Origin of the sequence: Halomonas sp. HG01 (genome assembly GCF_000968715.2) — a bacterium.
GTDB lineage: Bacteria > Pseudomonadota > Gammaproteobacteria > Pseudomonadales > Halomonadaceae > Halomonas > Halomonas halophila.
Genome location: NZ_CP022134.1, coordinates 2,869,142 through 3,318,121 on the forward strand (window position 1 = coordinate 2,869,142; position 448,980 = coordinate 3,318,121).

The 448,980-nt window shown below is 68.6% G+C and carries 409 protein-coding genes, 17 tRNA genes, 1 rRNA gene and 1 other RNA gene (2 of these 428 only partly in view); 153 read left to right on the top strand and 275 right to left on the bottom strand.

From position 1 onward, the window contains the following. A protein-coding gene (locus tag UN84_RS13585) for a hypothetical protein (RefSeq protein ID WP_035597910.1) crosses the window boundary here: on the top strand, positions 1 to 88 show its 3' end. 554 nt of this gene lie to the left of the window's left edge; 88 of the gene's 642 nt are visible here — the last part of the coding sequence; its start codon lies beyond the left edge, outside the window; the stop codon is at positions 86 to 88. A gap of 121 nt (positions 89 to 209) precedes the next feature. On the opposite strand, the gene rpoD is transcribed toward UN84_RS13585, so the two are convergent. From rpoD to rpsU, 3 genes are all read right to left on the bottom strand, one after another. Next, on the bottom strand, positions 210 to 2,051 hold the full coding sequence (gene rpoD, locus UN84_RS13590; RefSeq protein ID WP_035597907.1) for an RNA polymerase sigma factor RpoD: 1,842 nt from the start codon (positions 2,049 to 2,051) through the stop codon (positions 210 to 212). A 233-nt stretch (positions 2,052 to 2,284) separates the two neighbouring features. Beyond that, positions 2,285 to 4,117: a DNA primase gene (gene dnaG / locus UN84_RS13595; protein ID WP_046078197.1), complete on the bottom strand. Its 1,833-nt coding sequence runs from the start codon at positions 4,115 to 4,117 to the stop codon at positions 2,285 to 2,287. Positions 4,118 to 4,247: 130 nt separating this feature from the next. Continuing rightward, the gene (rpsU, locus tag UN84_RS13600) at positions 4,248 to 4,463 is read right to left on the bottom strand and encodes a 30S ribosomal protein S21 (RefSeq protein WP_013333229.1); all 216 of its coding nucleotides are present in this window, start codon (positions 4,461 to 4,463) and stop codon (positions 4,248 to 4,250) included. A 278-nt stretch (positions 4,464 to 4,741) separates the two neighbouring features. Between rpsU and tsaD the strand changes: the two genes are divergently transcribed. Next, positions 4,742 to 5,779, top strand: a complete 1,038-nt coding sequence (gene tsaD / locus UN84_RS13605) for a tRNA (adenosine(37)-N6)-threonylcarbamoyltransferase complex transferase subunit TsaD (RefSeq protein ID WP_046078430.1) — start codon at positions 4,742 to 4,744, stop codon at positions 5,777 to 5,779. A 198-nt stretch (positions 5,780 to 5,977) separates the two neighbouring features. Here tsaD and plsY read toward each other — a convergent pair whose 3' ends face one another. Beyond that, entirely contained in the window at positions 5,978 to 6,565 is a 588-nt protein-coding gene (plsY, locus tag UN84_RS13610; RefSeq protein WP_016853715.1) for a glycerol-3-phosphate 1-O-acyltransferase PlsY, read from the bottom strand. Between the two features lie 150 nt (positions 6,566 to 6,715). Between plsY and folB the strand changes: the two genes are divergently transcribed. Beyond that, the gene (folB, locus tag UN84_RS13615; protein ID WP_035596583.1) at positions 6,716 to 7,078 is read left to right on the top strand and encodes a dihydroneopterin aldolase; all 363 of its coding nucleotides are present in this window, start codon (positions 6,716 to 6,718) and stop codon (positions 7,076 to 7,078) included. Continuing rightward, positions 7,078 to 7,596 (top strand): 2-amino-4-hydroxy-6-hydroxymethyldihydropteridine diphosphokinase, encoded by a 519-nt coding sequence (gene folK / locus UN84_RS13620; protein ID WP_046078198.1) that lies wholly within the window; start codon positions 7,078 to 7,080, stop codon positions 7,594 to 7,596. The genes folB and folK (UN84_RS13620) overlap by 1 nt, the downstream gene beginning before the upstream one ends. Before the next feature lie 42 nt (positions 7,597 to 7,638). On the opposite strand, the gene UN84_RS13625 is transcribed toward folK (UN84_RS13620), so the two are convergent. The 8 genes from UN84_RS13625 to UN84_RS13660 all read right to left on the bottom strand — a co-directional run bounded on the left by UN84_RS13625 (position 7,639) and on the right by UN84_RS13660 (position 15,506). Then, positions 7,639 to 8,781, bottom strand: a complete 1,143-nt coding sequence (locus UN84_RS13625; RefSeq protein WP_046078199.1) for a polynucleotide adenylyltransferase — start codon at positions 8,779 to 8,781, stop codon at positions 7,639 to 7,641. Between the two features lie 2 nt (positions 8,782 to 8,783). Then, positions 8,784 to 9,104 (bottom strand): thiosulfate sulfurtransferase GlpE, encoded by a 321-nt coding sequence (glpE, locus tag UN84_RS13630; protein ID WP_016853711.1) that lies wholly within the window; start codon positions 9,102 to 9,104, stop codon positions 8,784 to 8,786. A 38-nt stretch (positions 9,105 to 9,142) separates the two neighbouring features. Beyond that, a complete protein-coding gene (locus UN84_RS13635) occupies positions 9,143 to 9,949 on the bottom strand; it encodes a symmetrical bis(5'-nucleosyl)-tetraphosphatase (protein WP_046078200.1) in 807 nt (268 codons plus the stop codon). Between the two features lie 58 nt (positions 9,950 to 10,007). Next, on the bottom strand, positions 10,008 to 10,397 hold the full coding sequence (apaG, locus tag UN84_RS13640; RefSeq protein ID WP_173835016.1) for a Co2+/Mg2+ efflux protein ApaG: 390 nt from the start codon (positions 10,395 to 10,397) through the stop codon (positions 10,008 to 10,010). Continuing rightward, positions 10,394 to 11,206 carry a 16S rRNA (adenine(1518)-N(6)/adenine(1519)-N(6))-dimethyltransferase RsmA gene (gene rsmA, locus UN84_RS13645; protein WP_046078201.1) on the bottom strand — a complete coding sequence of 271 codons (813 nt, stop codon included), beginning with the start codon at positions 11,204 to 11,206 and terminating at the stop codon, positions 10,394 to 10,396. Before rsmA ends, apaG begins: the two co-directional genes overlap by 4 nt. 36 nt (positions 11,207 to 11,242) lie before the next feature. After that, positions 11,243 to 12,298, bottom strand: a complete 1,056-nt coding sequence (pdxA, locus tag UN84_RS13650) for a 4-hydroxythreonine-4-phosphate dehydrogenase PdxA (RefSeq protein WP_173835017.1) — start codon at positions 12,296 to 12,298, stop codon at positions 11,243 to 11,245. Next, a complete protein-coding gene (locus tag UN84_RS13655; RefSeq protein WP_035596593.1) occupies positions 12,295 to 12,933 on the bottom strand; it encodes a SurA N-terminal domain-containing protein in 639 nt (212 codons plus the stop codon). The genes pdxA and UN84_RS13655 overlap by 4 nt, the downstream gene beginning before the upstream one ends. Before the next feature lie 89 nt (positions 12,934 to 13,022). After that, positions 13,023 to 15,506, bottom strand: a complete 2,484-nt coding sequence (locus tag UN84_RS13660) for an LPS-assembly protein LptD (protein WP_046078204.1) — start codon at positions 15,504 to 15,506, stop codon at positions 13,023 to 13,025. Positions 15,507 to 15,666: 160 nt separating this feature from the next. Between UN84_RS13660 and UN84_RS13665 the strand changes: the two genes are divergently transcribed. The 4 genes from UN84_RS13665 (at position 15,667) to speD (ending at position 19,115) form a co-directional block, all read left to right on the top strand. Further along, positions 15,667 to 16,713, top strand: a complete 1,047-nt coding sequence (locus UN84_RS13665; protein WP_046078431.1) for an aminoglycoside phosphotransferase family protein — start codon at positions 15,667 to 15,669, stop codon at positions 16,711 to 16,713. Next, on the top strand, positions 16,710 to 17,384 hold the full coding sequence (gene murU, locus UN84_RS13670) for an N-acetylmuramate alpha-1-phosphate uridylyltransferase MurU (RefSeq protein WP_046078205.1): 675 nt from the start codon (positions 16,710 to 16,712) through the stop codon (positions 17,382 to 17,384). Before UN84_RS13665 ends, murU begins: the two co-directional genes overlap by 4 nt. A 324-nt stretch (positions 17,385 to 17,708) precedes the next feature. Next, positions 17,709 to 18,128: an OsmC family protein gene (locus UN84_RS13675; protein ID WP_016853702.1), complete on the top strand. Its 420-nt coding sequence runs from the start codon at positions 17,709 to 17,711 to the stop codon at positions 18,126 to 18,128. 192 nt (positions 18,129 to 18,320) lie between these two features. Further along, on the top strand, positions 18,321 to 19,115 hold the full coding sequence (speD, locus tag UN84_RS13680; RefSeq protein ID WP_046078206.1) for an adenosylmethionine decarboxylase: 795 nt from the start codon (positions 18,321 to 18,323) through the stop codon (positions 19,113 to 19,115). Between the two features lie 114 nt (positions 19,116 to 19,229). Here speD and coq7 read toward each other — a convergent pair whose 3' ends face one another. The 6 genes from coq7 to phaR all read right to left on the bottom strand — a co-directional run bounded on the left by coq7 (position 19,230) and on the right by phaR (position 23,790). Next, positions 19,230 to 19,874: a 2-polyprenyl-3-methyl-6-methoxy-1,4-benzoquinone monooxygenase gene (coq7, locus tag UN84_RS13685; protein WP_046078207.1), complete on the bottom strand. Its 645-nt coding sequence runs from the start codon at positions 19,872 to 19,874 to the stop codon at positions 19,230 to 19,232. A gap of 181 nt (positions 19,875 to 20,055) precedes the next feature. After that, the gene (locus UN84_RS13690; RefSeq protein WP_035596603.1) at positions 20,056 to 20,397 is read right to left on the bottom strand and encodes a histidine triad nucleotide-binding protein; all 342 of its coding nucleotides are present in this window, start codon (positions 20,395 to 20,397) and stop codon (positions 20,056 to 20,058) included. A 41-nt stretch (positions 20,398 to 20,438) separates the two neighbouring features. Continuing rightward, on the bottom strand, positions 20,439 to 21,311 hold the full coding sequence (locus UN84_RS13695) for a phosphoribulokinase (RefSeq protein WP_046078208.1): 873 nt from the start codon (positions 21,309 to 21,311) through the stop codon (positions 20,439 to 20,441). Then, on the bottom strand, positions 21,311 to 21,745 hold the full coding sequence (locus UN84_RS13700) for an acyl-CoA thioesterase (RefSeq protein ID WP_046078209.1): 435 nt from the start codon (positions 21,743 to 21,745) through the stop codon (positions 21,311 to 21,313). Before UN84_RS13700 ends, UN84_RS13695 begins: the two co-directional genes overlap by 1 nt. Before the next feature lie 53 nt (positions 21,746 to 21,798). Then, entirely contained in the window at positions 21,799 to 23,094 is a 1,296-nt protein-coding gene (gene purD / locus UN84_RS13705; RefSeq protein ID WP_046078210.1) for a phosphoribosylamine--glycine ligase, read from the bottom strand. A gap of 246 nt (positions 23,095 to 23,340) precedes the next feature. After that, positions 23,341 to 23,790, bottom strand: a complete 450-nt coding sequence (phaR, locus tag UN84_RS13710) for a polyhydroxyalkanoate synthesis repressor PhaR (RefSeq protein ID WP_035596615.1) — start codon at positions 23,788 to 23,790, stop codon at positions 23,341 to 23,343. A 101-nt stretch (positions 23,791 to 23,891) separates the two neighbouring features. Between phaR and UN84_RS13715 the strand changes: the two genes are divergently transcribed. Further along, on the top strand, positions 23,892 to 24,605 hold the full coding sequence (locus UN84_RS13715; RefSeq protein ID WP_046078211.1) for a 16S rRNA (uracil(1498)-N(3))-methyltransferase: 714 nt from the start codon (positions 23,892 to 23,894) through the stop codon (positions 24,603 to 24,605). Here the strand turns inward: UN84_RS13715 and rloA3 are convergent. The 12 genes from rloA3 to UN84_RS13775 form a co-directional block, all read right to left on the bottom strand. Next, positions 24,597 to 25,250, bottom strand: coding sequence for a retropepsin-like aspartic peptidase RloA3 (rloA3, locus tag UN84_RS13720; protein WP_082090818.1), 654 nt, complete (start codon positions 25,248 to 25,250; stop codon positions 24,597 to 24,599). The genes UN84_RS13715 and rloA3 overlap by 9 nt on opposite strands. Next, positions 25,247 to 26,557 (bottom strand): lytic murein transglycosylase, encoded by a 1,311-nt coding sequence (locus UN84_RS13725; RefSeq protein ID WP_046078212.1) that lies wholly within the window; start codon positions 26,555 to 26,557, stop codon positions 25,247 to 25,249. The genes rloA3 and UN84_RS13725 overlap by 4 nt, the downstream gene beginning before the upstream one ends. Positions 26,558 to 26,609: 52 nt before the next feature. Then, positions 26,610 to 27,083 (bottom strand): DUF3429 domain-containing protein, encoded by a 474-nt coding sequence (locus UN84_RS13730; RefSeq protein ID WP_046078213.1) that lies wholly within the window; start codon positions 27,081 to 27,083, stop codon positions 26,610 to 26,612. Next, entirely contained in the window at positions 27,080 to 28,438 is a 1,359-nt protein-coding gene (locus UN84_RS13735) for a DASH family cryptochrome (RefSeq protein ID WP_173835018.1), read from the bottom strand. The genes UN84_RS13730 and UN84_RS13735 overlap by 4 nt, the downstream gene beginning before the upstream one ends. Before the next feature lie 10 nt (positions 28,439 to 28,448). Then, positions 28,449 to 28,625, bottom strand: coding sequence for a DUF2256 domain-containing protein (locus UN84_RS13740; RefSeq protein ID WP_307725214.1), 177 nt, complete (start codon positions 28,623 to 28,625; stop codon positions 28,449 to 28,451). A 214-nt stretch (positions 28,626 to 28,839) separates the two neighbouring features. Next, positions 28,840 to 29,238 (bottom strand): monovalent cation/H(+) antiporter subunit G, encoded by a 399-nt coding sequence (mnhG, locus tag UN84_RS13745; protein ID WP_046078214.1) that lies wholly within the window; start codon positions 29,236 to 29,238, stop codon positions 28,840 to 28,842. Continuing rightward, entirely contained in the window at positions 29,231 to 29,500 is a 270-nt protein-coding gene (locus tag UN84_RS13750) for a monovalent cation/H+ antiporter complex subunit F (protein ID WP_106487934.1), read from the bottom strand. The genes mnhG and UN84_RS13750 overlap by 8 nt, the downstream gene beginning before the upstream one ends. Positions 29,501 to 29,518: 18 nt before the next feature. Beyond that, the gene (locus UN84_RS13755) at positions 29,519 to 29,992 is read right to left on the bottom strand and encodes a Na+/H+ antiporter subunit E (protein ID WP_046078215.1); all 474 of its coding nucleotides are present in this window, start codon (positions 29,990 to 29,992) and stop codon (positions 29,519 to 29,521) included. Beyond that, positions 29,989 to 31,506 (bottom strand): Na+/H+ antiporter subunit D, encoded by a 1,518-nt coding sequence (locus tag UN84_RS13760; protein ID WP_046078216.1) that lies wholly within the window; start codon positions 31,504 to 31,506, stop codon positions 29,989 to 29,991. Before UN84_RS13760 ends, UN84_RS13755 begins: the two co-directional genes overlap by 4 nt. Further along, the gene (locus UN84_RS13765) at positions 31,503 to 31,850 is read right to left on the bottom strand and encodes a Na+/H+ antiporter subunit C (protein ID WP_016853685.1); all 348 of its coding nucleotides are present in this window, start codon (positions 31,848 to 31,850) and stop codon (positions 31,503 to 31,505) included. The genes UN84_RS13760 and UN84_RS13765 overlap by 4 nt, the downstream gene beginning before the upstream one ends. 3 nt (positions 31,851 to 31,853) lie before the next feature. Then, entirely contained in the window at positions 31,854 to 32,285 is a 432-nt protein-coding gene (locus UN84_RS13770; protein WP_035596699.1) for a Na+/H+ antiporter subunit B, read from the bottom strand. Further along, positions 32,278 to 34,608 carry a putative monovalent cation/H+ antiporter subunit A gene (locus tag UN84_RS13775; RefSeq protein WP_046078217.1) on the bottom strand — a complete coding sequence of 777 codons (2,331 nt, stop codon included), beginning with the start codon at positions 34,606 to 34,608 and terminating at the stop codon, positions 32,278 to 32,280. Before UN84_RS13775 ends, UN84_RS13770 begins: the two co-directional genes overlap by 8 nt. Positions 34,609 to 34,853: 245 nt before the next feature. Here UN84_RS13775 and UN84_RS13780 point away from each other — a divergent pair, with 245 nt between their 5' ends. The 6 genes from UN84_RS13780 to UN84_RS13805 are packed head-to-tail and all read left to right on the top strand — an operon-like array spanning position 34,854 to position 40,731. Next, complete coding sequence (locus UN84_RS13780; protein ID WP_046078218.1) at positions 34,854 to 37,676, top strand: monovalent cation/H+ antiporter subunit A; 2,823 nt, start codon at positions 34,854 to 34,856, stop codon at positions 37,674 to 37,676. Next, positions 37,676 to 38,026 (top strand): Na+/H+ antiporter subunit C, encoded by a 351-nt coding sequence (locus tag UN84_RS13785; protein ID WP_035596643.1) that lies wholly within the window; start codon positions 37,676 to 37,678, stop codon positions 38,024 to 38,026. Before UN84_RS13780 ends, UN84_RS13785 begins: the two co-directional genes overlap by 1 nt. Further along, positions 38,023 to 39,534, top strand: coding sequence for a monovalent cation/H+ antiporter subunit D (locus UN84_RS13790; protein ID WP_035596646.1), 1,512 nt, complete (start codon positions 38,023 to 38,025; stop codon positions 39,532 to 39,534). The genes UN84_RS13785 and UN84_RS13790 overlap by 4 nt, the downstream gene beginning before the upstream one ends. Beyond that, on the top strand, positions 39,531 to 40,028 hold the full coding sequence (locus tag UN84_RS13795) for a Na+/H+ antiporter subunit E (protein WP_035596648.1): 498 nt from the start codon (positions 39,531 to 39,533) through the stop codon (positions 40,026 to 40,028). Before UN84_RS13790 ends, UN84_RS13795 begins: the two co-directional genes overlap by 4 nt. After that, positions 40,022 to 40,291, top strand: a complete 270-nt coding sequence (locus UN84_RS13800; RefSeq protein WP_016853678.1) for a K+/H+ antiporter subunit F — start codon at positions 40,022 to 40,024, stop codon at positions 40,289 to 40,291. Before UN84_RS13795 ends, UN84_RS13800 begins: the two co-directional genes overlap by 7 nt. Before the next feature lie 11 nt (positions 40,292 to 40,302). Then, entirely contained in the window at positions 40,303 to 40,731 is a 429-nt protein-coding gene (locus UN84_RS13805; protein ID WP_035596652.1) for a Na+/H+ antiporter subunit G, read from the top strand. Between the two features lie 88 nt (positions 40,732 to 40,819). Here UN84_RS13805 and hemH read toward each other — a convergent pair whose 3' ends face one another. Next, positions 40,820 to 41,905: a ferrochelatase gene (gene hemH / locus UN84_RS13810; protein ID WP_035596654.1), complete on the bottom strand. Its 1,086-nt coding sequence runs from the start codon at positions 41,903 to 41,905 to the stop codon at positions 40,820 to 40,822. Positions 41,906 to 42,023: 118 nt separating this feature from the next. Here hemH and UN84_RS13815 point away from each other — a divergent pair, with 118 nt between their 5' ends. Next, positions 42,024 to 43,613 carry a cryptochrome/photolyase family protein gene (locus tag UN84_RS13815; RefSeq protein ID WP_046078219.1) on the top strand — a complete coding sequence of 530 codons (1,590 nt, stop codon included), beginning with the start codon at positions 42,024 to 42,026 and terminating at the stop codon, positions 43,611 to 43,613. Next, positions 43,613 to 44,038 (top strand): thiol-disulfide oxidoreductase DCC family protein, encoded by a 426-nt coding sequence (locus tag UN84_RS13820; protein ID WP_237022327.1) that lies wholly within the window; start codon positions 43,613 to 43,615, stop codon positions 44,036 to 44,038. The genes UN84_RS13815 and UN84_RS13820 overlap by 1 nt, the downstream gene beginning before the upstream one ends. Before the next feature lie 195 nt (positions 44,039 to 44,233). On the opposite strand, the gene UN84_RS13825 is transcribed toward UN84_RS13820, so the two are convergent. The 9 genes from UN84_RS13825 to rnr all read right to left on the bottom strand — a co-directional run bounded on the left by UN84_RS13825 (position 44,234) and on the right by rnr (position 52,063). Continuing rightward, positions 44,234 to 44,536: a DUF6482 family protein gene (locus tag UN84_RS13825; RefSeq protein ID WP_035596658.1), complete on the bottom strand. Its 303-nt coding sequence runs from the start codon at positions 44,534 to 44,536 to the stop codon at positions 44,234 to 44,236. A 137-nt stretch (positions 44,537 to 44,673) separates the two neighbouring features. Next, the gene (locus UN84_RS13830; RefSeq protein ID WP_035596660.1) at positions 44,674 to 44,967 is read right to left on the bottom strand and encodes a hypothetical protein; all 294 of its coding nucleotides are present in this window, start codon (positions 44,965 to 44,967) and stop codon (positions 44,674 to 44,676) included. A gap of 67 nt (positions 44,968 to 45,034) precedes the next feature. Continuing rightward, a complete protein-coding gene (gene dnaB / locus UN84_RS13835) occupies positions 45,035 to 46,423 on the bottom strand; it encodes a replicative DNA helicase (protein WP_035596663.1) in 1,389 nt (462 codons plus the stop codon). Between the two features lie 145 nt (positions 46,424 to 46,568). Beyond that, positions 46,569 to 47,015, bottom strand: a complete 447-nt coding sequence (rplI, locus tag UN84_RS13840; RefSeq protein ID WP_035596666.1) for a 50S ribosomal protein L9 — start codon at positions 47,013 to 47,015, stop codon at positions 46,569 to 46,571. Between the two features lie 15 nt (positions 47,016 to 47,030). Then, the gene (locus UN84_RS13845) at positions 47,031 to 47,882 is read right to left on the bottom strand and encodes a hypothetical protein (RefSeq protein WP_035596670.1); all 852 of its coding nucleotides are present in this window, start codon (positions 47,880 to 47,882) and stop codon (positions 47,031 to 47,033) included. Positions 47,883 to 47,894: 12 nt separating this feature from the next. Further along, entirely contained in the window at positions 47,895 to 48,122 is a 228-nt protein-coding gene (rpsR, locus tag UN84_RS13850; RefSeq protein WP_016853668.1) for a 30S ribosomal protein S18, read from the bottom strand. A gap of 31 nt (positions 48,123 to 48,153) precedes the next feature. Next, entirely contained in the window at positions 48,154 to 48,528 is a 375-nt protein-coding gene (rpsF, locus tag UN84_RS13855) for a 30S ribosomal protein S6 (RefSeq protein WP_016853667.1), read from the bottom strand. Positions 48,529 to 48,843: 315 nt separating this feature from the next. After that, on the bottom strand, positions 48,844 to 49,641 hold the full coding sequence (gene rlmB / locus UN84_RS13860) for a 23S rRNA (guanosine(2251)-2'-O)-methyltransferase RlmB (RefSeq protein WP_046078220.1): 798 nt from the start codon (positions 49,639 to 49,641) through the stop codon (positions 48,844 to 48,846). A gap of 37 nt (positions 49,642 to 49,678) precedes the next feature. Beyond that, positions 49,679 to 52,063, bottom strand: coding sequence for a ribonuclease R (gene rnr / locus UN84_RS13865; protein WP_035596678.1), 2,385 nt, complete (start codon positions 52,061 to 52,063; stop codon positions 49,679 to 49,681). A 232-nt stretch (positions 52,064 to 52,295) separates the two neighbouring features. On the opposite strand from rnr, the gene UN84_RS13870 reads away from it, so the two are divergent. From UN84_RS13870 to UN84_RS13880, 3 genes are all read left to right on the top strand, one after another. Further along, positions 52,296 to 52,382, top strand: a tRNA-Leu gene (locus UN84_RS13870). 67 nt (positions 52,383 to 52,449) lie between these two features. Then, a tRNA-Leu gene (locus UN84_RS13875) sits at positions 52,450 to 52,536 on the top strand. A 47-nt stretch (positions 52,537 to 52,583) separates the two neighbouring features. Beyond that, positions 52,584 to 52,670, top strand: a tRNA-Leu gene (locus UN84_RS13880). 187 nt (positions 52,671 to 52,857) lie between these two features. On the opposite strand, the gene UN84_RS13885 is transcribed toward UN84_RS13880, so the two are convergent. Beyond that, entirely contained in the window at positions 52,858 to 53,682 is an 825-nt protein-coding gene (locus tag UN84_RS13885; protein ID WP_046078433.1) for a DNA/RNA non-specific endonuclease, read from the bottom strand. Between the two features lie 51 nt (positions 53,683 to 53,733). Further along, positions 53,734 to 54,009 (bottom strand): Lrp/AsnC family transcriptional regulator, encoded by a 276-nt coding sequence (locus UN84_RS13890; protein WP_016853663.1) that lies wholly within the window; start codon positions 54,007 to 54,009, stop codon positions 53,734 to 53,736. A gap of 228 nt (positions 54,010 to 54,237) precedes the next feature. Here UN84_RS13890 and UN84_RS13895 point away from each other — a divergent pair, with 228 nt between their 5' ends. Continuing rightward, positions 54,238 to 54,552 carry a high-potential iron-sulfur protein gene (locus tag UN84_RS13895; RefSeq protein WP_173835019.1) on the top strand — a complete coding sequence of 105 codons (315 nt, stop codon included), beginning with the start codon at positions 54,238 to 54,240 and terminating at the stop codon, positions 54,550 to 54,552. A 96-nt stretch (positions 54,553 to 54,648) separates the two neighbouring features. Here the strand turns inward: UN84_RS13895 and UN84_RS13900 are convergent, their stop codons facing one another. The 10 genes from UN84_RS13900 to UN84_RS13945 all read right to left on the bottom strand — a co-directional run bounded on the left by UN84_RS13900 (position 54,649) and on the right by UN84_RS13945 (position 63,166). After that, positions 54,649 to 56,202, bottom strand: coding sequence for a SpoVR family protein (locus tag UN84_RS13900; protein WP_046078223.1), 1,554 nt, complete (start codon positions 56,200 to 56,202; stop codon positions 54,649 to 54,651). A gap of 20 nt (positions 56,203 to 56,222) precedes the next feature. After that, the gene (locus UN84_RS13905; RefSeq protein ID WP_035597439.1) at positions 56,223 to 57,506 is read right to left on the bottom strand and encodes a YeaH/YhbH family protein; all 1,284 of its coding nucleotides are present in this window, start codon (positions 57,504 to 57,506) and stop codon (positions 56,223 to 56,225) included. 70 nt (positions 57,507 to 57,576) lie between these two features. Beyond that, positions 57,577 to 59,499, bottom strand: coding sequence for a PrkA family serine protein kinase (locus UN84_RS13910; RefSeq protein ID WP_016853659.1), 1,923 nt, complete (start codon positions 59,497 to 59,499; stop codon positions 57,577 to 57,579). Positions 59,500 to 59,700: 201 nt separating this feature from the next. After that, complete coding sequence (locus UN84_RS13915) at positions 59,701 to 61,644, bottom strand: NADPH-dependent 2,4-dienoyl-CoA reductase (protein WP_237022399.1); 1,944 nt, start codon at positions 61,642 to 61,644, stop codon at positions 59,701 to 59,703. A 252-nt stretch (positions 61,645 to 61,896) separates the two neighbouring features. Next, a tRNA-Asp gene (locus UN84_RS13920) sits at positions 61,897 to 61,973 on the bottom strand. A 3-nt stretch (positions 61,974 to 61,976) separates the two neighbouring features. Beyond that, a tRNA-Val gene (locus tag UN84_RS13925) sits at positions 61,977 to 62,053 on the bottom strand. Positions 62,054 to 62,083: 30 nt separating this feature from the next. After that, positions 62,084 to 62,160: transfer RNA gene (locus UN84_RS13930), tRNA-Asp, on the bottom strand. A 28-nt stretch (positions 62,161 to 62,188) separates the two neighbouring features. Then, a tRNA-Asp gene (locus tag UN84_RS13935) sits at positions 62,189 to 62,265 on the bottom strand. A 41-nt stretch (positions 62,266 to 62,306) separates the two neighbouring features. After that, positions 62,307 to 62,382: transfer RNA gene (locus tag UN84_RS13940), tRNA-Val, on the bottom strand. A 115-nt stretch (positions 62,383 to 62,497) separates the two neighbouring features. After that, positions 62,498 to 63,166 (bottom strand): alpha/beta family hydrolase, encoded by a 669-nt coding sequence (locus UN84_RS13945; protein ID WP_046078225.1) that lies wholly within the window; start codon positions 63,164 to 63,166, stop codon positions 62,498 to 62,500. A gap of 189 nt (positions 63,167 to 63,355) precedes the next feature. On the opposite strand from UN84_RS13945, the gene ccoN reads away from it, so the two are divergent. From ccoN to fnr, 11 genes are all read left to right on the top strand, one after another. Further along, positions 63,356 to 64,783 (top strand): cytochrome-c oxidase, cbb3-type subunit I, encoded by a 1,428-nt coding sequence (gene ccoN, locus UN84_RS13950; protein ID WP_035597448.1) that lies wholly within the window; start codon positions 63,356 to 63,358, stop codon positions 64,781 to 64,783. Between the two features lie 25 nt (positions 64,784 to 64,808). Further along, on the top strand, positions 64,809 to 65,417 hold the full coding sequence (gene ccoO / locus UN84_RS13955) for a cytochrome-c oxidase, cbb3-type subunit II (protein WP_035597451.1): 609 nt from the start codon (positions 64,809 to 64,811) through the stop codon (positions 65,415 to 65,417). 1 nt (position 65,418) lies between these two features. Beyond that, on the top strand, positions 65,419 to 65,643 hold the full coding sequence (locus tag UN84_RS13960) for a CcoQ/FixQ family Cbb3-type cytochrome c oxidase assembly chaperone (protein WP_046078226.1): 225 nt from the start codon (positions 65,419 to 65,421) through the stop codon (positions 65,641 to 65,643). Beyond that, entirely contained in the window at positions 65,640 to 66,569 is a 930-nt protein-coding gene (ccoP, locus tag UN84_RS13965) for a cytochrome-c oxidase, cbb3-type subunit III (protein WP_035597460.1), read from the top strand. The genes UN84_RS13960 and ccoP overlap by 4 nt, the downstream gene beginning before the upstream one ends. Positions 66,570 to 66,633: 64 nt before the next feature. Continuing rightward, positions 66,634 to 68,049: a cytochrome c oxidase accessory protein CcoG gene (ccoG, locus tag UN84_RS13970; protein ID WP_082090820.1), complete on the top strand. Its 1,416-nt coding sequence runs from the start codon at positions 66,634 to 66,636 to the stop codon at positions 68,047 to 68,049. After that, entirely contained in the window at positions 68,049 to 68,561 is a 513-nt protein-coding gene (locus UN84_RS13975; RefSeq protein WP_046078227.1) for a FixH family protein, read from the top strand. The genes ccoG and UN84_RS13975 overlap by 1 nt, the downstream gene beginning before the upstream one ends. 8 nt (positions 68,562 to 68,569) lie before the next feature. Continuing rightward, positions 68,570 to 71,038 (top strand): heavy metal translocating P-type ATPase, encoded by a 2,469-nt coding sequence (locus UN84_RS13980; protein WP_046078228.1) that lies wholly within the window; start codon positions 68,570 to 68,572, stop codon positions 71,036 to 71,038. Next, positions 71,035 to 71,277 carry a cbb3-type cytochrome oxidase assembly protein CcoS gene (gene ccoS / locus UN84_RS13985; protein ID WP_046078229.1) on the top strand — a complete coding sequence of 81 codons (243 nt, stop codon included), beginning with the start codon at positions 71,035 to 71,037 and terminating at the stop codon, positions 71,275 to 71,277. Before UN84_RS13980 ends, ccoS begins: the two co-directional genes overlap by 4 nt. Further along, entirely contained in the window at positions 71,274 to 71,996 is a 723-nt protein-coding gene (locus tag UN84_RS13990) for a sulfite exporter TauE/SafE family protein (RefSeq protein ID WP_046078230.1), read from the top strand. The genes ccoS and UN84_RS13990 overlap by 4 nt, the downstream gene beginning before the upstream one ends. A gap of 88 nt (positions 71,997 to 72,084) precedes the next feature. Continuing rightward, positions 72,085 to 73,053, top strand: a complete 969-nt coding sequence (locus UN84_RS13995) for a hypothetical protein (RefSeq protein WP_046078231.1) — start codon at positions 72,085 to 72,087, stop codon at positions 73,051 to 73,053. A gap of 69 nt (positions 73,054 to 73,122) precedes the next feature. Next, positions 73,123 to 73,866, top strand: coding sequence for a fumarate/nitrate reduction transcriptional regulator Fnr (gene fnr, locus UN84_RS14000; protein WP_046078232.1), 744 nt, complete (start codon positions 73,123 to 73,125; stop codon positions 73,864 to 73,866). A gap of 124 nt (positions 73,867 to 73,990) precedes the next feature. Here fnr and ttcA read toward each other — a convergent pair whose 3' ends face one another. From ttcA to UN84_RS14015, 3 genes are all read right to left on the bottom strand, one after another. Beyond that, a complete protein-coding gene (gene ttcA / locus UN84_RS14005) occupies positions 73,991 to 74,905 on the bottom strand; it encodes a tRNA 2-thiocytidine(32) synthetase TtcA (RefSeq protein WP_046078233.1) in 915 nt (304 codons plus the stop codon). Between the two features lie 86 nt (positions 74,906 to 74,991). Then, positions 74,992 to 75,612 carry a DNA polymerase III subunit epsilon gene (locus UN84_RS14010; RefSeq protein WP_046078234.1) on the bottom strand — a complete coding sequence of 207 codons (621 nt, stop codon included), beginning with the start codon at positions 75,610 to 75,612 and terminating at the stop codon, positions 74,992 to 74,994. A 41-nt stretch (positions 75,613 to 75,653) separates the two neighbouring features. Continuing rightward, positions 75,654 to 77,480, bottom strand: a complete 1,827-nt coding sequence (locus UN84_RS14015) for a putative nucleotidyltransferase substrate binding domain-containing protein (protein WP_046078235.1) — start codon at positions 77,478 to 77,480, stop codon at positions 75,654 to 75,656. A 609-nt stretch (positions 77,481 to 78,089) separates the two neighbouring features. On the opposite strand from UN84_RS14015, the gene UN84_RS14020 reads away from it, so the two are divergent. From UN84_RS14020 to UN84_RS14035, 4 genes are all read left to right on the top strand, one after another. Continuing rightward, the gene (locus UN84_RS14020) at positions 78,090 to 78,350 is read left to right on the top strand and encodes a DUF4212 domain-containing protein (protein WP_046078236.1); all 261 of its coding nucleotides are present in this window, start codon (positions 78,090 to 78,092) and stop codon (positions 78,348 to 78,350) included. A 6-nt stretch (positions 78,351 to 78,356) separates the two neighbouring features. Further along, on the top strand, positions 78,357 to 80,150 hold the full coding sequence (locus UN84_RS14025; RefSeq protein ID WP_035597485.1) for a sodium:solute symporter family protein: 1,794 nt from the start codon (positions 78,357 to 78,359) through the stop codon (positions 80,148 to 80,150). 91 nt (positions 80,151 to 80,241) lie between these two features. Continuing rightward, positions 80,242 to 80,757 carry a hypothetical protein gene (locus tag UN84_RS14030; protein WP_046078237.1) on the top strand — a complete coding sequence of 172 codons (516 nt, stop codon included), beginning with the start codon at positions 80,242 to 80,244 and terminating at the stop codon, positions 80,755 to 80,757. A gap of 327 nt (positions 80,758 to 81,084) precedes the next feature. Then, on the top strand, positions 81,085 to 85,026 hold the full coding sequence (locus tag UN84_RS14035) for a hybrid sensor histidine kinase/response regulator (RefSeq protein ID WP_173835056.1): 3,942 nt from the start codon (positions 81,085 to 81,087) through the stop codon (positions 85,024 to 85,026). A gap of 176 nt (positions 85,027 to 85,202) precedes the next feature. Here the strand turns inward: UN84_RS14035 and UN84_RS14040 are convergent, their stop codons facing one another. The 3 genes from UN84_RS14040 to UN84_RS14050 all read right to left on the bottom strand — a co-directional run bounded on the left by UN84_RS14040 (position 85,203) and on the right by UN84_RS14050 (position 88,730). Beyond that, a complete protein-coding gene (locus tag UN84_RS14040; protein WP_035597503.1) occupies positions 85,203 to 85,868 on the bottom strand; it encodes a LuxR C-terminal-related transcriptional regulator in 666 nt (221 codons plus the stop codon). 201 nt (positions 85,869 to 86,069) lie between these two features. Then, positions 86,070 to 88,019 carry an acetate--CoA ligase gene (acs, locus tag UN84_RS14045; protein ID WP_046078238.1) on the bottom strand — a complete coding sequence of 650 codons (1,950 nt, stop codon included), beginning with the start codon at positions 88,017 to 88,019 and terminating at the stop codon, positions 86,070 to 86,072. A gap of 150 nt (positions 88,020 to 88,169) precedes the next feature. Beyond that, a complete protein-coding gene (locus tag UN84_RS14050; protein WP_046078239.1) occupies positions 88,170 to 88,730 on the bottom strand; it encodes a SprT family zinc-dependent metalloprotease in 561 nt (186 codons plus the stop codon). Positions 88,731 to 88,795: 65 nt separating this feature from the next. Here UN84_RS14050 and UN84_RS14055 point away from each other — a divergent pair, with 65 nt between their 5' ends. Continuing rightward, positions 88,796 to 89,467, top strand: coding sequence for a YecA/YgfB family protein (locus tag UN84_RS14055; protein ID WP_046078240.1), 672 nt, complete (start codon positions 88,796 to 88,798; stop codon positions 89,465 to 89,467). A 106-nt stretch (positions 89,468 to 89,573) separates the two neighbouring features. Here the strand turns inward: UN84_RS14055 and UN84_RS14060 are convergent, their stop codons facing one another. Further along, complete coding sequence (locus tag UN84_RS14060; RefSeq protein WP_046078241.1) at positions 89,574 to 90,695, bottom strand: phospholipase D-like domain-containing protein; 1,122 nt, start codon at positions 90,693 to 90,695, stop codon at positions 89,574 to 89,576. A 136-nt stretch (positions 90,696 to 90,831) separates the two neighbouring features. Here UN84_RS14060 and plsB point away from each other — a divergent pair, with 136 nt between their 5' ends. Then, positions 90,832 to 93,258, top strand: a complete 2,427-nt coding sequence (gene plsB, locus UN84_RS14065) for a glycerol-3-phosphate 1-O-acyltransferase PlsB (protein WP_046078242.1) — start codon at positions 90,832 to 90,834, stop codon at positions 93,256 to 93,258. Positions 93,259 to 93,264: 6 nt separating this feature from the next. Here the strand turns inward: plsB and UN84_RS14070 are convergent, their stop codons facing one another. From UN84_RS14070 to ampD, 6 genes are all read right to left on the bottom strand, one after another. Further along, positions 93,265 to 94,026, bottom strand: coding sequence for a class I SAM-dependent methyltransferase (locus UN84_RS14070; RefSeq protein ID WP_046078243.1), 762 nt, complete (start codon positions 94,024 to 94,026; stop codon positions 93,265 to 93,267). Beyond that, positions 94,023 to 94,727: a tRNA (adenosine(37)-N6)-threonylcarbamoyltransferase complex dimerization subunit type 1 TsaB gene (gene tsaB / locus UN84_RS14075; protein WP_046078244.1), complete on the bottom strand. Its 705-nt coding sequence runs from the start codon at positions 94,725 to 94,727 to the stop codon at positions 94,023 to 94,025. The genes UN84_RS14070 and tsaB overlap by 4 nt, the downstream gene beginning before the upstream one ends. Positions 94,728 to 94,947: 220 nt before the next feature. Continuing rightward, positions 94,948 to 95,604, bottom strand: a complete 657-nt coding sequence (adk, locus tag UN84_RS14080) for an adenylate kinase (protein ID WP_046078245.1) — start codon at positions 95,602 to 95,604, stop codon at positions 94,948 to 94,950. Between the two features lie 233 nt (positions 95,605 to 95,837). Next, entirely contained in the window at positions 95,838 to 97,823 is a 1,986-nt protein-coding gene (gene aceF, locus UN84_RS14085; RefSeq protein ID WP_046078246.1) for a pyruvate dehydrogenase complex dihydrolipoyllysine-residue acetyltransferase, read from the bottom strand. 73 nt (positions 97,824 to 97,896) lie between these two features. Then, complete coding sequence (aceE, locus tag UN84_RS14090) at positions 97,897 to 100,572, bottom strand: pyruvate dehydrogenase (acetyl-transferring), homodimeric type (protein WP_035597529.1); 2,676 nt, start codon at positions 100,570 to 100,572, stop codon at positions 97,897 to 97,899. Between the two features lie 336 nt (positions 100,573 to 100,908). Further along, positions 100,909 to 101,478 (bottom strand): 1,6-anhydro-N-acetylmuramyl-L-alanine amidase AmpD, encoded by a 570-nt coding sequence (gene ampD, locus UN84_RS14095; RefSeq protein ID WP_046078247.1) that lies wholly within the window; start codon positions 101,476 to 101,478, stop codon positions 100,909 to 100,911. Positions 101,479 to 101,555: 77 nt separating this feature from the next. Between ampD and nadC the strand changes: the two genes are divergently transcribed. Further along, positions 101,556 to 102,407 (top strand): carboxylating nicotinate-nucleotide diphosphorylase, encoded by an 852-nt coding sequence (nadC, locus tag UN84_RS14100; RefSeq protein ID WP_046078248.1) that lies wholly within the window; start codon positions 101,556 to 101,558, stop codon positions 102,405 to 102,407. A gap of 12 nt (positions 102,408 to 102,419) precedes the next feature. Here the strand turns inward: nadC and UN84_RS14105 are convergent, their stop codons facing one another. Beyond that, positions 102,420 to 102,941 (bottom strand): GNAT family N-acetyltransferase, encoded by a 522-nt coding sequence (locus UN84_RS14105; protein WP_046078249.1) that lies wholly within the window; start codon positions 102,939 to 102,941, stop codon positions 102,420 to 102,422. A gap of 113 nt (positions 102,942 to 103,054) precedes the next feature. Between UN84_RS14105 and tsaA the strand changes: the two genes are divergently transcribed. Continuing rightward, the gene (tsaA, locus tag UN84_RS14110) at positions 103,055 to 103,774 is read left to right on the top strand and encodes a tRNA (N6-threonylcarbamoyladenosine(37)-N6)-methyltransferase TrmO (protein WP_046078250.1); all 720 of its coding nucleotides are present in this window, start codon (positions 103,055 to 103,057) and stop codon (positions 103,772 to 103,774) included. Between the two features lie 277 nt (positions 103,775 to 104,051). Here the strand turns inward: tsaA and purC are convergent, their stop codons facing one another. From purC to dapA, 4 genes are all read right to left on the bottom strand, one after another. After that, on the bottom strand, positions 104,052 to 104,765 hold the full coding sequence (gene purC, locus UN84_RS14115; RefSeq protein WP_035597543.1) for a phosphoribosylaminoimidazolesuccinocarboxamide synthase: 714 nt from the start codon (positions 104,763 to 104,765) through the stop codon (positions 104,052 to 104,054). Positions 104,766 to 104,806: 41 nt separating this feature from the next. Continuing rightward, positions 104,807 to 105,592 (bottom strand): MBL fold metallo-hydrolase, encoded by a 786-nt coding sequence (locus UN84_RS14120; RefSeq protein ID WP_035597545.1) that lies wholly within the window; start codon positions 105,590 to 105,592, stop codon positions 104,807 to 104,809. Next, positions 105,592 to 106,551 (bottom strand): outer membrane protein assembly factor BamC, encoded by a 960-nt coding sequence (locus UN84_RS14125; RefSeq protein ID WP_046078251.1) that lies wholly within the window; start codon positions 106,549 to 106,551, stop codon positions 105,592 to 105,594. Before UN84_RS14125 ends, UN84_RS14120 begins: the two co-directional genes overlap by 1 nt. 74 nt (positions 106,552 to 106,625) lie before the next feature. Continuing rightward, entirely contained in the window at positions 106,626 to 107,510 is an 885-nt protein-coding gene (gene dapA / locus UN84_RS14130; protein ID WP_035597551.1) for a 4-hydroxy-tetrahydrodipicolinate synthase, read from the bottom strand. Between the two features lie 192 nt (positions 107,511 to 107,702). Here dapA and UN84_RS14135 point away from each other — a divergent pair, with 192 nt between their 5' ends. Then, a complete protein-coding gene (locus UN84_RS14135; RefSeq protein WP_046078252.1) occupies positions 107,703 to 108,194 on the top strand; it encodes a peroxiredoxin in 492 nt (163 codons plus the stop codon). A gap of 42 nt (positions 108,195 to 108,236) precedes the next feature. Here the strand turns inward: UN84_RS14135 and UN84_RS14140 are convergent, their stop codons facing one another. Beyond that, positions 108,237 to 109,349, bottom strand: coding sequence for an AI-2E family transporter (locus UN84_RS14140; protein ID WP_035597556.1), 1,113 nt, complete (start codon positions 109,347 to 109,349; stop codon positions 108,237 to 108,239). Next, entirely contained in the window at positions 109,346 to 109,594 is a 249-nt protein-coding gene (locus UN84_RS14145) for a sulfurtransferase TusA family protein (RefSeq protein WP_035597558.1), read from the bottom strand. The genes UN84_RS14140 and UN84_RS14145 overlap by 4 nt, the downstream gene beginning before the upstream one ends. 132 nt (positions 109,595 to 109,726) lie before the next feature. Between UN84_RS14145 and UN84_RS14150 the strand changes: the two genes are divergently transcribed. Further along, positions 109,727 to 111,238, top strand: a complete 1,512-nt coding sequence (locus UN84_RS14150) for a M48 family metalloprotease (RefSeq protein WP_046078253.1) — start codon at positions 109,727 to 109,729, stop codon at positions 111,236 to 111,238. A 111-nt stretch (positions 111,239 to 111,349) separates the two neighbouring features. Here UN84_RS14150 and nadA read toward each other — a convergent pair whose 3' ends face one another. The 7 genes from nadA to UN84_RS14185 all read right to left on the bottom strand — a co-directional run bounded on the left by nadA (position 111,350) and on the right by UN84_RS14185 (position 117,608). Continuing rightward, positions 111,350 to 112,378 (bottom strand): quinolinate synthase NadA, encoded by a 1,029-nt coding sequence (nadA, locus tag UN84_RS14155; protein ID WP_046078254.1) that lies wholly within the window; start codon positions 112,376 to 112,378, stop codon positions 111,350 to 111,352. Between the two features lie 277 nt (positions 112,379 to 112,655). Continuing rightward, positions 112,656 to 112,731 (bottom strand) — tRNA-Lys (locus tag UN84_RS14160). Between the two features lie 41 nt (positions 112,732 to 112,772). Next, positions 112,773 to 112,848 (bottom strand) — tRNA-Lys (locus tag UN84_RS14165). A 107-nt stretch (positions 112,849 to 112,955) separates the two neighbouring features. Then, positions 112,956 to 113,807: a 23S rRNA pseudouridine(2605) synthase RluB gene (rluB, locus tag UN84_RS14170; RefSeq protein WP_035597563.1), complete on the bottom strand. Its 852-nt coding sequence runs from the start codon at positions 113,805 to 113,807 to the stop codon at positions 112,956 to 112,958. After that, the gene (gene scpB / locus UN84_RS14175) at positions 113,807 to 114,718 is read right to left on the bottom strand and encodes an SMC-Scp complex subunit ScpB (RefSeq protein WP_046078255.1); all 912 of its coding nucleotides are present in this window, start codon (positions 114,716 to 114,718) and stop codon (positions 113,807 to 113,809) included. Before scpB ends, rluB begins: the two co-directional genes overlap by 1 nt. Further along, complete coding sequence (locus UN84_RS14180; RefSeq protein ID WP_035597568.1) at positions 114,715 to 115,713, bottom strand: segregation and condensation protein A; 999 nt, start codon at positions 115,711 to 115,713, stop codon at positions 114,715 to 114,717. The genes scpB and UN84_RS14180 overlap by 4 nt, the downstream gene beginning before the upstream one ends. Before the next feature lie 86 nt (positions 115,714 to 115,799). After that, positions 115,800 to 117,608, bottom strand: a complete 1,809-nt coding sequence (locus tag UN84_RS14185; RefSeq protein WP_046078256.1) for a DEAD/DEAH box helicase — start codon at positions 117,606 to 117,608, stop codon at positions 115,800 to 115,802. 154 nt (positions 117,609 to 117,762) lie between these two features. Between UN84_RS14185 and UN84_RS14190 the strand changes: the two genes are divergently transcribed. Further along, positions 117,763 to 117,975 (top strand): zinc ribbon domain-containing protein, encoded by a 213-nt coding sequence (locus tag UN84_RS14190; protein WP_035597573.1) that lies wholly within the window; start codon positions 117,763 to 117,765, stop codon positions 117,973 to 117,975. A gap of 84 nt (positions 117,976 to 118,059) precedes the next feature. On the opposite strand, the gene purL is transcribed toward UN84_RS14190, so the two are convergent. Beyond that, complete coding sequence (purL, locus tag UN84_RS14195) at positions 118,060 to 121,995, bottom strand: phosphoribosylformylglycinamidine synthase (RefSeq protein WP_046078257.1); 3,936 nt, start codon at positions 121,993 to 121,995, stop codon at positions 118,060 to 118,062. Between the two features lie 166 nt (positions 121,996 to 122,161). Here purL and mltF point away from each other — a divergent pair, with 166 nt between their 5' ends. Both mltF and UN84_RS14205 read left to right on the top strand, forming a co-directional pair. Then, positions 122,162 to 123,616 (top strand): membrane-bound lytic murein transglycosylase MltF, encoded by a 1,455-nt coding sequence (gene mltF / locus UN84_RS14200; protein ID WP_052719286.1) that lies wholly within the window; start codon positions 122,162 to 122,164, stop codon positions 123,614 to 123,616. Between the two features lie 9 nt (positions 123,617 to 123,625). Next, the gene (locus UN84_RS14205) at positions 123,626 to 125,608 is read left to right on the top strand and encodes a GGDEF domain-containing protein (RefSeq protein WP_052719288.1); all 1,983 of its coding nucleotides are present in this window, start codon (positions 123,626 to 123,628) and stop codon (positions 125,606 to 125,608) included. On the opposite strand, the gene tadA is transcribed toward UN84_RS14205, so the two are convergent. After that, positions 125,588 to 126,058 (bottom strand): tRNA adenosine(34) deaminase TadA, encoded by a 471-nt coding sequence (gene tadA / locus UN84_RS14210; protein WP_035597582.1) that lies wholly within the window; start codon positions 126,056 to 126,058, stop codon positions 125,588 to 125,590. The two genes, UN84_RS14205 and tadA, sit on opposite strands and share 21 nt — an antisense overlap. A gap of 90 nt (positions 126,059 to 126,148) precedes the next feature. On the opposite strand from tadA, the gene UN84_RS14215 reads away from it, so the two are divergent. Further along, on the top strand, positions 126,149 to 126,958 hold the full coding sequence (locus UN84_RS14215; RefSeq protein WP_035597584.1) for an acyl-CoA thioesterase: 810 nt from the start codon (positions 126,149 to 126,151) through the stop codon (positions 126,956 to 126,958). A 71-nt stretch (positions 126,959 to 127,029) separates the two neighbouring features. Here UN84_RS14215 and UN84_RS14220 read toward each other — a convergent pair. The 6 genes from UN84_RS14220 to UN84_RS14240 form a co-directional block, all read right to left on the bottom strand. After that, a tRNA-Thr gene (locus UN84_RS14220) sits at positions 127,030 to 127,105 on the bottom strand. 46 nt (positions 127,106 to 127,151) lie between these two features. Beyond that, positions 127,152 to 128,363 (bottom strand): N-acetylmuramoyl-L-alanine amidase, encoded by a 1,212-nt coding sequence (locus UN84_RS14225; RefSeq protein ID WP_052719290.1) that lies wholly within the window; start codon positions 128,361 to 128,363, stop codon positions 127,152 to 127,154. Positions 128,364 to 128,594: 231 nt separating this feature from the next. Then, entirely contained in the window at positions 128,595 to 128,729 is a 135-nt protein-coding gene (locus UN84_RS17485) for a hypothetical protein (RefSeq protein WP_258394089.1), read from the bottom strand. A 109-nt stretch (positions 128,730 to 128,838) separates the two neighbouring features. Continuing rightward, the gene (locus UN84_RS14230; RefSeq protein ID WP_046078258.1) at positions 128,839 to 130,113 is read right to left on the bottom strand and encodes a Y-family DNA polymerase; all 1,275 of its coding nucleotides are present in this window, start codon (positions 130,111 to 130,113) and stop codon (positions 128,839 to 128,841) included. Further along, positions 130,110 to 130,565 (bottom strand): LexA family protein, encoded by a 456-nt coding sequence (locus UN84_RS14235; protein ID WP_046078259.1) that lies wholly within the window; start codon positions 130,563 to 130,565, stop codon positions 130,110 to 130,112. Before UN84_RS14235 ends, UN84_RS14230 begins: the two co-directional genes overlap by 4 nt. Before the next feature lie 98 nt (positions 130,566 to 130,663). After that, the gene (locus UN84_RS14240; protein WP_046078260.1) at positions 130,664 to 131,119 is read right to left on the bottom strand and encodes an aminoacyl-tRNA deacylase; all 456 of its coding nucleotides are present in this window, start codon (positions 131,117 to 131,119) and stop codon (positions 130,664 to 130,666) included. A 309-nt stretch (positions 131,120 to 131,428) separates the two neighbouring features. Between UN84_RS14240 and UN84_RS14245 the strand changes: the two genes are divergently transcribed. Beyond that, on the top strand, positions 131,429 to 132,709 hold the full coding sequence (locus UN84_RS14245; RefSeq protein WP_046078261.1) for an MgtC/SapB family protein: 1,281 nt from the start codon (positions 131,429 to 131,431) through the stop codon (positions 132,707 to 132,709). Between the two features lie 6 nt (positions 132,710 to 132,715). On the opposite strand, the gene UN84_RS14250 is transcribed toward UN84_RS14245, so the two are convergent. Next, on the bottom strand, positions 132,716 to 133,468 hold the full coding sequence (locus UN84_RS14250; RefSeq protein WP_046078262.1) for a TIGR01458 family HAD-type hydrolase: 753 nt from the start codon (positions 133,466 to 133,468) through the stop codon (positions 132,716 to 132,718). Between the two features lie 105 nt (positions 133,469 to 133,573). After that, on the bottom strand, positions 133,574 to 135,085 hold the full coding sequence (gene pdxR / locus UN84_RS14255) for a MocR-like pyridoxine biosynthesis transcription factor PdxR (protein WP_046078263.1): 1,512 nt from the start codon (positions 135,083 to 135,085) through the stop codon (positions 133,574 to 133,576). 176 nt (positions 135,086 to 135,261) lie between these two features. Here pdxR and UN84_RS14260 point away from each other — a divergent pair, with 176 nt between their 5' ends. After that, on the top strand, positions 135,262 to 135,873 hold the full coding sequence (locus UN84_RS14260) for an FMN-binding negative transcriptional regulator (RefSeq protein ID WP_052719291.1): 612 nt from the start codon (positions 135,262 to 135,264) through the stop codon (positions 135,871 to 135,873). Between the two features lie 4 nt (positions 135,874 to 135,877). Here the strand turns inward: UN84_RS14260 and UN84_RS14265 are convergent, their stop codons facing one another. The 3 genes from UN84_RS14265 to UN84_RS14275 form a co-directional block, all read right to left on the bottom strand. Next, positions 135,878 to 137,767 (bottom strand): ABC transporter ATP-binding protein, encoded by a 1,890-nt coding sequence (locus UN84_RS14265; RefSeq protein ID WP_046078264.1) that lies wholly within the window; start codon positions 137,765 to 137,767, stop codon positions 135,878 to 135,880. Positions 137,768 to 137,874: 107 nt separating this feature from the next. After that, the gene (locus UN84_RS14270; protein WP_046078265.1) at positions 137,875 to 138,882 is read right to left on the bottom strand and encodes a zinc-dependent alcohol dehydrogenase family protein; all 1,008 of its coding nucleotides are present in this window, start codon (positions 138,880 to 138,882) and stop codon (positions 137,875 to 137,877) included. A 65-nt stretch (positions 138,883 to 138,947) separates the two neighbouring features. Next, positions 138,948 to 140,147, bottom strand: a complete 1,200-nt coding sequence (locus tag UN84_RS14275) for a M24 family metallopeptidase (protein WP_046078266.1) — start codon at positions 140,145 to 140,147, stop codon at positions 138,948 to 138,950. Between the two features lie 126 nt (positions 140,148 to 140,273). Here UN84_RS14275 and UN84_RS14280 point away from each other — a divergent pair, with 126 nt between their 5' ends. Beyond that, a complete protein-coding gene (locus UN84_RS14280) occupies positions 140,274 to 140,993 on the top strand; it encodes a YebC/PmpR family DNA-binding transcriptional regulator (protein ID WP_046078267.1) in 720 nt (239 codons plus the stop codon). A 121-nt stretch (positions 140,994 to 141,114) separates the two neighbouring features. Here UN84_RS14280 and UN84_RS14285 read toward each other — a convergent pair whose 3' ends face one another. The 5 genes from UN84_RS14285 to UN84_RS14305 form a co-directional block, all read right to left on the bottom strand. After that, the gene (locus UN84_RS14285) at positions 141,115 to 141,888 is read right to left on the bottom strand and encodes an META domain-containing protein (protein WP_046078268.1); all 774 of its coding nucleotides are present in this window, start codon (positions 141,886 to 141,888) and stop codon (positions 141,115 to 141,117) included. Between the two features lie 76 nt (positions 141,889 to 141,964). Next, on the bottom strand, positions 141,965 to 143,374 hold the full coding sequence (gene dbpA / locus UN84_RS14290; RefSeq protein WP_046078269.1) for an ATP-dependent RNA helicase DbpA: 1,410 nt from the start codon (positions 143,372 to 143,374) through the stop codon (positions 141,965 to 141,967). Between the two features lie 158 nt (positions 143,375 to 143,532). Continuing rightward, positions 143,533 to 143,967, bottom strand: coding sequence for a DUF4399 domain-containing protein (locus tag UN84_RS14295; protein ID WP_046078270.1), 435 nt, complete (start codon positions 143,965 to 143,967; stop codon positions 143,533 to 143,535). A 144-nt stretch (positions 143,968 to 144,111) separates the two neighbouring features. Then, entirely contained in the window at positions 144,112 to 145,242 is a 1,131-nt protein-coding gene (locus UN84_RS14300; RefSeq protein ID WP_052719294.1) for a substrate-binding domain-containing protein, read from the bottom strand. A 166-nt stretch (positions 145,243 to 145,408) separates the two neighbouring features. Then, on the bottom strand, positions 145,409 to 146,032 hold the full coding sequence (locus UN84_RS14305) for a LysE/ArgO family amino acid transporter (RefSeq protein ID WP_035597625.1): 624 nt from the start codon (positions 146,030 to 146,032) through the stop codon (positions 145,409 to 145,411). Positions 146,033 to 146,158: 126 nt separating this feature from the next. On the opposite strand from UN84_RS14305, the gene UN84_RS14310 reads away from it, so the two are divergent. The 3 genes from UN84_RS14310 to UN84_RS14320 all read left to right on the top strand — a co-directional run bounded on the left by UN84_RS14310 (position 146,159) and on the right by UN84_RS14320 (position 147,712). Beyond that, positions 146,159 to 147,028 (top strand): LysR family transcriptional regulator ArgP, encoded by an 870-nt coding sequence (locus tag UN84_RS14310; protein WP_046078271.1) that lies wholly within the window; start codon positions 146,159 to 146,161, stop codon positions 147,026 to 147,028. A 104-nt stretch (positions 147,029 to 147,132) separates the two neighbouring features. Next, positions 147,133 to 147,453, top strand: a complete 321-nt coding sequence (locus UN84_RS14315) for a hypothetical protein (protein WP_046078272.1) — start codon at positions 147,133 to 147,135, stop codon at positions 147,451 to 147,453. Between the two features lie 115 nt (positions 147,454 to 147,568). Beyond that, positions 147,569 to 147,712, top strand: a complete 144-nt coding sequence (locus tag UN84_RS14320) for a hypothetical protein (protein ID WP_161796799.1) — start codon at positions 147,569 to 147,571, stop codon at positions 147,710 to 147,712. Between the two features lie 87 nt (positions 147,713 to 147,799). Here UN84_RS14320 and UN84_RS14325 read toward each other — a convergent pair whose 3' ends face one another. Continuing rightward, positions 147,800 to 148,348 (bottom strand): hypothetical protein, encoded by a 549-nt coding sequence (locus UN84_RS14325; protein WP_202020701.1) that lies wholly within the window; start codon positions 148,346 to 148,348, stop codon positions 147,800 to 147,802. A gap of 216 nt (positions 148,349 to 148,564) precedes the next feature. Here UN84_RS14325 and UN84_RS14330 point away from each other — a divergent pair, with 216 nt between their 5' ends. Continuing rightward, complete coding sequence (locus tag UN84_RS14330) at positions 148,565 to 149,452, top strand: S66 peptidase family protein (RefSeq protein WP_046078273.1); 888 nt, start codon at positions 148,565 to 148,567, stop codon at positions 149,450 to 149,452. A gap of 22 nt (positions 149,453 to 149,474) precedes the next feature. Here the strand turns inward: UN84_RS14330 and UN84_RS14335 are convergent, their stop codons facing one another. Beyond that, positions 149,475 to 149,897, bottom strand: a complete 423-nt coding sequence (locus UN84_RS14335) for a DUF6789 family protein (RefSeq protein WP_152662829.1) — start codon at positions 149,895 to 149,897, stop codon at positions 149,475 to 149,477. A 314-nt stretch (positions 149,898 to 150,211) separates the two neighbouring features. Between UN84_RS14335 and UN84_RS14340 the strand changes: the two genes are divergently transcribed. Further along, positions 150,212 to 150,418, top strand: coding sequence for a cold-shock protein (locus UN84_RS14340; RefSeq protein WP_016853567.1), 207 nt, complete (start codon positions 150,212 to 150,214; stop codon positions 150,416 to 150,418). 195 nt (positions 150,419 to 150,613) lie between these two features. Then, entirely contained in the window at positions 150,614 to 151,603 is a 990-nt protein-coding gene (locus UN84_RS14345) for a bile acid:sodium symporter family protein (protein WP_046078275.1), read from the top strand. Between the two features lie 110 nt (positions 151,604 to 151,713). Here UN84_RS14345 and UN84_RS14350 read toward each other — a convergent pair whose 3' ends face one another. The 6 genes from UN84_RS14350 to UN84_RS17545 form a co-directional block, all read right to left on the bottom strand. Next, positions 151,714 to 153,000, bottom strand: a complete 1,287-nt coding sequence (locus UN84_RS14350) for a dicarboxylate/amino acid:cation symporter (RefSeq protein ID WP_173835020.1) — start codon at positions 152,998 to 153,000, stop codon at positions 151,714 to 151,716. Between the two features lie 72 nt (positions 153,001 to 153,072). After that, positions 153,073 to 153,942, bottom strand: a complete 870-nt coding sequence (gene yghU / locus UN84_RS14355; protein ID WP_046078278.1) for a glutathione-dependent disulfide-bond oxidoreductase — start codon at positions 153,940 to 153,942, stop codon at positions 153,073 to 153,075. Between the two features lie 217 nt (positions 153,943 to 154,159). After that, a complete protein-coding gene (gene hemB / locus UN84_RS14360; protein ID WP_046078279.1) occupies positions 154,160 to 155,146 on the bottom strand; it encodes a porphobilinogen synthase in 987 nt (328 codons plus the stop codon). A gap of 165 nt (positions 155,147 to 155,311) precedes the next feature. Beyond that, on the bottom strand, positions 155,312 to 156,184 hold the full coding sequence (locus tag UN84_RS14365; protein WP_046078280.1) for a putative RNA methyltransferase: 873 nt from the start codon (positions 156,182 to 156,184) through the stop codon (positions 155,312 to 155,314). Between the two features lie 116 nt (positions 156,185 to 156,300). Further along, positions 156,301 to 157,200 carry a class A beta-lactamase gene (gene bla, locus UN84_RS14370; RefSeq protein ID WP_046078281.1) on the bottom strand — a complete coding sequence of 300 codons (900 nt, stop codon included), beginning with the start codon at positions 157,198 to 157,200 and terminating at the stop codon, positions 156,301 to 156,303. A gap of 202 nt (positions 157,201 to 157,402) precedes the next feature. Continuing rightward, positions 157,403 to 157,888 (bottom strand): GNAT family N-acetyltransferase, encoded by a 486-nt coding sequence (locus UN84_RS17545; protein ID WP_082090821.1) that lies wholly within the window; start codon positions 157,886 to 157,888, stop codon positions 157,403 to 157,405. A gap of 294 nt (positions 157,889 to 158,182) precedes the next feature. Between UN84_RS17545 and msrP the strand changes: the two genes are divergently transcribed. Further along, positions 158,183 to 159,199, top strand: coding sequence for a protein-methionine-sulfoxide reductase catalytic subunit MsrP (msrP, locus tag UN84_RS14380; RefSeq protein ID WP_046078282.1), 1,017 nt, complete (start codon positions 158,183 to 158,185; stop codon positions 159,197 to 159,199). Beyond that, positions 159,199 to 159,822, top strand: a complete 624-nt coding sequence (gene msrQ / locus UN84_RS14385; protein ID WP_046078283.1) for a protein-methionine-sulfoxide reductase heme-binding subunit MsrQ — start codon at positions 159,199 to 159,201, stop codon at positions 159,820 to 159,822. Before msrP ends, msrQ begins: the two co-directional genes overlap by 1 nt. A gap of 37 nt (positions 159,823 to 159,859) precedes the next feature. Here the strand turns inward: msrQ and UN84_RS14390 are convergent, their stop codons facing one another. From UN84_RS14390 to UN84_RS14425, 8 genes are all read right to left on the bottom strand, one after another. Further along, positions 159,860 to 161,053 carry an IS4 family transposase gene (locus UN84_RS14390; protein WP_046078284.1) on the bottom strand — a complete coding sequence of 398 codons (1,194 nt, stop codon included), beginning with the start codon at positions 161,051 to 161,053 and terminating at the stop codon, positions 159,860 to 159,862. 169 nt (positions 161,054 to 161,222) lie between these two features. Then, positions 161,223 to 162,314 carry a hypothetical protein gene (locus UN84_RS14395; RefSeq protein ID WP_152662830.1) on the bottom strand — a complete coding sequence of 364 codons (1,092 nt, stop codon included), beginning with the start codon at positions 162,312 to 162,314 and terminating at the stop codon, positions 161,223 to 161,225. Positions 162,315 to 162,392: 78 nt separating this feature from the next. Next, on the bottom strand, positions 162,393 to 163,691 hold the full coding sequence (locus tag UN84_RS14400) for a hypothetical protein (protein ID WP_152662831.1): 1,299 nt from the start codon (positions 163,689 to 163,691) through the stop codon (positions 162,393 to 162,395). A 475-nt stretch (positions 163,692 to 164,166) separates the two neighbouring features. Then, on the bottom strand, positions 164,167 to 165,744 hold the full coding sequence (gene guaA, locus UN84_RS14405) for a glutamine-hydrolyzing GMP synthase (protein WP_046078285.1): 1,578 nt from the start codon (positions 165,742 to 165,744) through the stop codon (positions 164,167 to 164,169). Between the two features lie 120 nt (positions 165,745 to 165,864). Then, the gene (guaB, locus tag UN84_RS14410; RefSeq protein WP_046078286.1) at positions 165,865 to 167,334 is read right to left on the bottom strand and encodes an IMP dehydrogenase; all 1,470 of its coding nucleotides are present in this window, start codon (positions 167,332 to 167,334) and stop codon (positions 165,865 to 165,867) included. Positions 167,335 to 167,440: 106 nt separating this feature from the next. Beyond that, the gene (locus UN84_RS14415) at positions 167,441 to 168,472 is read right to left on the bottom strand and encodes an ABC transporter substrate-binding protein (protein ID WP_237022328.1); all 1,032 of its coding nucleotides are present in this window, start codon (positions 168,470 to 168,472) and stop codon (positions 167,441 to 167,443) included. A gap of 17 nt (positions 168,473 to 168,489) precedes the next feature. Continuing rightward, entirely contained in the window at positions 168,490 to 169,902 is a 1,413-nt protein-coding gene (locus UN84_RS14420) for a sensor histidine kinase (RefSeq protein WP_046078287.1), read from the bottom strand. After that, a complete protein-coding gene (locus UN84_RS14425) occupies positions 169,899 to 170,567 on the bottom strand; it encodes a response regulator (protein WP_046078288.1) in 669 nt (222 codons plus the stop codon). The genes UN84_RS14420 and UN84_RS14425 overlap by 4 nt, the downstream gene beginning before the upstream one ends. Before the next feature lie 137 nt (positions 170,568 to 170,704). On the opposite strand from UN84_RS14425, the gene UN84_RS14430 reads away from it, so the two are divergent. From UN84_RS14430 to xseA, 5 genes are all read left to right on the top strand, one after another. After that, complete coding sequence (locus UN84_RS14430; RefSeq protein WP_052719298.1) at positions 170,705 to 171,685, top strand: Bug family tripartite tricarboxylate transporter substrate binding protein; 981 nt, start codon at positions 170,705 to 170,707, stop codon at positions 171,683 to 171,685. Then, positions 171,682 to 172,131, top strand: a complete 450-nt coding sequence (locus tag UN84_RS14435; RefSeq protein ID WP_046078289.1) for a tripartite tricarboxylate transporter TctB family protein — start codon at positions 171,682 to 171,684, stop codon at positions 172,129 to 172,131. The genes UN84_RS14430 and UN84_RS14435 overlap by 4 nt, the downstream gene beginning before the upstream one ends. A gap of 12 nt (positions 172,132 to 172,143) precedes the next feature. Beyond that, positions 172,144 to 173,652, top strand: a complete 1,509-nt coding sequence (locus UN84_RS14440; RefSeq protein WP_046078290.1) for a tripartite tricarboxylate transporter permease — start codon at positions 172,144 to 172,146, stop codon at positions 173,650 to 173,652. A gap of 58 nt (positions 173,653 to 173,710) precedes the next feature. Next, entirely contained in the window at positions 173,711 to 174,778 is a 1,068-nt protein-coding gene (locus UN84_RS14445; protein WP_173835021.1) for an AbrB family transcriptional regulator, read from the top strand. A 74-nt stretch (positions 174,779 to 174,852) separates the two neighbouring features. Continuing rightward, positions 174,853 to 176,199, top strand: coding sequence for an exodeoxyribonuclease VII large subunit (gene xseA, locus UN84_RS14450; RefSeq protein ID WP_046078291.1), 1,347 nt, complete (start codon positions 174,853 to 174,855; stop codon positions 176,197 to 176,199). Between the two features lie 27 nt (positions 176,200 to 176,226). Here the strand turns inward: xseA and glrR are convergent, their stop codons facing one another. The 6 genes from glrR to UN84_RS14480 all read right to left on the bottom strand — a co-directional run bounded on the left by glrR (position 176,227) and on the right by UN84_RS14480 (position 184,045). Further along, the gene (glrR, locus tag UN84_RS14455) at positions 176,227 to 177,621 is read right to left on the bottom strand and encodes a two-component system response regulator GlrR (protein WP_046078292.1); all 1,395 of its coding nucleotides are present in this window, start codon (positions 177,619 to 177,621) and stop codon (positions 176,227 to 176,229) included. A gap of 15 nt (positions 177,622 to 177,636) precedes the next feature. Next, on the bottom strand, positions 177,637 to 178,179 hold the full coding sequence (locus tag UN84_RS14460) for a hypothetical protein (RefSeq protein WP_046078293.1): 543 nt from the start codon (positions 178,177 to 178,179) through the stop codon (positions 177,637 to 177,639). Then, the gene (locus UN84_RS14465) at positions 178,176 to 179,660 is read right to left on the bottom strand and encodes an ATP-binding protein (RefSeq protein WP_046078294.1); all 1,485 of its coding nucleotides are present in this window, start codon (positions 179,658 to 179,660) and stop codon (positions 178,176 to 178,178) included. Before UN84_RS14465 ends, UN84_RS14460 begins: the two co-directional genes overlap by 4 nt. 786 nt (positions 179,661 to 180,446) lie before the next feature. Continuing rightward, positions 180,447 to 181,760 carry an amino-acid N-acetyltransferase gene (argA, locus tag UN84_RS14470; RefSeq protein ID WP_046078295.1) on the bottom strand — a complete coding sequence of 438 codons (1,314 nt, stop codon included), beginning with the start codon at positions 181,758 to 181,760 and terminating at the stop codon, positions 180,447 to 180,449. Positions 181,761 to 182,039: 279 nt separating this feature from the next. Then, on the bottom strand, positions 182,040 to 183,305 hold the full coding sequence (locus UN84_RS14475) for an inorganic phosphate transporter (protein ID WP_046078296.1): 1,266 nt from the start codon (positions 183,303 to 183,305) through the stop codon (positions 182,040 to 182,042). Between the two features lie 59 nt (positions 183,306 to 183,364). After that, complete coding sequence (locus UN84_RS14480; RefSeq protein WP_035598343.1) at positions 183,365 to 184,045, bottom strand: TIGR00153 family protein; 681 nt, start codon at positions 184,043 to 184,045, stop codon at positions 183,365 to 183,367. A 110-nt stretch (positions 184,046 to 184,155) separates the two neighbouring features. Here UN84_RS14480 and UN84_RS14485 point away from each other — a divergent pair, with 110 nt between their 5' ends. Continuing rightward, positions 184,156 to 185,022, top strand: coding sequence for a CYTH domain-containing protein (locus tag UN84_RS14485; protein WP_046078297.1), 867 nt, complete (start codon positions 184,156 to 184,158; stop codon positions 185,020 to 185,022). A 52-nt stretch (positions 185,023 to 185,074) separates the two neighbouring features. Beyond that, positions 185,075 to 186,004: an ion transporter gene (locus UN84_RS14490; protein ID WP_046078298.1), complete on the top strand. Its 930-nt coding sequence runs from the start codon at positions 185,075 to 185,077 to the stop codon at positions 186,002 to 186,004. Between the two features lie 40 nt (positions 186,005 to 186,044). Here the strand turns inward: UN84_RS14490 and UN84_RS14495 are convergent, their stop codons facing one another. From UN84_RS14495 to UN84_RS14505, 3 genes are all read right to left on the bottom strand, one after another. Further along, positions 186,045 to 186,821, bottom strand: coding sequence for a 5'-nucleotidase, lipoprotein e(P4) family (locus UN84_RS14495; protein ID WP_046078299.1), 777 nt, complete (start codon positions 186,819 to 186,821; stop codon positions 186,045 to 186,047). Between the two features lie 233 nt (positions 186,822 to 187,054). Further along, the gene (locus UN84_RS14500) at positions 187,055 to 187,678 is read right to left on the bottom strand and encodes an L-threonylcarbamoyladenylate synthase (RefSeq protein WP_035598338.1); all 624 of its coding nucleotides are present in this window, start codon (positions 187,676 to 187,678) and stop codon (positions 187,055 to 187,057) included. A 45-nt stretch (positions 187,679 to 187,723) separates the two neighbouring features. Continuing rightward, on the bottom strand, positions 187,724 to 188,635 hold the full coding sequence (locus UN84_RS14505) for a PHP domain-containing protein (protein ID WP_046078300.1): 912 nt from the start codon (positions 188,633 to 188,635) through the stop codon (positions 187,724 to 187,726). Between the two features lie 115 nt (positions 188,636 to 188,750). Between UN84_RS14505 and UN84_RS14510 the strand changes: the two genes are divergently transcribed. Continuing rightward, complete coding sequence (locus UN84_RS14510; RefSeq protein ID WP_035598333.1) at positions 188,751 to 189,050, top strand: YciI family protein; 300 nt, start codon at positions 188,751 to 188,753, stop codon at positions 189,048 to 189,050. Positions 189,051 to 189,276: 226 nt separating this feature from the next. Further along, on the top strand, positions 189,277 to 191,349 hold the full coding sequence (mnmC, locus tag UN84_RS14515) for a bifunctional tRNA (5-methylaminomethyl-2-thiouridine)(34)-methyltransferase MnmD/FAD-dependent 5-carboxymethylaminomethyl-2-thiouridine(34) oxidoreductase MnmC (RefSeq protein WP_046078301.1): 2,073 nt from the start codon (positions 189,277 to 189,279) through the stop codon (positions 191,347 to 191,349). Between the two features lie 27 nt (positions 191,350 to 191,376). Here mnmC and UN84_RS14520 read toward each other — a convergent pair whose 3' ends face one another. Together UN84_RS14520 and UN84_RS14525 are read right to left on the bottom strand one after the other, a co-directional pair. Further along, on the bottom strand, positions 191,377 to 192,927 hold the full coding sequence (locus tag UN84_RS14520) for a DHA2 family efflux MFS transporter permease subunit (RefSeq protein WP_200880101.1): 1,551 nt from the start codon (positions 192,925 to 192,927) through the stop codon (positions 191,377 to 191,379). Beyond that, on the bottom strand, positions 192,924 to 194,114 hold the full coding sequence (locus UN84_RS14525) for an HlyD family secretion protein (protein ID WP_052719299.1): 1,191 nt from the start codon (positions 194,112 to 194,114) through the stop codon (positions 192,924 to 192,926). The genes UN84_RS14520 and UN84_RS14525 overlap by 4 nt, the downstream gene beginning before the upstream one ends. Positions 194,115 to 194,239: 125 nt before the next feature. On the opposite strand from UN84_RS14525, the gene UN84_RS14530 reads away from it, so the two are divergent. After that, positions 194,240 to 194,878 (top strand): TetR/AcrR family transcriptional regulator, encoded by a 639-nt coding sequence (locus UN84_RS14530; RefSeq protein ID WP_035598318.1) that lies wholly within the window; start codon positions 194,240 to 194,242, stop codon positions 194,876 to 194,878. A 4-nt stretch (positions 194,879 to 194,882) separates the two neighbouring features. On the opposite strand, the gene UN84_RS14535 is transcribed toward UN84_RS14530, so the two are convergent. Together UN84_RS14535 and UN84_RS14540 are read right to left on the bottom strand one after the other, a co-directional pair. Continuing rightward, positions 194,883 to 195,602: a response regulator gene (locus tag UN84_RS14535; protein WP_046078302.1), complete on the bottom strand. Its 720-nt coding sequence runs from the start codon at positions 195,600 to 195,602 to the stop codon at positions 194,883 to 194,885. A gap of 30 nt (positions 195,603 to 195,632) precedes the next feature. Continuing rightward, entirely contained in the window at positions 195,633 to 197,270 is a 1,638-nt protein-coding gene (locus UN84_RS14540) for an ATP-binding protein (protein WP_046078303.1), read from the bottom strand. A 270-nt stretch (positions 197,271 to 197,540) separates the two neighbouring features. Here UN84_RS14540 and UN84_RS14545 point away from each other — a divergent pair, with 270 nt between their 5' ends. Next, complete coding sequence (locus tag UN84_RS14545) at positions 197,541 to 198,854, top strand: 2-hydroxycarboxylate transporter family protein (protein WP_046078304.1); 1,314 nt, start codon at positions 197,541 to 197,543, stop codon at positions 198,852 to 198,854. A gap of 72 nt (positions 198,855 to 198,926) precedes the next feature. Here the strand turns inward: UN84_RS14545 and UN84_RS14550 are convergent, their stop codons facing one another. From UN84_RS14550 to ccmA, 13 genes are all read right to left on the bottom strand, one after another. Continuing rightward, on the bottom strand, positions 198,927 to 199,199 hold the full coding sequence (locus tag UN84_RS14550; protein WP_046078305.1) for a YheU family protein: 273 nt from the start codon (positions 199,197 to 199,199) through the stop codon (positions 198,927 to 198,929). Beyond that, positions 199,196 to 201,262, bottom strand: coding sequence for an NAD-dependent DNA ligase LigA (gene ligA / locus UN84_RS14555; RefSeq protein WP_046078306.1), 2,067 nt, complete (start codon positions 201,260 to 201,262; stop codon positions 199,196 to 199,198). The genes UN84_RS14550 and ligA overlap by 4 nt, the downstream gene beginning before the upstream one ends. Before the next feature lie 130 nt (positions 201,263 to 201,392). Continuing rightward, positions 201,393 to 202,805, bottom strand: coding sequence for a cell division protein ZipA (gene zipA / locus UN84_RS14560; protein WP_046078307.1), 1,413 nt, complete (start codon positions 202,803 to 202,805; stop codon positions 201,393 to 201,395). A 226-nt stretch (positions 202,806 to 203,031) separates the two neighbouring features. Beyond that, positions 203,032 to 206,526 carry a chromosome segregation protein SMC gene (gene smc, locus UN84_RS14565; RefSeq protein ID WP_046078308.1) on the bottom strand — a complete coding sequence of 1,165 codons (3,495 nt, stop codon included), beginning with the start codon at positions 206,524 to 206,526 and terminating at the stop codon, positions 203,032 to 203,034. 3 nt (positions 206,527 to 206,529) lie between these two features. Continuing rightward, entirely contained in the window at positions 206,530 to 207,759 is a 1,230-nt protein-coding gene (gene ccmI / locus UN84_RS14570) for a c-type cytochrome biogenesis protein CcmI (RefSeq protein ID WP_046078309.1), read from the bottom strand. Next, positions 207,756 to 208,223, bottom strand: coding sequence for a cytochrome c-type biogenesis protein (locus UN84_RS14575; protein WP_046078310.1), 468 nt, complete (start codon positions 208,221 to 208,223; stop codon positions 207,756 to 207,758). The genes ccmI and UN84_RS14575 overlap by 4 nt, the downstream gene beginning before the upstream one ends. Continuing rightward, the gene (locus UN84_RS14580) at positions 208,211 to 208,741 is read right to left on the bottom strand and encodes a DsbE family thiol:disulfide interchange protein (protein ID WP_046078311.1); all 531 of its coding nucleotides are present in this window, start codon (positions 208,739 to 208,741) and stop codon (positions 208,211 to 208,213) included. The genes UN84_RS14575 and UN84_RS14580 overlap by 13 nt, the downstream gene beginning before the upstream one ends. Beyond that, positions 208,738 to 210,729 carry a heme lyase CcmF/NrfE family subunit gene (locus tag UN84_RS14585; RefSeq protein WP_046078312.1) on the bottom strand — a complete coding sequence of 664 codons (1,992 nt, stop codon included), beginning with the start codon at positions 210,727 to 210,729 and terminating at the stop codon, positions 208,738 to 208,740. The genes UN84_RS14580 and UN84_RS14585 overlap by 4 nt, the downstream gene beginning before the upstream one ends. A gap of 12 nt (positions 210,730 to 210,741) precedes the next feature. After that, complete coding sequence (gene ccmE / locus UN84_RS14590) at positions 210,742 to 211,230, bottom strand: cytochrome c maturation protein CcmE (RefSeq protein WP_046078313.1); 489 nt, start codon at positions 211,228 to 211,230, stop codon at positions 210,742 to 210,744. Further along, positions 211,227 to 211,445 carry a heme exporter protein CcmD gene (gene ccmD / locus UN84_RS14595; RefSeq protein ID WP_046078314.1) on the bottom strand — a complete coding sequence of 73 codons (219 nt, stop codon included), beginning with the start codon at positions 211,443 to 211,445 and terminating at the stop codon, positions 211,227 to 211,229. Before ccmD ends, ccmE begins: the two co-directional genes overlap by 4 nt. Beyond that, a complete protein-coding gene (locus UN84_RS14600; RefSeq protein WP_035592577.1) occupies positions 211,445 to 212,185 on the bottom strand; it encodes a heme ABC transporter permease in 741 nt (246 codons plus the stop codon). Before UN84_RS14600 ends, ccmD begins: the two co-directional genes overlap by 1 nt. Positions 212,186 to 212,198: 13 nt before the next feature. Beyond that, on the bottom strand, positions 212,199 to 212,930 hold the full coding sequence (ccmB, locus tag UN84_RS14605; RefSeq protein WP_046078317.1) for a heme exporter protein CcmB: 732 nt from the start codon (positions 212,928 to 212,930) through the stop codon (positions 212,199 to 212,201). Then, complete coding sequence (ccmA, locus tag UN84_RS14610) at positions 212,917 to 213,561, bottom strand: cytochrome c biogenesis heme-transporting ATPase CcmA (RefSeq protein ID WP_046078318.1); 645 nt, start codon at positions 213,559 to 213,561, stop codon at positions 212,917 to 212,919. The genes ccmB and ccmA overlap by 14 nt, the downstream gene beginning before the upstream one ends. A 205-nt stretch (positions 213,562 to 213,766) precedes the next feature. Here ccmA and lexA point away from each other — a divergent pair, with 205 nt between their 5' ends. Together lexA and UN84_RS14620 are read left to right on the top strand one after the other, a co-directional pair. Then, positions 213,767 to 214,234 carry a transcriptional repressor LexA gene (lexA, locus tag UN84_RS14615; RefSeq protein ID WP_046078319.1) on the top strand — a complete coding sequence of 156 codons (468 nt, stop codon included), beginning with the start codon at positions 213,767 to 213,769 and terminating at the stop codon, positions 214,232 to 214,234. Further along, positions 214,234 to 214,860, top strand: coding sequence for an IMPACT family protein (locus UN84_RS14620; protein WP_046078320.1), 627 nt, complete (start codon positions 214,234 to 214,236; stop codon positions 214,858 to 214,860). Before lexA ends, UN84_RS14620 begins: the two co-directional genes overlap by 1 nt. Here the strand turns inward: UN84_RS14620 and UN84_RS14625 are convergent. The 4 genes from UN84_RS14625 to UN84_RS14640 form a co-directional block, all read right to left on the bottom strand. Further along, positions 214,801 to 216,609 carry a GNAT family N-acyltransferase gene (locus UN84_RS14625; RefSeq protein ID WP_046078321.1) on the bottom strand — a complete coding sequence of 603 codons (1,809 nt, stop codon included), beginning with the start codon at positions 216,607 to 216,609 and terminating at the stop codon, positions 214,801 to 214,803. The genes UN84_RS14620 and UN84_RS14625 overlap by 60 nt on opposite strands. 171 nt (positions 216,610 to 216,780) lie before the next feature. Next, a complete protein-coding gene (locus UN84_RS14630; RefSeq protein WP_046078446.1) occupies positions 216,781 to 218,103 on the bottom strand; it encodes a sodium ion-translocating decarboxylase subunit beta in 1,323 nt (440 codons plus the stop codon). 14 nt (positions 218,104 to 218,117) lie between these two features. After that, a complete protein-coding gene (oadA, locus tag UN84_RS14635; protein WP_046078322.1) occupies positions 218,118 to 219,926 on the bottom strand; it encodes a sodium-extruding oxaloacetate decarboxylase subunit alpha in 1,809 nt (602 codons plus the stop codon). Between the two features lie 47 nt (positions 219,927 to 219,973). Further along, a complete protein-coding gene (locus tag UN84_RS14640; protein ID WP_046078323.1) occupies positions 219,974 to 220,225 on the bottom strand; it encodes an OadG family protein in 252 nt (83 codons plus the stop codon). Positions 220,226 to 220,390: 165 nt separating this feature from the next. Here UN84_RS14640 and UN84_RS14645 point away from each other — a divergent pair, with 165 nt between their 5' ends. Beyond that, positions 220,391 to 221,359: a tRNA dihydrouridine synthase gene (locus UN84_RS14645; RefSeq protein ID WP_046078324.1), complete on the top strand. Its 969-nt coding sequence runs from the start codon at positions 220,391 to 220,393 to the stop codon at positions 221,357 to 221,359. 212 nt (positions 221,360 to 221,571) lie between these two features. Here the strand turns inward: UN84_RS14645 and UN84_RS14650 are convergent. From UN84_RS14650 to UN84_RS14690, 9 genes are all read right to left on the bottom strand, one after another. Next, a tRNA-Arg gene (locus UN84_RS14650) sits at positions 221,572 to 221,648 on the bottom strand. A 54-nt stretch (positions 221,649 to 221,702) separates the two neighbouring features. After that, positions 221,703 to 221,779 (bottom strand) — tRNA-Arg (locus tag UN84_RS14655). A gap of 21 nt (positions 221,780 to 221,800) precedes the next feature. Then, a tRNA-Ser gene (locus tag UN84_RS14660) sits at positions 221,801 to 221,893 on the bottom strand. A gap of 100 nt (positions 221,894 to 221,993) precedes the next feature. Then, positions 221,994 to 222,194 carry a carbon storage regulator CsrA gene (gene csrA, locus UN84_RS14665; RefSeq protein WP_035592604.1) on the bottom strand — a complete coding sequence of 67 codons (201 nt, stop codon included), beginning with the start codon at positions 222,192 to 222,194 and terminating at the stop codon, positions 221,994 to 221,996. A 189-nt stretch (positions 222,195 to 222,383) separates the two neighbouring features. Next, positions 222,384 to 223,634, bottom strand: coding sequence for an aspartate kinase (locus UN84_RS14670; protein ID WP_035592606.1), 1,251 nt, complete (start codon positions 223,632 to 223,634; stop codon positions 222,384 to 222,386). 103 nt (positions 223,635 to 223,737) lie between these two features. Continuing rightward, a complete protein-coding gene (alaS, locus tag UN84_RS14675) occupies positions 223,738 to 226,344 on the bottom strand; it encodes an alanine--tRNA ligase (protein WP_046078325.1) in 2,607 nt (868 codons plus the stop codon). Positions 226,345 to 226,473: 129 nt separating this feature from the next. Further along, positions 226,474 to 226,947: a regulatory protein RecX gene (locus UN84_RS14680; RefSeq protein ID WP_046078326.1), complete on the bottom strand. Its 474-nt coding sequence runs from the start codon at positions 226,945 to 226,947 to the stop codon at positions 226,474 to 226,476. Positions 226,948 to 226,950: 3 nt separating this feature from the next. After that, the gene (gene recA / locus UN84_RS14685) at positions 226,951 to 228,009 is read right to left on the bottom strand and encodes a recombinase RecA (RefSeq protein ID WP_035592609.1); all 1,059 of its coding nucleotides are present in this window, start codon (positions 228,007 to 228,009) and stop codon (positions 226,951 to 226,953) included. Positions 228,010 to 228,168: 159 nt separating this feature from the next. After that, complete coding sequence (locus tag UN84_RS14690; protein WP_046078329.1) at positions 228,169 to 228,663, bottom strand: CinA family protein; 495 nt, start codon at positions 228,661 to 228,663, stop codon at positions 228,169 to 228,171. Positions 228,664 to 229,052: 389 nt separating this feature from the next. Here UN84_RS14690 and mutS point away from each other — a divergent pair, with 389 nt between their 5' ends. Together mutS and fdxA are read left to right on the top strand one after the other, a co-directional pair. Then, complete coding sequence (gene mutS / locus UN84_RS14695) at positions 229,053 to 231,638, top strand: DNA mismatch repair protein MutS (RefSeq protein ID WP_046078330.1); 2,586 nt, start codon at positions 229,053 to 229,055, stop codon at positions 231,636 to 231,638. A 216-nt stretch (positions 231,639 to 231,854) separates the two neighbouring features. Continuing rightward, the gene (gene fdxA / locus UN84_RS14700) at positions 231,855 to 232,178 is read left to right on the top strand and encodes a ferredoxin FdxA (protein ID WP_035592614.1); all 324 of its coding nucleotides are present in this window, start codon (positions 231,855 to 231,857) and stop codon (positions 232,176 to 232,178) included. A 488-nt stretch (positions 232,179 to 232,666) separates the two neighbouring features. On the opposite strand, the gene eno is transcribed toward fdxA, so the two are convergent. From eno to pilM, 12 genes are all read right to left on the bottom strand, one after another. Beyond that, positions 232,667 to 233,959 (bottom strand): phosphopyruvate hydratase, encoded by a 1,293-nt coding sequence (gene eno / locus UN84_RS14705; protein ID WP_035592616.1) that lies wholly within the window; start codon positions 233,957 to 233,959, stop codon positions 232,667 to 232,669. Between the two features lie 35 nt (positions 233,960 to 233,994). Then, positions 233,995 to 234,846, bottom strand: coding sequence for a 3-deoxy-8-phosphooctulonate synthase (gene kdsA / locus UN84_RS14710; protein ID WP_046078331.1), 852 nt, complete (start codon positions 234,844 to 234,846; stop codon positions 233,995 to 233,997). Between the two features lie 5 nt (positions 234,847 to 234,851). Beyond that, positions 234,852 to 236,507 carry a CTP synthase gene (locus UN84_RS14715; protein WP_046078332.1) on the bottom strand — a complete coding sequence of 552 codons (1,656 nt, stop codon included), beginning with the start codon at positions 236,505 to 236,507 and terminating at the stop codon, positions 234,852 to 234,854. A gap of 318 nt (positions 236,508 to 236,825) precedes the next feature. Further along, complete coding sequence (locus tag UN84_RS14720; protein ID WP_046078333.1) at positions 236,826 to 238,244, bottom strand: FAD-dependent oxidoreductase; 1,419 nt, start codon at positions 238,242 to 238,244, stop codon at positions 236,826 to 236,828. Positions 238,245 to 238,267: 23 nt separating this feature from the next. Beyond that, positions 238,268 to 242,716: a glutamate synthase large subunit gene (gene gltB / locus UN84_RS14725; RefSeq protein ID WP_046078334.1), complete on the bottom strand. Its 4,449-nt coding sequence runs from the start codon at positions 242,714 to 242,716 to the stop codon at positions 238,268 to 238,270. Positions 242,717 to 243,169: 453 nt separating this feature from the next. Continuing rightward, positions 243,170 to 244,276 (bottom strand): 3-dehydroquinate synthase, encoded by a 1,107-nt coding sequence (gene aroB / locus UN84_RS14730; protein ID WP_046078447.1) that lies wholly within the window; start codon positions 244,274 to 244,276, stop codon positions 243,170 to 243,172. 2 nt (positions 244,277 to 244,278) lie between these two features. Beyond that, a complete protein-coding gene (gene aroK, locus UN84_RS14735; RefSeq protein ID WP_035592631.1) occupies positions 244,279 to 244,821 on the bottom strand; it encodes a shikimate kinase AroK in 543 nt (180 codons plus the stop codon). Further along, entirely contained in the window at positions 244,821 to 246,938 is a 2,118-nt protein-coding gene (gene pilQ, locus UN84_RS14740; protein WP_442908414.1) for a type IV pilus secretin PilQ, read from the bottom strand. Before pilQ ends, aroK begins: the two co-directional genes overlap by 1 nt. 63 nt (positions 246,939 to 247,001) lie before the next feature. Then, complete coding sequence (locus tag UN84_RS14745) at positions 247,002 to 247,526, bottom strand: pilus assembly protein PilP (RefSeq protein WP_046078336.1); 525 nt, start codon at positions 247,524 to 247,526, stop codon at positions 247,002 to 247,004. Then, positions 247,523 to 248,158 carry a type 4a pilus biogenesis protein PilO gene (locus UN84_RS14750; protein ID WP_046078337.1) on the bottom strand — a complete coding sequence of 212 codons (636 nt, stop codon included), beginning with the start codon at positions 248,156 to 248,158 and terminating at the stop codon, positions 247,523 to 247,525. Before UN84_RS14750 ends, UN84_RS14745 begins: the two co-directional genes overlap by 4 nt. Further along, on the bottom strand, positions 248,155 to 248,727 hold the full coding sequence (locus UN84_RS14755) for a PilN domain-containing protein (protein ID WP_046078338.1): 573 nt from the start codon (positions 248,725 to 248,727) through the stop codon (positions 248,155 to 248,157). The genes UN84_RS14750 and UN84_RS14755 overlap by 4 nt, the downstream gene beginning before the upstream one ends. Beyond that, on the bottom strand, positions 248,724 to 249,785 hold the full coding sequence (gene pilM, locus UN84_RS14760) for a type IV pilus assembly protein PilM (protein ID WP_046078339.1): 1,062 nt from the start codon (positions 249,783 to 249,785) through the stop codon (positions 248,724 to 248,726). Before pilM ends, UN84_RS14755 begins: the two co-directional genes overlap by 4 nt. A 263-nt stretch (positions 249,786 to 250,048) precedes the next feature. Here pilM and UN84_RS14765 point away from each other — a divergent pair, with 263 nt between their 5' ends. Both UN84_RS14765 and UN84_RS14770 read left to right on the top strand, forming a co-directional pair. Then, positions 250,049 to 252,574 carry a penicillin-binding protein 1A gene (locus UN84_RS14765; RefSeq protein ID WP_046078340.1) on the top strand — a complete coding sequence of 842 codons (2,526 nt, stop codon included), beginning with the start codon at positions 250,049 to 250,051 and terminating at the stop codon, positions 252,572 to 252,574. A gap of 82 nt (positions 252,575 to 252,656) precedes the next feature. Then, a complete protein-coding gene (locus tag UN84_RS14770) occupies positions 252,657 to 253,403 on the top strand; it encodes a DUF481 domain-containing protein (protein WP_052719301.1) in 747 nt (248 codons plus the stop codon). 89 nt (positions 253,404 to 253,492) lie between these two features. Here UN84_RS14770 and UN84_RS14775 read toward each other — a convergent pair whose 3' ends face one another. Further along, complete coding sequence (locus UN84_RS14775) at positions 253,493 to 254,764, bottom strand: malic enzyme-like NAD(P)-binding protein (RefSeq protein ID WP_046078341.1); 1,272 nt, start codon at positions 254,762 to 254,764, stop codon at positions 253,493 to 253,495. 259 nt (positions 254,765 to 255,023) lie between these two features. Next, on the bottom strand, positions 255,024 to 255,236 hold the full coding sequence (rpmE, locus tag UN84_RS14780; RefSeq protein ID WP_035592649.1) for a 50S ribosomal protein L31: 213 nt from the start codon (positions 255,234 to 255,236) through the stop codon (positions 255,024 to 255,026). A gap of 144 nt (positions 255,237 to 255,380) precedes the next feature. Here rpmE and UN84_RS14785 point away from each other — a divergent pair, with 144 nt between their 5' ends. The 13 genes from UN84_RS14785 (at position 255,381) to tatC (ending at position 268,188) form a co-directional block, all read left to right on the top strand. After that, positions 255,381 to 257,609 (top strand): primosomal protein N', encoded by a 2,229-nt coding sequence (locus tag UN84_RS14785; RefSeq protein WP_152662832.1) that lies wholly within the window; start codon positions 255,381 to 255,383, stop codon positions 257,607 to 257,609. Positions 257,610 to 257,838: 229 nt separating this feature from the next. After that, the gene (gene argS, locus UN84_RS14790) at positions 257,839 to 259,524 is read left to right on the top strand and encodes an arginine--tRNA ligase (RefSeq protein WP_046078342.1); all 1,686 of its coding nucleotides are present in this window, start codon (positions 257,839 to 257,841) and stop codon (positions 259,522 to 259,524) included. A gap of 3 nt (positions 259,525 to 259,527) precedes the next feature. Further along, entirely contained in the window at positions 259,528 to 260,253 is a 726-nt protein-coding gene (locus UN84_RS14795) for an SPOR domain-containing protein (protein WP_046078343.1), read from the top strand. A 193-nt stretch (positions 260,254 to 260,446) separates the two neighbouring features. Further along, a complete protein-coding gene (gene hslV, locus UN84_RS14800; RefSeq protein WP_016853485.1) occupies positions 260,447 to 260,965 on the top strand; it encodes an ATP-dependent protease subunit HslV in 519 nt (172 codons plus the stop codon). A gap of 2 nt (positions 260,966 to 260,967) precedes the next feature. Further along, positions 260,968 to 262,290 (top strand): ATP-dependent protease ATPase subunit HslU, encoded by a 1,323-nt coding sequence (gene hslU / locus UN84_RS14805; RefSeq protein ID WP_035592656.1) that lies wholly within the window; start codon positions 260,968 to 260,970, stop codon positions 262,288 to 262,290. Between the two features lie 116 nt (positions 262,291 to 262,406). Beyond that, the gene (locus UN84_RS14810; RefSeq protein ID WP_046078344.1) at positions 262,407 to 262,790 is read left to right on the top strand and encodes a gamma-butyrobetaine hydroxylase-like domain-containing protein; all 384 of its coding nucleotides are present in this window, start codon (positions 262,407 to 262,409) and stop codon (positions 262,788 to 262,790) included. 369 nt (positions 262,791 to 263,159) lie between these two features. Then, the gene (gene ubiE, locus UN84_RS14815) at positions 263,160 to 263,915 is read left to right on the top strand and encodes a bifunctional demethylmenaquinone methyltransferase/2-methoxy-6-polyprenyl-1,4-benzoquinol methylase UbiE (protein ID WP_035592659.1); all 756 of its coding nucleotides are present in this window, start codon (positions 263,160 to 263,162) and stop codon (positions 263,913 to 263,915) included. A gap of 7 nt (positions 263,916 to 263,922) precedes the next feature. Beyond that, complete coding sequence (locus UN84_RS14820; RefSeq protein WP_046078346.1) at positions 263,923 to 264,564, top strand: ubiquinone biosynthesis accessory factor UbiJ; 642 nt, start codon at positions 263,923 to 263,925, stop codon at positions 264,562 to 264,564. Next, positions 264,561 to 266,183, top strand: coding sequence for a ubiquinone biosynthesis regulatory protein kinase UbiB (gene ubiB, locus UN84_RS14825; RefSeq protein WP_046078347.1), 1,623 nt, complete (start codon positions 264,561 to 264,563; stop codon positions 266,181 to 266,183). Before UN84_RS14820 ends, ubiB begins: the two co-directional genes overlap by 4 nt. A 28-nt stretch (positions 266,184 to 266,211) precedes the next feature. Continuing rightward, positions 266,212 to 266,547, top strand: a complete 336-nt coding sequence (locus UN84_RS14830; protein WP_035592664.1) for a phosphoribosyl-ATP diphosphatase — start codon at positions 266,212 to 266,214, stop codon at positions 266,545 to 266,547. Between the two features lie 187 nt (positions 266,548 to 266,734). Beyond that, positions 266,735 to 266,989 (top strand): Sec-independent protein translocase subunit TatA, encoded by a 255-nt coding sequence (tatA, locus tag UN84_RS14835; protein ID WP_046078348.1) that lies wholly within the window; start codon positions 266,735 to 266,737, stop codon positions 266,987 to 266,989. Positions 266,990 to 266,995: 6 nt separating this feature from the next. Beyond that, complete coding sequence (gene tatB, locus UN84_RS14840; protein WP_046078349.1) at positions 266,996 to 267,409, top strand: Sec-independent protein translocase protein TatB; 414 nt, start codon at positions 266,996 to 266,998, stop codon at positions 267,407 to 267,409. Beyond that, complete coding sequence (gene tatC / locus UN84_RS14845) at positions 267,406 to 268,188, top strand: twin-arginine translocase subunit TatC (protein WP_046078350.1); 783 nt, start codon at positions 267,406 to 267,408, stop codon at positions 268,186 to 268,188. The genes tatB and tatC overlap by 4 nt, the downstream gene beginning before the upstream one ends. A gap of 93 nt (positions 268,189 to 268,281) precedes the next feature. Here the strand turns inward: tatC and elbB are convergent, their stop codons facing one another. Beyond that, complete coding sequence (gene elbB / locus UN84_RS14850) at positions 268,282 to 268,941, bottom strand: isoprenoid biosynthesis glyoxalase ElbB (protein ID WP_035592673.1); 660 nt, start codon at positions 268,939 to 268,941, stop codon at positions 268,282 to 268,284. A 411-nt stretch (positions 268,942 to 269,352) separates the two neighbouring features. On the opposite strand from elbB, the gene ppk1 reads away from it, so the two are divergent. Further along, positions 269,353 to 271,485: a polyphosphate kinase 1 gene (gene ppk1, locus UN84_RS14855; RefSeq protein ID WP_375700482.1), complete on the top strand. Its 2,133-nt coding sequence runs from the start codon at positions 269,353 to 269,355 to the stop codon at positions 271,483 to 271,485. Between the two features lie 73 nt (positions 271,486 to 271,558). Here the strand turns inward: ppk1 and UN84_RS14860 are convergent, their stop codons facing one another. From UN84_RS14860 to rho, 8 genes are all read right to left on the bottom strand, one after another. Next, the gene (locus tag UN84_RS14860) at positions 271,559 to 272,629 is read right to left on the bottom strand and encodes a 3-deoxy-7-phosphoheptulonate synthase (RefSeq protein WP_046078352.1); all 1,071 of its coding nucleotides are present in this window, start codon (positions 272,627 to 272,629) and stop codon (positions 271,559 to 271,561) included. A 6-nt stretch (positions 272,630 to 272,635) separates the two neighbouring features. Then, a complete protein-coding gene (locus UN84_RS14865) occupies positions 272,636 to 272,800 on the bottom strand; it encodes a hypothetical protein (protein ID WP_173835022.1) in 165 nt (54 codons plus the stop codon). Between the two features lie 122 nt (positions 272,801 to 272,922). Then, on the bottom strand, positions 272,923 to 273,069 hold the full coding sequence (locus UN84_RS14870) for a hypothetical protein (protein ID WP_160174895.1): 147 nt from the start codon (positions 273,067 to 273,069) through the stop codon (positions 272,923 to 272,925). Positions 273,070 to 273,158: 89 nt separating this feature from the next. Next, positions 273,159 to 273,287: a hypothetical protein gene (locus UN84_RS17490; protein ID WP_258393721.1), complete on the bottom strand. Its 129-nt coding sequence runs from the start codon at positions 273,285 to 273,287 to the stop codon at positions 273,159 to 273,161. A gap of 71 nt (positions 273,288 to 273,358) precedes the next feature. Beyond that, positions 273,359 to 274,072 (bottom strand): dihydromonapterin reductase, encoded by a 714-nt coding sequence (gene folM, locus UN84_RS14875; protein ID WP_046078353.1) that lies wholly within the window; start codon positions 274,070 to 274,072, stop codon positions 273,359 to 273,361. Beyond that, on the bottom strand, positions 274,069 to 274,854 hold the full coding sequence (locus UN84_RS14880; RefSeq protein ID WP_046078354.1) for an NAD(P)H-flavin reductase: 786 nt from the start codon (positions 274,852 to 274,854) through the stop codon (positions 274,069 to 274,071). The genes folM and UN84_RS14880 overlap by 4 nt, the downstream gene beginning before the upstream one ends. Continuing rightward, on the bottom strand, positions 274,851 to 276,344 hold the full coding sequence (ubiD, locus tag UN84_RS14885) for a 4-hydroxy-3-polyprenylbenzoate decarboxylase (RefSeq protein ID WP_046078355.1): 1,494 nt from the start codon (positions 276,342 to 276,344) through the stop codon (positions 274,851 to 274,853). Before ubiD ends, UN84_RS14880 begins: the two co-directional genes overlap by 4 nt. Before the next feature lie 312 nt (positions 276,345 to 276,656). Next, complete coding sequence (gene rho, locus UN84_RS14890) at positions 276,657 to 277,916, bottom strand: transcription termination factor Rho (RefSeq protein WP_016853467.1); 1,260 nt, start codon at positions 277,914 to 277,916, stop codon at positions 276,657 to 276,659. A 446-nt stretch (positions 277,917 to 278,362) separates the two neighbouring features. Between rho and ppx the strand changes: the two genes are divergently transcribed. After that, positions 278,363 to 279,898, top strand: coding sequence for an exopolyphosphatase (ppx, locus tag UN84_RS14895; protein WP_046078356.1), 1,536 nt, complete (start codon positions 278,363 to 278,365; stop codon positions 279,896 to 279,898). 22 nt (positions 279,899 to 279,920) lie between these two features. Here ppx and tilS read toward each other — a convergent pair whose 3' ends face one another. The 17 genes from tilS to rpsB all read right to left on the bottom strand — a co-directional run bounded on the left by tilS (position 279,921) and on the right by rpsB (position 300,334). After that, on the bottom strand, positions 279,921 to 281,201 hold the full coding sequence (gene tilS / locus UN84_RS14900; protein ID WP_107181092.1) for a tRNA lysidine(34) synthetase TilS: 1,281 nt from the start codon (positions 281,199 to 281,201) through the stop codon (positions 279,921 to 279,923). A gap of 265 nt (positions 281,202 to 281,466) precedes the next feature. Next, a complete protein-coding gene (locus UN84_RS14905; protein WP_046078359.1) occupies positions 281,467 to 282,420 on the bottom strand; it encodes an acetyl-CoA carboxylase carboxyltransferase subunit alpha in 954 nt (317 codons plus the stop codon). Positions 282,421 to 282,547: 127 nt separating this feature from the next. Next, the gene (gene dnaE / locus UN84_RS14910; protein ID WP_046078360.1) at positions 282,548 to 286,057 is read right to left on the bottom strand and encodes a DNA polymerase III subunit alpha; all 3,510 of its coding nucleotides are present in this window, start codon (positions 286,055 to 286,057) and stop codon (positions 282,548 to 282,550) included. A gap of 102 nt (positions 286,058 to 286,159) precedes the next feature. Further along, the gene (gene rnhB / locus UN84_RS14915; RefSeq protein ID WP_046078361.1) at positions 286,160 to 286,771 is read right to left on the bottom strand and encodes a ribonuclease HII; all 612 of its coding nucleotides are present in this window, start codon (positions 286,769 to 286,771) and stop codon (positions 286,160 to 286,162) included. Beyond that, positions 286,768 to 287,976 (bottom strand): lipid-A-disaccharide synthase, encoded by a 1,209-nt coding sequence (gene lpxB / locus UN84_RS14920; protein WP_046078362.1) that lies wholly within the window; start codon positions 287,974 to 287,976, stop codon positions 286,768 to 286,770. Before lpxB ends, rnhB begins: the two co-directional genes overlap by 4 nt. Before the next feature lie 4 nt (positions 287,977 to 287,980). Next, entirely contained in the window at positions 287,981 to 288,748 is a 768-nt protein-coding gene (gene lpxA, locus UN84_RS14925; protein ID WP_035592691.1) for an acyl-ACP--UDP-N-acetylglucosamine O-acyltransferase, read from the bottom strand. Further along, positions 288,745 to 289,188 carry a 3-hydroxyacyl-ACP dehydratase FabZ gene (fabZ, locus tag UN84_RS14930; RefSeq protein ID WP_026068244.1) on the bottom strand — a complete coding sequence of 148 codons (444 nt, stop codon included), beginning with the start codon at positions 289,186 to 289,188 and terminating at the stop codon, positions 288,745 to 288,747. The genes lpxA and fabZ overlap by 4 nt, the downstream gene beginning before the upstream one ends. A 105-nt stretch (positions 289,189 to 289,293) precedes the next feature. Further along, complete coding sequence (gene lpxD, locus UN84_RS14935) at positions 289,294 to 290,331, bottom strand: UDP-3-O-(3-hydroxymyristoyl)glucosamine N-acyltransferase (protein ID WP_046078363.1); 1,038 nt, start codon at positions 290,329 to 290,331, stop codon at positions 289,294 to 289,296. Between the two features lie 168 nt (positions 290,332 to 290,499). After that, a complete protein-coding gene (bamA, locus tag UN84_RS14940; protein WP_173835023.1) occupies positions 290,500 to 292,851 on the bottom strand; it encodes an outer membrane protein assembly factor BamA in 2,352 nt (783 codons plus the stop codon). Between the two features lie 87 nt (positions 292,852 to 292,938). Beyond that, positions 292,939 to 294,297, bottom strand: a complete 1,359-nt coding sequence (gene rseP, locus UN84_RS14945; RefSeq protein WP_046078364.1) for a sigma E protease regulator RseP — start codon at positions 294,295 to 294,297, stop codon at positions 292,939 to 292,941. 33 nt (positions 294,298 to 294,330) lie between these two features. Further along, positions 294,331 to 295,515 carry a 1-deoxy-D-xylulose-5-phosphate reductoisomerase gene (gene ispC / locus UN84_RS14950; protein ID WP_046078365.1) on the bottom strand — a complete coding sequence of 395 codons (1,185 nt, stop codon included), beginning with the start codon at positions 295,513 to 295,515 and terminating at the stop codon, positions 294,331 to 294,333. Beyond that, the gene (locus tag UN84_RS14955; protein WP_046078366.1) at positions 295,512 to 296,315 is read right to left on the bottom strand and encodes a phosphatidate cytidylyltransferase; all 804 of its coding nucleotides are present in this window, start codon (positions 296,313 to 296,315) and stop codon (positions 295,512 to 295,514) included. The genes ispC and UN84_RS14955 overlap by 4 nt, the downstream gene beginning before the upstream one ends. Further along, positions 296,308 to 297,069: a polyprenyl diphosphate synthase gene (uppS, locus tag UN84_RS14960; RefSeq protein WP_035592808.1), complete on the bottom strand. Its 762-nt coding sequence runs from the start codon at positions 297,067 to 297,069 to the stop codon at positions 296,308 to 296,310. The genes UN84_RS14955 and uppS overlap by 8 nt, the downstream gene beginning before the upstream one ends. Positions 297,070 to 297,140: 71 nt before the next feature. Then, positions 297,141 to 297,698, bottom strand: coding sequence for a ribosome recycling factor (frr, locus tag UN84_RS14965; RefSeq protein ID WP_046078367.1), 558 nt, complete (start codon positions 297,696 to 297,698; stop codon positions 297,141 to 297,143). A gap of 4 nt (positions 297,699 to 297,702) precedes the next feature. Then, positions 297,703 to 298,467, bottom strand: coding sequence for a UMP kinase (gene pyrH, locus UN84_RS14970; protein ID WP_016853451.1), 765 nt, complete (start codon positions 298,465 to 298,467; stop codon positions 297,703 to 297,705). A gap of 110 nt (positions 298,468 to 298,577) precedes the next feature. Further along, positions 298,578 to 299,447 (bottom strand): translation elongation factor Ts, encoded by an 870-nt coding sequence (gene tsf, locus UN84_RS14975; protein ID WP_016853450.1) that lies wholly within the window; start codon positions 299,445 to 299,447, stop codon positions 298,578 to 298,580. Positions 299,448 to 299,593: 146 nt separating this feature from the next. Continuing rightward, a complete protein-coding gene (gene rpsB, locus UN84_RS14980; RefSeq protein WP_035592703.1) occupies positions 299,594 to 300,334 on the bottom strand; it encodes a 30S ribosomal protein S2 in 741 nt (246 codons plus the stop codon). A 288-nt stretch (positions 300,335 to 300,622) separates the two neighbouring features. On the opposite strand from rpsB, the gene map reads away from it, so the two are divergent. The 7 genes from map to UN84_RS15015 all read left to right on the top strand — a co-directional run bounded on the left by map (position 300,623) and on the right by UN84_RS15015 (position 308,458). After that, on the top strand, positions 300,623 to 301,414 hold the full coding sequence (map, locus tag UN84_RS14985) for a type I methionyl aminopeptidase (RefSeq protein WP_046078453.1): 792 nt from the start codon (positions 300,623 to 300,625) through the stop codon (positions 301,412 to 301,414). A 10-nt stretch (positions 301,415 to 301,424) separates the two neighbouring features. Beyond that, complete coding sequence (locus UN84_RS14990) at positions 301,425 to 304,103, top strand: [protein-PII] uridylyltransferase (protein WP_046078368.1); 2,679 nt, start codon at positions 301,425 to 301,427, stop codon at positions 304,101 to 304,103. Positions 304,104 to 304,214: 111 nt separating this feature from the next. Then, the gene (gene dapC / locus UN84_RS14995) at positions 304,215 to 305,414 is read left to right on the top strand and encodes a succinyldiaminopimelate transaminase (RefSeq protein WP_046078369.1); all 1,200 of its coding nucleotides are present in this window, start codon (positions 304,215 to 304,217) and stop codon (positions 305,412 to 305,414) included. Between the two features lie 16 nt (positions 305,415 to 305,430). Further along, a complete protein-coding gene (locus UN84_RS15000; protein ID WP_046078370.1) occupies positions 305,431 to 305,769 on the top strand; it encodes an arsenate reductase in 339 nt (112 codons plus the stop codon). Between the two features lie 42 nt (positions 305,770 to 305,811). Further along, the gene (gene dapD / locus UN84_RS15005; RefSeq protein WP_046078371.1) at positions 305,812 to 306,837 is read left to right on the top strand and encodes a 2,3,4,5-tetrahydropyridine-2,6-dicarboxylate N-succinyltransferase; all 1,026 of its coding nucleotides are present in this window, start codon (positions 305,812 to 305,814) and stop codon (positions 306,835 to 306,837) included. A gap of 51 nt (positions 306,838 to 306,888) precedes the next feature. Beyond that, positions 306,889 to 308,064 (top strand): succinyl-diaminopimelate desuccinylase, encoded by a 1,176-nt coding sequence (gene dapE, locus UN84_RS15010; RefSeq protein ID WP_046078372.1) that lies wholly within the window; start codon positions 306,889 to 306,891, stop codon positions 308,062 to 308,064. Between the two features lie 7 nt (positions 308,065 to 308,071). Further along, complete coding sequence (locus tag UN84_RS15015; RefSeq protein WP_046078373.1) at positions 308,072 to 308,458, top strand: hypothetical protein; 387 nt, start codon at positions 308,072 to 308,074, stop codon at positions 308,456 to 308,458. Between the two features lie 186 nt (positions 308,459 to 308,644). Here UN84_RS15015 and UN84_RS17495 read toward each other — a convergent pair whose 3' ends face one another. Further along, the gene (locus UN84_RS17495) at positions 308,645 to 309,109 is read right to left on the bottom strand and encodes a cold-shock protein (protein ID WP_016853440.1); all 465 of its coding nucleotides are present in this window, start codon (positions 309,107 to 309,109) and stop codon (positions 308,645 to 308,647) included. 170 nt (positions 309,110 to 309,279) lie between these two features. Here UN84_RS17495 and UN84_RS15025 point away from each other — a divergent pair, with 170 nt between their 5' ends. Further along, complete coding sequence (locus tag UN84_RS15025; protein ID WP_046078374.1) at positions 309,280 to 309,525, top strand: SlyX family protein; 246 nt, start codon at positions 309,280 to 309,282, stop codon at positions 309,523 to 309,525. 42 nt (positions 309,526 to 309,567) lie between these two features. Here the strand turns inward: UN84_RS15025 and trxB are convergent, their stop codons facing one another. The 3 genes from trxB to UN84_RS15040 all read right to left on the bottom strand — a co-directional run bounded on the left by trxB (position 309,568) and on the right by UN84_RS15040 (position 311,635). Continuing rightward, positions 309,568 to 310,518, bottom strand: coding sequence for a thioredoxin-disulfide reductase (trxB, locus tag UN84_RS15030; protein ID WP_046078375.1), 951 nt, complete (start codon positions 310,516 to 310,518; stop codon positions 309,568 to 309,570). A 133-nt stretch (positions 310,519 to 310,651) separates the two neighbouring features. Then, positions 310,652 to 311,254: a peroxiredoxin gene (locus tag UN84_RS15035; protein ID WP_016853437.1), complete on the bottom strand. Its 603-nt coding sequence runs from the start codon at positions 311,252 to 311,254 to the stop codon at positions 310,652 to 310,654. A 171-nt stretch (positions 311,255 to 311,425) separates the two neighbouring features. Then, positions 311,426 to 311,635, bottom strand: coding sequence for a CPXCG motif-containing cysteine-rich protein (locus tag UN84_RS15040; protein ID WP_035592719.1), 210 nt, complete (start codon positions 311,633 to 311,635; stop codon positions 311,426 to 311,428). A 173-nt stretch (positions 311,636 to 311,808) separates the two neighbouring features. Between UN84_RS15040 and acnA the strand changes: the two genes are divergently transcribed. Beyond that, positions 311,809 to 314,556 carry an aconitate hydratase AcnA gene (acnA, locus tag UN84_RS15045; RefSeq protein ID WP_046078376.1) on the top strand — a complete coding sequence of 916 codons (2,748 nt, stop codon included), beginning with the start codon at positions 311,809 to 311,811 and terminating at the stop codon, positions 314,554 to 314,556. 92 nt (positions 314,557 to 314,648) lie between these two features. Here the strand turns inward: acnA and UN84_RS15050 are convergent, their stop codons facing one another. The 9 genes from UN84_RS15050 to radC all read right to left on the bottom strand — a co-directional run bounded on the left by UN84_RS15050 (position 314,649) and on the right by radC (position 322,981). Further along, positions 314,649 to 316,328 carry an NAD-dependent malic enzyme gene (locus UN84_RS15050; RefSeq protein ID WP_046078377.1) on the bottom strand — a complete coding sequence of 560 codons (1,680 nt, stop codon included), beginning with the start codon at positions 316,326 to 316,328 and terminating at the stop codon, positions 314,649 to 314,651. Positions 316,329 to 316,460: 132 nt separating this feature from the next. Continuing rightward, positions 316,461 to 317,486, bottom strand: coding sequence for a tryptophan--tRNA ligase (locus UN84_RS15055; RefSeq protein ID WP_046078378.1), 1,026 nt, complete (start codon positions 317,484 to 317,486; stop codon positions 316,461 to 316,463). A gap of 232 nt (positions 317,487 to 317,718) precedes the next feature. Further along, positions 317,719 to 318,834, bottom strand: a complete 1,116-nt coding sequence (gene ald, locus UN84_RS15060) for an alanine dehydrogenase (protein ID WP_046078379.1) — start codon at positions 318,832 to 318,834, stop codon at positions 317,719 to 317,721. Positions 318,835 to 319,035: 201 nt separating this feature from the next. Beyond that, positions 319,036 to 319,356, bottom strand: a complete 321-nt coding sequence (locus UN84_RS15065; protein ID WP_046078380.1) for a putative signal transducing protein — start codon at positions 319,354 to 319,356, stop codon at positions 319,036 to 319,038. Positions 319,357 to 319,420: 64 nt separating this feature from the next. Beyond that, the gene (locus tag UN84_RS15070; protein WP_046078381.1) at positions 319,421 to 320,617 is read right to left on the bottom strand and encodes a class I SAM-dependent rRNA methyltransferase; all 1,197 of its coding nucleotides are present in this window, start codon (positions 320,615 to 320,617) and stop codon (positions 319,421 to 319,423) included. An 88-nt stretch (positions 320,618 to 320,705) separates the two neighbouring features. Further along, positions 320,706 to 321,527, bottom strand: coding sequence for a bifunctional DNA-formamidopyrimidine glycosylase/DNA-(apurinic or apyrimidinic site) lyase (mutM, locus tag UN84_RS15075; RefSeq protein WP_046078382.1), 822 nt, complete (start codon positions 321,525 to 321,527; stop codon positions 320,706 to 320,708). Positions 321,528 to 321,650: 123 nt separating this feature from the next. Beyond that, positions 321,651 to 321,806, bottom strand: coding sequence for a 50S ribosomal protein L33 (rpmG, locus tag UN84_RS15080; protein WP_016856547.1), 156 nt, complete (start codon positions 321,804 to 321,806; stop codon positions 321,651 to 321,653). Positions 321,807 to 321,830: 24 nt separating this feature from the next. Beyond that, positions 321,831 to 322,067 (bottom strand): 50S ribosomal protein L28, encoded by a 237-nt coding sequence (gene rpmB, locus UN84_RS15085; protein ID WP_035592734.1) that lies wholly within the window; start codon positions 322,065 to 322,067, stop codon positions 321,831 to 321,833. Between the two features lie 239 nt (positions 322,068 to 322,306). Further along, positions 322,307 to 322,981, bottom strand: a complete 675-nt coding sequence (gene radC, locus UN84_RS15090) for a RadC family protein (RefSeq protein ID WP_046078383.1) — start codon at positions 322,979 to 322,981, stop codon at positions 322,307 to 322,309. 160 nt (positions 322,982 to 323,141) lie between these two features. On the opposite strand from radC, the gene coaBC reads away from it, so the two are divergent. The 5 genes from coaBC to slmA all read left to right on the top strand — a co-directional run bounded on the left by coaBC (position 323,142) and on the right by slmA (position 327,959). Then, the gene (coaBC, locus tag UN84_RS15095; RefSeq protein ID WP_046078384.1) at positions 323,142 to 324,371 is read left to right on the top strand and encodes a bifunctional phosphopantothenoylcysteine decarboxylase/phosphopantothenate--cysteine ligase CoaBC; all 1,230 of its coding nucleotides are present in this window, start codon (positions 323,142 to 323,144) and stop codon (positions 324,369 to 324,371) included. Between the two features lie 48 nt (positions 324,372 to 324,419). Next, the gene (gene dut, locus UN84_RS15100; protein WP_046078385.1) at positions 324,420 to 324,887 is read left to right on the top strand and encodes a dUTP diphosphatase; all 468 of its coding nucleotides are present in this window, start codon (positions 324,420 to 324,422) and stop codon (positions 324,885 to 324,887) included. A gap of 66 nt (positions 324,888 to 324,953) precedes the next feature. Further along, entirely contained in the window at positions 324,954 to 326,351 is a 1,398-nt protein-coding gene (locus UN84_RS15105) for a phosphomannomutase/phosphoglucomutase (protein ID WP_046078386.1), read from the top strand. Between the two features lie 32 nt (positions 326,352 to 326,383). Then, on the top strand, positions 326,384 to 327,286 hold the full coding sequence (gene argB, locus UN84_RS15110; protein WP_035592742.1) for an acetylglutamate kinase: 903 nt from the start codon (positions 326,384 to 326,386) through the stop codon (positions 327,284 to 327,286). Positions 327,287 to 327,347: 61 nt separating this feature from the next. Next, entirely contained in the window at positions 327,348 to 327,959 is a 612-nt protein-coding gene (slmA, locus tag UN84_RS15115) for a nucleoid occlusion factor SlmA (RefSeq protein WP_035592743.1), read from the top strand. A gap of 87 nt (positions 327,960 to 328,046) precedes the next feature. Here the strand turns inward: slmA and rpoH are convergent, their stop codons facing one another. The 4 genes from rpoH to ftsY form a co-directional block, all read right to left on the bottom strand. Further along, positions 328,047 to 328,913, bottom strand: a complete 867-nt coding sequence (gene rpoH / locus UN84_RS15120; RefSeq protein WP_106487804.1) for an RNA polymerase sigma factor RpoH — start codon at positions 328,911 to 328,913, stop codon at positions 328,047 to 328,049. Positions 328,914 to 329,047: 134 nt separating this feature from the next. Then, complete coding sequence (gene ftsX, locus UN84_RS15125) at positions 329,048 to 330,019, bottom strand: permease-like cell division protein FtsX (protein ID WP_046078389.1); 972 nt, start codon at positions 330,017 to 330,019, stop codon at positions 329,048 to 329,050. Continuing rightward, positions 330,016 to 330,684: a cell division ATP-binding protein FtsE gene (gene ftsE / locus UN84_RS15130; RefSeq protein WP_035592751.1), complete on the bottom strand. Its 669-nt coding sequence runs from the start codon at positions 330,682 to 330,684 to the stop codon at positions 330,016 to 330,018. Before ftsE ends, ftsX begins: the two co-directional genes overlap by 4 nt. Then, positions 330,681 to 332,150, bottom strand: a complete 1,470-nt coding sequence (gene ftsY, locus UN84_RS15135; protein WP_046078390.1) for a signal recognition particle-docking protein FtsY — start codon at positions 332,148 to 332,150, stop codon at positions 330,681 to 330,683. The genes ftsE and ftsY overlap by 4 nt, the downstream gene beginning before the upstream one ends. A gap of 91 nt (positions 332,151 to 332,241) precedes the next feature. On the opposite strand from ftsY, the gene rsmD reads away from it, so the two are divergent. Beyond that, positions 332,242 to 332,907 carry a 16S rRNA (guanine(966)-N(2))-methyltransferase RsmD gene (gene rsmD / locus UN84_RS15140; RefSeq protein WP_046078391.1) on the top strand — a complete coding sequence of 222 codons (666 nt, stop codon included), beginning with the start codon at positions 332,242 to 332,244 and terminating at the stop codon, positions 332,905 to 332,907. 79 nt (positions 332,908 to 332,986) lie between these two features. Continuing rightward, the gene (locus UN84_RS15145) at positions 332,987 to 333,196 is read left to right on the top strand and encodes a cell division protein ZapB (RefSeq protein ID WP_035592757.1); all 210 of its coding nucleotides are present in this window, start codon (positions 332,987 to 332,989) and stop codon (positions 333,194 to 333,196) included. 39 nt (positions 333,197 to 333,235) lie between these two features. Here UN84_RS15145 and rimI read toward each other — a convergent pair whose 3' ends face one another. The 8 genes from rimI to UN84_RS15185 all read right to left on the bottom strand — a co-directional run bounded on the left by rimI (position 333,236) and on the right by UN84_RS15185 (position 341,416). Then, positions 333,236 to 333,694, bottom strand: coding sequence for a ribosomal protein S18-alanine N-acetyltransferase (gene rimI / locus UN84_RS15150; protein WP_046078392.1), 459 nt, complete (start codon positions 333,692 to 333,694; stop codon positions 333,236 to 333,238). Further along, entirely contained in the window at positions 333,687 to 334,538 is an 852-nt protein-coding gene (locus UN84_RS15155; RefSeq protein WP_046078393.1) for a hypothetical protein, read from the bottom strand. Before UN84_RS15155 ends, rimI begins: the two co-directional genes overlap by 8 nt. Then, positions 334,535 to 334,846, bottom strand: a complete 312-nt coding sequence (locus UN84_RS15160; protein ID WP_035592761.1) for a BolA family protein — start codon at positions 334,844 to 334,846, stop codon at positions 334,535 to 334,537. The genes UN84_RS15155 and UN84_RS15160 overlap by 4 nt, the downstream gene beginning before the upstream one ends. 29 nt (positions 334,847 to 334,875) lie before the next feature. Further along, positions 334,876 to 336,288, bottom strand: a complete 1,413-nt coding sequence (locus UN84_RS15165; RefSeq protein ID WP_046078394.1) for an MFS transporter — start codon at positions 336,286 to 336,288, stop codon at positions 334,876 to 334,878. A 73-nt stretch (positions 336,289 to 336,361) separates the two neighbouring features. After that, on the bottom strand, positions 336,362 to 336,748 hold the full coding sequence (locus UN84_RS15170) for a hypothetical protein (protein ID WP_035592764.1): 387 nt from the start codon (positions 336,746 to 336,748) through the stop codon (positions 336,362 to 336,364). Positions 336,749 to 337,088: 340 nt separating this feature from the next. Continuing rightward, positions 337,089 to 338,624: a lysine--tRNA ligase gene (lysS, locus tag UN84_RS15175; RefSeq protein WP_035592765.1), complete on the bottom strand. Its 1,536-nt coding sequence runs from the start codon at positions 338,622 to 338,624 to the stop codon at positions 337,089 to 337,091. Positions 338,625 to 338,786: 162 nt separating this feature from the next. Further along, positions 338,787 to 339,885 (bottom strand): peptide chain release factor 2 gene (gene prfB, locus UN84_RS15180; protein WP_107181109.1). Its coding sequence is split into 2 segments (ribosomal slippage): positions 338,787 to 339,809 and positions 339,811 to 339,885, totalling 1,098 coding nucleotides; the frame shifts between segments, so codons are not numbered across the junction. A gap of 184 nt (positions 339,886 to 340,069) precedes the next feature. Continuing rightward, positions 340,070 to 341,416, bottom strand: coding sequence for an OmpP1/FadL family transporter (locus UN84_RS15185; RefSeq protein ID WP_046078395.1), 1,347 nt, complete (start codon positions 341,414 to 341,416; stop codon positions 340,070 to 340,072). Positions 341,417 to 341,683: 267 nt separating this feature from the next. Here UN84_RS15185 and UN84_RS15190 point away from each other — a divergent pair, with 267 nt between their 5' ends. The 3 genes from UN84_RS15190 to UN84_RS15200 all read left to right on the top strand — a co-directional run bounded on the left by UN84_RS15190 (position 341,684) and on the right by UN84_RS15200 (position 345,262). Next, complete coding sequence (locus UN84_RS15190; protein ID WP_046078396.1) at positions 341,684 to 342,136, top strand: MerR family transcriptional regulator; 453 nt, start codon at positions 341,684 to 341,686, stop codon at positions 342,134 to 342,136. Continuing rightward, a complete protein-coding gene (locus UN84_RS15195; protein ID WP_173835025.1) occupies positions 342,133 to 344,712 on the top strand; it encodes a heavy metal translocating P-type ATPase in 2,580 nt (859 codons plus the stop codon). The genes UN84_RS15190 and UN84_RS15195 overlap by 4 nt, the downstream gene beginning before the upstream one ends. A gap of 130 nt (positions 344,713 to 344,842) precedes the next feature. Then, positions 344,843 to 345,262 carry a VOC family protein gene (locus tag UN84_RS15200; protein WP_046078399.1) on the top strand — a complete coding sequence of 140 codons (420 nt, stop codon included), beginning with the start codon at positions 344,843 to 344,845 and terminating at the stop codon, positions 345,260 to 345,262. A 377-nt stretch (positions 345,263 to 345,639) separates the two neighbouring features. Here UN84_RS15200 and UN84_RS15205 read toward each other — a convergent pair whose 3' ends face one another. From UN84_RS15205 to ffh, 10 genes are all read right to left on the bottom strand, one after another. Next, a complete protein-coding gene (locus UN84_RS15205) occupies positions 345,640 to 347,442 on the bottom strand; it encodes a DHH family phosphoesterase (protein ID WP_046078400.1) in 1,803 nt (600 codons plus the stop codon). Between the two features lie 119 nt (positions 347,443 to 347,561). Further along, entirely contained in the window at positions 347,562 to 348,950 is a 1,389-nt protein-coding gene (gene thrC, locus UN84_RS15210) for a threonine synthase (RefSeq protein ID WP_046078401.1), read from the bottom strand. Between the two features lie 89 nt (positions 348,951 to 349,039). Then, positions 349,040 to 350,356 carry a homoserine dehydrogenase gene (locus tag UN84_RS15215; protein ID WP_046078402.1) on the bottom strand — a complete coding sequence of 439 codons (1,317 nt, stop codon included), beginning with the start codon at positions 350,354 to 350,356 and terminating at the stop codon, positions 349,040 to 349,042. A gap of 72 nt (positions 350,357 to 350,428) precedes the next feature. Beyond that, a complete protein-coding gene (locus tag UN84_RS15220) occupies positions 350,429 to 351,169 on the bottom strand; it encodes a DsbC family protein (protein ID WP_046078403.1) in 741 nt (246 codons plus the stop codon). Between the two features lie 3 nt (positions 351,170 to 351,172). Beyond that, entirely contained in the window at positions 351,173 to 352,078 is a 906-nt protein-coding gene (gene xerD / locus UN84_RS15225) for a site-specific tyrosine recombinase XerD (protein WP_237022330.1), read from the bottom strand. Positions 352,079 to 352,189: 111 nt separating this feature from the next. Beyond that, a complete protein-coding gene (gene rplS, locus UN84_RS15230; RefSeq protein ID WP_035592776.1) occupies positions 352,190 to 352,546 on the bottom strand; it encodes a 50S ribosomal protein L19 in 357 nt (118 codons plus the stop codon). Between the two features lie 153 nt (positions 352,547 to 352,699). Continuing rightward, positions 352,700 to 353,464 (bottom strand): tRNA (guanosine(37)-N1)-methyltransferase TrmD, encoded by a 765-nt coding sequence (trmD, locus tag UN84_RS15235; protein ID WP_035592778.1) that lies wholly within the window; start codon positions 353,462 to 353,464, stop codon positions 352,700 to 352,702. 17 nt (positions 353,465 to 353,481) lie between these two features. Then, positions 353,482 to 354,027 (bottom strand): ribosome maturation factor RimM, encoded by a 546-nt coding sequence (gene rimM, locus UN84_RS15240; RefSeq protein ID WP_035592780.1) that lies wholly within the window; start codon positions 354,025 to 354,027, stop codon positions 353,482 to 353,484. A gap of 37 nt (positions 354,028 to 354,064) precedes the next feature. Next, positions 354,065 to 354,313, bottom strand: coding sequence for a 30S ribosomal protein S16 (gene rpsP, locus UN84_RS15245; protein WP_035592782.1), 249 nt, complete (start codon positions 354,311 to 354,313; stop codon positions 354,065 to 354,067). Positions 354,314 to 354,519: 206 nt separating this feature from the next. Then, the gene (ffh, locus tag UN84_RS15250; protein ID WP_046078404.1) at positions 354,520 to 355,959 is read right to left on the bottom strand and encodes a signal recognition particle protein; all 1,440 of its coding nucleotides are present in this window, start codon (positions 355,957 to 355,959) and stop codon (positions 354,520 to 354,522) included. Between the two features lie 220 nt (positions 355,960 to 356,179). Here ffh and UN84_RS15255 point away from each other — a divergent pair, with 220 nt between their 5' ends. Both UN84_RS15255 and UN84_RS15260 read left to right on the top strand, forming a co-directional pair. After that, positions 356,180 to 356,980, top strand: a complete 801-nt coding sequence (locus UN84_RS15255; RefSeq protein WP_035592785.1) for a cytochrome C assembly family protein — start codon at positions 356,180 to 356,182, stop codon at positions 356,978 to 356,980. A gap of 59 nt (positions 356,981 to 357,039) precedes the next feature. Beyond that, the gene (locus tag UN84_RS15260; RefSeq protein WP_035592787.1) at positions 357,040 to 358,326 is read left to right on the top strand and encodes an HlyC/CorC family transporter; all 1,287 of its coding nucleotides are present in this window, start codon (positions 357,040 to 357,042) and stop codon (positions 358,324 to 358,326) included. A gap of 1 nt (position 358,327) precedes the next feature. On the opposite strand, the gene UN84_RS15265 is transcribed toward UN84_RS15260, so the two are convergent. Both UN84_RS15265 and UN84_RS15270 read right to left on the bottom strand, forming a co-directional pair. Then, positions 358,328 to 358,954, bottom strand: a complete 627-nt coding sequence (locus tag UN84_RS15265) for a 1-acyl-sn-glycerol-3-phosphate acyltransferase (RefSeq protein WP_035592814.1) — start codon at positions 358,952 to 358,954, stop codon at positions 358,328 to 358,330. A 77-nt stretch (positions 358,955 to 359,031) separates the two neighbouring features. Further along, complete coding sequence (locus UN84_RS15270) at positions 359,032 to 359,649, bottom strand: TetR/AcrR family transcriptional regulator (protein ID WP_035592789.1); 618 nt, start codon at positions 359,647 to 359,649, stop codon at positions 359,032 to 359,034. A gap of 183 nt (positions 359,650 to 359,832) precedes the next feature. On the opposite strand from UN84_RS15270, the gene UN84_RS15275 reads away from it, so the two are divergent. Together UN84_RS15275 and UN84_RS15280 are read left to right on the top strand one after the other, a co-directional pair. Next, complete coding sequence (locus UN84_RS15275; RefSeq protein ID WP_046078405.1) at positions 359,833 to 360,513, top strand: SOS response-associated peptidase; 681 nt, start codon at positions 359,833 to 359,835, stop codon at positions 360,511 to 360,513. A gap of 2 nt (positions 360,514 to 360,515) precedes the next feature. Then, positions 360,516 to 363,350: an insulinase family protein gene (locus tag UN84_RS15280; RefSeq protein ID WP_173835026.1), complete on the top strand. Its 2,835-nt coding sequence runs from the start codon at positions 360,516 to 360,518 to the stop codon at positions 363,348 to 363,350. A 94-nt stretch (positions 363,351 to 363,444) separates the two neighbouring features. Here UN84_RS15280 and sbcB read toward each other — a convergent pair whose 3' ends face one another. The 4 genes from sbcB to minC form a co-directional block, all read right to left on the bottom strand. Next, positions 363,445 to 364,935 (bottom strand): exodeoxyribonuclease I, encoded by a 1,491-nt coding sequence (sbcB, locus tag UN84_RS15285; protein ID WP_046078406.1) that lies wholly within the window; start codon positions 364,933 to 364,935, stop codon positions 363,445 to 363,447. 75 nt (positions 364,936 to 365,010) lie between these two features. Further along, entirely contained in the window at positions 365,011 to 365,262 is a 252-nt protein-coding gene (minE, locus tag UN84_RS15290; RefSeq protein WP_016856346.1) for a cell division topological specificity factor MinE, read from the bottom strand. Further along, positions 365,259 to 366,077 carry a septum site-determining protein MinD gene (minD, locus tag UN84_RS15295; RefSeq protein ID WP_035592796.1) on the bottom strand — a complete coding sequence of 273 codons (819 nt, stop codon included), beginning with the start codon at positions 366,075 to 366,077 and terminating at the stop codon, positions 365,259 to 365,261. Before minD ends, minE begins: the two co-directional genes overlap by 4 nt. A gap of 71 nt (positions 366,078 to 366,148) precedes the next feature. Beyond that, positions 366,149 to 366,916, bottom strand: coding sequence for a septum site-determining protein MinC (minC, locus tag UN84_RS15300; protein WP_046078407.1), 768 nt, complete (start codon positions 366,914 to 366,916; stop codon positions 366,149 to 366,151). 257 nt (positions 366,917 to 367,173) lie between these two features. Here minC and UN84_RS15305 point away from each other — a divergent pair, with 257 nt between their 5' ends. Beyond that, on the top strand, positions 367,174 to 369,957 hold the full coding sequence (locus UN84_RS15305; protein ID WP_046078408.1) for a DUF349 domain-containing protein: 2,784 nt from the start codon (positions 367,174 to 367,176) through the stop codon (positions 369,955 to 369,957). Between the two features lie 125 nt (positions 369,958 to 370,082). Here UN84_RS15305 and phbB read toward each other — a convergent pair whose 3' ends face one another. After that, complete coding sequence (gene phbB, locus UN84_RS15310) at positions 370,083 to 370,829, bottom strand: acetoacetyl-CoA reductase (protein ID WP_046078409.1); 747 nt, start codon at positions 370,827 to 370,829, stop codon at positions 370,083 to 370,085. A 202-nt stretch (positions 370,830 to 371,031) separates the two neighbouring features. Between phbB and UN84_RS15315 the strand changes: the two genes are divergently transcribed. Continuing rightward, positions 371,032 to 371,108, top strand: a tRNA-Met gene (locus UN84_RS15315). A gap of 383 nt (positions 371,109 to 371,491) precedes the next feature. Here UN84_RS15315 and UN84_RS15320 read toward each other — a convergent pair. Next, a complete protein-coding gene (locus tag UN84_RS15320; RefSeq protein WP_152662833.1) occupies positions 371,492 to 372,562 on the bottom strand; it encodes a hypothetical protein in 1,071 nt (356 codons plus the stop codon). Positions 372,563 to 372,755: 193 nt separating this feature from the next. Between UN84_RS15320 and UN84_RS15325 the strand changes: the two genes are divergently transcribed. Continuing rightward, positions 372,756 to 373,703, top strand: coding sequence for a tetratricopeptide repeat protein (locus UN84_RS15325; RefSeq protein ID WP_046078411.1), 948 nt, complete (start codon positions 372,756 to 372,758; stop codon positions 373,701 to 373,703). A gap of 57 nt (positions 373,704 to 373,760) precedes the next feature. Here UN84_RS15325 and UN84_RS15330 read toward each other — a convergent pair whose 3' ends face one another. Beyond that, positions 373,761 to 374,936 carry a MalY/PatB family protein gene (locus UN84_RS15330; RefSeq protein WP_046078412.1) on the bottom strand — a complete coding sequence of 392 codons (1,176 nt, stop codon included), beginning with the start codon at positions 374,934 to 374,936 and terminating at the stop codon, positions 373,761 to 373,763. A gap of 42 nt (positions 374,937 to 374,978) precedes the next feature. Between UN84_RS15330 and UN84_RS15335 the strand changes: the two genes are divergently transcribed. After that, entirely contained in the window at positions 374,979 to 375,413 is a 435-nt protein-coding gene (locus UN84_RS15335; protein ID WP_046078413.1) for a hypothetical protein, read from the top strand. Between the two features lie 77 nt (positions 375,414 to 375,490). On the opposite strand, the gene UN84_RS15340 is transcribed toward UN84_RS15335, so the two are convergent. Then, positions 375,491 to 375,829 (bottom strand): hypothetical protein, encoded by a 339-nt coding sequence (locus UN84_RS15340; RefSeq protein WP_046078414.1) that lies wholly within the window; start codon positions 375,827 to 375,829, stop codon positions 375,491 to 375,493. A gap of 45 nt (positions 375,830 to 375,874) precedes the next feature. On the opposite strand from UN84_RS15340, the gene UN84_RS15345 reads away from it, so the two are divergent. From UN84_RS15345 to UN84_RS15370, 6 genes are all read left to right on the top strand, one after another. Beyond that, the gene (locus tag UN84_RS15345) at positions 375,875 to 376,693 is read left to right on the top strand and encodes a hypothetical protein (protein ID WP_046078415.1); all 819 of its coding nucleotides are present in this window, start codon (positions 375,875 to 375,877) and stop codon (positions 376,691 to 376,693) included. An 81-nt stretch (positions 376,694 to 376,774) separates the two neighbouring features. Continuing rightward, entirely contained in the window at positions 376,775 to 377,185 is a 411-nt protein-coding gene (locus tag UN84_RS15350) for an acyl-CoA thioesterase (protein ID WP_046078416.1), read from the top strand. Continuing rightward, complete coding sequence (gene ybaK, locus UN84_RS15355; RefSeq protein ID WP_046078417.1) at positions 377,182 to 377,649, top strand: Cys-tRNA(Pro) deacylase; 468 nt, start codon at positions 377,182 to 377,184, stop codon at positions 377,647 to 377,649. Before UN84_RS15350 ends, ybaK begins: the two co-directional genes overlap by 4 nt. A 60-nt stretch (positions 377,650 to 377,709) precedes the next feature. Continuing rightward, positions 377,710 to 378,027: a hypothetical protein gene (locus tag UN84_RS15360; RefSeq protein ID WP_016856333.1), complete on the top strand. Its 318-nt coding sequence runs from the start codon at positions 377,710 to 377,712 to the stop codon at positions 378,025 to 378,027. Next, positions 378,011 to 378,532, top strand: coding sequence for a DUF501 domain-containing protein (locus UN84_RS15365; RefSeq protein WP_046078418.1), 522 nt, complete (start codon positions 378,011 to 378,013; stop codon positions 378,530 to 378,532). Before UN84_RS15360 ends, UN84_RS15365 begins: the two co-directional genes overlap by 17 nt. A 94-nt stretch (positions 378,533 to 378,626) precedes the next feature. Beyond that, positions 378,627 to 379,178 carry a TIGR00730 family Rossman fold protein gene (locus tag UN84_RS15370; protein WP_046078419.1) on the top strand — a complete coding sequence of 184 codons (552 nt, stop codon included), beginning with the start codon at positions 378,627 to 378,629 and terminating at the stop codon, positions 379,176 to 379,178. 77 nt (positions 379,179 to 379,255) lie between these two features. On the opposite strand, the gene UN84_RS15375 is transcribed toward UN84_RS15370, so the two are convergent. Continuing rightward, on the bottom strand, positions 379,256 to 379,750 hold the full coding sequence (locus UN84_RS15375; protein WP_237022331.1) for a hypothetical protein: 495 nt from the start codon (positions 379,748 to 379,750) through the stop codon (positions 379,256 to 379,258). Positions 379,751 to 379,829: 79 nt separating this feature from the next. Beyond that, the gene (locus UN84_RS15380; protein ID WP_035599818.1) at positions 379,830 to 380,345 is read right to left on the bottom strand and encodes a tetratricopeptide repeat protein; all 516 of its coding nucleotides are present in this window, start codon (positions 380,343 to 380,345) and stop codon (positions 379,830 to 379,832) included. A 220-nt stretch (positions 380,346 to 380,565) separates the two neighbouring features. On the opposite strand from UN84_RS15380, the gene UN84_RS15385 reads away from it, so the two are divergent. After that, positions 380,566 to 381,597: an NADP(H)-dependent aldo-keto reductase gene (locus UN84_RS15385; protein WP_046078421.1), complete on the top strand. Its 1,032-nt coding sequence runs from the start codon at positions 380,566 to 380,568 to the stop codon at positions 381,595 to 381,597. 104 nt (positions 381,598 to 381,701) lie between these two features. Next, on the top strand, positions 381,702 to 382,484 hold the full coding sequence (gene yaaA, locus UN84_RS15390) for a peroxide stress protein YaaA (protein WP_107182453.1): 783 nt from the start codon (positions 381,702 to 381,704) through the stop codon (positions 382,482 to 382,484). Between the two features lie 6 nt (positions 382,485 to 382,490). Here the strand turns inward: yaaA and UN84_RS15395 are convergent, their stop codons facing one another. After that, positions 382,491 to 383,069: an isochorismatase family protein gene (locus tag UN84_RS15395; protein WP_046078424.1), complete on the bottom strand. Its 579-nt coding sequence runs from the start codon at positions 383,067 to 383,069 to the stop codon at positions 382,491 to 382,493. A 107-nt stretch (positions 383,070 to 383,176) separates the two neighbouring features. On the opposite strand from UN84_RS15395, the gene UN84_RS15400 reads away from it, so the two are divergent. Beyond that, positions 383,177 to 384,007, top strand: coding sequence for a Tim44 domain-containing protein (locus UN84_RS15400; RefSeq protein WP_046078425.1), 831 nt, complete (start codon positions 383,177 to 383,179; stop codon positions 384,005 to 384,007). 400 nt (positions 384,008 to 384,407) lie between these two features. Here the strand turns inward: UN84_RS15400 and rrf are convergent. Then, positions 384,408 to 384,522 (bottom strand): 5S ribosomal RNA (gene rrf, locus UN84_RS15405). 987 nt (positions 384,523 to 385,509) lie between these two features. After that, positions 385,510 to 386,709: a tyrosine--tRNA ligase gene (gene tyrS, locus UN84_RS15410; RefSeq protein ID WP_046079382.1), complete on the bottom strand. Its 1,200-nt coding sequence runs from the start codon at positions 386,707 to 386,709 to the stop codon at positions 385,510 to 385,512. A 111-nt stretch (positions 386,710 to 386,820) separates the two neighbouring features. Between tyrS and UN84_RS15415 the strand changes: the two genes are divergently transcribed. Next, positions 386,821 to 387,951 carry an anhydro-N-acetylmuramic acid kinase gene (locus UN84_RS15415; RefSeq protein WP_046079381.1) on the top strand — a complete coding sequence of 377 codons (1,131 nt, stop codon included), beginning with the start codon at positions 386,821 to 386,823 and terminating at the stop codon, positions 387,949 to 387,951. 164 nt (positions 387,952 to 388,115) lie between these two features. Here UN84_RS15415 and UN84_RS15420 read toward each other — a convergent pair whose 3' ends face one another. Both UN84_RS15420 and UN84_RS15425 read right to left on the bottom strand, forming a co-directional pair. Further along, positions 388,116 to 389,258 (bottom strand): PilT/PilU family type 4a pilus ATPase, encoded by a 1,143-nt coding sequence (locus tag UN84_RS15420; RefSeq protein ID WP_046079380.1) that lies wholly within the window; start codon positions 389,256 to 389,258, stop codon positions 388,116 to 388,118. 26 nt (positions 389,259 to 389,284) lie between these two features. Then, positions 389,285 to 390,322 (bottom strand): type IV pilus twitching motility protein PilT, encoded by a 1,038-nt coding sequence (locus UN84_RS15425; RefSeq protein WP_046079379.1) that lies wholly within the window; start codon positions 390,320 to 390,322, stop codon positions 389,285 to 389,287. 54 nt (positions 390,323 to 390,376) lie between these two features. Here UN84_RS15425 and UN84_RS15430 point away from each other — a divergent pair, with 54 nt between their 5' ends. The 5 genes from UN84_RS15430 to metW all read left to right on the top strand — a co-directional run bounded on the left by UN84_RS15430 (position 390,377) and on the right by metW (position 394,543). Beyond that, positions 390,377 to 391,084, top strand: a complete 708-nt coding sequence (locus tag UN84_RS15430) for a YggS family pyridoxal phosphate-dependent enzyme (RefSeq protein WP_046079378.1) — start codon at positions 390,377 to 390,379, stop codon at positions 391,082 to 391,084. Positions 391,085 to 391,145: 61 nt separating this feature from the next. Next, positions 391,146 to 391,970, top strand: coding sequence for a pyrroline-5-carboxylate reductase (gene proC, locus UN84_RS15435; protein ID WP_046079377.1), 825 nt, complete (start codon positions 391,146 to 391,148; stop codon positions 391,968 to 391,970). Positions 391,971 to 392,016: 46 nt separating this feature from the next. Further along, a complete protein-coding gene (locus UN84_RS15440) occupies positions 392,017 to 392,610 on the top strand; it encodes a YggT family protein (RefSeq protein ID WP_035593026.1) in 594 nt (197 codons plus the stop codon). 182 nt (positions 392,611 to 392,792) lie between these two features. Continuing rightward, on the top strand, positions 392,793 to 393,950 hold the full coding sequence (gene metX, locus UN84_RS15445) for a homoserine O-succinyltransferase MetX (protein WP_046079376.1): 1,158 nt from the start codon (positions 392,793 to 392,795) through the stop codon (positions 393,948 to 393,950). Further along, entirely contained in the window at positions 393,950 to 394,543 is a 594-nt protein-coding gene (gene metW / locus UN84_RS15450) for a methionine biosynthesis protein MetW (protein WP_035593045.1), read from the top strand. Before metX ends, metW begins: the two co-directional genes overlap by 1 nt. Positions 394,544 to 394,578: 35 nt before the next feature. Here the strand turns inward: metW and sfsA are convergent, their stop codons facing one another. Beyond that, positions 394,579 to 395,322, bottom strand: coding sequence for a DNA/RNA nuclease SfsA (sfsA, locus tag UN84_RS15455; RefSeq protein ID WP_046079375.1), 744 nt, complete (start codon positions 395,320 to 395,322; stop codon positions 394,579 to 394,581). Beyond that, positions 395,322 to 396,491 (bottom strand): pyridoxal phosphate-dependent aminotransferase, encoded by a 1,170-nt coding sequence (locus UN84_RS15460; RefSeq protein WP_046079374.1) that lies wholly within the window; start codon positions 396,489 to 396,491, stop codon positions 395,322 to 395,324. Before UN84_RS15460 ends, sfsA begins: the two co-directional genes overlap by 1 nt. A gap of 218 nt (positions 396,492 to 396,709) precedes the next feature. Here UN84_RS15460 and dksA point away from each other — a divergent pair, with 218 nt between their 5' ends. The 11 genes from dksA to UN84_RS15515 all read left to right on the top strand — a co-directional run bounded on the left by dksA (position 396,710) and on the right by UN84_RS15515 (position 408,921). After that, entirely contained in the window at positions 396,710 to 397,147 is a 438-nt protein-coding gene (gene dksA, locus UN84_RS15465) for an RNA polymerase-binding protein DksA (protein ID WP_035593017.1), read from the top strand. 90 nt (positions 397,148 to 397,237) lie between these two features. Next, positions 397,238 to 398,128 carry a tRNA glutamyl-Q(34) synthetase GluQRS gene (gene gluQRS, locus UN84_RS15470; RefSeq protein ID WP_046079373.1) on the top strand — a complete coding sequence of 297 codons (891 nt, stop codon included), beginning with the start codon at positions 397,238 to 397,240 and terminating at the stop codon, positions 398,126 to 398,128. Positions 398,129 to 398,137: 9 nt separating this feature from the next. After that, positions 398,138 to 398,332, top strand: coding sequence for a hypothetical protein (locus UN84_RS15475; protein WP_035593013.1), 195 nt, complete (start codon positions 398,138 to 398,140; stop codon positions 398,330 to 398,332). Further along, positions 398,329 to 401,283, top strand: a complete 2,955-nt coding sequence (locus UN84_RS15480) for an ATP-binding protein (protein ID WP_046079372.1) — start codon at positions 398,329 to 398,331, stop codon at positions 401,281 to 401,283. The genes UN84_RS15475 and UN84_RS15480 overlap by 4 nt, the downstream gene beginning before the upstream one ends. Further along, positions 401,261 to 402,664, top strand: coding sequence for a sigma-54-dependent transcriptional regulator (locus tag UN84_RS15485; protein ID WP_107180917.1), 1,404 nt, complete (start codon positions 401,261 to 401,263; stop codon positions 402,662 to 402,664). The genes UN84_RS15480 and UN84_RS15485 overlap by 23 nt, the downstream gene beginning before the upstream one ends. A gap of 855 nt (positions 402,665 to 403,519) precedes the next feature. Then, positions 403,520 to 404,920: a polynucleotide adenylyltransferase PcnB gene (pcnB, locus tag UN84_RS15490; protein ID WP_046079371.1), complete on the top strand. Its 1,401-nt coding sequence runs from the start codon at positions 403,520 to 403,522 to the stop codon at positions 404,918 to 404,920. Next, complete coding sequence (gene folK, locus UN84_RS15495) at positions 404,917 to 405,420, top strand: 2-amino-4-hydroxy-6-hydroxymethyldihydropteridine diphosphokinase (RefSeq protein ID WP_046079370.1); 504 nt, start codon at positions 404,917 to 404,919, stop codon at positions 405,418 to 405,420. Before pcnB ends, folK (UN84_RS15495) begins: the two co-directional genes overlap by 4 nt. 108 nt (positions 405,421 to 405,528) lie before the next feature. Further along, positions 405,529 to 406,320 (top strand): 3-methyl-2-oxobutanoate hydroxymethyltransferase, encoded by a 792-nt coding sequence (gene panB, locus UN84_RS15500; RefSeq protein ID WP_046079369.1) that lies wholly within the window; start codon positions 405,529 to 405,531, stop codon positions 406,318 to 406,320. Further along, positions 406,320 to 407,168 (top strand): pantoate--beta-alanine ligase, encoded by an 849-nt coding sequence (panC, locus tag UN84_RS15505; protein ID WP_046079368.1) that lies wholly within the window; start codon positions 406,320 to 406,322, stop codon positions 407,166 to 407,168. Before panB ends, panC begins: the two co-directional genes overlap by 1 nt. Positions 407,169 to 407,202: 34 nt before the next feature. Beyond that, positions 407,203 to 407,583: an aspartate 1-decarboxylase gene (panD, locus tag UN84_RS15510; protein WP_035592999.1), complete on the top strand. Its 381-nt coding sequence runs from the start codon at positions 407,203 to 407,205 to the stop codon at positions 407,581 to 407,583. A gap of 162 nt (positions 407,584 to 407,745) precedes the next feature. Continuing rightward, positions 407,746 to 408,921 carry an acetyl-CoA C-acetyltransferase gene (locus UN84_RS15515; protein ID WP_046079367.1) on the top strand — a complete coding sequence of 392 codons (1,176 nt, stop codon included), beginning with the start codon at positions 407,746 to 407,748 and terminating at the stop codon, positions 408,919 to 408,921. Between the two features lie 84 nt (positions 408,922 to 409,005). On the opposite strand, the gene UN84_RS15520 is transcribed toward UN84_RS15515, so the two are convergent. From UN84_RS15520 to rlmE, 16 genes are all read right to left on the bottom strand, one after another. Next, entirely contained in the window at positions 409,006 to 410,214 is a 1,209-nt protein-coding gene (locus tag UN84_RS15520; protein ID WP_082090907.1) for an MFS transporter, read from the bottom strand. A gap of 94 nt (positions 410,215 to 410,308) precedes the next feature. After that, positions 410,309 to 412,444 (bottom strand): polyribonucleotide nucleotidyltransferase, encoded by a 2,136-nt coding sequence (gene pnp, locus UN84_RS15525; RefSeq protein WP_173835027.1) that lies wholly within the window; start codon positions 412,442 to 412,444, stop codon positions 410,309 to 410,311. Between the two features lie 459 nt (positions 412,445 to 412,903). Continuing rightward, positions 412,904 to 413,173, bottom strand: coding sequence for a 30S ribosomal protein S15 (gene rpsO, locus UN84_RS15530; protein WP_016853973.1), 270 nt, complete (start codon positions 413,171 to 413,173; stop codon positions 412,904 to 412,906). 91 nt (positions 413,174 to 413,264) lie between these two features. After that, complete coding sequence (gene truB, locus UN84_RS15535) at positions 413,265 to 414,191, bottom strand: tRNA pseudouridine(55) synthase TruB (RefSeq protein WP_046079365.1); 927 nt, start codon at positions 414,189 to 414,191, stop codon at positions 413,265 to 413,267. After that, positions 414,191 to 414,610: a 30S ribosome-binding factor RbfA gene (gene rbfA, locus UN84_RS15540; RefSeq protein ID WP_035592990.1), complete on the bottom strand. Its 420-nt coding sequence runs from the start codon at positions 414,608 to 414,610 to the stop codon at positions 414,191 to 414,193. The genes truB and rbfA overlap by 1 nt, the downstream gene beginning before the upstream one ends. Positions 414,611 to 414,626: 16 nt before the next feature. Next, complete coding sequence (gene infB / locus UN84_RS15545) at positions 414,627 to 417,143, bottom strand: translation initiation factor IF-2 (protein ID WP_035592988.1); 2,517 nt, start codon at positions 417,141 to 417,143, stop codon at positions 414,627 to 414,629. Between the two features lie 27 nt (positions 417,144 to 417,170). Next, positions 417,171 to 418,664, bottom strand: a complete 1,494-nt coding sequence (gene nusA, locus UN84_RS15550; RefSeq protein ID WP_035592986.1) for a transcription termination factor NusA — start codon at positions 418,662 to 418,664, stop codon at positions 417,171 to 417,173. 40 nt (positions 418,665 to 418,704) lie between these two features. Continuing rightward, positions 418,705 to 419,166 carry a ribosome maturation factor RimP gene (rimP, locus tag UN84_RS15555; RefSeq protein WP_046079364.1) on the bottom strand — a complete coding sequence of 154 codons (462 nt, stop codon included), beginning with the start codon at positions 419,164 to 419,166 and terminating at the stop codon, positions 418,705 to 418,707. 222 nt (positions 419,167 to 419,388) lie between these two features. Further along, positions 419,389 to 419,465: transfer RNA gene (locus UN84_RS15560), tRNA-Met, on the bottom strand. A gap of 123 nt (positions 419,466 to 419,588) precedes the next feature. Then, positions 419,589 to 419,675 (bottom strand) — tRNA-Leu (locus UN84_RS15565). A gap of 24 nt (positions 419,676 to 419,699) precedes the next feature. Beyond that, positions 419,700 to 420,068 carry a preprotein translocase subunit SecG gene (gene secG / locus UN84_RS15570; protein WP_035592984.1) on the bottom strand — a complete coding sequence of 123 codons (369 nt, stop codon included), beginning with the start codon at positions 420,066 to 420,068 and terminating at the stop codon, positions 419,700 to 419,702. A gap of 5 nt (positions 420,069 to 420,073) precedes the next feature. Beyond that, a complete protein-coding gene (gene tpiA, locus UN84_RS15575; RefSeq protein ID WP_046079363.1) occupies positions 420,074 to 420,823 on the bottom strand; it encodes a triose-phosphate isomerase in 750 nt (249 codons plus the stop codon). 63 nt (positions 420,824 to 420,886) lie between these two features. Then, the gene (gene glmM / locus UN84_RS15580) at positions 420,887 to 422,236 is read right to left on the bottom strand and encodes a phosphoglucosamine mutase (RefSeq protein WP_046079362.1); all 1,350 of its coding nucleotides are present in this window, start codon (positions 422,234 to 422,236) and stop codon (positions 420,887 to 420,889) included. Continuing rightward, complete coding sequence (gene folP / locus UN84_RS15585) at positions 422,229 to 423,092, bottom strand: dihydropteroate synthase (RefSeq protein WP_046079361.1); 864 nt, start codon at positions 423,090 to 423,092, stop codon at positions 422,229 to 422,231. Before folP ends, glmM begins: the two co-directional genes overlap by 8 nt. Positions 423,093 to 423,188: 96 nt before the next feature. Then, positions 423,189 to 425,156 carry an ATP-dependent zinc metalloprotease FtsH gene (gene ftsH, locus UN84_RS15590; RefSeq protein WP_046079360.1) on the bottom strand — a complete coding sequence of 656 codons (1,968 nt, stop codon included), beginning with the start codon at positions 425,154 to 425,156 and terminating at the stop codon, positions 423,189 to 423,191. A gap of 197 nt (positions 425,157 to 425,353) precedes the next feature. Continuing rightward, complete coding sequence (gene rlmE, locus UN84_RS15595) at positions 425,354 to 426,016, bottom strand: 23S rRNA (uridine(2552)-2'-O)-methyltransferase RlmE (RefSeq protein ID WP_035592978.1); 663 nt, start codon at positions 426,014 to 426,016, stop codon at positions 425,354 to 425,356. A 177-nt stretch (positions 426,017 to 426,193) separates the two neighbouring features. On the opposite strand from rlmE, the gene yhbY reads away from it, so the two are divergent. Next, positions 426,194 to 426,520: a ribosome assembly RNA-binding protein YhbY gene (yhbY, locus tag UN84_RS15600; RefSeq protein ID WP_035592977.1), complete on the top strand. Its 327-nt coding sequence runs from the start codon at positions 426,194 to 426,196 to the stop codon at positions 426,518 to 426,520. 209 nt (positions 426,521 to 426,729) lie between these two features. Here the strand turns inward: yhbY and greA are convergent, their stop codons facing one another. From greA to UN84_RS15630, 6 genes are all read right to left on the bottom strand, one after another. Continuing rightward, positions 426,730 to 427,206 (bottom strand): transcription elongation factor GreA, encoded by a 477-nt coding sequence (greA, locus tag UN84_RS15605; protein ID WP_046079359.1) that lies wholly within the window; start codon positions 427,204 to 427,206, stop codon positions 426,730 to 426,732. Continuing rightward, on the bottom strand, positions 427,203 to 430,433 hold the full coding sequence (carB, locus tag UN84_RS15610) for a carbamoyl-phosphate synthase large subunit (RefSeq protein ID WP_046079358.1): 3,231 nt from the start codon (positions 430,431 to 430,433) through the stop codon (positions 427,203 to 427,205). Before carB ends, greA begins: the two co-directional genes overlap by 4 nt. 48 nt (positions 430,434 to 430,481) lie before the next feature. Beyond that, complete coding sequence (gene carA, locus UN84_RS15615; RefSeq protein ID WP_035592974.1) at positions 430,482 to 431,627, bottom strand: glutamine-hydrolyzing carbamoyl-phosphate synthase small subunit; 1,146 nt, start codon at positions 431,625 to 431,627, stop codon at positions 430,482 to 430,484. A 286-nt stretch (positions 431,628 to 431,913) separates the two neighbouring features. Beyond that, positions 431,914 to 432,720 carry a 4-hydroxy-tetrahydrodipicolinate reductase gene (gene dapB / locus UN84_RS15620; RefSeq protein ID WP_046079357.1) on the bottom strand — a complete coding sequence of 269 codons (807 nt, stop codon included), beginning with the start codon at positions 432,718 to 432,720 and terminating at the stop codon, positions 431,914 to 431,916. A gap of 72 nt (positions 432,721 to 432,792) precedes the next feature. Continuing rightward, the gene (locus UN84_RS15625) at positions 432,793 to 433,743 is read right to left on the bottom strand and encodes a DMT family transporter (protein WP_046079356.1); all 951 of its coding nucleotides are present in this window, start codon (positions 433,741 to 433,743) and stop codon (positions 432,793 to 432,795) included. Next, entirely contained in the window at positions 433,743 to 434,024 is a 282-nt protein-coding gene (locus tag UN84_RS15630) for a DUF2218 domain-containing protein (protein ID WP_046079355.1), read from the bottom strand. Before UN84_RS15630 ends, UN84_RS15625 begins: the two co-directional genes overlap by 1 nt. Before the next feature lie 272 nt (positions 434,025 to 434,296). Between UN84_RS15630 and UN84_RS15635 the strand changes: the two genes are divergently transcribed. From UN84_RS15635 to UN84_RS15645, 3 genes are read left to right on the top strand one after another with little or no spacing between them, the layout of a single operon-like run. Beyond that, positions 434,297 to 435,424: an ABC transporter substrate-binding protein gene (locus tag UN84_RS15635; protein ID WP_046079354.1), complete on the top strand. Its 1,128-nt coding sequence runs from the start codon at positions 434,297 to 434,299 to the stop codon at positions 435,422 to 435,424. 1 nt (position 435,425) lies between these two features. Continuing rightward, positions 435,426 to 436,499: a FecCD family ABC transporter permease gene (locus tag UN84_RS15640; RefSeq protein WP_107180927.1), complete on the top strand. Its 1,074-nt coding sequence runs from the start codon at positions 435,426 to 435,428 to the stop codon at positions 436,497 to 436,499. Then, entirely contained in the window at positions 436,493 to 437,242 is a 750-nt protein-coding gene (locus tag UN84_RS15645) for an ABC transporter ATP-binding protein (RefSeq protein ID WP_046079352.1), read from the top strand. The genes UN84_RS15640 and UN84_RS15645 overlap by 7 nt, the downstream gene beginning before the upstream one ends. Here UN84_RS15645 and UN84_RS15650 read toward each other — a convergent pair. After that, on the bottom strand, positions 437,220 to 438,113 hold the full coding sequence (locus UN84_RS15650) for a DMT family transporter (RefSeq protein ID WP_046079351.1): 894 nt from the start codon (positions 438,111 to 438,113) through the stop codon (positions 437,220 to 437,222). The two genes, UN84_RS15645 and UN84_RS15650, sit on opposite strands and share 23 nt — an antisense overlap. A gap of 199 nt (positions 438,114 to 438,312) precedes the next feature. Here UN84_RS15650 and UN84_RS15655 point away from each other — a divergent pair, with 199 nt between their 5' ends. After that, entirely contained in the window at positions 438,313 to 439,245 is a 933-nt protein-coding gene (locus tag UN84_RS15655; protein ID WP_046079350.1) for an HNH endonuclease, read from the top strand. 69 nt (positions 439,246 to 439,314) lie between these two features. On the opposite strand, the gene dnaJ is transcribed toward UN84_RS15655, so the two are convergent. From dnaJ to grpE, 3 genes are all read right to left on the bottom strand, one after another. Further along, on the bottom strand, positions 439,315 to 440,457 hold the full coding sequence (gene dnaJ, locus UN84_RS15660; protein WP_046079349.1) for a molecular chaperone DnaJ: 1,143 nt from the start codon (positions 440,455 to 440,457) through the stop codon (positions 439,315 to 439,317). 94 nt (positions 440,458 to 440,551) lie between these two features. Further along, positions 440,552 to 442,480, bottom strand: coding sequence for a molecular chaperone DnaK (gene dnaK / locus UN84_RS15665; protein ID WP_046079348.1), 1,929 nt, complete (start codon positions 442,478 to 442,480; stop codon positions 440,552 to 440,554). Positions 442,481 to 442,601: 121 nt separating this feature from the next. After that, positions 442,602 to 443,225: a nucleotide exchange factor GrpE gene (gene grpE, locus UN84_RS15670; RefSeq protein ID WP_035592963.1), complete on the bottom strand. Its 624-nt coding sequence runs from the start codon at positions 443,223 to 443,225 to the stop codon at positions 442,602 to 442,604. A 233-nt stretch (positions 443,226 to 443,458) separates the two neighbouring features. Here grpE and recN point away from each other — a divergent pair, with 233 nt between their 5' ends. Continuing rightward, complete coding sequence (recN, locus tag UN84_RS15675; protein ID WP_046079347.1) at positions 443,459 to 445,132, top strand: DNA repair protein RecN; 1,674 nt, start codon at positions 443,459 to 443,461, stop codon at positions 445,130 to 445,132. Positions 445,133 to 445,233: 101 nt separating this feature from the next. Here recN and fur read toward each other — a convergent pair whose 3' ends face one another. Further along, on the bottom strand, positions 445,234 to 445,680 hold the full coding sequence (gene fur / locus UN84_RS15680) for a ferric iron uptake transcriptional regulator (protein WP_046079346.1): 447 nt from the start codon (positions 445,678 to 445,680) through the stop codon (positions 445,234 to 445,236). Between the two features lie 72 nt (positions 445,681 to 445,752). On the opposite strand from fur, the gene UN84_RS15685 reads away from it, so the two are divergent. Further along, complete coding sequence (locus tag UN84_RS15685; RefSeq protein ID WP_046079345.1) at positions 445,753 to 446,175, top strand: outer membrane protein assembly factor BamE; 423 nt, start codon at positions 445,753 to 445,755, stop codon at positions 446,173 to 446,175. 12 nt (positions 446,176 to 446,187) lie between these two features. Here the strand turns inward: UN84_RS15685 and UN84_RS15690 are convergent, their stop codons facing one another. Then, positions 446,188 to 446,487, bottom strand: coding sequence for an RnfH family protein (locus UN84_RS15690; protein ID WP_046079344.1), 300 nt, complete (start codon positions 446,485 to 446,487; stop codon positions 446,188 to 446,190). A gap of 1 nt (position 446,488) precedes the next feature. Further along, positions 446,489 to 446,932, bottom strand: a complete 444-nt coding sequence (locus tag UN84_RS15695; RefSeq protein ID WP_046079343.1) for a type II toxin-antitoxin system RatA family toxin — start codon at positions 446,930 to 446,932, stop codon at positions 446,489 to 446,491. 129 nt (positions 446,933 to 447,061) lie between these two features. On the opposite strand from UN84_RS15695, the gene smpB reads away from it, so the two are divergent. The 3 genes from smpB to UN84_RS15710 form a co-directional block, all read left to right on the top strand. Next, complete coding sequence (gene smpB, locus UN84_RS15700) at positions 447,062 to 447,553, top strand: SsrA-binding protein SmpB (RefSeq protein ID WP_035592957.1); 492 nt, start codon at positions 447,062 to 447,064, stop codon at positions 447,551 to 447,553. Positions 447,554 to 447,595: 42 nt separating this feature from the next. Beyond that, positions 447,596 to 447,974, top strand: a transfer-messenger RNA (tmRNA) gene (ssrA, locus tag UN84_RS15705). Between the two features lie 378 nt (positions 447,975 to 448,352). Further along, positions 448,353 to 448,980, top strand: partial view of a M15 family metallopeptidase gene (locus UN84_RS15710; protein WP_046079342.1) — the 5' portion only. Its footprint extends 116 nt past the window's final position; 628 of the gene's 744 nt are visible here — the first part of the coding sequence; the start codon lies at positions 448,353 to 448,355; its stop codon lies beyond the right edge, outside the window.

Consider the following 448,980-nt stretch of genomic DNA (forward strand, 5'->3'; position numbering starts at 1 on the left):
CGAACTGTTCGGCTACACCCTGATGTGCATCGCCATGATCGAGCTGCTGCTGCTGGCCCGCCGCTGGCGCCGACAGCGCCTGGCCTGACGCCTCGACAACTCCCCCGAAACGACGATGCCCGCGGCCATGGCCGCGGGCATCGTCGTTTCGAGCAGGGCATTTCATGCGAAGAATGCCGGGGCCGGCGAACGGCCGGCCCGGTCGACGATCACTCGTCGAGGAAGGAGCGCAGCGGCTCGGAACGGGACGGGTGACGCAGCTTGCGCAGCGCCTTGGCCTCGATCTGACGGATCCGCTCGCGGGTCACGTCGAACTGCTTGCCGACCTCCTCGAGGGTATGGTCGGTGTTCATGTCGATGCCGAAGCGCATGCGCAGCACCTTCGCCTCACGGGCGGTCAGGCCGCCGAGCACGTTGCGGGTGGCCTCGATCAGGCCCTCACCGGTGGCCGAGTCGATCGGCAGCACCATGGTGCCGTCCTCGATGAAGTCGCCGAGGTGCGAATCGTCGTCGTCACCGATGGGCGTCTCCATGGAGATCGGCTCCTTGGCGATCTTCAGGACCTTGCGCACCTTGTCTTCCGGCATCTCGAGGCGCTCGCCCAGCTCTTCCGGCGTCGGCTCGCGCCCCATCTCCTGCAGCATCTGGCGGGAGACGCGGTTGAGCTTGTTGATCGTCTCGATCATGTGCACCGGGATACGGATGGTGCGCGCCTGGTCGGCGATGGAGCGCGTGATCGCCTGACGGATCCACCAGGTGGCGTAGGTCGAGAACTTGTAGCCGCGGCGGTACTCGAACTTGTCCACGGCCTTCATCAGGCCGATGTTGCCCTCCTGGATCAGATCCAGGAACTGCAGGCCGCGGTTGGTGTACTTCTTGGCGATCGAGATGACCAGGCGCAGGTTGGCCTCGACCATCTCCTTCTTGGCGCGACGCGCCTTGGCCTCGCCGATGGACAGCCGACGGTTGACCTCCTTGATGTCGGTCACCGGCAGCTGGATCATCTCTTCCTCGAAGGCGATCTTGCGCTGGGAGCGCTGGATGTCGCCCTTGAAGACGGCAAGCTTGTCGGCGTACTTGGTCTGCTCGGCCATGAAGTCGTCGAGCCAGTCCTGGCGCGACTCGTTGCCGGGGAAGGCCTTGATGAAGGTCTTGCGCGGCACCTTGGCCTTCTTGACGCACAGCTGCATCACGGCCTTTTCCTGGGCCCGGATCTGCTCGACGCTGATGCGCACCTGACCGACCAGGCGCTCGAAGTGCTTGGGCACCAGCTTGATCGGCGAGAACAGCTCGGCCAGGCGGGCCAGCTCGGCCTGCGCCTGGGCGGAGCCGCGGCCGTTGGCGTCGATGGCCTGGCGGGCCGACTCGTTCTGCTCGCGGATCTGCTCGAAGCGGGCGCGGGCCTCTTCCGGGTCCGGGCCGCCGCCGCTGTCGTCCTCGTCCTCGGCGTCCTCGTCATCCTCGTCGGACGCCCCTTCGGCGACCACCGGCTCCTCGGGCACATCGGCCTCGGCGACGCCAGGGATGCCCTCGTCGGGGTCGATGAAGCCGGAGAACAGGTCGGACAGGCGGCCCGGGGCCTCCTCGTCCTGAGTGGCATCGTAGGCCTCGAGGATGGAGTCCACGGCGCCCGGCAGATAGGCCAGGGCGGACATCACCTCGCGGGTACCCTCCTCGATGCGCTTGGCGATCTCGATCTCGCCTTCGCGGGTCAACAGCTCGACCGTGCCCATCTCGCGCATGTACATGCGCACCGGGTCGGTGGTGCGGCCCACGTCGCTCTCCACCGCCGCCAGGGCCGCCACGGCCTCCTCGGCAGCCGATTCATCGGTGGAGTGATCGGCCATCATCAGGGTATCTTCATCAGGCGCTTCCTCGACGACATTGATACCCATGTCGTTGATCATGCCGATGATGTCTTCCACCTGATCGGGGTCGGCGATATCCTCGGGAAGATGGTCGTTGACCTCGGCATAGGTCAGGAAGCCCTGTTCCTTGCCGCGCGCGATCAACTCCTTCAGACGTGACTGCTGCTGCGCATTTCCAGCCATAGAAACCCTATCTCGACGAAGAAGAATGAAGCACCTGAAGCACTGAGGCGGAGAAAACTCGATAAGCCGAACAGTATAGCGGGTTTGACCGCCGTTTTGCCAGTTCGACGTATTTGCGCGGTCATTCAGGTGTGTTAGCGTGTCTGGTTGCGTTCCGCTCAGGGGACGCTGTCTATATGGTGATGGTAGGCGGAAATTCAAGTCCGGCGCCAATCGACGCCTCTCTCAGACCCTCACCCCTTGAGCTCCATCAGCAGCGCATTGAGCCGCTGCCGCTCCTCTTTCGACAGCGACTCGCCGGCCTGCATTCGAGCCAGCAGGGCGTCATACGCCTCCTGCGGCGACTGCTGCCGACGATGGCGCTGAAAATAAGCCACCCAGTTGTCGAGCTCGGTGCCGAGCAGCCCGCGCGGCACCAGCGGCGCCCGCCGGGCCAGCATCGCCAGGCGCTCGCCCTCCGGCGTGCCGTGAAAGTGCGCCAGCAGCACCTGAGGGCTGCGGTAGCCGCCGGCCCGTAGCAGGCGCACCACCTCGCGACACAGCCCGGCATCCGGATCGTTCTGGTCGCACCAGTCGTCGTCCTCGGGCAGACGCTCGACCAGCGACGGCTCATGCACCAGCAGCTGCAGCGCCCGAGCCATCTGCCCTAGGGACGCCGGACCGCCGGTCGTCCGCGCCCCCGCCGGCGCCTCGCCTCGGGGCGGCGCCTCATCCGCCCACTCCGGCGGCACGTCCGCGGTCGGCGCCTCGTCGACACTCTCGCCGCGGGACATCAGCGACTCGAAGCTTGACTGATCGACGCCGGTGCGACGGGAGAGTTCCGTCAGCAGCAGCGACTTCATCACCCCCTCGGGCAGGCGACCGATGGCCGCCAGCACCCGGCTGGCGAAGCGCTCGCGCTCCTCCAGCCGCTCCAGGTCGCGCCCCTCGGCGGCCTGCTCGAAGAGGAACTCCGACAGCGGACTGGCACAGGTGACCCGATCCTCGAAGGCCTCGGGACCCTCGCGGCGCACCAGGGTATCCGGATCCTCGCCATCGGGCAGGAACAGGAACCGCGCCTGACGGCCGTCGATCATCTGCGGCAGCACCGTCTCCAGCGCCCGGCTCGCCGCCTGGCGCCCGGCGCGATCGCCGTCGAAGCAGAACACCACCTCGTCGACCATGCGGAACAGCCGCCCGAGATGATCCTCGGTGGTAGCCGTGCCCAGGGTGGCCACCGCATTGCGGATGCCGAACTGGGCGAGTGCCACCACGTCCATGTAGCCCTCGACGATCACCAGTCGCTCGAGACGCGGGTTGGCCTGACGCGCCTCATAGAGGCCGTACAGCTCGCGCCCCTTGTGAAAGACCGGCGTCTCCGGGGAGTTCAGGTACTTGGGCTTGGCATCGCCCAGCACCCGTCCGCCGAAGGCGATGGTGCGGCCGCGGATATCGCGGATCGGAAACATCACCCGATCGCGGAAGCGGTCATAGGTGCGCCCGCTGTCCTCGCGGTGCACCAGCAGGCCGTATTCGATCTGCACCGGCTCGGCGATGCCCTGCTCGCCGAGATGCCGCTTGAGCGACTCCCAGCCGCCCGGGGCATAGCCGATGCCGAAGTCGCGCACGACCTCCGGCGACAGCCCGCGACGCTCGACATACTCCCGCGCGCCCTGCCCTTCGGGCATCTTCAGGCGCTCGCGGAAGAAGCTCGCCGACAGCTCGAGCAGGTTGACGCCTTCCTTGCGCTTGCGCTCGCGGGCCTGGGCCCGCGGATCGTCGGCGCCCTCGCGCGGCACCTCGAGCCCCAGCCGGGCGGCGAGATGCTCCACCGCGTCGGGGAAGCGCAGGTTGTCGTACTCCATCAGGAAGCGCAGCGCGTTACCGTGGGCACCGCAGCCGAAGCAGTGATAGAACTGCTTGTCGGCGCTGACGGTAAAGGACGGCGACTTTTCCTGGTGGAAGGGACAGAGACCGGAATGATTGCGTCCGGCCTTCTTGAGCTTGACCCGCTCGCCGACCACCTCGACCACGTCGACGCGAGCCAGCAGGTCATCGATGAAACGCTGCGGGATCTGACCGGCCATCAGGCAATCCAGTATGGGTTGAAAGCCAGGACCCTGAGAACGGGCGAAAAAACAAGCGGCCACCGAACGGCGGCCGCTTGGCGCTCCTCCCGAGTCGATCCGCTAGCCAGCGGTCCGACCCAAGTACGGATCAATAGAGCCGTTCGAAACGCTTGCGCTCACGCTGAAGCTTCTTGGCGTGACGCTTGACGGCGGCAGCCGCCTTGCGCTTGCGCTCTGCGGTCGGCTTCTCGTACTGCTCGCGACGGCGAACCTCGGACAGAACACCGGCTTTTTCACAGGAACGCTTGAAGCGACGCAGTGCGACGTCAAACGGCTCGTTATCGCGTACTTTAACAGAAGGCATTAAGCACTCACCTACCTTGAAAAACTTGAGTTCGGTTTGAACGCACGCCTTCAGGGGCGCTCGCCATGTCCCACTGACGCCGACGACCACGCGATGCGGGCCGAAACGATGGAAGGGAGAAACAGGGAGCCTGCCCCTGGGCGCACGACCCAGTCTTGCAGCGCACAGTATTCTAGTCGTCGTACCACGACCATGCAAACCGTTTCGCGCCCCGCCCCTGCCGCCCAGCGACCAAAAGGCGTAGAATGGCGCCCTTTCCGCTGTACCGAGCCATGACCATGCGTGTACTGGGCATCGAGACCTCCTGCGACGAGACCGGCGTCGCCCTCTATGACACCGAGCGTGGCCTCGCGGCCGACGCCCTCCACAGCCAGATCGCCATGCACGCCGAATACGGCGGCGTGGTGCCGGAGCTGGCCAGCCGCGACCACACCCGGCGCCTGCTGCCGCTGATCCAGACCGTGCTCAGCGATGCCGGCGTGAGCCGTGGCGAACTGGACGCCATCGCCTACACCGCCGGCCCCGGCCTGGTGGGCGCACTGATGGTCGGCGCCAGCACCGCCCACGGCATGGCCCGGGCACTCGACATCCCGGTGCTCGGCGTGCACCACATGGAAGGCCATCTGCTGGCGCCGATGCTCGAGGACGCGCCGCCCGCCTTCCCCTTCGTGGCGCTGCTGGTTTCCGGCGGCCACACCCAGCTGGTCGAGGTCGAAGGCCTCGGCCGCTATCGCCTGCTCGGCGAATCGGTGGACGACGCCGCCGGCGAGGCCTTCGACAAGGCCGCCAAGATGCTCGGCCTGGACTACCCCGGCGGCCCCGCCGTGGCGCGCCTGGCCGAGACCGGCGACCCGACGCGCTTTCGCTTCCCGCGGCCGATGACCGACCGCCCAGGGCTGGACTTCAGCTTCTCCGGACTCAAGACCCATACCCTGACCGCGATCCGCAAGCTCGAGGCCGACGGCGAACTCGATGACACCGCCCGCGCCAACGTGGCCCGCGCCTTCGAGGAGGCCGTGGTCGACACCCTGGTGATCAAGTGCCGCCGCGCCCTCGACCAGACCGGCCTCAAGCGGCTGGTGGTGGCCGGCGGCGTCAGCGCCAACGCCCGCCTGCGCGAGCGCCTCGGCCTCGAGACCGCCAAGCGCAGCGCCGAGGTCTTCTATCCTCGCGGGCGCTTCTGCACCGACAACGGGGCCATGATTGCCTATGTGGGCGCCCAGCGCCTGCTGGCCGGCGAGCACGACACCGTGGGGCAGATGCAGGCCGTACCGCGCTGGCCGATGGACGGGCTCGAGCCGCCGGCCGGGCGCTGAAAGCTGGAAGCTGGAAGCTGGAAGCTGGAAGCTGGAAGCTGGAAGCTGGAAGCTGGAAGCTGGAAGCTGGAAGCTGGAAGCTGGAAGCTGGAAGACAGCATGACCCCCGCCATCATGGGGTCACGGGTTTTCTTCAAGCTTCCAGCTCAAGCCCGCGAAGCGGGCGTTCTTCCAGGCGCAAAGCGCCGCTCTTCGGGCTTACAACCCCGGCTCGTCGCCCCGCCCCAGCTGACGAATATTCAGCGCATGACGCCCCAGCACCAGCAGCGTGAAGCCGATCACCACCGGCACGTAGTCGGGCGCCAGCCAGATCGCGGCCAGCGGGGCCAGCGCGGCGCTGGCCAGTGACGCCACCGCCGCGGTGCGCACCCGCCAGGCCAGCAGACACCACAGAGTCGCGCAGCACAGCGCCACCCAGGGGGTCAGCACCAGCATCACGCCGAAGGCGCTGGCCACCGCCTTGCCGCCGCGAAAGCGATACCAGGCCGGATAGCTGTGACCGAGCAGCACGCCGAGCCCGACCAGCCCCTGCCCCCAGGGCGGCAGCGCCAGCAGCATGGCGAGCCACAGCACCGGCATGCCCTTGACCGCATCGACCAGCAGCGTGGCCAGGGCCAGCCGCGGCCCATGCAGGCGCAGCACGTTGGAGAAGCCGGGATTGCCGGAACCGGCCAGGCGCGGATCGCCGCGGCCGGCCAGGCGACACACCGTGATCGCCCCCAGCCAGGTGCCGCTGAGATAGCCCAGCGCCATCAGCGGCAGCACGAGTTCGAGTTGGCTCAGCACGGCCGACCCTCAAGCGGAAAGTGCCCCGATTCTGCCAGCCTCGATGCCACGGGAACAGCGTCGACGCTGTCGCCGACCGGTCGCCTCGCGTACAATCGCCGCCCAATCCGGCACTGCCGCCGCCCCTTGCCACGGCTCGGAGAGCCCAAGATGGATCTCGTACTGATCGAAGCGCTGAAGGTCGACACCGTGATCGGCGTCTACGACTGGGAGCGCACCCTCACCCAGACCCTGGTTCTGGATCTGGAGCTGGCCACCGACATTCGCCCCGCGGCGGCCGACGACGATATCGCCCAGACCCTCGACTATGCCGCCATCAGCGAGCGCATCGCCCGCTTCGGGGCCGAGCACAGCTTCGAGCTGGTGGAAACCTTCGCCGAGCGCCTGGTCGACGCCCTGCGCCAGGAATACGGCATCGCCTGGATACGCCTGACCCTGCGCAAGCCGGGCGCGGTGCCCGCCGCCAATGCGGTCGGGGTGCGCATCGAGCGCGGCGAGCGGAGCGCGACCTGATGGCCCTGGTCACCGTCAGCATCGGCAGCAACATCGAGCGCGAGACGCACCTGACCGCCTGCCTCGACGCCCTCGCCGAGCGCTTCGATGGCCTGCGCCTGTCGCGGGTCTACGAGAGCGAACCGGTGGGCTTCGAGGACGGCCGCAACTTCTACAACCTGGTCGCGGCGTTCGACAGCGACTGGTCGGTGGGCGAGCTGCAGGCCTGGTGCAAGCGGCTCGAGTTCGCCAACGGCCGCCGCGCCGACAGCCCCAAGTTCAGCCCCCGCACCCTGGACGTCGATCTGCTCACCGTCGGCGAACTGACCGGCGAGCACGACGGCGTCGCGCTGCCGCGGGCCGAGATCCGTCATCACGCCTTCGTGCTGAAGCCGCTGGCGGAGCTGCTGCCCGACGTCCGTCACCCCGAGGACGGCCGGCGCTATGCCGAGCTGTGGACGGCCTTCGAGGCCGACGACCAGGCCCTGTGGCCGGCCGACTTCCCGTGGCGCGGAAAGTCCCTGCCGCTCGACGCCTGATCCGACCGTCTTATCCGGTCGCTTGAATCGGACACCGGACCCTCAGCCCGCCAGCACCTCATCGATCGCTACCCGGCGCCGCCGGGCCAGCTCCTCGCCCAGCTCGCGGCCCTGATAGCCCTCCTCGACGAGCCCGCGGGGCAGGATCTGCCCCGCCAGGCGCCAGGCCACGGCCAGGTCCTCGGCCAGACGCGCGTCTTCCATGCTCACCAGGCTGATCAGCGAGGCCACCCGCTCGCCCTGGCGCCAGGCGCCGATGGCGTCGAGCCAGGCCATCACCCGCGCCCCGTCCAGCTCGCCCGCCCGCGCCTCGGCCACCAGCCGGCGCGTCGCCGCCGCCTGATCGCCCAGCCGGCGCGGCGTCCGGGGCAGCTTCAGACGCTCGGCCAGGCGCTCGCGGGCTTCGGCCTCGAGATGCTCGACCAGCCGCGCCCAGCGCCAGCGGGGCGCCTGCTCGTCGGCGATGTCCTCGGGCAGCCGCGCCAGTCGCCCCAGCGCCTCGTCCAGCGCCGCGGCGTCCGCCGCCAGCTCCGGCATCAGCGCCGCCAGGGCGCCGCAGTCGTGCAGGGCCTGGAAGTAGACGTCCGGCCAGGGCTCGCCCAGCGCCTTCTCGGTCTCGGTCCAGACGCGCTCGGCCACCAGGTGGCCGAGCTCCCCGCTCTCCGCCAGCCGGCGCATCAGCTCGCGGGTGGCCGGGGCGATCACGAAGCCGAGCCCGGCGTAGCGCGCCAGGAAGCGCGCCGTGCGCAGCACCCGCAGCGGGTCCTCGACGAAGGCCGGCGAGACGTGGCGCAGCACCCGGGCCTCGAGATCGTGAAGCCCGCCGTAGGGGTCGACCAGTTCGCCCTCGGGGGTCTCGGCCATGGCGTTGATGGTCAGGTCGCGACGCACCAGATCCTGCTCCAGGCTGACCTCGGGGCTCGCGTGGACCTCGAAGCCGGTATAGCCGTGGCCGGCCTTGCGCTCGGTGCGCGCCAGGGCGAACTCCTCGTGGGTCTTCGGATGCAGGAACACCGGGAAGTCGCGGCCCACGGCGCGGAAGCCGCGCCGGGTCATGGCCTCGGGCGTGGCGCCGACCACCACCCAGTCGACGTCGGTGACCGGCCAGCCGAGACGGGCGTCGCGCACGGCGCCGCCGACCCGATAGACCGTCAGGCCATCGAGGCGGGCATCGCGGGTCGCCATGCTCAGGCCTCCACGCGCTCGGGCAGACGGTGCTGCCAGTCGGTGAAGCCGCCGTCGAGGCTGTAGACCGTCTCGAAGCCCTGGCCGGCCAGCCAGGCCGCGGCCTGCTGGCTGGAGTGGCCGTGGTAGCAGACCACCACCAGCGGCGTCTCGCGAGGCGCCTCGGCCAGCAGGGCCGTGACGCTGTCGTTGTCCAGATGGCGGCAGCCGGGGATATGACCGGCGGCGAAGCTCGCCGGGTCGCGGATGTCGACCAGGGTCAGCGGCGAGCCGGCGTCGAGCCACTCGGCCAGGGTGGGAATGTCCAGGTGCTGGAAGCTCATCGGTTCTCCAGGAATGCAACAGGAAGGAAGGGCTAAATTCAGTAGCGGCTGGGCACGCTGATGCGTGCGCCGCTCTCGAGGTCGAGGGCGGTCAGCGCCCCGCCCCAGACGCAGCCGGTATCCAGCGCCTCGGCCCGCACCCGGCTGCCCGGCGTCTTGCCCTCGAGCGCGGCCCAGTGGCCGAACAGCAGCCGCGGATCGTCGTCGCGGGGATACTGGAACCAGGGCGCGAAGCCCGGCGGCGCGCTGTCGAGCCCCTCCTTGGCGCTGAAGTCCAGCGCGCCGTCGGCGGCGATGAAGCGCATGCGGGTGAAGGTGTTGACGATCGCCCGCAGGCGGTCGAGGCCGTCCAGGTCGTCACGCCAGCGGGCCGGCTCGTTGCCATACATCTGCTCGAGGAAGGCGCCGGCACGCTCGCCGCCGAGCCGCTCGGCCACCTCGGCGGCCAGCGGCTCGGCCTGATCCAGCGTCCACTGGGGCGGCAGGCCGGCGTGGCTCATCAGGGTATCGCCGTCGCGCACCACCAGCGGACGGCTCTGCAGCCAGTCGAGCACGCGCTCGCGATCGGCCGCGGCGAGGATGGCGTCCAGGGTATCCTTGCGCTTGAGGCGCGCGCCGCCGCGAGCCACCGCCAGCAGGTGCAGATCGTGATTGCCGAGTACCACCCGGGCGGCGTCGCCCAGGGCCATGACCTCGCGCAGGCAGTCCAGCGAACCGCGGCCGCGGTTGACCAGATCGCCGGCCAGCCACAGCCGGTCACGGCGCGGATCGAAGTCGAGGCGCTCAAGCAGGGCCACGAATTCCTCGTGACAGCCCTGGAGATCGCCGACGGCGTAGGTGGTCATGGCGCGTCCTCGCGGTCTCGTTGGAAGATCGGGGGTGAAGCGGCGCTCGCCGAACGCCTCAGTGCACCTGGTTGGGGCCGGCCAGCCGAAAGGGGGCGACGGCCACCTCGAAGGGGCGCTGGGTGGCGGTGTCGACGCAGGTGAAGGCGCCTTCCATCACGCCCACCGGGCCGTCGAGGATCGCCCGACTGGTGTAGCGGAAGGTCTGGCCGGGGCCGATCAGCGGCTGCTGGCCGACCACACCCTTGCCGCGCACCTCCTGGGTCTCGCCGCTGCTCTGGGTGATCTTCCAGTGGCGCGCCAGCAGCTGCATGCTGTGGCCGGAGTGATTGTGCACGGTGATGGTATAGCTGAACACGAAGCGCTCTTCTTCGGGGGCGGACTCGTCCGCCTGGAAGGCCGGCTCCACGTCGACATGGATATCGTCGCCCAGGATCGATGTCGTCATGAGGCGCCGCCCTCCTCGGCCAGGTGGTTGGCGATGCGCACGAACTCCGCCACGCTCAGGGTCTGGGGCCGCCGGCTCGGCTCGATGCCGAGCGCCTCCAGGGCCACGGCGTCGATCCGTCCCTTGAGGTTGTTGCGCAGCGTCTTGCGGCGCTGGGCGAAGGCCTCGCGCACCACCTCGAACAGCAGCATCTCGTCGCGGGCGACATCCGGCATCTCGGCGTGGGGGGTCAGGCGCACGATGGCCGAATCCACCTTGGGCCGCGGCACGAAGGACTCCGGCGGCACGATGAACAGCGACTCGACCGTGCAGTAGTACTGGGCCAGCACCGAGAGGCGGCCGCGCTCGCCGCCCCCGGGCGGGGCCGCCAGGCGGTCGACGACCTCCTTCTGCAGCATGAAGTGCATGTCGGCCACGGCGTCGCCGGCCTGCAGCAGGTGGGAGATCAGCGGCGTGGAGATGTTGTAGGGCAGGTTGCCCACCACCCGCAGCGCCGGGCCATCGCCACGCAGTTCGCGGAAGTCGACCTTGAGCGCGTCGCCCTCGTGGATCACGAAGCCCGGCTGGTCGAAGAACTGCACGCGCAGGCCGGGAATCAGGTCACGGTCGAGCTCGATGACCTCGAGATGGCCGCCCGCCGCCTCCAGCAGCGGCTCGGTGAGGGCGCCCTGGCCGGGGCCGATCTCCACCAGGCGCTCGCCGGGGCGGGCGCCGATGGCGCGCACCAGCCGCGAGATGATGCCGGGGTCGCGCAGGAAGTTCTGGCCGAAGCGCTTGCGGGCGCGATGACCCTGGGGGCGGGATGCCATGCGTCTGTCCTTCTGTTCGAATCGGGGATGCCGCGCTCAGTCACGAGCGGCGCGGCGGGCCATGTCGGCGGCCAGCGCCTCGGCCACCGCCAGGCTGCCGGGATCGGCGCGGCCGCTGCCGGCCAGGTCGAGGGCGGTGCCGTGGTCCACCGAGGTGCGCACCAGCGGCAGGCCCAGGGTGATGTTGGCGGCGCGGCCGAAGCCGGCGTACTTGAGCACCGGCAGGCCCTGATCATGATACATCGCCAGCACGGCGTCGGCCTCGGCCAGGTGGCGCGGGGTGAACAGGGTATCCGCCGGCAGCGGCCCGTCAAGGGTCAGGCCCTCGCGACGCAGCGCCGCGAGCGTCGGCACGATCACCTCGAGCTCCTCGCGACCGAGGTGGCCGCCCTCCCCGGCGTGGGGGTTGAGGCCGCAGACGGCGATGCGCGGCGCGGCCAGACCGAACCAGCGGCGCAGGTCGGCGTCGAGGATGCGAAGGATGCGGGTCAGCCGCTCGGGCGTCACCGCGTCGCTCACCTCGCGCAGCGGCAGGTGGGTGGTGGCGAGCGCCACGCGCAGCGACCGCGGGCCCTGCCAGTCTGGGCCGGTCGCATGCAGGGCACGGTCGGTGGCGAGCATCATCACCACCTCGTCGACGCCGCAGGCGTCGCGCAGGTATTCGGTGTGGCCGGTGAAGTCGGCGTGGCCGGCCTCGCGGATCACCGCCTTGTGCAGCGGAGCGGTGACGATCCCGGCGGCCTCGCCTGCCCGGCAACCGGCGACGGCACGATCCAGCGTCTCGAGCACGTAGTCGCCGTTGCGGGTATCCAGCACCCCGGGGCGACTGGGCGCGGCGAGCGCCACCGGCCACACGGGCAAGCGCCCGGGCCGGGTCTCGGGCACCGGCTCGCCCGGTGCCAGCTCGACGATCTCGAGCGCCCGCCCCAGGGCCTCGGCCCGCTCGGCGAGCAATCCGGCATCGCCCACCGCCACTCGGCGGTGCCCCGGGGTCGTGCCGGTGGCACCGTCGGTGGCCAGCATCACCGCGAGCTCGGGGCCGATGCCGGCCGGCTCGCCGGTGGTCAGGGCGATGACGGGCGCATCGCTCATGCGCCGGGCTCGAGACGCTCGTCGACGAAGGCCTCGCTGCGGATCTCCTGGATCCAGTCTTCCATCTCGTCATTGGCCTTGCGCTGGAACAATGCCTGGCGCGCCTGATCGCGGCTCATGCCGGCGCCCTGCTGCTCGATGAAGCGGTCGACCTCGCGCTCGGAGAGGCTGACCCGACCGCCCACGCGGCGCTGCTGCAGCTCGCGCATCAAAAGCTCGCGACGCACCTGGTCACGCACCACGCCGAGCGACAGGCCGTCGGCCTCCAGGGCGTCGGCGAACTGGTCCAGGGTCATGTTGTTGCCCCGGGCGATGGCCCGTACCTGACGATTGAGCTCGGTGTCGTCGACGCTCAGATTGGCCTCGCGGGCCATCTGCAGCTGGATCTCCTCGACGATCAGGCGGTCGAGCACCTGCTCGCGCAGCACCTGGTCCGGCGGCAGGTCGACGCCCTGGGCCCCGAGCTGTTGCTTGGTCTGGGTGAAGCGGTCCTCGAGCTGGGAGGCCATGATGGCGCCGTCGTTGACCACCGCCACGATACGGTCCAGGGGCTGGCGCGCCTGGGCCAGCCCGGTCAGGGGCGCGGCCCCCAGCAGCAGGGCCAGCAGCAGGGTGGCGAAGTGTCGGCTGCGCATGTCGGTGTTTCCTCTCTTTCGATATCGGATGTCTCGTGGCGGCCGGCGAGCGACCGCCACGAAGTGGCAGGCGGGGCGCCGGCCGCGGCTCAGCGTGCGCCGAAGGCGGTACTGCGATAGCCCGGCACGGCGCCGTCGAAGTAGCTGGCCGCGTCTCCGCCGATGCCGCCCAGGCCCTTGAACACGAAGCGCAGGAAGAACCCGCGATCGGTGGTGTCGTCTTCGATGGTGTTCGCGGTGCCCTCGTCGTCGACCCACTCGCGCCACACCAGCTGCAGACCATAGCAGCAGTCGTTCCACTGCACACCCGCCATCTGCTCGAGGCTGCGGTCGTTGGTGTTGTCGTAGACGAAGCGACCGATCAGGTCGACCTGTGGCCCGACCCGGTAGGCCCCGGAGACGTCGAACTCCTCGCGGTTGTAGCCCAGCCGGTCCTCGAAGTCGTCTTCGGAGACGTCGAAGCCCTGAAGCTGCCAGCGATAGCCCAGGTTGAGCACGTGACCGGCGTCGGCACGGTACTGCAGGTCCCAGCTGGCACTCTCGGTGCGCGAGCGGTGGTCGTCGTAGAGCCACTGCCAGCGCGTGCGCCACTCGTCGCTCAGCCGCCAGTTCAGGCGCGTGACCAGCGGCGAGCGGTCGCGGGTGGCGGCGTAGTACTCGTAGGAATCCTCGTCTTCCGGAAGCTTGTCGGGATTACCTCTCATATCAATCGTGCGATCGTCGAAATACAGCGCCTGGCCGAGGCCCAGCGACAGCCGCTCGCGGCCGCTCTCGTCCTCCAGCAGGCGGCTCTCGACGCCGTAGGAGATACGATTGAGATCGCCCACCCGGTCACCGCCGGAGAAGCGGTCCGGCGACCACAGCTGGTTCCAGGAGAAGTTGCGCTCGCCGGTGTCGAAGTCCGGGAAGTCGGTCTGGTCCTCGGCCGGCACGTAGGCGTAGTTGAGCCGCGGCTCCAGGGTCTGGCGGAAATCGCCGCCGCCGAGACTCAGGTCGCGCTCGAACACCAGGCCGCCGTCGACGGAGGTCACCGGCACGGTCAGCGACGGCGTGTCGCTGCGTCCGGGGGTAGTCTCGCGATTGTCGTAGTCGAGGTCGTAGGAGCGATGGGCCAGCTCGACGCGGGGCTCGAGGTAGCCCCAGCTCTGGTCGAAGCGCCAGCCCACGGCCGGATCCAGCCTGAGCCGGGTGCCGTTGGCCGCCTCGCGTTCCGAGATCTGCCGACGACCGTCCTTGAAGTCATACCAGCCGTCGTCGTCCGTATGCACGTCGCGCCAGAAGTAGGTCAGGTTGGAGGCCCACTCCTCGTAGAAGCCATTGTCCTGGGACCAGCGCGCCCGGGCATCCAGGCTCGGCAGGCGGTAGAAGGGCTTGTCGCCCTCTTTCAGAGGATCATCGAGCCGCTCGTACCCCTGGGCCTTGGCCTGCAGGCGCCAGACATCGCCGCGATAGTCGAGCCGGGCCAGCCGTGACAGGTGGTCGGTGTCCTGCTCGGCGAAGTCGCGGCCGAAGTCGTCGAAGTAGGCGCCGTCGCTGGCCGCGCCGTAGCGCAGCCGGTAGTCGGTACGCTCGTCGAAACGCCCGGCGTGACGGAAGTCCAGGTACCAGCGCTCATCGCCGTTCGCGAGACGGGAGCCGTTCGAGGCCTCGTCGCCAGCACGCTTGTCGTCGGCGATGTAGGCCCCCTCGATGGTGCCGGCGTCGGACGGAAAGAGATAGCGATACTCGCCGCCCAGCAGCAGGCCACGATCGCTGATCCAGCGCGGGGTGAGGGTCGCGTCCTGGTCGGGGGCGATGTTCCAGTAGAAAGGCTGGGAATAGTCGAGCCCGCTGCCGGTGGCGCCGAGGGTCGGCCACAGGAAGCCGGTCTGGCGGCGCTCATCGAGCGGGAAGCGCACCCAGGGCCAGTAGAATACCGGCACGTGACCGACCTCCAGGCGGGCGTGCTTGGCGGTGCCGAACCCCTGCTCGCGGTCCAGCAGGATGTCGTTGCCGACCAGGCGCCACAGCTCGCTGCCGGGCTCGCAGGTGGTGAAGCTGGCCTCGCGCAGCCGGTAGCGGCCGTCCTCGAGCCGGGCCAAGCGCACGGCATCACCACGCAGGCGCTGCTCATGGGCCACATAGTGGGCGGTATCGATGCTCGCCGCATCGCTTTCCAGCGAGAATTCGGCGGCGTCGCCGCGCACCAGCAGATTCTGGTCGCGCAGCGCCACCGGCCCCTCGGCCAGCACCCGATCCCGGGACGCCGGCAGGTTGACCCGCGGCGCCTCGAGCTGGGTGTCGCCACGGCGCAGCACCACCTGGCCGCTGAGCCGGGTCTCCCCCTCGGCACCGTACTCGCCGCTGTCCGCCTCGCTGGTGACCTGCCCCTCGGGCGGCGGGGCCAGACGATAGTCCGGCATCACGTAGCGCCCGCGGCATACGGCATCGGCCGGCCGGTCGGCGCCCCAGGGCTGCCAGTCCAGCCGATCGGCGGGCAGCGGCTCGGGGGGCGCCGCCAGCAGAGGGGCGGCAATGATCAGGTTCGAGGTCACCAGACCTGCCAGGGCCGTCCGGGAGGGTCGCTTGGCCATGTTCCACGATGTCCTTGGCGGAGTGAATCGGTATTATACAGGCCCCATGCGACCTGTCCCGCCGACGAGTCCCTGTCACGCCGACGCTGTCGGGCCTCAGCATGCGGCGACGCTTCGGGGCCGTCAACCGAGCCCCGCCACCGGACATCGAGAGGTGATGATGCCAGAGGCCGATGCCCTCGCCCGCCAGACGCCGCTGCGCCACTGGATCGCGCAGTGCCATGGACTCGACCCGCAGGCCCTGGACCTGCGCCTGGCCGCCGGCGATGCCAGCTTTCGCCGCTACTATCGGCTGACACTGCCCGACGGCGCCACACGAATGCTGATGGACGCGCCGCCGGACCGCGAGGACAGCACGCCCTTCGTGGCCATCGACCGGGCCTGGGAAGCCGCCGGCCTGCCGGTGCCGCACCTGCACGCCGTGGACCTCGAGGCCGGCTTCCTGGAGCTCGACGATCTCGGCGACACGCCGCTGCAGACCCGCTTCGACGGCGAGCGCGACCCGGCCACCCTGGCCTGGCACGAAGGCGCCATGGCGCTCATTCATGAGCTCCAGAACCGCGCCTCGCCGGACGCGCTGCCGGCCTACGACGCCGCCTTGCTGGGCCGCGAGCTCGATCTCTTCCCCGAGTGGTGCCTGTCGCGCTGGCTCGACGTCGCCCCGCCGCCCGGCTGGAACGCCCTGCGTGACGCGCTGATCGCGTCCGCACTGGATCAGCCCGTGGTCACCGTGCATCGCGACTTCGACGCCATGAACCTGATGGTGGTCGACGAGGCGCTCTACCTGATCGACTTCCAGGACGCCGTGGCAGGTCCCATCAGCTACGATCTGATCTCGCTGCTCCACGGCCGCTACTGCCGCTTCGACGCCGCGCGGCGCACCGAGTGGATCGAGGGCTTTCGCGCGCGGGCGGTGACCGACGGCCGCCTCGATGCCGAGATCGATGCGGCCGGCTTCCACGCCCGGGTGGCCGCCATGGCCGCCCAGCGCGCGCTCAAGGTGCTGGGCATCTTCTGCCGGCTGACCCTGCGCGACCATCGCGACGGTTATCTCGCCCGCCTGCCGCACTTCCTCGCCCATCTCGAGGACGCCCTGGCCGAGCTCGACGGTCACGACGCCTTCAGGGCCTGGCTCGCCGACGTCTTCCGCCCCGCCCTGGCGGCGAAGCTGGACGAGGACGGCATCGACCGGGAGGGCGCGGCATGAAGGCGATGATCCTGGCCGCCGGACTCGGCACGCGCATGCGCCCGCTCACCGACCACTGCCCCAAGCCGCTGCTGCCGGTGGCCGGCAAGCCGCTGATCGTTCACCACCTGGAACGCCTGGCCACGGCCGGTATCCGTGAAGTGGTGATCAACGTCAGCTACCGCGCCGAGCAGATCATCGAGGCGCTGGGCGACGGCCACGAGTTCGGCGTGGACATCGCCTGGAGCCGCGAGGACGCGCCGCTGGAAACCGGCGGCGGCATTCGCCGCGCCCTACCCTTGCTCGGCGAGGCGCCATTCTGGCTGGTCAACGGCGATGTCTGGTGCGATGTCACGCCCGACGCGCTCCCTCCGCTCGGCGACGACCTGGCCAACCTGGTGCTGGTGGACAATCCCGATCACCATCCCACCGGCGACTTTCACCTGGATGCCGGCGGTCGGGTGCATGCCGAGGGCGAGCCGCGGCTGACCTACGCCGGCCTGGCGCTGCTCGATCCGGCGCTGGTCGCCACTCAGACCGACGGTGCCTTCGCCCTGGCCCCGCTGCTGCGCGAGGCCATGGCGGCAGGCCGGGTCGCCGGCCATCATCATCGCGGCGCCTGGGTCGATGTCGGCACCCCGGCCCGCCTCGAGAGCCTGGATAGGGCCCTGCGCACCCAACTTCCTTCATGACCCTCACGGGGCACCGGGGACAAGCCGAAGAGGAGCTCCGACGCCAGGACGGCGTCGGGAGCCTGGAGGGACATACCCGTCGTGTCTCCTCGCCGGCTTGTCGACGGACAGCCTACCCATCGCCGGAGCCCTCCCGGGCTGAGCCGGTCGGCGCCAGCTGCTAAGCTGGCGCCATTCCACTCTCTCACTGCACCAAGGAAACACCGCACATGAAAGCCAGCGTCAAATGGACAGACGGTCGCCAGTTCGTCGCCTGGGGATGTGGAAAGCTGGCAGCGGCCGCGGTGAAGCCACGCACTTAATCAACAGCAAGGAAATCAGTTCATGAAAGCCTCAGTGAAATGGACCGACGGTCGCCAGTTCGTCGCCGAAGCCGGCAGCGGCCACAGCGTGGTCATCGACGGTCCGCCCGACCACGGCGGCCGCAACACCGGCCCGCGCCCGATGGAAATGCTGCTGATGGGCATGGGCGCCTGCACCTCCTTCGACGTGCTGGAGATCCTCGAGAAGTCGCGCGCCCCGGTGGCGGACTGTGTGGCCAGCATCGAGGCCGAGCGCGCCGACAGCGTGCCCAGCGTATTTACCAAGATCCATATCCACTTCACCGTGAGCGGCCAGGGGCTCAAGGAGAAGCAGGTCAAGCGCGCCGTCGAGCTCTCCGCCGACAAGTACTGCAGCGCCTCGATCATGCTGGCCAAGGGCGGCGTGGAGGTGACCCACTCCTTCACCATCGTCGAGGAGTAAGCGAGCCTTCCCCCACGGCGCCCTGACGGCCGAGACGCCAGGTCCGGCTCCCCGCCCGGCGGCGGCGAAAAAAAACCGTGGCGGCGGGTGCGCCGCCACGGTGGGCTGTGCATAATACGCGGCTCTCGATTGCCAGGGGTTCCGGCGACATCCGTCGGGATGACACTATCTGCCACTTTGGGAGGCTCGGACGTGACCGACAATCTCCGACTCCACGGGTTCAACAACCTGACCAGCTCCCTGAGCTTCAACATCTATGACATCTGCTATGCGAAGACCGAGGAGCAGCGCAAGGCGTACATCGACTACATCGATGAGCTCTACAACGCCGAGCGTCTGACGCAGATCCTCAAGGATGTCACCAACATCATCGGCGCCCACGTGCTCAATATCTCCCGCCAGGATTACGAGCCCCACGGTGCCAGCGTGACCATCCTGATCGCCGAGCACGAGCTGGAAGAGGCCGCCCCCGAGCAGATGGAACCCGGCCCGGGCCCGTTGCCGGAAACCGTGGTGGCCCACCTCGACAAGAGCCACGTCACGGTGCACAGCTACCCCGAGTCCCACCCGGACAACGGCATCAGCACCTTCCGCCTGGACATCGACGTCTCCACCTGCGGCCAGATCAGCCCGCTGAAGGCGCTCAACTACCTGATCCACAGCTTCGATTCCGACATCGTGACCGTGGACTATCGGGTGCGCGGCTTCACCCGTGACGTGGACGGCAAGAAGCTGTTCATCGACCACGACATCACCTCGATCCAGGACTACCTGGCCGACGACACCAAGCAGGCCTACCAGATGGTGGACGTGAACGTGTATCAGGAGAACATGTTCCACACCAAGATGCTGCTCAAGGACTTCGAGCTGGACAACTACCTGTTCGGTACCTCCCGGCGCGATATCAGCTTCGAGGAGGCCCGCGACATCGAGAGCCGGCTGCGCAAGGAGATGCTGGAGATCTTCTACTCGCGCAACATGGACTAGCCCCGCGCTATCATCGGCACACGGGGTCAGACCCTTAAGCGCCCTTAGGGACTCCGTCCCTAAGGGCGCTTAAGGGTCTGACCCCTGCTATTTTCGGCGCTTGTAGCTCGGCGCTTAAAGCTTATAAACCGACCGGGTCATCACCTTGGACATCAGCGTCATGCCGGCCTTGACCGGCCCCGGGAAGCGGGCGCCGCCGGCTTCCAGCGCCTGCTCGGCGTGATGGGCCTCGTCGATGGCCATCTGGCGCAGCACCGCGCGGGAGCGGTGGTCGCCGGACGGCAGCTCGTCCATGTGGGCGTCGAGGTGGCGACCCACCTGTTCCTCGGTGGCGGCGACGAAGCCCAGGCTGATGCGGTCGCCGATCGCCCCGGCCAGCGCCCCCATGCCAAACGAGGCGGCATAGAACAGCGGGTTGAGACGGCTGGTGTGACCGTCGAGCTCGTCGAGACGCGACTCGCACCAGGCCAGGTGATCGATCTCCTCCTGGGCGGCTTCCTCCATCTGCTCACGAACCTCGGGCAGCTTGGCGGTCAGCCCCTGTCCCTGGTAGAGCGCCTGGGCGCACACCTCGCCGGTATGGTTGATGCGCATCAGGCCCACGGCGTGGCGTCGTTCGGCCTCGTCCAGGGCATCGTCGCGCACCTCCGGGGTGGCCGGCGATGGACGAGACGGCTGGGCGGCGCCCGGCACCAGGGTGCGCAGCACGGCATCGCCCTGGCGCACCAGTTGATCGGCACGGGAATACTGACGGTTCATGACACCCCCTGAATCGATGATGAGCTCATTGTAACCGAGTCGCCCCGGTGCCGGCAGTGCCTCCGGATGCGACGACGCCGCCCCGGAGGCGGCGTCGAACGGAAACGGTGTCGGGCGAGGCCCGGGAAGGCTGCACCTGATGCGTCGAACACCGCAAGCCGCGGCAGGCGCCGCGCGCCGACTACCCAGCCGGCCAGGTAAAGCGTCGACCGCCCATCAGGTGCATATGAATATGATAGACGGTCTGACCGCCCTGTTCATTGCAGTTCATCACCACCCGATAGCCGTCGTCGGCGAAACCGGCCTCGCGGGCCAACCGGGCGGCGGTGAACTGCAGCCGACCCACCAGCGCCAGATCGTCTTCCTCGATGTCGTTGAGGGTGGCGATATGGCGCTTGGGCACGATCAGCTGGTGCGTCGGCGCCTTGGGATCGATGTCGTTGAAGGCCAGCACCTCGTCGTCTTCGTAGACGATGTCGGCGGGAATCTCACGCTTGATGATCTTGCAGAACAGGCAGTCCATGGCGGGCTCCTCGACGGATGACGAACGGCGAATGTAGAGGCTCAGCGAAAACGGCGCTGGGCCAGCAGGTGGCGCACCAGCGGCCCCAGGATCAGCTCCATGGCCAGCGGCATGCGCGAGCCCGGCACCACCAGGGTGTGCGGTCGGCTCATGAAGGCATCGGGGATCATCGCCAGCAGGTAGGGGAAGTCCACCGTGGCCGGATCGCGGAAGCGGATCACCACGAAGGACTCGGCATCGGCGGGGATATCCTGGACCTCGAAGGGATTCGAGGTATCCACCGTGGGCACCCGCTGGAAATTGATGTGGGTGCGCGAGAACTGCGGCTGGATATAGCGCACGTAGTCGTCCATGCGCCCCAGGATGGTGTCGATCACCGCCTCCTGGGAGTAGCCGCGATAGCGCATGTCGCGATCGATCTTCTGGATCCACTCCAGGTTCATGGTCGGCGCCACCCCGACCAGCAGGTCCACGTGGCGGGCGACGTCGTGCTCGGCGGTCACCAGGCCACCGTGCAGCCCCTCGTAGAACAGCAGGTCGGTGCCCGTGGGCAGCGGCTGCCATTCGGTGAAGGTGCCGACCTGATAGCCGGCCTCGATCATCGACTTGTCCTCGGCGTGGATATAGTGCCGATAGGTGCCGGTGCCGTGCTCGCCATACTCCTGGAACAGCGCCTCGAGCTCCTCCAGCAGGTTGGCCTCCACGGCGAAGTGCGACAGCTCGTCCTTGCGCTCGGGCTCCTCGCGGAAGATCCGCGCCAGCTCCTGACGGGTGTAGCGATGGAAGGCGTCGCCGTCGACGAAGGCGGCATGCAGGTCCTCGCGGGCGAACATGCGCTCGAAGGTGCGCTTGACCGTGGTGGTGCCGGCCCCGGAGGAGCCGGTCACGGCGATGATCGGATACTCGCGCGACATCAGCTCGCCCCCGCGAGACGCTCGCGCACGAGGTCGGGCACCGCCACCGGGCGGCCGGTGGCGGGGTCCACCAGCATCAGGTTGATGCGTGCCGTGGCCACGGGACGATCGTCGGCGAGGCGCCGGATGCGATGGTAGACGGCGATCGCGCGGCGCCCCGGCGCCGGAATCGCGGTGTCCACCTCCAGCGCCTCGGGCCAGCGCGACTCGGCCTGATACTGCACCGCCAGGTCGGCGGCCACGCACGGGTAGCCGCCCATGTCGCCCTCGGCGAGCGAGCGGGTGGCCAGGGCCTGAACGCGGGCCTCGTGCATCAACGACACCACGGCATCATGGCCGAGATGCCGGCCGTAGTTCATGTCGGTGATGCGCACCGACAGCGGATGCCGGTGCAGGATGTCCGCCTCGGGGAACTCCAGTTTCACGCGTTCCATGCCGCCTCCTGGTGGTGAATGTGCGCCGTCGTGGGTGGGTCAGGCTCGCGGGCTCAGCCCTCGCCGCCTTCCCGGGCGATGGCGCGATGCGCGATGTCGCCGCGGTGGAAGGCGTCCTGCCAGCGGATCTCGGCCACGCCCCGGTAGGCCAGGTCGCGGGCCGCGGAGACACCCTCGCCCAGCGCGGTGACGCACAGCACGCGGCCACCGGCGGTCAGCACCTCGCCGCCGTCGCCCAGGGCGGTGCCGGCGTGGAAGACCTTGCTGCCGGTGGCCTCGGCGGCGTCGAGCCCCTCGATGGCGTCGCCCTTGCGATAGCTACCGGGATAGCCGCCGGCGGCCATCACCACGCCCACCGCGGCGCGGGAATCCCACTCGCAGGCGTGGCCGGAAAGCTCGCCGCGGGCGCCGGCCAGGCACAGCTCGGCCAGGTCGGACTGCAGGCGCATCATGATCGGCTGGGTCTCGGGGTCGCCGAAGCGGCAGTTGTACTCGATCACCCGCGGGTTGCCTTCGGGGTCGATCATCAGGCCGGCGTACAGGAAGCCGGTGTAGGGATGGCCTTCCTCGGCCATGCCGCGCACCGTGGGCCGGATCACGCGCTCCATCACGCGCTCATGGATCTCGTCGGTGACCACTGGTGCCGGCGAGTAGGCGCCCATGCCGCCGGTGTTCGGGCCCTGGTCGTCGTCGTAGGCGCGCTTGTGGTCCTGGCTGGTGGCCATCGGCAGCACCGTCTCGCCATCGACCATGACGATGAAGCTGGCCTCCTCGCCCTGCAGGAAGTCCTCGATCACTACCCGGGCGCCGGCGTCGCCGAAGGCGTTGTCCTCGAGCATGTCGTGGACCGCGGCCTCGGCTTCTTCCCGGGTCATGGCGACGATCACGCCTTTGCCCGCGGCCAGGCCGTCGGCCTTGATCACGATCGGCGCGCCCTTCTCGGCGAGGTATTCGAGCGCCGGCTCCACCGCCACGAAGGTGCGGTATTCGGCGGAGGGAATGGCGTGGCGGGCCAGGAAGTCCTTGGTGAAGGCCTTCGAGCCCTCGAGCTGGGCGGCACCGGCGGTGGGGCCGAAGATCGCCAGCCCGGCCTCGCGGAAGCGGTCGACCACGCCTTCCACCAGCGGCGCCTCGGGGCCGACGATGGTCAGGTCGATGGCCTGCTCGCGGGCGAAGGCGAGCAGCCCGTCCAGGTCCTCGGCGCCGATCGCCACGTTCTCGAGTCCCGGCTCGCGGGCGGTGCCGGCGTTGCCCGGGGCCACGTGGACGGTCTCGACCTCGGGCGACTGAGCGACCTTCCAGGCCAGGGCATGTTCGCGGCCACCGCCGCCGATGATCAGAACCTTCATCCGCTGCTCTACCTCACTTACAGGGGGATAACACGGGAAAAACGTCGCCGCATTATGTCAGAAAGCGGCCGTCGGCGCCGCCTTCAGCTTCGATACGCCGGCCTATCGAAGCGCCACGCGGGGCGCCGGGGACAGGTCAGAGAGGGGGTGGGTTGCCATGCATGGCAAAAGTAGCGCCCAGGGAAGAGTTCACAGCGCCCCTCGGCGACCTGTCGCCGGATCAGCCCCGAGAGCATCGGTACGCCATCAGGACTCGTCGTCATCCTTGCGGCCCTTGCCACCCAGGTTCTGCTGCCAGAAGCGCATGTTCTCCTCGGCCAGCTCGCGCATCAGCTCCATGGGCGTGTGGCGCATGGCCTGCTGCCACTGGTCCTGCAGGTGCTTCTGCTGCTCCATCATCAGCTGCGTGCCCTGCTCCAGGTAGCGCGCCAGCGGCAGCGGCTGGGCCATGTTGTAGACGCGGATGAACTGGGCCAGCAGGTCGTTGGAGAACACCTGGGCGTCGCCGTCGGCCTGCTCCTGCTCGATGATGATGGTCAGCAGGATGGTCCGGGTCAGGTCCTCGCCGCTCTTGGCATCCTCGACCCGGAAGGGCACCTCGTCGAGGATCAGCTTGCGCAGATCCTCGAGGGTCACATAGCGGCTCTGTTCGGTATCATAGAGCCGGCGATTGGCATACTTGCGAATCACGCGCACGGCGCTCTCCTTGTTCGAATCGGGTGGGCGAATGCCTCCTTATGCAGGTATTGTGCACCGCCTTACCGACCATGCAAGGCATACCGGCACCACGAGGCCCCATGAACCTGATCCTGCTCTCCCCCGACGACATCGAGAACGACCGCCTGGCCCGGGTGCGCGCCCCGCGCCGGCTCGCCCATCTCAGGGAGGTCCATCGGGCCCGCGAAGGGGACACGATGACGCTCGGCATCGCGGGTGGCGCCCTGGGGCGCGGCGAGCTGCTGAGTCTCGGCGAGCACGAGGCAGTGTTCGATGTGTCGGGGCTCGATCAGGCGCCGCCACCGCCGCTGCCGGTGCATCTGGTGCTGGCCCTGCCGCGGCCGCGAATGCTGGCACGCACGCTCGAGCATGTCACCGCGCTGGGCGTGAAGGAACTGACGCTCTTGAACACCAGGCGGGTGGAGAAGAGCTACTGGCAGTCGCCGGAGCTGTCCGAGGACAAGATCCGCCGCCATCTGGAGCTGGGCCTGGAGCAGGCCCGGGACACCCGTCTGCCGCGGGTGACCCTGGCCAAGGGCTTCCGTCCCTTCGTCGAGGACGACCTGCCGGGGCTCTTGGCCGGCCGCCGCGGGCTGCTGGCCCATCCCGGCATGCCGGACGCCTGCCCCCGCGGGGTCGAGGCGCCGACACTGCTGGTGGTGGGCCCCGAGGGCGGCTTCATCCCCTGGGAGGTGGAGAAGCTGGTCGAAGCCGGCTGCCAGGGCGTCCACATGGGGCCGCGCATCCTGCGCGTGGAGACCGCGGTCACCGCCCTGCTGGCGCGGCTATTCTGACGCCGACTCGGTCTCGGACTCGGCGGCCGATGACGACGATGCCTCACCGCCATCGGCCTTCCCGCTCTCTCTGTTCTCTCTCTTGTCACCGTTCTCCCCGTCATCGCCGGACGCCTCATCATCGGCTCGATGGGGCATCCGCGGCGCGTCGCCGTCGCAGCCGGGCTCGGTCAGGTGAGTGCTGGCCACGTCCAGGCGGCCCAGGTGGCCGATGGTCTGGCGCCCCAGCAGGATCGGGTAGGTCATCTCCGAGCGGTCGCGCAGGCTGAACTCCTCCTCGTAGCGCACGCCGTCCACGCACACATCCAGCAGCACCACCGGCCGGTCGTCGGTACCGCCGGCGCCGCGCACCGTCAGGCGCCGCACCCGGGGGCGCTCGAGGGTCATGGCGAAGGTCTCGCCCTTGTCGTCGTCATCGAACTGCAGCCGGAAACGCACCCAGGCCTCACCGTCGCGCTCGAAGCGTTCGATGTCCCGCGCATCCAGCGACGAGGTCAGCGCCCCGCTGTCCAGCTTGGCCTCGAAGGGCAGGTTCCAGGGCATCAGGGTCACCGATTCGACCCAGCCCACGCTGCGATCCGGGGCCTCGGCCAGGGCCAGCCCCGACCACAGCGCCGCCGCCAGACACCACGCCGCACGCCTCATGAGCCCACCTCCCGCAGCCGCTCCAGCAGGCCCAGGGTGGCGAAGCCGTCCGGCGTCACGCCGATCTCGCGCTGGAAGGCCCGCAGGCCACGCCGGGTGTTGGGCCCGAGGATGCCGTCGGCCTCGCCGACCTCGTAGCCGCGGGCGTTGAGCCGCCGCTGCAGCTCCAGCACCTGGGTACGCTTGAGCGCCGGCTCCTCGCGGGGCCAGTCGCCCTGGATGGCGGGACGGCCGGCGATGGCGTCGCCGAGCGTGGCCACCGCCAGGGCATAGCTGGTGGCGTTGTTGTAGCGGCGAATGACCCGGAAGTTGTGGCCGATCAGGAAGGCCGGCCCCCGTGCACCCGCCGGGGCGATCAGCGCGGCCTCGCTCAGTGCGGGCAGCGCCTCACCGGCGCGCGGGTGCACGCCCGCCGCGGCCCAGTCGTCGGCGCTGCGACGCGTGGTATCGCCCGTCAGCGAGTAGTCGAAGTCGGCCGGCAGCACCACCTCGGCGCCCCAGCGCTCTTCGGCCCGCCAGCCAGCCTCGACGAGATAGGCGGCGATCGAGGTCAGGGCATCCGGGACGCTGCCCCAGATATCGCGGCGGCCATCGCCGTCGCCGTCCACCGCGTGGGCCAGGTAGCTCGACGGCAGGAACTGCGGATGGCCCATGGCGCCGGCCCAGGAGCCGACCATGCGCTCGGCAGGCACGTCGCCGGCCTCGAGGATGCGCAGCGCCGCCAGCAGCTCGCCGCGGGCGAAGTCGCGCCGGCGACCATCATAGGCCAGGGTCGCCAGGGCATCGAGGGTCGAGACCTCGCCCTGATAGCCGCCGTAGCTGCTCTCGATGCCCCAGATCGCCACCAGCACTTCGGCCGGCACGCCGTAGCGCGACTCCGCGCGCTCGACCGTGCGGCGATAGGCGTCGAACCGGTCGCGGCCGGTGCTCACCCGGCTCGCCGACACCGCGCCGTCGAGATACTCCCAGATCGGGCGCACGAACTCCGGCTGACGCCGGTCCAGCTCGATGACCCGAGGCAGGTAGCGCAGCGCGTCGATGCGGGCCAGGGCAGTCTCGCCGAGGCCCTCGTCACGGGCCAGGCCGCGGAAGTCGCGGCGCCAGTCGTCGAAGTCGCCCGCGGCCTCGGGGCGCTCGGCGGATGCATTCCCCCCGCCCTCCGGCCTCGTCGAGGCGGCGACCTCGGCCGTGGGCGACGCCATCGGCGAGATCGGAGAAGAGGCGGCTTCGGCGCGGGGGGTGGCGATACCCTGGCAGCCGGCCAGGCCGGCGCAGAGCAGCACGAGGAGCAGTAACGGGGGCAACATCGACGACGTTCCTTGACGAAAAGAGCCCCCGATGATCGCGCAGAACGCCGGCTCAGGCCAGTAGCAGCAGCCGGGCGATCAGCGCCAGATGGCAGGCCGCCACCACGGCGGTCAGGCGAGTGCGCAGCCGCCGATAGTCGCTCGGCAGCCCCGCGGCGCCGGGGCCCGCCTCGTAGAGGCGAAGGGCGGCGAAGCCGGCCAGCAGCGTCGCGGCGGTGGCCGGCGGATCGAGCAGCAGCGCCGGCCAGGCGACCAGGCTCGGCAGCACGCCCACGACCAGCCGGCGACCCGCGGGCTCTGGGCCGCCGGCGCCTGCCAGCGCCAGCCCCCAGTGCACCCCGCCGAGGAAGGACAGGATCACCGCGCCGTAGGCGAGGAAGGCCTGGATGGCCAGGGCCTGCCCCGGCGGCGGTGCCAGGAAGGCCGCCAGCAGGGTCACGACGAACGGCGCCAGCCCGGCGACGCCGAGCCCGATCATGCCGGGGCGGCGGGCGCCCCGCTCGAGGTCATCGCGATCGGCGTTCATGGCGCGACGTCCCGATGGGCCGACATCGCCAGCGAGGGCGGCGGCAGGAAGACCGCGGGATCGTGCTGCCAGGGGCGATGGCGGGCGCTGCCGGGCGGCAGGTCGGCGAGTTCGGGGCACCAGCGGGCCACGTAGTCGCCCCGGGGATCGTAGCGCTCGGCCTGGTCCAGCACATCGAAGCGATGCGCCCTGGCATGACGACCACGGCCGGCGATGTAGCCCCAGTTGCCCCAGTTGCTGGCGACGTCATGATCGATCAGGCAGCGCTCGAACCAGGCCGCCCCCAGTCGCCAGTCGACGCCCAGGTCGTGCACGAGATGGCTGGCCACGTTCTGGCGGGCGCGGTTCGACAGCCAGCCGGTCTCGGCCAGCTCGCGCATCCCGGCGTCGACGAACGGCAGCCCGGTCTCGCCGCGGCACCAGGCCGCGAAGTCCTCGCCCCCGTCGGGTGGCGTGGCGCCGCCGTAGAGTCGCCGACCGTCCTGCCGGGCGGCCCAGTGGAAATACTCCCGCCACCAAAGCTCGAAGCGCAGCCAACGGCTCGAGTCACTGGCCCCGCTCTCCGCCTCCCAGTCGTCCAGGGCGTCGTTGACCTGAGCGGCGGACAGGCAGCCCAGCGCCAGCCAGGGCGACAGCCGGCTGGATACGTCGGCGCCGACCAGACCGTTGCGAGTCTCGGCGTAGTGCGCCACCGCCCCGCTGCCCCACAGATAGTCGTTCAGCCGGGCGAGGCCGGCACGCTCGCCGCCGGTGAAGCGAAAGCCGCCGAGCGACGAGGCGCTCCATTCCGCCGCCCGCACGTCGACCCAGCGCAGCGGCGGCAGCCCGCGTGAGGCCTGGGGCGGCCAGGGCGGCAGCGTCACGGGAATCGAACCGGCGTATTGCGGGGTGACGGTCTCGAGCCGACGCCGGAACCCGGAGAAGCCGGGCGGCAGCGCCTCGACGGGCCGGGGCAGGTCGTCCTCGGTGAACAGCATGCCCCCTTCCAGGCACTCGAGCTCGCAATCCGCGGCGAGGCGTGGCGCCAGCCGCTCGACGGCGCGGGTCTCCTCCCAGCCGGGATCCCACCGCACCCTCACTCGCCGAGCGCCGAGCTCGGCGGCCAGGGCCGCTACCTCCTCGGAAGGGTCACCGAGGCGTACCAGCAGATCGCTGCCCCGGGCGAGCAGTCGGCCGCGCAGCTCGATCAGGCTCTGCCACAGGAAGCCGAGGCGGGCCGCACCGATGCGCCGTTCCTTCAGCCAGCGCTCATCCAGCACATAGGCGCAGGCCAGGTGCTCTCCCAACGGCCCGGCGAACAGCGGATTGTCGGCCAGGCGCAGGTCCTGGCGCAGCCAGACGAGATCGATACTCATGACGGCCCCCTCATGCCCCGTCCTGGCGTCGTGAAAGGCGCCTGACCTCGCGACGGCAACGGTCGCTGCAATAGCGCACCTCCGCCCAGCAGCGAGCCCACTTGCGCCGCCACCGGAACGGGCGGCCGCAGCACTGGCACGGCTTGGAGGGCAGATCAGCCTTGCGACGCATGGCTCCACCTAACATGGACAGGGATAAAAAATGGTACAACTTATGTACATGTTATATCCCATGGCCGCGAACGCAAGCGGAACGGCCGACGCGGTCAGCATTCGCCCTGCGGGCCGGCAGGCGGGTGGGATGAACCGAACGTGGTGATCGAGACGTCGGCCTGTGGATGTCGCGGGTCTCGGGGGCGACGCGCCTCGGTGCAACGAGACGCGTCTTGCGGGCGGGGAAGTCAGTCGCGATGGGGCGGCGTGGCAGGCGGTTCGTCGTCGCCTTCGCGCCCGCTGCGCAGGCGATGGGTCAGCGGATCGTAGTGGGGGCGCAGCTCGTCCTTGACGGTGCCATCCCACAGTCGGGCCCCGACGAAGTAGCCGGCGCGGCCGATGATGTGCGCCGCCACCGGCGCCGTCAGCATGAGGAACAGGATGATCCCCAGGGCCCGGGCCACCACCGCCGTCTCGGCGAAGTGCACCGCCACCGACAGCATGATCAGCGACACGCCCAGCGTGGCCGCCTTGGTGGTCGCGTGCAGTCGCGTCAGCAGATCGGGCAGGCGGACCACCCCCAGGGCCGCCAGCAGCATGAAGGTCGAACCGGTCAGCATGCCGGCGGCGGTCAGTGCCTCAGTCATCTCGCGGTCCTCCCCGCTCCAGGAATCGGGCGAAACCGATGGTCGCCATGAAGGCCATCAGCGCCATGACGATGGCCACGTCAAGCAGGATCGACACGTCGGTGGCGATGGCCACCACGCCGATGATGCCGACGAGAATCGAAGAGAATAGCTCCAGCGCCACGACCCGGTCCGGCAGGCTCGGCCCCCGGAACAGGCGCGCAAACGCCAGGCACAGGGCCAGCGACATCACGGCCAGGCTGAACAGGATCACGATCGACACGGGATAGGCCTCCCCTCGTCAGTGGAAGAGTTCCAGGGCACGCCGCTCGAGCTCGGCCAGGCTGCGGGTCAGCGCCGGCTCGTCGTCGAGGAACATGGCATGGATGTAGAGCACGCGGCGGTCGTCGGAGACGTCCAGGCTCAGCGTCCCCGGGGTCAGCGAGATCAGGTTGGCGACGAAGGCGATCTCGAATTCCGTGCGTGCCTTCAGCGGCATCGCGATCACCCCCGGCTTCATGTACCAGGGCGGCGTGACGATGTCGTAGGACACCCGCAGGTTGGAGACCACCAGCTCCTTGAGGAAGAAGCCGACGAAGCGGATCAGTCGCGGCAGCCGCTGGGCGTAACCGGCCAGCGCCGGCACCTGGGGCTGGATCAGCGCCAGCACCAGGTAGCCGAACACCAGCCCGGCGAACAGGCTGCCGCCGCTGAAGTCGCCGGTCAGCACCACCCAGGCGACGCCGAGCATCAGGTTCCAGGCCGCGCCGATCATGATTCCCCTCCCGGTACGCCGAGTACCGCCTCGATGTAGCGCTCGGGCGCCAGCAGCTGCGCCGCCGAGGCCTCGGCCAGCGCATAGAGCGCGTCGGGCTGCAGGCCGATCGCCAGGGTGCAGAGCGCCAGGCCGACCGCCGGCGCGCCCATCAGCCACAGCTCGCGCTGCCCGACCTCCCGCTGGGGCTCGCCCCCGGCCTCGCCACCGGGCGGCGCCTTCCAGAACGCCTCGTTCCAGATCTTGATCATCGAGTACAGGGTGAGCAGCCCCACCAGCAGGGCGATCGCCGTCACCCCGTAGGCCTCGGCCTCGAGGCCCGCCCGGATCACGATGAACTTGGCGAAGAAGCCCGACAGCGGCGGCATGCCGGCCAGCGACAGCGCCGGTATCAGGAACAGCACCGCCAGCCAGGGATGCTCGCGATAGACGCCGCCCAGCGTCTCGAGGCGATAGCTGCCGCGCAGCCGCTGGACGATACCGCTGATCAGGAAGAGGTTGGTCTTCACGATGATGTGGTGGGCGATATAGAACACGCCGCCGAGGATCGCCAGGGGCGTGAACAGCGCCAGCCCCAGGATCATGTAGCCGATCTGGCTGACGATGTGGAACGACAGGATGCGCCGGAACTCGAACTGCGCCGCCGCCCCCAGCACGCCGCACAGCATGGTCAGGGCGGCCCCCCACAGCAGGATCTCATGGGTATAGCCGGGGCTGTGATGGAAGATCAGCGTGAACACCCGAAACAGCGCATAGACCCCGACCTTGGTCAACAGACCGGCGAACAGCGCCGACACCGCGACCGGCGGCGTGTGGTACGAGGCCGGCAGCCAGAAGAACAGCGGGAAGGCCGCCGCCTTGATGCCGAAGGCGACCATGAACATCATCGCCAGCACATCGACCATGCCGGTATCGTCCAGCGTCGCCAGCCGGCGGGCGATGTCGGCCATGTTGAGGGTGCCCACCATGCCGTACAGCAGGCCCACGGCGACCAGGAACAGCACCGACGACACCAGGTTGAGGGTGACATACTTGATCGCCCCTTCCATCTGCGGCTTCTCGCTGCCCAGGATCAGCAGCGCGAAGGACGCCACCAGCATCACCTCGAACCACACGTAGAGGTTGAAGATATCGCCGGTCAAAAAGGCCCCGGCCACGCCGGCCAGCAGCAGGTGCATCAGCGGGAAATAGCCGTAGTCCTGGTGCCCGCGGCCGACCGACGCCAGCGAGAAGAGCGCCACCGCCAGGCCGATGATACCGGTCAGCACGACCATGAGCGCGCCCAGCAGGTCGGCGACCAGGCTGATGCCGAAGGGCGCCGGCCAGCCGCCCATCTGCATTACCTGGATGCCGTCGCGGTTCACCGTCATCAGCAGCCAGATGCCGGTGACCAGCAGCCCGACGGTGCCGCCCACCGCGATCAGGCGCTGCATCGTGCGGGACCGCCAGAACACCAGCGACAGGGCCCCGGCGAACAACGGTATGAGGACGGGTAGCGCGATCTGCGGGGTCACGTATCGGTATCCTTCATCCGGTCAAGGTCGTCGGCGCGCACGATCTCCCAGGCGCGCCGCACCAGCACCACCGCGAACGACAGCACGCCAAAGGCGATGACGATGGCGGTCAGCACCAGCGCCTGGGGCAGCGGATCGGCCACCGCCGACTCGGGGGCAGCGAGCCCCTCCGGCACCAGCGGCGGCGCCCCGCGGCGCATGCCGGCGGTGGCGAAGATCAGCAGGTTGGCGGCGTTGGACAGCAGCATCAGCCCGATCACCAGCTTGACGATGGAACGCCGCAGCATCATGTAGATGGCGGTGGCGAACAGCACGCCGATGGTCACGGCCATCAGGGGTTCCATAGGCTATCCCTCATCGTGTCGATCGGTGTCCACCAGGGCGGTGATGGCGGTGAGCACCACGCCCACGACCGCCAGATAGACGCCGATATCGAAGATCAGCGGCGTCGAGGCCTTGAAGTCGATCACCGGAATCGTCCACCAGTGGGCGGTGAAGAAGGGCTCGCCGCTCCACCAGGCCGGCAGCGTCGAGCTCACGCCGAGCAGCAGCCCCACGCCCACCAGATCGCGCGGCGAGACCCGCAGCACCCGGCGCAAGGCATGACGACCGAAGGCGAACAGGTAGAGCGCGAAGGCCCCTGCCGCCACCAGGCCGGCGATGAAGCCCCCGCCGGGCTCGTCGTGTCCGCGCAGCAGCAGGAACACCGAGAACAGCAGCTGCAGTGGCAGCAGCAGGCGAGCGGCGACGCTCAGGATCAGGGTGCCGGACTTAACCATCGGACGGCCCTCCCGAGCGCCGGTCATCGCGAGCCTCGTACTCGCCGGCGTGGAAGCGCAGCATGGCATAGACGCCCACGGCCGCCAGGGCCAGGACGAAAATCTCGCCCAGGGTGTCCAGGGCGCGGAAATCCACCAGGATGACGTTGACGATGTTGTGCCCGTGCGCCAGCGGCTGGCTGTTGGCGACCATCCAGTCGGAAATGCGCGGCAGGCGCTCCCCGGACAGCACCGAGAGCATCAGCAACGTGATAAGCCCCCCGGTCAGGGTCGCCACCACCAGGTCGCGAAGCCGCTCGAGGGGGGTCGACAGGGTAGCGAAGCGCGGCAGGCGGAACAGCACCAGCGCCAGCAGCACCACGGTGAGGGTCTCCACCAGCAGCTGGGTGATGGCCAGGTCCGGCGCGCTGAACAGCACGAAGGTCAGGGCGATGGAGAAGCCCATCACCCCCACCGCCGCCACCGCCGCCAGCCGGGCCCGCATCACGCAGGCGGCCACCGCGCCAGCCACCATCAGCCCGGCGACCACCGCCTCGTGGAAGTGGACCGACAGGCCGAGCTCGATCGCCAGGCCGTGACGGAAGAAGAAGGCGTGCCCCACCAGCCCCAGCAAGACCAGCAGGGTCATCACCAGGTAATTGCGCATATAGCCGTTCTGCAGGAAGCGAGTCTGCCAGGCCGACAGCGACACCAGGCCCGCCATCAGCGCCGCATAGCCGGCCTCGGGGCCACGCGCCATCAGCGGGTCGAGCCGCCGCAGGGCGACGCGCAGCCGATCCCAGTGACGATACACCAGCGCCCCCAGCACCAGGCTGGCCACGGACAGCACCAGCGGCAGGTTGACCCCGTGCCACAGCGCCAGGTGCACGCCGGCGCCGGGCGCGCCGATGCCCGCCAGGATGGCGTTGGTCAGGCCATCCAGCCCGCCCGGCGCCAGCCCCAGCCACAGCGACAGCGACGTCAGCAGCAGGGGGCCGACGAGCATGGCGAAGGGCGGCTCATGGGGCGTGCAGGGCGTCTCCCGAGAGGCACCGAAGAAGGGCCGCAGGGTGACGATCGCCGCCACCGCCAGGGTCAGGAAGGCGGCCGGGAAGGCCAGGGCCAGGAGCAGCCAGCGCCAGGCCGTGGCGCCCAGTACCGAGGCGAACATCAGCTCCTTGCCGACGAAGCCCAGCAACGGTGGCAGGCCGGCCAGCGACAGCCCGGCGACCACGGCCAGCGTGGCGGTCAGCGGCATGGCCCGACGCAGCCCGCCCATGGCGGTGACGTCCTTGGTACCGGTCTCGTGGTCGAGGATGCCGGCGATCAGGAACAGCGTGCCCTTGTAGAGCGAGTGCGCCAGCAGGAAGACCACGAAGGCGCTCAGGGCCCCGGGCGTGCCGATGCCCAGCAGCAGGGTCAGGGTGCCCAGCGCCATCACCGTGGAATAGGCCAGCAGCTTCTTGATGCTGGTGTGATGAATCGCCAGGAAGGCCCCGGTGGCCATGGTCAGGGCGCCGACCAGCGACAGGGTGAGCGTCCAGGTCTCGCTGCCGCCAAGCGCTGGATGCAGACGCGCCAGCAGGTAGATCCCGGCCTTGACCATGGTCGCCGAGTGCAGATAGGCCGAGACCGGGGTCGGCGCCGCCATGGCATTGGGCAGCCAGAAGTGGAAGGGGAACTGGGCCGACTTGGTGAAGGCCCCGACCAGGATGCAGATCAGCAGCGGCGTGTAGAGATCGTGCTGGCGCAGCAGTTCGCCACGCTCGACCAGGGCCGCCAGCGACCAGCTGTCGCCGGCCACGGCCAGCATGACGAAGCCCGCCAGCAGCGCCAGGCCGCCGCCCACCGTCACCAGCAGCCCCTGCTGGGCGGCCTTGCGGGCCGTCGCATCGGTATGATTGAAGCCGATCAGCAGGTAGGAGGTCACACTGGTGAGCTCCCAGAACACGAACAGCGCCACCAGGTTGTCGGCCAGCACCAGGCCCAGCATCGACATCATGAAGGCGGTGATCACCACCAGGAAGCGCGGCAGGTCACGATGGCCACGCAGGTACTCGCCGCTGTAGGCCAGCACCAGGGCGCCGATCACGCTGATCAGCAGGGCGAACAGCAGCGACAGGCCGTCGATCAGGAAAGTCAGGCTGATATCGAGCCCCGGGGCCCAGGCCCATTCCAGGCGCAGGGTGTCGCCCGCGACGATGGTCGGCCACTGGGCCAGCAGCCAGGCGGCGATCCCCGCCGGCAGCGCCGCCATCAGCAGCGGGGTGCGCGCGCCGAACCAGCGATGCAGCAGCGGCGCCATCCCGGCGAGCAAGACACCTCCCAACACAACCAGTTGCATCGAGCATCCCTCCCTGGCGTCCGCGCGGTCCCAGCGGATGAAAACGTGACCCAACCTTAAAGAGCCCGATTTTGAAAGGCAAGATGGCGCGAGCCGCCGCCCGATACGGTAAGGTATTGCGATTCAACTACTTCATGGGGCTCGATCGGCCCCGGGACGGAGGCGGCGCCTGACCTCTTGCGCGCGGCCGCCCTCTCGGCATGATGACGCTCCGACATGACGCAACCGAGCAGGATGACTGATCGATGACCTTGATGTGGATAGCGCTGCTACCCCTTCTCGGCGTGCTGGTGCCGGCCTTCGGCGCCGGACTGAGACGCCGGGAATGCTCCCTGGCCACCGCCGCCCTGCCCGCCCTGGCATTGCTGCTGATGCTGGCGGAAATCCCCGCCCTGCTCGACGGCGAGACGCTGCGTGTCGCCGTCGACTGGATACCAACCCTGGGCCTGGAGCTGGCCTTCCGGTTGGACGGCCTGTCGCTGCTGTTCAACCTGCTGATCCTGGGGATCGGCCTGCTGATCCTGCTCTACGCGCACTACTACCTGGATCCGGACGAGCCCTACGGGCGTTTCTACGCCTACCTGATCCTGTTCATGGCCTCCATGGTCGGCATCGCGATGTCCGACAACCTGCTGCTGCTGTGGATCTTCTGGGAGCTGACCAGCCTCTCGTCCTTCCTGCTGATCGGTTTCTGGTCGCACCGCAGCGATGCCCGCAAGGGCGCGCGCATGGCGCTGACGGTCACCGGCGCCGGCGGGCTGGCGCTGCTGGCCGGCTTCCTGCTGATCGGCGACATCGTCGGCAGCTACGACATGGACACCGTACTGGCCAGCGGCGAGACGATCCTCGCCGACCCGCGCTACCCGCTGACCCTGGCCCTGGTGCTGCTGGGCGCCTTCGCCAAGTCGGCCCAGTTCCCCTTCCACTTCTGGCTGCCCCACGCCATGGCGGCGCCGACTCCGGTCTCGGCCTATCTGCACTCGGCGACCATGGTCAAGGCCGGCATCTTCCTGATGGCGCGCCTGCATCCGGCCCTGGCCGGCGGCGAGCTGTGGACCCTGACGGTCTCGCTGGTGGGCATGATCACCATGCTCTATGGCGCCTGGTTCGCGCTGATGAAGACCGACCTCAAGGGCATCCTGGCCTTCTCCACCGTCAGCCACCTCGGTCTGATCACCGTGCTGCTGGGCATCGGCAGCCCCATGGCGGTCCTGGCCGCGCTGTTCCACATCATCAACCACGCCACCTTCAAGGCCGCGCTGTTCATGGGGGCCGGCATCGTCGACCACGAGACCGGTACCCGCGAGCTGTCGCGCCTGGGCGGGCTGCGCCGGGCCATGCCGCTGACCGCCGTGCTGACCACCATCACCGGCGCGGCCATGGCCGGCGTGCCGCTGTTCAACGGTTTCCTGTCCAAGGAGATGCTGTTCGCCGAGACCCTGCACACGCCGATCCTCGGTGGCCTGAGCTGGCTGATGCCGGTGCTGGCGACCGCCGGCGGCGTGCTCTCGGTGGCCTATTCGCTGCGTCTGGTCCACGCGGTGTTCTTCAAGGCAGCGACCCAGGCGCCGCCCAAGACGCCCCATGAGCCGCCGCGGCTGATGAGTGCCCCGATGGCGCTGCTGGCCACGCTATGCGTGCTGGTCGGGCTGTTCCCCTCGGCGCTGGCCGGCGGCCTGCTCGACCTGGCCAGTCGCGCCGTGCTGCTGGCGCCGCTGGAGTTCCACCTGGCGATCTGGCACGGCCTCAATCTGCCGCTGGCGATGAGCGCCGTGGCACTGGCGGTCGGCATCGGACTCTACAGCGCCCACTCGCACCTGCGACGCTTCCTGCGCGGCTTCAAGCCGGTGGATGCCCGCCTGGTGTTCGAAGCCGGCGTGCAGCGCGCGGGAAACCGTGCCGAAGCCCTGCTGGAACGCCTCGACAACGCCTCGCTGCAGCGCTACGTGGGGCTTCTGCTGCTGGTGTCCCTGATCTTCGTCGCGCTGGGCCTCGGCAAGATGCCGAGCCTGGCCGGCGAGACGCCACAGCGACCGGTGGACGGCATCCTGCTCACCGGTGCGGCGCTGCTGATCTTCAGCGGTATCGCCACCGTGGTCACCCACCGCTACCGCCTGATCTCGCTGTTGATGCTGTCGATGGTGGGCCTGCTGGTGTCGCTGACCTTCGCCCGTTTCTCCGCCCCGGACCTGGCCCTGACCCAGCTCTCGGTGGAGGTGGTGACCATCATCCTGCTGATGCTGGCGCTGTTCTTCCTGCCCCAGAAGACGCCCCGCGAGTCCTCGATGCCGCGCAACCTGCGCGACATCGCCCTCGCCGGCGGCCTGGGCACGACCATCGCCAGTCTCAACTACGCGGTGCTGACCCGCGACAACGCCGGCATCTCGGGCTTCTTCCTCGACAACAGCGTGTCCGGCGGCGGCGGCCACAACGTGGTCAACGTCATCCTGGTCGACTTCCGCGGCTTCGATACCCTGGGCGAGATCACCGTGCTGGCCATCGCCGGCCTGGCGATCTTCAAGCTGCTCAATCGCCTGCGCCTGTTCATGCCGCACAGCGATACCGAGGGCCGGCTGTGGTGCCCGGACCGCTATCCGATGATCCTGACCACCATCTCCCAGGCGCTGCTGCCCCTGGCCCTGCTGGTGTCCGCCTTCATCTTCCTGCGCGGCCACAACCTGCCGGGCGGCGGCTTCATCGCCGGCCTGATCACCGCCGTGGCGCTGATCCTGCTGCTGATCGCGCGCGGCGTGGAGTGGGCCCAGGCGCGCCTCGACTTCCCCTACCAGCCGGTGGCCATCGCCGGCGTCGGCCTGGCGACCCTGACGGGGGTGGGCAGCTGGCTGTTCGGCTATCCCTTCCTGACCTCGTCCTTCGGCCACTTCCACCTGCCGCTGGTCGGCGACTTCGAGCTGGCCACGGCGATGATCTTCGATCTGGGCGTCTACCTGGCCGTGGTCGGGGCGACGTTGATGATCCTGGCCAACCTCGGCAAGGTCACCACGCCCCACCGGCCGGGCAAGGACGAGACCCCAGCCACCACCTCCAGCGGCAAGGAGAAACGCTGATGGAAAGCCTCTACGCCATCACCACCGGCGTGCTCAGCGCCTGTGGCCTCTACCTGATCCTGCGGGGACGCACCTTCCCCGTGGTGGTGGGCCTGACCCTGCTGTCCTATGCGGTCAACCTGTTCCTGTTCTCCATGGGCGGGCTGACCACCCACGGCGCGGCCATCGTCGACGGCAAGGCCGCCTACGCCGATCCCCTGCCCCAGGCGCTGGTGCTGACCGCCATCGTCATCGGCTTCGCCATGACCGCCTTCGCGGTGATCCTGGCGATGCGGGCCCGGGGCGACATGGGTAACGACCATGTCGACGGCGGCCGCAACCGCGACGACCGAGAGGAGAACCGTCGATGAGCCCACATCTGATCGTTCTGCCCGTCGTGCTGCCGCTGATCGCCGGGGTGCTGCTGCTGCGCACCCGCCACGGCAATCCGCGCAACAAGCGCTGGCTGGGCGTCGGCGCCACCCTGGCGCTGGTGGTGGTCTCGGCGATGCTGGTCGACCGGGCGGCGGGGGGCGAGATCGCCTACTACGCCCTCGGCGACTGGCAGCCGCCGTTCGGCATCGTGCTGGTGCTCGACCGGCTCTCGGCGCTGATGGTGCTGCTGACCTCGGTGCTGGCCCTGGGCTGCGTGATCTTCGCCTGCGGCGGCGACGACGAGCAGGGCAGCAACTTCCATGGCCTCTTCCAGCTGCAGCTGATGGGCATCAACGGCGCCTTCCTGACCGGCGACCTCTTCAACCTCTTCGTGTTCTTCGAGGTGCTGCTGCTGGCCTCCTACGCCCTGCTGCTGCACGGCGGCGGCAGGTCGCGCACCCAGGCCGCGGTCCACTACGTGGTGCTGAACCTGGCCGGCTCGTCGTTGTTCCTGATCGCCGTGGGCACCCTCTACGGCGCCACCGGCACCCTCAACATGGCCGACATGGCCGCCCGCATCGGCGAGCTGCCCGCCGAACGCAGCGGCCTGGTCACCGCCGGCGCGCTGCTGCTGCTGGTGGTGTTCGGCCTCAAGGCCGCCATCCTGCCGCTCTACTTCTGGCTGCCGCGGGCCTATGCCGCGGCCCCGGCCCCGGTGGCGGCGCTGTTCGCCATCATGACCAAGGTCGGCATCTACGCCATCCTGCGAGTCTACTCGCTGATCTTCGGCGAGCAGGCCGGCAGCCTGGCCGCCCTGCAGCAGCCCTGGGTCTGGTGGCTGGCCCTGGCGACCCTGGCCGTGGCCACCCTCGGCGTGCTGGCCGCCCGCGATCTGCGCCTGCTGGTGGCCTATCTGGTGCTGGTCTCGGTGGGCACCCTGCTGGCCGGCGTCGGCATGGGCACAGTCGAGGCCACGTCCTCGCTGCTCTATTACCTGGTGCACAGCACCCTGGTCACCGGCGGCCTGTTCCTGCTCGCCGAGATGATCGGCCTGCAGCGCGGCAAGGCCGGCACGCGCATCGTCCGCGGCCGCCCGCTGACCCAGGGCGGCGCCCTGGCGATGCTGTTCCTGGCCGGCGCCGTGGCCGTGGCCGGCCTGCCGCCGCTGTCCGGCGCCATCGGCAAGGCGCTGCTGCTTGACGCCGCCACGCCCGAGCAACAGCCGTGGCTGTGGCCGCTGCTGCTGATCAGCGGACTGGGCGCCATCATCGCCTTGTCCCGGGCCGGCTCGACGCTGTTCTGGCGCAGCCAGAAGGGCGAGCGCGACGGCGAGCCGCTGCCCCGCCAGCAGTGGATCGGCGTCACCCTGCTGATGGCCACCTCGCCGCTGCTGGTGGCACTGGCGGGCCCGGTGAGCGACTACACCCAGGCCGCCGCCGAGCAGCTAGCCAACCCCGACGCCATGGTCCGCACCCTGCTGTCCGACGCTGGAGACGCCTCATGATCCGCTCTCGCTCCTGGCTTCCGATCCCGATGCTGTCGCTGCTGCTGCTGGTGGTGTGGCTGCTGCTGGTGCGCAGCCTGGCCTTCGGCCAGTTCCTGCTGGGCGGCGCCCTGGCCATCGCCATCCCGCTGCTCACCTATCGCTTCTGGGACGTGCAGCCCAACGTCAAGCGACCCGGGCTGCTGCTGCGCTACGTGCTGCGGGTCCTCGGCGACATCGTGGTCGCCAACTTCCAGGTGGCCTGGCTGATCCTCAACCCGCGTCAGCGCTCGCGGCCTCACTTCGTCGAGTATCCACTGATGCTGGAGGAGCGCTTCACCATCACCCTGCTGGCCAGCACCGTCAGCCTGACGCCGGGCACGGTGTCGGCCAACCTGCGCATGGACGGCCGGACGCTGCTGATCCATGCCCTGGACGTGGAGGATGACGAGGCGCTGATCGAGCAGATCCGCGAACGCTACGAGCGCCCGCTCAAGGAGATCTACGAATGCTAGACATCGCCCTGAAGATCAGCCTGACGCTGGTGATGTTGGCCCTGCTGCTCAACACCTTCCGGCTGACGGTCGGCCCCAGCCTGCCCGACCGCATCCTGGCGCTGGACACCATGTACGTGAACTCCATCGCGCTGATCGTGCTGCTCGGCCTGTGGCTCGGCACCAAGACCTACTTCGAGGCGGCGGTGCTGATCGCCATGCTCGGTTTCATCAGCACCGTGGCGGTCTGCAAGTACCTGCTGCGCGGCGACATCATCGAATAGGAGAGCCCCGCATGACGTTCTACGTGATTCTCGAGGCCATCATCTCGCTGTTCCTGATCGCCGGCGGGGCCTTCGCCTTCATCGGCTCGCTGGGCATGGCCCACCTCCGCGACTTCTACATGCGCCTGCACGGGCCGACCAAGGCGACCACCATGGGCATCGGCTGCACCCTGGTCGCCTCGATGCTCTACTTCGGCATCGCCGACAGCGAGCCGGTGGTGCAGGAGATCCTGATTGCCCTGTTCCTGTTCATCACCGCCCCGGTGAGCGCCCACCTGCTAGCCAAGACCGGCCTGCACCTGCAGCTCAAGTACGTCGACAAGACCCGCGGGCGCCCCGTGGAGCTGCAGGAGGAAGAGGTCGGCCAGACGCCGGTGCCCCACGGTTCGCCCCCCGACCGCGGCCCCATCACGCTCGAGAAGCGCCCGCCGGGACGCTGAAACGGCCGACGCCTACCGCGGCTCGACACGAACGGGCGGCCCCTTGCGGGGCCGCCCGTTCGTGTTGTGACGGCTGGTGATGGACGGCCTACAGCCAGCCGGCGAGCTCCTGGCGGACGATGGCCTCGAGCGCCGCGACGTGATCGTCGCGGGCGTTCAGGCAGGGCACGTAGGTGAAGGTCTCGCCGCCGGCCGCGAGGAAGGCGTCGCGGATCTCCTGCTGGACCTCCTCGAGGGTCTCCACGCAGTCGGCGGAGAAGGCCGGGGAGATCACCGCGATATGCCTGCGCCCCTGGCGAGCCAGCTCGGCGACCCGCTCCACGGTGGCCGGCCCCACCCACTCCTCGGGACCGAACTTGGACTGGAAGGTGGTCTCGATCGCCGCATCGTCGACCCCCAGACGCTCCTGCAGCAGCCGAGTGGTCTGGCGGCAGTGGCAGTAGTAGGGATCGCCCTCGTCGAGGTAGCGCTTGGGCACGCCGTGATAGGAGGCCACCAGCACCTCCGGGGTCGACTCGGCGGCCGCATAGGCCTCGCGCACCGAGGCGGTGAGCGCCTCGAGGTAGGCCGGATGCCGGTAATAGGCGGGCACGGTGCGGATCGCCGGCTGCCACTTGAGACGCATCAGGGTGCGGAAGGCCTGGTCGTTGGCGGTGGCGGTGGTCGGCGAGCCGTACTGGGGATAGAGCGGAAAGAACAGGATGCGCTCGCAGCCCCGGGCCTGCAGGCGACGCAGCACGCTGTCGGTGGAGGGATTGCCGTAGCGCATGCAGAAGTCCACCTCGACCTGGTCGCCGTAGGCCGTCTCGAGCCGCTCGCTCAGCTTCTCCGTCTGTTCCCGGGTGATGGTCAGCAGCGGGCTCTCGTCACGCTCCTGGTTCCAGATGCTGCGATAGGCCTTGCCGGAAATGAAGGGGCGCCGGGTCAGGATCACCAGCTGCAGCAGCGGCTGCCACAGCCAGCGCGAATAGTCGACCACGCGACGGTCGGACAGGAACTCGCCGAGGTAGCGGCGCATCGACCAGTAGTCCGTGGCGTCCGGCGTGCCGAGATTGACCAGCACCACACCGACCTTGGCGCGAGGCAGCGCGGGATGTTCCGCTGGCGCATGCCGCAGCCGCCCCTCTCCCGGTGAGTCCCGCTCGGCATCGGATGAGTGCTCTAAGGCTGGCATGGCGCGCGTTCCCCGTGGTCGACATGAGACGAAACTGAATGACCTAGCCTACCATCACGGGCGTTCGGGCGAAATATCGTTATACTATCGGTTAGATTTGTACAATTTCTGGTGAACCATGTCCCGTCCGCTGATCCTGGTGCTCGGCGACCAGCTCGATGTCGATCTGGCGAGCCTTCGCGAGGCGCCGCCCGAGGCCGTCATCGCCCTGTGCGAGGCCGCCGAGGAAGGCCGCTATGTGCCCCACCACCCCCAGAAGATCGCCCTGGTCCTGGCCGCCATGCGTCACTTCGCCGCCGACCTGCGCGACCGCGGCCACCGCGTCCACTACAGCGCCCTGGACGACCCCGACAACGCCCAGACGCTGCTCGACGAGGCCGAGCGACTGGCACGCCTGTACGGCTGCGACGAGATCCGCGCGGTGCGCCCGGGCGAGTGGCGGCTGTGGCAGGCCATGCGCGAACGCCAGGGCAGTGCCCTGCCCTGGCGGCTGATCGAGGACGATCGCTTCTACACCACCCCCGACGACTTCGCCGCCTGGGAGCAGGGACGCAAGTCACCGCGCCTGGAGTACTTCTACCGCGAGATGCGTCGCCGCACCGGCCTGCTGATGGAGGACGACGCGCCCGCCGGCGGGCGCTGGAACTACGACCACGACAACCGCGAGCCACTGCCCGAGGGGATCGAGGTGCCCGCCCCGCCCCGCCATCGCCGCGATGACGTGACCCGCGAGGTCATGACGCTGGTGGAAGAACACTTCGGAGACCACTTCGGTGACCTCGCGGGCTTTCACTGGCCGGTGACCCGGCGCCAGGCCCTGGCCGACCTGCGCCACTTCCTCGCCGAACTGCTGCCCGACTTCGGCCGCTACCAGGACGCCATCAGCGACAGCGAGCCCTTCCTGTTCCACTCACGGCTGTCGGCGGCACTGAACCTCGGCCTGCTCTCGCCACGGGAGCTGTGCGAGGGCGCCGAGCGCGAGTATCGTCAGGGCCGCGCGCCGCTCAACGCGGCGGAGGGCTTCATTCGCCAGATACTGGGCTGGCGGGAATACGTGCGCGGCCTCTACTGGACGCGTATGCCCGACTACAAGCGTGCCAACGCCCTGGGGGCGAACCGCGGGCTGCCGGCCTGCTACTGGACCGGCGACACCGAACTGCGCTGCCTGAAGCGTGCCATCGAGATGACCCGCGACAATGCCTACGCCCACCACATCCAGCGGCTGATGGTCACCGGCAACGTCGCGCTGCTGTGCGACGTGGCGCCGGACGCGCTGTGCGACTGGTACCTGGCGGTCTACGCCGACGCCTGCGAGTGGGTGGAGCTGCCCAACACCCTGGGCATGGTGCTGCACGGCGACGGCGGGCTGATGGGCTCCAAGCCCTACTGCGCCTCGGGCAAGTACATCGACCGCATGTCGGACCACTGCCGGCACTGCCGCTTCGATCCCAAACGGGTCGTCGGCGACAACGCCTGCCCGCTCAACAGCCTCTACTGGCGCTTCCTCGAGACCCACCGCGAGGCGCTGTCGGGCAACCACCGCATGAAGCTGATCTACGGCTCGCTGGACCGCATGTCGGACGACAAGCGGGCGGCGATGCGCGACCAGGCCGAGGCCTTCCTCGCCGGGCTCGAAACCGAGCCGGCCTACGGTCGAGGCGAGCACCGCGCCGGCTATCATGACGCCACCGACCACGGAGCCCCCTGATGATGCACCGCCCGCGCTCGACACGTCGCGCCCCCTCGCCTCGTCACGCCGTCTCGCCGGTGACACTCTTCCACGACGGCCACTGCCCCTTCTGCCAGCGTGAAGTCGCCTGGCTGGCGCGCCACCCGCGCCGCGAGCGGGTCAGGTTGGTCGACATCCAGACGACCGACGTCGCCGCCGAATGGGGGCGTTCGTTCGAGGTCATGATGGGCCGCCTTCACCTGCGCGACGCCGACGGCACCTGGTTCGTCGGCATGGACGCCAGCCGGGCGCTCTACGCGGTGCTGGGCTATCGTCGCCTGGTGGCGCTGTCGATGCTGCCGGGCCTGGCGTGGGGCGTCGATCGCGGCTATGCCGTCTTCGCTCGCTACCGGATCGGGCTGGGGCAGCGCTGGCAGGCCTGGACGAGGCGCTCGGATCGCTGAGCGATGGGAGCGACGCCATCGGGCACGGCGAGAACGCGACGGAAACCGGGCTGGCCGGAAAGGCCGGAAGACGCGGGGGAAAACATGCCACCAGTCGGGTCGGGGAGCGCGCTGAGGCGTACGGTGGCAAGTCGGTGGGCCGGCGCGATGCCGGAGGTCGGTGAATGGTGATCGAGGAAAGGCGCGGCTCGCAGGCTAGAACACCAGCGGCATGCGAGAGCTGAGCGCGTCGTGGTAGTTCGCGTCGCGACCGATCATCTCGTCGTGCGCCACGTACTGCACCAGATAGGCACGGTGGATGCCGGCGCGCTTGAGCTCGAGGTAGACGTCGTCGAGGGCGCGGAACAACATCGGCTTGCCGCGCTGGGTCAGCAGGTGGCGCTGGCCCTCGATGTCTTCCAGTTCGACCTGGTAGACGCGGCTGCCGGCATGGCTGATCACGCGGATCTCGAAGTTGTCGTGCTGGGCCACGAAGGCCTTGAGGTCATTGAAGTCCATGATCCCTCCATCGGGATATCTCAGGATGAATGCTGATACAGTCTCGTCCTGTCGTATGACACGACGATGACGGCACCGTATCGCCCTGAGACCGATGGAGGGCACCGGGGTTCCCGGCGGGAAGCCGCCGAAGGCGGTTACTGGTAGTCGGCGGGATCGATCGCCTTGCCCAGGGAGTTGCGGTCGACCCACTTGCCGGCCTTGGTCTCCTTGTAGCGGAACACCACGCGATCGCCGACCGCGACCGGCAGCTCCGAGTCCTCGGTCTGATAGCTGTAGTCCTCGCCGTCCACCACCAGCTGGTAGCGATAGAGATCCGGCATGCCCAGCCACTCCTTGAACGGCCCTTCGCGTTCCACGGACTGCAATTCGCCGCGCGCCTCGAGCTTCGGGGTGCGCCGCCGATTACCGCGCTGAAATCCGCCTGCCATGGTGCTTCTCCAGTGTGCTGTTCGAGGGGTGGGGATTATACGGCGCCGGCTGCCCCGCTCAAGGGGGTCACTCGCCGAAGGTGTCGCCATAGCTGTCCGGCGCCAGATCCTCGAAGCGGGTGTACTTGCCGATGAACGCCATGTGCACCGTGCCGATCGGCCCGTTACGCTGCTTGCCGATGATGAATTCGGCCAGTCCCTGGTTGTCGGGGTTATCCGGATTGTAGACCTCATCGCGATAGACGAAGCCGATCAGGTCGGCGTCCTGCTCGATGGCGCCGGACTCGCGCAGGTCCGACATCACCGGGCGCTTGTTGGGACGCTGCTCCAGCGAGCGGTTGAGCTGCGACAGCGCCACCACCGGGCAGCCGAATTCCTTCGCCAGACCCTTGAGCGAGCGCGAGATCTCCGAGATCTCGCCGGTGCGGTTCTCGGAGAAACCCGGTACCTGCATCAGCTGCAGGTAATCGATCATGATCATCGCCAGGTTGCCGTGCTCACGCACGATCCGGCGCACCCGCGAGCGCATCTCGTTGGGCGACAGCGCCGCGGTGTCGTCGATGAACAGCTGCTTGTCCTTGAGCAGGTTCACCGCCGAGGTCAGGCGCGGCCAGTCCTCGTCCTCGAGCTGACCCGTCCGCACCCGGGTCTGGTCGATGCGCCCCAGCGACGAGAGCATCCGCAGCATGATCGCTTCGCCCGGCATCTCCATCGAGAACACCACCACCGGCTTGTCGCTGGAGATCACCGCATGCTCGACCAGGTTCATGGCGAAGGTGGTCTTGCCCATGGACGGGCGCCCGGCCACGATCACCAGGTCCGAAGGCTGCAGTCCGGAGGTCATGTCGTCCAGGTCGCGGAAGCCGGTCGACAGGCCGGTCATCTCGCCCTGCATGTTGAACATCTCGTCGATGCGATCCACCGCCTTGGCCAGCAGGTCGCTCATGCCGACCGGGCCCCCCTCCTTGGGCCGCTCCTCGCTGATCTGGAAGACCAGGCGCTCGGCCTCGTTAACGAGCTCGTCGGCGGGCCGCCCCTGGGGCGCGAAGGCGCTCTCGGCGACCTGGTTGGCGGCATGGATCAGCTTGCGCAGGGTGGCCCGCTCGCGAACGATGTCGGCATAGGCGCGGATGTTGCTGGCCGACGGCGTGTTGCGTGCCAGCTCCGCCAGGGTGGCCAGGCCGCCCACGGTCTCGAGCTGATCACGCCCCTCCAACGCCTCGGACAGGGTCACCACGTCCAGCGGCCGCGCCTCCTCGGCCAGCGTCGCCATGACGTTGAAGATCAGGCGATGCTCGTAGCGATAGAAGTCGTTGGCCACCAGCCGGTCGGCCACGCTGTCCCAGGCCTGGTTGTCGAGCATCAGTCCGCCGAGCACCGACTGCTCGGCCTCCAGCGAGTGAGGCGGCACCTTCAGCGCCGCGGTTTCCTGATCGAGCTCGAGGGATTCGTTCATTGGGGCGGGCACCTCCGCAACATGGGCCGGCACATTCTACCTCGAAGGACGCCTGACGCCCCAGCCGGGATAACGTGGCACGGGCAAGCAAAAAAGGGCGCGAGGATTTCTCCTCGCGCCCCTGGCGTCCGCGGGGGAGTCGGGCTTATTCGGCCACGACCACCACGCGCACGGTGGCGTCGACTTCGGCGTGCAGGTGCAGCGCGATGTCGTATTCGCCGGTCTGACGGATCGGACCTTCCGGCATGCGGACTTCGCTCTTCTCTACCTCGATGCCGGCAGAGGAGATGGCGTCGGCCAGGTCGCGCGGACCGATGGAACCGAACAGCTTGCCTTCATCGCCGGCCTTGGCGACCAGGGACAGCTCGATGTCGTTGAGCTGTTCGGCGCGGGCTTCGGCTTCGGCCTTGCGCTCGGCGGCCTGAGCTTCGAGCTCGGCACGCTGGGCCTCGAAGGCTTCGATGTTGTCCTTGGTGGCCGGCACGGCGAGGCCGTAGGGCACCAGGTAGTTGCGGCCATAACCGGGCTTGACGGTGACCTGGTCACCCAGACCGCCCAGCTTGCCAATCTTGTCGAGCAGAATGACTTCCATCTCGTAAACCTCTTGTCAGTCGCTGCGGCCGAGTCGTCCGCGAATATCCGCGAACGCGTCGATCAGGGCCGCAAGCAGCACGATGAGAATCATGGGCCAGGTGGTGATCAGCAGCACATAGAAGGCGACCAGCCACAGCCCGTTCATTCCCTTCAATCCGATAACACCGTGCACCAGCGCGATGCCGGCCACCAGCAACGGCACCCAGAGCATCAGGCCGAGGCCGGGCAGCACCAGCACCGTGCCGATGACGAGAAACGCCATCAGCACCAGCAGCTCGCGGGGCACCAGGCGCAGGGCCTGGAACTCCTCGCGAAAGCCGCCGGGGTTGTAGAGCCCCGCCTGCCAGCTCCTGGCCAGGGCCAGGCAGGCCACCGAGGCCAGCAGCACGATCAGCCCGGTGACGCCGCCGATCAGCATCTCGGCCAGCCGTTCGGTCTCGAGCCCCTGGCGCGAGAGCTCGTCGAGCATCGAGGCGAACTCCGGCGAGCCCTGGCGCAGCTGCTCCAGCAGGGGCCCGGTGCCGCCCGGCGGCACGAAGATGCCCAGCTGGATCATCGCCGCCCCGGCGAGGGCGCCGACGATCAGCGTCTCGCTCCAGCGCAGGCGCGAGCGCAGCACCACCGCCATCAGCGTGACCAGCAGGATGCAGGCCAGCGGGATGACGTCACCCCGGGTCCACCACCAGCCCGCCGGCACGGCAGCGGCGACGATCACCGGGAGCGCCGGTGCCAGGCCGCGGCGCAGCGTGACCAGGCCGGCGATCGCCGCGCCCAGCCAGAACAGCCAGGGGACCAGTGTGGCCGCGGCCGCCCCGGCGACTGCCTGGGGCGTACCGCGCATCATCCAGCGGGCGACGGGCAGCATCACGCTAGTGTCTTACTGGTGGCTATCGGTGTAGGGCAGCAGCGCCAGGTAGCGAGCCCGCTTGATGGCGGTGGACAGCTGACGCTGGTAACGGGCCTTGGTCCCGGTGATGCGGCTGGGAACGATCTTGCCGGTCTCGGTGATGTAGGCCTTGAGGGTGTCCAGATCCTTGTAATCGATCTGCTTCACGCCTTCAGCGGTGAAACGGCAGAACTTGCGGCGACGGAAAAAGCGTGCCATGGGAAAGACTCCTTAGCGTGCGATGTGTGGCTTAGGCGGACTGGGCGGGACGCGACGGCTTCTCGTCACGACGGGCGCGCTTCTCTTCCGCCGGCTTCATCATCGGGGAAGCCTCGGTGACGGCTTCCTTGCAGCGCACGACCAGGCTGCGGATGATGGCGTCGTTGAAGCGGAAGATGTTCTCGATTTCCTCGAGAGTCTCGCCGCGGCACTCGACGTTCATCAGCACGTAGTGAGCCTTGTGGATCTTGTTGATCGGGTAGGCCAGGTGACGGCGACCCCAATCTTCGAGGCGATGCACGGTACCGCCGTTCTCGGTGACGATGCTGGTGTAGCGCTCGACCATCGCCGGAACCTGCTCGCTCTGGTCCGGGTGGACCATGAACACGACTTCGTAATGACGCATGGGTTCTCCTTGCGGTTTGGCAGCTTCCAGAGAGGCGTGAGGCCCCAGGGGAAGCAAGGAGGTGATTATCGAAATACACGATGTCCGTTCGTCGGACGAACGGGCGCCAGTATTCTAAAGAGCGCGCGCCAGATGCGCAAGCTGGAAGCTGGAAGCTGGAAGCTGGAAGCTGGAAGCTGGAAGCTGGAAGCTGGAAGCTGGAAGCTGGAAGACAGCATGAACTCCGCCATCATGGGGTCAAGGATTGTCTTCAAGCTTCCGGCTCAAGCCCGCGAAGCGGGCGTTCTTCCAGGTGCGAAGCACCGCTCTTTAAGCTTATGGCTTCAAGCTTCTTTGCCGGACCGCCTCGAACAGGCCGATGCCGGTGGCCACCGAAACGTTGAGGCTCGAGACGCTGCCGGCCATGGGCAGCTTGACCAGCTGGTCGCAGGCCTCGCGGGTCAGCCGGCGCATGCCCTTGCCCTCGGCGCCCATCACCAGCGCCGTGGGCCCGGCCAGATCGGCCTCGAACAGGCTCGCCTCGGCCTCGCCGGCGGTGCCGGTGATCCACACGCCGAGCGCCTTGAGCTTGCCCAGCGCACGAGCCAGGTTAGTGACCTGATAGACCGGCACGCTCTCGGCGGCGCCACAGGCCACCTTGCGCACCGTGGCGTTGAGCGGCGCCGACTTGTCCTTGGGCACCACCACGCCGTGGGCACCGGCGGCGTCGGCGCTGCGCAGGCAGGCGCCGAAGTTGTGCACGTCGGTCACCCCGTCGAGCACCAGCAGCAGCGGCGCCTCGGCGTTCGACCAGCCCTGGAGGCGATGCCACAGCGCGGCTTCGGCCTCGAAGGCCAGCGGCGGGCAGAAGGCCACGATGCCTTGATGGGCGGCCCCCTGGGCGAGGCGATCCAGGTCGTCGCGGGGATGGGCACTGACCCGGGCGCCGCGTGCCCGAGCCTGATCGACCAGCTCGACGAGACGGCCACCGGCCTCCCCTTCCTGCAGCCAAAGCTCGCGCGGGGCTTCTCCCCGATCGAGCAGCGCCCGCACCGCGTGCACGCCGTAGACGGCATCCAGGCCGTTCGGCATCTTGGGCCCGCGGCGCGGCGCGGGCTTGTTCTTCGCTTTCATCGACATCTCGGTTCTTCTCGACATCCCGGCATCGGCCTCAGCGACGACGCGGGCCGCGGCGGCGACGCTTGTTGCCGCCGCTCTTCTCGCCGTCGCCCGAGGACTGGCCCTGGGCGCCGCCCTGACCACTACCCTTGCCCTGCGAGCCTCCGCGCTTGCGCGACTTGCGCTGCGGCCTGGGCTGGTCGTCGGCCAGCTCGAAGTCGATCTTGCGATCGTCCAGGTCGACCCGCGCCACCTGCACCGAAACGCCGTCGCCGAGGCGATAGCTCATGCCGCTGCGCTCGCCCTTGAGGCGATGCTTCTCGGCCTCGTAGTGGTAGTAGTCGGAGGGCAGCGAGGTGACGTGCACCAGGCCCTCGACGAAGAACTCGTCGAGGCGCACGAAGATGCCGAACTGGGTCACCGAGGCGATGGTGCCGCTGTAGACCTCGCCGAGCTTGTCGGACATGAACTCGCACTTCAGCCAGCTCTCGACGTCGCGGGTGGCGTCATCGGCGCGCCGCTCGGTCATCGAGCAGTGCTCGCCCAGTTCGAGCATCTGCTCGAAGGTATAGGGGCACCACTTGCTCGGCGGCTCCACCGGTGCGCCCTCCTCGCGCAGCACGGTCGCGGTCTGGCGCGGCCCGCGGATCACCGAGCGGATCGCCCGGTGCACGAGCAGGTCGGGGTAGCGACGGATCGGCGAGGTGAAGTGGGCATAGGCCGGATAGGCCAGGCCAAAGTGCCCCTCGTTCTGGGGCGAGTAGACCGCCTGGCTCATGGAGCGCAGCATCACCGTCTGGATGATGTCGGCGTCCTCGCGGCCGCGGATGGTCTCGGCCAGGGTCTGGTAGTCCTGGGGCGTGGGCTCGTCGCCACCGGGCAGCGACAGGCCCAGCTCGTTGAGGAACAGCCGCAGCTTGTCGAGGCGCTCCGGCGAGGGCCGCTCGTGGATGCGATACAGCGCCGGCAGGTCGTGCTTGTCGAGGAAGCGCGCGGTGGCGACGTTGGCCGCCAGCATGCACTCCTCGATGATCTTGTGGGCGTCGTTGCGCGAACGCGGCACGATCTTCTCGATCTTGCGCTCGTCGTTGAAGACGATCGCCGTCTCGGTGGTCTCGAAGTCGATGGCGCCGCGCTCGTCGCGGGCACCGCGCAGCACCTTGTAGAGGGAGTGCAGGTCGTTCAGCGGCTTGACCAGCTCGCTGTACTGCTCACGCAGCGCGTCGCCCTGCTCGTCCTCGTCGTCGAGGATCGAGGCGACCTTGTTGTAGGTCAGGCGCGCGTGGGAACGGAACACCGCCTCGTAGAAACGATAGCGGCTGATGGCGCCCTTCTGGGAGATGTTCATCTCGCAGACCATCGCCAGGCGGTCGACGTCCGGGTTCAGCGAGCACAGGCCGTTGGACAGCAGCTCCGGCAGCATCGGCACGACCTGACCCGGGAAATACACCGAGTTGCCGCGGCTGATCGCCTCCTGATCCAGGGGGCTGCCAGGACGCACGTAGTGGGAGACGTCGGCGATGGCCACCAGCAGCTTCCAGCTGCCGGACTTGGTCTGCCAGGCGCAGACGGCGTCGTCGAAGTCGCGGGCGGACTCGTCGTCGATGGTCACCAGCGGCAGGTGGCGCAGGTCGACGCGGTGCGCCTTGTCTTCCTCGGCCACCTCGGCGGACATGCCGGCGATCTGGTCCTGCACCTCAGGCGGAAACTCGGACGGGATCTCGTAGCTGCGGATGGCGATGTCGATCTCCATCCCCGGATCCATCCGCTCGCCCATCACCTCGGTAACATGGCCCACCGGCTGCACGCGGGTGGCCGGCTGCTTGACGATGTCGGCCGAGATCACCTGGCCGTCGCGGGCGCCGCCGTTGGCGTTATGCGGAATGATGATTTCCTGGGCGATGCGCGGATTCTCGGGAATCAGCACGCCGAACTCGGGGGTGTTCTCGCGATAGACGCCGACGATGTTCTGGGTATTGCGCGCCAGCACCTCGACGATGGTGGCCTCGTCGCGGCCGCGGCGGTCGCGGCCGCTGATGCGCACCAGCACGTGGTCGTTATGGAACACGCGGCGCATCTGGCGCGGCGGCAGCACCAGGTCGGGCTTCTTGCCGTCATCGCGCAGCAGGAAGCCGATGCCGTCGCGGTGGCCGAGTACCCGGCCCTTGATCAGGTCGAGCTTGTCGATCAGCGCATAGGCGCCGCGGCGATTGCGCAGCACCTGGCCGTCGCGCTCCATGGCCGACAGCCGGCGGCGCACGGCCTCCTGCAGATCCTCGTCCTCGAGGCCCAGCATCTCGCTCATGGCCTCGTGGGTGATCGGCTTGCCGTATTCCTCGAGCCGCGCCAGCAGGTATTCGCGGCTGGGCGCCGGCTTGTCGTACTTGTGGGCCTCGCGGCTGGCGTGCAGATCGTCGCTGAGCGTCCAGTGATTCATGCGGAGAGCATCCTTGGCAGGGTCGGGGACGACGTAAGGAGGGTGGCGCTCACGCGCCGCGGGCATGCAGTGATGCAATAGGGGTCTCTTGTCATGGCGGCAGTATAGCGTTGCGCAAGGGCGCACCCAACCATGTGCCGGCCGATAAAGGGACCGGAGACGCAAAAAAAGCCACCTGCCGACACACGAGGGGTTGCATCACCGAAAATTTACGGTAATATACGCGCCACTTGCCCAGATGGCGGAATTGGTAGACGCGCTAGCTTCAGGTGCTAGTGTCCTTACGGACGTGGAGGTTCAAGTCCTCTTCTGGGCACCAATTCGATACACTGTCAGCAGCATCGTCAGGTATCACGCTCTTTAAAAGCTCGATTCGCTCGTGTTTCGCCCAGGTGGCGGAATTGGTAGACGCGCTAGCTTCAGGTGCTAGTGTCCTTACGGACGTGGAGGTTCAAGTCCTCTCCTGGGCACCATTCATCGCTCAAGCGATGGCTCGGAACACGACGAATATGCATGACGCGCCCAGGTGGCGGAATTGGTAGACGCGCTAGCTTCAGGTGCTAGTGTCCTTACGGACGTGGAGGTTCAAGTCCTCTCCTGGGCACCATTTCGCGTTATGCAGACAAGAGCCGTACTTCGAGGCCATATCCTCGAACCCCCACATCGCTATATCGTCTTATTATCTCCGGCCGCACACATTGCGGTTTTTTGCGTTTCTGGCCGCCGGAAACCGACGATGCACTCATCCTCCCTGCCCGCTCCCCTGCTGCGCCATCGATGACGGCTCGCCTCGCTCAGTCGAAGCGTCCCGGCAGATCGGCGACCGCCTCGAGTCCCCAGCCTCGGGTATCCACCCGCCCTTCCAGCTCGCGCTCGACGGCTTCGGGGAGATCCGGGAAGAAATCCAGCCCGGTCAGCGTCTCGATGCGATCGATGCTGACCACGAAGCGATCCAGCGGCTCGTCGCCACGCACGCTCTGCGGCATCACGAAGGCCAGCGCACGAGGATGCTCCCCCGGCACCACCAGGATCTTGTAGAAGGCCACGGGCACCTCCACCAGGCCAACCCGATTCAACATGCCCTGAGTGAACTCCGATGCGAAGATCGGCCCGGTAATGACCTGCAGGGTGCCATACTGCGGCACGAAGCGGTCGATCACGACTTCTTCCAGGCGCTGCCAGAGCCGGCGGTTCAGATCCGGTCGCTGAGGCGCCATGTTGCTCATCAGGAAGGTATCATGCTGGGCGGACGGACCATGCACCCGGGCGATGGCATAGTTGGGCGCCAGATGGCCGCGGTCATAGCCGCTACGCAGATAGCTGTCCGGGGTGACGGGCCAGAGCGTTCGCCAGTCGCGACGGAATCCCGGGCGATCGCCGACCTCCGCCACGCGATCGGCGTACAGCACGTAGCTGGCCCACAGCGGGCTGACCCGCACGTCCGACCAGCCCACCAGGAAGCCGTCGTTGCGCAGCACGCGATGAACGCTCAGCGGCGTCAGCCGCTCCCAGGTCGGCACGCCCATCCAGCTGAGGCGCTCGCGCACCTCGCGCTCTTCCATGTACCACAGCCCACTGCCCACCGCCGCGAACAGCGCGGCGATGCCCAGGCGGCGCAGCGAGCCGCGCCATGAAGGCAGGCGAAGGAGGCGTTGCAGCACCGGCGGGCCTTACCAGCCCAGCGCGAACATGGTCTCGAGATCGTGGCGCGAGTGCACCTGCAGGGCATTGAGGGTCTCGGTCTCGCGGATGCCCTCGACGTCGTTGAGACGCCCGGTCACCAGCTCCGCCAGCCCCTCGAAGTCGCGGGTCCGGGCGATGGCGACCAGGTCGTAGCGCCCGCAGGTGGAGAAGACCTCGCTGATGCCTTCCACCTCGGCCAGACGCTCGGCCACGGACTTGACCTGCCCCTTCTCGGTGTTGATCAGGATGACGGCATTCTGCATGGGGCAATCTCCCTCGAATAGCGGTTCACGGCGGCGAGTATAACAGCGTCCTCGCCCGACGGGGGCCCCGGCACTTCCCGAGCGCTCGTCGCCCTTCCCGGGCTCGGCTACGCTGAATGAGCCGATCCCGCCTGCCGCACGCGCGCCACACGGCGGGAACGAGACGCCAAGAGCCGGCTCACCGGCCGCCGAGCCTGACATCAACCGTGACCCTCAGGAGGAACCCTCATGGCCAACCCCAGCCGTCGCGACTTCATGCGCCACAGTCTGCTGGGCCTCGCCGCCCTGCCACTGGGTATCGGCGTGCTGTCGACGCGCAGCTTCGCCCAGGATCTGCCACCGCTGAACCCCGAGAGCGACCAGGCCAAGGCCCTGAACTACGTCGAGATCGCCGCCGACGCCAGCGATCATCCGGCCTACGCCGAAGGCGAGACCTGCGCCAACTGCATGTTCTACCAGGCCGATACCCAGGGCTGCCAGCTGTTCCCGCAGAACAGCGTCGCCCCGGGCGGCTGGTGCCAGTCCTGGACCGCCCAGGCCTGACCACCGCCCATCTCGCCTCCAACCGGCCCACCCCAAGCACCAGCGGCCCGCCCCGAGGGGCGGGCCGGTCACGCCTGAGCCGGGTTCGGGCCTGCCTCAGGCGTCCTTCTGCTCGTCCTCCGGCAGCGGCCAGTGATAGCGACGCACCACCTCGTCGTCCTCCAGAGACTCGAGCTTCACCGGGAAACCCCACAGCTGGTGCAGGTGGCGCATCACCGGATAGACGCTGCGCGCCAGCGGGCGACGGTTGTCCTGCACGTGGCGCAGCGTCAACGAGCGGTCGCCGCGGATGTCCGCCGACCAGACCTGGATGTTGGGCTCGCGCACCGAGAGCGCATACTGCACGGCCAGGCCATCACGGATGCGCTGATAGCCACGGTCGTCATGGATGGCGGTGACCTCGAGCATCTCGTCACGGTCGTCGTCAAGCACCATGAACAGCTTGAGGTCGCGAATCACCTTGGGCGACAGGTACTGCTGGATGAAGGACTCGTCCTTGAAGTTGCGCATGGCGAAGTGCAGCGTCTCGAGCCAGTCGCTGCCGGCGATCTCGGGGAACCAGCGCCGATCCTCGTCGGTGGGATGCTCACAGATCCGCCGCAGGTCGGTGAACATGGCGAAGCCCAGGGCGTAGGGATTGATGCCGCTGTAGTGGGGGCTGTCGAAGGCCGGCTGATGGACCACCGAGGTATGGGACTGCAGGAACTCCAGGATCAGCCCCTCGTCCACCAGGCCGTCGTCGTAGAGGCGATTCATCAGGGTGTAGTGCCAGAAGGTCGCCCAGCCCTCGTTCATCACCTGGGTCTGGCGCTGGGGATAGAAGTACTGGGCGAGCTTGCGCACGATGCGCACCACCTCCCGCTGCCAGGGCGCCAGCAGCGGCGCATTCTTCTCGATGAAGTAGAGCAGATTCTCCTGAGGCTCGGGAGGGTAGCGCCCGCCGGCGTGCAGGCCGAGCGGATCCTCCGCATCACCGTCCTCCTGATGCCCCTCCTCGCTCGGCCGCCCGGGAATGGTGCTCCACAGGGTGTTGACCTGGGCCTGCAGGTAGTCGGAGCGCTCCTGCTGGCGACGCGCCTCCTCCTCGGCGGAGATAGGCGAGGGCCGCTTGTAGCGGTCGACGCCGTAGTTCTGCAGGGCATGGCAGGCGTCGAGCAGCTGCTCGACCGCGGTCACGCCGTGACGCTCCTCGCACTCGGCGAGGTAGCGCCGGGCGAACAGCAGGTAATCGACGATGGAACCGGCGTCGGTCCAGGTGCGGAACAGGTAGTTGCCCTTGAAGAAGGAGTTGTGGCCGTAGCAGGCGTGGGCCATCACCAGCACCTGCATCATCAGGGTGTTCTCCTCCATCAGGTAGGCGATGCAGGGATCGGAGTTGATGACCAGCTCGTAGGCCAGCCCCATCTGGCCACGCCGGTAGGCCTGCTCCACGGCCAGGAACTGCTTGCCGAAGGACCAGTGATGATAGCCCACCGGCATGCCCACGCTGGCGTAGGCATCCATCATCTGCTCGGTGGTGATGATCTCGATCTGATTGGGGTAGGTGTCCAGCCGATACTCGTCGGCCAGCCGGGCGATCTCCGTCTCGAACCGCTCCAGGACCTCGAAGTTCCAGTCGGAGCCGCTGGCGATGGGCTTGCGTTCGGTCATGCTGCCTCCTTGGCCTCGCCTCAGGACTGGACCGTGCGGCGCCGGAACAGCTCGCGGAACACCGGATAGATGTCGCCGGCCTCGACGATCTGCCGCATGGCGAAGCGCTCGGGATACTCGGCCTCGACCTTCTCGTACTCTTCCCACAGGGCCTGATGCGCGTGCGGCGTGATCTCCACGTAGGTGAAGTACTGCAGCCGCGGCATCAGGGTATTGGCCAGCTGATCGCGACAGGTCAGGGAGTCGTCGTCCCAGTTGTCGCCGTCGGAGGCCTGGGCCACGTAGAGGTTCCACTGGGTCGGCGGGTAGCGGTCGGTGATGATCTCGTCGACCAGGGTCAGGGCGCTGGAGACGATGGTGCCGCCGGTCTCCCGGGAATAGAAGAACTCCTCCTCGTCGACCTCCTTGGCGGCGGTGTGGTGGCGCACGAAGACCAGCTCGACCTTCTCGTAGTTGCGTTCCAGGAACAGGTAGAGCAGCAGGAAGAAGCGCTTGGCGATGTCCTTGTGGGCCTGGGTCATGGAGCCCGAGACGTCCATCACGCAGAACATCACCGCCTTGCTCGACGGCTGGGGCTGGTTGACCAGATTGTTGTAGCGCAGGTCATAGGTATCGATGAACGGCACCGCCTCGAGACGCTTCTCGAGCCGCTCGACCTCGGCCTTGAGCTCGGCGATGCGCGCCGGATTGCGCAGCACCGGATCCTTGCGTTCCTCGGCCTCCAGCGCCTCCTGGGCCTCGCGCAGGGCCCGGCGAATCGGCCCGCGCATGGCGATGCGCCGGGCATGAGCCTCGCGCATCGAGCGCACGATGTTGATACGGGCCGGCACCCCGTCACGGGTGAAGCCGGCCCGCACCGGGCGCACCTCGTCGAGGTCGACCAGGTTCTTGCGCTCCAGGTGCGGCAGCTCCAGGCCGTCGAACACGAAGTCCAGGAACTCCTCGCGGGACAGGGTGAAGGCGAACTCGTCCATGCCCTCGCCCTGGTTGGAGGCGCTGCCCTCGCCGGATCCGCCGCCGCCTCCCCCGCCGGGGCGACGCAGACGATCGCCCTCGACGAACTCCTTGTTGCCGGGGGCGATGATCGAGCGCTTGCCGCCGGACCCGTGCTGGAACACCGGCTCGGAGATGTCCCGGGCGGGAATCGACACCTTCTCCCCGCGCTCCATGTCGGTGATGGAGCGGCGATTGACCGCCTCCTCGACGGACCGCTTGATATGGGTGCGATAGCGATCGAGGAAGCGCTGACGATTGACCGCACTCTTGTGCCTGGCATTGGCACGGCGGTCGATGAAGTAGGTCATGCGGACCTCCTGGGCTGCCCTGCGTCCTCACGGAGCGCCATGCCTCGGCGCCCCGTGCGGCCCTCGACGGCTACTGCGACTTGCGTACCCGCAGATACCACTCGGAGAGCAGGCGCACCTGCTTCTCGGTGTAGCCGCGGTCGACCATGCGGGCCACGAAATCCTCGTGCTTCTTCTGGTCCGCGGTGGAGGCCTTGGCGTTGAAGGAGATGACCGGCAGCAGCTCCTCGGTGTTGGCGAACATCTTGTGCTCGATCACCCCGCGCAGCTTCTCGTAGGACTGCCAGCTCGGGTTCATGCCGTTGTTCTGGGCCCGGGCCCGCAGCACGAAGTTGACCACCTCGTGGCGGAAGTCCTTGGGATTGGAGATGCCCGCCGGCTTCTCGATCTTCTCCAGCTCCTCGTTGAGCGACTGGCGGTCGAACAGCTCGCCGGTCTCCGGATCGCGGTACTCCTGATCCTGGATCCAGAAGTCGGCGTAGGTGACGTAGCGGTCGAAGATGTTCTGACCGTACTCGGAGTAGGACTCGAGATAGGCGGTCTGGATCTCCTTGCCGATGAAGTCCACGTAGCGCGGAGCCAGGAACTCCTTGATGAAGCGCAGATAGCGCTCGAAGGTCTCCTTGGGCAGCTGCTCCTGCTCGAGACGCTGCTCGAGCACGTAGAGCAGGTGCACCGGGTTGGCCGCCACCTCGTGGTTGTCGAAGTTGAACACCTTGGACAGGATCTTGAAGGCGAAGCGCGTGGACAGCCCGTCCATGCCCTCGTCGACGCCGGCGGCGTCGCGGTACTCCTGGATCGACTTGGCCTTGGGATCGGTGTCCTTGAGGTTCTCGCCGTCATAGACCCGCATCTTGGAATAGACGCTGGAGTTCTCCGGCTCCTTGAGCCGCGAGAGCACCGAGAACTGGGCCAGCATGCGCAGGGTGTCCGGCGCACAGGGCGCCTCGTTGAGCGAGGAGTGCTCGAGCAGCTTCTTGTAGATGTTGATCTCTTCGGTCACCCGCAGGCAGTAGGGCACCTTGACGATATAGACCCGGTCGAGGAAGGCCTCGTTGTTGCGGTTGTTGCGGAAGGCCTGCCACTCGCTCTCGTTGGAGTGCGCCAGCACGATGCCGTCGAACGGGATCGCGCCCATGCCCTCGGTGGGGTTGTAGTTGCCCTCCTGGGTGGCGGTCAGCAGCGGATGCAGCACCTTGATCGGCGCCTTGAACATCTCGACGAACTCCATCAGGCCCTGGTTGGCCCGGCACAGGCCGCCGGAGAAGCTGTAGGCATCCGGATCGTCCTGGGAGTAGAGCTCGAGCTGACGGATGTCCACCTTGCCGACCAGCGAGGAGATGTCCTGGTTGTTCTCGTCGCCGGGCTCGGTCTTGGCGATGGCGATCTGATTCAGCCGCGACGGATAGAGCCGCACCACCCGGAACTGGCTGATGTCGCCACCGGCCTCCTTGAGGCGCTTGGCGGCCCAGGGCGACATCACGCTCTTCAGGCAGCGCGGCGGGATGCCGTATTCCTTCTCGAGCAGCTCGCCGTCATGCTCCGGCGAGAACAGCGCCAGCGGCGACTCCTGCACCGGCGAGCCCTTGATGGCATAGAAAGGCACATGCTCCATCAGCAGCTTGAGCCGCTCGGCCAGCGATGACTTGCCGCCACCGACCGGGCCGAGCAGGTAGAGGATCTGCTTCTTCTCCTCGAGCCCCTGGGCGGCATGGCGGAAGTAGGCGACGATCTGCTCGATCGCCTCTTCCATGCCGTAGAACTCGGAAAAGGCCGGATAGCGACGGATGACCTTGTTGGAGAAGATACGCGACAGGCGAGGGTCCTTGGCCGTGTCGATCACCTCGGGCTCGCCGATGGCCTCCAGCATTCGTTCGGCCGCACTGGCATAGGCCGAGGGGTCCTCACGGCAGAGTTCCAGGTACTCCTGCAGGCTCATTTCCTCCTGCAGGGTGCGTTCGAAGCGGTTCTGCACATGATCGAAGATGCTCATCGATGCCTCCTTAAAGCCCGGGGCTCCGGCCTGGCAATCCTGGCCCTCTCGGCCGGGTCGGTAGCTTCAGCGTAGTCAGCGCGACCGGACGATGACGCCCGAAATCTTCAACGCAGGGCTACACTTCCTATGAGCCCGCGAAGCCGAAGCGGTTCATCCCGGGGCGTGCAGATTTTCAACGAACGCGGCTCATTCCCTCCTCTAGAGCGTGGCAGCCAGCCGCACGCCCTGGTCGATCGCGCGCTTGGCATCGAGCTCGGCGGCCCGGTCGGCGCCGCCGATGACGTGGACCGAAACGCCCGCCTCGCCCAGCGGCTCGAGCAGGTCGCGCACCGATTCCTGACCGGCGCAGATCACCACGCTGTCGACCTCGAGCAGGCGCGGCTCGCCCTCGACGCGGACATGCAAGCCGGTGTCGTCGATGCCGACGTACTCGCAGCCGGCCAGCATCTCCACGCCGCGATGGCGCAACGAGGCGCGATGCACCCAGCCGGTGGTGACGCCGAGCCCGGCACCGGGCTTCGACGTCTTGCGCTGCAGCAGGGTCACCGTCCGCGGCACCGGCGGCCGCTCGGCCGCGCGCAGTCCTCCCGGCGCGGTCACCGTCAGGTCCACCCCCCACTCGTCGCACCAGGCGTCGGCGTCCAGGGCGGGATGGCCGGCATGGGTCAGCAGCTCCGCCACGTCGAAGCCGATGCCGCCGGCACCGATGATCGCCACCCGTGCGCCCACCCGCTCGGGATGCTGGATGGCCAGCGGGTAGGACACCACCTTGGGATGATCGATGCCCGGCAGCTCGAGGGCCCGCGGCCGAACGCCGGTGGCCAGCACCACCTCGTCGAAGCCACGCAGCTCGTGGAGCCCGGGGTCGGTCGCGAGCCGCACGCTGACACCACGCTTCTCCAGCATGGTGCGGAAATAACGCAGCGTCTCCTCGAACTCCTCCTTGCCGGGAATCTGCCGGGCATGATTGAACTGGCCGCCCAGCTCGGCCTGACGCTCGAACAGCGTCACCGCATGACCGCGTTCGGCGGCGGTGACCGCCGCGGCGAGCCCGGCGGGACCGCCGCCCACCACCGCGACGCGCTTCATCGACGCCGCCGGCACGATGGCAAGCTCGGTCTCATGGCCGGCCCTCGGGTTGACCAGGCACGAGGTCGGCTTGCCCTGGAAGGTATGATCGAGACAGGCCTGGTTGCAGGCGATGCAGGTATTGATCTCGTCGACCCGTCCCTCCCGGGCCTTGGTCACCCAGGCCGGATCGGCCAGGAAGGGACGCGCCATGGAGATCAGGTCGGCATGGCCCTCGGCCAGCAATCGCTCGGCGACCTCGGGCATGTTGATGCGGTTGGTGGCGATCAGCGGCACCGGCAGCGCGTCGCGCATGCGCCGCGACACCTCGGCGAACAGCGCCCGCGGCACGCTGGTGACGATGGTCGGCACCCGCGCCTCGTGCCAGCCGATGCCGCCGTCGATCGCATCGGCGCCGGCCTCGGCCACCGCGCGCCCCAGGGCGACCACCTCGTCATGGGTACTGCCCTCCTCCACCAGGTCGATCATCGACAGCCGGAACAGGATCAGGGCCTCGGCCCCCAGGGCCTCGCGGATGCGCCGCACTGCCTCCACCGGGAAGCGGATGCGGTTGACGAAGCGACCGCCCCACTCGTCCTCTCGATGATTGGTCCCCCGGCAGACGAACTGGTTGATCAGATAGCCCTCGGAGCCCATCACCTCCACGCCATCGTAGCCGGCCTCCCGGGCCAGGCGTGCGCAGCGCACGTAGTCGTCCAGGGTGCGCTCGATCTCCGCCGCGCTCAGGGCACGAGGCGGGCGAGGGTTGATCGGCGCGCGGATCGCCGAGGGCGCCACCGGCGCATCGGTGTAGGCGTAGCGGCCGGCGTGCAGGATCTGCAGGCAGATGCGACCGCCCTCGACATGCACCGCCTCGACCAGGCGCCGGTGCTCGGCCACCTGCTCCGGGCGCTCCAGGGTGGCGCCGCCGTCGAACACGGCACCCTCCGCGTTGGGCGCGATGCCGCCGCCGACGATCAGCGATACGCCGGCCCGGGCACGCTCGGCATAGAAGGCGGCCAGGCGCGAGAAACCGCCGGGCATTTCCTCCAGGTTGGTATGCATCGAGCCCATCACCACCCGGTTGGGCAGGCGCAGCGGGCCCAGTTCGATGGGGCGAAACAGATGCGGAAAGTCAGCCACGTTCGAGCCACCTCGGAGCGTCGACAGGAAATTAAAACAACTGTATGACAGTCCCGCGGGCAGCGCAAAAGCCGCCTCGGCATTCGCCAGGAAAAGCCCGAGGCATTCGAACGAAAAAACCAGGTTCCAGACAACAGAAAAGCCCCGTGGCGTGAGCCACGGGGCTTTGGAATTCTGAGCAGATGGCGGACCGGACGGGACTCGAACCCGCGACCTCCGGCGTGACAGGCCGGCATTCTAACCAACTGAACTACCGGTCCGCGTGGTGGGCGATACTGGACTCGAACCAGTGACCCCCAGCATGTGAGGCTGGTGCTCTAACCAACTGAGCTAATCGCCCACGCGGTACTGCTTAGATTGTGCGTCATCGTGGCGGACCGGACGGGACTCGAACCCGCGACCTCCGGCGTGACAGGCCGGCATTCTAACCAACTGAACTACCGGTCCGCAAGTGATGATGCGGTACAGAAAACGCTGGCGGACCGGACGGGACTCGAACCCGCGACCTCCGGCGTGACAGGCCGGCATTCTAACCAACTGAACTACCGGTCCGCACTCGTTTCTGCGATGCAATCGGCCACTGTCTTCGACAGTGGTGGGTGGTACAGGGATCGAACCTGTGACCCCCAGCTTGTAAGGCTGGTGCTCTCCCAGCTGAGCTAACCACCCCCGGTCACATGGCGCTGCATTCTACGGAAACTGCGTTCATTGTCAACGCGTTTTTTTCATCCCCGTGGCGAACGGGCGGCGCAGAACGGCAGGCCATTCATCCACTTGGCCGCTATCAGTCCCCGGACGCATCCCGCGCCATGGCCTCGGCGATGGCCGTCGCCCCCTCGGCGATCAGGGCGGCCTGATCGCGTCCCGAGGCTCGACGTGGCTTCCAGTCATGCTCGCCGTCCTCCAGCCAGTGCAGCTCGACGCCGGCGGGCAGCGCATATTGCGCCACCTCCTCGCGAGTGCCGAAGGGATCCCGCGTGCCCTGCACCACCAGCGTCGGGCAAGCCAGGCTCGGCCAGTGATCGAGACGCAGCGACTCGGGCTTGCGCGGCGGGTGGAAGGGATAGCCGCAGAGCGCCAGGCCATCGGCGCCGTCGCGGGCCGCCAGCAGGCTGGCCACCCGGCCGCCCATGGACTTGCCGCCCAGCCACAGCGGCCCCGAAGCAAGATGCCGTACGCCATCGCGCCAGGCGGCGTACTCGTCGACCAGCCGCTCGACCCGCGGCGGCGGCCGACGCCGTCCCTCTTCGCGCATGCGCTGCATATAGGCGAACTCGAAGGCCAGGGTCTGCACGCCCCGCTCGGCCAGCGCCGCTCTCAGGCGTTGCATGAACATCGCGTCCTGGCCGGCGCCGGCACCATGCGCCAGCAGCAGCTGGCCATGGCGCGCCTCGCCGGTGACGTCCAGCGGCCCGAGGGCGTCGAGATGGAAACTTTTTCTGAACTCACTCATTGTATACACTTAATGAATACATTTAATCTGGCCGTATAACATACAAGAACGACGGTTCACGCCAGGCGGCAGCGCAAGATCGACACGCCGCCCGCTCCCGACTTGACCGTCATCATCATGTGGGCGAAAGCCTTGAGCTAGACTGCTGCCCAAGCGCGACTCCCTCCAACGCGTTCGATGGAACCCGACATGAGCACAGCACTGGAACACCCCACCTACAACTACAAGGTCGTGCGACAGTTCGCGATCATGACCGTTGTCTGGGGCATCGTGGGCATGGTCCTCGGTGTCACGATCGCCGCCCAGCTGGTCTGGCCGGAACTGAACCTGGGACTGCCCTGGACCAGCTTCGGCCGCCTTCGCCCGCTGCACACCAACGCCGTGATCTTCGCCTTCGGCGGCTCGGCGCTGTTCGCCACCTCCTACTACGTGGTGCAGCGAACCTGCCAGACGCGCCTGATATCGGACCGGCTGGCCGCCTTCACCTTCTGGGGCTGGCAGGCGGTGATCGTCTCGGCGGTGGTGACGCTGCCCATGGGCTACACCACCACCAAGGAATACGCCGAGCTGGAATGGCCGATCAGCCTTTTGATCGCGGTGGTCTGGATCGCCTACGCCATCGTCTTCCTCGGCACCATCAAGAAGCGCCGAACCTCGCACATCTATGTCGCCAACTGGTTCTACGCCGCCTTCATCCTCACCGTGGCGGTGCTGCACATCGTCAACAACGCGGCGCTGCCGGTCTCGGCCATGTACTCCATCTCGATCTACGCCGGCGCCGTGGATGCCATGACCCAATGGTGGTACGGACACAACGCGGTGGGCTTCTTCCTGACCGCCGGTTTCCTGGGCATGATGTACTACTTCGTGCCCAAGCAGGCCGAGCGTCCGGTGTACTCCTATCGGCTGTCGATCGTCCACTTCTGGGCCCTGATCATGATCTACATGTGGGCCGGCCCTCACCATCTGCACTACACCGCCCTGCCCAACTGGGCACAGTCGCTGGGCATGGTGATGTCGATCATCCTGCTGGCGCCCTCCTGGGGCGGCATGATCAACGGCATGATGACCCTTTCCGGCGCCTGGCATAAGCTGCGCACCGATCCCACCCTGCGTTTCCTGGTGGTGGCACTGTCGTTCTACGGCATGTCGACCTTCGAGGGGCCGATGATGGCGGTGAAGACCGTGAACGCCCTCTCCCACTACACCGACTGGACCATCGGTCACGTCCATGCCGGCGCCCTGGGCTGGGTCGCGATGATCACCATCGGCTCCATGTACCACCTGATCCCGCGGCTCTACGGCCGCACCGAGATGTACTCGGTGTCGCTGATCGCCGTGCACTTCTGGCTGGCCACCGTCGGCACCGTGCTCTACATCGCCGCCATGTGGGTCAACGGCATCCTGCAGGGCCTGATGTGGCGCGCGGTGAATCCCGACGGCACCCTGATGTACACCTTCATCGAGTCCGTCGAGGCCAGCGGCGCGGGCTATGTCGTGCGCACCGTCGGCGGGCTGTGCTGGGTCGTCGGCATGCTGATCATGGCCTTCAACGTCTTCATGACCGTGCGCCGCCAGCAGAGCCTCCAGCAGCCGCAGCCCCAGGCCGCCGCCTGAGACAACAGGGAACGAGAAGACTGCCATGAGACACGAGATCGTCGAAAAGAACGTGGGCCTGCTCGCCGTGCTGGTGCTGGTGGTGATCAGCTTCGGCGGCCTGGCCGAGGTCGTGCCGCTGTTCTTCCAGAAGCAGACCACCGAGCCGGTGGAAGGGCTCGAGCCGCTGGAACCGCTCGAGCTGGCCGGCCGCGACATTTACCGCCGCGAGGGCTGCGTGGGCTGCCACTCGCAGATGATCCGCCCCTTCCGCGCCGAGACCGAGCGCTACGGCCACTACAGCGTGGCCGGCGAGTCGGTCTACGAGCACAATTTCCTGTGGGGCTCCAAGCGCACGGGCCCGGATCTGGCCCGGGTCGGCGGCCGCTACAGCGACGACTGGCATCGCGCGCACCTCTACAACCCCCGCGACGTGGTGCCGGAATCGATCATGCCGGCCTACCCCTGGCTGTTCGAGAACGTTCTCGACGGCGAATCCATCGCCGACAAGATGCGCGCCATGCGCACCCTGGGCGTGCCCTACAGCGACGAGCAGATCGCCGGCGCCCGTGACGCGGTACGCGGCGAGCGCGAGATCACCGCCCTGGTGGCCTACCTGCAACAGCTCGGCACCGTGCTCAAGGACACCCGCTGACATGGATATGGGAACGCTACGCGGCATCATCACCGGCCTGCTGCTGATCGGCTTCATCGGCCTGGTCTGCTGGGCTTATTCCAAGCGGCGCAAGCCGGACTTCGACGAAGCGGCCAACCTGCCCTTCGCCGACGACGACGAGCCCTCGTCCCGCGACACCGGCGCCCACCGGGACGACGCCCGGCGGGATCAGGCTCGTCAAGAACAGGGAGACCGTGACTCATGAGCTCATTATGGAATGACGTCCTGCCCGGCTTCTGGAGCGTCTGGATCATCGTCATCACGCTGGGCACCATCGTCATCAGCGCCTGGCTGCTGTTCGCCAATCGCAAGACCGACAAGGTCGCCGACGCCGAGGGCAACGTCGAGACCACCGGCCACGCGGCCGACGAGATCGAGGAATACGACAACCCGCTGCCGCGCTGGTGGTTCCAGCTCTACGTCGGCACGGTGATCTTCGCGCTCGGCTATCTGCTGCTCTACCCCGGCCTCGGCAACTTCGCCGGCCTGCTGGGCTGGACCCAGGAAGGCCAGTGGGAAGCTGAGGTGGCCCGGGCGGAGGAGCGCTACGCGCCGATCTTCGAGCAGTACCAGCAGGTCCCGATCCCGGCGCTGGCCCAGGACGCCGAGGCCATGCAGGTTGCCGAACGCCTGTTCCTCAACAACTGCGCCATCTGTCACGGCGCCAATGCCCAGGGCGGCTACGGCTTTCCCGACCTGACCGACGACGCCTGGCTCTACGGCGGCACGCCCGAGGCCATCGTGACCAGCCTCACCAACGGGCGCAACGGTCTGATGCCCGCCTGGCAGCAGCTCGGCGAGGACAACATCGGACGCCTCACCCAGTACGTGCTGTCGCTGTCCGGCCAGGCCGAGGACCCGCAGCGCGCCGAACAGGGCGAGGCGCTGTTCGCCTCGGTGTGCGCGGCCTGCCACGCCCCCGACGGCACCGGCAACCAGGCCCTCGGCGCGCCGAACCTGACCGATGACGCCTGGCTCTATCGCCAGCCCGGCCAGCCGCTGGAGGCGTCCATCCGCCAGACCCTGCGCAACGGCCGCAACGGCCACATGCCGGCCCAGGCCGCCTACATCGGGGAGGACAAGGTCCACCTGGTGGCCGCCTACGTGTACGGCCTCAGCCGACGCGACTGAGCCCCGGCGGCGGACCCACCCCGCCGCCGCCATCGATGCACAGGCCGCCTGTCGAGAAACCGCCATGAGCGACAAGATTCCCCACCGCGACATCACCGACGCCGGCGACACCGTCAGCCAGGCGATGTACGCCCGCCGCCGGCACCTCTACGTGCGCGAGATCAAGGGCGTCTTCCAGCGCCTGCGGCGCAGCGCCAACTGGGCGCTGATGCTGGCCTACTTCCTGATCCCGTGGATTCCCTGGGGCGACCGCCCGGCGGTGTGGTTCGACCTGCCCGGCCGCGAGTTCCACATCTTCGCCGCCACCTTCTATCCCCAGGAGTTCATGCTGCTCTCCTGGCTGCTGATCATCTGCGCCTTCGGGCTGTTCTTCATCACCGTGTTCGCCGGCCGCGTCTGGTGCGGCTACACCTGCCCACAGAGCGTCTGGACCTTCCTGTTCATCTGGGTGGAACATCGCACCGAAGGACCGCGCAACCGTCGCATCCGGCTCGACCGGCACGGCTGGAGCGCCGACAAGCTGCGCCGCAAGCTCGCCAAGCACGCCATCTGGCTGGTCATCGCCGCCGCCACCGGCCTGACCTTCGTCGGCTACTTCACGCCGATCCGCGACCTGGTGCTGGAACTCCCGACCCTCGAGGCCCACGGCTGGTCCTACTTCTGGGTCGGCTTCTTCACCCTGTTCACCTACCTCAACGCCGGCTGGCTGCGCGAGCAGGTGTGCATCTACATGTGCCCCTACGCCCGCTTCCAGTCGGTGATGTTCGACGCCAACACCCTGATCGTCTCCTACGACGCCGCCCGGGGCGAACCGCGCGGCCCGCGCAGGAAGCGCCTCAGCCACGACGAGGCTCGGGAAGCCGGCCACGGCGACTGCATCGACTGCGAGCTGTGCGTGCAGGTCTGCCCCACCGGCATCGACATCCGCGACGGCTTGCAGTACGAATGCATCACCTGCGCGGCCTGCATCGACGCCTGCGACAGCGTCATGGACCGCATGGGCTATCCCCGCGGGCTGATCCGCTACACCACCGAGAACGCCCTCGAGGGCAAGCCGTCGCATCTGCTGCGTCCGCGCCTGCTCGGCTACCTGGCCGTGCTGCTGGTGATGATCGGCCTGTTCGCCTGGACGGTCAGCGACCGCATCCCGCTGGGCTTCGAGGTGGAGCGCGGCCGCCAGCAGCTGTTTCAGATGACCGACGACGGCAGAATCCGTAACGTCTATACCCTGACGGTGCGCAACCTGGACCGCGAGGACCACGCCTACCGGCTCGCCGCCACGGGCCTGGAGGGGCTGACCCTCGACACCCGACGCGTCAGCGTGCCCGCCGGCGAGTCGCGCCGGCTGGTGGTGGAAGTCACCGCCCCGCCCGACGCCCTCCAGCGCCCCAGTCACGAGATCCGGCTGCGCCTGGAAGCCGTCGACGCCCCCGACATCGCCCTCGAGCGCGACGGCCGCTTCATAGGAGATACCCGCTGATGACGGCAGAACAACCGCCCATCGCCCCTTGGTACAAGCAGTTCTGGCCCTGGTTCATGATCGGCCTGCTGGGGGCCTCGGTCAGCTTCAGCCTGGTCTACCTGGCCCTCTCGATCCACTACTTCGACGGCACCGTGGCGGAGGACTATTACAAGGAAGGCCTGGCCATCAACGAGCAGATCGCCAAGCAGGAACAGGCCCGCACGCTGGGGCTCTCGGCTGCCCTGAACGCCGACCCGGCCACCGGCGACCTGGTGGTCGACCTGACCGGGGAGTCGCGCCCGGAGCGGCTGACCCTCAAGCTGATCTTTCCCACCGAAAGCGAGCGCGACCGGCGGCTGACGCTCGAGCACGTGCGCGCCGGCCGCTACGTCACCATGCTCGAGACGCCCCTGCGCCACCGCTGGTACCTGCACCTGGAACCCGGCGACGGCAGCGAGCCCGCCTGGCGCCTCACCGGCGAGGCCCGCTTCCCCGCCGAGGCCGAGATCGTCCTGGCGCCCGGAGACTGAGCGGCACCATGACCGCGACCACCGCCACCGCGCCCGTCGAGCGCGCCGCCTGCTATCACTGCGGCGCCCGGGTTCCACAGGACGCCCCCTGGACGATCACCCTCGACGACGCCGAACACCCGCTGTGCTGCCCCGGCTGCGAGGCGGTGGCCCACGCCATCGTCGACGGCGGCCTGGCCGGCTACTACCGCTTCCGAAGCGAGCTGCCGACACGGCCCGACGAGCGCCGGACCGCCCAGGCCGAGACCTGGGCACTGTTCGACGATCCGGGCCTGCAGCGGCGCTTCGTGCATGCCGACGATGAGGGCGTGCATGCCACCCTGGCGGTGGAGGGCATCACCTGCGCCGCCTGCGCCTGGCTGATCGAGCATCGCCTCAACGCCCTCGACGGCGTCAGCGCCAGCGCCGTCGATCTCACCCACCACCGCGTCCGCGTCGCCTGGGACCCGCAGCGCATCGCCTTCTCGCGGCTGCTCGCCGAACTGGCCGCCATCGGCTACCCGGCCCAGCCCTATGAGCCCGACGAGGCCCAACGACGCCTGCAGCGCGAGGAACGCCGCCAGGTGCGCCGGCTGATCGTCGCCGGGGTCGGCATGATGCAGGTGGCGATGTTCTCGATCCCCTTCTACGTGGCCGGCGACGGCGGCCTGGGCGCCGACTTCGATACCCTCTTCCACTGGCTGGCCTTCGCCCTGACCACGCCGGTGGTGCTCTACTCGGCCCAGCCGTTCTTCGCCGGGGCGCGGCGCGACCTGCGCAACCGACAGCTGGGCATGGACGTGCCGGTGTCGCTGGCCATCGCCGGCGCCTACCTCGCCAGCACCTGGGCGCTGCTCGTCGGCCATGGCGACGTCTACTTCGACTCCGCGGCCATGTTCACCTTCTTCCTGCTGTTCGGCCGTTTCCTGGAGGTGCGCGCCCGGCGGCGCAGCGGGCGCCGCGGCAACGCCCTGACCGAGATCCTGCCGCTGTCGGCGATCCGCCTCGGCGAGCACGGCGAGGAGCGCCTCCTGCCCGCCAGCGAACTGGTCGCGGGCGACCGGGTGCTGGTCAGGCCCGGCCACGGCGTGCCCGCCGACGGCGTGATCGAACAGGGCGCCTCCAGCCTCGACGAATCGATGCTCACCGGCGAGGCGCTGCCGGTGGCGCGCGGCGTGGGCGATACCGTGACCGGCGGCAGCCACAACGTCGAAAGCCCGCTGACGGTGCGGGTGACCCATGCCGGACGGGATGCCCGAGCGGCGCGGTTGCTCGACCTCACCGACCGCGCCTTCGCCGAACGCCCGCCCATCGCGCGCCGGGCGGCCCGGCTGGCCCATCACTTCGTGATCCAGGTGCTGCTGATCGCCGCCGCCACCGGATGGGTCTGGTCATTCGTCGACCCCGAGCGGGCCTTCTGGGTGACCCTCTCGGTGCTGGTGGTCAGCTGCCCCTGCGCCCTGGCGCTGGCCACGCCCACCGCCCTGACCGCCGCCCACGGCAGGCTCTACCGCCGCGGCGTGCTGCTGACCCGTGCCGACGCTCTGGAGACCCTGCCGCGCCTCGACCGGATGATCTTCGACAAGACCGGCACCCTGACCCAAGGCGAGATGCGGCTGGAGCGCACCGTGCCGCTGGCGGAACACGACCCCGAGCGTCTCACCGCGCTGGCCGCGGCCCTGGAGGCCCATTCCGAGCATCCCATCGCCCGCGCCTTTCGCCCCCATCGCCGCGCCGGCATCAGTGCCCGCGACGTCACCGCCCGCCCCGGCCTGGGCCTCGCCGGCGAGATCGACGGCCGTCCCTGGCGGCTCGGCCGGCCCGACTTCGCGGCCCCGGACCGAGTGCCGACGAATCCGGACAGCGGTGCCGAGATCGGCCACTGGCTGCTGCTGGCCGAGGACGGCGAGCCACGGGCCTGGTTCGCCCTGGGCGACCAGCCTCGGGAAGATGCCGCCACCACCGTCGCCGCCCTCGCGGCGCGAGGCATCGCGGTGGAACTGCTGTCCGGCGACGCCGAGGGGCCCACCCGGGCGCTGGCCGAGCGACTGGGCATCGCCGAGTGGCGCGCCGGCGCGAGCCCCGAGGACAAGCTCGCTCGGCTGCGCGACTGCCAGGCCGAGGGCCAGCGGGTGGCCATGGTCGGCGACGGCATCAACGACATCCCGGTGCTGGCCGGCGCCGACATCGCCTTCGCCATGAACGCGGCCACCGACCTGGCCCGCACCCGGGCCGACGCCGTGCTGCTCGGCCCCCATCTCGGGCGGCTGGTCGAAGCGCTCGACGTCGGCCGCGCCACGCGGCGCATCATCCGCCAGAACCTGGGCTGGGCGCTGGCCTACAACCTGCTGGCCCTGCCCCCGGCGGCGCTGGGCTGGGTGCCCCCCTGGCTGGCGGCGCTGGGCATGTCGGCGAGTTCGCTGGTGGTGGTCGCCAATGCCCTGAGGCTGGCCCGCCAGCGGCGCGCCGAGAATACCCTCGCCCGGGAGGCATCATGAGCATTCTCTACCTGCTGATACCGCTGTCGCTGATCCTGCTCGGCCTGGCCGTCTGGGCCTTCTTCTGGGCCGTGCGCCACGACCAGTTCGAGGACCTGGAAGGCCCGGCGCATCGCATCCTGTTCGACGATGACGACCCGCCGCAAGGGCCAGGCCCAGCGCACGATGCGGGCGAGCCGAACGCCGCCCACGACCGTGACCGAACCCGGGACAAGGACAGCGACAAGGACGCCCGATGAACCCCACCGGACTCGACCTGCCACCGCTGGCCGCGGCCTTCGTCTTCGGCCTGCTCGGCGGCGCCCACTGCATCGGCATGTGCGGCGGCATCATGAGCGCCCTGAGTTTCGCCGTGCCGCCCAGCCTGCGCCATCCGGTCCGGCTCGGCGGCCTGCTGCTGGGCTACAACCTGGGGCGCATCGCCAGCTACGTGCTCGCGGGCGCCCTGGCCGCCGGGCTCGGCACCCTGGTCGGGCTGGCCCCCGGGGTGCGCCTGGCGCTGCAGGTCCTGGCCGCGACGATGCTGATCCTGATGGCGCTCTACATCGCCGACTGGTGGAAGGGGCTGCTGAGGCTGGAGGCCCTCGGCAAGCGCCTGTGGCGCCGCCTGGAGCCCCTCGGACGGCGACTGATGCCGGTCGTGACGGTGCCCCAGGCGATGGCCCTGGGCGCCGTCTGGGGCTGGCTGCCCTGCGGACTGGTCTACTCGATGCTGACCTGGAGCCTGGCCAGCGCCGATCCGCTGCGCGGCGCGGCGCTGATGGGCGCCTTCGGACTCGGCACCCTGCCGGCGCTGCTGGCCACCGGCCTGGCCGCGCGTCGGCTGGGCGGCCTGATCCGCCACCCGGCCACCCGCACCCTGGCGGCACTGACGATCATCGGCTTCGCCCTGTGGCAGCTGTGGGGGCTGTGGCCGGGCGCGATGCCCCACGAGGCCGGCCACGCCGGGCAGCACTGAACCGCTTTCGCCGTCGCGCTTGACCCAGCGCAACACCGCCCGCTTCCGCGACCGCTAGCCTGATGGCATGCACTCCCGGAATCCTGCCATGCCCGTCACCGCTCCTTCCGACTTCGGCGCCGACGACTACGCCGCGGCGCTGGCCGCCAGCAACGCCGACGCCCGTCCCCTGTCGCTGCATCTGCGCCTGCCGCTGCGCCACGATGGCGACGCGCGCGTCGATCACGCCAAGGGCATGGACCCGTTCGAAGTCGACCTGGCCCGACTGGATCGCGAGATGGTGCTGGTGCGACGCTGCCTCGCCCCCGATCGACGGATCGAGGCCCTGCACTGGGGCGGCAGCCTGCCCCCCTGGCTGAGCCTGTCGCGGATGAGCGGGCTGGTCGATCGGCTGGCCTCGCGCTTTCCCTTCGAATCGGGACATTGGCGCGACTTCACCGTCGAACTCGATCCCCGTGCCACGGATCTTCTCACCCTGCGCCATCTGGAGGCACTGGGCTTCAACCGCCTGAAGCTGGTCATGCGCCTGCCGAGGGCCGACCGCCCGGAAGCCCTGACGCGGCTGCAGTCACGCATCGAGCCGCTGCTCGACGAGAGCGTCCGCATGGGCTGGCACTCGCTGAACCTGGTGCTGATCGTGCCGCCGGCGACGCCCGAGCAGGAGGCCGCCGCGGCGCTCGCCACGCTGATGGCCATGACGCCGCCACGCCTCTCGCTGCGCCCGGACCCCGCCTGGCAGGAAGGCGAGTCGACGCTGCCGGCGACACTGCTGGCTCGGATCGAGGACCGCCTGGCCGGAAACGGCTATCGGTCGCTGGGAGGCGGGTTCTACGCCCGCCACGGCGCCGCGCTGGAGGACGCCCGGGCGCAGACGCGACGCGAGCAGGCCCGCGACCGGCTGGGGCTTGGCCCCGGTGCCATCTCGCGGCTGCCCGACGCCGTGGCCTGCAACGCCGGCTCGGCCGAGGACTATGCCGCGGCGCTGGATGAGGGGCGACTGGCCACCGCATCGGGGCACTGGTCGCGCTGCCGCCGTTCGGGCGCGGGACACGGCTAAGGGATGCTATGCCCGGGCGGGTGCTATCCGCCATAATGGGGAAGGCAAGCCCCGATCAAGGAGGACAGCATGCCCGATATCGCAGCCGGCAGGCGCCGCTCACTGCTGCACGAGACCCGCTGCCGGACCTGCAGCCTGAGTTCCCTGTGCCTGCCCCTGGCCCTCGAACTCGAGGACATCGATCAGTTCGATGCCATCATCCGCCGCCGTCCGCCGCTCAAGAAGGGCGAGTCGCTTTTCCGTCAGGGCAGCCCCTTCACCAGCGTCTATGCGGTTCGCTCCGGCAGCCTCAAGCAGATCACCAGCGAAGGCGGCGGCATGGATCAGCTGACCAACTTCTATCTGCCCAGCGAACTGGTGGGGCTGGACGGCATCGACGAGTCGACCTATCCCGGCTCGGTCATCGCGCTCGAGACCACCACCGTGTGCGAGATCCCCTTCGATCGCCTGGATGCCCTGTCGGAAAGCCTGCCGGAGCTGCGCGCCCAGCTCTACCGCAGCATGAGCAAGGAAATGCGCGACGACCGCCGCATGATGCGCCTGCTGTCGCGCAAGACCGCCGACCAGCGGCTGGCCACCTTCTTCGCCAGCCTCTCCGACCGCTTCCGGCGCCGCGGCTACTCCGCCTACAGCTTCCGGCTCTCCATGTCCCGGGCCGACATCGGCAACTACCTGGGGCTGGCCGTGGAAACCGTCAGCCGCATCCTGGGCCGCTTCCAGCAGCAGGGCCTGGTGGCCGTCTCCGGCCGCGAGGTGAACATCCTCGACCTGGACGCCCTGGCCAAGCTGGCCGAGGAAGAGGGCTGCCGCTGACGCGCCTTCGCCGCGAGCGGGAAGCCGGAAAACACACCGCCCCCATGGCCGGCAGCACATGGGGGCGGTCTTTGTTAGGTTCTTCCCTCTCCCGACACGAAGTGCCGCGCTCCAAGCTTCCCGCTTATCGCTCCTGGTGCAGATCGATGCGGTCGGCCTGCATCTTCGCCTGCTTGTCCTCCAGCCCGGCGAAGTCGAACAGCTCGCGGTCGGCCAGCTGCGAGGGGGCGACGTTGGTGACCGCCTTGAACATGCTTTCCAGACGGCCGGGATGCTTGGCCTCCCACTCGGCGAGCATCTCCTTGACCACCTGACGCTGCAGGTTCGGCTGCGAGCCGCACAGGTTGCAGGGGATGATCGGGAAGGCCATGCGCTCCGAGAACTCGGCGATGTCGGCCTCGCGGCAGTAGGCCAGCGGGCGGATGACGATGTTCTTGCCGTCGTCGGAGAGCAGCTTGGGCGGCATCGACTTGAGGCTGCCGCCGAAGAACATGTTGAGGAACAGCGTCTCGAGGATGTCCTCGCGATGATGACCGAGCGCGATCTTGGTGGCACCGATCTCCTCGGCATAGCCATAGAGGGAGCCGCGGCGCAGCCGCGAGCACAGCGCGCAGGTGGTCTTGCCTTCCGGGGTCTTCTCCTTGACCACCGAGTAGGTGTCGCGCTCGAGGATATGGTAATCGACGCCGAGCCCGTCCAGGTACTCGGGCAGCACGTGCTCGGGAAAGCCGGGCTGCTTCTGGTCGAGGTTCACCGCCACCAGCGAGAAGTTCACCGGCGCGTTGCGCTGCAGATTCCGCAGGATCTCCAGCATGGTGTAGCTGTCCTTGCCGCCGGACAGGCACACCATCACCTTGTCGCCCTCGCGGATCATGTCGAAGTCGATGATGGCGTTGCCGACCTGGCGCCGCAGACGCTTCTGCAGCTTGTTGAACTCGCGCTTGGCCTTGGCGTCGGGCGCCTCGGCGGACAGGGTCGACGGCTCGGCCGAAGCGGCCTCATCGGCGGGACGGGGATCGAAGGTCACGGCATCTTGCATGGTCGGGGCGCTGCCAGGGCAATCGGGGAAAGGGAAAGGGCGCCTATCCTACCACCCTGCCGCCAGGCTGGCGACGTGGCGCGCGTTCAGCCGCTGCGGCGCTCGAGCAGCGCGTCGCGGTCCAGCCGCAGGTGCATCAGGGCCGTGGTCACGGCGGTGCCCAGCACGCTGTGGCGCCCCATCAGCGGCACCTCGAGCTGCGCGGCGACCCGCTCGAAGGCCGGTGCCACCTCGAGCCGCGAATGATGATGGTAACGCTGGTAACGCTGGACCAGGTCGATGCCGGCATTGGGCAGGTCGAAGCCGAATCGGGCGCGCAGCGGGCGGTTCAGCAACGCCAGGTCGCGATCCAGCCGCCAGCCGACCAGCGGGCGATTGCCGACGAAGTCGAGCAGCCGCGCCAGGGCCTGGTCGAGCGTCACGCCGTCGTCGAGATCGATGCCGCGCAGGCCGTGACGCCGCAGCACCTCGGCGTCCACGCCTTCCGGGCGCGTCAGCCGCAGCTCCAGCGACTCGCTGGTCAGCACCCGATCGCCGCGCAGGCGCACCGCGGCGATCGCCAGCGGCTCGGCGCTGCGCACGTCGCCGCCGGTCGACTGCACGGCCAGCGCCACCAGCTCCTCCCCCGTATAGGGGCGGAACAGCCAGCCATACTGGCCATGGGCGTGGCGGTGGCGGTCGACCAGGCGGCGCAGGGTCTTGAGCATGTCGATGTCCTTGTCGTGTCGAGAGGCGGCGGCCGGCCACCTCAGGTGTATTCGAGGTGATAACGATGGGAAATCCGCTGCTTGAAGTCCTTGACGATGTGCAGCGCCTCGCGCAGCAGGTCACGCTCCAGCGACGACAGCGACTGGACCACGACCCGGTCTGGCTCGCCGCTCTCGTCGCCGCCGTCGCCCTCCAGCCGCGCCAGCTGCTGCTCGAGGCGCAGCTGGGTGAACAGCGACAGCGCCTCCCCCAGGTCTTCGGCGAAGCGCTCCTCGAGCCGCCCGTCGGCGGCCAGGGCATCGAGGCGATCCAGGGTGCCGGTGGCGAGGATGCCGCGCTCCAGCGCCATGACCCGCACGCCATGCACGATGGGAAAGATGCCGCCCTTCTTGATGTCGATGCCGTGCTGGGGCTTCTTCAGCGAGCCGAACAGGGTCAGCGGCGTGGAGAAGCGCATCACCGGCCGGGCGAAGTAGGAGAGCAGCAGCTCGTCACGGGAGGCCGCCTCGAACAGCGTCTCCCTCACCCGCTCGAGCAGTGCCGGATTGCCGGCCACCGCATGAGCGTCGAGCATGATCGCCAGCTTCATCAGGCTGTCGCCGTCGCGGGCCTCGACCCAGCGCGCGATGCGCGCCTTCCACTGGCGCTCGGTGCCCACCCAGTCCGGGTTGGAGACCATGATGTTGCCGGGGCAGCGCGGGTAGCCGAGCGAGACCAGGGTCTCGGTGAACTCGGCCATGCGCTCCATGCAGTCCGGCCACGCCAGGTCGTCGTCGAGGATCAGGCCGTTGTCCTGGTCGGTCTTGAGCATCTGCTCGCCGCGCCCCTCGCTGCCCATCACCATCAGGCAGCTGTCGCGCCTCAGGGACTCGGGCATCGAGAAGTCCCAGGCCTTGTGGATGATGCGACCGTTGAGCGCGGCCAGCAGCCCCATGGCGAAGCGCAGCTTCACGCCCTGGGCCATCAGCGCACCGGCGAGCTCGGCGGTACGGCGGCTGGCGGAGGCCAGCTGCTTCAGGTCGCCGGCCTGCTCGACCTGCAGGCTGACCACGTGGCTGCGGCTGGAGAAGTAGCTGAGCACGTCGGTCAGCTCCACCACGCCCACCGGCGCCTCGTCCTCGACGATCACCACCCGCTCGATGCGCCGGCGGGTCATAAGCACCAGCACCTCGAACAGGTACTGATCGGGCCGGGCGGTGATCAGCTCCTCCCCGGCCAGCGACGACAGCGGTGTCTCCTGGCCGAGCCCCTCGAGCACCAGGGCGTCGAGCAGGTCGGTCTTGGTGACCATGCCCGGCCCGGCCTCGCCCTGCACCAGCAGGCTGTCGACCGCCTCGTCATGCAGCAGACGCACCGCCTCGGCGATGGTGGTCTCGCCGCCCAGGCAGCGCGGCGGGCGCATGCAGTCCTGGGCCCGCGCCAGCATGAAGCCGGCCATGGTCACCCCGCCGGCCGCGCGCTGCTCGGTCAGCAGCCGCGCCTTGTCGGCGAGACGCTGGCGGAAGAAGGCATCGAAGGCCGGATAGGCGTCGCACAGCTCGAGAAACAGCGCCCGGGGCAGCAGGTAGCACAGCGATTCCTGCTCGGCACGGAAGCGATAGCGACTCTGGCCATTGAGAATGCTGATGGCACCGAACAGATCGCCGCCGGTGTAGTGGCCGATGCGCTGGCGCTCGCCGGGCTGGGTGGTGTCCAGCTCGGCGACCTCGCCCTTGTGGATGAGGAAGACGTTCTCGCCGGGCTGCCCCGCCTCGAGGATGATCTCGTCGCAATCGAAGTAGGCCAGGTCGAGACCGCCGCGCACGCGCTCCCGCCCGGCCTCGTCGAGCAGGCTGAAGGGGGCGTGGGAGAGATCGACATCGACCATGGAAGCGGGTCCTCGTGCCGGGAATCGCCGCCCCGGATCGCGCACCGAACGGGGCATGGGCCACGCGCGAGACGAAGAACCGGGGACAGCAGGGCTCGGGTCCAGAGTAGCAACCCCCTCTCGCGACCAGAATCTAGACCATGGTGTTAGGTATTCCGCCGCAGGCCGACCCGACGAATCTCGGCTTTATACCAAAGTCATAGCCCACGACCGTGACCTCATGTGTCATGACGTTATGCCGAGATCGGATGCCGAGTCATCATTCGGACACGGGGATAGACGATCGTCCAACCTTTGCCGCCTCCTCTCGAGTCAAATCCTTCCAGAAGGTTCGTAATATATTGATTTACAACAAACTTACGATCACTAATTGAATCGTTTTACGCTCATGATACGAAAGTCTGCGATGTTTTTTCCGGCGTTGTTGACCAGCATTGACGATGATCATCGGGTGATGCCATCCCGCCGAGATGCGACCCCTCTTCGACGGGCACTTCATCATCCGGCACGCCGCCGCGGTCCGCTCGCCGGACACCGGGAAGGCCACGCGGCGACCCATGAATGCTGTGAGCAACTTCCCGACCCCAACAACAAGTGGAGAGCAATATCATGGCTGAAGAGACCCCCAATGCCGAGGCCTACTGGAAGGCCAACCTTAGATTGATTACCGGCTGTCTGGTCGTCTGGGCAGCCGTCTCCTATGGCGCGGCCATCCTGCTTCGACCGCTGCTGGCGGGCATTGCCGTGGGCGGCACCGACCTGGGCTTCTGGTTCGCCCAGCAGGGTTCCATCCTGACCTTCATCGGCCTGATCTTCTTCTATGCCTGGAAGATGAACCGGCTGGACAAGCAATTCGGGCTCGGGGAGTAACTCAGCATGAGTCAATTTGCCATCAACGTCCTGTTCGTCGGCGCCTCCTTCGCCCTCTACATCGGCATCGCCATCTGGGCCAAGGCCGGGTCGACCAAGGACTTCTACGTTGCCGGCGGCGGGGTGCATCCGATCACCAACGGCATGGCCATCGGCGCCGACTGGATGTCCGCAGCCTCCTTCATCTCCATGGCCGGCCTGATCGCCGCCGGCGGTTACGCCAACTCCACCTTCCTGATGGGCTGGACCGGCGGCTACGTGCTGCTGGCCATGCTGCTGGCCCCCTACCTGCGCAAGTTCGGCAAGTTCACGGTGCCGGAATTCATCGGTGATCGCTTCTACAGCAAGCAGGCGCGCATGGTCGCGGTGGTCTGCCTGATCGTGGCCTCGGTGACCTACGTCATCGGCCAGATGGCCGGCGCCGGCGTGGCCTTCTCGCGCTTCCTGGAAGTCGACGCCACCACCGGCCTGATCATCGCCGCCGTGGTGATCTTCTTCTACTCGGTGCTGGGCGGCATGAAGGGCATCACCTACACCCAGGTAGCCCAGTACATCGTGCTGATCATCGCCTACACCATCCCGGCGGTGTTCATCTCGCTGGAGCTGACCGGCAACCCGATCCCGGCGCTGGGCCTGTTCTCCGAACACAGCGAATCCGGCATGCCGCTGCTGGCCAAGCTCAACGAGGTGATCACCGAACTCGGCTTCAACGAGTACACCGCGGACGTGGACAACAAGCTGAACATGGTGCTGTTCACCCTGTCGCTGATGATCGGTACCGCCGGCCTGCCCCACGTCATCATCCGTTTCTTCACCGTGCCCAAGGTGGCCGACGCACGCTGGTCCGCCGGCTGGGCCCTGGTGTTCATCGGCCTGCTGTACCTGACCGCCCCGGCCGTGGCCTCCATGGCACGCCTCAACATCGCGACCACCGTCTATCCCGACATGGCCGGCCAGGTCGAGAACGTCGAGGATGCCACCGCCAATCCGATCCTCTACGAGGAGCGCCCGGGATGGATCCGCACCTGGGAAGAGACCGGCCTGATCCAGTATGAGGACAAGAACGACGACGGCCGCATCCAGCTCTACAACGACACCGAGGCCTTCGCGCCGACCGCCGAACAGCGCGGCTGGGAAGGCAACGAGCTGTCGGTCAACAACGACATCCTGGTGCTGGCCAACCCCGAGATCGCCAATCTGCCGGGCTGGGTCATCGGCCTGATCGCCGCCGGCGGTCTCGCGGCCGCACTGTCGACCGCCGCCGGCCTGCTGCTGGCCATCTCCTCGGCGATCAGCCACGACCTGATCAAGGGGGCCATCAATCCGCGCATCACCGAGAAGGGCGAGCTGATGGCAGCCAGGATCTCGATGTCGGTGGCGATCGTGGTGGCGACCTACCTGGGCGCCAACCCCCCGGGCTTCGCCGCCCAGGTGGTGGCCCTGGCCTTCGGTATCGCCGCGGCCTCGCTGTTCCCGGCGCTGATGATGGGGATCTTCTCCAAGCGGGTGAACAACCACGGCGCCATCGCCGGCATGGTCACCGGTCTGGTCTTCACCCTGGTCTACATCTTCGTCTACAAGGGCTGGTTCTTCATTCCGGGCACCAACAACCTGGCGGACACCCCGGAGAACTGGGTGATGGGCATCTCGCCGCTGTCCATCGGCGCGGTCGGTGCGATCATCAACTTCGCCGTGGCCTTCACCGTCTCCAAGGCGACCGCCGAGCCGCCCCAGGAGATCCAGGACCTGGTCGAGAGCGTGCGCTATCCCAAGGGTGCTGGCACCGCCGTCGACCACTGAGTCATAATCCTTCCGGCGCCCACGGGGCGCCGGCCCACTCTTCCATGTCGGGCTTCCTTCGGGAAGCCCGACGCGTATCAGGACGACCTCGATGATTTGGCACTTGATCGCGGCGGTCTTCGCCGGACTCGGCGCAGCGGGCATCGCCCTGCTGCTGCGCACCCTGACCGCCAAGCGGCTGCCTCGCTGGATCGTGCCGGCCTTCGCCGGCCTGGGCATGATCGCCTACCAGATCCACCACGAATACACCTGGTTCGACCACAAGCGCGCTCAGCTGCCCGACTCCACCAGAGTGGTGGCCAGCGAGCAGCGGCCGGCCTTCTGGCGCCCCTGGACCTACGTGGTGCCGCTGACCACGGCCTTCACGGTGATCGACGAGGACGGGCTGTCGCGCTCGCGGGCCGACGACCAGCCGCTGGTGGAGTTCATCCTCTACCGCTTCGAGATGGGCGCCGCCGACCGGCTGGTGCACCGACCGCATCTGCTGAACTGCGCCTCCGGCGAGCTGGTGCCGCTCGACGACGCGAGCGGCCGTGCGCAGACCGAGGCCATGCGCCGGCTCGACGACGGCGACCCGCTGCGCCAGGCGGTCTGCACCGCCGCCTGAAAGCCTGATGCTCGGGCATCAATGAAGGGCACCTCCGCCAGGGTCGAACCGGCCGTCAGCAAGCCTCCGCGGAGACGCATGAATACATCCCTGTAGCTCCCGGCGCCCTGCGGCGCTCTCGCATCCTGCTCCGCTTGCAGGCCCGGGGCTGGCCATCCATGGCCAGCCCGTTCGCAAGGGACTTCCTCACCCATGGCGCAGGAGCTCCGCTTCGGCTTGCCCACGGCGCCACTTGACGAGTCGTCTCGTCCCGATGCTGATGCACCCTCGAACATGGACAGCATTCCACCGGGCCTTAGAATGGGCGGGAACCCGAGGGAGATGACCATGTTCGCTGGCTGGCTGCTGATCGCCGTTTCACTGCTCTATATCGCCGTGCTGTTCGCCATCGCCTGGCGCGGCGACCGCATGGCCCGCCGCCACGGCGCCAGCCGCCGCCGGCCGGTGATCTACAGCCTGGCGCTGGCCATCTACTGCACCTCCTGGACCTTCCACGGTGCCGTCGGCCAGGCGGCCACCTCGGGCTGGTCGTTCGCCAGCATCTTCGTCGGACCGATCCTCACGCTGCTGCTGTTCTGGCCGGTGCTGGCCAAGATGATCCGCGTCGCCAAGCACCAGAACGTCACCTCCATCGCCGACTTCATCGCCTCGCGCTACGGCAAGACGCAGTCGCTGGCGGCCTTCGCCAGCCTGGTCGCGCTGATCGGCACCCTGCCCTACATCGTGCTGCAGCTGAAGGCCGTCTCGACGTCGTTCAGCGTGCTGACCGAGGCCTCGGACATCACCCGGGCGCCGCTGTTCGGCGACACCGCCTTCTACGTCGCCGCGGTCATGGCCCTGTTCGCCATCCTCTTCGGCACCCGCCACACCGACGCCACGGAGCACCACGAGGGACTGATCCACGCCGTGGCCTTCGAGTCGCTGGTCAAGCTGGTGGCCTTCCTGGTGCTCGGCGCCTACGTCACCTGGGGCATGTTCGACGGCCTCGGCGACCTGCTGGCCTTCGCCGACATCCAGCTGCAGCTGCAGCGCCAGCTGGCCCAGCAGGACTTCGGCCAGAGCTTCTGGGCCCAGACCCTGCTGGCGATGCTGGCGATCCTGTGCCTGCCGCGCCAGTTCCACGTCGCGGTGGTCGAGAACACCCATCGCGACGACGCCGCCAAGGCCCGCTGGCTGTTCCCGCTCTACCTGGCGGCCTTCGCCTTCTTCGTGCTGCCGCTGGCCGCGGCCGGCCTGACCCTGTTCCCCGACGGCAGCGTCGACCCCGACAGCTACGTGCTGGCCCTGCCCATGGCCGCGGGCAGCGAATGGCTGGCGCTTTTGACCTTCATCGGCGGCTTCTCGGCGGCCACCGGCATGGTGATCGTGGCCGCGGTGGCGGTCTCGATCATGATCTCCAACGAGATCGTCATCCCGGCACTGTTCCGGCTGCGCTGGTTCGACACCAAGGCCCGGGACTACGGCCGGCTGGTGCTGCGCGCGCGGCGCATCACCATCGCCGCGATCCTGGCGCTGGCCTACGGGGCCTATCACCTGATCGGCGACTTCAGCTCGCTGGCCGCCATCGGCATGCTGTCGTTCGCCGCCGCCGCCCAGTTCGCCCCGGCGCTGATCGGCGGGCTCTACTGGAAACGCGGCAACCGCCTGGGCGTGATCGTCGGCATGAACGCCGGCTTCGCCATCTGGGCCTACAGCCTGCTGTTGCCGGCGATGATCGGCGCCGGCGTGCTGCCCCAGGCCTGGCTCGACGGCGGCCCGATGGGCATCGGCTGGCTGTCGCCCACCTCGCTGTTCGGTCTCAACGTCGGCGACGGCTTCACCCACGGGGTGATGCTGTCGCTGGGCGTCAACCTGGTGGCCTACATCTTCGTCTCCCAGATGACGCCACAGCGGGTGGTGGAACGCATCCAGGCCTCGCTGTTCGTCGACAGCGTCGAGACCCGCCAGACCTCGGTGAACCGCCCCTGGACCGGCGCCACCACGGTCGGCGACCTCAAGGTGCTGTGCCAGCGCTTCCTGAGCGCCGACCAGGTGGGCCGGGCCTTCGACGACTACGCGCGGCGCACCGGCACCCCGCTGGACGACAACGCGAGGGCCTCGATCGACGTCATCCAGTTCACCGAGCGTTTCCTGGCCTCGGTGCTCGGCGCGTCCTCGGCACGCATCGTGGTCAATTCCGCCCTGCAGGGCCGCGGCATCGGCATCTCCGACGTGATCTCCATCGTCGACGAGGCCTCCCAGGTGCTGGAATTCAACCGCGCCCTGCTGCAGGCCACCATCGAGAACATCAACCAGGGCATCAGCGTGGTCGACCAGAACCTGCGCCTGGTGGTGTGGAACCAGCGCTACCTGGAGCTGTTCCGCTTCCCCGACCACCTGATCCGGGTCGGCGCGCCGATCGATCGCATCTTCCGCTACAACGCCCACAACGGCGAGTACGGCCCCGGCGACCCCGAGGAACACGTGCAGCTGCTGCTCGACAACATCCGCGAAGGCCAGCCGCACCGTTACGTGCGCTACCGCCAGGACGGCAGCGTGCTCGAGGTCCAGGGCAACCCCATGCCCGGCGGCGGCTTCGTCTACACCTACCAGGACATCACCCAGCAGAAGCGCACCGAGGAGGCGCTGATCCGCTCGGAGAACAACATCCGCATCTACACGGACAACGTGCCGGCGCTGATCGCCTACTTCGACAAGGACTGCCGCTACCTCTTCACCAACCGCGCCTACGAGCAGGCCTTTTCCATCGACCGCAACGCGGTGATCGGCCGCCCGCTGCACGAGGTGCTGCCGTCGGACATGCACCGCGAGCGCGCGCCCTGGATCGAGCGCGCCCTGGACGGCGAGCGGGTCAGCTTCGAGGTCTCGCTGACCCTGGCCGAAGGCATCCGCTACATGCTGGTGACCTACACGCCGCACTTCGGCGACAGCGGGGCGATCCTGGGTTTCTTCGCCCTCTACCAGGACATCACCGAGCGCCGCCGCGCCGAGATCGCCCTGCAGGAGACCAACGAGACCCTGGAGGAGCGCGTGCGCGAGCGCACCCAGGCGCTGTCCGAGGCCAACGCCGCGCTGCGCCAGGAGAACCGGGTACGCGCCGAGGCCGAGCAGGCATTGCGCCAGGCCAAGCAGGTCGCCGAAGACGCCAACGCCTCCAAGACCCGCTTCCTGGCCGCCGCCAGCCACGACCTGCTGCAACCGCTCAACGCCGCGCGGCTGTTCACCTCGGCGCTGTCCCAGGACATGCAGGCCGACGAGATGCGCCGCACCATCGGCCATATCGACAACTCGCTGCAGGCCGCCGAGGAGCTGCTCGGCACTCTGCTCGACATCTCCAAGCTCGACGCCGGGGCGCTGACTCCGCGGCGCAGCCACTTCGCCCTGGCCGACGTCTTCCGTCCGCTGCGCGCCGAGTTCGAGGTGATGGCCGAGGACCGCGGCCTCGACCTGGTGGTGGTCCCCACCCGCCAGTGGGTCGACAGCGACGCCCAGATGCTCCGGCGCATCGTGCAGAACTTCCTGTCGAATGCCATCCGCTACACCCAGGAGGGGCGGGTGATGCTGGGCTGCCGGCGCCAGGGCGAGCGGCTGTCGATCGAGGTCTGGGACTCCGGCCCCGGCATCCCCGAGGCCAAGCAGGCCGAGATCTTCCAGGAGTTCCGACGCCTCGACCAGACCTCGCGTCACAAGGAGAGCGAGAAGGGCCTGGGGCTGGGGCTGTCGATCGCCGATCGCATGGCCCGGGTGCTCGATCACCCGATCCGGGTGCGTTCCTGGGAGGGCGTGGGCACCGTGTTCTCGGTCAGCGTGCCGACGGTGGCCGCCCGCGAGGAGGAACGCCGCGAGGAAGCCAGGCCCAAGCGCGCCGGCAACAAGCTGGCCGGCAAGCGCATCCTGTGCATCGACAACGAGTCGCTGATTCTCGAAGGCATGAAGGCGATGCTCTCCGGCTGGGGCTGTGAGGTCTTCACCGCCACCTCGATCGGCGGCGCCAAGTCGGTGCTGCGCCACCTGGACGCCGACCCCGACGCGATCCTGGCCGACTATCACCTCGACAACGAGGTCACCGGCCTGATGGCCATGGAGGCGCTCGGCGAACGACTCGAGGGCGCGGTGCCGGGCATCGTGATTACCGCCGACCGCACCGAGGAGGTCGCCGAGGAGATCAAGCGCGCCGGCTACCAGCTGCTGCTCAAGCCGGTGCGCCCCGCCGCCCTGCGCGCGCTCTTGACCCGCACCCTGCAGGCCAGCCGCGCGCCTAGCGCCTAGCTGGAAGCTGGAAGCTGGAAAGCTGGAAAGCTGGAAAGCTGGAAAGCTGGAAAGCTGGAAAGCTGGAAAGCTGCGTAAATGAAACTGCCCCCACGGCAAGGCCATGGGGGCGACTTTTCTTCCAGCCTCAAGCTGGTGGACGCGAGGCGCCGTTCTTCCGGCGTCTCGATCCCGGCTCAGGACTGCTCCACCTTGGGCGGCTCGACCTCGAGCTTCTGGGCGGCGATCACCGCCTGGGTGCGGGAGTGCACGCCGAGCTTGCGCAGGATGGCGGTGACGTGGGCCTTGATGGTGGCCTCGGAGACGTTCAGCTCATAGGCGATCTGCTTGTTGAGCAGGCCCTCGGTGAGCATGTTGAGCACCCGGAACTGCTGCGGCGTCAGCGAGGCGATGGCCTCGGCGAAGCGCGCCTCCTCCTCGTCGGCCTCGCCCAGCGCATCGGCCATCTCCTCGGGCAGCCATACCTCGCCGTCGAGGATCTCGCCCACCGCTTCCGCGATCAGCGACAGTGACGACGACTTGGGGATGAAGCCCGAGGCGCCATAGTCGATGGCGCGGCGTACCACGTGCAGCTCGTCACTGCCGGAGACCACCGCCACCGGGATGTCGGGCGTCTGGCCGCGCAGCTGGATCAGCCCGGAAAAGCCGTGGGCGCCGGGCATGTGCAGGTCGAGCAGGATCAGATCGGCGTCCGGATGCCGGGTGACGACCTCGGTGGTGGCCTCCATGGTATCGGACTCGACGATTTCCGCCTGGGGGGCGACCTGGCGCAGCGCCTGGGTCAGGGCCGCGCGGAACAGCGGATGATCGTCGGCGACGATGAACTTCTGGGCAAAGGCCATGGATTCTCCTCCGGATCCGGGAGCAGCGGGGGCCGTCCGCCGCCTTCGGGACGCAGTGTTTGTTATCGGCATGTTACCCCATGGCCGAGGAGATGCCCAAGCGATCGTCGCCAGCTTGTCGACAATCTTGCCTCGTGCCATGAAGAAGCCGGCCCGCAGGCCGGCTTTCAGGATTGTAAGACTCCCCGGGGGGAGCCGTCATCAACGGTTGGCGCGATGCTCGATCAGGTCGTCGACCACCGACGGATCGGCCAGGGTGCTGGTATCGCCCAGGCCATCGCACTCGTTGGCGGCGATCTTGCGCAGGATGCGGCGCATGATCTTGCCCGAGCGGGTCTTGGGCAGCCCCGGCGCCCACTGGATGACGTCCGGCGAGGCGATCGGCCCGATGTCCTTGCGTACCCACTTGGTGAGCTCCTTCTTGAGCTCGTCGCTGGGCTCCACGTCGTCGGCCAGGGTCACGTAGATGTAGATGCCCTGCCCCTTGATGTCGTGGGGGAAGCCGACCACGGCGGCCTCGGCCACCGACTCGTGGGCCACCAGCGAGGACTCGATCTCCGCGGTGCCCATGCGGTGACCGGAGACGTTGAGCACGTCGTCGACGCGGCCGGTGATCCAGTAGTAGCCGTCCTCGTCGCGGCGGCAGCCGTCGCCAGTGAAGTACATGCCCTTGTAGGTGCTGAAGTAGGTCTGCAGGAAGCGCTCGTGGTTGTTCCAGATCGAGCGTGCCTGGCCCGGCCAGGCGTCGAGCATCACCAGGTTGCCCTCGGTGGCGCCCTCGAGGATGTTGCCCTCGTTGTCCACCAGCGCCGGCTGCACGCCGAAGAACGGCAGGGTCGCGGAACCGGGCTTGAGGTCGGTGGCGCCGGGCAGCGGCGCGATCATGATGCCGCCGGTCTCGGTCTGCCACCAGGTATCGACGATCGGGCAGCGCTGCTTGCCGATCACCCGATGGAACCACTCCCAGGCCTCGGGGTTGATCGGCTCGCCGACCGAGCCCAGCAGGCGCAGGCTGTCGCGGGAGCTGGAATCCATGACGTCGTCGCCGTGGGCCATCAGCGCGCGCACCGCGGTGGGGGCGGTGTAGAGGATGTTGACCTGGTGCTTGTCGACGATCTCGCCCATGCGGCCGTTGGTCGGGTAGCTGGGCACGCCCTCGAACATCAGGGTGGTGGCGCCGTTGGCCAGCGGGCCGTAGACGATATAGCTGTGGCCGGTCACCCAGCCCACGTCGGCGGTGCACCAGTAGATATCGCCGTCGTGATAGTCGAACACGTAGCGATGGGTCAGGGCCGCGTGCAGCAGATAGCCGCCGGTGGTGTGCTTGAGGCCCTTGGGCGCGCCGGTGGAGCCGGAGGTATAGAGGATGAACAGCGGGTCCTCGGCCCCCATCTCCTCGGCCGGGCAGTCGGTGGACTGCGGGTCGACCTGCTCGTGGAACCACAGGTCGCGGCCCTCGTGCCAGTCGATCTCGCCGCCGGTGCGCTGGACCACCAGCACCTTCTCGCAGACGTCGCTGCCCTCGCGGGTCAGGGCGGCGTCGACGTTGTCCTTGAGCGGCACCTGCTTGCCACCGCGCACGGATTCGTCGGCGGTGATCACCACCCTGGAGCCGGCATCCTTCACGCGCTGGGCCAGGGCGTCCGGGGAGAAGCCGCCGAACACCACCGAGTGCACCGCGCCGATGCGGGCGCAGGCCAGCATGGCCATGGCGGCCTCGGGAATCATCGGCATGTAGAGGGTGACGGTATCGCCGCGCTTCACGCCCATGTCCTTGAGGGCGTTGGCCAGCTGGCAGGTACGCTCGTGCAGCTGACGATAGGTCAGGGTCTTGGAGTCCTTGGGATCGTCGCCTTCCCAGATGATCGCGGTCTGATCGCCGCGGGTCTCGAGGTGGCGATCCAGGCAGTTGCTGCTGACGTTGAGGCAACCGTCCTCGAACCAGCGGATGTCGACGTCATGGGTGTCGAAGACGGTGTGCTTGATCTTGCTCGGCGCCTTGAACCAGTCGAGGCATTCGGCCTGTTCGGCCCAGAAGCCCTCCGGATCGTCCAGCGAGCGCTGGTACATGGCCTGGTAGGTCGCCTTGTCGGCCCAGGCCTTGCTGGCGAAGTCATCGGGTACCGGATAGACGTGCGGTTGATCACTCATGGAGTTGCCTCTGTCCTTGGGGTGGTCCCTTCAGGTTGACGATGCCGATCGCGGCGACCGGCGCCATAAGATGATTTCAGCATACTCCTCCGTTGACGCGCCTTCCCCTTAGACATTGGTATGAACGTTTTTCTTTTCTATAACAATACCTTAAGAGGGCTCATAAAGATCCCTTAGGCCCATATAGACCAAGGTCTCGGCACAATGTCGACAACGGTAGGCGCGCCCGGAGCGGGCCAGGTCATGGCGCCGCGCGGTGAAGGCGTGCTCGCGACAGCCGCAGCGGTAGCGATGCGGCGCGGGGCTCGCGCGGCCGGTGTCGAAGCGATGGGTGGTGCGGGGCGCGAGCCCGAACAGCCGGCGCATCACGGTGCGCCATTCATGGCCGTGAGGCTTGGCCTGGGGGCCGCCCTCGAGGTGATGCACCAGCCAGTGGGCCATCTCGTGGGGCACCACCTCGACCAGAAAAGCGTGGCGATTCTCGTCGAACAGCACCGGATTGAAGCGCAGTCCGCCGCGGCCGAAATGTGCCTGCCCCGCCGAGCGGCCGCGCAGGTCCAGCCACACGCCGGGCCGCGGCAGGGCCGGATGCACCTCGCGGCACAGCGCATAGGCGGCCTCGACCCGCTCGCGCAGTGCCGCCCGCCCGGCCTCGGCATCGAGGCCGGCCAGCCAGTGCGGGTCGGGGTCGGGCAGCGCGGGAGCGGTCATGGGATGCTAGAATGGCGCTCCGTTTAGATGGCGTAAAGCCCCGCCGACACCAGCGAGTGAGAGACATGTCAGACGACAAGCCACAGCCCCTGCCGCTCCTCGACGACGAGGCCCTGGACCGCCTGGACGACTTTCTCGAGTCGGACGGCGTCGACGCCGACGCTCTGGACCTGATCGGCGCCCACGGTTTCCTGGTCGCCCTCGCCGTCTCGCCCAGCGACGTGCCCCCGGCCACCTGGGTACCGGAGCTCTTCCACGGCGAGCCGACCTTCGCCGACGACGCCGAGCGCGAGGAAGTGCTGGGGCTGCTGGAGCAGCTGCGTGCCACCGCCATCGAGGTCCTGGAGGGCGGCGGCCTGCCCGAGCTGCCGTTCGATCTCGAGCTTGGCGGCGTGCCGCCCGAGGAGACGCCGATCGGCGACTGGTGCGCCGGCTTCATGGAAGGCGTGTTCCTCGACGAGCCGGCCTGGTTCGCCGAGGACGAGGAGACCGCCGCCACCCTGCTGCTGCCCTTCATGCTGCTCTCCGGGCTGTTCGGCGACGAGCCGGACATGGCCGAGCTGGCCAAGGACGGCGACCGCCTCGAGAGCCTGACCGCCCAGCTGCCCGAGCTGGTGCTGGATCTCTATCTCCACTTCCGAGTGCCGCCGGAAACGCCCAAGCCCAAGCCGCGCCGCAAGCAGCCCGCCGGCCAGAGCAAGGGCAAGGGCAAGGGAAAACCGAAGCGCAAGAAGTAAGCTGGAAGACCGCATGAGCCCGACGACCTCGGGGTCACGGATTTTCTTCAAGCTTCCAGCTTCTGCCCGCGAAGCGGGCGTTCTTCCAGCTCCGGGCGACGCCTGGCTAGCGCAGCCGCGTCAGCCATCCATCCAGGGTGCCGTACAGCCACTCCTTGAGGCGCTGCAGCCGCGGCCGGCGCGCCCAGGCCTCGACGTGAATCTCGCGGCTGGCGGCGAAGTTGCGCTGGAACAGCTCAGCCACCTCACCGGCCAGCCGCGCGTCATCCACCTCCTGATTGGCCTCCAGGTTCCACTGCAGGCTCCAGTGATCGAAGTTGCACGACCCCAGGCTGACCCAGTCGTCGGCCAGGGTGAACTTGGCGTGGATGAACGACGGCTGGAACTCGAAGATGCGTACCCCGGCGCGCAGCATCCGCCCGTAGAAGCGCTGACCGGCGTAACGCACCCCGGGGTGGTCGTGGCTGGCCCCGGGCAGCAGCAGGCAGACCTCCACACCGCGGCGGGCGGCGCGCACCAGACGACGCCGCAGGCTCAGGGTCGGCACGAAATAGGGCGTGCAGATCCAGATGCGCCGCTGCGCCCCGCTCACCCGCCGCTGCAGCGAGTGGCGGATCGCCTGGTAGCGATAGCCCTGGCCCCAGACCACGCGTCCACGCATGCCGTGATAGCCCTCACGAACGGGGCTGTCGCCGCCCAGGCCGTGTACCAGCGCCGGCGCGCCCGCGCCGCGGCTCAGCGGCGAGTCCCACAGGCTCGAGAACAGCCGCACCCAGTCCGCCACCACCGGCCCCTCGATGCGCATCGCCACCTCGTACCAGGCCTCGAGAAACTCGTCGACCAGGCCGAAGCCGCCGGTGAAGGCCACCTCGCCGTCCACCACCACCAGCTTGCGATGGTCGCGGGTCAGATTGCGCGCCAGCGAGTGCCACTTCAGCGGATTGAACCAGCGCAGCGCCACGCCGGCCGCCTCGAGCCGCCGGCGGTCCTCGGCGGAAAGCCCCATGGCCCCATAGCCGTCGAGCAGCACCAGCACCGTCACGCCGCGCGCCGCGGCGCGGCTCAGCGACTCGATCACCGCACTGGCCAGGCGCCCGGACTCCATCAGGTAGAGCTCGACCAGCACCGAGTGGCGGGCGCCATCCACGGCCTCGAACATGGCCGGCAGGAAGCGCGACGCCTCGGGCAGCAACTCGAACCGATTCCCCTCTCGCCACATGCCGTGCATGACGCCTCCCTGGCCATGATGACAGGCGGCCATTGACGCACGTTTGCCGAGGCGGGAAAAGCCGGACCGCCAACGCCTGACCCGGTGCGGCCGGCATGCGTATACTGGCCGCACATGCGACCACACAGGCAATCGGATGGCCGACTCCCGCTGGCGCCCGCTGCGCCGACTGCTCCATGCCTGGGTGCGGGTGCGCCACCGCGAACCCGCCCCCGAGGCGCTGGGCCTCGATCCCGAGCTGCCGACCGTCTACGTGCTGCCCCGCCCGGCGCTCTCCGACCGCCTGCTGCTCGAATGCCTGACCGAGCGCGACGGCCTGCCGTCCGCGGCGGTGCGTCGGTCCAAGGGCGATGAGGCACCGCCTCCCCTGCTGGCCCTGCCCGACCCGCGCCGGCGGCAGCGAAAACCGACCCTCCTGCGGCACCTGATCGAGCGCGGCGAGGACGTGCAGCTGGTGCCGGTGAGCGTGTTCTGGGGGCGCGCCCCGGGCAAGCGCTTCGGCCTCTGGCCGCTGCTGGCCGCCGACGACTGGCGGCTCACCGGGCGGCTTCGGCGCCTGCTGGCGGTGCTGGTCAACGGCCGCGACCTGGAGGTGCACCTGGGCGCACCGCTGCGCCTCTCGGAGCTGGCTGACGGACGCGATCCGGCCCTCCTCGAGCGCAAGGCCGCCCGCCTGCTGCGCGTCCACTTCCGGCGCGTGCGCGAGCGGGTGCTCGGGCCGGACCTGTCCCACCGCCGCACCCTGATCGCCGGCGTGGTGGCGAGCCCCGAGGTCCAGGCCACCATCGACAAGCAGGCCGGCGGCGACGAGGCCCGTCGGGAGCGGCTGCGCCGCCGTGCGGGGCGCTACGGCCGCGAGATCGCCGCCAGCATGAGCTACCCGGCGCTGCGTTTCCTCGACGGCCTGCTCGGCCGGCTGTGGCACCGCCTCTACGACGGCATCGACCTGCGCGGCATCGAGCGCGTCAAGGCGCTGGCCGGGCACCACACCCTGGTCTACGTGCCCTGCCACCGCAGCCATATCGACTACCTGCTGCTGTCCTACGTGCTCTACGAACAGGGGCTGATGCCGCCGCACATCGCCGCCGGCCGCAACCTGGACATGCCTGTGATCGGCCCCCTGCTGCGCCGTGGCGGCGCCTTCTTCCTGCGCCGCAGCTTCCGCGGTCAGCCGCTCTACGCGCGGGTCTTCGACGAGTACCTGCACCGCCTGCTGTCCCGCGGCCACAGCCTCGAGTACTTCATCGAGGGCGGGCGCTCGCGCAGCGGCCGGCTGCTGGCGCCACGCCCGGGCATGCTGGCCATGACCCTGGGTTCCTTCCTGCGTCGCCCCGCCGCCGGCCGGCCGCTGTCGTTCGTGCCGGTCTACATCGGCTACGAGCGCATCCTCGAGGAGGCCAGCTACCGGCGCGAGCTGGCCGGCGGCGCCAAGCGCAAGGAGAGTCCGCTGGCGCTGCTCGGCGTGCTGGGCAGGCTGCGCGAGCCCTACGGCCGGGTCACGGTGAACGTCGGCGAGCCGCTGGACCTGGCGACCTTCCTGGACACCCATCAACCGGACTGGCGCGCGGCCATCGGCGAGCCCCGTCCGACCTGGCGCGCCTCGGCGGTGTCCCGGCTGGGCGAGACCCTGGCCCGGCGCATCAACGCCGCCGCCACCCTCAATCCGGTGAACCTGGTCGCCCTGGGGCTGCTGGCCACGCCGCACCGGGCCATCGAGGCCGAGCTGCTCGAACGCCAGCTCGCGCTGCTGGCCGAGCTCAAGCGCCCGCGCCCCGGCGACGAGGGCCACCCCCTGCCCCCCGGCAGCCCACGGGACTGGATCGATCACGCCCGCGCCCTGGGACTGCTCGACTACCGACCGCACCCGCTGGGCGACCTGGTGGCCGCCGACGACCACCAGGCGGGCCGCCTGGCCTGGTATCGCAACAACGTGCTGCACCTCTACGCACTGGCCGGCCTCGTCGCCTTCGCTTTTCGTCATCAGGCCCGCCATGGCCGCGACGCTCTGGCGGCGCTGCTGGCACCGGGCTGGCCGGTGCTGGAGCACGAGCTGTCGATCGAGGCGCCGGCCGACTTCGAGGCGGCGCTGGACGCCACCCTCGCCCAGCTCGCCGAGGCCGGGCTGCTGATCGAGGAAGGACAGGGATGGCGACGCGCCGAGGGGCTGGCCGAGGCCGAACAGCTGCGCATGCTGGGACGGCTGATCCGTCCGACGCTGGAACGCGGCTACCTGCTGGTCGCTGCCCTGCTCGGCGAGGCGCCGGGCCACTTCGACCACGACGGCCTGGCGAGTCACGCCCGCCAGCTCGCCGAGCGCCTGGCACGGCTCACCGGGCGCGACGCCCCGGAATTCTTCGACGCAAGGCTGTTCGACGGCCTGCTGGAAAGCCTGGAACGCGAGGGCTGGCTGACGGTCCGCGACGACCGCCTGCACTATGAAGAGACGCTGCGCGAGGCCGCGCGGCGCAGCCGGACGCTGTTCGACCCGGCGCTGCGCCATCGGCTGGAGCGGATCGCCGCGCGAGGAGCCTCCGGAGAGCATGCGGCGACGCCGGGCGACTAGCGGGGACTAGTCGCTCAGGGCACGATGGACATAGAGGTCGTAACGGCTGGTCTTGCCCTCCAGCACGTGGCGCGGCGCAGGCCCCTCGATGGGCGGCGCCTTGCGTGGCCGCTTGACCACCACCCGATGGGTCGCCACGTCCAGCGCCGCTTCCAGCAGCCTGGGCGCGTCGGCGTCGTCTCCGGCCAGCTCGCGGAACAGCCGCATCTCCTTCTTCACCAGCGCCGACTTCTCGCGATGGGGAAACATCGGGTCCAGATGGACCACCTGGGGCGCGATGGAAGACTGCGCCACCAGGTCGGCGAGCTCGCGGCTCGCGTCGCCATGGGCCAGATGCAGCCGGGCGGCGATCTCGGCGGTGTCCGGGTCCGCCATGGCGCGCGCCAGGCCGTCCTCGAGCAGTGCGGCGATGGACGCGACCCGCTCGACCATCAGCACCTCGGCGCCGAGCGTCGCCAGCACGAAGGCATCGCGGCCGAGCCCCGCGGTGGCGTCCACCACCGAGGGCGTGGCGCCCTTGCCGAGCCCGCAGGCCCTGGCGATCAGCTGGCCGCGGCCGCCGCCGAAGCGGCGCCGGTGGGCCGCCTTGCCCTCGACGAAGTCCACCGCCAGCGGCTTGCCGTAACGCTTGGCATCGCCGGCCAGCACCAGCCGGCCGTTCTCGCGGCCGAGCCGCAGTGGCGGCGCCTCGCCAGATGCCAGCGCATCGGCGTCGGGCAGCCCCCAGCGCGCGGCCAGGGCCGCGTCGTTGGCCGCGACCGCGCTCATCGGCTCTTCTGCCAGGCGACCTGGTCGCGCAGGTAGACCGGCTGCACCTCGGCGGCCGGGCGCCCTTCACCGGCCTCGAAGGCATCGGCGGCCAGGCGCACCATGTCCTCGGCGGCGGCCTCCTGATCGGGCAGGCACAGGCTCATGCCGGCCTGCACGTCGGCCGGCATGGCGTCCCACAGGGTCCAGCCGGAGCCCACGCCGACCCAGTCGTGATCGGCATGGGCCTCGGGCAGGCGCAGCCGTTCGGGCGGCAGCACCGCCTCCTCGGCCAGGCACTCGACGCGGCCGTCGAAGCACTGCCAGGCGGCGGCGTAGATCTCGCCCATGCGCGCATCCAGCGCGGTGACCAGATAGCGGTAGCGATGGCGAAGATGCGCGCCCAGGGCCAGCGCCTGCAGGGTCGAGACCCCGAGCAGCGGGCGGTCGAGGCCGAAGGCCAGGCCCTGGGCGGTGCCGGCGGCGATGCGCAGGCCGGTGAAGGACCCCGGGCCATGGCCATAGGCCACCGCGTCCAGCTCGGCCGGGGCGACGCCGGCCTCGGCCAGCACCTCGTCGACCATCGGCATCAACCGGCGGGTATGGGCTCGGGGAGTGAGTTCGAAGCGGGAGATCACCTCGTCGTCGACGCCCTCGCGACGCCGCAGCAGGGCGGCGGAGCAGGCGCTCGAGGAGGCATCCAGGGCCAGCAGGATCGGCATGGGTCTCTAACGGTGCGGGAAGTGTCGGGGCATTATACGACAACGGCCCGCGCGATGCGGGCCGTGGTCATCTGATCGGCAGCTCGTCTTCAGGCCGGAAGCGGGGCGCCGGGGACAGGTCGCAGAGGGGGTCCTACGCCAGGGATGGCGTCGGTAGCGCCCAGGGAAGGGTTCACAGCGCCCCTCGAAGACCTGTCGCCGGACCCACTCCAAGGACGGATCAGCTCTCGAGGGCGGCGATCACCTGCCCGGTGATGTCGTCGACGCTGCCCACGCCTTCCACCTTGTGGTAGGCCGGCGCGGCGTCGGGCTCCTGCTGCGCCCACTGCTGGTAGTAGTCGACCAGCGGTGCGGTCTGCTCGTGATAGACGGACAGGCGATTGCGCACGGTGGCTTCGCTGTCGTCGTCGCGCTGGATCAGCGCCTCGCCGGTGACGTCGTCCTTGCCCTCTTCCTTCGGCGGATTGTGGTCGACGTGGTAGACGCGGCCGGAGGCCGGGTGCACGCGGCGGCCGGCCAGGCGGTTGACGATTTCCTCGTCGGGCACGGCGATCTCGAGCACGTGATCGAGCTTCACGCCCGCTTCCTTCATGGCATCGGCCTGGGGAATGGTGCGCGGGAAGCCGTCGAACAGGAAGCCGTTGGCGCAGTCCGGCTGGGCGATGCGCTCCTTGACCAGGGCGATGATGATGTCATCGGATACCAGGCCGCCGGTGGTCATGATCTCCTGGACCTTGAGGCCCAGCTCGCTGCCTTCCTTGACGGCGGCACGCAGCATGTCACCGGTGGAAATCTGCGGAATGCCGTAGCGCTCGCAGATGAACTGGGCCTGGGTTCCCTTGCCGGCGCCCGGCGCGCCCAACAGGATCACTCGCATCGAACTGCTCCTTGGAAGTGGTGGTGGATTCGAAAAAGAGGAGAAATGGAGAATAGCGAACCATACCGGGGCGACCGTCGTCACACAAGCGACACACGGGCCACAAGGCCCTGAGTGCGCGAGAAAATCCCGTGCGATCAAGGAGCTGGCGGTTCTAGCACTTTGGTATTCCCCGGCCCGGAAACGCCGACGGCGCCTTGCGGCGCCGTCGGTCGTGGCTCACTCGTTCTCGATCAGAGCAGCAGGCGACGGATGTCCGTCAGCATCTGGCCGAGGAAGGCGGTGAAGCGCGCCCCGTCGGCGCCGTTGACCGCCCGGTGGTCGAAGGAGAGCGACAGCGGCATGATCAGCCGCGGCTGGAAGGCCGCGCCGTCCCACACCGGCTTCATCGACGCCTTGGAGACGCCGAGGATGGCGACTTCCGGCGGGTTGACGATCGGCGTGAAGGCGGTGCCGCCGATCGAGCCCAGGCTGGAGATGGTGAAGCAGCCACCGGTCATCTCCTCGCGCTTGAGCTTCTTCGACTGCGCCTTCTTGGCCAGCTCCACGGACTCCTTGGCCAGATCGATCAGCGACTTCTGGTCGGCGTCGCGAATCACCGGAACCATCAGGCCGTCCGGCGTATCCACGGCGATGCCGATGTGCACGTACTTCTTCTGCACCACGGTCTCGCCGTCGCTCTTCAGGCTGACGTTGAACTGCGGGAACTTCTGCAGCGCCACGGCGCAGGCCTTGATCAGGAACGGCAGCGGCGTGAGCTTGGCACCCTGCGCCTCGGCCTCGGCCTTCATCGACTTGCGGAAGGCCTCGAGCTCGGTGATGTCGGCCTCGTCGAACTGGGTGACATGCGGGATGTTGACCCAGCTGCGATGAAGATTGGTGGCGCCCATCTTCATCAGGCGACCCATCTTCTTCTCTTCCACCTCGCCGAACTGGCTGAAGTCCTGGTCCGGGATCGGCGGAATGCCGGAACCGCCCTCGGCCGCGGCCGGCGCCGCAGCCGGTGCCTTGGCCTGACCCGACATCACCTGCTTGACGTAGGCCTGGACGTCTTCCTTGAGCACCCGCTCCTTGGGACCGCTGGGCTTGACCAGGGCGAGATCGACGCCGAACTCGCGAGCCAGCATGCGCACCGCCGGACCGGCGTGCACGCGCTTGCCGTCACGCGGCTTCTCGGCGCTGGCCGGGGCACTCGCGGGCGCGGCGGCCTTGGCCGGCTGTTCCGACTTGGCCGGGGCCTCGGCCTTGGGCGCACTCTGCTGCTGAGGAGCGGCCTTCGGCGCGGCGCCGGCGGTCTCGATGTAGCCGATCAGGTCACCTTCGGAGACGGTGTCGCCTTCCTTGACGGTCAGCTCGACCAGCTTGCCCGCGAACGGGCTCGGCACGTCCATGGTGGCCTTGTCGGACTCCAGGGTGATCAGCGGGTCTTCCTCGGCCACCTCGTCGCCGACGCTGGCGGCGATCTCGATCACCGGCACGTCGCTGGAACCGGACAGGTCCGGCACGCGAACCTCGCGACGCTCGGGCTCGCCGCTGGCTTCCTCGGCCGGGGCGGCCTCGGCGGCCGGAGCCTGCTCGGCGGGTGCGGACTCGGCTTCCTCGGCCGGCGCCTCGTCGGCGCCACCAGAGATCTGGATGGTGCCGATCACGTCGCCTTCGGAGACGGTATCGCCTTCCTTGACGGTGAAGCTGGCGATCTTGCCGGCGTGCGGGCTCGGCACGTCCATGGAGGCCTTGTCGGACTCCAGGGTGATCAGGGTGTCCTCGGCGGCCACCTCGTCGCCCTCGGACACCGCGACCTCGATGATCTCGACGTCGCTGGCGCCGCCCAGGTCGGGCACGGTGATGTCCACGGTCTGGCTGCCGCCGGACGCGGGCTTGGCGGCCGGCGCCGGCTTGGACTCCGCGGCCGGCTCGGCCGGCGCTTTCGAGGCGGGCTCGGCGGCCTCGGCGGGCTGCTCGGGCTCGGCGTCGCCGCCGCCCTCGACCTCCAGCTCGACGATGTCGTCACCCTCGGAGACGGTGTCGCCTTCCTTGACCAGCACCTTGACGACCTTGCCGCCCTTGGGCGACGGCACGTCCATGGAAGCCTTGTCGGATTCCAGGGTGATCAGGGAGTCCTCGGCGGCGATGACGTCGCCGACCGCCACCGCGATCTCGATGATTTCCACATCGGTGTCGCCACCGATGTCGGGCACTTTGATGATTTCGCTACTCAAGGTCGCGCTCCTTCAAACTCTTCACGGGGCGGGCCTGCTGGCAGGCCCGCCATGCCACCGGTCGGTCGACGCCTCAGACAGAGAGCGGGCTCGGCTTGCTGGGGTCGATACCGTACTTCTCGATGGCCTCGCCGACGACCTTGCGATCGATCTCGCCGCGGTCGGCCAGCGCCTTGAGCGCGGCCACGGTGACGAAGTAGCGGTTGACCTCGAAGAAGTGACGCAGCTTCTCGCGGGTATCGGAGCGGCCGAAACCGTCGGTTCCGAGCACATGATAGTCGGTCGGCACCCAGGCGCGGACCTGGTCGGCGTACAGCTTCATGTAGTCGGTGGAGACGATGGCCGGACCCTCACGGCCTTCCAGGCAGCGCGTGACGTGCGGCTTGCCCGGCTCGTCGGCCGGATGCAGGAACGCCTGACGGTCGACTTCCAGGGCCTCGCGACGCAGCTCGTTGAAGCTGGTGACGCTCCAGATGTCGGCGCCCACGCCCCACTCCTCGGCGAGCATCTCGGCGGCGGCCTCGACCTCGCGCAGGATGGTGCCGGAGCCCATCAGCTGGACCCGCTTGTCGCCCTGGGTCTCGCGCAGCAGGTACATGCCCTTGATGATGTCGTCGGCAGGGACCTCCTCGAGGGCCGGCTGCTCGTAGTTCTCGTTCATCACCGTCAGGTAGTAGAAGCAGTTCTCCTTGTCGGCGAACATGCGCTTCAGACCGTCCTGCACGATGACCGCGACCTCGTGGGCGTAGGTCGGGTCGTAGCTGCGGCAGTTGGGGATGGTCGAGGCCTGGATCAGGCTGTGACCGTCCTGGTGCTGCAGGCCCTCGCCATTGAGGGTGGTACGACCGGCGGTGCCGCCGACCAGGAAGCCGCGCGCCTGCATGTCGCCGGCGGCCCAGGCCAGGTCACCGATGCGCTGGAAGCCGAACATCGAGTAGTAGATGTAGAACGGCAGCAGCGGCAGCCCGTGGTTGCTGTAGGAGGTCGCGGCGGCGATCCAGGAGGACATGGCGCCGGCCTCGGTGATGCCCTCTTCGAGCACCTGGCCGGCCTTGTCCTCGCGGTAGAACATCAGTTGGCCCTTGTCCATGGGCTCGTACTTCTGGCCCTCGGAGGTGTAGATGCCGAGCTGACGGAACATGCCTTCCATGCCGAAGGTCCGCGCCTCGTCGGGCACGATCGGCACGACCTGCTTGCCGAAGCCCTTGTGCTTGACCAGACCGTTCAGGATCCGCACGAAGGCCATGGTGGTGGAGACCTCACGGCCCTTGGAGCCGGCGGTCTGGGAGGCGAAGATCTTGTCGTCGAGACCCGGGATGTCGAGCGCCTCGAAATCCGGGTTGCGCGCCGGCAGGTAGCCGCCCAGGCGCTCGCGCTGGAGATGCATGTACTTCATCTCCGGGCTGTCGTCGCCCGGCTTGTAGTACGGCATCTCGTTCTCGATGGCCTCGTCGGACACCGGGATGCCGAAGCGGTCGCGGAAGCTCTTGAGCACGTCCTGATCGTCGATGGACTTGATCTGGTGCGCTTCCATGTCGGCTTCGCCGCCAGCGGCCCCCAGGCCGTAGCCCTTGACGGTGTGCGCCAGGATCACGGTGGGACGGCCGCTGTCGTTGTGGAAGGCCTCGTGGTAGGCCGCATAGACCTTGAACGGGTCGTGGCCGCCGCGGTTGAGCTTCCAGATGTCCTCGTCGGACATGTCCTTGACCATCTCGGCGGTTTCCGGGTACTTGCCGAAGAAGTGCTCCCGGGTATAGGCGCCACCGTTGGCCTTGCAGTTCTGGTATTCGCCGTCGACGGTCTCGTCCATCAGCTTCTGCAGGACGCCCTTCTTGTCCTTCTCGAACAGGGTATCCCAGTGGCGACCCCAGACGACCTTGATGACGTTCCAGCCGGCACCGCGGAACACGCCCTCGAGCTCGTCCATGATGCGGGAGTTGCCACGCACCGGGCCATCGAGACGCTGCAGGTTGCAGTTGATGACGAAGTTGAGGTTGTCGAGCTTCTCGCGGCTGGCCAGGTGGATCGCCCCCAGGGTCTCCGGCTCGTCGCACTCACCGTCGCCCAGGAAGGCCCAGACCTTGCGGTCCTGCATCGGCTGCAGGCCACGCTGGTCCAGGTACTTCATGACGTGGGCCTGGTAGATGGCCATGATCGGGCCGAGGCCCATGGACACGGTGGGCAGCTGCCAGTAGTCCGGCATCAGCCAGGGGTGCGGATAGGAGGACAGGCCGTCGCCGTCGACTTCCTGGCGGAACTTGTCCATCTGCGCCTCGGTGAGGCGCCCTTCCAGGAAGGAGCGCGCATAGATGCCCGGCGCACTGTGGCCCTGGATGAACACCAGGTCGCCCTTGAAGTCGCCGTTGGCCGCGCGGAAGAAGTGGTTGAAGCCCACGTCATAGAGGGTCGCCGAGGACATGAAGCTGGCCAGGTGGCCGCCGATGCCCTTGTTGGCCTTGTTGGCCCGGGTCACCATCGCTGCCATGTTCCAGCGGATCAGCGAGCGGATACGACGTTCCATGAAGAGATCGCCGGGCATCGGCGCCTCGCGGTGCACCGGAATGGTGTTGCGGTGCGGCGTCGTGACCGAGAAAGGCACCTGCATGCCGTCATGGCGATAGCGATCCGCCAGGCGGGTCATCAGATACCGGGCACGTTCCTCGCCCTCGCGATCCAGTACCGATTCCAGGGAATCCAACCATTCCGCGGTTTCGACCGGATCGAGATCTTCTCTTGTCTCAAGACTCATAGACGTCTCTCCGAATGACGTTGGGGGCAACAGCCCCCAGCAAGGGGGTGTGGCGCATGATGACGGTCATGGAAGGATCACCTCCATGCCGGAATATTTCTGTTGTAGTCGTTTTACAAGTCAGCACGACTAAAGTCGGCGGGTGCGCCGACGATACCGCAAACGCTGCCGACTGCCAATTGAAGCAGACATGGAAAGCCTTTTCAAAACTTTGAAATCGGATGCCAGTCCCCGTTTCCTGCTGAATCGAGCCAGATCGACGGCGTTATCCGATTTCATCGCCGCTTCGCCGACACGTTTCCTCGACACGCCATGGGCTTTTATAAAACAGTTTTATTACGAAAGAATGGCCGTGGCGGCCAGGCGCTGGCGAAAATAGGCCCAGTCGAAGGCCGGCCCGGGGTCGGTCTTGCGTAGTGGCGCGACATGGGCATGGCTGGTGATGTGCGCCTCGCTCATCGCCGGATAGCCCGCCAGCAGCGCTCGGGTCGCCCGGGCCAGCGCCTCGTACTGGGCCGCGGTATAGGGCGAAACCTCGTCGCCCTCGAGCTCGATACCCACCGAGAAGTCGTTCAGCCCCTCGCGCTCGACCCCGCCGTCCCGCCAGCGCGAGCGGCCAGCGTGCCAGGCCCGATCGTGGAAGGGCACGAACTGCACGCATTCGCCGTCGCGACGAATCAGCAGGTGCGCGGAGACCCGAAGCCCGGCGATCTCGGCGAAGAACGGGTGGGCGTCCGGCTCCAGGCGATTGGTGAACAGCCGCTCGATGGCATCGCCGGCGAACTCGCCCGGCGGCAGGCTGATGGAATGCAGCACCAGCAGCGAAACCTCGCCGGCCGGACGTGCGTTGTGGTTGGGCGACGGCACCCGCCGGGCATCCGCCAGCCAGCCTTCGTGAATCGGCATCTTTCCCCCTGACGTCGGTCCTGACCTTTCCCCTATAATGAACGCCCCTAGCTTCCCCGCACAGAGGCCACGCCACCATGCATTATCAGGACGCCCTCGCCGAAGAGATCCGCAACAGCGCCGCCCGGCTGCTGGCCGAGGACGTCGGCCCCGGTGACATCACCGCCGAGCTGATCCCCGAGAAGGAGTGGGCCCGGGCCCGGGTGATCACCCGCGAGCCGACGGTGCTGTGCGGCGTGGCCTGGGTCGACGAGCTGTTCCGCCGCCTCGACGCCCGGGTGGCACTGCGCTGGCAGGCCGCCGACGGCGACCGCCTCGAGGCCGGGGCGCCGCTGCTCGAGCTGGAGGGGCCGGCACGCAGCCTGCTCACCGGCGAGCGCGCGGCGCTGAACCTGCTGCAGACGCTGTCCGCCACCGCCACTCGCACCCGGCACTACGTGGACCTGCTGGACGGCACCGGCGTGGGCATCCTCGACACCCGCAAGACCCTGCCCGGCATGCGCCTGGCGCAGAAATACGCCGTGACCTGCGGTGGCGGCCTCAACCACCGCATCGGCCTCTATGACGCCTTCCTGATCAAGGAGAACCACATCGCGGCCTGCGGCGGCATCGCCGCGGCGGTCGAGGAAGCCCGACGCATCGCCCGCGACCTGCCGGTGGAAGTGGAGGTGGAGACCTTCGAGGAACTCGACCAGGCGCAGGCCGCCCAGGCCGACATCATCATGCTCGACAACTTCTCGCTCGACGACATGCGCGAGGCGGTGCGCCGCAACGAGGGGCGCGCCATCCTCGAGGCTTCGGGCAACGTCGACGAGACGACCCTCCAGGCCATCGCCGAGACCGGCGTCGACCGCATCTCCAGCGGCGCCCTGACCAAGGACGTCAAGGCGATCGACCTGTCGATGCGCTTCCTGGAACAAGGCGCCTAGGCGGCGCCCGACTCAGGCCGGCTGCGGCGCCAGCGGCTTCTCCAGGCGCCGGCGCGGCAGCCGTTCGCCGCCACGCTCGACCCATTCCTCGCGCACCCGGGACCAGCCGCGGCGCTCCAGGCCATCGGCCATCACCAGGCTGGCGTCGATGCTCAATCGCTCGCCACCGCGCTCGCGCACCAGGCGCTCGGCGTGCCCCAGCAGGGCACCGCCGATGCCGCGCCGGGCCAGCGACGGCCAGACGTAGAGCGACTCCACATGGCCGCGGGGCAGGTCCAGCTCCAGGAAGGCCACGCAGCGACCGTCACAGGTCGCCACCAGGGTGGTGTAAAGCGCATGCCGCGCCACCCAGGCACTGCCCTCGCGGGGCAGCACCGCCGCCCAGGCCTGCCGGGCGGCCAGCGTGTAGTGGCTCATGGCGCCCTGCATGACGGCATGATGGAAGACCTCGGCCTGATCGCCGCCGTCCTGGGCGCGAGCCTCGCGGTAGAGAATGCGCGGCGCCGCGTCGTGCGGAGATTCGAACTGACCCATGAGGGACACCCTGCGAAGATGAAGACGCCCAGAGACTACCGAAGCGATGCCGCCGCGCCAATGCCCATGGCAGGGGCGGCGCATCATCGCCCCGGCGACCGGCGGACACGCGCATGAACGAGACGCCCCGAACCTTCGACCTGACGCCCATCGGACGCATCGAGAGCGACTACCCCGACAAGTTCGGCATTCCCCGCCAGCCGGGGCTGGCCGACGCCGCCCGGGCCAGCCTGGTGCTGACGCCCCCCCACGACGATCCGCTGGCGGTGCGCGGCCTGGAGGCCTTCAGCCACCTGTGGGTAACCTTCGTCTTCCACCTGAGCCCCGAACGCTGGACGCCGCTGGTGCGGCCGCCGCGCCTGGGTGGCAACGCGAAAGTGGGCGTGTTCGCCAGCCGCAGCACCCACCGCCCCAACCGCCTGGGGCTGTCGCTGGTCGAGCTCGAGGGCATCGACACCGACGACGGCGTGCGCCTGCGGCTGCGCGGCGCCGACCTGGTCGACGGCACCCCGGTGCTCGACATCAAGCCCTACCTGCCCTGGGCGGAATCGCGCCCCGAGGCCCGGGCCGGCTTCGCCCCCGAGGCGCCGAGCGCCCTGCCCGTGCGCCTGACGCCGATGGCCGAGGCGGCGCTGGCCGCCCGCCCCGACGGCGCCTCGCTGCGCGCACTGATCCAGCAGGTGCTGGCCCAGGACCCGCGCCCCGCCTATCGCCGCGGCGCCGAGGAACGCATCTACGGCGTGCGGCTGCGCGACGTCGACGTGCGCTTCCAAGCCCTCGCCAGTGAGACCGGCGAGACAGCACTGGAGGTCGTCGAGATCGTGGCGGCGTAGGCCAGCTGATGCGCTTGTCCGGCGTCAAGGCGTCGCGAGGGCGCTGTGAACCCTTCCCTGGGCGCTAACTTTTGCCCTGCAGCGCTCTCGCATCCTGCTTCGCTTGCAGGACCGGTGCTGGCCATCCCTGGCCAGCCCGTTCGGCGAGAATCGCCTCACCCACGGCAAAAACCCCTCGCGCCACCTTGCCCCGCGCGCATCTCGCCTATGCCGAGTGCCGGATGTCAGAAACGACGAAGGGCCCCGCAGGGCCCTTCGTTCGGCATGGCAGACGTCTTCAAGAGAAGTCGACGCCGATCCGCTTGCCCACCTCTTCGTAGGCCTCGATCACGCCGCCCAGCCCCTGGCGGAAGCGGTCCTTGTCCAGCTTCTCGCGGGTCTCGGCGTCCCACAGGCGGCAGCCGTCCGGGGAGAACTCGTCGCCCAGCACGATCCGGCCCTGGAACACGCCGAACTCGAGCTTGTAGTCCACCAGCAGCAGGTCGCCGGCGGCGAACAGCGCCTTGAGCACCTCGTTGACGCGAAAGGTCAGCGCCTTCATCTCGGCCAGCTGCTCCGGGGTCGCCCAGCCGAAGGTCTCGGCCAGCGACTCGTTGATCATCGGGTCATGCAGGGCGTCGTTCTTGAGGAACAGCTCGAAGGTCGGCGGATTCAGCTCGCTGCCCTCTTCCACGCCGAGGCGCTTGACCAGGCCCCCGGCGGCGATGTTGCGCACCACGCACTCGACCGGAAGCATGTCCATGTTCTTGACCACGCACTCGTTGTCGCCGAGCAGGCCCTCGAAGTGGGTCGGGATGCCGGCCTCCTCGAGCTTGCCCATGATGAAGGCATTGAAGCGGTTGTTGACCTTGCCCTTGCGCTCCAGCGACTCCATGCGCTCGCCGTCGAAGGCGCTGGTGTCGTCGCGGAAGTGCAAGATCAGGCGATCCGGGTCATCGGTGGCGAAGACGGACTTGGCCTTGCCGGCATAGAGTTCTTGGCGCTTTTCCATGGGAGCCTCCACAGGCAACAGTCAGATGGAATTCTGGAATCTCAGGTGATCGCCTGCCAGTCCAGCCCCTGATCCTGGGCCGCCACCGTCAGGCGCGAATCGTCGCCGTCGAGCAGTGGCACCAGGGCCTCCAGGGCCAGCTCGGGGCGATTGTTGTGTTCGGAAAGGTGCGAGCAGACGATGCGCTGCAGGCCGTCCAGCCCCAGCCGCCGCAGCAGCCAGGCGGACTGGGCGTTGGCCAGGTGTCCCCACTGGCCGCCGACCCGGCGCTTGAGACTCGGCGGGTAGGGGCCGGTCTCCAGCAGATGGACGTCGTGGTTGCACTCCAGCACCAGGGCGTCGCAGCCGCGGAAGGCCTCGACCACGTGCTCGCTGGGATGGCCCAGATCGGTGAGCAGGCCCAGGCGGCGACCGGCGGCGGCCAGCCGGAACTGCACCGGCTCCCGAGCGTCGTGGGGCACCGTGACCGGGTCGATCTCGATGCCCTTCACGGCGAAGCGCGCCTGGGGGGTGATCCAGTGCCGGTGCGGCACCTCGCCGAGCTTGCCCGACAGCCAGGTGCCGGGCGTGAGATAGACCGGCACCTTGTGACGCCGCGCCAGCGGACCGACCCCGCGGATGTGATCGCCGTGCTCGTGGGTGACGAGCACGGCATCGAGCTGGCGAGGATGGAGGTCGAAGCGCGCCAGGCGACGCTCGGTCTCCCTGAGACCGAAGCCGCAGTCGATCAGCAGGCGCGTCTCGCCATCGCTGACCAGGGTGGCATTGCCCTTGCTGCCGCTGCCGAGCGAGGCGAACTGCAGCCGCCGCGTCGCGACCTCCGTCATCAGCCCAGCAGGCCCGCCACCCGCTCGAGCAGCTCGCGACGATCCTCGTCGGACAGCTCGCGGTCGTCGGCGGAATCGGCCTTCAGCACGGCACTCTGCGGCCCCGAGGCCTCGAGCGACAGGCGAATGCGCTGGGGGTCCGCCCCGCCGAAGCTGGTCAGGGTGTCCCAGATTCCCTCGCTGCGGGCGCTGAGCGTCAGGTAGTCGACCAGGAAGGTGCGGGCCTCGGCATCCTGCTCCAGCAGCTCGCGACGCTCTTGCACCGCGAAGTCCGCCTCGAGCTGGTAGCTCAGCTCGGCCCAGGTGCGATCCACGCCATAGGGCAGCTCCAGGCGCCATTCACCGCCGGACCGGGTGAGCAGCGGATTGGCCTGATCACCGGGGCGCTGGACCGCCAGCGAGGAGGCGCTGGCGGTGGCACCACGGGCCTCGAAGCGACGCTGCAGGGCGCGCAGGCAGCGCTGCTGGGGCGAACCGCCCTGCTCGCAGCGCAGTTCGCTGGCCCCCTGCTGCAGGCCGGGCCGGACGCTGAGCCGCGCCTGATCGGTGACCAGCAGGCCGCGGTTGGCGTCGCGCTGGACGACCGTGAGGCCACGCTCGGCCACGAAGTCCTCGAGCTCGGACCAGACGACGCTGGGTGCGGCGCCGATCACCAGCCAGCGCTGGCCGGCCGCCTCGCGCAGCGCCACGCCGCCGGCCTGCACGCCGCTCCCGGCGCCCAGGGCGCGAGGCGGCGGCACGCGAAAGTCCTCACCCTGTGAGACGAAGCTGCCCTGCGCTTCGGGAACCGGCATGGCATTGCCGAAGCGGCGGTCGTCGCGGGCATCGGGCAGCACCAGGGAGGCGCTCGACTCGGCGTCGACGTAGTCGGTGCCACGGTCGTCGTAGTAGCCGTCGCGGGCACAGCCGGCCAGGGCCAGCGCCGCCACCAGCGGCATCCATTTCAGCGCAGAGCTCATGCGTCCACCTTGCTCAAGTTGTCCAAGTCGCGGCGTCTCGCGCCGCGTCAGTCGTCACTCTCGGTTCGTCGACCTCAGTCGTCGATCACGCCGGCCAGCTGCAGGGCCTCGCTGACGGTGGAGTGGTACTTCTCGGAGAGCCAGGTCAGCGGCAGACGGATGCCCGCCTCGGCCAGCCCCATGCGATTCAGCGCCCACTTGACGGGAATCGGGTTGGCCTCGATGCCGAGATTGGTGTGCAGCGGCATCAGACGGGTGTTGATCTGGTGCGCCTTCTCCGAGTCGCCGGCCACCGCCGCGGCGCACAGCTCGTGCATGGCGCGGGGGGCCACGTTGGCGGTCACCGAGATGTCGCCGTGGCCGCCCATCAGCATGAAGTCGCAGGCGGTACCGTCATCGCCGGAGTAGAGCATGAAGCCGCTGCCCTTGAGGCGAGCGATCAGGTCCTCGGCGCGCTCCAGGTTGCCGGTGGCATCCTTGAGGCCGACGATGTTGTCCACCTCGGCCAGGCGCAGCACGGTCTCGTTGTAGAGATCGGAGCAGGTGCGGCCGGGCACGTTGTAGAGGATCACCGGCAGGTTGCTGCCCTCGGCGACGGCCTTGAAGTGCTGGTAGAGGCCTTCCTGGGTCGGCTTGTTGTAGTAGGGGCACACGGACAGGCAGTAGTCCGCCCCCACTTCGCTGGCATAGCGCGCCAGCTCGACCGCCTCGGAGGTGGCGTTGGCGCCGGTACCGGCGATGACCGGCACCCGGCCACCGACCTCTTCCACCACCGCGCGGATGACGTCGAAGTGCTCGGCGAACGACATGGTGGTCGGCTCGCCGGTGGTGCCCGCCGCGACGATGGCGTCGGTGCCATTGTCCAGATGGAAATGGACCAGGGCCCGCAGGGCTTCCCAGTCGATATCGCCGTTGACCTTCATCGGTGTCGCCAGCGCGACGATACTACCCGTGATCATCCTCGTCTTGTCCTCTCGCTGCCTGTCGGCGACCGCAGGGCTCGGCCGCCAAGAAAAACCCGCCCTCGCCCGTGGGCGCGATGCCAGGGGCCAAATGGTACTCAGGGCTCGAGAGCCTGTACAGCGGCGACTTTACAGTCGCCGGCGGGTTGCGTGTAATCATGACGTTCATTCCCCGATTGGAGCCCCATCATGAGCGTCAGCCTCGGTCAGCCGGTGCCCGACTTCACCGCCACCGCCACCGGCGATACCACCCTCAGCCTCTCGGAACTGCGCGGCCGCCAGGTGGTGATCTACTTCTACCCCAAGGCCAGCACTCCGGGCTGCACCACCGAGGGCGGCGACTTCCGCGACCGCAAGGACGCCTTCGACGCCGCCAACACCGTGATCGTCGGCGTTTCCCGGGACGGCATCCGCGCCCAGGAGAACTTCAAGGCCAAGCAGGACTTCAACTTCACGCTGCTGTCCGACAAGGACGAGGCGGTGTGCCAGCTGTTCGACGTGATCAAGCTCAAGAAGCTCTACGGCAAGGAACACCTGGGGATCGAGCGCAGCACCTTCCTGATCGACGCCGAGGGCAGGCTCGCCCGGGAGTGGCGCAAGGTGAAGGTCAAGGGCCACGTGGACGAGGTCCTCGAGGCCGCCCAGGCCCTTCACGCCGGCGAACCGGCAGCGAGCGAGTAAGCCAGGCGAACGCGCCGTCCCGGCCGGGACGGCGCAGCGCTGTCAGGCCTCGTCGGCGCCGTTCGGGGCGTGGTGGGCGGCCTCTTCCTGACGATGCTGCTGAATGCCCCGCGGCCAGGCATACACCAGCGCCTTGAGCAGGGTCGCCAGCGGGATGGCGAAGAAGATGCCCCAGAAGCCCCACACGCCGCCGAAGAACAGCACCGCCAGGATGATCGACACCGGATGCAGGTTGACCGCCTCGGAGAACAGCACCGGCACCAGCACGTTGCCGTCCAGCGCCTGGATCACCCCGTAGGCGATCAGCACGTAGAGGAACTGGTCGCCGACGCCGAAGTGGAAGCCGGCCACCGCCGCCACCGGCACCGTCGCCACCGCGGCGCCGATGTAGGGCACCAGCACCGACAGCCCCACCAGCACGCCGAGCAGTGCCGAATAGGGCAGCCCGAAGAAGGCAAAGGTGAAGAAGGCCACGCCGCCGACGATCACGATCTCGGTGACCTTGCCGCGCACGTAGTTGGCGATCTGGGCATCCATTTCCTGCCATACCCGGGTCATCAGCCCCCGCCGGCGCGGCAGCAATGACACCGCGAAACCCACCAGCCGGTCGCGGTCCTTGAGCATGAAGAACACCAGGATCGGCACCAGCACCAGGTACACGATCAGCCCCACGATGTTGCCCAGCGAGGCCAGCGACAGCGTCAGCGCCCGCTGGCCGAGCTGGGTCACCTCGCGGCCCGCCATCCCCACCCAGTCCTGGATCTGGGCCGGCGTCACCAGGTCGGGATAGCGGGTCTGGAGATCAGCGAGCAGCTGCTGGCCGCTGGCGAACATGCGCGGCGTCTCCTGAAGCAGGTTGACCAGCTGTGTCCAGATCAGCGGCAGCAGCACCAGCGCCATGGCCAGCACCACGCCGACGAAGCCCAGATAGACCAGCATCACCGCCAGGAAGTGCGGTACCCGTCGCCGGGTCAGGGCATTCACCCCGCCCTGCAGCAGGAAGGCGATGACCAGCGCGGTAAGGAAGGGCGCCAGCATCTGGCCCAGCCAGATCACCACCGCGAAGCCCAGCACCAGGACCACCAGCAGGATCACCGCCTCTTCGTCGGAGAGATAGTGATCGACCCAGCCGCGCAGCAGCGAACGCAGCGTCATGAGGAGGCCTCCCCGCCCTTGCGGATCCAGTAGTGATAGACCTCGCCCCGCTCCTCGCGGGCCGGCATCTCATGGGCGCTCTGGGCGATGAAGGTCTCGAAGTCGCGCCAGGAACCGGCATCGGTGGCCATCACTTCCAGCACCTGGTCGGGCGCCAGGCGCGACAGCGCCTGCTTGGCCTTGAGCAGAGGCAACGGACAGGAAAGCCCTCTGGCATCGAGGACGTCGTCGGGTTGCACAGCCATGTCGTCTCCCGCGAGAATGCCTGAAGCCGTCGCGCTCATCGTCGCGAACGGCATGAATGCCTGCGATTTAAAGGCACTTTCCCCGCTGAATCAATGTCGGAGGGAACACCCCCAAGCGCCCGACGACCGAGGATGGCCATGCTGCGTCGCCCCCTGCCCTGCCTGACCGCCATCACCCTGAGCCTGGCACTGAGCGCCCCGGCCGCCGGCCAGACGCTGTCGCTCGAGCTGCCGGATCAGGCCGCGTCACCCTCGACCTTCGACGACTCGCCGACCTTCGAGCTGCCGAGCCTGACCCAACGTGACACCCAGGCGGTCAGCGGCGAGGAAACACGGCTCGGCCGCGCCTGGCTGCGCCAGTTCCGCGCCCACGCCCCGCTGTGGCAGGACCCGCTCGCCGAGCACTACCTCTCCTCGCTGGTGGCCAGGCTGTTGCCCTACAGCCAGGTCGGCGGCATCGACCCGGTCATCACCCTGGTCGCCAGCGAGCGGCTCAACGCCTTCGCCGTGCCCGGCGGGGTGATCGGCGTTAATGCCGGGCTGTTCGCCTTCGCCCAGGGCGAGGGGCCGCTGGCCTCGGTGCTGGCCCACGAGCTCGGCCATCTCTCGCAGAACCACTACGCCCGCGGCCAGCGGCGCGCCGAACAGACACGCCTCCCGGCCATGGCCGCCATGCTCGCAGGCATGCTGCTCGCCGCCGGCGGCGGCGGTGACGCCGGCATCGCCGCCGCCATGGGCTCCCAGGCCGCCCTGTTCCAGGACCAGCTGGCCTACTCGCGACGCTTCGAACGCGAGGCCGACCGCCTGGGGCTGCAGACGCTGGCCAACGCGGGCTACGATCCGCAGGCCATGGTCGAGATGTTCCGCGCCATGCAGCAGATGGCGGCCCTGCAGGGCGGGCAACCGCCGGAATTCCTGCTGACCCACCCGGTCTCCGAATCACGCATCAGCGACGCCCAGGCGCGGGTCGCCCAGCTGCCGGCCGGCGACAACCGCCGCGATGACACCGAATACCAGATGGTCCGCGCCCGGGCCCTGCTCGCCATCCACGACCAGGAACCGCGACAGGCGCTGACGCGGCTGCAGCGCGACGACGCCCCACCCGCGGCCCGCCGCTACGTCACGGCGCTGATCGACGCCCAGGAAGGCAGGACCGACGCGGCGCTCTCCACCCTCGAGGCCCTGGCAGCACAGTGGCCGGACCTGGCCCTGCTCCCGGCCACCGCCGCCGAGGTCGCCCTCGACGCCGGCCGGGTGGACGACGCCATCCGCCGCAGCCGCCACCAGCTGCGACTGATGCCCGGCTACGCGCCGGCGGGCCTGCTGCTGGGCGAGGCCCTGCTGCAGCGCGATCCCGGCGAGGCCTACCGCGTGCTGCGCGAACTGGCCGCCCGCCAGCCGGAGAACCCCCAGGTCTTCACCCTGCTGGCCGAGGCCGCCGGACGCAGCGGCCACCGCGCCTGGGGGCATCTCGCCCGAGCCGAGCAGCTGCAGCTGACCGGCCGCATCGACCGCGGCATCGAACAGCTGGAGGTCGCGAGCGACATCGCCAAGATCGAGGGCGACCCCAATACCCTGGCCCGCGTCGAGCAGCGCCGCGAGGCCTTCGTCGGCTACCGGGAGACGATGGAGAAGTTCAAGTAGCCGGAAGCTGGAAGACAGGGCAAAACGCAACGCCCCTGGACGCGCGTCCGGGGGCGTTTTTTCTTCCAGCGTCCAGGCACGAAGCGCCGCTCTTCAAGCGCCGGGCGACGCCTAGCGATTGAACTCGAGCATCCGCGTGAGCGGCTTGAGCGCGGCCCGGCGCAGCTCGTCGCCGACCTGGATCTCGCCCGTGCCCTCGCGCAGCGCGCCGGCCAGGTTGTCCAGGGCGTTCATCGCCATCCACGGGCAATGGGCGCAGCTGCGGCAGGTGGCGCCGTTGCCGGCGGTGGGCGCCTCGAACAGGGTCTTCTCGGGCACCGCCTGCTGCATCTTGAAGAAGATGCCGCGGTCGGTGGCCACGATCAGCTCCTCGTTGGGCAGCTCCTTGGCGGCCTTGATCAGCTGGGAGGTGGAGCCCGCCACGTCGGCCAGCTCGACCACCGAGGACGGCGACTCGGGGTGCACCAGCACCGCGGCGTCCGGGTACAGGCCCTTGAGGTCCTCGACGCCCTTGGCCTTGAACTCCTCGTGGACGATGCAGGCACCGTCCCACAGCAGCATGTCGGCGCCGGTCTGCTTCTGGATGTAGCCGCCGAGGTGCTTGTCCGGCGCCCACAGGATCTTCTCGCCGCGGGCCTGGAGGTGTTCGATCACCTCCACCGCGATCGACGAGGTCACGACCCAGTCGGCGCGCGCCTTCACCGCCGCCGAGGTGTTGGCGTAGACCACCACGGTGCGATCGGGATGCTGGTCGCAGAAGGCACTGAACTCGTCGGCCGGGCAGCCCACGTCCAGCGAGCAGGTCGCCTCGAGCGTCGGCATCAGCACGCGCTTCTCCGGCGACAGGATCTTGGCCGTCTCGCCCATGAAGCGCACGCCGGCCACCACCAGGGTGTCGGCCGGATGACGGGCGCCGAAGCGAGCCATCTCGAGGGAATCCGCCACGCAGCCGCCGGTTTCCTCGGCCAGCTGCTGAATGGCGTCATCGGTGTAGTAGTGAGCCACCAGGACGGCGTTGTTGGCCTCGAGCAGACGCTTGATCTCCTCGATGCGGGCTTCGTCCTCGGCGGGAATGCGCGTGGGGCAATAGGAACGCGCCAGCTGCTCTCGCAGCTCGGCACGGGAAGTCATGATCGTCATCGTGTCTACCACTGTGACCGGCAGGGGCTCCCCCTGCATTGCACCAGGTGCCGACACGCGTGCGCTCCGCACGCCGCGACACACCGTGGGTCAACCGCGGCGTCTTCCGCCCTGGCCAACCCGCCTTCATTCTAGCCGGAATACGCGCCGAACGCGTCCTGCAAGACGAAAGGACAGTCGTCGAGCATGACGCCGTCCCGCCGCCCTTGCAAGGCGCGCCACCGACCGGGCGCGCACGAAAAACGCCCCTGCCTCAGGGAGGCAGGGGCGTCGAATCTGGTGGGTCGTGTAGGATTCGAACCTACGACCAATTGGTTAAAAGCCAACTGCTCTACCAACTGAGCTAACGACCCATGATGCATGGCGGCTCAGTCGCCATGAATCCAGGTTCGGTTGGTGGGTCGTGTAGGATTCGAACCTACGACCAATTGGTTAAAAGCCAACTGCTCTACCAACTGAGCTAACGACCCTTCCGAACGGGTGCAGATAATACGGATATGCCCCCGGCATGGCAAGCGCTTTTTCACCTTTAGGCGAATTTTCTCGCCTGCCGGGGCGGGCAGGCCCGCGCGCCTTGCTAACGACGCGACTTGGGCTTGCGCATCGCCTGCACCGGACGACGCTTGTTCTTGTCGCGGCTCCAGCGGTTCTTCTCGTCCGGGGTCAGCTCAGGCACCTTGCGCGCCGGCAGCCCGGCCATGCCGGCGAGGTCGTCGATCTCCTCCTGGGAGAGCTCGACCCATTCGCTGGCCTTGGCCCGCTTGTCGAGGAAGATGTTGCCGTAGCGCACCCGCTTGAGGCGGCTGACGGTCAGCCCCTGGGATTCCCACAGGCGGCGCACCTCGCGGTTGCGGCCCTCCATGATCACCACGTGGAACCAGGTGTTGATGCCCTCGCCGCCGAACTCCTGCACGTCGGTGAAACGCGCCGGACCGTCGTCGAGCATCACGCCCTCGACCATCGCCGTGACGTGGGACTGCTGGACGTCGCCCATCACCCGCACGGCGTACTCGCGCTCGATCTGGGTCGAGGGGTGCATCAGCCGGTTGGCCAGCTCGCCGTCGGTGGTGAACAGCAGCAGGCCACTGGTGTTGATGTCGAGGCGGCCGATGGCGATCCAGCGCTCGCCCTTGAGGCGCGGCAGGCGATCGAACACGGTGCGCCGCCCTTCCGGATCCTTGCGGGTGCACAGCTCGCCCTCGGGCTTGTTGTACATGATCACCCGCCGCGGCACCTCCTCGGCGGCGCGCAGCGTCACCGGGCGGTCGTCGAGGGCGACCTTGTCGCGGGGCTCGATGCGGTCGCCCAGGGTCGCCACCTGGCCGTTGACCTTGACCCGGCCGTCGGCGATGGCCGCTTCCATCTCGCGGCGCGAGCCCATGCCGGCCCGGGCCAGGACCTTCTGCAGTTTCTCGGTGGTGGTGCTCATCAGTCGTCAGTCTCGCTGGTAGTGGATTCCGCCCCCGGGGCAGCGTCATCGTCGACGCGGCCCCGGGCACGTTCGGACAGGCGGGCTTCGAGATCGGCGAAGCTCAGGCCTGTCCGCTCGGACGCCGTCCCGGCGTGGTCATCGTCGGCCGTCCCGGCCGTCGACTCGCCGGCCGCAGGCGCGGAAGCCTCGGCGGCGGTCTTCTCTTCAAAGGTGTCATCGCGGGTGGCAGTGTCGGCACGATCGTCCGTTTCCGCCACTTCCTCGTGCGTTTTTTCCCGTTCGTCGCCCTCGTCGACGGGCTCGTCCGCCTGGGCCAGCAGGTCGTGCTGGGGCGGCGGCGGCGTGTCCTCGAGGGTCTGCTCCGCCTCCTCGAAGCCCTTGAGCTCGTGCATCGGCGGCAGCTCGTCGAGGGTCTTGAGGCCGAAGTCGTCGAGGAAGCTGCGGGTGGTGGCGTAGACCGCCGGGCGACCCGGCACGTCGCGATGCCCCACCACCCGCACCCAGCCGCGCTCGACCAGGGTGCGCATGATCTGGCCGCTGACGGTGACGCCGCGCACCTCCTCGATGTCGCCGCGGGTCACCGGCTGGCGATAGGCGATCAGCGCCAGGGTCTCGAGCAGCGCCCGGGAGTAGCGCTGCGGGCGCTCGTCCCACAGCCGCGAGACCCAGCTCGAGAGCCGCGGCCGGATGCGCAGCTGGTAGCCCGAGGCCGTTTCCAGCAGCTCCATGGCGCCGCGCTGGTGGCGCGTCTCGAGGCGCCCCAGGGCCTCGCGCAGGGCGCGCCGGGGCGGCAGCTCATGGTCGTCGAACAGGTTCTCCAGCCGCTCCAGCGACAGCGGCTCGCCGGCGGCGAGCAGCGCGGCCTCGAGGATCTCGTCCAGGGCATCGGGGATTTCCATGGCGGTCATGGCGACTCGCTCCCTTGGTCGTCGTCATCCGCGAAGGGGCTCTCCCCTTCTGGCTCGTCGTCAGCGTAGGCGTCTTCTTCTGCCTCGTCGTCCTGCGGGCCGCCCCGGGCGCGCACGTGAATCGGCGACAGCGGGGCGTTCTGCACGATCTCGATCATCGACTCCTTGGCCAGCTCGAGGATCGCCATGAAGGTCACCACCACGCCGGCGCGGCCCTCCTCGAGGGTGAACAGCGCCTCGAAGGCGGTGTAGCGCTCGAAGTCGAGCCGCTCCATGATCGCCAGCATGCGCTCCCGGGTGGAGAGCGTCTCGCGGCTGACCTGGTGCGCCTGGTTGAGCTCGGCGCGGCGCAGGATGCCGGCCAGGGCGCCGAGCAGCTCGTCGAGCTCGACGTCGGGATGCACCACCCGGCTCTCCAGCGGCGGCAGCGCCGCCCGGGCCGGGAACCAGTCGCGCCCCAGCCGCGGCAGCTCGGCCAGCGCCTCGGCGGCGTTCTTGAGCCGCTCGTACTCCTGCAGGCGGCGGATCAGCTCGGCGCGCGGATCCTCCTCGTCCTCGTCGCCGCCTTCCTTCGGCGGCTTGGGCAGCAGGGTGCGCGACTTGATCTCGGCCAGCATCGCCGCCATCAGCAGGTACTCGCCGGCCAGCTCGATCTCCATCGCCTTCATCAGCTCCACGTACTCGATGTACTGGTGGGTGATGGCGGCCACGTCGATGGCCAGGATGTCCAGGTTCTGGCGCCGGATCAGGTACAGCAGCAGGTCGAGCGGCCCCTCGAAGGCCTCGAGGAAGACCTTGAGCGCCTCCGGCGGGATGTAGAGATCCTCCGGCAGCTCGGTGATCGGCTCGTCGAACAGCCGGCCCAGCACCGCGGCGCTCTGGCTGAGCGCCTGCGCCTCGGCGTCGCTCGCCCCGGCCCCCTCGGCGACGGTCGGGTCGGCGGGGGACCCCGGGGCGTCGTCGGGTGTCTCGGTGGACGGGGGCGTCTCGCTCACGCGGGGCAGGCCTCCGGTAGCTGGTGGGGCGGCGAATGATCGACCGCACAGTCTACCAAGCGGCGAAGATCAGGGTAAGCCGTGACTCATCCCGCCTCGGCGGCGAGACGATAGCGGCCGGTATAGTCGAACAGCTTGCGCCGCACCTGCCAGTGGCGGCCGGCCTTGCGGCCGATCACGAAGTCCGGGGCACGCAGCCGGTGCCGTTCGGCGACCACCTCCTCCGGCGTGGTCGGCGACCAGCGCGTGCCCGGGGCACGCAGGTGCTCGCGCAGGAAGGCCGCGGCGAAGGCGCCGCGCTGGGCCGGCGTCTCCAGGGCGAACCATTCGGCCAGGGTGGCGCCGTCCTCGTCGTGGTAGACGACCTTGAGCCGCGGCAGGCCGCGGCCGTTGACGGTGGCCTCGAGCTGCATGCCGGAGACGCGCAGCACCCGGGCATCGCGGAGCTTGAGCGCCTCGCGCAGCTTGTCGTCGGCGTCCACCAGCAGCGACTCGCAGCCGTGGCAGCGCCGCGCCGCGGTGTCGTTCTCGGCGCCGCACTGATCGCAGACCTTGAAGCGGAAGCGGAAGCTGCACTGCTGCCTCTTGCCGGCGCCCGATGCCATGCCATCCCCGCTCTCTTCCACCACCAGCCCCTGACAGCGGCGACCGAAGTGCTCGATGACGATCTCGCCGTCGCGCCGGCCCCAGAACAGGTTGGCGTGGCCGCACTGCGGGCACTCGACCTGCACCGGCTCGGTGTCGCCGGCGGGCCTGGGGCTGCCCACCTCGGGAGCGTAGAGATCCCAGGGATTGCCGGCGTAGTCGAGGATCAGGCAGTCGCGCTTGCCCGGCGCCAGGCGCAGGCCGCGGCCGACGATCTGCTGGTAGAGCCCCACCGACTCGGTGGGCCGCAGGATGGCGATCAGGTCCACGTGGGGCGCGTCGAAGCCGGTGGTCAGCACCGCCACGTTGACCAGGTACTTGAGCTCGCGAGCCTTGAAGGCCTGGATGATTGCCTCGCGCTCGGCGGCGGGGGTGGCGCCGGTGATCAGCGCCGCTTCGTCGGCGGGCAGGTAACCCATGATCTCCTCGGCGTGGGCCACGCTGGCGGCGAACAGCATCACCCCGGCGCGCTCGGCGGCGTGGGCGATCACCTCCTCGAGGATCGCCGGCGTCGCCCGGTTGCCGGCCGCCACCCGGTTCAGCTCCGCCTCCTGGAACAGGCCGCCGCTGCCGGGCGCGAGGGCCGAGAAGTCGTAGCGCTCCACGGCGGCATCGACCAGCCGCGGCTCGGCCAGATAGCCCTGCTTGACCATCAGCCGCAGCGGCTGCTCGAACACGCAGTCGCGGAAGAAGCAGTCGTCGTCGCCGCGCACCATGCCGTGATAGTGACGGTGATAGAGGAAGCCCTGGCCCAGCCGGTACGGCGTGGCGGTCAGGCCCAGCACCTTGAGCCGCGGATTGCGCTCGCGCAGATGGGCGATGACCCGCCGATAGCTGGAATCCTCGTCCAGCGACACCCGATGACACTCGTCGATGACCAGCAGCGTGAAGGCACCCTGCCCTTCGCAAGGCGAGCCGAAGCCGTCGAGGTTCCTCACCACCGACTGCACCGAGCCGAACACCACCTGGCGGCCGCTTTCCTTGCGGCCCAGGCCGGCGCTGAAGATATCGGCCTCGAGGCCGTAGGCCTGGTACTTGGCGTGGTTCTGCTCGACCAGCTCGCGCACGTGGGCGAGTACCAGCACCCGGCCGCGGGCCAGGCGCGCCAGCTCGGCGATCACCAGCGACTTGCCGCTGCCGGTGGGCAGCACCACCACGGCGGGGTCGTCGCCGGCGCGGAAGTGCTCGACCACGCGGGTCACCGCCTGCTGCTGGTAGGGGCGCAGGCTGGGCGGAGCGGTTTCGGTCATGACGGGCCTCTCGACGATGCAGGCGCCATCTTAACGAGCGCGCGGGTCCGCGTCAGCGCGAAGCGTCGTTCCAGCGTGAGACTTGACCCGGACAGGCTCTGCCATGCTATCTAGGAGACATGTCACCTTCCTCGTCGACACAGGAGAGTCGCCCATGAAAGTGAAGACCAGCCCCGAGTGCCCGAAGTGCGGCAGCCGCATGAAACGACTGCCTCCGGGGCGTCAGGACCAGTACCACGTCTACTGCGATGACTGCGGCCACGACTTCGGCCGCTACGACTACCTGCAGGCCCAGTTCAAGCACCTGCTCGACGACGTGGAAGCCCATCTCAAGGAGCAGGAGCGCTCCGGCGACGACGCTTCCTGACCTGATCCGCCGCCGACGGCGACCCCGCCAACGACGACGCCCGGGCCAGTGGCCCGGGCGTCTCGCGTCGGTCAGCGGGACCGATCAGCCCAGCCAGCGACGAGCATTACGGAACAGACGCATCCAGGCGCCGTCCTGAGTCCACTCGGCCGGACGCCAGGAATTGGTCACCGCACGCACCACGCGCTCGGGGTGCGGCATCATGGCGGTGACGCGGCCGTCCGGCGTGGTCAGGCCGGTGATGCCGGAAGGCGAGCCGTTGGGGTTGGCCGGATAGCGGGTGGTCACCTGGCCATAGTTGTCCACGTAGCGCAGCGCCACCTGGGGGGAGCCCTGCATGCTGCGCAGGTGCGCGCTGTCGCGGAACTCGGCGCGGCCCTCGCCGTGGGCCACGGCGATCGGCAGCAGCGAGCCTTCCATGCCGGAGAGCAGGATCGACGGGCTCTCCTCCACGCGCACCATGGCCACGCGGGCCTCGAACTGCTCGGACTCGTTACGCACGAAGCGCGGCCAGGCCTCGGCGCCGGGGATCAGCTCCTTGAGCTGGGAGAGCATCTGGCAGCCGTTGCACACGCCCAGGGCGAAGCTGTCGTCGCGGCCGAAGAAGCCGGCGAACTGCTCCCGGGCCCGGTCGTTGAACAGCACCGACTTGGCCCAGCCGCCGCCGGCGCCCAGCACGTCGCCGTAGGAGAAGCCGCCGCAGGCCACCAGGCCCTTGAAGTCCTCCAGGCCGACGCGCCCCTCGAGGATGTCGCTCATGTGCACGTCGACGGCCTCGAAGCCGGCGTTGTCGAACGACCAGGCCATCTCCAGATGACCGTTGACGCCCTGCTCGCGCAGCACCGCCACCGCCGGCCTGGCAGTATTGACGAACGGCGCGGCGATGTCCTCGTTCACGTCGAAGCTCGGCTGGGCGGAGAGGCCCGGGTCGCGGCCGTCGAGCAGGCCGTCGAACTCGCTCTTGGCGCACTCGGCGTTGTCGCGCAGCGCCTGCATGCGATAGCTGGTCTCGCTCCAGGTGCGCTGGGCCAGCAGCCGGGTGGTCTCGAGCAGCGGCTCCTCGAACAGGGTCACGCGGACCTGGTCGTCGTAGCGCGGACGGGCGATCACGCCGCAGCTCTCGAGGCCGGCGCCGGCGAACTGCGCCAGCACTTCCTCGGTGTGCGCCCGCGGCACCTGGATCACCGCCCCGAGCTCCTCGGCGAACAGCGCGTTGAAGGCATCGGCGGGCTCGTCGATCAGCCAGTCGAGCTTGATCTCGAGGCCGGCGTGAGCGGCGAAGGCCATCTCCAGCAGGGTCACCAGCAGGCCGCCGTCGCTGCGGTCGTGGTAGGCCAGCAGCTTGCCGTCGGCGTTGAGGCCCTGGATCACGGTGAAGAACGCCTTGAGGTCCTCCGGATCGTCCAGGTCCGGGCACTCGTCGCCCACCTGGCCGTAGACCTGGGCCAGCGCCGAGCCGCCGAGGCGGTTCTTGCCGCCGCCGAGATCGATCAGGATCAGGTCGGACTCGTCCTGGGTCAGGTCGATCTGCGGGGTCAGCGTCTTCATGGCGTCGGTGACCGGGGCGAAGCCGGTGGTCACCAGGGTCAGCGGCGAGGTGATGCTCTTGTCCTCGACCTCGCCCTTGTCGTTCTCGGCCTGCCAGGCGGTGCGCATGGACATGGAGTCCTTGCCCACCGGCACGGCGATGCCGAGCGCCGGGCACAGCTCCATGCCCACGGCATGCACGGCGTCATACAGCGCCTGGTTCTCGCCCGGATGGCTGGCCGCGCTCATCCAGTTGGCGGAGAGCTTGACGTCGCCGAGCTTGGCGATCGGCGCCGCGGCCAGGTTGGTGATGGTCTCGGCCACCGCCAGGCGGGCGCTGGCGGCCGGATCGATCAGCGCCACCGGCGGGCGCTCGCCCATGGCCATGGCCTCGCCGGCATGGGTGTCGAAGGTCGCGGTGGTCACCGCCACGTCGGCCACCGGCACCTGCCACGGGCCGATCATCTGGTCACGGGCCACCTGGCCGGTGATCGAGCGGTCACCGATGGTGATCAGGAAGTTCTTGGACGCCACGGTGGGCAGGCGCAGCACGCGGTCCATGGCCTCGCGCAGGTCGAGGTTGTCGAGCATGATGCCCGGCATCTCGCGGCTCTCGCGGCTGAACTCGCGGGTCATCTTGGGCGGCTTGCCGAACAGCACGCTCATCGGCAGGTCGACCGGCCTGGTGTCGAAGTGGCCGTCGCGGACCTCCAGGTGATGCGCCTCGGTGGCCTCGCCGACCACGGCGTAGGGGCAGCGCTCGCGCTGGCACAGGGCATCGAAGGCCGCGAGGTTCTCCGGGGCCACGGCGAGCACGTAGCGCTCCTGGGCCTCGTTGCACCAGATCTCCAGCGGGCTCATGCCCGGCTCGGCGTTGGGCACCTCGCGCAGCTCGAAGCGGCCGCCGCGGTCGCCGTCCTTGACCAGCTCCGGCAGGGCGTTGGACAGGCCGCCGGCACCCACGTCGTGGATGAAGCAGATCGGGTTGTCGTCGCCCAGCGCCCAGCAGCGGTCGATCACTTCCTGTACGCGACGCTCGATCTCGGGGTTGTCGCGCTGCACGGAGGCGAAGTCCAGGTCGGCGCTGGAGGCGCCGGAGGCCATGGAGGAAGCCGCGCCGCCGCCCAGGCCGATCAGCATCGACGGCCCGCCCATCACGATCAGCTTGCCGCCGACCGGGATCTCGCCCTTCTGGACGTGGTCCTCGCGGATGTTGCCGTAGCCGCCGGCGATCATGATCGGCTTGTGGAAGCCGCGACGCTCGACGCCGTTGGCGCCCAAGGCGTCCTGCTCGTAGCTGCGGAAGTAGCCGGTCAGGTTGGGGCGACCGAACTCGTTGTTGAAGGCGGCGCCGCCGATCGGCCCCTCGAGCATGATCTCGAGGGCGTCGACGATGCGCTCGGGCTTGCCGTAGTCGAAGGCTTCCCAGGGCTGCACGAACTCGGGGATGCGCAGGTTGGAGACGGTGAAGCCGGTCAGGCCCGCCTTGGGCTTGCCGCCGATGCCGGTGGCGCCCTCGTCGCGGATCTCGCCGCCAGCGCCAGTGGCCGCGCCCGGATGCGGAGCGATGGCCGTCGGGTGGTTGTGGGTCTCCACCTTCATCAGGATGTTGACCGGCTCCTGGTGGGCGGCGTAGACGGCGCGCTCGGCGGCGTCGCCGGTCAGCGGCGCGGCGAAGAAGCGGCCGGCCCGGCTTCCGCGGATCACCGCGGCGTTGTCGCTGTAGGCCGAGAGGATGTCGTCCGGCGAGGCCTCATAGGTGTTCTTGATCATCTTGAACAGCGAGCGCGGCTGGGCCTCGCCGTCCACCACCCAGTCGGCGTTGAAGATCTTGTGCCGGCAGTGCTCGGAGTTCGCCTGGGCGAACATCATCAGCTCGACGTCGGCCGGGTTGCGGCCCAGGCCCTGGAAGGCCTCGCACAGGTAGTCGATCTCGTCCTCGGCCAGCGCCAGGCCCAGCGCGACGTTGGCCTCCTCCAGCGCCGGGCGACCGCCGCCGAGGATGTCCACCTGGCCGAGCGGCGCCGGCTCGTGGTGGGCGAACAGCTTGGCGGCATCGGAGGCGTCGAACAGCACCGTCTCGGTCATGCGGTCGTGGAGCGCCGCGAGGACGGCCTCGTAGGCCTCCTCGGAGAGCTCGCCGGCGAAGCGCACCCGGTAGGCGATGCCGCGCTCGAGGCGACGGATCTGGCTCAGGCCGCAGTTGCGGGCGATGTCGGTGGCCTTCGAGGACCAGGGCGACTGGGTGCCGATGCGGGGTACCACCAGGAACAGGCGACCGTCGCCCCGGGCACCGGTATCGTGGGCCGGGCCGTAGTCCAGCAGGCGCTCGAGCAGGCGGCGATCCTCGCCCTCCAGCTCGCCGTCGTGGTCGACGAAGTGCACGTAGTCGGCGCCGAGCGCCTCGACCTGTGGAGCCACGGCGTGCAACGCTTCGAGCAGCTTGGCATGACGGAAGGCGGAGAGGGCGGGCGCGCCACGCAGTTCGAGCATATCCTGGGGCCTCTGAAACAAGCAGAATGCGGTAAAGACGGGGGCCGCGGCCGGCGGCAATGAGCGCACATGATACTGGAAAGCGCGGGCGGCGAGAAATCGGCGTGGATGACAGCCTGCGAGGCGCTGGGTAAGGTGGCGGTACTCATCGCATCCCGACATCACTATGCTGGCATCCCTGCTCGACCACCTGCGCCGCCGCCGGCGCAACTACGCGACCCTGTGCGCGTTACTGGGGCTGGGCCTGATCACCGATCGCCCCCACCGCGCCCCCGGACCTCTGCTCGAGGAGGTACGGACGCGGGACTTCCTCAACGTCCAGACCCGCAACACCCCCACGACCTACTACGAGGGCCGCCAGGGGCCGACCGGCTTCGAATACGAGCTGATGCGGCGCTTCGCCGATTTCCTGGGCGTCAGCCTCAACCTGGACGCCGACCACGACATCGCAGGCGTCCTCGAGGCGGTCCGCCACGAGGGCGATCTCGGCGCCGCGGCCCTGCCGCTGGACCCCACCCTGGACGGCCTGATGTTCAGCCGCCCCATCCTGCCGCTGCAACCGGTGCTGGTGTATCGCCGCGGGCTGCCGCCCCCCGGCGAGATTGCCGACCTCGAGGGTCTCGCGATCGGCACCCTGAGCAATACCGGCACCGATCGGGTGATGCACGAACTGAAGGCCGAGCACCCCTGGCTGAGCTGGCAGGAGGCCGATGACATCGAGGTCTCGGCACTGCTCGGCCGGGTTGCCGATGGCACCCTGGACGCCGCCGTGGTCTTCGAGCGCCAGTTCCGCCTCAACCGGCTGTTCTTCCCCGAGGTGGAGGACGGTTTCCGGCTGGGGCGCCCGCTGTCGCTGGCCTGGGCCTTCCCCAGCGAGCGCGGGCTCGGCCTGCTGCGCGAGGCCAATCGCTTCCTCGAGACGCTGCAGGACAGCGGCCTGCTGGCCCGCCTCGAGACCCGCTATCTGGGTCGCGACAACTATCTGGAATACGTCGGCGCGCGCACTTTCATCGGTCACGTCCACGAACGGCTGCCCACCTACGACGCCCTGTTCCGCGAGGCCGCTCGCGACAGCGGATTCGACTGGAAGCTGCTGGCCGCGGTGGGCTATCAGGAATCCCACTGGCGGCCCGACGCCACCTCGCCTACCGGGGTGCGCGGGCTGATGATGCTGACCAATGCCACCGCCGGGGAGCTCGGCGTCGACAACCGCCTCGACCCGGCCCAGAGCATCCATGGCGGCGCGCGTTACCTGCGCTCGCTAAAGGATCGTCTGCCGGAGTCGATAACCGGGGACGACCGCTTGTTCATGGCCCTGGCCGCCTACAACGTGGGCCTCGGCCATCTCTACGATGCCCGTCGCCTCGCGGAGATGCGCGGCGGCGACCCCGACACCTGGGAAGACGTGCGCGACGCCCTGCCCCTGCTGCAGGAGCGCGAATGGTACAGCAAGACCCGCTACGGCTATGCCAGGGGCGGCGAGCCGGTCATCTACGTTCGCAACATTCGTCGCTACCACGAGATCCTCGCCTATGTGGACCGCAGCCGTCAGCAGTTCCATCGCCTCAGCGCCCGTCAGCCCTCTGGCGCGGACGACGCTGGCGCCCCGCCGAGCGGCTGAGATCCGCTCATGAAATACCGGCTTGGCGCCCTGCCGCTGTCGGCCGCCGCCCCGCTGGTGGCGCTGCTCGGCCTGCTGATGGCGTCCCTGCCCCTAGCGGGAGCCGGCATGGAACTGATCCTCATCGGCCTGACCGCCGCCGGCCAGCTGGCCTGGCACCTGCGGCACCTGATGCTGTCGCGGCTGGTGACATGGCCGACGCTGGCCTGGCTGGCCATCGCCCTGCTCAGCTATCAGCTGCCGGAAGCCTGGGTGTCCCAGGCCGACTGGAACCGCTGGGCGGGGCGCCTGATGGCGGGGAGCCACATCGACGACTGGCGCCCTCCGCTGCTGATGCTGCTGTGCCTGGGCCTACTGAACCTCAGCCTGCTGACCCGCACCCGAGCCAACCTCGGCGCCCCGCTGCTGATGGGCACCGCCGGCCTGGCGCTGCTCGCTCAACTGCTGGCCCCTCACCCCACGGACGGGCCGCTGGCGCTGAGCCCCGACGGCCCACTGCTCGCCGCCCAGGCCTGCCTGCTGCTCGCCCAGCTGGTCGACATCCTCGGTGGCTGGCGGACCTCGCGAAACAGCATCCTGCGCGCCCTGTGGCCTTCGCTGCTGCTGGCCACGCTGACGATGGGACTGTGGTATCACCAGCATCGGGACGCCGACCGCCAGCAGCAGCAGGCGATCGCCGAGCTCGGGCAACGGCTGGGCCAGCGGCTCTCGGACGAGATCGACGACCACCTGGCCGCCATGCGTCGCTTCGCCGCGTCATGGCGCTGGCAGGACGCACCGACCTCCGCCGACCAGTGGGCCTATCAGGCCGAGCTGTACCACCAGGACTTCCCGTACCTGCTCAACATCGCGTTCATCGACCCGCGAAGCCGTATCCTCCACGTGCATCCGGCCAATGCGTACAACACGCCGTTGCTCGGCACCCGGCTGTTCGAGGCTCAGCCGGACGGACGCGAGGCGCTGGGCAAGGCCCTGCACGATGGCACCATCGGCCAGACCCGGGTCATCGCGCTGCTCCAGGGCCAGCCCGGCATGGTCCATTACCTGCCGGTCATCCAGGCCCGGGACGCCCGCATCCTCGGCGCCGTGGGCGTGGTGGTCGGCCTGCGCTCGATGGCGGACACGCTGTTCCGTCAGGTCGCCCCCGACACCGCCGCCCTGACGCTGCTGGACGGCGAACGGCTGCTCGCCCACCAGGGCACCGCCCGGCGCCCCGGCCCCTGGCGCCATGCCTCGCCGCTGATGCTGGACGACCTGTCGCTGACCCTGATCACCCGCCCCGGCCACGATGCACTGCTGGCCCGGCGCCCACGACTGCCGGTGGTCACCCTGGCGGCGGGGCTGACGCTGGCTTACCTGCTCTACCTGGCCCTGTTCGCCCGCCGCTACATGCAACTGCAGCACCGTCAGGCACGGCGCTCCAACCGCGAGCTGCGCCGCGAGGTGCGCAACCGCACCCGGCTGCAGCAGGAAGTCGAGTGGCTCGCCACCCACGACGAACTCACCCGGCTGCCCAACCGACGCCGCTTCCTCCAGGTGCTGGCGGAACACGACCGGGTGCGGCCGCTGAGCGTGCTGCTGTGCGATATCGACCACTTCAAGCTGGTCAACGACCGGCTCGGTCACCTGGTCGGCGACCGCTATCTCGCCGAGCTGGGCCGACTCGGCCACGCGGTGCTCGATGCCGCCGGCGGCGTCTTCGCCCGGCTCGGCGGCGAGGAGTTCGTCGCCTGCCTGCCCGGGTCGAGCGCGGAAGACGCGGAAGCGGTGGCGAGGCGCCTGCAGGCGGCCCTCGCCGAGAGTCGGCTGACGCATCAGGACGGCACACCGGTGACCCTCAGCGTCGGCGTGGCGACCCTCGACGAGGGGCCGCTGGTGGCCGATGAGCTGCTCCAGGCCGCCGACGACGCCCTCTACCGTGCCAAGTCACTGGGGCGCGACCGCATCGAGCGGGCCATCTCGCCGGCCGACCTACCCGTCGGTGGCCCCTGAACGGCGTTCGGCGAAGAAGGCCTTGAGCAGCTTCGAGACCCGGGCGGCCAGCACCCCGCCCTCCACCGTCACTCGATGGTTGTACCAGGGCTGGGCGAACAGGTTGGCCTTCGACTCGACCATGCCGGTGCGTGGCTCGGCGGCACCGTAGACCACCCGCGCCAGCCGCGCGTGGATGATCGCCCCGGTGCACATCAGGCAGGGCTCCAGGGTCACGAACAGGGTGCAGCCATCGAGGCGGTAGTTGCCGAGGCGCGTGCCGGCATCGCGCAGGGCACGGATCTCGGCGTGGGCGCTGGGGTCATGGCCCGCCACCGGCGCGTTGTAGCCCTCGCCGACGATCTCGCCGGCGGCGTCCACCACCACCGCGCCGACCGGCACCTCCCCGGCCTCCCCGGCCAGCCGTGCCTGCTCGAGGGCACGATGCATGTAGAACTCGTCGCTGCGCATGACCGCCGACTCCCGTAGACTACTCAGAATGAAACATTCGTATGAACGCCCGCCACGCGCGGATGCCGTGGCCCATGGAGGATACCCGGAATGAGCGACGCCCTGAACGACCTGGCCGACCTGCTGCGCCTCGAGCCCCTGGAGGAGAACCTGTTCCGCGGCCGTAGCCAGGATCTGGGCCTGCCCCAACTGTTCGGCGGCCAGGTGCTCGGCCAGGCGCTCTCCGCGGCCACTCATACCGTGGACGCCAGCCGGCGCGTGCACTCGCTGCACGGCTATTTCCTGCGCCCCGGCGACGCCAGCCGCCCGGTGATCTACCAGGTCGACGCGGTGCGCGACGGCCGCAGTTTCACCACCCGCCGCATCACCGCCATCCAGAAGGGCCGGCCGATCTTCTTCTGCAGCGCCTCCTTCCACGGCCAGGAGAGCGGCCTCGACCACCAGCCGACGATGCCCGAGGTGCCCTCCCCGGAAGCCCTCGACCGGGCCAACCTGCACCAGCGCTTCCCTGGCCACCCCATCGAGTTCTGCCACATCGAGGACGACGCCGAGCCGGGGCGCCCGGCCCGCAAGCGGCTGTGGTTCCGCCTCGCCGGCGAGCTGCCGGACGACCCGGCTCTGCATCGCTACCTGCTCGCCTACAGCTCCGACTTCCACCTGCTGACCACCGCGCTGGTGCCCCACGGCAAGCGCTTCGGCGATCCCGACCTGCGCATCGCCAGCCTCGATCACTCGCTGTGGTTCCACCGCGACGTCAGGGTCAACGACTGGCTGCTCTACGACATGGACAGCCCCTGGGCCGGCGGCGCCCGCGCCTTCACCCGTGGCAGCATCTACGACCGCCAGGGCCGCCTGGTCGCCTCCAGCGCCCAGGAGGGCCTGACCCGCGTGGAGGACTGAGCCAGGGACGTCGCGACCCGGGCCATGAACGACGACGCCGCCCCTGATATCAGGGGCGGCGTCGCGAGAAGTGGTGCCGGTGAGTGGACTCGAACCACCGACCTACGCATTACGAGTGCGTTGCTCTACCAGCTGAGCTACACCGGCTTTGCGCCGCATCATACGGCCCGACACGCCGCGCTGCCAAGAGGCCTCAGCGCCCGCTGCTGGCCGCCAGCAGGGTGCCCTCCGGCGGCTCGGCCTGGAAGTGCGCCCGTAGCCCTTCGACGATGGATGTCACCAGCGCCTGCTGATGGGCGCCGCTCTGCAGGCGACGTTCCTCGTTCGGATTGGAGATGAACCCGGTCTCGACCAGCAGCGAGGGAATGTCGGGCGACTTCAGCACCACGAAGGCGGCCTGCTCGACCTGTGACTTGTGCAGGTCGTTGATGCGCCCCAACCGCTCGAGGATGCGCCCGCCGGCGGCCAGCGACTGGTTGAGGGTGGCGTTCATGGAGAGGTCGAGCAACGCGCTGCGGGTGGCCATGTCCTGCTCGGCCAGGGCGATGAAGGCCTCGTCGTCGGCGATCACCGCGCGGTTCTCGCTGTTGGCCAGCCAGCGGGCGGACTCCGAGCTGGCACCGCTCGTCGACAGCGCATAGACCGAACTGCCGTGGGGCCCCGGCCGGTCCACGGCATCGGCGTGGATCGAGACGAAGAAATCGACGCGATGCTCGCGGGCGATGGTCGTCCGTCGACGCAGCCCCACGTAGACGTCGCGATCCCGGGTCAGCACCGCGCGAAAGCCCGGCGCCTCGTTGAGGCGGCGCGCCAGTCGCCGGGCAAGCTCCAGCACCACGTCCTTCTCGTAGGTGCCACTCGGACCCACGGCGCCCGGGTCCTTGCCGCCATGACCGGCATCCACGGCGATCACGATATCGCGGCCACCACCGGTCGGCAGTGAAGGCGCAGGATCGACCGGCGCCGGCGGCGCGGACGCGGGGCCGGACTCGGCGAGGTCCAGTACCAGCCGATGCCCCTGAAGGCCTGCGGGCGGCAGCTCATGGCTCTCGACCTCGACGGGGCCGCTCAGGTCGAGCACCACCCGGGTGCCGTCGCCGCGGGCCCCGGTGCGAATGCCGGTGATCGGGCTGCCGGCCAGCGGCACATCCCCCAGCTCGCCGACCAGACGTCCCTCGGCCAGGTCGATGACCAACCGGTCCGGCCCGCGCAGCGTGAAGACATCGCTCGCCATCGCCGTGGAAAGGTCCAGCACCACCCGGGTATGCGCCGCCTCGCTGCGCAGTCGCAGATCCTGCACCTCGCCGCCGAGCGCCATCAGGCTCCAGAACAGCAGCGCGCCCGACAGGCAGGCCAGCAGGCGTGCGCCGCGTCGGCGTCCACTCCGGGTTTCACGATCGATCATCTGACTGGCATCCCCTCACGGCACGAGTCGCCCTTCCCTAATGCATCGGAAGAGTATCGGCCAGGATGGGAGAAGCTTGAGCGGGCACCGCGTCCGCGGAGACTCCCCGTTGCAGGGATGGACGTTCGGTGAAATACGGCAGAGGAAACGCAGGAAAGGAAGAGGTGGCCGGCACCCGGCGTCCGCGAGGTCGCGGACCGCCAGGATCAGGTGCCGGTCGAGCCCTGCGCCTTAGATGTAGGCGTAGGCCATGCGGCTCTGGAAGTTGCGATAGGCGTTCTCGGTCATCACTTCCAGCACGCGGTAGGCACGCTTGCCGAAACGCTTGGCCAGGGAAGGACGGGCGGTGGCGGTAGCAGTCGTCATGGTAGATGATCCTTGCGTCGGTGGATGTCGAAGGCATTATACCTTTGTCTATATACTTTAGTCTAATCGTGACGCAGTGCAACATTCCACGTCCCACCGATCTCTCGCGTCACCGCACCTTGACCCTCATCAGCTCGTTCCAGCGGGTGGTGTAGCGGGCGGTGAGATGCTCGCAGCGCAGCGGCCAGGCGGCGTGCTCGCCGGGCACGCCGAAGCGAACGGTATCGCGGCCCATGCGGGCGTTGAGGCGATCGAGGGTGGCCATCAGCGCCTCGCCGCGCCGCCGCTCGGGGCCGTGGCCGGCCTGCAGCAGCGAGAGCTGATGACGCTCGGCGTCGACCAGGTCGAGCAGCATCACCCCGCACTTCTGATAGCGCACGCCGTCGAGGAAGATCGCCGCCAGGCCGCGCTGGGCGGCGGCGATCAGCTCCCGGGTGTCGTCGCTTGGGCCGGGCAGTGCCACCACCTGGCTGTTGCGGTACTGACGCTCGCCGAGCCGGTGCGGGTCGCTGCGCACGAACACCAGCACCGCACAGGCCCGGCTGCCCTGGCGGCGCAGCTTCTCGGCGGCCCGGGCGCCGTGCTGGCGGATCGCGGCCTTGAGCTCGGCCGCCTCGCCGGTCAGCCGGCCGAAGGAGCGCGACACCATGATCCGCTGGCGCGGCTCGGTGACGTCGTCCAGGGCGATGGCCGGTCGCCCGCGCAGCTCCCAGACCAGCCGCTCCAGCACCACCGAGAAGGTACGGCGGATCTGCTTGGGATCGGCCTGGCGCAGCTGCCAGGCGGTGTGGATGTCCTGCAGCGCCAGCCGCTCGGCGCTGCGCCGCGCCACGCCCCACAGCGCGTGCACCGGCAGCGCCTCGAGCACGCGGCGGGTCTCGGGCGCATCGGCCGCCAGCCGGCAGACGCCGCCCAGCTCGGGGCGCGACTTGGCGACGCGATTGGCGGTCTTGGCCAGCACCCGGGTCGGCGCCAGCCCCACGCAGGTCGGAATGCCGGTATCGCGCAGCACCCGCCCGCGCACCCGATGGCCCCAGGCCTCGAGGTCGTCGGGCTCATGCCCGTCGAGGCCGACGAAGCTCTCGTCGATGGAATAGGCCTCGATCTCCGGCGAAAACTCACCCAGGACCCGGTTCACGCGCCGACTCATGTCGCCGTAGAGAGCGTAGTTGCTGGACAGCAGCGTCATCCGGCGGCGCAGCGCGGGCGAAATCTGATGGGCCGGCATGCCCATCGCCACGCCCAGCGTCTTGAGCTCCGCCGAGCGCGCCACCACGCAGCCGTCGTTGTTGGAGAGCACGCCCACCGCCCGGCCTTCGAGGCCGGGATCGAAGACACGCTCGCAGCTGACGTAGAAGTTGTTGCTGTCGACCAGGGCGATCACGGCGCCGCTCCCGGCAGGGCGTGCAGCACGTGGGTGACCACGCCCCACACGTGGCACTCGCGGCCGGCCAGCGGAATCGGCGCGTAGCGCGGGTTGCTGGCCTCCAGCACCAGGGCGTCGCCGCGCCGGGCCAGCCGCTTGACCGTGGGCTCGCCGTCCACGGCGATGATCACCACCCGCCCGGGCCGCGGCTCCAGGCTGCGGTCCACCACCAGCAGGTCGCCGTCATGAATGCCGTCGCCGAGCATCGAATCGCCCTCGGCGCGCACGAAGTAGGTGGAGGCCGGGCGGCGCACCACGTGGGCGTGAAGGTCGAGCTCCACGTCCAGATGATCGTCGGCGGGGCTCGGGAAGCCCGCCCGCACCCGCGCCCCCAGCAGCGGCTGGACGGCCCCCGAAGAGGACGGCGCCGCGGCTCGCCCGCCCGCGGCGCCGGGAATCGGCGACGCCATGGCCACCTCCCTCGAATAATGTATTTATATACAGTATCCGAGAGCGATGACCGACTGGCAAGTCTCTCCGTTCGGCCTGGCCTACCTCTCGATCTGGCCTACATCGCCACCTCGGCCGGCTTCACCAGGTCCTCGAACACGCCGAAGGCCAGCTGCATCACCTCGTGGTGGCTGCCGGCGCTGAAGGCGATCAGGTCGGCCTCGGCCAGGTGCGGCGAAACGAACACCTCCAGGTCGAAGAGGTTGCCGAAGGGCGGCATCGCCCCCGGCTCGCAGTCGGGGAAGCGGTCCTGGAAATCCGCTTCCCTAGCCAGCTCGACGCGACTGGCACCGACGGCCCGGGCGAAGCGCTGCAGGTCGACCCGGTCGGTGGCCGGCAGCACCGCCAGCGCCAGCCGGCCGTCGATCTCGACCATCACGCTCTTGGCGAAGTGGCGGCCGGGCACGTGGGCCGCCTCGGCGACTTCCTGGGCGGTGTAGGCCGTCGAATGCTGCTGGATGACATATTTGACGCCGTTCTCGTCGAGAAAGCGTCTGACGCGCTCCATGGGCATGGGAATCCCCTCCCCTGTGTCGTGAAAGGGTCTGAAGACGCCGGATCGGCGACGCGCGTCGGGATGGGTCTCGGGGCGCCCCGTCCCGGCCGTCTCCTTCTCAGACTAGCAGCCCCGTGCACCACGAATGACGGCAATCCTTGACCTGGTACAGGTTGAGATTCACATGCCGCAGTCACCATCGACTGAACCACCGGCACCGTCATCCGCCATCCAAGCGGTCCCGCACGGGGCCGCCTCTCGTTTAAGGCGCGATCGTCGGGAAGACCTATGCTGAGGCAACGGGAAGCATCACGCAGGGAGCGTCTCATGGAAGAAGTCACGCAGCAGTTCCTCGCCGGGCACGACACCGCCATCCGGCTGGCCGTGGCCCTGCTGCTCGGCGCCCTGATCGGCATCGAGCGCGGCTGGGTGGCACGCGAACAGAAGGCCGGCGAACGCATCGCCGGCATACGAACCCACGCCCTGGTCGGCCTGCTTGGCGGCCTCGCCGCCCTGCTCGCCGAGGTCGTCACCGAATGGGCCTTTCCGCTGCTGCTGGTCGTCGTCGCCGCGCTGGCCGGCAGCGCCTATCGCGCGCGGCTACCCCAGAGCCGGGACTACAGCATCACCGGCCTGATCGGCCTGTTGCTGACCTTCTGCTTCGGCGCCGTGGCGGTGGCCGTGGACCTGGCGCTGGCCGCGGCCTGCGCGGTGGTCACCGCGCTGATCCTCGACAACAAGCGCGAGATCCACGGCTTGCTCAATCGCCTGCAGGCCCACGAGCTGGACGCGGGCCTGAAGCTGTTGCTGATCACGGTGGTGATGCTGCCGCTGCTGCCCGACCGCGGGCTGGGCCCCGGCGAGGCGCTCAATCCGCGCGAGCTATGGTGGATGGTGGTGATGATCGCCAGCATCTCCTTCATCGGCTACTTCGCCATGCGCCTCGGCGGCGCCGCCAAGGGCATCCTGTTCACCAGCCTGTTCGCCGGGCTCAGCTCCTCCACCGCCCTGACCCTGCACTTCAGCCGCCTGTCGCGCCAGCAGGCCGCGCTCACCCCCTTGCTGGCGGCGGGCATCCTGATCGCATGCGGCACCATGTTCCCGCGCATCCTGCTCTACTGCCTGGTGATCAACCCGGCGCTGCTGCCCAGCCTGGTGCTGCCGGTGGCGCTGATGACCCTGCTGCTCTATCTGCCGGCCCTGCTGCTGTGGCGCCGTCATCGCCAGGGAGCGCGCATCGAGCGCCCCGAGCGCCATCAGAACCCGCTGGAGCTGCGCATGGCGCTGCTGTTCGGCGTGCTGCTGGCGGCGATCATGCTGCTCGGCCAGTGGCTCCAGGCCTGGCTCGGCGACGCCGGCATCTACCTGCTGGCGGCGGCCTCCGGCGTGGCCGACGTGGACGCCATCACCCTGTCGCTGACCCGGCTCTCTCAGGATGCCATCCCGCCCTCGACCGCGGTGCTCGGCATCATCCTGGCCGCCTCGGTCAACAACGTGATCAAGGCCGGCATGGCCGCCGGGCTTGGCAGCGCGGCGCTGGGCAAGCGGGTCGCCCCGCCGATGCTGCTGTCGCTGCTGGTCGGGCTGGGCGTGGCCTGGTGGCAGTGACGCCGCTCACTCGGGAAACCGGCGCGCCACCAGCGCCGCCAGGTCGTCCTCGCAGGCCGCACCGGGCGCCCGCGCCTCGTCGCCGTCGCGATACTTGCCGCTGCGCACCAGGCAGGCCTCGAGCCCCAGCTCGAGCGCCGCCGCCACGTCGCACTCGACGTCGTCGCCGACCATCAGCGCCTCATGCGGCTCGACGCCGGCATCCTCCAGCACGGCGCGGAAGAAGCCCGCGGCCGGCTTGCCGAGCACCGTCGCCTCGATCTCGGCAGCGTACTCCAGGGCGCGCACGAAGGGGCCCACGTCCAGGTGCAGCTCGCCGCCCTGGCGAAAATAGCGATTGGTGCCCACGGTGAGCAGCGGCGCGCCGCGCTGAAGCAGCCCGAAGGCGGCGTCCAGATGGCGGTAGTCGAGGCGCTCGGCGGCATCGCCCAGCACCACGGCGTCGGGATCGGCGGTATCGAGGCCGGCGAACTCGGGCTCGAGGTCGGGATGGATCAGCAGGTAGGGCCGCAGTTCGTGAGCGAGCAGATGGGCCCGGATCGCCGCCGGCGCGGTGAAGACCTGCTCGGGCGCCACCGCGAAACCGAGCTCGCGCAGCTCGGCATGGACCCGCTCGCTGGTCTTGCGCGAGGTATTGGTGACGAAGCGCAGCGCCAGCTCGCGTGCCTGCAGCCGGGCCACCGCCTCCACCGCGCCGGGCAGCGCCCGGCCGTCCTCGTGCAGCTCGCCGCTGATGTCGAGCAGTACGGCCTTGAGCATGTCGCCCTCCTCTCGAGAATCGCGCGGCCGCCTTCCCTCGAAGCCGGCCGCCTTCCGTCAGAGGATAGTGGAGCCCGGCGCCGGGGGCTCGGCCGTGCCCTTCGATCAGTTCCGTCGATCGACGCCATCGACCAGCGCCAGCCAGGCCTCGGCCAGCCAGCGTCCAGCGCGCAGGATTTCCTCGTCGCGGGTGCCGGCGTAGCCCAGCACCAGCCCCGGCCGCCCCGGCGCCTGCTGATAGAAACCGGACAGCGGCGACAGAGTGATGCCGGCCGCCTCGCCGCGCTCGACCAGGGCCGCCTCGAGGGCGGGATCGTCGAGCCAGGCCACCAGATGCATGCCGGCCTGCCCCTCCGAGAGCACCAGCCCCCGCGCCACGGCAGGTGCCAGCGCCCGCCGCAGCAGCGCCTGGCGCTGGCGGTAGCACTCGCGCATGCGGCGCACGTGCCGCGAGAAGTGCCCGGCGGCGATGAACTCGCCCAGCGCCGCCTGCACCGGGTACTGAGCCTCGCGATGCAGCCTCGCGTTGGCGCGACGGAAGGGCTCCACCAGCGGCGCCGGCAGCACCAGATAGCCGAGCCGGAGCCCCGGATAGAGCACCTTGCTGAGGGTGCCGACGTAGATCACCCGCGCCGCCTCGGTGAGCCCCTGGAGGGCGGCGACGGGCCGCTGGCCGTAGCGGAACTCGCTGTCGTAGTCGTCCTCCACGATCCAGGCGCCATGCGCCTCGGCCGCCTCGAGCAGCGCCAGTCGCCGCGCAAGGCTCATGGTCACGCCGCAGGGATACTGGTGGGAGGGCGTGAGGTAGATCAGCCGCGGGGCGCCGTGGCCCGCCGGCACGCGCGCCGGATTGAGGCCCTCGTCGTCCACCGGAGCCGGCACCAGCGAAAGGCCGGAGGCCTCGAAGCAGGCCCGGGCGCCGCCATAGCCGGGCTCCTCCATCCACACCGCCTCGCCCGGATCGGCCAGCATCCGCGCGATCAGCTCGAACCCCTGCTGGGCCCCCTGTACCACCAGCACCTGCTCCGGGCGGCAGCGCACCGAGCGCGACAGCCGCAGGTAATCGCACAGCGCCTCGCGCAGCGCCGGCACGCCGCCCTCGGCGCGATAGTCCCGCCAGGCCTCGGGGGCTCGCCGCCGGTGGCGCCGGAGCAGGCGTTGCCAGAGCTCGTCGGGGAAGCGGTCGAGGGCCGGCACGCCCGGCGGAAAGGCCTCGTGATGCCCGGCCGCGGCGCCGCTCAGTCGCAGCAGCCGCTCGCCACGTGCCGACAGCGCCGCCGCCGGCGGTGGGTCGTCCGACGTTTCCTGCGACGGCGCATCGACATGAGAAAACGGCAGATCGGCCACGTAGGTGCCGGCGCCGGGTCGGGCCTCCAGGAAGCCCTCGGCGACCAGCTGGTCGAGGGCGTCCAGCACGGTGTTGCGCCCCACGCCCAGCTCCCGCGCCAGGCGGCGGGAGGACGGCAGCCGGGCGCCGCTGGCCAGGCGCCCCGACTGCACCCAGTCGCGCAGCGCCCGATACAGGCGGCGCGTCAGCGGCAGCGAGGAGGACTCGCTCAATACCATGCCCAGCGCCTCGCCGAGCCAGTCGGCCCGCGCGGCGACAACCGGTTCCATCGTTTTCTCCAATAGTGGTTCTTATCAGGGAACCACTATGCCCACAGACTCCGAGGCTGTCATCGCCCATCGCCACTCAGTCCAAGGAGATCACCATGCAAGGCACGAGGACAGCGACTTCCCCGGCGCATGACACGACATCGACACGCCCCGGTCATCACCCTCGCGATACGCACATGCCCCTGGCGCAGGCCCGGGCGCTGATCGACGCCCACGGCTTCGCCACACTCACCGACGACCGCCTGCGGGTCAGCCATCTGCCCCTGGTGCTCGAGCGCGACGAGGGCGAGCTCGGCACCCTCTACGGCCACTTCGCCCGCGCCAATCCGCACGGGCACGAGCTGGACGGCCGGCGGGTGCTGGCGGTCTTCCAGGGTCCACACGGCTACGTGTCGCCGCGCTGGTACGCCGCCGGGCCGGCGGTGCCGACCTGGCACTACGCGGCCGTGCACGCCCGCGGCAGCGTCGAATGCCTCGACGATGCCGCCACCCTGGCCTCGATGGACGCCCTGGTGGCCCGGTACGAGCCCGAGCTGCTGAACGATGCGACGCTCATGAGCGTGGCCTATCGGCGGCGACTGCTCGCCGGCGTGGTCGGTTTCCGGATTCGGCTGGATGACCTGCAGGGAACCGCCAAGCTGGGCCAGCACCGATCCAAGGAGGATCGGGCTGGCGTGCTGGCCGGGCTGAGCGCCAGCGACGATCCGCTGGCCCGGCAGCTGGGGCGCTACGCCCGAGGCTATCTGGCGCAGGTGGTCGGGATGGACGACGAGGCCGCGCCTCGATGAAGGCTCAGCGCTCCGTGGTGGGTTCGGCGCGAGCGGCCTCTGCCTCGTCGCACTCGAGCCCCAGGAAGCCGCCGGACTGGCGCCGCCACAGCGCCGCGTAGAGGCCGTCGCGGGCCAGCAGCTCGCGGTGGCTACCGACCTCGACGATGCGCCCCTCGTCGACCACCACCAGCCGGTCGAGCATGGCGATGGTCGACAGCCGGTGGGCGATGGCGATCACCGTCTTGCCCGCCATCAGCGCGTAGAGCTGCTCCTGGATGGCGGCCTCGACCTCGGAGTCCAGCGCCGAGGTGGCCTCGTCGAGCACCAGCAGCGGTGCGTTCTTGAGCAGCACCCGAGCGATGGCGATGCGCTGGCGCTGGCCGCCGGAGAGCTTCACGCCGCGCTCGCCGACGTGGGCGTCCAGGCCGCGCCGGCCCCTGGGGTCGACCAGGTCGTCGAGGAAGCCGTCGGCGTGGGCCTGGCGCACCGCGCGCATGATCGCCTCGTCGTCGGCCTCCGGGCAGCCATAGCGGATGTTGTCGCGCACCGAGCGGTGCAGCAGCGAGGTGTCCTGGGTGACCATGCCGATGTGGCGGCGCAGCGATTCCTGGGTGACGCCGGCGATGTCCTGATCGTCGATCAGGATGCGCCCGCCCTGCAGGTCGTAGAAGCGCAGCAGCAGATGCGCCAGCGTCGACTTGCCCGCGCCGGAGCGGCCGATCAGCCCGACCTTCTCGCCCGGGGCGATGGTCAGGTCGAAGCCGTCGAATACCGGCCGTTCCAGCGCCGCCCCGGGGCGCGCGTAGCCGAAGCGCAGCGCCTCGAAGCGGATCTCGCCGCGGCTCACGGAAAGCTCGCCCGCGTCCGGCGCGTCCTGCACCGCCGGCGTGCGGGCGATGGTGTTGATGCCGTCCTGCACGGTGCCGATGTTCTCGAACAGGCTCGCTACCTCCCACAGGATCCAGTCGGACATGAAGCGGATGCGCATCACCAGGGCGATGGCCACCGCGATCACGCCGAGCGACACCATCTCCAGATACCAGGCGCCGATGGCCAGCGTCGCCACCGAGGCCAGCAGCAGCGAGTTCAGCGCCGTCAGCGACACCGACAGCCAGGTGGCCAGGCGCATCTGGCCGTGCACCGTGGTCATGAAGCCCTCCATGGCGTCGCGGGCGTAGGCCTCCTCGCGGCGGCGGTCGGCGAACAGCTTGATGGTCTGGATGTTGCTGTAGCTGTCGACGATGCGCCCGGTCATGCGCGCCCGGGCGTCGGCCTGGGCCATGGACACCGCGCGCAGCCGCGGCACGAAGATCCGCATCAGGGCGACGTAGCCGGCCAGCCACAGCACCAGCGGCGCCACCAGCCAGGGCTCGGCGCTGCCCAAGAGCCACATGGCGCCGACGAAGTAGACGACCACGTAGACCAGCAGGTCCATCAGCTTCATGACCGTCTCGCGGATCGCCAGCGCCGTCTGCATCACCTTCTGGGACACGCGGCCGGCGAACTCGTCCTGGAAGAAGGCCATGCTCTGGGCCAGCATCTGGCGATGCGACAGCCAGCGGCCGAGCATCGGGTAGTTGCCGAAGATGCCCTGGTGGGTCAGCAGCGAGCGCAGCAACACCAGCAGCGGCAGGCCCACCAGCACCAGCGCCGCGAGCCCCGCCAGGCGCCAGCCGTGGGCGGCGAAGAAGCCCTCGCGCTCGGCGCTGGAGAGCCAGTCGACCAGCTGCCCCATGCTGTGGAAGAACACCAGCTCCACCGCCGAGACCAGCCCCGCGACCACCGACATGGCCACCAGCAGCCCCGCCACCGGGCGCGAGTAGAAGCGGATGAAGGCGAACAGCCCGCGCGGTGGCACGCCCATCTCGCGCTCGGGATAGGGATCGACCAGGGTCTCGAAGAAGCGGAACATCGGCACCTCCGGGCAGCGGGCATGCCCCCAGAATGCGCGCGCCGCCGACACCCGGCAAGGGCGCGGCGGCGCAACGGGGCTACCCGCGGAGGTTCAGGCGGGAAGGATCACCATGTCAGGCAGATCTTGCCGAAGTGGCGGCCGGCTTCCTGGTGGCGGAAGGCGTCGGCGATCTCGCCGAGCGGGAACTCGCGATCGATCACCGGCACCATGCCGTTGGCCTCGATGGCGCGGATCATCTCCTGCTGCTGGGTGCGGCTGCCGACGATCAGCCCCTGCAGGCGCGCCTGCTTGGCCATCAGCTTGGCCGTGGGCACCTCGCCGCCGCGGCCGGTCAGCACGCCGATCAGCGAGATATGGCCGCCGATGCGCACCGCCTCGATGGACTGCGGCAGCGTGCCCGGGCCGCCCACCTCGATCACATGGTCGACGCCCCCGCCGCCGGTCAACGCCTTCACCTTGCGGCCCCACTCGGGCTCCTCGCGGTAGTTGATGACGTGCTCGGCGCCCATCTCGCGCAGCTTCTCGAGCTTGGCCTCGGACGACGAGGTGGCGATCACCCGCGCGCCCATCATGCGGGCGAACTGCAGGGCGAAGATCGAAACGCCGCCGGTGCCCAGCACCAGCACGGTATCGCCGGCCTTGAGGCCGCCGTCACCCACCAGCGCGCGCCAGGCGGTCAGCCCGGCGGTGGTCAGGGTCGCCGACTGGGCGTGGGACCAGCCCTCGGGCTGGCGGGTGAACCAGGTCGCCGGCCGCACCACCGCCTCGCGGGCATAGCCGTCGACGCCGTCGCCTGGCACGCTGGTGAAGTCGCCGTGGCGCGCCGGGCCGTCCAGCCACTCGGGGAAGAAGGTGGAGACCACCGCATCGCCGACGGCGAACTCGGTCACGCCCTCGCCGACCGCCTCGACCTCGCCGGCGCCGTCGGACATCGGGATACGGCCGTCCTCGGTGGGCATCGCGCCGGCCACCACGCCGTAGTCGTGGAAGTTGAGCGAGCTGGCGTGCAGGCGCACGCGGATCTCGCCGGGGCCGGGCTCGCCGGGTGCCGGCTGTTCGCCGAGTTCGAGATGATCGAGCCCGCCCGGGGCCTTGAGAGTCACGACCTGCATGCTGCCTCCTGATTCAATAAATAGCTTGCTAACGTACTCGACAATGAGGGCTACACGCGCGAGCTTCAAGGCCGCTCGTGCAATTGCCAGTCGTTGTCGGTGAGCGGCTCGCCCCCACCCGGGGTGACGCGCACGGTATCGCTCACGCCGATGCCGAAGCGCCCCGGCAGGCGCAGGCACAGCGGCAGGTGGAAGACCATGTCGGCCTCGAGCTCACGGGGCTGGCCGCGGGCGAGATAGCCGGTGCCCTCGACCCAGCTGGGCGGAAACTGGGCGCCCACCGAGTAGCCGAAGACGCCGGAGAAGAAGGCTCGCTCGGCGATCCCTGCGTTCAAGCCGGCGATGGCCGCCTCGCCGGCCCGGGCCGCATCGTCGAAGGTGTTGCCCGGCCGCAGTGCCGCGCACAGCGCCTCGAAGGCGGCCCGGCAGGCGTCGCGCAGCGCCCGCATCTCGTCGTCGGCGCGGCCGGCCACGACGGTGCTCATCATCGGCGCCGTATAGCGCTCGAAGGCCGAGCCGAACTCCAGGAACACCGGCTCGCCCGCGCCGATGGTGCGCCGCTTGTGGTTGACGTGGATGGTGCCGGAGCGCGGCCCCACGGTGACGATGGGCTGCAGGCTCATGAACTCGCTGCCCGCCGCCAGCATCGCCCGGGCGCCCTCCGCCGCCACCGCGCCGTCGCTGACGCCGGGCGCGACGACGTCCCGGGCGGCGCGGATGCCGAGCCCGGTGATCCGCGCGCTCTCGCGCAGGCAGTCGAGTTCCCACGGGCTCTTCACCAGCCGCAGCGCATCGACCAGCGCCCCGCCATCGTCGCGAAACCGCTCGGCGCCGAGCCGTTGCTGCAGCGGCGCCAGCACGCCGTGGCGCAGCCCGGCACTCAGCGGGTCGAGGCCGATGGCGCGATGGGGCGCCAGGGTCTCGGCCAGCGGCGCGATCACCTCCTCCGGGCTCTCCCAGCGATAGCCGAGGATCTCGTCGACCCGGGCGGTGACCACCGCCGGGCCGGTCTCGATGGATGGCACCTGCAGCACCAGGCGCGCGGCGTCGACCACCAGGCAGGCGTGCACCGAGACCTCGAAGGTGTGGTAGCCGGTGAGATAGTAGAGATCGGCGGGATCGGTGAGCAGCAGCGCGTCCAGTCCGGCGTCGGCCATGGCCTCGCGCAGACGCCGGCAGCGGGCGTCGAGCTCGGCCTCGGGCACCGGCACCTCGCTGCCGGCCAGGCGTTCGGCGAGGGCGTGGCGATAGGCGTGATGATCCATGCGGCGGACTCCAGCGGGTGGCCTGAGGCCAGTGTAGACGCCGGCGGCGGGAAAAATCAGGGCTGTCACCGGCGCCCGCTGTCTCGTAGAATCCAGTGCCGAGAACAGTCGCAACAGGAAAACGCAATGGGCAGGGCCTTCCAGAACCGCAAGGAATCCATGGCCAAGACGGCCGCCGCCAAGACCAAGGTCTACAGCAAGTACGGCCGCGAGATCTACGTCTGCGCCAAGCAGGGCGGCGTCGACCCCCACGGCAACCTGGCGCTGCGCGGCCTGATCGAGCGCGCCAAGAAGGACCAGGTGCCGTCCCACGTGATCGACAAGGCCCTGGACAAGGCCAGCGGCGCCGGCGGCGAGGACTTCGAGCCGGCGCGCTACGAGGGCTTCGGCCCGGGCAACGCCATGGTCATCGTCGAGTGCCTGACCGACAACCCGAACCGTACCATCGGCGACGTGCGCACCTGCTTCACCAAGACCAAGAGCAAGCTGGGCACCCCGGGCAGCGTCAGCCACATGTTCGACCACTGCGCCATCCTGGCCTTCCAGGGCAGCGACGAGGAGGCCGTGCTCGAGGCGCTGATGGAAGCCGACGTCGACGTCACCGACATCGAGAACGAGGACGGCCACATCACCGTCTTCGCGCCGCACACCGAGTACGCCAAGGCCAAGCAGGCGCTGATCGACGCCTTCGGCGAACTGGACTTCGAGACCGACGAGATTCAGTTCCTGCCCCAGGCCACCACTCCGGTGGAAGGCGACGACGTGGCGCTGTTCGAGAAGCTGCTGGACATGCTCAACGACGTGGACGACGTCCAGAACGTCTACCACAGCGCCGAGCTGCCCTGAGCCTCGATCCCTGAGCCCCAGGGCCAGCAACGAAAGCCCAGCAACGACAGCGCAGGAACGAAAGCGGCCGGCTCCCCAGGGAGCCGGCCGCTTGTCGTTGGTGACGCGGATCACGCAGGCGTCAGGTCAGATGGCGCACCTCGAAGCGCGCGATCACCTCGCCCTCGGCGTCGAGCAGCTCGAGCCAGTCGGCCCGCACCCGATAGCCGGCCACGTGCTCGAGCATGGCAAGGAAACGCGGTTCGAGATCGTGGCCCGGCACGCAGGCCATGCGCGTGCTCGCCACGGTGCCAATGCTCAGGGTATCGCCCTCGCGACGGTACTCGCCGGCCAGGCGGTTGCAGCCGCTGAAGCCGGCCAGCCGCCCTTGCTCGCCGTGAAAGACCAGATGCGGTTCGCGCGCGCCCTCGGCCACGTCGACGGGCTCGCCGCCCAGCTCGATCAGCTTCCAGTAACTATCCTCCAGGGTCTCGCTGACGAACTGCCCCGTGCGCTGCACACGGTAGTTCAGCGAGGACTCGATCGCGTTGCCCTCGAGATCGAGCATCTCGAGGGCAACGCCCCCGTCGACGATTCGCCACTGGCGAGGCCCCTGCCCGCCACCGCTCAGCGTCAGGGTCTCGCCGCTGGCATCCAGCGACCACTCGCCCTGCTCATGGAAGCGGCGCCCGTCGTCGTCGCCCAGATACACCGACGAGAGGGTGTAGACGCCGTCGGGGAACAGCGAGAGCCGGTAGTGAATCCCTGCACAGTCGGCACAGGGCAGCTCGCCGCGATAGCTGGCCGGCAGCTCGCCGAGCGCCGCTTCGGCCTGGGGTGAACGCTCGACGGCCGCACACCCCGCCAGCCACAGCGCCACCACCAGGAAATAGGAAAACTGAAAGAGTCGTTTCATGGGCCATCGTCCTGTTTGATGAGTCAAAAAGCGTGCTTTCGACCAGCGTGATGCCCCAAGGTTCGCCGCCCGGCCGTCAGCGGCTGATGCGGCGGGCACGGAAGGTACGGCCCTTGAGGCGGCCGCCGTTCAGCTGCGCCAGGGCGGACTCGGCCAGCTCGCGCTCGACGGCGACGTAGGTGCTGCGCGCGAGCACCTTGATCTTGCCGATCCGCGCCCCGTCGAGGCCGCCCTCGCCGGTGAGGGCGCCGAGGATGTCGCCGGGGCGGATCTTCTGCTGCTTGCCGGCGCCGAGCTGCAGGGTCGCCATGGGCGCCCGCAGGGGCGCCGGTTCGCCCCGCAGGCGAGGCAGCGCCTCGGCCTCCAGAGACTGGCCGAGGAAGGCCTCGAGCCGTTCCAGTCGATGTGCCTCGTTCTCACCGACCAGCGTGAAGGCCACGCCCTGGTGGCCGGCCCGGCCGGTGCGCCCGACCCGGTGCACGTGCACCTCGAGCTCCCGGGCGATGCGGTAGTTGAACACCGCGTCGAGCGCGGCGATGTCCAGCCCCCGGGCCGCCACGTCGGTGGCCACCAGCACCGAGGCGCTGCGGTTGGCGAACAGCACCAGCAGGCGGTCGCGGTCCTTCTGCTCCAGGTCACCGTGCAGCGCCAGCGCACTGATGCCCGCGTCGTCCAGGGCGGCGGCGAGCTCGCGGGTCTCCTGCTTGGTGTTGCAGAACACCACGCTGGCGGTCGGGCGCCGGTGCAGCAGCAGCAGGCGCAGGGCCTCGAAGCGCGCCGCGTCGTCCGCCACCCGGTAGAAGTGTTCGCGGATGGTGTCCTCGTCGTGGGGCTCCTCGATCGAGATCGCGACCGGGTCGCGGGTGCGCTCCTCGGCCAGCGGGCGCACGCTGTCGCCGTAGGTGGCGCTGAACAGCCAGGTCCGGCGGCTCTCGGGGGTCGCGGCGATGATCGCCTCCAGGGTCGCCTGGAAGCCCATGTCGAGCATGCGGTCGGCCTCGTCCAGCACCAGGGTGTCGAGGTCCGACAGCGCCAGGCTGCCCTTGCGCAGGTGCTCCTCCACCCGGCCCGGGGTGCCGACGACGAGATGGGCGCCGTGGGCCAGCGAGGCCAGCTGCGGCCCCAGGGGCGCACCGCCGCACAGCGTCAGCACCTTGATGTTGGGCAGGCCACGCGCCAGCCGGCGCAGCTCCTCGGCGACCTGATCGGCGAGTTCACGGGTCGGGCACAGCACCAGCCCCTGCACCCGGAAACTGGCCGGCGCGAGCCGCGACAGCAGGCCCAGCCCGAAAGCCGCGGTCTTGCCCGAGCCGGTGCGGGCCTGGGCGATCACGTCGCGTCCGTCGAGCATCGCCGGCAGGCTCTCGGCCTGGATCGGCGTCATCTGCCGATAGCCCAGCGAGTCGAGGTTGGCGAGCAGCTCGGCGGAGAGCGGCAGGCGAGAGAAGGCGCCGACGGCGGCGTCCTGGGAGGGGGCATCAGTCACGGGATGGACCTGTCTGGAACGGCATGAAAGCGGGAGGGCGACGCTACCCAGTTGCCGGCTTCGGGGCAAGGGGAAAAGTTGCCGGCTTCGGGGCAAGGGAAAAAGCTGCCGGCTCCGGGGCAAGGGGAAAAAGGCGTCGCGTACGCCCTCGCTGCCGCCTACTCCACGTGAACGGTGATGGGCTCGGAGGCCACGGTCGGCTCAAAGCTCAGGTGGCGATAGTCGAGAAACAGCAGCTGCAGGGTGTGATCGCCGGGCGGCAGCTCCAGGGTGACCTGGGTCTGGCCGCCGCCGAAGTGGCGGGTCTGCTCGGTGGAGGGCAGCGGCTGGGAAAGATCGACCTCCTCGAGGGGCGTGTCGATCAGCAGGTGATGGTGGCCGGTGGCCTCGGCCTCGGTGCCGGCCGGGGCCACGCCCATGCCCTCGAGCCCCATGCGCACGGTGACGGGCCCGCTGACGGTGGCGCCATCCTCGGGGGAGATGAAGTAGACCTCGGCGTCGGACGGCGCCGCGACGGGCTCCATCTGGGCCAGGGCGACGGCCGGCAGCGCGGCGGCCAGCGAGACGATGCATCCTGCAAACCAATGACGCATGGCGATACCTCGATAGAAGAAAGCTGGAAGTGTCAGGACGGTCCTGCGCCCGATGTCTGCCGGGCGGCCATCCGCGAGCGTGACGGCTTCAGTGTAGCAATCACGTGCCATCGGGCCGACCGGGTTCACCAGCGCATGCCGGCGCTAGCCATCGTCGGACGACTCGCTCAGACGAAAGGCACGCCGCTTCAGCTCGTCGATGCGCTCGGGCGGCGTGTCGCGGGTCACGCGAACGATATCGCCGGCGAAGATCGCCGGCACCCGGGCCTGCTGCCCGAGCATCACCATGCGCATCGCCTCGGCCATGGCCACGCCGTTGTCGTCGTTGATACGCATGGCGGTGACGTCCAGCCCGCCCGGCCCCAGCGCTTCGAGCTCCGCCGAGCCCCCGCCCCAGCCGTTGATCAGCACATCCAGGCGATCGGTCTCGCGCAGCGCCCGCAGCGCCGCCAGCGCCACGTCGGTGGAGGCGGCGAAGATCATCGTCAGGTCGGGATGCGCCTCCAGGGTGCGCAGGGTCTCGCGGTAGGCCCTTTCCGGGTCGCCGTCGGCGCTGATGCTGGCCACCCGTTCCAGCCCGGGATGGCGACCCGCCATGCCCACGAAGGTGTCGCTGCGCATGCGGCCGACGTAACCGGACGAGAAGCTCAGCGTCATGTACTTGCCCCGATAGTCGGCCTGCTCGAGCATCCACTCGGCGATCAGGCGCGAGCCTTCCTCATGATCGAAGCCGACGTAGAGAAAGGGCGGATCGTCTTCCCACTCGGCCAGCGGCGTGGTGACGTTCTGCAGGATCAGTCGCGGACGGCCCAGCGCCAGCACCCGCTCGATCATGCGCAGGTGGGGCACGGTATCCAGGGTGAACACCAGGTAGTCCGGGCGCCACTGAAGGGCGTTGGTGAGCTGTCGGGCCTGGAGGTTCACGTCCACCGTCGGCCGCGACATGTAGACCTTCAGCTGGTACGGCATGTCCAGTGCGCGCAGCCTGGCTTCCATCGACGCCAGGCTGCGTCGCCAGTAGTCCGAGGCCTGAAGGGCCGGGTAGATGACAGCAATGCGAATCTCGCGAAGAGGAGGCGTGGACAGCGGCACCGCAGGCCCCCTGACCCGGGCGGACAGGTCCGCCATGAGCGCCTGCTGCTCGGGGTGGCGCTGCATGTACTCGTCGACCCTCACGAAGTCGCTCGAGGCACCGAGCACGCCTCCCGACACGGCGGCCATCCATAGCCCCAGTACCAGCCCGGCAAGCCGGACGATCGATTGGCATCCGGCCATTTTCGATCCTTTGTTGTGTTCCCGCTTCGCCCGCGATCCCGATCGGGCACCAGTCCGTCACTGTAGCGCATGACACGGGGCACTGGCGACGCGCCAGTTGTGGCGGAACGTCGGCCAACCAGTCGCCATCTCCATATAATTAAAAGCTAATATTAAGGATCGATCCTCAGGCCATGGCCCCGGGCGGGGCGATGGCCAGCTGCAGGGCGATGGCCGCCATCATCATGCCGATGGCCCCGTCGATGCAGCGCCAGGCCAGCGGCCGCGACAGCCAGGGCGAGAGCAGCGCCCCACCCCAGGCCAGCAGGCTGAACCACAGGATGGAGGCGCTACCGGCGCCGACCACGAAGGCCACGGCGCTGTCCTGCTGGGCCCCGATGGAGGGAATCAGCAACAGGGTATCGAGATAGACCTGGGGATTGAGCACCGTCACCGCCAGCGTCGCCAGCAGCACCCGGGCGATGCCGGAGTCCCTGGCCGCATCCGCCTCCACCGCCAGGCCGGCTCGTCCGGCGGCGGCCCGGTACAGCGCCTGGATGGCCAGCCAGCCTAGGAAAGCCACCCCCAGCCAGCGCAGTGCCGCCAGGGTGCCGGGAAACGCCAGCAGCAGCGTGCTCATACCGAACATGCCCGCGGTCAGCAGCAGCAGGTCGGTGCTCATGCACAGACCGGCCGACCACCAGTGATAGCGGCGCCGCACGGCCAGCCCCAGCACGTAGGCGTTCTGAGCGCCGATGGCGACGATGATCCCGCCGCACACCACCAGCCCGGCCAGATAACTCTCCAGCATCGATCCTCCCGATCTCCCGGTGATTCCCTCACGGCACCGGGCAATCCCGGGCCTTCGATGGCGCCAGACTAGCCGCGGATCGCTATACTGAAAAATCATCTTCTTAATACTGCATCAGTTTTGCTTATGATCGACTACAAGCTGCTCGAGGCACTGGCCACGGTGATCGAGACCGGCGGCTTCGAGCGCGCCGGCGAAGCGCTGGGACTCTCGCAGTCGGCGGTGTCCCAGCGCATCAAGGCCCTGGAGATCCGCCTCGGCCAGCCGGTGCTGATCCGCCATCCGCAGCTGGCCCCTACCCCGGCGGGGCGCCAGCTGCTCAACCACTACCAGCAGGTGCAGCTGCTCGAACGCGACCTGCGCAACGCCCTGCCGACCCTGGACGCCGCCTCGCCACGGATGCGCATCGCCATCAACGCCGACAGCCTGGCCACCTGGTGGGCCGGGACCGTCGCCGACCTGTGCCGCGACGAGGGGCTGCTGCTCGATCTGGTCATCGAGGATCAGGACGTGGGCCTCAAGCGGCTGCGCGACGGCGAGGTGGCCGCCTGCCTGTGTGCCAGCGACCAGCCCATCGCCGGCGCCCGCTGCGTACCGCTCGGCACCATGGTCTACCACCCTTACGCCACCCCGGCCTACATCGCCCGCCACTTCCCGGACGGCCCCACCGAGACGGCCTTCCGCCACGCTCCGGCGATCGTCTACGGCCCTCACGACCAGCTGCAGCACCGTTTCCTCGCCCAGTGCGGCTATCACGGCGCCTTTCCCTATCACCTCTGCCCCTCGTCGGAGGGCTTCGTGCGCCTGGCCACCGCCGGCATCGGCTACGGCATGATGCCGCGACGCCAGGTGGCCGAGCTGGAGGACGCCGGGCGACTCGCCAGCCTGGCCCCGTCGCACTGCCTCGAGGTGCCGCTCTACTGGCACTTCTGGCGCCACAGCGGCGCGCTGCTGGAACGACTGACAAGCGCGCTGGGCGAGGTGCAACTAACCTGAGCAGACGGTGCCAGGCCCCGAGCCGGCCGCTGTGTTCTTCTTCCGACGGAGCCTGCCCCACGATCGATCATTCATTCCAAGCCAAAGCCGATAAGGAGGTTCGCATGAAGGTCTACAAGCCCGAATGGCGTTGCACCCTGAGCGTGACCGAAGGCGCGGAAACATCGGCCAGCTGGAGGACTCGCCTCGCCTGGCGACTGAGGCGGCTGGCCGACCGTCTGGACGACGGTGGAAGAACGATCAAGCTCGACTGCCACACCGAGCCCCGGGTGGCCCGGGAGGACGTCGACGACTGCCTCGGCAAGGGCTTCCTCATGGCCCAGGAACTGCTCACCGAACTCACCCAGCAGGCCGCCTGCGAGGACATCATGCGCGATGCCAAGGCGGAACTCTTCGAGCGGGCCGCCACCGATCCCAAACCCTGAGCGCGATCCGCCGCCCTGCCACGGGCGGGGCGGCGAGCGGTCATCGAATCATCATGCTGCACCGCAGCAAAACGCGCTACACTGACGGTACCTCCCCCCAGAGAGGACCGCCACCATGCCGTCCGACTCCGTGATCTTCGACAGCTACGTCCTGAAATGCTGGGCCGACGCCGCCCGCCTCCAGACCCTCGCCCTGGAGGCCCTGGCCGACTTCCTCGACGCCCCTCGGCCCCACCGGCAAGACGCCGATCGCGACTGACCTAGCGACAGCCTCCATGCGCTCGTCCCCCGACGCCGCTCAGGCGGTGTGTTCCAGCCGCCGAATTCGACACCGCCCGCACACGGCCTAGGGGCGCGCGTCCACCGGCACCATCAGATGCTGATAGTCGGTGCCCTTCCACATCAGGTAGGGGCCGCCGTTGTCGGGATCGGCAGGGAAGGCCTCCAGCAGCGCCGGCGGCCCGATGATCATCAGATGCGGCCCCTCGACCACCCACTGGTTGTCCTCGGTGGGTCCCTCGGCGTACGGGTCCAGGTTACTCGCGCCCTCGTCGCCCGCCAGCATGTAGGCGATGCCCAGGCGCTCCGCCGTGAAGGGCTCGCGATTCTGCCAGGCCTGGGCCCAGGCCATCCATGCCTCGTCCAGGCACATGGGCGCCCGCCCGCTCATGCTCGGCGGCGTGGGCATGCAGGTATAGCCGTTGTCTCCCTCCTGCAGCACCTCGCCTTGCCAGTCGACCACGGTGGCCCCCTCGACCATGCCCGGCCAGGTGGCGCCAAGGGCATCCTCCAGCAGGCTCATCGACGCCACTTCCTCGGCCTGCCCGACACCGCTGACGGACAGGCCTGCCAGGGCCAGCCCCGCCAGCGCTCTTTTCGCGATTGCCGTCATCATCTGCTTGCCCTCCCCTCGCTGAACCGGTCGCGCAGCGCGTCTCGCTGCCTTCTCAGTCAAGCCAAGGGGGCTACGGCGGGCCACCTGAGAACGTCTCAGTCACAAGGGATGAGCCATGCCAGTCGAAGGCATGACATGCGGCGGGGACGCCCGTGACAGCCGGCCATATCCCGCCGACAATGCCGAGCCTAGCCTTCGCCCCACGAGGAGTCTGCCATGCCGCTCGCCGTCAGCCTGATCGCCCCATCGTCCTTCACCGCCCCCGAGGCCATCGATGCCGGCCTGCGCGGCCTGGAGGCGCTGGGCGTCGAGGTGCGGTTGGAGACGCCATTGCAGGCACCGCAGCGCTACCTGGCCGGCAGCCGCGCGTACCGCCTGGACCAGCTACACGCCGCCTTCGGCGATCCCGAGACCCAGGCGGTATGGGCGGTGCGTGGCGGCTACGGGGCCGCCCAGCTGATCGACGGCATCGACTGGCGTCGCCTGGCGCGCTCGAACAAGCCGCTGATCGGCTACTCGGACGTGACGGTGCTGCTCGACCACTGCCACCGCCACGGCGTGCCGGCCATCCACGGCCCGGTGGCCAAGGCCGCCGCCGGCATGCTCGAGGGAAGCGACGACGAACGACGGATAGTGCGCCAGCAGTTCGAGGAGACCCTGGCGCTGATCGCCGGGCCGACCGTTCTCGACTACCCCATCGCGCCCAGGGCGGAGGCGCCGACCACCCTCGAGGGGCCGGTCGTGGGCGGCAATCTCGCCACCCTCGCCAGCCTGGTCGGCACGCCCGCCGGCTTCCGCGCTCCGCCCGGCTCGCTGGTGATCCTCGAGGACGTGGGCGAGCCCTACTACCGCCTTGAGCGCGCCCTGTGGCAGCTGGTGCACGGCGGCGCCCTGGACCGCGCCGCCGCGGTGTGCCTGGGCACCTTCGAAGGCTGCCGGCCCTACGGCGACACGCCGCTCGAGGCCATCGTCGCCGAGACCCTGGCACCGCTGGGCCTGCCGCTCTACACCGGCCTGCCCAGCGGCCACGGCCTGCACAACCGCCCCTGGCGTTACGGGGCCAGCGGGCGCATCGCCGACGGGCGTCTCAGCGTCGGCGGCTGACCCGCGGCGGCTCGTGCCGGGCCTAGACCACCCCGCGCGTGCGCCCGTAGACGGCACCGATCACCAGCCCGAACACCACGTGGGCGAGCAGCATCGACAGCGGGGCGATCGCCCCGAAGCCCAGGCCAAACAGGCCGGAGCCCGCCAGCGGGAAGACCGTGACCATCACCACCAGCCAGCTGATCAGCCCGAAGGCCAGCCCGCGCAGCAGGTGGGTGCGGCCCGGCAGGTAGGGCGTCACAAGCCCGTAGAGGAAGCCCCAGATCAGGGTGCCCACCGCAAAATGGATCCCCCAGGCCAGCTCACGGCTGTCCGGCGTGTCGAACGCATCCTGCATGGCCAGGTTCATGATCTCGATGGGGTCGTACCAGGGCATGATCCCCGCTGCCAGGCGCAACACCAGGATCATCGAGACCACGAAGGTGGCGACGAACCCGGCCATCATGCCTCTCATCAACCGACTGCCCATGGTGTCCTCCCGGGAGTCGCCCTGTGGCTTGTCAGTATAGGTGCCCGCGGCCCCGTTCGGCGGGCCGCCGACCCCGCCTCGTCGACGCCCCCGGAAAAATAATGCTCGAAAGTCTTTGACCTGAGGCGGCCAGCGTGACACTGTGACGCCAGTTGGTGAGCAAGCAGCATGGTTCCAGAAGCATTCGACTCGTTTCGACCGCCTGTAATTGTATTTCTTGTTGTACCCGCTACTGATTCCTGGGTAATTCCAGAAACTTTACAAGGCGCTTAGCGCGAGAGGATTTTCAAATGGCTACTGGTACCGTCAAGTGGTTCAACGATTCCAAGGGTTTCGGCTTCATTTCTCCGTCCGACGGCAGCGATGACGTGTTCGCCCACTTCTCCGAAATTCAGGCTGAAGGCTTCAAGTCACTGCAGGAAGGCCAGCAGGTCTCCTTCGACGTGACTCAGGGCAAGAAGGGCCTTCAGGCCTCTAACATCAAGGCCATCGACTGATCCCCGGATCACGATGACCCGGTGAACCTCAGGGTTCACTGCAAGAGGGCCCGCTTCGGCGGGCCCTTTTCGTTGTGCGCGCCCCACCAGTTGCGTGGCCAGCGCGGCGCCGTCGACGCCCCCCCGCTGCGACGGCTTACGATTAGCAGGCAAGCCTTATAGAATGATGGCTCATCCTTCGCCGCCAGGGCTCCCATGACGCTGCTGCAACGCCTGCCTATCGACCGTTTCCTGCTGATGCTGATCGCCACCGTCATCCTGGCCGCTCTGCTGCCGATCGACGGCGAGGCCGCCGATGCCTTCGGCTGGCTGACCAAACTGGCCATCGCGCTGCTGTTCTTCCTTCACGGCGCCCGACTGTCGCCACGCACGGTGATCCAGGGCATGACCCACTGGCGCCTGCACCTGGTGATTCTGGCCTGCACCTTCGCGCTGTTCCCGCTGCTGGGGCTGCTGATCGGACTGTTCGCCCCCGGCCTGCTGCCGCCGGCGCTGGCCATGGGCATCCTGTTCCTGTGCGTGCTGCCCTCCACCGTGCAGTCGTCGATCGCCTTCACCTCGATGGCCGGCGGCAACGTGCCGGCGGCGATCTGCGCGGCCTCGGCCTCGAACATCCTGGGCATGTTCCTGACCCCGCTGCTGGTCAGCGTGGTGATGGCCACCGGGGATAGCGGCGGCTTCCGGCTGGAGGCCATGGGCGCCATCCTGCTGCAGCTGCTGGCGCCCTTCCTGCTCGGGCAGGTGCTGCAGCGCCGGATCGGCGACTGGGTCCGGCGCAACAAGTCGTGGCTCGGCGTCGTCGATCGCGGCTCGATCCTGATGGTGGTCTACCTGGCCTTCAGCGAGGCCATGGTCGCCGGGCTGTGGCAGCGGCTGTCGGCCTCGGACCTGGCGGTGATGGTGGTGGCCGACTGTCTGCTGCTGGCCTGCGTGCTGGGCATCACCATCGCCGCCAGCCGCCGGCTGGGCTTCACCCGCGAGGACGAGATCGCCATCGTCTTCTGCGGCTCCAAGAAGTCGCTGGCCAGCGGCGTGCCCATGGCCAACGTGCTGTTCCCGCCCCAGACCATCGGCACCATGATCCTGCCGCTGATGCTGTTCCACCAGATTCAGCTGTTCGTCTGCGCGGTGCTGGCCCGGCGCTATGCGCGACAGGCGCCGGCGAGCGACGCCGCCTCGAGCTGAGGGCCCGGCCGCCCTGCCCCCGCGTCACCGCGCTGCGAAGAACGGAAAAACCCGCCGGATGGCGGGTTTTTCATGCTCGCTTGGCGGGTGTCCCGCCGCCGCTGGCTCGCTCAGGCGCGGGCGTCTGCCGTCGCTGCCGACTCGCCGTCCTCGACGGGCCGCTCGCTGAGGCGCTCGCCCTCGCTGCGGCCGATCACGGCGGTACCGACCAGGTCGCCGGTGACGTTCAGCGCCGTGCAGCCCATGCCGACCAGGGCATCGATGGCGGTCAGCAGCGCCACGGCCTCGATCGGCAGGCCGACCTGGGAGAACACCGTGGCGATCATCACGATGCCCGCGCCCGGCACCCCGGCGGTGCCCACCGAGATCAGGGTGCCCACCACCACGATCTGCGCCATGCTGGCCAGATCCAGCGACATGCCCGCCACGTTGGCGGCAAACACCGCCGAGATGGCGATGCGGATCGCCGCGCCGTCCATGTTCAGCGTCGCGCCCAGCGGCAGGCTGAAGCCGTAGAGCCCGCGCGAGAGTCCCAGCCGGCGCGCCGCATCGAGGGTCAGCGGCAGGGTACCGGAGCTGCTCTGGGTGGCGAAGGCAGTGGCCATGGGCGTGCGCGCCTCGCGGAAGAAGCGCCGCGCCGACACGCCGAAGCCCTTGAGCAGGCCGAGATAGACCAGCAGCTGCACGCCCAGCGCCACGTAGAGCACCACCACCATGTCGCCGAGCGACAGCAGCGTGCCGAGGCCCTGCTGGGCCACGGTGCCGGCGACGATGGCGAACACGCCCACCGGCACCACGTGCAGGATGCCGCTCATCACCTTGAGGGTCGCGGCGTTGAGCGCCTCGATCAGCCCGTGCAGGCGCTCGCCCAGCTCGGCGTGGGCCTCGGACTGGCGCAGCCGGGCCACGGCCAGGCCGAACACCAGGGCGGTGAAGATGATGCCCAGCAGGTTCTGGTCGGCGAAGGCCTCGACGATATTGGTCGGCACGATACCCAGCAGCACCGAGAGGATGCCGGGATTCTCCGGCACCGACATGGAACCGGCGCCCTCGAGCGTCATGCCCTCGCCCGGCGACAGCAGGCTCGCCACGGCCAGGCCGACGACGATCGCCAGCGCCGAGGTCACCAGGTAGTAGAAGAACACCTTGCGCCCGATGCGTCCCAGGCTACCGCTGCGGCCCTGGTTGACGCCGGACATCAGGGTGAACAGCACGATGGGCAGGATGATGAACTTCAGCAGCCGCATCAGCAGCTCGCCCAGCGGCGCCAGCGCCTCGCCGACGGCGGGCCCGCCGATCAGGCCGACCGCGGCGCCCAGCACCAGGGCGACGGTGACGCGCAGGATCAGTGAGCTGTCGCGATAGCCACGCCACAGGGGTAACAGGAAAGTGAACATCTGGACCTCTTCGGAAACGATAAGCGCCGCGGACCATAGGCCCACGGCGCTCGGGGTGCAAAGATCAGATGGTTAGGAGCTTATAACGTCCTGAGTCTTGTGCTGGAAGTCGCTGGCGTCGTGACGCTCGTGCAGCTGCGTTTCCGGCTCGCCGAAGGTGCGGTTGACCATGCGGCCGCGCTGCACCGCCGGGCGGGCATCGATGGCCTTGGCCCAGCGCAGCACGTGCTCGTACTCGTGCACGCTCAGGAACTCGGCGGCGTCGTACAGGCGACCCAGCACCAGCTGGCCGTACCAGGGCCAGGCGGCCATGTCGGCGATGGTGTACTCGTCGCCGGCCAGGTAGGGCGACTCGGCCAGGCGCCGGTTCAGCACGTCGAGCTGGCGCTTGGTCTCCATGGCGTAGCGGTCGATCGGGTATTCCAGCTTCTCCGGCGCGTAGGCGTAGAAGTGGCCGAAGCCGCCGCCGACGAAGGGCGCGCTGCCCATCTGCCAGAACAGCCAGTTCATGGTCTCGGTGCGGCCGCTGAGATCGCCCGGCAGGAACTCGCCGAAGCGCTCGGCCAGGTAGAGCAGGATCGAGCCGGACTCGAACACCCGGATCGGCTCGGCCGGGCCGTGATCGACCAGCGCCGGGATCTTCGAGTTCGGGTTGGCCTCGACGAAGCCGCTGCCGAACTGGTCGCCGTCGCCGATGCGGATCAGCCAGGCGTCATACTCGGCGTCCTGGTAGCCCAGCTCGAGCAGCTCCTCGAACATCATGGTGACCTTCACCCCGTTGGGCGTGCCCATGGAGTAGAGCTGGAACGGATGCTTCCCGACCGGCAGCGGCTTGTCGTGGGTCGGCCCGGCGACGGGCCGGTTGACGCTGGCGAAGGTGCCGCCGCTGGCTTTTTCCCAGCTCCAGACCTTCGGCGGAACGTACTCGTTACCTTGGCTCATGGGACCTCCTGGCTATCGGATGATGGACGTCAGACTAACACGTGGGATCACGTTAGCATCCTATCAACCCGTTAGCGGCCGTCTATCGTTCGCCATCCGCCTCGATTATCCACGCCATTGGGGCACGGACCGACACCCAGCCACGCACACAAAAAACCACCGCCCTCTCAAGCGGTGGTTCTTCGTCTTAGCGGCAGTGCGCGGCGCTGGCCGGGGCCTATTTCCCCGCCAGCCACTCCGCGACCTGCCTGGTGTAGTAGCTGACGATCAGGTCGGCGCCGGCGCGCTTGAAGCCGACCAGGGTCTCGAACACCACCTGCTGCTCGTCCAGCACCCCGGCCAGGGCGGCGTACTTGATGCCGGCGTATTCGCCGCCGACCTGGTAGGAGGCCAGCGGCAGATCGGTGCGCTGGCGCAGGTTGGCCAGCACGTCGAGGTAAGGCGTACCCGGCTTGACCATCAGGATGTCGGCGCCCTCGTCCTCGTCCAGCAGCGCCTCGACCAGCGCCTGGCGACCGTTGGCGATGTCGAGCTGATAGCCCTTGCGGTCGCCCTTGAGCTCGCTGTCCACCGCGGTGCGGAAGGGGCCGTAGAACGCCGAGGAGAACTTGGCGGAATGCGCGAGGATCGACACCTGCTCGAAGCCGGCGGCGTCCAGGCCCTCGCGGATGGCGCGCACCTGGCCGTCCATCATCGCCGAGGGCGCGAGCATGTCGGCGCCGGCCCGGGCCGCGGCGACGCTCTGCTTCACCAGGTTCTCCACCGTGGCGTCGTTGCAGACGTGGCCGTCCTCGACCACGCCGCAGTGGCCGTGGCTGGTGTATTCGCAGAAGCAGATGTCCGGGATGACCACCATCTCCGGGCAGGCCTGCTTGATGGTGCGGATCATGCGGGCCAGCAGGCCCTCGTCGTTCCAGGTGTCGCTGCCCAGCTCGTCCTTGTGGCGGGAGATGCCGAACGGCATCACGTAGCGCACGCCCAGCGCGGCCAGCTCCTTGATCTCGGCCTCGACCATGGCCTCCGGGTAGCGGACGATGCCCGGCATGGCGGACACGTCCTTGGGCTCGTCGATGCCTTCCTCGATGAAGATCGGATGCACCAGGTCGTTGAGGGAGAAGTCGTGCTCCCGGACCAGATCACGAATGGCCGGCGACTGACGCAGCCGGCGGGGACGACGCAGGGGGGAGACTTCGAGTTGGCTCATGTTCTAGGTTCCGCTTGTCGGCCCCTCGCGTCGCGCCTCGGCGCCGCGATAGGGCCTGGGAATGATGGGTCAGGCGTCTACGCTAACATGGCGCCACGTTAGCGCCCTATCAACTGCGACCCTTCGCCTCACCGGAGGAAAACGCTGGCACGCGGCCGACCCGTGCTATTCGCGCACCAGCCGCGTCAGCCGCACATCCACGGTGAGGGTGAGCGAGGTCAGCGCCGCGGCCTTCTCGCGCCCCTCGGCGCTGGCGCGGTGCAGGTGCGGCGTCATCGCCAGCAGGTCGGCGATGGGCTCGGCGCCCTCGAGCGCGATGGTATAGCGCAGCGTCTCGGCGGGCCGCCGCGTGAAGCCCTCGGGCGCGGCCTCGTCGTCCTCGCGGGGCGGCTTGAGGCTGGGGTAGATGATCTCGCGCAGCTCGCGCAGGTGGTCCGGCCCGGCCTCGACCAGCAGCAGCTCGCCGCCCGGCCTCAGCACCCGGGCGAACTCCGGGTAGACGGGGAAGCCGAACAGGCACAGCACGCGGTCCAGGCTCTCTGCCTGCACCGGCAGATGGGCGTTGGTGCCCACCACCCAGGTGGCGGCCTTCTCGCGCTTGGCGGCGGCCAGCACCGCCCACTTGGAGATATCCACGCCCAGCAGCGACAGCGTGGCCGCCCCGCCCTGCGCTGTCTCACTCTCGGTCGCCACACTGGCAAGCTCGCGCAGCGCTCGTAGATAAAAGCCCTCGCCGCAGCCGGCATCCAGGCAGCTCAGCGTGCCGCCGGCGGGCGCTTCGGCCAGCACGGCCCGGCCGACCGCCTCGGCGATGGGCCGATAGTGGCCGGCCTCGAGGAAGCGCCGCCGCGCCGCGACCATCTCCTTGCTGTCGCCGGGATCACGGGAGCGCTTGTTCTGCACCGGCAGCAGGTGCACGTAGCCCTGGCGGGCGATATCGAAGCTGTGCCCGGCCGGGCAGCGCCAGGCGCCGTCGCGGCACTCCAGCGGGTCGCCGTCCAACGGGCAGGCCAGCGCCTCGAACGATGTGGTGCTCATTGGGTCGCCCATCCCCTTTCGTTGCTGCGTTCATGGCGCGCGGCATGACGCACTCATGCCACGGCGGTGTTCACGGTCGCGCCCTCGAGCCCTGCCCGATGGCGCGCTGGGCGACATTATACGTGGGCGGCCAGCCTTCCGACGGCGGCAATGGTCTCGTCGCGCTCGGCCCCGGTCGCGTTGGGCATCAGGGTATAGGCGACGGCGATCACCGCGCCACGATCGCCCGGCCAGGCAATGCCGATATCGCTGGCGTTGCCCACGCCGTTGGTGCCGGTCTTCTCGCCCACCAGCCACGACGACGGCATGCCGGCGCGCAGCCGGGCGTCACCGACCTTGCCCTCGATCATCCAGGACGCGAGCTGGTGCCGCGACGAGGGCGACAGGGCATCGCCCAGCAGCAGGGTGCGCAGCGTCGCCATCATCGCCAGCGGCGTGGTGGTGTCGCGCTCGTCGCCCGGGTGGTCGTGGGTGTTCAGCGCGGGCTCGACGCGATCCAGCCGGGTGGTGTCGTCGCCGATGGCGCGCAGGAAGGCGGTGACCGCCTCCGGCCCGCCGACGCTCTCGATCAGCGCGTTGGCCGCCGCGTTGTCGCTCCAGGCCACCGCCGCCTGGCACAGCTCGGCGACCATCAGACCGGGCTCGCCCAGCCGTTTCTCGGTGACCGGCGTCCAGCCGACGAGATCGCCCTCCTCGATCACGATGCGGCGGTCCAGCGTCTCGCTTCCCTCGTCCACCCGGGCCAGCACCGCCGCCGCGATGAAGCACTTGCCGGTGCTGTTGAACAGGAAGCGCTCGTGGCCGCGATGGCTCGTCACCGCACCGGTGGCCACGTTCATCAGCGCCACGCCCACGCGGTCGTCGGCCGACCGCTCCAGCTCTCCCAACTCCCGCTCCAGATCAGCTGCCTCGGCGGATGTGGTAGACGCGCTAGCGAGCGCCGGCTGGCCCGCGGCGAGCATGGCGCCGGCGGCGCTTATCGTCCCGAGGACCTGGCGGCGTGAGAGGGTCGGCATGGTGGGGCTCCTGGGTGGGGTTCGGCGAAATGGGAGCGAGCAGAGTAGACGGGGTGTCAGGCGCATGGCAAAAAAGAACCCGCCGTTGGGCGGGTTCCTGTGGAGTCATCTCATGGTGAGGTCATCAGGTTCTGTCCCTCGTCTGAACTTGGTCGAGGGTATTCGGCAGAGCTGATATAGCGCAAAAACGAAGCGGCGCGTCTCATGCGTCTGCCTTTCGTGCCTTGTCAGGCATCGCACGCATAAACAAAATGTCGCCCGTAGATTCTGAGTTCACAACAACGAATCCCAAGCTTGAGTACAAGGAACGTGCCGTATGGTTATCTCGATATACACGAAGAGTCACCATGTGAGCGCCGGTTGAGCGAAGCGCTTTATCCATGAGCCTCTCGCACAAGAGACGACCCGCACCTACCCCCCGAGCTTCGGGTGAAACAATGATTCTCCCTATGTGCACGGCTCCATGATCCGTCATCCAGAACTGACCGAAACCAACACATTGGTTGTTGCTATCAACCAAACAGTAGCTAGCGCAGCCTTCCACCTCGAGGAGTTCAGGCAAGTTCTCCGACGAAAACGGAAACGGCACTAAGGGGCCGGCCCAGCGAGCACAAGCCTTCTTATCGACCACCCAAGAAGCAATAGCCTCGTAATCGGCCGTCTGTGGAGTTCGCAGAGTTGCTTCCATATGACTAACACCTTGAGAGCTGACAGGATGCGTGGCCCAGCGAAAACAACGCCTAAGTTTACTCGAGGGATCGCCACTGCACCGGTGGCGACGTTCAAAGTCGCCACGCCCACGCGATCATCGTCCCGAGGACCTAGCGGTGAGAGGGGATCGGCATGGTGGGGCACCTGAGCAGCATCAGAGCGAGCACTTCACATTACAAAGCTGTCATCTTGCCGTCAGGGTTTTCACGGGGCCGAGGTGTCACGATGACTAGACTCGTCGTGCCCACGTCCCCGCCAGTGGAGGCCTCCCATGCTGATCAACATCGCCAAGCCCAGCGATCTGCGCGAATCCGATGTGACACCGGAATCCATCTACTTCTCACGCCGCCGCTTCATGGGCGGCATGGCCGGCCTGGGGGCGGGGCTCGCCCTGTCCGGCCGGGCCCGGGCCAGCGCCGACTATTCCGATGTTCCCAGCGGCGATGCGCCCGCCTGGCTCAAGGAAAAGCTCGATGCCTCCCGTCGGCGAGCCATCGTGCCGGACGACCCCGAGCAGGACGCGATCGCCCCGTTCGACGACGCCAGCGGCTACAACAACTTCTACGAGTTCGGCACCGGCAAGTCCGACCCGGCCCGCCGCGCCGGCGATCTCGAGACCCAGCCGTGGAGCGTGGTGATCGACGGTGAGGTGAACAACGGCGGCCGTTTCGACCTGGAGGATCTCGCCCGCCCCTCCCGCTTCGAGGAGCGCATCTATCGCCTGCGCTGCGTCGAGGCGTGGTCGATGGTGATTCCCTGGCTGGGCATTCCCCTTGCCGAGGTCATCAAGCGCGCCGAGCCGACGAGCAAGGCCAAGTACGTGCGCTTCGAGACCCTGGTCGATCCCGAGCAGATGCCCGGCCAGCGCTCCTCGTTCTCGCTGATCGACTGGCCCTACGTGGAGGGGCTGCGCCTGGACGAGGCCATGCACCCGCTGACGCTGCTGGCCCTCGGCATGTACGGCCGCGAGCTGCCCAACCAGAATGGGGCGCCGCTGCGGCTGGTGGTGCCGTGGAAGTACGGCTTCAAGAGCATCAAGTCGATCGTGCGCATCTCGCTGGTGGAGGAGCAGCCGGTCAACTCCTGGCAGCGAATCGCCCCGGAGGAGTACGGCTTCTACGCCAACGTCAATCCTCGGGTCGACCACCCTCGCTGGAGCCAGGCCAGCGAGCGGCGCCTGCCTAACAGCCTGTTCAGCCCCAACACCATCGATACGCGGTTGTTCAACGGCTACGCCGACGAGGTGGCACAGCTGTACGCGGGCATGGACCTGCGGGAGCACTTCTGATGACGGCGCGGGGCAAATGGCGGCTCTGGCGCATCGGCGTGTTCCTGGCGGCGCTGGCGCCCCTGCTGCTGTGGGGCTGGCAGGTCGCCAACAACGCCGCCGGCCCCGAGCCGGGGCGCTACCTGCTGCTGAATCTCGGCCTGGGTGGGCTGTGGATGCTGCTGCTGACCCTGAGCCTGACGCCGCTGACCAAACTCACCCGCTGGAAGGGCTTTGCGCTGATCCGCCGGCAGCTCGGCCTCTGGACGCTGGCCTACGCCAGCCTGCACCTGCTCAGCTATGCCCTGTTCATCCTCGGGCTCGACTGGGCGATGCTCGGCAGCGAGCTGGTCAAGCGCCCCTACATCATCGTCGGCATGCTCGCCCTGGCCGGCCTGGCGGCCCTAGGCGCGACCTCGAACCGCTGGGCGATGCGAAAGCTCGGCAAACGCTGGAAGCCGCTGCACAAGCTCTCCTACCCCATCCTGGGGCTGATCCTCCTGCACTTCCTCTGGGTGGTGCGCGCCGACCTCGGGGAGTGGACCCTGTACGCCTTGGCGTCCGCCCTGATCATGGCGACCCGCTTGCCGCCGGTGGCCCGGAGTCTACCGAGGTTTCGCCAGCGACTCGCCAATAGCCATTAATTGGGGTCGGTCCCTGAGGGATCCCCACGTTTTCCCCTCATGAAGTATTACCATGCTGTGCCAAGGCTTCTTCGTGCAGCAATGGCACCAACTCATCCCATCGATAGCGCAACTGCCAAGGGAGAGAGGTCTGAATGGCCTCCTTCCCCAGCCGCCAAATAGACAAAACGGATCGTGACCGCAGGCTGTTGCTCTGAAACTGCTGAGCACTTCCTTCACGTTGGGTCTTCAGCCCCATAGCGAACAGCACCAAGCTAGCCAGCATGCCGATCAGCAGCAAAATTTCGATGCGCCGCGCATGGCGGGTTTGATGCATGCCGAAGCCCAGGCCAAACAAGGGGCTCTTGAGATCACGAAACCCTTCTTCGATCTGCATCCGCTGGCGGTAGATCGCGACCACTTTCTTGGCAGTCGTGGACGAAGGGGGCAGATTACTGACCAATACCCATGGTTCTCGCTTGCCTTTGGCTGCTTTCCGGCTGCGCTTGGCGCGTGAGGACTGACCCTGCTTGGTGAGGTGGCGACGTCCTTTGAGCGTATGGCGAACTCGGTACAACCACGTTTCTACAGGCGCCCGCCGAGCGATCTCGGCCACGCCCAGGCGTTCTGGTGTCCGACTGGCTGATGCAAATACGTTCCCGACAGACTGCCAGTCCTCGCCAGCAAATCGAACCAGGGTCGGTCGACGCAAACGCCCCACGTAATACCAGCCGCGAGCGGCCACTTCTCGCAGCCAAGGCCCTCGAAATCCGGCATCGGTCACCAGGATCGGGCGACTTCTCTCCGGTAGCATCAAGGCGAGGGCATCCAATAAATGGCGCTGGCAGAGCGGACAGGCATCCTTGTGATGCACCCGCTCATAGAGCGGGAACGAGCGACCTGCTAATGGAAGCGAGGCCCGCAGCAAAAAGTGTCGACCACGATCATCGATCGGTGACCAGTCCACCAGAATTCTCGGATGCTTCATGTTACCGATGAGCAGTCGGGCCACCTGGTCATAGAACAGAGGGCGTTCCTGATGCAGGTGAGAGTTCCCAAGCAGCCGATCCATACGCTTGATGGCATGCTTTGGGGTGGTATTTCCAGGAAGATGGCGGCCTAAAGCGGTCAATCCCAAGCGCTGACTGCTCAGTAGCGCCTGTACGGCATCAAAGACGGCATTCAGGCGCAGTGCATGGATAATCTGGGCTGAACCCGACAGGATCTTGTGCAAGAATCGAGTCGTCTGCATGGGGGTCTCGGCATATTGTTGGTTTGGCGATTAACAACATGCCTTCCCATGCAGGCCTTCTTCAATCCTAATATCTTGATTTTCTTGTAAGATTCCTGGGGATCCCTCAGGGTCGGTCCCCGACTGGTTCATCTCGCCAGAGTTTGAGGTGGGTGTCCTATTTAACGCTTCAATCAGTGGCACCGCTTTGCGGCGTCCTAGCAGCCGAAGGCTGCGAACTGAATTGACTTGTTATGTTGTTTACCTGCGTTGAAATAGAATGAATGATTCTTTCCTGATCTTGGTTCTGTAAAATAGATCTATCTAAGACAGGAGGTATTGAAGATATTACATCTATCAATTCTTTTTGGCTTATCTCTTGCGTCTTCATAAGCGCATTTTGCTCAACAAGTAAACTTTCGACCTGGCTCGATGATTCATTTGATGAAGAATAACCAAGGTATGAAAATACCGCTGTAACAATTAGGGTAATCAAGCCCAACACGAACATTACGTTATTCCAAAACTTTGTCCGTGCAGTTGCTACTACTGAATCCATAGCCATTTGAACAGCCAGATCGTTCATATTCTTTATAAGCGAAGCTACTTCGTTCAACTCTTTGCCAAATAAAGCTAACTGACGGTTGGTTTCAAAAACAGGGTTTTCTGGTATTTCAGGAAGCTTGAAAGATTTGTGATGACCAAGAGAGCTTCCCAAACTATTGGATATTCGCTTATTTTCCTCTAAAAGGCCTAACGTGGTGCTTGAAAAAAGACCTTTAGTAGCACTTTCAAATATCTCCTTTGTTCTTTTGTTGGATTGAGCGATATATACATCAACCACCCGAAGCAAATGATCTGTTTCCGATTCGTCGCTCTTTTTGAGAAGCTCATCTGAAATATGATTTTTGATCGAAACGACAACTTCTCCTTGGTCGTTCTTTTTTCTTATTGCTTCCTGCTTATCCTTGTCATCTAAAAGGTAGCTATTTTTCTCAATGAATTGCCTTGCAAAATCCGCGAGCTCATTATGAGTCAGCAATTCTGCTTGCTCTTCGTTAATCCGACAGCTCTTATCTTTCTCCTTATTAGCTGGTTGGCATAGGAGAGTTGTAAAATATCTGGCAAACTCAACTGAGTCTCTTGTTTCTTTGTCGGCTAGCCACTTTCCAGCTTCACTCATTACTGACACAGAGAAGTTATTGCAAATCAACTCCCCTAAGGCTTTTGTCTCAAAATTAAATTGGTGTGTTTTTATTAGTTTATCTAGATTAAGTGCCATAATCTCTCTTCAACATAACGCCCGCAACACCGGACAATTTGGAGCGTAGCTGAAAATTGTTCCGAGTGCTTGCGCTTGTTATGTTTTTGTAACTCGGTGCCATATATATGCAGGCCTATTCTTTAATCTTTGTTGTTGAGATATCGATGGGAAAGCCTCTGTCATCCCTGCAGATACACTACTCATAAGAGCTGGAATCAAAGGCAGAGAAGAACCAGTAGCTACAGCAGCTGACAAGCCTACCAAACTGCCTAATACACCTTTAACCCCAGAACTAGAGATTGAATTTACATTATCTCGAATCTCATCTATCTGAGGCATAATCTCCCTATGGAAAAGCAATTCAGCTTTCGTTTCAAAGTTCTCAGGGGCAACATCACAGAGTTCTTCAGTAACGCTCAACAAAGAGTAATTAAACCTTTCAAAGGCTGTCGAGTATTTATCTCTCAGCTCAATAATAGTTTTCGGGGATTCAATTTTTATGAAACTATTATTCGCTTCTAGAAATTTTGCTGAAATTGCTCCATTACTGAACTCTGAATTTCCAGACATTGCTAAAAACTTTGATTCGAATGAAGATTCAGTTATGTATGTATGTCCTGTTCTCGAAGCTAAGTAGGTTTCGTTATAAATACCAATTAGCCTAGCTCTCATGGCCTGGTTTATTGTCTGATATGCCCACTGCTTATACTTTTCTTCCGTAAGAGTGCCATCTTTATCCCAAGTGACGGTCCCGTTCTCGAGAGTTTGAAACAGATATAGACTTACACCTGAATGCCAATAATCATCCTTGAAGCTAACATTTAACGCTGTTCGCCGACTGACTTCAGCACCCTCACGAAGAACTAACATTCGTTCCCTATCATCTTTAAGGACAGACCTTAATATCGCATTATCGTGAACAAAATCATGAATCTTTTCCGGAATTGAAGATTTGAAAGCATCATCTGAATGCAACAAGGGAATTTCTTCACTCGGTTTATTAAAAAACGAGATAGGAATTACTTTAATGAAGCCAGATTTAATCAATTCAAATGCCCACGAAAATAAATCCAACCCCTTTTTTAATTTGTCATAACTTATAGTTGAGGCTGAAGATACAAGTGGATCATCAATAGCAATTGATTCATAGACCAAAGCAGAAGATAGTAGCTTGTTCTGGCTAACGTCTGCTGAGCTAGTGCTGAACAAAGCACTTAAATGTTTGCCATCATATTCCTTTTCCACCTCTGTCGTTGCTGTTTGAATTCGGGCATTAGAGTACTGTGAGATCCTAGATGAAACCTCATTATCTGATAGCAACGAGAGATCGACAGCTTTCCCACTCGCAGTAAGCAGTCCTGCATCAATCAGTAGATCAAGTGCTAAAATGCTCATTACTCTCCCTCAAACATAACAGGTATTAGATAGCCGGCGCGTTTATCCACTTGAACGCGTCGGCACGTTCATTCGTGTTATACCGCACTCTGTCTAAGACCCAACCCATTGATTTAAAAACAAATTAATTATAGCTAGGCGTCATAACACCAATCATCGTGCCGGCGGCATAACAGGGGTAGGAATATTCGCCATGGCGTGGGCAAGCCCTTCTGGGGTCGGAATCCCACGAGTGACCGAGAACCCTCGCAGAAAGACACGCTGCAGCCCGGGGATCACATCCTTTCCCTGCGACTCCCTTCGCATTGTGCTTTCCTGCTCCGTTCTATCGGCCACAGCCTAGGCCGCTGAAGCCTAGTTAAGCTTAGCCTGGTTACGTTTGGCAACAAAAAAAGCCTGCCGATAACGGCAGGCTTTCGTATGACGCAAGTGATGCTTTGGGGCTAGGCGGCGTTCATCCGCCCTGCCCTGGCGATCACTCCCACTCGATGGTGGCGGGCGGCTTGCTGCTCACGTCGTAGGTGACGCGGGAGACGCCGGAGAGCTCGTTGATAATGCGGTTGGAGACCTTCTCCAGCAGCTCGTAGGGCAGGTGCGCCCAGCGGGCGGTCATGAAGTCGATGGTCTCCACGGCGCGCAGGGCGATGACCCACTCGTAGCGGCGGCCGTCGCCGACCACGCCGACCGATTTGACCGGCAGGAAGACGGCGAAGGCCTGGCTGGTCTTGTGGTACCAGCCGGCGTTGTGCAGCTCCTCGATGAAGATGGCGTCGGCCTCGCGCAGGATGTCGGCGTATTCCTTCTTCACCTCGCCGAGGATGCGCACGCCCAGGCCCGGCCCCGGGAAGGGGTGACGGTAGACCATGTCGTAGGGCAGGCCGAGCTCGACGCCGAGCTTGCGCACCTCGTCCTTGAACAGCTCGCGCAGCGGCTCGACCAGCTTGAGCTTCATGGTCTCGGGCAGGCCGCCGACGTTGTGGTGCGACTTGATGACGTGGGCCTTGCCGGTCTTGCTGGCGGCGGACTCGATCACGTCCGGGTAGATGGTGCCCTGGGCGAGGAAGTCCACGCCTTCGATCTTGGCGGCCTGCTCGTCGAACACGTCGATGAAGGTGTTGCCGATGATCTTGCGCTTCTCTTCCGGGTCGGCCACGCCCTCGAGCTTGCCGAGGAACAGGTCTTCGGCATCGGAGCGGATGACGCGCACGCCCATGTGCTGGGAGAAGGTCTCCATCACCTGGTTGCCTTCGTCCTTGCGCAGCAGGCCGTTGTCGACGAACACGCAGGTCAGCTGGTCGCCGATGGCCTTGTGCAGCAGCGCGGCGACCACGGAGGAGTCCACGCCGCCGGACAGGCCGAGCAGCACGTGGCGGTCGCCGACCTGCTCGCGCACGCGGGCGATCTGGTCCTCGATGATCTGGGCCGGGGTCCAGTTGCGCTCGCTCTGGCAGATATCCAGCACGAAGTGCTCGAGGATGCGCTGGCCCTGCAGGGTGTGGGTCACCTCGGGGTGGAACTGCACGCCGAAGAAGCGCTTCTCTTCCCAGGCCATGGCGGCGATCGGGCAGCTCGGGGTGGAGGCGGTCACGCTGAATTCGGCCGGCACCTGGGCGACCTTGTCACCGTGGCTCATCCACACGTCGAGCAGGCTCTTGCCGGTCTCGGCGTCGATGTGGTCGGAGATGTCCTTGAACAGCGCGGTCTCGACGTCGAGGCGCACCTGGGCGTAGCCGAACTCGCGCTTGTTGGAGCCTTCCACGGCGCCGCCGAGCTGCTCGGCCATGGTCTGCATGCCGTAGCAGATACCGAGCACCGGCAGGCCCATCTCGAACACGCACTGCGGGGCGCGGGGCGAGTCCAGCTCGGTGACGGACTCCGGGCCGCCGGCGAGGATGATGCCGTTGGGGGCGTACTCGCGGATCTCTTCCTCGGTGATGTCGAAGGCGCGGATCTCGGAGTAGACACCGATCTCGCGGACCCGGCGGGCGATCAGCTGGGTGTACTGGGAGCCGAAGTCGAGGATCAGGATCTTGTGGGCGTGAATGTCGGTCATCTGGCCATTCCTATACGAGGCGGGCAAAACGGGGAGCGAATTTCGCGGGCCGGAAGCGAAAAGCTGGAAGCCGCCCGGCGGCGCGCTTCCAGCTCATCGTTCTACGGCGTCAGGCTGGCATCAGCCGGCACGATAGTTCGGGGCTTCCTTGGTGATCTGCACGTCGTGGACGTGGGACTCGTTGAAGCCGGCGCCGGTGATCTTCACGAACTCCGGCTTGGTGCGCATCTCCTCGATGCTGGCGCAGCCGGTGTAGCCCATGGAGGCGCGCAGGCCGCCCATCATCTGGTGGACGATGGCGCCCATCACGCCCTTGTAGGGCACGCGGCCTTCGATGCCTTCCGGCACCAGCTTCTCGACGCCGGCTTCCTTGTCCTGGAAGTAGCGGTCGCTGGAGCCCTGGGTCTGGGACATGGCGCCCATGGAGCCCATGCCGCGGTAGGCCTTGTAGGTGCGGCCCTGGTAGAGCTCGACCTCGCCCGGGGCTTCCTCGGTGCCGGCCAGCAGGCCGCCGACCATCACCGCGCTGGCGCCGGCCGCGATGGCCTTGGCCAGGTCGCCGGAGAAGCGCACGCCGCCGTCGGCGATCAGCGGAATGTCGTAGGGCTTGAGCGCCGCGGCGACGTTGGAGACGGCGGTGATCTGCGGCACGCCGACGCCGGCGACGACGCGGGTGGTGCAGATGGAGCCGGGGCCGATGCCGACCTTGACGCCGTCGGCACCCGCTTCCGCGAGCGCTTTCGCGGCTTCCGCCGTGGCGATATTGCCGCCGATCACCTGGATCTGCGGGAAGTGCTCCTTGACCCAGGCCACGCGCTCGATCACGCCGCGGGAGTGGCCGTGGGCGGTGTCGACGATGATGGCGTCGACGCCGGCGTCGGCCAGGGCGGCGATGCGGTCAGGCGTCTCGGGGCCGGTGCCGACGGCGGCGCCGACCAGCAGGCGGCCGTCCTCGTCCTTGGCGGCGTGCGGGAAGGTGCGGGCCTTCTCGATGTCCTGGAAGGTGACCAGGCCGCGCAGGCGGAACTCGTCGTCCACCACCAGCATCTTCTCGACGCGGTGCTCCTGCATCTTGCCCTTGATGACGTCGAGGCCGGTGCCCTCGGCCACGGTGACCAGCTTCTCGCGCGGGGTCATGATGTCGGAGACGCTGTCGCCGTGGTTCGGCTGGAAGCGCATGTCACGCTCGGTGACGATGCCCACCAGGGTCTCGCCTTCGACCACCGGGAAGCCGGAGAAGCCGTGCTCGCGGGCCATGGCCAGCAGGTCGGCCAGCTTGGCCTTGGCGCCGACGGTGACCGGGTCCTTCACGATCACGCTCTCGTGCTTCTTGACCTTGCGCACCTCGGCGGCCTGCTGGGCGATGGTCATGCTCTTGTGGATGATGCCGATGCCTCCTTCCTGCGCCATCGCGATGGCCAGGCGGGCCTCGGTCACGGTGTCCATGGCGGCGGAGAGGAGCGGGATGTTGAGGTATAGGTCGCGGGTCAGGCGTGTCCGGAGGCTGACGTCCTTGGGCAGGACCTCCGAATAGCCGGGAACGAGTAATACGTCATCGAACGTAAGAGCTTCTTGGGCCATACGTAGCATAGTCGGCAACACCCAGTGCGCTGGTGGGAAGGAGGGAGGTGAAGTTAATCAACCATTATAACGCCCGGGGCCGCCCTACAGCAATCCAGTCGACGTCGCAAACGCTTCAGTCATCGGGGGTGAACTCGCGCCGCCAGCGGGCCAGGAAGGCGTCGCGGCGCTGGGGATCGACGAAGGCCAGCAGCGAGGCGTTGAGCGGGATCGGATAGAGCCGCTCGCCGACCTGGTCGCGCAGGCGCTGGGCGGTGTAGGGGCCGATCACGTCGGGCCGCACGCTGAACAGCGGCGTCTCGCCGGCCAGCACCCGCTGTCCGGCGTGGCTGAGCAGGAAGTCGACGAAGGTCTCGGCGGCGGCGGGATGCGGGGCGTCGCGATGCACGAAGGCCATGCGCATCAGCACCAGGGCGTAGTCCTGGGGCACCTGGACGATCACCTCGGGGTGATCCTGGGCCCAGACCATGGCGTAGGAGCCGAGCAGGTTGTAGCCGAGCCAGTAGCGCCCGTCGCTCAGGCCCTCGAGCATGGCGCGGGTGCTGTTCTCGAGCTGCGCCTCGACGCCGCCCATGCCGGCCACCAGGTCCCAGAAGCGCGGCGTGTAGCGGGCATCCTGCTGGAACAGCGTATAGCCGACGCCGCTGCCCAGCGGCGAGTAGCTGGTCACCCGCCCGGAAAGCGCCTCGCGCTCGGTGGTCAGCAGGGTGTGCAGGTCGGCGTGGGTCGTCGGCGGCAGCATGCGCCGCGAGAGGTCGAGCCGGTAGGCCATCACGATCGGCTCGAAGGTGAAGCCGAACACCTCGTCACGCCACTTGGCCCAGGCCGGCCAGTCGCGTACCTCGGCGGAGTCCAGCCGCCGCGCCCGGCCCTCGTTGACCCGCGCCATCTGCCACGGCATCGCCGAGCTGATCACCACGTCCGGCGGCGGGTCGGCCGACGCCACCAGATCGTCGACCTCCAGCGTCGAGCGGTCGCGGAAGTCCAGCGCGATCTCGGGATGGGCGTCGCGGAAGGCGTCGAGCAGCGGCGTGACCACTTCTCGGTCCAGGGCCGCCTCCACCACCAGCGGCGTGGCGGTCTGGGCCGAGGCCACGCCTCCCAGGCCCAGCGACAGCGCCAGCAGGCCACCCACGAACCACTTCACGACACACCGTCCTGCCCTCATGCGTTCCTCCCTGTCTCGTCGTCGCCACAGCGCGGCAGCCGCAGGCGCACGATCAGGCCGTGGGGCGCGCGCTCGGCGAGGCTCAGCCGGCCGCCGAGGCGCCGGGCGATGGAGTCGACGATGGCGAGTCCCAGCCCGGAGCCGTCGGTGTCCTGGCGCCCGCCGCGCTCGAAGGGCCGCAGCAGCCGCTCGCGGGCCTCGGCCGGCACGCCGGGGCCGTCGTCCTCCACGTAGAGTTCGACCGCCTCGGCCTCGCGCACGAGCCCCAGGGTGATGGTGCTGCCGGGCGGCGTGTAGCGCAGGGCGTTGTCGATCAGGTTGCCGAGCAGCTCGCGCAGCGCCCAGGCCTCGGCGCGCACCCGGCAGGGGCCGGCCGGCAACTCGTCGAGCCCCAGGTCGTGATCGCGCGCCGCCTCGCGCCCTGCCCAGTCGAGCAGCGTCTCGCGCAGCAGCGCGGCCAGGTCCAGCGGGGCGACCTCCCCCGCCTCGGCCACATGGCGCAGCCGCGCCAGGCTCAAGAGCTGGCCGGCCAGGCGGCTGGTGCGCGCCGCGCCGTCGTGCACCGCGCCGAGGGCGGCGTGCCAGTCGGCGGGCTCGGGGCTCTTCAGCGCCAGCTCGCTGGTGCTCTGCAGCCCCGCCAGCGGCGTCTTGAGCTGGTGGCTGGCGTCGGCGGTGAAGCGCAGCAACGCCTCGCGGCTCTCGCGCTGGCGGGCGAACAGGTGGTCGAGGGTCTGGGCCAGCTCGCGCATCTCCTCGGGCACGCTGGCGTCGAGCGGCCGGGTGTCGTCGGCCTCGCGCAGGCGCAGCTGGCGGCGCAGTCGGCGCATGGGGCCGAGCGCCACGCGCAGCGCCATGGCTATCAGGGCGCCGGCCAGCAGCACCATGGCCACGAAGCGGCTGACGGCGCGCTCGAACAGCTCGTCGGCCAGCGCCACCCGCCCCTCGCGGGTGTGGCCGACCCAGATCTGCACCGGCTCCTGGGAGACCCAGCCGGCCGAGTCATATTCGCGCCCGTAGAGCCGCCAGGAGGCGCCGTCGAAGCCGGTGGTCAGCGCCCAAGGCGCGCGATCGACGCGCTCGCGCCAGCCCGGGGCGATGGCAAGGGGCATGTTGGTCGAGACCGCCTCACCCTCGGCGTCGAGCACGGCGTAGAACACCCGCTCCTGATGGCGGGTGGCCAGAATCTGCAGCGCCGCGGCGGGAATCGTCACCACCGGCTCGCCGTGCTGCCACTGCACGGCCTCGGCGATGGTCAGGGCGGCGGCCTCGAGCTGGCTGTCGAAGGCGCGTTCGGCGGCGCGCCGGCTGCTCCACCAGGCCTCGACCATCAGCAGCGCGCCGAGCCCGGTCACGGTGACCAGCAGCCATACCGCCAGGCGGCGCTTGAGCGAGCCCGCGACCTCGATCACCCGGCGTCGTCCTCCAGCCGGTAGCCCAGCCCGCGGAAGGTGCGGATGCGCAGGCCGCTGTCCTTGAGCCGCTTGCGCAGCCGGCTGACGTAGACCTCAAGCGCATTGGTGCCCACCTCGTCGAAGCCGAACAGCCGCCGCTCCAGGGTCTCCCGCGGGGTGATGCTGCCGGCGTGCAGCAGCAGGCCCTCGAGCAGCAGCAGCTCGCGGCGCGGCAGCTCCAGCGGGGCCTCGTCGAGGCTGGCGCTGCCGGTCTCGGGATCGAAGGCCAACCGGCCGAGGCGCAGGCGGTTGTCGCTGCGCTGCTGGCTGCGCCGCAGCAGCGCGCGCACCCGGGCCTCCAGCTCGGCCAGCGAGAACGGCTTGGCCAGGTAGTCGTCGGCACCCAGGTCGAGGCCGGAGACGCGATCGTCGACGGCGTCGCGGGCGGTGAGGATCAGCACCGGCGTGGTGTCGCCGCGGCCACGCAGCTCGCCCAGCAGCTCGAGTCCGTCGCCGTCGGGCAGGCCGAGGTCGAGCAGGATCAGATCGAAGCGATCGTGACGGAGCGCGGCCCGTGCCTCGGCGCGGGTGGCGAAGACGTCGATGGTGTTGCCCAGCGGGGACAGGGCGTGTTCCAGGGAGCGGGCGATCAGCGGATCGTCCTCGATGACCAGCAGGCGCATTAGACCAATGTCTCAGACGGTAACGGGCGGGATGACAGGTTGATGAAAGGTGGCGGGCCTAGCATCGCTCGGGCCATCACAGAGATGGCTCTCGAGGCAGCGCCTCGCGCCGCATAACAAGAGAACAGGAGTTCGCCATGAAGATCAACACGGCCATCCGCCACGCCTCCGGCATCGCCCTGCTGGGCGGCGCCCTGCTCGCCGGCCAGGCCCAGGCCGCCGACGAAGCCGAATGCATCGCGCCCGCCAAGCCTGGCGGCGGCTACGACCTGACCTGCCGCCTGGCGGCCAACGGCCTGCTAGCCGCCGAGCTCATCGACGAGCCGATGCTGGTCACCTACATGCCCGGCGGCATCGGCGCGGTAGCCTACAACCACGTCAACGGCGTGCGCAGCGACGACGACAACCTGATCGTCGCCGCCAGCACCGGCGCCGCCGTCAACCTGGCGCTGGGCAAGTTCGGCCAGTACGACGCCGGCGAAGTGCGCTGGCTCGGCGCCCTGGGCGTCGACTATGGCGCCATCGTGGTCAATGCCGATGCCCCCTGGCAGACCCTCGACGAGCTGATGGCCGACCTGAAGGAGAACCCGAGCTCGGTGGCCTTCGGCGCCGGCGGCACCGTGGGCAGCCAGGACTGGATGAAAGCCGCGCTGACCGCCAAGGCCGGCGACGTCGACCCGCGCCAGCTGCGCTACGTGGCGTTCGAGGGCGGCGGCGAGGCGCTGGCCGCACTGCTGGGCGACCACATCCAGGTGTTCACCGGCGACCTGTCCGAGCTGCAGTCCCAGCTCGAGAGCGGCAAGGTGCGCTTGCTGGCCTCGCTCTCCGAGGAGCGCATGGGCGGCCCCTACGCCGACATCCCCACCGCCGCCGAGCAGGGCTACGACGTCGAGTGGCCGATCTGGCGCGGCTACTACATGGGCCCGGACGTCAGCGACGAGGCCTACCAGGCCTGGATCGAGCGCTTCGAGGAGCTGGCCGACAACCCCGGCTTCGCCGAGATGCGCGAGGAGCGCGGGCTGTTCCCGATGGCGCGCTTCGGTGACGACTTCGACGCCTACGTGAAGGACCAGGTCGCCGACTTCCAGTCACTGGCCGAAGAAGTGGGTCTGAAATGAGAATCGCCGCCGACCGACTGCTGGGCCTGGCCCTGATCGGTCTGGCGGCGTTCATCGCCGTCCAGTCCCTTCAGCTGCAGGTGCCCTTCAGCTACGAGCCCGTGGGGCCGAAAGCCTTCCCGCTGGGGCTGGCGGCCCTGCTCGCCGCCCTGGCACTGGTGCTGGTGTTCAAGCCCGGCGAGGACGGCGAGTGGCCGGCTCCTGCCCTGGCGCTACGGCTGCTGGGCGTGCTCGGCCTGCTGCTGGTCTACGCCCTGCTGTTCACCCGCCTGGGCTTCATTCCCGCCTCCTTCCTGGTGGTGGCGACCCTGGCCCGGCTGTTCGACGCCAGCTGGCCCAAGGCCCTCGTGACCGCCGCGCTGATGGCCGCGGGCAGCGACTTCCTGTTCACCGAGGGGCTCGGCATCGGCCTGCCCGACGGCACCTGGCTGGCCGACATCCTCTAACGGAGCTGCGAGATGTTCGATTTCCTGATCGAGGGGTTCGGCGTCGCGCTGAGCCCCCTGAACCTTGGGCTGGCCTTCCTCGGCGCCCTGCTGGGCACCCTGTTCGGCGCGCTGCCGGGCATCGGCCCGATCAACGGCATCGCCATCCTGATGCCGCTGGCCTACACCCTGGGCCTGCCCGCCGAGTCGGCGCTGATCCTGCTGGCCGGCATCTATACCGGCGCCGAGTACGGCGGCCGCATGTCCAGCATCCTGCTCAACGTGCCCGGCGACGCCGGCGCGGTGATGACCACCCTGGACGGCCATCCGCTGGCCAAGCAGGGCCTGGCCGGCCCGGCGCTGGGCCTGTCGGCGGTGAGCTCCTTCGTCGGCGCCACCATCGCCATCATCGGCCTGACGCTGTTCGCGCCGCTGCTGGCCGAAGTGGCGGTGATGTTCGGCCCGGCCGAATTCTTCGCGCTGATGATCTTCGCCTTCTCGTCGATGGCGGTGATGATGGGCAAGGACCCGGTCAAGACCGCCATCGGCGCGGTGCTGGGCGTGCTGATCGCCACCGTGGGCGTCGACGGCGGCACCGGCGTGATGCGCTTCACCTTCGGCATGCCGGAGCTCTATGACGGCGTCGACTTCGTGGTGATGATCATCGGCCTGTTCGCCATCAGCGAGATCCTGCTGATGCTCGAACACGCCCACCGCCGCGACGCCGACGACGAGATGCCGCCGCTGGGCCGGGTCTTCGTCAGCCTCAAGGAAGTGCTGCACTGCAAGGGCGCCATGGGCCGCTCGGGCCTGCTCGGCTTCATCATCGGCGTGCTGCCGGGCACCGGCGCCTCGGTGGCGGGCGCGGTGTCCTACACCACCGAGAAGCGCCTTTCAGACAAGGACGGCACCTTCGGCAAGGGCGACATGCGCGGCCTGGCGGCCCCGGAGGCGGCCAACAACGCCTCGGCGGCGGGCTCCTTCGTGCCGATGCTGACGCTGGGCATCCCCGGCTCCGGCACCACCGCGGTGCTACTCGGCGCTCTGATGCTCTACAACATCACCCCGGGCCCGATGATGTTCACCGAGCGCCCCGAGGTGGCCGGCGGCCTGATCGCCTCGCTTTACATCGGCAACATCGTGCTGCTGGCACTGAACCTGCCGCTGGCCGGCGTGTTCGCCCGGGTGCTGACCATCCCGCGCTGGGTGCTGGTGCCGGCCATCGCCATTCTGGCCTTCGTCGGCGTCTACCAGCTGCACTCCGACCTGACCGCCATCTACCTGATGCTGATCATCGGCGTGTTCGGCTACCTGCTGCGCAAGCTCGGCTTCTCGCTGGCGCCGGTGATCCTCGGCTACGTGCTGGGCGGGCTGATGGAGCAGAACCTGCGCCGGGCGCTGTCGATCAGCGGTGGCGACGCGGGTATCCTGTGGCAGTCCGGCATCTCGCTGGGGCTGTGGATCGCCGCCGCCGCGCTGCTGGTACTGCCCTGGCTGGTGCCGAAGCTGCTCGCCGGTCGCTCTCGCCGCCACGCCGGCTGACCCACGCATCGGGCCCGCTTACGCGGGCCCGATGCGTTGTGAATGGAGACACCTCGCCTTGCCTACCCTCGCGTCCTTTCCTCTACTGCCGCTGCTGCGTTTCCTGCCCACCCTGGCGCTGGGCATTGCCGGCGGCGCGCTGGCCTTCGCCGTCAACCTGCCGCTGCCGTGGCTGCTGGGCGCCATGATCGCCACCACCGTGGCGAGCCTCTCAGGCGTGCGGCTGCGCTCGCCGGGCCGCGGGCGCAAGGGCGTGCTGGTGGTGATCGGGGTGATGCTGGGCTCGGCCTTCACGCCCGAGCTGTCCGGCGACCTGGGCCTGTGGAGCCTGAGCCTGGCGGTGATGCTGGTGGCCACGGCGGCGATGATGGCCTTCTCGGTGTGGTTCTCGCAGCGCGTGGCCGGCCACACGCGGGAGACCTCGCTGTACGCCGGCGTGCCGGGCGGGGTCTCCACGGTCACGGTGATGGCCATGGCCTCCGACGCCGACCTGCGGGTGGTGGGCATGACCCACGCGGTGCGCATCCTGGTGCTGCTGGTGGCGATTCCCCCGGTGCTGCAGGCGATCGGCCACGTCGACCTGGCCGGCGCCACGCCGGACCTCTCGCAGTGGCTGTGGCTGCCCGGCCTCGCGGATGCGGCCTGGCTGACGGCGGCGGGCCTCGGCGGGCTCGCCCTCGGGCGGCTGCTGCGGCTGCCCAACGCGCTGCTGTTCGGCCCGGCGCTGGTGTCGGCGGCGCTGCATCTCTCCGGCGTCACCCACGCCGCGGTGCCGCCGACGCTGCTGGCCCTGGCCCAGGTGCTGATCGGCGTCTCGGTGGGCGTGCGCTTCGCCGGCACCTCGCTGGCCCGGGTCGGCCACGCCCTGGTGATGGCCGTCGCCCAGGCGCTGGTGCTGCTGGCGATCGCCGTGCTGGCCGCCTGGGCCGGCCACCTGCTGACCGGCTATTCCCCCGCCGCCGCACTGCTCGCCTACATGCCCGGCGGCGCCCCGGAGCTGAGCCTGGTGGCGCTGACACTGGGCATCGACCCGGCCTTCGTCACCACCCACCACCTGCTGCGCATCAGCGTGCTGGTGCTGATCCTGCCGACGCTCCTCAAGCGGCTGGCGCCGCCTAGCGCCTAGCGGCGAGTCTCGGGCATCCGCTACAGTACGGGGCGCCGGCACTCTGCCACCGACTCTCCCAACCCAGGATGCCCATGCCCCCCAGCGACGACACCGCCCTCTCGGTCACCGAACTCAACCGACGCGCCCGTCAGGCGCTGGAGCAGGACGTCGGCGACGTCTGGGTGGAGGGCGAGCTGTCCGGCGTGTCACGGCCGTCGTCGGGCCACGTCTATTTCACCCTCAAGGACGAGCGCGCCCAGCTGCGCTGCGCGCTGTTCCGCACCCGCGCGCGCTTCGTCGCCGCGCCGATGCGCGACGGCGATCGCGTCAAGGTGCGCGGCCGGGTGTCGCTGTTCGAGCCGCGGGGCGACTACCAGCTGATCGCCGAGGCGGTGCAGGCGGCGGGCGAAGGCGAGCTGCTGGCGGCCTATGAGCGGCTCAAGGCCAAGCTCGACGCCGAGGGGGTGTTCGCCAATGGCCGCGCCCTGCCCTTTCCGCCGCGCCACCTGCTGGTGCTCTCCTCGCCCACCGGGGCGGCGATCCGCGACGTGCTGGCGGTGCTGGCGGCGCGCTGGCCGCTGGCCCAGGTGACGCTGATCCCGGTGCCGGTGCAGGGCCGCGAGGCGGCGCCGGCGATGATCGCCGCGCTGGGCCTGCTCAACCGCCAGGCGGCGCTGGACCCGGGACGCGATGCCATCCTGCTCACTCGCGGCGGCGGCAGCCTGGAGGACCTGTGGGCCTTCAACGACGAGCACCTGGCGCGGGCGATCTTCCATTCCCGGCTGCCGGTGATGTCGGCGGTGGGCCACGAGGTGGACGTGACGCTGGCCGACTTCGCCGCCGACCACCGCGCCCCCACGCCCTCGGCGGCGGCCGAGCAGCTGGTGCCCGACCGCCGCGAGCTGCTGCAGCGCCTGCAGGCCCTGGAAAGCCGGCTGCTGCGCGCCCAGCGCGCGCGGCTCGACACCGAGGCCCAACGGCTCGATCACCTGCGCGCCAGGCTACGCCATCCCGGCGAGGTGCTGGCCTTCCGGCGCCGCCAGCTGGAGCAGCTGGAGGGGCGATTGCGGCGGGCCATGCAGGCGCGGCTGGAGACCGCCCGTCGCCACGAGGCGGACCTCGAGCGTCGCCTGGCGCTGCGCTCGCCCGAGCGGCGCCTCGAGCAGGAGACCCGTCGCCTGACGCTGGCCCGTCAGCGCCTGCACCAGGCCATGCCCCGCACGCTGACCCATCAGCGCGAGCGACTGGCCGCCGTCGCCCGCGAGCTGCAGGCGGTCAGCCCGCTGGCGGTGCTGGGCCGCGGCTATGCCATCCTCGAGAACGACGAAGGCCGGGTGATCCACCATGCGACGGATACCCGGCCCGGGGAGCGCCTGACGGCGCGGCTCGGCGAGGGGCGGCTGGCCCTGGAAGTGCTGCCCGGCGAAGACGCCGACTGACAGCTCCCCGCGCCTGACAGTCTCGCCTCAGGACGCCTCGCTGTGCGCGGTGCCCGGCTTGAAGGTCGAGGGCTCCAGCTCGTGGCGCGCCAGCAGCTTGTAGAAGTCGGTGCGGTTGCGCCCGGCGATACGCGCGGCCTGCGTCACGTTGCCCTCGGTGATCTTCAGCACCTTGATCAGGTAGCTGCGCTCGAAGCCGGCGCGGGCGTCGCTGAAGGTCGGCAGCGCGTTTTCCTCGGCGGCCAGCGCCTGGGCGACCAGCGCCTCGGGGATCATCGGCGCGCTGGTCAGGGCCACGCACTGCTCGACCACATTGACCAGCTGGCGCACGTTGCCCGGCCAGGCGCAGCCCGCCAGCAGGTTGAGCGCCTCGCGCGAGAAGCCCTTCACGAACGGCTTGTGACGCTCCGCGGCCTGGGCCACCAGGTGCTTGGCCAGCAGCGGCACGTCCTCGGCGCGCTCCTTGAGCGGCGGCAGCTTGAGGTTGACCACGTTGAGGCGATAGAAGAGGTCCTCGCGGAACTCGCCGTCGTGCATCGCCTGGCCCAGGTCGCGGTGGGTGGCCGAGATCAGCCGCACGTCGATCGGCACCGAGGTGGTGGAGCCCAGCGGGCGGATCTGACGCTCCTGCAGGGCGCGCAGCAGCTTGACCTGCAGCGGCAGCGGCATGTCGCCGATCTCGTCGAGGAACAGGGTGCCGCCGTCGGCGGCCTGGAACAGGCCCTTGTGCTCGCTGATCGCGCCGGTGAAGGCGCCCTTGGCGTGGCCGAACAGCTCGCTCTCCAGCAGCTGCTCGGGCAGCGCGCCACAGTTGATGGCGACGAACGGCTTGTCGGCGCGCGGGCTCGCCTTGTGGATCGCCTCGGCCATCAGCTCCTTGCCCGAGCCGGAGGGGCCGGTGACCAGCACGCTGACGTCGGAGGTGGCCACCATCCGCGCCTGCTCGAGGAGACGTTCCATCTCCGGGCTACGGGTGATGATCGCCTCGCGCCAGCGGTCGTCGCCGTCGTTGCCGCCGGCGGCGCTGGACTGGCTCAGGGCCTCGTCGATGGTGGTGAACAGCTCCTCGCGGTCTACCGGCTTGGTCAGGAAGCCGAACACGCCCTGACGGGTGGCGCTCACGGCATCGGGAATCGAGCCGTGGGCGGTGAGGATGATCACCGGCAGGCCCGGCAGGCGGCGCTGGATCTCCTGGAACAGCGCCAGACCGTCCATCTCGTCCATGCGCATGTCGGACAGCACCAGGTCCGGGTTGCCGGCGTCCAGGTGCTTGAGGGCCGCGCGTCCGCTCTCGGCGGTGGTCACCCGATAGCCGCGGCTTTCCAGGCGCATGCCCAGCAGCTTGAGCAGGCTGGGGTCGTCATCCACCAGGAGGATGTTGGCCCCCTGATTCGGGGCTTGAGGGCTTCCGCTTGGCATCATGTTCGTGTCTCCCGCTTACTCGGTCTGCTGTCGCGAGTTGATGTTGCGCTCGATGTCGGTGAGCGCGTCCAGCTTCTCGCCCAGCTCGGCCTTCTCGTCCTCCAGCGACCGCTGGGCCCGGCGGCTCTCTTCCAGGCGCCGCCCCAGGGCGCGCCGCCCCTCCAGCTCGTTGAGCCAGTAGCGCAGCAGCGGCTGCAGCCGCGGCGGGGCCGCATGGAGGTCGGCCTTGTACAGTTCGGAGGCTTGATCCCATTCGCGCTCGTTGCCCCAGGCCAGCACGACCGCCCGGGCCAGGCGCTGATCGTGCGAGTCGCCGGAGACCCGCGTGAGCGTGACGTCGCGCCACTCACGGTCACCCCGCTGGGAGGCGAGGCCGAAGGCCACCCACTCCGGCAGCAGGCATGTCGTCTCGCCGAAATCCGGAATCTCGGCGTAGCAGCCGGCACTTTCCTCCACCACGGGCTCGCGGGGCTCTCCGGCCAGCTGCGCCGGCAGCCACTGGCAGCCGGTCAGGCCAGCCGACAGCAGGCACAGCAGCAGGGGGCGTGGGATCTTCATGGGTCGTTCCTTGCGTCGGCTACCGCCGGAGCGGTCAGCGATTCTTGATGGTCAGCGTCCGGCGCGGGCAGCGTCAGGCGGAAACACACCGCCAGGCGGTCGTCCTCCGCCAGCACCAGGCTGCCGTGCTGCAGGCGAGCGCAGTCGGCGGCCACCGACAGCCCGATGCCGGACCCCTTGAGCGCTCCCTTGCGGCGAATGCGCCCTTGATAGAACGCCTCGAACAGCCGCGCCCGATCTTCTTCGGGGATCGGTTCGCCGCTGTTGGCCACCTCGACGACCAGACAGCCGTGGGTGGCACGGGCGCGAATCTCCAGCTCGCCGCCGTCCTCGCCGTAGGCGACGGCGTTGGACACCAGATTGTCGAGCAGGCGAGCCGTGGCCGTGCGGTCGAGCCGCCAGATCAGCGGGCCGTCGAAGCAGTGCACCGACATGCCCTTCTGCTGCAGGCCCAGGTGATGCTTGGCCAGCACCTCCTTGACCACGGTGGCCACGTCCAGACGCTCGATCTCGAGGCGCTGGTTGTGCTGCAGCAGGTTGTAGTCGAGCAGCTGCTCGATCAGCTGCTGCAGCTCGCCGCCGCTGGCGTCGATCAGCTCGAGGATCTCGCGCTGATGATCGGTGATATCGCCGGCCACGCCGTCGGCCAGCAGCGCGGAGCCCTCGCGGACGCTGGCCAGCGGCGTCTTGAGCTCGTGGGACATGTGGCGCAGGAACTGCTGCTTCTGTTCCTCCAGCTCGTCGAGCCGCGACGACAGCCAGTCGAGCCGCTCGTCGAGGCTGACCAGTTCGGCGGGCCCCTGCACCGGCGACGGCTGGGCGCTCCTGCCGGTGCTGCCGATACCCAGGATCCGCCGCTCGAGCTGGCGCACCGGCCGTACGATCAGCCGGGTGAACAGCAGCATCAGGATCAGGCTGGCCGACACCAGCGCCGCGGTCTGCCACCACAGACGATGCTGCACGGTCTCGGCACGCTGGCGAATCAGGTCCAGGCGATCGTCGATGCGCCGGTTGGTGGCGTGACGCATGGCCTCGGTGTGCTCGGCGAAGGGCAGGAAGTCGGTCAGTCGCTGCTTGAACGCCTCCAGCGGTAGCTCCGGCAGCTCGGCGAGCCGGTCTAGCTGCCCGGACAGCGCCTCGACGTCCGGGTCGTCGGGCAGCAGCTCGCGCTGCTTGGCCAGCAGGCGGCGGTACTCCGCCAGGCGCTCGTCATAGATCTCGAGCAGGCTCTCCTGCTCGACCACCGCATACTGACGCGCGCCACGTTCCATCTCCAGCGCCAGGGCGCCGAGCGTGCGGGCACGCCGGGTCTCCTCGACCGCCTGACGTGCGCTCTGGTCGGCGAGGCGCGAAAGTTCTGACAGCGCCTGCCCGGCCTGGAACATCAGCACGGCAAGGGGCAGCATCACCATCAGGAAGGCCAGCAGCACCAGCTGCAACAGCGAGCGCGGCCGCCAGCGGCGGGAAACGGCAGATGTCATGGCCAGCGTTCGGAAAAGGAGTGAGTCGGCAACCACTATCGTCTACCCGAGGATACCAGAGTTCGGCCTGTCACCCGCGCCGCATCGCGGCCGAGCAGGCAAAAAAAAGGCCGGCATAGCCGGCCCAATACGCAGGGAACTGAAGGGGTGGGAAAGCGTTCGATGACGCCGCTGGCGCCACTCGATCGTTTACCCGGGGCCCGAGGGCCCATGAAGCGGCGGAATCCCCTTTCAGTCAGGGTGGGATTCCTGAGACGGCTCACCGTCTCGCTTCCTCTGACGGCCCCGCCGGGGCGTGGCCGTGCAATTGGTCCCCCTCGCGGGGGAGAGGCATCCTTGCCAGGGCATCCTTGCCCTCTCGGTACCCGTCCATGACGAGGTCGTCGGTACCGTCTCATCGCAACCTAAAGTCACACATCGCTGGAGCAGACGTTGGTCGCCGAGAGGCCAGGGGCACAGGGCAGTGTCGTCAGCTGCCTCTTGGCGACCGGGAAGCGGTTCGAGCCGTTTGAACCGCTTCCCGCTTGCTCCCCATGAGTATTGCGATCCTCGTGCCATAACCAAAAAAACACTATAAAATCAATAACTTAAAAAAACCAAAACGTTGGCACGCGCCAACGCCTCCTGATAAACGGGCTTCAGCTCGCCATTTTCGTTGCCTATTGGAGACACCTTTCTCCGAGAAAATAAAAAGCCCTGTTTAAACAGGGCTTTAAAGCGTCTCCAATCGGCGACATCGCGTCATCGGCGTGATGGCGAGAAGCGACACCAAGGCGAGATAAGCGCTCATTCGAGGGGCTTTATCAGGATCTTGGAGCGCCGGGCCTGGTTGTAGGCCTCCCGCTTGAGGGGAGGAAGATCGTCGACGTCGGCCAGGCCGAAACCGTGCTCGAAGAACCAGTGGGCGGTATGGGTGGTCAGCGCGAACAGCGCATCGAGCCCGCGCGACCGGGCCTGACGCTCCACCTCGCCGAGCAGCAGGTCGCCACGGGCGCCGCCGCGATAGTCGCCGTGCACGGCGACGCAGGCCAGCTCGCCCATCCGGGCGTCGGGAAAGGCATGCAGCGCGGCGCAGCCGATGACCATGCCGTCGCGTTCGATGACGACATAGTCGTCGATTTCATACTCCAGGCGCTCCCGGGAACGCGGCACCAGCATCCCACGACGCTCCAGCGGCTCGAGCAGCTCCAGCAGGCCGCCGATGTCGTCGATCCCGGCGCGACGCAACTGCTCGTAGCGATGCTGGGTGATCATGGTGCCCACGCCATCGCGGGTGAACAGCTCGCCGAGCAGAGCGTCGTGGTCCTGCCACGATAGCAGGTGGGTGCGGGCCACCCCGTGGCGAGCGGCACCGACGGCGGCGCCCAGGTGGCGGGCCATCTCGCTGCCGGGGTCGGCGGCGGCCAACTGCGGCTCGGCCTCCAGCGGCGCCAGCTGCCGACGCAGCTGGCCGCTGTCGTCGCACAGGCCGCAGGCCTCGCCGAGCAGGATCAGCTTGTCGGCGGACAAGGCCGTGGCGGTATGGCGCGCGACCTCGGCGGCGTCCAGGTCGAAGACCTCGCCGGTGCTGGAGTAGCCCAGCGGCGGCAGCAGCACCAGCGAACGCCGATCCAGCAGGCCGCGGATCGCCTCGTCGCGGACGCCACGCACCTCGCCGCTGCGGTCGAAATCGATACCGTCGCGCACACCCAGCGGCTTGGCCATCACCAGGTTGCCCGAGACCACCGTCATCTCGACGCCGTGCAGCGGCGTGTTGGGCAGCCCCAGCGACAGCCGCGACTCCAGCCACAGTCGCTGCTCGGCCGCCACCCGCTCGACCCGGGCCATGATCGCCTCGTCGGCCACCCAGCGTCCGCCGTGGCGGCGGGGCGTGATGCCGTCCTCGTTCAGGGCCCGCTCCACCTGGGGGCGGATGCCCAGCACTACCACCAGACGCACGCCCAGGGTATGCAGCAGCGCCAGGTCCTGGATCAGCTGCTCGCCTCGACCCTGCGCCACGGCCTCGCCCTCGATCAGGATGACGAAGGTACATCCTCGGTGCGCGTTGATATACGGCGAGGAATTGCGGAACCAGTCGACGAAGGGAAAACGAGTGTCCAAGGGCCGCGCTCCGGCAGCAGATGAAGGGAAATGAGAGCCTTGACTATACCAGACGCAAAAAAACGGCGGCACCGGCAAGCTGCAAGCTGCAAGCTGCAAGCTGCAAGCTGCAAGCTGCAAGCTGCAAGCTGCAAGCTGCAAGCTGCAAGCTGCAAGCTTCAGCGTGAGATCGCCAGGAGCAAAAGAAAACCCCGAAGGCCTGACCTTCGGGGTTTCTTGTCGCTCGGCGCTTGTCGCTCGGCGCTTGTCGCTCGGCGCTTGTCGCTCGGCGCTTGTCGCTTAGCCGAACATGCCCTTGAACATGAAGAAAAACATGATCGCCAGGATGGCGCCGGCCGGCAGGGTGATCAGCCAGGACATCACGATGGTGCCGATCACGCGCAGGTTGAGCGCCGCCATGCCGCGGGCCAGGCCCACGCCCAGCACCGCGCCCACCAGGGTCTGGGTGGTGGAGATCGGCAGGCCGGTACCGGAGGCCAGCACCACGGTGGTGGCGGCCGCGAGCGTGGCGGCGAAACCGCGGCTCGGAGTCAGCTCGGTGATGCCGGTGCCGACGGTGACGATCACCTTGTGGCCGTAGGTCACCAGGCCGACGACGATGCCGCCGCCGCCGAGCACCAGCACCCACCACGGCACCAGCGCTTCCCCGCCAACCTGACCGCCGCTCTGCACGACGGTCATCACCGCGGCCAGCGGACCGACGGCATTGGCCACGTCGTTGGAGCCGTGGGCGAAGGCCATGGCACAGGCGGTGAACAGCATCAGCACGCCGAACACGCGCTCCACGCCGTCGTAGCCGAAGGCGTCGCCCTGGCGCTTCTCGGCGCCCACGCGGCGCTCGAGCAGGCCACCGAGCAGCATCACGCCGATGCCGATCACGATCGAATAGAGCAGGCTCTCACCGAAGCCGACCTCGAGGCCGACGTGCTTCAGCCCCTTGGTGAAGGTGACCATGGCGACGATGAAGCCGACCAGGAAGACGTACATCGGCACGTAGCGCTTGGCCGCCGCGAAGGGATCGCGGTTCTCGAAGATCAGGTGCTGGACCGACTTGAACAGCATGAAGGCGATGGTGCCGGACATCAGCGGCGAGACCACCCAGCTGGCGGCGATCTTGCCGACGCCACCCCAGTCCACGGTGGAGACGCCCAGGCCGGCGGCGCCGAAGCCCACGATGGCGCCGACGATGGAGTGGGTGGTGGAGACCGGCCAGCCCCGCATCGAGGCGATCAGCAGCCAGGTCGCGGCGGCCAGCAGCGAGGCCAGCATGCCGTAGACCAGCAGCTGCGGCTCATCCGCGAGCAGGGTCGGGTCGATGATGCCCTTGCGGATGGTGTTGGTGACCTCGCCCCCGGCCAGCCAGGCGCCGAGGAACTCGAAGATCACGGCGATGATGATCGCCTGCTTGATGGTGACGGCCTTGGAGCCGACGGAGGTGCCCATGGCATTGGCCACGTCGTTGGCACCGACACCCCAGGCCATGAAGAAACCGAAGGCACAGGCGAGGAGGATGAAGATGTCGCCGTATTGCGCGATGATCGACATAGGACGGAAACCTTGTATCGGGTCAGAAGGTGGCGGTTATCGCTGCGGGAGAGTCCCGCTCAGTTGGCCGTCATGATCTGAAGGCGGCTGCCGACGCGTTCGGCGCGATCGGACAGCTCACCGACCCAGTCGATGATCTTGTAGAGGAACATCACGTCCACCGGGGGCATCTCGCTCTCGAGGGCGAACAGCTGGCGACGGATGGCGACCTGCTGTTCGTCGGTCTTCTGTTCCAGGGTGTGCAGCTCGCGGATCAGCGTCTGCATCACGTCGGACACGTTGCGACCGAACCCGGATTCGAGCAGGTCCTTGAGCTCTTCCAGGGCGACGCGGGCCTGAGCGACACAGGACACCGAGGTACGGATGTAGTCGCGCATCGGTTGGGCGAGCTCGTCGGGCACCTGCATGCTGCGACCGAGCATGATCCCGGTGATGTCGCGCGCCTTGTTGGCGATCTGGTCCTGGACGCTGATCAGGTCCAGCAGATCGGAGCGCGACACCGGCAGGAACATGGTGTTGGGCAGATTGAGGCGCAGCTCGGTCTTGAGCTCGTCGGCCTCGTGCTCGAGTCGAGTGATCGACTCACGCTGTCGGGCGGCTTCCTGCCAGTCTCCCGTGAGTGTTGCCTCGAAGAACGGCGGCAGGGCTTCCGCGCAGTCGCTGACCTTGACGATATGAGCCAGCAGCGGCTGGAATGGCGAGCGACCGAACATCGCGGAGAAGGGATTGGATGTCACCATGGGGGCATCTGGGCACTTGGAAATGGCGGCGTCAGTATAGTGACTGCCCGGGCTGTCGTCATGAGAAAATCATCTAATCTTCACGAACATGAAACAAGGCGGCCTTTCCCATGGCAAAAGAGATCGAATTCAAGCTCGCCCTGGCCCCCGCGGGCCCGGAAGCGCTGCGCCGGCATCCCCGGCTCGCCGGCCTCGAACCGCGCACCACCCAGCTGGGCAACACCTACTTCGACACTCCTGACGGTCGGCTGGAGAGCGAACGCATGGCGCTGCGCCTGCGTCACGCCGATGGCCGGCTGCTGCAGACGCTGAAGACCAGCGGCCAGGGCAGCGGCGGCCTTTCCACCCGCGGCGAGTGGGAGTGGGAGGTGATGGGCCCGGGCCTCGACCTCGGCCGGCTGGCCGACCTCCCGCCGATCGAAGCCCTCGGTGAAGGCGTGCTGGGCGAGCTCAGGCCGCGCTTCGCCACCGACTTCGCCCGCGAGATCTGGTGGTGGGAACAGGACGGCACCGCCATCGAGATCGCCCTGGACCTCGGCGAGATCGAAAGCGACGCGCACAGCGTCCCGATCCGCGAGCTGGAGCTCGAACTCAAGGACGGCGATCCCGCCACCCTGATCGAGCTGGCCGAAGCCCTGGCCGAGCGCGTGCCGCTGCGCCCCTCGGACACCAGCAAGGCCGCCCGAGGCGCCGCCCTGCTCGCCGGACGCTGGACGCTGCCCGACGGCGGCTCGGCCCCCGCCTGGCTGCATCGCGCCGTGGTGGCCCTCGACGCCCACGCCGACACCGGCGACGCCGCCTTCCGTGAGGCTGCCCGCGAGGCCTTCCTGCAGCTGGCCGAACGGCACGCCGACGTCGAGCCGATGGCCCGCCGGCTGGCCGAGGCCCTGAGGCACGACGACTGGCTGAACGCCGACACCGGCCGGACGCTGCTCGCCCTGTCACGCCACCTGCCCGACGCGGTCGCGCTGGGCTGAACGCCCGGGCAGGGACGCCGCCCGTCACGGGTGAACAGCACGAGGGAACGCCGTGAATCACGATCGCTTCAAACCCGCCGCGGGCGACCTGCGCACCCGGGTCTTCCAGATCATCTTCGAGTCCGACACGCCGCTGGCCAAGGGCTTCGACATCGCGCTGATCGGTGCCATCCTGGCCAGCGTGCTGGTGGTGATGCTGGAGAGCGTGCCCCAACTGGAAGACGCCCATGGCGAGGGATTCCGGCTGTTCGAATGGGGCTTCACGCTGCTGTTCACCGCCGAGCTGGCGATCCGGCTCTACTGCCTGGAACGCCCCTGGCACTACCTCAAGAGCTTCTACGGCGTCATCGACCTGATCGCCATCCTGCCCACCTGGCTGGCACTGGTGGTGCCCGGCGCCCAGTCGCTGGTGGTGGTCCGCCTGCTGCGCACCCTGCGCATCTTCCGGGTGCTGAGGCTGATGGAGTTCGTCGGCGAAGGGCGGCTGCTGATCGGCGCCCTGGTGCGCAGCAGCCACCAGATCTTCCTGTTCCTGTTCACCGTGTTCATGCTGGTGACCATCTTCGCCTCGCTGATGTATCTGATCGAGCCCGCCGAGGCCGGCTTCACCAGCATTCCGACCGCCATCTACTGGGCCGTGGTGACCCTGACCACGGTGGGCTACGGCGACATCACCCCGGTGACGCCGCTGGGCCAGGCGATCTCGGTGATGGTGATGCTGATCGGCTACTCGATCATCGCCGTGCCTACCGGGGTGTTCTCCGCCGAGGTGATCCGCTCGATCCGCGCCGACCGCTACTCGGAAGAAGCCTGCCCCGGCTGCGGCCATGAACGCCACGAGAAGAACGCCCGCTACTGTCTCAAGTGCGGCACCTGGCTGGACGAGGAGACGCCCGACCCGCGCGAAGCCTCGAACGACCGATCCTCGAGCAACGAACCTTCAGACGACACGCCCACGGACGAAAAAACGCCCCGGGAGTGATCCCGAGGCGTCTCGCGGGCGCGTTCTCGAAGCGGTCGACTCACTCGGTCTCTAGCGGCGCGTCCCAGGCGTCCAGCTCGGCCTCGCTCCAGTCGCCATAACCGGCGTTGGGGAACACGATCCAGTCCTGGCCGAAACGCTCGGCGTTCTGCTCGACGAGAGCGTGCTGACCGGCGAGATCGGCATCGGCGAACGCGCCGGAGAAGTCGTGCAGCGAGTCCCCGAGCTGCATCACCAGGGTGTGACCCTCTTCCACCTTGGCGCGGCGCTCGGCCTTGGGCGGGCCCAGCAGCATGACGCTGTCCTCGGAGACCTGCGGCAGGTCCAGGGTCTCCAGGGTGGCGATGGTGTCGGCCTCGTTCTCCTGGTAGCGGTCGGAGACGTAGTAGATGGCCACGCCGTGCTCGTCGGCGTAGTCCAGGAAGGCCTTGGCGCCGGGGATCAGGCGCGGCTCGCCCTCCCGCTCCCAGTGCTTCCAGGTGTCCCAGGTGGTGTAGTCGTGACATTCGGCCATGTCACGAGCCAGCAGGGCGCTGTTGTCCAGCACCGTCTCGTCGAGGTCGGTGATGATGGCCGGTGCGACACCCTCACCCAGCGCCTCGAGCCGATCCTCCAGCCGATAGCGGGCGAGCGCGAAGCCCTGGCGCTGCAGCGCGGCGACCTCGGCCGACTGCTGCTGGTAACGCAGGCCCATCGCATAGGCGGCCTGGGCACAGACCATGGAATCGTCGGCGACGGCCGGCGCGGCCAGTGGCAGGGCCATGAGACCGGCCAGGGCGGCGACACCGCCGGCACGGCGGTAAGCGGACATCGGCATGGTGTTCTCCTTGTGATCGGCGCGCTCGGATACGACATCGACTCGCACCCGATTACGCCTTGTTATTGAAGAAAATCGATTCGATCATATTTTATTTTAATCGACTGTTCAAATAACACTGGAAGGCGCCACTGCCGCCCCGGCCCGAGCGCCGGCAGCCATAAAAAAACCGGCTCGACCAGAAGGCCGAGCCGGTACGAAAGCGGAAGAGAGGCTTGCTCTGTCCTGGAAGGTCAGTCCTGGAAGGGAGCGACGTCGCCGCGGCCCTCGCGTACCACGGTGGGCGGCAGCTCGCGCAGGTCGATCACGCTGGTCGGCTCCAGGTGGCAGGCGCCGCCGTCGATCACCAGCGACAGATGCGATCCGAAGCGATCGCGAATCTCCTCGGCATCCGTCATCGGCAGCTCCTCGCCCTCGGGGATCAGGGTCACGCTCATCAGCGGCTCGCCGAGAGTGTCGAGCAGCGCCCGGGTGATGTCATGGTCGGGCACCCGCACGCCGATCGAACGCCGCTTGGGATGCAGCAGCAGTCGCGGCACCTCGGTGGTGGCATTCAGGATGAAGGTATAGGGTCCCGGCGTGTGGGCCTTGAGCAGCCGGAACACGGCGTTGTCGACCTTGGCGTAGGTGCCGATCTCCGAAAGGTCGGAGCACACCAGGGTGAAGTTGTGCTTGTCGTCCAGCGAACGCAACCACTTGATGCGCTCGACGGCCTTCTTGTCGCCCAGGTGGCAGCCCAGGGCGTAGCCGGAATCGGTCGGGTAGGCGATCACGCCGCCCTTGCGGATGATCTCGACCGCCTGGTCGATGAGGCGCTTCTGCGGGTTGTCCGGATGGACCTGGAAGAACTGGCTCATGGGCGCTCCCTGTTCTTGTGAACGTCGGACGAGTGAAACGGCGAATCAGGCGGCGGTCGCCGCTCGGTCGATCCAGGCCGCCAGCCGAGGGTGGGTCCAGACCGGCGCCACCGAGGTGCGCGGCGTCGGGCTCATGCTGCCCGGGGCCAGGTGGCCGCCGGGAAAGTGGAAGTCGCTGCCCAGCGAGGCCATCAGGTCGCGCTCGTGAAGCTGGCGGGCCAGGTCGCGGGTGACGTCGGCGTTCTGGAAGCCGCTGATCAACTCGGCGGCGCGGCCGCCGGCCTCGCGGAAGTCGTCCAGCAGCAGGCCGCGCTTGCGCCGCGTCAGCTTGTGGCGCAGCGGATGCGCCAGCACCGCCACGCCGCCGGACTCGAGGATCCAGCGCACGCCCTCGGCCAGATGCGGCCACAGCGCCTTGATGTCGCCGGCCTTGCCGTTGCCCAGGTGCTTGGAAAACGCGGTGGACATGTCCGGCACCAGGCCCGCCGCGACCAGGGCCTTGGCGAAGTCCGGCCGGCCCAGTGGGCGGTCGGAGCCGGCCTGCTCGCGGGCCCGGGCCAGGGCGTCGTCGAGGCCGATCTTCTCCATGCGCTCGGCGATGGTCACCGCCCGCCGCTCCCGGGCCTCGGCCTGGGCGACGAGCCCGTCGGCCAGCGCGCCGCTGGCGCCCTCGGGCAGCAGCCCCACCACGTGCAGGTTGATGCCGCGCCACTGGGTCGAGAGCTCGGTGGCCGGCAGCACGGCCAGCCCCGCGTCCGCGCCGGCACTCACCGCCTCCTCCACGCCGGCCACGGTATCGTGGTCGCTCAGGGCGATATGGGTGAGGCCGCGCTCGACGCACAGCGCCACCAGATCGGTGGGCGACAGGGCGCCGTCCGAGGCAGTGGAATGCATGTGCAGATCGATGGTGAGGGCATCGCTTCCCTCGAAGCGCGCGGGAAGTGCGGGGTTCGGCATGACGCGGGCAGGTGTCTTTGACAGAATAGACACCCATGGTGCTCGCCCGACCCACCCTGGTCAACCGAGCCACTCGCTCCCGCGGCGCGAGCCGCTCAGCCGAGGATATTCCGAGATGCTCTACGCCATCATCAGTGAAGATGTGAACGACAGCCTGGAACGGCGCCTGGCCGCCCGCCCCGATCATCTGGCTCGCCTCGAGCAGCTGCGCGACGAGGGCCGCCTGGTGCTGGCCGGTCCCCATCCCGCCGTGGACAGCGAAGACCCGGGCGAAGCCGGCTTCAGCGGCAGCCTGGTGGTCGCCGAGTTCGACGACCTGGAAAGCGCCCAGGCCTGGGCCGACGCCGATCCCTACATCATCGCCGGTGTCTACGCCCAGGTGACGGTGAAGCCCTTCAAGAAAGCCCTGCCCTAGGCCGAACCGCCTTCTCCACGAAGCGAGCCGGCGGCAGCTGTCGCCGGCTCGCTTTTTGCGTCCCTCGAAAACGGCCGCGAAGCTACTTGTCAACAAGGGTTTTCCCCACAGTTCCTGTGGATAACATTGTTGAAACGCCGCGGAGTCCTGGCGCCAGCCCGGTCGCAAAGGCGCCGCGGCGAAATCGATCATTTTTTGACCAGCCGATTCACGTCCGGAGCCGATCTTGACCGCCGCCCCCGATCATCTGCCGCCGCTGGCCGGCCTGGAGAGCGCCCGCCTCGACTGGCGCCAGGACGACAGCGGCGAAAGCGCCCCCCACTCCAGCGCCTTCGACGACGTCTATTTCTCGCGCCACGACGGCCGCGCCGAGACCGAACACGTGTTCCTCGCCGCCAACCGCCTGCCCGAGCGCTTCCGCGACTGGCAGGCGCCGCGCCCCTTCGTCATCGGCGAGACCGGCTTCGGCACCGGACTCAACATGCTCTGCGCCTGGGCCTGCTTCGACGCTCACGCCCCGGCCGGCGCCCGGCTGCACCTGGTCTCCACCGAGAAGTTTCCGCTCGCCCGCGACGACCTGGCCCGGGCGCTGGCGGCCTGGCCGGACCTGGCCGAGCGTGCCGCCGCGCTGGTGGCCCAATGGCCGGAGCCGGTGGCCGGCGTGCATCGCCTGTGGCTCGACGAGCGCGTGACCCTGGACCTGCACTTCGGCGACACCACCGAGCGCCTGGCGCTGCTCGACGGCGCCGTGGACGCCTGGTTCCTCGACGGCTTCGCGCCCTCCAAGAATCCCGAGATGTGGCACGACGCGCTGTTCGCCGCCATGGCCGCACGCTCGCGCCCGGGCGCCACCTTCGCCACCTTCACCTGCGCCGGGGTGGTCAAGCGCGGCCTCAGGGCCGCCGGCTTCGCCTGGCGCAAGGTGCCGGGCTTCGGCCGCAAGCGCGAGATGCTGGCCGGCGAGATCGAGACGCCCCCGGCGGACGAACGCCGCCGGTCCACGCCCTGGTTCACACCTCCCGCGGTACAAACAGCCCGCCGCGTGGCGGTGATCGGCGCCGGTCTGGCCGGCACCACCGTGGCCGCCGCCCTGGCCCGTCGCGGCGTGGCGGTGACGCTGATCGACCGCGACGAGCCCGGCGCCGGCGCCTCCGGCAACGCCCAGGGCGCGCTCTACGTGAAGCTCGCCGCCGACACCAACCCGCAGAGCCGCACCTACCTGGCCGGGCTGCTGTATGCCCGTCGCTGGCTCGAGGCGCTGGACCCGGAGCAGACGCTGTGGTCGCCCGGCGGCGTGCTGCAGATGGCCACCGGCGAACGCGAGGTGCGCCGCCAGGCCCGCTTCCTCACCAACCATCCGCTGCCGGCGAGCGTGGTGCGCGGCGTCGACGCCGAGGAAGCCGCCCGGCTCGCCGGACTCGACCTGCCCCTCGGCGGGCTCGGCTTGTCCCACGGCGGGCTCGACTACCCACTGGCCGGCTGGGTGCGTCCGGATGCGCTGTGCCGCCGGCTGGCGGCGAGCGGCGGAGTGAGCGCTTACCTGGGCGAGGTGCGCGAGCTCTCGCCTATCGCGGGGGAAAACGAGGAAGGCGGCTGGCGGCTGACGCTGTCAGGCGGCGACGACGCCAACCACGAAGTCGACACGCTCGAGGTCGATCAGGTGGTGATCGCCGCGGCCAGCGCCTCCAACGGCTTCGCCCAGACCGCCGCCCTGCCCCTGCAGCCGGTGCGCGGGCAGATCTCGCGGCTGACGCTGCCGCAAGGCGCGCCCGCACCGGCGCGGGTGGTGTGCGCCGGTGGCTACGTCATGCCGCCGATCGACGGCACCCTGACCTTCGGCGCCAGCTTCGCCCCCAACGACGCCGACGCGACGACCCGCGAGGCCGATCACGCCTTCAACCTCGCGGAGCTCGAGCGCACCCTGCCCGGCTACGCCGCCGCACTGGCCGAGGCCGGCGCCGATCTCTCGCCGGAAGCGCTGGACGGGCGCGCCGCGGTGCGCGCCGCCAGCCCCGACAAGTCGCCCTATGCCGGCCCGGTGCCCGACGCCGAGGCCTGGCGTCACGACTATGCCGCCATGGCCAAGGACGCCACCCTGATCCCGGCGACGCCCGGCCGCCATCACCCGGGGCTGTGGATCAGCGCCGCCCACGGCTCCCGCGGACTCTCCAGCGCGCCGCTGTGCGCCGAGCTGATCGCTTCACGCATCTGCGACGAGCCGCTGCCGCTGGAGGCGCCGCTGGCCGACCATCTGCATCCCGGGCGGCGCGTGATCCGCGATCTGATTCGTGGTCGGTGAGCACTCACCTCCGTTGCGGGCACGGCCTCACGCCTCGATCCGCCGCAGCAGGAACACCAGCGGCACGCTAAGCAGGTAGATCGCACCCATCCACAGGAAGATGTCGTTGAAGGCCAGCACCTGGGCCTGCTCCATCACCCGCCGCGACAGCATGCCGAGGGCCGCCTGGTGGGCGTCGGGCACCGAGCCCGCGAGCATCGCCTCGTAGCGGGCGATCTCGGCGACCACCACCTCGCGACCGGTGTCGATGGCCGGGATCAGCTGGTTCCAGTGAAAGTCCTCGCGCACGTCGCGTACGGTGTCGATCAGCGCCAGCCCGATGGCGCCGCCGAGGTTGCGCATCACGTTGAACAGCCCGCTGGCGTTGCCCACTTCGGCGGGCGGCAGGGTGCCGAGCGCGATGCGCGAGGCCGGGATGATGCACAGGATCAGCCCCATGCCGCGCACCACCTGGGGCAGGAAGAACTGCCAGAAGCCGGACTCCACGGTCAGGTTGGCGTTCATCATGGTGCCGATGCCGACCAGCAGCAGGCCGAGGAACAGCAGCCCGCGCAGGTCGAGGTGGTTGGAGAGCTGACCGGCCACCGGCGCGCACAGGAACATCGTCAGCCCGGTGACGAACATCACCTGGCCGATCTGCAGGCTCGAGAAGTGGCGCACGTAGCCGAAGAACAGCGGCATCAGGTAGACCAGCCCGTAGAGCGCGATGCCGAGGATGAAGCCCATGCCGGCGCCGATGGCGAAGTTGCGGTTGGCGAAGGCACGCAGGTCGACGATCGGATGGTCGTGGCGCAGCGTGCGGGCGAAGAACCACACCCCGGCCGCGGCGCAGATCAGCGACATGGCCAGGATCAGGTCGCTGGCCCACCAGTCGTCACCCGGCCCCTCCTCGAGCACGAACTCCAGCGAGCCCAGAAACACCGCGATCAGCACCAGGCCGATCAGGTCCAGGCGCTTGGCCAGGGCGTGGTTGGCGCGGTCGATGTCGAGGAAGGTCCAGGCCGCCCAGCACACCAGCACGCCGGGCACCACGTTGGCCAAAAACAGCCAGTGCCAGCTCAGCGACTCGGTGACGAAGCCGCCCACCGTGGGTCCGACCGAGGGCGCCATGGTCACCACCATGCCGATCACCGCCTGCACGCTGCCCATCACCCGGCGCGGGAAGATCGAGAAGCTCACCGCCTGGGTGATCGGGATCATCGCCCCGCCGGCGAAGCCCTGGATGGCGCGCAGCACGATCAGCTGCTCGATGGAGCCGGCCAGCGCGCAGCCGAGGCTCGCCAGGGTGAAGCCGGCGCAGGAGAGCGTGAAGGCGACCCGGGTCGAGAGAATGCGCATCAGCAGGCCCGACAGCGGGATCATCACGATCTCGGCGATCAGGTAGGACGTCTGCACCCAGGAGATCTGGTCCTCGCTGGCCGAGAGCCCCGACTGGATCTCGTTGAGCGAGCTGGCGACGATCTGGATGTCGAGGATTGCCATGAACATGCCGAACACCGCAGCGATGAAGCCGATCCGCTGCGGCCAGGGCGGCATGTCATCGGGGCGCGCTTCGGCGCCGGCCGCCACCTCGCTCACGAGCCGCTCCCGGCCTCGGCCACCTCGCTGGCATCGGCGACGCGCGGTTCGCGTTCAGTCCCCCGGGCAGGCTCGGGATCGAGATCGCGGGTATCGACGCCGGGCACCGCCGAGAGGCCGGCGCGCAGCCGCGGCAGCGCGTCCTCGGGGCCGACGACGCGAATCTTCACCGGCACCCGCTGGACGATCTTGTTGAAGTTGCCGGTGGCGTTGTCCTGGGGCAGCAGGCTGAACTCGGTGCCGGTGGCCGGCGCCAGGCTGTCGACCACGCCCTCGAAGGTCACGTCGGGATAGGCGTCGAGGCTCACCTCGACCGGCTGGCCGACGCGCATCCGCTCGAGCTGGGTCTCCTTGAAGTTGGCGATCACGTAGGCCGACTCGATCGGCACCAGCTGCATCAGCGTCAGCGATGGCTGCGCCAGGGTGCCGGCCTCCACGGTGAGGTTGCCGACCACGCCGGTACGGGGCGCGCGCAGGCGGGTCTTGTCGAGCTGATGGCGGGCATAGGCGAGATCCGCGGCCGCGGCGTCGCGGTTGGCCTCGGCCTGGCCGACCTCGGATTCCGCCACCGCCAGCTGGCGACGCGCCGACACCAGCGCCGCCTCGCTCTCGGCGAGATTGGCCCGGGCGACACGCAGCGCGGCCTGGTCGTCCTCGCGCTGCTGACGGGAGCCGTACTGGCTGGCCGCCAGCGACGAGGAGCGCTCGAGGTGCTGGCGGGCCTGGTCGACGTCGGCCTGGGCCGCGTCGCGCTGTGCCCGGGTCTGATCGATGGCGGCCTGCTGCAGTGCCACCCGACGACGCGCCTGGGTCAGCGACGCCACCGCCACGGCCTGCTGGGCCTCGGCCTGCTGCACCCGATCCCGATGGCTCTCGTCGTCCAGGCGCACCAGCAGATCGCCCCGCTCGACGTGCTGGTTGTCGTCCACCAGCACCTCGGCGACCCGCGCCGAGAGCTCGGCACGCACCGCCACGCTGTCGGTGCGCACATAGGCGTTGTCGGTCTCCTCGACGAAGCGCCCGACCTGCCACCAGCCGATCGCCCACCAGATCAGCGCCGCCAGCGCGACGAGCGTCACCAGCCCGGCCACGACCCGCCCCCGCGAGCGGCGTGCGCCACCGCCCTCGCTGCCGCCCTCGCCGACTGTCTCGCCGGCGTTCGCGACCTGCTTGTCCTCGGCTGCCATGACGTCTCCTGATCGGTGGGCAAATCACAAGTGTAATGAATGCTACACTACATGACCACCAGCGCCGCGCATCACGGCTGCGATACAATGCGCCCGTCTCTCCGCCACTCGTCCCAGGAGTCACGATGTCCCGCCACGCTCCCGACAGCGCCGACACCCCCCTCACGCCACGCGGCGTGGCCCGCCGCGAACGGCTGCTCGACGCCGCCCGCGACGTCTTCCTCGAGCAGGGCTATGCGGCGGCCAGCGTCAACGAGGTGGTGGCGCGGGCCGGCGGCTCGCTGGCCACGCTGTACAAGCAGTTCGGCAACAAGGAGGGGCTGTTCACCGCGGCCATGGAGCGCCACATCGCCACCGCCTGGGAGGTGCTGGAGGCCGGTCAGCGCGACCGTCAGGCCCCGGAAGAGGTGCTGTTCGAGCTCGGACGACGCATGCTGGCGCTGGTGCTGCAGCCGGGCGTGATCCGCCTGGTGCGGGGGCTGGCCTTCGAGGCCGAACGGGTGCCCGAGCTCGGCGAGCTGTTCCTGACCCGCGGCCCCGACCGCACCCGGGCGGCGCTGGCCGACTATCTCGCCGACCAGGCCGCGCGCGGCCGCCTGACCCTCGAGGACCCGCGCGAGGCGGCCGGCCTGTTCATGGGCATGCTGCTCGGCGAGTGGCACTTCGACGCCCTGCTCGGCCGGCCGATGGAATGGGACGCGGCGCAGTGCGAGGCCCGCGCGCGCCGCTGCACGGAGGTCTTCCTGAGCGGGACCTCGGCCTGAGCCGTCAGGCCGAGGTGGCCAGCGCCTGCAGCGCGCCCCGGTCGAGGCAGCGATAGGTGAAGGAGGGGCGGCCCACCTGGCCGTAGTGGAAGGACTCGTCGAGCAGCTCGACCTCGGCCAGATACTTCAGGTACTTGCGCACCGAGACCCGCGACATGGCGGTGGCGGGCAGCAGCGCCTCGGTGCCGAAGGCCTCGTCGTCCAGGGCCAGGATCGCCGCGGCCACCCGGGCCAGGGTCGGCAGGGTCAGGCCCTTGGGCAGGTCGCCCGGGCGGCGCGGGCTGGCCGGCGCGGTGGGCTGGAACAGCCGGTCGATGTCGCGCTGGGCCACTTCGCCCGGCAGCTCGTCCAGGGCGTCGCGGGCCCGGCGGCAGGCCAGCACGGCGTCGCGGAAGCGCTCGAAGGCGAACGGCTTGACCAGGTAGTCGCTGACGCCCAGCCGCCACGCCTCGCGCACCGTGTCGAGCTCCGAGGCGGCGGTGATCAGCACCACGCCCACGTCGCGGCCGCTGCGCTGGAGGTAGCGCGCCACCTCCAGCCCGCTGCGGTTGCGCAGATAGACGTCGAGCAGCACCAGGTCGACGTCTTCGCGCTCGAGCACCTCCAGCGCCGCCGGCACGCTTTCGCACTGGGCGACCAGCCGCATGTCGTCCAGCCGATTGAGATACTCGACGTTGAGGCGCATGACCATGGGGTCATCCTCGACGATCAGTACGCGCATCATGTTTCTCCTCGTCGCCCTCGGGCAGGGTTCTCAAACGTCATCGTCGGTATCCGGCGCGCGGGGCAGCTCGACCTCGAACAGGGTGCCCCTGCCCGCCTCGCAGTAGACCGCCACGCGGCCGCCGCAGGCGTCGATCCGCTCGCGCACCGCGGCGAGCCCCAGGCCGCGCCGCTCGCCCTTGGTGGACACGCCGGCCTCGAACAGCCGCTCGCGGATGCTCGGGTCGATGCCGCCGCCGGTGTCCTGCACCTGCAGCAGCAGCAGCGCCGCGTCCGCCTCCACGGTCAACATCACCCGCCGCTCGTCGCGTCCCTCGACCGCATCGAAGGCGTTCTCCAGCAGGTTGCCGAGCACCGTGACCAGGACGTGGACCAGCGTCGCCTCGCCGAGCTCGGGCATCGGCGTCTCGAGACGTACCTCGAATTCCACCCCGCGCTCCCGGGCCTCGCTGCGCTTGCCGAGCAGGAAGCCGGCCAGCACCGGATCGGCCACGCCTTCCACCACGGCCATGCCCGGCGCCAGGCGATGGTCGGCCAGCTCGTCCAGGTAGCCGCGCAGGCTATCGAGATCGCCCATCTGCGCCAAGCCCGACATGACGTGGCGCTGGTTCTTGAACTCGTGAGTGGCGGCGCGCAGCGCCTCGGCGTAGCGGCTGACCCCGGTGAGCTGCTCGGCCAGGGCGTTGACCTCGCTCTTGTCGCGGAAGGTGGCGATGGCACCGATCGTCCGCCCGCGATGGCGGATCGGCCGCCGGTTGGCGAGCACCACCCGGCCGTCGAGGTTGAGATCGATCTCGCGATCGAGCTCGCGCCCCCCCTCACCGCCTTCGCCGCCGCTCAGCAGCTCGGGGAGGCCGCTGTGCGGCAGACAGTCGGCCACCGCCGTTCCCACCGCCGGCTCCCCCAGCCCGGCCTCGGCCAGCATCCGGCGGGCAGCCGGATTGACCAGGGTGACACGCGCCTGGCGATCCACCGCCAGGATGCCCTCGTGGACCGAGGCCAGCATCGCCTGGCGCTCCTCGACCAGCCGCGCGATCTGGTGCGGCTCGAGGCCCAGCAGCACGCGCTTGATGGCCTGGGCCAGCCCCCGGGCGCCCAGCCCGCCGACGATCATCAGCACCAGCACGCCGAGCATCACGTCACGCCGGTTGTCGGCCAGCAGCGGGGCCAGCGATGACAGGGTGACGCCCACCGAGACCGCGCCGACCACCTCGCCGTCGCCGGCCGTCACCGGGGCGAAGCCGCGGATGCTGGTCCCCAGGGTGCCCTCGGCCCGGGAGTGATAGGTCTCGCCGGCCAGCGCACGACCCTCGTCCCCGCCCTGGAAGTGCCGGCCGATGCGCTCGGGGTCCGGGTGGGTCAGGCGGATCGCACCGGCATCCATCACCACGATGAAGTCGACGCCGAGCGCGCGCCTCAGGCCGTCGATGCGTGCCTGGAGGGCGCCATCGTCGACGGGCGCCTCGATGCGTCCCTGGAGCGCCGCCTGCACCTCCGGATCGGCGGCGAGCGTCTGCGCCAGATCGGTGACCCGCGTGGCCTGATCCTCCTCCAGGGTCGCGCGCAGCTGGGCGGTGAACAGCCACAGCGCCAGACCCAGCGAGAGCACCACCATCACCGCGACCAGCAGCGAGATCCAGGTGTTCAGACGCAGGCGAGGACGGGGCATGGGGAGACTCCGGTGGGTGCGATCGTAGGGGATTGTCGGCCGGAATTCGACCTTGGTGGCATTCCCCACATGGTGACGGTGTGCCGTCAAGAACGCCGATATTTTCAATAGTTTCAGAACGCTTTAACAACTTGCGCAATCTTGGCGCCAGAGATGGCGGGCCTATGCTCGTCGCCAGCCCTGCGCCCTGGCGGCCAAGCCGCCAGGGCGAGTTTCGAACAACGATGTCCCGCGCGACTCGCGCGAGGCCGATCCCCAAGGAGCGCTCCCATGAGTCGATCTCTGACGGATACCGTCGCGACGCCGTCCGTGGCCCCCCGCGCCTGGCTCGCCCAGCGTATCTTCGGCATGCCGCTGCCGTTCTTCGCCCTCGCCCTGGCGGTAATGGTGGTAGCGATCGCCACCGACAGCCTGCCCACCGGCATGATCGGCGCCCTGCTGGTGATGATGCTGCTCGGCGAGCTGATGGGCTTCATCGGCGACCGCCTGCCGGTGGTCAAGACCTACCTCGGCGGCGGCGCCATCCTGGCGATCTTCGGCGCCGCCGCCGTGGTCTATCTGGAGTGGCTGCCCGCCCCGGTGGTCGACAACGTCACCGACTTCATGAAGGGCGGCGGCTTCCTCAACTTCTACATCGCCGCGCTGATCACCGGCAGCATCCTCGGCATGGACGCCAAGGTGCTGATCAAGGTCGGCTCGCGCTACGCGCTGCCGCTGTGCTGCGCGGTGCTCGGCGCCTCGCTGTTCGCCGTGGCCATGGGCGCGCTGCTCGGCTTCTCCGCCCAGGACGCGGTGGTCGTCATCGCCATGCCGATCCTCGGCGGCGGCATGGGCGCCGGCGCGGTGCCGATGAGCCAGATCTACGAGCAGCTGCTGGGCCAGCCGGCCAGCTACTACATCTCGATCCTGGTGCCGGCCCTGGCGCTGGGCAACGTCTTCGCGATCATCATCGCCGGCCTGCTCAACGGCCTCGGCAAGCGCTTCCCGGGACTGACCGGCGACGGCCAGATGATGCCCGGCGTCGACGTCGAGGAACCCGAGCATACCCTGGACCTGGGCAAGCTGGGCGTGGGCGTCGTCGCCGCCCTGATGCTGTTCACCGCCGGCCAGATCCTCGGCACCCTCGTCCCGCTGCACCCCTACGCGCTGATGATCGTGCTGGTCGCGGCCCTCAAGGTGCTCGACGTGCTGCCGGCATCGGTCACCGAATCCGCCGCCCAGTGGTTCCAGTTCGTCGCCCGCAACTGGACCTTCGCCCTGCTGTTCGGCATCGGCATCGCCTACACCGACCTCGGCCAGGTGATCGACGCCATTTCGCTGACCTACGTGCTGATCGTGTTCGCCGTGGTCGCCGGGGCGGCCTTCGGCGCTGGCCTGGTCGGCAAGCTGGTGGGCTTCTACCCCATCGAGTCGGCGATCACCGCCGGCCTGTGCATGGCCAACATGGGCGGCACCGGCGACGTGGCGGTGCTGTCCGCGGCGCGCCGCATGTCGCTGATGCCCTTCGCGCAGATCTCCTCGCGGCTGGGCGGCGCCCTGATCCTGCTGATCTCCAGCGTGGTCGTGCCGCTGCTGTTCGCCTGAGGCGAGCCTGCCAGCGACGCAAACGGCGCCCTTCGGGGCGCCGTTTGTGTTTCGAGCACTCGACTCGCGGGATCAACCTTCCTCTTCGTCGTCGGCCAGATCCCGCCCGAAGGCCCGCCACTGGGCCAGGGTCATCACCTCGGTGGTCTCGGTGCGCAGGTCATGGGCGATGATCAGCTCGCCGCACTCCAGCTGGCGGCGCAGCTCGCCGACCCAGCCGCTCATGCCCTCGCCGGTGTCGGTGGTGTCGTAGCCCTGGCGCGTGACGAAGGCTTCCAGCAGGCCGTCCAGGGTCTCCCCCGGCAGCATGCGATAGGGCACTTCGACGAAACGGTCTCCGCTCATGCGTCGTTCTCCTGCATGTCCTGTGGTGTCTGGCCGCTTTCCCAGCTCGACAGGCGCTCGATGAAGGTCGCCTCGTCGATCACCTCGACGCCGAGCTGCTCGGCCTTGGTCAGCTTGCTGCCGGCGGCCTCGCCGGCCACCAGGCAGGCGGTCTTCTTCGACACGCTGCCGGAGACCTTGGCCCCCAGCGCCTGCAGACGCGCCTTGCCCTGGTCGCGGGTCATGGCCTCCATGGTGCCGGTGAGCACCCAGGTCTGGCCCTCCAGCGGCGTGGGGCCGGCCTCGACCTCGGCCTCTTCCCAGCGCAGCCCGGCATCCAGCAGCGCCTGGATCGTCTCGCGGTTGTGCGGCTGCTGGAAGAAGGTGTGCACGTGGGCGGCGACGATGGGGCCGACGTCGTCGACCGCTTCCAGCGCCTCGCGCCCGGCCGCCATCAGCGCCTCGAGGGTGCCGAAGTGGCGCGCCAGGTTGGCGGCGGTGGCCTCGCCCACCTCGCGGATGCCGAGCGCGTAGATGAAGCGCGAAAGCGTGGTCGCCTTGGCCTTCTCCAGCGCCGCGACCAGATTGTTCGCGGATTTATCGCCCATGCGCGGCAGCGTGGCGAGACGCTCGGCCTCGAGGGCGAACAGGTCCGCCGGCGTCTTCACCCAGTCGCGCTCCACCAGCCCGTCGATCAGCTTCTCGCCGAGGCCTTCGATGTCCAGCGCCCGGCGGCTGGCGAAGTGCTTGAGCGCCTCCTTGCGCTGGGCGGCGCAGTAGAGCCCGCCCGAGCAGCGTGCCACGGCCTCGTCCTCGAGGCGCTCGATCTGCGAGTCGCACACCGGGCAGCGCTCGGGGAAGACGATCTCGCGGGCGTCCTCGGGGCGCTCGTCGAGCTGAACGCGCACCACCTGGGGAATGACGTCGCCGGCCCGGCGCACGGCCACGGTGTCGCCGATCATCACCCCGAGGCGCGCGATCTCGTCGGCGTTGTGCAGGGTCGCGTTGGACACCGTGACGCCGGCCACCGAGACCGGCTCCAGACGCGCCACCGGGGTGATGGCGCCGGTGCGGCCGACCTGGAACTCGACGTCGTTGAGCCGCGTGATCTGCTCCTGGGCGGGAAACTTGAAGGCGATCGCCCAGCGCGGCGCCCGGGCCACGAAGCCCAGCTCGCGCTGCAGGCGCAGGTCGTCGACCTTGATCACCGCACCGTCGATGTCGTAACCGAGGCCGTCGCGCTTCTCGCCGAGGCGGCGGCAGTAGTCGACGATGCCCGCCGCGCCTTCCACCACCTCGAGCTCGGCGCTGGTGCGGAAACCGAGCCCGGTGAGGCGTGCCATCAGCTGGCTATGGCTGGCATCGCCGGCGTCCGGCTCGATGCGCGCCACCTGGTAGGCGCTGAACTCCAGCGGGCGGGTGGCGGTGACGCGCGGATCGAGCTGGCGCAGGCTGCCGGCGGCGGCGTTGCGCGGGTTGGCGAAGACCTTGGTGTCCTCGGCGCGCGCCTTCTCGTTCATGGCCTCGAACTCGGCGTGGCGCATGGTGACCTCGCCGCGCACCTCGAGCAGCTCGGGCCCGCCCTCGCCGCGCAGCTTCAGCGGGATCGACTTCAGGGTCCGCAGGTTGGAGGTAATGCCCTCGCCGGTGCGGCCGTCGCCCCGGGTCACGCCGGCGGAAAGCTCGCCGTTCTCGTAGACCAGCGACACGGCGGCGCCGTCGAGCTTGGGCTCGCAGCAGAAGGCCACACTGTCGGGGTCGGTCTCCAGGCGATCGGCGACCCGCTTGGCGAAGGCCGAAAGCTCGTCCTCGTCGAAGGCGTTGTCCAGCGACAGCATCGGCACCGCGTGCGGGATCTCGGGAAAGCCTGCCGCAGGCGCGGCACCGACCCGTTGGGTCGGCGAGTCGGGCGTCACCAGCGCGGGATGCTCGGCCTCGATCTCCTGCAGGCGACGCAGCCGACGATCGTAGTCGGCGTCGGTCATGCGCGGCTCGTCGAGCACGTAGTAGCGGTAGTTGGCGTCCTCGAGCTCGGCGCGCAGACGCGCCGCCTCGTCCTGAATCGCGGGGTCGGGCTGGGTCATGGGAATGTCTGGTTCTCGATCGATAGCGAGGGCCTCGTCGCGCGAGGCCGGGTGGCGCTAGCTTACCAAAGCAACGCCCCCCGACGGGATACCGTCGGGGGGCGTCTGGACGCCGTATGGCAGGCGAGCGTCAGTTGACCTGACGATGCAGGCGATGGCGCCGCTCGAACTCCTGCACCCGCTGACGGGCGAACTCGACGGTCTGGGCGGTCATCACGCTCAGGTTCTCGTCCTTCAGCTCGCCGCCGAGGTGGCGGACGATGACCATGGCGGTCTCGACCATGGCCTCGAAGGCCGCCGAGGTATCGGTGGCGCTCGGCAACGGCATCAGCAGGGTGACGCCCGGCGTGGAGAACTCGTCCATGGCCTCGAGGGGGAAGGTGCCCGGCTTGACCACGTTGACCATCGAGAACTGCAGCGCGCTGCCCGGTTCCTCGGTCTCGAAGCGGTGGAAGATGTTCATGTCGCGGCCGTAGCGCAGGCCGCAGGCCATCATCAGCTCGAGCAGGGTGCTGCCGGCGAAGCCGCCCTCTTCACGGGCCATCACGCTGATCACGATCAGCTCCTCGGCCCCGCCGAGGGCGTCGCGGGCATGCTCGTCCTGAACGCCGTGACGCAGCGCCTTCTCGAGCACCGGATGCGAGCGCACCACGTCATCTCGCGGCGCCTCTGCTTCGGCAAAGGCCTCGGGGGCCGCCTCGTGGCGGGGGGCGAACAGCGGGTCGTTGTCGTCGGCCGCGGCCTGGCGACGCTCGGCCTCCAGGGCCTCCGCCTCGCGCTGGCGGCGGGCCGCCTCATCGGCTTCCTGCTGCTGGCGAGCGGCCTGTTCACGACGCGCCTGCTCGGCCTTTTCGGCTTTCTCGGCCTTTTCCGCCTTCTCCTGCTCGCGACGCGCCTTCTTCTGGTCGCGACGCTCGGCGATGCCCTTCTGCAGGGAGGCACCGAAGCGCTGGACCGAGGAACCGACACGCCTGGAGCCGTTCTTCAGCGAATCGCCCACGCCTTCCAGGTCGACCAGACGGTAGTGCTCCTCGTCGTAGCCGTCGTGATCGGCCGGATCGGCGACCAGCGGCTCGGCGGCCGGCGGCTGCCGACCGGCGTCCTCCTGGGCGGGCTCGCGACGCTCGGCCTCGGCACTCGCCGCCGGTGCGGCCCGTTCGGCCGGCTCGGGCCGGCGCGAAGCGGACACCGCCTCCGTCGCCCCGGTCTGAGGCGCCTCGCCCTGCTGACGGCGGAATTCCGACAACACCCGGGACGGGCCGGGGTGGTCCTGTCGCTCGAGCTTGGGCTTGGCCTTCACGCCCTGCTCTTCCGCAGGCCTGACGACGCGCGCCCCTCCGTTGGGCAATTCCCAGTTGAGTTCCGCCTCACGAGCCGCCTCGTCGGGGTCTTGTTCTTCGCCCCCCGCGGGGCTCGGGGCGTCGTGTCCGGCCTGGTCAAGGCGCGGCACGCTGCGCTGGCGCTGCAGGCGACGCACGCCATCGATGACGATCAGCGTCACCAGTGCCAGTCCCAGTATGATCAGCCACTCTCTAAGTTCCATGGGTCGTCATGCCTTTTTGCTAAGGCGCCATGCCTGATGGTTTCCGTGAACAGCATAGCGCGATTGCCCAAAAAAGGACCAATAATTTTGATTGTCAAGCTGGCCTTTTTGTGGCCGCACTTGCCTCGGTCCTGTGCAATCGCCCTTCAAGAATCCCTTCGTCACCATGTGGTGCTATCTCGCTTTTGTTCCTTGTTAACCCGTTTGCCCATGGCGTTCAAGTCCATCACGCCTCGGCCAGGGCCGCTGCCTCATCGACCCCCACCGCCACCAGACGTGATACCCCGGGTTCCTGCATGGTCACCCCCATCAATCGTTCGGAGGCTTCCATCGCGATCTTGTTGTGGGTGATGTAGATGAACTGCACCGAGTCCGACATCTCCTTCACCAGCTTGGCATAGCGACCGACATTGGCATCATCGAGCGGGGCATCGACCTCGTCGAGCATGCAGAAAGGTGCCGGGTTGAGCTGGAAGATCGCGAATACCATGGACAACGCGGTCAGCGCCTTTTCTCCCCCGGAGAGCAGATGAATGGTGCTGTTCTTCTTGCCGGGGGGGCGCGCCATGATGGCCACCCCGGTCTCCAGCAAATCGTCGCCGGTCAGCGTCAACCATGCGGTCCCGCCACCGAAGACCTTGGGGAAAAGCGTCTGCAGGCCGACGTTGACCCGCTCGAAGGTGTCGCGGAAGCGGGTGCGGGTTTCCTGGTCGATGCGACGGATCGCCCGGTCGAGGGTCTCCAGCGCCTCGCTGAGTTCGCGATGCTGCGCCTCCAGGTAGTCGCGCCGCTCGGCCTGCTGGTCGTACTCCTCGATGGCCGCCAGGTTGATGGCGCCCAGCCGGCGGATGCGCTCGCCGACCTCCTCGAGGCGGGTCTGCCAGGCCGATTCGGTGGCGTTGGGGTCGAGCCCCTCGGCCAGGCCGTCGGCGTCGTGGCCCAGCTCCTTGAGCTGCTCGTCCTGGGTGTCGGCCTTGAGCGCCAGCGCCTGGACCTGCATGCGCGCTTCCTGCAGCCGCTCGCGGATGCCTTCGAGCTGACGCTCGTGGCCCTGGCGGGACTGCTCGTCCTCGCGCAGCCGCTCCACCAGCTCGGCGGCCCGTGAGCGCGCCGCGTTGAGCTCGCGCTCCTCGCGCTCGCGGCGATGCAGCAGCTCCTCGAGGCGCTCGCGACGCTCTTCGTCGGGCTCGTGGAGCCCCTCGCGGGCCTCCTCGAGTTCGGCACAGCGCAGCTCGAGGCGCTCCCTGGCCTCGCCGGCGCGGCCCTGCTGCTCGGCCAGGCCGGCACGCTCGGTGGTCAGCCGCTGATGCTCCAGCGCCAGCCGCTGGGACTGCTCGGCCAGCGGCCGCTGCTGGCTGCGCAGCTGGGTCAGCCGCTCGCGGGCCTCCTGACGCGCCCGCTCCAGGCGCTCGCGGGTCTCGGCGCCGCGCTCCAGGCGCTCCATGGCCGCCTGCCAGTGCTCGCGGGTCTCCTCGATGGCCAGGCGGGTCTCCTCGGCGGACTCGGCCAGGCCTTCGAGCTCCTCGGCGAGTTCGCCGGCCCGCCCCTGGAGATGCTCGAGCCGACTGGCGAGGCCGCTGTCCTGCACCGCCAGCTGCTGACGCTGCTGCTCGAGGTCGCGCTCCTCGAGGCGCACCGCCTCGAGGCTCTCCTCGGCCTTTTCCACGCGCTCGCCGGCCTCGGCCAGGCGTGTTTCCTGGGCCTCGAGGCGTTCTTCCACGGCGGCGAGCGCCTCGCGCACCTCCGCCTCGCGGCGGCGGCTGACCAGCAGCGCATCCGGGCCCTCGTCACGGCCGCGGTGGCGCGCCCAGCCGTCACCGACCCACAGCCCGCAGGCGGTGATCAGGCTCTCGCCGGGGGCCAGGCCATCACGCTCGGCCCAGGCCTGCTCGCGGCTGTCCACGCAGCGCACCCCGGCGAGCCAGCGGGCCGCGGCACCGGCACCGCTGACCCGCGCGGCCAGGCTGCCGGCCGGGGCCTCTCGTTCGGCGTCCTCGAGCAGCCCCAGCTCCGGGGCCAGCTCGGGGGACAGCACGCTGCCACCCTCGGACAGCGGGGCGAGCCGGGCGCGTAGCCAGGGCGCCAGCACCCAGGACACGACGTCCTCCCAGCCGCTCTCGACCTCGAGACGTTCGCCGAGGCGCGGGGCCTCGCCGAGCCCGTGGCCGCGCAAGTGCGCGTCGAGGGTCTCGTCGTGATCGGCCAGGGCGGCCTGGATCAGCGCGTCGAGCGAGGCCAGCTCGCCTTGCAGGGTGCTGCGCCGCTGGCGGTCGGTCTCGCGGTCGACCTCGGCCTCGCGCACCGCCTCCCGGGCCGTGTCGCGCTCGGCCTGCCAGCGCTCGCGCTGCTCCTCGCGCCCGGCCAGGCGTTCCTCGAGCTCGGCCAGCCGCTCGGCGACCTCGGCGCGCTGGGCTTCGAGGCCGGCGATATCGGGCAGTTCCTCGCGCTGCTGGCGGCGCTTGCGGGCGTCGCCCTCGAGGCGCTCCAGCGTCGCCTCCTGTTCGCGCAGGCGGTCCTGGGCGCGCTCGGCCTCGCGGCTGTCGGCCTGCCAGGTCTCGCCGAAGGCCTCCCAGTCGGCGTCGGCCTGTTCGGCCAGGGGCTCGGCCTCCTCGAGGGCGGCCTCCAGCTCGGCCAGGCGTTCGGCGACCTCCTCCTGCTCGGGGCCCAGGGTCTCCAGGCGCTCGTCGAGGCGCAGCAGGCGCTCGCCATCGTCCTCGCCGAGGCGGTCGAGGTCGGCGAGCTCGCGACGGGCGGCCTCGAGGTCCTGGGCCAGCTGCTGGTCCCGGGAGCGGGTGTGTTCCAGGTCCTGCTCGAGCCGCGCGATGGCGGTGGTCGTCTCGTGGAAGCGGTTCTGGTAGCCCTCGAGCTCGGAGGCCAGGCGGTCGTGCTCGGCGCGGGCCTCCTCGAGGCGCGTCTCGCACTGGCGCAGACCCAGCACCTCGCGCTCCACCGAGGTCTCGAGCTCGCGCACGCGGCTCTCCTCCTCGCCCTGGCTGGCGCGCAGGGCGCGGCCGCGCAGCAGCGCCAGCTCGCCCTTGAGCCGGTACTCCTCCTGCTTGAGGGTCTGATAGCGGCGCGCCGCATCGGCCTGGCGCTTGAGGCGCTCGAGCTGCTTGTCGAGCTCCTCGCGGATGTCCTCCAGGCGCTCCAGGTTCTCCTGGGTGCGGCGCATGCGGTTCTCGGTCTCGCGGCGGCGCTCCTTGTACTTGGAGATGCCGGCGGCTTCCTCGAGGGTGGCGCGCAGTTCCTCGGGGCGCGACTCGATCAGCCGCGAGATCATGCCCTGGCCGATGATGGCGTAGGAGCGCGGCCCCAGGCCGGTGCCGAGGAACAGGTCGGAGATGTCCCGGCGGCGGCATTTCTGGCCGTTGAAGAAGTAGGTGGACTGCCCCTCGCGGGTGACCTGGCGCTTGACCGAGATCTCCGCGTACTGGGCGTAGGGGCCGCCCATGGTGCCGTCGCGGTTGTCGAACAGCAGCTCGATGGAGGCCTGGCCCACCGGCTTGCGCCCGGTGGAGCCGTTGAAGATGACGTCGGTCATCGACTCGCCGCGCAGGGTCTTGGCGGAGGATTCCCCCATGACCCAGCGCACGGCGTCGATGATGTTGGACTTGCCACAGCCGTTGGGCCCGACGACGGCGGTCATGTTGCCGTCGAAGGGCACGGTGATGGGGTCGACGAACGACTTGAAGCCCACCAGGCGTATCGACTTCAGTCGCATGCGTTATTCCACGATCCTGTCGATGATCAGTTCTACCGGGTCGCCGTCGTGCTCGCCGACCGCCACCGCCGCGTGGCGGCCGAAGAGGTCGCCGGGTTGCGGATCGGCCTGGCCGCTGGCCGAGACCCGCGCCACCAGCCTCGCCTCGTCGACCTGGGACAGCCGCGCCATGGGCGCCATGGCATCGCCGTCGTCGAGGGTCAGGCTCGTCGGCAGCGCGCCCAGGGTGGTGCGCGCCACCGCCAGCGGCGGCAGCTCGCCGGCGGCGTCCCGGGCCACCACGAACACCGCGGTGTCGGCGCCCAGGCGGCCGGCCAGTTCGGGCGCCAGGCTCACGCGCACGCGCAGGCCCGGGCCCTCGACGGCCTCGGGCGTCTGGCCCAGGCGGCGCTGGGCGGTGCGGATGCCCTGGCGCAGCGCCTCGGCGGACTCGGCGTCGTTCATGCCGGCGATGGCCCGGCGCCAGCGGTCGATGGCGGTCTCGTAGTCGGCGCTCTCGAAGGCCTCGATGCCGAGCATCCCGAGCACCGTGGGCTGGGCCGGATCGGCGGCCAGGGCCTCGTCGACCAGCGCCTGCACGTTCGGGGTCAGCTCGCGGCCGGCGGCAAAATACCGCAACTGGGCCAGCTCGGCCAGCAGCCAGGGGCTTCGCTCCTCGAGCGCGAGCAGCCGGGTCAGGGCGTGGTCGGCGCGCTCCAGGCGGCCGCTGTCGCGATACAGCGGAAACAGCGAGCGCCAGACGTTGGGGTTGTCGGGCTGACGTGCGGCCTCGGCCTCCAGTCGCTCGAGCAGCCGGGGCAAAGAGGCCTCGGGGTCGTCCATCACCTGCTGCTGGAGGCGATACAGCGCCAGGTCGCCCTCGGCGCCCTCCCAGCGGTACCAGCTGGCGCTGGCCACCACCAGGGCGACCATCGTCACGGGGACCAGCCAGCGCCCGGCGCGGGCGGGCTTCAGCGGCGAGCGGGTCGAGGCCGCGGTGTCGTCGAGCAGGCTGCGCTCGAGCTCGAGGCGGTCCTCGTCGAAGCGCGCCGCGTCGATCTCGCCGCGGTCGCGGGCGGCCTCCAGCGACGCCAGGCGCCGCCGGTAGACGGCGACGTTCTGGCGGGCGGTGCGATCGCCGGCCTCATCATCGGCCAGGGCACGCGCCACCGGCCCGGCGCGGCGCAGCGGCAGCACCAGCAGCCACAGCGCCGGCACCAGCAGCAGGGCGAAGGCGATCCACAGCGCGATCATCGGTCATCCTCCCGTTCGAGCAGCGCGTCCAGCCGGGCACGTTCCTCGTCGCTGAGCGTCCTGGCCGAGGCGCGCCGGCGCGCGCGAACCAGCAACGCCACCAGCAGGCCGCCGCCCAGCACCAGGGCCGCGGGCAGCCCCCACAGCAGCAGGGTGCGGCCCTCCAGGCGCGGGTTGTAGAGCACGTAGTCGCCGAAGCGGCTCACCATGAAGTCGAGGATCTCCTTGTCGGAGCGCCCCGCCTGCAGCTGCTCAAAGACGCGCTGGCGCATGTCGCCGGCGATCGGCGAGTCGGAGTCGTCGATCGCCTGGTTCTGGCACTTGGGGCAGCGCAGGGTCGCGGTCAGCGACTCGAAACGGTCGCGCATCACCGGGTCGTCGAACTCGCGCACCTCGATGGCGGCCTGCGCCAGGGCCGGTGTCAGCAGCGCCAGCATCAGCAGCGCACGGATCAGTCTTGCCATTTCGCCACCTCCGGCAGGATCACCCGCTCGACGTCCTGGGGCGTGATGTACCCGGTGTGGTGGTAGCGGATCACGCCTTCGGCATCGACCAGGAAGGTCTCGGGGGCGCCGTAGACGCCGAGGTCGAAGCCCAGGCTGCCCTCGGGGTCGAACAGGTTGACCTCGAAGGGGTTGCCGAACTCGGCCAGGAACTCGCGGCCCTTCTCCCGGGTGTCCTTGTAGTCGACGCCGACCAGGCGCACGCCGCGCTCGGCGAGCTCGAGCAGCTGTGGCATCTCCTGCTTGCAGGTCGGGCACCACTCGCCCCAGACGTTGACCAGGGTGACCTCGCCCTTCAAGAGCGATTCGTCGAGGGTCCGCCCGGGGTCCTCCAGGGTCGTGAGGCTGAAGGCCGGGAAGGGCCTGGCCATCAGCGCCGAGTCGCGCGAGACGGGATCGATCGACAGCCCGCGGTAGAGAAACACCGCCAGCACCAGGAAACCGGCCAGCGGCAGCAGCAGCAACAGACGACGCGTCATGCGCTCACCTCCCGGGCGTGGCGTTCGGGGTCGGGCGCGGTGGCGGCGCGCCGGTAGCGGCGGTCGACCACCGCCAGCACGCCACCCAGCGCCATCAGCAGCGCGCCCAGCCACAGCCAGCGCACGAAGGGCTTGTACTGGATGCGCAGCGCCCAGCTGCCGTCGCCCAGGTCCTCGCCCATGGCCACGTAGAGGTCGCGCAGCAGCCCCGGGCGCAGTGCCACGTCGGTCATCGGCATGCCACGGGCCAGATAGATGCGCTTCTCCGGCGCCATCGTGAAGCGACGGCGGCCGTCGCCGCGGCTCACCTCGAGGCGCGCGACGTCGGCGACGAAGTTGGGGCCGCGGCGATGGCCGAGGTCGGTCATGGCGAAGGTGTAGCCGGCCACCTCGACGCTGTCGCCCACCGCCATGCGCACGTTGCGCTCCACGGCGTAGTTCGAGACCACGGTCACGCCGACGATGGTCACCGCCAGGCCCAGGTGGCCCAGCACCATGCCCCAGTGGGCCAGCGACAGCCGCTTGAGCCCGGCCAGACGCCCGTCGCTGTGGCGGCTCTTCGTCCACAGGTCCCGCACCAGCGGCAGCACCACCCACAGCGCCGCCACCAGCCCCAGCGTGACCGCGAGGTTCCACTCGCCGCCGTAGGCCAGCGGCGCCAGCAGGCCGATGACCAGCGCCACGGCACCGGAGAGCCACACCCGACGGAACAGTTCACGGGGCCGGGTGCGCTTCCAGTTGGCCAGCGGGCCGAGCCCCATGAACAGGCACAAGATCACCGTCAGCGGCACGAACAGGGCGTTGAAGTAGGGCGGGCCGACGCTGATCTTGCCCAGGTTCAGGGCATCGAGCAGCAGCGGATAGACGGTGCCGAGCAGCACGGTGACCGTCATCACCACCAGCAGGATGTTGTTGACCAGCAGCAGGGCATCCCGGGACAGCCAGGTGAAGCCGGCGCGCTGGCTGACCCGCGGGGCGCGCAGTGCGAACAGCAGCAGCGAGGCACCCACGGTGAGGCCCAGCAGCACCAGGATGAACAGCCCCCGGGATGGATCGTTGGCGAAGGCATGCACCGAGGTCAGCACCCCGGAGCGCACCAGGAAGGTGCCCAGCAGCGACAGCGAGAAGGTGGAGATCGCCAGCAGCACCGTCCAGCTCTTGAAGGCGCCGCGCTTCTCGGTGACCGCCAGCGAGTGGATCAGCGCGGTGCCGGCCAGCCACGGCAGCAGCGAGGCGTTCTCCACCGGATCCCAGAACCACCAGCCGCCCCAGCCCAGCTCGTAGTAGGCCCACCAGCTGCCCAGGGCGATGCCCACCGAGAGAAAGGCCCAGGCCACGTTGGTCCAGGGCCGCGCCCAGCGGGTCCAGGCCGCGTCCAGGCGGCCGCCGAGCAGCGCCGCGATGGCGAAGGCGAACACCACCGAGAACCCCACGTAGCCCATGTAGAGCATCGGTGGATGGATGATCAGCCCGATGTCCTGCAGCAGCGGATTCAGATCGGCGCCGTCGGCGGGCGGGTTGGGCAGCAGCCGGGCGAAGGGATTGGAGGTGACCAGCACGAAGGTCAGGAACCCGGTGGAGACCAGCCCCATCACGCCCAGTACCCGGGCCAGCATGTCGCGGGGCAGCTCGCGGGAAAAGCGGCTGACGGCGAAGGTCCAGGCGCCGAGGATCAGGCTCCACAGCAGCACCGAGCCCTCGTGATTGCCCCACACCGCGCTGGCCTTGTAGTACCAGGGCAGCAGCGAGTTGGAGTTGTCGGCCACGGTGGACACGCTGAAGTCGTCGAGCAGGAAGCTCGCGGTCAGGCAGGCGTAGGCGACGATCAGGAACAGGAACTGCCCGGTGGCCATGGGCCGGGCATAGGCCATCCACAGCGGGCGGCGGGTCGCCGCCCCGGCCAGCGGCACGATGGCCTGCAGGGCGGCCATCGCCAGCGCGATGATCAGCGCGAAGTGACCGATCTCGGGAATCAGCGGGGTCAGCATGGCGTCTCCGGGTCAGTCCTCGGCCTCGAGCCGCTTGGCCACCTCGGCGGCCTTGTCCTGGTAGTCCTCCGGCGCATAGCCGGCCTCTTCCAGGGCCTGGGCCACCTCGGGCGGCATGTAGTTCTCGTCGTGCTTGGCCAGCACCTTGTCGGCCCGCAGCCAGCCCTCGGGCTGCAGCTGGCCGAGCACCACCACGCCCTGCCCCTCGCGGAACAGGTCCGGCAGGATGCCGCGATAGCGCACCTCGAGGTCCTCGACGTAGTCGGTGACCGTGAAGGAGACGGCCAGGCTCTCCGGGTCCCGGGCCACGCTGCCGGCCTTGACCATGCCGCCGGCGCGGATCGAGCGCTCCAGCGGGGCCTGGCCCTCGGCGATCTGCACCGGGCTGAAGAACAGGTTGATGTTGCTGCGCAGGGCGTAGAGCGTCAGACCCACGGCGATGGCGGCCAGCGTCACCAGCCCCAGGACCGCATAGAGTTTCTGCTTGCGTTTGGCTCTCATCGGGCAGGCCTCTCGTCGGTGGAAGCGTCGGTGGCCTCGGCCTGGCGTCGCTCGCGGCGGACCCGGCGCTCGAGGTCGCGCCGCACCCGGCGGCGCTCGGCCCGGGCGTGCCAGCCCACGGCCAGCAGCAGCGCGGCGGTGGCGCCATAGGCGCTCCAGACATAGGGCGCGTGGCCGCCCATGGCGAGGAACTCGGCCAGCGAATCGAAGGCCATCAGCGCCCCTCCTCGACCAGCGCGCGCACCCAGCGCTTGGACGACTCGCGGCGCAGGATCTCGCTGCGGGTGCGCGTCAGGGTCACGGCGATGAAGAAGCCGTAGAAGCCGAGCACCATCAGCAGCAGCGGCAGCCACATCTCGACGGGCATGGCCGGCTTCTCGATGATCGAGAAGCTGGCCGGCTGGTGCAGGGTGTACCACCAGTCCACCGAGAACTTGATGATCGGGATGTTGATCACGCCCACCATGGCCAGCACCGAGGCCGCCCGGGCGCCGCCGTCGCGGCTGACGAAGGCGCCGCGCAGGGCGATCACCCCGATATAGAGGAACAGCAGGATCAGCATCGAGGTCAGCCGGGCGTCCCACTGCCACCAGGTGCCCCAGGTGGGCACGCCCCAGACGGCGCCGGAGAACAGCGCCACGAAGGTCATGCCGGCGCCCAGCGGGGCCATCATCGCCGCCGCCATGTCGGCCAGCTTGATCTTCCAGACCATGAAGATCAGCCCGGCCGCGGCCATGGCGACGAAGATCGACTGGGCGAGGAAGGCCGCCGGCACATGGACGTAGATGATGCGGAAGCTGTTGCCCTGCTGGTAGTCGGCGGGCGCGAAGGCCAGCCCCCAGAGCCCGCCGATCAGGATCAGCGCCACCGCCGCCAGCCACAGCGGCGTGAGCCATCGCGCGGTGATGGCGTAGAACCCCTTGGGGGAGCCGAGCTTGTGAAGGAAGGCCCACATTACCGTCGATTCCTCAACCGTTGAGCGCGATGCGCAGCGCCGCCGCGATGGCGAAGGGCGCGAAGATCAGCGCCGCCGCCAGCAGCGCACCGAGAATGGCCAGATGAGCCGCCACGACCCCGCCCTGGATCGCCGCCTGAACGGCGCCGGCGCCGAAGATCAGCACCGGTATGTAGAGCGGCAGCACCAGCAGCGAGAGCAGCACTCCGCCGCGAGCCACGCCCACGGTGAGCGCGGCGCCGATGGCGCCGATCAGGCTCAGGCTGGCGCTGCCCAGCGCCAGCGACAGCGCCAGCACGCCGTAGCTGCCCGCCGGCAGTGACAGCATCACGCCCAGCAGCGGTGCCATCAGCGCCAGCGGCAGGCCGGTCAGCAGCCAGTGCGCCGCCACCTTGGCCAGCGCCAGCACCGGCAACGGCTGGGGCGACAGCAGCAGCTGCTCCAGGCTGCCATCCTCGGCGTCGTCGCGAAACACGCCCTCCAGGGACAGCAGCGCCGCCAGCAGCGCCGCCACCCACAGCAGGCCCGGGGCGATGGTCGCCAGCAGCACCGGCTCCGGCGAGATGCCGATCGGAAACAGGGTGATCACCAGGGCGAAGAACGCCAGCGGATTCAGCACCTCGCCGGGGCGGCGCAGCCGCAGCACCAGATCGCGGTGCAGGGTCGCCCGCCATGCGACCGCGAGCCCGCCCGCCGGCTCACCGGCCTCGGGCAGCGGGGCCGGCCGCGACTCAGCGTTCGACATCGTCGCTTCCCTCGCCCAGCGACAGGCGGCGCAGGCCGGCCGAGGCACGCAGTTCGTGATGGGTGGTGACCAGCACGGCACCGCCGCGGGCGGTATGGGCCTCGAGGCGCGCCTCGAGGGCGGCCACGCCGTCCCGGTCGATGGCCGTGAAGGGCTCGTCGAGCACCCACAGCGGTCGCGGCGTCAGCTCCAGCCGTGCCAGGGCCACGCGGCGCTGCTGCCCGGCGGAAAGCTGGGCGGCGGGCAGATCCTCGAAGCCGACCAGCCCGACCCGCTCGAGCGCCGCCAGGCGCGTCGGCTCGTCGCCCCGCTCGCCGGCCAGCGCCTGATACCAGGCCAGATTCTCCAGCGGCGTCAGCGTCGCTTTCACCCCCGGGGCGTGCCCCAGGTACAGCAGGCTGGCGAGGAAGTCGCGCCGCACCCGGCGCAGCGGGGCGTCGTTCCACAGCACCTCGCCTTCGTGGTCCATCAGCTGGCCGGAGAGGATCTTGAGCAGGGTGGTCTTGCCGCTGCCGTTGGGGCCTTCGACGCGCAGGATCTCGCCGGCCCGGATCTCCAGATCGAGATCGTGGAACAGCCAGCGGTCGTCTCGCTCACAGGCCAGCCGCCGGGCTTGCAGACGCAGGCTCAAGGCACTCTCCAGGCGCGGATAACATGGCTCGGCACTCTACACGGAAAGGGTTTTCATCGCCAGCCGGGCCCCGGCCCGGAAGCGCCGGGGGCTGACCTGCATCAGCCCCCGGCTGGAAACGCCGCCCTTGCCAGATGCCGATCGCCTGCTATGCTGGCCAAGTACTGTATGTATCAACAGTCACTGCCGACGGGAGATGCCGCGCATGTCACTCGCCCCACAGTACCTGCTCCGCCAGCCCAACCTGCCCCTCGCCGAGGCCTGGATGCCGCTCGATGACCGCGACCTGGTCGAAGTGCCCCTGCTGGGCAGCGTCGCCGCCGGCGTGCCCATCGACGCCTGCATCGATGCCGGCAGCGTCGAGGTGCCGAAGCGCATGGTCAAGCGCAACACCTATGCGCTGCGCGTGCGCGGCGACTCGATGATCGATTGCAACATCTTCGACGGGGATGTGATCATCATCGAACGTCGCGAGAGCGCCGAGAACGGCGAGACCGCGGTGGTGATGATCAACGATCAGGAGGTCACCCTGAAGAAGCTCTACATCGAGAAGTCCGGCGTGCGTCTTCAGCCGGCCAACGAGGCCATGCCGCCCATCTACCTCAAGAACAGCGACATCCAGGTGCTGGGACTGGTGATGGGCGTGGTGCGCCAGACGGACCTGGCCGCCTGATGCGCTATCCCGTTCCCGACCTGCCTGCCGGCGAGTGGCGCGAGACCGAACTCGAGGTCGAGAAGAGCCGCTTCATCGCCTGGGTCTGCCATGCCCCGGAGGCCGCCGCCTTCGAGGCACTGCTGGCCGAGGCTCGGCGCACGCATCCCAATGCCAGCCACCACTGCAGCGCCTTCATCGCCGGCCCGCCCGGCGAGCAGAACGCCATCGGCTTCTCCGACGACGGCGAGCCCGGCGGCACCGCCGGGCGGCCGATGTATCAGGTGCTGGAAGGCGCCGGCATCGGCCAGGCCGGCTGCGTGGTGACCCGCTACTTCGGCGGCACCAAGCTCGGCACCGGCGGCCTGGCACGCGCCTACGGCCAGGCCGTGAGCGAGGCGCTGGAGACCCTGCCGACCCGCGAGGTCACCGAGCGCGACCCGCTGCGCCTGAAGATCGACTTTGCCGGCGAGGCCCAGGCCCGGGCCTGGTGCGCCGAGCGCGACATCCCCGTGGACGCCGCCGACTACGCTGCCGACGGCGTGGTGCTGACGCTGGGCTGGCCCCGGGACACCGAACGCGACCTCTCAGCCCTCACGTCCCGCCTCAAGGGACGACTCGAGACCCTGGACCCCGACGCGGCCTGAGGCCGCCTCGCCGGAGACGGCCCGCGCGCTCTCGTCCGCCGCGCCGATATAGCGCGCCCGCTTCTCCGGCTTGAGGCGCGCCAGGTCCACCGCCACCAGGCCGTCGGTGCAGTAACCGAAGGCCGTATCCACGCCGAAGGCCAGGAAACGCGTGCCGCCGGGTTCGGTGACCTCCGCGTACTGCTTGTAGAGGGCCGGCACGCTGGCCCCCAGCGCCTGCAGCCCGTGACGCAGGCGCTGGAAGTCCGCCTTCGCATCGTCGCCGCGAAACAGCCGCTCCGCCTCCTGCTCCCCGGCCCGGGAGAGGCGCCAGGGGGCGCGCGGACGCACCTGGCTATCGCCATCGCCGTAGTAGTGGCGGTAGTAGCTGACCAGCAGCTCCTTGGCCAGGGTCGGCAGGTGATTGGGCAGGGTCACCGGTCCGAACAGCCAGCGCACCTCGGGATGGCGACGCAGGTAGGCCCCAAGGCCGACCCACAGGTAGTCCAGGCTGCGCCGCCCCCAGTAGCGCGGCTGAACGAAGCTGCGCCCCAGTTCCAGGCCGTGGCGCCACTGCGCCCAGGGCGCCTGCTCCAGATGAAAGATGGTCGCGCCGTAGAGCCCCTCGATGCCATGACGATCGAGGATCCGCCCTACCTCGCCGAGTCGATAGGCGCCGGCGATCTCCAGGTCGCGATCGTCCCACAGCACCAGATGACGGTAGTAGTCGTCGAACGCGTCCAGGTCGCGCTTGCGGCCGGTGCCCTCCCCTACCCGACGAAAGGCCACCTCGCGCAGGCGACCGATCTCGCGCATGACCGACGAATCCGGCCGGCTGTCGACCAGCAGGATGCGCTTGCCGTCGGCGGTCTCGCCGAGCGTCTCGGCGTCGCGCAGCTCTTCGCGCAGGCGCTGGCGCGGCTCGGGGCGGGCGATACCAGTCTCGCCGACGAACACGCCGCGCTTGCCGCGCCCCAGACGATAGACATGCTTGCGCAGCAACTTGAGCTTGACCGGCGTGGTCAGGTCATCGCGATCGAACTGCGCCAGCGGAATCGGCCCGCCCACCCGCAGGGCGATATGGCGACCGCGCTGGCGGAACATCTCGTCGGGCAGCAGCAGCGTGCCCAGATCGCTGCGCAGCGACGTCAGGGCATAGAAGCGCGAGGAGTTGCGCCCGCGCACATGGACCGGCAGCAGCGGCGCGTTGGTGCGACGCGCGGCGTGCAGGAAGCCCGAATGCCACTTGCCGTCGCGCACGCCGCGGGGCCCGGCCCGGGAGACCTCCCCGGCGGGAAAGACGATCACCGCCCGCTCCGCCTCCAGGGCCTCGGTCAGGCGCGTAAGGCTACGGCGCAGCCCGCGCCGCGAGAGGTTGTCCACCGGCACGATCACGTCCGACAGCGGCGCCAGCTGCAGCAGCAGGTCGTTGGCCAGGATGCTGACGTCGGGGCGTACCTCGGCCACCATGCGCAGCAACGCCAAGCCGTCCAGGGCACCGAGCGGGTGATTGGCGACCACCACCAACCGGCCGGTCTCGGGAATCTGCTCGCGATCCCTGGTCGACAGCGTGTAGCCGACGTCGAGATGCTCGAACACCCGATCGATGAACTCGCACCAGCCGAGCTCGCCGTGGCGGGCCAGGAAATCGTTGATCTCGCGTTCGTGCACCAGCCGACGCAGCCCCGCCACCAGCGGCCCGAACAGCCAGGGCGGCCGCGCCGCCAGCCCCGGCGCCTTGTCGCGCAGGGCCCCTTCGATATCGATCATGCCGCTTCCTCATCGCCTGACGCGCCGTTCGACGCCGATGTCGTCAGGCTAGGCGCGGCAGGTGACAGGACGATGGCGGTCCGGAACGACGCACGGCGCCCCGAGGGGCGCCGTGCCGAGTCCCGCCCAAGACGGCGGCGAGCGATGCGGCCGGGGCAAGCCCGGGGCGCATCAGCCGAGGTACTTGATCATCACGCCCGCGGCCACCGCCGAGCCGATGACGCCGGCCACGTTGGGCCCCATGGCGTGCATCAGCAGGAAGTTGTGGGGGTTGGACTCCAGCCCCACCTTGTTCGACACCCGGGCCGCCATGGGCACCGCGGAGACCCCGGCAGAGCCGATCAGCGGGTTGATCGGCGTCTTGCTGACCGCGTTGAGCAACTTGGCCATCAGGATGCCGCAGGCGGTGCCGATGGCGAAGGCCACCATGCCGAGCCCGAGGATGCCGAGGGTCTCCACGGCCAGGAAGCGGTCGGCCATCAGCTTGGAGCCCACCGAGAGGCCGAGAAAGATGGTCACGGTATTGATCAGGGCGTGCTGAGCGGTGTCGGAGAGCCGCTCCACCACGCCGCACTCGCGCATCAGGTTGCCGAAGCAGAACATCCCCAGCAGCGGCGCGGCATCCGGCAGGAACAGCACCACCAGGATCAGCAGGCTGAGCGGGAAGACGATCTTCTCGCGCTTTGACACCGGCCGCAGCTGTGTCATGGCGATCTCGCGCTCGCCCTTGGACGTCAGGGCGCGCATGATCGGCGGCTGGATCAGCGGCACCAGCGCCATGTAGGAGTAGGACGCCACGGCGATGGCCCCCAGCAGCTCCGGCGCCAGGATGCTCGAGACGTAGATCGAGGTGGGGCCATCGGCGCCGCCGATGATGCCGATGGCGGCGGCCTGGTTGAGCGAGAAGTCCATCACGCCCATGGCGGTCAGCCCCACCGCGCCGATCAGGGTCGCGAAGATGCCGAACTGCGCCGCAGCGCCCAGGAACAGCGTGCGCGGGTTGGCCAGCAACGGCCCGAAGTCGGTCATGGCGCCGACGCCCATGAAGATCACCAGCGGCGCGATGCCGGAGGCGATGGCCACGCTGTAGAACTGGTAGAGCATGCCGTGGGCGAAGCCGGCGCCCAGGGCCACGTCGTTGGCGGCACGGATCAGTTCCGGGGCGGTGTCGCCATGCAGCAACTCACCGACGGCATGCCGCCAGGCCTCGACGTCTCCGCCCGGGGCCAGGTTCAGCTGCAGGGAGGCCGCCAGCTGCTGAAGCAGGTCAGGGCCCGCCATGTGCGCGGCCTGCTCGGCGGCCGACAGCGCCAGCCCCGCCTCGGGAATGTTGGCCAGGATGCCGCCGAAGCCGATCGGCACCAGCAGCAGCGGTTCGAACTTCTTGGCCATGGCCAGCCACAGCAGCAGCAGGCACACGGCGATCATCGCCGCCTGGCCGAAGCTCAGGTTGTAGAGGCCGGAGCCGGTCCACAGGGTCAGTAACTTGTCGATCATGGGTTCGTCCTTTAGAGCACGACCAGGGCGTCGCCCACGGTGACGCTGTCGCCTTCGCCGACCTTCACCGCCGAGACGGTGCCGGCGCTGGCGGCGCGCACTTCGGTTTCCATCTTCATGGCCTCGAGGATGATCACCACGTCGCCCTCGGCGACCACATCACCCGGCTTGACGTTGACCTTGAAGATGTTGCCGGCGAGCGGCGCACTGATGGTCTCGCCGGGCGACGCTTCGCCCGAGGAGGCCGCCGGCGCCGCGGAGGCGGTCGAAACCGCACCGCCGCCCTGCTCCTGGATGCGCTCGATCTCGCCGCCCTCGGCGACCTCGACCACGTAGGACTTGCCGTTGACGGTGACGGTGTAGGTCTCCGGCCCGCCGGCCGGGGCAGGCGCCTGTCCGGCGGCCTGGGGCGCGGGAGCAGAGGGCACCGGCTCGAAGGCGTCGGGGTCGTCGCGATGCTTGAGGAACTTGAGACCGATCTGCGGGAACAGCGCATAGGTCAGCACGTCGTCGATCTCGCGCTCGCCCTCGGCCAGCCGGATGCCCTCGGCCCTGGCCTTCTCCTTGAGCTCGGCGGCGAGCCGGTCCATTTCCGGGGAGAGACGATCGGCCGGGCGGCAGGTGATCGGCTCGCCGCCTTCCAGCACGCGGGCCTGAAGCTCGGCGTTGTAGGCGGCGGGGGCGGCGCCGTACTCGCCCTTGAGCAGCGCCTGGACCTCCTTGGAGATCGACTTGTAGCGTTCGCCCATCATCACGTTCATCACCGCCTGGGTGCCGACGATCTGCGAGGTCGGCGTGACCAGCGGAATGTAGCCGAGGTCCTCGCGCACCCGCGGGATCTCCTGCAGCACGTCGTCGAGGCGGTCGCCGGCGCCCTGCTCCTTGAGCTGGTTCTCCATGTTGGTGAGCATGCCGCCCGGCACCTGAGCCACCAGGATGCGCGAGTCGATGCCCTTGAGCGAGCCCTCGAAGGCGGCGTATTTCTTGCGCACCTCGCGGAAGTAGGCGGCGATGTCCTCCAGCGCCTCGAGATCGAGGCCGGTATCGCGCTCGGTGCCCTGCAGCATCGCCACCAGCGATTCGGTGGGGCTGTGGCCGTAGGTCATCGACATCGAGGAGATGGCGGTGTCGACGTTGTCGATGCCGGCCTCCACGGCCTTCAGCGCGGTGGCGGTGGAGAGCCCGGTGGTGGCGTGGCACTGCATGTGGATCGGGATGTCCACGGCCTTTTTCAGGCGCGAGACCAGCTCATAGGCGTCGTAGGGCTTGAGCAGGCCGGCCATGTCCTTGATCGCCAGGGAGTCCGCTCCCATGGCGGCGATGCGCTCGCCGAGCTCGACCCAGCCATCGAGGGTGTGCACCGGGCTCAGGGTGTAGGACAGGGTGCCCTGGGCATGGCCCTCGTTGGCACGCACCGCCTGGATGGCGCGCTCCAGGTTGCGCGGGTCGTTCATGGCGTCGAAGACGCGGAACACGTCAACGCCGTTGGTGCGGGCGCGCTCGACGAAGCGGTCGACCACGTCGTCGGCATAGTGCCGATAGCCGAGCAGGTTCTGGGCCCGCAGCAGCATCTGCTGGCGGGTGTTGGGCATGGCGGCCTTCAGCGCGCGAATCCGCTCCCAGGGGTCTTCGCCCAGGTAGCGGATGCAGGCGTCGAAGGTCGCCCCGCCCCAGGATTCCAGTGACCAGAAACCGATCCGGTCGAGCTTCTCGGCGATCGGCAGCATGTCGTCGAGACGCAGCCGGGTGGCGAACAGGGACTGGTGGGCGTCACGCAGGACCACGTCGGTGATGCCCAGCGGGCGAGCGTTCTCCGTCATGGGAGTTCCTTGTCGTTGTCGTTGATGGAGTGAGAGGGTGTCGTGATCTAACGGCGATGCTCACGGCGATAGCGGTGGATCGCGGCGCTGATCGCCGCCGTCAGGTCCTCGTCCGGCACGGCCGGCCCACGACTGGCGGGCGCCGGGGCGGCCTCGGCCGCGGGTTCGGGGAAGAAGCGCCCGATCACCCTCGACATCAGGGTGGTGACGATGACCAGCACGGTCAGGAAGACGAACACGAACCCCATGCCGAGGCCCATCAGGGCCAGGCCCTCGTTCAATAGCTGCGGATCCTGCATGGATGACCTCCTCGAGCGCCCCGCCGCACCCCGGCGAGGGGGCGCGCGAGTTGCGCATGAACGCTGAGCGTATAAGCTGCCACACTCCCAAAGGATCGCGATGGCACCATGGTGGAAGCTGACGTTGTTAAATTACTACATCCCGGCCGCATCGGCCTAGCCCCCATGGAGGGCGTGATCGATGCCGTCACTCGCGAGATGCTGACGCGAGCGCCGGGATTCGACTGGACGGTCACCGAATTCGTGCGCGTGGTGGACACGCGGCTGCCGCCGCGGGTCTTCCATCGCCACTGCCCGGAGCTGGCCGATGGCCGCCCGGCCACGCCGACCGGCGTGCCGGTGCACCTGCAGCTGCTGGGCTCGGACCCGACGGCGCTGGCCGCCAACGCCCGTCAGGCGCTGAAGCTCGGCGTCAGCAGCCTGGACCTGAACTTCGGCTGCCCGGCCAAGCTGGTGAACCGCCACGACGGCGGCGCCTCGCTGCTGCGCGACCCGCGCCGGGTACACGCCGCCGTGGCCGCCGTACACGACGCGGTGGGCGATGCCATCCCGGTGACCGCCAAGATCCGGCTCGGCTTCGACGACCGCCGCCTGGCGCTGGCCTGCGGCCTGGCCGCCGAGGACGCCGGCGCTCGCCAGCTGGCGGTGCACGCCCGCACCCGCCGTGAAGGCTACAAGCCGCCGGCCCACTGGGAATGGATCGGCCGCATCCGCGCCCGGCTGACGATCCCGGTGATCGCCAACGGCGACATCTGGACGCTGGAGGACTACTGGAAGGCGCGCACCCTGTCCGGCTGCCGAGACGTGATGCTCGGCCGCGGCGCCCTGGCCGATCCCGGGCTGGCACCGCGCATCCGCCACTGGCAGACCACCGGCGAGCGCCTGCCGGCGACGACCTGGACCGAGCGCGCCCGCGTCCTGCGCGACTATGCTGCGTCGCAGCGAATCATGTTACCCAGCAAGATCGTGGTCTCGCTACTCAAACAATGGTTGAACCACATGCGAAGTCGCGACGCCGAAGCCGCACGACGCTTTCAGGCACTGCGCCGAGTCACCGACCTGGACGATTTCCTCGCCGGCCTCGCGGCGGGGAGCGCCGTGCCGACCGGCAGGCTCGACGTCACCAGCGCCTGAGGGCGCCAGGAAGAGAGAAGAGAAGGAACAGGAAGAGAGACCGGGAAGAGACAGTCGCCGCCAGGCGAACAAAAAAAAGGCGCACGTCGCGATGCGACGGCGCCTGAACGATCACGGGCACCGACCCCTCATTGGGCACGGTGTCCGGCTAGCAAAAAGCGGGGTACAAAAGACAGAAGACCCGCCCTCGCGAGGAGAGCGGGTCCGGAATCTGGCGCGCCCGGGAGGATTCGAACCTCCGACCACCTGATTCGTAGTCAGGTACTCTATCCAGCTGAGCTACGGGCGCTTTCGGCAATGAGCAGGCTCATCGCGGGATGATGAAACATCATCCGGAGGAAGATGGCGCGCCCGGGAGGATTCGAACCTCCGACCACCTGATTCGTAGTCAGGTACTCTATCCAGCTGAGCTACGGGCGCTTGTCTTCCATCTATCGATGATGGCGGAGAGGGAGGGATTCGAACCCTCGAAGAGGCTATAAACCCCTTACTCCCTTAGCAGGGGAGCGCCTTCAGCCACTCGGCCACCTCTCCCTCATCGACAGGTGCGTATCCTACCGATCCGATTGGGGTTTGTCCATAGGGGGTGGCAATTTTTCTCGCCTCCCGGACTCACCGACGGATCGCAGGCGCGTTACCCCCTCCCCTCGCCGTCGTCATCGTCGTCGGTTCTCTCGCGCTGGATGCGCTGGTAGATCTCCTCACGATGCACGGCGACGTCCTTGGGGGCGTTGACGCCGATACGGACCTGGTTTCCCTTGACGCCCAGCACGGTCACGGTGATGTCATCACCGATCATCAGGGTTTCTCCGACACGGCGGGTCAGAATGAGCATGACTGATCTCCTTCTCAGACTTCTGACTGCGGGATGCGCTGTCACGGCAGAGGGACCGGCTCGTGCCCGCCCCTCCGATCGCAGACATCGCCCATGACACCCCAGAAGCTTCGTTGAATGAAAGCTCTGTCGCAGGCGCTGCCATGGACTTCCCTACAAGCGTAGAAGCTGACGGCAGGCTGCGACGCCTTATTCGCTCTCGATGTCGTTCTTGTCCAGGCCGAAGGCCTGATGCAGGGCACGCACCGCCAGCTCCATCTGCTTCTCGTCGACCACCACCGAGATCTTGATCTCGGACGTGGAAACCATGCGGATGTTGATGTTCTCCTCGGACAGCACGCGGAACATCTTGGAGGCCACGCCGGCGTGGGAACGCATGCCGACACCGACCAGCGAGACCTTGGCGATCTTGTCGTCGCCCTTCACTTCGCCTTCGCCCAGCGCCGGCAGCACCTGTTCCTCGAGGATCTTCAGGGTCTGCTTGTAGTCGCCCTTGGCGACGGTGAAGGTGAAGTCGGTGTAGTCGCCGGCCGGCGCCACGTTCTGCACGATCATGTCGATCTCGATGTTGGCATCGGCGATCGGGCCGAGAATCTTCGAGGCCACGCCCGGCACGTCCGGGGTGTTGAGCAGGGTCAGCTTGGCCTCGTTGGCGGTGAAGGCGATACCGGAGATCAGCGGTTCTTCCATGGAGTCCTCGTCTTTGTCGGAGTCTGCAACGATCAGGGTGCCGGGGCCGTCCTGGAAACTGGACAGCACGCGCAGCGGCACGTTGTACTTGCCGGCGAATTCGACGGCGCGAATCTGCAGTACCTTGGAGCCGAGGCTGGCCAGCTCCAGCATCTCCTCCACGGTGATGGTGTCCAGGCGCTGGGCCTGGGAGCAGACACGCGGGTCGGTGGTATAGACGCCGTCGACGTCGGTGTAGATCTGGCACTCGTCGGCGTTCAGCGCCGCGGCCAGGGCCACGCCGGTGGTGTCGGAGCCGCCGCGACCGAGGGTGGTGATGTTGCCCTCTTCGTCGACGCCCTGGAAGCCGGCGACCACGGCCACCTGACCGTCATCCAGGTCCTGGCGCATGTCCTCGGTCTCGATGCGCTGGATGCGCGCCTTGGTGTGGGCGCTGTCGGTCATGATGCCGACCTGGGAGCCGGTGTAGGAGGTGGCCGGCACGCCGAGCTTGTGCAGCGCCATGGTCAGCAGCGAGATCGTCACCTGCTCGCCGGTGGAGACCAGCATGTCGAGCTCGCGCGGGGTCGGCTCGTCGTTGATGTCGTTGGCCAGGCCGATCAGGCGGTTGGTCTCGCCACTCATGGCGGACACCACGACCACGACCTGATGGCCGGCGTCACGGAAGCCCTTGACCTTCTCGGCCACGGCCTTGATGCGCTCCACGGAGCCCACCGAGGTACCGCCGAACTTCTGTACGTATAGTGCCATGCGTCGTTGTCCCTCTGTCGATTTAGCGTTGGAATGGATGAAAGGTAAGCGAGGCCGGATACACGAGGGGCCGAAGACGCTGCCGTCTTCGGCCCCGTGACGCCTAGAGCGCCTCCTCGACCCAGGCCGGGACGCTCTCCAGCGCCGCCGGCAGGGCCGCGGCATCGCTGCCGCCGGCCTGGGCCATGTCGGGTCGGCCGCCGCCCTTGCCGCCGACCTGGCCGGCCACGTGGTTGACCAGCGCACCGGCCTTGACCCTGGCGGTGAGGTCGTCGGTGACGCCGGCGATCAGGCTGACCTTGCCGGCGGCCTCGTCGGCCACGCCGAGCACCACGATGCCGGAGCCCAGCTTGTTCTTGAGCTGGTCGAGCATGCCGCGCAGCTCCTTGCCCGAGACGCCTTCCAGGCGCTTGGCCAGGACCTTGACGCCCTTGACCTCACGGGCCTCGTCGAGCAGGTCGTTGCCGGCGGCGCTGGCCAGCTTGGCCTTGAGCCGCTCGAGCTCCTTCTCCAGGCCGCGATTGCGCTCGACCAGCGATTCGACGCGCTCCTCGACCTGCTCGGGCTTGGCCTTGAGACGCTCGCCGATGCGTGACACCCGCGCTTCCTGCTCGCGGAAGTAGGCCAGCGCGGCCTCGCCGGTGATGGCCTCGATGCGGCGCACGCCGGAGGCCACGCCGGCCTCGCTGACGATATGGAAGCAGCCGATGTCGCCGCTGCGACGCACGTGGGTGCCACCGCACAGCTCGATCGAGAAGTCGTCGGCGCCGATGGTCAGCACCCGCACGCTGTCGGCGTACTTGGCTTCGAACAGCGCCGCGGCGCCCTTCGCCTTGGCTTCGTCCAGGGTCATGTGCTCGATGCGGGTGTCGGCGTTGGCCAGCACCTGCTCGTTGACCAGTCGCTCGATCTCGGCCAGCTGCTCGGCGGTCACCGGCTCGAAGTGGCTGAAATCGAAGCGCAGGCGCTCGGGCGTCACCAGCGAGCCCTTCTGCTCGACGTGCTCGCCGAGCACGATGCGCAGCGCCTCGTGCATCAGGTGAGTCGCCGAGTGATTACGCACGCTGGCCGCGCGCAGGCTGGCATCGACCCGCGGCGTCACCGCGTCGCCCACCGCCAGCGCGCCCTCGAGCAGCACGCCGTGATGCAGGTGGTGACCGCTCTGCTTCTGGGTATCGGTGACCAGGAAGCGGCCGCCGTCGAACTCGAGGTAACCGGTGTCACCCACCTGACCGCCGGATTCGGCGTAGAAGGGCGTGCGATCCAGCACCACCATGCCGCGCTGCTCGACCTCGAGGCCGTCCAGCGGATTGCCCTCGCGGTCGACGATGGCGGTGACCGCGGCCTGGTCCTCGAGACGCTCGTAGCCGGTGAAGTCGGTCTCGCCTTCCAGATCGAGCGAGGCCTCGTAGGCGGCACCGAACTGGCTGGCCGCCCGGGCGCGTTCGCGCTGGGCCTCCAGTTCGCGCTCGAAGCCGGCCTCGTCGAGGATCACGCCGCGCTCGCGGCAGACGTCGGCGGTCAGGTCGTAGGGGAAGCCATAGGTGTCATAGAGCTTGAACACCGTCTCGCCCGGCAGGGTGTCGCCCTCGAGGCCGGCCAGCGCCTCCTCGAGCAAGCCCATGCCGTGATCCAGGGTGCGGGCGAACTGCTCCTCTTCCTTCAGCAGCACGCGCTCGATCTGGTGGCGCGCCTCGCGCAGCTCCGGGTAGGCCTCGCCCATCTCGGCGTCCAGCGCGCCCACCAGCTTGTGGAAGAAGCGACCCTGGGCACCCAGCTTGTGTCCGTGACGCACCGCGCGGCGGATGATCCGACGCAGCACATAGCCGCGCCCCTCGTTGGAGGGCAGCACGCCGTCGGTGATCAGGAAGGCACAGGAGCGGATGTGGTCGGCGATCACGCGCAGCGAGGGCGTGGACGTGTCGTCATGACCGGTGGCCCGGGCCGCCGCCTCGAGCAGGTTCTGGAACAGGTCGATCTCGTAGTTCGAGTGCACGCCCTGCATCACCGCGGCGATGCGCTCCAGGCCCATGCCGGTGTCGATGGACGGCTTGGGCAGCGGATGCATCTCGCCGGCCGCGTCGCGATCGAACTGCATGAACACCAGGTTCCAGATCTCGATGTAGCGGTCGCCGTCCTCCTCGGGGCTGCCGGGAGGGCCGCCCCAGACCTCGGCGCCGTGATCGAAGAAGATCTCGGAGCTGGGGCCGCAGGGGCCGGTGTCGCCCATCTGCCAGAAGTTGTCCTCGTCGAGCTTGGAGAAGCGCTCCGGATCGACGCCGATCTCGTCCTTCCAGATGCGCTCGGCCTCGTCGTCGCTGACGTGCACGGTGACCCACAGCTTCTCCTTCGGCAGCCCCAGCACCTCGGTGAGGAAGGTCCAGGCGAAGCGGATGGCGTCGCGCTTGAAGTAGTCGCCGAAGCTGAAGTTGCCCAGCATCTCGAAGAAGGTGTGGTGGCGGGCGGTGTAGCCGACGTTGTCGAGGTCGTTGTGCTTGCCGCCGGCGCGCACGCAGCGCTGGGCCGAGGTGGCACGGACGTAGGGACGCGGGTCGCGGCCGAGGAAAACGTCCTTGAACGGCACCATCCCGGCGTTGGTGAACAGCAGGGTCGGGTCGTTGCTCGGCACCAGGGAGCTGGACGGCACGATGGTGTGGCCCTGCTCCTCGAAGTAACTCAGAAAGGCCTGTCTGATGTCTGCGCTTTTCATGGGGTATCCGTGGCGATAGGCGTGGTGGCCCGCAGGACGGGCACGGCAGCCATCATCGGACTGCCACCCGGGGCGTTCGCAAAGGGACCCATTATAGCGCAGTCGTCAAGCGACTAAAGGGCGGGGCGTTCAGGCGTCGTCCCAGGCATGGTTCATGGCATGCCGGAGCTGGTCGAAATCGAAGCCGCGGCCGGCCAGGAAGCGTTCGCGACGGGCACGCTCGCGGGGTTCCTGGCCGGGGCCGGAGAAACGCCGGGCCAGGGTCGTGGCGGCGAGCTCGAACCAGTCGACCTCGCCGCCGGCCTCGTCGAAGGCGCCACGAGCGGTGGCGTCATCGACGCCGCGGCGGGAGAGCTCGGCGCGGATGCGCACCGGCCCCTGGCCGCGAGCGACCCGGGAGCGCAGGAAACTCTCGGCGAAGCGCACGTCGGACTGCAGCCCCTGCTCGACCAGCGCGTCGAGGCATGCCTCGACCGCCTCGGGCGCGTGGCTCTTGGCAGCCAGGCGGTCGCGCAGCTCGGCCCGGGCATACTCGCGCCGGGCCAGCAGGCGGATGGCATCGTCGCGGGGCGTGGTATCCTCCGATCGCACAGGGCCCGCCATGGATCAGGACGACTCGCCGCCCGCGTCGGTGTCCGCCTCGGCCTCGGCGCTCTCTTCCTTGGGCTCCGGCGTGGACAGCAGCTGGGCGCGGATCTGGCTCTCGATCTCTTCCATGATCGCCGGGTTGTCCTCGAGGAACTGGGCGGCGTTGGCCTTGCCCTGGCCGATCTTGCTGCCCTGGTAGCTGTACCAGGCGCCGGCCTTGTCGACCAGGCCGCACTGCACGCCCAGGTCGACCACCTCGCCGGCGTGGTAGATGCCCTTGCCGTAGAGGATCTGGAACTCGGCCTGGCGGAACGGCGGCGAGACCTTGTTCTTGACCACCTTGACCCGGGTCTCGTTGCCGGTGACCTCGTCGCCCTGCTTGACCGAGCCGGTGCGGCGGATGTCGAGGCGCACGCTGGAGTAGAACTTGAGCGCGTTGCCGCCGGTGGTGGTCTCGGGGCTGCCGAACATCACGCCGATCTTCATGCGGATCTGGTTGATGAACACCACCATGCAGTTGGCGTTCTTGATGTTGCCGGTGATCTTGCGCAGCGCCTGGGACATCAGCCGCGCCTGCAGGCCGACGTGGGAGTCGCCCATCTCGCCTTCGATCTCGGCGCGCGGGGTCAGCGCCGCCACCGAGTCGATGATGATCACGTCGACACCACCGGAGCGCACCAGCATGTCGCAGATCTCGAGGGCCTGCTCGCCGGTATCCGGCTGAGAGACCAGCAGGTCATCGAGGTTGACGCCGAGCTTCTCGGCGTAGCTCGGGTCGAGGGCGTGCTCGGCGTCGATGAAGGCGCAGGTCTTGCCCTGCTTCTGGGCCTGGGCGATCACCGACAGGGTCAGGGTGGTCTTGCCCGAGGATTCCGGGCCGAAGATCTCGACCACGCGGCCGAAGGGCAGGCCGCCGATGCCCAAGGCGATGTCCAGCCCCAGGGAACCGGTGGATACCGACGGCATCACCACGCGCGGGGTATCGCCCAGGCGCATCACGGTGCCCTTGCCGAACTGGCGCTCGATCTGGGAAAGCGCGGCGTTGAGCGCCTTGGAACGATTGTCGTCCTGAGCCATGAGGGTCTCCTAAGCGATCGCCGTGACGCACGGCGATGACGAAACATTGGCGGAATGACGGCGCGACGGCCGCCGAAAAGCACTGTATGACTGCACAGTAGTATGACGAAAAAGCGGCCGCTCGGCCACCCCGAACCGACCGCATCGGCCGAGGCCGAACTAGCCGTTTTCCAGCTCGGCGATCAGCCCCTCGAGGGCGGCGTTCACGGCCTGATCGCGCACCGCGTCACGCTCGCCGGCGAAGTGGTGACGCTCGGTGCGCACCCGGCCCGGGGCGCCCCAGGCCAGCCACACCGTGCCCACCGGCTTCTCGGCGCTGCCGCCGCCGGGGCCGGCCACGCCGCTGATGGCCACGGCCAGATCGGCGCCGCTCTCGGCGCAGGCGCCGGCCACCATGGCCTCGACCACCTCGTGACTGACCGCCCCGACGCGCTCGAGCAGCGCCTCGGGCACGCCCAGCAGGCGCGTCTTGGCGGCGTTGGAATAGGTCACGTAGCCGGTCTCGAAGTAGTCCGAGCTGCCGGCGATCTCGGTGATGGCATTCGCCACCCCGCCGCCGGTGCAGGACTCGGCGGTGGCGACGCTCGCGCCGCGCTCGCGGCACAGCGCGCCGAGGCGTTCGGCGAGACGGCGCGTCTCGGGCGATACGGACATGGAATCCTCTCCCTGTTGACCCTTAGGCGCTCCCCACCGAACGCTCGGAGCTGTTCCGGCGACAGGCCTGCGCGGGGCGCTGTGAACCCATCCCTGGGCGCTACTGTTGCCCTGCTTCGCTCTCGCATCCTGCTCCGCTTGCAGGACCGGTCCCGGCCATCCCTGGCCGGCCCGTTAGGCGAATTCGCCTAACCCATGGCAAAAACCCCCACTACGACCTGTCCCCCGGCGCTCCTCGCTGTCGGCAACGCTTCGAGCATGACCCAAACGCCCCTGACGAAGGCCATCCTTGGGCGTAGAATACTGGCTTTGTCCGCGAGATGCATGGCACCTCACGCCATCCCGATATTCGCGTTTCTCACCGTCTCCACCGCCAGCCAAGGAAGCCCATGTCACAGGCCAGCGCCAAGCCGCACACGCCCATGATGACCCAGTATCTGAAGATCAAGCGCGAGCATCCCCAGGTGCTGCTCTTCTACCGCATGGGCGACTTCTACGAACTCTTCTTCGACGACGCCAAGCGCGCCGCGGCGCTGCTGGACATCACCCTGACCCAGCGCGGCCAGTCGGCCGGCCAGCCGATTCCCATGGCCGGCGTGCCCTACCACAGCGCCGAGGGCTACCTGGCGCGCCTGGTCGCCGCCGGCGAGTCGGTGGCCATCTGCGAGCAGATGGGCGACCCGGCCGCCGCCAAGGGCCCGGTGGAGCGCAAGGTGGTGCGCATCGTCACCCCCGGCACCCTCTACGACGAGGCGCTGCTCGACGCCCGCCGCGACAACCTGGTGGTGGCGATCCATTCGACCGGCGAGCGCTGGGGGCTTGCCTGGCTGGAACTCTCCAGCGGGCGCTTCAGCGTGCTCGAGGTGGAGGGCGAGGCCGAGATGCTGGCCGAGCTGACCCGCCTCGATCCGGCGGAGCTGCTGGTGGCCGACTGCCTGAGCCTTCCGCCGTCGCTCGAGGAGCGTCGCGGCCTGCGCCGCCAGAGCGACTGGCTGTTCGACCTGGAATCGGCCACCCGCACCCTGTGCGACCAGTTCGCCGTGCAGGACCTGCGCGGCTTCGGCTGCGCCCATCTGGAGGCCGCACTCACCGCCGCCGGGGTGCTGATCGACTACGCCCGCGACACCCAGCGCTCGCAGCTGCCCCATGTCACCGCCATCGGCGTGGAGAGCCGCGACGACGCCGTGGTGATCGACGCCGCCAGCCGCCGCAACCTGGAGATCGACGTCAACCTGGGCGGCGGCAGCGACAACACTCTGGCCAGCGTGCTCGACACCACCGCCACCGCCATGGGCTCGCGGCTGCTCAAGCGCTGGCTCAACCGCCCGCTGCGCGACCGCGATCAGGTCGGCGCCCGCCAGGCCGCCGTGGCCGCCCTGCTCGACCGTGACGGTTACCTGCCGCTGGGCGAGACGCTCAAGGCGATCGGCGACGTGGAGCGCATCCTGGCCCGGGTGGCGCTGTACAGCGCCCGCCCCCGGGATCTCGCCCGGCTGCGCGACGCCCTGGCGGCGCTGCCCGAACTCGAGGCCGAGCTCGCCGAGTACGAGGACGGCACCGCGCTGGACGAGCTCAAGCGCCATATCCGCCCCTATCCCGCGCTCGCCGACACCCTGGGCCGCGCGCTGGTCGAGAACCCGCCGGTGGTGATCCGCGACGGCGGCGTGATCGCCGAGGGCTTCGACGCCGAGCTCGACGAGCATCGCGGCCTGGCCGAGCACGCCGGCGACTACCTGGTGCAGCTGGAAACCCGCGAACGCGAGCGCACCGGGCTGACCGGCCTCAAGGTCGGCTACAACCGGGTCCATGGCTACTACATCGAGATTCCCCGCGCCCAGGCCCGCGAGGCGCCGGTGGACTACATCCGCCGCCAGACGCTGAAGAACGCCGAGCGCTTCATCATCCCCGAGCTCAAGGAGTTCGAGGACAAGGCGCTGTCGGCCAAGTCCCGCGCCCTGGCCCGGGAGAAGCTGCTCTACGACGGCCTGCTCGACGACCTCAACGCCGAACTGGCCCCGCTGCAGGCCACCGGCCGCTCCCTGGCCGCCCTGGACGTGCTGGCCGCGCTGGCCGAGCGCGCGCGTTCGCTGGACCTGGCTCGCCCGGCGCTGCCGGAGGCGCCGGGCCTCGACATCCGCGGCGGCCGCCACCCGGTGGTCGAGCGGGTCAGCGAGGCGCCCTTCGTGCCCAACGACATGGTGATGGACGACGCGCGGCGCATGCTGGTGATCACCGGCCCCAACATGGGCGGCAAGTCCACCTACATGCGCCAGGCGGCGCTGATCACCCTGCTCGCCCACACCGGCAGCTTCGTGCCGGCCGACAGCGCGAGCATCGGCCCGGTGGATCGCATCTTCACCCGCATCGGCTCCTCCGACGACCTGGCCGGCGGCCGCTCGACCTTCATGGTGGAGATGACCGAGACCGCCAACATCCTGCACAACGCCACCGACCACAGCCTGGTGCTGATGGACGAGATCGGCCGCGGTACCAGCACCTTCGACGGCCTGTCGCTGGCCTGGGCCAGCGCCGAACACCTGACCCGCACCCGCGCCTTCACGCTGTTCGCCACTCACTACTTCGAGATGACCGCGCTGGCCGAACAGGCCGAGAGCGTGGCCAACGTGCATCTGACGGCGGCGGAGCACCGCGACGGCATCGTCTTCATGCACCGAGTGGAGGACGGCCCGGCCAGCCAGAGTTACGGCCTGCAGGTCGCCCAGCTGGCCGGCGTGCCCCAGGGCGTGATCGCCCGGGCCCGGGAGAAGCTCGCGACGCTGGAGCAGCAGGAAGTCGACCAGGGCCAGCGCGCGCCGGTGGAACCCCGCGAAGGCGAAGAGGCGTCACCGCAGCAGGCGGATCTGTTCGCCAGCGCCCCGCATCCGATGGTGGAGAGCCTCTCGGGGCTGGCGCTGGACGAGCTGAGCCCACGCCAGGCACTGGAATGGCTGTACCGGTGGCAGGAGAACCTGTAGGACGGAAGACCGATACAAGCGCCGGTCATCGCCGCCGCCCTCGGGCGGCGGCGATGCCATCGACTCGACGCGCCACGGCTTGCGGGCAGCATGGCGGGCCGACTAAAATGGTTCGATCAAGTTCTACTTATTATAAAAGCAGAAGTTTTTATAACTCAATTCGACATTCAAGACCGACTGGCCGCGGCGCGCCCCGGCCGAGGAAGGGAGACTGGCATGACATTCGTCGTCACCGAAAACTGCATCAAGTGCAAGTACACCGACTGTGTCGAGGTCTGCCCGGTGGACTGCTTCTATGAAGGACCCAACTTCCTGGTGATCCACCCCGACGAGTGCATCGACTGCGCGCTGTGCGAGCCCGAGTGCCCGGCCGAGGCGATCTTCTCCGAGGACGAGCTACCGGAAGGCCAGGAACAGTTCATCGAGATCAACGCCGAGCTGGCGGAGACGTGGCCGAACATCACCGAGAAGAAGGACCCGCTGCCCGACGCCGAGGAATGGGACGGCAAGCCCGGCAAGGCGGACCAGCTGGAGCGCTGAGCCCCGGGCAAGACGCTCGAGCGAAGCCCAGACACGACGACGCCGAATGTCTCTCGACATTCGGCGTCGTCGTTTCGCACTGCGATGAAGGAGAACACCCAGGCAAAAGGAAGGCGACCCGAAGGTCGCCCGCTCCCAGCCATCCTTGAGCGGTTCCTTCCGCTCGAACTCCTAGCCTTCCCTGCCCGGAAGCCGCGTCCTGCGACACCGGGCTCGGCTTGAGACTGCATCCCGTGGCGTCCTGCCGGGAGAGACTCCGCTCTCCCTTGTCCCGCTGACCATTCTGGCAGTCTTGCGCGACTTCTCAACCGGGCCTTCTCGCGCCCGACACGACGCCACCCTCACCACATTCAGAAAAAAACATTTAAAAACAACGGGATAAAAAATACCGGCGCCTGGAAGGCGCCGGTATTGTCGGGCGAGATGTCACGAATGTCGCCGGGCCCGTGTAGGCGATTTCCTACACGAGGACCGCCGATCGGCGCCGCTTACTGCCCCTTGATGGCACTGCGGCCCGGGTAGTCCACGCGCTCACCCAGCTCCTGCTCGATCACCAGCAGGCGGTTGTACTTGGCGACGCGGTCGGAGCGGCACAGCGAGCCGGTCTTGATCTGGCCGGCGGCGGTGCCCACGGCCAGGTCGGCGATGGTGGTGTCCTCGGTCTCGCCGCTGCGGTGGGAGATCACCGCGGTGAAGCCGGCGTCCTGGGCCATCCTGATCGCGTCCAGGGTCTCGGACAGCGAGCCGATCTGGTTGAACTTGATCAGGATGGAGTTGCCGATCTGCTCGTCGATGCCACGCTTGAGGATGCGCGTGTTGGTGACGAAGAGATCGTCGCCGACCAGCTGCACCTTGTCGCCAACCTTGTCGGTCAGCGCCTTCCAGCCGTCCCAGTCGGACTCGTCCATGCCGTCCTCGATGGAGACGATCGGATACTGGTCGCAGAGCTCGGCCAGGTAGTCGGCGAAGCCGGCGGCGTCGTACTGCTTCCCCTCGCCGGCGAGATCGTAGACGCCATCCTTGTAGAACTCGGAGGAGGCGCAATCGAGGGCCAGGGTGATGTCGCGGCCGAGCTCGTAACCGGCGTCGGACACCGCCTGCTTGATCACCGCCAGGGCCTCGGCGTTGGACGCCAGGTTCGGCGCGAAGCCGCCCTCGTCGCCCACCGAGGTGGACAAGCCACGACCGGCGAGCACCTTCTTCAGGGCGTGGAAGATTTCGGCGCCCATGCGCAGGCCTTCGCGGAAGCTCGGCGCGCCCACCGGCTGGATCATGAACTCCTGGATGTCGACGTTGTTGTCGGCATGCTCGCCGCCGTTGAGGATGTTCATCATCGGCACCGGCATGCGGAACCGGCTCGGCTGGCCGTAGAGCTCGGCGATGTGGGCATAGAGCGGCGCGCCCTTGGCGTTGGCGGCGGCCTTGGCGGCGGCCAGCGACACGGCGAGGATGGCGTTGGCGCCCAGGGTGGCCTTGTTGTCGGTGCCGTCGAGCTCGAGCATGGCCTCGTCCAGGGCACGCTGGTCACGCGCGTCCATGCCGACCAGACGCTCACGGATGACGCCGTTGGCGGCCTCCACGGCCTTCAACACGCCCTTGCCCAGGTAGCGGGCCTTGTCGCCATCGCGCAGCTCGAGGGCCTCGCGGGAGCCGGTGGAGGCTCCGCTGGGGGCACAGGCCGTGCCCACGGCACCGCTCTCCAGACGCACCTCGGCCTGAACGGTGGGGTTGCCGCGGGAATCGAGCACCTCGAGGGCGCGAACGTCGACGATCTTGGTCATGTTGTCTCGTCCTTAGTGAGTCAGCGTTGGGGAAATCAGGAAATCTCGAGCGGCGCGAACCCCTTGACCAACTCGTCGAGCGCCTTGAGCTGGGCCAGGAAGGGCTCGAGACGATCGAGCGGCAGGGCGCAGGGGCCGTCGCACTTGGCGTTGTCCGGGTCCGGGTGGGACTCCAGGAACACTCCGGCGAGCCCGACGGCCACGCCGGCGCGAGCCAGCTCGGCGACCTGGGCACGGCGCCCGTCGGCGCTGTCCGAGCGACCGCCGGGCCGCTGCAGGGCGTGGGTGACGTCGAACAGCAGCGGGTAGCCGGTCTCTTTCATCTCACCGAAGCCCAGCATATCGACCACCAGGTTGTTGTAGCCGAAACTGGTGCCGCGCTCGCACAGGATCAGCCGGTCGTTGCCGGCCTCCTCGCACTTGCGCAGGATATGGCGCATCTCGTGAGGCGCCAGGAACTGGGGCTTCTTGATGTTGATGGCCGCCTCGGTCTCGGCCATCGCCACGACGAGGTCGGTCTGGCGGGCGAGGAAGGCCGGCAGCTGGATGACATCCGCCACTTCGGCGGCGGGTGCCGCCTGCCAGGGTTCGTGCACGTCGGTGATGATCGGCACGCCGAAGCGTTCCTTCACCTCGGCGAGGATCGCCAGCCCCCGGTCGAGACCGGGGCCGCGGAACGAGTGGATGGAGCTGCGGTTGGCCTTGTCGAAGCTGGCCTTGAACACGTACGGCATGCCGAGCCGGCCGGTGACCTCGACGTAGGCCTCGGCCACCTCGAGGGCCAGCTCGCGGGATTCCAGCACGTTCATGCCGCCGAACAGCGTCAGCGGCTGGTCATTGCCGACCCGGAGGCCGGCAATGTCGATCGGGCGTTCCGGGACGGGCATGACGCTCACTCCTGTGGGGTGCTCTGGGCGCGGGTGCGCGCCGCCTTGTGCTCCAGCGCCGCGTTCACGAAACCGGTGAACAGCGGGTGACCGTCACGCGGCGTGGAGGTGAACTCCGGGTGGAACTGGCAGGCCACGAACCAGGGATGATCGGGCAGCTCGACCATCTCCACCAGGGAGTTGTCGACGCTGCGGCCGGAGACCACCAGGCCGGCCTGTTCGAGGTCGGCGACGAACTGGTCGTTGACCTCGTAGCGGTGACGGTGGCGCTCGACGATCTCCTCGTTGCCGTAGGCCTCGCGAGCCCTGGAGCCGGTCGCCAGGTGGCAGACCTGGCCGCCCAGACGCATGGTGCCGCCCAGGTCGGAAGCCTCGTCGCGCAGCTCGATCTTGCCTTCCGGGGTCAGCCACTCGGTGATCAGGCCCACCACCGGGTGCTGGGTATCGTGGGTGAACTCGGTGGAATTGGCGTCGTCCCAGCCGGCCACGTGACGGGCGAATTCGATCACCGCCACCTGCATGCCGAGGCAGATGCCGAGATACGGGATGCCGTTCTCGCGGGCGAAGCGGGCGGTGGCGATCTTGCCTTCCACGCCGCGCTCGCCGAAGCCACCGGGCACCAGGATGGCGTCCTTGCCGGCCAGGCGTTCCGGACCGTGACGCTCGATGTCCTCGGAATCGATGTAGTCGATGTTGACCTTGACCCGGGTCTGGATGCCGGCGTGCACCAGCGCCTCGTTGAGCGACTTGTAGGCGTCGAGCAGCTCCATGTACTTGCCGACCATGGCGATGTTGATCGACTTGAGCGGATTGAGCTTGGCGTCGAGCACGCGGATCCACTCGGACAGGTCGGCCTCGCTGGCCTCCAGGCGCAGCTTGTCGCAGACGAACTCGTCGAGGCCATGCTCGTGCAGCATCAGCGGAATGCGATAGATGGTATCGGCGTCCTGCAGCGGAATGACCGCCCGCTCCTCGACGTTGGTGAACAGCGCGATCTTGCGGCGCTCGGTCTCCTCGAGCTCGACCTCGCTGCGACAGATCAGGATATCCGGCTGGATACCGATCGAGCGCAGCTCCTTGACGCTGTGCTGGGTCGGCTTGGTCTTGGTCTCGCCGGCGGTCTGGATGTAGGGCACCAGGGTCAGGTGCATGAAGATCGCTCGGCTCGCGCCCAGCTCGCTGCGAATCTGACGGATCGATTCGAGGAACGGCAGCGACTCGATGTCGCCCACGGTGCCGCCGATCTCGACCAGCGCGACGTCGGCGCCCTTGCCGCCTTCATAGACGCGATGCTTGATCTCGTCGGTGATGTGCGGAATCACCTGCACGGTGCCGCCCAGGTAGTCGCCGCGGCGCTCCTTGCGCAGCACGTGCTCGTAGACGCGCCCGGTGGTGAAGTTGTTGGCCTGGCTCATCTTCGTGCGGATGAAGCGCTCGTAGTGACCGAGGTCCAGGTCGGTTTCCGCCCCATCCTCGGTGACGAACACCTCGCCATGCTGGAAGGGACTCATGGTGCCCGGATCCACATTGATGTAGGGATCGAGCTTGAGCATGGTGACCTTGAGGCCCCGTGCCTCGAGAATCGCCGCCAGCGAAGCCGACGCGATGCCCTTGCCGAGAGAGGACACAACGCCGCCGGTCACGAAGATATATCGTGTCATGGAGAACCTGTCGAAACGTGATCGGTAGGCCCGGCAGGAAGCCGCGCCAGGATGGGACGACAGAATAGCAGAGTGCGGTCCCCGGCTCAATTTGGGCTGCAAGCTGCAAGCTGCAAGCTGCAAGCTGCAAGCTGCAAGCTGCAAGCTGCAAGCTGCAAGTCAGCAGCGTGTGATCGCCCAGAGCCAAAGAAAACCCCGAAGGCCTGACCTTCGGGGTTTCTTGTAGCTCGGCGCTTGTAGCTCGGCGCTTGTAGCTCGGCGCTTGTAGCTCGGCGCTTGTAGCTCGGCGCTTGTAGCTCGGCGCTTGTAGCTCGGCGCCTAGACGTCCAGGTAGTCGAGGATGCCCTCGCCGGCCTGGCGGCCCTCGTACACGGCGGTGACCACCAGGTCGGAGCCACGCACCATGTCACCACCGGCGAAGATCTTCTCGTTGGTGGTCTGGAAGGCGTAGGCGCCCTGCTCCGGCGCCTTGACCCGGCCCTTCTCGTCGACCTGGATACCCACGGTCTCGAACCAGGGCGCCGGGCTCGGCTGGAAGCCGAAGGCGATGACCACGGCGTCGGCGGGCACCACTTCCTCGGAGCCCGGCACCACCTCGGGACGCTGGCGACCGTTCTCGTCGGGCTCACCGAGGCGAGTGCGCACGACCTTCACGCCCTCGACCCTGTCCTCGCCGACCACCGCCACCGGCTGGCGATTGAACAGGAACTCCACGCCCTCCTCGCGGGCGTTGGCCACCTCCTTGCGCGAGCCGGGCATGTTGTCCTCGTCGCGGCGGTAGGCGCAGGTCACGGCCTCGGCCCCCTGGCGAATGGCGGTGCGGTTGCAGTCCATGGCGGTGTCGCCGCCGCCGAGGACCACGACCTTCTGGCCGTCCAGCGAGACGTAGTCCGCCGGATCCTTCTCGAAGCCCAGGCAGTGGTTCACGTTGGCGATCAGGTAGTCGAGCGCCTTGTGCACGCCCGGCAGGTCCTCGCCCGGGAAGCCGCCTTCCATGTACTTGTAGGTGCCCATGCCGAGGAACACCGCGTCGTACTCCTCGAGCAGCCTGTCGAACGGCATGTCGGTGCCGATCTCGACCCCCAGGCAGAACTCGACGCCCATCTCCTCGAAGACGGCGCGACGACGCTCCATCACGGTCTTCTCGAGCTTGAACTCGGGAATGCCGAAGGTCAGCAGGCCGCCGATCTCGGGATTCTTGTCGAACACCACCGGCTTGACGCCGTTGCGCACCAGGATGTCGGCACAGCCGAGGCCCGCCGGGCCGGCGCCGATGATCGCCACCTTCTTGTCGGTCCAGGTCACCCGGGACATGTCCGGGCGCCAGCCCATGGCGAAAGCGGTGTCGGTGATGTACTTCTCCACCGACCCGATGGTCACCGCACCGAAGCCGTCGTTGAGGGTGCAGTCGCCCTCGCACAGGCGATCCTGCGGGCATACCCGGCCGCACACCTCGGGCAGCGAGTTGGTGCGGTGGGAGAGCTCGGCGGCCTCCAGGATGTTGCCCTCGCTGACCAGCTTCAGCCAGTTGGGAATGTAGTTGTGAACCGGGCACTTCCATTCGCAGTAAGGGTTGCCGCAGGACAGACAGCGGTGTGCCTGGCTCGCGGCATCCTGCGGCTGGAACGGCTCGTAGATCTCGGCGAACTGCTTCGCCCGCGTCGACGCCGCCTTCTTCTCGGGGTCCTGGCGACCCACGTCGATGAACTGGAAGTCGTTGTTCAAACGGTTGGCCATGTTACTCGCTCCTCTCTCCAGGCTTACTCGGGACGCCGACGGGATTCATCCAGCAGGCTGGCGAGGCTCGCCGCCTTGGGCTTCACCAGCCAGAAATGACGGATGAAGTCGCTGAAGTCCTCGAGGATGTCGCGACCGCGCTGGGAGCCGGTCTGCGCAACGTATTCCTCGATGATTTCCCTCAGGTGTCGCCGATGGGCCTCCATGGCCTCGGTGTTGACGCGGTGGATCTCCACCAGTTCATGGTTGTACTTGTCGACGAAGCTGCGGTCCTCGTCCAGCACGTAGGCGAAGCCGCCGGTCATGCCGGCACCGAAGTTGACGCCCACCTCGCCGAGCACGGTGATCAGGCCACCGGTCATGTACTCGCAGCAGTGGTCGCCGGCCCCCTCGATCACCGCCTGGGCGCCGGAGTTGCGCACCCCGAAACGCTCGCCGGCGGTACCCGCGGCGTACAGCGTGCCGCCGGTGGCGCCGTAGAGGCAGGTGTTGCCGATGATCGCCGTCTTGTGGCTCTCGAAGCCGCTGCCGCGGGGCGGCACGATGGTCACCTGACCGCCGTTCATGCCCTTGCCGACGTAGTCGTTGGCGTCGCCCTCGAGGTAGAGGTTGAGGCCACGGGCGTTCCACACGCCGAAGCTCTGACCGGCCACGCCGGTGAAGCGCGCGGTCAGCGGCGCGTCCTCGAGTCCCGCCTCGCCGTAACGCTTGGCGATGGCGCCGGAGACCAGCGCACCGACGGAGCGGTCGCAGTTGGTGATCGTGAAGTCGAACTCACCGCCGGACCTGGCCTCGATGGCGGCCTTGAGCGCCTCGAGCATCTCCTGGTTCTTGGCCCCCGGGTCGTGGGGCTCGTTGCGGCTGACCTCGCAGAACTGCGGCGCCTCGGCGGGCACGAAGTCGTTGGTCATCAGCGGCGACAGGTCCAGGCGGCGCTGTGAATCCGTCACGCCCTCGATCGCTTCGAGCAGGTCGGTGCGGCCGATCAGGTCGGTGAGCTGACGCACGCCCAGCAGGGCCATCAGCTCGCGCACTTCCTCGGCGATGAAGCGGAAGTAGTGCTTGACCATGTCGACGGTGCCACGGAAGTGCTCGTCACGCAGGGCCTGATGCTGGGTGGCGACGCCGGTCGCGCAGTTGTTGAGGTGGCAGATGCGCAGGTACTTGCAGCCCAGGGCGACCATCGGTGCGGTGCCGAAGCCGAAGCTCTCGGCGCCGAGGATCGCCGCCTTGATCACGTCGAGGCCGGTCTTCAGGCCGCCGTCGGTCTGCAGGCGGATCTTGTCGCGCAGGCCGTTGATGCGCAGCGCCTGGTGGACCTCGGGCAGGCCGAGCTCCCAGGGGCTGCCGGCGTGCTTGATCGAGGTCAGCGGGCTGGCCGCGGTGCCGCCGTCATAGCCGGACACGGTGATCAGGTCGGCATAGGCCTTGGCCACGCCGGTGGCGATGGTGCCGATGCCGGGCTCGGAGACCAGCTTCACCGACACCTGGGCGCTGGGATTGACCTGCTTGAGGTCGAAGATCAGCTGCGCCAGGTCCTCGATGGAGTAGATGTCGTGGTGCGGCGGCGGCGAGATCAGGGTCACGCCGGGCACCGCGTAGCGCAGCCGGGCGATCAGGCCGTTGACCTTGCCGCCGGGCAGCTGGCCGCCCTCGCCGGGCTTGGCGCCCTGGGCCACCTTGATCTGCAGCACCTCGGCGTTGGCCAGATAGGCCGGGGTGACGCCGAAGCGGCCGGAGGCGATCTGCTTGATCTTGGAGCTGCGGACGGTGCCGTAGCGCGCCGGATCCTCGCCGCCCTCGCCGGAGTTGGAGCGACCGCCGGCCTCGTTCATGGCCTGGGCCAGGGCCTCGTGGGCCTCCGGCGACAGCGCGCCCAGCGACATGCCGGCGCTGTCGAAGCGCGGCAGCAGGTCCTCGACCGGCTCGATCTCGTCCAGCGGCAGCGCCGTCTCGGCCGGCTTGAGGCGCAGCAGGTCGCGGATGGTGGCCGGCTCACGGTCGTTGACCAGGCCCGCGAACGTCTTCCACTTGGCGTAATCGCCCTCCTGCACCGCTTCCTGCAGGGCCTTGACCACGTCCGGATTGTAGGCGTGGTACTCGTGGCCGTGGACGTACTTCATCAGGCCGCCGTGGGAGATGCTCTTGCGCGGCGACCAGGCGTCCTTGGCCAGCAGCTCCTGCTGCAGCTGCAGCTCGGCGAAGCCGGTGCCCTCGATGCGCGAGGCCATGCCGGTGAAGCACAGGTCCATGACCTCGGAGGCCAGGCCCACCGCCTCGAACAGCTGGGAGCCACGATAGGAGGCCAGGGTCGAGATGCCCATCTTGGACAGGATCTTGAACAGACCCTTCTGCAGCCCCTTGCGATAGTTCTCGCGGGCGTCGGCCGGGTTGCCGACCAGCTCGCCGGTGCGATGCATGTCGGCCATGACCTGGTAGGCCAGCCACGGATAGACCGCGGTGGCGCCCACGCCGAACAGCACCGCCATCTGGTGGGCGTCGCGAGCGTAGCCGGTCTCGACGATCAGGTTGACCCGCGGGCGCAGCGCCAGCCGGCCGAGATGATGGTGCACGGCACCGACCGCCAGGGCGGCATGAATCGGCAGCTGGCCCTTCGCCACCTCGGCGTCGGACAGCACCAGCAGCACCTTGCCATCGCGGGCGGCCTGGGCGGCCTCGTCGCACAGCGCCTGCAGTGCGGCCTTGAGCCCGGTGGTCTCGGGGTCGTAAGCCAGCGACAGGGTATGGCTGTTGAAGGCCGGATCCTCGTGGGTCACCAGGGCGGTGAACTTGCGCGGCGACAGCACCGGCGTGGTCAGCACCAGGCGATGGGCATGATCGGGCGTCGCCGCGAAGACGTTGCGCTCGGCGCCGATGCAGCTCTCCAGCGACATCACGATCGACTCGCGCAGCGGATCGATGGCCGGGTTGGTGACCTGGGCGAACTTCTGGCGGAAGTAGTCGGTCAGCAGCCGCTTCTTGCCGGACAGCACCGCCATGGGCGTGTCGTCGCCCATGGAGCCCACCGCTTCCTGACCGCTCTCGGCCAGCGGGCGCAGCACCTGATCACGCTCCTCGAAGCTGACCTGGAACATCTTCTGACGCACCGCCAGGGTCTCGGCATCCATGTTCTGGAAGCGGGCCAGCTCGGTGAGCGCGGACTCGAGGTAGTTGGCTTCCTGCTTCAGCCAGCGCTTGTAGGGATAGGCGGACTTGAGACGCGAGTCGATGTCCTGGGTGTGCAGGACCTCGCCGGTCTGGGTGTCCACGGCCAGGATCTGGCCGGGGCCGACGCGACCCTTGGCCACCACGTCCTCGGGCTTGTAGTCGTAGGTGCCGATCTCGGAGGCCAGGGTGATGTAGCCGTTCTTGGTGATCACCCAGCGCGCCGGACGCAGGCCGTTGCGGTCGAGCATGCAGACCGCCTGGCGGCCGTCGGTCATGACCACGCCGGCCGGGCCGTCCCACGGCTCCATGTGCATGGAGTTGTATTCGTAGAAGGCACGCAGGTCGCCGTCCATGATCTCGACGTTCTGCCAGGCCGGCGGCACCATCATGCGCACCGCGCGATGCAGCTCCATGCCGCCGGTCAGCAGCACTTCCAGCATGTTGTCCATGCTCGAGGAGTCGGAGCCGGTGGTGTTGACGATCTCGTCGAGCTCGGCGATGTCGGGCAGGCGCTCGCTGACGAAGTTCTCCTTGCGGGAGTTCGCCCAGCCGCGGTTGGCCTCGATGGTGTTGATCTCGCCATTGTGAGCCATCAGGCGGAACGGCTGGGCCAGCGGCCAGCGCGGCGCGGTGTTGGTGGAGAAGCGCTGGTGGAAGACGCAGATGGCGGTCTCCAGGCGCTCGTCACCCAGGTCGCGATAGAAGGCCGGCAGGTCGACCGGCATCACCAGACCCTTGTAGGAAACGACTTCGGAGGACAGCGAGCTGACGTAGAAGTCCTCGTCGTCGCGCAGCGCCTGCTCGGCACGACGACGGGCCATGAAGAGCTCGACGTCGAAGGTGTCCGCGGCGGTCTCGCCGGGCTCGACGAACAGCTGGCGGATGCGCGGCAGGCAGTCCAGCGCCATGGGACCGCAGACGCTCGGGTCGACCGGCACGTCGCGCCAGCCCTGCACGATCAGGCCACGGGCCTCGAGTTCACGTTCGAGAGTCTCGCGGGCAGCGGCCTCGCGGGCGTCGTCGTCGGGCAGGAAGATCGCGCCCACCGCGAAGCGGCCACCCAGCTCCACGCCCAGGGCCTCTCGGGCCACCTCGCGCATGAAGGCCTCGGGCATCTTCAGCAGCAGGCCGCAGCCGTCGCCGGTCTTGCCGTCGGCGGCGATGCCGCCGCGGTGGGTCATGCAGGTCAGCGATTCGATGGCGGTCTGCAGCAGATCGTGGCTGGCCTGGCCCTCCATGTGGGCGATCAGACCGAACCCGCAGTTGTCACGAAACTCGCCGGGTTGATGAAGACCTCTGTTCATGGGCGTGCCTCAGGTTGAAAAGGTGTACTTCGCAGTTTCTTATGATATACTTAAAGGTTTTTCTTTTTATTTGACGCCTCTATTGCGGCATCAAAACTGCGCGGCAAAAGGCTCCACAGAATAGCCACGCCCCCTCGCTCGCGCAATGCCGCCACGCCGCCGCCACGCCAAAAACCTTCGACAAATCCGCAACTTGTCTAAGCGAACAATAAAAAAATCACGCTAACTCAACGAGTTGCACGCCAACGACGTGGAACATTCCCGGCACGACACCCTCATTAGACTTTAGTCGCAAATGACACCCTAACCCCATACCGATGCTGCATATGGCATACAGATTCACGCATTTCCGCGCCGGACACGTTCCCCGACACCGCCCGAAACGACGACGCCCGCTGCCGAAGCAGCGGGCGTCGAGGCGCGCACGATCGCGCACGATAGAGAAGCGAGCGATCACTGCCGGGGAAAGTCCTCCAGCAGGGTCACCAGGGTCTCGGGCGGGGTCTGGTCATGGATGCAGGCGTCGCCGAGGCCGCGCAGCAGGATCAGCCGCAGCCGGTCGTCGAGGTTCTTCTTGTCGAGGCGCATGATCGACAGGAAATCGTCCACGCTCATGTCGACCGGCGCGGCCAGGGGCAGGTCGGCCGCCGCCAGCACCTCACGCGTGCGCGCCACCTCGTCGTCCGACAGCCAGCCGAGCCGCCGCGACAGCTCGGCGGCCAGCAGCATGCCGGTGCCGACCGCCTCGCCATGCAGCCAGCGACCGTAGCCCTGATGCGTCTCGATGGCATGGCCGAAGGTGTGCCCCAGGTTGAGCAGCGCCCTTACGCCCTGCTCGGTCTCGTCCTCGGCGACGATCTCCGCCTTGAGGCTGCAGCTGCGCTCGATGGCCCAGGCCAGGGCCGCGGCATCGAGACCTCGCAGCGCCGCCATGTTGTCCTCCAGCCAGGTCAGGAAGCCGACGTCGCGGATCAGGCCGTACTTGATGACCTCGGCCAGGCCGGCCGACAGCTCGCGCCGCGGCAGGGTCGACAGGGTATCGGTATCGATCAGCACCGCCCGAGGCTGCCAGAAGGCGCCGATCATGTTCTTGCCGCGCGGGTGATTGACACCGGTCTTGCCACCCACCGAGGAGTCCACCTGGGACAGCAGCGTGGTCGGCACCTGCACGAAGGCCACGCCGCGCTGATAGCTGGCCGCCGCATAGCCGGTCATGTCGCCGATCACACCGCCGCCCAGGGCCACCAGGGTACAGCGACGGTTGAAGCCGGCCTCGAGCAGGGCATCCCAGATGCGCTCGACGCTGGCGAGCGTCTTGGTCGCCTCGCCGTCCGGCAGCACCACCTCGCGCACCGTCAGGTCATCGCCCAGGCCGGCCTTGAGCCGCTCCAGATAGAGCGGCGCCACCGTCTCGTTGGTGACGATCATCACCTGGCGGCCGGCGAGGTGCGGCCGCAGCCACTGCGGATCGCCCAGCAGCCCGGGGCCAATATGAATGGGGTAGCTGCGCTCGCCCAGGGCCACCGTCAGGGTGCGCCGGGCATCGATGGATCGCGTCATGTTCATGCCTTGCAATGCAGGGGATCGATCAGCCGCTCCACGCGGCGCACGATCTCGTTGACCACGGCCCGCGGACCGCGACGATCGGTGCGCACCACGATGTCGGCGGTGGCCCGGTACAGCGGGTCGCGCTGCTGGAACATCTGCTCCAGCACCTCGGCCTTGTCATCGCGCTGCAGCAGCGGCCGGTTGCGGTCCTTGGCGGTACGCCGCAGCTGCTGCTCGACGGTGGTGTAGAGATAGATCACCGTACCGCTGTCACGCAGCATGCGCCGATTCTCCTCGCGCAGCACCGCGCCGCCGCCGGTGGCGATGACCACGCCTTCCAGCGCCGACAGCTCGTCGATCATCTGCGTCTCGCGCTCGCGGAAGCCCGCCTCGCCCTCGACGTCGAAGATCCACGGGATGTCGGCGCCACAGCGATCCTGAATTTCATGATCGCTGTCGTAGAAGTCTCGGGACAGCTCGGCCGCCAGAAGGCGGCCGATGGTGCTCTTTCCGGCCCCCATGGGGCCGATCAATATCAGATTGGGTAGTGCCGGCATCAGCGAATCGCCAGGTTGTCATCCAGTATTCGGGGCGTGATGAATACCAGCAACTCTACCTTATCGCTGGAGTCCTCGGTATAGCGGAAGAGGTTTCCGAGCACCGGAATGTCGCCCAGGAAGGGCGTCTTGAACAGGCTGCGCACCTGCTCGGTGGTCAGGATACCGCCGAGCACCACGGTCTCGCCGTTGTCCACCAGCACCTGGGTGGTGATCTCGTTGGTGTCGATGGACGGCACCCCGTTGAACAGCTCACCCACGGTATCGTTGTTGACCGCCAGGTCCATGATGATGCGGTTGTCCGGCGTGATCTGCGGCGTCACCTCCAGCGACAGCACCGCCTCCTTGAACTCGGTATCGGTCGCCCCGCTGGAGGTCGATTCCTGATAGGGAATCTCGGTGCCCTGCTTGATCACCGCGGTGCTCTGGTCGGCGGTGATCACCCGCGGCTGGGAGATGGTCTGGCTCTTGCCCTCGCTCTCCAGCGCCCGCAGCTCCAGGTCGAGCAACACATCCCCTGATAGATAACCAAAACCGAAGCTGGTCATGGGATTGGCTCCCCCCAGGTCTACCGCCAGCCCACCACGCTGAAACAGCTGCCCATCTGGATCACCGTACGCCCCGGTGAATTGCCCCCTGGACTCGCGCTGGCCACTGAAGTCATCCCCGTAGGTCGCCACCGGCTGACCGGAAGACGCCCCACCCAGATCGAGCCGACCGTCGCCTCGAGGCGATGACAGCCCCCAGTTGACGCCCAGCTCCTGGGTGGCGCTGTCCCGGGCGATCACGATCCGCGCCTCGATCTGCACCTGACGCACCGCCACGTCGAGCCGCTCCAGGGTCTCCATGATGCTGCCGATCTGCTCGGCGGTGTCCTGCACCAGCAGGGTGTTGGTGCGCGGGTCCACGGCGACCCGGCCGCGCTCGGTCAGCAGGCCGAAGCCGCTCGCCCCGCCGCCGGTGCTCTCGCCTCGCAGCAGTCGCGCCAGATCCTCGGCCTTGGCGTACTTGACCTGGATGTACTCGGTCTCCAGCGGCGCCAGCGTCTCCAGCTGCTCGCGGGTCTGCAGCTCCAGCTGCTCCCGGGCCGCCAGCTCCTCCGCCGGCGCCACCACGATGACGTTGCCCTCCTGACGGCTGGCCAACCCTTGGCTCTTGAGCACCAGGTCCAGCGCCTGATCCCAGGGTACGTCCTGCAGGTTGAGCGTGACACGGCCGGTGACGCTGTCGCTGGCCACCAGGTTCATCCCGGTGAAGTCGGCGATGATCGCCAGCACCGAACGCACCTCGATGTCCTGGAAATTCAGGGTGATCCGCTCGCCGGTATAGGAGAACTGATCGCGCGCCTGGCGCTCCCGCTCCTGGGGCGTGGCCGGCTGGGCCGTAATGGTCAGCTGACGGCCGCTCTGGGTGGAGAGCATGGCGAAATCGCCGCTGCCCTGGATATCGAGCGTGACGCCATCCCGATCGACCCGTGGCGTGATGCGGCGCAGCGGTGTGTCGAAATCGGTGACGTCATAGACCTGATCCAGCGAGGCCGGCAGGCGAACGCCGGGGAGCCGCGCGACGATGTCCGAGCTGCCGCTCTCGCTGACCCGGGCATCCACGCCGCTGCGGTCGAAGGACACCACCAGGCGGCCGGCGCCGTCGTCACCGCGGCGGAAATCGATGTCGGTGATGCCCGGTCCGGCCGCTGGCGCGCTGCCGACAGGCGAGGCGGCGGAGCGGGTGGCCGCCGGGGGCGCGACACCGCCGCCGATCGACAGCCGCAGGCGGTCGCCCTGCCGAGCGGTGTCGTAGGGCAGCGGGCCCTCCAGGTCGAACACCAGCCGCGTACGGCTGCCCGCCTCCAGGGCGGTGACCCGCTCGACGCCACCGACCCCCAGCGCCTGACGACGATGCTCCAGGGCGCTGCGTGTCGCCATCAGGTCGATGGTCAGCCGCGCCGGATCGTCGAGACGATAGCCGCGCACCTCGGGCACGCCACCGTCGAAGGACAGATCGACCTCCAGGGCACCCCCGGCTGCCTGACGATAGTCGAGGCCGGTCAGCGTCGAGGCCGCCATGACAGAGGTGGAGACCACCAGCATGGCCAGCGCCGCGAGCATTCTTTTCATCAATGTCATGGTCCCCTCTTTGCAGGTCCCGCCGCTCCCGACGGGCCGTGTCACGCTTCTGGTCTAGCCGTCCAGCGACAGCTGGGTGCTGCGCTCGATCCAGCCGCCGCCTCCGGTGGGCACGATCTCCACCAGCTGCACCGAGGCGGACGTGATACCGACGATGCGCCCGAAGTCCGAGCCCATGTGATCGCCGACGCGCAGCCGGTGCACCTTGCCGCCCGGCGCCCGGATCAGCGCCGAGGGCGTGCCGCCCACGGTCAGCGTGCCCACCAGCTCCAGCTGGCCGAGCTCATAGGCCTCCAGCGGCTCCCGCGATCGCGACCGGTCAGGCGCCAGCTCCGCATCGCCCTCCGGCAGGGCGCGGCTCTCCGGCAGCCGCGCCTGGAAGGGGCTGCGCCGGTCGGCGAAGCGGTAGTCCACGGCGTGATAGACCGGCATCGGCGGCAGCGGCTCGAGCGTCAGCTCGCCGGGGGCGGCCCGCAGCGCGGCCAGTTCCCGATCGAGATCACCGCTGGCCGCGTCGCGGCAGGCGCCGAGCGACAGCATCAGGCCCAGCAGCGCCAGGCCACGCTCCCAGACCCTCATGGCGCCTCCTCCTCGCCGGAGGGCGCTTCTTGCGGCGGCCGATAGCTGTAGGTCCGCGCCAGCATCGACAGCTCGAGCCGCCCGTCGTCGGACGGCGCGAGGGTGAAGTCATGCTGGGTGACGATGCGTGGCAGATCGGCGACGGCGGCAAGGAAGGAGCCGATGCGATGGTAGTCGCCGCTCACCCGGATATCGAACGGCCGCTCCACGTAGAACTCCCGCTCGACGGGGCTGCGCAGGCGAATGGCGTCGATGGTCAGCTGGCTGTCGACCGCCGCCTCGCTGATGTCGTCGATCAGCGACGGGATCTCGGGGCCGCTCGGCAACATGCCCACCAGCACCTCCAGACGACCGTCCAGCGCCTCCACCTGCTCGCGCATCCCCGGCAGATGGGCCGCCTGAGCCGCCTTGCTGCGGTAGTCCCGCAGCAGGCGCGCCTCTTCCTGCCGAGCGCTTTCCAGCGCCTGGGCCTTGGGCGCCGCCAGGTACCAGTAGACCCCGGCGAAGGTCAGCCCGACCATCAGCAGACAGCAGATCAGCTGCAGCAGGACGGGCCAGCCGCCGGCCTCCTTGATGTCCAGCTCGCTCAGTTCCACGTCCGTCAGGCGACGCCATTCGGCGGCGAGGTTCATGGCGTCACCTCCTGCCTGGCGGTGTCGTTCGCGGCCCCCGGCATGTGCTGGCCGACGCTGAGATCGAAGCGGCGCTCGCCTCCCTCGGCCTCCACCTCGGACAGCACCGGCACGTCGAGCACCGGCGAGGCCTCGAGGGCCCGCAGCTGGTCGGAAACGCGACGATTGTCCGGCGCCAGGCCGGTCAGGTGCAGGCGATCCCCCTGACGCTGGAGGTCGACGTAGTACACCCCTTCCTCGAGGCTGGCGGCCAGGGCATTGAAGACGTGCACGGTCTGGGGACGCTCGGCCTGCAGCTCCTGCAGCACCTCGATGCGACGGTCGAGCGTCTCGAGCCGTGACTCGTATTCGCTGACGGTGCGGATGTCATGATCCAGCTCCGCGGTGCGCTGGCGGATCAGCGCATGGCGCTGCTGCTGGGCCATCAGCTGCTGCTCGTGGTACCAGGTCACGGCATAGCCACCGCCCAGCCCGATCAGGGCGGCCAGCGCCAGGGCCAGATGGAAGCGCTTGCTGCGCCGCTGGCGCTGCGCCTCGCGCCAGGGCAGAAGGTTGATCTCGATGGTCATCCACGCACCCTCATCGCCAACCCGCAGGCCGTCAGCATGGCCGGGGCGTCGCCGGCCAGGGTCTCGACATCGACCCGCGAGCTCACCTTCATGCGCCGGAAGGGGTTGGCGATCACCACCTCCATCCCCGTTTCCGCCGCCAGGCGGTCCGCCAGGCCGGGCAGCACCCCGGTGCCGCCGGCCAGGATCATGCGCCGCACCTCCTGCTTGCGGCCGGCCGTGTAATACAGCTGCAGTGAACGCCCGACCTGCTGCACCAGGGTCTCGATGAAGGGATCCAGCACGCTGCGCTGGTAGTCGTCCGGCAGGCCGCCACGCTTCTTGGCCAGGCCTGCCTCCTCGAGGCTCAGCCCGTAGCGGTTGCGGATCTCCTCGGTGAGCGCCCGGCCGCCGAACACGGTGTCCCGGCTGTAGGTGATGCGACCCTCGCGCAGCACGTGGAAGGCGTTCATGTGAGCCCCGATATCCACCAGGGCGACGCCACCGTCCTGGGCGACGGTGGCCGGCAGCTGGGTCGCGAGCTCGGTGTAGGCACGCTCCATGGCGAAGGTCTCGACGTCCACCACGGCCGGCGCCAGCCCCGCCTGATGTACCGCCTCGGTCAGCTGGCCGACGTCCTGCTGGCGGCAGGCGACCAGCAGCACGTCCTGCTGATCGCCGTAGCGCTCGTTGAGCCCGAGCCGCTGAAAATCGAAGGCCACTTCACTGAACGGAAAGGGAACGTGCTTGTCCGATTCGAGCTGGATGCGGGTCTCGATCTCGTCGTCCGACAGGGTCGCCGGCAGCGTCAGCGTCTTGGTGATCGCCGCGCTGGCCGGCACCGCCACCGAGACACGCCGGCTGGTCGGCTTGGCATGATCCACGGCGCGCTTGAGCGCATCGACGACCTCGCCCATGTCGCGGATGCGTCGCTCCACCACCGCGCCCTCGCGCAGCGGCCGCACGGCATAGCTCTCGACGCGATAGCCCCCGCCGCCCCACTTGAGCTCGATCAGCTTGACGGTGGCCGAGGTGATATCGACCCCGATGAGCCCCTTGCCGGCTGCACCGATTCGCATCTAGGTCATGCTCCCGACTGAATGCCTGCGTAAAACCACTCGTTATAATACGGCACCGACCAAATACTGAAGACAGGATAAGCGTCATGCCAATTCTTCTGTCAGCGGAGGCTACATGAAATCGCCTGATCTCACACGAACGGGTGTCGCCAGACGTCAACGCTGGTGGTCGCGCTGACGGCTTCCTATAATGGCCGGCGCATCTGCACCCTCGTTCGCCCCCGCCGCTTCGCACTCGTTCACCGCATGGATACCGTTTTTTCATGAAGTTCTTCAGAACCCTGGCCTTCTCGGCATTCTGGCTGCTGGTTTCGCTGTCCACCGCTTCGGTGCTGGCCGTGGCCGGGGCCGCCCTCTACTTCGCCCCCGGCCTTCCCGACGTCCGGCAGCTTCAGGATTTCGAGCTGCAGACCCCGCTGCGCATCTTCACCCGTGACGGCAAGCTGATCGGCGAGTACGGCGAGGAACGCCGCCAGCCGGTGAACTACGACGAGATTCCGCCGACCATGGTCGACGCCCTGATGGCCGCCGAGGACGCGTCCTACTTCGACCATCACGGCGTCGACCCCAAGGGTCTGGCCCGCGCCGCCGTCCAGCTGGCCGCCAGCGGCGGCGACATCCGGTCCGGGGGGTCCACGATCACCATGCAGGTGGCGCGCAACTACCTGCTGACGCTGGACCAGACCTTCACCCGCAAGATCCGCGAGATCCTGCTGGCGCTGCAGATGGAGCAGATCCTCAGCAAGGAAGAGATCTTCGAGCTCTACGTCAACAAGATCTTCCTCGGCCACCGTGCCTACGGCATCGCCGCCGCGGCCGAGGTCTATTACGACAAACCGCTCGGCGACCTGACCCTGGCCCAGCAGGCCATGATCGCCGGCCTGCCCAAGGCACCGTCCGCCTTCAACCCGCTGGCCAACGCCGAACGCGCCCTGATCCGCCGCAACTGGATCCTGTTCCGCATGCGCGACCTGGGCTATATCGACCAGGCCGCCTACGACGAGGCCGTCCAGGCGCCGATCACCGCCCGCCGCCATCAGACCAAGGCCGAGGTCACCGCCGACTACGTGGCCGAGATGGCCCGACAGTACGCCGTCGACCGCTTCGACGACGCCTACACCGGGGGGTATCGCATCACCACGACCCTGGACAGCGAACTGCAGCCCCAGGCTCGCCAGGCGCTGGCCAACGGCCTGATCGCCTACGACACCCGCCACGGCTGGCGCGGCGCCGAGCAGTCCGATATCCCGCGCAGCCTGGCGGAAGCCCAGGAGAACACCGACCCGGAGGGCCTCGAGGAAGAGCTGGCCGAATCCCCAGAGGTGATGAGCACCGCCCGCCAGGCCGCCGAGCGCAGCCAGACCGAGGTCGACGGCATCGACGGCGACGTCAGTAACTGGCTGCAGGTGCTGGATCGCACCCCGGTGCTGGGCCCGCTGGAACCGGCCATCGTGGTCTCCACCGAGGGTCGCGAGATGCGCGTGCTGGCCCGCGGCGGCGAGGTCCGTACCCTCGACTGGGACGGCCTCGACTGGGCCCAGCCTTACCGCAACGCCCGCTATCGCGGCGCGGCACCGAACTCCGCCGCCGATATCGCCAGTCCCGGCGACCTCGTGCGCATCCTGCAGCGCGAGGACGGCAGCTGGCGCCTGTCCCAGCAGCCCGATGCCCAGGGCTCACTGGTGGTGCTGGACCCCGACACCGGCGCCATCCTGGCCCTGCAGGGCGGCTTCGACTATGACGCCAGCAAGTTCAATCGCGCGCTCCAGGCGCGCCGCCAGGCGGGCTCGATCTTCAAGCCGTTCATCTACCTGGCCGGCCTGAACAGCGGCGAGGTGAATCCCGCCACCATCATCAACGACGCCCCGGTGGTGATGGAGGACGGCAGCAGCGAGCTGTGGCGCCCCAACAACTCCAGCGGCGACTTCCTCGGCCCGACCCGCCTGCGCGTCGGCCTCGCCCGCTCGCGCAACCTGGTCACCATCCGTCTGCTGCAGACCCTGGGGCTCGAGCGCACCATCGGCTTCCTCGAGAACTTCGGTTTCCACCCCGAGCGCCTGCCCCACGGCCTGTCGCTGGCGCTCGGCACCACCAGCCTGACCCCGCTGGAGATGACCCGCGGCTATGCGGTGCTGTCCAACGGCGGCTTCGCCATCGAACCCTGGCTGATCCAGGAGATCACCCGCGGCGAGGCCCAGACCGTGGTGCAGGAAGCCGATCCGCTGGTGGCCTGCCGCGAGTGCGCTGCCGACCAGGAGACCGTCGAGCGTGATGGCAAGACCTACCGGGTCGCGCCGCGTGTGGTCGATCCGGCGGCGGCCTTCCTGCTCCGCGACATGCTGCGCGACGTGGTCGAGCGGGGCACCGCCCGCCGCGCCCTGGCCCTCGAGCGCGGCGACATCGTGGGCAAGACCGGCACCACCAACGACCAGCGCGATGCCTGGTTCGCCGGCTTCAACACCGAGCTCGCCGCCACCGTCTGGGTCGGCAAGGACGACAACAGTTCGACCGCGGAATACGGCTCCCAGGCGGCGCTGCCGATCTGGGTCGATTTCATGGGCAGCGCCCTGGCCGGCACCCCGGAACACTGGCCCGAGCGCCCGGACGGCGTGGTGACGCGCCGGGTCGACCCCGACACCGGCCGCCTGCTGCACGACGACCAGTCCGGCGGCATCGAGGAGCTCTTCCGCGCCGACCACCTGCCCAGCTACCAGCCGCGCCGCGTCGACCGCGCCGTGGAACAGGAAAGCGGCTCCCAGGGCACCGGCGCCTACGAAGCCATCTTCTAGATCGTCGTCTCGCCGGTGCGGTGGCCCGCCGCCGCACCGGCCCTCTGCTTCGCTCTTCCCCGAACCGACCGCGAGACATCCCATGCGCTCCAAGGTGATAGCCACCTGCGGGCTTGGCCTGCTGATGCTGGCCGGCGACACCCTGGCCTCCCCCTTCTATGCGCCCCCGGTGCCGAAGGAGGACTCCCCGCCCCTGACCGGCGAGGCCGAGCTCGGCTTCACGCATCTGCAGGGCAATACCAACAGCCAGACCCTGATCGCCAAGGGCCGCCTGGTGTGGCTGGATGGCGCTTTCACCCACAGCCTGCGCGGCGAGGCCCGCCACGTCACCCAGGACGAGGAGACCAGCGCCGAGCAGTACCTGCTGGCCGCCCGCGAACGCTACGACATCGAGGGCCCGCACTACCTGTTCGGCTTCGCCCGCTGGGAAGACGACCGCTTCAGCGGCTACGACTATCAGGCCACGGTGATCGGCGGCTACGGCCGTCAGGTGCTGGATAACGAGCGCCACGTGCTGTCGCTGGAGGCCGGGCCCGGCTACCGGGTCGATAGCGTGACCGATGAGCCGACCCGGCGACTCGGCGTGGCCTACGGCGCCATGGACTACCGCTGGCACCTCTCAGACACCGCTTCCTTCGCTCAGGAACTGTCGCTGGAGGGCACCGATCGCAACCTGACCGCCCGCTCGCTCTCCAGCCTGACGTCACGCCTCAACGAGCACCTGGCGCTCAAGCTCTCCTACGAGCTCAAGCACAACACCCGGCCACCCGACGGCGCCACGGCACGCACCGATCGCATCACCAACGTCTCGCTGCTCTACGACTGGTAAGCGCCTCGAGGCACTGTCCTGACGCGCCCTCCAGACGCAACGACGCCGGCCCGAGGGCCGGCGTCGTCATTCACGCACCACCTTGGCGATCAACCGCCGTAGACGTCGTCCACGGTCTTGAGCGGATAGTGCGCGGGATACGGCTTGCGCGCCACGCCGGAATCCACCGCCGCCTGGGCCACCGCCGAGGAAACGCGCTCGAGCAGCCGCACGTCCACCGGGGTAGGCAGGATATAGTCGCGACCGAAGCTCATGCTCTCGGCCTCGTAGGCCTCCAGCACCGCCTGGGGTACCGGCTCGCGGGCCAGGTCCTTGAGCGCATGCACCGCGGCGACCTTCATCTCCTCGTTGATGCGCGTCGCCCGCACGTCCAGGGCGCCGCGGAAGATGAACGGGAAGCCCAGCACGTTGTTGACCTGGTTCGGGTAGTCGGAGCGGCCGGTGGCCATGATCACGTCGGGGCGCGTCTCGCGAGCCAGGTCCGGATGGATCTCCGGATCCGGGTTGGTACAGGCGAACACCACCGGATGGTCGGCCATCTTGCGGATGTGGTCGGCGCTCATCAGGCCGGGGCCGGACAGGCCGATGAAGACGTCGGCCCCGTCGATGGCGTCGTCCAGGGTGCGCTTGTCGGTGTCGACCGCGAACATCGCCTTGTACTGATTGAGGTCCTCGCGACCGCTGTGGATCACGCCCTTGCGGTCCAGCATCACCAGGTTCTCGGCGCGGGCGCCACAGGACACCAGCAGCTTCATGCAGGCGATCGCCGCCGCCCCGGCACCGAGGCAGACGATTTTCGCCTCCTCGAGGGACTTGCCGGCGATGTCCAGGGCGTTGAGCATGCCCGCCGCGGTGACGATGGCGGTGCCGTGCTGGTCGTCATGGAACACCGGGATGCTGCACTGCTCGACCAGCGCGCGCTCGATCTCGAAGCACTCCGGCGCCTTGATGTCCTCGAGGTTGATGCCGCCCCAGGTATCGGCGATGCGGGCCACGGTGTCGATGAAGGCCTGCGGGCTTTCGGCGTTGACCTCCAGGTCGGTGGAGTTGATGCCGGCGAAGCGCTTGAACAGCACGCCCTTGCCCTCCATGACCGGCTTGCTGGCCAGCGCGCCCAGGTTGCCGAGCCCCAGGATGGCGCTGCCGTCGGAGATCACCGCCACCAGGTTGCCCTTGCCGGTATAGAGATAGGCGTTCTCCGGATCCTGAGCGATCTCGCGCACCGGCTCGGCCACGCCCGGGCTGTAGGCCAGGGCCAGATCCCGGGAGGTCGCGGTGGGCTTGGTCAGCTCCACCGACAGCTTCCCGGGAATGGGCTTCGCGTGATAGTCCAGTGCCGCCTGTCTCTTCGCGTCTGTCATGCTCAGGATCCGGTTCGAATGGTATTGAGGGCCAGCGAGATTATAAAAAAAACTTCCACTTCTCAACTTAGTAAAGTTACACAATCTAGCAACCGCTTTCGCAGACGTTCGACACCATTTGCCGTAACTTATATTTCACCGCTCTGTCATAAAGGATTCCTTATCGAAGCGACGCCCGATCGTTGGACGTAAAAAAACCCGCCACCAGGGCGGGTTCTTTCGGCTGCTGCCAACGCCGGCGCAGGGCGCCGGCGACGCATCAACGCTTGACGGCGGCACCGAAGCGCTTGTTGAAGCGCTCGACGCGGCCACCGGTGGTCGCCTGCTTCTGCTTGCCGGTGTAGAAGGGGTGGCACTGAGAGCAGACGTCAAGGGACAGGTCCTGATCGTTGGTGGTGCCGACCTCGAAGGTGGCGCCGCAGGAGCAGGTCGCGTTGACCGTCTTGTAATTCGGGTGGATACCTTGTTTCATCTTGAGCCTCGCTACGCTGTATGCCGCCACCTGATCCCATGCCAGGCACCGCATACGGATTGTCTGAACGTTCAAACCGGGCGCCGCCCCACACAGGGTGACGCGGCGGCCGAGCATTCTAGCAGAGCCGCCCCCGGAGGCCAATTGTCCGTTTCCTCGCCCGCCGTGCTGGGCATCGCCGTACCGTCACCGCTTCGCCGCCTGTTCGACTACCGCCCCGCCGGCGCGCCGCCGGAGGGCGGCTGGCAGCCGGGACTGCGCGTGCGGGTGCCTTTCGGCCCTCGCCGGGTGGTCGGCGTGGTCGTGGAGTGCCGCGACGACAGCGACCTGCCGCTGGCCAGGCTCAAGCCGATCGAGGATCGCCTCGACGACGCCCCGCTGCCGGCGGACTGGCTGTGGCTGTGCCGCTTCACCGCCCGCTACTACCAGCACGCCCCGGGCGACACCCTGCACCAGGCGCTGCCCGCGCTGCTGCGACAGGGCCGCGCCCTGGAGGCACGCACCCGGGAGCGCTGGCGGGTCACCGAGGCCGGCGCCGGCGAGATGCCGGAGAGCCTCGGGCGGGCGCCGCGCCAGGCCGAGCTGCTGACCATGCTGCGCCAGCATCCCCACGGCATGCTTGCCCAGGCCATTCTCGCCCAGTCGTTCACCCGCCCCCAGCTTCAGGCGCTGGAGAAAAAGGGACTGGTCGCCCGGCGCGAGGAGCCGCGCACCGGTCCCGCCGACGCCAGCGGCCCGCTGCTGGCCGAGCCGGTGCTGCCGCTCAATCGCGAACAGGCCACCGCCCTGGCCGCGCTTCACGAGGGCCTCGACGCCTATCACCCCTGCCTGCTGCACGGCGTCACCGGCAGCGGCAAGACCGAAGTCTACCTGCAGCTGATCGAGGCGGTGGTCGGCCGTGGCCGCCAGGCCCTGGTGCTGGTGCCCGAGATCGGCCTGACACCGCAGACCCTGGCACGCTTCAAGCGCCGCTTCCGGGTGCCGGTGGTGGCGCTGCACTCGGGGCTCACCGATCACGAGCGGCTCGACGCCTGGGAAGCGGCGGCCAGCGGCCGGGCGCCGATCGTCATCGGCACCCGCTCGGCGATCTTCACGCCCCTGGCCGCGCCCGGCGCGATCATCGTCGACGAGGAGCACGACGGTTCCTTCAAGCAACAGGAGGGGTTGCGCTACCACGCCCGTGACCTGGCCGTGGCCCGCGCCCATCATCACGGCATTCCGCTGGTGCTGGGCAGCGCCACGCCGTCGCTGGAGACCCTGCACCGGGCCCAGAGCGGCGACTACCGCCACCTGCGCCTGACCCAGCGCGCCAGCCGCCACGCCCCGGCACGCCTGGAGCTGGTCGACCTGCGCGGCCGCCCCCGCCGGGGCGGGCTGATTCCGCCGGTGCTCGAGGCCGTCGAGGAGACCCTGGCCGCCGGCCATCAGGTGCTGGTGTTCATCAACCGCCGCGGCTTCGCCCCGACGCTCAGCTGCCACGCCTGCGGCTGGCTCGCCGAGTGCGACCACTGCGACGCCCGCCTGACCCTGCATCGCCAGCCGCCGCTGCTGGCCTGCCACCACTGCGACCAGCGCCGCGCCCTGCCCGACGCCTGCCCCGACTGCGGCAGCGCCGACCTGCGCCCGCTGGGCAGCGGCACCGAGCGCACCGAGGAAACGCTGGCCGAGCGCTTCCCCGACATTCCCGTACACCGCATCGACCGCGACAGCACCCGACGCCGCGACGCCCTGGAGCAGACCCTCACCGAGGTGCGCCGCGGCGAACCCTGCCTGCTGGTGGGCACCCAGATGCTGGCCAAGGGCCATCACCTGCCCCACGTCACCCTGGTGGTGGTGGTCAACGCCGACGCCGGCCTCTATGCCAGCGACTTCCGCGCCCTGGAGCACAGCGCCCAGCTGCTCGAGCAGGTGGCCGGCCGCGCCGGCCGCGCCGCTCACCCGGGCCGGGTGCTGGTGCAGACCATGCACGCCGACGACCCGCACCTGCGCCTGCTCTCGGCCCGCGGCTACGACGCCCTGGCCGAGCAGCTGCTGGAGGAACGCCGCGTCGCCGCCCTGCCGCCGTTTCGCTTCCTGGCGCTGCTGCGCCTGGAGGGCGCCCAGGAGGCGGCGGTCACCGGGCTCGGCGGCCGCGCCGCCGAGGCGCTGCGCGAGCACCTGAGGGTACGCGAGCTGGACGTGGACTGCCTGGGCCCGGTACCGGCCCCCATGGAGCGCCGCCAGAACCGCTACCATCTGCAGCTGATGCTCGGCGCCGGGAAACGCAGCCGGCTCCACGAGGCCGGCGCCTGGCTGGCCGCCTGGCTGGAAGCCGAACCGGCGGCGCGGCGGGTGCGCTGGTCGCTGGATATCGATCCGCAGACGCTGGCGTGAGGCGGAGGCGGAGGCGGAGGCGGAGGCGGAGGCGGAGGCGGAGGCACCAGCTTACCCCGAAGCCCGAAGCCCGAAGCCCGAAGCCCGAAGCCCGAAGCCCGAAGCCCGAAGCCCGAAGCCCGAAGCCACGGCTAGGGTTTAAAGCCCGCGCGCAATTGTCGATAATGTGCGGCCAAATGCCCGCCGACGGGCGACCGACACGCCCGCGCCACAGGACATCAGACTCCCCATGAAAGACACCATCATCTCCCTGCTGGAGGGCGCCCTGGACGAACTCAAGCGCCAGGACGTCCTGCCCTCCGAGCTCGCCCCGACCATCAAGGTCGATCCGACCAAGGACAAGGCCCACGGCGACTACGCCACCAACCTGGCGCTGATGCTGGCCAAGCCCGCCGGCAGGAAGCCCCGTGAGCTGGCCGAGGCGCTGGTCGAGGCGCTGCCGGCAAGCGACGCCGTGTCGAAGGTCGAGATCGCCGGCCCCGGCTTCGTCAACTTCTTCGCCGCCACCGACGCCGCGGCCCAGGTCATCCGTCAGGTGCTGGACGAAGGCGACACCTTCGGCCGCAGCCTCAGCGGCCAGGGCCAGAAGGTGCAGGTGGAGTTCGTCTCCGCCAACCCCACCGGTCCGCTGCACGTCGGCCACGGCCGCGGCGCGGCCATCGGCGACAGCATCTGCCGCCTGCTCGAGGCGGTAGGCTATGACGTCACCCGCGAGTTCTACTACAACGACGCCGGCGCCCAGATCTCCAACCTGGCGCTCTCGGTGCAGGCCCGCGTCAAGGGCATCGACCCCGAGGACGACGGCTGGCCGGCCGACGGCTATCGCGGCGGCTACATCATCGACGTGGCCAACAGCTACCTGGCCGGCGACACCATCCACGCCGACGACCGCCACGTCACCGGCGCCGCCGACCCGGACGACCTGGACGCCATCCGCGAGTTCGCCGTGGCCTACCTGCGCCGCGAGCAGGACCTCGACCTGCGCGCCTTCGGCGTCGAGTTCGACGTCTACTTCCTCGAGTCCTCGCTGTACCGCGACGGCAAGGTGGCGGCCACCGCCGAGCGCCTCGCCGAGAAGGGCCACACCTACGAGCAGGACGGCGCCACCTGGCTGCGCACCACCGACTTCGGTGACGACAAGGACCGGGTGATGCGCAAGCAGGACGGCCACTACACCTACTTCCTGCCCGATGTCGCCTACCACCTCGACAAGTGGCAGCGCGGCTTCACCACCGTGATCAACGAGCAGGGCGCCGACCACCACTCCACCGTGACCCGCGTGCGCGCCGGCCTGCAGGCGCTGGAGGCCGGCATTCCCCAGGGCTGGCCCGACTACGTGCTGCACCAGATGGTGATGGTCACCCGCTCCGGCGTGGAGGTGAAGCTCTCCAAGCGCGCCGGCAGCTATGTCACCGTGCGCGACCTGATCGACGAGGTAGGCCGCGACGCCACGCGCTTCTTCCTCGCCGCGCGCCGCGCCGACTCCCAGCTGACCTTCGACATCGACCTGGCCCGCTCGCAGTCCAACGACAACCCGGTCTACTACGTGCAGTACGCCCACGCCCGCGTGTGCAGCATGCTGCGCAAGGCCGAGTCGCTCGAGCAGCCGTTCGACCACGCCCAGGCCATGGACCACCTGGCGCGCCTGGAGGCCGAGCAGGAGAAGGCGCTGATGAACCGCCTGGCCCGCTACCCGGAAGTGGTCGCCCACGCCGCCGCCAGCCGCGAGCCGCAGCAGATCGCCCAGTACCTGCTCGACCTCGCCGCCGAGTTCCACACCTGCTACAACGCGGTGAAGGTGATGGTCGAGGACGACGCCCTGCGCAACGCCCGCATGGCGCTGTTCCTCGCCGCCCGCCAGGTGCTGCGCAACGGCCTGGACCTGATGGGCGTCGGCGCCCCCGAGGAGATGTAAGCCATGGCCAGCCGCAAGCCCGCCGCCAACAGCCGCAAGCGAGGCGCCACCAGCTCCCGGAAGGCCCCCGCCAAGGCATCCGCCCCGCGGCGCGGCGTGCCCGGCTGGCTATGGGGACTGACCGGTCTGGTGGCCGGCTTCCTGATCTCGCAGCACCAGCACGGCACCGCCCCCTGGCAGGACGGCCCGGCCTCGCCGACGCCCATCGCCACCGGCGAGGCCCCACCCCCGTCCGCCCGTCCCGGCGACGCGGCGCCGGCGGACGACGAGCCGCCGATGCCGACCTTCGAGTTCTATACCCTGCTGCCGGAGTCCGAGGTCATCGCCCCGGGCGAGCAGGCGGCCTCTTCCACGGCCACGCCACCGCCGCGCCCTGCCAGCAACGAGGACGAGGGCTCGAGCGCCGGGTCCGTCTCGGCCGACGACCCGATCGCCCAGGTGATCGCCGCCAACAGCGCGCCGGCCGAGGACACGACCCGCAGCGCCGAGGACGGCAAGCGCTACGTGCTGCAGGCGGCCTCGTTCCGTCAGTCCGGCGACGCCCGGCAGCTGGCCGGCCGCCTCAAGGACTTCGGCCTGCTGGCCAACATCAGCGAGGTCCAGACCGGCGACGGCGCGACCTGGCATCGGGTCCAGGTCGGCCCCTACCGGGACCGCCGGGAGCTGTCCCGGGCCCGCGACCTGATGTCCACCCAGGGCATCGAGCCGCTGCTCATCCAGCTGCAGTGACGCGCCGCGCTTGAATTCCGGGCCCGGCGCCCACACCTCCCCAGTAGCTCATGCACGGCGCCGCCCCTCGCGGCGCCGCAGGGGAATCGCCGGCACGCACCGGCGAGCGGCGCGACATGCCTCGCCCGCGCCCCGTGTTCCGCCATTCCCAAGTCATCGGGAGCCGAACGCTCCCTCAAGGAGAGTCCCCTCCATGACCACGATCGTTTCCGTGCGTCGCGGCGACCAGGTGGCGCTGGCCGGCGACGGCCAGGTGTCGCTGGGCAACACCGTGATGAAGGGCAACGCCAGCAAGGTGCGTCGCCTGTACCGCGGCCAGGTACTGGCCGGCTTCGCCGGCGGCACCGCCGACGCCTTCACCCTCTTCGAGCGCTTCGAGGCCCAGCTCGAGAAATACCAGGGCCACCTGACCAAGGCCGCCGTGGAGCTGGCCAAGGAATGGCGCACCGACCGCGCCCTGCGCCGCCTCGAGGCGCTGCTGGCCGTGGCCGACAAGAACGCCTCGCTGATCATCACCGGCAACGGCGACGTGGTGGAGCCCGAGCGCGGCATCATCGCCATCGGCTCCGGCGGCAACTTCGCCCTGTCCGCGGCCCGCGCCCTGCTCGAGAATACCGAGCTGTCGCCCCGCGAGATCACCGAGAAATCGCTGGAGATCGCCGGCGACATCTGCGTGTTCACCAACCACAACGTCACGCTGGAAGAGCTCTGATCATGACCCAGATGACCCCGCGCGAGATCGTCCACGCCCTGGACCAGTACATCATCGGCCAGCAGGACGCCAAGCGCGCCGTGGCCGTGGCGCTGCGCAACCGCTGGCGCCGCATGCAGCTCGACGACGAGCTGCGCCAGGAGGTCACGCCCAAGAACATCCTGATGATCGGCCCCACCGGCGTGGGCAAGACCGAGATCGCCCGCCGTCTGGCCAAGCTGGCCCGCGCGCCCTTCATCAAGGTCGAGGCCACCAAGTTCACCGAGGTGGGCTACGTCGGCCGCGACGTCGAGTCGATCATCCGCGATCTCACCGAGGCCGCCATCAAGCTGGTCCGCGAGCAGGCCAAGGAAGAGGTCGGCCATCGCGCCGAGGACGCCGCCGAGGACCGCATCCTCGACGCCCTGCTGCCGCCGCCCCGCGGCCAGGAGAACGAGCCGCGCACCGAGAACGCCACCCGCCAGTCGTTCCGCAAGAAGCTGCGCGAGGGTCAGCTCGACGACAAGGAAATCGACATCCAGGTGACGCCACAGGCCCAGGGCATGGACATCAACACCCCGCCGGGCATGGAGGAGATGACCAGTCAGCTGCAGAACCTGTTCTCCAGCATGGGCAAGCAACAGACCGAGACCCGTCGGGTGGCGGTCAAGGACGCCTTCGCGCTGCTGCGCGACGAGGAGGCCGCCAAGCTGGTCAACGAGGACGACATCAAGCAGCGTGCCATCGAGGCCGTCGAACAGCACGGCATTGTCTTCCTCGACGAGCTCGACAAGGTCGCCAAGGGCAGCGCCAACTCCAGCGGCGGCGAGGTCTCCCGCGAGGGCGTGCAGCGCGACCTGCTGCCACTGATCGAGGGCTCCACCGTGTCCACCAAGTACGGCATGGTGAAGACCGATCACGTGCTGTTCATCGCCTCCGGTGCCTTCCACCTGTCGCGCCCGTCGGACCTGATCCCCGAACTGCAGGGCCGCCTGCCGATCCGCGTCGAGCTCGACGCCCTGACGCCGGACGACTTCAAGCGCATCCTCACCGAGCCGTCCGCGGCGCTGACGCGCCAGTACCAGGCGCTGATGGCCACCGAGGGCCTGGACGTGACCTTCACCGACGATGGCATCGCGCGCATCGCCGAGATCGCCTGGAAGGTCAACGAAGGCACCGAGAACATCGGCGCCCGCCGCCTGCACACGGTCATGGAACGCCTGCTCGAGGAGGCCTCCTACCAGGGCGGCGACCTGGGCAGCCCGCTGACCATCGACGCCGCCTACGTCGATTCCCAGCTCGGCGAGCTGGCGATGGACGAGGATCTGTCGCGGTATATCCTCTAAGCCATGAGCGACGGGCTTCGGGCCCCGAGCGGCTCGAAGCTCGAAGCTCGAAGCTCGAAGCTCGAAGCTCGAAGCTCGAAGCTCGAAGCTCGAAGCTCGAAGCCAGGAGTCTAATCATGACGGCCCCGATCCCAACCCGAGTGCACTACCACAAACAGGCCCGCGAGCTGGAGCTGACCTATGAAGGCGGCGAGAGCCACCGGCTGTCGGTGGAGTACCTGCGTGTATTCTCCCCCTCCGCCGAGGTGCGCGGCCACGGCCAGGGTCAGGAGACCCTGCAGGTCGGCAAGAAGCACGTCGGCCTGGCCAACATCACCCAGGCCGGCCGCTACGCGCTCAAGCTGCACTTCGACGACGGCCACGACAGCGGCCTCTACAGCTGGGACTACCTGCACGAGCTGATCGAGCACCAGGAGGCCAACTGGGCCGACTACCTGCAGCGCCTCGAAGACGCCGGGGCCTCGCGGGAAGCGCTCGGCATCGAGATCAAGCAACTCTAAGCGTCGGCACGGCTCCAGGGGCGTCCCAAGATGGTCCGGGCTGACCCGCCGAAGGGCCTTCGAGGGGCGCTATAAACCCGTCCCTGGGCGCTGCTTTGGCCCTGCGGCGCTCTCGCATCCTGCTCCGCTTGCAGGACCGGTGCTGGCCTTCCATGGCCAGCCCGTTCGGCGAATTCGCCTCACCCATGCCAAAAACCCCCTCTACGCCCCTTTGGCGGCGCCCCTCCTGCCAGCATCCGGCAAATCAGCCCTCCGGCAACCGCCTCCGCCGTCAAGACAAGCCCCCCCGGGGGGCGCTACAATGCGGCCCAACACGCGGGGCCGTCGGCCTCGCCCCCATAGTGCAGCTGACCCGGGAGCCTCCCTCGCATGACCCCCAGCGACAAGCGCACCACACACTTCGGTTACCAGGAAGTTCCGGTCGACGAGAAGGCCTCACGCGTGGCCGACGTCTTCCACTCCGTCGCCGCCCGCTACGACGTGATGAACGACCTGATGTCGTTCGGCATCCACCGGGTGTGGAAGCGCCTGACCATCGAACGCGCCGGCGTCCGCCCGGGACACAGCGTGCTCGACATCGCCGGCGGCACCGGCGACCTGACGCTGAAGTTCTCGCGGCTGGTCGGTCCCCGGGGGCGCGTGGTGCTGGCCGACATCAACGAGTCGATGCTGCGGGTCGGGCGCGACAAGCTGCTCGATCGGGGCGTCGGCGGCAACGTCGAGTACGTCCAGGCCAACGCCGAGACCCTGCCCTTCCCGGACAACACCTTCGACTGCATCACCATCGCCTTCGGCCTGCGCAACGTCACCGACAAGGACGCCGCCCTGCGCTCCATGGCGCGGGTGCTCAAGCCCGGCGGCCGGCTGCTGGTGCTGGAGTTCTCCAAGCCCGACAACCCGCTGCTGAGCCAGGCCTACGACCAGTACTCCTTCCGCCTGCTGCCGCGCATGGGCGAGCTGGTGGCCGGCGATGCCGAGAGCTACCGCTACCTCGCCGAGTCGATCCGCATGCACCCCGACCAGGACACCCTGAAGGGCATGATGGAAGACGCCGGCCTGGAGCGGGTCGAGTACACCAATCTCACCGGCGGCATCGTCGCCCTGCACCGCGGCATCAAGCTGTGAGGACGAGATGGCGCTGACACCGACCCTGCTGCTGGGCGGCCTCGAGCGCAGCCTCAACGCCCTGCTCGCCCGCGACCCCGCCGCCCCCGCCCGCCTGGAACGCCTCGCCGGACAGCGCCTGCTGGTGCGCCTCGAGGCCTCCTCGCTGGCCGTGGCCATGGCCTACCACGCCCAGGGCGTGGACCTGTTGCGCCCGGATGACGAGCCCGAGAACGCCTTCGACGCCGTCGTCGAGCTCGACCCGGAAACCCTGGGCGAGCTGCTCGGTGGCGCCTCGGTGGAACGGCTGATGTTCCAGGGCAAGCTCGTGGTGCGCGGGCATATCCCGCTGCTCGAGGCGACCCGCGACCTGCTGCTCGACCTCGACCTGGACTGGGAGGGCGAGCTGGCCCGCTGGCTCGGCGACGTGCCGGCCCACAGCCTGGCCGAGGGCATGCGTAGCCTCGGCCGCTGGGGCCTGCGCACCCGCCAGGAGCTGTGCGCCGACGTCTCCGAGTACGTCTTCGAGGAGGCCCGGCTGCTGCCCGGCCGTCACCAGTTCGAGGGACTGCGCGACCACCTCACCGAGCTGGAGGTCGCCACCGACCGACTCGAGGCACGCCTGGAGCGCCTGCGCCGACGCCTCACCGCGGAGGGAGACGGCGCATGATCCGGCGGCTCGCGCGCATCGCCTGGGTGGTCACCCGCTATCGCCTGGACACCCTGATTCCCAAGGAACGGCTGCCCTGGTGGCTGCGCGGCCTGCTGACCCTGTCGCCGCTGCGGCTGATCCCCGTGGGCCAGCGCCCCCGGGGCGAGCGGCTGCGCCTGGCGCTGGAGACCCTGGGGCCGATCTACGTCAAGTTCGGCCAGGTGCTGTCGACCCGCCGCGACCTGTTCCCCGACGACATCGGCGACGAGCTGCGCCGCCTGCAGGACCAGGTGCCGCCCTTCCCCGGCCACCTCGCCCGCGGGCTGGTCGAGGAGGAGCTCGGCATGCCGCTGGAACAGGCCTTCGCCGAGTTCTCGTCCGAGCCGCTGGCCTCGGCCTCAGTGGCCCAGGTGCATGCCGCCCGACTGCCCGACGGCGAGGAAGTGGTGGTCAAGATCATCCGCCCCGGCATCGAGCGCGTGATGCGCCAGGACATGGCCCTGATGTACCGGCTGGCCGCCGGCCTGGCACGCATTCCCGAGGCGCGCCGGCTGCGCCCGGTGGAGGTGGTCCGCGACTACGAGTCGACCCTGTTCGACGAGCTGGACCTGACCAAGGAAGCGGCCAACACCTCCCAGCTCAAGCGCAACTTCAAGGGCTCGCCGCTGCTGTTCGTGCCGACGATCCACTGGGCGCTGACCCGCCGCCGGGTGATGGTCCAGGAACGTATCCACGGCATCCCGGTGGCCGACCTCGCGGCCCTCGAGGCCCAGGGCACCGACCTGCGCCGGCTGGCCGAGCGCGGCGTGGAGATCTTCTTCACCCAGGTGTTCCGCGACAACTTCTTCCACGCCGACATGCACCCGGGCAACATCTTCGTGTCCCGCGAGACACCGTGGAACCCCCAGTACATCGCCATCGACTGCGGCATCGTCGGCAGCCTGACCCGCGAGGATCAGGACTACCTGGCGCGCAACCTGCTGGCCTTCTTCCACCAGGACTACTACGAGGTAGCGGCGCTGCATATCGAGTCGGGCTGGGTCAGCGAGGACACCCGGGCCAACGAGTTCGCCGCCGCGGTGCGCACCGTGTGCGAACCGATCCTCGAGAAGCCGCTCAAGGACATCTCCTTCGGCCAGGTGCTGCTGGGCCTGTTCCAGACCGCCCGGCGCTTCAACATGGAGGTCCAGCCGCAGCTGGTGCTGCTGCAGAAGACCCTGCTCAACATCGAGGGCCTGGGCCGCCAGCTGTATCCGGACCTCGACCTGTGGGCCACCGCCAAGCCCTACCTGGAAGACTGGATGAAGGAGCGCGCCGGCGCCCGCGGGCTGTGGGAATCCATGAAGCGCCAGGCGCCCGAGCTCTCGCGCCAGCTCCCCGAGCTGCCGGTGCTCGCCCACCAGGCGCTGGCCCGAGCCGAGCATGGCCACCAGCAGCGCCAGCGACAGGGCGAGGCCCTTGGCGCCATCCAGCGTGGCCTGGAAAGCCAGGCCCGCCGCCAGCGCCGCCTGCGCCTGGGGCTGCTGATCGCGGCCGCGGCACTCGCCTGGCAGCCGCTGGTCCAATGGGCAGACGGCCAGCCCTGGCCGGTGCTCGGCGCGGCGGCCATCGGCGCCCTGCTGCTGGCCTGGAACTGATCCACCTACTGCAACGGAAACGTCTCATATGAGCGATATTCTCGACCGCCTCGACGAGGTCCTGACCAGCCGTCGCCAGGCCGCGCCCGACGACTCTTACGTGGCCAGCTTGCATCACAAGGGCCTGAACAAGATACTCGAGAAAGTCGGCGAGGAAGCCACCGAGACGCTGCTCGCGGCCAAGGACGCCGAGCGGGGCGACGAGGCGGCCCGTCAGGCGCTGGTCGCCGAAACGACCGACCTGTGGTTCCACAGCCTGGTGATGCTGTCGCACATGGGGCTGAGCCATCGCGAGGTCCTCGACGAGCTGTCTCGCCGCTTCGGCCTGTCCGGCCACGACGAGAAGGCCGCGCGGCCACGTTAGGTTTTGGACGAAAAGTCGGCGAGCGATGGCCAGACAAGGCAAAAATCGACGAGAAGACGGAGTTTACGCGGTGTAAATGAGTACTTAGAGCCGATTTTTAACACCGTATGGACGAGCGCAGACAGTTTTCGTACAGAACCTAGACACCGACGCCGGGCTCCCGGCGCCCCAACCTGAGGTATTCCCTATGTTAGGCGGCATCAGTATCTGGCAACTCCTGATCGTCCTCGGCATCATCATCCTGATCTTCGGCACCAAGAAGCTGCGCAACGTCGGCGGCGATCTGGGCGGCGCGGTCAAGGGCTTCAAGAAGGCCATGGGCGAGGAAGAGAAGAGCGACGATAGCGACAAGTCCCAGGCCCAGGTGCGCCACGACGACGAGGGCCGGACCTACGACGTCCACGCCGAGCGCAAGGCCGAGGAATCGGAAGAGCGCAAGTAAGCCGCCATGTTCGACATCGGCTTTCTCGAACTCCTGTTCATCGGCGTGGTGGGGCTGCTGGTGCTGGGTCCCGAGCGCCTGCCCAAGGCCGCCCGCACCACCGGGCTGTGGGTCGGCCGCATCAAGCGCACGGTCTCCGGCATGCAGCGCGAGATCAACGCCCAGCTCGAGGCGGAGGAGCTGCGCCAGAAGCTCAACGAGCAGCAGAAGAAGCTCGACGAGGGCATCAACCGGGTCAAGCGCGACGTCGAACGCTCGGTGGAAACGCCCGCCGATCAGGGCGATCGCCGCGCCGGCGCCACCCCCGAGGAACACGCCGAGGCCTCGCCCGAGCGTCGCCTCGACGACGCCCTGGGGCGCGTTCGCCGGCAGGCCGATGATTCCGACGCCGACGCCCACGAGGACGCCTCTTCCCGATGAGCCAAACCGACGATTCCCAGGGCCCCGGACAGGCGCAGGCCCCGCTGATCGAGCACCTGATCGAGCTGCGCTCGCGGCTGCTGCGCGCGGTGATCGCGATACTCGTGATCTTCCTCGGCCTCTACGCCTTCGCCAACGACATCTACGCCTTCGTCGCCCAGCCGTTGATGGCGCTGCTGCCGGAAGGCTCGCGGATGATCGCCACCGAGGTGGCCTCGCCGTTCCTGGCGCCCTTCAAGCTGACCCTGGTGGTGGCGGTGTTCATCGCCGTGCCCTTCGTGCTGCACCAGGCCTGGGCCTTCATCGCCCCGGGGCTGTACGACAACGAGAAGGCCCTGGCGCTGCCGCTGCTGGCCTCCAGCGTGGCGCTGTTCTATGCCGGGGCCGCCTTCGCCTACTACGTGGTCTTCCCACTGCTGTTCCAGTTCTTCACCCAGACCGGGCCGGAGGACGTGGCGGTGATGACCGACATCAACCAGTACCTCAACTTCGTGCTCAAGCTGTTCTTCGCCTTCGGCGTGGCCTTCGAGATCCCGATCGCCACCTTCCTGCTGATCCTGAGCGGGGCGACCACGGTGGAGAGCCTGTCGAAGAAGCGCCCCTACGTGGTACTGGGCTGCTTCGTGATCGGCATGCTGATGACCCCGCCGGACGTGGTCTCCCAGAGCCTGCTGGCGGTGCCGATGTATCTGCTCTACGAGGTCGGCCTGCTGTTCGGCCGGCTGGTGCGTCGCAAGCGCGAGCGGGACGCCGCCGACGAGGAAGCCGCCGAGGAATAGGCACGCGCATCATCCATGACATGAAAAACCCCGAGGGCCCAGGCCCTCGGGGTTTTTCTTGTCGCTCGGCGCTTGTAGCTCGTGGCTCGGCGCTTACAGGTCCATCAGCTCGTCGATGCGATCCACCAGCTTGAAGATGCCGGTGGCCGCCTCGCCCAGGCGGGTGGCGATCATGTAGGCCGGCGTGGTCACCACGCGATGTTCGAAGTCGACCACGATGTCCTCCACGCCACAGCTGCGATGCAGGCCGCCCATGCTGCTGATGGCGCCCGCCACGCCCGGATCGTGGCCGATGGTGACGGCAATGCCCGGCCCCAGCAGCCGCGGCACCATCACCGGCGCGATGCACATCAGGCCGATCGGCTTGCGGTCCTCGTGGAACTCGCCCAGCACGTCCACCAGCCCCTCATGGATCACCATGTCGGCGCCCGCCTCGGCGAAGTTGGAGAGATTCTTGGCCGCACCGAAGCCGCCTGGCAGGATGACGGCGTCGAACTCGTCGGCCTCCAGCTCGGCCAGCGGAGAGATCTCGCCGCGCGCCAGGCGCGCCGATTCGACCAGCACGCTGCGCCGCTCCTCGACCGCCTCGCCACTGCGATGGTCGATCACGTCGCTCTGGTCGATGTCGGGGGCGAAGCAGCGATAGCCGATGCCCAGCTGGTCCAGACGCAACAGGGTCAGGGTGGTCTCGTAGATCTCCGAGCCATCCTGAACACCGCATCCCGACAGAATGACCGCCACCTGCTTGCTCATTATGCGTCTCCTTGTGCGCCCCCCGCCGGTCGTCGACGGGGCCGATGAACATGAAGTCACCACTTTAGAGAGTCGCCGGTAGCGCGACAAGACGCGTCTTTCGGCGCCGGGGCGCGCTGATATACTCGAGAGAGTCCTGCTACCGGACGACTGTCATCATTTTGTCATTTATTGGCACCAGACTTGCCACGGCGGCCGAGCCCGGCCCCGCCTGCCCCTGATCGTCTCCGGCAACAGACGATGCGCGACGCCTCCCGGCGCCACGGGCAGGACGGCATCATGAACGATAACGCCCGACGAGCGACGCGGCCGCCCGCGGGCCGACGACAGGGTACTTCCATGGACGATTCACGTAACCCCGACACCTCGGTCACCTCCGAGCCCGCCGCGACAGGCGAGCTCCAGAGCGAGATGCCCACACCGCGCATCAACCAGACCCGCACAGGGATCAAGCCCAAGGCGTTGCCGGACCCCGAGGCCGACCTCGCCGATCCCGGCCTCTACTTCAACCGCGAGCTCTCCCATCTGCAGTTCAACGTGCGGGTGCTGGAGCAGGCCCTGGACGAGGCGCATCCGCTGCTCAACCGGTTGATGTTCCTGCTGATCTTCTCCTCGAACATGGACGAGTTCTTCGAGATTCGCGTGGCCGGCCTGAAGAACCAGATCATGGTCGGCGACGCCTCCTCCGGCGCCGACGGTCGCTCGCCGCGCTCGATACTGAGCGAGATCTCGCAGATCGCCCACGAACAGGTCGATCGCCAGTACCGCATCCTCAACGACACCCTGCTACCCGCCCTCGAGGGCCAGGGCCTGCGCTTCCGCCGCCGCGGCGACTGGAACGAGGCCCAGCGCGCCTGGGTCAAGGACTACTTCGAAAGCGAGATCATGCCGGTGATCAGCCCCATCGGCCTCGATCCCTCGCACCCCTTCCCGCGCCTGGTCAACAAGAGCCTCAACTTCATCGTCGAGCTCGAGGGCAAGGACGCCTTCGGCCGCGAGGGCGGCCTGGCCATCCTGCCCGCCCCGCGCTCGCTGCCCCGGGTGATCGCCCTGCCCGACGAGCTCTGCGAGGAAGGCTTCACCGAATACGTCTTCCTGTCGTCGATGATTCACGCCCACGCCGAGGAAGTGTTCCCCGGCATGAAGGTGAACGGCTGCTACCAGTTCCGTCTGACCCGCAACGCCGACCTCTCGGTGGACCCCGAGGACGTCTCCGACCTGGCCTCGGCGCTGCGCGGCGAGCTGCTCTCGCGCCGCTACGGCAGCGGCGTGCGGCTCGAGGTCGCCAACAACTGTCCCGACGAGCTGACCGAGTTCCTGCTCAAGCTGTTCAAGCTCGAGGAGGCCGATCTCTACCGGGTCAACGGCCCGGTGAACCTGACCCGCATGATGTCGGTGCTGGGCGAGGTGGAGCGCCCGGAACTGTGCTATCGCGCCTTCACGCCCGGCCTGCCCAAGGCGCTGCGCAAGCGCGACAGCGTGCTGCAGGCCATGGCCGAGCAGGACATCCTGCTGCACCATCCCTTCCACTCCTTCTCCCCGGTGGAGGAAATGCTGCGCGAGGCCGCCCGAGACCCCGAGGTGCTGGCCATCAAGCAGACCCTTTACCGCACCGGCGCCGACTCCCCCATCGTCAACGCCCTGGTGGAGGCCGCCGGCAACGGCAAGGAAGTCACGGTGGTGATCGAGCTGCGGGCGCGTTTCGACGAGGCCGACAACCTGGCCCTGGCCTCGCGCCTGCAGGAGGCCGGCGCCATCGTCATCTACGGCGTGATGGCCTACAAGACCCACGCCAAGATGATGCACATCGTGCGGCGCGAGAAGGGCCAGCTGCGCCACTATGCCCACCTGGGCACCGGCAACTACCACTCCAAGACCGCCAAGCTCTACACCGACTACAGCCTGCTGACCGCCAACCCGGTGCTGTGCGCGGACGTGCACAAGGTCTTCCAGCAGCTCTCGGGCATGGGCCGGGCGCGCCAGATCGAGAAGCTGCTGCATGCGCCCTTCACCCTTCACGAGCGCATCGTGGCAATGATCGACCGCGAGGCGGAATTTGCCCGCAAGGGAAAGCGCGCCCATCTGATCATCAAGTGCAACTCGCTCACCGAGCCCAAGCTGATCCAGGCCCTCTACCGGGCCTCCCAGGCCGGCGTGGAGTGCGACCTGATCATCCGCGGCATGTGCTGCCTGCGCCCCGGCCTGCCCGGCATCTCCGAGACCATCCGGGTGCGCTCGATCATCGGCCGCTTCCTGGAGCACACCCGTGTGTTCCACTTCCACAACGACGGCAAGCCCGAGACCTGGGGCTCCAGCGCGGACTTCATGGCCCGCAACATGTTCCACCGGGTCGAGACCTGCTTCCCGCTGCTTGACAAGAAACTCGCGGCCCAGGTGCGCAAGGACCTGGAGACCTACCTGGTCGACAACTGCCAGAGCTGGCTGCTGCAGCCCGACGGCACCTACGTCAAGCAGGCGCCCGGCGACGCCGCACCGATCAGCGCCCAGGAGACGCTGCTCTACGCCTACGCCGCCCACGCCTGACGGCTGGAGGCCGCCCGACGCAAGACGCCCCGCCAATGGCGGGGCGTCTTCGTTTCCGCGACGGCCATGCCGGTCAGGCGGTCTCGCGCAGCTTCTCCGCGGCCGTGGTCAGCAGATGCTCGGTGGTCTCCCAGCCGATGCAGGCGTCCGTGACCGAGACCCCGTGGCGCAGCGCGCCCGGCACCAGCGGCTGCTTGCCCTCGTGGAGGTGGCTCTCCAGCATCAGCCCCATCAGCGAGCCGTCGCCCGCCAGCCGCTGGTTGAGCACGTCGAGCATCACCTCGCTCTGCCGGCGATGATCCTTGCGCGCGTTGGCATGGCTGCAGTCGACCATCAGCCGCGGGGGCTGGCCGGCGTCCTCCAGGGTCCGTCGCGCCGCCGCCACCTGGGGCTCGCGGAAGTTGGGCTCGCCGTGACCGCCACGCAGTACCGCATGGGTATGCGGGTTCCCGGGGGTCTCACACACCTCGGGGCGACCGTCGGGCCCCATGGCGAAGTGCTGGTGGGGATGGGCGGCGGCGCGCATGGCGTCGACCGCCACCTGCAGGTCGCCGCTGGTGGCGTTCTTGAAGCCGACCACCGCCTCCAGGCCGCTGGCCAGCTCACGATGCAGCTGGGACTCGGTGGTGCGGGCGCCGATCGCCACCCAGCTCAACAAGTCGTCAAGGTAGGGCGCCAGCATCGGCTGCAGCAGCTCGGTGGCCACCGGCAGGCCGAGCCCGGCGATCTCGCGCATCAGCGAGCGGGAGAGCTCGAGGCCGCGAGCCAGGTCGCCACCGCCGTCCAGGTCCGGGTCGTAGGCCAGCCCCTTCCAGCCGACGGTGGTGCGCGGCTTTTCGACGTAGACCCGCATCACCGGCAGCAGGCGATCCTCGACCCGCGGCGCCAGCTCGACCAGGCGGCGGGCGTACTCGAGGGCGGACTCGGGATCGTGGATCGAACAGGGCCCGACGACCACCAGCAGGCGGTCGTCACGCCCGGCCAGGATATCGCGGATGGCCTGGCGCTGACCCTCGATGCGCCGGGCCAGGGCCGGCTCGAGCGGCAGGGCGTGGTGGAGCTCGGCCGGCGTGGGCAGCGGATTGGCGGTGCGGCGGGCCGGGGCGGATTCAGCGGTGGTGGCGAGGGAAACGGGGGCATTCATGGGGCATCAACTCCGTGAGCGTGAAGGTCGGGACAAGGTCATGCCACCGGCAAGCCCACGGTCGGAGGTGGCGCACTGAGCCGACCGCTCGTCGATAAATCGCCAGCCATAGCCGTAATAGTCCCGGCCCAGGATGCGGAACTCGGCGTGGTGGCGATCGAATGCGGTCATGAAACTCTCCTCGAGTGTTGAATACCAGAAACGCAGAACCCCCGGGCGGGGCTGCCGTCCGGGGGTTCTGAGTCTCGGAGGCAACCCTGGGCGGGCGTGCCTCGCGGCGTCGTCCTGTACGATCAGGACACGGCCGCCGGCACGCCGGCGCTAAACCAATAGCCCTGCCAATAATAAGCGTCACCGACGACGGTCTCGTGACCACGGGCCATCGCCGCCGGGAAGGCGGTCATCGGGCGGCGCGGGATCAGGGACAGGCTCGGTGTCATGGGACTCTCGATGTTTCGCGACGGTTCGCGTGAGGGTGATCCTGAATATCAGACTCCATCCTGCCCGCTCCCGGGCCGGATGGCAAGGCTCAGCCGGTGGCGAGCCGGATCCAGGCGATGGTACCCGGCAGGCCGCTCATGCCGATCAGCACCACCAGCCCCAGGAAGACGGACAGCAGCCCGCTGTCGTCCTTGACGTCATCGTCATGCTGCGCCATGGGCCCCTCCTCGCATCGTCGGCGGCTATCGCCAGTCTAGGCGCTGCTCGCCGGATCGGCGAGCCGACCCACTAGCGAAGATGCCGTCCGCCGTCGACCGGCAGGGTGATGCCCGTCACGTAGCGGTTATCCAGCAGGTAACGCAGGCTCTGATGGATCACGCCCGGCCCCGGGATCAGCCCCATCGCCGACTTGGCCCGAGCCTTCTCGGCGTAGGCCTCGTCGTCGTCCTCGTTGAGCATGATCATCGCCGGGGCGATGGCGTTGACCTGGATCGACGGCGCGTACATGGCAGCGAACGACAGCGTCAGGTTCTCGAGCCCGGCCTTGGAGGCGGCATAGGCGGCGTGCTTGCGCGAGCCCTTGCTGGCGACGAAGTCGGTCATGTGAACGATGTCGCGCATCGGCTCGCTGCAAGCCTCGAGCAGCTCGCGGGCGCCGAGGTTGATCAGGTACGGCGCCAGCATGTGCACCCGAAACAGCCGTTCGAAGTTGTCCCCGGCCTCGGGCCCGGCCACATCGGGCGCCCAGTCGCTGGCGTTGTGGACGATGGCACGCAGCGAGGACGTCTCGGCCTTGAGCCGCTCGAGGAAGTCCTCGATGCCGGCCTGGCTGTCGAAGTCGGCCTGCAGGGTGACGACGCCACGGCGCCGCAGCACCTCGAGCGCCTCGCGCTCGCGACGGTAGCTGACGATCACCGGATGGCCCTCGTCGATCAGCCGCTCGGCGCAGTGGCGCCCCAGGCGCTGGGCGCCGCCGGTGATCAGGATCGGCGAGGCGCTCATGCCCGGCCTGCCCTCACCAGGCTGCCCACGGTAGGCACCAGCGGGTCGCGCGGCGCATAGGCGAAGACGTCGGAGAACACCCGCGACGGCTCGAGCCCCAGCGAGGCCAGCACGTCGACGCAGGCATAGACCATGCCCGGCGAGCCGGAGAGATAGACGTCATGGCCGGAGACGTCGACGTCGTCGAGCGCCTCGCCCAGCGCCGCGTCGATGCGCCCGGCATGGCCCTGGACGCGCTCGTCGGCGAAGTCGTCGCCCATGCCCTGCTCGCTGACGCCGTGGAAGGTCAGGTTCGGATGCTGGGACGCCCACTCCCGGGCCAGGCTCTCGAGATAGAACTCGCGACGTTCCTTGGCCGCCCACCACAGGGCGATCTCGCGCGCCGGGTCGGCGTGCAGCGCCGCCTCGACGATCGCCTTCATCTGCGCGAAGCCGGTGCCGGCGGCCACCAGCAGCAGCGGGCGGGTGCTGTCCGGATCGAGCACGCAGTCGCCGCTCGGCAGCCGCAGGGTCAGGTGCTGCGCCTCCACCAGCAGCTCGCGCAGCCGCGCCGAGTTGGAGCGCTCCGGCCAGTGCTGGATGTGCAGCTCCAGCCGGCCGTCGCCCGCATGGGCATTGGCGATGGAGAACGGCACCCAGGTCTCGGGGTCGAGCGCCATCTCCAGATACTGGCCGGGCGCATGGGCCATGGCTTCGGCGCGGCCTTCCAGGCGCACCCGGAAGACGTCGGGGGTGAGGTCCTCGACCTCGACGACCTGGCAGGTCAGGGTCCTTGCCGTCATGAATGCCTCTTGTCGTTATCAGGGGTGTCGATGCCCAGCTCGTCCCAGCGTTCGCTGACGCGGGCCTTGACGGCCTCGTCCATGACGATGGGCGTGCCCCATTCGCGATCGGTCTCGCCGGGCCACTTGTCGGTGGCGTCCAGGCCCATCTTGGAGCCCAGCCCCGCCACCGGCGAGGCGAAGTCCAGATAGTCGATGGGGGTGTTCTCCACCATCACCGTGTCCCGCGCGGGGTCCATGCGGGTGGTGATGGCCCAGATCACGTCCTGCCAGTCGCGGGCGCTGACATCGTCGTCGAGCACCACCACGAACTTGGTGTACATGAACTGGCGCAGGAAGCTCCACACGCCCATCATCACCCGCTTGGCGTGGCCGGGGTACTGCTTCTTCATGGTCACCACCGCCATGCGGTAGGAGCAGCCTTCCGGGGGCAGGTAGAAGTCGACGATCTCGGGGAACTGGCGACGCAGGATCGGCACGAATACCTCGTTCAACGCCAGCCCCAGCACCGCGGGCTCGTCCGGCGGGCGGCCGGTGTAGGTGGAGTGATAGATGGCGTCGCGGCGCATGGTCATGCGCGTGACCGTGAACACCGGGAAGGTCTCCACCTCGTTGTAGTAGCCGGTGTGATCGCCGTAGGGGCCTTCCAGAGCGGTGTCGTCCGGATAGAGGAAGCCTTCGAGGATGATCTCGGCGGAGGCCGGCACCTCGAGGTCGGCGTGGCCGCACTTGACCAGCTCAGTGCGCGAGCCTCTCAAGAGCCCGGCGAAGGCGTACTCGGAGAGCGAATCCGGCACCGGCGTCACGGCGCCGAGGATGGTCGCGGGGTCGGCGCCCAGCGCCACCGCCACCGGGAAGGGCTCGCCGGGATGCTCGCGGCACCATTCCTGGAAGTCCAGGGCGCCGCCGCGATGGGACAGCCAGCGCATGATCAGGCGATTGCGCGAGAGCTTCTGCTGGCGGTAGATGCCGAGGTTCTGGCGCGACTTGTGCGGCCCCTTGGTGATCACCAGCGGCCAGGTGACCAGCGGCGCGGCGTCGCCGGGCCAGCAGTGCTGGATCGGCAGGCGGTCGAGGTCGACGTCATCGCCCTCGAGCACCACCTCCTGCACCGGCGCGCGCTTGAGCCGCTTGGGGCCCATGCTCATCACCTGCTTGTAGACCGGCAGCTTGTCGAGGGCATCGCGGAAGCCCTTGGGCGGCTCCGGCTCCTTGAGGAAGGCCAGCAGTTCGCCGACCTCGCGCAGCGCGGTGACGGACTCCTGGCCCATGCCCAGGGCGACCCGCTTCGGCGTGCCGAAGAGGTTGCCGAGCAGCGGCATGTCGTGTCCCTTGACGTTCTCGAACAGCAGCGCCGGTCCGCCGGCCCGCAGGGTGCGGTCGCAGATCTCGGTGATCTCCAGGTAGGGGTCCACCTCGGCGGTCACGCGCCTGAGCTCGCCCTGCTCTTCCAGCGCGGCGATGAACTCGCGCAGGTCCTTGTACTTCATGCGGCCTTCCCGTTATCCCGAACGACGCAAAAGGGGCAGCATAGCATGCTGCCCCTTCGGGATGCTGCGCCTGAGCCCTCGCCCCGGCCGAACGAATCGAAGACGGAAAGAGCGGCGAGGACCGACGCGCAAGCCTTTGCCGAGCGCTGATGCAGAGTGAAGCGGCGCGCGGCGCTCGCCAAGGATGGCGAGCGAGCGGTACCCGTGAGGGATTATGTTGTACCGCGACGCGCAGGCCGCAAACGACGCATCAGGGTTTCGCTCGGCGTGGCGCCGGCGGCGGTCCTCGTCGCCCACCAAGGCAGCGTAGCGTCAACGCCGCTTCATGGCCTCGAAGAACTCCAGGTTCGTCTTGGTGTCCTTGAGACGATCGATCAGGAACTCGGTGGCCGCGGTATCGTCCATCGGGTTGAGCAGCTTGCGCAGGATCCACATGCGCTGCATCTCGTCCTCGGAGGCGATCAGGTCCTCGCGGCGGGTGCCGGAGCGGCGGATGTTGAGGGCCGGATAGACGCGCTTCTCGGCGAGCTTGCGGTCCAGGTGGGCCTCCATGTTGCCGGTGCCCTTGAACTCCTCGAAGATCACCTCGTCCATCTTGGAGCCGGTATCGACCAGTGCCGTGGCGATGATGGTCAGGCTGCCGCCTTCCTCGATGTTGCGCGCCGCGCCGAAGAAGCGCTTGGGCTTCTCAAGGGCGTGGGCGTCGACGCCGCCGGTCAGCACCTTGCCTGAGGACGGCACCACGGTGTTGTAGGCGCGCGCCAGGCGGGTGATGGAGTCGAGCAGGATCACCACGTCCTTCTTGTGCTCGACCAGGCGCTTGGCCTTCTCGATCACCATCTCGGCGACCTGCACGTGGCGGGCCGGCGGCTCGTCGAAGGTCGAGGCCACCACTTCACCGCGCACGGTGCGCGACATCTCGGTGACCTCCTCGGGCCGCTCGTCGATCAGCAGCACGATCAGGTGACACTCGGGATTGTTGCGCGTGATCGAGGTGGCGATGTTCTGCAGCATCAGCGTCTTGCCCGCCTTGGGCGGCGAGACGAGCAGGCCGCGCTGGCCCTTGCCGATGGGGGCGGTCAGATCGATGATCCGCGCCGTGAGATCCTCGGTGGAGCCGTTGCCGATCTCCATGCGCAGCCGCTCCTGGGGGAACAGCGGCGTGAGGTTCTCGAAGAGGATCTTGTGCTTGGCGTTCTCGGGCTTGTCGAAGTTGATCTCGCTGACCTTCAACAGCGCGAAGTAACGCTCCCCTTCCTTGGGCGGACGAATCTTGCCGGAGATGGAGTCGCCCTTGCGCAGGTTGAAGCGCCGGATCTGGGAAGGCGACACATAGATGTCATCGGGGCCGGCCATGTAGGAACTGTCGGCGCTGCGCAGGAAGCCGAACCCGTCCTGCAGGATCTCCAGCACGCCGTCGCCGTAGATCGCCTCGCCGCTCTTGGCGTGCTTCTTGAGGATGGCGAAGATGATGTCCTGCTTGCGGGAACGCGCCAGGTTGTCGATGCCCATCTCGCGGGCGATCTCCAGGAGTTCCGGCACGGGCTTTTGCTTGAGTTCGGTAAGATTCATCGGTGTGTTCAGAAGTTGCTCGTGAAAGCCGGGCAGTCGTGCGCCGTATGGGATAAAGAGGCGAGACGTTAACGCCGCGTGGATGCGTTCAGAGCCCGGACAGGCTGCCTCTCGTCGGATGCGGGTCATGGCCACGGGCGGGCGACCGCTGAGGGTGCCGGGCCAGTCTCGGGAGCGAGGGAGCAGGTTCGTTTTCGCCTGAAATCAGCGCAGCGGGCCATGGGCCGGGAAGAGGGCTGATTGCAGAGGGCTATCTGACGACTTGGAAAAAATGACCGTGGCGTGGTGGCCATGGGCGGTCGGGAAGCATTCGGAACAGGCGAACGCCCCGATACTAGTCAAGGGCGACGGGAAACGCAATACCCGCGCCGAGCCCGCTCCGGCGCGATTGACAAGCCCGATGGACGACCGCAACCTTTTTGGCCAGTCTCCCTGAAGGACCCGCCATGACCGCGCCCAAGGACCGGCACGACGCCGATGCCAGCGAGCTCGAGCTCGCCCCCCGCCGACTCGCCGCCATCGATCTCGGCTCGAACAGCTTTCACCTGCTGGTCGCCAACTATCGCGACGACCGCCTGCAGGTCGTCGCCCGGCAGGGCGACAAGGTCCAGCTGGCCGCCGGCATCGACGAGGACGGTCAGCTCAACGAGGACGCCATGACCCGGGCACTGGACTGCCTGGCCCGCTTCGCGCCCTTCCTCGAGGGCATCGCCCCGCCCGACCTGCGGGTGGTCGGCACCAACGCCCTGCGCGACGCCGACAACAGCCAGGAGTTCATCGATCGCGCCGAGGCCCTGCTGGGTACCCGCATCGAGATCATCGCCGGCCGCGAGGAAGCCCGCCTGATCTATCTGGGCGCCGCCCACGCGGTGGCCGAGGACGGCCGCCGTCTGATCATCGACATCGGCGGCGGCTCCACCGAGTTCATCATCGGCGAGCACTTCGAGCCCCAGGCCCTGGAGAGCCTGAGCATGGGCTGCGTGACCTTCACCCGTCGCTTCTTCGACGGCGGCGAGATCACCGAGAAGCGCATGCGCCGCGCCGAGCTGGCCGCCCTCTCCGAGCTCGCCAACATCCAGAAGCCCTTCCAGAAGCTCGGCTGGAGCGACCCGGTCGGCTCCAGCGGCACCATCAAGGCCGCCGCGGCGGTGATCGCCGCCGCCGGCAAGTCGCCCGAGGGCGTGATCACCCGCCAGGGCCTGGCCGACCTGCGCAAGCGGCTGCTCAAGTGCAAGCGCCTGGACAGGGTCGCCATGGACGGCCTCAAGGCCGATCGCGCCCGGGTCTTCCCCGCCGGCATCGCCATCCTCGGCGCCATCTTCGAGGCCTTCGACCTGGAGGAGATGCGCTATTCCGACGGCGCCCTGCGCGAGGGCGTGCTCTACGACCTGGCTGGCCGCAACAGCCCCGAGGACTCGCGGCTCAAGACCCTGGCCAATCTCGAGCGCGTCTACGGCGTCGACGCCCGTCAGGCCGACAACGTCGCCGCCACGGCGCTGGCACTGTTCGCACAGGTGCGCGAGGCCTGGCGGCTGGACGAGGATCAGGCGCGCTTCCTGGAATGGGCCAGCCGGCTCCACGAGGTGGGCCTGGCCATCTCCCACAGCCAGTTCCACCGCCACGGCGCCTACCTGCTGGAGCACTCCGACCTGGCCGGCTTCTCGCGCCCCGAGCAGCGGCAGCTGGCTTTCCTGGTCCGCGCCCACCGGCGCAAGTTCCCGCACAAGGAATGGCAGGCCCTGCCCGCCGCCGAGCGCCCCGCGATGTCACGGCTGGCCCGGCTGCTGCGCCTGGCGGTGATCCTCAACCACTCGCGCCCCGAGCAGCCGCCCGAGACACCCACGCTCACGACCGACGACGGGGACGCCCTGCGACTGCACCTCGAGGCGGAGCAGGACCCCAGCCTGCTGCTCGCCGACCTGGAGCAGGAAGTCGCCTACCAGCAGGCCGCCGACCTGACGCTGATCCTTGCCACCGACTGACCCTGGCCCCGGCTGAGCCCGCTCAGCCGCGTCGCCAGCCCTCGGCGCAGGCCAGCCAGCCCGAGGGCCGCCCCACCGCGACCGCGTCGTCGCCATGCCAGGCGACGATCAGCCCGGTCCGCTCCCAGGGCGGCAGCCCCCACTCCTGCAACAGGCGCTTGAGATCGCGGCGCCCTCGGCCCGCCAGGCGCAGCCGCTCGCCGCCGACCCGCGGCGCCAGCGACAGGGTCGCCGGCCGGCCATCCTGGCGGCACAGGCCGCGCTCGAGCGGCCCCAAGGGTGTCACAAGCGGCACGCGGCCATCCCAGTCGGCGCGCCATTCGGCCGGCAGCGACACGACCGGCGCCAGCAGATACAAGCTCCCGCGCCAGACCCGCGCCTCGGCGCCCGCCCAGACGACGCGCACCTCGGCGTCGCGGCGCGCCTCGAGCTGCTCAAGCAACGTCGCCAGCCGAGCGGCCGGCGGCCGCGGCAGCCCCCGTCGCTCCAGGCAGTGGCGGATCAGCAGGCGACGGCGCGGCGCCGAGAGCGCCAGAAGGTCGTCGAGGGGCAGGCAGGACGGCTCGCCCCCCAGCCGTGCCAGGTCCTCGGCGGCGAATTCCTCGAGCAGGCCATCGGCCTCGCCGGCATGCGCCGCGCTGCGGGCCAGCCCCGCCGCGGCGTGCGGCCAGCGCTCGGCCAGCAGCGGCAGCGCCCGATGGCGCAGGAAATTGCGATCCAGCGCGGTGTCGCTGTTGCTCGGATCCTCGACCCAGGCGAGATTCAGACGCCGGACCTCGGCTTCCAGCGCCGCGCGGGAAACGTCGAGCAGCGGGCGCACGCGGCGGCGCCCGGCGAGATCATGCACCGCCGGCATCGCCGCGAGCCCGCGTGGGCCGGCGCCGCGCAGCGCCGCCAGCAGGAAGGTCTCGGCCTGATCATCGCGATGCTGGGCCAGCCACAGGGTCTCGCCGGCGCCGACGCGCCGGGCGAAGGCCCTATGGCGCGCGGCCCGCGCCTCGCCCTCGAGCCCAAGCCCCGCCTTGGCATCGACCGCGGCACGCTCCACGAACAGCGGCACCCCGAGCCGCGAGCACAGCCACCGGCAGTGGCGTTCGAAGTCGTCGCCGGCGGCCTGCAGGCCGTGATGCACGTGCAGCGCCCGCAGCGGGCGCGGATGACGCCGGCAGGCCTCGGCGGCCAGGGTCAGCAGCAGCGCGGAATCGAGCCCGCCGGAGAGCGCCACCCAGACGCAGCGCCCCGGCGGGGTCTCCGCCAGGGCGCTGTCGATCGTGGCTTGCAGGGAAGAGGACGCGAGGCTCATGGGCAGGGAGAACGCTCAGGCATGTTGAAGGGGAAGCTTCCCCACGCCAGATACCGGCAACGGATGCCCCGAAGCCAGCGCCCTCTTCGAGCGAAGGCAAGGGCTAGGCCCGTTCCCGACGGGCCTACGCACTTCCCACATCCGTGTGGGTCGCAAGGCAAAAATCGGCAAGAAAGCGCAGTTTACTCGTCGGTAAATGAGCATTTCGTCCGGGCTGGCGCACCAGCCGATTTTTAACGCCGTATGGCCGAGCGCAGAAAGGGCTTTACACAGGGGCGCCGTAGCTCATCAGGCGCTTGTACCGCCGCTCGAGCAGCTCGTCGGTCTCCATGCCCTCGAGGCGTTCGAGGCTCTCGGTCAGCGCGGTGCGGATGCGCTCGGCGGTGTCCATCGGCTTGCGATGCGCGCCACCCAGCGGCTCGGGGATCAGGGTATCGACGAAGCCCAGCTCCTTGAGGCGCTCGGCGGTGATGCCCATGGCCTGGGCGGCCTCGGAGGCCTTCTCGGCGCTCTTCCACAGGATGGAGGCGCAGCCCTCGGGGGAGATCACCGAATAGGTGGAGTACTGCAGCATGGCCAGCTCGTCGCACACGCCGATGGCCAGCGCGCCGCCGGAGCCGCCCTCGCCCACCACGGTGGAGACGATCGGCGTCTTGAGCCGCGACATCACCGCCAGGTTGTAGGCGATGGCCTCGGACTGGCCGCGCTCCTCGGCGTCGATGCCCGGGTAGGCGCCCGGGGTGTCGATGAAGGTCAGCACCGGCATCCTGAAGCGCTCGGCCATCTCCATCAGGCGGCAGGCCTTGCGGTAGCCCTCGGGCCGCGGCATGCCGAAGTTGCGGCGCACCTTCTCCTTGACGTCACGGCCCTTCTGGTGGCCGATGACCATCACCGGCTTGTCGTTCAGCCGCGCCACGCCGCCGACCAGGGCGGCGTCGTCGGCGAAGTTGCGGTCGCCGTGCAGCTCGTCGAAGTCGGTGAAGACGTGCTCGAGGTAGTCGAGGGTGTAGGGACGCTGGGGATGACGCGACAGCTGCGACACCTGCCAGGCGGTCAGATCCTTGAAGATCGACTCGGTGAGCTTGCGACTCTTCTCCTCGAGCCGGCCGATCTCGTCGTTCAGGTTGACCTGGCTGTCGTTGCCGACCAGGCGCAGCTCCTCGATCTTGGCCTGAAGCTCGGCGATGGGCTGTTCGAAGTCTAGGTAGTTGGGGTTCATGGGATAGCCTTGTCTCGTCGGCCGAAGAGGCGACCGGGGGGAAGCGTCAAACGGTGTTCATTATCGCACCCTGACACGCCCACGCAAGGCGAGCCAGGGTGCCTGCACATTGTCGGTGCGTCGCGTGTCAACGGTAGCGCAGGCGCACGCCGTCCTGGCCCTCGACCTCGCGCAGGGCGATCAGCAGCTCGTCGGAGGGCGTGACCCGCCACTCCTCGGCCAGCTCCAGCCAGCCGCTGGCCGTGGCGCTGCGGTAGCGCAGCCGCACCGGCAGGCCCTCGTCGCTGCGGTAGGGAGCCAGGCTGTCGCGCAGGCTGTCCACCAGCCGGCCGTTGGCGCGTTCGCCGTCCAGCGCCAGCTCCACCGCCTGGCCGTAGCGGGTGCGGGCGTCGACCATCGGCGTGATCTCCTTGCCACGCAGGCGCAGGCCGCCCGAATAGTCGTCGCTCTGCACCTCGCCTTCGACGATCAGCACCTGGTCGGTGTCCAGGCGGTTGCGCACCTGATCGAACAGCTCGCCGAACAGCGAGGCCTCGATGCGGCCGGTGCGGTCGTCCAGGGTGACGAAGGCCATGGTGTCGCCGCGCTTGGACTTCATGGTGCGCATGCCGACCACCAGCCCGGCGACCCGCTGCGACTCCCTGGACGGCTTGAGGTCGCCGATGCGGGTGGAGACGAAGCGCTCGAGCTCCTTCTCGTACTCGTCGATGGGATGACCGGTCAGATACAGCCCGAGAGTATCCTTCTCGCCGCCCAGGCGCTCCTTGTCGGTCCAGTCGCGGGCACCGCGATAGTCGGCGTAGACGTCGGTGTCGTCCTCTTCATCGGAGGCGGCAAAGGCCTCGCCGAACATGTCCATCATGCCCAGGTTCTGGTTGGCCTGGTTCTGGGCCGCGGCCTTGAGCGCGGCCTCCAGTGAGGCGGCCATCACCGCGCGGCTCGGGCCCAGGTTGTCCAGTGCCCCGGAGCGGATCAGCGCCTCCAGGGTGCGCTTGTTCATGCGCTTGGGGTCGACCCGCTTGCAGAAGTCGAACAGGTCGCGGAAGGCGCCGCCCTCCTCCCGGGCCTCGACGATGGCGCCGATGGGGCCCTCGCCGACGCCGCGGATGGCGCCCAGGCCATAGACCACCCGGCCCTCGTCATCGACGGTGAACTTGTAGCCGCCGACGTTGACGTCCGGCGGCGTCACCGTGAGCCCGATATGGCGGCACTCCTCGATCAGCGGCACCACCTTGTCGAGGTTGTCCATCTCGGTGGACATCACCGCCGCCATGAAGGGCCCGGGATAATGCGCCTTGAGCCAGGCGGTCTGGTAGGACACCAGGCCGTAGGCCGCCGAGTGCGACTTGTTGAAGCCGTAGCCGGCGAACTTCTCCACCAGGTCGAAGATGTTGCCCGCCAGGTCCTTGTCGATGCCGTTCTCGGCGCAGCCCTCCATGAAGCCGGCACGCTGCTTGGCCATCTCTTCGGGCTTCTTCTTGCCCATGGCACGGCGCAGCATGTCGGCCTGGCCCAGGCTGTAGCCGGCCATCACCTGGGCGATCTGCATCACCTGCTCCTGGTACAGGATGATGCCGTAGGTGGGCTCGAGCACCGGCTTGAGCAGCTCGTGCTGGTAGTCCGGGTGCGGATAGGCGACCTCGGCCCGGCCGTGCTTGCGGTTGATGAAGTCGTCGACCATGCCCGACTGCAAGGGCCCCGGACGGAACAGCGCCACCAGGGCAATCATGTCCTCCAGCGAGTCCGGCAGCAGGCGCTTGATCAGCTCCTTCATGCCGCGGGATTCGAGCTGGAACACCGCCGTGGTCTCGGCCTTCTTGAGCATCTCGAAGGTCGGCTTGTCGTCCAGCGGGATGGCGTCGATGTTCAGCGGCCCCTGCCCTTCCGCGGCGCGCACCTTGTCGACCATCTCCAGCGCCCAGTCGATGATGGTCAGGGTGCGCAGGCCCAGGAAGTCGAACTTGACCAGCCCGGCGTCCTCGATGTCGTTCTTGTCGTACTGCACGCGCAGGCCGCTGCCGTCCTCGTCGCAGATCAACGGCGAGAAGTCGGTGAGCTTGGTCGGCGCGATCACCACGCCGCCGGCGTGCTTGCCGGTGCCCCGGGTGATGCCCTCGAGCTTCACCGCCATGTCCCAGATCTCCTGGGCCTCCTCGTCGGCGTCGAGGAACTCCTTGAGCTGGGGCTCGTCCTCGATGGCCTTGGCCAGGGTCATGCCGACCTCGAAGGGGATCAGCTTGGACAGCTTGTCGCCCAGCGAGTAGGGCTTGCCCTGGGCGCGGGCCACATCGCGCACGACGGCCTTGGCGGCCATGGTGCCGAAGGTGACGATCTGCGAGACGGCGTCGCGACCGTAGCGCTCGGCCACGTAGTCGATCACCCGGTCGCGCTTCTCCATGCAGAAGTCGACGTCGAAGTCGGGCATCGAGACACGCTCGGGGTTCAGGAAACGCTCGAACAGCAGGTCGTATTCGAGCGGATCCAGATCGGTGATCTTCTGCGCATAGGCCACCAGCGAGCCGGCACCGGAGCCCCGCCCCGGGCCGACGGGGACGTCGTTGTCCTTGGCCCACTGGATGAAGTCCATCACGATCAGGAAGTAGCCCGGGAAGCCCATCTGCAGGATGATGTCGAGCTCGAAGTCGAGCCGCTTGCGGTAGCGGGCATCGATCTCGGCGTACTCGTCGCCGTCACGGGGATACTTGTCCACCGGGTAGAGGAAGTCCAGGCGCTCGGTCAGGCCGTCGTGGGAGATCTTGCGGAAGAACTCCTCCTGGGTCATGCCCTCGGGGATGCCGTATTCCGGCAGGAAGATCTCGCCCAGGCGCACGTCGACGTTGCAGCGCGCGGCGATCATCACGCTGTTTTCCAGCGCCTCGGGAATGTCCGAGAACAGCTCGGCCATCTCCTCGGGGCTCTTGAAGTACTGCTCCTCGGTATAGCGACGCTCGCGGCGCGGATCGTCCAGCGCCTTGCCCTCGCCGATCGAGACCCGGGTCTCATGGGCCCAGAAGTCCTCGCGCTCGAGGAAGCGCACGTCGTTGGTGGCCACCACCGGGGTGCCGGTCTCAACGGCCAGATCCACCGAGAGGTGCACGCACTCCTCCTCCAGCGGCCGGCCGGTGCGGGTCAGCTCCAGGTAGTAGCGTCCGGGGAAGGCGGCCTGCCATTCGTCGAGCAGGGCCCGGGCCTCGGCGTGGTGGTCGGTCAGCAGGTGACGGCCGACGTCGCCCTCGCGGCCGCCGGACAGGGCGATCAGCCCCTCGCTCTGCTCGAGCACCCAGCCCCGCTGAAGCAGCGCCACGCCGTCCTTCTGCCCTTCGACCCAGCCCCGCGAGATCAGCTCGGTGAGGTTGCGATAGCCGACGTCGTTCATGGCCAGCAGCGTCAGGCGGTAGGGATGGGCCTCGTCGTTGGGGTTGGCGAGCCAGAAGTCGCCACCGATGATCGGCTTGAGGCCGGCCCCCTGGGCGCCGCCGTAGAACTTGACCAGGGCGAAGAGGTTGGCCTCGTCGGTGAGCGCCAGTGCCGGCACGCCCTGGTTGCCCGCCGCCTTGATCAGCGGCTTGAGACGCACCAGGCCATCGACCAGGGAGAATTCGCTGTGCACACGGAGATGAACGAAGGGAGCGGTCATGGCGGACTCGGGCTTGATGATGGGAAATGGGTCGACGCTGTCACGGAAACGAAGACCGGCCGGCACGGCCCGTCTCGACGCCCCGCCCACAGGCTAGATGATCTAGAGCAGGTTCAGCTGGCGCTTGACGGGCGCAAAGGAGCGACGGTGCTCGGGCAGCGCGCCGAGGCGCGTCAGGGCGGCCAGGTGCTCGGGCGTCGGGTAGCCCTTGTGGCGGGCGAAGCCGTAGTCGGGATGGCGCGCGTCCAGCGCCAGCATGTCGGCGTCGCGCGCCACCTTGGCCAGTATCGAGGCCGCGGCGATCGCCGGATGACGGGCGTCGCCCTTGACCACCGCCTGGCCCGGCACATGATGCCCGGGGAGCCGATTACCGTCCACCAGCAGATATTCCGCGGCCGGCGACAGCGCATCGATGGCGCGGCGCATGGCCAGGTGCGTGGCGTGGTAGATGTTCAGGCCATCGATCTCGTCGGGGCTGGCCTCGGCCACGGCGAAGGCCAGCGCCCGCTCGCGGATCCGGGCGTCCAGCGCCTCGCGGCGCTTGGCGGTCAGCTTCTTGGAGTCGGTCAGCCCGTCGATCGGCGCGGCCGGATCGAGGATCACCGCGGCAGCCACCACCGGGCCGACCAGCGGGCCGCGCCCGACCTCGTCGACCCCGGCCAGATGCGTGCCGCGATAGTCGACGACCAGCGGCGGGAAGTCCTCGGCCTTCATGTGCCCTCCTCCAGCGCCTCGGGCGCCACCGAGGCGGGCAGCGCGCGGCGCGCCACCAGCGCCTCGACGGCATCCACCGCGCGGCGGCTGGCGTCGCGCTGCAGCCCTTCGTGCATGGCCGCGAAGCGCGCCTCGAGGGCGTGGCGCGCCTCGGCGTCGTCGAGCAGCGCGGCGAGCTCGGCGGCGATGCCCTCGGGGCTGGCGTCGTCCTGGATCAGCTCCGGCACCAGGGCCTCCCGGGCGATCAGGTTGGGCAGCGAGATCCATTCGGTCTTGACCAGCCGCTTGGCCAGCCAGTGGGTCATCGGCGCCATGCGATAGGCCACCACCATGGCGCGGTGGCACAGCATGGCCTCCAGCGCCGCGGTGCCGGAAGCCAGCAGCACGGCATCGGCGGCCACCATGGCCTCACGGGACTGGCCGTCGATCAGGATCACCCGCTCGCGCAGCGCCTCGCGGCCCTCTAATACCCCCTCGAGCTCGGCGCGCCGCGCCGGCGTGGCGGCGGGAATCACCACCCGCAGCGCCTCGCGCTCCCGGCACAGCCGCTCTGCGGCGTCGAGGAAGATCGCCCCCAGGAAGCGGATCTCGTTGGCCCGGGAGCCCGGCAGCACGGCCAGCAGCGGCGCCGCGTCGGACACGCCCCGGGCGGACAGCCCCAGCGCCTCGCGAGCCTCGCCCCGGTCGTTGACCAGCGGCAGCTCGTCGGCCAGCGGGTGGCCGACGAAGGCCACCGGTACCCGATGGCGGACGTAGAAGGCGGCCTCGAAGGGCAGGAAGGTCAGCATCGCGTCCACCGAGCGGGCGATGCCCTTGACCCGGCCCTGGCGCCAGGCCCACACGGAGGGGCTGACGTAGTGGGCGGTGGTCAGGCCGGCCTCGCGCAGCTGGCGCTCGAGCCCCAGGTTGAAGTCCGGCGCGTCGATGCCGATCACGATGTCGGGCCGCCAGTCGAGGGCGTCCTGGCGCAGCGTGCGGCGCACGCGCACCAGCCCCGGCAGGTGCTTGAGTACCTCGACCAGCCCCATCACCGAGAGGGTCTCCAGCGGGAAGCGGCTGTCGATGCCCTCGGCGATCATGCGCGGCCCGCCGATGCCCCGGAATTCGACGCCGGGGTGGCGGGCCTTGAGCTCGCGCATCAGCCCGGCACCGAGGATGTCGCCGGAAAGCTCGCCGGCCACCAGGTAGACGCGCGCGATCGTCATGGCGTCAGCGCACGATGCCGCGGGTCGAGGCCTCGATGGAGGCAACAAAGGTCTCGGTTTCCGGCAGCGCGTACTGCGCGCGGATCTCGGTGAGCGCCTGCTCCACGGTCAGGCCCTGTCGATAGACCAGCTTGTAGGCCTCGCCCAGGGCGCGGATCGCCTCGTTGGAGAAGCCGCGGCGGCGCAGGCCGATCAGGTTGAGGCCGTGGGCCGCGGCGGGATTGCCGTTGATCATCACGTAGGCCGGCGTGTCCTTGGTGATGATCGAACCGCCGCCGGCCATGGCATGCTCGCCGAAGTGGCAGAACTGGTGGATCGCCGACAGCCCGCCGATGATCGCGAAGTCGCCCAGCTTGACGTGGCCGGCCAGGGTCACCTGGTTGGCCAGGATGCAGTCGTCGCCGATCACGCAGTCATGGCCGACGTGAACGTAGGCCATGAACAGGTTGCGCGAGCCGATGGTGGTCTCGCCGCGATCCTGTACGGTGCCACGGTGCAGGGTCACGCCCTCACGCACGACGTTGTCGTCGCCCATCACCAGGCGGGTGGGCTCGCCGGCGTACTTCTTGTCCTGGCATTCCTCGCCGACCGAGGCGAACTGAAAGACCCGGTTGCGCTCGCCGATCACCGTCGGGCCCTGGATCACCACATGGGGGCCGATGCGCGAGCCGGCGCCGATCTCGACGTCGGCGCCGATGACGCTGAAGGGGCCGACCTCGACATCATCGGCCAGGCGCGCGGCCGGATCTACGATGGCGGTGGGATGAATCAAGCGACCTTCCTCTCGGCACAGGTGATCTCGGCCTCGCAGGCGACCTCGCCGGCCACGCTGGCCTTGCACTGAAACTTCCAGATACCGCGCTTCTCGCGGATCACGTCGGCGCGCAGCTCCAGCTGGTCGCCGGGCATCACCGGGCGCTTGAAGCGCACGTTGTCGCTGCCGACGAGATAGTAGACATAGCCGTCGGCGGGCAGCTTGTTGACCGTCTTGAAGCCGAGGATGCCGCAGGCCTGGGCCAGCGCCTCGACGACCAGCACGCCCGGCATGATCGGATGATGCGGGAAATGGCCATTGAAGAACGGCTCGTTGATGCTGACATTCTTGTAGGCAACGATGGATTCGCCATGGGTGAGCTCCGTCACCCTGTCCACCAGCAGGAAAGGATAGCGGTGGGGCAGATATTCCCGAATCTCGTTAATGTCCATTACCATCGTAGCGACCTCTGAAATGACAGAATGCCCCGCATCGCGGGCGCGGCCGTCGCCGCGCGCATGGCGACGGACGGGCGGGGGATTATACCGCCCGAAGGAGCGGCCTCAAGCATCGCGCCCGGCTTTTTCCAGACGCTGCAGGCGACGGGCGATGTCGTCGAGCTGCTTGAAGCGCACCGCGCTGCGCCGCCACTGGGCGTTCTCCATGGCGCCGGTCCCCGAAGAGTAGACGCCCGGCTCGTGGATCGAGTTGGTGACCAGGCTCATGCCGGTGACCTGGACGCCGTCACAGACCGTCAGGTGGCCGGACAGGCCCACGCCACCGCCCAGCATGCAGTGCCGGCCGACGCGGGTGGAGCCGGCGATGCCGACGCAACCGGCCAGCGCGCTGTGGGCCCCGATCTGCACGTTGTGGGCGATCTGCACCTGGCTGTCGATCTTCACGTCCTCGCCGATCACGGTATCGCCCAGGGCGCCGCGGTCGATGCTCGAGCCACTGCCGACCTCGACGTCGTCCCCCAGCACCACCCCGCCGAGCTGGGCGATCTTGTGCCAGCCGGCGCCATCGTGGGCGAATCCGAAGCCGTCGCCGCCGATCACGCAGCCGCTGTGCAGGATCACCCGGGCGCCGATGCTCACCCCATGGTAGACGGTCACGTTGGCATGCAGTCGCGACTCGGCCCCGATCCGGGTGTCGGCGCCGACCACGCAGCCGGGGCCGATCACCACGCCGTCGCCGAGCTCGACGCCCGCCTCGATCACCGCCTGGGGGCCGACCACCACGCCGTCGCCCAGCCGCGCGTCCTCGGCGACCACAGCGGAGGCGTGCACGCCCGGGGTCTCGCGGCCGATCAGCGGGTCGAACAGCCGCGACAGCTGGGCGTAGCCCAGGTAGGGGTTGTCGAGGGTCAGGCTTGCCACGGGGCACTCGTCGGCATGGCTCGGGTGCAGCAGCACCGCCGCGGCCCGGGTTCCAGGCAGGTCCTTGAGATAGGCGCGATTGGCCAGGAAGGCGATCTGATCGGGCCCGGCATCGCGCAGCGTGGCCAGGCCACGCACACGGCGCTCGCCGTCACCCTGGAGGCCGGCCCCCAGCTGCGTGGCGATCTCGGCCAGCGTCAGGGAAGGAGAGTCTTGAGTCATGGGAACCCGATGTCGGTGGTGAAAACACTCTGCGCTGGCGGCGAGCGCCGCGCCGGTTCGATATCGACGGGCCCCGACTCCGTCGATGACGCGAGTCGAGGCCCCGGGACCGTGGCATGAATCGCCGCCTCCCCGTCCCGCGAGGAGGCGGCGCGCCGACGGACCCTGTTAGAAGGTCTGGCCCAGCGAGAACTGGAAGAACTGGGTGTCGTCGTCGCTCTTGGCGTTGAGCGGCTCGGCGATGCTGAAGGTCAGCGGCCCCACCGGCGTCAGCCAGGAGATGCCGAGACCCACGCTGTAGCGTAGCTCGCCCAGGTCGACGCCGGAGCTGCAACTGGACTGACCGGCTTCCTCGTCGCGCACCGCATAGCAGTCGGTGAGAAAGGTGTTGCCGGCGTCCACGAACACCGACGGCTGCACCGAGCGCTTGTCCTCGACGAAGGGCATCGGGAAGATCAGCTCGGCGCCGCCCTCGACCAGCACGTTGCCGCCCAGGGTCCGGTCCTCGTCGGCGTCGCCACCCACGGGCGGCGTGGTATTGGGCCCCAGGGTGTTGCTGGTGAAGCCGCGCACCGATCCCAGGCCGCCGGTGTAGAAGTTCTCGTAGAACGGATAGGGATCGTTGCCGATGCTGTCGGCGTAGCCGACCTCGCCGCGCAGCTTGAACGACCAGGTCTGCTCCTCGTTGATCGGGAAGAAGTGCCGGGCGCGGGCGCGCAGCTTGTAGTACTCGGCGTCGCTGCCGGGCACCGCGGTCTCCAGCGACAGGCGCTGGTAGTTGCCGGCGGTGGGCATGATGCCGCGGTTCAGCGCGTTGCGGGTCCAGCTGGCGGTCAGCTTGAAGGCCTGGGCGTTGTCGCCCTGGTCATCGACGTAGCGCTGGATCTCCGAGGCCGTGTCCCGATAGGTCTCGATGGTCAGGTCCTCGATGTCGGCGCCGAAGTTGAGCCGGGTCAGCTCGTTGATCGGGTAGCCGAAGTTGATGCCGCCGCCATAGGCATCCGTCGAGTAGGTCGAGATGTCGGAATCCTCGTAGTCGGTCTCGCGGTAGAACAGGTTGTAGCCGCGCGAGATGCCGTCGAGGGTCCAGTAGGGATCGGTGAAGCCGAAGTTCAGATTGGTGTAGGTGTCGCTGCGCTGGGCGCCGATGTTGACCCGGTTGCCGGTGCCCAGGAAGTTGTTCTGGGACAGCGAGGCGCCATAGATCACGCCGGCGCTCTGGGAGAAACCGATGCTTGCGGATATCGAGCCGGACGGCTGCTCCTCGACGTTGTAGGTGACGTCGAGCTGGTCGTTGGAGCCGGCCACCGGCTCGGTCTGCACCTCGACCTGCTTGAAGAAGCCCAGCCGCTCCAGGCGCTCCCGGGACTGGCTGATCGACTCGGTGGACGCCGGCGCCCCCTCCATCTGGATCATCTCGCGGCGCAGCACCTCGTCCTGGGTGGTGGTGTTGCCGACGAACTCGATACGACGCACGTAGGCGCGGCTGCCCGGCTCGACGCGGAAGGTCAGGTCGACGGTGCCGTCGCTGCGCGTCTCGGGGATGCCGTCGACGTTAGCGAAGGCGAAGCCCTCGGCGCCGAGCCGCGAGCGCAGCGCCTCGGAGGAGGCGGTCACGTCGCTGCGCGAGAAGGTCTCGCCGCTCTGTACTTCGAGCAGATTGCGGGCCTCGCGCTCGGGGATGCGCAGGTCGCCGGCGAAGGCGATGTCGCCGAGGCGGTAGCGCTCGCCCTCGCTGACGTTGATGGTGATGAAGATCTTCGACTTGCCGGGACCGATCGAGACCTGGGTGGAATCGATGGTGAAATTGACGTAGCCGCGATCCAGATAGTACGAACGCAGCCGCTCCAGATCGCCGGACAGCGCCTGACGGGAGTACTCGTCGCTGGAGAACCAGCCGAAGAACCAGCCCGGCTTGTCCTCGAGCTCGAGGACGTCGCGCAGGGTATCGTCGTCGAAGGCCTGGTTGCCGACGATGTTGATCTGGCGGATCTTGGCCACCGCGCCCTCGTCGATGTCGATGTCGACCTGCACGCGACCCTGGCCGAGGTCCTGGACCTCGGTGTCGATGCTGGCACTGTAGCGGCCCTGGGCCTGATAGACGCCGGACAGCTCGCGCTGGATCTCTTCCAGGGTCGAGAGCTGCAGCACCTGGCCCTCGTCGAGGCCGGCCTCGCGCAGGCCACGGCGCAGCTCTTCCTCGGGGATCTGGCTGTTGCCCTCGATGTTGAGGCTGGTGATGGTGGGGCGCTCCTCCACCTCGATGATCAGCACGTCGCCGTCACGGGCCAGCTGGATGTCCTCGAACAGGCCGGTGGCGAACAGCTGTCGGGCCGCCTCGGCCAGCTCGCGGTCATCGACCCGATCGGGTGCATTGACAGGAAAGGCATTGAAGACGGAGGCCGCCGATACGCGCTGCAGCCCCTCCACTCGTATGTCCTTTACGTCGAAGGTTTCCGCCTGTGCCGTGCCGGCACCGGCGAGCAGCAGCGCCGCCAGTCCGATGGTCTTGATCTTCATGCAGTCGATTCGCTCGCGTTGATCTGCCTACCTGTCCAGACAGGCACCTTATACATTTGCACGGGCAACTGACAAGCCAGGAGCCGGTTACCAGAGCCGCATCAGGTCGAAATACAGCGCCATCAGCATCAGGGTGCCGACCAGCGCCAGGCCGACGCGCAGACCGATGGCCTGGGTGCGTTCGGACACCGGCCGCCCGCGAACCGCCTCCACCAGGTAATACAGCAGGTGGCCGCCGTCGAGCACCGGGATCGGCAGCAGGTTGAGCACGCCGAGGCTGATCGACAGGTAGGCCAGGAAACTGACGAAGCTCTCGAGCCCGGAGCGGGCCGAGTCGCCGGCGATACGGGCGATGGTGATCGGTCCGGAGAGGTTCGACGGCGAGATCAGCCCGACCAGCATCTTGCGGATCGCATCCAGGGTCAGCACGGTCATCTCGCCGGTGCGCGACACGGCCTGCCCCACGGCGGCCAGGGGGCCGTAGCGGATCTCGCGGCGGTATTCTTCCGGCCAGGGCACCGATGCCACGCCGGCCCCCACATGTCCGATGGTGGTGCCGTCGTCGAGGGTCCGAGGGCGCGGCGTCAGCGACAGCGAGCGACGCTCGCCGTCGCGCGCCACGCTCAGCGACAGGGCCTCACCGGGCCGCCCGCGGACCCGCTGGACGAAGCCGCCCCAGTCGGCCACCGGTTCGCCGTCGACGGCCAGGATCTCGTCGCCGGCCGCGAGGCCTGCCTCGGCCGCCGGCTCGCCGTCCACCACCTGGCCGAGCACCGCGGGGATCTGCGGGCGCCAGGGCGTCACGCCGAGGGTGTCCAGCGGCCGAGGCGGATCCTGACGCACCAGCCAGTCCTGCACCGGCAGGCGATGCTCCCGGACCCGGCTGTCGCCCTCGTCGCGGGCGCTCACCGTCAGCTCGCCGCTGGCCCCGATGGCCGATACCAGCTCGAGGTTGATGTCTTCCCAGGAGCGAACGCTGGCCCCTCGCACCGCGGTGATCTCCTGCCCGGCGGCGAGACCGCCGCGAGCGGCCGGCGAGTCAGGCGCGACCTCGCCGATCACCGGCACCACGGTGGTGGTCCCGGCGACAAACAGCAGCCAGTAGGCGACCAGCGCCAGCAGGAAGTTGGCCAGCGGCCCGGCAACGACGATGGCGATGCGCCGCCAGACGCCCTGGCGATTGAAGGCCAGGTGGCGCTCGTCGTCGGGGACCGGCGCCTCGCGCTCGTCGAGCATCTTGACGTAGCCGCCCAGGGGAATCGCCGCCACGGCGAATTCGGTGCCGTGGCGGTCGACCCGCGACCACAGCGGCTTGCCGAAGCCCACGGAGAAGCGCAGCACCTTGACGCCACAGCGCCGGGCGACCCAGAAGTGGCCGAACTCATGGAAGGTGATCAGCAGGCCGAGCACCACGATCACGGCCAGCACGTTCTGGATCAGACCCATGGCTATCTCCGGTGAAGTTGTCGAAAGTCGGCGCTAGCGGCGCCCCAGCCGGGCCTCGGCCTCGCGGCGCGCCCGGGCATCGGCGTCGAGGATGCCCGCCAGCTCGGTGGCCGGCTCCGGCGGGCAGGCCTCGCGCACCCGCGAGACCAGCTCGCCGATTCCGGCGAAGCCCAGCCGGCCGTCGAGGAAGGCCTCCACGGCCACCTCGTTGGCGGCGTTGAGCACCGCCGGCGCCGTGCCGCCGTCCTCCATGGCCTCGCGGGCCAGCCGCAGGCAGGGGAAGGCGGCCTCGTCGGCGGGCTCGAAGTCGAGCCGTGCGACCTGGAAGAGATCGAGCGCCTCCACGCCGGCATCGAGGCGCTCGGGCCAGGACAGTCCGTAGGCGATCGGGGTACGCATGTCCGGGTTGCCCAGCTGTGCCAGCACCGAGCCATCGGCGTAGGCGGCCATGGAATGGATCACGCTCTGCGGATGCACCACCACCTGGATCTGCGACGGCCGAGCGTCGAACAGCCAGCAGGCCTCGATCAGCTCGAGCCCCTTGTTCATCAGGGTGGCGCTGTCCACCGAAATCTTGCGCCCCATCGACCAGTTGGGATGGGCGCAGGCCTGCTCGGGGGTGACGCCGGCCAGCGCCTCGGCCGACCAGCCGCGGAAAGGGCCGCCCGAGGCGGTCAGCAGCAGCTGGGTGACGCCGTGGCGCGCGAGTCCGCCGCGATGTTCGACGGGTAGACACTGATAGATGGCGTTATGTTCGGAATCGATCGGCAGCAGGGTCGCGCCGTGACGGTCCACCGCGTCCATGAACAGCGCCCCGGACATCACCAGCGCTTCCTTGTTGGCCAGCAGCACCCGCTTGCCGGCCCGCACCGCGGCGAGCGTCGGCAGCAGTCCGGCGGCGCCGACGATGGCCGCCATGACCACGTCGACCTCCGAGGCCTCGCTGACCTCGACCAGCGCCTCCGGGCCGCAGCGCACCTCGGTGACAAGCCCCGCCTCGCCCAGCCGCTCGCGCAGCCAGGCGGCGTCTTCCTCGCGCTCGAGCACGGCCAGCGCCGGGGCGTGGACACGACACTGGGCCAGCAGCGTCTCGCGGGAGCGATGGGCGGTCAACGCATGGACCCGGTAGCGCTCGGGATGGCGGGCCAGCACGTCCAGGGTGCTGACGCCGATCGACCCGGTGGCGCCGAGCACGATGACGGACTGCGGCCGACTCATGCGCCGAGCCCTCCCGCCAGCAGCGCGAACAGCGGCACCGCGGCGCACAGGCTGTCGATGCGATCGAGCACCCCGCCGTGACCGGGCAACAGCTGGCTGGAGTCCTTGATGCCGCGATGGCGCTTGAGCATGCTCTCGAGCAGGTCGCCGACCACCGAGGCCAGGGTGACCACGGCGGTGGCGGCCACCAGCGCCAGGGTCGCGCCGAACGACAGGGCCTGCCAGTCGGCGAACACCAGCGCCAGCAGCCCGGTCACCACCAGGCCACCGATGACGCCCTCGCGGGTCTTGCCGGGACTGACCCGGGGCGCCAGCTTGCGCTTGCCGAGCGACTTGCCGACGAAGTAGGCGCCGATGTCGGCGCCCCACACCAGCAGCAGCACGAACAGCAGCCACACGCCGCCGGTCTCATGCAGCACGTTGAAGCCGACCCAGGCCGGCAGCAGCACCCACAACCCCATGGCCAGACGCATGGCAGTGGAGCGCCACTGGGCGAGGCGCGCCGGATAGCCGACCACCCAGCGCAGGTTGACGAGCCAGCCCAGGGCCCCGAGCCACAGCGGCCAGCTCGCCAGGTGCTGGCCGGTCAGGCCCAGCAGCGCCATCAGCGCGCCCAGGCCCAGCACCGGCTTCCAGCGACGGGCGCCGGCCTCGAGGCCGGCCAGGTTGGCCCATTCCCAGGCCCCGAGCAGCACGATGGCCGCGGTGAACAGCGCGAAGGCGATGCCGTCGAGCCCGAACAGCCCGACCAGCGCCAGCGGGGCCAGCCAGGCGGCGGTAAGAATGCGTTGTTTAAGCACCTTGCTGAGCCTCGACCTGTTCGTCGGTCATGCCGAAACGGCGCTTGCGCCCGGCGAAGTCGGCCAGGGCCGCGTCGAAGGCCTCGCCGTCGAAGTCGGGCCACAGCAGCGGCGAGAAGTACAGCTCGGCGTAGGCCAGCTGCCAGAGCAGGAAATTGGAGATGCGCTTCTCGTCGCTGGTACGGATGCACAGGTCCACAGGGGCGGTGAGACTCAGTTCGGCGCCGAGCGACGCCTCGTCGATCGCCTCGGGGGCCAGCTCGCCCTCGGCGACCCGCTCGCCCAGCCGCCGGGCGGCCTGGGCGATGTCCCACTGGCCACCGTAGTTGGCGGCGATCACCAGGTGCAGCCCCCGGTTGTCGCCGGTCAGCGCCTCGGCCTGCTCGATGTGCTTCTGAATGGACGTCGAGAAACCGCTGCGATCGCCGATCACCGAGAGGCGGATATCGTGCTGGTGCAGCTTCTTGACCTCGCGCTTGAGCGCGATCAGGAACAGCTCCATCAGGGCGTTGACCTCGACGGCGGGCCGCTTCCAGTTCTCGCTCGAGAAGGCGAACAGCGTCAGGGTCTCGATGCCGCGCTCGGCGGCGCGGCGGATCACCGCGCGCACGGCCTCGACGCCGGCATGATGGCCGCGCACGCCGGACATGCCGCGCGCCCTGGCCCAGCGGTTGTTGCCGTCCATGATGATGGCGACGTGATGCGGCAGGCGATCCCCGTCGGCACGGGGCTGGGGAGACTGGGGTGACGTCATGATGTCTCGCATGGCGGGTGGGACGGGGCGCTCCATGAACGGCGACCCCGAAGGGGCCGCCGGCCCGTCCGTCAGACCTGCATCAGGTCGTGTTCCTTGGATTCCAGGGTCTTGTCGATCTCGGCGACGACCTTGTCGGTCAGCTTCTGGATGGCGTCCTCACCCTGACGTGCCTCGTCCTCGGTGATGTCCTTGTCCTTCAGCAGCGCCTTGATGTCGCCATTGGCGTCGCGGCGCACGTTGCGCACCGCCACCCGGGCGTTCTCGGCTTCCTGACGCGCCTGCTTGATGTAGCCCTTGCGGGTCTCCTCGGTGAGCATCGGCATCGGCACGCGGATCACGTTGCCGGCGCTCGCCGGGTTGAGGCCCAGCTCGGCGGTCATGATGGCCTTCTCGACCTTCGGCACCATCTGCTGTTCCCAGGGCACCACGGTCAGGGTCCGGGCATCCTCAATGTTGACCGAGGCCACCTGGTTGATCGGCACCTGGCCGCCGTAGTAATCGACGGTCACCGCCTCCAGGATGCTGGGGTGCGCCCGGCCGGTGCGGATCTTGTTGAAGTTGTGATGAAGAGCGTCGAGGCTCTTCTTCATGCGACTCTCTGCGTCCTTCTGGATCTCGTCAATCACGTTCTCACCCTCTATCAATCAGCGTGCCTTCCCGGCCGCCTACCACCAGGTTCAGCAGCGCCCCCGGCTTGTTCATGTTGAACACGCGCACCGGCATGTCATGGTCCCGCACCAGGCAGATGGCGGTCAAATCCATGACCCCGAGCTTCTGGTCGATCGCGTCATCGTAGGACAGCTGCTCGTACTTGACCGCATCGGGATACTTGACCGGGTCCTTGTCGTACACCCCGTCCACCTTGGTGGCCTTGACCACCACGTCGGCGTCGATCTCGATGCCGCGCAGGCAGGCCGCGGAGTCGGTGGTGAAGAAGGGATTGCCGGTCCCCGCGGAGAACATCACCACGTCGCCGGAGGTCAGGTAGCGAATCGCCGTGCGGCGATCATAGTGCTCCACCACGCCGCTCATGGGAATCGCCGACATCACCCGCGAGCGGATGTTGGAGCGCTCCAGCGCGTCGCGCATCGCCAGGGCGTTCATCACCGTGGCCAGCATGCCCATGTGGTCGCCGGTGACCCTCTCCATGCCGGCCTCGTGCAGCGCGGCGCCGCGGAACAGATTGCCACCGCCGACCACGATGCCGACCTGGACGCCGATACCGACCAGCTGGCCGATCTCCAGCGCCATGCGGTCCAGCACCTTGGGGTCGATGCCGAATTCGGCGTCGCCGGTCAGGGCCTCCCCGGACAGCTTGAGCAGGATGCGCTTGTACTTAGAGACCTCGGCGCGAGGCTTGTCGGTCTTGGTGGAAAGTGGCTCGGCACTGCTCATGGCATGTCTCCCGGAAACTCGAGGAATCTGGATGGCCGGATGCACCGGCCGGATACGCGAAGGCGTGCGCTCTCGCGCACGCCATCTTCATGCTGGAACCGGCTGGCGCCTTAGCTGCGCTGAGCCTGTTCCATGACTTCCTTGGCGAAGTCGACCTCTTCCTTCTCGATGCCCTCACCCACTTCGAAGCGGGTGAAGCCAATGACCTCGCCACCGGCGGCCTTGACGTACTCGGCCACGGTCTGGTTCGGATCCTTGACGAAGGCCTGCTCGGTCAGGCTGTTCTCGGCCAGGTACTTCTTCAGACGGCCCTGGACCATCTTCTCGGCGATCTGCTCCGGCTTGCCGGCCATGTCCGGCTGGGCCAGGATGATCGCCTTCTCGGCGTCCAGCTTGTCCTGCGGCATGTTTTCCGGCAGCGCGACGGCCGGGTTGATGGCGGCCACGTGCATGGACACGTCCTTGGCGGCCTCGGCGGTGCCACCCTTCAGGGTGGTCAGCACGCCGATGCGGCCGCCGTGGACGTAGGCGCCCACGAGACCGCCTTCCGGTGCGTCGACGACGACGCTGCGACGCACGCCGATGTTCTCGCCGATCTTCTGCACCAGCTGCTCGCGAGCTTCTTCCAGCTCGCCTTCCATGATGGCGGCGACGTCTTCGCTCTTGGCGGCGAAGAAGGCATCGGCCACGCGGTCGGCGAAGGCGGTGAAGTTGTCGTCGCGGGCGACGAAGTCGGTCTCGGAGTTGATCTCGACCATCACGCCGTAGCTGCCGTCTTCGGCAACGCGGGTGACGACGGCGCCTTCGGCGGCGGTACGGCCGGCCTTCTTGGCGGCCTTGAGACCGGAGTTCTTGCGCAGGTTCTCGATCGCGGTGTCGATGTCACCGCCGGCCTCGGTGAGGGCCTTCTTGCACTCCATCATGCCGAGCCCGGTGCGCTCGCGAAGTTCCTTGACCTGAGAGGCGCTGATAGCTGCCATGGTAGTGTCCTCTGAATGGTTCGACCTGGAATGTGGAAACCGGGCCTGAGCCCGGCACGTCCATTACCCGCCCTGAGGCGCGGCGCTTGAGCCGCTCCCGACGCCGGCCGACGCGTTCGCCGGCCGGCACCCGGGCGGGCCGACGATCACTCGGCGGCGGCGTCGCTGGCGTTGTCTTCGGTGACCTCGACGAACTCGTCGGGACGACCTTCCTTCGCACGCGCGCAGGCGTCGGCGATGGCCTTGACGTAGATCTGGATGGCGCGGATGGAGTCATCGTTGCCCGGGATCACGTAGTCGACGCCGTCCGGATCGGAGTTGGTATCCACCACGCCGATGACCGGGATGCCCAGCTTGTTCGCCTCGTTGATGGCGATGCGCTCGTGATCGACGTCGATCACGAACAGCGCGTCGGGCAGGCCGCCCATGTCCTTGATACCGCCGATGGAACGCTCGAGCTTGTCCTGCTCGCGGGTCGCCATCAGGACTTCCTTCTTGGTCAGCTTCTCGAAGGTACCATCTTCGTGCATGGTCTCGAGTTCGCGCAGACGCTTGATGGACTGACGGATCGTCTTGAAGTTGGTCAGCATGCCGCCGAGCCAGCGATGATTCACGTAGGACTGGCCGACGCGGTTGGCCTCTTCCTTGACGATCTTGCTGGCGCTGCGCTTGGTACCGACGAACAGGATCTTGTTGTTCGCGGCGGCCATCTTCTCGATCACCTCGATGGCCTCGTTCAGGGCCGGGAGGGTATGCTCGAGGTTGATGATGTGAATCTTGTTACGAGCGCCGAAGATGAACTTGCTCATCTTCGGGTTCCAGTAACGGGTCTGGTGACCGAAGTGGGCGCCTGCCTTCAGCAGGTCACGCATGTTGACGTGTGCCATGGATGACTCCTGGTAAATCGGGTTAGGCCTCCATGCACCCCATGGATCCGACCGACGGACGCGCCGACGGCACCCGGGACCATGTGCCGGTGCATGTGTGTTTTCAAGGCATTGCGTTGATAAATACAGTCGCGCCCTGACAACGCCGAGGCGCCGCTCGGGCGGCGGGGGATCGGCGATTGCAGGAAAGCGCGCAGCTTTATACCATGGATCACTCTCAAGATGAAGTCGCCCGACGCCTCCCGCGCCCTCGACCCCGGCGACACCACCTCCGAATTCCGAGATTCCATGAACGTACCCATCAAGACGCCCGACGAGATCGAGAAGATGCGTGAAGCCGGCCGCCAGGCCGCCAGCGTGCTCGAGATGATCGCCCCCTACGTCCAGGCCGGCGTCAGCACCGGCGAGATCGATCGGCGCTGCCACGACTACATCGTCGGCGAGCTCGGCTCCACGCCCGCCCCGCTGAACTACCACGGCTTCCCCAAGTCCGTGTGCACCTCGATCAATCACGTGGTCTGCCATGGCATCCCCGACGACGGCAAGAAGCTGAAGAAGGGCGACATCATGAACCTGGACGTCACGGTGAAGACCCCCGACGGCTACCACGGCGACTCCAGCGTGATGTTCATCGTCGGCGAGAGCATCCAGGGCAGCCGCCTGTGCCGCGTCACCCAGGAGTGTCTCTACAAGAGCATCGCCCTGGTGCGCCCCGGCGTCCACCTCTCGGAACTGGCCCGCGTCATCCAGCAGCACGCCGAGGCCAACGGCTACTCGGTGGTGCGCGACTTCTGCGGCCACGGCATCGGCGCCGGCTTCCACGAGGACCCGCAGGTGCTGCACTACGACGGCTACGCCCCGGAGGCGGACATCGCCCTCGAGGAAGGCATGTGCTTCACCATCGAACCGATGATCAACGTGGGCGACCATCGCACCAAGGTGCTGCGCGACGGCTGGACCGCGGTCACCAAGGACAAGGGGCTCACCGCCCAGTGGGAGCACACCCTGCTGGTCACCGCCAACGGCGTGGAGGTGCTGACCGCGCGCAGCGACGAAGACCTCGCCTTCCTCGCCCACTGAGCCGGCCGCCATGCTGCTGCACCACTACGCCTTCACGCCCGACGAAAGCCTGTTCGACGTCGAGGCGTTCCGCGACGAGCTGAGCGGCAGCCGTTCGCCGATCGCGCCGTTCAAGGCGGCGCTGGCCGAGATCCAGGCCCGCCTCGACGAGCGCTTCCACGCCGGCGCCGACATCCGCGATCTGGTGCACGGCCGCGCCTGGTGCCTCGACCGCCTGCTGGCGCTGGCCTGGCAGCAGCATGACTGGCCCGACGGCATCGCCCTGCTGGCTGTGGGGGGTTACGGCCGCGGCGAACTGCACCCGCATTCCGACATCGACCTGCTGCTGCTGCTCGAACAGGAGGACGACGAGCCCTTCCGCGAGCCGCTGACCGCCTTCATCACCTTCCTGTGGGACATCGGCCTGGAGATCGGCCACAGCGTGCGCTCGCTGTCGGACTGCGAGCGCGAGGCCGCCGCCGACGTCACGGTGATCACCAACCTGCTCGAGTCGCGCACCCTGGCCGGCCCCGAGCGGCTGCGCGAGGCGATGCAGGACCGCATCGCCACCGAGCGGCTGTGGCCGGCGGATCGCTTCTTCGAGGCCAAGTGGCAGGAGCAGATCGCCCGCCACTACCGCTTCAACAACTCCGAATACCACCTCGAGCCCAACATCAAGAGCTCGCCCGGCGGGCTGCGCGACATCCAGATGATCGGCTGGGTCGCCAAGCGCCACTTCGCCACCGAGCGCTACGAGGACATGGTCGACATCGGCTTCATGAACGACGCCGAGCTGCGCATCCTCAGCCAGGGGCAGGCCTTCCTGTGGCAGGTCCGCTACGCCCTGCACATGCTCACCGGGCGCGCCGAGGACCGCCTGCTGTTCGACCACCAGGCCACCATTGCCGAGCTGTTCGGCTATCGGGACACCCCGGAGCGCCTCGCCGTCGAGCAGTTCATGAAGCGCTACTACCGGCACGTGACCGCGCTCGCCGGCCTCAACGACATGCTGCTGCTGCACTTCGACGAGGCCATCCTGCGCGGCGGCGAGCCCCTCGAGACGGTGCCGCTCAACGCCCGCTTCGAGATCACCGGCGGCTACATCCAGGCCCGCACGCGAACGGTGTTCCGCGAGGCGCCCTCGGCGCTGCTCGAACTGTTCCTGCTGATGGCCGAACACCCCGAGATCGAGGGCGTGCGCGCGGACACCATCCGACTGATCCGCGACCACCGCCACCTGATCGACGACCGCTACCGCGAGGACCCGCGCCACCAGCGGCTGTTCATGGCCCTGCTGCGCTCCAGCGGCAACGTCGCCCGCCAGTTGCGGCGCATGAACCGCTACGGGGTGCTCGGCAAGTACCTGCCGGTGTTCGGCCAGGCCGTGGGCCTGATGCAGCACGACCTGTTCCACATCTACACCGTGGACGCCCACACCCTGCGGCTGCTGAAGTGCTTCCACAACTTCCGCAAGCCAGAGGCCCGCGAGACCTACCCGGTGGCCGCCACCCTCATCGCGCAGCTGCCCAAGCTGGAACTGCTGTGGATCGCCGGACTGTTCCACGACATCGGCAAGGGCCGCGGCGGCGATCACTCGCTGATCGGCGCCCGCGACGTCGAGGCCTTCGCCGCCCTGCACGGCCTGTCCGGCCGCGACACCCGACTGGTGGCCTGGCTGGTGGAGCACCACCTGCTGATGTCGATGGTCGCCCAGAAGCGCGACATCAGCGACCCGGAGGTGATCAGCGAGTTCGCCCGCGAGGTCGGCGACGAGACGCGCCTGGACTACCTCTACGTGCTGACCGTGGCCGACATCACCGCCACCAACCCGACGCTGTGGAACGGCTGGCGCGCCTCGCTGCTGCGCCAGCTCCACGCCGAGACCAAACGCGCCCTGCGCCGCGGGCTCGAGAACCCGCTGGAGCGCGACGACTCGGTGCGCGAGACCCGCGACGAGGCCCACTCCCTGCTGGCCACGGTGGGCGCCGACATGGCCCGCGTCGACCGACTGTGGGAATCGCTCGGCGAGGAGTACTTCCTGCAGTACGCCCCCAGCGAGATCGCCTGGCAGACCCAGGGCATCCTCGCCCACCGGGACAGCGCGCTGCCGCTGGTGATGATCAGTGCCCCCACCGCCGACATGGCCGAAGGCGGCACCAAGGTCTTCATCCACACCCGCTCGGTGGACAACCTCTTCGCCGCCACCTCCGCGGCCATGGAGCAGCTGGGCCTGTCGATCCACGACGCCCGCATCGCCACCTCGAGCAACGACTGGACGCTCAACACCTTCATCGTGCTCGACGACGACAACCTGGCGATCCGCGAGCCCGCCCGGCTGGAGGAGATCCATCGCCACCTGGTGGAGGAACTCGACGACCCGGACGACTATCCGCAGATCGTCAGCCGCCACACCCCGCGCCAGCTCAAGCACTTCCGGGTGCCGACCCAGGTCACCATCGAGCAGGATCCGACCGGCGGGCGCACCCTGCTGGAGCTCACCGCCCCGGACCGTCCCGGCCTGCTGGCCCGGGTCGGGCGCATCTTCATGGAGCAGCACATCGCGCTCTCGGCGGCCAAGATCGCCACCCTGGGCGAGCGGGTCGAGGACGTGTTCTTCATCACCGACCGGGACGGCGAGCCGATCACCGACCCCGAGCGCCAGCAGCGCCTGCGCGAGCGGCTGATCGAGACGCTCGACATCCGCGGCTGAGACCTCGTTTGAGGCCCCACCGGGGGTTCCCTATAATCGGCGTCTTGCCCAGCGCTCGATCGAACCACCAGCATCATAACGACGCCGACAACGGCCCCCACTGGACGCGCCATGAACCCCGATCTCGACGCCCTGCAGCCCTACCCCTTCGAGAAGCTCGCCGCCCTCAAGGCCGACGTGACGACGCCCGAGGGCCTGGTGCACCTCCCCCTGACCATCGGCGAGCCGCGCCACGCGCCCTATGCCGGCGCCCTGGAGGCGCTGACCGCGAACATCGACGACATGGCCCGCTACCCGGCCACCCCCGGCACGCCCGAGCTGCGCGGCGCCATCGCCGACTGGGCCAAGCGGCGCTTCGCCCTCGAGGACCTCGACGCCGGCACCCAGGTGCTGCCGGTCAACGGCACCCGCGAGGCGATCTTCGCCTTCGTCCAGGCGGCCCTGGACCGCCGCCGCCCGGCGCGGGTCGCGGTGCCCAACCCCTTCTACCAGATCTACGAGGGCGCCACCCTGCTGGCCGGCGGCACGCCGCTCTATCTGGACTGCCGCGCCGAGCACGGCTTCCGCCCCGACCTGGACGCCGTGCCGGCCGAGACCTGGCGCGACGTGCAGATCGTCTTCACCTGCTCGCCGGGCAACCCCACCGGCGCAGTGACGCCGCTCGACGAGCTCAAGCAACTGATCGCCCTGGCCGACGAACACGACTTCATCGTCGCCGCCGACGAGTGCTACTCGGAGCTCTACCTGGACGAGGCCGCCCCGCCCCCGGGCCTGCTGCAGGCCTGCGCCGAGCTCGGCCGCCACGACTACCGGCGCTGCCTGGTATTCCATTCGCTGTCCAAGCGCTCCAACCTGCCGGGGCTGCGCTCGGGCTTCGTGGCCGGCGACGCCGAGCTGCTGGCGGCCTTCCGCCGCTACCGCACCTATCACGGCTGCGCCATGTCGCTGCCGCTGCAGCACGCCTCGATCGCCGCCTGGAACGACGAGGCCCACGTGCTCGCCAACCGAGGCGCCTATCGCGAGAAGTTCGCCGCGGTGACCGAGATCCTCGCCCCGGTGATGGACTTCCCCGCGCCCGAGGCCAGCTTCTACCTGTGGCCGGCGGTGCCCGGCGGTGACGACGAGGCCTTCACCCGTTCGCTGTTCGCCGAGCAGCACGTCAGCGTGCTGCCGGGCAGCTACATGGGCCGCCCCGGCGCCGACGGCGTGAACCCCGGCGCCGGCCGCATCCGCCTGGCGCTGGTGGACGAACTCGACGCCACCGTCGAGGCCGCCCGCCGCCTGCGCCGCCACGTCGAACGACACGCCTGATTCAGGAGAGACCGCCATGATGACGCTGTTCGGCATCAAGAACTGCGATACCTGCCGCAAGGCGCGCAAGGCCCTGGAAGGCAAGGGTCAGCCCTTTCAGTTTCATGACCTGCGCGAGGACGGCCTGTCCGCCCCGCTGCTCGAGCACATCCTCGAGCGGGTGCCGGTGCTGACCCTGCTCAACAAGCGCAGCACTACCTGGCGCCAGCTGCCCGACGAGGACAAGGCCGACATCGACGGCGACAAGGCCCGCCGGCTGATGATGGCCAACCCCACCCTGATCAAGCGACCGCTGCTCGATACCGGCGACGACATCCTCGTCGGCTATCGCGACGGCGACTACGACAATCTCTAGGCGGCCCCCGGCCGACCTGAACTCCATCGAGAGGACCCCCACATGCTCAGCTTTGCACTCGGAATCGGCACCCAGAACACCCAGGGCGACTGGCTGGAGATCTACTACCCGGCGCCGCTGCTGAACCCGGACGCCGCCCTGGTCGAGGCCGCCGCCAAGGTGCTCGACGCCCCCGCCGGCAACGCCGCCGTCAGCTTCCTGCCCGAGCAGTGCGCCGCGCTGGCCGAGGCCCTGAAGGCCGCCGGCCACGCCGACCAGGCCGAGCTCGCCGAGGCCATGGCGGCCAGCCAGCGTCCGCTGGTGGCGACCTTCATCGCCGAGGACCTGCCGCCGCAGAGTGCTCCGGAGGTCTACCTCAAGCTGCACCTGCTGTCGCACCGCCTGGTCAAGCCCCACGGCACCGACCTGACCGGCATGTTCGGCCTGCTGCGCAACATCGCCTGGTCCAGCGAAGGCCCGATCGACATCGAGGAGCTGCCGGCCCGTCGCCTCAAGGCGCGCCTGGAAGGCCGCACCCTGTCGGTGGACTGCGTCGACAAGTTCCCCAAGATGACCGACTACGTGGTGCCGACCGGCGTGCGCATCGGCGACACCGCCCGCGTGCGCCTGGGCGCCTACCTCGGCGAGGGCTCCACCGTGATGCACGAGGGCTTCGTCAACTTCAATGCCGGCGCCGAAGGCCCGGGCATGATCGAAGGCCGCATCTCCGCCGGCGTGATGGTCGGCAAGGGCTCCGACCTGGGCGGCGGCTGCTCCACCATGGGCACCCTGTCCGGCGGCGGCAACATCATCATCAAGGTCGGCGAAGGCTGCCTGATCGGCGCCAACGCCGGCATCGGCATCCCGCTGGGCGATCGCTGCACCGTCGAGGCCGGCCTCTACATCACCGCCGGCGCCAAGGTCGCCGTGCTCGATGACCAGGGCCAGGAAGTCGAGGTCGTGGCCGCCCGCGAGCTGGCCGGCCAGGACGACCTGCTGCTGCGCCGCAATTCCCAGAACGGCCGCATCGAGTGCCTGACCAACAAGAGCGCCATCGCGCTCAACGAAGCCCTGCACGCCCACAACTGAGCCCTGCCCCGGCGCCTCACGGCGCCGGGGGACGGCCCGCCGGAATCCCGCATGACCTCGACCAGCTCCGACCCTACGCTCTCCCCGACCCTCGAACTCGCCATGGCGCTGATGCGCCGCCCCTCCGTGACCCCCGATGACCTGGGCTGCCAGGACCTGATGATCGAACGCCTGGAACGCCTGGGCTTCGCCATCGAGCGCCTGCCGTTCGGCGACGTCGAGAACTTCTGGGCGGTGCGCGGCCATCACGGCCCGGTGCTGGCCTTCGCCGGCCATACCGACGTGGTGCCGAGCGGCCCCGAGGTCAACTGGGAGCACCCGCCCTTCGCGCCCTGCATCGATGACGACGGCATGCTGTGCGGCCGCGGCGCCGCCGACATGAAGGGCAGCCTGGCCGCCATGGTCACCGCCGTGGAGCGCTTCGTGACCGCCCATCCCGATCATCCGGGGCGCCTGGCCTTCCTGATCACCTCCGACGAGGAAGGCCCGGCGGTGGACGGCACCCGCGCCGTGGTCGAGCACCTGCGCGAGTCCCACGACCGCCTCGACTACTGCATCGTCGGCGAGCCCTCCTCCACCGACCGACTCGGCGACGTGATCAAGAACGGCCGGCGCGGCTCGCTGGGCGGCGTGCTGCACGTCAGGGGCGTGCAGGGCCACGTGGCCTACCCGCACATGGCGCGCAACCCGATCCACGAGGTCGCCCCGGCGCTGGACGCCCTGGTGCGCGAGCACTGGGACGGCGGCAACGAATTCTTCCCGGCGACCAGTTTCCAGGTCTCCAACATCCGCTCGGGCACCGGTGCCACCAACGTGATTCCGGGCGAGGTGGAGGTGGTGTTCAACTTCCGCTACTCCACCGCGCTGACCCACGAGACGCTGCGCCAGCGCACCGAGGCGATCCTCGAGGCCCACGGCCTGGACTTCCACATCGACTGGACGCTCAACGGCGAGCCCTTCCTGACCTCGGAAGGCGCGCTGGTGGAGGCCGCGGTCGGCGGCGTCGAGGACGTGATGGGCCATCGCCCCGAGCTGTCCACCGCCGGCGGCACCTCCGACGGCCGCTTCATCGCCACCCTGGGCAGCCAGGTGGTCGAGCTCGGCCCGCGCAACGACACCATCCACAAGGTCAACGAACGGGTCCGCGCCGCCGACCTCGACGACCTCAGCCGGGTCTATGAAGCGATCATGACCCGGCTGTTCGTCGACGGCACGTCACGCCCCTGAGGACACCATGGAACGCTATCCCGACATCGAGATCTATCTGGCCCGCGTCGAGCCCGACGCCCTGAACGCCTGGCTCGGCGAGACCCTCGACGCCGCGCCGCTGAAGCCGGCCGGCAAGCACCGCTGGCGCACCCAGGGCCGCCACGACGGGGCCGAGATCCCGGTGCTGCTGGTCGAGAAGGCCGCCGACGGCTTCGCCAGCCTGTGGCTGGACAGCGCCGAATCGCCCTGGCCCACCGACAGCGACCTCGCCCGCGCCGCCGCCGCGCGACTCGGCTGCGAGGTGCGCTGCTCGCTGGGCGGCTGGCAGCCCGGCGACGACCCGGACCGCTTCCTGCAGGTGCTGCCGGACGGCGCCGAGGCCACCATCGACTGGCCCGACTCGGGGCAGTGAGCCGAAACGACATCGCCCCGCGGATGCGGGGCGATGTCGTTAAGTGCTGAGATATAGAGCTACCAGAAAGCTGGCGAGCGAAGGCCAGACAAGGCAAAAATCGACGAAAAGACGGAGTTTACTGAAGTAAATGAGTACTTTGAGTCGATTTTTAACGCCGTATGGCCGAGCGCAGCCGCTTTCCTCTCACGTAATGACGGTGACGTCGTCGGCCTGCAAACCTCTGTCATTGCGCGAGACGTGATACTTCACCTTCTGCCCCTCGGCCAGGGTGCGATGACCGCGACCGCGGATGGCACGGAAATGGACGAAGACATCCTCGCCGCTGTCACGGGTGATGAAGCCATAGCCCTTGTTGACGTTGAACCACTTGACCTCGCCGATCTCGCGGCCGTCGTCCTCGACCTCGGCGATGTTGGACAGCTGCGGCGTCAGGGCGTTGATCGCCAGGGTGGCCACCAGCATCAGCAGGAAGACCGCCAGGGCCGCCGCGACATAGACCACCGCCAGACCGCCGACCTCGAGGCTGGCGAACAGCTCGCGGGACAGCTCACCACCGGTGAGATGGACGAACAGCGCGATCAGCAGCGGCGCCGGTGCGGCCAGCAGCAGACTGACGATACTGCAACGAAACACGACCTTTCGATTCATAAACCTCGGATGCTCTCTTGTCATTGGGAACGGATGTGATGGGGGCGAGGCACCGAACGGCCCGCAGGCCGCCCTCGACCCGACTGCGCCGGCCGCGTTCGATGCATCGGCGAACGGGGCCACGACAGACCGCACCAGGACGAGCCTTGACACGGTATAAGGAGTCTATCATGCACGACGACGACACGCCCTCCGACGCCGCGGCGCGGCTGGAGGCCCTGGAGAGCCGGCTGGCCTACCAGGAACACTGGCTGGATACCCTGGACCGCACGGTGGCCGCCCAGGAAAAGCGCCTGATGCAGCTGGAACGCCTCAACGAGCTGATGCAGCACAAGCTGCGCGAACAGCGCCAGGCACTCCAGGAAGCGGACACAGCGACACCCCGCCCGGAGGACGAGGTGCCGCCGCATTACTAGCGATTAGCGTGATGCCAGAGCCCGACAGGCGGGCCTCAAGCCTCAGAGCGTTTCCAGGTAACGCTCGGCGTCCAGGGCCGCCATGCAGCCGGTGCCGGCGGAGGTCACCGCCTGGCGGTAGACGTGGTCCATGACGTCGCCGGCGGCGAACACGCCCGGCACGCTGGTGGCGGTGGCGTTGCCCTCGAGGCCGGACTGCACCTTGATGTAACCGCCGGCCATGTCCAGCTGGCCCTCGAAGATGCCGGTGTTGGGGCTGTGGCCGATGGCGATGAACACGCCCGGCGCGCCGATCTCACGCGAGCTGCCGTCCTCGGTGGACTTCAGCCGCGCCCCGGTGACGCCGGTGTTGTCGCCCAGCACCTCGTCCAGGGTGTGGTTCCAGATCAGCTCGACGTTGCCGTTCTCGGCCTTCTCGAACAGCTTGTCCTGCAGAATCTTCTCGGCGCGCAGGCTGTCGCGGCGGTGCACCAGGGTGACCTTGGAGGCGATGTTGGAGAGGTACAGCGCCTCTTCCACGGCGGTGTTGCCGCCGCCGACCACCACCACTTCCTGGTTGCGGTAGAAGAAGCCGTCGCAGGTGGCACAGGCGGACACGCCCTGGCCCATGAACTTCTGCTCGGAGTCCAGGCCCAGGTAGCGGGCGCTGGCGCCGGTGGCGATGATCAGGGCATCGCAGGTGTAGGTGCCGTTGTCACCCTTCAGGGTGTAGGGCGTCTCGCGCAGCTCGACCTCGTGGATATGGTCGAACAGCACCTCGGTGTCGAAGCGCTCGGCGTGGCGCTTCATGCGCTCCATCAGCTCGGGGCCCTGCACGCCGGTGTCATCGCCCGGCCAGTTGTCCACGTCGGTGGTGGTGGTCAGCTGACCGCCGGCCTGGATGCCGGTGATCAGCAGCGGCTTCAGGTTGGCGCGGGCGGCGTAGACGGCGGCGGTGTAGCCGGCGGGGCCGGAGCCGAGGATGATCAGGCGTTCGTGGCGCGCTTCGCTCATGGGGAACCTCGCAGGTCTCGAAAGGGGTGGAGCAACGGGCTTGGCGATGGCGGCGAGCCGTCGGCATCGCGAAGGCCGCTGTCGGGGACGCGAGGGGCGGCCCGCAGGCCGCCCCGGGGGACATCACACGGGCTTAGAGAGCGCCGGCGTGGTTACCCAGGTAGCTCGCGACACCTTCGGCGGTGTCCTTCATGCCTTCCTGGCCTTCGTCCCAGCCGGCCGGGCAGACTTCGCCGTTCTTCTGGTGGAACTGCAGGGCCTTGACCATGCGCAGCATCTCGTCGACGTTGCGGCCCAGCGGCAGGTTGTTGACGACCTGGTGCTGGACGACGCCGTTCTCGTCGATCAGGAAGGAACCGCGCATGGCGACGCCGGCTTCCGGATGCTCGATGCCGTAGGCCTGGGTGATCTCGTGCTTGACGTCGGCCACGATCGGGAAGCCGACTTCACCGATGCCGCCCTTCTCCGGCGAGGTCAGGCGCCAGGCGTGGTGGGTGAACTGGGAATCGATGGAGACACCGATCACCTCGACGCCGAGCTCCTTGAACTGCGCCAGACGGTTGTCGTGGGCGATGATCTCGGACGGGCACACGAAGGTGAAGTCCAGCGGCCAGAAGAACAGCACGCGGAGCTTGCCGTTGCTGTCGGACAGCTTGAAGTTATCGACGATCTCGCCGTTGCCGAGGACGGCGGCGGCTTCGAAATCGGGTGCTTGACGTCCAACCAGTACGCTCATGCAGATCTCCTTGAGTGAGTGATGGCATTCATGGGAGTAAAAGCGGAATGCCTACGCTAGGTCAGGCATCCTCGCCGCACCACCGAAGCGAGTCAATGGCACGGATAGGCAAAATCGATGACCGGCAGCCGCGGCGCGCACGCACGCCGCGGCGGCTCACAGCACTTGTCTTCACAGTACCTCGTCGTCGCGTCCCAGGGTCAGCGACTCGAGCTCGCCGCCGACCAGCGACACCTCGATGCGCATCTGGATCGGCGAACAGCACTGCGGGCAGTCCTCCCAGGTCGTGTGGCTGCCCTGGGAAAGGTCGACCAGCAGGTCGAAGCCGGTATCGCAGTAGGGGCAGCGCACCGCGTGGCTGTCCAGCGCTTCCTCGTGCACGTCTGTCTCCCCCCGGCCGGGTCAATGCCTCGTTAGATGGGGCGCCGCGGCCGTCTTTTCAAGGGCGCCGGGCCCGCCGTCGGCGCGATGGTTGAAAAGGCCATCTATCATGACCATGTAATCGATAGCGGACCAGGATGGTTCGATCTTTCCCGCCGTGACAGGAGGACCCCATGAGCACTTCGTCCCTACCGGAGACGCTGCAGACCCTCGACGCCGCCGGCACCACCTTCCATTACCATAGCCTGCCCAAGGCCGCCGAGACGCTGGGCGACATCGATCGCCTGCCGATGACGCTGAAGATCCTGCTGGAGAACCAGCTGCGCTTCGCCGATCAGGAAGGCGTCGAGCGCGAGGACATGCAGGCGCTGGTCGACTGGCAGAAGACCGCCTCGTCCGATCGCGAGATCGGCTACCGCCCGGCCCGGGTGCTGATGCAGGACTTCACCGGCGTCCCCGGCGTGGTCGACCTGGCCTCGATGCGCGCCGCGGTCGAGACCCTCGGCGAGCAGCCGTCGCGCATCAATCCCCTGTCGCCGGTGGACCTGGTGATCGACCACTCGGTGATGGTCGACCACTTCGGCGACCCCAGCGCCTTCAAGGACAACGTCGCCATCGAGATGGAGCGCAACCGCGAACGCTACGAGTTCCTGCGCTGGGGCCAGCAGGCCTTCGACAACTTCCGCGTGGTGCCGCCGGGCACCGGCATCTGTCACCAGGTCAACCTCGAGTACCTGGGCAAGACGGTGTGGACCAAGGAGGAGGACGGCAAGACCTTCGCCTATCCCGACACCCTGGTCGGCACCGACTCCCACACCACCATGATCAACGGCCTGGGCGTGCTCGGCTGGGGCGTCGGCGGCATCGAGGCCGAGGCGGCCATGCTCGGCCAGCCGGTGTCGATGCTGATCCCCGAGGTGGTGGGCTTCAAGCTCACCGGCAAGCTGCGCGAGGGCATCACCGCCACCGACCTGGTGCTGACGGTGACCCAGATGCTGCGCAGCCGCGGCGTGGTCGGCAAGTTCGTCGAATTCTACGGCGATGGCCTCAAGGACCTGCCGCTGGCCGACCGTGCCACCATCGCCAACATGGCCCCGGAATACGGCGCCACCTGCGGCTTCTTCCCGGTCGACGACGAGACCCTCACCTACATGCGCCTGACCGGCCGCGACGAGGAGCAGATCGCCCTGGTCGAGGCCTACTGCAAGGCCCAGGGCCTGTGGCGCGAGCCCGGCGCCGAGCCCGTCTTCAGCGACACCCTGGAGCTCGACATGGGCGACGTCGAGGCCAGCCTGGCCGGCCCCAAGCGCCCCCAGGACCGCGTCACCCTGGCCGACATGCCGACGGCCTTCGCCAAGGTGATGGAGGACGACGGCAAGCCGCTCGGCGATTCCACCGAGAACGGCAAGCTGATGTCCGAGGGCGGCCAGACCGCGGTGGGCGTCGAGGAGAGCTACGAGCACCACGACAGCCAGGAGGTCGACCTCGAGGGCGAGGCCTTCCGCCTCGACCCCGGCGCGGTGGTGATCGCCGCCATCACCTCCTGCACCAACACCTCCAATCCCAGCGTGATGATGGCCGCCGGCCTGCTGGCGCGTAACGCCCGGGAGCGCGGGCTCGACACCAAGCCCTGGGTCAAGACCTCGCTGGCGCCCGGTTCCAAGGTGGTCACCGACTACCTGGCCGCCGGCGGCGTGCAGGACGACCTCGACGCCCTGGGCTTCAACCTGGTCGGCTACGGCTGCACCACCTGCATCGGCAACTCCGGCCCGCTGCCGGAGCCTATCGAGCAGGCGATCACCGACGGCGACCTGACCGTGGCCTCGGTGCTGTCCGGCAACCGCAACTTCGAGGGCCGCGTCCATCCTCAGGTGAAGACCAACTGGCTGGCCTCGCCGCCCCTGGTGGTGGCCTATGCCCTGGCCGGCAACGTGCGCAAGGACCTGGCCCGCGACCCGCTGGGCGTCGACCGCCACGGCCAGCCGGTCTACTTGCAGGACATCTGGCCTTCCCAGGCCGAGATCGCCGAGGCGGTGGAACAGGTCCGCACCGAGATGTACCGCAAGGAATACGCCGAAGTGTTCGAGGGCGACGAGGTGTGGAAGGCCATCGATGTGCCCGAGAGCGAGGTGTACCAGTGGAACGAGGATTCCACCTACATCCAGCACCCGCCGTTCTTCGAGGGCATGGGCCGCGATCCCGCCCCCACCGAGGACGTCCACCGCGCCCACGTGCTGGCCATGCTCGGCGACTCGGTGACCACCGACCACATCTCGCCGGCCGGCGCCATCAAGCCCGACAGCCCGGCGGGTCGCTACCTGCAGGAGCGCGGCGTCAAGCCGGTGGACTTCAACTCCTACGGCTCGCGGCGCGGCAACCACGAGATCATGATGCGCGGCACCTTCGCCAACGTGCGCATCAAGAACGAGATGCTCGACGGCGTGGTCGGCGGCGAGACCCGCCACGTGCCTTCCGGCAAGCAGATGGCCATCTATGACGCGGCCATGCAGTACCAGCAGGAAGGCACCCCGCTGGTGGTGATCGCCGGCAAGGAATACGGCACCGGCTCCTCCCGCGACTGGGCCGCCAAGGGCACCCGGCTGCTCGGCGTGCGCGCCGTGCTGGCGGAGTCCTACGAGCGCATCCACCGTTCCAACCTGATCGGCATGGGCGTGGTGCCGCTGCAGTTCCCCGAGGGCGAGACCCGCGAGACCCTGGGCCTGACCGGCGACGAGCGTGTCTCCATCAAGGGCCTCGACGATCTCGCCCCGGGCGGCAAGGTCGAGGTGACCATCGAGAGCGACAAGGGCGAGCAGACGCTCGAGGCGCTGTGCCGCATCGACACCGCCAACGAGCTGGAGTACTACCGCCACGGCGGCATCCTGCACTACGTGCTGCGCAAGATGATCGGTTCGGCCTGATTCGCTGATTCCACAGCACCATGAAAAAGCCCCCGCCGTTGACCCGGCGGGGGCTTTCTTGTGCGGTCGATACTGAGCTCGATCGGCGCGCCTCAGAAGGAGCGGCGACGATAGGCGCGATACTCCGGCGTCCAGAAGTTGCGCTCGATGGCATTGCGCAGGGTCTGTTCATCGGACTTCAGCGCCACGCCCTCGCGCTGGGCCTCGGCGCCGACCTCGAAGGCGATCGCCTTGGACAGCTCGCGGATGTCGGCCAGCGCCGGCAGCACCGCGCCCTCGCCGGTCTTCGCCACCGGCGCCGCATCGGCCAGCGCCCGGGAGGCGGCCATCAGCATGGTGTCGGTGATGCGCTTGGCGCCGGACGCCACCACGCCCAAGCCGATGCCCGGGAAGATGTAGGCGTTGTTGCACTGGGCGATCGGGTAGGAGCGCCCGCCGTGCTCCACCGGGGCGAAGGGGCTGCCGGTGGCGACCATCGCCTGGCCGTCGGTCCAGCGGATCACGTCCGCCGGCACCGCCTCGGCGCGGGAAGTCGGGTTGGACAGCGGCATCACCAGCGGCGAGGCGCAGCCGGCGTGCATGGTGCGGATCACCTCCTCGGTGAAGATGCCCTGCTGGCCGCTGACCCCGAGCAGCACGGTCGGCTTGACCCGCTTGACCACCTCCAGTAGCGACTGGCCGTCCCAGTCGGCGACCAGCGTCGCCTCCTGGGCCAGGCGGCGCTGGAAGTCGCGCAGCCAGGCCTGGTCACCGGTCACCAGGCCCTCGCGGTCCACCATGTAGATGCGCTGGCGCGCCTCGGCCTCGGACAGGCCCTCGGTCTGCATGGCCACGACGATCTGCTCGGCGATGCCACAGCCGGCCGAGCCGGCGCCGACCACCGCCACGCGCTGGTCGCTGACGGTCTCGCCGCGGGCCTTGCAGGCCGCCATCAGGGTGCCGACGCAGACGGAAGCGGTGCCCTGGATGTCGTCGTTGAAGCAGCACAGCTCGTCGCGGTAGCGGTCGAGCAGCGGCAGGGCGTTGGCCTGGGCGAAGTCCTCGAACTGCAGCAGCACGTTCGGCCAGCGGCGCTTCACGGCGGTGATGAACTCGGCCATGAAGACGTTGTACTCCTCCTGGGAGATACGCGGATGGCGCCAGCCCATGTACATGGGATCGTCGAGCAGGGTCTGGTTGTTGGTACCCACGTCGATCTGGATCGGCAGGGTATAGGCCGGGCTGATGCCGCCGCAGGCGGTATACAGCGACAGCTTGCCGATCGGGATGCCCATGCCGCCGATGCCCTGGTCGCCCAGGCCGAGGATGCGCTCGCCGTCGGTGACCACGATCACCTTGACGTTGTCCTTGGTCGCGCTGCGCAGGATGTCGTCCATGCGGTCGCGGTCGGGGTAGGACACGAACAGGCCGCGGTGGTTGCGGTAGATGTTGGAGAACTCTTCACAGGCCTGACCGACCGTCGGCGTATAGATGATCGGCAGCATCTCCTCGAGATGCTCGGAGACCAGCCGGAAATACAGGGTCTCGTTGTCGTCCTGGATGGCGCGCAGATAGATGTGGCGATCCAGGTCGGTCTGGCACTGGCGATACTGGCGATAGGCCCGCTCCGCCTGCTCCTCGATGGTCTCGACGTTCTGCGGCAGCAGGCCGATCAGATTGAACTCGAGGCGCTCCTCCCGGGTGAAGGCGCTGCCCTTGTTGAGCAGGGGCATTTCGAGCAGGGGCGGCCCGGCGTAGGGCACATAGAGGGGGCGCTTGGCTTCGCTGGTCATCAAGTTCTCTCTTTCCATGTCGGGAATGCGGGCCGTGGCGCTCTGCGGCGCCTTGGTCGGTACTCTACCACAACGGCGCCCCCGACCAGGGTCGGAGGCGCCGTTGTGGATCTCCACCTTGGGACACCGTGCCTAGACGAACCGGCCCAGGCCGACCGCCTCTCGCAGGCGATCCATGAAGGGGGCGGCCTCGGCCCGGGCACGCTCGGCGCCCTGCTTCAGCACGGCCTCGATGTGGGCGGGGTCTTCCAGCAGCGCCTGGTAGCGCTCGCGGGGCTCGCGCAGGTGGGCGTTCAGGTACTCGAAGACGCGGTTCTTGGCGTCGCCCCAACCGATGCCGTTCTCGTACTCGGAACGCATGGCCGCGGTCTCCTCGGCGCTGGCGAAGGCCGAGTAGATCTGGAACAGGGTGCAGGTGTCCGGGTCCTTGGGCTCGCCGGGCTCCAGCGAGTTGGTCTTGATCTTGCGGACCAGCTTCTGCAGCTTCTTCTCGGAGACGAACAGCGGAATGGTGTTCTCGTAGCTCTTGGACATCTTGCGCCCGTCCAGGCCGTTGAGCACCTGAACCCGCTCGTCCACCACCGCCTCGGGCTGGGTGAAGTACTGACCCTTGAACAGGTGGTTGAAGCGTCCGCCCATGTCGCGCGCCATCTCGATATGCTGGATCTGGTCGCGGCCGACCGGCACCTTGTTGGCGTTGAACATCAGGATGTCCGCCGCCATCAGCACCGGATAGCCGAACAGGCCCATGGTGATGCCGCGATCGGGATCGGGGCTGCCGGCTTCCTCGTTCTCCGCCACCGCCGCCTTGTAGGCGTGGGCGCGGTTCATCAGGCCCTTGGCGCAGACGCAGGACAGCATCCAGTTCAGCTCGGCGATCTCGGGCACGTCCGACTGGCGGTAGAAGATCGCGTTGTCGGTGTCGAGGCCCAGCGCCAGCCAGGTGGCGGCGATTTCCAGGCGCGACTGCTGGACCCGCTTGGGGTCCTGACACTTGATCAGGGCGTGCAGGTCGGCGAGGAAGTAGTAGGACTGGACGCTCGGGTCCTGGCTAGCCGCGATGGCGGGCTTGATGGCCCCGACGTAGTTGCCGAGGTGGGGCGTGCCGGTGGTGGTGATCCCCGTCAGCACACGGGTCTTGTCGGAAGATGCGGTCATGAAAGCGGGACTCAGCTGACTCTCGAATGCCCGCTATGGTAACGCGGCGCCCCGGCCAAGGCGACCTGCCTGAGGCCGCCCGCGGGCTGATCCGGCGACAGGTCCCGGGGTGCCGGACCATCGAGGAGGCGCTGTGAACCCCTCCCTGGGCGCTACCGACGCCATCCTTGGCGTAGGACCTCCTCTTCGACCTGTCCCCGGCGCCCGCCAGCTATCGACTCGGTAACGGGAATCAGCCAATCAGTCGATCGACCTCCACGTAGTCGAGCCCGAAGGCCTCGGCCACGGCGCGATAGGTCAGCTGGCCGTCGTGGACATTGAGGCCCGCGGCGAAGTGGGCATCGTCGGCCAGCGCCTGCTGCCAGCCCTTGTCGGCCAGGGCGACGACGAACGGCAGGGTGGCGTTGGTCAGCGCCTGGGTCGAGGTGCGCGCCACCGCGCCGGGCATGTTGGCCACGCAGTAGTGCACCACGCCGTCGACCACGTAGGTGGGCTCGGCGTGGGTGGTCGGCCGGCTGGTCTCGAAGCAGCCACCCTGATCAATGGCCACGTCCACCAGCACGCTGCCCGGCTTCATCTCCGCCAGCATGGCGCGGGTGATCAGCTTGGGCGCGGCGGCGCCGGGCACCAGCACGGCGCCGATGATCAGGTCGGACTCGCGCACCGCTTCCTCGAGGGCGTCGGCGGTGGAGAACACGGTCTTCATGCGGCCCTGGTAGCGGTCGTCGAGGGTCTCGAGGCGCGGGATGGACTTGTCCAGCACCGTCACCTCGGCGCCCAGCCCCAGCGCCATGCGCGCGGCGTTCTCGCCGACCACGCCGCCGCCGATCACGGTGACCCGCGCCGGCGCCACGCCGGGCACGCCCGGCAGCAGCACGCCGGCGCCGCCCTGGGCCTTCTCGAGACTGTGGGCGCCGGCCTGCACCGCCATGCGGCCCGCCACGGTGCTCATCGGTGCCAGCAGCGGCAGCCCGCCGTCGGCCGCGGTGATGGTCTCGTAGGCGATGCAGGTGGCGCCGCTTTCCATCAGCCCCCGGGTCAGCTCTTCCTCGGCGGCCAGGTGCAGGTAGGTGAACAGCGTCTGCCCCTTCGAGAGCCTCGCGACCTCCTCCGGCTGGGGCTCCTTGACCTTGAGGATCAACTCGGCCTCGGCCCACACCCTGGCCACGTCGGGCTCGAGGCGCGCGCCGGCGGCCTCGTAGTCGGCATCGCTGAAGCCGGCGCCCTCCCCGGCGCCGGCCTGAACGACCACCGCGTGGCCGCGGCCGATCAGCTCGCGGGCGCCGCTGGGCGTCAGGGCGACGCGGTATTCATGGTTCTTGATTTCCTTCGGAACGGCGATCTGCATGGACGATCCTCGCGGTTGGCCGATGGATGAGAATGGCTCACCACCTCATTACAGCACAGCAGAACGATCACGCAGACAGGCGCGCTTAAAAAGACAGGATTTTCAGGAAAGTGCCGAAAGGTACAGAACGTCGTTCGGCAAAACGGCCTTCTCACCACAATTCGCTCGACGAAACCGCCGCCGCCCTGCGGTTGCCCGACATCAGGGCCGGGAGCGGCCGCAGTTCCAGCAGGCATCGAACGCGCCTTCCAGCCGCTCGCCGCAACCGGGGCAGGTCCAGGCCGGGCGGTCCACGCGACCTTCGAGGGCGTCGTGGATCAGCGCCTCGGCCCGCGCCCGGTTGTGGGGCGCGACCCAGACCTCGGGTTCGCAGTCGCCCGGCGGCAGCTCACCGGCGCCGCCACCCAGGGTCAGGTTGCGCCGCTCGACGGGGATGCCGGCGACCTCCAGCAGGTTGGCCACGTGGCCGACCAGCAGCGGATTGGCGTGAGAGAAGACACGGACGAAGGCGAAGTCGTTCATGGGCGCTCGCGTTAAGGAAAAACGGGGCGCGCCGGATGGCGCGCCCCGTTTCATCGGGCCTCGATCAGTCGCGGAAGACACGCACGCCGAGGGCCTTGAGGTAGGCGGTCTCGGGAATCGCCGGGTGCACCGGGTGATCCGGCCCCTGGTGGCCCTGGAACAGGATCTGGGCGTGGCGATCCTGATGGCGGGCGGCACCGCGCACGGTGTCCACCAGACGCTCCGGCGCCAGATGCATCGAGCAGGAGGCCGACAGCAGCAGGCCGTCGCGGCCGAGCAGGCGCATGGCCTCGCGGTTGAGCTTGCCGTAGGCGCGCTCGCCGGCAGTGGTGTCCTTGCGCTTCTTGATGAAGGCGGGCGGATCCAGGATCACCACGTCGAACTGTTCGCCGTCGGCCTTGAGCGCGGCCATGGCCTCGAAGGCATCGCCCTCGCCCACCGCCACCTGCTCGTGCAGGCCGTTGAGGGCGGCGTTATCGGCGACCCGCTCCAGCGCCGGGGCGCTGGCGTCCACGCACAGCACCTCGCTGGCACCGCTGGCGGCGGCCTGAACGCCCCAGCCGCCGACGTAGCTGAACAGGTCGAGCACGCGCTTGCCGGCCACATGCTGGTTGAGCCAGGCGCGATTGACGCGGTGGTCGTAGAACCAGCCGGTCTTCTGGCCGTCGAGCACCGGGGCGACGAAGCGCACGCCGTTCTCCTCGAGCTCCACCGCCTCCGGCAGCGTGCCCTTGACCACCTCGATCTGGCTTTCGAGGCCTTCCTGACGGCGACCGGAGGTGTCGTTGCGCAGCACCACGGCGCTCGGGGAGACGACCTTGTCCAGGGCATCGAGCAGCGGCTCGAGCTGGGCCTCCATGCCGGCGGTGTTGAGCTGCACCACCAGCACGTCGCCGAAGCGGTCGATGATCAGCCCCGGCAGCAGGTCGCCCTCGCCGTGCACCAGGCGATAGAACGGCTTGTCGAACATGCGCTGGCGCAGGGCCAGGGCCTGGTTCAGGCGGTGGACCAGCAGCGAGCGGTCGAGCTGCATGGCCGGGTCGCGGGACACCAGGCGCGCGCAGATCAGCGAGTGGGCGTTGACGTAGGCCACGCCCAGCGCCTTGCCGTTGGCGGCCTCGACCTGGGCCTGCTCGCCGGGGGCGAAGTCCTTGAGCGGCGTGGCCTGGATGTCGATCTCGTTGGAGTACAGCCAGAGATGTCCCGCCTTGAGGCGGCGATCGGCGTTCTTCTTCAGGCGCAGTGAGCGTAGGGCGGTCATGTCGTGGCTCTCATCATGGAGGTCGTGGGGACGTTCGGGGAATGCCGGCCGTGGGCCCGGGCATCGAAATCGAATCGGGTGGCGGCGCTCAGGTCTGGCACTCGCCGCAGAAGACGCTGGCCCGCTGGCCCAGGGTCACCAGGCGCAGCTCGGCGCCGCAGCGCCGGCAGGGCTGGCCGTCACGGCCGTAGACGTTGAGCCGCTGGGCGAAGTAGCCCGGCTCGCCGGTGCCGCTGACGAAGTCGCGCAGGGTGGTGCCGCCCTGGGTGATGGCGGCGGCCAGCACCTCGCTGACCGCGGCCGCCAGGCGGTCGTAGCGCTCGCGCGAGATGCGCCCGGCGGCGCGCCGGGGATCGATGCCGGCCAGGAACAGCGCCTCGGCGGCGTAGATGTTGCCGACGCCGACGACCACGGCATTGTCCATCAGGAAGGGCTTCACGGCCATGCGCCGCCGGCGCGACAGCTCGTACAGCCGCCCGCCGTCGAAGGCCTCGGAGAGCGGCTCCGGGCCCAGCTTCGCGAGGCGCGCGTCGTGCTCGGCATCGCCGGCCAGCCAGTCGACGAAACCGAAGCGCCGAGGGTCGTGATAGCGCAGCACCGCGCCGTCGTCGAGCACCAGGTCGACGTGGTCGTGCTTCTTGGGCAGCTCGCCGACCCGGGCGATGCGCAGGCTGCCGGACATGCCGAGATGCCACAGCAGCGTGCCGCCGCCGCCCTCCACGGGGATCAGCAGGTACTTGGCGCGACGCCCCAGCGAGCCGATGCGCGCGCCCACCAGGCGGTCGATCAGGTCTTCCGGCACCGGCACCCGCAGGCGGGACTGGCGCACGATCACCTCGGTGATCTCGCGGCCCTCCACGTGCGGGGCAATGCCGCGCCGGGTGGTCTCGACTTCGGGCAACTCGGGCATGGAATGACCTGCTATCGGCGGCGTGCGGCGATCATACGCAAGAACCCGACCATCGGGCCGGGTTCTTGGGGACAGGCCGAGGCCTGCGGCGGAAGCGATCTCGGGAACCGCGGGGATCCCGACTTACTTGATCTTGGCTTCCTTGTACATCACGTGCTTGCGAACAACCGGATCGAATTTCTTCATCTCCATCTTGTCAGGAGTGTTCCGCTTGTTCTTGTCGGTGGTGTAGAAGTGGCCGGTACCGGCGCTGGACACCAGACGAATCTTGTCACGCATGAGTCTTCTCCCTTATGGAAACGCTTAGACGGTTTCGCCACGCTTGCGAATGTCGCCGAGCACCGCTTCGATGCCCTTCTTGTCGATGATGCGCATGCCTTTGGAGGAGACGCGCAGCTTGACGAAGCGCTTCTCGGACTCCACCCAGAAACGGTGGCTGTGCAGGTTCGGCACGAAACGACGACGCGTCTTGCGCTGGGAGTGTGAAACGTTGTTACCAGTCACCGGGCGCTTGCCGGTAACCTGACATACTTTGGACATGAGAGCCTCCAACCGCTTGGCCAGGTACGAATACCTGATTGTTCAAAACCTGTCGGGCAAAACCGGGACGACCCCGCTGTCATTTGACCCAAGGGAATTCAAAGGCTGCACTTTATACCAGAGTCAACGTTGCCAGACAAGCGACGTGCAGAAATGTGCAGCGGCATCGCCGGCCGACGTGGCCTCGGGGCCAGTCTCGGGCGAGCACGACTGCGTCTGCGGATTTTGATCGCGGCGGATTATAGCAGCCCTCGCTCGGCGAATGACACCACCTCGCCGTCACCGACCACGAAATGATCCAGCACCCGGATCTCGAACAGCCCGAGCGCCTCCTTGAGACGCTCGGTGATGCGCCGGTCGGCATCGCTGGGCTCGGCCACCCCGGAGGGATGGTTGTGAGCGAAGATGATCGCCCCGGCGCCCAGTTCCAGGGCGCGGCGCACCACCTCGCGGGGATACACCGAGGCGCTGTCGAGGGTGCCACGGAACAGCGACTCGAAGCGGATCACCCGATGCTGGCTGTCGAGGAACAGCGCCGCGAACTCCTCGTGGCCGAGATGTCGCAGCCGCGAGGCCAGATAGGCGCGCACCAGCGACGGCGAGGTCAGCGCATCCTCCCGCGCCAGCTGGCTGGCCAGGTGGCGCCGGGACAGCTCCAGCGTGGCCTGCAGCTGCACGAACTTGGCCTCGCCCAGCCCGCGTTCGGCGCAGAAGCGCGTACGATCGGCCTCCAGCAGCGGCCGCAGGCCGCCGAAGGCCGACAGCAGGTCGCGGGCCAGATCCACCGCCGAGCGCCCGGTCACGCCCACGCGCAGGAAGATCGCCAGCAGCTCGGCGTCGGAAAGCGCCTCGGAACCCAGCGCCAGCAGCTTCTCCCGGGGGCGTTCGCCCTCCGGCCAGTCACGAATCGACATCCCGGCCTCCCTGCCCGTTTTTCATCCTCAGGATAGTGTAGCCCCGAGACCGGCAGGCGATAGCCGGAAGGCGTGGCACCGGCAACGCCGAGGAGCGCGGCTACGCAAGGGTGCGGCCGAATGGTAAGGTAGACGGCCGGATTCAGCCGCGGATACGACCATGTCGACAGCCCTTCCACGCCGCGTTCTGCTCGGCATCAGCGCCGGCATTGCCGCCTACAAGAGCGCCCAGCTCGCCCGCCTGCTCAAGCAGGCCGGCTGCGAGGTGCGCGTCGTGATGACCGACGGCGCCCAGGCCTTCATCACCCCGCTGACGCTGCAGGCGCTGACCGGCGAACCGGTGCGCACCTCGCTGCTCGACCCCGAGGCCGAAGCCGGCATGGGGCACATCGAGCTGGCCCGCTGGGCGGACCTGATCCTGATCGCCCCGGCCACCGCCGACGCGATGGCGCGACTGGCTAACGGCCACGCCGACGACCTGCTCACCACCCTGTGCCTGGCGAGTGACGCCGACAAGGCCATGGCCCCGGCCATGAACCAGGCCATGTGGCGCCAGTCGGCCACCGCCCGCAACGCCCGTCGGCTGGTCGACGACGGCTGGACACTGCTGGGCCCGGACAGCGGCGACCAGGCCTGCGGCGACGTGGGCCCCGGCCGCATGCTCGAGCCCGACGCCATCCTCGCCGCCCTGAGCGCGCCCGCCGACCGCCCCGCCGAAGGTCTTCACGTGGTGATCACCGCCGGCCCCACCCGCGAGCCGCTGGACCCGGTGCGCTACCTCTCCAACCACAGCTCCGGCAAGATGGGCTACGCCCTGGCCACCGCCGCCGCCGCCCTCGGCGCCCGGGTGACGCTGATCAGCGGACCGGTGGCGCTGCCCACTCCGGCCGGCGTGACGCGCATCGACGTGGAAAGCGCCCGGGAGATGCACGACGCCGCCCAGCGCCTGGCCGGCGACTGCGACCTGTTCATCGGCTGCGCCGCGGTAGCGGACTACCGCGCCGAGGCGCCGGCCGAGCACAAGCTCAAGAAACAGGAAGGCGAGGACACCCTCACCCTGCGCCTGGTCAAGAACCCCGACATCATTGCCGCCGTCGCCGCGCGTCCCGACCGCCCCTTCGTCGTCGGCTTCGCCGCCGAGACCCGGGACCTCGCCGCCTACGCCCACGACAAGCTCGCGCGCAAGGGGCTCGACATGGTGGTGGCCAATGACGTCTCCCGCGCCGGGCTCGGCTTCGGCGCCGACGACAACGCCGCCCTGCTGCTGTGGCGCGAGGGCGACACCACCGGCCAGGACGACCTGCCGCCCCAGCCCAAGGCCGAGCTCGCCGAGGCCGTGATCCGACGCGCCCTGGCACGCCTGACCCCATCGGTCGGCGACGCCGGCTGATCCCCGACTCCGTTCGTCTTTTACCGTTCTATTTCTGGAAGCCACACCATGCCGACCACCGCCGACCGCCCCCGCCTCGCCGTCAAGCTGCTCGACGAGCGGATGCGCGACCACCTGCCCCACTACGCCACCCAAGGCTCCGCCGGCATGGACCTGCGCGCGCTGCTCGACGAGCCGCTGACCCTCGAGCCTGGCGACTGCCAGCTGGTGCGCACCGGACTCGCCATCCACATCGCCGACCCGGGTCTGGCCGGCATGATCCTTCCCCGCTCCGGGCTCGGCCACAAGCACGGCATCGTGCTCGGCAACCTGGTCGGGCTGATCGACTCCGACTACCAGGGCGAGCTGATGATCTCGGTGTGGAACCGCGGCAGCACCACCTTCACCCTCGAGCCCTTCGAGCGCCTGGCCCAGTACGTGCTGGTGCCGGTGGTGCAGGCCGAGCTCGAGCTGGTCGACGACTTCGACGAGAGCCTGCGCGGCGGCGGCGGCTTCGGCCACTCCGGTCGCCACTGATGCTTCGGGCCGCCACTGACGTTGCTGGCGCCACCGACAACGATTTCCTCACACAGGAACGATGACATGACTCAGAATGGCTCTTGCCAGGCTCCGGCCTCGATCTTCCGCGCTTACGACATCCGCGGCATCGTCGATGACACCCTCACCGAGGCCGGCGTCGAGGGCATCGGCCAGGCCATCGGCAGCGCCGCCCTCGCCCGCGGCGAATCCCGGGTGGTGGTGGCCCGCGACGGCCGCCTCTCCGGCCCGCGGCTCAAGGACGCCCTGACCCGCGGCCTGACCGCCAGCGGCTGCGACGTGATCGACATCGGCATGGTGCCGACCCCGGTGCTCTACTTCGCCACCCACGTACTGGACGGCACCGCCTCCGGTGTGATGGTCACCGGCAGCCACAACCCGCCGGACTACAACGGCTTCAAGATCGTGCTCGGCGGCGAGACGCTGTCCGGCGAGACGATCACCGACCTGCATCGCCGGATCGAGGAAGGCGACCTGGCCGAGGGCGCCGGCGAGGTGCACCAGGAAGACGTGCGCGAGGCCTATCTCGAGCGCATCCTCGGCGACGTGAGCCTGGCCCGCCCGCTCAAGGCGGTGGTGGACTGCGGCAACGGCGTGGCCGGCGAGCTCGGCCCCAAGCTGGTCGAGCGCCTGGGCGCCGAGACGATCCCGCTGTTCGCCGAGATCGACGGCACCTTCCCCAACCACCATCCGGACCCGGGCAAGCCCGAGAACCTCGAGGACCTGATCCGCGCCGTGCGCGAGCACGACGCCGACATCGGCCTGGCCTTCGACGGCGACGGCGACCGCCTGGGCGTGATCACACCCCAGGGCCAGCTGATCTACCCCGATCACCTGATGATGGCCTTCGCCGAGGACATGCTCGAGCGCAACCCCGGCGCGCGGGTGATCTTCGACGTCAAGTGCACCGGCAACCTGGCCCGCGTCATCGATGAGGCCGGCGGCACCCCGGAGATGTGGCGCACCGGCCACTCGCTGATCAAGGCACGCATGAAGGAGACCGGCGCCCAGCTCGCCGGCGAGATGAGCGGCCACATCTTCTTCAAGGAGCGCTGGTACGGCTTCGACGACGGCCTCTACGGCGCCGCCCGGCTGCTGGAGGTGCTGTCGCGTCATGAAGAGGACGCCGATGCCTTCTTCGCCCGCTACCCGCAGGACATCGGCACCCCGGAGATCAACGTCGCGGTGACCGACGAGACCAAGTTCGAGCTGGTGGCGCGGCTGGCCCGGGAAGGCGACTTCGGCGACGATGGCGTCAAGACCACCCTCGACGGCATCCGCGTCGACTATCCGGACGGCTGGGGCCTGTGCCGCGCCTCCAACACCACGCCGGTGCTGGTGCTGCGCTTCGAGGGCAAGAGCGACGCGGCGCTCGAGCGCATCCGCGCCCGCTTCGCCGATGCCCTCGCCCAGGTGGCCCCGGACCTCGAGCTCGCGCTGTGAGCCACGACAAAGACACGACCAGGAAGGAAGACATGAGCGAACAGAACCGCGACCCGCGCCAGGTAGTGGAGGTGCTGTCGGAGGCCCTGCCCTACATCCAGCGCTTCTCCGGCAAGACCGTGGTGGTCAAGTACGGCGGCAACGCCATGACCGAGGACACCCTGATCGACTCCTTCGCCCGCGACATGGTGTTGATGAAGGAGGTCGGCATCAATCCGGTGGTGGTCCACGGCGGCGGCCCGCAGATCGGCGACCTGCTCGACAAGCTCAAGATCGAGTCGCGCTTCGTCAACGGCATGCGCGTCACCGACGCCGAGACCATGGACGTGGTCGAGATGGTCCTGGGCGGGCTGGTCAACAAGGGCATCGTCAACCTGATCAACCAGAGCGGCGGCAAGGCCATCGGCCTGACCGGCAAGGACGGCGGCCAGATCCGTGCCCGCCAGCTCCAGGTCGAACAGCAGACGCCGGACATGGCCGCCTCCGAAATCATCGACATCGGCCACGTCGGCGAGGTGGAGCACATCTCCACCGACCTGATCGAGATGCTCGCCGAGCGCGACTTCATTCCGGTGATCGCACCGATCGGCGTCGACGAGGCCGGGCGCAGCTACAATATCAATGCCGACCTGGTGGCCGGCAAGGTGGCCGAGGCGCTGGACGCCGAGAAGCTGATGCTGCTGACCAACGTCTCCGGCCTGATGAACGCCGAGGGCGAGGTGCTCACCGGCCTGACCACCGCTCAAGTCGACGCCCTGATTGCCGATGGGACCATTCACGGCGGCATGCTGCCGAAGATCCGCTGCGCCCTGGACGCCGTGAAGGGCGGCGTGGCGAGCGCTCACATCGTCGACGGCCGGGTGCCCCATGCGACCCTGCTGGAAATCTTCACCAACGCGGGAGTGGGCACGCTGATCACCAACGCGAACCGATGATGATGCCGGGGCCGACGCCCCGGCTGCCCCTCTTATCAAGGACCGACAAGAAAAGAACATCATGACGCAGGCAACTCACACCCCCAGCCGCCGGGAGCAGATCCTCCAGGGGCTGGCGCTGATGCTGGAGGAAGACAGCGGCAAGCGCATCACCATCGCCGCCCTGGCGCGCCAGGTCGGCGTCTCCGAAGCCGCCCTCTACCGCCATTTCCCCAGCAAGGCACGCATGTTCGAGGGGCTCATCGAGTTCATCGAACAGACGCTGTTCGAACGCATCGGCCGCATCCTCGAGGAGGTGCCCGAGGCACTGCCTCGCTGCGGCCAGATCCTCACCCTGGTGCTGGCCTTCGCCGAGAAGAACCCGGGCCTGTCGCGGCTACTCGGCGGCGACGCCCTGACCGGCGAGACGGCGCGGCTGCGCCAGCGCATCCACCAGCTGTTCGAGCGCCTCGAGACCCAGCTCAAGCAGGTGCTGCGGGAGGCGGAACTGCGCGAGGGGCGTCGCCCGTCGCTGCCGATTCCCGCCGCCGCCAACCTGCTGGTCGCTCAGGTCGAGGGACGCATCGCCCAGTACGTGCGCAGCGACTTCCGCCACCTGCCCACCGCGCACTGGGATGACCAGTGGCCGGTATTATCGGCGGGGCTACTGCGCGAGGCAGTGCAGACCGCCTGACGCCGCTCGCCGCGAGAACCGGCAACAAAAAACCCCGAAGGCACCAGCCTTCGGGGTTTTCTTCGTGCGGCGCGGCGGCCCGTACCGTCAGGCCGCCAGGGTCTCGCCGATCTGCTGTTTGATCTTCTTCATGGCGTTCTTCTCGAGCTGGCGGATGCGCTCGGCGGATACGCCATAGACGTCGGCCAGCTCGTGAAGGGTCGACTTGTCGTCGCTCAGCCAGCGCTGCTGGAGGATGTCGCGGGAGCGCTCGTCGAGCCCCTCCAGCGCCATCTGCAGGCGGCGGGTGGCGTCGGCCTCCCAGTCGCTGTCCTCGAGCTGGGTCGCCGGATCCTGGCTGGCGTCGTCCAGATAGTGGACCGGCGCCTGGTAGGCGGTCTCCTCGTCCTCCCCCGGCGCGGCATCGAAGCCGGCGTCGTGGGCGGACAAGCGCCCCTCCATCTCGCGCACGACCTCGGGCTTGACGTCGAGATCCTTGGCAATGGCCTCGACCTCGTCGGTGTTCAGCCAAGCCAGGCGCTTCTTGGCGCTGCGCAGGTTGAAGAACAGCTTGCGCTGCGCCTTGGTGGTGGCGATCTTGACGATCCGCCAGTTGCGCAGCACGAACTCGTGAATCTCGGCCTTGATCCAGTGTACGGCGAAGGACACCAGACGCACGCCCTGGCGCGGATCGAAACGCTTGACCGCCTTCATCAGGCCGACGTTGCCTTCCTGGATCAGGTCGGCCTGAGCCAGGCCATAGCCGGAATAGCTGCGCGCGATGTGTACGACGAAGCGCAGATGCGACATCACCAGACGGCGCGCCGCCTCGAGGTCGCCCTCGTCGTGCAGACGGAAGGCCAGGTCACGCTCCTCGTCGACGGTCAGCATGGGGATGCCGTTCACCGCCTGGATGTAGCCGTTGAGGTCGTGGCCCGGGGAAAGGTGGCCCACCGGCAGAAGACTGGTGCTCATGTGCAAAATGTCTCCGTTGAAGCCCGTGTGTGGAATCCCTTGTATGGAAACCCGTACTGGGAACCTGAGTCGCCGCATTGGATAGCGGCTTACCGATTTGGTTCCGGCAGTATTCCCGATTCGCAAATGCGTCGCTAGCGGGGCCGGATCTGAGCCAGGTGGCGACTCACGGCGATCCAGGCGCCCAGCCAGCCCAACAGTGTACTACAGCCGAGCAGGGTTGCCGACCCCGTGAAGCCGAGCCCCGGCAGCGTGAACGTCGCGCCGTAGCTGGCCGCCAGGGCGGAAATCGGCGCCGCCAGCCAGTTGCCGCCGAGGGTCAAGAGCCCGCAGGCGAGCAGGCCGCCGCCCAGGCCATACCAGGCCCCGCTGTAGAGGAAGGGACGGCGCACGAAGGCATGGGTGGCGCCGATCAGGGTCACCACCTCGATCTCCTGGCGTCGATTCTCCACCGCCAGGCGAACGGTGTTGCCGACCACCAGCAGCACCCCGAGGCCGAACAGCACGGCGAGCCCCAGCCCGACCCGGCGGCCCAGCTCGGCCAGGCGACCGAGGCGCTCCAGCCAGGCCAGGTCCAGGCGCACCTCCTCGACCCCGGCCACCTCCTCCAGGTCGCCGGCCAGGCGCTTCACCGCCGCCGGCGCGGGGTCGTCGGGGCGAATCACCACGCTGGCCGGCAGCGGATTGCCCGGCAGCCGCGCCAGGGCATCCTCCAGCCCCAGCGCCTGCTGGAATTCGGCCATGCCCTCGGCGGCGGTGATCAGGCGCGTGCCGGCCACGCCATCGTGGGCGGCGAGGGCCTCGACGATGCGCCCCGCCTCGGCGTCCCCGACGCGATCCTCCAGGTAAACGGTGACGGTCGCACTCTCGTCGAGCTCGGCATCGAGCAGTCGTGCCCCGTCCAGGGTCAGCCACAGCCCCGCGGGCAGCACCAGGGCGATGGCGATGGCGAGCATGGTCAGCAGGCTGCTCAGCGAGTGGCGCAGCAGCCGACGGGCACTGTCCAGCGCCATGGCCCGGTGGTGGCGCAGCCAGCTGCGCCAGCGGCCGCCGGAGGACGGACGCTGGGCACGGGCGCCACGGCGGGCAGGCGTCTCTCGGCTCATGAGGCCTCCTCGTCGGCGACCAGGCGCCCCTCGTGGAGGCGCAGGGTACGGTGGCGCAGCCGGGCGATCAGCGCCAGATCGTGGCTGGCGATCATCACCGTGGTGCCGATGCGGTGGAAATCCTCGAACAGGCGCATGATGTCCGCCGAAAGCTGGGGATCCAGGTTGCCGGTGGGCTCGTCGGCCAGCAGCAGGGAGGGCTTGTTGACCACCGCCCGGGCGATGCCCACGCGCTGCTGCTCGCCGCCGGAAAGCTCGATCGGCAGCGCCTTCTCGCGGTGCAGCAGCCCCACCTTGTCCAGCGCGGCGCGCACCCGCCGCGCCGCCTCCCTCGGCTCGGCGCCCTGGATCTCCAGCGGCAGCGCCACGTTGTGATAGATCGAGCGGTCGAACAACAGCTGGTGATCCTGGAACACCACGCCGATCTGGCGCCGGTAGAACGGCACCTGGCTGTGATGCAGGCGGTCGATGTCATGACCGGCGACCAGGATGCGCCCGCGGCTGGGCCGCTCCAGGCGCATCAGCAGCCGCAGCAGCGAGCTCTTGCCGGCCCCGGAGTGGCCGGTGAGAAACACCATCTCGCCGCGGCGCACGCGGAAGTCGAGATTGGCGAGCGCCTCGAAGCGCCCGCCGTAGCGCTTGCCGACGTGCTCGAAGGCGATCATGCCGAGGCGTCGTCGCGGTCGAACAGGGCGTCGACGAACTCCCGGGCATGGAAGGGACGCAGATCGTCCAGGGTCTCGCCGACGCCGATGAAGCGGATCGGCGTGCCCAGCTGCTGGGCCAGGGCGAAGATGACGCCGCCCTTGGCGGTGCCATCGAGCTTGGTCAGGGTGATGCCGGAGACCGGCACCGCCTCGTTGAAGGTGGACGCCTGGGACAACGCGTTCTGACCGGTGCCGGCATCCAGCACCAGCATCACCTCATGGGGCGCCTGCTGGTCGAGCTTGCCCATCACCCGACGCACCTTCTTGAGCTCCTCCATCAGGTGCGCCTTGTTGTGCAGCCGGCCGGCGGTGTCGGCGATCAGCACGTCGACGCCGCGGGCGCGGGCCGCGGCCAGGGCATCGTAGACCACCGAGGCGCTGTCGGCGCCGGTGTGCTGCGCCACCACCGGCACGTCGTTGCGTTCGCCCCAGACCTTGAGCTGCTCCACGGCGGCGGCGCGGAAGGTATCGCCGGCGGCCAGCATCACGCTGCGGCCCTCGCGCTGGAAGCGCTGGGTCAGCTTGCCGATGGTGGTGGTCTTGCCGACACCGTTGACGCCGACCACCAGGATCACGAACGGCCCCTCGCCCTTGGGCGGCAGCTCGAGCGGCCCAGTGACGCCCTCGAGCAGGGTCGCCAGCTCCTCCTGCAGGGCCTTGTACAGCGCCTCGGGGTCCTTGAGCTCCTTGCGCGAGACGCGGTCGGTGAGCCGGTCGATGATCTCGGTGGTGGCCTCGATGCCCACGTCCGCCATCAGCAGCTGGGTCTCGAGCTCCTCCATCAGATCGTCGTCGATCTGCTTGCGGCCCATGAACAGGCCGGCGAGCCCCTCGGTCAGGTTGGCGCGGGTCTTGCCCAACCCCTCGCGCATGCGCGCGAACAGGCCCTTCTTCTTGCCCTGGGGCTTCTCGCGGGCCTCGGCCCTGGGCGTCTCCCCCGGCGCCGGAGCGGGCTCGGGCTCCGGTTCTGGCTCCACGACGGGCTCGGGCGCGGCGGCTTGTTCGGGTTCAGGAGCGGGCTCGGGCTCCGGCTCGGCTGGCGACTGGACGGCGGGCTCGGCCTCGGGCTCCGCGGCCTGCGGTTCGGCGTCTGCCACCTCGGGCGTCTCGGGCTCGGACGCTTCCGGTTCGACGTCGGCTGCCCGGGGCGTCTCAGGCGCCTCTACCGGCGCGGGTTCGGCATCTGCCGCGGGCGTCTCGGGCTCCTCGACCGGCTCGGGCGCTGCGGACGCCTCGGTTTCATCGTCGCGCTCGGCGACGGGGGCGGGCTCGGTCGCCGGGGCGGGCTGCGCCTCGGTCGGCGTCTCGGCCTCCGGCTCGGCCGTCGCGGCATCAGGCGCCTCCTCCTGCTCGACCTCGGGGGCCTGCTGGGACTCCTGCTGCTGCTCTTGCTGCTTCTTCTTGCGCTTGAAAAAACCGAACATGGGGGGATTCAGCCTCGCGGGTGAACGAATCGCCACATCCTACCATCGCGCACCATGACTGTGGACAAGGCGCCCGCTACAATCGGCGCCCATGAGCCGACGACGCCCCTCCTCCCGTTCCTCGACGCCTGCCCGCGGCCGCGGCAAGCAGGCGACTTCCCGCCCCGCCGGGCAGCTGCGCATCATCGGCGGCGAACATCGCCGCCGCCGGCTGCCGGTGCTGGACAGCCCGGGCCTGCGCCCCACGCCGGACCGCGTCCGCGAGACGCTGTTCAACTGGCTGGGCATGGCCACGCCCGGCGCCCGGGTGCTGGACCTGTTCACCGGCACCGGCGCGCTGGGCCTGGAGGCCCTCTCCCGCGGTGCCGCCGAGGCGACGCTGGTGGAGCGCGACGCGCGGGTCGCCCGGGCGCTGTCCGATAACCTGGCGACGCTTGGCATCGCGTCCGCCGAGGTCAGCGTCGCCGATGCGCTCGGCTATCTCGAGGCCGGGCTCGCCGAGGAACGGTCGCCCTTCTCGCTGGTGTTCCTCGACCCGCCCTTCCGCCAGGGCCTCGCCGCGCCCTGCTGCCGCGCGCTCGAGGCCGGTTGGCTGGCGGCGGACGCCTGGATCTACGTGGAGACCGAGTCGGAGCTCACGCCGGCGGTGCCGAGCGGCTGGCGGCTGCATCGCGAGGTGCGGGCCGGCGACAGCACCGGGCGGCTCTATCACCGCCCGGACACGGCCGGCGCGTCGCCCGACGACGACGCTTGCTGAGCCCCCTCCACGGCGTTAGTCTGCCGCTGCAGGACGCCAATCACGGGCCCCGCCCCGCCGACATCGTCAGGAGAAACGGATGAGCATCGAACTCTTCAACCAGCTCGAACAGAAGGTATCCAGCGCCGTCGAGGCACTGGAATTGATGAAACTGGAAGCCGAGGAGCTGCGCGAGGAAAACGCTCGCCTCAAGCAGGAGCGTGAGGAATGGGAGCGTCGCCTGTCCGCGCTGCTGGGCAAGTTCGACGATGTCGAGACCGGCAACACCGCCGAACAGCAGGCCGGCTGACGTCCCGGACCGCTCCGCCCCTGGCCGGTCCGTCGTTCGTCAGGCCAGGGGGAGAGACATCAGCAACGCGTCCTCGCGTTCGGTGCCGGCCAGCGGCGGATAGTAGCCGCGCCGGCGCCCGTCTTCCGCGAATCCCGCCCGCCGATACAGCGCGATCGCCGCGGCATTGCCTGCCCTGACCTCCAGCAGCAGCCGCTCGGCGCCCCCTTCGCGGGCGCGTTCGACGACCGCGGCCAGCAGCCTTCCCGCCAACCCCTCGCCGCGCCGTTCCGGTGCGATGAGAATGCTCTCGAGCTCGGCATCGAAGGGCTGACGCGACACCACCGCGTGGCCGATCAGCCCTGCCGCATCTTCCAGCCCCAGCACCGCGTATTCCGCCGCCGCCAGCGCCTGCTCGAGCCGCGTCGCCGACCAGGGATGAGCCTGGCCGCTCGCCTCAAGTTCGATCAGCGCCGAAAGATCGGGAAGGCCCAGCGCGCGCAGGCGAGGCTCAGGCATCGCCTTTCGCCTCGCCCTGAGCCTCACCATTCCACTCACGACGCCAGTCGAGCAGCCGCGGCCAGAGATCGCGCTTGGCCTCGGCGCTTCCCCCCAGGGTCTCCAGCGCCGGCCCCTGCCAGGCCGGCAGGTCCAGAGCCGTCGAGCGCCCGTCGTCGATCGCCAGCACCCGCGTCAGGGTGGCGTCGTCACCGAATACCAGCAGCCGTTCCGGCGCCCAGCCGCGACGCGCGCGGCCGGCCAGGAAGGCCCCGAGCCCCTGGCGCGCCTCGTCCAGCGGCGCCTGCACCTCCAGGCCTTCGATCTGGGGCCAGTGGAAGGGTTCGAAGGCCGGCGCATGCTCCGGGGTGACACCGGCGGCCCGCAGCAGGTTGACCAGCAGCCGCTGCGCCAGCGGCGAGGGGGACGCCTCGCCGGGCTGTACCACCAGCCAGCGCCCGTCCAGGCAGGCCACCTGCAGGGCGAAGCGCAGGGCCTCCCGGGACTCGTCGGCGGCAGCCTCCCGGGCAGGAGCCGACGCGACGGGCGGCGGCGTCTCCTCGGGAGCCGCCTCGGGCACCAGCCCGCCAAGCAGCGCACGCGCCTTGCGCTCGCCCGGCGGCGGACGCACGGGCGCCTCCGCCGCGGGCGACGCGGGGACGGTCGGTGCAGGAGACGCCTCCGCGGGCGCGTCCAGCAACGCCTGAAGGCGCTCGCCGGGCGCCTGCCGGGCGCCATCGTCCGGCGTCGGCAGCTCCCACTCGCAGGCCTCGGTCTCTCGGGCGTTGGGCAGCCGGTAGCGCGCCGTCCAGGCCGTCAGGCCCATGGCCTCCAGGTACTGCAGCCGCTGGGGCTCGGTGGTCACGACTGACCGCCGCCCCGGCAGTTCGGGGAGTCCGGGCGCGCTGCGCCGCGGGCCTGCCACTCCTCCGGGGTGTAAGGGTGCAGCGCCAGGGCGTGCACGGGGCCGGCCAGCTCGTCGGCCAGCAGCGCATAGATCTGCTGGTGACGCTTGACCGGCATGATGCCGGCGAAACGCGGCGACACCACGGTCACCTTGAAGTGGGTCTCGGAATTCGGCGGCACATGGTGCATGTGGCTCTCGTTCTCCACCGTCAGGTAGGTGGGCTCGAGGGCCTGGAGCTTGTGCTCGATGGTCGACTGGATGCTCATCTCGGCGTTCCGCTGGTGAGTGTCGGGGATCATTGTACGCTTTCGGCCGCGGCGCGACGACGGGCGCGCAGCGCCTCGCCGGCCAGCGAGACACGCCCGAGGCTGGCCAGCAGCGACAGGCCGGTGGCCGCCATGCCGGCCCACAGCGTCGCTTGCACAGGTGCCCCGGCGGCCAGGCAGGCGCCGACCAGCGCCACGCCCAGGGACTGCCCCACGGTGCGCGTGGTGCTCATCACGCCGGAGGCATTGGCGCTCTTCTCGGCCGGCACGCTGCCCATCAGCTCGCGATTGTTGGGCGGCTGAAAGAAGCCGAAGCCGAGCCCGCACAGCGCGGTGCGCCACAGGCAGTCGATCACCTCGGCGTCGGCATCGAGCATCGCCAGACTGCCCAAGCCGATCATCAGCAGCACCAGGCCCGCCGAGCTCAACAGGCTGGGGTTGAAACGATCGGCCAGCCGACCGGCGAGCGGCCCGGCCACCATGATCGTCAGCGGCCAGGGGGTGAACAGCCAGGCGGTCTCCAGCGGCGAGAAGCCCATCTCCTGCTGGTAGAGGAAGGACAGGGCGACGAAAGCCAGCCCCTGGCCGACGAAGGCCAGCCCCTGGGAGGACACCGCCAGGCTGAAGCGGCGCTCGGCGAACATCGACAGCGCCATCAGCGGATAGGGCGCGCGGCGCTGGCGGGCCAGGAAGGCGGCGCCGGCGATCAGGCTGAGGGCAAGCCAGCCCAGCGTCTCGAGACCGGGGAGCTCGGCGCCGTTGCCGTCCATGGCCACGAAGAAACCGCCCAGCGTGACCATGGCCAGCAGCGCCCCCCAGCCGTCGAAGCCGCCGCGGCGGCCCGGCTCCCTGGGCAGCGCCCGCCAGGCCAGCACGACCGCCCCCATCGCCGGCAGCGCCGGCAGCGCGAACAGCCACGGCCAGCGGGCCACCGAGAGGATCGAACCGCCCAGCGCGGGTCCCGCGGCGTAACCGATGCCCACCACCAGCGAACTCAGCCCCAGGGCACTGCCCAGCAGCCGCGAGGGAAAGATGGCGCGATACAGCGAGGGCCCGATCGACAGCGTCGCCGCCGCCGCCACGCCCTGCAGGGCGCGGAACGCCAGCAGCGCCTCCAGGCTGCGCGACAGCGCGCAGCCCAGCGCGGCGACGGCGAACAGCACCAGCCCGCCCATGTAGATCCGGCGCCGGCCGACCAGCTCGCTCAGCGCGGCGAAGACCAGCAGGAAGGCCGCGCAGGTCACCTGGAAGAGGTTGGTCACCCACACCGCGTCGGCCGGCGCCACCTCGAGATCGGCGGCGATGGAGGGCAGCGCCAGGTTGACCATGGAGTTGTCCATCACCGCCATGGTGGTGCCGAGGATCAGCGCCAGCACGGCGAGACGGCGTTCGGAACCCGGCAGGCCATCGTCACCGGGGCGGTTCGAGAAGAGTCGGCTCATGTGTGATCGTCGCTGACAAGAAAACCGGCCGAAGCCGGTTTTCTCGAGGTTTACCTGCCGGATGGAAGCAGAATCAGTCCTGGTCCGTTTCCAGCAGCAGATTATCGTCCACTTCGGCCACTTCCAGGGCCGCCTCGTCATCGAGGTCGACGGCCAGGTAGCTGTACTCGAAGTGCAGGAAGCGCTGGAACAGCGCCCAGTCGAGGGTCTCGGGCCACTGACGCTCGTCTTCTTCCCAGGCGCGCAGCTCGGTCTCGAGGATCTCGAGATAGCGCTCGCGGACGAAGGCCTCGAGGGCCTCGGGGGTATCCATCTCGGGGATCAGATAGACGGTGCTTTCCCTTTCGACGTCGCCGAGCGAGAGGTCGTCGTCACCCAGGGTGGGCTCCAGGGCGTTGACCCAGTCGACGAAGTGCTGGGTCGGCCTGACGCTCAGGGCGGAACGGTTGAGCAGTTTCATCACGGTCTCCTCGACGTCGAAACGCTGCCATTATGGGTGCCAGGAGCGCTCCTTACCAACACTTCCCAAACAACCTGACTGCGCTGGGGCCAAACAAACGTCTTCCAGCACGCGGAAGGCAGCGAGCTAGACCAAGTCGGCGACGTCGGCTGGCACAGGGCAACGCGAACACGCTGTGAACCCTTCCCTGGGCGCTCCCTTCTTCCTGCTGCGCTGTCGCATCCTGCTTCGCTTGCAGGGCCTGGGGTGACCATCCGTGGTCACCCCGTTCGGCTATCGCCTCACCCCTGAAGAAGGAGGTTCGCTTATCCCCGTGCCAGCCTTGGAACGTCGGACCGTGTCAGTCCACCTGCGGGCGCATGGCCGGGAACAACAGCACATCCCGGATCGAGGCGCTGTCGGTCAGCAGCATCACCAGCCGGTCGATGCCGATGCCCTGGCCGGCGGTCGGCGGCAGGCCGTACTCCAGCGCGCGCACGTAGTCGGCGTCGTAGTACATGGCCTCGTCGTCGCCGGCCTCCTTCTCGGCCACCTGGGCGGCGAAGCGTTCGGCCTGGTCCTCGGCGTCGTTGAGCTCCGAGAAGCCGTTGGCGATCTCGCGGCCACCGACGAAGAACTCGAAGCGCTCGGTGACGAAGGGATCGCTGTCCTTGCGACGCGCCAGCGGGCTGACCTCGGTCGGATAGTCGGTGATGAAGGTCGGCTGCTGCAGGCGATGCTCGACGGTCTTCTCGAAGATCTCGATCTGCACCTTGCCCAGGCCCCAGCCGTCCTTGACGTCGATGTCCAGGCGCTCGGCGATCTGGCGCGCGGCGGTCTCGTCGGCCAGCGACTCGGCATGGATGTCCGGGTTGTACTCGAGAATGGCGTCGAACACGCTCAGCCGGCGCAGCGGCTGGCCGAAGTCGTACTCGTAGCTCTCCAGCACCTCGCCCTCGGCGTCGCGCACGGTGTTGGTGACCACGGTGCTGCCCAGCACCCGCTGGGTGACCTCGCGCAGCATGGCCTCGGTCAGATCCATCAGGTCCTGGTAGTCGGCGTAGGCCTGGTAGAACTCGACCATGGTGAACTCGGGGTTGTGCCGGGTCGACAGCCCCTCGTTGCGGAAGTTGCGGTTGATCTCGAAGACGCGCTCGAAGCCGCCCACCACCAGGCGCTTGAGATACAGCTCCGGCGCGATGCGCAGGTACATGTCGATGTCCAGCGCGTTGTGGTGAGTGATGAAGGGCCGGGCCGTGGCGCCGCCGGGGATCGGCTGCAGCATCGGGGTCTCGACTTCCATGAAGCCGTGATCCTCGAAGAAGCGGCGCATGGCGCTGATCACGCCGGCGCGGGTCTGGAAGACCTCGCGCGAATCCGGGTTCATGATCAGGTCCACGTAGCGCTGGCGATAGCGGGCTTCCATGTCGGTCAGGCCATGGAACTTGTCCGGCAGCGGGCGCAGGCTCTTGGTCAGCAGGCGCGCCTCTTCCATCATCACGTAGAGGTCGCCCTTGCCCGACTTGTGCACCGGGCCGCGGCCGGCCACGATGTCGCCGATGTCCCAGCCCTTGATGTCCTCGAGCACGTCCGCCGGCAGGCCCTTCTTGTCGACGTAGAGCTGGATCTGGCCGCTGGCGTCCTGGATGACGATGAACGGTCCGCGCTTGCGCATGATGCGCCCGGCCACGGCCGCGGGACGCGCCAGCGCCTCGAGCTCGGGCTTGTCCTTGTCGCCCAGCTCGGCGGCCAGTTCGGCGGCGGTGCTGTCGCGACGGAAATCGTTGGGGAAGGCACTGCCGCCGTCGGTGGCGGCGCGCTCGCGGCGCTCGGCCAGCTTGCCGCGGCGCTCCGCGATCAGGTGGTTCTCGTCCTGGGAAGTGTCCTGGTTAGCCATGTCGCTACCTGTTAAATCATGGTGTCGAATACAGAGACATCTCACCTAGAGCCGCGCGAGCGACGCCGAGACAAGGCGCCCCTCGGACAGAGCGCGGAGTTGACGAGTCGTCAATGAGCATCTCTGGCCGAGGGGCAACGCCGTATCGGCGAGCGCAGCAGGCTATAGGCCTTGTTTGAGGCTCGCCTCGATGAACGGGTCCAGATCGCCGTCCAGCACCTTGTCGCAGTTGCTGGACTGCACGCCGGTGCGCAGATCCTTGATGCGCTGGTCGTCCAGCACGTAGGAGCGGATCTGGCTGCCCCAGCCGATGTCGGCCTTGGAGTCCTCGGCGGCCTGCTTGGCCGCGTTGCGCTTCTCCATCTCGTGTTCCCACAGCTTCGCCTTGAGCTGTTTCATGGCGAAGTCGCGGTTGGCGTGCTGGCTGCGCTGGCTCTGGCAGGCCACCACGATGCCGGTCGGCTCGTGGGTAATACGCACCGCCGAGTCGGTGGTGTTGACGTGCTGACCGCCGGCGCCGCTGGAACGATAGGTATCGACACGCAGGTCCGAGGGATTGATCTCGATCTCGAAGCTGTCGTCCACCTCGGGCGACAGGAACACCGAGGCGAAGGACGTGTGGCGGCGGCCGCCGGAGTCGAACGGGCTCTTGCGCACCAGGCGGTGAACGCCGGTCTCGGTGCGCAGCCAGCCGAAGGCGTACTCGCCCTGGATATGCACGGAGGCGGACTTGATGCCCGCCACCTCGCCGGCGGAGAGCTCGGTGATCTCGGCCTTGAAGCCGTGATGCTCGGCCCAGCGCAGGTACATGCGCAGCAGGATGTTGGCCCAGTCCTGGGCCTCGGTGCCGCCGGAACCCGCCTGGATATCGAGATAGGCGTTGTTCTCGTCCATCTCGCCGGAGAACATGCGCCGGAACTCGAGCTTCTCGAGGCTCGCCTGGAGGTTCTCCAGCTCGCGCTGGACCTCCTCGACGGTGCCCTCGTCCTCCTCCATCTCGGCCAGTTCCAGCAGGTCCTGGCTGTCCGCCAGCCCCTGGTCCAGCTCATCGATGGTGGCGACGATGGCCTCGAGGGTCGCCCGTTCCTTGCCCAGCTTCTGGGCATGGTCCGGATCGCTCCAGACGTCGGGGTCCTCGAGCTCGCGGGTGACTTCCTCTAGCCGATCTTTCTTTTCGGCATAGTCAAAGATACCCCCTCAGGACGTCTGTCCGCTCAGACAGGTCCTTGATGAGGTGGTTGATCGGATTGGTTTCCAGCATGGGGTTCGCCTGAATCCAAGGGAGATGAGGCGCGCGCCGGCGCCGGGCGCCAGCGGCGGAGAAAAGACGAGCATTGTAGCGAAATGCGCCGCCAGCGGCCATCCCGCGCGGCGGCACAAAGACGGCGACCCGGCCGGTGGCCGGGTCGCGCGAGGCGGAGCGTCCGCGGTGTCTGACAAGGCGGCTAGAAGCGATAGTCCACCGACAGCGCGAAGACGTCGGCTTCCACCTCGTACTCACCGGACAGGTTACCGCGACTGGTGTTCTCGTTGGTCAGGGTGGCGTCCTGGTCCATCTCGACGTCGTCGCCGAAGATGCGCAGATAGCCGGCGGTGATGCCGAGGTTCTCGGTCGGCTGGTAGGTGGCACCGAGAGAGGCCCAGCGGCGATCGGCGTCCGGCACCCGCGGGGTGCGATGCCGTGCATCCGGCACCGGGGTCTGGTCGATGCCAAGGCCCCCGCGCAGCGTCCATTGATGCGTCAGCGCGTAGTTCGCCCCCACCGAGAAGGCCCAGGTATCGTCCCAGTTCTCGGTGGTGGTGCTATCCGGCGTATTGTCGTTGAACTCGACAGTCAGCTCGTCGAAGCTGCTCCACTCGGTCCACTCGGCGTTGGCCATCAGCGCCAGCCGATCGGTCAGCTGGTGATAGACGCCCAGATTCAGGTTGGCCGGCGTGGTCAGCTCCGCCTTGCCACCGCCATTGGTGAAAGTATTCGTCAACTGGGCACCAGCCAGCGCTTGCTGGCCGGCGGCGCTATCGGAACTGAAATCGACGTCACCATCGAGCGTCAGATCGATCTCCGAGCGATAGCTGACGCCGAAGCGGGTGCGCTCGGTAGCCTGGAAGAGGGCGCCGAGGGTATAGCCATAGCCCCAGTCGTCTCCTTTGACTTCAGCCATGGCATTTGCCGCCCCAGCCGCCATCGGATTCCCCCCGATCGTTGCCATGTCCAGTGCATTGGACAAAGTCGCATCCGCGTACTGGGCACGCAGCCCCACGGCCAGATTGAGCCGCTCGGTGGCGCGATAGTTGAGCGTCGGCTGGATATCGATCGTCGTCAGCTCGGTCTCCACGGCGTGGTAGCGACCGATCCAGTCCTCGTCGTACTTGGTAGAAAGGCCGTAGGGCGAGTAGATCGCTAGCCCCAGGTCCCACTGATCGTTCAACTGCGTCTTGGCGGCGAAGCTCGGCACCCAGGCGGACTCACCCCCCTCGCCGGAGGCGCCGGCCGTGTACGGGATGCCGGCCACGTTCGAAGCCTCGGCGTCGTGCAGCTCGAAGGTGGCATCGATATAGGACACGCCGCCGGCGATCTGATTGCCGTCGATGTTGCCGATGGCGGCCGGGTTGTAGGCCATGAAGCTGACGTCCTCGGCACCGGCGGCGGTGTTGGAGAAAGCGTTGGCCAGGGTCTTGGCGCTTTGCTCGCGCACCTGGAAACCCGCGGCGGAGGCCTGGGCGGAAACGAGCGCCGCGGAGGCCAGGGCGACGGCGGCGGCGAGCTTGCGAGACGTGAAAGGCAGGGGCATGGCGCGGCTCCTAACGTTGCTGTTGTTATGGTGATGACGCGGCTGCCCGACAGTGTCGTCAGAACTCATCGCAAGGATCAAGGACAAACGACCGTTTAAATCCGATTTTTCCTAATACTTTGGTGGCACGCTCGTTTCATCTTCATGCGCAACAATGACTTGCCTTCTCATCCTGCCCACCCTTCCGAGCCCTGCGCCTCCATCTTGACCCTTGTGTAACCCAAGGGTTTTACACTCTGAGTATTCCCTTATCAGGAGACGCAAGGCATGAAGGTCAGCGAACTCGCCCGCCAGGCCGGCGTCACCGCCGAGACCGTGCGCCACTACACTCGCGAGGGGCTGCTGCGACCCGAGCGGAACCCGGACAACGGCTACCAGCTCTTCGACGATGCCGACCTGCGCCGGCTGCGTTTCATCCAACGCGCCCGCACCCTGGGCTTCGGCGTCGCCGAGATTCGCGAGATCCTCGAGCAGTCCGACCACGGCGACTCCCCCTGCCCGCTGGTGCGCGATCTGCTGGCCCGGCGCCTGCCGGAGATCCGCCACCGCATCCGCGAGCTCGAGGCCCTGGCCGAGCGCATGGAGGAAGCGCTGGCAGCCTGGGAGCACCTGCCCGACGGCATCCCGGACGGCCACAGCCTGTGCCGCCTGATCGAGAGCTTCCCCGAGCCGCTGGAGCCTACCAACAGGAAAGCGGCGCCCAAGGAGACATCGTCATGAGCACAACGACACGCCTCGAGCGCACCGTGCCCGGCATGAGCTGCCAGGGCTGCGTGAAGCGCATGCGCGAGGCCATCCAGGCCGAAGACGCCGAGGCCGAGGTCACCGGCACGCCGGCCGAGCATCGCCTCCAGGTCACCTCCTCGCTCGGCGATGCCGAGCTCGACCGCGTGCTCGCGGACGCCGGCTATCCCGCCGAGACGTCGTCCATCGAGCCGACCGCCAACGCCGAGACCAATGCCGAGCCGGCCCCCGACTCCGCGCCGGAACCGGCGCCGACATCGACGGCGGCGTCCGCTGGCGACGGCGCCACCACTCAACGCCTGTCGATCACCGGCATGACCTGCGCCGGCTGCGTGAAGAGCGTGCAGCAGGCGCTGGAGCGCACGCCGGGGGTCGAATCGGCCACGGTCAACCTCGGCAACCACACCGCCCAGGTACGCGGCAGCGCCGACACCCAGGCGCTGATCGACGCCGTGGACGCGGTGGGCTACGGCGCCGAGCCGATCCTCGACCTGCGCCAGGCCGAGCAGGTCCGGGCCGAGCGCGACGTCGAGGAGTATCGCCGCCGGCTGCGCGGCAGCGTCCTGTCGCTGGCATTGGCCGTGCCGCTGATGGTCAGCATGTTCGTCTACCATCCCCAGCCGCTCGGCGCCGGGCGCTGGTTCTGGCTGACAGTGGGCCTGCTGACCCTGGCGGTGATGGCCGGGCCCGGCCGGCACTTCTTCCGCAACGCCTGGAAGAACCTGCGCCATCACCAGGCCAACATGGACACCCTGATCGCCATGGGCACCGGCACCGCCTGGCTCTACTCCATGGCGGTGGTGGCCTTCGCCGAGGCCCTGCCCGAAATGGCCCGCGGCCTCTACTTCGAGGCCTCGGCGATGGTGATCGGCCTGGTGCTGCTGGGCAACGCCCTGGAGCTGAAGGCCAAGGGCCGCACCAGCGACGCCCTGCGCCGCCTGCTCGACCTGCAGAGCCGCACCGCCCGGGTGATCCGCGACGGCCAGGAGCAGGAGGTCGAGATCGACGAGGTGCGCGAGGGCGACCGGCTGCGCGTGCGCCCCGGCGAGCGCCTGCCGGTGGACGGCGAGGTGCTCGAGGGCGAGAGCCATCTCGACGAGTCCATGCTCACCGGCGAGCCCGCTCCGGTAGCCAAGGCGGCCGGCGACGAGGTCAGCGCCGGCACCGTCAACGGCCAGGGCGGGCTGGTCTATCGGGCCACCCGAGTCGGCGCCGACACCCGGCTCGGCCGCATCACCGAGCAGGTGGCCCGCGCCCAGGCCTCGCGGCCGCCCATCGGCCGGCTCGCCGACACTATTTCCGGCATCTTCGTGCCGTCGGTGATGATCATCGCCGTGCTCACCGCGCTGATCTGGTTCAACGTCGGCGCCGAACCGCGGGTGCTGCACATGCTGGTCACCGCCAGCACCGTGCTGATCATCGCCTGCCCCTGCGCACTGGGCCTGGCCACGCCGATCTCCACCATGATCGGCGTCGGCAAGGCCGCCGAGCACGGCGTACTGGTGAGAAGCGGCGAGGCGCTGCAGACCGCCAGCCATCTCACCACCCTGGTGGTGGACAAGACCGGCACTCTCACCGAGGGCAAGCCGCGCCTGACCGAGGCCGAAGTGCTGACGGGCGACGAGCAGGAGGCACTCGGCTGGGTGGCGGCGCTGGAGCGCGGCTCCGAGCACCCGCTGGCCACCGCCCTGCTCGCCCACGCCGAAGCGCAGAACGCTGAAGCGGCCGAGATCCAGGACTTCACCAGCGTGACCGGCGGCGGCGTGCGCGCCCGCACGGCCGACGGCCGAACGCTGCTGCTGGGCAACGCCCGGCTGCTCGAGGAGGCCGGCATCGATCTGGCCTCGGGCCAGGCGCGCGTCGCCGAGCTCGAGGGCCAGGCGCGCACCGTGGTCCAGCTGGCCGTCGACGGCGAGCTCGTCGCCCTGTTCGGCGTCAGCGATCCGCTGCGCGCCGATGCCAGGGCCGCCGTCACGCGCCTGCGAGACGAGGGGCTGACCCTCGTGATGCTGACCGGCGACAACGCGCACACCGCCCGCGCCATCGCCGACGAGGTCGGCATCGACGAGGTCCGCGCCGGGCTGCTGCCCGAGGACAAGCACGCCGAGATCGAGCGGCGCCAGGCCAACGGCGAGACGGTCGGCATGGTCGGCGACGGCATCAACGACGCCCCGGCCCTGGCCCGCGCCGACGTCGGCTTCGCCATCGGCCAGGGCACCGACGTGGCCATCGAGAGCGCCGGCATCACCCTGATGCGCGACTCGCTGCACGGCGTGGCCGACGCCATCGCCATCAGCCGCGCCACCCTGACCAACATCAAGCAGAACCTGGTGGGCGCTTTCGGCTACAACGTGCTCGGCATCCCCATCGCCGCCGGCGCGCTCTACCCGCTGACCGGCAGCCTGCTGTCGCCGGTGATCGCCGGCGCCGCCATGTCGGCCTCGTCGATCACCGTGGTCGGCAACGCCAGTCGCCTGCGCTGGTTCCGCCCCCAGGGGGTCGCCGCGCCCGACGAGACCTCTTCTTCCGGCAAACAGGAGGCATCCGCATGAGCTGGATCGTCAATCTCGCCGGCCTGGCGCTGATCGCCCTGATCGCCTGGTGGTTCTGGGGCCAGCGTTGACCGACGCCCGGGACCGCCGGCGCTACGCTTAAGAGACGAAGCCAAAGGGAGGATCCCCGATGCCCGAACTCAACGGCGTGCTGGAAACGGCCCTCTACGTGGCGGACATGCCCCGGGCCCGGCGCTTCTTCGAGACGGTGATGGGGCTCAGCCCCTTCAACGCCGACCATCGCTTCACCGCCTATGACGCCGGCGCCGGCACGGTGCTGCTGCTGTTTCTCGACGGCGAGACCAGCGAGACGGTGGTGCTGCCCGGCGAGATGGGCACCATCCCGCCCCACGACGGCGCCGGCCGGGTGCACATGGCCTTCGCCATCGCCGCGCCGGCGCTGCCCGACTGGGAGGCCCAGCTGGGCGAGCACGGCGTCGGGATCGAGGGCCGCACCCACTGGCCGCGAGGCGGTGAGAGCGTGTATTTCCGCGACCCCGACGGCCACCTGCTGGAGCTGGCCACGCCGGGGGTATGGCCGACCTACTGAGGCCGCTCTCGGGAAAGCGTGCTCTTTATTCGACCGCGACCCGACGGCCACCTGCTGGAGCTGGCGACCCCTGAGGTGTGGCCAACCTACTGAGGCCGCTCTCTGGAGAGCGTGCTCTTTATTTGGCCGCGACCCCGACGGCCACCTGCTGGAGCTGGCCACGCCGGGGGTATGGCCGACCTACTGAGGCCGCTCTCGGGAAAGCGTGCTCTTTATTCGACCGCGACCCGACGGCCACCTGCTGGAGCTGGCGACCCCTGAGGTGTGGCCAACCTACTGAGGCCGCTCTCGGGAGAGCGTGCTCTTTATTCGACCGCGACCCGACGGCCACCTGCTGGAGCTGGCGACCCCGGGGGTATGGCCAACCTACTGACCGCTTAACGCACCGGCGCGGCGTGCTCGACCATCAGCTGCAGCGATTCGCGGCCGCGCCAGCGGTTGCGGTTGAGCTTGTAGGCGCAGTGCAGCCGGTCGCCGACGCCGAAGGCCGGCACCTCGCCCGGGGTCAGCGCCCGGAACCAGATCGCCCTGGTCGACACCGGGCCGGCCGAGAGCTCCATCATCAGGTGATTGCCCTCGGCGCCCACCGGGCGCAGCGACTCGACCAGGAACTCGCCTTCGAACAGCGGCGGGTCGAACTCGCGGCCGTAGGGCCCGAGCGCTTCCAGCTCGTCGAGGGTGGCGAGGCTCAGCTGGGCCGGTGCCAGTTCGCCGTCGGTGAAGACCCTGGGAAACAGCTCGGTGTCGCCGAGCTGCTCGCGAACCGCCTGCAGGAAGGCGGTGCGGAAGGCCTCGAGGGATTCCACCGGCACGCCGACGCCGGCGGCGCCGCGGTGGCCGCCGAAGCGCGGCAGCGCCTCGGGGGCGAGCTCGAAGGTGCGCTGCAGGGCGTCGCGCAGGTGCAGCGCCTCGATGGAGCGCCCCGAGCCGGTCAGCATGCCGGCCTGGGCGGCCGGGGTCAGCACCAGGGTCGGCCGACCGAAGGCCTGCACCAAGCGTGAGGCGACGATGCCCTGCACCCCGGGATGGCCATCCTCGAGATAGACCACCAGCGCCGGCGCGTCGTCGGCGAGCTGCGGCCGGGCCAGTGCCCGCGCCTGCTCGGCCATGTCGGCCTCGATGGCCTTGCGCGACTGGTTGTCCTGGTCGAGCGTTTCCAGATGCCGCGCCGCCGTGGCGTCGTCCGCCGCGAGCATGAAGTGCAGCGCGGCGTAGGGATCGTCGAGCCGCGAGCGGGCGTTGATCCGCGGGCCCATCTGGAAGGCCAGGGTCTCGGCGTCGAAGGGCACGCTGTCGGCGCCCAGCCGTTCGGCCATGGTCCGCCAGCAGGCCGCCTCCATGCGATTGATCAGCGCCAGTCCCTGGGTGACCACGGCGCGGTTGGCGGCACTGCCGCCGAGCGACACGCAGTCGGCCACGGTGCCCAGCGCCACGTAGGACAGCCAGGGCGACAGCTTGGGCGTGGCGGCCGCCAGCACGCCCCACTCGATCAGCACCGACCGGGCCAGCGACATGGTCAGCCAGGCGACCATGCAGCCGGCAATGGTCGGGTCCGGGTAGTCACAGTCGTCGCGGGTCGGGTTGACGGTGGCGAAGGCCGAGGCCGGCGGCCCCTCCACCGGCAGTGCGTGGTGGTCGCTGACGACCACGTCGATGCCGGCGGCCTTGAGCCGGGCGATGCGCGGCTCGTCGCTGCTGCCACAGTCGGCGGTGATCACCAGGCTCGGCCGCGGCGAGAGCTTCAGCGTGCGCTCCACCAGCGGCAGGCTGATGCCGTAGCCGTCGTGGATGCGGTGGCCGATCAGGCTGTGCAGCCTGTCTTCCGGCACGCCGAACAGCTCGTTCAGGGTGCGCCGGATCACCACGTGGGAGGTGATGCCATCGACGTCGTAGTCGGTGAGGATGCCGATGTGCTCGCCCTCGACCACCGCCTGGGCGATGCGCTCGGCCGCCGGGCGCGCGTCCTTGAGCCGCTCGGGGTGCGCCAGGTGGCGAAGGCTCGGCGACACCAGCGGCGCAAGCTCGCCGGCATGACCAGACAGACGCCCGGCCAGCACGCGGGCCTGCAGCGGCGTCAGCCCCTCCGCCAGGGCACGGGCCTCCAGGGCCTCGTCGCGGGGGCGCGGCAGGATACGGGTCGTCAACGCGTCTTCGGATACGGGCGTCGGGGTAGCGTCCACGGAAACTCCTGGAGATGACGGCAAGACGCCCGGCGAACCGGGCGTCATGGGGGCAACGGTGATACCGGGGAACCGCCGGAGACGGGCGCCCCCGGAGCGGCCTGCGAGCCGGGACCGACTCAGCGCCGGTTGTCGGCCACGAACTGCTGCACGGCGGCGAGCTCGGCCGGCAGCACGCTGTAGCGCTCCTCGCGCTCCAGCAGGTCGTCCATGTGCGGCGGCAGCGGCACGCCCGGGAAGCCGGCCTTGACCACCGCCTCGGCGAACTTGGCGGGATGCGCGGTGGCCAGGGTGACCATCGGCACGCTGCCGTCACCGCGCTCGCGCTCGGCGGCGCGATAGCCGGTGGCGGTGTGCGGGTCGAGGATCTCCTGGGTGCGGTGATGGGCCTCGCGGATCACTTCCAGGATGGTGGCGTCGTCGATGCTGTGGCTGGCGAACATCTCGCGCAGCCGCGCCAGCGGCGCATCGGCCAGCGCCGAGGGCTCGTCCTGGAAGCGCTCGAGCAGTTCGGCCACGGCCGCGCCGTCACGCTGATAGGCCTCGAACAGCAGACGCTCGAAGTTGGACGACACCACGATGTCCATGGACGGCGCCAGGGTCGCGACCAGTTCCTTCCTGGAGAAGTCGTTGTCGGCCAGGGTGCGGTGCAGGATGTCGTTGGCGTTGGTGGCGATCACGAAGCGCTCGACCGGCAGGCCCATGCGGTAGGCCATGTAGCCGGCGAAGACGTTGCCGAAGTTGGCCGACGGCACGCAGAAGCTCACCTTGCGGTGCGGCGCGCCGAGCGCCACGGCGGAGGCCACGTAGTAGACGATCTGGGCCATGATGCGCGCCCAGTTGATCGAGTTCACCGCCACCAGCCGAGTGCCGTTCAGGAAGTCCTGGTTGGCGAAGCTGGCCTTGACCATGGCCTGGGCGTCGTCGAAGTTGCCCTCGATGGCGACGTTGAACACGTTGTCCGCCAGCACGGTGGTCATCTGGCGACGCTGGACCTCGGACACCCGCTCGTGGGGGTGCAGAATGAAGATGTCCAGGTTGTCGCAGTGGCGGCAGCCCTCGATGGCGGCCGAGCCGGTGTCGCCGGAGGTGGCGCCCATGATCACCGCACGCTCGCCGCGCTTCTTGAGGAAGTGGTCGAGCAGCCGGCCGAGCAGCTGCAGGGCCACGTCCTTGAACGCCAGTGTCGGGCCGTGGAACAGCTCGAGCAGGAAGTGGTTGGCATCGAGCTGGTTCAGCGGCACCACGGCGTCGTGGCTGAAGGTGGCGTAGGCGTCGCGAACGATCTCGCGGAAGGTGTCGTCGTCGATCTCGCCGCCCACATAGGGCTGCATCACCCGGAAGGCGATCTCGGCGTAGGAGCAGCCAGCCATGTCGGCCAGCTGCTCGTGGCTCAGCTGGGGGACGGTCTCGGGCACGTAGAGGCCGCCGTCGCTGGCCATGCCGGTGAGCACGACCTCCTCGAAGGAGAGCGCGGGCGCCTGCCCGCGAGTACTGATATAGCGCATCATTCCACTCCGTGGGACTCGAGCTACGGGCTACGGGCTACGGGCATATCGCTGCCCGCCGCCCGCTGCCCGAGGCACGCGGCCGATGGTTATTGATTCTCTTCCAGCGACTCGACGCGAATGCGAGTGACGGAACCGGCGATGTCGGCCATGGCCTCGATCTTGCGGATCGCCTCGTTCATGTGCTTCTCGCGGGTGCGGTGGGTCATCAGGATGATCGGCACCAGCTCGCCCTCGGTCGCCTCCTTCTGGATCAGCGCCTCGATGGAGATGCCTTCCTCGGAGAGGATGGTGGCGACGCGAGCCAGCACGCCGGGACGATCGACCGCCAGCAGACGCAGGTAGTAGGCGGTGCTGATCTCTTCCATGGCCAGGATCGGCGGCTGGTCGGCGTTCTCGCCGATGCCGCTGAAGGCCAGGTAGGGCACGCGGTAGTGGTGGTCGGTGGCGATGTCGCGGGCCACGTCGAGCACGTCGGCGACCACCGCGGAGGCGGTCGGCTCGGCGCCGGCACCGGCGCCGTAGTAGAGGGTCGGGCCCACGGCGTCGCCCATCACGGCGATGGCGTTCTTGACGCCGTGCACGTTGGCCAGCAGCCGCTCCTTGGGAATCAGCGTCGGATGCACGCGCAGCTCCAGACCCTCGTCGGTGCGCTTGGAGATGCCCAGGTGCTTGATGATGTAGCCCAGGTTGTCGGCCTGCTCGACGTCCTCGGCGGTGACCCGGGAGATGCCCTCGGTGTAGGCCTTCTCGAACTGCAGCGGCACGCCGTAGGCGATGGAGGCCAGGATGGTCAGCTTGTGGGCGGCGTCGATGCCTTCCACGTCGAAGGTCGGGTCGGCCTCGGCGTAGCCCAGCGCCTGGGCCTCGGCCAGCACGTCCTCGAAGGCGCGGCCTTCGTCGCGCATGTGGGTGAGGATGAAGTTGCCGGTGCCGTTGATGATGCCGGCCAGCCACTCGATGCGGTTGGCGCCCAGACCCTCGCGCAGCGACTTGATTACCGGGATGCCGCCGGCCACCGCGGCCTCGAAGGCCACGATCACGCCCTTCTCGTGGGCGGCCTGGAAGATCTCGTTGCCGTGCACCGCGATCAGCGCCTTGTTGGCGGTGACCACGTGCTTGCCGTTCTCGATGGCGGTCAGCACCAGCTCGCGGGCCACGTCGTAGCCGCCGATCAGTTCGACGACGACGTCGATGTCGGGATTGGCCGCGACCTCGAAGATGTCATGGGTCGTCTTGATGCCGGTGACGTCACACTCGGGGTTCGGCGTGCGGAAGGCCACCTGCTCGATGACGATCGGACGCCCCGCCCGACGGGCGATCTCGTCGGCGTTGCGCGTCAGTACGTTGAAGGTCCCGCCGCCGACGGTGCCCAGGCCACAGATTCCCACTCTCACCGGTTTCAATGTCTTTCCCCTCGTTACTGCTTGGTGTCTCAGCGATGTTCGGCCCGAAGGCCCGCGCGCTCGATGGCGCGCCTATTCGTCGTTCAGGCCCAGCATGGTCGCCAGGCGTTCGGCCGGCACGTAGCCGGGCACCAGGCGCCCGTCGGGCAGCACGATGGCCGGGGTGCCCTGCACGCCCAGCTGCATGCCCAGATGATACTGTTCCTCGACCGGATTGTCGCAGCTTGCGTTGCCTTCGAGCGCCTCTTCGCGCTTGGCCGTCGACATCGCCTCGCTGGGATTGTCGGCGCACCAGACCTGCTGCAGCTCACGGGCCCCCGGCGAGCTCATCCCGCCGCGCGGAAAGGCCAGGTAGTCGACTTCGATACCCATCTCGTTGAGGCGCGGCACCTCCTCGTGCAGGCGGCGGCAGTAGGGGCAGGTGGTGTCGGTGAACACCGTGACCCGCGCCTTCGGCTCGTCGGTGCCGCGGAAGATCACCCGCTCCTCGTCAGGGATCGCCGCGACGCGGGCGGCCCGCTCGGCGTTGCGCGCCTGCTCGGAGAGGTTCACCAGCCCTCCCTCGGCGTTCTCGTAGAGGTCGCCGACCAGGAAGTAGCCGCCATCGGCATCGGTATAGAAGCGCTCGCCGGTTTCCAGTCGCACCGCGTAGAAACCCGCCAGCGGGGTCTCCTCGATATGCTCCACCGGCATCTGCTGGCCGTCGACCTCGAGACGTTCGGTCAGCCGCTCGATGGCCGGGTCCTGGGCCAGGGCGGGGAGTGACAGAGCGGCGAGCATACCGCCGGCGACAACACGGGAGATGGGTCTCATGATTCAGCCTCGGGGATGATGATCGGCGTGCAGGACCTCGAGCCGGGCCTGCGCGACATGGGTATAGATCTGCGTGGTCGACAGGTCGCTGTGACCGAGCAGCAGCTGTACGACACGCAGATTGGCCCCATGATTCAACAGATGGGTGGCGAAGGCGTGGCGCAGGGTGTGCGGCGACAGCGGGCGATCGATGCCGGCGACCAGGGCATGGGCCTTGATACGGTGCCAGAAGGCCTGGCGCGTCAGGCAGGCGTCACGCCGACCGGGAAACAGCGCCGGCCGAGACGGGTCGTCCATCAGCGCCGCACGCCCGGTACGCAGGTAGCGCGACAGCCAGTCCACCGCCTCTTCGCCGAGCGGCACCAGGCGTTCCTTGTCGCCCTTGCCGCGCACCCGCACCACGCCCTGGCGCAGGTTGACGGCGTCGGTGGTCAGCCCGACCAGCTCGCTGACGCGCAGCCCGGCGGCATAGAGCACCTCGAGCATGGTGCGATCGCGCAGCCCCAGGTCGCTGCCGAGGTCCGGCGCGGCCAGTAGCCGCTCCACCTCGTCCTCTTCCAGGGTGTCCGGTAGCGACGGCCGGGCCGGCGGCAGCTTCACCTCGGCGATCGGGTCGTGGTCGATGCGCCCCTCGGACAGCGCCCAGCGGTAGAAGCGTCGCAGGCTCGACAGCAGCCGGGCATTGCTGCGCAGCTTGTAGCCGTCGTCACGCCGGGCGTCGAGCCAGGCCGGCAGGGCCTCGGCGCCGGGCGCCAGCAGCGTGGCGTTGCGCCCGTCTAGCCAGGCCGCCCAGGCGGTCAGGTCACGGCGATAGGCCGCCAGGGTGTTGTCGCTGGCGCCCTCTCCCAGCCACAGGTCATCGAGGCAGGCCTCGATCAGCGCCAGGGCCTCGTCAGCGATGGTCGTCATGGCGTTCCTCGCCCCCTGAACGACGAAACCCCGCCCCGCGACTGCGGTGACGGGGTTGCGATGTCACGCGGACTGACAAGCCGCGTCACCACTGGCCGGCGAGGCGTCGCCTCAGGCCAGCTTTTCCTTGATGCGGGCGGACTTGCCGCTGCGCTCGCGGAGGTAGTACAGCTTGGCCTGGCGAACGTCGCCGCGGCGCTTGACGCTGATGGAGTCGACCAGCGGGCTGTAGGTCTGGAAGGTCCGCTCGACGCCGACACCGTGGGAGATCTTGCGCACGGTGAAGGCGGAGTTCAGGCCGCGGTTACGCTTGCCGATGACGACGCCTTCGAAGGCCTGCAGACGCTCGCGGCTGCCTTCCTTGACCTTGACCTGGACGGTCACGGTGTCGCCCGGGGCGAATTCCGGCACTTCCTTGCTCATCTGCTCGGCTTCGAGCGCCTGGATCACCTTGTTCTTGCTGCTCATGACTTAACTCCTCGATAACATACATGATTCGCCGATCCGGCAGTGGATGGCCGACGAATCGTGATCCCGGCGCTCGAATGCCTCGACGCGCGGGAGTCCTGTTGGTGACGCAGGTCACCGCCTCTCGTGGCGTGTCCTGCACCTCCGCCCGGCCTAGTCGCCTTCGGCCGGCACGTACTCCTCGATGAACTCCTTGAGCAGAGCCTGCTGCTCGGCGTCCAGCGTCCTGCCCTCGAGCAGGTCGGGTCGCCGGAGCCAGGTCCGCCCCAGGGACTGCTTGAGCCGCCAGCGCCGGATGGCGCCATGGTGGCCGCTGAGCAGGACATCCGGCACCCGCCGCCCGTCGATCACCTCGGGGCGCGTGTAGTGCGGACAGTCCAGCAGTCCGTCGTTGAAGGAGTCCTCGACCGCGGAATCCTGATGGCCCAGCACGCCAGGCACCAGCCTTGCCGCGGCATCGATCAGCACCATCGCCGGCAGCTCGCCGCCGCTCAGCACATAGTCGCCGATCGACCATTCTTCATCGATGTCGGCTTCAACGACCCGTTCATCGATGCCTTCGTAGCGTCCGGCCACTACCACCAGGGGTGGGCCTTCCGCCAGCTCCTGCGCGCCGCGCTGATCCAGCTGACGCCCCTGGGGCGAAAGATAGATCACCTTCGGGCGTTGCCCGGTGGCGTCCTCGGCCCGCTCGCGGGCATCGTGGATGGCCGAGCGCAGGGTGTCGACCTTCATCAGCATCCCCGGTCCGCCGCCGTAGGGGCGGTCGTCCACGGTGCGATGCCGGTCGGTGGCGTAGTCCCGGGGATTCCAGAACTCCAGGGCGATCTGCCCCTTGTCCACCGCTCTGCCCGTCACGCCCTGACGGGTCAGCGCCTCGAACATCTCGGGGAACAGCGATACCACACCGACCCACATGGAGGCGTCGCTGCGACTCAAAAGTCCGGATCCCAGTCGACGGTCATCACGCCGGCCTCGAGATCCACCTTCTGCACGACCTCGTCGGGCAGGAAGGGCAGCAGTCGCTCGCGATCGTCGATGGCGTCATGCCCCTTCACGACCATGACGTCATTGGCGCCGGTCTCGAAGAGGTAGTCGACGCGGCCCAGCGTCACGCCGTCGCGGGTCACGACCCGCAGGCCTTCCAGCTGGTACCAGTAGAACTCGTCGTCGCCGTCGAGTTCGGGCAGCTCGGCCGTGGGCAGCAGCACTTCGGCGCCGGCCAGGGCCTCGGCCTGATCTCGACCGTCGACGCCTTCCAGGCGGGCCACCAGGCCCTTGCCCTGCGGGCGTCCCTGGACGAGACGATAGCGCACGAGTCGGCCCTGATGACGCAGCACCCACTCGTCGTACTCGAGGATGCCTTCCATCGGGCTGGTGTACGAATACACCTTCAGCCAGCCCTTCACACCGTAGGGGCTGGTCAACTTGCCCAGCACCACGTGCTCATTGGCCGGTGTCGGCTCGACGCCTGCGCTCATCGCGATCCTGCCTCAGACATTCGGGGCATCAGGCCGATCAGGCCTGCTTGCGGGCTTCCTTGACCAGCTCGGCAACGCGGCCGGACAGCTGGGCGCCCTGGTCCTGCCAGTGCTGAACGCGGTCGAGGTCGACGCGCAGACGCTCTTCCTGGCCGCGGGCGACCGGGTTGAAGAAGCCGAGACGCTCGATGAAACGGCCGTCACGGGCCTTGCGAGAATCGGTCACGGTGAGGTGGTAGAAGGGACGCTTCTTGGCGCCACCACGTGCCAGACGAATGGTAACCATGCGTTGACTGTCCTTCGGTTGAGTTACGGAGGTTGTCGGTCGGGGCCAGGCCCTCGACAGTCGGATCGACCGCACCCCGGAGGGTGCGCCGCCGGGTGTTCGGTCACGAGAAGGCCCGCGAAAAACGCGGACCTGCCAGTGAAGACGCCGCATTCTACGGAAATCTCCCCGGCTTGGAAACCTTTTTGGGCCGCGAGCCGGGCGCCTCAGCGCCGCGGCAGACCACCGCCCGGGCCGCCCATGCCGCCGGGACCGCCCATTCCACCCGGGCCACCCATGCCGCCGGGGCCTCCCGGGCCGCCGCCGCCCATCATGCCGGACATGCCGCGCATCATCTTCTGCATGCCGCCCTTCTTGCCGGCCTTCTTCATCATCTTTTGCATCTGCTTGTGCTGCTTGAGCAGGCGATTGAGGTCCGGCACCTGCAGGCCGGCACCGGCGGCGATGCGGCGCTTGCGCGAGCCGTTGATGATGTCGGGGTTGCGGCGCTCCTTGGGCGTCATCGAGTTGATCAGCGCCTCGAGCTTGCCCATCTCCTTCTCGGGACCCGGGCCCTGGGCCATCTCGGCCATCTGCCCCATGCCGGGCAGCTTGCCGAGCAGGCCGCCCATGCCGCCCATCTTCTTGAGCTGCTGGAGCTGGTCGCGGAAGTCCTCGAGATCGAAGCCGTCGCCCTTCTTGACCTTCTTGGCCAGCTGCTCGGCCTTGCCCTTGTCGACGGTGCGCTCGGCCTCCTCGATCAGCGACAACACATCACCCATGCCGAGGATGCGCGAGGCCACGCGGTCCGGATGGAAGGGTTCGAGGGCGTCGACCTTCTCGCCCACGCCCATGAACTTGATCGGCTTGCCGGTGACGTGACGCACCGACAGCGCCGCACCGCCACGGGCGTCGCCGTCGGCCTTGGTCAGGATGACACCGGTCAGCGGCAGCGCCTCGTGGAAGGCCTTGGCGGTGTTGGCGGCGTCCTGGCCGGTCATGGAGTCGACCACGAACAGCGTCTCGTCCGGCGACACGGCGTTCTCGAGGGCCTGGATCTCGGCCATCATCGCCTCGTCGATGGCCAGACGGCCGGCGGTGTCGACGAGCACCACGTCGTGGAACTGGATCTTGGCGTGCTTGATCGCCGCCTCGGCGATGGCCACCGGCTGCTGGTCGCTGCTCGACGGAAAGAAGTCGACCTCGACCTCCTTGGCCAGGGTCTCGAGCTGGTCGATGGCCGCCGGGCGGTAGACGTCCGCGGACACCACCAGCACCTTCTTCTTCTCACGCTCGCGCAGGTAGCGCGCCAGCTTGGCCACGGAGGTGGTCTTGCCCGCGCCCTGCAGGCCGGCCATCAGCACCACCGCCGGGCGACCCTTGAGGGTCAGCCCCTCGTTGGCCTCGCCCATGATCGCCTCGAGCTCCTGCTGGACGATCTTGACGAACTGCTGGCCCGGCGAGAGGCTCTTCGAGACCTCCTGGCCCACGGCACGCTCGCGCACCCGGTCGATGAACGCCTTGACCACCGGCAGGGCGACGTCGGCCTCGAGCAGCGCCCGCCGGACCTCGCGCAGGGTGTCCTTGACGTTGTCCTCGGTCAGGCGCGCCTGACCCTTGATCGATTTGAGCGTCTGGGACAGACGATCGCTGAGATTCTGAAACATGGGGCCTCTCCGCAAACGATGGCCTGGGAAGCCGCATCAGCCCCCGGCATGACGCGTCCGGGCGGGACTTTCCCATAATGGGACGAAATTATACGCCTTGTGGCCGCGAGTCTCCATGGCAGCGGCCCGGGCCCGGCTGGGCGGCGCGTGGAGGATTCGGTATAGTGGCACCTCCATTTCCTCTTGCTGGACGCTGGCGAAGGCGCACGGATAGCCATCGATGTACGCGCTCCCCCTGGCCCTGGTGGCCTTCATCTTCTACATCGCCGCCGCTTCCTGGCAGGGCCTGACCCTGTTTCGACGCGTGGCACCGCGGGACACCCTGGTCCGCGGCCTCGGCGCCGCCGGCCTGCTCTGCCACCTGCCGCTGGCCGTGGGCCTGCTCGACGCAGGCGATTCACTGCAGCCAGGCTTCTCGACCAGCGTGGTGCTGGCCGGCGCCCTCGCCGTTCTGGTGCTGCTGCTCGTCAGCCTGTTCAAGCCGGTGCTCAACGTCGCCACCGGGCTCTTCCCGCTGGCCGGCGCGGTACTGCTGCTGGCCATCGAGTGGCCGAGCCCCGAGAAGGGCAGCACCATGACGCCCGGCATCGCCCTTCACGCCCTGAGCGCGGCGCTGGCCTTCGCCCTGCTGGCCATCGCCGCCGTCCAGGCGGTGCTGCTCGGCGTGCAGAACCAGGCGCTGCGTCACCACCACATCCGCGGCGTGGTCCAGTCGCTGCCGCCGCTGACCACCATGGAACGGGTGCTGTTCGAGCTGCTCTGGGGCGGCATGATCCTGCTGACCCTGTCGATCGCCAGCGGCTTCGCCTTCGTCGACAACATGTTCGCCCAGCACCTCGTCCACAAGACGGTACTGTCGCTGGTCGCCTGGGTGATCTTCGCCGCCCTGCTGACCGGCCACCATCGCCTGGGCTGGCGCGGCATGCGCGCGGTACGCTGGACCCTGGGCGGTTACCTGGTGCTGCTGCTGGCCTATTTCGGCAGCAAGTTCGTGCTCGAGATCCTGCTGGCGCGTCCTTGACACCACCGGTCCCCGTCCCTACAACTCAAGCCTTGATACGCGATTGAGGATCCTTCGACTTGAACGACGATTTCCCCCTGGGATTGCTGTTCGGCCTGCTGCTGCTGCTCATCTGCCTCTCTGCCTTCTTCTCGAGCTCCGAGACCGGCATGATGTCGATCAACCGCTATCGCCTGAGCCACCGGGCCAACGAAGGCGAGCGCCGGGCCCAGCGGGTGATGCGTCTGCTCGGCCGCCCCGATCGCCTGATCGGCGTGATCCTGATCGGCAACAACTTCGTCAACAACCTCGCGGCCTCGATCGCCACCATCATCGCGATCCACTTCTTCGGCGAGGTCTCCGGGCCCGCCGTCGCCACCAGCCTCCTGACCATTGCCATCCTGATCTTCGCCGAGGTCACGCCCAAGACCTACGCCGCGGTGAAGCCGGAGCGCATCGCCTATCCGGCCTCGCGAGTGCTGGAGCCGCTGCTCAAGCTGCTCTACCCGCTGGTGTGGCTGGTCAACGCCATCTCCAACGGCCTGCTGCGACTGCTCGGGGTCAAGACCCTCGAGGGCGGCGGCGACAACCTGACCCGCGACGAGCTGCGCACCGTGGTCCATGAGGCCGGGCCGCTGATCCCGCGCCGCCACCAGGCGATGCTGGTATCGATCCTCGATCTCGAGAACGTCACGGTGAACGACATCATGGTGCCCCGCCACGAGGTGATGGGCATCGATCTGGACGACGACCTCGACGCCATCCTGACCCAGATCCGCACCAGCCAGCACACCCGCCTGCCGGTCTACAAGGGCGACATCAACAACATCATCGGCATGCTGCACCTGCGCAACGCGGCGCGTTTCCTGTCCCGTGGCGAGGTGACCAAGGCGGCCATCGTCCAGGAGGCGAGGGAGCCCTACTTCATCCCCGAGTCGACGCCGCTGCACACCCAGCTGCTCAACTTCCAGAAGCAGAAGCGGCGCATCGGCATCGTGGTGGACGAGTACGGCGACGTGGAAGGCCTGGTGACGCTGGAGGACATCCTCGAGGAGATCGTCGGCGAGTTCACCACCGACGTGGCCGGCCAGGACCAGGAGATTCACCCGCAGGACGACGGCAGCCACGTCATCGACGGCACCGCCAACATCCGCGACATCAACAAGTCGCTGGGCTGGCAGCTGCCCACCGACGGCCCCAAGACCCTCAACGGGCTGATCCTCGAGCACCTGGAATCCTTCCCCGACGGCCCGGCGTGCCTGCAGATCGGCGCGGTGCGCATGGAGATCCTCGAGGTGCGCGACAACCTGATCACCTCGGCGCGCTGCTGGCAGGCGGTACGCCTGCCAGCAGCGGCGAACGTCTGACTCAACGCCCGCGAGACGCGACCCAGCGATCGGCCTCGGCCTTGAGCGCCCGGACGCCCTCCTCGACCCGCTGGCGATCGGCCTCGGCCGGCGCCAGCGGGGTGCCGAAGTAAAGCGCCACCCGAGCCCGGAAGCGGCGCGGCGGCTTGGTCAACGCCCGACCGCCGTAGTGCGAGGTCCAGGAGCCCCACAGGCCGGCCAGCCCCGCCGGCACCACCGGCACCGGATCCCGGGCGAGGATCAGGTCCAGCCCACGCCGAAAGCGATGGATCTCGCCGTCGGTGGTCAAGCGCCCCTCGGGAAACACCATCACCACCTCGCCGGCGCGCAGCGCCCGGCTGACCTGATCCAGCGAACGGCGCAGCCCGCCCGGATCCCGGCGCTCGGAGTCCACCGGGATCGCCCCCACCAGCTTGAACAGCCAGTGCAGCCAGGGCGACTCGTAGATCGGCCGGTCCATCAGGAAACGCAGCGGTCGCGGGCTGGCGCCGCCCACCACCAGGGCGTCGACGAAGCTGACGTGGTTGCAGACCACCAGGGCGGGGCCGTGGGCAGGAATGTGGCGGCGGCCACGGAAGCGCAGCCGGTAAAGCAGGTGGATGATCAGGAACACCAGCCGGCGCAGCATGCGGCGCGGCGAGCGCAGGCACCAGCCCAGCGCGGCGGTCGCCGCCAGCGCCGGGAGCGCCCAGGTCGGCAGACCGGTCAAGAGATGTCGGACCCCGCCTTCAGGCCGGCCAGCAGGGTCGTCAGCAGCTGGTCGAGCAGCTCCTCGACCTCCAGCGGCTCGCTCTGCCAGTAGCCGAGGCGCTCGTTGAGCCCCAGCTGCACCAGGCCATGGACGCTACCCCACAGGGTACGCCCCAGCCGGCGTGCCTCGAGGTCGTCGAGGGTCGGCTGGTATTCCTTGAGGGTGTTCTCGACGCGCAGGAACAACGCCTCGATCATGTCGCTCTGACGCTGGTCGAGCTCGCCCTCCTGGGCCAGCGGATAATCGAACATCAGCTGCCAGCGGAACGGCTGGTGACGGGCGAACTCCCAGTAGGCCCGAGCCAGGGCCTTGAGGCGACCATCCGGTGCCGCCTCGTCGAGCAGCGGGTCGATGGCGGCGCGCAGGCTCGCCAGCGACTCGATGTTCACGTGCTGCAGCAGGTTGCCGAAGCTGCCGTACAGCTTGAGCAAGGTGCTGGGAGCGCAGCCGACGTCACGCGCCAGGGAACGCAGCGACAGCGTATGCACCGGCCGCTCCTGCAGCCAGGCATCGCAGGCGGCCATCACCTGGGCATGAAGCGCCTCGGGGGCGTGCTGTCTGGGACGAGCCATCGACATCCTCGCGGGCCGGGACGGCGCGGCACCACCATGGGCGGCGCCGGCCACGATCTGAAATGAAAACACTGTTTCCGCTAGCATATCGCGCCTGAAGCGCAACGCAAGTCCACCACGCCACGACGCTTTCCAGGCCGAGACGTCTTGGTTACCCTGACGCACCCAGCCCGCGGAGGTTCCATGGCCGGCCGTCTTTATATTCCGCCTCTCGACCTCGCCCGCCTGATGCCCGACCTGGGCATGGACGAGACGCCGATCACCGGCGTCAATCTGGCCCCGCGCCGCCCGCTGTCGATGATCCGTCTCGAGGCCGGCCGCCCCCGGCTGGGCCAGGCCTTCTGGGGGCTCACCCCGCCCTGGCTGGACGTATTGGACCACGCGCCGCACTGCGCCCGGGCCGAGTCGATCGCCTCGCGCCCCATGTTCCGCGAGGCCTTCGCCGCCCGGCGCTGCCTGGTGCCGGCGGCCGGCGTCTATGTCTGGAAGCCCCAGCCCCGGGCCAAGCAGCCCTTCCTGGTGACCCGGGCCGACCGCGGCCCGTTGCTGCTGGCCGGGCTGTGGTGCCGCTTCCACACCGATCTCACCGCCTTCCATGACTCCCTGGCGCTGATCACGGTGCCGGCCAACGACCTGCTGTCGCCGCTCACCGACCGCCTGCCGGCGGTGATCCCCCCCGCCAAGGCCGGGCAGTGGCTCGATCCGGCCACCCCGCCGGCGACGCTTCACGCGCTGCTGGCACCGGCGCCCGGGGAACTGTTGGGCGCCTTTCCGGTATCAAGACGTGTGAACGATCCCGGCTGCCAGGAGGCCGCCTGCGCCCATCCCGTCGGCCCCATGCTGCGCCGTCCATCGAAGGAGTGAAGATGACCCGACACCGCCGCCCTCACCGGGTACTGTCCCTCGCCCTGGCCGCGGCCCTGCAGCCGACGCTCGTCGCCGTCCCGGCCGCCGCCGATACCCAGGCGACGATCGACGTGCCGATCGCCAGCCCCTCGGATGACCGCGACTACCGGGCGCTGACCCTGGACAACGGCCTCACCGTGCTGCTGGTCAGCGACCCCGAGGCGGACAAGGCCGCCGCCTCGTTGAACGTGGACGTGGGCAGCGCCCAGGACCCGGACGACCTGGCCGGCCTGGCCCACTACCTGGAGCACATGCTGTTCCTGGGCACCGAGGCCTATCCCGAGGCCGACGCCTACCAAAGCTATCTGTCGCGCCACGGCGGCCAGCACAATGCCTACACCGCTTCCCAGGACACCAACTACTTCTTCTCGGTGGACCCCGAGGCCCTGGACGGCACCCTGGATCGCTTCAGCCACTTCTTCGTCGACCCGCTGTTCAACGCCGATCAGCTGGCCAGCGAGCGCCAGGTGGTGCACTCCGAGTATCAGGCCCGCAAGCGCAACGCCGGCCGCCGCCACGCCTCGGTGCTCGAGGAGATGCTCAATCCCGAGCACCCCACGACGCGCTTCTCCGTGGGCAGCAACGAGACGCTGGCCGATCGACCGGAGGGCGAGCTCCCGCTGCGCCAGCGGGTGATCGACTTCTACGAGCGCCACTACGGGGCCAACGTCATGCACCTGGCGGTGGTCGCGCCCCAGCCCCTGGACGAGATGGAGGCCCTGGTGCGGGAGGACTTCGCCGACGTTCCCGACCGCGGCCTGTCGCGCCCCGAGATCGCCGCCCCGCTGGCGACACCGGCGCAGACGCCCGCCGCCGCCGAGCTGCATTCGCTGCGTGACGACCGCCGTCTGACCTTCTACTTCCCGGTCCCCGATCCCGAGGCGGCCTATCGCCTGAAGCCGGCCAGCTATCTGGCCAACCTGCTGGGCCACGAGGGCGAAGGCAGCCTGCTCGACGCCCTGCGCGAGGCCGGCTGGGCCGACGGGCTTTCCGCCGGCACCACCCGCGGCGACGGTCGCCACGCCCTGTTCAGCGTCGACATCAGCCTGACGCCGGAGGGCGCGAAGCACCGCGAACGCATCCAGGCCAGCCTGTTCGCCGCCATCGGCGCGATCCGCGACCACGGCGTCGAGGCCTGGCGCTATGAGGAGCAGGCCCGCCTCGCCGAGCAGGACTTCCGCTTCCAGGAGCACGGCAGCGCCCTGAGCACCGCCATGCGCCTGGCCACCGGCCTCTCCCGCTATCCGCTCAAGGACGTCATCTACGCCCCCTATCGCATGGACGGCTTCGACGCCGAGCGCATCAACGACTGGCTGGACGCGCTGCGCCCCGCCAACATGCTGCGCCTGTACAGCGGCCCCGAGGTCGAGGGCGACGCGCAGACGCCCTGGTTCGACGTCGGCTGGTCGCCGGCCGACCCCGGCGTCGGCGAGGCCGAGCCCCTGGCCGGCCTCGCCCTGCCCGAGCCCAACCCCTACGTGGCCGAGGACTTCACCCTGCTGGAGGGCAAGGACGAGGCGCCGGTGCAGCGCATCGACACGCCCGAGTTCGCCTTCTGGCAGATGCGCGATGACAGCTTCGGCACGCCGCGGGTCGAATGGCGTTTCAGCCTGCAGTATCCCGATGCCAGCCGGAACGCCCGGGACGCCGCCCTGTCGCGCCTGCTCGCCGGCTGGCTCGGCGACAGCCTCAACGAGGCGCTCTACCCCGCCCGCCTGGCCGGTCACGGCTTCGAGGCCTATGCCCACGCCCGCGGCATCACCCTGTCGTTCTCCGGCTGGCGGGACGGCCAGCAGGCGCTGATCGCGCGGGTGCTCGATCAGCTGCGGCACGGCACGATCGAGGCCGCCGACGTCGCCCGGGTCCGCCATCAGCTGCGCCAGCGGTGGCGCAACGCGCCCCAGGACGACCTCTATCGCCAGGCCGGCCGTACCCTGACCGAGGCGCTGATCCGCCCGCAGTGGTCGCCGGAGGCGCTGCTCGACGCCAGCGACGCGCTGGACGCCGAGGCGCTTCGCGACTTCCGCGACGACTTCCTGGCGAACCTGCACCTGGAGGCCATGGCGGTGGGCAACCAGCACACCGAGGCCGCGACCCGCCAGGCCAGAGCGGTGGCCGAGGCGCTGTCGCCGCGGCTGGAAACCTCGGCGATCCCCGAGCTGACGCCGCTGCGCGTCGGCGAGGGCCTGCCGGCGCTGACCCCGGACACCGCCCGCGATGAATACCTGGTGATGCGCTACCTCCAGGGGCCGGACCGCTCGCTGGACAGCCAGTCCCGGCTGGCGGTGCTCGGCCGCCTGCTGGAGACGCCCTTCTATCAGCAGCTGCGCACCGAACAGCAACTCGGCTACATCGTCAACGCCGGCTACCGGCCGCTGCTCGACGCCCCGGGCCTCGGCTTCCTCGTGCAATCGCCCGGCACCGACAGCGCCACCATCCAGCAGCGCATCGACGCCTTCCTGACCGGCTTCGGCGATCGGCTGGGCGAACTCGGCGACGAGGCCCTGACGCCCTATCGCCAGGCAGTCCACGACGACCTGCTGACCCGCGATCCCAGCCTCTCGGCCCGCACCAACCGGCTGTGGCAGGCACTGGCGATCAGCGGCGGCGACTTCGAACGTCGTCGGCGCCTGGCCGAGCGCGCCCTGACGGTGACGCCCGAGGCGCTGCGCGAGCTGTGGCCGAACCTGATCGACGGCGCCGCGGTGCAGATCACTCACGACCCGGGCGACGCCGCCAGTGACGTCATGGCGCTCAAGGCCGACCTCCCGCCGCTGCCCGACGGCGACGACTGAGGCATCGCCTTCCCCGACACGACGACGCCCGGCCGATTGGCCGGGCGTCGTCGTTCAGGGGCAAAGGGTCAGGGCAGCGAAAAGGCGCGACCGGTCAGCCGAAGGCCTGGGCCGGCATCATCGCCTCCACGTGCATCACCAGCTCCTCGAGGATCTGACGCTCGCGGTCGCCGAGCGCACCCTGGTTCAGGCGGTCGATCTCGCGGGCGAACTCCTTGAGCGTGAAGCCGGCCACGGCGGCGTCGTTCATGCGCTCCCAGCGGAAGGCCTCCCAGCGCGCCTGCTCCTCGCCGGTCAGGGTGTCCGGGTAGCTGCGCGCCCGATAGCGGAACAGCATCTCCTCCAGCCGTGGATCCTGGAAGGCGAAGCCCGCCCCCACCAGATCCCAGGGATCGGTGGCCCGCACCCGCTCCATCTGCTGGCGGTCCGAGGGCGAGAAGAAGCCGCCGGCGTAGAGCATCAGATCGGGATCGTGGGGCGGCTCGGGCGGCGGCGCGGCGAACACCTCGCTGACCCGAGCGATCACCTCGGGATGATCGGTCAGGGTCTTCCAGTGCCGGCGGCAGGCGGCCATGTCCAGGCTGAGGCGCTCGACGATGTCGCCGTATTCGCCCTGGCGGGGGCCGGCGACGTCCTTGAGCGCGCTGGCGGGCAGCACCACCGGGCACTTGTTGATGTGGATGACCTTGAGCGGGATCCGCGACTCGCCCTCGGCCAGGTCGTCGTTGCTGACGAAGACCCGCTCGCGAATCTGCTCGGGCGTGAGCGTCAGCAGCGGCTCGGGGTCCACCGAGAGGTCGTAGACGATCACCCCGTTGGGATTGGTCGGATGCTCGGCCAGCGGCATCACCAGGGCGCTGCAGCCGCGGCTGGCCGGGTAGCGCCGCGAAACGTGCAGTACCGGCTTGCGGCCCGGCACGTCGAGCTGGCGCGCCACCTGGCGCTTGCCGCGCTGGGCCAGCAGGTAATCGAAGAGGTTGGCGTTGCAGTCGCGCAGCAGGCGGGCCAGGGCGATGGTCGCCCGTACGTCGGCCAGCGCATCGTGGGCGCCGGCATGCTCGATGCCGTTGGCGGCGGTCAGATGCTCGAGCTTGAAGCTCGGCGAGCCGTCCTCGCGGGTCGGCCACTCGATGCCCTCGGGGCGCAGGGCGTGGAAGGCCCGCACCACGTCGATCAGATCCCAGCGCGAGTTGCCGTTCTGCCACTCCCGGGCATAGGGGTCGAGCAGGTTGCGGTAGAACAGGTGGCGACCGACCTCGTCGTCGAAGCGCACGTTGTTGTAACCCACCACGCAGGTGCCGGGCTGGCTCATGGCGTCCATCACCCGGCCGGCGAATTCGGCCTCGGGCAGCCCGCGGCGGCGCGCCTGCTGCGGCGTGATGCCGGTGATCAGGCAGGCCTGGGGATGCGGCAGGTAGTCGTCGGCGGGCTTGCAGAACAGCTCGATGGGCTCGCCGATCTCGTTGAACTCGGCGTCGGTGCGAATCGCCGCGAACTGGGAGGGCCGATCGCGGCGCGGGTCGGCCCCGAAGGTCTCGTAGTCGTGCCAGAGGAAGGTCAGGGGGGCGGCTTGCGACTTCGCCATGGGCGAGCTCTCCGAGCGGGCATAGGAAAACGGCCCCCAAGCCTAGCACAGGGGGCACGACGACTCAGCCGCTGCTCAGCCCCGTGGCAGGGTGACGTTGAGCTCCAGCACGGAACAGTTGTCCTCGCTGTCGAGGGAGATGTTGACCGCTTCATCGTCGACCTGGACGTAGCGGCGAATCACCTCCAGCAGCTCCTGCTCGAGCATCGGCATGTAGTCCGGCTGGCCGCGCTGGCTGCGCTCGTGCGCGACGATGATCTGCAACCGCTCCTTGGCGACGGAGGCGGATTTCTTGCGCTCGCGCTTCAGGAATTCGAGTAGCTTCACCGGCGATTTCCTCCGAACATGCGGCTGAGCAGCCCTTTCTTCTGATACTGGTGGAAGCGCAGCGGCACGTCTTCTTCCATGAGGCGGGCCACGGTGTCGGAATAGGCCTGGCCCGCGTCGCTCTGATCGTCGTGGGTGACCGGCACGCCCTGGTTCGAGGCCCGTAGCACCGCCTCGGACTCGGGGATCAGGCCGACCAGCTTGATGGCCAGGATCTCCTGGATGTCCTCGAGGTTGAGCATGTCGCCGCTGTCCACCCGGTTCGGGTTGTAGCGGGTGATCAGCAGGTGCTCCTTGATCGGCTCCTCGCCGCGTTCGGCGCGCCGGGTCTTGGAGGCCAGCAGCCCGAGGATGCGGTCGGAGTCACGCACCGAGGACACCTCGGGGTTGGTGACCACGATCGCCTCGTCGGCGAAGTACATGGCCAGCTGGGCGCCGCGCTCGATGCCCGCCGGAGAATCGCAGACGATGTAGTCGAAGTCCTTGTTCAGCGTGTTGAGCACGGTCTCGACGCCTTCCAGCGTCAGGGCGTCCTTGTCGCGGGTCTGGGAGGCCGGCAGGATATGCAGGTTGTCGACCCGCTTGTCACGGATCAGCGCCTGGTTGAGCCCGGCCTCACCCTGGATGACGTTGACCAGGTCATAGACCACGCGCCGCTCGCAGCCCATGATCAGGTCGAGGTTACGCAGCCCCACGTCGAAGTCGATGACGGCGGTCTTCTGGCCCCGCAGCGCCAGGCCCGTCGCGATGGCGGCCGCACTGGTTGTCTTGCCGACCCCACCCTTGCCGGAGGTCACAACGATGATCTTGGCCAAGTGTCACATCCTGTCTGTCATGTAATGGAAAGGGCGGCCCGGTCACGGGCCGCCGCATCGTCGCCCGCGCGTCAGTCCAGCGGGGCGATGCCCAGCTGGTCGTCGTTCAGGCGCACCTGCACCCCGGTGCCCAGCAGCCGGGGATCGATATCCTCGAGCCGCTTGTAGTTGCCGGCCACCGAGAGCAGCTCGGCGCGCAGCTCGCGACAGAAGATCGCCGCCCCGGCATCGCCATGGATGCCGGCCAGGGCCCGACCGCGCAGGGCCCCGTAGACATGGACGCTGCCGCCGGCCAGCACCTCGGCGCCGGCGTTGACCGCGCCTACCACCACCAGATCACCCTCGGGCGCGGTGACCTGCTGTCCGGAACGCACGGTGCCGCGATAGATGCGCCCCACCGCGCCGGTCGACGGTGCCGGCTCGTCCGCGATGGGCGCCTCGTCCGCGATGGGCGCCTCGGCCGCCGGAGCGTCGTCGCCGACGGGCACGCTCTCCAGGGTGCGCGGTCGCCCGGCTTCCTGGGGCGGGAACCAGCCGAGCCCCAGCGCCCAGGACGATTGCTTGACGGGGTCGGCACCGCCCCGCACCGCCACCGGCAGCAGCTTGTGGGCCCGGCACACGGCGCAGATCCGCTCGAGCGCCAGATGCGGCTCGTCGAGCTGCTCGACGCTGAGCACCACCGGGGTATGCTGGAAGAAAGCGGGTGACTGGCTGAGCTTGCCGGCAAGCTGTTCGCGAATGCGTTCGGGGTCGGCGCTGGTCAGTTCCATGACCGTCATCGGCAGCATGCCGCCCTTGAAGGTGAAAGCCATCCCATCCCTGTCCACTTTGAGGCTCATGGCCGAACTCCACGTCGGATGATGGTCGGGGACCTGCTCACAAGCTATGCGAGTCCCCCCGATCCCGCAACCGATCATATGTCACGCCCGGGCGGCTTGTCAGTGTCTCGTAACGGCTACAGTCGCACATCGCGCCCTTTTCTGCCGGCACGCCGCATGCTTAGATAATTCAATGATAGCGCGCCATTGCGGCGCGTCTCACGCATCAGCGCGCCGGTCCGTCATGCCAGGCTCGCCGACCACTCTCAGGATCTCCCATGCCAGGACTCCTCCGCCGCCTGTTCGCCCCCCGCTGGCAGCACCCGAATCCCGAGGTACGCCGCCAGGCCATCGCCCGCCTCGATCCCGCACAGACCGCTCAGCTCGCCCGGCTCGAGCGCCTGGCGACGGACGCCGATCCCGACGTCCGTCGCGAGGCGCTGGCGCGGCTCGAGGAACCGCAGCGGCTGCTGGCCCTGCGACACGAGGGGGGCGAGAGCGCGGAACTGAGCGAGCGGCTGGTGGCCCTGCTGAGCGGCCGCGACGGCCAGCTGGACCTGCCCGCCCGCATCGCCCTGGCGGAATCCCTGGACGACGCCGATCTGGCCGAGCGCCTCGTCCTGGAGGGCGACAACCAGCAACTGCGCCTGGCCGCCCTGGCTCGCCTCGACGACGAGGAGGCCCTGATCCGCCAGGCCTGCGACAACGGCATCGCCGCCGTGCGCCAGGCGGCCGCGGCCCGGGTCGAGAGCGAGGCCGGCCTGCAGCGGCTGATCCAGGGCGCAAGACGCGACCGCCAGGTGGTGCGCCAGGCCCGGGAGCGCCTGCAGCGGCGACGTGCCGACGCGGCCTCGCTGGCCGCGGCTCGGGAACGCCGCGAAGCGCTGCTGGGCAAGCTGGAGACCCTCGGCCACTCCGCCTGGGAGCCGATGTTCGGTGCCCGCTTCCGCCACCTGATGCGCGAATGGGCGAGCCTGTCCGACATGCCGAGCGCCGAGCAGGAACGTCGCTATCAGGAGGCCTGCCTGCGCTGCCGCAAGACGCTCAGCGACCACGAGGCCCACGAACAGGCCCAGGACGCGGCCGAGCGACGTCGCGAGGACGCCGACCAGGCCCGCGAGGCACTGATCGACGCCCTAGAGGAAAGCCTCGACGGGCTACATAACGCCCAGCGCCTCGCCGATCAGGACATCGCCAGCCTGCGCGCCCAGAAACAGCTGCTGGCGACCCGCTGGCAGGCGCTCTCCGAACAGCATCTCGCCGACGAGACGCTGCGCCAGCGCTATGACGCGGCGCTGGCGGACTTCGCCCGCATCGTCGAGGCCCGGGAGCGCCTCGACGAGCGTGCCGAGGCCATCGAAAAGGCGCTGCGCGACGGCGACGACGTCCGGCTGGCCGAACTCGTCGAGGACTGCGACTGGCCCGACGACCTGCCGCCATCCCCGCTGCTGCAGCGCGCCGGCTGGCGCCTGGCCGACGAGGCCGGCGAAGCGGCCGAGCCCGGTGATCTAGAGGCGCGCCTGGCCCGCGTGGGCGATGACCTGGACCGCCTGGAACGCCTGCTCGACAACGGTGCCTTCAAGGGCGCGAACCGGCTCCACCAGAGCCTGCGCCAGCAAATCGACTACCTGCCCGAGGCCCGGCGCAGCGAACCGGCCGCCCGGCTCAAGCGCCTCGGCGCCCGACTGGCCGAGCTGCGCGACTGGCGCGGCTTCGTCGCCGGCCCCAAGCGCACCCAGCTGTGCGAGGCCATCCAGGCCCTGGCCGAGGAGGAAGAGCTGGACGACGCCGAGCTCGACCGGCGCCACCGCCGACTGGTGAAGGAATGGCGCGACCTGGGCGACGCCGCCGCCAACCGCGATCAGTCCACGGCCTTCCGGGCCGCCTCGGACCGCATCCACGAACGCCTGCGCGAGTGGCGGACTCACCAGGACCGCCAGCGACAGACCAATCTGACGGCCCGTCAGACCCTGTGCGACCAGCTCGAGCACCTGCTCGACCAGCCCGCCGCCGCGGCCGATCCGGACGCGCTACGGGAGATTCGCGACCGCGCCCGCCAGCAGTGGCGACGACTGTCACCGGTGCCGCGGAGTGAGGCCGAGGCCATCGGCCGGCGCTTCGGCCGCATCCGCCACGCTCTTCAGGCGCTGATCGAGAAGCGCGCCGGCGAGATCGCCGAGGCCAAGCGCGGGCTGATCGAGGAGGCCCGGGCCCTGCGCGACGGCGACCAGCCGGCGAAGCGCCGTGCGGAGCAGGCCAAGGCCCTGCAGCGCCGCTGGCGCGAGCTGGGCCGCGCGCCCAAGGGGGAGGAGCAGACGCTGTGGCGCGAGTTTCGCCACCTGTGCGACGAGATCTTCGCCCAGCGCGACGCCGACCGCAGCGACCAGGCCCAGCGCCACCGCGACCGGCTCGACGCCATGCAGGCGCTGATCGACCGCATTGACGCCTGGCAGCCGGCGCGCAGCGACGACACGGCGTCGCTCGACGAGGCCGTCCAGGAAGCCGCCGCGCTGGAGCCGCTGCCCGCCGGGCGCCGCAGCGAGGGCATGCGCCGCCGCTGGTCCGGCATCGTGCGCGCTAGGCGCGAGCGCCTGGCGCGCCTGGCGCTCGCCGAAGTGGTCGAGCGCTGGCGCCGGGCACGCCCGCTGCTGGAGGCCCACCTGGAAGCGGACGCGGCCGCGCAGAACGGCGGCGAATGCCAGGACGTGCCGGCCCCCGCCGAGCTGCCCGACACGCTGAAGGACGCCCACGACGCGCGCAACGCCGCCCGCCGCGATCCGCCGCCGGCCACCGAGGTCGAGGAGCGTCTGGCGCGCCTGCGCGTCCATCTGGCGCTGCTGGCCGGCGACACCAGCCACCGCCAGGACGACCCGCTGCGGCTGGCCATCCAGGTCGAACGGCTCAACGAGAACCTCGGGCACACGCCCTCCCGCGCCGAGGAACTGCGAGGCGTGCTGATCGAGCTGCTGGCCACCGGCCCGGTCTCGCCGACGCTGTGGGAGCGCGAGGTCGGCGAACTCGATCACACCCTCGAGACCCTGACACGGCTGCCGCCGCCCTGACCCACCGCGCAGCATCCAGACACCGCGGCGCCTGTGTACTATCCCGAAACGAGAACGCGAGGCCTTTGGCCTCGCGTTCTTCTCCTGCCGGGCACGGCCTCGTCGGGCCGCTTGTTGTTCTCGGCTCAGCCCATGAACTGGCCGCCGTTGATGTCGACGTTGGCACCGGTGATGAAGCCGGACTCCTGATCGGCCAGGAACACCACCAGGCGAGCAATCTCCTCCGGCGTGCCGTAGCGCTTAACCGGAATGGTCTCGCGAATCGCCTCGCGCACCTTCTCGGGAATCTTCATGATCATGTCAGTGGCGATATAGCCCGGCGACACCGTGTTGACGGTGATGCCCTTGGTCGCGGTCTCCTGGGCCAGTGACATGGTCAGGCCGTGCATGCCGGCCTTGGCCGCGGCGTAGTTCACCTGGCCGAACTGCCCCTTGCGGCCGTTGATCGAGGAAATGTTCACGATGCGCCCGTAGTTATGCTCGAGCATGTCCTCGATCACGCTGCGGCAGGTGTTGAAGACGCTGTTGAGGTTGGTGTCGATGACCTCGCTCCATTGCTCCGAGCTCATCTTCTTCAGGGTGCCATCGCGGGTGATGCCGGCGCAGTTGACCAGCACGCTGATCGGCCCATGGGTCTCGCGGATTTCCTTGGCGCCGGCCATGCAGGCATCGAAGTCGGAGAGGTCCACGCCGGACAGGGCGATATTCTCGTAGCCGTCGGCCTTCTGCTGCTCGAGCCAGGCCTGGGCCTTCTCGGGATTGTGATATCCAGCGACGACCTGGTAACCGGCATCGGCCAGCGCACGACAGATGGCGCTTCCGATTCCCCCGGTGCCTCCGGTGACCCAGGCTACGGCAGTGGATGTTGTCATTGATGCTCTCCCTGGTGATATACAACCTGCGGCCGGGCGGCGGGCCCGGCCCCTCGAGACAGTCTCGTCTGCCCGGCTGTCATTTTCGTGACAGCTCGTCTCGAGTATGGACCAGGTGAAGCGGACAACACGAGGCCCCCGGAGACGGCTCGAGGCGGGGTTGACGCAGGTCAGGTTCTCTGTATAATGTGCCTCACGTTGATGCGGGGTGGAGCAGTCTGGTAGCTCGTCGGGCTCATAACCCGAAGGTCATCGGTTCAAATCCGGTCCCCGCTACCAAACATAAGAAAAAGGCCGATGTCTCAGGACATTGGCTTTTTTCGTTTTTGCGGATGTCATCAACCCGATCTCCGGGCTCGACTCTTCACAACCCCAGGAAGGTCATTGGCTCAAACCCGAGCCCAGACACCCAATATCAGAGAAAAGCCAGAACCTACGGGTTCTGGCTTTTTTCGTTTGTGCTGGATGCCGGCATACCGCTCGTCGGTCTCGGCTCTTCACAACCCCGGGAAGATCATCGGCTCAAACCCGAGCCCAGACACCCAATATCAGAGAAAAGCCAGAACCTGCGGGTTCTGGCTTTTTTCGTTTGTGCTGAATGCCGACATACCGCTCGTCAGGCTCGCCGCTTCACAAATCCAAGAAGGGATAAACGCCTTTGCCTACAGCAGCACGCTGCCCCAGCCGAGCAACAACAGCAGCGGAAATAGCCAGCGGCTCAGGCGATCCACTCGCACGGCGGTGGCCTCGCGATCGGCGCCGACCAGCACTCCGGTCACGATCCCGTTGAGGATCGCCAGGAACACCATGATGGTCGCCCACACCACCAGTCGATCGGCGATGGTGAAGTAACCGAGCCTGGGCAGATAGCCGGACATCGAGAACTGGAAGGCGATCAGGGTCAGCATCGAGGTGGCGCCGAGGCCGATCTGGAACTCATAGCGCTGGGGCGGCACCCAGAAGATCGCCCAGGACATCATCACGATGAAGCCCATCGGCAGGACGATCTTGAACACGTAGTAGCTGGAGACCCGCTCGGCCTCGAGCGTCGCGGTGAAGATGCTGCGCTCCGCGTTGAGCGCCGGCACCGCCTCGGTCGCCGCCGCCGTCTCGAGCCCGGTGACCCGCCAGCCCTCGATATTGAGCCGCCGGGCCAGGAAGGTGCGCTCCGACATCTGCGCCAGCATCAGTTGATCGGGTCCCGATTCCACCGAGCCGACCCGAAACAGGAATGCCTGGCGGTCGAAAGGAAAATCCCTCAGCGGATGATAGGTGGAGATGCTGCCGCCATAGCGCTGCTGGTAGACCACCCGCCCCTCGGTCTCGACCACGACCTGATCGAGCAGGTTGGCGCGCCGTGCGGTGAGCGAGAAGGAGTTGAACAGCGTGACGCGCGGCACCCAGACGCGGGAACGCTGGAAGCGACAGCCCTCCAGCTCCTCGAGCCGCGGGTCTACCCAGGCCAGGGTCAGGAGGAAATCGCCCTCCAGGCGCTGATTGACGTCGTCGATATCGAGCACGTCGACGATGCCCCAGCCCACCTCGACCGTGGTGGGCGGCCCGTCGGGGAGCGGACGCTCGTCGGTCGCAAGCTCCGGCAGCACGCAGAGGCCGGGGGGCTCGGCGGCCCGAGCGACGGCGCAGCCGACCATCAGCGCAAGCGCCAGACACCCGATGAACCAGCGAGGCGGCCGACGCCCGGCCGAGACGCCATGAACGACGAATCTCCCCACGTCGACTCCTCCCTGCCATCGGCAGACGACACCGGACCGCTCCAGGGCACGGTGCCGGTCGTCTCCCTACCGGCAGCATAGTCGCCGCACGCCCCGCGCGCCGCTTCTCCGTCGATCCTGCCACGCCCCTTGAAGTCGGCGACTCGGGCCCGCATCTACTGAGCAAACTCATTCCGTTCAAGGCCAGATCACCATGCCGATCGTCGATCCCCGTACCGGTGAGCCGCTCACCTCCGACAGCCAGGCCGACGCCGCCTCCGGTGCCGCCCAGGGCGGAAGCCAGGCCGCGCAGCGCGATGACCTGATCATCGATGTCGACCGCAGCAACATCCAGCAGCTGCTCGAGACCTCCATGCAGGTGCCGGTGCTGCTCGACTGCTGGGCGCCCTGGTGCGAGCCGTGCAAGAACCTGATGCCGGTGCTGGAGAAGCTGACCCGCGAGTACAACGGCGCCTTCCTGCTGGCCAAGCTCAACATCGACGACAACCAGGACATCGCCGCCCAGCTGGGCGTGCGCTCGGTGCCGGACGTCAAGCTGATCAGCCAGGGCGGCCTGGTCGACCAGATCCAGGGCGCGCTGCCCGAGAAGCAGATCCGCGAGTGGCTGGGTAAGTACTTCCCGGAGCCAGAGGGCGTGCAGGAGAGCCCCGAGGAGCAGGCCGCCGCCGCGCTGGAGGCCGGCGATGCCGAGACCGCCCGCGCGATCTACGCCGAGCTCGCCCAACAGTGGCCGGACTACGGCCCCTACAAGGTGGAGCTGGCCCGCGCCCTGGTGGCCGCCGGCGAGTCGGACGAGGCCCGTGCGCTGCTCGACGCCCTGCCGCCGGAGGAGCGCGACGCCGCGCCGGCCCGCGGCGTGCGCGCCAGCATCGAGTTCGGTGAGGAGGCCCCGTCCCGCGAGGCAATGGCCGCCCTGGAAGGCCGCGACGACAGCGAGGCCCGGTACCAGCGCGCCCTGCGCCAGGTGGCCGACGGCCAGTACGAGGCCGGCCTCGAGGCGCTGCTGACGCTGATGAAGCAGGACCGCGCCTATGGCGACGATGCCGCGCGCAAGACCCTGCTGCGGGTCTTCGACGCCCTGGGCAACGATCATCCGCTGACCGCCACCTACCGCCGCAAGCTGTTCGCCCTGCTCTACTGAGCCGCGACTGGACCGAGCGAACGCCGCCGCCCTTCTCCGGAGGGCGGCGGCGTCGCGTCAGGCCCCCAGCACGCCGTCCAGCCGCGCCAGCGCCGCTTCCAGCTGGGTCGCGGTGGTGCCGAAGTTGAGCCGCGCGAAGCCCGGCCGACCGAAGGGCGCCCCGTCGGACAGCGCCACCCCGGCGCGGTCGAGCAGCACGCGCTGGGGCGAGGCCACGCCCTCCAGTGCCGGCGCCTCGCGCAGGTCGAGCCAGGCCAGATAGGTGGCCTCGGGCGGCGTCATGGTCACGCCCGGCCAGCGCGCCACGCGCTCAATCAGCCGCGCCCGATGGGCGCGCAGTGTCTCGAGCAGCGCCTGGCGCCAGGGATCGCCGTGACGATAGGCGGCCTCGGCGGCCACCAGGCCGAGCACGTTGCCGTCCGGCTGCAGCCCCTTGGCCATGGCCGCGAAACGGCGACGCAGGCCGGCATCGGGAATCACCGCGCAGGCGGCGGTCAGCCCGGCCAGGTTGAAGGTCTTCGACGGCGCCCACAGCGTCAGGATCCGCTCGGCCAGCTGCGGATAGGCGGCGGCCAGCGGCCGGTGCCGTGCCCCCTCGTCGAGCATCAGGTCGGCGTGCAGCTCGTCGGAGACCACGATCAGATCGTGGCGCTCGACCAGCTCGGCCAAGCCGTCGAGCTCGTCGTCGCGCCACACGCGGCCAGTGGGATTATGCGGCTGGCACCACAGCAGCAGCCGGGTCTTGGGGGTGATCGCCGCTTCCAGGGCGTCGAGGTCCAGCCGCCAATCGTCGCCCGGCGTCTCGGGCGGACGCATCGCGGCCTGCTGGGCCAGGCGACCGGTGCGCTCGGCCACCTGCAGGAAGGGCGGATAGATCGGCGTCACCGTCAGCACGCCGTCGCCCGGCTCGGTCAGCGCCAGGCTGGCCAGATGCAGCGCCGGCACCACCCCCGGCAGCCACAGCTGCCAGCCGGGCGCGATGTCCCAGCCGTAGTGCGTGGCACTCCAGTCGCACAGCGCCTGGCGCAGGCTATCCGGCACCCGGCCGTAGCCGTAGACGCCGTGGTCGACCCGGGCGCGCAGCGCCTCGATCACCGCCGGCGGCGAGCGGAAGTCCATGTCGGCGACCCACAGCGGCAGCACGTCCTCGCCGTACCGATGCCATTTCTGTGACGGCCAGTCGCCCTCGGGCGGGTGGCGTCGCTCCACGGGCGTGGCAAAATCGAACTCCATTGCGTTCCCTGCTCCCAGAGGCCATGAACAATGACTGAAACCATGCCGCAAGGCGGCTTCTATGCCAAGGTACGCCGCGGCCTGCCCGGCCTCATCGCCCGCTGGCAGGACATCGGCCGCGACTCGCCGGATCGCCTGGCGCTGATCCTGGCCGAGACCGCCCGGGTGGCCAAGCTGGGCGAGCCCGCAGCCACGCCCGACGCCGCCACCCTGACCGCCTGGGCAGACCCCGAGGCGCCCGAGGAAGTGCCGCTGTGGGCCGGCCGCACCGCGCTGTTCCTGCTGGTGCAGATGCCGGCCCGGCCGCTGCCGGTCGATGATGACGAGGCCTGCGCCTGGGCCTACTGCTGGCTGCGCAACCGCGACCCGGACAGCTACGAGGCCGCCCGCGACGCCCTCCCCGAGCACCTTCGCGAGCCGCTGGATGCCGCCCTCAAGGCCGCCTGGACGGATCGCCAAGGACTGCGCCTGGTATGACGCCGCGCCCATGTCTTCAGGAGGCGGCCTGGCCGAACCGCCAGGGCCTCCGGCTGGTGTAACGCCCGACCACCACATCAGCGCCGGCGCGCGGCCTTCTTGGGCTTGAAGCCCGCCGGCTTGGTGGCCAGCCATTCGACGAAAGCACGAACCTCCGGATGCGCCAGCAGCGCCTCCCGGCTGCGATAATGCTCGACCAGCTCGCGCTCGCCGAGCACCGCGTGGATGTGCTTGTGGCAGGCGTGACACAGCCACAGGATCGCCGTCAGCCGCTCGGCACGATCGAATCGACGCCGATAGCGCGCCTTGCCGTGCAGGGCGCGGGGAATCAGATGATGCCGGGTCAGCGGCGCCGCCCGGCCGCACAGCTCGCAGCCCTCGGGGCGGGGCGGCGGCGAGAGATCGTGTCCGACCATGGCCCTCTCCACGACGATACATGCCTCTAGGATAAGGAAAATCACATGGACGTTCCGCTTACCTGGCAGCTGGCCAAGCTCGCGGTCTCGATCGGCGTGGTGCTCGGCCTGTCGATGATCGCCGAGCGCGTCAGCACCCGCGTCGCCGGACTGCTCTCCGGCTATCCGCTGGGCACCGCCATCGCGCTGTTCTTCATCGGCCTCGAGCTCTCGCCCGTCTTCGCCGCCGAGAGCGCGGTGCACACCCTGGCCGGGTTCACGGCGACCCTGGCGCTGGGCGGCGGCTACCTGCTCGGCGGCCGTCGCGACGGCCTGGCGGGCATCGCGCTGGGCACCCTGACGGGGCTCGCCTGCTGGCTCGCCACCAGCCTGGTGCTGACCCGGATCGACTTCGATCGCGTCACCGGCACCCTGACGACGCTGGCCGCCATCGCCGTGTTCACCTGGCTCTATCGCCGGGTGCCGGACATCAAGGCCAGTCCCAAGGGCGGCTTCTCCTGGCCCGCCCTGGCGCTGCGCGCCGGCCTCGCCGCGGGCATCATCTTCCTGATCACCGGCCTCGCCCACGTGGTGCCCTCGGCCTGGGCCGGGGTGATGGCGGCCTTCCCGGTGACCATGTATCCGTTCCTGGTGATCCTGCACCTGACCCAGGGTGCCGCGCCCACGGCTACCGTGATCAAGCACTATCCCGCTGGGCTCGGCTCGCTGCTGTGGTACGCCCTGGTGGTTTCGCTGACCTACGACAGCCTCGGCCTGTGGCCGGGCACGCTGCTGGGCTTCGCCGCGGCCACGCTGTGGCTGCTCGGCTGGACCCGGCTGCAGCGCTGGTGGCGCGAGCGCCGCACGCCGTCGGCGCGCGGCTGAAAGGGCCGCCGACCCGCCCATTGACCAAGCGCTTGCTCGGCGGCGATGCTGACAGGCCGGCCATGATCGACGAGGACGCCCATGTTCACGCGCACCATCGAACCCGCTTTCTACGACACCGATGCCCTGGGGCACATCAACAACACCCGCCTGCCGGCCTGGTTCGAGCTGGCGCGCAATGACCTCTTCCGGCTGTTCACGCCGGACCTCGACCCGGGCCGCTGGCGGCTGATCATGGCGCGCATGGAGATCGACTACCGGGCCGAGCTCTACTACGGCCAGGACATCGAGATCCGCACCTATCTCACTCGCCTCGGCACCAGCTCCTTCACCGTGACCCAGGAGGCCTGGCAGTCGGGCCGACTGGCCAACCTGGGGCATACCGTACTGGTCCACTACGATCATCAGGCCAAGGGGGCGGTCCCCCTCGAGGGCGCGCTCCGCGAGGCCCTCGCCGCCCACCTGCAAGACACGGAGACCCAGGACGCATGACCCCCGCCATCAAGGCCCTGGAAAAGGCCGGCGTGGCCTTCGAGACGGCCAGCTACGAGCATGACCCGCGCCGCCCCGCCTACGGCGAGGAGGCTGCCGAGGCCCTGGGCCTGCCCGCCGAGTCGGTGTTCAAGACCCTGCTCGCACGCCTCGACGACGGCCGACTGGCGATGGCCATCGTGCCGGTCTCCGGCCAGCTCGACCTCAAGGCGCTGGCCCGGGCGGCCGGTGCCCGCAAGGCGCAGATGGCCGAGTCCGCCGAGGCCGAACGCGCCACCGGCTATGTGGTCGGCGGCATCAGCCCGCTGGGCCAGAAGAAGCGCCTGCCGGCCTTCATCGACGCCAGCGCCGAGGCGCTGGCGCGCTTCCACGTCAGCGGCGGACGCCGCGGCCTGGAGCTCGCCCTCGCCCCGGCCGACCTGGCGCGACTGCTGTCGGCGACCTTCGCCCCCCTGGCACGCTGAGCCGAACGCCGCCGTCTGCGGTCCCAGTCGTATCCGCCCCATCGATCCCAAGGAAGCCCCATGGCCATCCGCTACGATCTCTGGCTCGATCCCGATGACGTCGCTCGCCATCGCGCCGTCGAGGCCGACCTGGAGAACTTCTTCCTCGAGCGCTTCGCCGACTACCCGCATATCCGCTTGTTCGGGGCAGACCCCTACGATTATGATGCGCCCTTCAACCGCCTCTACGATGTCCTGATCGCGCGCGGCGGGGAGTACTGCGAACGGCACTGGCACTACGTGCCCACCCCCGAGCAGCTCAACCGCACCTTCTTTCGCGCCGTGGGACGCTCGACCAAGTTCATACGAGACGACCCCGACGATGGTGATTCAACCTGACACCCTGCCCGACGAGCGCCAGCTCGCCGTCATCGCCGCGCAGCTCGGCCGCGCGCCCCGCGGCATCGAGGCGCTGGCCGCCACCGATGGCGAGGGCACGCCGCTGGTGCTGCGCATGGCGCCCATCGTCGACGAAACGCCCTTCCCGACGCTCTACTGGCTGAGCGACGAGCGGCTCAAGATCGAGCTGTCGCGCATCGAGGCCGCCGGCGTGATCAAGACCCTCGAGGCCCGGCTGAAGGAGGACCCCGAGTTCCTGGCCGCCTATCACCAGAGCCACGAGGACTACGTGGCCGCCCGCTGGGGCTACATGAGCGAGGCCCAGCGCGCCGAGGTCGAGCGCCGCGGCTACGGCGACGTGCTTCGCCAGCGCGGCATCGGCGGCATCGCCAACTGGGACCAGGTGCGCTGCCTGCACACCCAGTACGCCCATCATCTGTGCGGTCACAACGTCATCGGTCAGTGGGTGGACGCCGAATACGGCGTCATCGACCTGCTGCCCTGAGCGGTCGGCCGTGGCATGGCGAGATCACACGAGGGCGCCTGACGGCGCCCTTCTTGCGTCGGCACGCCGACGACCACGCATCAAGGAGGACATCATGTCGAGATTCTGCGTCTACCTGGGCTCGCGGGACGGCCACGACCCGCGCTTTCTCGTCGCCGCCCGGACGCTGGGCGAGGCGCTGGCCCGCCGAGGCCACTCGCTGGTCTACGGCGGCGCCCGCGTGGGCATGATGGGCGAGCTGGCCGACAGCGTGCTGGCGGCCGGCGGTGAGGTGATCGGCGTGATGCCGGATCATCTGGTGGAGCGCGAGCAGGCGCACCTGGCGCTGACCCGGCTGATCCGCGTGCGCAACATGCACGAACGCAAGGCCAGCATGGCCGCCCACTGCGATGCCTTCATCGCCCTGCCCGGCGGCATCGGCACCCTGGAGGAGCTGTTCGAGGCCTGGACCTGGCGCTATCTGGGGCTGCACGACAAGCCGATCGGCCTGCTCGACACCGCCGGTTTCTATTCGCCGCTGCTGACCTTCCTCGACAGCACCGTGGAGCACGGTTTCCTCAACGCCCGCACCCGCCAGGACCTGCTCGCCGCCGAGGCGCCCGAGGCGCTGCTCGACGCCCTGGAGGCGCGCCTGGCCGTCGCCTGAGGCGTTTCACGCCCCACGACGCAGCCCCCCGGCACGGGGCCGGGCGGTCGAGAGCATCACGGGGCGTCATCGCCGTCTCAGTCGGCGATCTCCAGCGTGCGCTGGTAGGTGAGCTGCAGCAGCAGGGCGTCTTCCCCGGCGCGGTGGCGATGGATGCCACGCTCCTCGATGATCGCTTCCTTGATGTCGCTCCAGCGCGCCATCTGCGCCTCGCTGAGCAGGCGGCGCAGGGCCTCGAGGCGGAAGGCGGGCAGCATGCCCGCGTGGTGGAAGAGCAGCGACAGCCAGGTGTTGTCGTAGCCCCAGCTGTCGCTGTAGGCCACGCCGACCTCGGCCAGCTCGTCGTTGAGCCAGCGCGCCACCTGACGTACCGGGTGGCCCTCGCGCGCCAGGCGATTGCGCGAGATGCCATGCAGGAGTTCCGCCTTGGGATCCCAGTGCGTCCACTCGTCCAGGGGCTGGATCAGGAAGGCGCAGGTGCTGCCGTCCGCGCGAGCCAGGCCGACCTCGATGGGGTAGCTGCCGCGTCCGAATCCGGACGCTTCGATATCCAGCAGTGTCGGTAACGTCACGGGCTGCTGAGTCCTTGATGATGTAGGACCGCCGATCATTGGCGGCCGAAGTCACTGCCCCGGATGAGGCGCCATCATCCTAGTGTCGCGTCCCGGCTTCGTCGCTGTCCAGTGGCGCCACCGGCACGGCGTTGCGTTCGGCCAGCGCCGTCCAGTGCGCGGTACGTTCGGGATCCTGCGGCAGCTCCAGCTCGCCGTCGCGGTAAGCCCGCGCCAGGCGCTCCGCCGCCAGACGATGTCCCGCCTCGCCGGCCCGGGCGTACCAGGTCACCGCACGGTCGGCGCGATGCGGATACTGGGCACAGCCATGCTCGTAGATCTGCCCGGCCTGATACTGGGCATGCAGGTCGCCCCCCTGGGCGGCCTCGAGCACATAGCGGGCACCGCGTGCCTTGTCCTGGGGCGTGACGGCGCGATGGAACAGCATATGGCCGTACAGCGACAGGGCGGCCGGGTGGCCGGCATCCGCGCAGCGCTGGAAGAGATGCATGGTCAGGCGCTGCGTGCGCGGCGAGCGAGGCAGCCAGCGCGTATGAAACAGCTGGCGCGCCAGATGGTACTCGAGCCGAGTGAACAGTGACGATGCCTGCGGCATGACAAACAACCTTGCGTCCTGGGGGTCGGTTGATGACGTCGAGCATGTTCCCGTGCTCGGCGTCCTGTACGGAAAAATCGGCCGCCTTGTGGGCTCCTCCCAGGCAGCGGATGCGCAGCATACGCCCGCCCCGGCAGTGACTCAACCCCTCGGCGTTTACGATATCGCTCCCCCGGCGCTACCATGCCAGGGCACTGCCCCCCTTGATGAGGAGAAACGGATGCAGACCCGCCCCCTGGGCCGAACCGGCCTCGACGTCAGCCGGCTGTGCCTCGGCACCATGACCTTCGGCGAGCAGAACAGCGAGGCCGAGGCCCACGAGCAGCTCGACCGCGCCGTGGCCTTCGGCGTCAACTTCATCGACACCGCCGAAATGTACCCGGTGCCGCCCAGGGCCGAGACCCAGGGCCTGACCGAGTCCTACGTCGGCAGCTGGCTCAAGGCCCGCGGCGCGAGGGACGACGTCATCATCGCCACCAAGGCCGCCGGCCCGGGACTCGACCACATCCGCGGCGGCCCGCGCCTGACCCGCGGACACCTGCACCAGGCCATCGACACCAGCCTGGCGCGGCTGCAGACCGACTACGTCGACCTCTACCAGCTGCACTGGCCGGACCGCCGTGCCAACTTCTTCGGCCGTCTCGGCTACGAGCACGACGCCGAAGAGGACGCCACCTCCCTCGAGGAGAGCCTGTCGGCACTGCAGGAGCTGGTGCAGGCCGGCAAGATCCGGGCCGTGGGCCTCTCCAACGAGACGCCCTGGGGCGTGATGCATGCCCTCCAGCTGGCCGAGCGCCAGGACCTGCCGCGGGTCGCCTCGGTTCAGAACCCCTACAGCCTGCTCAACCGCAGTTTCGAGGTGGGATTGGCCGAGATCGCCCATCGCGAGGACGTCGGCCTGCTGGCCTATTCGCCGCTGGCCTTCGGCAAGCTGTCCGGCAAATACCTCGACGGCGCTCGGCCGGAAGGCGCGCGCCTGACGCTCTTCGAGCGCTTCCAGCGCTACAACTCGCCGCAGGCCGAGGAGGCGACCCGCGCCTACGTCGAGATCGCTCGCCAGCATGGCCTCGACCCGACCCAGATGGCCCTGGCCTACGTCAATTCGCGCTCCTTTCTGACCAGCAATATCATCGGCGCCACCACCATGGCGCAGCTGGAGAGCAACCTGGAGAGCGAGTCGCTGCGCCTCGACGACGAGGTGCTCGCGGCCATCGAAGCCGTGCACCAGCGTCACCCCAACCCCAGCCCCTGAGGCCGATGCTCCCTCCCGGGCCAAGGCTATGAGCGCGATAGCCCCGGCCCGGGACACTGCCTGATATACTCGTAGCCGACTCAATTCAGGCACAGGAGCGCCCCATGCTGAGCGTGATCTCGCCCGCCAAGACACTGGACTTCGAGACCCCGGCGACCACGGCCCAGGCCACCCAGCCCGACTTTCTCGACCGCAGCCGTGAGCTGATCGGCATCCTGCGCGACCTCTCGCCCCAGCAGATCGGTGAGCTGATGGGCGTCAGCGACAAGATCGCCGGGCTCAACGCGGCCCGCTTCGCCGAGTGGCAGACGCCTTTCACGCCGGACAACGCCAAGCCCGCCGCCCAGGCCTTCCAGGGTGACGTCTACGTGGGGCTGGAAGCCGCCACCTTCGACGAAGGCGACAACGCCTTCGCCCAGGAGCACCTGCGCATCCTCTCCGGCCTCTACGGCCTGCTGCGACCGCTGGATCTGATCCAGCCCTACCGGCTGGAAATGGGCACCAAGCTCGCCAACCCGGCCGGCAAGGATCTCTATGCCTACTGGAAGCCGACCCTGACCGATGCCCTCGATCGGGCCATCGCCGAGAGCGGCAGCAAGGTACTGGTCAACCTGGCCTCCAACGAGTACTTCAAGGCCGTCGATGCGAAGAAGCTCGACGCCCGTGTGATCACCCCGGTGTTCAAGGACGAGAAGAACGGCCAGTACAAGATCATCAGCTTCTACGCCAAGAAGGCCCGCGGCCTGATGGCGGCCTGGATGATCCAGCAGCGCCTCGACGATCCGGAAGGCCTCAAGGACTTCGACGTGGCCGGCTATCGCTACAGCGCCGCGCAGTCCCAGGGCAATACCCTGGTGTTCTGCCGCGCCGAACAGGATCGCCCGTAACGTACCTCAGTCGAAGAAGCGCAGCGGCCGCGGAGAGCGCGGTTTGAGGAAGCGGCGATGCACGTCCCCGAAGCAGGCATCGTCGCAGCGCTCGAGCCACTCATAGGCCGCCATGTCGGCGCTCACCGCCCAGGCGCCGGCCCGCTCGATCCGCCGCCGGGCCAGGGACGCTTCCTCGCGCCGCCGGCTGACGGTGGCCTCGGCCAGCCAGAAGACCTCGTAGCCCGCCTCACGAAGCCCGAGCCCGGTCTGCAGCACGCAGACGTGGGCCTCGGCCCCGCACAGCACCACCTGGTGCCGCCCGCTCTGGGCCAGCGCCTTGGCGAAGTCAGGCTCCGCATGGGCATCGAAGCGGCTCTTTTCCCAATAAAGGGCGCCTTCGAGTGCCTCGCGCAGCCGGGGCTCGCTGCCCCCGAGGCCCGCCGGATACTGCTCGGTCAGCCATACCGGCACCTCCAGTGCAGAGGCGACCCCACCCAGCCAGCTCGCTTCCCCGACGGCCTGCTCGCCGCCGTCCAGCACCGGCAGCAGCCCGGCCTGAAGGTCGACGATCAGCAGCAGGCTCTTCTCTCGAACAAGACGCATCGATGATCCTCCACGGCAAACGGTGCCGGTGTCGCCCCAAGCCGCTAGAATGGTGGCTTCGACTTCTTCCCGGCGGGCTCTCCCGTCACATTCCCTGGAGACACACGATGCGTCAACTCTTCGTCATGCTCGTCGTCGGCCTGCTGGGCTTCGGCCTCGCCGTCGACCATGCCGACGCGCGCCGCCTGGGTGGCGGCAAGAGCTTCGGCAGCTATTCGCGCGCGGCGGACTCGCCGAGCGCGACCAGCACGCGCACCAACGGCACCGCCGGTGCGGCCGCGACCCAGCGCAAGCCGTCCAGCGGCCTGTCGCGCTTCGCCGGGCCCTTCGCCGGCCTGCTGGCCGGCGGCCTGCTGGCCTCGCTGTTCTTCGGCGGCGCCTTCGACGACCTGCGCTTCTTCGACATCCTGTTGATCGGCGGTGCGCTGTTCCTGCTGTTCAGGCTGTTCGCCCGCAAGCGGCGCCCGGCAACGGCAGGCGGCCCCGGCATGGAGACACGCGAGGCTCACGAGCAGGCTCAGGCTCAGCCCCAGGCCTTCACCGGTTCACTCGGCGGCGGTCTCGCCAAGGAGCCGGCGTGGTTTGACCGTGAGCGCTTCCTCGGCGGTGCCAAGGAGCACTTCATGACCCTGCAGCGCGCCTGGGACAACAACGACTTCTCGCAGATCCAGGACTACGTGACACCGGAGCTCTACAACCTGTTGCGCGAGGAACGCGACCAGCAGCCGGCGAACAACCGCACCGAGGTCGTGCGTCTGTTCGCCGAGCTCGGCAGCATCCAGGAAATCGGCTCCCAGGCCGAGGCGACGGTGCTTTTCCACGGCATTCTCGACGAGAACGGCGAGCAGAACGCCTTCAACGAGACCTGGCACCTGGTGCGCGAGCTTCGTGAAGGCGCCCCCTGGCACGTTCAGGGCATCGAGCAGAATCCCGCCTGATACGCGTCTTTCGCAGACCACGACAGGCACAAGAAAGGCCGGGCAATAGCCCGGCCTTTTGCCATTCAGAGACTCCACCATCGGCGCAGCCCTCGGTCTTCATCAGCCTCTCGAGCCTCCACCGCAACACGCCTCTCCTGGCTCGTCATTCCCCTCAGAGCAAGCCGCGCTCTCGCCCCTGGTCCTATCCCCTTCGATACTGACGGACCGTGACACCTGCCATGTGACGGTATTCAGGGCATCATCTTCCTCGGGCCAGATACACGAACGCCCCCTCCAATCGCAGAGGGCGGGGCGTTTTTTCGGGTATCGATTCAGGCTCGGCATCGGCGCCCTGCTCGACCGGCCAGACATGAAAAAACCCCGAGCCTTTTGGGCTCGGGGTTTTCTCGGGATAAGTGCCTGACGATGACCTACTCTCGCATGGGAACTCCCACACTACCATCGGCGCTGAGCGGTTTTACTGCTGAGTTCGGCATGGGATCAGGTGGTTCCCGCACGCTATGGTCGTCAGGCGAAAAAGGCAATGCGAATCATGCTGACGAGATCGTCTCTCGCGTATCCGCCGTCGTCTGTTGTCAGTCACAGACCACTTGGGTGTTATATGGTCAAGCCTCACGGGCCATTAGTATCGGTTAGCTCAACGCCTTGCAGCGCTTCCACACCCGACCTATCAACCAGCTCGTCTCGCTGGGCCCTTCAGGAGGCTCGAGGCCTCGGGGAGATCTCATCTTGAAGGAGGCTTCCNCATGTGTTAGGCCTGCCGCCAGCGTTCAATCTGAGCCATGATCAAACTCTTCAGTTAAAAGCTTGATAGTTCCTAAGGTGGAACCAAACCTGGTTCAAGATTCAAACGTCTCTTTGACGAGTCGCTTGTCTTGATATCTAGTGACTGGTCACCGACATCCCGACAAGCGCCCACATGAATTATCTGATCGATTGTTAAAGAGCAGCTCGACTCAATAAGGAGAAGAGCACCTTGCGTTACCGGCCGCCTGGCCAATGCCTCGCAAGGAAGGCGTATTCTACGTGATCGGCGCGTCGTGTCAACCGGGGATCTTCAAGCTCTCGAGAGAGCGAAGCGGATGACCGAGCGCTCGTCTTCAGCGAGTGAAGCGAGGTCCGATCGAGCCCTCAGCGGGCTACCGTAGTGAGTGGCGGGCATTCTACCGATTCCGCTGACCCTGTCAATCGAGCGATTCCGACAATCGCCGAAAAATCTCAAGAAAAACAAGCGCTTTTGCCACTCATTACCGCCTGCAACGTTGCCCGTCGCCGGCAGCGGATGCGTACTTTACGGATTTCCCGAGGGCGACGCAAGAACTATTTGCCGAATCGTGACGATGGGATGAACAAGGCGTGACACTCACCTGCACCGGCACCCGCGGAAAGCTATCCACACCCGCCTGCCCGCTCGACCGCCTGTGGATAATTCAGGCCCGGCGCCCAGAGACAACAACGCCCGCACGAGGCGGGCGTTCGTCTCGGCACTCGTCAGCGCATCAGGCGACGATGACGCGCGCGTAGCGCTTCTTCCCGGCCTGAACCACGTAGCTCTTGCCGGTATCCAGCATGGCGCTCGGCTCCACGACCTCGCCGTCGACCTTGACCCGGCCGTTCTTGAGCATGTCCTTGGCCTGGGCGCTGTTCTTGGTCAGTCCGGCGCGATTGAGCAGTGCGGCAATAGGCGCCTGCTCGCTGCCCTCGAAATCGACCTCCACTTCCGGCAGGTCTTCCGGCAGCTCGCCGTCGGCCAGCTGGTTGCCGGCGCTGCGGTGGGCATTGGCGGCGGCCTCATCGCCGTGATAGCGGGCGATCAGCTCGCGGGCCAGCTCCATCTTCACGTCGCGCGGGTTGGCACCGCCCTCGACATCGCGCTTGAGCGCCTCGAGCTCCTCGTTGCTCTTCAGCGAGAGCAGCTCGAAGTAGCGCCACATGAGGCTGTCGGGCATCGATACCAGCTTGTTGAACATGGTGCCCGGCGTATCGTCGACGCCCACATAGTTGCCCAGCGACTTGGACATCTTCTGTACGCCGTCCAGGCCCTCGAGCAGCGGCATGGTGATGACGACCTGGGAAGACTGGCCGTAGTGCTTCTGCAGCTCGCGGCCCATCAGCAGGTTGAACTTCTGGTCGGTGCCGCCCAGCTCGACGTCGGCCTCCAGGGCCACGGAGTCGTAGCCCTGCACCAGCGGATACAGGAACTCGTGAATGGAGATCGACTGGCCGGACTTGTAGCGCTTCTCGAAGTCGTCGCGCTCGAGCATGCGCGCCACGGTGCTCTGCCCCGCCAGCGAGATCATGTCGGCCGCGCTCATGGCGGAGAACCACTCGGCGTTGAAGCGCACCTCGGTCTTCTCGGGATCGAGGATCTTGAACACCTGGGCCTTGTAGGTCTCGGCGTTGGCCTTGACCTCTTCCTCGGTGAGCGGCTTGCGGGTGACGTTCTTGCCGGTGGGGTCACCGATGCGGCCGGTGAAGTCCCCGATCAGGAAGATGACCGTATGACCGAGATCCTGGAACTGGCGCATCTTGGTCAGCAGCACGCTGTGCCCCAGATGCAGGTCCGGCGCGGTGGGATCGAAGCCCGCCTTGATGCGCAGCGGGCGGCCGGAGGCCAGCTTCTTCTCCAGCTCGTCTTCCAGCAGGATCTCGTGGGTACCACGCTTGAGCAACGCTAGCGCGTCGGCGACATCGGTCATGCTCTCCTCTCCACTCGGCAGGGCGGCCCGTTCGGGCGACGCAGGACATTGGCAATGGGCGAGGATGTTACCATGCCAGCCATCGACGGTTGAGCCCCAGCGAGAGCCCTTATGCCCTACTTCATCGGCCTGATGTCCGGCACCAGTCTCGACGGCATCGACGCCGCCCTGGTCGACTGCTCGGCGGCACAGCCCCCGCGCCTGATCGCCACCCACGGCGAGCCGATGCCGCCGACGCTCCGCGAGCGCCTGTGGACGCTGTGCCACGCCGACGGCGCCGGCTTCGCCGAACTGGCCGCGGCCGAGCAAGGCTTCTGCGAGGCCCAGGCCCGAGCCGTCACCGGACTGCTGGCGGATGCCGGGCTCGCTCCCGCCGACATCGCCGCCGTCGGCAGCCATGGCCAGACCATCGAGCACGCCCCCTGGGGCCACGACGGAGGGCCGCCCTATACCCTGCAGCTCGACAACCCCAGCCTGCTGGCCGAGCTCACCGGCTGCCCGGTGGTCGCCGACTTCCGTCGTCGCGACCTGGCCGCCGGCGGCCAGGCCGCGCCCCTGGCGCCCGCCTTTCATCAGGCGCTGTTCCGCGCCCCGGGCCAGTGGCGCCTGGTGCTGAACCTGGGCGGCTTCGCCAACCTGACCCTGCTGCCGCCGCGGGAGGACGACCGCCCACCCCTGGGCTTCGACAGCGGTCCGGCCAACGCCCTGCTGGACGCCTGGCACGCTCGCCATCGCCGCGGAAGCTTCGATGCCGACGGCGCCTGGGCGGCCTCGGGCCGCGTCGATGAAGCCCTGCTGGAGCGGCTGCTTGCCGAGCCCTTCTTCCATCGCCCGCCACCGCGCAGTACCGGGCGCGAGGTCTTCCATCTCGACTGGCTGGCCTCACATCTCGACGGCCGCGAGCGCCCGAAGAACGTTCAGGCCACCCTCGCCGAGCTGACCGCCGCCAGCGTGGCGCTGGCCGTGGAAATGGCCCGCGACGCCTACGACGCCCCGCCCGCCGAATGCCTGATTCCCTGCGGCGGCGGCGCCCACAACGCCAATCTGCTGGCCCGCCTGGCACGCCGAATGCCCGACACGCGACTGGAAACCGCCGAGGCCTTCGGCTGGTCGCCCGACTGGCTCGAGGCCTCGGCCTTCGCCTGGCTGGCCTGGTGCCGCCTCGAGGGCCAACCCGGCAACCTGCCCTCGGTCACCGGCGCCGCCGGCCCGCGAGTGCTGGGCGGACTGTTCGCACCTTAGTCGTCACCGCCGAATGCCTTACTAATGACACATCGGGGACGAAGCAGCGCGAGGGGTTTTTGGCCATGGATGGCCAAAGTAGCGCCCAAGGATGGGTTCATAGCGCCCTCGCGATGCTTTGTCGCCGGATACGTCCTTCTGAAAGCCACGCAAAACGGGATGACTCAATAGTCGTCCTCGCCGCGCAGGGACAGATGACTGGCCGCCTCCTTGGCCTGCGCCAGCCCCACCCCCTGCTCGTCGCCGTACTTGATCATCATGCGCAGATCGTTGGCCGAGTCGGCATGCACCAGCGCGACCTCTTCGCTGATCGCCCCCTTCTTGTAGAGGTCATAGAGCGCCTGGTCGAAGGTCTGCATGCCCATGTCCCGGGAGCGGGCCATGACGTTCTTGACGTCCGCCACCTCCCCCTTGCGGATCAGGTCGGCGATCAGCGGCGACTTCAGCAGGACCTCGATGGCCGGGCAACGGCCACCGGCCTGGGTCGGCAGCAGCTGCTGGGCGACGATGGCCTGCAGGTTGAGCGACAGGTCGAGCCAGACCTGGTCGTGCCGCTCGTGGGGGAAGAAGTGGATGATGCGTTCCAGCGCCTGGTTGGCGTTGTTGGCATGCAGGGTCGCCAGGCACAGGTGGCCGGTCTCGGCGAAAGCCAGCGCATGTTCCATGGTCTCCCGGGTGCGGATCTCGCCGATCAGGATCACGTCCGGGGCCTGGCGCAGGGTGTTCTTCAGCGCCACCTCGAACGACTCGGTGTCGATGCCGACCTCGCGCTGGTTGATGATCGCTCGGCGGTGGGGGTGCACGTACTCGATCGGATCCTCGATGCTGATGATGTGGCCGCCGGCGGTCTCGTTGCGCTGCTGGATCATCGACGCCAGGGTCGTCGACTTGCCGGTGCCGGTGCCGCCGACCACGAACACCAGCCCGCGCTTGATGTTGGCCAGCTCGCCGAGCACCTCCGGCAGCGACAGTTCCTCGAGATGGGGAATCTCGAAGGCGATGCGACGGAGCACCATGGCCGGCTGGTTACGCTGGCGGAAGGCACTGACGCGGAAGCGCCCCCGCCCCGACAGGCTGAGCGCGAAATTGGCCTCCTGCTCATCGTCGAAGCGCGCCCGGTGATTCTCAGGCATTGCCGCCGCCACCAGCTCGCCGACCTGCGCCACCGACAGCCCTTCTTCGCCCATGGGCATCAGCTGACCGGCCATCTTCAGCGTCGGCGGCGCGCCCACCGAGATCAGCAGGTCCGAGGCTTCCTTCTCGATCATGATGTCGAGCAGCTGATACAGCCATTCCTTCGCGGTCATTGACGCTTTCCTCCTGCCTCACCGCCTCATTGATGCGCGAGCGTGGCTCGCGCCTTGGTCTGGGCTTCCTCACGGGCGACCACGTTGTCCGCCACCAGCCGCGACAGCGCCGTATCCAGGGTCTGCATGCCCAGGTTACCGCCGGTCTGCAGCGCCGAGTAGATCTGCGCCACCTTGTCCTCGCGGATCAGGTTGCGCACGGCCGAGGTGGCGATCAGGATCTCGTGGGCCGCCACCCGGCCGCCGCCCTGGCGCTTGAGCAGGGTCTGCGAGATCACCGCCTGCAGCGACTCGGAGAGCATCGAGCGCACCATGGCCTTCTCGTCCCCCGGGAAGACATCGATGATCCGGTCGATGGTCTTGGCCGCCGAGGTGGTATGCAGGGTGCCGAACACCAGATGGCCGGTCTCGGCCGCGGTCAGCGCCAGCCGGATGGTCTCCAGATCGCGCATCTCGCCGACCAGGATCACGTCCGGGTCCTCGCGCAGCGCACTGCGCAGCGCCGGGGCGAAGCCCTGGGTGTCGCGATGCACCTCGCGCTGGTTGATCAGGCAGCGCTTGCTGCGATGCACGAATTCCACCGGATCCTCGATGGTCAGGATATGCTCGAAGCGGTTGTCGTTGATGTGGTCGATCATCGCCGCCAGGGTGGTGCTCTTGCCCGAGCCGGTAGGACCGGTCACCAGCACCAGGCCGCGCGGCAGCATGGCCAGGCGGCGGAACGTCTCGCCCATGCCCAGATCCTCCATGGTCAGCACCTCGGAGGGAATGGTGCGGAACACCGCCCCGGCGCCGCGGGCCTGGTTGAAGACGTTGACGCGAAAGCGCGAGACGCCCGGCACCTCGAAGGAGAAGTCGGTTTCCAGGTACTCCTCGAAGTCGCGCCGCTGACGGTCGGCGAGGATATCGTAGATCAGCTTGCGGACCTCACGATCGTCCATGGCCGGCACGTTGAGCCGCCGAATGTCGCCGTCGACCCGGATCATCGGCGGCAGGCCGGCCGAAAGGTGAAGGTCCGAGGCGTTCTGCTTTGCCGAGAATGCCAGCAGTTCGGTAATATCCATGCGATTCCCCTGCTCCCGGGATAGAGGTGTTCTTAGTATGGTAAAGCTTGCGACATGACAAACCTGGCACTTCGTGACGCCCTGGCCAACGCCCGCCGCCGCCTCGACGCGGCACTGGCCGATGCCGGCCGCGCGCCCGACGGCGCGACGCTGCTGGCCGTGAGCAAGACCAAACCCGCTGCCATGATCCGCGAAGCGCACGCGCTGGGCCAGCGCGACTTCGGCGAGAACTACCTGCAGGAGGCGCTGGAGAAGCAGGAGGCGCTCGCGGATCTCGACGATATCGTCTGGCATTTCATCGGCCCGCTGCAATCGAACAAGACCCGCGACGTGGCCGAGCACTTCGCCTGGGTGCACAGCCTGGAACGCGAGAAGATCGCTCGCCGCCTCGATGCCCAGCGCCCCGAGGCGCTGCCGCCGCTGAACGTCTGCCTGCAGGTCAACATCAGCGACGAGCCCTCGAAGTCCGGCGTCTCCGTCGCCGATCTCCCGGCACTGGCCGAGGCCGTGCTGGCCATGCCGAACCTCCGGCTGCGCGGGCTGATGGCGATCCCGGCCCCGGCCGACGATCCCGCCGCACAGCGCCGCCCCTTCGCCCGCCTGCGCGAGGCGCTCGAGGACCTCCGCGAGCGCTTTCCCGAGGCACGGCTCGACGCCCTCTCGATGGGCATGAGCGGCGACCTGGAAGCCGCCGTGGCCGAGGGCGCCACCCAGGTGCGGCTCGGCACCGCCATCTTCGGGGCACGCGACACCTCCGCCTGATCACTCACGACGCCGCCGGCATGCCGACGGCCCATTCGTCGACCCACACAGGATTGAACGCATGGCAAGCCAAGTCACCTTCATCGGCGCCGGCAACATGGCCGGCGCCATCATCGGCGGCATGATCGACAGCGGCTATCTCCGCGACGCCATCACCGCCACCTCGCCCAGCGACGAGATGCTCGCGCCGATGCGCGAGAAATACGGCATCCACACCGCCACCGACAACGCCGCCGCCGTGGCCGAGGCCGACGTGGTGGTGCTGGCGGTCAAGCCGCAGATCATGCAGGACGTCTGCGCCGGGATGCGCGACGCGATCCAGGCGCGCAAGCCGCTGATCGTCTCGGTGGCGGCCGGCCTGCCCGCCGAGACCCTCGAGGCCTGGCTGGGGGGCGAACTCGCCGTGGTGCGCTGCATGCCCAATACGCCCTCGCTGGTCGGCGCCGGCGCCGCCGGGCTCTATGCCAACGCCAAGGTCAGCGACACCCAGCGCGACCTCGCCACCGAACTGCTCGAGGCCGTGGGCCTGGTCGAGTGGGTCGACGACGAAGGCCTGCTGGAAGCCGTGACCGCGGTCTCCGGCAGCGCTCCGGCCTACTTCTTCCTGATGTTCGAGGCCATGGAAGAAGCCGGCGTCAGCCTCGGCCTGCCCGCCGACACCGCCCGTCGACTGGCCATGCAGACCGCCTTCGGCGCGGCGCGCATGGCGATGGACAGCGACAAGACCCCAGGCGAGCTCAAGCGCAACGTGATGTCCCCCGGCGGCACCACCGAGCGCGCCATCTCGCACCTCGAGGATGCCGGCATGCGCCGCATCGTGGCCGAGGCCATGGATGCCTGCGCCGCCCGCGCCCGCGAAATGGCCGACGAACTCGGCAAGCACTGAACGCCGCGCCACCGCGACCGATCGCACAAGACACGGAGGAGCCCCGATGGGCAGTCAACTGGGAAACGCCGGCCTGCTGCTGGTCAACACCCTCGTCAATATCTACCTGTTCCTGCTGATGCTGCGCTTCCTGCTGCAGGCATCCCGGGCCGACTACTACAACCCGATCAGCCAGTCGGTGGTGAAGATCACCCAGCCGGTGGTACGCCCCTTCCAGAGTTTCCTGGGGCCGGTGATGAACCGCTTCGACCTGGCCACCCTGGCGGCCGGCCTGGTGGTCAAGCTGATCGCCATCGTGGCCATCCTGCAGATCGCCGGCTACGGCATGGCACCGATCGGTAGCCTGGCGATCGGCGCGGTGGCGGCGCTGGCCAATGCCATTCTCAAGATCTACTTCTTCGCGCTGATCGTGATGATCATCCTCAGCTGGGTGTCGCCCCGCGCCAGCCACCCGGCGGCGATCCTGGTCATGCAGCTGGTGGAGCCGATCATGGCACCGGTGCGCCGGGTGATCCCGCCGCTGGGCATGCTCGACCTCTCGCCGATCGTGGTGTTCATCGCCATCAGCCTGCTCGACGGCATCGTGGTGGGCTCGCTGATCCGCGCCGCCGGCGTCGTCGGCGTGCTGGTGGGGCTCTAGAAGGCACGTCGCCGACGATCAGGGATTCGCGATGAGCGTTTCCGGCGACAAGCCGTCGCGAGGGCGCCTTGACCCCATCCATGGCCAAGCCCCCTCGCGCCGGCTCATCCCCGGCGCGGATCGAGCCGAGCCCCCCGTCACGCCCCGAATACCAACGAAAAACGACTGGACACGCCTGACAGATGACCGAGCAGCCACGCGATTCGGTCGGCCTGGTGACGCCGCAGACGGCGCACTTCGACGACCCCCTGGAGCTGGCCTGCGGCAGAACGCTGCCGGCCTACGACCTCGTCTACGAGACCTACGGCACCCTCAACGCCGAGGGCACCAACGCCGTGCTGATCTGCCACGCCCTGTCGGGGCATCACCATGCCGCCGGCTACCACTCGGCGGACGACCGCAAGCCCGGCTGGTGGAACGCCCATATCGGCCCCGGCAAGTCGATCGACACCGACCGCTTCTTCGTGGTCTCGCTGAACAACCTGGGCGGCTGCCACGGCAGCACCGGGCCGACCAGCGAGAACCCCGAGACCGGCACCGCCTGGGGCCCCGACTTCCCGATGATGACGGTGATCGACTGGGTGCACAGCCAGGCGCGCCTGGCCGACCGGCTCGGCATCCAGCGCTTCGCCGCGGTGGTCGGCGGCAGCCTCGGCGGCATGCAGGCGCTGCAGTGGGCCCTGACCTACCCGGAGCGCGTCGCCCACGCCGCGGTGATCGCCGCCACGCCCAAGCTGTCGGCCCAGAACATCGGTTTCAACGAGGTGGCCCGCCAGGCGATCCGCTCCGACCCCGAATTCTTCGACGGCCACTACGCCGAACACGCCACCCTGCCACGCCGCGGGCTCAAGCTCGCCCGCATGGTGGGGCACATCACCTACCTGTCCGAAGACGCCATGGGCAGCAAGTTCGGCCGCGACCTGCGCAGCGACGACCTCAACTTCGGCTACGACGTGGAGTTCCAGGTGGAGTCCTACCTGCGCTATCAGGGCGACACCTTCTCGACCTCGTTCGATGCCAACACCTACCTGCTGATGACCAAGGCGCTGGACTACTTCGACCCGGCGGCAGCCCACGGCGGCGACCTGGCGGCGGCGCTGGCCCCGGCCGCCTGCCCCTTCCTGGTGGTCAGCTTCACCAGCGACTGGCGCTTCCCGCCGTCGCGCTCGAAGGAACTGGCCAACGCCCTGATACGCGCCGGCAAGGCGGTCAGCTACGCCAACATCGACTCGCCCCACGGCCACGACGCCTTCCTGCTGCCCGAGCCCCGCTACCTGGCGGTGTTCGCCGCCTTCATGCAACGCGTGGCCCGCGACCAGGGACTGGAGGAACGCTCATGATGCGCGCCGACCTGCAACGTATCCACGACTGGGTGCCGCACGGCGCCCGGGTGCTCGACCTGGGCTGCGGCGACGGCACCCTGCTGGCGGCCCTGGCCGAGAGCAAGAACGTCACCGGCTACGGCCTGGAAATCGACCCGGACGGCATCACCGCCTGCCTGGCCCGGGGCGTCAACGTCATCGAGCAGAACCTCGACGAGGGGCTCTCCAACTTCGAGGACGACGCCTGCGACCTGGTGGTGATGACCCAGGCCCTCCAGGCGCTGCGCCGCCCGGACCGCATGCTCGACGAGATGCTGCGCGTGGCCGACGAGTGCATCATCACCTTCCCCAACTTCGCCTACTGGCGTCACCGCGCCTATCTGGGCCTGCGCGGCTACATGCCGGTCTCCAAGTCGCTGCCCCACGCCTGGTACGACACCCCCAACATCCACCTCTCGACCTTCAACGACTTCGAGCAGCTGTGTCGCGACAAGGGGCTGTCGATCGTCGACCGGGCGGTGGGCGTCGGCAGCCGTGGCGGCAACTGGGCCTCGCGGCGCTGGCCCAACCTGTTCGGCGAGATCGCGATCTTTCGCGTCACCCGGCGCTGAGCGGACGGGGCGCCGCCCCGTCCGGTTCGTGCCCGTCAGCGATAGCGGCGCTCGAGCTCGACCGGCAGCGCCTCGCCCAGGCTCACGGCCACCGGCCGCCCGTCTTCCCGCATGAAGCGGCAGGCCCGCGCCAGCACCTCCACGCCCTCGCCGGCCACCCGACGCAGCGCCTCGGCATAGGCCGGATCCAGGTGGCCGGCCGGCGCCACCGAGCGGATGCCCTCATGGGCGACGCAGAACAGCAGCACCGCACGTTGGCCCTCGGCGGCGAGCGCGGCCAGGGTCTCGAGGTGCTTGCGCCCGCGCTCGCTGACCGCATCGGGAAAGTAGCCGTGGCCGTCGTCCTCGCGCAGGGTCACCTGCTTGACCTCGACATAGGTGGTCGCGCCGGCATCGCCATCCAGCCGGAAATCCAGCCTCGCGCCCTCCACCCTGGCCTCGCGCTTCAGCGTACCGGCCCCGGCCAGCGCCTCGACCGTGCCCGCCACCAGCGCCTCCTCGACGATGCGGTTGGCCCGCCCGGTATGCACCGAGGCCAGGTCGACGCCGCCCTCGGGCCGAGGCAGCTCGATAAGCTCCCAGGTCCAGGCCAGCTTGCGCCGCGGATCGTCGCTTGGCGACAGCCACACCCGGCAGCCCGGCACGTTGACCGCGCGCATCGAGCCGGTGTTGGGGCAGTGGGCGACGACCTCGCGGCCGTCGGCCAGGCGCACGTCGGCCAGGAAGCGCTTGTAGCGGCGCAGCAGCACGCCCGCCACCAGCGGCGCGGCATAGTTCATCAGGCGCCCTCCTGGCGACTCAGGAACCGCCCCAGCCGCGTCACGGCCTCCTCCAGCCGCTCGACGCCGGTGGTGAAGGCGATGCGCACATGGTATTCGCCGCCCTCGAGGGCGAAGTCGGTGCCCGGGGTGATGGCCACGTTCTCCTCCTCGAGCAGGCGCCGGCAGAAGGCCTCGCTGTCGCGGGTGTAGCGGGACACGTCGAGCCACAGGTAGAAGGCGCCCTGGGGCGGCTGATCGGGCGCCAGCCCCAGTCGCTCCAGCCCCGCCAGCAGGGCGTCGCGGCGCTGCGCCAGCTCCCGGCGGCGCGCCTCGAGGATGTCGCGACACTCGGGCTCGAAGGCCGCCAGGGCGGCGTGCTGGGCCGGCGTCGGTGCCGACAGGAAGACGTTCTGCGCCAGCCGGGTCAGCGGCTCGACCGCCGCCTCCGGCGCCACCAGCCAGCCCAGGCGCCAGCCGGTCATGCCGAAGTACTTGGAGAAGCTGTTGACCACGAAGGCCTGCGGCGCCACCGAGGCGGCGGAGAGCGGCGCCAGGTCGTAGCACAGCCCCTGATAGATCTCGTCGACCAGCAGATGGCCGCCGCGCGCGGCGACGGTGTCGGCCACGGCGCCCAAGGCCGAGGCATCGAGCATGTGCCCGGTGGGGTTCGACGGCGTGGCCAGCATCGCCAGCCGGGTGTCGTCGCGCCAGTGGCGGGCGACGGTCGCGGCGTCGAGCTGCCAGCCGCTCGCCGGCCCCACCGGCACCGCCTCGACCTCGGCGCCGGCCAGTGCCATGAAGTGGCGATTGCAGGGATAGGTGGGATCGGCCATCAGCACCCGATCGCCGCCCTCGACCAGCAGCTGGCTGGCCAGCAGCAGCGCGCCGGAGGCGCCCGGAGTGACGATGATGCGGGACGGATCGACCTCGGCGCCGAAATGGCGCGCGTAGTGCCCGGCGATCGCCTCGCGCAGCGCCGGCAGCCCCGCCGCCGGCGTGTAGCGGGTCTGCCCCTCGGCCAGGGCCCGCTGGCCCGCGGCCTGCACCGGTTCGGGAGTGGGGAAGTCCGGCTCGCCCACCTCCAGATGGATGACGTCGTGGCCGGCGGCCTCGCGGGCCTGGGCGGCCTCCAGCAGGCGCATCACGCGGAAGGGAGCAACGGCGTCGAGTCGCGAGCTCCAGGACATGGGCTTCTCCTTGCACGGCGAGTCGTGACCGGCATCTTTTCGGCCGCTCACGGTCAAAGCTCGCATGTTACGACTTTTGTTGCGCTGGCGCAGTCCGGCGCGTCGGGGGGATTGCAAAGGCCGCGTTTTTTCGCTAAACAAGCATCCCTTTGGCGTGAGATACCTTGAGCAGTTCATCGGGTATTGATCAGCAGTCACACAAGTAACGAGGCAGTCCCATGCCAGTAGCAGAAAAGAAGATGGAAGCGCCCAAGAAATTCACCCCGTACGAGCCGGCACCGGGTGAAGAGTACATGAACGAGAAGCAGCTCGAGCACTTCCGCCAGATCCTGCTGGGCTGGAAACAGGAGCTCATGGAAGAAGTGGATCGCACGGTGCGCCATCTCCAGGAAGAGGCGAACAACTACGCCGACCCCGCGGATCGCGCTACCCAGGAGGAAGGCTTCAGCCTCGAGCTCCGCACCCGCGACCGCGAGCGCAAGCTGCTCAAGAAGATCAACGAGACCATCGAGAAGATCGACGAGGACGACTACGGCTTCTGCGAGGCCTGCGGCGTCGAGATCGGCATCCGCCGCCTCGAGGCGCGTCCCACCGCGACCCTGTGCGTCGACTGCAAGACCCTCGCCGAGCTCAAGGAGAAGCAGCTGGGCGGCTGATGGCCGGCCGCCACCGCTTCCGCGACGGGCGCCGCCGGCGCCCGTCCGCACCGTCGCTTCAGCCCTGTCTCTTCCGCTCCGGAGCCGCCCATGAGTGCCTATCGTGGCCGCTTCGCGCCGACCCCCTCGGGTCCCTTGCACTTCGGCTCACTGGTCGCCGCCCTCGCCAGCTTCCTCGACGCCCGCCACGCGCGGGGCCACTGGGGACTGCGCATCGAGGACGTCGACCCGCCACGCTGCCCGCCCGGCGCCGCTGATGCCATCCTGCGCCAGCTCGAGGCCTTCGGCCTGCACTGGGACGGCCCGGTCGCCTGGCAGAGCGAGCGTGACGACGCCTACGCCGCCGCCCTGGCTCGCCTCGAGGCCCGGGGCCTGGCCTATCCCTGCAGCTGCTCGCGCAAGCAGTGGCGCGATCACGCGATCTACCCCGGCTGGTGTCGCGACGGCGTGTGCGAACCGCAGCAGCCTCAGGCCTGGCGGCTGCGTAGCGACCTCGGCCTGCGCCCCGTGCGCTGGCAGGATCGCCTGTTCGGCCCGCAGGCCTTCGATCCGGCCGAGCTCGGCGACGTGGTGCTCAAGCGCAAGGACGGCCTCTGGGCCTACCAGCTGGCCGTGGTGGTCGACGACGCCGACCAGGGCATCAACGAGGTGGTGCGCGGCGCCGACCTGCTCGACAACACCCCCTGGCAGCGCCAGCTGCAGCACGCCCTGGGCCTGCCCGAGCCGCGCTACCTGCACCTGCCGCTGGTGATGGGCGACGACGGCCAGAAGCTCTCCAAGCAGAACCTGGCCCCGGCGCTGCCGGAGGCCGAGCCCGAGGCCCGGCCGCTGCTGCATCGGGCCCTGACGCTGCTCGACCAGGCACCGCCGGCCGCGCTGGCCGAGGCCCCGGTGGCCGAGCAGCTCGAACACGCCATCGCCCGCTGGGCACCATGGCGGCTGCGCGCCGATCCCGAGCGGCACCTGACCGCCGCCGACTGAGGAGAGCGCATGTACGTCTACCGCATCGTGCTGTTCCTGGTCTTCGCCGGCTACCTGTTCTCGCCGCTGCTGATGAGCGGCTGGGGCAGCCCCGGCGCCGCCTGGTATCGGCCCTTCCTGATCTGGGGCGGACTGATCGCCCTGACCGTGTGGCTGGAGCGCAAGCGCCACCTCGACGAGCGACGCCAGGGGGACCTCGAATGAACCTCGCCGGCCTGCTCGCCCTGGGCGTGGGCTACCTGCTGCTGCTCGCCCTGTGCGCCCTGGCGGTGGAACGGGGCGGGGCGGCGAACCGCCTCGCCCGCCATCCCGCGACCCACACCCTGGCGCTGGGCGTCTACGCCAGCGCCTGGGCCATCCACGGCACCCTCGAGCAGGCCGACCGCAGCGGCTACGGCTACCTGGCCTACTACCTGGGCGCGGCCGGTGCCTTCCTGCTGGCGCCGATGCTGCTGGTGCCGATCCAGCGCATGGCCCACACCTACCAGCTGGCCTCGCTGGCCGACCTGTTCGCCTTCCGCTTCCGCTCACGCTGGGTGGGCACGCTGGTCACCCTGGTCAGCCTGCTGGCGGTGCTGCCGCTGCTGGCGCTGCAGGTGCAGACCATGGCCAACGCCATCCGTCTGCTGGCCGGCGGCGGCTCGCGGGAGTGGCTGGCGCTGGGCTTCAGCGCCCTGATCGCGCTGTTCGCGATCCTGTTCGGCGCCCGGCATACCCACCTCAATGCCCGCCAGGACGGCCTGCTGGCGGCGATCGCCCTGGAGTCGGTGGTCAAGCTAGGCGCCATGCTGGCGCTGGGCGCCGTGGCGCTGTTCGGGATCTTCGACGGCCCCGGCGACCTCCAGGCCTGGCTCGACGGTCCGGGCCACCTCGCCCAGGCCGAGACGCAGTCGCTGCCCCCGGCCCAGTGGCGCACCCTGCTGATGCTGTTCTTCGCCGCGGCCTTCCTGATGCCGCACATGTTTCACATCACCTTCGCCGAGCCGCTGGAGCGCCGCACCCTGCTGCGCGCCGGCTGGGTGGTGCCGCTGTTCCTGCTGCTGATGGCCCTGCCGGTACCGCTGATCCTGTGGGGAACCCAGCGTCTCGGGGTCGACCCCGCGACCACCGGCAGCGCCTACCTGGCCTTCGCCCTGTCGTCCTCGTGGTGGGTCGGCGCCCTGGCCTTCCTCGCCGGCCTGGCCGCGGCCAGCGGCACCATGATCATCATCTCCCTGGCGCTGTCGGGGATGATCCTCAACCACCTGGTGCTGGTGGCCCACCCGCCCATCGCCCAGCCCGACCTCTACCGCTGGCTGCGCTGGCTGCGGCGCGCCCTGATCGGCGCGGTGATCGTTGGCGGCTGGCTGTTCTATCGCACCGTGGGCGTGCACCACGACCTGTCGACCCTGGCGATCGCCTCGTTCGTCGGCATGGCCCAGTGCCTGCCGGGCATGCTGGCGCTGCTCTACTGGCCCGGCGCCAACCGCAAGGGCATGGTCACCGGCCTCGCGGTGGGCGTGGCCATCTGGCTGGCCGGCCTCTGGCCGTCGCTGCTCGGCGGCGCGCCCTGGCTCCCTCCGATCCCCCCGGGACTGGAGACGCTGGCCGACGAGCCCGACTGGTATCTCGTCACGCTGGTCTCGCTGGCCGCCAACGTGCTCGCCTTCATCCTCGTCTCGCTGGCCACCCGCACCTCGGCCGGCGAGCGGGCCGCCGCCGAGGCCTGCTCGGTGGACGCCGTGGTGCGCCCCATGCGTCTGCCGCTGGTGGCCGCCAACGGCCTGGAGATCAAGCGCCACCTGTCCCGGGCGCTGGGTCAGGAGGTCGCCGAGCGCGAGGTGGAGCGCGCCCTGGCGGCGCTGCAGATGTCGCCTCTCGATGGCCGCCCCTATGCCCTGCGCCGGCTGCGCGACCGCATCCAGGCCAACCTCTCCGGGCTGATGGGCCCCTCGGTGGCCCAGGACATCGTCGACCGCTTCCTGCCCTATCGCCAGGACGGTCCCGGCGCCACCGAGGACATCCACTTCGTCGAGAACCGGCTGGAGGACTATCGTCCGCGGCTCAACGGCCTGGCCCGTGAGATCGACGGCCTGCGCCGCTATCATCGCCGCACCCTGACGCGGCTGCCGGTGGGGCTGTGCGCCTTCGGCGAGGACGGCGAGCTGCTGATGTGGAACGACGCCCTCGCCGAGCTCTCCGGCATCCCCGGCGAGTCGGTGATCGGCGCCCACCGCGATACCCTGCCGCCACCCTGGGACGAGCTGCTGGGCCGCATCCTCGCCGAACCGGCCAGCCAGCTCTACAAGCAGCCGGTGACGCTGGCGAACGGCCAGCGCTTCCTGAGCCTGCACCGGGCCGAACATCAGGACGAGCGCGACGCCCACGGCGGCAACGTCATCCTGGTGGAGGACCACAGCGAGATGAAATGGCTGGAGGACGAGCTGGTGCACGCCGCTCGCCTGGCCTCCATCGGCCAGCTGGCGGCCGGCGTGGCCCACGAGATCGGCAATCCCATCACCGGCATCTCCTCGCTGGCCCAGAATCTGCGCTACGACACCGATGACCCCGAGCTCCGGGAGACTGCCGACCAGATCCAGCAGCTCACCGACCGGGTCTCGCGCATCGTCGGCTCGCTGGTGGGCTTCGCCCACGGCGGGCGCCACGTCACCGGCGCCGCCTTCGCGCCGGTGTCGATGGCCGAGGTCACCGACGAGGCCCTGAACTTGATCCACCTCGCCCGCTCGGGGGAGGATATCCGCTTCGAGAACCGCTGCCCGCCGAACCCACGGGTGTCCGGCGACGCCCAGCGCCTGCAGCAGGTGATGATCAACCTGCTCGGCAACGCCCGCGACGCCAGCGTGCCCGGCGGGCGAGTGGTCGTCGCCGGCGAGGCGGACGGCGAACGGCTTCGGGTCACGGTCACCGACGAGGGCCACGGCATCGACGCCCGGGTCCGCGATCATCTCTTCGAGCCCTTCACCACCACCAAGCCCGCCGGCGAGGGCACGGGACTCGGCCTGCCGCTGGTCTACAGCATCGTCGCCGAGCACGGCGGCCAGATCGACATCGAGTCCCCGCCCGCCGGGCAGGCCCATGGCACCCGTATCCTGCTGTGGCTGCCCCTCCACCGAGAGGATGCTGAGAGTACCGATGAGCCGGATCCTGATCGTTGAAGACGAAGCCATCATCCGCAGCGCCCTGAAGCGCCTGCTGGAACGCCATGACCACCGCGTCAGCGAGGCCGGCTCGGTGGACGAGGCGCTGGCCCTCGATCCCCAGGGCTTCGACCTGGTGATCAGCGACCTGCGCCTGCCCGGGGATCCCGGCACCGAGCTGGTCGCCCGCGTCGCCCCGGTGCCGGTGCTGATCATGACCAGCTACGCCAGCATGCGCTCGGCGGTGGAGGCGCTGAAGCTCGGCGCCGTGGACTACGTGGCCAAGCCCTTCGATCACGACGAGCTGCTCGAGACCGTGGCCCGGGTGCTCCACCAGCGCGCCCTGCAGCAGGGCGAGCCGCCTGACGTCACCGCCCCCGGCGGCGAACGCCAGCCGATGATCGGCAACTGTCCCGCCATGCAGGCGGTCTACACCCGCATCCGCAAGACCGCGCCGGCCGACGTCACCGTGCTGATCCAGGGCGAGTCCGGCACCGGCAAGGAGCTTGTGGCCCGCGCCCTGCACCAGCAGAGCCGGCGCGCCGCCGCCCCTCTGGTGTGCGTCAACTGCGCGGCCATCCCCGAGACGCTGATCGAGTCCGAGCTGTTCGGCCACGAGAAGGGCGCCTTCACCGGCGCCAGCGCCGCCCGCACCGGCCTGGTCGAGGCCGCCGACGGCGGCACCCTGTTCCTCGACGAGATCGGCGAGCTGCCGCTGGATGCCCAGGCCCGCCTGCTGCGCGTGCTGCAGGAGGGCGAGATCCGCAAGATCGGCTCGGTGGAGACCCGCCACGTCGACGTGCGCCTGATCGCCGCCACCCATCGCGACCTGCACGCCCTGTCACGCACCGGCGGCTTCCGCCTGGACCTCTACTACCGCCTCAACGTGATGCAGATCGACCTGCCGCCGCTGCGCGACCGCGAGGACGACATCCTGGAAATCGCCGACGTGCTGCTGGAGAAGGCCTGCCGGCGCCACGAACGCGAAGGGCTCAAGCTGTCGCGGGCCGCCCGACGGGTGATCCGCGACTGCCCCTGGCCCGGTAACGTGCGCGAGCTGGAGAACGCCCTGGAACGCGGCGTGATCCTGGCCGAGGGCCACCTGATTCACCCCGACGATCTGGGGATCGGCCCCCCGCCCCATGCCGGTGCGGCCCCGCCGGCGCCGCCCGTTCCCGACGACGAGCCGCCCGCGTCCGGCGGCGGCGAACGACCGGACGAGGAGGAAGAGGACCTGTCCCTCGAGGACTACTTCCAGCACTTCGTGCTCGAGCACCAGGACCAGATGAGCGAGACCGAGCTGGCCCAGAAGCTCGGCATCAGCCGCAAGTGCCTGTGGGAGCGCCGTCAGCGCCTCGGCATCCCGCGCAAGAAGGGCCCTCGCCGCAGCACCGGCTGAGGCGACGGGCACCGGACGCCGCCCGCCTCTACGACCAAAGCACTAGCGCCCGCGGCCGACCCCGCGGGCGTCGTTTTTGAGGCGTTCGACGGCGCACACGCACCATTTGTTACCTTCCCACACAGCCTTTGCCCCATAAGCGCGCACCCTGGGTAACACTTTCCCGCCTCACGCCGAGAGCACTCGACGGTGGATAACATATCTTATTGATTTAAATGAGCTTAATGGATTGTGGCACACCGCCTGCTACATACAGGACAAGAAAAACAATGCCGGATGCCACCCGCGGCCAATAACAACAACAAGGCCCGCGCGCGGTGACAGGCCCGCCCAACAACAACAAGACCACGGGCCGGAAGACACACGAGCGCCATTGCCGACAACAAGCACAACAGCGGCAGCGGGCGCGAGTCCTTCGAGGCAACAACAACAAGACGCTCGAAGTCCGGAATCAGGACGCGACGCACCCGACCCGGCCGCCAACAACAACAAGGGCCGTCAGAGGTGCACCCCCGTCAACAACAACAAGACGTCGGGGGGAGGCAATCACATGCCGTCGTGGTTGGATTATTGTTTTGAATACGAGACGGTCACTTTCAGGAACGTCCACAATGACAACAACATTGCTTGCCTGAGCTCCTTGGTGACTGTGGTGCGTATTCAAGGCGATGCGCCATCACGAAGAAGAATCAGCAGCAGGGATGCTGCATCCTGCTTTCAGGGGAGGCTCACGAGCCTCCCCTTTCCATTTCCAGGCGGCGGGTCAGCGGCCCCACGCTTTGCAAGGTGTCGGGTGTTCGCTACACTCAACGCCTTTCGTACCCTCTTTTGTACCCCGCGAGTCGACAACGCCGCATGATCAAAGGATTTACCCGCTTTCTGCAGAGCCCGGGCGAGCGCCTCCGGTCGCTGTTCGGCCCTCAGGAGCCGTCGGCCGCCCTCCCCGAGCTGCGCATCATTCCCCGCGACGAGCACCCGGTCTCTCGCCAGCACTTCAGCGACGCCGCCCTCAAGGTGCTGTACCGGCTGCACAACGCCGGCCATGAGGCCTTCCTGGTGGGGGGCTGCATCCGCGACTCCCTGCTCGGCCGCATGCCCAAGGACTTCGACGTGGCCACCGACGCCACCCCGGAGCAGGTCCGCGAGCTGTTCCGGAACTCGCGCATCGTCGGGCGCCGCTTCCGTATCGTCCACGTGCGCTTCGGCCGCGAGGTGATCGAGGTCACCACCTTCCGCGGCAAGCCCAGCGACGATCACGCCGACCATATCGCCCAGCAGTCGGACGACGGCATGCTGCTGCGCGACAACGTCTGGGGCAACATCGAGGAGGACGCCATCCGGCGCGACTTCACGATCAACGCGCTCTACTACAACATCGCCGACTTCTCGATCCACGACTTCGCCGGCGGCGTCCAGGACATCGAGGATCGCACCCTGCGGCTGATCGGCGACCCGGCGACCCGCTACCGCGAGGACCCGGTACGCATGCTGCGTGCGGTGCGCTTCGCCGCCAAGCTCGACTTCGACATCGCCCCGGCCACCGAGGCGCCGATCGCCGAGCTGGCCGAGCTGCTGCTCCAGGTACCGCCGGCGCGACTGTTCGACGAGGTCCTCAAGCTGTTCATGAGCGGCCACGGCGTCGAGACCTTCCATCTGCTGCGCGACTACGGCCTGTTCGCCATGCTGTTCCCCGAGGCCGACGAGGCCATGGAAGAGCTGCCCTGGGCCGAGGCAGTCATCGAGCGCGCCCTGACCAGCACCGACCGCCGCGTCCGCGACGATCGCCCGGTCACGCCGGCCTTCCTGTTCGCCGCCCTGCTGTGGGGCCCGGTGCAGCTGCGCCAGCAGGCCCTGGAGGCCGACGGCATGCCGCCCATCCCGGCCCAGCAGGCCGCCTCCCAGCAGGTCATCTCGCGCCAGCTGCAGCACGTGTCCATTCCCAAGCGCTTCAGCCTGCCGATGCGCGACATCTGGGACCTGCAGCAGCGCCTGCAGCTGCGCCGCGGCAAACGCGTCTTCCAGACCCGCGAGCACCCGCGTTTCCGCGCCGCCTACGACTTCCTGCTGGTGCGCGAAGCCGCCGGCGAGATGGAGCCCGGCCTCGGCGACTGGTGGACCGCCTTCCAGGACGCCGACGAGCACGAGCAGCGTCGCCTGCTGGGCAAGGTCGACGCCGACCCCGCCGGCACCCCCGCCCCACGCAACAAGCGCCGGCGCCGCCGTCGTCGCCGCAAGCCGTCCAACGACGACTCATGAGCGCCCCACACCGTGCCTGGATCGGGCTTGGCAGCAACCTCGACGACCCCCACGGCCACGTCGAGCGCGCCCTGACCGAGCTCGACGCCCTGCCGCTGACCCGGCGGCGCCGGGCCTCGTGGCGCTACGCCAGCCGCCCGCTGGGCCCGGCCGACCAGCCCGACTTCGTCAACGCCGTGGCCGAGCTGGAGACCCGGCTGTCGCCGCTGGCCCTGCTCGACCAGCTGCAGGCCCTCGAGCAGCGCCACGGACGTGTCCGTGGCCGCCGCTGGGGGCCGCGCACCCTGGACCTCGACCTGCTGCTGTTCGACGATCACGAAATGACGACGCCACGACTGACGCTGCCCCACGCGGAAATGGCGAACCGCGCCTTCGTGCTGGTGCCAATGGCCGAGCTCGCCCCGGCGCTGCGCCTGCCCAACGGCCGAACCGTCGCGCATCTGGCCGCCGACCTCGACCAGGCCGGACTGCGCCGAGTGTTACCCGATACCGCCGAGTGACGCCCCGCCTGTTACCTATCGACACCCTCGACCGGTTCGGGTAACAATGCGCGGTTACACAAGAGCGCGGCCTTCGCCGAGCGCCGGATCACGACACGAGAGCACGCCATGAAAACCGTCACCCTGAGCACGCTGCAGGCCTTCAAGCGCGCCGGTGAAACCTTCAGCTGCCTGACCGCCTACGACGCCACCTTCGCCCATGCCGCCAGCGAGGCCGGCATCGAGGTGCTGCTGGTCGGCGATTCCCTGGGCATGGTCCTGCAGGGCCACACCAGCACCCTGCCGGTGACCCTGGACGACGTCTGCTATCACACCCGCTGCGTGGCCCGCGGCAAGGGCGCGAGCCTGCTGATGGTCGACCTGCCCTTCATGAGCAACACCACCACCGAACGCCTGCTCGAGGACGCCGGGGCGCTGATGCGTGCCGGCGCCGAGATGGTCAAGGTGGAAGGCGAGGCCTGGATGGCCGACGGCATCCGCGAGCTCTCCCGCCGCGGCGTGCCGGTGTGCGCCCATCTGGGCCTGACCCCGCAGACCGTCCACCAGCTGGGCGGCTACAAGGTCCAGGGGCGCGACGCCGGCCAGGCCGAACGCATCCTCGAGGATGCCCGCACCCTGGCCGAGGCCGGCGCCTCGGTGATCCTGCTCGAGTGCGTGCCGGCGAGCCTCGGCCGCGCCGTGAGCGAGGCCCTGGACGTGCCGGTGATCGGCATCGGCGCCGGCGCCGGCACCGACGGCCAGATCCTGGTGATGCACGACGTGCTCGGCGTCACCGCCGGCCGCAAGCCGCGCTTCGTGAAGAACTTCCTGGCCGAGGCCGACGACGTCCAGGGCGCCTTCCGCCGCTACCACGAGGACGTCAAGGCACGGCGCTTCCCCGCCGAGGAGCACGGCTTCTGATGCAGACCCTGAACGACGTCGCCACGCTGCGCGAGATGCTGGCCGAGCATCGCCGCGCCGGCCGCACCATCGGCCTGGTGCCGACCATGGGCAACCTGCACGCCGGCCACCTGGCGCTGGTCGCCGAGGCACGGCGCCGCGCCGACGTGGTGGTGGCGACCATCTTCGTCAATCCGATGCAGTTCGGGCCGAACGAGGACCTCGACGCCTATCCGCGCACCCTGGCCGACGATCAGGCCCACCTCGAGGCCGCCGGCTGCGACCTGCTGTTCGCCCCCGACGTGGCCACCGTCTACCCGCGCGGCCTGGACGCCCAGACCCGGGTCAGCGTGCCCGAGGTCTCCGAGGGGCTGTGCGGCGGCGACCGTCCCGGTCACTTCGACGGCGTGGCCACCGTGGTCACCATGCTGTTCAACCTGGTGCAGCCGGACCTGGCCTGCTTCGGCGAGAAGGACTACCAGCAGCTGGCGGTGATCCGCCGCCTGGTGGCCGACCTGCACCTGCCGCTCGAGATCGTCGGGGTGCCGATCGAGCGCGCCGAGGACGGCCTGGCGCTGTCCTCGCGCAACGGCTATCTGGACACGGCGCAGCGCGCCGTGGCGCCCGAGCTGTATCGCACCCTGTGCGCCCTGCGCGAGGCGCTGGAGGGCGGCGAGCCGGTCGACGACAGCCTGACCCGCGGCCTCGAGCGGCTGCGCGAGGCGGGCTTCGTCCCCGACTATCTGGAACTGCGTGCCGCCGACCTGGGCCCGGTTGGCGACACCACGCGCGACGCCGTGCTGCTCACCGCGGCGCGCCTGGGCCCGACCCGACTGATCGACAACCTGTCGCTGACCCTCCCCCGCTGAGGGCCCGGCCACGCCACGAAGGAGTTCCCCTTTCATGCTGACCACCATGCTCAAGGCCAAGCTGCACATGGCCCGCGTCACCCACTCGGTGCTGAACTACGAAGGCTCCTGCGCCATCGACGGCGAGCTGCTCGACATGTCCGGCATCCGTGACAACGAGCAGATCCAGATCTACAACGTCGAGAGCGGCCACCGCTTCACCACTTATGCCATCCGCGCCGAGGAAGGCTCCAAGGTGATCTCGGTCAACGGCGCCGCCGCCCACCTGGCCAACGCCGGCGAGCGGGTGATCATCTGCAGCTACGCCCAGTACGAACAGGCCGAGCTCGACGATCACCAGCCCTCGCTGGTCTACCTCAAGGAAGGCAACGTCGTCAGCCACACCAGCAACGCCATCCCCGTCCAGCTGGCCTGATGCTCCCCGGCCGGGGCGCCCGCCCCGGCCTCTCCTCTCGTCCTTCTCCCGCGTGCCTATACTGAAGTTCTAGCCGAGCCGACTCGGCGGGGATTGCCGCAGCGCACAAAAGTCCCCTATGCTGAGCGGACGCTCGTCCGCGAATCTTCAGGAGTAAGCCTCATGCAAGAAGTGGTCATCGTTGCCGCCCGTCGCACCGCCGTCGGCGCCTTCGGCGGCTCCCTCGCCGGCATCCCCGCCAGCGACCTAGGCGCCCATGTGATCAAGGACATCCTCGCCGGCACCGGCGTGGCCCCGGAGCAGGTCGACGAGGTGCTGCTCGGCCAGGTGCTGACTGCCGGCACCGGCCAGAACCCGGCCCGCCAGGCCGCCATCAAGGGCGGACTGCCCGACGCGGTGCCGGCCATGACCATCAACAAGGTCTGCGGCTCGGGCCTCAAGGCCCTGCACCTGGCCACCCAGGCGATTCGCTGCGGCGACGCCGAGCTGATCCTGGCCGGCGGCCAGGAGAACATGTCGCTCTCTCCGCACGTGCTGCCCAATTCGCGCACCGGCCAGCGCATGGGCGACTGGAAGGCCATCGACTCCATGGTTCATGACGGCCTGTGGGATGCCTTCAACGACTTCCACATGGGCATCACCGCCGAGAACCTGGCCGAGAAGTACGGCATCACCCGCGAGGAGATGGACGCGTTCGCCGCCGGCTCCCAGCAGAAGGCCTCCGCCGCGATCAAGGAAGGCAAGTTCAAGGGCCAGATCGTTCCGGTGGAGATTCCCCAGCGCAAGGGCGACCCGCTGGTGTTCGACACCGACGAGAACCCCCGCGAGACCACCGCGGAGAAGCTCGGCGGCATGCGCCCGGCGTTCAAGAAGGACGGCAGCGTGACCGCCGGCAACGCCTCCTCGATCAACGACGGCGCCGCCGTGGTGATGCTGTGCTCCGCCGAGAAGGCCAAGGCCCTGGGCCTGGAGCCGCTGGCCCGCATCAAGGCCTATTCCAACGCCGGCGTCGACCCGGCGATCATGGGCATCGGCCCGGCCCCGGCCACCCGCCGCTGCCTCGACAAGGCCGGCTGGAGCCTCGAGGACCTGGACCTGGTCGAGGCCAACGAGGCCTTCGCCGCCCAGGCGCTGGCGGTGAACAAGGAGCTCGGCTGGGACACCTCGATGATCAACGTCAACGGCGGCGCCATCGCGCTGGGCCACCCGATCGGCGCCTCCGGCTGCCGCATCCTGGTGACCCTGGTGCACGAGATGATCGCCCGCGATGCCAGGAAGGGCCTGGCGACGCTGTGTATCGGCGGCGGGCAGGGCGTGGCGCTGGCGATCGAACGTTAAGCGACTGCCACGACGCCTCACCACGAAAAAAGCCCCCGCTCCGATGAGCGGGGGCTTTTGCGTTCTGGCTGGTGTCTCTCGTCTTCAGCCCTGAGGCGGCCCGACCACCCGCGAGGGCGTGCGTGCCACCAGTGCCGCGGCCAGCACGAACAGTCCGCCGGCGCCGAGCAGCACGCCGCTCAGGCCGATGGCATCCACCACCCGGCCGCCGGCCATGGCCCCGATGCCGATCGACAGGTTGAAAACGAAGGCCATCAGCGCGGTGGCGGCCTCGGTATTCAGGGCGCTCTTGAGGATCCAGGTCTGCAGGCTCACCGAGATGCTGCCGAACACCGCGCCCCACAGCATCAACAGCCCGATCGCGGCCGCCGGCTCGCGCCCCAGCCAGGGGAAGGCCAGGGTCGCGATCGCCAGCAGCAGCGGAATCACCAGCACCGTGGCGTAGGGCCGTCGCCCGGCGGCGGTGCCGGCGAGGAAGTTGCCCAGCAGCCCGGCCGCGCCGTAGCAGAGCAGCAGGGCGCTGACGCTCGCCAGGGGTATGCCGGCGATCTCCTGCAGGATCGGGCTGACGAAGGTGTAGGCGGCGAAGTGGCCCATCACGATCAGCGCGGTGGCGGCCACGCCGACCCGCACGCCGCGGCTGGCGAACTGGCCGGCCAGGTTGGACAGCCGCACCGGCTGCTGCGCCGGCAGGCTCGGCAGCAGCCGCCACAGGGCAATGGTCACCAGCAGGCTCAGCCCGGCCAGCGAGCCGAAGGCGATGCGCCAGTCGGTGTGCTCGCCGAGCCAGGTACCCGCCGGCACGCCGAGCACCGAGGCCCCGGCCACGCCGCTGAAGATCAGCGACATGGCCCGCGGCACCTGCTCCAGGGCCACCAGCCGCGAGGCCAGCCCGCCGGCGATGGCCCAGAAGCCGCCGATGCACACGCCCACCAGCACCCTGGTCACGAGCAGCATGGCGAAGTCGTCGGCCAGCGCGCCCAGCAGGCTGGCCAGGGTCATCAGCGTCATCAGCCCGGTCAACAGCCAGCGGCGGTCGAGCCGGCCCACCGCCACCGGCAGCAGCGGCGCGGCGAAGGCTGCCACCACACCGGGCACGGTGATCAAAAGGCCGGCGGTACCGGAAGTCACGGACAGCGAGTCGGCCACCTGGGACAGCAGCCCGATGGGCAGCTGCTCGGCGGTGACCAGCAGGAAGATACCGATCATCACCGCGCCCACGCCCAGCCAGTCGCGACGCTGGGTGACGGTCCTGGGGGCGGTGGATGACGGAGCGGATTCGTGGCGCGTCATGGGTCGTCCCTGATCGATGGCGGGGCCAGGGCCCCGGAACGAGAACGCCCCCGCGGCGTGAGCCACGGGGGCGTTCGGCTCAATGACCGCTCGCTTAGAGCTCGTCGGTCTCGGCTTCCTCGGCCTCGAAGGCGGCCTTCTCTTCCGGGGTGATCTCCTTGATGGTCAGCTTCACCCGGTTGCGGTTGTCGATGTCGAGCACCTTGACCACGGCCTCGTCACCCTCGTTGAGGAAATCACGCACGTCATTGACGCGCTCGGGCACGATCTGGGAGATGTGCACCAGGCCATCGGTGCCGGGCATGATGTTGACGAAGGCGCCGAAGTCGGCGATCCGCACCACCTTGCCGCGATAGAGCTTGCCGATTTCCGGCTCGGCGGTGATCGCCAGCACGGTGTCGATGGCCGCCTTGGCCGCCGACTTCTCCTCGGCGTAGATGCGTACGGTGCCGTCGTCGTCCAGGTCGATGGAGGCGCCGGTGTCCTCGCAGATCTTGCGGATGGTGGCGCCGCCCTTGCCGATGACGTCGCGGATCTTCTCCGGATCGATCTTGATGGTGGCCATGGAGGGCGCGTTGTCGGAGACCTCCTCGCGGCTCTTGGCGATCACGGTGTTCATCTGCTCGAGGATGCTCAGGCGGGCCTCGTTGGCCTGCTGGAGCGCCTGCTCCATGATCTCCTCGTTGATGCCCTCGATCTTGATGTCCATCTGCAGGGCGGTGACGCCCTCGGCGGAACCGGCCACCTTGAAGTCCATGTCGCCGAGGTGGTCCTCGTCGCCGAGGATGTCGGTCAGCACGGCGTAGCCGTCATCGTCCTTGACCAGGCCCATGGCGATGCCGGCCACCGGGGCCTTCATCGGCACGCCGGCGTCCATCAGGGCCAGCGAGGAGCCGCACACGGAGGCCATGGAGCTGGAGCCGTTGGACTCGGTGATCTCGGACACCACGCGAATGGTGTAGGGGAAGTCGTCCTCGCTCGGCAGCATGGCCTGGACGCCGCGGCGGGCCAGACGGCCGTGGCCGATCTCGCGACGCTTGGGACCGCCCATGAAGCCGGCCTCGCCCACGCTGTAGGGCGGGAAGTTGTAGTGCAGCAGGAAGCGGTCCTTTCGCTCGCCTTCCAGCGATTCGATCAGCTGGGCGTCGCGCAGGGTGCCGAGGGTGGCCACGACCACGGCCTGGGTTTCGCCGCGGGTGAAGATCGCCGAACCGTGGGTCTTGGGCAGGCCACCGACCTCGATGTCCAGCGGACGCACGGTCTTGTGGTCGCGGCCGTCGATGCGCGGCTCGCCCTGGATGACGCGGGAGCGCACGACGCGCTTCTCGAGACCGGCGAAGGCGCCCTTGACCTCGTCGGCGGCGAACTGGCCTTCTTCTTCACCGGCCAGCTGGGCCACGGCCTCGTCCTTCAGCGCGGACAGGGCATCCTGGCGGGCCATCTTGTCGGTGATCCGATAGGCCTCGCCGACCTTGGCCTCGAAGCCCAGCGCCACGGCGTCCTTGAGGGCGGTGTTCTCGGCGGCCGGCTGCCAGTCCCAGCGCGGCTTGCCGGCCTCGGCGGCCAGCTCGTTGATGGCGGAGACGGCGACCTGCATCTCCTGGTGGCCGTAGAGCACGGCGCCCAGCATCTCGTCCTCGAGCAGCTCGCTGGCCTCGGACTCGACCATCAGCACGGCCTTCTCGGTGCCGGCGACGACCATGTTCAGCTCGGAGCTGGCGAGCTCCTCGACGCTGGGATTGAGGAAGTAGCCCTTGTCCTCGGTGAAGCCGACGCGGGCGGCGCCGATCGGGCCGTTGAAGGGCACACCGGAGACGGCCAGGGCGGCGGAGGTGCCGATCATGGCGGCGATGTCCGGGTCCTGGTTACGGTCGGCGGAGAGCACCGTGCAGATGACCTGGACCTCGTTCATGAAGCCCTTCGGGAACAGCGGGCGGATCGGGCGATCGATCAGGCGCGAGGTGAGGGTCTCCTTCTCGGTGGGCCGCCCCTCACGCTTGAAGAAGCCGCCGGGAATCTTGCCGACAGAGTAGGTCTTCTCCTGGTAGTGGACGGACAGCGGGAAGAACGGCTGGGCGGGATTGACGTCCTTCTTCGCCACCACGGTGCACAGCACCACGGTGTCGTCCATGGTGACCATCACGGCACCGGAGGCCTGGCGGGCGATGCGCCCGGTTTCCAGGGTGACGGTGCTGCGACCGTACTCAAACGTTTTCTTGACCGGGTTCACGGCGACTTCCTTCAGCTTTTCGATTCATGTTCGGGTCGTTTCGACTCGGCGACCATTTTAGGGGGTGTCGCCCGGCGCGGCCACCAGGGGGTGAGATTTCCCCATCGACTGCTTGCGCAAATCATGAGCATTCGAGGCTGATCCGGGGACAGGCCTCCGCGAGGCGCTGTGAACCCATCCCTGGGCGCTACTTTTGCCATCCATGGCAAAAACCCTCGCTGCGACCTGCCCCCGGCGCCTCGATCAAAGCGGCCATGCCCGCCCCATAAACGCGAAACGGGCAGCCCCGGAGGGCTGCCCGTTTCACGTCTACGTCGAGAAAAGGAGGAATTCGCGTTGCGAGCGACGAGAGACTGGTCGCCGCCGGAGCGCAGGAACCGGAATGTAGCCTGCTACATGAGGATTCCGAGCACCGCCGACGGCCAGGCTATCGAGCGCAGTAGCGAATTACCCTTTTCCTTAGCGACGCAGGCCGAGGCGCTGAATCAGGGACTGATAGCGCTCGAAGTCCTTGCGCTTCAGGTAGTCCAGCAGCTTGCGGCGCTGGTTGACCATGCGGATCAGACCACGACGAGAGTGGTGATCCTGCTTGTTGGTCTTGAAGTGATCCTGCAGGCCGTCGATGTTGGCGGTCAGCAGGGCCACCTGCACCTCGGGGGAACCGGTGTCGTTGTCGCCACGGCCGTATTCGTTGACGATCTCGGCCTTCTGCTCGGCTGTCAGTGCCATCTGTCTCTCCAGTTCAGCAATATGCCTGAATGATGTGAATGTCGGAGACCACGCATATTTGCAGTCTCCACGCCGGCCCCGAAGGGCCGGATCATGCCGAGTCCGCCTCGGCGGTGCTCAGCAGGCGGCGCGGGGCGATCTCCCCCGCCGCTCTCACCACGCCGAGCCCCAGAAAGGTCTCGTCGCGGTAGAGTCTGGTCAGGCCGTCGACCGGCAGTTCACCAGTGTCGCACCTGGCGCTCTGGCCATGCAGCAGGCGGCTGGCCGCCGCCTCGTCCAGGGCCAGCCTGGGCAGGTCGGCCACCAGCACGTCCACCGGCAGCAGCACGCCTTCGCGTGCGGCCTGATCCGGCAGCGCCTCGAGGGCCTCCGGCGTCAGCATGCCGTCGGCGCCGAAAGGGCCGGTGGCCAGCCGTCGCAGGACGCTGATATGGGCGCCGCAGCCGAGCGCCTCGCCGATGTCCTCGGCCAGGGTCCGGATGTAGGTGCCCTTGCTGACCCGCACCTCGAGTTCGAAGGCCGTGCCCTCGAACGAGAGAAGGCGCGCATCATACACCGTCACGCGACGCACTGCACGCTCCACGCTCTTGCCCTCGCGGGCCAGCTCGTAGAGCTTGCGCCCCTGGTGCTTGAGCGCCGAATACATCGGCGGCACCTGGTCGATCTCGCCGGTGAAGCGCTCGAGCACGCCGCGCAGGTCGGCCTCCTCGAGGGGCGGCACCTCGCGACGCTCGACCACCTCGCCCTCGGCGTCGCCGGAGTCGGTAATCGTCCCGAGTTCGACCCGGGTGCGATACGCCTTGTCGGCGTCGAGCAGGAAGGCCGAGAACTTGGTCGCCTCGCCGAAGCACACCGGCAACAGCCCGGTGGCCATCGGATCGAGGGTGCCAGTGTGGCCGGCCTTCTGCGCCTGGAACAGGCGCCGGGCCCGCTGCAGCGCGTGGTTGCTGGACGCGCCCTGAGGCTTGTCCAGCAGCAGCACACCGTTCACCGGCAGTCCGCGACGGCGACGCGCCATCAGTCGCGCTCTCCCTCACCGCGCTCGCCGTCGCCACCCTCGGTCTCGTCGTCGTGACGGTCGCGATCGCTCGCCACCGCCTCGTCGATCAGCGAGGACAGCTGCTGACCGCGCACCACGCTCTCGTCGAAGTGGAAGCGCAGCTCCGGGACGTGACGCAGCTTGATGCGACGGGCGATCTGCCCGCGCAGGAAACCGGCGGCACGCTTGAGCACGCCGAGGTTTTCCTTGATGCGCTCGGCATCCTGCTCGCCGAGCAGCGTCACGTAGACGTCGGCATAGCCGAGGTCACGGCTGACCGTGACCCCGCTGACGGTGACCATGCCCAGGCGCGGATCCTTGATCTCGCGCTGGATGAGTACCGCCAGCTCCTTCTGGAGCTGGTCGGCTACCCGGTCGGTACGCTTGAACTCGCGCATGATCGGCTCCTCGCGGTCAGAGCGTCCGCTCGACCTTGACCTGATCGAAGACCTCGATCTTGTCGCCGACCTGGACGTCGTTGTAGTTCTTCACGCCGATACCGCACTCGATACCGTTGCGAACCTCGTTGACGTCGTCCTTGTAGCGGCGCAGGGACTCGAGCTCGCCCTCGTAGATCACCACGTTCTCGCGCAGCACGCGGATCTTCTTGTGGCGATAGACGGTGCCCTCGACCACCATGCAGCCGGCGACGGCGCCGATCTTCGGTGCCTTGAAGACGTCGCGAACCTCGGCCACGCCGACGATCTCTTCCTTCCACTCCGGCGCGAGCATGCCGCTCATCGCCTGCTTGACCTCGTCGATCAGCTGGTAGATGACGCTGTAGTAGCGCAGGTCGAGACCTTCGCGCTCGATGATCTCGCGAGCGGCGGCGTCGGCACGCACGTTGAAGCCGACCACGATGGCGTCACTGGCGAGCGCCAGGTTGGCGTCGGTACCGGTGATACCGCCCACGCCGGAGGACACCACGGCGACCTGCACTTCGTCGGTCGACAGCTCTTCGAGCGCGCCCTTGATGGCCTCCAGGGAGCCCTGGACGTCGGCCTTGAGGACGATGTTGACCTTGGCGACCTCTTCCTGGCCCATCTGGGAGAACATGTTCTCCAGCTTGGCCTTCTGCTGGCGAGCCAGGCGCACCTCGCGGTACTTGCCCTGACGGAAGTTGGCGACCTCGCGGGCCTTCTTCTCGTCGTCGAGGACCATGAAGTCGTCACCCGCTTCCGGGGTGCCGTCCAGGCCCTGGATCTCGACCGGCATGGCCGGACCGGCGTCGTCGACCTGCTGGCCGAGCTCGTTGATCAGCGCACGCACGCGACCGTAGTGCAGGCCGGCGAGCACGATGTCGCCCTTCTTCAGGGTGCCGTTCTGGACCAGCACGGTGGCCACCGGGCCACGGCCCTTGTCCAGGCGAGACTCGACCACCACGCCCTTGCCGGGCGCCTCGGGGACGGCCTTGAGCTCGAGCACTTCGGAGACCAGCTGGATCGACTCGAGCAGGCCCTCGATGCCATCGCCGGACTTGGCGGAGACGTGCACGAACTGGGTGTCGCCACCCCACTCTTCCGAGATCACGCCGTGCTGGGACAGCTCGTTCTTGACCCGGTCCGGATCGGCGCCCTGCTTGTCGATCTTGTTGACCGCGACGACCATCGGCACGCCGGCGGCCTTCGAGTGCTCGATGGCCTCGATGGTCTGGGGCATGACGCCGTCATCGGCAGCCACGACCAGCACCACCACGTCGGTGGCCTTGGCACCGCGAGCACGCATGGCGGTGAACGCCGCGTGGCCCGGGGTATCGAGGAAGGTCACGCCGCCGTGATCGTCCTCGACGTGGTAGGCGCCGATGTGCTGGGTGATGCCGCCGGCCTCGCCGGTGGCGACCTTGGCGCGACGGATGTAGTCGAGCAGCGAGGTCTTGCCGTGGTCGACGTGACCCATGACGGTCACGACCGGCGAACGGGTGATCTCATCGCCTTCATAGGAGATGTTCTCGAGGACCTCGGTCTCCAGCGCATCGTCCTTGACCAGCTTGGGCTTGTGACCCATTTCCTCGACCACGATGGCCGCGGTGTCCTGATCGATGGTCTGGTTGATGGTCACCGCCGCGCCCATGGTGAACATGGTCTTGATGACCTCGTTCGCCTTGATGGACATCTTGTCGGCCAGGTCGGCGACGCTGATCGACTCGGGGATGGAGACCTCGCGGACGATCGGCTGCGTCGGCTTCTGGAAGCCGTGCTTGCCGCCGCCCTGGCTGCCACCGCGACGGCCGCCGCGACGCTCGGCGCGCTTGGCCTTCTTGCCGCCGCGACGACGCTCTTCGCGATCGCCACGGTCGTCCTCACGCTCGTGACGGCCCTTCTTGCCGGCCTTCTTGCCGGCCGGTGCGGCGCGGCGGTCGGTGCGGCCTTCCTTCGGCGGGGCCGGCGGCTGCTCGGACGGCGCCGGGGTTTCCAGCTCCGGCACCGGGATCTCCGGCTCGGCCTTGGCGGCCGCCTCGGCGTCGGCCTTGGCCTTCTCGGCCTGGGCCTTTTCCTCGGCCGCGCGGGCCGCCTGCTCGGCGGCGCGCTGCTCTTCCTCGGCCTGACGCTTGGCTTCGGCCTCGGCCATGTCACCGACCAGCTGACGCGGACCGTGATCCTGCGACTTCGGCTCCTCGGCGGGCTTCTCTTCCTCGCGCTTGACGTAGGTGCGCTTCTTGCGGACCTGCACCTCGATGCTCTTGCCCCGGTCGCCGCTCTTGATGCGGCTGCGCGTCTTGCGGGTCAGGGTGATACGGTTCTTGGGCGCGGCCTTCTCGGCGCTCCCGCCGTGACTCTTGGTGAGGTAGTCCAGCAGCTGACGCTTGTCCTCTTCGGACACGGCGTCGCCCTCGGACTTGTGCTCGAGCCCGGCTTCTTTCATCTGTTCCAGCAGACGGGGCACTTCACGCCCCACCTTCGCTGCAAAATCCTTAACGGTCATTTCTGACATTACGACCCTCCTCAGCCCGTGACCCGTTTACTGTTCGCTCTCGAACCAAGGCGCACGGGCAGTCATGATCAGTGCCGCGGCGCGCTCCTCGTCCAGTTCCTCGATATCCGTCAAATCGTCGACGGACTGTTCGGCGAGGTCCTCCATGGTCTTGATGCCCCGGCTGGCCAGGATATAGGCCAGGTGACGCTCCATGCCGTCCATCTCAAGCAGGTCGTCGGCCGGTTCGGCACCGTCGAGCTCCTCTTCGGAAGCGATGGCCAGGTTCAGCAGCTCGTCCTTGGCACGAGCGCGCAGCTCCTCGACGAGATCCTCGTCGAACTCTTCGATCTCCAGCATTTCCTCCGCCGGGACATAGGCGACCTCCTCCAGGGAGGTGAAGCCTTCCTCGACGAGCAGGCGTGCCACGTCGTCGTCGATGTCCAGGTGCTGGATGAAATGCTCGACCAGGCTATCGACCTCCTGGTCGCGCTTGGCCTCGGCGTCGGCTTCGGTCATGACGTTGAGACGCCACCCGGTGAGCTCGGAGGCCAGACGCACGTTCTGGCCGCTACGGCCGATGGCCTGGGCCAGGTTGTCCTCGGCGACCGCCACGTCCATGGCGTGGGAATCCTCGTCGACGAGAATCGAGGCGACATCCGCCGGCGCCATGGCGTTGATCACCAGCTGGGCCGGGTTGTCGTCCCACAGCACGATGTCCACGCGCTCGTTCTGGAGCTCGGTGGACACCGCCTGGACCCGGGAACCGCGCATGCCCACGCAGGCGCCGACCGGGTCGATGCGGCGGTCGTTGGTCTTGACCGCGATCTTGGCCCGCGAGCCCGGATCGCGGGCCGCGCCCTTGATCTCGATGAGCTGCTCGGCGATTTCCGGCACCTCGATGCTGAACAGTTCGATGATCAGCTCGGGGCAGGTCCGCGACAGGATCAGCTGGGCGCCGCGGGCCTCCGGATCGACCTTGGTCAGCAGCGCGCGGACGCGCTCGTTCATGCGGTAGCGCTCGCCCGGGATCATCTCGCTGCGCGGCAGGAAGGCCTCGGCGTTCTCGCCGAGGTCGATGATCAGGCCATCTCGTGTCGTCTTCTTGACGATGCCGGCGACCAGTTCGCCCTCGCGGTCGGCATAGAGGCGCACCACCTCGGCCCGCTCGGCCTCGCGCACCTTCTGCACGATGACCTGCTTGGCGGTCTGGGCCGCGATGCGACCGAAGGCGGCGTTCTCGATCTGTTCCTCGACCACGTCACCGAGGCCCAGCGGCGGATCGCGACGCTCGGCATAGCTCAGCTTGATCTGGGCGTCCGGGCCGTCGAAGTCGTCGTCCTCGACGACCTCCCAGCGGCGGAACGTCTCGTAGTCGCCGGTGATGCGGTCGATATGAACCCGCACGCTGGCTTCCTCGTCCTCGAAGCGCTTGCGTGACGCGCTGGCCAGCGCCGCCTCGACGGCCTCGAAGATTACCTCGCGGGGGACACCCTTTTCGTTGGAGATCGCGTCGACGACCGCCAGAATCTCTTTACTCATGCCTTAGCCTCGCCAGTAAACCCGTCCTTGTGCATCGACCTCAGTCTTCGAACTGCGGCACGACCCGCGCCTGATCGATGCTCTCGATGGGAAAGCAGTATTCCTCGTCGTCGAGCCGCACCAGCACCTCATCGTTCTCGACGCCGGCCAGCAGGCCCTGAAACTTGCGCCGCCCATCGAACGGCACCCGCAGCTTCACCGCCACCTTGTGGCCGGCATAGCGCGCGAACTGCTCGAGGGTGAACAGGGGGCGATCCATCCCCGGAGAGGACACCTCGAGCCGATATTCACCGCTGACGGGATCCTCGACGTCGAACACCGCACTGACCTGGCGGCTGACGTCGGCGCAATCATCCACGCTCACGCCATCGGCGTGATCGATGTAGATCACCAGACGAGAGTGTTTGCCCTGGGACAGATAGTCGATGCCCCACAGCTCGAACCCCATGGCCGAGACCACCGGTTCGATCAGCGCGTGCAGCGCAGCATCCTTGGTTGCCACGGAAGAAAGCTCCTACAGCCGTTGCATCAGGCACCTGGCCGGGAGTGAACAGGAGAGTCAGGTGGCTGATTGGCGTTGCCCGGATCAGCGCCGCCGATGCTTGCCGGCGAGCTGGCCGCTAACAAAAAGCCCCTTCACAGGAAGGGGCTTTTCAAGAAACCTGTATACCACTTCTCGACGCCTGGCATGCCCCTCAAGGGTCCTGCATGCCCGACAGGAAGATGGTAGCGGGGACCGGATTTGAACCGATGACCTTCGGGTTATGAGCCCGACGAGCTACCAGACTGCTCCACCCCGCATCAATCTAGGTCGGTGATTCTATGCTGACTCGGCGCTTCCGTCAAGCCGCATCACACCGTTTCGCCAATCCTGCGATGAAGATCCGATGCTCGGCGATGAGATCGCCAGACCGGCTTCAGGAATGGTGCCGAAGGCGGGACTTGAACCCGCACGGCCGTAAGGCCACTACCCCCTCAAGATAGCGTGTCTACCAATTCCACCACTTCGGCATCAGGGGAGGCCAGATTCGCGGCTCAGTTGCTGCCGCTATCCTCTAGCACTGGCGCAGTATTATCCATACCCGATGACCCTTCGTCAAGGGACGGCACGGCATTTTGCTGCTGTTCGATCAGCTCGGCATCGGGAATGCCTGTCTCTTCCGGCGCCTGACCGGCCTGGGAGGCGAAATACGCCAGGGCCAGGGAGGTGACGAAGAAGGCCGCGGCCAGCAGCCCGGTGGCGCGCGACAGGAAATTGCCGCTGCCGCTGGAGCCGAACACGGTCTGGGAGGCACCGCCACCGAAGGAGGCACCGGCGTCGGCGCCCTTGCCCTGCTGCAGCAGGATCAGGACGACCAGGGCGATGGCGATCGCCACATGGATCATGAGAATGGCAACTTGCATGGTTATCAACCTGCTGACTGGCAAATGGCTAGGAATTCGTCGACGTTCAGGGAAGCGCCGCCAATGAGACCGCCGTCGATGTCCGGCTGCGCGAGCAGCTCGGCGGCGTTGGCGGCCTTCATGCTGCCGCCGTAGAGCACCTGGGTATCGGCGGCGAGCCCGGCGTCGTAGCGCGCAAGACGCGCCCGGATGGCGCCGTGGACCGCCTGGGCCTGCGCCGGTGTCGCGGTGCGGCCGGTGCCGATGGCCCACACCGGCTCGTAGGCGAGCACCAGCCGGGCGCGCTCGTCCGCGCCGAGCGCATCGAACACCGCCTCGAGCTGACCGAGCACCACCGCCTCGGTGCGGCCGGCATCGCGCTCCTCGAGGGTCTCGCCCAGGCACAGCACCGGGGCGAGCCCCAGGTCGAGCGCGGCGCGCACGCGGGCCAGCACGGCGTCATCGTCCTCGCCGAACAGCGTGCGCCGCTCGGAGTGGCCGACCAGCACCATCCGGGCGCCGCAGTCGCGCAGCATCTCGCCGCTGACCTCGCCGGTGAAGGCCCCGGAAGGCCGGTCGCTCAGCGTCTGGGCGCCGAGGGCCAGCGGCGTGCCCTCGAAGGCGCGACTCGCGGCGTCCAGATAAGGGAAAGGCACCATCAGCGCCACCGCCACGTTCTCCGGCAGCTCGGCATCGCCGAAGGCACGACCGAAGTCGTCGACCAGCGCGCGGGACCCGTTCATCTTCCAGTTGCCGGCGATCAGCGGCGTAGGCATGCAGCTTCCCTCTTTCAAGGTGGAGCGAAATGGTATAGGAGCGGCCCTGTCAAGACAACCGACCTAGGTCAGCAGCCCCTCGACGTCGGCCGCCAGGCGACGAGCCAGGCCGTCGACGTCCAGGTGCGGCCGCCCTTCGACCATCACCCGGATCAGTGGCTCGGTACCGGAGGGGCGCAGCAGCACCCGCCCCTGGTCGCCGAGCTCGGCCTCGACGGCGGCCACCGCGGACTTGAGCGAGGCCTCATCCATCAGCGCCCGGGCGTCGGTGCCCGGCGTCAGGCGCACGTTGACCAGCGCCTGGGGCGCCTTCTCCAGCCCGTCGAGCAGCCGCCCCAGCGGCTTGCCCTCGCGCACCATGATGGCCAGCACCTGCAGGGCGGAGACGATGCCGTCGCCGGTGGTCTGGACGTGGCCGCAGACGATATGCCCCGACGATTCGCCGCCGAGCTGCCAGCCGTTGGCGTCCAGGCGTTCCATGACGTAGCGGTCGCCGACCCTGGCCCGCTCGAAGGGCACGCCCATCGTCTCCAGCGCGGCGGCCAGGCCGAAGTTGCTCATCAGGGTGCCGACCACGCCGCCGCCGAGCTCGCCGCGGGAGTGGCGATCGCGGGCGATCATGTAGAGGATGTCGTCGCCGTCGATCTCGCGCCCCTCGGCGTCGACCATCAGCACCCGGTCGCCGTCGCCGTCGAAGGCCACGCCCAGGTCGGCGCCGCTGCGGATCACCGCGGCGCGCAGCGCGGCGGGATGGGTGGAGCCGACCTCGTGGTTGATGTTGAGACCGTCCGGCTCGGCGCCGATCACCTCGACCCTGGCGTCCAGCTCGCGGAACACGCTGGGCGCGATGTGATAGGTGGCGCCGTGAGCGCAGTCGATCACCATCTTCAGGCCGTGCAGGTCGACGCGATCGGGAATGGTCGACTTGCAGAACTCGATGTAGCGGCCGGCGGCGTCGTCGGCACGCCGCACCTTGCCCAGGGCATCGGGTGCCACCGTGGTCAGCGGCTCCTCGAGCATGGCCTCGATGCGTTCCTCGACGGCATCACCGAGCTTGGTGCCGGCGGCGGAGAAGAACTTGATGCCGTTGTCGGCGAAGGGGTTGTGCGAGGCCGAGATGACGATTCCGGCGCTGGCGCGGAAGGCCCGCGTCAGGTAGGCGATGCCCGGGGTCGGCATCGGGCCGAGCAGGATCACGTCGACCCCGGCGGCCGACAGGCCGGCCTCCAGGGCCGACTCGAACATGTAGCCGGAGATACGGGTATCCTTGCCGATCACCACCCGCGGCCGCCCGCCCTTCTCCGCCAGCACCCGGCCAGTGGCCCAGCCCAGCTTGAGCATGAAATCGGCGGTGATGGGCGGCTCGCCCACCGTGCCGCGAATGCCGTCGGTCCCGAAATAGCGCCTAGTCATGGTCGCAACCCTCCTTGAGTACGGCCCAGGCCATGTTGATCGCATCCACGTGGGGCGCCACGTCATGGACGCGAAGAATCCGTGCGCCGCGCTCGACGGCCAGGGCCGACAGCGCCAGTCCGCCGTGGAGCCGCTCCTCCACCGGACGATCCAGCACCTTGCCGATCATGCTCTTGCGCGACATGCCCACCAGCAGCGGCAGGCCGAGCGCCTCCAGACGCTCCATGCGATGGAGCAGGCGCAGGTTGTGCTCGACGCTCTTGGCGAAGCCGAAGCCGGGATCGAGAATCAGCCGCTCGCGACGCAGGCCGGCGGCCTCGCACTCCGCCACCCGGCGCTCGAGGAAGTCGGCCACCGCCTCCTCCACCGGCACCTCATAGCAGGGCGCGTCCTGCATGTCGCCGGGCTCGCCGAGCATGTGCATCACGCACACCGGCAGGCCGCTGGCGGCGGCGGCGCGCAGGGCGCCCTCGCGGCGCAGGTTGCGCACGTCGTTGAGCAGGCCGGCGCCGGCCTCGGCCGAGGCGGTCATCACCTCGGGGGCGCTGGTGTCCACCGAGACCAGGGCATCGAACTCGCGCACCAGCGCCTCGACCACCGGCACCACACGATCGAGCTCCTGCTGCACCGGCACCGCCGCGGCGCCGGGACGCGTGGACTCGCCGCCCACGTCGATGATCGCCGCCCCCTCGGCCAGCATCCGCTCGGCGCGCCGCAGGGCGTCGTCGAGGGCGTTGTGCCGACCGCCGTCGGAGAAGGAGTCGGGAGTGACGTTGAGGATCCCCATCACGCGGGGAAAGGAGAGGTCGAGCCGCTGCCGGCCACACTGCAGGGAAGTGGGAACGCTGTTGTGCATCGTTGTCCTGAAGCTGTTCGGGTGGCGGGGAGCGGTCGCCCCGCCACGGCAAGGGCGCCCCGCAGGGCGCCCGTTGATCGTCTCGCTCGCGAGGGGTCAGCTGCCGGCCGGACCACCGAGGGGGTCGGAGGGACGGCGGCCCGAGGATTCCTCCTCGTCGTCGCCGTCATCGCCCTTGGCATCCTCCTGGGGCGCCTCGCCGATCGGCGCACCGGGGCCGGGGCCGTCGTCATCCCAGCCCTTGGGCGGACGCGGGGTGCGGCCGTCCATGATGTCCTTGAGCTGGTCGGCGTCGATGGTCTCGTACTGCACCAGCGCCTCGGCCATGGCATCCAGCTTGTCGCGGTTGTCCTCGAGGATCTGCTTGGCCTGGGCGTAGCACTCGTCGATGATGCGACGCACTTCCTTGTCGAGCTTGGTGACCGTCTCGCCGGACTTGAGCTTGCCGCCGCTCTGGCCCGGGCCGCCGAGGAACTGGTGGGACTCGTCCTCGTCGTACATGATCGGGCCCATTTCCTCGGACAGGCCCCACTTGGCCACCAGATTGTGGGCCAGCTCGGTGGCGCGCTTGATGTCGTTGGAGGCCCCGGTGGTCACGCCGTTCGGGCCCAGCGTCATCTCCTCGGCGAGACGGCCGCCGTACAGCGAGCAGATCTGGCTGATGATCTGCTGACGCGACAGGCTGTAGCGATCCTCCTCGGGGAGGAACATGGTCACGCCCAGCGCGCGGCCGCGCGGGATGATGGTGACCTTGTAGACCGGGTCGTGCTCGGGCATCACCAGGCCGATGATGGCGTGGCCCGATTCGTGATAGGCGGTATTGAGCTTGTCCTTCTCGGTCATGACCATGGAACGGCGCTCGGCGCCCATCATGATCTTGTCCTTGGCCAGCTCCAGCTCCTCCATGCCCACCAGGCGCTTGTTGCGACGGGCCGAGAACAGTGCCGCCTCGTTGACCAGGTTGGCCAGGTCGGCGCCGGAGAAGCCCGGGGTACCGCGGGCGATCAGCGACGGCTTGACGTCGTCGCCCAGCGGCACCTTGCGCAGGTGCACGTTGAGGATGTGCTCACGACCGCGGATGTCGGGCAGCGGCACGGTGACCTGGCGGTCGAAGCGGCCCGGACGCAGCAGCGCCGGGTCGAGCACGTCGGGACGGTTGGTGGCGGCGATGACGATGATGCCCTCGTTGGCCTCGAAGCCGTCCATCTCGACCAGCAGCTGGTTCAGGGTCTGCTCGCGCTCGTCGTTGCCGCCACCCATGCCGGCGCCACGCGAGCGGCCCACGGCATCAATTTCGTCGATGAAGATGATGCAGGGCGCCTGCTTCTTGGCCTGCTCGAACATGTCGCGCACGCGCGAGGCGCCCACGCCGACGAACATCTCGACGAAGTCGGAGCCGGAGATCGAGAAGAACGGCACCTTGGCCTCGCCGGCGATCGACTTGGCCAGCAGCGTCTTGCCGGTACCGGGCGGGCCGACCATCAGCACGCCGCGGGGGATGGTGCCGCCCAGGCGCTGGAACTTGGTCGGATCGCGCAGGAAGTCGACCAGCTCCTCGACCTCCTCCTTGGCCTCGTCGCAGCCGGCCACGTCGGCGAAGGTGGTCTTGATCTGGTCCTGGGACAGCAGCTTGGCCTTGGACTTGCCGAAGCTCATCGGGCCGCCCTTGCCGCCACCGCCCCCCTGCATCTGGCGCATGAAGAACATGAAGATGGCGAGGATCAGCAGGATCGGGAAGCTGGCGATCAGCAGCCGCGTCCACAGGCTCTGCTGCTCGGGCTCCTGGCCGATCACGGTGACGTCGTGGGCCAGCAGATCATCCATCAGCTTGGGATCTTCCGCCGCCGGGCGGATGGTCTGGAACTGGGAGCCGTCCTTGCGCTCGCCATTGATGGTATAGCCATCGATGGTCACGCTCCGGACCTGCTCGTTCTGCACCTGCTCGACGAACTGGGAATAGTTCATCGTCTGCGGTGTATTCTCGACGCTGAAGTTGTTGAACACCGTCAGCAGCACCGCCGCGATGACCAACCACAGAATCAGGTTCTTCGCCATGTCGTTCAAGGGACTACCCTCAATTGCAAGAATCTGTCGGCCGTAACCACCTGGCCCTTCGACACTACCCTACCACGCCCGTTCGCTGGCAGGGCCCAAGGTGCGGCTCCTGTCTCCACTGTGACACAGACACGCGATGATGTCCGGCCATGGCATCCTTAGCCTGACGCTATCGATGCGCCTTCATCGGCGGCCCGCCACGGCGCTCAGCCGCGAAACCCTTCCGCCAGCAGGTAGACCTCGCGGGAACGCGCCCGGGACGCTTCCGGCTTGCGGGTCACCACCCGCTTGAAGCTGCCGCGCAGCTCCTTCAGATATTCGTCGAAGCCTTCGCCCTGGAAGACCTTGGCCAGGAAGGTGCCGCCGGGGGACAGGGTCTGACGCGCCAGGTCCAGGGCCAGCTCCACCAGATACATGGCCTGGGGCTGGTCGATGGCGGCCATCCCACTCATATTGGGGGCCATGTCCGACATCACAAGGTCGACCGGACGATCGCCGAGGCGGCCGAGGATCTCGTCGAGCACGGCCTCCTCGGTGAAGTCGCCCTGCACGAAATCGACCCCGGCCAGGGCATCCATCTCGAGGATGTCGGAGGCGATGACGACGCCATTGTCGCCGACCTTCTCGGCGGCGATCTGGCTCCAGCCGCCGGGGGCCGCTCCCAGGTCGATGATCGTCATGCCGGGACGCAGCAGCTTGTCCTTCTCGTCCAGCGCCAGCAGCTTGTAGCTGGCCCGCGAGCGATAGCCGTCCTGCCAGCTCTGCTGGACGTAGCGGTCGTCGAAGTGTTCCTTCAGCCAGCCGGCGCTGCTCTTGCTGGCGCCGCGCCGCTTGGAGCCCTTGTCCCGGGCGTCATGGGAAGATGCCACGGCATCACCTGTGAGAAATCTGGATGACAGGGGGTCGAGCGGATTCCGATAAACGGGGATGGGGAAGCTGACCTTGCGGGCCGGTCGAGGAGGCGGTGAGAGCCGGCCGCGCTTTCGCCGCGAGGCGATTCACCGTACCATGTGCGCTGCGCGCCAACCGGGAAGAAGCAAGATACCATGAGCTTGTCACAGGCACAAAAGAAAGCATTTCGCAGCATCGGCCACCATCTCGACCCCGTCGTCATGGTCTCCGAGAACGGCCTCAGCGAGGGCGTGCTCGCCGAACTCGACCGGGCGCTGACCGACCACGAACTGGTCAAGGTCAAGCTGGCGCTGGCCGAGCGCGAGGACCGCGCCGCCGTGCTGGAGGCCCTGGTCGCCGAGAGCGGCGCCGAGCTGGTGCAGAAGATCGGCAAGGTCGCCCTCTTCTACCGCCACAACCCCAAGGTCAATCCGAAGCTGTCCAACATCAAGCGCTTCGAGGAGCACCACGGCCGGCGCTAAGGTGGCCAAGCGGCCAAGCGGCCAAGCGGCCAAGCGGCCAAGCGGCCAAGCGGCCAAGCGGCCAAGCGGCCAAGAATAGCTAACGGCCGCCCAACGAGAAGCCCCGCCGACGAGAGTCAGCGGGGCTTCTTTTTTTATGCCGATTTACCGCCTCTACACCAGCCGCCCGTCACCGAGCGGCCTGACGCTTGCAGCTTGACGCTCGGCGCTTACAGGTGCTCGACGCTGGAAATCTCGTACTCGACGTCGCCGCCGGGGGTACGCACCAGCACCACCTCACCCTCTTCCTTGCCGATCAGGGCACGGGCGATGGGCGAGGTCACGGAAATCTGGCCTTCCTTGATGTTGGCCTCGTCCTCGCCGACGATGCGGTAGGTCACCTCTTCGTCGGTATCGAGGTTCATCAGCTCCACGGTCACCCCGAAGATCACCTTGCCGGTCTTGGGCAGCTTGGTGACATCGATGACCTGTGCGTTGGACAGCTTGCCTTCGATCTCCTGGATACGCCCCTCGATGAAGCCCTGCTGTTCGCGGGCCGCATGATACTCGGCGTTCTCCTTGAGGTCGCCGTGCTCGCGCGCCTCGGCGATGGCCGCGATCACGTTCGGACGGGCCTCGCTCTTGAGGTGATCGAGCTCGTCGCGAAGACGCTGCTCACCGACGACGGTCATCGGGACCTTGTTCATTGACTGACTCCTGCATGCTGTTCCTGTAGCCGCCGCACGGTGATGGCATTGCCGTACTCGAGCGCCAGACAAACGGCCTTGGCCCCTGCCAGGGTGGTGGCATAGGGAACCTTGCGGGCGAGGGCGGTGCGACGGATCACCGAGGAATCATTGATGGCCTGACGGCCCTCGGTGGTATTGACGATGTAGGCGACCTCGTCGTTCTTGAGCAGATCGACGATGTGCGGACGACCCTCGTAGACCTTGTTCACGATCTCCACGGGCAGATCGGCCGCCTGAAGGGCCGCCGCCGTACCACGGGTCGCACAGAGGGTGAAGCCCAATGTTAACAGAGAACGGGCCACCTCGATAACACCCGCCTTGTCGGGCTCGCGCACGGACAGGAACGCCTTGCGCTCACCTTCCAGCGACGGAATCGCCTCGCCGGCCCCCAGCTGCGCCTTGTAGAAGGCCTCGGCGAAGGTCTCGCCGGAACCCATCACCTCGCCGGTGGACTTCATCTCCGGCGACAGGATCGGGTCGACGCCCGGGAACTTGTTGAACGGGAAGACCGCTTCCTTGACGCTGTAGGTCGTCGGCACGATCTCGGCCACGAAGCCCTGGTCGGCCAGGCTGATGCCGGCCATGCAGCGCGCCGCCACCTGGGCCAGCGAGGTGCCGATGCACTTGGAGACGAAGGGCACGGTGCGCGAGGCGCGCGGGTTGACCTCGATGACGTAGATCTCGCCGTCCTGCCAGGCCAGCTGCACGTTCATCAGGCCGTTGACGCCGAGCTCCACCGCCATGCGCTTGACCTGGTCGCGCATCTCGTCCTGCACGTCGGCCGGCAGCGAGTACGGCGGCAGCGCACAGGCGGAGTCGCCGGAGTGCACGCCGGCCTGCTCGATGTGCTGCATGATGCCGCCGATCACCACCTGCTGGCCGTCGGAAACGGCGTCGATGTCGACCTCGATGGCGGCGTTGAGGAAGTGGTCCAGCAGCACCGGCGAGTCGTTGGAGACCTTGACCGCGTGGGTCATGTAGTTCTCCAGCTCGGAGGCATCGTAGACGATCTCCATGGCCCGGCCGCCGAGCACGTAGCTCGGGCGCACCACCAGCGGATAGCCGATCGCCTCGGCCTTGGCGAAGGCCTCGTCGAAGCTGCGCGCGGTGGCGTTGGGCGGCTGCTTGAGGCCCAGCTTGTCGATCATGGTCTGGAAGCGCTCGCGGTCCTCGGCGCGGTCGATGGCGTCCGGGGTGGTGCCGATGATCGGCACGCCGGCGGCCTCGAGCTCGCGGGCCAGCTTGAGCGGGGTCTGACCGCCGAACTGCACGATCACGCCGGCCGGCTGTTCCTTGTCGGCGATCTCCAGCACGTCCTCCAGGGTCACCGGCTCGAAGTAGAGGCGGTCGGAGGTGTCGTAGTCGGTGGAGACGGTCTCCGGGTTGCAGTTGACCATGATGGTCTCGTAGCCGTCGTCGCGCATGGCGAGGGCGGCGTGGACGCAGCAGTAGTCGAACTCGATGCCCTGGCCGATGCGGTTCGGGCCGCCGCCGAGCACCATGATCTTCTGCTTGTCGCTGACCTCGGCCTCGCACTCCTCCTCGTAGGTGGAGTACATGTAGGCGGTGTCGGAGGCGAACTCGGCCGCGCAGGTGTCGACCCGCTTGTAGACCGGGCGGATGCCGGCCTTCTGCCGCGTCTTGCGGAACTCCTTCTCGGCCACGCCGAGCAGCGCCGCCAGGCGGGCGTCGGAGAAGCCCTTGCGCTTGAGCTGCCACAGGTCACGGGCGCTCAGCTCGGAGAGCGAGCGCCTGGCCAGGGCCTGCTCGGTCAGGATCAGATCCTCGAGCTGGACCAGGAACCAGCGGTCGATGTTGGTCAGCGCGAACACGTCCTCGACGCTCATGCCGCTGCGCATGGCATCGGCGACGTAGAAGATGCGGTCGGCGCCGGCGGCCTGCAGCTCGCCCTTGATCTGCGCCATCGCCTCGTCGGTGAAGCGGGTGATCTTCGGGTCGAGGCCGTCGTTGCCGGTCTCCATGCCGCGCAGCGCCTTCTGCAGCGACTCCTGGAAGGTACGGCCGATCGCCATCACCTCGCCCACCGACTTCATCTGGGTGGTCAGACGGTCGTTGGCCTGGGGGAACTTCTCGAAGGTGAAGCGCGGAATCTTGGTCACGACGTAGTCGATGGACGGCTCGAAGGACGCCGGGGTGCGACCGCCGGTGATGTCGTTCTGCAGCTCGTCCAGGGTGTAGCCGACGGCCAGCTTGGCGGCGATCTTGGCGATCGGGAAGCCGGTGGCCTTGGAGGCCAGCGCCGAGGAGCGCGACACCCGCGGGTTCATCTCGATGACCACCACGCGGCCGGTCTTCGGGTCGACGCCGAACTGGACGTTGGAACCGCCGGTCTCGACGCCGATCTCGCGCAACACCGCCAGGGAGGCGTCGCGCATGTTCTGGTATTCCTTGTCGGTCAGCGTCTGGGCCGGGGCCACGGTGATGGAGTCACCGGTGTGCACGCCCATGGGATCGAAGTTCTCGATCGCGCAGACGATGATGCAGTTGTCGTTCTTGTCGCGAACGACCTCCATCTCGTATTCCTTCCAACCCAGCAGCGACTCGTCGATCAGCAGCTCGTGGTTGTTGGAGAGCTCGAAACCGCGGGTGCAGATCTCCTCGAACTCTTCCTTGTTGTAGGCCACGCCGCCGCCGGAGCCACCCATGGTGTAGGACGGGCGGATGATGACCGGGAAGCCCAGCTCGCCCTGGATGCCCCAGGCCTCGTCCATGGTGTGGGCGACCTTGGCCTTGGGGCACTCCAGGCCGATGCGCTTCATGGCCTGGTCGAACAGGTCGCGGTCCTCGGCCATGTTGATGGCGTCGGCGTTGGCGCCGATCATCTCCACGCCGTGCTTGGCGAGCACGCCGTGCTTGTCCAGGTCGAGGGCGCAGTTGAGCGCGGTCTGGCCACCCATGGTCGGCAGCACGGCATCGGGCTGCTCGGCCTCGATGATCTTCTCCACCGCCTGCCAGGTGATCGGCTCGATGTAGGTGGCGTCGGCCATCACCGGGTCGGTCATGATGGTGGCCGGGTTGGAGTTGACCAGGATGACCCGGTAACCCTCTTCGCGCAGGGCCTTGCAGGCCTGGGCGCCGGAATAGTCGAACTCGCAGGCCTGGCCGATGACGATGGGGCCGGCGCCGATGATCAGGATGCTCTGGATGTCGGTACGTTTTGGCATGGTGCTTCCCGCAAAAAAGGTGACGGACGAGGGGCGACGATCGGACGGTTAGCGCTTGGCCTTCATCATCTCGATGAAGCGATCGAACAGCGGCGCGACGTCGCGCGGCCCCGGGCTCGCCTCCGGGTGGCCCTGGAAGCTGAAGGCCGGACGGTCGGTGCGCTCGATGCCCTGCAGGGTGCCGTCGAACAGCGAGCGATGGGTCGCGCGCAGGGTCTCGGGCAGGGACGCCTCGTCCGCGGCGAAGCCGTGGTTCTGGCTGGTGATCATCACGTGGCCGGTATCGAGATCCTGGACCGGATGGTTGGCACCGTGGTGGCCGAACTTCATCTTCTCGGACGTCGCGCCACTGGCCAGCGCCAGCAGCTGGTGGCCGAGGCAGATGCCGAAGATCGGCAGCTCGGTCTCGAGCAGCTCGCGGATGGCGGCGATGGCATACTCGCAGGGCTCGGGGTCGCCCGGGCCGTTGGAGAGGAAGACGCCGTCCGGATTCAGCGCCATGACCTCGCTGGCCGGGGTCTGGGCCGGCACCACGGTCAGGCGGCAGCCGCGGGACGCCAGCATGCGCAGGATGTTGCGCTTAACGCCGTAGTCGTAGGCGACCACGTGGAAGGGACGCTCGGCCTCGGCGGCATCGGCGTAGCCGGCGCCCAGGGCCCACTCGCCCTCGCTCCACTCGTAGGCGGACTGGCAGGACACCACCTTGGCCAGGTCCATGCCCTTGAGGCCCGGGAAGGCGTTGGCCGCGGCCAGGGCGCGCGCCTCGGCGTCCTCGCCCTCGGCGTCCGCGCCGGCCAGGATGGCACCGTTCTGGGCGCCCTTGTCGCGCAGGATGCGGGTCAGGCGGCGAGTGTCGATGTCGGCGATGCCCAGCACGTTCTGGCTGACCAGGTAGTCGGAGAGCGACTGTTCGGAGCGGAAGTTGCTGGCCAGCAGCGGCAGGTCGCGGATCACCAGGCCGGCGGCGGCGATGGCACCGGATTCGACGTCTTCGGCGTTGATGCCGGTGTTGCCGATGTGAGGATAGGTCAGGGTGACGATCTGACGGGTATAGGAGGGGTCGGTGAGAATTTCCTGATAGCCGGTCATGGCCGTATTGAACACCACCTCACCGCTGGTTTGTCCATCGGCGCCGATGGCGGTGCCATGAAACACACTGCCATCTTCCAAGGCCAGTATCGCGGGTTTGTTCAATGCAACGTCCTCCCATATGTTCACAGACGACTTCAAGAGACAGCTCGTCAAGGATAGGCTCGGCAGGCACCCGACGGGTAAAACGCCCCACCGCCCTTCGGCCCGTAAAAAAGCGGGACGAAACCCGACATGGAAGACCGGTTTCATCCCGCTTGTTGTCATTCGCTCGGAATGCTGGGCCGACGCAACAAGCGCTTGCGCGGCGAAGGGCCGTCGCCCGGCCAAAATTTGGGGGATTTTAAAGCATCCGAGCCCGCTCGACTACCCCCTCACGCATACCGATGGCTCAATTCAGGCCGATGACGTCCTGCATGTCGTAGCGCCCGGCCGGACGCTCGCTCACCCAGCGCGCCGCGCGCACCGCGCCCTTGGCGAAGGTCATGCGGCTGGAGGCCTTGTGGGTGATCTCGATGCGCTCGCCCTCGGTGGCGAACATCACGGTGTGCTCGCCGACGATGTCGCCGGCGCGCACGGTGGCGAAGCCGATCTCCTTGTCGGTGCGCGGCCCGCACTGGCCGACGCGCTCGAACACACCGTATTCCTTCAGCGGACGCGCCAGGGCATCGGCCATCACCTCGCCCATCTTCAGCGCGGTACCGGAGGGCGCGTCGACCTTGTGGCGGTGGTGGGATTCGATCACCTCGATGTCATAGCCCTCGTCGCCCAGTGCCCTGGCGGCGGTCTCGAGCAGCTTGAGGGTCAGGTTCACGCCGACGCTCATGTTGGGCGCGAAGACCATCGGCACGCGGTCGCGGTAGCCGTCCAGCTCGGCCAGCTCGTCGTCGGACAGGCCGGTGGTGCCGATCACGATGCGCTTGCCGTGCTCGGCGCAGATCGCCAGGTTGGAAAGCGTCACCTGCGGCGTGGTGAAGTCGATCAGCACGTCGACGTCGTCGACGATCTGCGCCAGGGAATCGACCGCGGCGACCCCCAGCTTGCCCTGACCGGACAGCTCGCCGAGATCGGCGCCGACCAGCGAGCTGCCCGGCTCGACGATGCCGCCGGCCAGGGTGGCTTCGGCATCCTGCTGCACGGCGTTGACCAGGGTGCGGCCCATGCGGCCGGCGACACCGACGATGGCGATACGGGTCATGCGGAGACTCCTGACATTGGCGGATCGAAAGATGGCCGGGAGTATATCAGAGCCCCGAGGGAGACCGCGCCGTCAGCCGCGACGCTCGCCACCCTCGGCCGCGCCAGCGTGGCCGTCATCGGCGCCTTCCTCGCCGCCGGCCAGCAGCAGGCCGATGGCCAGCACCACCAGGGCGCTGCCCGGCAGCCAGACCCAGTCGAGCCGCGACGGTGTCTCAACGAACAGCCACAGCATCGAGACGAAGGGCACCAGATAGCCGTAGGCGGTAATGCTGGCCGGGCCGAGCACCGCCGTGGCGCGCTGCATCAGCCAGAAGGTCAAGGCGCTGGAGCCGAGCCCCAGATAGACGATCAGCAGGGCGTCGCGCCCGCTCATGGTGGCGAGCCTGGCCACCGGCTCCACGACGATCCCCAGCGCTCCGACCAGCACGCCGCCCAGCGCCAGGCTCCAGAAGGTGCGCACCGCCGCCGAGGCGGGCAGGTGCCCGGCGACCAGGCCGCGACGCGACAGCACCGGATACAGCGCCGAGCACAGGCAGCCGAGGAAGAACACCGCCTCGCCGGCGCCGAAGCGCCACTGGCCGCCGCGCTGCCAGGCCTCGGCGCCGGCCAGCCCCAGGGCCCCGAGCGCGCCCAGCGCAAGGATCGCCGGCAGCCGCCAGGCCAGCCGTTCCACGCCGACCGCCAGCCCCATGCCATAGGCCAGCAGCGGCACGCTGACGTAGAGCGTGGACATGGACAGCGCCGTGGCGTGATGGGCGGCCCAGAACATCGCGCCAAAGAACCCCGCCAGGCACGCCCCCATAGCGACGAGCCACGGCCAGGCGCACCGCGCGGGCAGGCGCTCGGGGGAGCGGTGCACCAGTGCCCACAGCCCCAGGCAGGCGATGGCGAAGCGCAGCGCGGTCAGCGACAGTGGCGGCAGCTCGCCGAGCCGCCCCACGATGGGAAAGGAAAGCCCCACCAGCAGCGCCCAGGCCAGCATGCCGAGGTGGGCGCGGCGGACCGGGGCACGGGAGGCCATCAGTTCTCCCAGACGATCTCCAGCGGCTCCTTGCCGGCCATGCGTTCGAGATGGCTCGCCACCACGCCCTCGAGCCGGTCCAGCGCCTCTTCGTCCAGGGCCTCGATGGCCACGTGCAGCTTGCCCGGCTCGCTGGTCATCAGGCAGCTGCCCGCCTCGAAGGTCACGCGCCCCTTGCCCTCTTCCTGCTCGACTTCCAGCTTGTGGGCCCAGTGCTTGCACAGTCGGTTGATCAGCTTGTCGCCGGACTCGGTGGCGATATCGGCTCGTGAAATCGGCATCTCTGCCCTCCGCGTTCCAGAGTGGATAGGCCTCCAGCCTATGACGTGGGCACCCTCGCGCGCCAGTCCCTATCCGGCAACCTCATGTTCGCCACTGCGGTACCCGAGGGCCGCCCGCCGGGGCGGAACGCGACGTTCCGCCTGTCTCGACGCCGCCGAGAGATGCGGGCATACTGACCATCGCCTGCGAATAGGAATGATACGTAACCACCAGCAGGCAGCACCGGCGCACCTCGCGCATTCCGACACACGAAACGAGCCCGATACCGCCCATGTCCAGCCCCTTGCTGAAAGCCGTCGCCGGCACGGCCATCGCCCTCGGTTCCACGGCTGCCCTGGCCGAGGAAATCACCGTGACCGACGTCGCCGGTCGTGAGGTCACCGTCGACGCCCCCGTGGATCGCGTGATCCTTGGCGAGGGGCGTCAGATCTACCTGCTGGGCGCGCTGCAGCCGGAGAACCCGTTCGAGCACGTGGTGGGCTGGCGCGAGGACTTCTCCCAGGCCGATCCGGACAACTACGCCAGCTACGCGGCGAAGTTCCCCGAACTGGAAGACATCCCGACCTTCGGCGGCTTCAAGGACGGCACCTTCGACGTCGAACAGGCCGCCGCGCTGCAGCCCGACGTGGTGCTGATGAACCTCGAGGCCAGGACCGCCACCGAGGATGCCGCCTACGACGACAAGCTCGCCCGGCTGGGCATCCCGATCGTCTACGTGGACTTCCGCGAAGATCCGCTCGCACACACCACGCCCTCGATGCGACTGATGGGCGAGCTGCTGGGCGAGGAAGACGCCGCCGAGGCCTTCATCGACTTCTCCGAGGCACAGATGGCGCGGGTCACCGAGACCATTGCCGCCGCCGAGCCGGAACGCCCGCGGGTGCTGATCGACCGCGCCGGCGGCTACTCCGAGGAGTGCTGCATGAGCTTCGGCCCGGGCAACTTCGGCGAGTACGTCGAGCTCGCCGGCGGCAGCAACATCGCCGACGGCATCATCCCCAACACCTTCGGCACCCTGAACCCGGAACAGATCATCGCCGCCGACCCGCAGCAGGTGGTGGTGACCGGGGGCAACTGGGACGCCTACGTGCCCGGCGGCGCCTGGGTGGGCGTGGGCCCCGGCGCCGACATGGAGGCCGCCCGGGCCAAGCTCCAGGGGCTGACCGAGCGCACCGCCATGACCGGCATCGAGGCCGTGGAGAACGATGACTTCCACGCCATCTGGCACCAGTTCTACAACAGCCCCTACTACTTCGTCGCCGTGCAGCGGCTGGCCAAGTGGTTCCACCCCGAGCTGTTCGCCGATCTCGACCCCGAGGCGACGCTGCAGGAACTGCATGAACGCTTCCTGCCGGTGGACTACGCCCCGGGCTACTGGGTCTCGCTGAAGGATGACTGACATGTCGGCCAGCGCACCGTCCGCCGCCCCCTCCGCCGAGGAGGGGCGAGACTTCTATCGCGCCCTGGTGGTCCGCCGCCAGCTGATTCTCGCCGCCCTGACCCTGGCGCTGTTCCTGAGCCTGTGCGTCGACCTGGCCCTGGGACCGGCCCGCTTCGGCCTCGGCGAGGTGATTACCGCGCTGTTCTCCCCGGATGACGTCGGCCAGCAGGCCCGCGTCATCCTGTGGGAGATCCGCATGCCGGTGGCGCTGATGGCGCTGGTGGTCGGCGCCAGCCTGTCCGTGGCCGGCGCCCAGATGCAGACCATCCTCAGCAACCCGCTGGCTAGCCCCTTCACGCTCGGTATCTCCGCCGGCGCCAGCTTCGGCGCCGCCCTGGCGCTGGCCTTCGGCGTGGTGATCGTGCCCGCGGCGGTCGACTACATGGTGCCGATCAACGCCTTCGTCATGGCCATGCTGACCGCCTTCGCGATCCATGCCCTGAGCATGCGCCGCGGCGTGACCATCGAGACCATCGTGCTGCTGGGCATCGCCATGGTCTTCATCTTCAACGCCCTGATGGCGCTGATTCAGTTCTTCGCCAGCCAGCAGGCCGTCTCCGCGGTGGTGTTCTGGACCATGGGCAGCCTGACCAAGGCCACCTGGCCCAAGCTGTGGATCGCACTCGGCGTGCTGGCCGTGGTGATGCCGCTGCTGGCGCGCCATGGCTGGGCGCTGACCGCCATGCGCCTGGGCGACGCCAAGGCCGAGAGCCTGGGCGTGAAGCCCCGCGCACTGCGCCTCGAGGTGCTGGTGCTGGTCTCGCTGCTGGCCGCCATCGCCGTGGCCTTCGTCGGCACCATCGGCTTCATCGGCCTGGTCGGGCCGCACATCGCCCGCCTGCTGCTGGGCGAGGATCAGCGCTTCTTCCTGCCCGGCGCGGCGCTGTGCGGCGCGCTGATCCTGTCCATCGGCTCGGTGCTGTCGAAGGTGCTGATCCCCGGGACCGTCATCCCGATCGGCATCATCACCTCGCTGGTCGGCATCCCCTTCTTCCTGTTCCTCGTTCTCAGCAACAAGAAGGCCTCATGGTAACGCTCACCCTCGACGGGCTGTCGGCCCGCTACGGCCGCCGCCGCATTCTCTCCGAGATCACCACCCCGCCCCTCGAGGGCGGCCAGGTGGTGGCCGTGCTCGGCCCCAACGCCGCGGGCAAGTCGACCCTCTTCCGGCGCATCTTCGGGCTGCTCGACGGCGGCGGCACGGTGCGCATCGAGGGCGCCACCCGCGAGCGCCCGGTGGCCTACATGCCGCAGGACACCGGCGTCAATGCGGTGCTGACGGTCTACGAGTCGGTGCTGCTGGCGCGCATGCAGGGCCGGCGCCTGAACGTGAAGCCCGAGGACCTGGCCGAGGTGGATCGCGCCCTGGACGCGCTGGGCATCGCCGCGCTCGGCGAGCGTGACATCGGCGACCTGAGCGGCGGCCAGCGGCAGATGGTGGGCGCGGCCCAGGCGCTGGTACAGAACCCGGAGGTGCTGCTGCTCGACGAGCCGACCTCGGCGCTTGACCTGCATCGCCAGATCCAGCTGCTGTCGATCCTGCGCCGGCTGGCGAAGGAGCGCGGCATGCTGGTGATCGCCGCCCTGCACGATCTGGGCCACGCGCTGCGCTTCACCGACCAGGCGATGGTGCTCAAGCACGGCGAGCTGATCACCTGCGGCCCGACCGAGGAAGTGGTGACCCCCGAGCTGCTGCATCGCGTCTATCAGGTGACCGCGCGCATCGAACGCTGCTCGAGGGGCCAGCCTCAGCTCATTGTCGAAGAGGCCGTCTGAGGCGACGCCCTTCCAGCGCCGCCAGGGCCGCCCCGCCCAGCACCAGGGGCAGGGCCACCAGGAAGCCGCCGGACGGCGCCAGGCCGAAGATCGCCAGGTCGGCCAGCACCGGCCAGATCAGCGCCACGTACTCGAAGGGCGCCAGGCGCGAGACCTCGGCATAGCGCAGCGCCAGGGTCATGCAGATATGCGCGGCCCCGCCGAACAGCCCCGCCAGCACCAGCAGCGCCAGCGTCTGTCCCGACACCGCCACCCAGCCCAGCGGCAGGGTGGCGAGCCCCGCCAGCGCCGTGACCAGCACGAAATAGAAGGCGATGGACGCCGCCGTCTCGGTACGCGAGATGCGGCGCACCGTCACCAGCGCCCCCGCCGTCAGCAGCGCGGCCAGCACGCCCAGGCCGTAGCCCATCACCTGCCCGCGGGACTCGCCCAGGTCGGGCACCACCAGCGCCGCCACCCCCGCCAGCACCAGCGCGAAGGCCGCCGCCCGGTGGAGGGTGAAACGCTCACCCAGCAGCAGCACGCCCCCCACCGCCATGGCCACCGGCGACAGCTGGGCCAGCAGCGTCGCCTCGGCCACCGGCAGCCGCGCCACCGCGGCGAAGGAGGCGAACATCGCCGCCGCCCCCAGCCCCGAGCGCACCAGGTGCCCCAGCGGCTTGCGCGTCGCCAGGGCCCGAGGAAACTCACGCCGCCAGGTCATGAAGATCACGATCGGCAGCAGCGCGAAGGCCGAGCGGAAGAACACGGTCTGGCCCAGCGGTACCGCATCGCTCACCGCCTTGACGCACACCATCATGCCCGTGAAAAGAATGCCCGACATCAGTCGAAGCACGATGCCGGCCAGCGGCCGATCCGTGGCGTTATCCATGAGCGCCCCTGTGAGTGATTGGATCGGTCGGGCCCGGCGATCACCGCGCCCGGAATAGCCCCACATGGTACACCCTCGACGGGAATGATTCCCATCTGAAAGCTGGCATTTTTCACCTCTCCTCCGGAAAGCGGCATGACAGCCATCGCCTGTGCGCGATACGTTGTCCGCTCTCATGACGATCGGAAAGGCAGCGCACATGGACGAGCGACTCGAATGCCTCAAGCGCCTGCGAACGAGCAGCCCCTTCCACAAGCCCGGCCTCATGATGGCTATCATTTGCGAGATTCAGGCAGGGCACATCACATCACCCCGAGTCGATCTCGACGATCGCCTGCTGGCGCGCTACCACGATATCTACGAAACCCTGAAGGGTGAGAGAAGCAACGCGAGTCCCTGGCTGCCGCTGTGGCACCTCAGCAGCGACAAGGGGCCATCGGGGCCGCTATGGACACCCGATTATTCCCCCGAGATCGCACCGCTGGCGAGACAACTGGGGCAACCGAAATCGCTGAACCAGCTGTTCGAACGCTTTTCCTCCGCACGCCTGGACGCCGAACTGTTCGAATCACTACAAGCCCCCGGCACGGCAGAAACGGCCTGCCAGTTGATCGCCCACCACCATCTCGCGCTGGAACCGGATGCCCTCGGCCGACTACAGAAATATCTTCGCGTCGCCCTCGCCAGCGGCGCATACGAGCGACAGCCGGATCGAATGCTCGGCAGCGTCGAGGAAGCAAGCCAGCAGCAATATGCCCGTTCCGCGGCTTTTCGCGCCCTGGTGCTGGAGGCCTATGACTATCGATGCGCGGCCACCCGATTGCGTTACATCACGCCGGACTACCGCTATCTGGTGGAGGCCGCCCACCTAATTCCCTTTTCCGTCAGCCAGGACGACCGTCCCGTGAACGGCCTGGCCCTGACACCCAACCTGCACTGGGCCATGGACAATCATCTGATCGCGCCGGGGCCGGACAAGCGCTGGCACGTCAGTCCCGTCATCGACGCCCTGGTGCCGGACAATCGCTGGCTGTGCGAACTGGATAACGCACCTCTTTCCATGCCACGGGACGAACAGCGCCATCCCTCTCCCGAGGCGCTCGCCTGGCGACTGGCACAGCTGCAGCGCTGAGCCAGACACGACGAGGCCCCGCCTCCCTGAGGAGCGCGGGGCCTCGAGCGTGCCACCGAGGTTGTCGCCTTACGGCTTCATGTCCTCGAAGAACTTCTTCACGCCGTCGAAGAAGCTGGTCTTCTTCGGCGAGTGATGGCTGTTGCTGCCTTCTAGGCTGTCCTGGAACTGGCGCAGCAGGTCCTTCTGCTCCTCGCTGAGCTTGACCGGGGTCTCGACGACCACCTTGCACAGCAGGTCGCCGGCGGGGCCGCCACGGACCGGCTTGACGCCCTTGCCCTTGAGCCGGAACAGCTTACCGGTCTGGGTCTCGGGCGGAATCTTCAGCTTGACCCGGCCGTCCAGGGTCGGCACCTCGAGTTCGCCGCCCAGGGAGGCGTCGACGAAGTTGATCGGCACCTCGCACTGCAGGTGGCGGCCGTCGCGCTCGAAGATCGGGTGCGGCTTGATGGCCACCTGCACGTAGAGGTCGCCGGCCGGCCCGCCGTTGAGCCCGGCCTCGCCTTCGCCGTTCAAGCGGATGCGATCGCCGGTGTCGACGCCCGCCGGGATCTTCACCGACAGGGTGCGGGTCTCGCGCACGCGACCCTCGCCGTGACAGCCGTGGCACGGCACCTTGATGTGCTGGCCGCTGCCGTGACAGGTCGGGCAGGTCTGCTGCACGGCGAAGAAGCCCTGCTGCATGCGCACCTGACCCATGCCGTTACAGGTCGGGCAGGTCTCCTTGGTGGAGCCCGGCTCGGCGCCGTCGCCGTCGCAGCGCTCGCACTCGACGTGACGCGGCACGCGGATGTCGACGCTGGTGCCGGCCACCGCGTCCTCGAGGTCGAGCTCGAGGTTGTAGCGCAGGTCGCTGCCACGCTGCGGGGCGTTGGGATGACGCCGGGCGCCGCCCCCGCCGAAGATGTCGCCGAAGACATCGCCGAAGATGTCGCTGAAGCCGCCGGCTCCCGCGCCGCCGAAGCCGCCGCCACCGCCGGCCTGGCCGTCGACGCCGGCATGGCCGAACTGGTCGTAGGCCGCGCGCTTCTCGCTGTCGGTCAGGACCTCATAGGCTTCCGAGACCTCGCGGAATTTCTCCGCCGAGGTCTCGTCGTCCGGATTGCGATCCGGATGGTATTTCTGGGCCAGGCGTCGATAGGCCTTCTTGATCTCTTTCTGATCGGCCCCACGCTCGACGCCCAGTACCTCGTAGTAATCACGCTTGGACATGAGTCTGTCCGCCTCCGTCGCGACGCTGCTGCGGAAACACCAACGCGGGAGTCTGGCCCCCGCGCTGGCGTCACCTGGGTTTCAGGCGTCGTGGTTACTGCTTCTTCTGGTCGTCGTTGACTTCCTCGTACTCGGCGTCGACCACGTCGTCTTCCTGCTTGGCACCGGCCTCGCCGGCGGCGTCGGCGCCCTGGGCGGCCTCGCCCTGCTCGGCGTACATCTTCTGCGCCAGGTTGCCGGAGGCCTCGGTCAGCTTGTCGAGCTTGGCCTGAATGTCTTCCTGGTCGTCGCCCTTGACCGCTTCCTCGAGCTCGGAGGCGGCGCTCTCGATGGCCTGCTTCTCCTCGTCGGTGGCCTTGTCGCCGGCTTCCTCGAGGGTCTTGCGAGCGGCGTGGATCATGCCGTCGGCCTGGTTGCGCAGCTGCACCAGTTCCTCGAACTTCTTGTCCTCGTCGGCGTGGGCCTCGGCGTCCTGGACCATCTGGTCGATCTCTTCGTCGGACAGGCCGCTGGAGGCCTTGATGACGATCGACTGTTCCTTGCCGGTGGCCTTGTCCTTGGCGGACACGTTGAGGATGCCGTTGGCGTCCAGGTCGAAGGCGACCTCGATCTGCGGCACGCCGCGCGGCGCCGGCGGAATGTCGGCCAGGTCGAAGCGGCCGAGCGACTTGTTGCCGCTGGACTGCTTGCGCTCACCCTGCAGCACGTGGATGGTCACGGCCGTCTGGTTGTCATCCGCGGTCGAGAAGGTCTGGGTCTTCTTGGTCGGGATGGTGGTGTTCTTCTCGATCAGCGGGGTCATCACGCCGCCGAGGGTCTCGATGCCGAGCGTCAGCGGGGTGACGTCGAGCAGCAGCACGTCCTTGACGTCGCCGCCCAGCACGCCGCCCTGGATCGCGGCGCCCACGGCCACGGCCTCGTCCGGGTTGACGTCCTTGCGGGCGTCCTTGCCGAAGAACTCGGCGACCTTGGACTGGACCATCGGCATGCGGGTCTGGCCGCCGACCAGGATGACGTCGTCGATCTCGGAGGCGGACAGGCCGGCGTCGGCCAGTGCGGTCTTGCAGGGCGACAGCGAACGGGTCACCAGGTCTTCCACCAGCGACTCCAGCTTGGCCCGGGTCACCTTCACGTTGAGGTGCTTGGGACCGGTGTTGTCGGCGGTGATGTACGGCAGGTTGACCTCGGTCTGCTGCGCGCTGGACAGCTCGATCTTGGCCTTCTCGGCGGCTTCCTTGAGGCGCTGCATGGCGAGGTTGTCGCCGGACAGGTCGATGCCGCTGTCGGACTTGAACTGGTCGACCAGATAGTTGATCAGCGCCAGGTCGAAGTCCTCACCGCCCAGGAAGGTGTCGCCGTTGGTGGCCAGCACCTCGAACTGGGTCTCGCCGTCGACGTCGGCCACTTCGATGATGGAGATATCGAAGGTGCCGCCACCCAGGTCGTAGACCGCGATGGTCTTGTCGCCGCGAGCCTTGTCCATGCCGTAGGCCAGCGCGGCCGCGGTCGGCTCGTTGATGATGCGCTTGACCTCGAGACCGGCGATGCGGCCGGCGTCCTTGGTGGCCTGGCGCTGGCTGTCGTTGAAGTAGGCCGGCACGGTGATGACCGCTTCGGTCACGGACTCGCCGAGGTAGTCTTCGGCGGTCTTCTTCATCTTCTTCAGCACTTCGGCGCTGACCTGCGGCGGCGCCAGCTTGCTGCCCTTGACCTCGACCCAGGCGTCACCGTTGTCGGCCTCGGCGATGGTGTAGGGCACCATCTTGATGTCCTTCTGGACCACGTCGTCGGCGAAGCGGCGACCGATCAGACGCTTGATGGCGAACAGGGTGTTCTGCGGGTTGGTCACTGCCTGGCGCTTGGCCGCCTGACCCACCAGCGTCTCGCCGTCGTCGGTATAGGCGATGATGGACGGGGTCGTGCGTGCGCCTTCGGCGTTCTCGATCACCTTGGGGCTGTCGCCGTCGAGCACGGCCACGCAAGAGTTGGTGGTCCCCAGGTCAATACCGATGATGCGTCCCATAGGAAATCCTCGAAATTTTGCTGTTACGTGATTCGTTCGTTCGCGGCGTTTACCGCGGGATGCTGTCTATCTGGGGGCCCTCGACGCCATTTCAAGGGCCTCGCGCCGATTTCGCCTCGGCTTATTCGGCGGCCTGGCTGACCACCACCATCGCCGGGCGCACCAGGCGACCGTTGAGCAGGTAGCCCTTCTGCATCACGTCCATCACGGTGTTGGGCTCGAGCTCGGGGTTCGGCACCATGGCCATGGCCTCGTGGTACTGCGGGTCGAAGGGCTCGCCGGACGGCTCGACCTGCTCGACGCCGAACTTGTTCAGCACGTCGATCTGCATCTTCAGGGTCATGGAGACGCCCTCGCGGTGCGCCTCGGTGGCGTCCTCGCCCATGGCCTCGAGCGCCTTCTCCAGGCTGTCGACCACCGGCAGCAGCTCCTTGACGAACTTCTCCAGCGCGAACTTGCGCGCCTTCTCGGCCTCCTGCTCGGCGCGGCGGCGCACGTTCTGGGCCTCGGCGGCGGTGCGCATCGACTGGTCCTTGGCCTCGTCCAGGGCCTGCTCGAGCTCCTCGACCTTGGCCGCCAGCATCTCGGCCTCCGGGTTGTCGGAGGCCGCCTCGGCGCCCTCTTCGGCGGCCTCGGCGGCACCTTCCAGCTCGCCCTCGACGGGCTCCGGCTCGACCTGGGTGTCGGCCTCGTCCTGCTGGCGTGCCAGCTCGTCGTCCAGCGGGGTCTGCGGATCTTTGGCCATGCGTCTCTCCTGAAATGCCGGCCGGCGGCAGCGCCGCCAGCGAGACTGATATGTCGGTGAAAAAAGCCGTTGCCAGCTATATGGGGCTGGCCGCGTCGATCTCAAGGGACGCGAGTCGCGGGAATCGGGCCGTGCGTTGTTCCTCCGGCTGAACTACTGTATAAACGCACAAGCCAGTGGATGAATAACCAGTAGTTTCGCCAGTCGTTCCGAAACCGGCCCCGGGAGGCATCATGCTGACAGAGCTCGCCATTCGTGACTTCGCCATCGTCGACCATCTGGAGCTCGAGCTCGGCGGCGGCATGACCGCCATCACCGGCGAGACCGGGGCCGGCAAGTCGATCCTGCTCGGCGCCCTGGGGCTGTGCCTCGGCGAGCGCGCCGATGCCGGCAGCGTGCGCCACGGCGCCGAGCGTGCCGACCTCAGCGCGCGCTTCGACATCGCCGCTCTGCCCGCCGCCCGCGAATGGCTGGCCGGCCGCGAGCTGCCCGAGGACGACTGCCTGCTGCGCCGCGTGGTGACCCGGGGCGGGCGCTCCAAGGCCTGGATCAACGGCCAGCCCGCCACCGTCGCCGATCTCAAGGCGCTGGGCGGCCACCTCATCGAGATCCACGGCCAGCACGCCCACCAGGCGCTGCTCGGTGAAGAGACCCACCTGCGGCTGCTCGACGACTTCGCCGGCCACGACGACGCCGTGACCGCCCTCGCCGAGACCTTCCGCGAGTGGCGCGAGGCGAAGCGTCGTCTCAAGCGGCTGGCCGAGGACGGCGACGAGCTGCGCGCCCGCCGCCAGCTGCTGCGCTACCAGGTCGAGGAGCTCGACCAGCTGGCGCTGGCCGAAGACGAGCTTTCCGGCCTGGAGGCCGAACAGGAGGAGCTGGCCCACGCCGAGGAGCGCCTGCGCGAGGCCCAGTTCGCCGCCACCTGCTGCGACGGCGAGGAGGGCGGCGCCCTGCCGCTGCTGCAGCGAGCGGTGAATCATCTGTCCGCACTGCCCGGCAGCGACCGCGGCGCCCTGGCCGAGGCGCTGACGATGCTCGGCGACGCCTGCATCCAGGTCGAGGAAGCCGGGCGCGAACTCAACCATTTCGCCGCCGGCGTCGAACTCGACCCCGAACGCCTGGCCTGGGTCGAAGAGCGCCTCGCCGAGGTCCACCGCATCGCCCGCAAGCACCACATCTCGCCCGAGGAACTGGTCGCCCTGCACCAGCGGCTGGCCGCCGAGCTGGCCGAGCTGGAAGACGGCGGCGACGATCTGGAGGCGCTCGCCGCCGAGGTCGACACCCTGGAGACCCACTGGCGCCAACAGGCCGAGGACGTGAGCGCCAGCCGCCGCGACGCCGCCGCACGCTTCGGCACCGCCGTGCAGGACCAGCTGGCCTTCCTGGCCATGGGCAAGGCCCGCTTCGAGGTCGAGGTCAGCGAGCGCGATGCCCCGGCACCGGAGGGGCTCGACCGGGTGCGCTTTTTGATCAGCGCCAACCCTGGTCAGCCGGCCCGCCCGCTGGCCAAGGTGGCCTCCGGCGGCGAGCTGTCCCGCGTCAGCCTGGCCATCCAGGTGGTGGCGGCCCAGCATTCCACCATCCCCAGCCTGGTGTTCGACGAGGTCGACGTCGGCGTGTCCGGCGCCACCGCCGAGATCGTCGGCCAGCTGCTGCGCCGGCTGGGCGGCAATGGCCAGGTGATGACCGTGACCCACCTGCCCCAGGTGGCGGCCCAGGCCCACCAGCACCTGCACATCGCCAAGCAAGCCGAGGATGACACCACCCTGACCCGCATGGCGCTGCTCGACGAGGCCGGTCGCGTCGGCGAGCTGGCGCGCATGCTCGGCGGCATGACACTGACCGACCAGACCCTGGCCCACGCCCGGGAGATGCTCGACGCCAGCCAGCGCGCCCGCCACTAGAGCCACAGCGCTCGCCGTCACGTCATTCTTCCCATCAACGAAAACGGCCCCGATCCAGTGGATCGGGGCCGTTCGCTGTTCGGCGGTGCTCGTGCCGGGGCTTACTTCTTCAGGTTGAGTTCCTGACGGGTCGCCTTGGAGCCCTTCGGGCGTACGTAGAGCACCAGCGCATGATCGACGAGCTCGTAGCCGTGCTCCTCGGCGATCTCCTGCTGGCGGCGCTCGATGGTCTCGTCGAAGAATTCGACGATCTCCCCGCTGTCCAGGCACACCATGTGGTCGTGGTGCTCTTCCTGGGTCAGCTCGAAGACCGCGTGGCCGCCATCGAAGTTGTGGCGGGTCACCAGGCCGGCGGACTCGAACTGAGTCAGCACCCGATAGACGGTCGCGAGCCCCACGTCCTCACCCGCGTCCAGCAGCGTCTTGTAGACGTCTTCTGCGCTCAGGTGATGCTGATTGGTGGCATTCTCGAGGATATGCAGGATCTTGACGCGCGGCAGGGTCACTTTGAGACCGGCCTTGCGCAGTTCATGGTTCTGGTCGGCCATGGTTGCTCTTCGCAGTATCGGGTAGGGTCGGTTATGATCGACCGAAACCACGATAGTGAAGAACGGCCGCAAATGCAAAAGCTGAGCAGAATTGTCACCCTTTCCGTCGCCCTGACGCTGATCAGCGGCTGCAGCTACTTCGGCGTCTACAAGCGCGACCTGGCCCAGGGCAACCTGGTGACCCCGGCGATGACCGAACAGCTGCACGCCGGCATGACACGCCAGCAGGTCATCGATCTGATGGGCAGCCCGCTGCTCGAGGCACCCTTCGATGCCAACCAGTGGGACTACGTCTATCGCCTGGACAAGGCCTACGGCGACGTCGAGCAGCGCCGTCTGACGCTGACCTTCCAGGGCAACCGCCTGGCCTCCGTCGAGCACGAAGGCGACTTCTCCCGGCCGCCGGCGTTGATCTCCAAGCAGGGCATCGGCCCCGCTGGCGAGACCGACGGCTCGCGCGGCAACCTCTTCAACGTGGTGCCGAACGAGGAATAGACGAGGAAGACCTCAGGAAGAACGCGATGCGCGGGCGGCCCTGGCCGCCCGCGCCGCCTTGGGGTCGAGCTCGAGCGGGCGGTAGACTTCCACTCGGTCGCCATCCTCGAGCGCACGGGTCTCGGGATCGCGCAGCGCCTTACCGAAGATGCCGAGATCGGCCTCGCGGAAGGTCTCGGCCGGCACCTCGGGAAAGAGCGTCTCGAGCCCGGCCCAGGCCACCGCCTCGCGGGCCGTGGTGCCCTCGGGCACCGTCAGCTCGACGATGCGCTGGCGTTGCGGCAGGGCGAAGGCCACCTCGACACGCGGCATCTCAGTACCTCCCTCGGCCGTAGAGCTCGTCGGCACGACGGGTGAAGGAGTCCACCAGCTGGCCCGCCACCTGCTGGAAGAGCTTGCCGAAGGCCATGCCCAGCAGGCGGTTGGCGAACTCGAACTCCATCTCCAGGCTGACCTTGCAGGCGCCATCGCCCATGGGCAGGAACTGCCAGCGGCCGCGCAGCCGCTTGAAGGGCCCATCGACCAGCGACAGCTCGATGCGATCGGGCTCGTGCAGGTCGTTGCGGGTAGTGAAGCTCTGCTCGATGCCGGCACGCCCCAGGGTCATCTCGCCGACCAGATGGACCTCATCCCGTTCGATCAGCCGCGCCCGGCGACAACCCGGCAGGAACTCCGGGTAGCGCTCGAAATCGTTGACCAGATCGAACATCTCCTGGGGGGTGTGCCGCACCAGGGCGGACCGATTGACCGTTGGCATTGACCTCTCCGCTGACTTCAAGGGGCCCAGGGCGTATCATGAGCGGTTATTTCGGCCTTGAATGGTATCACGCTTCCCCCCATATCGGAGGGGGCAGGCCGCCACCGGCAAGCACAGACACGAGGTTCCATGGCCAGCAAGAAAGGTAAAGGCAAGGGTCCCGGCAGCAACGCCATCGCGCTGAACAAGAAGGCGCGTTTCGAGTACCACATCAACGAGACCTTCGAGGCCGGCCTGTCGCTGGCCGGCTGGGAGGTCAAGAGCCTGCGCGCCGGCAAGGCGCAGCTCACCGACACCTACATTCTGGTCAAGAACGGCGAAGCCTGGCTGCTGGGCAGCCACATCACGCCGCTCAACACCGCCAGCACGCATGAGGTGGCCGACCCGACCCGCACGCGCAAGCTGCTGCTGCACAAGAAGGAGATCGCCCGGATCTTCTCGCGCACCCAGGACAAGGGACACACCTGTGTGCCGCTCAAGCTGTACTGGAAGGGCAACAAGGTGAAGTGCGAGCTGGCGCTGGTCTCGGGCAAGAAGCTGCACGACAAGCGAGCCACGGAGAAGGACCGTGACTGGCAGCGTCAGAAGGGCCGTATCATGCGCGAACAAAACCGCGCCTGAGGTGTCATAAGTTCGGCCATCCTGATAAGATGGCGACGTTTTGGGGGCGACATGGCTTCGACGCCGATGACAACCCCTGAGGTGCATGCCGAGAGCGTGATGTATCTCGTAAATCCAACATCACGATTAAATAGTCGCAAACGACGACAACTACGCTCAGGGCGCGCTGGCAGCTTAAACGCCGCTAGCTTCTAGTCCTACCCGGCGGTGATGTGCCCATTCATCACCAAAGGGCACGAGCTCAGATTGATGGGATCGCGGTTGGCCTTGTCCTCGCGTCAACCGTTAAATCTTAGAGGAATCGCGTTTCTGGATCCTGCCCGTCGGAGCCAGCGACGTTAAATCAAATGACGGAACTAAGCATGTAGAGCCGATGGGCGAGTGTCGGCGGACGCGGGTTCGATTCCCGCCGCCTCCACCAATACCAGAGAAACGCCACCCACCCGGGTGGCGTTTTTCGTTTGAGAAGAACCAGGCGTTGCCGACGCGGTGTCGGCCCTCTCTCGACAACCCGGAGTCGATTCCGCCGCCCCACCAGACTCAGAGAAAGGCCACCCTCCACGGGTGGCCTTTTTCGTTTGCGCATCCCCAACCCGCCGACGCGGTGTCGGCCCTCTCTCGACAACCCGGGCTCGATCCCCACCGCCTCTACCAAGCTCAGAGAAAGCCCCCAGCGCGACTGGCCTTTTTCGTTTGGGCACACCCAGTGCTGACGGGATATCACGTATAGAACCTAGCTTGCCTGGGGCGTGACCCACTGCGATATGATGAGTCCTCCACCGCCGGACGCGAGCCCCGCATGGCCGACCATCTTCCGCCCATCCCCGAATGCCCCGAACCCGACTGGGCCGCCGTCGAGCGCCGACCGATCCTCGAATGCGACGAGCCGCTGGTGCCGGTCAGCCTGGCGCCCGCGCCGCTTCGTGCCTATCCCGTCTACGCCCGGCTCGGCATTCCCGGCGCCGTCCACGAATGCTACGTGCGCGAGGGCGTCTATCGCCGGCTGCTGGCGGTGGCCCGCGCCCTGCCCGAGGGGCTCAGCCTGCTGGTGCTGGACGGCTGGCGGCCCTGGCGGGTGCAGCAGTACCTCTTCGACACGCTGCAGGAGACGATTCAGGCACGCCATCCGGAGCTCGATGCCGAGGCCCTGGCGGCGCGCACCCGGGAATTCGTCGCCCTGCCGAGCCAGTCGCCGGAGGCGCCGAGCCCGCACCTGACCGGCGGCGCCGTGGATGTCACCCTGTGCGATGCCGACGGCCTGCCGCTGGACATGGGCACGCTGTTCGACGAGGCCGTGCCGGCCTCGCACAGCGCCGCCCTGGAACGCCGGGACGCGCCCGACGATGCCCAACGCCGTGCCCGCGACCATCGCCGCCTGCTGTATCACGCCATGGCCGCCGAGGGTTTCACCAACCTGCCGAGTGAGT

Excerpts from the sequence above, each read along its gene's own strand:
- rpoD (WP_035597907.1), bottom strand. The coding sequence starts at position 2,051 with ATGGCTGGAAATGCGCAGCAGCAGTCACGTCTGAAGGAGTTGATCGCG.
- dnaG (WP_046078197.1), bottom strand. The coding sequence starts at position 4,117 with ATGGCCGGTCAGATCCCGCAGCGTTTCATCGATGACCTGCTGGCTCGC.
- rpsU (WP_013333229.1), bottom strand. The coding sequence starts at position 4,463 with ATGCCTTCTGTTAAAGTACGCGATAACGAGCCGTTTGACGTCGCACTG.
- tsaD (WP_046078430.1), top strand. The coding sequence starts at position 4,742 with ATGCGTGTACTGGGCATCGAGACCTCCTGCGACGAGACCGGCGTCGCC.
- folB (WP_035596583.1), top strand. The coding sequence starts at position 6,716 with ATGGATCTCGTACTGATCGAAGCGCTGAAGGTCGACACCGTGATCGGC.
- folK (WP_046078198.1), top strand. The coding sequence starts at position 7,078 with ATGGCCCTGGTCACCGTCAGCATCGGCAGCAACATCGAGCGCGAGACG.
- UN84_RS13625 (WP_046078199.1), bottom strand. The coding sequence starts at position 8,781 with ATGGCGACCCGCGATGCCCGCCTCGATGGCCTGACGGTCTATCGGGTC.
- glpE (WP_016853711.1), bottom strand. The coding sequence starts at position 9,104 with ATGAGCTTCCAGCACCTGGACATTCCCACCCTGGCCGAGTGGCTCGAC.
- UN84_RS13635 (WP_046078200.1), bottom strand. The coding sequence starts at position 9,949 with ATGACCACCTACGCCGTCGGCGATCTCCAGGGCTGTCACGAGGAATTC.
- apaG (WP_173835016.1), bottom strand. The coding sequence starts at position 10,397 with ATGACGACATCGATCCTGGGCGACGATATCCATGTCGACGTGGAGCCG.
- rsmA (WP_046078201.1), bottom strand. The coding sequence starts at position 11,206 with ATGGCATCCCGCCCCCAGGGTCATCGCGCCCGCAAGCGCTTCGGCCAG.
- pdxA (WP_173835017.1), bottom strand. The coding sequence starts at position 12,298 with ATGAGCGATGCGCCCGTCATCGCCCTGACCACCGGCGAGCCGGCCGGC.
- UN84_RS13655 (WP_035596593.1), bottom strand. The coding sequence starts at position 12,933 with ATGCGCAGCCGACACTTCGCCACCCTGCTGCTGGCCCTGCTGCTGGGG.
- UN84_RS13660 (WP_046078204.1), bottom strand. The coding sequence starts at position 15,506 with ATGGCCAAGCGACCCTCCCGGACGGCCCTGGCAGGTCTGGTGACCTCG.
- UN84_RS13665 (WP_046078431.1), top strand. The coding sequence starts at position 15,667 with ATGCCAGAGGCCGATGCCCTCGCCCGCCAGACGCCGCTGCGCCACTGG.
- murU (WP_046078205.1), top strand. The coding sequence starts at position 16,710 with ATGAAGGCGATGATCCTGGCCGCCGGACTCGGCACGCGCATGCGCCCG.
- UN84_RS13675 (WP_016853702.1), top strand. The coding sequence starts at position 17,709 with ATGAAAGCCTCAGTGAAATGGACCGACGGTCGCCAGTTCGTCGCCGAA.
- coq7 (WP_046078207.1), bottom strand. The coding sequence starts at position 19,874 with ATGAACCGTCAGTATTCCCGTGCCGATCAACTGGTGCGCCAGGGCGAT.
- UN84_RS13690 (WP_035596603.1), bottom strand. The coding sequence starts at position 20,397 with ATGGACTGCCTGTTCTGCAAGATCATCAAGCGTGAGATTCCCGCCGAC.
- UN84_RS13695 (WP_046078208.1), bottom strand. The coding sequence starts at position 21,311 with ATGTCGCGCGAGTATCCGATCATCGCCGTGACCGGCTCCTCCGGGGCC.
- UN84_RS13700 (WP_046078209.1), bottom strand. The coding sequence starts at position 21,745 with ATGGAACGCGTGAAACTGGAGTTCCCCGAGGCGGACATCCTGCACCGG.
- purD (WP_046078210.1), bottom strand. The coding sequence starts at position 23,094 with ATGAAGGTTCTGATCATCGGCGGCGGTGGCCGCGAACATGCCCTGGCC.
- UN84_RS13715 (WP_046078211.1), top strand. The coding sequence starts at position 23,892 with ATGAACCTGATCCTGCTCTCCCCCGACGACATCGAGAACGACCGCCTG.
- rloA3 (WP_082090818.1), bottom strand. The coding sequence starts at position 25,250 with ATGAGGCGTGCGGCGTGGTGTCTGGCGGCGGCGCTGTGGTCGGGGCTG.
- UN84_RS13725 (WP_046078212.1), bottom strand. The coding sequence starts at position 26,557 with ATGTTGCCCCCGTTACTGCTCCTCGTGCTGCTCTGCGCCGGCCTGGCC.
- UN84_RS13730 (WP_046078213.1), bottom strand. The coding sequence starts at position 27,083 with ATGAACGCCGATCGCGATGACCTCGAGCGGGGCGCCCGCCGCCCCGGC.
- UN84_RS13735 (WP_173835018.1), bottom strand. The coding sequence starts at position 28,438 with ATGAGTATCGATCTCGTCTGGCTGCGCCAGGACCTGCGCCTGGCCGAC.
- UN84_RS13740 (WP_307725214.1), bottom strand. The coding sequence starts at position 28,625 with ATGTTAGGTGGAGCCATGCGTCGCAAGGCTGATCTGCCCTCCAAGCCG.
- mnhG (WP_046078214.1), bottom strand. The coding sequence starts at position 29,238 with ATGACTGAGGCACTGACCGCCGCCGGCATGCTGACCGGTTCGACCTTC.
- UN84_RS13755 (WP_046078215.1), bottom strand. The coding sequence starts at position 29,992 with ATGATCGGCGCGGCCTGGAACCTGATGCTCGGCGTCGCCTGGGTGGTG.
- UN84_RS13765 (WP_016853685.1), bottom strand. The coding sequence starts at position 31,850 with ATGGAACCCCTGATGGCCGTGACCATCGGCGTGCTGTTCGCCACCGCC.
- UN84_RS13770 (WP_035596699.1), bottom strand. The coding sequence starts at position 32,285 with ATGGTTAAGTCCGGCACCCTGATCCTGAGCGTCGCCGCTCGCCTGCTG.
- UN84_RS13775 (WP_046078217.1), bottom strand. The coding sequence starts at position 34,608 with ATGCAACTGGTTGTGTTGGGAGGTGTCTTGCTCGCCGGGATGGCGCCG.
- UN84_RS13780 (WP_046078218.1), top strand. The coding sequence starts at position 34,854 with ATGACCTTGATGTGGATAGCGCTGCTACCCCTTCTCGGCGTGCTGGTG.
- UN84_RS13785 (WP_035596643.1), top strand. The coding sequence starts at position 37,676 with ATGGAAAGCCTCTACGCCATCACCACCGGCGTGCTCAGCGCCTGTGGC.
- UN84_RS13790 (WP_035596646.1), top strand. The coding sequence starts at position 38,023 with ATGAGCCCACATCTGATCGTTCTGCCCGTCGTGCTGCCGCTGATCGCC.
- UN84_RS13795 (WP_035596648.1), top strand. The coding sequence starts at position 39,531 with ATGATCCGCTCTCGCTCCTGGCTTCCGATCCCGATGCTGTCGCTGCTG.
- UN84_RS13800 (WP_016853678.1), top strand. The coding sequence starts at position 40,022 with ATGCTAGACATCGCCCTGAAGATCAGCCTGACGCTGGTGATGTTGGCC.
- UN84_RS13805 (WP_035596652.1), top strand. The coding sequence starts at position 40,303 with ATGACGTTCTACGTGATTCTCGAGGCCATCATCTCGCTGTTCCTGATC.
- hemH (WP_035596654.1), bottom strand. The coding sequence starts at position 41,905 with ATGCCAGCCTTAGAGCACTCATCCGATGCCGAGCGGGACTCACCGGGA.
- UN84_RS13815 (WP_046078219.1), top strand. The coding sequence starts at position 42,024 with ATGTCCCGTCCGCTGATCCTGGTGCTCGGCGACCAGCTCGATGTCGAT.
- UN84_RS13820 (WP_237022327.1), top strand. The coding sequence starts at position 43,613 with ATGATGCACCGCCCGCGCTCGACACGTCGCGCCCCCTCGCCTCGTCAC.
- UN84_RS13825 (WP_035596658.1), bottom strand. The coding sequence starts at position 44,536 with ATGGACTTCAATGACCTCAAGGCCTTCGTGGCCCAGCACGACAACTTC.
- UN84_RS13830 (WP_035596660.1), bottom strand. The coding sequence starts at position 44,967 with ATGGCAGGCGGATTTCAGCGCGGTAATCGGCGGCGCACCCCGAAGCTC.
- dnaB (WP_035596663.1), bottom strand. The coding sequence starts at position 46,423 with ATGAACGAATCCCTCGAGCTCGATCAGGAAACCGCGGCGCTGAAGGTG.
- rplI (WP_035596666.1), bottom strand. The coding sequence starts at position 47,015 with ATGGAAGTCATTCTGCTCGACAAGATTGGCAAGCTGGGCGGTCTGGGT.
- UN84_RS13845 (WP_035596670.1), bottom strand. The coding sequence starts at position 47,882 with ATGCTGCCCGTCGCCCGCTGGATGATGCGCGGTACGCCCCAGGCAGTC.
- rpsR (WP_016853668.1), bottom strand. The coding sequence starts at position 48,122 with ATGGCACGCTTTTTCCGTCGCCGCAAGTTCTGCCGTTTCACCGCTGAA.
- rpsF (WP_016853667.1), bottom strand. The coding sequence starts at position 48,528 with ATGCGTCATTACGAAGTCGTGTTCATGGTCCACCCGGACCAGAGCGAG.
- rlmB (WP_046078220.1), bottom strand. The coding sequence starts at position 49,641 with ATGAAAGCGAAGAACAAGCCCGCGCCGCGCCGCGGGCCCAAGATGCCG.
- rnr (WP_035596678.1), bottom strand. The coding sequence starts at position 52,063 with ATGAATCACTGGACGCTCAGCGACGATCTGCACGCCAGCCGCGAGGCC.
- UN84_RS13890 (WP_016853663.1), bottom strand. The coding sequence starts at position 54,009 with ATGCAGAATGCCGTCATCCTGATCAACACCGAGAAGGGGCAGGTCAAG.
- UN84_RS13895 (WP_173835019.1), top strand. The coding sequence starts at position 54,238 with ATGGCCAACCCCAGCCGTCGCGACTTCATGCGCCACAGTCTGCTGGGC.
- UN84_RS13900 (WP_046078223.1), bottom strand. The coding sequence starts at position 56,202 with ATGACCGAACGCAAGCCCATCGCCAGCGGCTCCGACTGGAACTTCGAG.
- UN84_RS13905 (WP_035597439.1), bottom strand. The coding sequence starts at position 57,506 with ATGACCTACTTCATCGACCGCCGTGCCAATGCCAGGCACAAGAGTGCG.
- UN84_RS13910 (WP_016853659.1), bottom strand. The coding sequence starts at position 59,499 with ATGAGCATCTTCGATCATGTGCAGAACCGCTTCGAACGCACCCTGCAG.
- UN84_RS13915 (WP_237022399.1), bottom strand. The coding sequence starts at position 61,644 with ATGGGCTCGATGCATACCAACCTGGAGGAAATGCCCGGCGGTTTCTCG.
- UN84_RS13945 (WP_046078225.1), bottom strand. The coding sequence starts at position 63,166 with ATGAGTGAGTTCAGAAAAAGTTTCCATCTCGACGCCCTCGGGCCGCTG.
- ccoN (WP_035597448.1), top strand. The coding sequence starts at position 63,356 with ATGAGCACAGCACTGGAACACCCCACCTACAACTACAAGGTCGTGCGA.
- ccoO (WP_035597451.1), top strand. The coding sequence starts at position 64,809 with ATGAGACACGAGATCGTCGAAAAGAACGTGGGCCTGCTCGCCGTGCTG.
- UN84_RS13960 (WP_046078226.1), top strand. The coding sequence starts at position 65,419 with ATGGATATGGGAACGCTACGCGGCATCATCACCGGCCTGCTGCTGATC.
- ccoP (WP_035597460.1), top strand. The coding sequence starts at position 65,640 with ATGAGCTCATTATGGAATGACGTCCTGCCCGGCTTCTGGAGCGTCTGG.
- ccoG (WP_082090820.1), top strand. The coding sequence starts at position 66,634 with ATGAGCGACAAGATTCCCCACCGCGACATCACCGACGCCGGCGACACC.
- UN84_RS13975 (WP_046078227.1), top strand. The coding sequence starts at position 68,049 with ATGACGGCAGAACAACCGCCCATCGCCCCTTGGTACAAGCAGTTCTGG.
- UN84_RS13980 (WP_046078228.1), top strand. The coding sequence starts at position 68,570 with ATGACCGCGACCACCGCCACCGCGCCCGTCGAGCGCGCCGCCTGCTAT.
- ccoS (WP_046078229.1), top strand. The coding sequence starts at position 71,035 with ATGAGCATTCTCTACCTGCTGATACCGCTGTCGCTGATCCTGCTCGGC.
- UN84_RS13990 (WP_046078230.1), top strand. The coding sequence starts at position 71,274 with ATGAACCCCACCGGACTCGACCTGCCACCGCTGGCCGCGGCCTTCGTC.
- UN84_RS13995 (WP_046078231.1), top strand. The coding sequence starts at position 72,085 with ATGCCCGTCACCGCTCCTTCCGACTTCGGCGCCGACGACTACGCCGCG.
- fnr (WP_046078232.1), top strand. The coding sequence starts at position 73,123 with ATGCCCGATATCGCAGCCGGCAGGCGCCGCTCACTGCTGCACGAGACC.
- ttcA (WP_046078233.1), bottom strand. The coding sequence starts at position 74,905 with ATGCAAGATGCCGTGACCTTCGATCCCCGTCCCGCCGATGAGGCCGCT.
- UN84_RS14010 (WP_046078234.1), bottom strand. The coding sequence starts at position 75,612 with ATGCTCAAGACCCTGCGCCGCCTGGTCGACCGCCACCGCCACGCCCAT.
- UN84_RS14015 (WP_046078235.1), bottom strand. The coding sequence starts at position 77,480 with ATGGTCGATGTCGATCTCTCCCACGCCCCCTTCAGCCTGCTCGACGAG.
- UN84_RS14020 (WP_046078236.1), top strand. The coding sequence starts at position 78,090 with ATGGCTGAAGAGACCCCCAATGCCGAGGCCTACTGGAAGGCCAACCTT.
- UN84_RS14025 (WP_035597485.1), top strand. The coding sequence starts at position 78,357 with ATGAGTCAATTTGCCATCAACGTCCTGTTCGTCGGCGCCTCCTTCGCC.
- UN84_RS14030 (WP_046078237.1), top strand. The coding sequence starts at position 80,242 with ATGATTTGGCACTTGATCGCGGCGGTCTTCGCCGGACTCGGCGCAGCG.
- UN84_RS14035 (WP_173835056.1), top strand. The coding sequence starts at position 81,085 with ATGTTCGCTGGCTGGCTGCTGATCGCCGTTTCACTGCTCTATATCGCC.
- UN84_RS14040 (WP_035597503.1), bottom strand. The coding sequence starts at position 85,868 with ATGGCCTTTGCCCAGAAGTTCATCGTCGCCGACGATCATCCGCTGTTC.
- acs (WP_046078238.1), bottom strand. The coding sequence starts at position 88,019 with ATGAGTGATCAACCGCACGTCTATCCGGTACCCGATGACTTCGCCAGC.
- UN84_RS14050 (WP_046078239.1), bottom strand. The coding sequence starts at position 88,730 with ATGACCGCTCCCGCGCTGCCCGACCCCGACCCGCACTGGCTGGCCGGC.
- UN84_RS14055 (WP_046078240.1), top strand. The coding sequence starts at position 88,796 with ATGTCAGACGACAAGCCACAGCCCCTGCCGCTCCTCGACGACGAGGCC.
- UN84_RS14060 (WP_046078241.1), bottom strand. The coding sequence starts at position 90,695 with ATGCACGGCATGTGGCGAGAGGGGAATCGGTTCGAGTTGCTGCCCGAG.
- plsB (WP_046078242.1), top strand. The coding sequence starts at position 90,832 with ATGGCCGACTCCCGCTGGCGCCCGCTGCGCCGACTGCTCCATGCCTGG.
- UN84_RS14070 (WP_046078243.1), bottom strand. The coding sequence starts at position 94,026 with ATGAGCGCGGTCGCGGCCAACGACGCGGCCCTGGCCGCGCGCTGGGGG.
- tsaB (WP_046078244.1), bottom strand. The coding sequence starts at position 94,727 with ATGCCGATCCTGCTGGCCCTGGATGCCTCCTCGAGCGCCTGCTCCGCC.
- adk (WP_046078245.1), bottom strand. The coding sequence starts at position 95,604 with ATGCGAGTGATCCTGTTGGGCGCGCCGGGCGCCGGCAAGGGAACCCAG.
- aceE (WP_035597529.1), bottom strand. The coding sequence starts at position 100,572 with ATGAGTCTTGAGACAAGAGAAGATCTCGATCCGGTCGAAACCGCGGAA.
- ampD (WP_046078247.1), bottom strand. The coding sequence starts at position 101,478 with ATGCCGATTCACGAAGGCTGGCTGGCGGATGCCCGGCGGGTGCCGTCG.
- nadC (WP_046078248.1), top strand. The coding sequence starts at position 101,556 with ATGCATTATCAGGACGCCCTCGCCGAAGAGATCCGCAACAGCGCCGCC.
- UN84_RS14105 (WP_046078249.1), bottom strand. The coding sequence starts at position 102,941 with ATGGGTCAGTTCGAATCTCCGCACGACGCGGCGCCGCGCATTCTCTAC.
- tsaA (WP_046078250.1), top strand. The coding sequence starts at position 103,055 with ATGAACGAGACGCCCCGAACCTTCGACCTGACGCCCATCGGACGCATC.
- purC (WP_035597543.1), bottom strand. The coding sequence starts at position 104,765 with ATGGAAAAGCGCCAAGAACTCTATGCCGGCAAGGCCAAGTCCGTCTTC.
- UN84_RS14120 (WP_035597545.1), bottom strand. The coding sequence starts at position 105,592 with ATGACGGAGGTCGCGACGCGGCGGCTGCAGTTCGCCTCGCTCGGCAGC.
- UN84_RS14125 (WP_046078251.1), bottom strand. The coding sequence starts at position 106,551 with ATGAGCTCTGCGCTGAAATGGATGCCGCTGGTGGCGGCGCTGGCCCTG.
- dapA (WP_035597551.1), bottom strand. The coding sequence starts at position 107,510 with ATGATCACGGGTAGTATCGTCGCGCTGGCGACACCGATGAAGGTCAAC.
- UN84_RS14135 (WP_046078252.1), top strand. The coding sequence starts at position 107,703 with ATGAGCGTCAGCCTCGGTCAGCCGGTGCCCGACTTCACCGCCACCGCC.
- UN84_RS14140 (WP_035597556.1), bottom strand. The coding sequence starts at position 109,349 with ATGACGCTGCGTTCGCTGCTGCGCGGCTGGGTCGATCACTATCTCTCC.
- UN84_RS14145 (WP_035597558.1), bottom strand. The coding sequence starts at position 109,594 with ATGGCTGTGCAACCCGACGACGTCCTCGATGCCAGAGGGCTTTCCTGT.
- UN84_RS14150 (WP_046078253.1), top strand. The coding sequence starts at position 109,727 with ATGGCCATGCTGCGTCGCCCCCTGCCCTGCCTGACCGCCATCACCCTG.
- nadA (WP_046078254.1), bottom strand. The coding sequence starts at position 112,378 with ATGACGATCATGACTTCCCGTGCCGAGCTGCGAGAGCAGCTGGCGCGT.
- rluB (WP_035597563.1), bottom strand. The coding sequence starts at position 113,807 with ATGAGCACCACCACCGAGAAACTGCAGAAGGTCCTGGCCCGGGCCGGC.
- scpB (WP_046078255.1), bottom strand. The coding sequence starts at position 114,718 with ATGACCGCCATGGAAATCCCCGATGCCCTGGACGAGATCCTCGAGGCC.
- UN84_RS14185 (WP_046078256.1), bottom strand. The coding sequence starts at position 117,608 with ATGACCGAAACCGCTCCGCCCAGCCTGCGCCCCTACCAGCAGCAGGCG.
- UN84_RS14190 (WP_035597573.1), top strand. The coding sequence starts at position 117,763 with ATGAAAGTGAAGACCAGCCCCGAGTGCCCGAAGTGCGGCAGCCGCATG.
- purL (WP_046078257.1), bottom strand. The coding sequence starts at position 121,995 with ATGCTCGAACTGCGTGGCGCGCCCGCCCTCTCCGCCTTCCGTCATGCC.
- mltF (WP_052719286.1), top strand. The coding sequence starts at position 122,162 with ATGCTGGCATCCCTGCTCGACCACCTGCGCCGCCGCCGGCGCAACTAC.
- UN84_RS14205 (WP_052719288.1), top strand. The coding sequence starts at position 123,626 with ATGAAATACCGGCTTGGCGCCCTGCCGCTGTCGGCCGCCGCCCCGCTG.
- tadA (WP_035597582.1), bottom strand. The coding sequence starts at position 126,058 with ATGCGCAGCGACGAGTTCTACATGCATCGTGCCCTCGAGCAGGCACGG.
- UN84_RS14215 (WP_035597584.1), top strand. The coding sequence starts at position 126,149 with ATGAGCGACGCCCTGAACGACCTGGCCGACCTGCTGCGCCTCGAGCCC.
- UN84_RS14225 (WP_052719290.1), bottom strand. The coding sequence starts at position 128,363 with ATGATCGATCGTGAAACCCGGAGTGGACGCCGACGCGGCGCACGCCTG.
- UN84_RS17485 (WP_258394089.1), bottom strand. The coding sequence starts at position 128,729 with ATGACGACTGCTACCGCCACCGCCCGTCCTTCCCTGGCCAAGCGTTTC.
- UN84_RS14235 (WP_046078259.1), bottom strand. The coding sequence starts at position 130,565 with ATGGCGTCGCCGATTCCCGGCGCCGCGGGCGGGCGAGCCGCGGCGCCG.
- UN84_RS14240 (WP_046078260.1), bottom strand. The coding sequence starts at position 131,119 with ATGCCCATGGAGCGCGTCAGACGCTTTCTCGACGAGAACGGCGTCAAA.
- UN84_RS14245 (WP_046078261.1), top strand. The coding sequence starts at position 131,429 with ATGGAAGAAGTCACGCAGCAGTTCCTCGCCGGGCACGACACCGCCATC.
- UN84_RS14250 (WP_046078262.1), bottom strand. The coding sequence starts at position 133,468 with ATGCTCAAGGCCGTACTGCTCGACATCAGCGGCGAGCTGCACGAGGAC.
- pdxR (WP_046078263.1), bottom strand. The coding sequence starts at position 135,085 with ATGGAACCGGTTGTCGCCGCGCGGGCCGACTGGCTCGGCGAGGCGCTG.
- UN84_RS14260 (WP_052719291.1), top strand. The coding sequence starts at position 135,262 with ATGCCCCTGGCGCAGGCCCGGGCGCTGATCGACGCCCACGGCTTCGCC.
- UN84_RS14265 (WP_046078264.1), bottom strand. The coding sequence starts at position 137,767 with ATGTTCCGCTTCTTCGAGACCCTGGTCGATCCCTATCCCGAGCGCGAG.
- UN84_RS14270 (WP_046078265.1), bottom strand. The coding sequence starts at position 138,882 with ATGCAGGTCGTGACTCTCAAGGCCCCGGGCGGGCTCGATCATCTCGAA.
- UN84_RS14275 (WP_046078266.1), bottom strand. The coding sequence starts at position 140,147 with ATGGATCATCACGCCTATCGCCACGCCCTCGCCGAACGCCTGGCCGGC.
- UN84_RS14280 (WP_046078267.1), top strand. The coding sequence starts at position 140,274 with ATGGGCAGGGCCTTCCAGAACCGCAAGGAATCCATGGCCAAGACGGCC.
- UN84_RS14285 (WP_046078268.1), bottom strand. The coding sequence starts at position 141,888 with ATGAAACGACTCTTTCAGTTTTCCTATTTCCTGGTGGTGGCGCTGTGG.
- UN84_RS14295 (WP_046078270.1), bottom strand. The coding sequence starts at position 143,967 with ATGCGTCATTGGTTTGCAGGATGCATCGTCTCGCTGGCCGCCGCGCTG.
- UN84_RS14300 (WP_052719294.1), bottom strand. The coding sequence starts at position 145,242 with ATGGCCGGATGCCAATCGATCGTCCGGCTTGCCGGGCTGGTACTGGGG.
- UN84_RS14305 (WP_035597625.1), bottom strand. The coding sequence starts at position 146,032 with ATGCTGGAGAGTTATCTGGCCGGGCTGGTGGTGTGCGGCGGGATCATC.
- UN84_RS14310 (WP_046078271.1), top strand. The coding sequence starts at position 146,159 with ATGATCGACTACAAGCTGCTCGAGGCACTGGCCACGGTGATCGAGACC.
- UN84_RS14315 (WP_046078272.1), top strand. The coding sequence starts at position 147,133 with ATGAAGGTCTACAAGCCCGAATGGCGTTGCACCCTGAGCGTGACCGAA.
- UN84_RS14320 (WP_161796799.1), top strand. The coding sequence starts at position 147,569 with ATGCCGTCCGACTCCGTGATCTTCGACAGCTACGTCCTGAAATGCTGG.
- UN84_RS14325 (WP_202020701.1), bottom strand. The coding sequence starts at position 148,348 with ATGATGACGGCAATCGCGAAAAGAGCGCTGGCGGGGCTGGCCCTGGCA.
- UN84_RS14330 (WP_046078273.1), top strand. The coding sequence starts at position 148,565 with ATGCCGCTCGCCGTCAGCCTGATCGCCCCATCGTCCTTCACCGCCCCC.
- UN84_RS14335 (WP_152662829.1), bottom strand. The coding sequence starts at position 149,897 with ATGATGGCCGGGTTCGTCGCCACCTTCGTGGTCTCGATGATCCTGGTG.
- UN84_RS14340 (WP_016853567.1), top strand. The coding sequence starts at position 150,212 with ATGGCTACTGGTACCGTCAAGTGGTTCAACGATTCCAAGGGTTTCGGC.
- UN84_RS14345 (WP_046078275.1), top strand. The coding sequence starts at position 150,614 with ATGACGCTGCTGCAACGCCTGCCTATCGACCGTTTCCTGCTGATGCTG.
- UN84_RS14350 (WP_173835020.1), bottom strand. The coding sequence starts at position 153,000 with ATGTTCACTTTCCTGTTACCCCTGTGGCGTGGCTATCGCGACAGCTCA.
- yghU (WP_046078278.1), bottom strand. The coding sequence starts at position 153,942 with ATGAGCCAAGGTAACGAGTACGTTCCGCCGAAGGTCTGGAGCTGGGAA.
- hemB (WP_046078279.1), bottom strand. The coding sequence starts at position 155,146 with ATGAGCCAACTCGAAGTCTCCCCCCTGCGTCGTCCCCGCCGGCTGCGT.
- UN84_RS14365 (WP_046078280.1), bottom strand. The coding sequence starts at position 156,184 with ATGAGCACCACATCGTTCGAGGCGCTGGCCTGCCCGTTGGACGGCGAC.
- bla (WP_046078281.1), bottom strand. The coding sequence starts at position 157,200 with ATGCCGACCCTCTCACGCCGCCAGGTCCTCGGGACGATAAGCGCCGCC.
- UN84_RS17545 (WP_082090821.1), bottom strand. The coding sequence starts at position 157,888 with ATGGAAGCAACTCTGCGAACTCCACAGACGGCCGATTACGAGGCTATT.
- msrP (WP_046078282.1), top strand. The coding sequence starts at position 158,183 with ATGCTGATCAACATCGCCAAGCCCAGCGATCTGCGCGAATCCGATGTG.
- msrQ (WP_046078283.1), top strand. The coding sequence starts at position 159,199 with ATGACGGCGCGGGGCAAATGGCGGCTCTGGCGCATCGGCGTGTTCCTG.
- UN84_RS14390 (WP_046078284.1), bottom strand. The coding sequence starts at position 161,053 with ATGCAGACGACTCGATTCTTGCACAAGATCCTGTCGGGTTCAGCCCAG.
- UN84_RS14395 (WP_152662830.1), bottom strand. The coding sequence starts at position 162,314 with ATGGCACTTAATCTAGATAAACTAATAAAAACACACCAATTTAATTTT.
- UN84_RS14400 (WP_152662831.1), bottom strand. The coding sequence starts at position 163,691 with ATGAGCATTTTAGCACTTGATCTACTGATTGATGCAGGACTGCTTACT.
- guaA (WP_046078285.1), bottom strand. The coding sequence starts at position 165,744 with ATGACCGACATTCACGCCCACAAGATCCTGATCCTCGACTTCGGCTCC.
- guaB (WP_046078286.1), bottom strand. The coding sequence starts at position 167,334 with ATGCTACGTATGGCCCAAGAAGCTCTTACGTTCGATGACGTATTACTC.
- UN84_RS14425 (WP_046078288.1), bottom strand. The coding sequence starts at position 170,567 with ATGCGCCTGCTGGTCATCGAGGACGATCCGCTGATCGCCCGCTCCCTG.
- UN84_RS14430 (WP_052719298.1), top strand. The coding sequence starts at position 170,705 with ATGAAGATCAACACGGCCATCCGCCACGCCTCCGGCATCGCCCTGCTG.
- UN84_RS14435 (WP_046078289.1), top strand. The coding sequence starts at position 171,682 with ATGAGAATCGCCGCCGACCGACTGCTGGGCCTGGCCCTGATCGGTCTG.
- UN84_RS14440 (WP_046078290.1), top strand. The coding sequence starts at position 172,144 with ATGTTCGATTTCCTGATCGAGGGGTTCGGCGTCGCGCTGAGCCCCCTG.
- xseA (WP_046078291.1), top strand. The coding sequence starts at position 174,853 with ATGCCCCCCAGCGACGACACCGCCCTCTCGGTCACCGAACTCAACCGA.
- glrR (WP_046078292.1), bottom strand. The coding sequence starts at position 177,621 with ATGATGCCAAGCGGAAGCCCTCAAGCCCCGAATCAGGGGGCCAACATC.
- UN84_RS14460 (WP_046078293.1), bottom strand. The coding sequence starts at position 178,179 with ATGAAGATCCCACGCCCCCTGCTGCTGTGCCTGCTGTCGGCTGGCCTG.
- UN84_RS14465 (WP_046078294.1), bottom strand. The coding sequence starts at position 179,660 with ATGACATCTGCCGTTTCCCGCCGCTGGCGGCCGCGCTCGCTGTTGCAG.
- UN84_RS14475 (WP_046078296.1), bottom strand. The coding sequence starts at position 183,305 with ATGTCGATCATCGCGCAATACGGCGACATCTTCATCCTCCTCGCCTGT.
- UN84_RS14480 (WP_035598343.1), bottom strand. The coding sequence starts at position 184,045 with ATGGTGACATCCAATCCCTTCTCCGCGATGTTCGGTCGCTCGCCATTC.
- UN84_RS14485 (WP_046078297.1), top strand. The coding sequence starts at position 184,156 with ATGGCAAAAGAGATCGAATTCAAGCTCGCCCTGGCCCCCGCGGGCCCG.
- UN84_RS14495 (WP_046078299.1), bottom strand. The coding sequence starts at position 186,821 with ATGCCGATGTCCGCTTACCGCCGTGCCGGCGGTGTCGCCGCCCTGGCC.
- UN84_RS14500 (WP_035598338.1), bottom strand. The coding sequence starts at position 187,678 with ATGAGCCAGTTCTTCCAGGTCCATCCGGACAACCCGCAGAAGCGCCTC.
- UN84_RS14505 (WP_046078300.1), bottom strand. The coding sequence starts at position 188,635 with ATGCCGAACCCCGCACTTCCCGCGCGCTTCGAGGGAAGCGATGCCCTC.
- UN84_RS14510 (WP_035598333.1), top strand. The coding sequence starts at position 188,751 with ATGCTCTACGCCATCATCAGTGAAGATGTGAACGACAGCCTGGAACGG.
- UN84_RS14525 (WP_052719299.1), bottom strand. The coding sequence starts at position 194,114 with ATGGCAGCCGAGGACAAGCAGGTCGCGAACGCCGGCGAGACAGTCGGC.
- UN84_RS14530 (WP_035598318.1), top strand. The coding sequence starts at position 194,240 with ATGTCCCGCCACGCTCCCGACAGCGCCGACACCCCCCTCACGCCACGC.
- UN84_RS14535 (WP_046078302.1), bottom strand. The coding sequence starts at position 195,602 with ATGATGCGCGTACTGATCGTCGAGGATGACCCCATGGTCATGCGCCTC.
- UN84_RS14540 (WP_046078303.1), bottom strand. The coding sequence starts at position 197,270 with ATGCCCCGTCCTCGCCTGCGTCTGAACACCTGGATCTCGCTGCTGGTC.
- UN84_RS14545 (WP_046078304.1), top strand. The coding sequence starts at position 197,541 with ATGAGTCGATCTCTGACGGATACCGTCGCGACGCCGTCCGTGGCCCCC.
- UN84_RS14550 (WP_046078305.1), bottom strand. The coding sequence starts at position 199,199 with ATGAGCGGAGACCGTTTCGTCGAAGTGCCCTATCGCATGCTGCCGGGG.
- ligA (WP_046078306.1), bottom strand. The coding sequence starts at position 201,262 with ATGACCCAGCCCGACCCCGCGATTCAGGACGAGGCGGCGCGTCTGCGC.
- zipA (WP_046078307.1), bottom strand. The coding sequence starts at position 202,805 with ATGGAACTTAGAGAGTGGCTGATCATACTGGGACTGGCACTGGTGACG.
- smc (WP_046078308.1), bottom strand. The coding sequence starts at position 206,526 with ATGCGACTGAAGTCGATACGCCTGGTGGGCTTCAAGTCGTTCGTCGAC.
- ccmI (WP_046078309.1), bottom strand. The coding sequence starts at position 207,759 with ATGATCGCGCTGTGGATCGCCTTCGCCCTGCTGCTGGTGCCGGCGCTG.
- UN84_RS14575 (WP_046078310.1), bottom strand. The coding sequence starts at position 208,223 with ATGGCAAGACTGATCCGTGCGCTGCTGATGCTGGCGCTGCTGACACCG.
- UN84_RS14580 (WP_046078311.1), bottom strand. The coding sequence starts at position 208,741 with ATGACGCGTCGTCTGTTGCTGCTGCTGCCGCTGGCCGGTTTCCTGGTG.
- UN84_RS14585 (WP_046078312.1), bottom strand. The coding sequence starts at position 210,729 with ATGCTGACCCCGCTGATTCCCGAGATCGGTCACTTCGCGCTGATCATC.
- ccmE (WP_046078313.1), bottom strand. The coding sequence starts at position 211,230 with ATGAGAGCCAAACGCAAGCAGAAACTCTATGCGGTCCTGGGGCTGGTG.
- ccmD (WP_046078314.1), bottom strand. The coding sequence starts at position 211,445 with ATGGCCTTCGATTCGCTGGCCGAGTTCCTCGCCATGGGCGGCCACGCG.
- UN84_RS14600 (WP_035592577.1), bottom strand. The coding sequence starts at position 212,185 with ATGTGGGCCTTCCTTCACAAGCTCGGCTCCCCCAAGGGGTTCTACGCC.
- ccmB (WP_046078317.1), bottom strand. The coding sequence starts at position 212,930 with ATGTCGAACGCTGAGTCGCGGCCGGCCCCGCTGCCCGAGGCCGGTGAG.
- lexA (WP_046078319.1), top strand. The coding sequence starts at position 213,767 with ATGTCACTCGCCCCACAGTACCTGCTCCGCCAGCCCAACCTGCCCCTC.
- UN84_RS14620 (WP_046078320.1), top strand. The coding sequence starts at position 214,234 with ATGCGCTATCCCGTTCCCGACCTGCCTGCCGGCGAGTGGCGCGAGACC.
- UN84_RS14625 (WP_046078321.1), bottom strand. The coding sequence starts at position 216,609 with ATGATCGATATCGAAGGGGCCCTGCGCGACAAGGCGCCGGGGCTGGCG.
- oadA (WP_046078322.1), bottom strand. The coding sequence starts at position 219,926 with ATGACGGAGAACGCTCGCCCGCTGGGCATCACCGACGTGGTCCTGCGT.
- UN84_RS14640 (WP_046078323.1), bottom strand. The coding sequence starts at position 220,225 with ATGCAGGATCCGCAGCTATTGAACGAGGGCCTGGCCCTGATGGGCCTC.
- UN84_RS14645 (WP_046078324.1), top strand. The coding sequence starts at position 220,391 with ATGGAGGGCGTGATCGATGCCGTCACTCGCGAGATGCTGACGCGAGCG.
- csrA (WP_035592604.1), bottom strand. The coding sequence starts at position 222,194 with ATGCTCATTCTGACCCGCCGTGTCGGAGAAACCCTGATGATCGGTGAT.
- UN84_RS14670 (WP_035592606.1), bottom strand. The coding sequence starts at position 223,634 with ATGGCACTATACGTACAGAAGTTCGGCGGTACCTCGGTGGGCTCCGTG.
- alaS (WP_046078325.1), bottom strand. The coding sequence starts at position 226,344 with ATGAAAAGCGCAGACATCAGACAGGCCTTTCTGAGTTACTTCGAGGAG.
- UN84_RS14680 (WP_046078326.1), bottom strand. The coding sequence starts at position 226,947 with ATGGCGGGCCCTGTGCGATCGGAGGATACCACGCCCCGCGACGATGCC.
- recA (WP_035592609.1), bottom strand. The coding sequence starts at position 228,009 with ATGGCTCAGGACGACAATCGTTCCAAGGCGCTCAACGCCGCGCTTTCC.
- UN84_RS14690 (WP_046078329.1), bottom strand. The coding sequence starts at position 228,663 with ATGTCCGTATCGCCCGAGACGCGCCGTCTCGCCGAACGCCTCGGCGCG.
- mutS (WP_046078330.1), top strand. The coding sequence starts at position 229,053 with ATGTCACAGGCCAGCGCCAAGCCGCACACGCCCATGATGACCCAGTAT.
- fdxA (WP_035592614.1), top strand. The coding sequence starts at position 231,855 with ATGACATTCGTCGTCACCGAAAACTGCATCAAGTGCAAGTACACCGAC.
- eno (WP_035592616.1), bottom strand. The coding sequence starts at position 233,959 with ATGACCAAGATCGTCGACGTTCGCGCCCTCGAGGTGCTCGATTCCCGC.
- kdsA (WP_046078331.1), bottom strand. The coding sequence starts at position 234,846 with ATGCCCGTCCCGGAACGCCCGATCGACATTGCCGGCCTCCGGGTCGGC.
- UN84_RS14715 (WP_046078332.1), bottom strand. The coding sequence starts at position 236,507 with ATGACACGATATATCTTCGTGACCGGCGGCGTTGTGTCCTCTCTCGGC.
- UN84_RS14720 (WP_046078333.1), bottom strand. The coding sequence starts at position 238,244 with ATGGCCAACCGTTTGAACAACGACTTCCAGTTCATCGACGTGGGTCGC.
- gltB (WP_046078334.1), bottom strand. The coding sequence starts at position 242,716 with ATGAACAGAGGTCTTCATCAACCCGGCGAGTTTCGTGACAACTGCGGG.
- aroB (WP_046078447.1), bottom strand. The coding sequence starts at position 244,276 with ATGACGCGATCCATCGATGCCCGGCGCACCCTGACGGTGGCCCTGGGC.
- aroK (WP_035592631.1), bottom strand. The coding sequence starts at position 244,821 with ATGCCGGCACTACCCAATCTGATATTGATCGGCCCCATGGGGGCCGGA.
- pilQ (WP_442908414.1), bottom strand. The coding sequence starts at position 246,938 with ATGAAAAGAATGCTCGCGGCGCTGGCCATGCTGGTGGTCTCCACCTCT.
- UN84_RS14745 (WP_046078336.1), bottom strand. The coding sequence starts at position 247,526 with ATGAGGGTCTGGGAGCGTGGCCTGGCGCTGCTGGGCCTGATGCTGTCG.
- UN84_RS14750 (WP_046078337.1), bottom strand. The coding sequence starts at position 248,158 with ATGAACCTCGCCGCCGAATGGCGTCGCCTGACGGACGTGGAACTGAGC.
- UN84_RS14755 (WP_046078338.1), bottom strand. The coding sequence starts at position 248,727 with ATGACCATCGAGATCAACCTTCTGCCCTGGCGCGAGGCGCAGCGCCAG.
- pilM (WP_046078339.1), bottom strand. The coding sequence starts at position 249,785 with ATGCGAATCGGTGCAGCCGGCAAGGGGCTCATCGGGGTCGATATCACC.
- UN84_RS14765 (WP_046078340.1), top strand. The coding sequence starts at position 250,049 with ATGAAGTTCTTCAGAACCCTGGCCTTCTCGGCATTCTGGCTGCTGGTT.
- UN84_RS14770 (WP_052719301.1), top strand. The coding sequence starts at position 252,657 with ATGCGCTCCAAGGTGATAGCCACCTGCGGGCTTGGCCTGCTGATGCTG.
- UN84_RS14775 (WP_046078341.1), bottom strand. The coding sequence starts at position 254,764 with ATGACAGACGCGAAGAGACAGGCGGCACTGGACTATCACGCGAAGCCC.
- rpmE (WP_035592649.1), bottom strand. The coding sequence starts at position 255,236 with ATGAAACAAGGTATCCACCCGAATTACAAGACGGTCAACGCGACCTGC.
- argS (WP_046078342.1), top strand. The coding sequence starts at position 257,839 with ATGAAAGACACCATCATCTCCCTGCTGGAGGGCGCCCTGGACGAACTC.
- UN84_RS14795 (WP_046078343.1), top strand. The coding sequence starts at position 259,528 with ATGGCCAGCCGCAAGCCCGCCGCCAACAGCCGCAAGCGAGGCGCCACC.
- hslV (WP_016853485.1), top strand. The coding sequence starts at position 260,447 with ATGACCACGATCGTTTCCGTGCGTCGCGGCGACCAGGTGGCGCTGGCC.
- hslU (WP_035592656.1), top strand. The coding sequence starts at position 260,968 with ATGACCCAGATGACCCCGCGCGAGATCGTCCACGCCCTGGACCAGTAC.
- UN84_RS14810 (WP_046078344.1), top strand. The coding sequence starts at position 262,407 with ATGACGGCCCCGATCCCAACCCGAGTGCACTACCACAAACAGGCCCGC.
- ubiE (WP_035592659.1), top strand. The coding sequence starts at position 263,160 with ATGACCCCCAGCGACAAGCGCACCACACACTTCGGTTACCAGGAAGTT.
- UN84_RS14820 (WP_046078346.1), top strand. The coding sequence starts at position 263,923 with ATGGCGCTGACACCGACCCTGCTGCTGGGCGGCCTCGAGCGCAGCCTC.
- ubiB (WP_046078347.1), top strand. The coding sequence starts at position 264,561 with ATGATCCGGCGGCTCGCGCGCATCGCCTGGGTGGTCACCCGCTATCGC.
- UN84_RS14830 (WP_035592664.1), top strand. The coding sequence starts at position 266,212 with ATGAGCGATATTCTCGACCGCCTCGACGAGGTCCTGACCAGCCGTCGC.
- tatA (WP_046078348.1), top strand. The coding sequence starts at position 266,735 with ATGTTAGGCGGCATCAGTATCTGGCAACTCCTGATCGTCCTCGGCATC.
- tatB (WP_046078349.1), top strand. The coding sequence starts at position 266,996 with ATGTTCGACATCGGCTTTCTCGAACTCCTGTTCATCGGCGTGGTGGGG.
- tatC (WP_046078350.1), top strand. The coding sequence starts at position 267,406 with ATGAGCCAAACCGACGATTCCCAGGGCCCCGGACAGGCGCAGGCCCCG.
- elbB (WP_035592673.1), bottom strand. The coding sequence starts at position 268,941 with ATGAGCAAGCAGGTGGCGGTCATTCTGTCGGGATGCGGTGTTCAGGAT.
- ppk1 (WP_375700482.1), top strand. The coding sequence starts at position 269,353 with ATGCCCACACCGCGCATCAACCAGACCCGCACAGGGATCAAGCCCAAG.
- UN84_RS14860 (WP_046078352.1), bottom strand. The coding sequence starts at position 272,629 with ATGAATGCCCCCGTTTCCCTCGCCACCACCGCTGAATCCGCCCCGGCC.
- UN84_RS14865 (WP_173835022.1), bottom strand. The coding sequence starts at position 272,800 with ATGACCGCATTCGATCGCCACCACGCCGAGTTCCGCATCCTGGGCCGG.
- UN84_RS14870 (WP_160174895.1), bottom strand. The coding sequence starts at position 273,069 with ATGACACCGAGCCTGTCCCTGATCCCGCGCCGCCCGATGACCGCCTTC.
- UN84_RS17490 (WP_258393721.1), bottom strand. The coding sequence starts at position 273,287 with ATGGCGCAGCATGACGATGACGTCAAGGACGACAGCGGGCTGCTGTCC.
- folM (WP_046078353.1), bottom strand. The coding sequence starts at position 274,072 with ATGAGCGCCTCGCCGATCCTGATCACCGGCGGCGCCCAGCGCCTGGGG.
- UN84_RS14880 (WP_046078354.1), bottom strand. The coding sequence starts at position 274,854 with ATGACGGCAAGGACCCTGACCTGCCAGGTCGTCGAGGTCGAGGACCTC.
- ubiD (WP_046078355.1), bottom strand. The coding sequence starts at position 276,344 with ATGAAGTACAAGGACCTGCGCGAGTTCATCGCCGCGCTGGAAGAGCAG.
- rho (WP_016853467.1), bottom strand. The coding sequence starts at position 277,916 with ATGAATCTTACCGAACTCAAGCAAAAGCCCGTGCCGGAACTCCTGGAG.
- ppx (WP_046078356.1), top strand. The coding sequence starts at position 278,363 with ATGACCGCGCCCAAGGACCGGCACGACGCCGATGCCAGCGAGCTCGAG.
- tilS (WP_107181092.1), bottom strand. The coding sequence starts at position 281,201 with ATGAGCCTCGCGTCCTCTTCCCTGCAAGCCACGATCGACAGCGCCCTG.
- UN84_RS14905 (WP_046078359.1), bottom strand. The coding sequence starts at position 282,420 with ATGAACCCCAACTACCTAGACTTCGAACAGCCCATCGCCGAGCTTCAG.
- dnaE (WP_046078360.1), bottom strand. The coding sequence starts at position 286,057 with ATGACCGCTCCCTTCGTTCATCTCCGTGTGCACAGCGAATTCTCCCTG.
- rnhB (WP_046078361.1), bottom strand. The coding sequence starts at position 286,771 with ATGAAGGCCGAGGACTTCCCGCCGCTGGTCGTCGACTATCGCGGCACG.
- lpxB (WP_046078362.1), bottom strand. The coding sequence starts at position 287,976 with ATGACGATCGCGCGCGTCTACCTGGTGGCCGGCGAGCTTTCCGGCGAC.
- fabZ (WP_026068244.1), bottom strand. The coding sequence starts at position 289,188 with ATGGTAATGGACATTAACGAGATTCGGGAATATCTGCCCCACCGCTAT.
- lpxD (WP_046078363.1), bottom strand. The coding sequence starts at position 290,331 with ATGACTCAAGACTCTCCTTCCCTGACGCTGGCCGAGATCGCCACGCAG.
- bamA (WP_173835023.1), bottom strand. The coding sequence starts at position 292,851 with ATGAAGATCAAGACCATCGGACTGGCGGCGCTGCTGCTCGCCGGTGCC.
- rseP (WP_046078364.1), bottom strand. The coding sequence starts at position 294,297 with ATGGGTCTGATCCAGAACGTGCTGGCCGTGATCGTGGTGCTCGGCCTG.
- ispC (WP_046078365.1), bottom strand. The coding sequence starts at position 295,515 with ATGAGTCGGCCGCAGTCCGTCATCGTGCTCGGCGCCACCGGGTCGATC.
- uppS (WP_035592808.1), bottom strand. The coding sequence starts at position 297,069 with ATGACGTCACCCCAGTCTCCCCAGCCCCGTGCCGACGGGGATCGCCTG.
- pyrH (WP_016853451.1), bottom strand. The coding sequence starts at position 298,467 with ATGAGCAGTGCCGAGCCACTTTCCACCAAGACCGACAAGCCTCGCGCC.
- tsf (WP_016853450.1), bottom strand. The coding sequence starts at position 299,447 with ATGGCAGCTATCAGCGCCTCTCAGGTCAAGGAACTTCGCGAGCGCACC.
- rpsB (WP_035592703.1), bottom strand. The coding sequence starts at position 300,334 with ATGGCACACGTCAACATGCGTGACCTGCTGAAGGCAGGCGCCCACTTC.
- map (WP_046078453.1), top strand. The coding sequence starts at position 300,623 with ATGAACGTACCCATCAAGACGCCCGACGAGATCGAGAAGATGCGTGAA.
- UN84_RS14990 (WP_046078368.1), top strand. The coding sequence starts at position 301,425 with ATGCTGCTGCACCACTACGCCTTCACGCCCGACGAAAGCCTGTTCGAC.
- dapC (WP_046078369.1), top strand. The coding sequence starts at position 304,215 with ATGAACCCCGATCTCGACGCCCTGCAGCCCTACCCCTTCGAGAAGCTC.
- UN84_RS15000 (WP_046078370.1), top strand. The coding sequence starts at position 305,431 with ATGATGACGCTGTTCGGCATCAAGAACTGCGATACCTGCCGCAAGGCG.
- dapD (WP_046078371.1), top strand. The coding sequence starts at position 305,812 with ATGCTCAGCTTTGCACTCGGAATCGGCACCCAGAACACCCAGGGCGAC.
- dapE (WP_046078372.1), top strand. The coding sequence starts at position 306,889 with ATGACCTCGACCAGCTCCGACCCTACGCTCTCCCCGACCCTCGAACTC.
- UN84_RS15015 (WP_046078373.1), top strand. The coding sequence starts at position 308,072 with ATGGAACGCTATCCCGACATCGAGATCTATCTGGCCCGCGTCGAGCCC.
- UN84_RS17495 (WP_016853440.1), bottom strand. The coding sequence starts at position 309,109 with ATGAATCGAAAGGTCGTGTTTCGTTGCAGTATCGTCAGTCTGCTGCTG.
- UN84_RS15025 (WP_046078374.1), top strand. The coding sequence starts at position 309,280 with ATGCACGACGACGACACGCCCTCCGACGCCGCGGCGCGGCTGGAGGCC.
- trxB (WP_046078375.1), bottom strand. The coding sequence starts at position 310,518 with ATGAGCGAAGCGCGCCACGAACGCCTGATCATCCTCGGCTCCGGCCCC.
- UN84_RS15035 (WP_016853437.1), bottom strand. The coding sequence starts at position 311,254 with ATGAGCGTACTGGTTGGACGTCAAGCACCCGATTTCGAAGCCGCCGCC.
- acnA (WP_046078376.1), top strand. The coding sequence starts at position 311,809 with ATGAGCACTTCGTCCCTACCGGAGACGCTGCAGACCCTCGACGCCGCC.
- UN84_RS15050 (WP_046078377.1), bottom strand. The coding sequence starts at position 316,328 with ATGACCAGCGAAGCCAAGCGCCCCCTCTATGTGCCCTACGCCGGGCCG.
- UN84_RS15055 (WP_046078378.1), bottom strand. The coding sequence starts at position 317,486 with ATGACCGCATCTTCCGACAAGACCCGTGTGCTGACGGGGATCACCACC.
- ald (WP_046078379.1), bottom strand. The coding sequence starts at position 318,834 with ATGCAGATCGCCGTTCCGAAGGAAATCAAGAACCATGAATACCGCGTC.
- UN84_RS15065 (WP_046078380.1), bottom strand. The coding sequence starts at position 319,356 with ATGAACGACTTCGCCTTCGTCCGTGTCTTCTCTCACGCCAATCCGCTG.
- UN84_RS15070 (WP_046078381.1), bottom strand. The coding sequence starts at position 320,617 with ATGACCGCCCTACGCTCACTGCGCCTGAAGAAGAACGCCGATCGCCGC.
- mutM (WP_046078382.1), bottom strand. The coding sequence starts at position 321,527 with ATGCCCGAGTTGCCCGAAGTCGAGACCACCCGGCGCGGCATTGCCCCG.
- rpmG (WP_016856547.1), bottom strand. The coding sequence starts at position 321,806 with ATGCGTGACAAGATTCGTCTGGTGTCCAGCGCCGGTACCGGCCACTTC.
- rpmB (WP_035592734.1), bottom strand. The coding sequence starts at position 322,067 with ATGTCCAAAGTATGTCAGGTTACCGGCAAGCGCCCGGTGACTGGTAAC.
- radC (WP_046078383.1), bottom strand. The coding sequence starts at position 322,981 with ATGTCGATTCGTGACTGGCCGGAGGGCGAACGCCCCCGGGAGAAGCTG.
- coaBC (WP_046078384.1), top strand. The coding sequence starts at position 323,142 with ATGTCGACAGCCCTTCCACGCCGCGTTCTGCTCGGCATCAGCGCCGGC.
- dut (WP_046078385.1), top strand. The coding sequence starts at position 324,420 with ATGCCGACCACCGCCGACCGCCCCCGCCTCGCCGTCAAGCTGCTCGAC.
- UN84_RS15105 (WP_046078386.1), top strand. The coding sequence starts at position 324,954 with ATGACTCAGAATGGCTCTTGCCAGGCTCCGGCCTCGATCTTCCGCGCT.
- argB (WP_035592742.1), top strand. The coding sequence starts at position 326,384 with ATGAGCGAACAGAACCGCGACCCGCGCCAGGTAGTGGAGGTGCTGTCG.
- slmA (WP_035592743.1), top strand. The coding sequence starts at position 327,348 with ATGACGCAGGCAACTCACACCCCCAGCCGCCGGGAGCAGATCCTCCAG.
- rpoH (WP_106487804.1), bottom strand. The coding sequence starts at position 328,913 with ATGAGCACCAGTCTTCTGCCGGTGGGCCACCTTTCCCCGGGCCACGAC.
- ftsX (WP_046078389.1), bottom strand. The coding sequence starts at position 330,019 with ATGAGCCGAGAGACGCCTGCCCGCCGTGGCGCCCGTGCCCAGCGTCCG.
- ftsE (WP_035592751.1), bottom strand. The coding sequence starts at position 330,684 with ATGATCGCCTTCGAGCACGTCGGCAAGCGCTACGGCGGGCGCTTCGAG.
- ftsY (WP_046078390.1), bottom strand. The coding sequence starts at position 332,150 with ATGTTCGGTTTTTTCAAGCGCAAGAAGAAGCAGCAAGAGCAGCAGCAG.
- rsmD (WP_046078391.1), top strand. The coding sequence starts at position 332,242 with ATGAGCCGACGACGCCCCTCCTCCCGTTCCTCGACGCCTGCCCGCGGC.
- UN84_RS15145 (WP_035592757.1), top strand. The coding sequence starts at position 332,987 with ATGAGCATCGAACTCTTCAACCAGCTCGAACAGAAGGTATCCAGCGCC.
- rimI (WP_046078392.1), bottom strand. The coding sequence starts at position 333,694 with ATGCCTGAGCCTCGCCTGCGCGCGCTGGGCCTTCCCGATCTTTCGGCG.
- UN84_RS15160 (WP_035592761.1), bottom strand. The coding sequence starts at position 334,846 with ATGAGCATCCAGTCGACCATCGAGCACAAGCTCCAGGCCCTCGAGCCC.
- UN84_RS15165 (WP_046078394.1), bottom strand. The coding sequence starts at position 336,288 with ATGAGCCGACTCTTCTCGAACCGCCCCGGTGACGATGGCCTGCCGGGT.
- UN84_RS15170 (WP_035592764.1), bottom strand. The coding sequence starts at position 336,748 with ATGAAACTGCTCAACCGTTCCGCCCTGAGCGTCAGGCCGACCCAGCAC.
- lysS (WP_035592765.1), bottom strand. The coding sequence starts at position 338,624 with ATGGCTAACCAGGACACTTCCCAGGACGAGAACCACCTGATCGCGGAG.
- UN84_RS15185 (WP_046078395.1), bottom strand. The coding sequence starts at position 341,416 with ATGCCCCTGCCTTTCACGTCTCGCAAGCTCGCCGCCGCCGTCGCCCTG.
- UN84_RS15190 (WP_046078396.1), top strand. The coding sequence starts at position 341,684 with ATGAAGGTCAGCGAACTCGCCCGCCAGGCCGGCGTCACCGCCGAGACC.
- UN84_RS15195 (WP_173835025.1), top strand. The coding sequence starts at position 342,133 with ATGAGCACAACGACACGCCTCGAGCGCACCGTGCCCGGCATGAGCTGC.
- UN84_RS15200 (WP_046078399.1), top strand. The coding sequence starts at position 344,843 with ATGCCCGAACTCAACGGCGTGCTGGAAACGGCCCTCTACGTGGCGGAC.
- thrC (WP_046078401.1), bottom strand. The coding sequence starts at position 348,950 with ATGCGCTATATCAGTACTCGCGGGCAGGCGCCCGCGCTCTCCTTCGAG.
- UN84_RS15220 (WP_046078403.1), bottom strand. The coding sequence starts at position 351,169 with ATGAGACCCATCTCCCGTGTTGTCGCCGGCGGTATGCTCGCCGCTCTG.
- xerD (WP_237022330.1), bottom strand. The coding sequence starts at position 352,078 with ATGACGACCATCGCTGACGAGGCCCTGGCGCTGATCGAGGCCTGCCTC.
- rplS (WP_035592776.1), bottom strand. The coding sequence starts at position 352,546 with ATGAGCAGCAAGAACAAGGTGATCCAGGCGCTCGAAGCCGAGCAGATG.
- trmD (WP_035592778.1), bottom strand. The coding sequence starts at position 353,464 with ATGTGGGTCGGTGTGGTATCGCTGTTCCCCGAGATGTTCGAGGCGCTG.
- rimM (WP_035592780.1), bottom strand. The coding sequence starts at position 354,027 with ATGAGCGCAGGCGTCGAGCCGACACCGGCCAATGAGCACGTGGTGCTG.
- rpsP (WP_035592782.1), bottom strand. The coding sequence starts at position 354,313 with ATGGTTACCATTCGTCTGGCACGTGGTGGCGCCAAGAAGCGTCCCTTC.
- ffh (WP_046078404.1), bottom strand. The coding sequence starts at position 355,959 with ATGTTTCAGAATCTCAGCGATCGTCTGTCCCAGACGCTCAAATCGATC.
- UN84_RS15255 (WP_035592785.1), top strand. The coding sequence starts at position 356,180 with ATGTACGCGCTCCCCCTGGCCCTGGTGGCCTTCATCTTCTACATCGCC.
- UN84_RS15265 (WP_035592814.1), bottom strand. The coding sequence starts at position 358,954 with ATGCTGCGCCGGCTGGTGTTCCTGATCATCCACCTGCTTTACCGGCTG.
- UN84_RS15270 (WP_035592789.1), bottom strand. The coding sequence starts at position 359,649 with ATGGCTCGTCCCAGACAGCACGCCCCCGAGGCGCTTCATGCCCAGGTG.
- UN84_RS15275 (WP_046078405.1), top strand. The coding sequence starts at position 359,833 with ATGGCCGGCCGTCTTTATATTCCGCCTCTCGACCTCGCCCGCCTGATG.
- UN84_RS15280 (WP_173835026.1), top strand. The coding sequence starts at position 360,516 with ATGACCCGACACCGCCGCCCTCACCGGGTACTGTCCCTCGCCCTGGCC.
- sbcB (WP_046078406.1), bottom strand. The coding sequence starts at position 364,935 with ATGGCGAAGTCGCAAGCCGCCCCCCTGACCTTCCTCTGGCACGACTAC.
- minC (WP_046078407.1), bottom strand. The coding sequence starts at position 366,916 with ATGAGCCTCAAAGTGGACAGGGATGGGATGGCTTTCACCTTCAAGGGC.
- UN84_RS15305 (WP_046078408.1), top strand. The coding sequence starts at position 367,174 with ATGCCAGGACTCCTCCGCCGCCTGTTCGCCCCCCGCTGGCAGCACCCG.
- phbB (WP_046078409.1), bottom strand. The coding sequence starts at position 370,829 with ATGACAACATCCACTGCCGTAGCCTGGGTCACCGGAGGCACCGGGGGA.
- UN84_RS15325 (WP_046078411.1), top strand. The coding sequence starts at position 372,756 with ATGCCGATCGTCGATCCCCGTACCGGTGAGCCGCTCACCTCCGACAGC.
- UN84_RS15330 (WP_046078412.1), bottom strand. The coding sequence starts at position 374,936 with ATGGAGTTCGATTTTGCCACGCCCGTGGAGCGACGCCACCCGCCCGAG.
- UN84_RS15335 (WP_046078413.1), top strand. The coding sequence starts at position 374,979 with ATGCCGCAAGGCGGCTTCTATGCCAAGGTACGCCGCGGCCTGCCCGGC.
- UN84_RS15340 (WP_046078414.1), bottom strand. The coding sequence starts at position 375,829 with ATGGTCGGACACGATCTCTCGCCGCCGCCCCGCCCCGAGGGCTGCGAG.
- UN84_RS15345 (WP_046078415.1), top strand. The coding sequence starts at position 375,875 with ATGGACGTTCCGCTTACCTGGCAGCTGGCCAAGCTCGCGGTCTCGATC.
- UN84_RS15350 (WP_046078416.1), top strand. The coding sequence starts at position 376,775 with ATGTTCACGCGCACCATCGAACCCGCTTTCTACGACACCGATGCCCTG.
- ybaK (WP_046078417.1), top strand. The coding sequence starts at position 377,182 with ATGACCCCCGCCATCAAGGCCCTGGAAAAGGCCGGCGTGGCCTTCGAG.
- UN84_RS15360 (WP_016856333.1), top strand. The coding sequence starts at position 377,710 with ATGGCCATCCGCTACGATCTCTGGCTCGATCCCGATGACGTCGCTCGC.
- UN84_RS15365 (WP_046078418.1), top strand. The coding sequence starts at position 378,011 with ATGGTGATTCAACCTGACACCCTGCCCGACGAGCGCCAGCTCGCCGTC.
- UN84_RS15370 (WP_046078419.1), top strand. The coding sequence starts at position 378,627 with ATGTCGAGATTCTGCGTCTACCTGGGCTCGCGGGACGGCCACGACCCG.
- UN84_RS15380 (WP_035599818.1), bottom strand. The coding sequence starts at position 380,345 with ATGCCGCAGGCATCGTCACTGTTCACTCGGCTCGAGTACCATCTGGCG.
- UN84_RS15385 (WP_046078421.1), top strand. The coding sequence starts at position 380,566 with ATGCAGACCCGCCCCCTGGGCCGAACCGGCCTCGACGTCAGCCGGCTG.
- yaaA (WP_107182453.1), top strand. The coding sequence starts at position 381,702 with ATGCTGAGCGTGATCTCGCCCGCCAAGACACTGGACTTCGAGACCCCG.
- UN84_RS15395 (WP_046078424.1), bottom strand. The coding sequence starts at position 383,069 with ATGCGTCTTGTTCGAGAGAAGAGCCTGCTGCTGATCGTCGACCTTCAG.
- UN84_RS15400 (WP_046078425.1), top strand. The coding sequence starts at position 383,177 with ATGCGTCAACTCTTCGTCATGCTCGTCGTCGGCCTGCTGGGCTTCGGC.
- tyrS (WP_046079382.1), bottom strand. The coding sequence starts at position 386,709 with ATGACCGATGTCGCCGACGCGCTAGCGTTGCTCAAGCGTGGTACCCAC.
- UN84_RS15415 (WP_046079381.1), top strand. The coding sequence starts at position 386,821 with ATGCCCTACTTCATCGGCCTGATGTCCGGCACCAGTCTCGACGGCATC.
- UN84_RS15420 (WP_046079380.1), bottom strand. The coding sequence starts at position 389,258 with ATGACCGCGAAGGAATGGCTGTATCAGCTGCTCGACATCATGATCGAG.
- UN84_RS15425 (WP_046079379.1), bottom strand. The coding sequence starts at position 390,322 with ATGGATATTACCGAACTGCTGGCATTCTCGGCAAAGCAGAACGCCTCG.
- UN84_RS15430 (WP_046079378.1), top strand. The coding sequence starts at position 390,377 with ATGACAAACCTGGCACTTCGTGACGCCCTGGCCAACGCCCGCCGCCGC.
- proC (WP_046079377.1), top strand. The coding sequence starts at position 391,146 with ATGGCAAGCCAAGTCACCTTCATCGGCGCCGGCAACATGGCCGGCGCC.
- UN84_RS15440 (WP_035593026.1), top strand. The coding sequence starts at position 392,017 with ATGGGCAGTCAACTGGGAAACGCCGGCCTGCTGCTGGTCAACACCCTC.
- metX (WP_046079376.1), top strand. The coding sequence starts at position 392,793 with ATGACCGAGCAGCCACGCGATTCGGTCGGCCTGGTGACGCCGCAGACG.
- metW (WP_035593045.1), top strand. The coding sequence starts at position 393,950 with ATGCGCGCCGACCTGCAACGTATCCACGACTGGGTGCCGCACGGCGCC.
- sfsA (WP_046079375.1), bottom strand. The coding sequence starts at position 395,322 with ATGAACTATGCCGCGCCGCTGGTGGCGGGCGTGCTGCTGCGCCGCTAC.
- UN84_RS15460 (WP_046079374.1), bottom strand. The coding sequence starts at position 396,491 with ATGTCCTGGAGCTCGCGACTCGACGCCGTTGCTCCCTTCCGCGTGATG.
- dksA (WP_035593017.1), top strand. The coding sequence starts at position 396,710 with ATGCCAGTAGCAGAAAAGAAGATGGAAGCGCCCAAGAAATTCACCCCG.
- gluQRS (WP_046079373.1), top strand. The coding sequence starts at position 397,238 with ATGAGTGCCTATCGTGGCCGCTTCGCGCCGACCCCCTCGGGTCCCTTG.
- UN84_RS15475 (WP_035593013.1), top strand. The coding sequence starts at position 398,138 with ATGTACGTCTACCGCATCGTGCTGTTCCTGGTCTTCGCCGGCTACCTG.
- UN84_RS15480 (WP_046079372.1), top strand. The coding sequence starts at position 398,329 with ATGAACCTCGCCGGCCTGCTCGCCCTGGGCGTGGGCTACCTGCTGCTG.
- UN84_RS15485 (WP_107180917.1), top strand. The coding sequence starts at position 401,261 with ATGAGCCGGATCCTGATCGTTGAAGACGAAGCCATCATCCGCAGCGCC.
- pcnB (WP_046079371.1), top strand. The coding sequence starts at position 403,520 with ATGATCAAAGGATTTACCCGCTTTCTGCAGAGCCCGGGCGAGCGCCTC.
- folK (WP_046079370.1), top strand. The coding sequence starts at position 404,917 with ATGAGCGCCCCACACCGTGCCTGGATCGGGCTTGGCAGCAACCTCGAC.
- panB (WP_046079369.1), top strand. The coding sequence starts at position 405,529 with ATGAAAACCGTCACCCTGAGCACGCTGCAGGCCTTCAAGCGCGCCGGT.
- panC (WP_046079368.1), top strand. The coding sequence starts at position 406,320 with ATGCAGACCCTGAACGACGTCGCCACGCTGCGCGAGATGCTGGCCGAG.
- panD (WP_035592999.1), top strand. The coding sequence starts at position 407,203 with ATGCTGACCACCATGCTCAAGGCCAAGCTGCACATGGCCCGCGTCACC.
- UN84_RS15515 (WP_046079367.1), top strand. The coding sequence starts at position 407,746 with ATGCAAGAAGTGGTCATCGTTGCCGCCCGTCGCACCGCCGTCGGCGCC.
- UN84_RS15520 (WP_082090907.1), bottom strand. The coding sequence starts at position 410,214 with ATGACGCGCCACGAATCCGCTCCGTCATCCACCGCCCCCAGGACCGTC.
- rpsO (WP_016853973.1), bottom strand. The coding sequence starts at position 413,173 with ATGGCACTGACAGCCGAGCAGAAGGCCGAGATCGTCAACGAATACGGC.
- truB (WP_046079365.1), bottom strand. The coding sequence starts at position 414,191 with ATGGCGCGTCGCCGTCGCGGACTGCCGGTGAACGGTGTGCTGCTGCTG.
- rbfA (WP_035592990.1), bottom strand. The coding sequence starts at position 414,610 with ATGCGCGAGTTCAAGCGTACCGACCGGGTAGCCGACCAGCTCCAGAAG.
- infB (WP_035592988.1), bottom strand. The coding sequence starts at position 417,143 with ATGTCAGAAATGACCGTTAAGGATTTTGCAGCGAAGGTGGGGCGTGAA.
- nusA (WP_035592986.1), bottom strand. The coding sequence starts at position 418,664 with ATGAGTAAAGAGATTCTGGCGGTCGTCGACGCGATCTCCAACGAAAAG.
- secG (WP_035592984.1), bottom strand. The coding sequence starts at position 420,068 with ATGCAAGTTGCCATTCTCATGATCCATGTGGCGATCGCCATCGCCCTG.
- tpiA (WP_046079363.1), bottom strand. The coding sequence starts at position 420,823 with ATGCCTACGCCGCTGATCGCCGGCAACTGGAAGATGAACGGGTCCCGC.
- glmM (WP_046079362.1), bottom strand. The coding sequence starts at position 422,236 with ATGACTAGGCGCTATTTCGGGACCGACGGCATTCGCGGCACGGTGGGC.
- folP (WP_046079361.1), bottom strand. The coding sequence starts at position 423,092 with ATGCACAACAGCGTTCCCACTTCCCTGCAGTGTGGCCGGCAGCGGCTC.
- yhbY (WP_035592977.1), top strand. The coding sequence starts at position 426,194 with ATGAGCTTGTCACAGGCACAAAAGAAAGCATTTCGCAGCATCGGCCAC.
- greA (WP_046079359.1), bottom strand. The coding sequence starts at position 427,206 with ATGAACAAGGTCCCGATGACCGTCGTCGGTGAGCAGCGTCTTCGCGAC.
- carB (WP_046079358.1), bottom strand. The coding sequence starts at position 430,433 with ATGCCAAAACGTACCGACATCCAGAGCATCCTGATCATCGGCGCCGGC.
- dapB (WP_046079357.1), bottom strand. The coding sequence starts at position 432,720 with ATGACCCGTATCGCCATCGTCGGTGTCGCCGGCCGCATGGGCCGCACC.
- UN84_RS15625 (WP_046079356.1), bottom strand. The coding sequence starts at position 433,743 with ATGGCCTCCCGTGCCCCGGTCCGCCGCGCCCACCTCGGCATGCTGGCC.
- UN84_RS15630 (WP_046079355.1), bottom strand. The coding sequence starts at position 434,024 with ATGCCGATTTCACGAGCCGATATCGCCACCGAGTCCGGCGACAAGCTG.
- UN84_RS15635 (WP_046079354.1), top strand. The coding sequence starts at position 434,297 with ATGTCCAGCCCCTTGCTGAAAGCCGTCGCCGGCACGGCCATCGCCCTC.
- UN84_RS15640 (WP_107180927.1), top strand. The coding sequence starts at position 435,426 with ATGTCGGCCAGCGCACCGTCCGCCGCCCCCTCCGCCGAGGAGGGGCGA.
- UN84_RS15645 (WP_046079352.1), top strand. The coding sequence starts at position 436,493 with ATGGTAACGCTCACCCTCGACGGGCTGTCGGCCCGCTACGGCCGCCGC.
- UN84_RS15650 (WP_046079351.1), bottom strand. The coding sequence starts at position 438,113 with ATGGATAACGCCACGGATCGGCCGCTGGCCGGCATCGTGCTTCGACTG.
- UN84_RS15655 (WP_046079350.1), top strand. The coding sequence starts at position 438,313 with ATGGACGAGCGACTCGAATGCCTCAAGCGCCTGCGAACGAGCAGCCCC.
- dnaJ (WP_046079349.1), bottom strand. The coding sequence starts at position 440,457 with ATGTCCAAGCGTGATTACTACGAGGTACTGGGCGTCGAGCGTGGGGCC.
- dnaK (WP_046079348.1), bottom strand. The coding sequence starts at position 442,480 with ATGGGACGCATCATCGGTATTGACCTGGGGACCACCAACTCTTGCGTG.
- grpE (WP_035592963.1), bottom strand. The coding sequence starts at position 443,225 with ATGGCCAAAGATCCGCAGACCCCGCTGGACGACGAGCTGGCACGCCAG.
- recN (WP_046079347.1), top strand. The coding sequence starts at position 443,459 with ATGCTGACAGAGCTCGCCATTCGTGACTTCGCCATCGTCGACCATCTG.
- fur (WP_046079346.1), bottom strand. The coding sequence starts at position 445,680 with ATGGCCGACCAGAACCATGAACTGCGCAAGGCCGGTCTCAAAGTGACC.
- UN84_RS15685 (WP_046079345.1), top strand. The coding sequence starts at position 445,753 with ATGCAAAAGCTGAGCAGAATTGTCACCCTTTCCGTCGCCCTGACGCTG.
- UN84_RS15690 (WP_046079344.1), bottom strand. The coding sequence starts at position 446,487 with ATGCCGCGTGTCGAGGTGGCCTTCGCCCTGCCGCAACGCCAGCGCATC.
- UN84_RS15695 (WP_046079343.1), bottom strand. The coding sequence starts at position 446,932 with ATGCCAACGGTCAATCGGTCCGCCCTGGTGCGGCACACCCCCCAGGAG.
- smpB (WP_035592957.1), top strand. The coding sequence starts at position 447,062 with ATGGCCAGCAAGAAAGGTAAAGGCAAGGGTCCCGGCAGCAACGCCATC.